The sequence below is a fragment of the Saccharopolyspora rhizosphaerae genome, assembly GCF_003931915.1.
Lineage (GTDB): Bacteria > Actinomycetota > Actinomycetes > Mycobacteriales > Pseudonocardiaceae > Saccharopolyspora > Saccharopolyspora rhizosphaerae.
The window spans coordinates 1-461,373 of the sequence record NZ_RSAA01000007.1 but is presented as its reverse complement, the minus strand read 5'-3'; the positions used below and the strand labels follow the sequence as shown (position 1 = coordinate 461,373).

Below are 461,373 nucleotides of genomic sequence, written 5' to 3'. Positions count from 1 at the left end.
GCGGAGAGCTCCGGGGACCGTCGCAGGTGACCGAGCAGCGGCGATCGGGCACCCAGTCGGTCGACCGGGCGATGGCGGTCCTGCGTTGCTTCGAGAAGGCGGAGCAGCTGACGCCGACCGCGGTGGCCACCCAGCTCGGTCTCACCGTCAGCACCGCGCACCGCATCATGCGGGCGCTGCACGCCGCGGACATGCTCGCCCAGGACCCGGCGACCGAGCGCTACTTCCTGGGCGCGACGGCGGCGATCCTGGGCAGGCTAGCGCTGGAGCGGATGGGCACGACCGTCATGCACCCGGTGCTGACCGCGCTGCGGGACCGCACCGGCGAGGCCGTCAGCCTCGGCACCCGCGTCGGCGACGAGGTGGCGGTGCTGGTGCAACTCCCCTCACCGCACCCGCTGCGCTACGACCAGGAACCCGGGGCGCGCAACCCGATCCACGTGTGCGCGATGGGCAAGGCGCTGCTGGCCTTCGGCACCGAACCGGTGACGATGCCCGAGCCGTTCGAGCGGCACACCCCGAAGACCCTCACCACCCACGCCGAGCTCGCGGACGAACTCGCGCGCATCCGTTCGCGGGGTTGCGCGTTGAACGACGAGGAGCGCCTCGTCGGCGTGCGGGCCGTGGCTGCCCCGGTGCACGACCAGACCGGTCACGTCATCGCCGCCGTGGCCGTGCAAGGGCCGACGGTGCGCTTCGGCGACGACCGGGTGGACGAGCTCGCCGCGGCGGTGACCGGCACTGCGCGAGAGCTGTCGTCCCTCTACCGCACGGGTGGGGGTTAGCCCTACCCCGGATCGCGGGGCAGCCTCCCTCGAAAGTGCGGGACAGCACCGGGGAACGGAGGGATGGACCCGACGACTCCTGGTGCGGAACGCGGAACCATTCCTCTTGGTCACGGCCGGGCAGGGCTTCCCGGATCACCCGTCGAGAGAGGAGTGGCGAGATGGACACCACGAGCACCACGCGGCCCGCAGCTACCGGTATCGACGGTCTCATCCGCGAGCACGGCGCCGCGCTGTTGTCCTACGCCACCCGGCTGACCGGGGACCGGTACCTCGCCGAGGACATCGTGCAGGAGACGTGGCTGCGGGCCTGGAGGCACCGCGACCGGCTCGCCAACGGCAACGGCTCGGTGCGCGGGTGGCTGCTGCGCGTGACCCACAACGTGGCCGTCGACCAGCACCGCAGCCGCAAGGCTCGGCCGACCGAGGTCGCCTTCGAGAGCGAGGAGCTGGCGAACAGGGCCGTGCAGTGCGCGCCCAGCGACGAGGTGGAGAGCCGGATGGTGGTTGACGAACTCCTCGGCCACCTCTCCCCGGCACACCGCAGCGCGGTGGTCGAGGTCTACGTCACCGACCGCACCACGGCCTCGGCGGCCACGGCCCTGGGTGTCCCGATCGGCACCGTGAAGAGCCGGCTGCACCACGCGATCCGCTCCTTGCGAGGCCGCTTCCGGCCGATGCTGGAAGCCGCCTGATCAGCTCAGCGCGTTGCAGGGCGTCGCTCCGGGGACCTCGGCTTCGACGCGGACGTTGGCGAACGTGATGTCCATCCGGCTCTGCGACCACACCAGGAAGGGCGTGTTGACGCGCCGGATGTCGAGCCCGCTGCCGACGAAGCAGGACAACGGGATCTTCACGGTGGCGGGCTGCTCGACAGGCATCGCGGCGAACAGGTGGCTGGCGGGAACCTCGGAACGGCAGGGGTATTCGCAGTGCATGCCGACCTTGGTGGTGCCGCCGTGCGGCGGGGTGTGCACGACCGCGTCGAAGACCAGCGCGCCGCGGTTCTCGGAGTAGGCGGTGAGGTCGAGCGTGCCGCGGGGGTTGCTGGTCTGCAGGTAGACCTGGGCCGGCTTGTCCTGCAACCAGGACACCCGGAGTCCCTGGTGGGCCGGGTCGCTGACGGCCTTGATGGTCGTGCCCTGCTCGGTGCCCTCCTCGGGGATGGCCGAGCCGCCCCAGTTGGCGTCCGAGCCGAGGTAGCCGGCGAACGGTGGGAGGGGCTTGCCGTCGTAGACCGGCAGCGGACCGTCCGGCGGCGCGGGCTTCTCGGCGACCGCGCCCTGCGGTGAGGTGGGAGTGCTGCCGGTGGTGGCGAAGACGGTCACGCCCACGCCGATCGCCAGCGCCGCGGCGGCCGCGACGACGGGAACCAGCCAGTCCGTGCGCTGCGGAACCGGTGCGACCGCGGATTTCCCGTGCGTGGCGGTGTCCGAAGTGGACTCATGTGCCGGGGTCGGGCGCGGTTGCGTCGCGGTGCGCGCGGCACCCAGCGCGACGGTGTGCTTCGGGTGCAGGGTGACGCGGACCGGCTTGCCGAACTCCTCCGAGATCATCTGCGCCACCAGCGGGACCCGGGAGGAGCCGCCCGCGAGCAGCACCGCCGAGAGGTCCTCCACGCGCAGCCCGGCCGACGCCGTGGTGCGGTGCAGCGCCTCGGTGGTCAGCTGCACCGAGGGCCGGATCATCTCGTTGAACTCCGCCCGCGTGACGGTCACGTCGCGCGGGCCGGAGGGCAGCGGGACCGCCAGGTCCACGTCCGGTTCGGTGGAGAGCTCCTCCTTGGCGCGCACGCACATCGACTGGATGGTCGCCAGCGCGGAGGCCGCGCCCGGGTCGCTCGGGTCGAGCCGGCTGATCGCCCCGTCGAGCCGCTCGTCGACGTGGGCCAGCAGCGCCTCGTCGAAGTCGATGCCCCCGAGGTGTTCGATGCCTTCGGGTGTTCCCAGGATTTCCATCTGCCCCGCGCGCATCCGCAGGATCGTGGTGTCGAAGGTGCCGCCGCCGAGGTCGTAGACGGCCACGACCTCGCCGTCCTCGAGCTTGCGCGCGGTGGAGTAGTGGGTGGCGGCCGCTTCCGGCTCGGTGATGAGGCGGAAGTCGTCCACGCCCGCGAGCCGGGGGACCTCCGTGAAGTGCTCCTGCCGGTACGGGCCCCAGATGGCCGGGTAGGTCAGCGCGACGGACTCCGGCGGGCCGTCCATCTCGGCGGTCACCGCGTCGAGCACGTCTCGCAACTGCGCGGCCATCAGCGCGGCCGGGGAGTAGGCCGACCCGCCGAGCACGAGCGGCGTCGGATCGCCGAGCCTGCGCTTGAAGTTCCGCGCCACCCGGGACGGATCGGACACCGAGTCCAAAGCGGACTTCCCGGTCAGCAGCGCCCCGTCGGGTGCCGGGTGCGCCACGGACGGGACGACGACCTCGGGCGACAACGACACCACGCGGGTCCCGCCCGGTCCGCTGACCGCGGCGGACGTGAACGAAGTCCCGAGGTCGATGCCAACGCCGTAACGCACCTTGTGTGCTCCCTTCGCGTCAGCAAAAGATAACCACAACTGGAATGACGTCAACCCCGTACGAGTCCTGGAAGAGGGGGGATAGCCCTACCACCGCAACGGGATTGCACCCTTTTGCCGGGCAGCGGCGGCGGTGAGGCTGGGAGGATGGTCGGGAGTGTGGGCAGGTGCAGCGTGCGCGGCGGCAGGTGGCTGCCGGGGTGGTTGCGCGTGCCCGACCGAGGCGCGGCGGAGTACCGCTTCGAGCTCGAACGCGCCATCAACGACGGTCCGGCCGCAGGCCTGTCGGCGCTGGCGGTCGAGCTGGACCTGTTCTCGGCCGTGGTGGGGGACCTGCGGCTCGCTTCCCGGGTCGAGGTGCTGCGGGAGACGGTGTGCGTGCTCATCGAGAACCTGCGCCAGCTGGGCGGGATGATCCACCCGCCGGTGCTCGCCGAAGGGCTGGGGCCGACCTGCGTGTCCGTCGCCGAGCGCTACGACCTGCGGGTGGCGCTGGACCTCCCGGAGCACGACCTCGGCCCGCAGGCGCGGGTGCGAACCGGTCTCCTGGTCGCCGACCACCTGCGTACGCTGGAGCCCGGTACGACCGTGCGGGTGCGAGTGCGAGGCAGGAGGGTCGTGCGCGTGCGCATCACCGAACGAAGGCCGGGGTCGTCGGTGCGGCGGAACCTGCGGGCGGTGCTGCTGTGCGGGTAGCCATCGCCGAGGACGGGGCGCTGTTCCGGGAAGGGCTGGTCCTGCTGCTGCAGGCGGCCGGTCACGAGGTCGTCGGCTGCGTTGGCGACGGGAACGCGTTGCTGGGGGTCGTGGCCACCGAGCCGGTGGACGTCGCGGTGCTGGACATCCGGATGCCACCGGAACCCGACGGCGGCCTGACCACCGCCGAGGAGGTCCGCGCGCGCAGCCCCGAGACCGGACTGCTGCTGCTGTCGCACTACGCCGAGACGCACTACCTGATGCGCGTGCTCGAGATCGGCGCCGAGCGGATCGGTTATCGGCTCAAGGAGCGCGTGGCGGGCGTGCAGGTGCTGGCCGACACCTTGGACCGGATCGCCGCCGGTGAGATCGTCATCGAGCCCACCTTGGCGAAGCGGCTGGTCGAGGCCCCCTCCAAGCGGTCGGACAGCCCCCTCTCGACGCTGACCGAGCGGGAGCTCGACGTGCTGCGGCTGATGGCCGAGGGGCACGCCAACAACTCCATCGCCCAGGAGCTGTTCGTCTCGCCCAAGGTCGTGGAGAAGCACACCGCGTCGATCTTCACCAAGCTCGGCCTGCCGCGCGACCAGGCGATGCACCACCGGCGCGTCCTCGCCGTGCTCGCCTACCTGAGGTCGAGCCGGATCGAGAGCTGAGGGGTGGGGGTGCCCGTGCGGGCCATGCGGAAGTCCCGGCGTCCGCACGAGGTCGTCGCCTCCGCGCCGCCGGACCGGTTGGTCGGCGCGCTGGTGGACCAGCTGGCGGCCACCGTCGGCGGCCACGCGGCCTACTGCCTCCCCGCCGCCGACCGGCCGGACGACGTCGAGGTCGTCGCCTCCTCCGCGAATTGCATCCACAGTGGACTCGAGCGGAGCTCGACGCGAGAACCGGTGCGCGGCGGGAGAGTCCTGCTCGTCTGGGGTGCGCGTCGGTGGGGTGAGGAGGAGCGGACGGCGCTGCGGGAGACCGCGGGGTGGCTGGCCGTCACCGGCGACGTCGACCGGATGCGCTCGGAGCGGGACCGGGCCGAGGAGCGGTTCCGCTCGTTGCGCGCTGACGTGACCGCTGCGCGCGAAAGGCTCGCGCACGTGCGCGATCTGGAACGGCGGCGGCTGGTCCGCGCGATCACGACCTCGACGTTGCGCGATCTCGACGAGCTGCGCCGCCGGTTGCGCGGTGTCGGCGAGCGCCTCGCCGAAGACGGGGAGCAGGAGCGGATCGCGGCGCTGGGCGCGGTCGTCGACGACATGCTCGAGACCTTCCGCGCCGTCGTGCGCGGCGTGTACCCGGCGATGCTGCCGGACAAGGGCCCCCGGTTCGCGCTGGAGGAGCTGGCGGCGACCCTGCCGCACCCGGTGCGGTTCTCCGGCGATCTGGGCCGGCGGGTCGGGTGGCAGGTCGAGTCCGGCTTCTACCACGCGGTCGCGGCGGTGCTGAACCTGCTGGCGGGCGAGGGGATCCACCGCGACGACGACCCCGCGGTGGAGGTCGAGTTCGCGCGCGACGAGGTGCTCCGCGCGCGGGTGCGGAGCACCGTCGGCGATCTCTCGGCGGGCGATCTGCGGGCCGCGCTGCACCAGGACGCCGAGCGGATCGCGGTGCTGGGCGGGGCGGTGGAGTGCACCGTCGTGGACGGGACGGCCGTGGTGTCGGTGCGGCTCGCCGACCGCACCACCAGCGTCACCACCTCCCACGGCGAGAGCAGTGCGCTGTTCCAGCGCGTCAGCGACCTGGTCAAGCAGGGGCAGCACGCCGCGGAGGCGGGGCCGGCCCGCGCGCGGTGGGACGCCATCGCGGCACGGCTGGTGACACCGCCGCGGCTGGCCGTGGTCGCCGACGCCGACGGGCCGGGCCCCGCCGAGGTCGACAGCGCCTCCCTGCTCGGGGTGACGGTGGTGTTCGCCGGAGGTCCGGCCGACCTCGCGGTGGCCGAGGAGCTGCTGGCCGACGACGGTCCGCGCGGCTCGGTCGACGCGGTGCTGTGCCGGGTGGCGCCCACCCCGGAGTTCCGGGCGGCGCTGCGCCGGTCACCCCAGCGCGTCGAGCTCTCCGAGACGACCTGCCTGGACCGCTTGGCGCGTCGGCTGGTGACCTGGGCGCCGGTGATCGCCGCGCGGCGAGCTCTCGTCTCCGCACGCGCGCTGCTGCCGGGGCTTCCCGTCGACCACCCGCTGCGCTGGGCGGTGGACCGCATCGCCGCCGAAGCCCACGAGATCACCGAGCTCGACCTGCTCGACGAGTTGCTGAGCGGGGAGACGCGCGTGCTGCGCGGGGTCGCCGAGGACGCCGCGCGGTTGCTCGGCGCGGAGGGGGCCGACCCGCGCTCGCGCCTCGGCCTGGAACCCGAGGTGAACGACGAGCAGGTGCGCGTCGCAGCGCAGCGTGCTGCGTGCAGGTGGCGGGCCCACGCGGTCCGGCCGACGACCAGCGGCCGCGACGCCTCGGTGTGCGAGGTGCTCGTGCGCACCGCAGAAGGGCTGCTCAGCGAGGGACGGAACCCGTGATCCTCGTGCCGTGACCGGGTTGCGAGCGGACGTCGATGGTGCCCCCGACCGCGGCCATCCGGGCTGAGAGGTGTGGCAGGCCGGAACCGCGGGCCGTGAGGTCGAACCCGGGGCCGTCGTCGGAGACGACGAACTCCAGCCCGTGCTCGGTGTCCCGGACGTCGACGGTGATGGAGGCTCCGGACGCGTGCTTGTGGGCGTTGTTCACCGCTTCCAGGCACGCGAAGTACGCGGTGGACTCGACCAGCGGCGGATAGCGGCGGTGGAGGTCCGTGGTGTCGAGGGCGACGTCGGAGTGCGCGGCCAGTTCGGTCTCCAGCGCGCCCGCGAGCCCGCCGGTGGACAGCGGGATCGGCAAGATCCCGGCCGCGGTGTCGGTCAGCGCCTTCTCCGCTGCGTCCAACTTGGACTCAAGGTCGGCGAGCCGTTCCTCGGAAGCGCCGGTGTGCTCGACGAGCGCCATCGCCATCTTCAGCGAGACCAGGTGGTGCTGCGCGCCGTCGTGCAGGTCCCGTTCCAGCGCCCGCCGTTCCTGCTCCATCTCGACGGTGGTGCGCCAGCGGTCGTCGACGAGCTCGCGGGCGGCGGCCTCCCCGTCGCGGCGCAGCCGGTCGGCCTCGGCGGCCAGCCGCAACGCCGCCATCGGGGGGCCGAGCACGGTCGCCAAGGCGTCGACCGGGCCTGCGGAGTGCGGAGCGACCGCGAGCAGCGCCTGCACCTCGCCGTCGTGCTCGATGGGCTGGGTGAGCCACCGCTCGGCGCCGTGGCCCCACTGGTAGCGCTCGCCCGCGACGGTGAAGGCGCAGCCGGTCGCGCCGAGCGCGGTGCCGATGACCTGCGCCAGCGAGTGCGCGTCGGGTGGGCGCTCGAGTTCGGCGAGGTGGTCGGTGACGGCCTCGGCGGCTCGCTTCTCCTGCGCACGCATCACCGGAACAGTAACCGCCCGGACCGCCACCTCGTGCCGCACGTGCTCCGTAGTGGTGCGCAAAGAAGTGACGAATTTTGTCGAAAGGATTGTGAACAATCCTGGCGTGTTCTAGGTTGCTCGACGAGCTGAACGGAGGAGTGCCATGCTCGTCGATCCCGCGCGCCGGCGCGGATCCCAGACCGCGGTGCCGTGCCTGCTCATGCGCGGAGGGACCTCGCGAGGACCGTTCTTCGACGAGCGCGTGCTTCCCGAGGACGTCGCCGCCCGCGACGCCGTGCTGCTGGCCGCCCTCGGCTCACCCGACGAGCGCCAGATCGACGGGATCGGTGGTGCGCACCCGCTGACCAGCAAGGTCGGTGTCGTCGCGCCCGGGACGCGGTCCGATGTGGACGTCGAGTGGACCTTCGGGCAGGTGCAGCCCGCCAGCGACGTCGTCGACGTCACCGCCAACTGCGGGAACATGCTCGCCGCGGTGCTGCCCTTCGCCGTCGAGACCGGCATGGTCGAGCCCGCCGGCGATCGCACCACCGCCCGCGTGCTCACCCGCAACACCGGCATGATCGCCGAGATCACCGTGCTCACCCCCGAAGGCCCCGACGGGCGGCGGCACGTCCAGTACCCGGGCGGGGCGCACATCGACGGCGTTCCCGGGGGAGCCGCGCCGATCGAGATCGGCTTCCTCGACACCGCGGGCTCGGTGGCCGGCTCGCTGCTGCCCACCGGCAACGTCCGCGACACCGTCGAGGTCCCCGAGGTCGGACCGGTCGAGGTGACGCTGATCGACAACGGTCAGCCGCTGGTCGTGGTCGAGGCGGCCCGCCTCGGCGCCACCGGCTACGAGACGCCCGCCGAGATCGACGCCGACGACGAGCTCAAGGCCCGGGTCGAAGCGCTACGGCTGGTGTGCGGCCACGCCATGGGCCTCGGCGACGTCACCGCCAAGAACTACCCGAAGATGACGCTCGTGGCGCCGCCGCAGCACGGCGGCAGCGTGTCCACCCGCAGCCTGATCCCGCGCGTCGCGCACCAGTCCATCGGCGTCCTCGCCGCCGTCACCGCCGCGACGGCCTGCGTGCTGGAGGGCAGCGTCGCCCACGACGTCGCCGACGACATCACCGGCACCGGACCCACCGTGTCCGTGGAACACCCCTCCGGCGAGTTCAGCGTGACCCTCGGCCTCGACCCCGCCGACCCGCAGCGCGTCGTGCGCGCCGCGCTGCTGCGGACCGCGCGGCTGCTCATGTCCGGAGACGTGCTCGTCCCGTCGTCCGCGTTCACCCCCGTCGCGAAGGAGCGCTCCGCTTGATCATCGACGTCCACGGCCACTACACCACCGCTCCGGCCCCGCTCGGGCGCTGGCGCGACGCCCAGATCGCCGGGCTCACCGACCCGGCGCAGCGCCCGGACCCGGCGGGACCGGTCATCAGCGACGACGAGATCCGCGCGTCGCTGGAGTCCCAGCAGCTCGAGCAGATGGACGAGCGCGGCATCGACGTCACCGTGTTCTCGCCGCGCGCGTCGTTCATGGCGCACCACATCGGCGACTTCGAGACCTCCTCGGCGTGGGCGCGGATCTGCAACGACTTGTGCCACCGGGTGGCCGAGCTCTACCCCCGCCGCTTCGCCTTCGGTGCCATGCTCCCGCAGTCGCCCGGCGTCGACCCCGCGACCGTGATCCCCGAGCTGGAGCGCGTCGTCGAGCTGGGCGCGGTCGCCGTCAACATCAACCCGGATCCCTCGGGCGGGCACTGGACCGCGCCGCCGCTGACCGACCGCCACTGGTACCCGGTGTGGGAGAAGCTCGTCGAGCTCGACGTGCCCGCCATGGTGCACGTCTCGACCAGCTGCAACCCGGCGTTCCACACGACCGGCGCGCACTACCTCAACGCCGACACCACCGCGTTCGTGCAGCTGCTGCAAGGCGACCTGTTCACCGACTTCCCCGGGCTGCGGCTGGTGATCCCGCACGGTGGTGGCGCGGTTCCCTACCACTGGGGACGGTTCCGCGGACTCGCCCAGGCGATGGGCAGGCCCGAACCCGAAGAAGCGTTGCTGGGCAACGTCTTCTTCGACACCTGCGTCTACCACCAGCCCGGCATCGACCTGCTGCTCGACGTCGTCCCGCACTCGTCGGTGCTGTTCGCCTCGGAGATGATCGGCGCCGTGCGCGGCGTCGACCCGCGCACCGGCCACCACTTCGACGACACCCGCCGCTACGTCGAGAAGGCCGGCCTCCCCGCCGAATCCCTCGCCGCGATCGAAGAGGGCAACGCCCGTCGCGCGTACCCGCGACTGGACGCCCGCCTGTCCGCCCAGGGCCGCTGACGCCGTCACCACGAAGGAGCCGCACCGTGCACGAACTCGGAGTCGTCCACCGCACCGTCGAGCGCGCCGATCGCGACGCCGTCGAAGCCCTGTCGCGGTTCGGGGTGGCCACGGTGCACGAGGCCCTGGGCCGGGTCGGCCTGATGCGCCCCTACGTCCGGCCCGTCTACCCGGGCGCGAAGGTCTGCGGCACGGCCGTGACCGCTCTGCTGCAGCCGGGGGACAACTGGATGCTGCACGTCGCCGCCGAGCAGGTGCAGGACGGTGACGTCGTCGTCGCCGGCTGCACCACCGAGTCCGAGGACGGCTTCTTCGGCGAACTGCTCGCCACCTCGTTGCGCTCCCGCGGAGCTCGGGGCCTGATCATCGACGGTGGCTGCCGGGACGTGGACGAGCTGCGGGAGATGGACTTCCCGGTGTTCTCCCGCGCGATCAACGCCAAGGGCACCGTCAAGGCCACCCTCGGTTCGGTCAACGTGCCCGTCGTGGTGGCGAACGCGCTGGTCAACCCCGGCGACGTGATCGTCGCCGACTCCGACGGGGTGGTCGTGGTGCCCGCGGGGAAGGCCGCTGTGGTCGCGGAGGCGGCGGGCCGGCGCGAGGCCAACGAGGCGGGCAAGCGCGCGAAGTTCCAGAACGGCGAGCTCGGCCTCGACCTCTACGGCATGCGCCCCCAGCTCGCCGACCTGGGACTGACCTATGTCGACTGACGTGACCCCCGGCTGGCTGCGGTGGCACCCCGAGCCGAGCACACCGACCTTCACCGCCCCCGCCGGGGCGGTCGACGCGCACTGCCACGTCTTCGGCCCGGCCGCGCGGTTCCCGTTCGCCCCCGAGCGCAAGTACACGCCGGTGGACGCCGGCGAGGAGCAGCTGTTCGCGCTGCGCGACCACCTGGGCCTCTCCCGCAACGTCATCGTCCAGGCCACCTGCCACGGCAGTGACAACAGCGCGCTCGTCGACGCCCTGCTCGCCTCGGACGGACGCGCCCGCGGAGTGGCTGCAGTGGACCCCGACGTCACCCCGGAGGAGCTGGAACGCCTGCACGAGGCGGGTGTTCGCGGGGTGCGCTTCAACTTCGTCAAGCGGCTCGTCGACGCTGCGCCCACCGCGGCGCTGGAGGAAACCGCCACCAAGATCGCCCCGCTGGGCTGGCACGTCGTCCTCTACTTCGAGGCCCCGGACCTGCCCCACCTCGAGGAGTTCTTCCTGTCGTTGCCGGTCCCGCTCGTCATCGACCACATGGGACGGCCCGACGTGAGCGCGGACCCCGAGGGCCCGGAGTTCGCCCGCTTCCTCGACTTCGCCGACCGCAGCGGCGCGTGGGTCAAGGTGTCCTGCCCCGAGCGGCTGAGCAAGATCGGACCGCCCGCGCTGCACGGCGAACAGCACGCCTACACCGACGTCGTCCCGTTCGCCCGCCGGGTCGTCGAGACCTTCCCCGACCGCGTCCTGTGGGGCACGGACTGGCCGCACCCCAACCTCACCGACCACATGCCCGACGACGGCCTCCTGCTCGACCACGTGCGGCACCTCGCCGTCACCGCCGAACAGCAGCAGGCGCTGCTCGTCGACAACCCGATGCGCCTGTACTGGCCCGACGAGCAGTCCTGAGCGACGAACGGGCGACGACGCCCTCACCCCGTAGGAGACCGCAGTGCCGCACTCCGCCACCAACTCGGCCAACCGGGTCGACCGGTTGCCGATCTCGAGGTTCCACAAGACCACGATCGTCGCTCTGGCGTTCGCGTACTTCTTCGAGTTCGCCGACATCAACACCTTCGCCATCACCGCGCCGAAGGTGCGCGTGCAGTGGGGCTCCGACGTCAGCCACATCGCCTACGTGACCTCGCTGTCCTTCGTGGGGATGTTCCTCGGATCGGTCGTGGCGGGAGGTCTGGCGGACCGGCTGGGCCGCAAGCGGACCTTGACGCTGACCACGCTGTGGTTCTCGACCTGGTCGCTGGCCACCGCGTTCGCCCAGGACATGCTGTCGATGGGCGTGTTCCGCGTCCTGACCAGCGCGGGCCTGTCGGCGATGACGGTGGTCGCGGTGGTCTACCTCAACGAGGTCTTCCCGCGCGCACAGCGCGGCAAGTTCCAGGCCTACGTCATCATGATCGGCATCTGCGGCACGCCCGCCACCAACCTCATCGCCTCGTTCCTGGTGCCGCTCGGCGAGCAGACCTGGCGCCTGGTCTACCTGTGGGGCGCCCTGGGCGTGCTGTTCCTGCTCTTCCTGCGCAGGCTCGTCGAATCGCCGCAGTGGTTGGAGTCCCGCGGGCGCAGCGACGAGGCCGAAGCCGTCCTGCGACGTCTGGAGGGCGAGGCCGCCGCGGAGCACGGTGAGCTTCCCGCCGCCGCTCCACCGGTCGAGGCCGAACCCACCACGGGGCCCGGCTGGGCCTTGCTCAAGCAGAAGAAGTTCCTGTTCCCGACGATCCTGCTGTCGGTCCTGTGGATCAGCCAGACCATCGGCTTCTTCGGCTTCTCCTCGTGGGCGCCCACCCTGCTGGCCGCCGAAGGCGTCAGCGTCGAGGACTCCCTCTTCTTCGTCGCCCTGACCACCGTCGGTGCACCGCTCGGGTCCTTCCTGGCCGCGCAGGTCACCGACCGGTTCGAGCGCAAGTGGTGCCTGGTGGTGTTCGGCCTGGTCATCGCCGGGTCCGGCCTGCTGTACGGGTTGACCTTCATCCCCGTGCTGGTCGTCGTCTTCGGGTTCATGGTCAACCTCTTCGAGCGCGGCTACACGGCCCTGGCCTACGCCTACTCGCCGGAGCTCTACGACACCCACGGCCGCTCGCTGGGCACCTCGATCTCCTACGGCGTCGGCCGGTTGTCCAACGCGGTCGGGCCGCTGATCATCGCCGCCCTCTACAGCGGCTACGGCTACATGACCGTCTTCTACTTCATCGCGGGAACCTGGGCCGTCGGTGCGCTGGCCCTGGCGCTGTTCGGGCCCGCCACCCGCAAGATCCGGCTCGAAGCGCAGGCCGCCGAGACCGTCTGAGGCCCGTCAGCCGCTGAGGACGCTGGTGAGCCAGGCCTGGAACCGGTGGGTGAGCACGACGGGGTCCACCAGCAGCTTCGGGATGTCCGCGGCGTTGCCCGGTTCGATGCGCACGTGCAGGAACACCGGTCCTGGCGTGCCGAGCAGCCGGGTGAACTCCTCGCGCAGCGCCTCGGGGTCCTCGGCGCGGCCGGTGGTCCACCCCGCGGCTTCGGCCACCGCGCCGAGGTCGACGCGGTCGGTGTAGGTGGGCAGTCCGGCGGTGGAGCCGTAGGCGCGGTTGTCCAGCAGGGCCAGGAACAGGGCGCGCGGGCGCGTGTAGCCGCCGGTGGGCAGCACGTTCGGGTTCATCAGCAGCGATCCGTCGCCCTCGATGCCGATGACCTTCTCGACCGGCGAGTCCGCCACGGCCATCGCCAGTCCGGTGGTCACCGAACCGGCCAGGCCCATCGAGTCGAGCAGGTAGAGGTGGTTGTCCCGGTCGGCGATCGAGGCGAGCTCGCGGCTGGTCGCCGCGCAGGTCACCACCACCGGGCGGCCCTCGGTCAGGTCGGCGAGGTGCTGCAGGGCTTCGAGGCGGCGCATCAGGCGACCTTCCCATCGGTGTTCCAGAAGGAGGCGAGGACGACGACCGGCCGGTAGGTCATCCGCGCGTGCACTCCGGCCTCGGTGGTGGCGTCGCGCCAGTCCTGCGGTGAGGAACGGCGGTCGAGTTCGAAGACCGGAAGCCCGGCGGTGCGCAGCAGCGCGGGGGCGTGCTGGCTGATCGAGTGGATCATGGAGTTGTACTCGCCGAGCCCGCCACGCGTGTTGGCGAAGACGAGCAGTGGCAGGTGGTAGGACAGCGAGAACGTGGTCAGCGCCGTCAGCGCGTTGCCGAAACCGTTGTCCTGCATGACGACCGCGCCGAACCCGCCCGCCAGCGGCAGGGCGCCGATCAGCCCGATCGCTTCCTCCTCCCGCGACAGCGGCGTCACGTGCGGCGAAGTCCCGTCCGCGCCACCGTCGGCCTCCACCAGCGCCGAGATGACCGGCGCGACCGTCACCGACGGGATGTAACCGACCCGCTCGGCGCCGGCGTCCCAGATCCCGGCCGCAGCGGCCTCGGCATAGCTCACTGAGGTCACACGCCCACCCTTCGTCGAGGAACCGGATGTCACGCTGCCACTCCGAACCGCGCAGCAGAACCCGTCCTCCGCGCGGACTGCCGCGGTTCGAAGCGAGGGGCCCGGCGGGGCCCGCTCCGGGGTCGGCTGGTACACGTGGTCGGGGACCCCGCTTCGCCCTGCGCACCCGTGCGAGCACGCGGTATCGGACGGCGCCTCTCCACTTCTCGCCGAGAATTATTGCGGGATCGTACGAAGCGGACGGCTGCGTGTCGAAGTGCGCCTCCTGCAACGATTTTCGTGAGAACCCTTCTGGACAGCCGTCGTTGCGCGTGTCACAGTCCTCGTCATGCTCGTACCGACCGGACGGTCTGCCGTGGTGGGTTGACGCAGCACGTCGTCGTGGTCGGCGAGGTTCGGATCAAACGGAGGGGTTTTCCGATGCGAAGAAGGACCACGGCGATCCTGCTGGCCTGCGCGTTAGCGGGTGCGACCGGGCTGACCGCCCAGGCCGCACCCGCACCTGCACCTGAAGGCGACTACATCGTGGTGTTCAAGGCAGGCACCAACGCGAAGTTCAAGGCGGACGAGCACTCACGGAGCAACGGGGCCCGGGTCGGGCACCTCTACCAGTCGGCGTTGAAGGGCTACTCCGCTCGCCTGAGCGAGCAGGCCCGCGACCGCATCGCGGCGGATCCCACCGTGGCCTGGGTGGAACCGGTCCGCCAGGTGCGCAGCACCGCGCAATCGCTGCCCACCGGCGTCGACCGCGCCAATGCCGACGCGAGCCCCACCGCCGCGATCGACGGCACCGACCAGCGCACCGACGTCGACGTCGCGGTCATCGACACCGGCGTGGACAGCGACCACCCGGACCTCAACGTCGTGGGCGGCAAGAACTGCACGCTGCCGGTCCTCCCGCCGGAGGACGGGCACGGCCACGGCACCCACGTCGCGGGCACCATCGGGGCGCTCGACAACGGTGACGGGGTCGTGGGCGTCGCACCGGGCGCGCGGATCTGGGCCGTCAAGGTGCTCAACGACGCGGGCATGGGCACCACGGCCGACGTCGTCTGCGGCATCGACTACGTCGCGGCCAATGCCGGGCAGATCGACGTGGCCAACATGAGCCTCGGCGGCAGCGGAGCCGACGACGGGCAGTGCGGCCGCAGCAGCGGCGATTCCGAGCACGACGCCATCTGCCGCGCGGTCTCGGCCGGCGTCACCTTCGCCGTCGCGGCGGGCAACGACGCCGCCGACGCCAAGGACAGCGTCCCCGCGGCGTACGACGAGGTCATCACGGTCAGCGCGTTGGCCGACTTCAACGGGCAACCCGGCGGCGGCGCTCCGGCGACCTGCCGGGAGGACGAGGACGACACCTTCGCCGACTTCTCCAACTTCGGCTCCGACGTCGACCTCATCGCGCCGGGCGTCTGCATCGAGTCCACCTGGCCGGGCGGCTCCACCAACACGATCTCGGGCACCTCGATGGCCAGCCCGCACGTGGCGGGCGGCGCCGCGCTCTACAAGGCGACCCACCCGACGGCCACCCCGGAGCAGGTGAAGAACGCCCTCCGGAGCGCCGGTTCGAAGGACTGGACCTGGCCGTCCCAGGACCCCGACGGCACGCACGAACCCCTCCTCGACGTCACCGGGTTCTGAGGTTTCGTTGAGCGCTCTTTCCGCCGGCCGGTGCGGGTGGCAGGACCTGAGCGGCTCCGTGCGCCGCTCCGGGAGCACTTCGGGTACGCGGTCGCGGCGTACTCGCCACGAAGCCGCTCAGAACCTGCGGCGGTGCCGGTTGAGTCCCTCACCTGACGAAGCGGCTGCCGCCGCGGGCCGCCTGGATGCCGCGGCGGTGCGGGGTGAGTTCCGCACTTGAAGACGCGGCTACCGCTGCGAGCTGCCTTGAACCTGAGGCGGTGCTGGGTGAGTTCCGCACCTGGAGCAGCGGCTGCCGCCCGGAAGCAGAGCGCCGAGCACCTCGACGGGGTGCTCGGCGCTCCTACGTGCGGATGCGCGTTACCGCTGGGGGAACGGGCCTGCCTTCCCGAGCAGCGCGGGGGCTTCCTCACCGAGCTGTTCGCCGATCCAGGTGCCGGTGCGGGACAGGGCTTCCAGGTCGAGGCCGGTGCGCACGCCCATGCCGGACAGCAGGTGTTCGAGGTCCTCGGTGGCGATGTTGCCCGTGGCGTTGGGCGCGAACGGGCACCCGCCGATCCCCCCGATGCTGGCGTCCAAGGTGGACACACCAGTGGTCGCGGCCGCGAAGGCGTTGGCGTAGCCGGTGTTCCGGGTGTTGTGGAAGTGGCAGCGCATCCGGGCGCCGGTCTCCTCGCGGATCCGGCTGACCAGCTCGCCGACCTGGGTCGGCACACCCGCGCCGATGGTGTCGGCCAGCGCGAGCTCGTACGGGCCCGCGTCGGCGACGCGGCGCGCCAGCTCGACCACGTGATCACTGCTGACCGGGCCCTCGAACGGGCAGCCGAACGCCACCGCGATCGTGGCCACCGGACGGATCCCCGCGGCGTGGGCGCGCGCGGCGATGTCCTCCCAGGCGCGCAGCCCCTCCTCGGTGGTCACGCCCTGGTTGCGCTTGCTGAACTCGTCGGTGGCCACGACCACCACGTTGATCTCGGACAACCCGGTCGCCTGCGCGCGGTCGAAGCCCCGCCGGTTGAGCACCAGTCCCGAGTAGGAGACGTCGTCGCGCTGCGGCACGGCGGCCATCACGTCCTCGGCGTCGGCCATCTGCGGGACGAGCCGGGGGTGCACGAAGGAGACGGCCTCGATCCGGCGCGCGCCCGCCGCGATCGCCCGCTCGATGAACTCCACCTTCGTCGCCGTGGGCAGCAGGGTGCTCTCGTTCTGCAGGCCGTCACGGGGCCCGACCTCCACGACATCGATGCCGGACGGCAGGGGAGCGGTCATGATCGCCTCCTTTTGTGCACAATCATGGTGCGGTCGCCATCCTCTGCCCTTGACCAACCTGGCGCAAGGTCTGTTCAGAACAGATCCGGCTTGCTAGGTTGTGCACAATCTTGAAGGGAAGTGGGACGTGTCACAAGCTGCCGCGCGTGCTTACGGGGCGCTTCGCGAGGACATCCTCACCGGGGTGCGCCCGGCGGGCTCCCGGTTGCGCGAGGAGCAGCTCGCCGAGGACTACGGCCTCAGCCGCACCCCGGTGCGCGAGGCCCTCCGGCGGTTGCAGGCCGACGGCCTGGTGCAGGTGGTCCCCAACCGCGGCGCGGAGGTCGTCTCGCTCAGCGCGGAGGACTTCGAGGAGATCTTCGGGCTGCGCAGCGTGCTGGAGAGCTACGCCGCCCGCAACGCGGCCTTGCGCGGCGACGTCGACGTGGCACGGCTGCGCGAGCTCTGCGACGCCATGGAGCGGCAGCTGGAGCGCCTCGACCAGGACGGGGCGCACGAGGAGATCACCCGGCTGAACATGGAGTTCCACCAGGCGATCCACCAGGCGGGCGGCCGGCGGCTGCTGCCGGACCTGCTCTCGCGGGTGATCGAGGTGCCGCTGGTGCGCCGCACGTTCCACCGGTACACGACCGCCGAGCTCCACCGCAGCTTCACCCAGCACCGCGAGTTGACCGAGGCCATCGCGGCAGGCGACGGCGACTGGGCGCACGCCGTCATGCAGTCGCACGTGCTGGCCGCCCGGGCGACGCTGTTGCGCCCGGACCAGGAAGAGGAGGAAACCCAGTGACGGCAACGACGAGCGGTCCGCTGTCGGACGTCCGCGTCATCGAGGCGGGGACGCTCATCGCCGGCCCGTTCTGCGGCCAGCTGCTGGCCGACTTCGGCGCCGAGGTCATCAAGGTCGAGGACCCGGGCACGGGCGATCCGATGCGGCAGTGGGGCCAGGTCAAGCACGAGGGCAAGTCCCTCGCCTGGCCGGTGATCGCTCGCGGCAAGAAGTCGGTGACCGCCAACCTGCGCACCACCGAAGGGCAGCGGATCCTGCGCGAGCTCGTGGCCAACGCGGACGTCCTCGTGGAGAACTTCCGGCCGGGCACGCTGGAGCGCTGGGGCCTGAGCTACGAGGAGCTGCAGGAGATCAACCCGCGGCTGGTGCTGGTCCGCGTCACCGGCTACGGCCAGGACGGTCCGTACGCCTCGCGCGCCGGTTTCGGCGCCATCGGTGAGGCGATGGGCGGCATGCGGCACGTGACCGGTGAGCCGGACCGCGCGCCGAGCCGCGTGGGCGTGAGCATCGGGGACTCGCTCGCGGCGACGTTCTCGGCCTTGGGTGCGGTGATGGCGCTGCACGCGCGCCACCGCACCGGGCGCGGTCAGGTCGTCGACACCGCCATCTACGAGGCGGTCCTGGCGATGATGGAGTCGCTGCTGCCGGAGTGGGAGATCGCCGGCTACCAGCGGCAGCGCACCGGATCGGTGCTGCCGCGCATCGCCCCCAGCAACGCCTACCCGACCGCGGACGGCGCCGAGATCATCATCGGCGCCAACCGGGACACCGTGTTCACGCGGCTGTGCGAGGCGATGGGCCGGCCGGAACTGGCCACCGGCGAGCGCTACGGCACCCACGACGCCCGGGGTGAGCACCAGGAGGAGCTCGACGAGCTCATCGGTGCCTGGACCCGCGAGTTCAAGGCCGACGACGTGCTCGACACGCTGCACGAGGCGGGGGTTCCGGCCGGTCGGGTCTACACCGCGGCGGACATGGTCGCCGACCCGCACTTCGCGGCGCGCCAGGCCATCGTCCGGCTGATGCACCCGGAGCTGGGTGAGATCCCGATGCAGAACGTCGTGCCGCGCCTGTCCGAGACCCCGGGCGAGGTCCGCTCGCTCGGGCCGGATCTCGGCGAGCACAACGCCGAGATCTACGGCCAGGTCCTCGGCGCCGACGAGGAGCAGTTGCGCCGCTGGCGCGACGACGACGTCATCTGACAGGGCGGTCCCGTGCGACCTGGCCGCGCCTGCGAGCGCGGCCGGGCGGGACCGCCTGCGCGAAGAATCGAACAGGACAACCGATTCGGAGTCCACGATGGATCAACGAAGATCTCAGGACCGGCCCAGGTACGAGCCGATCCGCATCCGGTCGCTGTGGTGGGCCATGGCGTTCGTCGTGCTGGCCGGGGTGCCGTTCTACCTGCCGCCCGGTTCCACGCACCCGCTGGTGTTCGGGATCCCCTACTGGGTGGTGATCTCGCTGCTGTTCACGTTCCTGTTCGCCGCGCTGACCAGCTGGGCTTGCCTGCGGCGCTGGAACATCGACGAGCCCGAAGAAGAAGCCGGAGGTGGCGCGTGAACGGTCTGAGCTTCGCCGGTCTCAGCGGAATCCTGGTGCTGGCGGCCTACGCGGTCATCATGCTCGTCATCGGCTACTTCGCCGGGCGCGGACAGCCCGAGGGGGAGCAGAAGACCTCCCGCGGTTACTACCTCGGCGGCTCCGGGCTCGGTTTCGTCGCGCTGTTCTTCACCCTCTACGCCTCGCAGTACAGCGGGAACTCGATCGTCGGTTACGCGCCAGAGGCCTACCGCTCCGGCTTCACCTGGTGGCAGTCGGTCCCGTTCATGATCGCGGTGATCGCCGGGTACTTGCTGTTCGCGCCCCGCCTCTACGCCATCGCCAAGCGCGAGCAGTTCGTGACGCCCACCGACTGGGTGCGCCACCGCTTCCGCTCCACGCCGGTGTCGCTGCTGGTCACGGTGCTCATGCTGTGGGGCCTGGCGAACTACCTGCTGGAGCAGCTGGTGGCCATGGGTCACGGCATCTCCGGGCTCACCGGCAACACCGTGCCGTACCAGGTCGGCGTGATCGCCTTCGTGGTCGTCATGCTCGTCTACTCGTGGTCCGGCGGCATGCGCGCGGTCGCGTTCACCGACGTCATGCAGGGCATCGCGCTGCTGGTGGGGGTGGCGGTGCTGCTGGCCGGGGCGCTCTACCTGGTCGGTGGCGACCTGGGCGCGGTGACGCAGCACCTGGCCGACAACGAGCCCGCGAAGCTCGGCGTGCCCAGCGGCGAGGACTCGGTCAACTGGCTGTCGATGATCATCATGATCGGCTTGGGCGCTGCGGTCTACCCGCACGCCATCCAGCGCATCTACGCGGCCCGCAGCGAGCGCACCCTCAAGCGCTCGCTGGCGATCATGGCGCGGATGCCGTTGGTCACCACCGGTGTCGTGTTCGCGGTCGGCATCGTCGGCATCAAGCTGTTCCCGGGGCTCTCGGAGGACGATTCCGAGCAGCTGGTCGGGATGATCGCCAACGAGGTGGCGGGCATCAACCTGTTCTTCTACGCGTTGATGATCCTGCTCTTCGGCGGTGTGGTGGCCGCGATCGTGTCCACTGCGGACTCGGCGCTGCTGAGCTTCTCGTCGGTGATCTCGCAGGACCTCTACGGCCGCTACCTCGCGCCGAACGCCTCCGAGCGCAAGCAGGTCCTGGTCGGCAAGGTCGCGGGTGTGGTCGCGATCGGCCTGCTGCTGGTGCTGGCCTGGAACCCGCCGAGCACGCTGTACAACATCTTCGTGCTCAAGTTCGAGCTCATCGTCCAGATCGCGCCGGCGTTCATCCTGGGCCTGTACTGGCGCAGGCTGTCCGCGGGACCGCTGTTCTGGGGCATGCTCGCCGGTGCGCTGCTGTCCGGAGCCTGGACGATCTTCGACATCGACAAGCTCTACGGCATCCCGGCAGGCCTGCTCGGCCTGGCGCTCAACCTCGCCATCTGCGTCCTGGGCTCGTTGCTGGTCCCCCACCGCGACACTCCGGACACGGACCCCCTACCGGTCAAGACCGCGCCCAGCGCTGCGGTCTAGGCGGCCGGCGCCGCGTCCCTCCTGCCCCAGGGACGCGGCGCCGGTCCTGGGGCAGGAGGGACGCCGTGGTGGCCGCTGTCTTCTAGGTGCGGGACTCAGCTCACACCGCCGCAGGTCCTGAGCGGTCGTGGCGAGTACGCCGGGGCGCCGCTGTGCTCTCCCCTTCCGGGGGTTGCTGCTACCGGCACCGCCCAGCGAAGCAGTTCCCCAGGGTAGAGCCATGGCTCGCTTGATCTTGTTGAACGGCCCGCCGGGGATCGGCAAGTCGACGCTGGCGCGGCGGTACGTGGACGAGCACCCTGGTGTGCTCGACCTCGACGTCGACCTGCTGCGCGGGCTGATCGGCGGGTGGCAGGAGCGGTTCGCCGAGACCGGCGAGATCGTGCGGCCGTTGGCGTTGGGGATGGCGGGGGAGCACCTGCGGGGCGGGCGTGACGTCGTGATGCCGCAGTTCCTGGCCAACCCCGCCGAGGTCGAGCGGTTCGCAGGGGCGGCGACGGAGAACGGCGCCGAGTTCCGCGAGATCGTGCTGCTGGACAGCCGGCGGCGCTCGGTGGAGCGCTTCACCCGCCGCGGAGTTGACGACGACCAGGACTGGCACCGCCAGGTCAAGGCGATCGTCGAGAGTGAAGGCGGCGAGGAGTTCCTCGCCCGGCAGTACGACAAGCTCGTCGCCTCGGTGCGGCAACGGCCCTCGGCGGCTGTGCTGACCAGCGAAGAAGGTGCCGTCGAGGGAACCTACGCCGCGTTGCTCGACGCTCTGGACGAGTGAGCCCGCTGCGGCGCCGGGTGGCGCCGCAGCGGGTGCGGGTCAGTACGGGCAGGTGGACCGGTGCTCGGCGATCTCCGGGTCGTCCTGCGGTGGTGGGCACAGGAACTGGTCGTAGCGGGTGTCGTCGTCGAGGAAGCGCTTGAGCCAGGCGAGGCTGTACTTCGCGATCGTCGTGTCAGGCGTGTTGGGGGCGAGGTGGCCCGCACCCGCCAGTTCCAGGTAGGCCTTGCCGGGATCGTCAGGCAGGCTCTCGTAGAACGGTTCGGCGTGCTGGGACACCGGTGCGACGGTGTCGTTCTGCGCACCGATGATGAGCGTCGGCGTGCGGACACCGGAGAAGTCCTTGGTGGTGTGCCACGGGGTCAGCGGGATCGCCGCTTGGAGCGCAGGGTTGTCCAGCGCGGCCTTCAAGGACCCGCCGCCACCCATCGAGTGGCCCATCACGCCGAGCCGTGCCGGGTCGACGCGGTCCCGCACGCTGCTGTCGTCGACGAGGTGGTCCAGCGAGGCCTGCAGCTGCCGTGCTCGCGAATCGGGCTGGTCGGTGGTGGTGATCGTGTCGATGGTGAACACCACGAAACCGTGCGAGGCGAGCCTCGGCCCGTACCACGCCATGCTCTCCTGCGTGCCGGTGTAGCCGGGGGAGATGGACACCGCCGAGAACAGGCCGTCGGTCGTGTCGGTGGGGTAGTAGATCGTGCCGCCGCCGAAACCCTCGACTTCGAACCGGGAAACGGACTCCTGCTCGACGTCGAAGGGGCCGCGCGGGGCGGTGATGGTCTCTTCGGTGGGGTCTGGGCCGTGCACGTCGGTGGCCTCGACCGCCTGGGCCAGGGTCACGTTGCCCGCGAGCAGGCCAAAGACGGCTGCGCAGACGATGAACAATCGGGAAAGGGGACTGGTGGAACGCGAGAACCCCATGCTTCGCCCTTTCGAGAAGCGCCCGGTGTTCGGGCGCACCGGAACATGTCGTCGTTGAGCAAGATTTCCGGAACGCGAACGACCTTAAAGTGGCTCCACCACGCCGTCAACGAACCCGACACCAGCGACGACCAGCAACGGAAGTGGAAGGTGCTCACCGCGGTTCTGAAACCGCTTGGCGTGCGCGCACGAGGGCGCATGCTCAGCTGGAACTCCCCTGCCTGCGGGGGGATGAGCCGTTCGGTCGCGCGCGGTGGTCCCTTCGGTCGATTCTTCGGCTTCGTGCGGACGCGTAGAAAGCAGTGCATGGGTCAACCTCGTGGTGCTGGTCACAGCCGTCGCGCCTTCCTGTCCGCCTCCGCCGGGATCACCGGTGCCGTCGTCCTCTCCGGCACGGCCGGGGCCGCTGACCTGCGGCCGGCTCCCGGAGGAGCGCTCCCGCCCGGTGAGCCGATCCCGCCGCAGCAGCCCGATGCGCGGCTGCGCGCCCTGCTCGCGCAGGTCGACGAGCAGCGGGTCGAGGAGGTGGTCCGCACACTGGTCAGCTTCGGGACCCGGCACACGTTGTCGAGCCAGGACGACCCGCAGCGCGGCATCGGCGCGGCGCGCGACTGGCTGTTCGCCGAGATGCAGTCCTACGCGGCCCGGTCCGACGGCCGCATGACCGTTAGTTTGCAGGGCTACGACCAGGAACCGGCCAACCGCATCCCGGTGACCACCCGCATCACCAACGTCGTCGCCACCATCCGCGGGACAACGAACCCTGAGCGGGTGCACGTGGTCACCGGCCACTACGACTCGCGCGCCACCGACGTGATGGACGGCGTCAGCGACGCGCCCGGAGCCGACGACGACGCTTCCGGTGTCGCGGTGGTGCTCGAACTCGCCCGGTTGCTCGCGGAAGAGCCGCTCGAGTCCACTGTGGTCCTCGCCGCCGTGGCGGCCGAGGAGCAGGGTCTCTACGGGTCCGGCCACATGGCCGAGCTCTTCGCCGCCGAGGGTGCCGACGTGCGCGCGATGTTCACCGACGACATCGTCGGTTCCAGCCGCGCCGACGACGGCACCAGCGATCCGCGCACAGTCCGGTTGTTCGCCGAAGGGGTGCCGACCTCGGAAACCCCCGAGGAAGCCGAGATCCGGCGTTCGGTGGGTGGGGAGAACGACTCGCCCTCGCGCCAGCTCGCCCGCTTCGTCACCGACGTCGCGGCGAACCAGGCCACCGGGATGGACGTGCGGGTCATCTACCGGCGCGACCGGTTCCTGCGCGGTGGTGACCACATCCCCTTCCTCGAGAAGGGTTACCCGGCGGCGCGTTTCACCGAGCCGCACGAGGACTTCCGGCACCAGCACCAGGACGTGCGCGAGGAGGGCGGCGTCCGCTACGGCGACCTGCCCGAGCACTGCGACTTCGGTTACACCGCCCGCGTCGCCAAGGTCAACTTCGCCACGATCTGGTCGCTGGCCCAGGGGCCTGGCGCGCCCACGGGCGTGGCCGTGCGCACCGCCGAGCTGACCAACGACACCGAGCTGGTCTGGGAACGTGGGCCGGAACCCGACCTCGCCGGGTACGAGGTCGTCTGGCGCGAGACCACCGACGCCGACTGGACCCACCGCATCGAGGTCGGGGACACCACGACGGCTGTCGTCGACCTGTCCAAGGACAACGTCTTCTTCGGGGTGCGCGCCCTCGACGCCGACGGCCACCGCAGCCCGGTGACGTTCCCGCTGCCGCAGCGCGACTGAGCGCTCGACGAGGCCCTGGCGCCGGCGGTGCCCGGCGTCAGGGCTTGCGCGCGACCGCGCCGAAGATGAGGTTGGTGATCTCGGACTTCGCGGTGAGCGACGGGCCTTCGGGCCACCAGTCGACCGTGCGGACCAGACCCGGCGGGAGGACCTCCGTGCCGTCGAGGAAGGACAGCACCTCCTCGTTGCTGCGCCACCAGCACGATCCCAGCATCTTGTTCAGCGTGCCCTGGATCTCACGAGCCATCTCGCGGTACTCCTCGGAGTCCGGCGGCCAGCTGAAGTGCGACATCGCCACGTACGAACCCGGGGCGAGCGTCTGCAGGTAGCGCTGCACGACCTCGCGCGGGCGGTGCTCGTCGTCGACGTGGTGCATGGTGCCCGAGTGGATCAGCGCGATCGGCCGGTCGAAGTCCAGGTTCCTCGTGACCACCGGGTCGTGGAGGATGTCCTCCGGGTGGCGCAGGTCGTTGATGGAGAAGTGGGTGTTCTCGTTCTCCGCCAGCATCGCGCGTCCGTAGGCGGCGACCGTCGGGTCGTTGTCGACGTAGACCACGACGGCGTCCGGGTTGTTGGCCTGGGCGACCTGGTGGACGTTCTGCATCGTCGGCAGCCCGCACCCCAGGTCCAGGTACTGGTCGAGGCCCGCGTGCAGTGGGGAGCTCAGGAACCGCACGGCCCTGATCAGCCAGTTCCGGTTCTCCTGCGCGAGCGGCCTGGCCTCCGGAGCGATCTCCTCGACGGCCTCGAGGACGGTTCTGTCGACCTCGAAGTTGTCCTTGCCGCCCAACCAGTGGTCGTAACCGCGCGCGACGCTGGGCGAGGAGGTGTCGATGCCGGGGCCGGGGCGCTCGTCGTGCATGAGGTCATGTTCGCGCGTCGCCGGTGCGATGTCGATGTTGGGGAGATCTCGACTGTCGAACGTTCTCAGTGACTCCCGGACAGCTCTCCGCTGAGCCGGTCGTGCATGTCGGCGCTGCGGCGGTTGAGCCCGACGATCTCGACACGCTTCCCGCGGGCCTCGTACTTGGCGGTGACGGCGTCGAGGGCCGCGACGGTGGAGGCGTCCCAGATGTGGGCGTCGGTGAGGTCGATGACGACGTCGTCGGGGTCGCCGGCGTAGTCGAACCGGTGGGCGAGGTCGTTGCTCGAGGCGAAGAACAGCTCGCCGGTGACGTGGTAGACGACCTGGCCGCCGTCGGGGTCGGTGACCGAGGTGACCTCGACGAGGTGGGCGACGCGCCGCGCGAAGATGACCATCGCGGTGATCGAGCCGACGACCACGCCGATCGCGAGGTTGTCGGTGTCCACCACCACGACCACCGTCGCGACCATCACGATGATCTCGCCCGCGGGCATCCGCTTGAGGGTCGCGGGCGCGATGCTGTGCCAGTCGAAGGTGCCGACGGAGACCAGCACCATCACCGCGACCAGCGCCGCCATGGGCATCTGCGAGACCAGCGGACCGAAGGCGATGCACAGCACCATCAGGAACGCGCCGGCCAGGAACGTCGACAGCCGGGTCCGGGAACCCGCCGTCCGGACGTTGATCATCGTCTGGCCGATCATCGCGCAGCCGCCCATGCCGCCGAAGACGCCGGTGACGATGTTGGCGATCCCCTGGCCGATGGACTCGCGGGTCTTGTTCGAGCGCGTGTCGGTGATGTCGTCGACCAGCTTCGCGGTCATCAGCGACTCCATCAGCCCGACGAGCGCGAACGCCAGCGCGTAGGGGGCGATGAGCTGCAGCGTCTCCAGCGTCAGCGGTACGTCCGGGATGCCGGGGCCCGGCAGCGAGGACGGCAGCGCGCCCTTGTCGCCGACGGTGGGCACGGCGATGCCGGCGGCGACGGTCACGGCGGTCAGCGCCACGATCGACACCAGCGGCGCGGGAACGACCTTGGTGAGCTTGGGGAACAGCACCATGATCACCAAACCCGCGGCGAACAGTGGGTAGACCGCCCACGGCACGCCGATGAGCTCCGGCACCTGCGCCATGAAGATCATGATCGCCAGCGAGTTGACGAAGCCGACCATGACGCTGCGCGGCACGAACCGCATCAGCTTCGCCACGCCCAGCGCGCCCAGCGCGATCTGGAACACCCCGCCGAGGATGACGGTGGCGACCAGCACACCCATCCCGTGCTCGCGCGCCAGCGGCGCCACGACCAGCGCGATCGCACCCGTGGCGGCCGAGATCATCGCGGGCCTGCCACCGACGATCGAGATCACCACCGCCATCGTGAAGGAAGCGAACAGCCCCACGCTCGGGTCGACGCCGGCGATGATCGAGAACGAGATCGCCTCCGGGATCAACGCCAGCGCGACGACCAGACCACCGAGGACCTCGGTGCGGGCCACCCGCGGGGACAACCAGGCGGGACGGGTCAGGGTGAACTTCGGCACGCGACAACCAGACATGCTCGGGCGCCGCAGCACGGCGCGTCGCCACCACGCGCGGCGGAACGGAACGGAGGAGGGCGGGGGCGACGCTGCCCGGCTCTCACGGTAGTCGAACCCTGAGCCGCTTCCGGAAGGTGGGAGTCCCGGCCACAGCTGTGCGCTGCGCCGTCAGCCGAGGGCCCACCTTTCGCGCCAACCCGCCGCGGTCGGTGTCAGCCGCTGAGCCGGGAGCGGACCCACTCGTGGAACTCGGCGATGTGGTGCTCGCTCGGCACGAGGACGCCGCCCGAGGCGTAGGAGCGGGAGTCCATGGACAGCTGGCAGCGCTCGCAGGCCTCGAAGTCCTGCTGGTTGACGCGGTGGAACAGCTCCACCGAGCGTGACAGGTCCTGGCCGGAGGCGACGACCTCCGGCAGGTACAGCCAGTCGCAGTCGACGAGCGTGCGCTCGGCGGTCAGCGGGAACATCCGGTGGACGACCACGTGGTCGGGCACCAGGTTGAGGAACACCTGGGGGCGCACGGTGATCGCGTAGTACCGCCGGTCCTGGTGCTCACCCACGCCTGGGAGCCGCTGCGCTCCTTCGCTGCCGTCGACGGTGAAACCCCGCACGTCCTCACCGAACTCCGCTCCGTGACCGACGTAGTACTGGGCGGCGAACCCGTCGGCGAACTCCGGCAGCACCTCGGTGAGCTCCGGGTGGATCGTCGCGCAGTGGTAGCACTCCATGAAGTTCTCGATGACCTGCTTCCAGTTCGCCTTCACGTCGTAGCGGATGCGGTGGCCGAGCTCGAGCGCGGCGATGTCGTAGGCGTCGAGCTCACCGGCGTCGCCGAGGCGCTGCTCGACGTCGGAGATCACGGTGCCCTCGAAGGAAGGCGGGTCGTCGGCCAGGCACACCCACGCGTAACCGAGCCACTCCCGCAGCTGGACCCGGTGGAGCCCGAGCTCGCGGCGATCGACGTCGGGCATCGCGGCGAAGTTGGGCGCGGCGATGAGCTGGCCGTCGAGCCCGTAGGTCCAGGCGTGGTACGGGCATTGCAGCGACCGCCGGACGGCGCCGGACTCCTCGGTGCACAACCGGGCGCCCCGGTGCCGGCACACGTTGAGGAACGCGTTGAGCCCGCCCTGGCGGTCGCGCGCGACGAGCACGCTCTCCCGTCCCACCTGGACGGTCTGGAAGTCCCCGGGCTTGTCCAGGTCGGCACTGCGCACCGCGCAGAACCACCCGGCCTCGAAGATCCGTTCCTGCTCGAGTGCGAAGTTCGACGGGTCGGTGTAGTGGTGGCCGGGGAGAGTGGCCTGCAGGCTTCGCGGCAACTCCGCAGCGGTCATCTCGGGGGGCCTTCCGGCTCGTTCCACCAGGGGTCCAGTTGTTGCGTCATGAGAACCGTGTTGCTCGATCGACAACACGATGCGGGCGCGCTCGCGCACTGTCAAGGGCCCCTGCCGAGTTACCAGGAGGTAGTCGGCAGGCGGTCCGGAGGAAGGGTTTTCCCGTGCCTCACGAGGGATTCGTCGCTGGCGACGTCGTGACGCAGCCCGCCGACCCGGCCCACCTGCGGAGTCCAGGTGCGCGGTGGCCTCGTCGAGCACCACGATCGGCGGTGCCGTGAGCAGCAGCCACGCGACCGCCAGCCGGCCACCCGGGCATGTCGCCCGCCGAAGTCGCCGCCGCAGCAGCGCCCCTTCTCGCGCACCAAGACCGACCTGTGGCGCGGCCTGGGGCTCGGCGTGGGTGCTCACGGTCGACCAGGATGCTGGCCCCTGCTGAGGTGCTCACCGAGAACCTGCGCCCAGGTGCGCTCGAAGTGAAGAACTCGCACCCTGCGCGGGCCGGTTGAACGTCGCGTGCAGCACCGGGCCCTCAGTTCCTCGCCGACGTGCCGATCGCCGTCCTCAACGCCGCCGGCGTCTTCTACGCGGTGCACCCATCGAGACGCGTCGTTGTCGGACGGCTTCTTCGCAGGGAGCTTCGCGTCCGCCGCCCGCGGCGTTCTTCGACCTGCGTGACGTGCGGCCGACGTGCCCGCCCTCCGAGCGGGCACTGCGCCCCACCGGGTGCTCGCCGAAGGCGGGACCGTCCACGTCCAGCTCACCCCGCGCGAGGCGGAGCTGTCGTGGGAAGCCGAAGGCGCGGCTTGACCGGGTTGGTCACCCGGCGCGGCGGCGTTCCAGCAGGACGGTGTCGCGCCACACCCCGTGGTGCCGCGCGATGCGTTCCCGGGTTCCGACCACGCGGAACCCGGCGTTGCGGTGCAGGGCGGTGCTGGCCTCGTCCTCCGGGAAGATCGAGGTCTGCAGCGTCCACAGGCCACCGTCGTCGGCAGCGCTGATCTGCCGGTGCAGCAAGGCCTTCCCGATCCCGAGGCCGCGGAACCGGGACCCGATGTAGACGGAGGTCTCCGCAACACCGGCGTAGCACTCGCGGGTCGAAACCGGTGACGTCGCAGCCCACCCGGCGACTTCGTCGTCGACCTCGGCGACCCACCGGTGCCCGCGAAGCCACTTGGCGTCAAGGGATTCCCGCGACGGGACCTCGGTTTCGAACGTCGCGTTCCCCGTCGCGATGCCCTCGCCGTAGATCCGGCGGACCGCGTCGTGATCGCCGTCCCGGAGTTCCCGGACCACCCGTTGTCGTCACCTCACCAGACTGGGCCGTCGAGTGGAGGCGGGCAAGTTCACCCGGGGGTGACGGTGCCCGCAGCCGCGTCCACCGTGATGACCTGACCGGTGGTGATCTCCGAGGTCGCGCCGCGGACGCAGATCACCGCCGGGATCCCGTACTCGCGAGCGACCGTAGGGCCGTGCGCCATCGGTGAACCGGTCTCGGTGACCAAGCCGGCCGCGGTCATGAACAGCGGGGTCCAGCCGGGGTCGGTGGTGGTGGCCACCAGGACCTCGCCCGGTTCGATCCGCGCGTCGGCCGGGTCGTGCACCACCCGCGCAGGCCCGGTGACCGTCCCCGGCGACGCACCGAGCCCGATCATCGCTCCGTCGGCGGCGGCCTCGGGCGGCGTCGTGGCCTCCAGGTCGGTGCCGTCGGAGAGCAGCGCGATCGGAACCGTCCGGCGGCGGACTTCGCGTTCGTGGACGGCCCTGCGCTGCTGGCCCAGCTCGCGCTGGGCGGTGCCGCCGACGGCGGCGCGGATCTCACCGAGCTCCAAGAACATCACGTCGCCGGGCTGCTCGAGCAGGCCCCGGTGGGCGAGGTCATCGCCGATGCGCAAGAGCTGCTCGCGCACCGACTGCAGCGAGTACAACCACGCGAACTTGCCCAACTCGCGCAGACCGGTGAGCTTGCGGGCCCGTCGCATGCAGAAGCGGGCGAGGCGCGCCCGGACCGGGTGCGTGCGCCGGGCGCGTTCGAAGAGCTCGTCGATCGTCCTCTCCGCCCGAGCCGCGGCGTCCTCGAAACGGCGATCCGGGTTGTGCGCCGGGTCGGAGATGCGCAGGTACCCGGCGATCGTCGCGAAGATCTGCGTCGGGTCCTCCGACCAGCGCGGCACACCGACGTCGACCTCCGCCGGAGCGCGGTGCCCGTAGCGCGCGAGGAAGTCCTCCATGCCGATGTCGGGCAGCTCGCCCGCCTGGTAGCGGGCGGCGAGCTCGGTCGGTGGCGTGGTGCTCAGCATCTCGCGCTCGTGCTCGTCGAGCCGGGTCGTCAACCGCCACAGAGCGAGGTCCATCTCGGTGGTGACGTTGTGCGGCAAGCCGCCCAGCACCGCGTCCAGCTCGGCGTCGGTGGCGATGCCCTTGAGCAGCGATTTCGGCAACTGTCCGACGAGGATGCCGATGAACAGCGGCCAGATCACCTCGGAGGCGGTCATGAAGTCGCGCTGCACCTCTTCGGCGAACCGCAACCGCTGCGCCGAGTTGGCGAACGCCGGAGCCTTCGCCATGTGCTTGAGCCGCTCGGTGGCGCGGAAGGCCCGTTCGCGGGCGGTGTCGGGGAAGACCAGTGTGCGGACGAGTTCGAACGTCGCCTTCGGGATGACGACGAGGCTCTTCTCCAGCAGCGGGACGAGTGGGAACGGCAGCCCACCCGTCGTCGGCGCGAACCGCGGATCGGTGAGCAACGTCTGCACGATCCTGACGTTGCGCGGACCGTAGACCTCCATCATCTGCGGCAACCGCGAACGGATCCGCTTGCTGCGCACCAGGTCTGAGAAGTCCATGTACAGCCGGCCGCCGATCGGCACGATGCCCATCGCGTCGCCCAAGGCGCCTCCCGCCAAGCCGGCGGATCCCATCCACAACGTCGCGCCGTGCGTCATCGCCGACATGCCGGCCGGGGTGAAGGGACGCGTCATCCCCTGCATGTGCCCCATCTCGAAGTACACCCGCAGGTCATGGCTCTGCGGTGGGAGCGGGAAGAGCGTGGTGACGGCACGCGACTGCAGCAGCCACAGCCGGCCGTCACGGTCGATGGCCCACTCGACGTCCTGGGGCGCTCCGAACCTCTCCTGCACGCGCACCCCGGTCTTGCGCAGCGCCTCGAGCTGGTCGCGGTCCAAGCACCCGTCGCTGCGTGGCGGGGTGCCGTCGAGCACGTAGTGGTCGGCGGTGACCGATCCGTCGACGACCGCGTCACCGAGCCCGGGCGCGGCGTCGACGACCACCTCCGACCGCCTCCCCGTGAGGGGGTTGGCGGTGAACAGCACGCCGGCGACCTGCGCGTCGACCATTCGCTGCACGACCACCGCCATGTGGAGGTCCCCCGCGAACCCGGTGGCCTCCCGGTAGGCGACGGCCCGCTCGGAGTGCAACGAGTCCCAGCAACGGTGGACTGCCGACAGCAACTCCTGCTCGCCGCTGACGTCGAGGAAGGTGTCCTGCTGACCGGCGAAGCTGGCGTCCGGCCGGTCCTCAGCGGTCGCGCTGGACCGCACCGCCACCGGGCCACCACCGAGCCGTGCGTGAGCTTCGAGCACCTCGCGCTCGGGGACCTCCCCGGCCGCGTGCGCCCGGGTCGTCAGGCAGAAACCGTCGGGCACCCGGAACCCGGCCTTGAGCAGTTCACCGAGCCCAGCGGCCTTGCCGCCCACCAGCTCGAGCGCGTTCGCGTCCACCTGCGCGAGTTCGACCACCAGTGCGTCGTTGCCGGTCACCATCACCATCTCCAGTCCGAACGGCGAACACCACCGCCGACCAGACTTCCCGGCACACCACGACCTCCAGGCCGATGCACCGATCGTAGACCCGCGCGCAACACCCGGCCTCAAGCGTGTGACGCGGGTTTCCGCGCCATCCCGCCGTTCGCGTCGCGGGGTTGCGGCGTTCAAGCGCTCTGCGAAACCCCGGCAGGGCACGGCGCCTCAGAGGTCCCAGGACAGGGTGTGCCCGTCCCACTTCGCGCGCACTTCGAGTCCGAACGTCAGCCTTGAAGTTCGCGCGAAGTTCGACGGAGGCGGTACGCGCCCCGCGGGCCTTCGTCGATCCCGTGGAACGGGGGGAGCGTGCCGACGTTCCGACGGGGCGTTCGAACGGGTTCCGAAGCGTGGGCCGCAGCGCGCCCTCGCGTCGATCCGACCGATCTGCTGCCGTGGTACTCGGCCGTCGCGGACACCGCGACGGCTCCGTCGTGGCTCACGGGCTGTCGCGGCTCAGGCCTTGTGCTGGGCGATCTGGACGAGGTTGCCGCAGGTGTCGTCGAGGACTGCTGTGGTGACCGGGCCCATGTCGGTGGGTGGCTGGGTGAAGTGGACGCCCTGGGCGGTGAGGCGGTCGAACTCGGCTTGGACGTCGTCGACCGCGAACGAGGTGTAGGGGATGCCGTCGGCGACCAGGGCCTGCTTGAAGGGTGTGGCCGCGGGGTGCTGGTCGGGTTCGAGGACCAGCTCGGGACCGTCGCGGTCCTCGGGCGAGACGAGCGTGATCCAGCGGAACTCGCCCATCGGGATGTCGTGCTTCACCTCGAATCCGAGCACCTCGGTGTAGAAGCGCAGCGCCTTGTCCTGGTCATCGACCATCATGCTGTGCAGGTTGATCTTCATGGTCCCGGCCTTTCCCTGAGCCAGCGCTCGACGATCGGTTCGAGCGGTGCGGTGTCGATGTGGTGGTGCTTGAACCGGCCTTCCCGGCTGGTGCGGATCAGGCCTGCGGTTTCCAGCGCGTCGAGGTGCTGCGAGATCGCTTGCCGCGACGAAGCGAGTCCGTGCTTGGTCGCCAGCCGCGCGCAGATCTCGAACAACGTCTGCCCGTCGTGCTCGGTCAGCTCGTCGAGGATCGTGCGCCGCGTGCGATCGGCCAGAGCCTTGAACACGGCGTCATCCACACCGGCCACGATAGGCAAGCAGCGACTTGCATGTCAACGGCACCGGTGCCCACGGCCAGGTCGACCTGGCAGGTCGAGGGTGCGCCACCGCGGCCCCGCGGCCGCTCATGAGCTGGACCGGTCGGGCTCTGAGCGCGTACCCGCCGGGAAACGCCCCCAGGCCGTGGAGGTTCCGGCCGAAGGCCTCGTCAAGACGACTCCCTCCCAGGGCAACCCGACAGCGCTACCTACTCGGGAGTAGGTAGCGCTGTACGCTGGTGGCGGCGGTGTGGTCGGGTGGTGAGGGGGTTCTTCTCGATGATCGACGAGTCGCGGCCTGCCGGGCTCTGGGGACGTGCCGGAGCTCGCGTCCGGCAGGTCAACCAGAGCCGGCGCGTGGTGGGTGCCTTGCGGGGAGCTCGGAGGATGCTGCCCGGGTCGGGCGAGGTCGCCTTCGCCGGCTCCGGCAAGCCTGCGGACCGGGTGGCCCGGCTGGTGCTGCAGGCTGCCGGGGACCGGCCGAGCGCCGTGCGGGAGCTGGGCTTGGCGACCGTGCAGGCGTGGCGGGCGTTGACGAGCAAGGGGGCCGTGGACGGGGCGGTCACGATCATGTTCACCGATCTCGTGGGCTTCTCCAGCTGGGCCCTGCGGGTCGGGGACGACCAGGTCCTGCGGTTGCTGCGCCAGTTCTTCGAGGTCACCGACGACGTCGTCGGCGGGTTCGGCGGCGTGGTCGTCAAGTCGCTCGGCGATGGCGCGATGGTGGCCTTCTCCGACGTCGACAAGGCGGTCGAAGCCGCCGCCGCGCTGGGCTCGGCGGTCAACGCGCTCCACCACGACGGCTACCGTCCGTCGCTGCGGGTCGGGCTGCACCGCGGTCGGCCGCGCAAGGTGGGTCGGGACTACGTCGGTGTGGACGTCAACATCGCCGCGCGCGTCGCCGACGCCGCCGGCGGCGGGGAAGTGCTGGTCACCGGGCAGGTGCTGGACGCCGCGGAACGGGACCGCTACGTGGTGCGCAGCCGCCGGTTCCGGGCGAAGGGCGTGCCGAAGGGCACGGCCGTGTTCGCCGTGGTTCCGCACCACGGCCGGTGACCGGCCGGGTGTACCGTCGCAACCGGACAGCGCGCTGTCCAGTTCTGCGAAACCGGCCGAATGGGATCGACTTGCGCATCGTCCTGACCGCCATGCCCGTCTACTCGCACCTCGTCCCGCTGCTGCTGCCGGTCGGCCGCCAGCTCCGCGAGGCCGGGCACACCGTCGTCGTCGCCACCAGCGAGTCCATGGCCGGGACGGTCGAAGGCGCCGGGCTCGAACCGCTCGTGCTGCCCGACCTGCTGACCATGCGCGACCTGGCCGCCGACCCCGAGCGCTACGGGGCCACGGGGTTCGACGAGGACCACGCCCGGCGGCGCGGCGTCGAGACCGTCGGCGTCACCTCGGACGTCTTCGGCGGCAACTTCGTCGAGCTGCTCGGGCGCCACTTCGGCGAACGGCTGTGGGAACACGCCGACCGACCCGACCTGGTCGTCCGCGAGGCCACCGAGTTCGGCGGCTACTACGCGGCGGAGAAGTGGGGCGTGCCCAACGCGGTCATCGACATCGGCCCGATGGCGCCGTTCGGCGACGTCCTCGACCACCTCAACGCAGGCCGCGCGCACTTCGGGCTCGACCCGGTCACCGACCCGTGGCAGCCGATGCGCACGTTCCGCGCCGGGGTGGTGCCCGAGGCCTTCTACCCGGACGCGGCCCGGCTCGACTCCGCGCGCCACTACCGGATGCCCGACGGTGATCCGCAGCAGCTCGACCCGGCCGTCGCTGAGCTGCCCGACCGGCCGCTGGTGCTGGCGAGCCTCGGATCGAACGCGCCGATGATGCTCGACGAACGTCCCCAGCTGATCGAGACGATCATCGAGGTGCTGGGCAAGCTGCCGGTCACCGGTGTGGTCGCGCTCGGCGCCCACCGCGAACCGCAGGAGTGGACCGGGGTGCGCGCGGAGAACGTGCACCTGACCTCGTTCGTCCAGCAGCAGACGCTGTTGCCCGCCTGCGACGCGTTCATCACGCACTGCGGCTTCAACAGCACGCGGGAAGCGCTCTACGCGGGTGTGCCGATGGTGGGTGTGCCGATGTTCGCCGAGCAGCCCGCCAACGCCGGGCGCATCGCCGATCTCGGCGCGGGGCTGACGCTCGCCGTCGAGGACGCCTCCGCTCCGGCGTTGCACGAGTCCGTGCTGCGGGTGCTGGAGGAGTCGTCGTTCCGCAGCGCCGCGCGCGGGATGCAGCGCCGGACGAGGGCCCTGCCGCCGCTCTCGCAGATCGTGCCGGACCTCGAGCAGCTGGTCTGAGCGGGGCCGAGCGCGGTCACGCCTGCTGCAGCAGCCGTTCTTCGAGTGCGGCCAGCTCCTCGTCGGTGAGAACGACGTCGAGGTACCGGAGCGCGTCGCCCCGGTCGGCGACGGGTGCGATCTCCTGCGAGCCGTCCGGTCGTTCGACGATGAGGGTGTCGCCGATGAGCTTGCGGCTGATGCCGTGGTCGAGCCGCATCACGACCAGCTTGCCGGTGAACGGCGAGTTCGGGTGCGTGGCCGTGTAGTGGTTGAACACCTCGTAGTCGATGAGGCGCTGCGGCTGGTCGTCGAAGGCGTGCAGCGGCTCCCACCCCTCCGCGGTCTCCTTCTGCAAGGTCCACGCTCGACCGTCCCGGACCAGCCGGTGCTTCCACCCGGCCTGGTCGACCACCGCGCCGTCCTCCAGCGGCATCGGGCGCAGCACGCCCGCGCCGAAGCCGACGTCGGCCAGGTGCTCCACGCCGTCGACGGTGACCACGAGGTTCATGTGCGTGCGCGGTCCACCGCGGTGCGGTTGGACTCGCGCGGCCCGCCGGGAGACCTCGTAGCCGAGGCGCTCCAGCACGGCCGCGAACAGCAGCCCGTGCTCGAAGCAGTAGCCGCCGCGCTGCTTGCGCACCAGCTTGTCCGTGATCGACCCCAGGTCGAGTTGCGGTGTGCGGCCGCTCGCCGGGTCGACGTTCTCGAACGGGATCGTGCGCACGTGCGCCTCGTGCAGCGCGGCCAGAGACGCGGCGGAGGGCGGCGCCGCGGATTGCCCGGTGCGGGCGAGGTACGCGTCGAGGTCGAGCGCTTCGACGTCCTGGGGATCGGTCATGCCTCCAGCCTCACACCTCGAGCGAGGTCCACGTCAACGGCCTTTCGGGCTTCCGCCACCAGGGTGAGCAGGTCGATCTCGGAGACGGCAGGTCCACCAGCAGCTGCTCGTAGCTGGGGAACACCCGCTGGGCGACGGTCGCGCGGTGGCCTTGAGGTGCAGGCGGTCGCACCAGGTCTCGCCGCGTGCGGTACCCGCCCCCAGTCGTTACGCCTGGGGGGAGGGGTCGCCCGATGGTGAGCAGCGACTCCGGAGCACGGGCGCGGCTCGAAGCGCGCCCGACCAACCGAGCCGTCCCTGCCGATCAGCCGACAGCCCTTTGTGGAACCGGGCAGTTCTGCACGCTCGCCGCCAGAGTGCAACAATGCACTCCATGGTTGATGGTGCAACTCCTGCGGCGAAGCGTCGGGTCCACACCGCCCACCGGCTGACCGCGGCGGCACGCCGCCGCACAGCCGAGGACGGGCTGTCGGGCTTCACCGTGGACGAGATCTGCGACGAGGCGGGCATCTCCAGGCGCACCTTCTTCAACTACTTCGCGTCGAAGGAGGACGCGGTGCTGGGGTTCACGACGCTGTGGGACCAGCACGAGATCGAGCAGCGGTTCACCGCCGGAGGCGAACCGGACCGGCCGGGGGTGTCGGCGAACCTGCTCGACGACTACGCCGGGATGCTCGTCGAGCGGTGGACCGAGGTCGGCCTCACGCCCGAGCAGGTCGCCGACCTGGTCGCGGCGATGGATCGCGAACCCCGGCTGCTCTCCCGGCTCTTCGAGAGCATCCGCGCTCGTGAGCGGGCCGACGTCGAGCTGGTGCGCGGGCGGGAGGGCCTGCGGGAGGGCGACCTGCGGGCGCAGGTCGCGGTCCAGCTCGTCGGGGCTCTCGGCGGGGCTTGCATGGGCCGGTTCCTCGAACCCGACAACGCCGACCCGCTGCACACGATCATGCAACGCCGCTTGGCGGCCGCTCGAGAGGTCTTCGCGGCCGCGCTCACCGGAGGGACCCAGTGACCGAGACCGAACCGAAGTTGTTGCTCACGAAACGGCGGATCTGGATCATCTTCAGCGCCCTGATCGCGGGCATGCTGCTGGCCAGCCTCGACCAGACCATCGTGTCCACCGCGATGCCCACCATCGTCGGCGACTTGGGCGGCGTCGAGCACCAGGCGTGGATCACCACCGCCTACCTGCTGGCCACCACCATCGTCATGCCGATCTACGGCAAGTTCGGCGACGTGCTGGGCAGGCGCCGGCTGTTCCTCATCGCCATCGCCCTGTTCACCGCCGCGTCCGTCGGCTGCGCCGTGGCCACCGACTTCTGGACCTTCGTCGTCTTCCGCGCCGCGCAGGGACTCGGCGGCGGTGGCCTGATGATCCTCTCGCAGGCGATCATCGCCGACATCGTGCCCGCCAACGAACGCGGCAAGTACCTCGGTCCGCTCGGCGGCATCTTCGGCCTGGCGGCCGTCGGCGGCCCGCTGCTCGGCGGGTTCTTCGTCGACCACCTGTCCTGGCAGTGGGCCTTCTACATCAACATCCCGATCGGCATCGCCGCCTTCGCCATCACCTACTTCGCGCTGACCCTGCCCAGCAAGAAGGCCACCGAGCCGCTCGACATCCCCGGTGTGGTGCTGCTGGCGCTGGCCACCACGAGCCTGATCTTCTTCACCGACTTCGGCGGTGACACCGCCCACGGTTGGAGCGCACCCGAAACCTGGCTGTGGGCGGCGGGCCTCGTCATCGCGGCGGGGCTGTTCGTGCTGGTCGAGTCGCGGGCCAGCGACCCGATCATCCCGCTGTCGCTGTTCCGCAACCCGATCTTCGTCAACGCCACCAGCATCGGGCTCGTGCTCGGCGTGGGCATGTTCGCCGCGCTGGGCTTCCTGCCGACCTTCCTGCAGATGTCCACCGGGACCTCGGCGGCGGTCTCGGGCATGGCGATGCTGCCGATGATGGCCGGCCTGATGCTGACCTCCATCACCTCCGGTGCGCTGATCACCAAGACCGGCCGGTACAAGGTGTTCCCGATCCTGGGCACCCTGGTCACCGCAGGCGGCATGCTCGCCATGACCACGCTGTCGGCCGACACGCCGGTGTGGCTGCTGTGCGTGTTCCTCTTCGTCTTCGGCGCCGGCCTGGGCCTGATCATGCAGGTCGTCGTGCTGGTGGTGCAGAACTCCGTCGACCCGTCGATGATCGGCACCGCGACCAGCACCAACAACTACTTCCGCGAAGTCGGCGGGGCGCTGGGGACGGCGGTGTTCGGCACGATCTTCTCCACCCGGCTCACCGAGAACCTGACCGAGATCTTCGCGGGAGCCGGGGCGTCCGCGGACCAGGCGCAGCAGTCGGCGGTGTCGCTGTCGCCGACCGCGCTGGAGCAGCTGCCCGAACCGGTGCGCGAAGCGATCGTGTCCGCGTACGCCGACGCCCTGGCACCGGTGTTCTGGTACCTCGTGCCGTTCATGGCGGTGGCGTTCCTGCTGTCGCTGGTGCTCGAGCAGATCCCGCTGTCGGACGTCGCCGGGCTGGTCGCGCGGGGTGAGGCCATCGGCGGCGAGGAGGCAGAAGAGCTCGAAGCGCAGCAGCGCGCGGCCGCCAAGAGCCGCTGACGTCACGCCGTCTCGCCGACCGCAGGTCCGGGGCGCGCCCACGCGGGAGGGTGCGGGCGCGCCCCGAGTCTGGGGTGGGAGTTCCGCTGGAACTCCTCACCGGCCCAGGGCGCTCACCGGCCGCTGGGGGCTTCGTCGGGTGCGTCGGAGGTCTGGTCCGGAGAAGCCCTCCGCCGTGCGGTCGGTGGCGGAGGGCGGTCCGGCGGGGTGCGAGGCGTGGGCTGGGAACGAGGCGCCGCAGGTGGTCGAGGCCGGTGCGGTCGCGGTCGGCAGGTGCGGAGAACCGCGACATCGGCGCCGTGGCATGGCGGTTCGGGTCATGCTTCACTCTCCGAACTGGGAGGGGTGAATCAAGAGCGCCTCGTGTCCAGGCTTTCCCGGGCCGGAGGGGAAGTCAACAGTCCGCTTGTGGGCTGGCCGCTTCTCGCCAGCCCCGATGCGGCGGTTCGTGCGCTTCGTCCGGTCTCCGCTGGTTCGGCTTCCACCGTGCGGAAGTGCTGGGGAGCGGCGGGTTTCGGGCGGGCTCCACGCCGGCGAGCGTCGCGGCTCGCGCTTCGAAGGGCACACCGGGCGAGGCCGTGGTGGCCTCGCCCGGTGTGCTCGGGCGTCCGTCAGGTCACGGGAAGTTCGCCAGGTTCGACGGGGTCGTCTCCGGCGGGGTCACATCGCCCGTGTCGTTGATGATGTGGGTGATCGAGCCCTTCTCGTTGAGCGACACCGTGGCCAGGCTGTGGAACTTCACGCCCGGCACGGCCGGAACCTCGAAGGCGTGGTGGTTCTTCACCTCGGGGTTGGTGTTGAAGAAGCAGTAGCTCCCCACACCCCACGCCTCGTGGTCGGTGACCTGGTCGCCCACCTTGTAGGCGGCCCAGCCCTCCAGGCCGTTGTCGTTCATGTAGGAGGCCTGGTCCGGGACGTCGTAGGGCATCTCGTTCTGGAAGAAGACCGTCTTGCCGTTGTTGCCGTTCCAGACCACCTGGTACTTGTTGTAGTGCTCGACGAACAAGCCGGTGGCCGTCACGTCGTCCCCGTTGACCAGCACGCCGGTCTCGCCCGGGTTGACGTCCCACCCGAACGTCCCCTCGTTGCCGTGGTCGGCGCGCCAAGCCCAGATGTGGTCCATGACGGTGTTCTTGCTGTTGACCACAAGGCTGTTGGTCGCCTTGCCGGCCACCGTGCCGCCCAGCCGGAAGAACACGTCCTGCAGGATCGTCGGGTTCTGCGAGTGGTCCGCAGAAGCGCCCTCCTCGCCCACGGTCAACAGGCTCGGCGAGTTCTGGGTGCCCGCGTCGAAGAGCACTCCCTTGATGCGCACGCCGTCGACGTCGGCGACCTCCACCGCCGTCTTGCCGGTGTCGGGCATCAGGGTCGGGTAGCCCACCCCGAGCACGATCGTGTCCGGGTTGGTGATCCGGATCGTGTCGTCGAGGTGGTACACGCCCGGGGTGAAGAACAGGTGGCAGCCCGACGCCACCGCGGCGTTGATGTCGGCGGCCGTGTCGGTCGGCTTGGCCACGTAGAACTCGCTCATCGGCACCGACGTGCCGGGAGTCTCACCGCCGGCCCAGCTCGGGCCGCTGGCGTTGGTGCGCACGTCCGGGCGGAACACCTGGAACTTGCCGGCCTCGTCGACGTGGAGGTACGGCACGTCGGCCGACACCGGCGTCGACTCCAGCGTGGTGTGCGGCGGCTCCGGGAACGCGGTGGGCGGCGCGCCGGCGACGCCCGAGAACGTCATGTTCCACACCCCGCCGTCCCACGCGCCCAGCTGCGAGTCGCGGGTGTACCACTGCTGCTGGGACGAGGACTCGGTGGTGCCCGACACCTTGGTGTCGGCGAGGTAGCCGCCGCTGGCCCAGCCGTAGCTGGCCGGGTACAGGTCCAGGTCGCCCTGGATGTCCATGCGGCGCATCGGCGCGGCCTGCGACACACCCCAGCGGTTGGCGCCGTTGGGCTTGACGGTCATGTTCTCCGCGGAGCGCCAGAAGTTCTGCGTGGCGTTGCCCTCGTCGGAGTCGTTGAACGCGTCGACGGTGATGTTCCCGTTGATGGTGACATCGCCCGGGTTCTTCCCGAGACCGGCCACCGAGGTGTAGTAGCCGACGTTGTCGTTGACGGCGTACTCACCCGGCTTGAACAGGTGCGCGACCCGGTCCTCGGACATCTGGTCGGTCAGCGTGTCCTTGAGGTTGTTGAAGTCCTCGTCGAGCTGCTGCTGGATGGTTTCCGGCGACATCGAGGGGTCGAAGATCCGCACGTTCGGCCCGAAGTCCGGTGTGTCGGTCCCCGCGCACGCCTGGGGGCCGGGGGCCGGAGCTGCGGGCTTCGCGGGCTGTGCGGGCTGTGCGGGCTGCGCGGGCTGCGCGGGCTGTGCGGGGTTCGCGCCGGGCATCGCCGCTGCGCTCGGCGCGACGGCGGTCACGGCGGCGACAGCGGCCATTCCCGCGAGGAACGGGAAGCGGCGTCGCTCACGCCGTTGTGAGACGGGAGTCATGTTCTCAAGCACCTCCGAAGAAGGAATGCGACGAACGCACCGCGTGCGAGCGCTCTCGGCTCCGGCACCCTAGACCGATCCAGAGCGCCGCCGGAAGTGCGAGCAGCGGTGCTCGTCGTGAAACGGCCAGTGCCGCAACGAGTTCCCGTTTCCCAGCTGAGACGTCTGCGGTGGACAGAGCCCGGCGCTGTGTCCCGTTCCCGGACCGGACATCTTCTTCCCCTTTTCCCGTGCACGTCCGCAGAGCGGGAAGAAGTGGTGAATTCGCGGCCCCGAGCGTTCGCTTCGCTCGGCGGTGGAGGAGGATTGTCGCGGCTCCACGCGCCGCTTCGGAGGGCGTTCCGGCGTGCTCGCCACGACATCGCTCGGCGCCCGCGGTTCCGCCGCAGATCTCCCGCAACCCTCGATCGCGAGGCCACGCGGAGTGGTGGGGACGTGCCCGAGAGGCCGTCCCGGCCCTGCGAGAAGACGGTGCAGCGTGCGAGCTCCGGGGTGTTCAGCCGATCTCGCCGAGCGCGCGGAGCGCGAAGTGCAGGTCGTAGCTCAGCGACGGTGAGTGCAGCAGGGAGCGCTCCAGCAGTTGCTCAACGCGCACCAGCCGCTTGCGGAGCGCGGTGCCGGAGATTCCCAGGGCTTCGGCCGCAGGGTTCGACCGGGTATCGGCGAGCAGCCAGCAACGAACGGTCTCCAGCAGCTGCGGCGAGTCCCGCAGCGGAGCCAAGAGCCGAGCCGCCCAGCGGCGCACCTCCTCGCAGCGCAGCAGTTCCTCGAGCTCCTCCGTGGAGCCCGGCGTCGCGGGCGAGGCGCGCAACCGGAGCGCGAGCTCCAAGCAGGCCTGGTCCTGCAACCGGTGCAGGTCGCGGCCCAGCAGCGAACCGATCTTCTGCAACCGTGCGCTGAGGGTGTTGCGGTGGATCTTCAGGTGGCGGGTGGCCTGGTGGTGGAACGTCAGCCAGGACATCAGGGTGGCCTGCAGGTCGTCGCGGGCCGGGTCCTGCGGGCGTTCCGCCTCGAACTCCTCCAGCCCGGCCAACACCCGTCGCGCCCAGGCATGTCCGCGACCACCGATCTCGGCGGCGAGGTCGTGGCTGCGCCGGAACGTCGCGAACCGCTCGGTGTTGCCCCGCGCGTGCGCCAGTGCGTGGAAGGCCTGCGTGTAGCCGGTGGGGAAGTCCTGCAGCGGCAGGACGGCGCTGATGCCGACGCTGATGCGGCCGGTGGAGACGTTCGCCGTGGCCACCAGCTCCCGCAGGCACGCCAGCTCGTCCTCGTGGTCCGTGGGAGCGACCGCGGGGATGAGGTGTCCGCTGTAGACCGGGCACTTGATCATCCACGCTCGCCCGCCGGTGATGTCGTTCAGCACTTCGGCGACGGCGTCGCGCTCGCCCTGGTCGATGGCGCCGACCTCCACGACCCACACCCGCATCGGGTCCGGCAGCGCGTCGTTGAGCGCGCCGGCCGTGCGGTGCGCGGTGGCGAGACCGCCGTCCATCAGCAGGTGCAACACCGCCTCGCGGACCTGGTCGTCGGCCGCGTCGACCCGCCGCCACCGCTCCTGCGCGAGCTGCGCTCGCCACGTCAGGCTCAGCACGCGCAGTGCGTCGGTGCGGTTCGGCTCGGTGGTGAAGCGGTCGATCGTCGAACCGGAGAGCGCGAGCGTCGGCGCGTCGGGCTCGGAGGAGATCGCGAACGCGGTCAGCTGGTCGTCACCGCAACGCTCCACGGTGGAACGCGCCCCGTCACGCCGGAGGCGGCTCACGATCCCGGCGAGGTCCTCGGGCGGGTGGCCGGGGGTGAGGGGGTTTCCCGCGCGGTCGAACAGCGCGGCGTGGCCGCCGACCTCCCGAGCGATGCGCCCGAGCAGGCGCCGCAGGCCGGCGGGCTCCGCGGCGTCGCGCTGCATCTGGCGAAGCCGCTCCAGGCAGTGCTGCTCTTCGACGGGATGCACCACGAGAAAACCCCCGCTACGTCACACGAACGAGTGAGGATCTTACGTGGCGGGGGTTCTGGTGCAGCAGCCCGCACCCGTGACAGGGCGCTGACTGTGCGAAGCGGAACTGGAACGTCCATGATCGACGGCTCTAGCCTGGTCCCGTCGCTGCGAAAGCGGACGGACGGGTGCGCGTCTCACGCGCACGGGAGTCGCCCGGCGTCCCACCGCACCGCGACGGTTGGCGCCGCGCCACGTCCCTGGGGGTCGGTGTTCGCGAGCAGCAACACCACGCTGAGGCGAGGAGGAGGGGGAAACCTCCTCGCCTCGGCACACACCCCCTCCCGGCATGCCGAGCGAGCGCGCCTCGCGGGCGATGCCCTCCAGCCCGGCGGAGGGCATCGCGCTGCGCGTGGGTCAGAGCGACTCGAGCAGCCGCTGGGCGAGCGGCGCGGAGGAGGCCGGGTTCTGGCCCGTGTGGAGGTTGCGGTCCACGACGACGTTCGGCGCCCACGGCTCGCCTTCCGCGAAGGAGACACCGAGTTCGGTGAGGCGGTCCTGCAGCAACCACGGGGCCTTGTCGGCCAGGCCGGCCTGGCTCTCCTCGGCGTTGGTGAAGGCCGTGACCCGGTAGCCGCGGAACGGGGACTCGCCGCTGCGGCCGGTGGCCAGCATCGCCGCGGGGGCGTGGCAGACGACCGCCAGGGGCTTGTCGGAGTTCAGCGCCCCGGTGAGGACACGTGCCGAGTCGTCGCTGACCGCCAAGTCCTCCATCGGCCCGTGCCCGCCCGGGTAGAACACCGCGTCGTAGTCGTCGGGGTCGACGGTGGCCAGGTCGATCGGCTTCTGCAGCTCGGTGGCCTCCTCCAGCACCGCGGCGATGTGGTCGGCGGCGTCCTGCCCGCCGTTGGCGTCGGCGCTCAGGCTGCCGCGGTCCACGGTGGGCACCACCGCGCCGGGGGAGGCGACGACGATCTCGTGCCCGGCCTTCGTGAACGTCTCGTAGGGCGCGACGAACTCCTCGGCCCAGAACCCGGTGGGGTGCTTGGTGCCGTCGTTGAGCGTCCAGTGGTCCGCGCCGGTGAGCACGAACAGGATCTTCGCCATGGGGGTTCGCTCCCAGACTCGTGTGCGGTTGCGCTTCCGCACCCCAGGTACCCCTCAGCACGCCGTGCCAATCTGTGATCCCGGGCGGCCCGGGCCGTCCGCGCGGGTGGCAGGGTCTGCGGCGGTGCCGGTCGGGAGCGGCAGGACCTACGACTCCGCGATGACCAGGTCCGCCCTGCTCCGGGTGGGGGTGATGCGCGCGGCGTTGCGCATGTCGCTGCGGCGGACCCACTCCTCGGCCTCCGCAGCGGTCTTGCCGTGCTGGACGTGGCGCTCGACCAGCCGGGAGACGAGCTCCTCGTCGGGGTGGTCGAGGAACCAGGTCTCGTCGAGCAGCGGCTGGACCTGCGCCCACGGGCCTTCGTCGAGGAGCAGGTAGTTGCCCTCGGTGATGATCAGCGGGACGTCCGGGTCGACGGGGATCGCGCCCGCGAAGGACTCCTCGACCTCGCGGTGGAACCGCGGCGCGTAGACGGTCTCGCCACCCGCGCGGATGCGGCGCAGCAACACGACGTAGCCGGCCGCGTCGAAGGTGTCCGGGGCGCCCTTGCGGTCCCGCCGGCCGAGGCGGCGCAACTCCTCCTCGGCGAGGTGGAACCCGTCCATCGGCACCACGACGGCCGCCGAACCCAGCTCGCCGAGCAGCTTCTCGGCGAGCGTGCCCTTCCCGGAGCCCGGGCCACCGGCGATGCCGAGGATCCGGCGCTCGCCGGTGGACGCCAGCGCCCGGGCGCGGTCGATGAGGTCGGGCAGCCCGCCGTGGTGCCGGGCGGTCACGCCTGGTTCCCCTTGCGCAGCGAGCGCTCGATGTCCTCCAGCGTGCGGTTCTTGGTCTCCGGCAGGTTCCGCCACAGGTAGACCAGTCCCAGGACGCCGAGCAGGCCGTAGATCCAGAACAGGCCGGTCGGGGTCAGGGCGTTGATGAGCGTCAGCACCGAGATGGAGATGACGAAGTCCAACGCCCAGTGCGTCACCGTGCCGACGCCGGCGGCCTTGCCGCGCACGGCGGTCGGGAACACCTCGCTGTTGATCAGCCAGATCGCCAGGCCCAGGCTGGCTGCGAACGCCGCCTCGTAGAGCATCAGACCGGCGGTCAGCAGCAGGCCCAGCCCCTGCACGCTGGGCAGCAGGTAGAGCGCGCCCAGGCCGAACAGCACGAGGATGACCACGCTGGTGCCGCCGAGCAGCAGCGGGCGGCGACCGACCTTGTCGATGAACAGCAGCGCGATCATCGTGAAGATCATGTTGGCGGCCCCGATGCCGACCGAGGACAGGATCGCCGCGGAATCACCGAGCCCGGCCTGCTTGAGGATCGTGGGCGCGTAGTAGATGACGGCGTTGACGCCGACGAGCTGGTTCGTCGCGGCCACGGCGAAGCCGAGCAGCACCGCGGGGCGCAGCTTGGGGCTGAGCAGGTCGCGGTAGCTGAACTTGTTCTCCTCGCGCATCGCCTCCGACATCTCGGCGAGCGAGGCCTCCGCGTCCTCGGGCGAGTGCGAGCGCAGCAGCGCCTGCCGGGCCTCTTCGGTGCGACCGCGCGCCAGCAGCCAGCGCGGGCTCTCGGACAGCGCGAACAGGCCGACGAGCATGATCACCGACGGCACCACGGCGAGCCCGACCATCCAGCGCCAGCCGCCGCTCTCGGCGAAGGCGTAGCCGACGAGGTAGGAGGCGAAGATGCCGATCGTGATCATCAACTGGTTCATCGACACCAGTCGGCCGCGCAGCGTCGGCGGCGCGATCTCGGCGATGTAGGTCGGCACCACCAGCGAGGAGCCGCCGATGGCCAGGCCGAGCAGGACGCGCGCCACGACCAGGGTCGTGGTGTCCGGCGCCAGCGCGGACAGCAGCGCCCCCGCGGTGAACACGGCGGAGAGCGCGATCAGCGTGACCTTGCGGCCGATGCGGTCGACGACCGGGCCGGCACCGATCGAGCCGGCGATCGCGCCCAGCAGCAGGGACGCGACCACGAACTGCTGCATCCCGTCGGACAGGGCGAACTCCGGCGCGATGTAGAGCAGCGCCGCCGAGATCACGCCCGTGTCGTAGCCGAAGAGCAGGCCGCCGAGCGCGGCGATGGTCGATGCTCCGAGCACGGCACCGCGCCGAGCACGCGGCGGCGCGGGCGCCTTCGGAACTGCATTCGTGGTCATGGCTGTCGTTGCCCTCCCCAGACCCGCTCCGATGCGGGTCGACGTGCGCGCCGCGGCGCGACCTCCTCGTTGAAGTGATCGGAACTGTAGAGCCGAGTTAAGCGCTTGCGCAAGCGTTTGACGGGTATGCTTCGCATCACCGAACGAGCCCGGAGGAGTGCTTGTCGATGGCGACCATGGCCGACGTCGCGCGCGTCGCGGGAGTGTCCACCGCGACGGTGTCGCACGTCATCAACGGCACCCGCACGGTGCGCGAGGAGACCCGGCAGGCCGTCGAGGCCGCCATCGCCGAGACCGGGTACAGCCCGAACACCCTCGCGCGCTCGCTGGCCACCGGCGGCACCCGCTCGATCGCCGTGGTCATGTCGGCGATCTCCAACCCCTACTTCGGCCAGGTGCTGCAGGGCATCGAGTCCGAGGCGGTTCGCCAGGGCTACACGCTGCTGCTGGCCGACCCGCACGACGACCCCGAGCACGAGCTCACCGTGGTGCGCAGCATGCGGGAGCGCCAGGTCGACGGGGTGATCCTCGCGCCGTCAGCGGAACCGGACCGGGCGTTGAAGTACTTGGATTCCCAGCAGGTCCCGGTGGTCCTCGCCGACCGGCTCGGTGACGACCGCTACGACCAGGTCGGACCGGAGAACTCCGAACCCACCGCGCGGTTGGTCGACCACCTCGCCGAGCTGGGCCACGACCGCATCGCGATGGTCTCCGGCCTCGGCGGGCTGACCACCACGGAGGAGCGGCTGCGCGGCTACCAGGACGGCTTGGCGCGCAACGGGCTCGACTTCGACGAGGAGCTGGCGGTCGAGGGTGCCTCGGCCAGCGACCGAGCGGCTCGGGCCACGGCGGGGCTGCTGGCCCGCCGACCGGCGCCGACCGCGGTCATCACCGCCAACAACAGCATGACCATCGGTGCCATGCAAGCGATCAGCGAAGCCGGGTTGCGGGTTCCCGACGACGTGGCGCTGGTCGGTTTCGACGACTTCCCGTGGGCGGACTGGTTCTCGCCGCGGCTGACCGTCATAGCTCAGCCCAGCGCCCAGATCGGCACCACCGCGGCCCGGTTGCTCCTGCGGCGGATCGCCGACCCCGGTTCGCCGCCGCGCACGCACCGGTTGGATTCGACCCTCGTCCACCGGAATTCGTGCGGCTGCCCCTGAGGCGATCAAGGGACCGCGCAACGGTCAAGACAATGAGGTGCTGCCGTGGTCACGCGGACCGGGAGCCGTCCCGCAGGTCGTGCCGGGTCGCCTCGACCGCGATCTCCACCCGGGACCGGGCTCCGAGCTTGGCCAAGATGTGCGAGACGTGGACCTCGACCGTGCGGCGGGAGGAGACCAACGCCTCCGCGATGTCCGGGTTCGCGAGGCCGTCGGCCACCAGCCGGGCGATCTGCCGTTCCGTCGGCGTGAGCGACGTCCAGCCGCTACCGGCCCGGCGTCGCCGGCTGCGGGCCGGCCGTGCGCCTTGCGGGCGCACCCGGGGGTCTGCCCGCCGCAGGTCTCCGGCGGCACCGAGCGACCGGTAGATCGTCGTGGCCTGGGCGTAGGTGTCGCGCGCCTGCGCGCGCTCGCCTCGCTCGGCCAGCACGACCGCCAGGTCCTCCCACGCCCGTGCGCAACGTGGTCCTTGGTCGGTCGTGCGGTAGAAGTCCACCGCTGCCCGCAAGGTCGTGCTCTCTCGCTCCAGCAGCCCTCGGCAGTGCTGCGACGCGGCGACGACGCCGGGGCTCGCCGCCACCGCGGCGTCCTCGGAGCACGCGTCCGCGGCCCGGCCGGCGACCTCGGTCGCACCCGTCGCGACGGCCAGGCGCACCAGGTGCGGAAGCCACAGGTGGCGGGTGCCGATCCGTTCACCCGAGGTCAACGTCTCCGACAGCAGCCGGACCGCGCGCTCGGGTTCCTCGTCGTCCTCGGCGAGCATCGCTTCCGCCACCAGCAGTGTCTCGGCGGAGCGAGCTGTGGGTGCCTCGTCGCAGCCTGCTTCGCGCAGGGTGCGGCACAGCACCGCCCGGTCGCCGCGGTGTCCGGCCAGCACTGCTGAAAGACCGTGCAGCCTGCGCCGCCCTGCCTCGTCGAGCCGGTCGGCGAGCTCGGTGGCCGCCTCCAGCTCCGCGGTCGCGTCGTGCCAGCGGCCGGTCGTGTAGTGGTGGTGGGCCGCCGAAAGGCGCACCGCGGCCAACCGGGGTGGGGTGGTGCAGCGCTCGAGGATCGCCAGCATCTCGTGCAGCACGTCCTCGGCCTCCTCCGGACGGCCCAGTTCGAACAGCAACGCCCTCCGGTCATCGAGCACGGCCAGCCGCAGGTCGGCGTTCTCCGGTGCCTCGCCCAGTGCCGACCCGGCTTGCTCGTGGCAGACCACTGCACCGGCCGGGTCGCACCGACGGGCCAGCGCAGTCCCGCGGACGTGCAAGGCGAGGCCGAGCGCGACACCGTCGTCGGCGCCACGAGCTTCGGCCACCACGCCTTCGACGGCCGCCTCGGCTGCCTCGACGTGACCGTGCGAGAGCAACACCCGGCCGAGCGCGGCACGCGTCCGAGCAGACCACCCGTGGTCGAAGATCCCTGACCGCAGGGACTTCTCGGCCACCTCCGCGGCCAGCTCGTCACGCCCCAGCGAGGCCAGCGACCACGTCAGGTACCAGCTCAGCTCGGCCGCGCAGGAGGGGTTCTGGGTGTCTTCCAGCGCCCGCTCACCCGAAGCTCGAGCCTCGTCGTGCAGTCCGAGTTGGACCAACGCCAGAACCCGTGCGGTGCGCAGGGAATCGCGGCGCGGGTCGTGCGCGGACAGCACCGGGACGGCGCCGAGCAACGCCTCGGCGAGAACCGGGTCGCGGTGGGCCAGTGCCCGGCCGTTCTCCACCAGCCAGTCCACGCCCCACTCATCGATCTCGGCGCCTTCCCCCGGGACCGAAGCGAGCAGCTGTTCGCCGACGCGCTCCACGGGAGCGCCGGACGACGCCAGCGCGCGAGCGGCCTGCTGGTGCAGCGCCAAGCGAAGCGCAGGGGGCGTGGTCACGTGCAGGGCCTGGCGGATCAGCTCGTGCTGGAAGGCCAAGCGCGATCCCGACTCCACGAGCAGACCGGACGCCAAGGCCTCCTCCACGCACCCGACGAGCACCGGCACCGGGCGTTCGGACACGGTCCGCAGATCGGTCACCGAGAACGTCGCACCGAACAGGGAAGCCGTCCGCAGCAAGCCGAGGGTGTCGCTGCCGACGAAGTCCAGCCGGGAGGTGAGGGCCTCGGCCACCGGGCGCGGCAGCGTCCCACAGGTCAGGTCCGAGCCAGCGAGCTCGGCTCGGGCGGCAGCGCCCTCGAGGTGGTGCTCACGGCTCAGCGCCAGCACCACCTCCCGCACGTAGCGCGGGTTGCCGGCGGCACGGGTGAGCACCGCCAGCAGCGAAGGGCCGATCTCGGCTGTGCCGATGAGGTGTGCGGCCAGGTCGGCGGTCGCGGACTCGTCCAGCGGGGGCACCACGATCCGCACCTTGCGGTCTTCATCGTGCACCACACCCAGCTCGGTGCGGCCGTCCGACGGGCCCGCCGCCACCAGCAGCAGCGGTAACCGCTCGGTCATGCGGCTCAACCGGTTCCACACCAGCAGGCTGGTCTCGTCGGCCCACTGCACGTCGTCCACGGTCAGCACGACAGGACGTGTGGCGCAGAGGTCCTCGATGAGCGCGAGGAGCTGCTCGGCTGCGGCGGGCACCTGGTCGTCGTCCCGGGCAGCGCGCACCCGCTCGTGGACCCCCGCACCGCCCGGGGCCGGGTGGACCGCGATGCAGTCCAGCAGCACGCGGAGGGGGACTTGCTGCGAGAGCGGGTCGGCCGTGGCGTGGTGCACCGCGCAGCCGAGCCGGTCCGCTTCGGTGAGCAGAGCGCACACCAGCGTGGTCTTGCCGATGCCGGGCTCTCCTTCGATCCGGAGCACCGTGCCGCGACCGCCTGCGACCCTGCCGACCAGACCGAGCAGCTGCGCCAGCTCCGCATCCCGCCCGACGAGTTCCGAGCCCCTCAACGCGTTCCCGCCCGATTCCCCGGACAACTGCCCCTCGCCGCCGACCACAGGCCTGTCCGGGCGGCCTGCCACGACGACGCCGCAGCGCGTTGATCCACCGAGACCCGGTGCGCCTGGTCGTGCGCTGAGCAGCGCGAGCGGTCGCGGTGTGCGCGCTCGCCGGTGGTGCGGGCCGTCTGAGCCGAACTCGTGGTGAGCGCGGGGAGGGCGTGCAGCGCGATCAACCCGATGCCACGAACGCCGCCCGAACCACCCCGTTCCGAGGACGCGGGCGTGAGGGCGACGGGTTCGGGTGTCCTCGGCGGGTGCACGACCGAGCTGCCCACACTGCCGTTGACCAGCTCGATCACGACGAACGCTCCCGATGGGGACGAGCTCCAGCCAGGTGTCGTGACGGACTCCCCTCTCACCGGTGTCCGGAACGGCGTCATGCGCAACGCGATCACATCCTTCCCCAGCTCTCCCTCTTCCCTACACGGATGTCGATCACCGAACGGCTCACCGAAGTGGCGAGGGCCTCCGACAACGGGTCGGCCGCCTTGGCTTCGGAACGGGATTCCGGCAACGAGCAGCCTGACCGAGAGGAGCGGCAACCCGTTCCGGTTCTGGCCACCTCGACGTCGAGTTCGAGGCGTTCGGCTCAGCGGTGATGAGCTGCTCACCACCGCGCTCCCGGTGTGCTGCCGGGGGCGGACGCGAGAGCGGGGAGCTACGGGGTGCGGGCACTGCGGGCGCCTCGGTGGATCACCGAACCGAGCGGCTGATCGGCACGGAAACTGCTGGACACGTCGGCTAGCGTCGGGACGTGCTGGTCACGCTCGCGCGCCGCCACGGTCTCCGGGTCCGCCTGCTGGAGCTCGATGAGAGCGGCTGGGACTTCCTCGTCGGTCACGCCGTGGACGAGGACGGGACGCACTGGGTGCTGCGGGTGCCACGGCGTCGTGCGGTCAGCGAGCTGATCGAGGGCGAGCGCCGGCTGCTGGCGCACCTGCGGCCACGGCTGCCCGTGGCCCTGCCCGACTGGGAGATCTGCACCCCGGAGCTCATCGCCTACCGCAGGCTCGAAGGACGGCCCCTGGGGCCGGAACACCCGACGACGCTGGAGCACCAGTGGTGGCGGGAGCCGACCGAGGGGTTCTTCACCGAGCTGGGCGCGGTGGTCGCCGCACGGCACCGCACCCAGCTCAGCGAGGTCGAACGCCTGGGCATCCCCGTCTCAGGTCATCGGGACCTCCGGGAGGAGGTCGACGACCACCTGAGGCTGGCACGCGGCATGTTCGTCGTGCCCGCGGAGAAGGTGGCCCGCTGGCGATCGTGGATCGACGACGACCACTCGTGGTCAGGGCCCGCGGATCTGCGCCTGGTCCACGCGGACCTGCACCCCGGGCACACGCTGGTGGACGAATCCGGCCAGCTCACGGGGATCCTGGACTGGACGGATGCGGCGGTCGACGACCCGGCGCTGGACTTCGTGGCCGTGCACAACGCGTTCGGCGAGGGCGGCCTGACGCGGCTGCTGGCGGGGTACGCGCAGGCCGGTGGAGGTGTGCGAGCTGGTTTCGAATCGCATGTTCGGCTCCTCTCGGAGTTCCGGTTCTCGGTGTCCCTGGGCATGTACGCGGTCGAGTCGGGACGAGGTGAGTTCTGGGAGGTCGCGCAGCGGCGCCTCCTCGCGTGAACGCCTGAGCTTGTCACTGTGCAGTTGTCGAACAGCAAGTCGCCGAACGCCTTCCGCTCGTCGAACTGGTGTTCCCAGTGTGCACGGAGCAGTTCGACAGTGCTAGCGGATGGCCGTCGCTGGATGAGGTGGTGCAATCACTACCCAGCGAGAAGGATTCGCAGATCGGGTCTTTCGTCACTCCACCGTGGTGTGGAAAGCGCCTGCGCCGCGCGAGTCGGGCGCGCTCGCCCGGTCTCCGGGAGCACGCACGACGGTGGGAGCAGGTCGAGAGCGCCGATGCCGAGGCGGCACGGCGCCTCATGCGAGGTGACGCAGCTGCGGAAAAGGTCCTGAGCGCAGGGGAGTTCGAGGCTGTCAGGGGTCCGGTCCACCGTGGAGTCGCCCGGGCCCCTCCTCCTCCGCGCCGGAGCAGGGCTGACGCGGAGGCTCGGCGCAGGGGCGGGAGGACGCGATGGGTCGAGACGACGAGGTTGCCTGCCCAGGCCGTGACCGCCCAGTGGAGGGATGCCGTATCCGGCGCTGCGCCCGTCATGGGCATGGCCGTCGCCGAGCGCGCCGACCTCGCCGAGCACCTCGCCACGCTCACCCCCGAGCAGTGGGGGGCGCCGAGCCTGTGCGCGGGTTCGCGGGTCCGCGACGTGGTCGCGCACATGACCAGCTACGACGGCATGACGTGGGCCGGCGTGCTCAAGCGCGGTGCGAGCGGGGTTCAGGCCGGGAGCCATCAACGCCCTCGGCGTGGGGGAGGCGCGTGACCGCAGCACCGCGGAGCTGCTCGACCGGCTGCGCAGCCACCTCGAGCCCAGCGGTCCGATCACGATCTTCGGCGGGGTGATCCCGCTGGTCGACGCGCTGATCCACCACCAGGACATCCGCCGACCGCTCGGTCATCCGCGCGAGGTCCCACCGGAGCGTCTCCGCGTGGTCCTCGACCTGGCGCTGAAAGCTCCGCCGGTCGGGGCGGGGAAGCGCGCGGCCGGACTCCGGGTGGAGGCCAGCGACCTGGACTGGAGCCACGGCGAGGGCCCTCGGTGCGAGGCCCCGCCGAAGCGCTCCTGATGGCCCTCGCAGGCCGCTCCGACGCCGTCGCCGAACCGATCGGCGACGGCGTGCCGGCACTCGCTGCCAGGGGCCGGCTGAGGAACTGCTCCGCCTGTGCACGGAGCAGTCCTCAGGCTCGGAACAGCTAGCCCCGCAGCGGTGGGATCGCGGGAACCTCGGAGGCGTTGGCGATGGCCTCCGGCGTCAGGCGGAACTGCTCGGGGTAGTGCTCCCGGGTGGTGCGCCGGGCCGGCTCGGTGGTGCGCCACATGTACAGGCAGCGCGGGCACTGCAGCACCTCCCAGGCGTCGGGCACCGGCGAGGTGGTCACGCTGCGGATGTCCTGTTCGTCGCAGCGGGGGCAGCTCGTCTGCATCGGGTTTCCTCTCCGGGTCGGGGGTGTCAGCGCTGGGCGAGCGTGGAGCGCAGGCGGTCGGCCCACTCCGCGGCTTCGGGCAGGTCCTTGGTCGGAGTGCCGAAGTTGCCGCGCACGTCGGGCTTCACCGGGGTGGTCGCGTCGATGATCATCTTGCTGGTGACGCCCGCCGGTTGGGAGGCAGGAGCCAGCTCGACCACCGACAGGTTCGGGATGACCACCACGTCGTCGGCCGGGTTGACCTTCGCCGACTGCGCCCACATGACCTGCGGCAGGTCGAACGGGTCGACGTCCTCGTCGACCAGGACCACCTGGCTGACGTAGCCCAGCCCGTGCGGCGTGGTCATCGCGCGCATGCCCACCGCCTTGGCGAACCCGCCGTAGCGCTTGGCAGTCGAGATGATCACCAGCAGGCCGTGCGTGTACATCGCGTTGACGGCCTTGACCTCGGGGAACTCCGCGCGCAGCTGCTTGAGCAGCGGCACGCAGGTGTTCGGTCCGACGAGGTAGTCGCACTCCGTCCAGGGCATGCCCAGGTACAGCGACTCGAAGACCGGGTTCGTGCGGTAGGAGATCCGGTCGATGCGCACGACCGGCATCCGCCTGCCGCCCGAGTAGTGCCCGGTGAACTCGCCGAACGGGCCCTCGATCTGCCGCACCCGCGACTCGATGTGGCCCTCGATGATGACCTCCGAGCCCCACGGCACGTCGAAGCCGGTCAGCGGAGCGGTCGCGATCGGCATCGGTTCGCCCCGCAGTGCGCCGGCCATCTCGTACTCGGACTGGTCGTAGGCCATCGGCATGCCCGCCACGATCGGCACCACCGGGTCGTTGCCCAGGGTGATCGCCACCGGCAGGTCTTCGTCGAGCTCCTCGGCCTTGCGCAGGTGCTGGGCGATGTCGTGCATCGGGACCGGTTGCAGCGCGAGGCGGTCCGTGCCGATGACCTCGATGCGGTAGATGCCCAGGTTCTGCTTGTCGAAGTCCTCCGGCGCGTCCGGATCACGCGACACCACGGCGGCTTTGTCCAGGTAGAAGCCACCGTCACCCTCGTTCAGCCGGAACAGCGGGAGCACGTCGAACAGGTCGACGTCTTCGCCGGAGACGCTGTTCTCCCGCCACGGCGCGTCCTCCCGGCGGACCGGGGTGACCGGGAAGTCGTCCCACCTGCGGGCGAACTCCTCGACCTGCTCGCGGGTGGAGGTCTCCTTCGGAAGACCCAGGGCCATCGCGTGGTTGCGCCAGGAACCGTGCACGTTCATCGCGATCCGGGCGTCGGTGAACCCGGTGACGTTGTCGAACCACAACGCCGGGGCGCCTTCTCCGATGCGACCGGCCGCGTTGGCCGCCGCCGCCAGGTCCGGTTCAGGCGCGACCTGATCGCTGATCCGCAGCAGCTGTCCCTCGTCCTCCAGGGCGTTCAGGAACGACCGCAGGTCGTCGTAGGCCATGGTGTTCTCTCCTCTCCGGGGGTGTCCGTGGTCGTGCCACCCCGCGGCTCCCGCCTGCGGGCGGCTCACGACCGCGCTCAGCGAGGTCCGAACTTGGCCGCGCGCAGCCCTTCCCAGCGCTGCGCCGCCGGTGCGGGCAGGTCGAGCTGGTCCAGAACGCGGGCGGTGATGTGGTCGACGAAGTCGTCGATCGAGGTCGGGTTGTTGTAGAAGGCGGGCATCGGCGGCACGATCCGCGCACCCATCCGCGAGAGCGCGAGCATGTTCTCCAGGTGGATCTCGCTCAGCGGCGTCTCGCGCGGCACGAGCACGAGCGGACGGCGTTCCTTGAGCGTCACGTCGGCGGCGCGTGCCACCAGACCGTCGGCGTACCCGGCGCGAATGCCCGCGAGCGTCTTCATCGAGCAGGGCACGATCACCATGCCGTCGGTGCGGTAGGAACCCGACGAGATGTTCGCTCCCTGGTCATCGGGGTTGTGGACGACCTCGGCGAGCTTGCCGATCTCCTTGACGCTCATCCCGGTCTCCAGCTCCGCGGTGGCCCGCGCCCAGCGGCTCAGCACCAGGTGGGTCTCCACCTCGGGCAGCTCCAGCAGCTGCTCCAGCAGTCGCACGCCGAGCGGCGCCCCGGTCGCTCCGGTCATCCCCACGACGAGTCGCACGCTCCTCCTTTTTCGGTCATGTTGTGCTGATGGCTCCACGCTAAGCGCAGATCTCGCAGGTGAGCGGGTACGCTGGCGACAGACCACGGGCAGGATCGGACAGCACCGCCATGACGGAGATCACCGACGTCGCTTACCGGCCGGGCCTGAACGCGCCGATCGGCATGGACGTCATCGACTTCGCCGAGCTGCGCGCACGCGCACAGCGCCGAGGCATCGACCTGGCCGGGCCGCAGCGCCCGGACTTCCACCACCTGATCCACGTCCACGCCGACGCCGAGGCGTTGTCCCACGTCGTCGACTTCACCGAGCACGTCGTCCCGTCCGGCGGGTGGCTGTGGGTGCGGCCCGGTCAGGTGCACCAGTACGGCGAGCTGACCCGCTCGCGCGGCACGATCGTCATCTGGCGTCCCGGGTTCGTCACCGTCGACCCGGCGCCGCCCGACACGCCGGTGCTGCCCGGGGCCGCTGCGCGCGAGGCGGTCGACCTGGCGCTGCGGCACCTCCTGTCCGACTACGCCGACCTGGGGTCGATGACCTTGGAGGCGCACAACAGGGCGCTGCGCAGGCTGTTGGACGTGCTGCTGCTGCGCCTGGCCCACGCCGGGGAGGTACCGCCGGTGCGCAACCCGGCGGACGGCCCGTTCGAGCGGTTCCGCGCCGCCGTGGAACGCGACTTCACCCGCACCCGCCGCGTCGCCGACTACGCCGCGGAACTCGGCTACAGCACCCGGACCTTGACCCGCGCGACCTCGTCGGCCACCGGTCGCTCCGCCAAGTCCTACCTGGACGCGCGGATCGTGCTGGAGGCCAGGCGCCTGCTGGTGCACACCGACCAGCCCTCGGCCGACATCGCCCGGCACCTCGGTTTCACCTCGTCAGGAGACTTCAGCAAGTTCTTCCGCAAGCACGACGGACGGAGCCCGCTCGCCTTCCGCGCACAGGCCCGCGGCACGCGGACACCCGGCCGGTGCGGGTGAGCACCAGGTCGAACGCGGGCGGTGCGCTGCTTCGCTGACGAGGTCGTGCAGGTCGTCGGGGGAGCGCTGCACGACCAACGGCACACCGCGCGGGGTGTTCCGCGGTGCCGACTCGTGCCGACTTCCACCAGGTGAACGCCTGACGGGGTCCACATCGGAACCGGCCCGCGAACCCCACGCTCCTGCGGACTCCCGGCGCTGGTCAGGAGCACGCGGGGACGCGACCGCGGTGTCGTGCGCTGTCGTGACGGTTTCCCGACATCCGCCTGATCCGCCCTGGTCTTGGTGGTGCGGACGGGGGAAGATCACGCTGACGTCCCTCCGGCCGGTCGGGGCAGTGCGCCGGAGGCAAGCAGCGGAAGGGAAACGGTGTGAGCACAGCTCGGTTCGGCCGTCTGACGGCGCTCGGGACCGCCGTGTTGGCCGCGGCCGCGGTAGGGGCGGTTCCGGCCGCGTCCGCCGCCCCGCCGACCACGCAGGTCCGCCTGATCACGTTCAACGACTTGCACGGCAACCTCGAACCGCCGGCGGGCTCGTCCGGTCGCGTCACCCTGCCCGACGGCAGCGCCGTGGACGCGGGTGGCGCGCAGTTCCTGGCGACCCACGTGGCGCGGCTGCGCGGCGAGGTGCCGAACTCGCTGGTGTTCTCGGCCGGCGACAACGTCGGCGCCTCCCCGGTCAACAGCTCTCTGTTCCACGACGAGCCCACCGTCGAATTCCTCAACCAGCTGGGCGTGTCCGCGTCGGTGGTCGGCAACCACGAGTTCGACGAGGGTGTCGAGGAACTGCGGCGGATGTCCGACGGCGGGTGCCACCCGGTCGACGGCTGCCAGTTCCGGGAGTCGTTCCCCGGCGCGGACTTCGAGCAGCTGGGCGCCAACGTCACCCACGAGGACGGACGTCCCGCGCTCAAGCCCTTCGACGTGCAGACCGTCGGCGGCACGCGCATCGGCGTCATCGGAGCGACCCTCGAGGACCTGCCCTCGGTCGTCGCGCCCGGCGCCATCGACGGCCTGGAGTTCGGCGACGAGGTCGAGGCCATCAACCGCAGCTCCCGGGTGCTCGAGGCGATGGGTGTGAAGGCCCAGGTCGTGCTGCTGCACCAGGGTGACGGCACCGAGGGCGGCGGCCCCGACGACTGCCGGCTCACCCCCGGGCCGGGCGCCGAGATCGCCAAGGCCGCGTCGCCTGCCGTCGACCTGGTCTTCAGCGCGCACAGCCACGCGCAGTACAACTGCGCGGTCGAGGACCCGGCGGGCAAGCCGCGCCGGTACCTGCAGGGCGCGTCCTACGGTCGGCTGCTGTCGGTCGCGGACCTGACCGTGGACCGTCGCACCCAGGACGTCGTGCGGGAGCAGACCGCGGCGCGCAACGAGGTCGTCACCCGCGACGTGCCCGCCGACCCGGCGGCCCAGGCGTTGATCGACGAGGCCGCTGCGAAGGCCGCGCCGATCGCCGACCGCCCGGTCGGCAGCATCGCCGCCGACCTGCCGCGCGCCGGCGCGCCGTCCGGGGAGTCGCCGCTGGGCGACGTCATCGCGGACGCGCAGTTCGAGGCCACCGCGGCGAACTCGCCGCAGGTCGCCATCACCAACCCCGGCGGTCTCCGCGCCGACCTGCTCTTCCCCGGCTCGCCCGCTGGTGAGGGAGACGGGATGGTCACCTACGGCGAGGCGTTCGCGGTCCAGCCCTTCGGCAACATCATGCAGACCATGACGCTCACCGGCGGCCAGCTCAAGGCCGTGCTGGAACAGCAGTGGACGCCGGAGGAGACGAACATCCTGCAGGTGTCGGCCGGGCTGCACTACAGCTACTCGGAGAGCGCGCCGATCGGCTCGAAGGTCACCGGGATCAGCATCGACGGCCAGCCGATCGACCTCGACGCGTCCTACCGGGTCTCGGTGAACAACTTCCTCGCCGGTGGCGGCGACGGCTTCACCGAGTTCACCAAGGGAACCGACGTGGTGGGCGGCCCGGTGGACCTCGACGCCTTCCTCGCCTACCTCGACGCCCACCCCGGCATCCTCCCGCCCCCGCCGGACCGGATCACCGCACAACCCTGACGGAGAGGTGTCGTTTCCTCAGGTGTCCGACCGAACGACCGAGCGGTTCTGGACGAAGCAGCCCGGTGATCGGTGACCGATCACCGGGGAGTTCGTTCCCCCTGCGGGTGAGCAGGACCCGCACAACACCTGGCCGACGGCCCTCGGACGGGAGACCCCGCGGAGTTCCTCCGCTGGAGAGGGCTCTTCCGAGCCCTTCGTGGGCCCCGGTTCCGGGCTGAAGAAGTCCTGTCCGGAAGGAGCGGCTGTTCCTCGGGGATCCGGCCGAAGCCGGCCGTGGGGTTCTCCCGGCTTCGTCGTCCGGGACGCCGCGCTGGGAGGCTCCGGAGCTCCCGCGCGGCTTCCCTGCTTCCTGTTCCGGCCTGCTGAGCCCGGGATCCGGGTCAGCCGCGGGTGGCGAGGGAGCGGAGGAAGAACGCGAGGTTGGCGGGACGTTCTGCCAGGCGGCGCATGAAGTAGCCGTACCACTCGTCGCCGTAAGCGGTGTAGACGCGGACCGTGCCGCCTTCGGCGGCGAGACGGCGCTGCTCGTCCGGGCGGATGCCGTAGAGCATCTGGTACTCGAAGTCCTCTGCCGTGCGGCCGTTGCGAGACGCCAGCTCCCCGGCGATGGTGACCATGCGCGGGTCGTGCGTGGCGACCATCGGGTAGCCTGCGCCCGCCATCAGCACCTTCAGACACCGCACGTAGGACCGGTCCACTTCGGACTTCTGCTGGTAGGCCACCGATTCCGGCTCCGCGTAGGCGCCCTTGCACAGCCGGATGCGCGAGCCGGTTGTGGCCAGGTCCCGGCAGTCCTGCTCGGTGCGTCGCAGGTATGCCTGCAGCACCGCGCCCACCCAGGGGAAGTCGACCCGCAGGTCGCGCAGGATGCCCAGGGTCGAGTCGGTGGTGGTGTGGTCCTCCATGTCCAGCGTGACCGTGGTGCCCGCCGCGCTCGCGGCCTCGCAGATCAGCCGGGCGTTGTCCAGCGCGACCTTCTCGCCGTCGTCGGGCAGGAACTGCCCCACCGCGGAGAGCTTCACCGACACCTCGGCCCGCTCGGCCAGGCCCTGGTCGGCCAGCACGCCGAGCACCCGCCGGTAGTCCCGCACGGTGGTGTCGGCCTGGCTCAGGTCGAGGGTGTCCTCACCGAGCCGGTCGAGCGTCACGTGCAGGCCGTGCTCGCTCAGCTCCCGGGTCGCGCGCACGGCGTCCTCGGCTGTCGTGCCCGGCACGAAGCGTCGCACCACGGGCTTGGTCAACGGGTTGGCCTCCACGAGCCGCCGCACCGACGGCGAGCGGCCAGCGGTCAGCAATGCACTCCGCAACACCGGAATCTCCCCACGCTCAGAATGATCCACCGAAGTCGGGGCGCCCGGTCCTCCCGGGCGCCCCTGGTCACGCTCAACCCATGTGGGGGTAGGTGTGGTCGGTCGGTGCGTTCCAGGTCTCCTTGATGGCCCGAGGGCTGGTCCACCGCTGGATGTTGAACAGCGAACCGGCCTTGTCGTTGGTGCCCGAGCCGCGGCTGCCGCCGAAGGGCTGGCGGGAGACGATGGATCCGGTCGGCTTGTCGTTGACGTAGAAGTTGCCGGCCGCGCCGCGCAGCTTGCGGTGGGCCTCGTCGATCGCGGAGCGGTCGGTGGCGAACACCGCGCCGGTCAGCGCGTACGGGCTGGAGGAGTCCACGACGTCGAGCATCGAGGAGTACTGCGCGTCCTCGTAGACGTGGACGGCGATGATCGGCCCGAAGTACTCGGTGGTGAACACCTCGTCGGACGGGTCGGTGCCGACCAGCACGGTCGGTTCGACGAAGTAACCCACCGAGTCGTCGTAGCCGCCGCCGGCCAGGACCTCGATCGAGTCGGTGGCCTCGGCGCGGTCGAGCGCGGCCTTGTGCTTGGCGAACGCCCGGGCGTCGATGACCGCGCCCCCGAAGTGCGAGAAGTCGGTGACGTCGCCGAAGCGGATGGTGCGGGCCAGGTCGGCGAGCTCGTCGCGGAGACCGCCTTCCCAGAGGGAGCGCGGCACGTAGGCGCGGGACGCCGCCGAGCACTTCTGGCCCTGGTACTCGAAGGCGCCGCGAGCGAAGGCGGTGGCCAGCGGGGCGGGGTCGGCCGAGGGGTGCACGACGATGAAGTCCTTGCCGCCGGTCTCACCCACGATGCGCGGGTAGCTGCGGTAGGAGTCGAGGTTGTCGGCGATCGTGCGCCACAGCTTCTTGAACGTGGCCGTGGACCCGGTGAAGTGCAGGCCGGCGAAGCCCGGGTCGGTCAGCGCGGCCTCGCTGACGGCCTGGCCGTCGCCGGTGACCAGGTTGATCACGCCCGGGGGCAGCCCGGCGGCTTCGAGCAGCCGCATCGTGAAGTGCGCGGCGAACTGCTGCGACGGGGTCGGCTTCCACACGACGGTGTTGCCCATCAGCGCGGGCGCGGTGGGCAGGTTGCCGGCGATGGCGGTGAAGTTGAACGGGGTGATCGCGGTGACGAACCCGTCCAGCGGCCGGTAGTCCATCCGGTTCCACTCGCCGGGGACCGAGCGGGGCTGCTCGGCCATGATGTGCCGCGCGAAGTGCACGTTGAACCGAAGGAAGTCGATGAACTCGCAGGCAGCGTCGATCTCGGACTGCTGCACCGACTTGGACTGGCCGAGGATGGTGGCGGCGTTGATGGTGTCCCGCCACGGCCCGGCCAGCAGGTCGGCTGCGCGGAGGATGACCGCGGCCCGCTCGTCGAACGAGGTCGCGGCCCAGTCGGCGGCGGCGCCCTTGGCGGCGGACACCGCGTCGGCGACGTCGGCGTGGGTGGCCTGCGCTGCGGTGCCGAGCACGTGCTGGTGGTCGTGCGGCTGCACCACGTCGAAGCGGTCGCCGCCGGCCATGCGCTGCGTCCCGCCGATGGTCTGGGTGAGCTCCACGCGGTCGGACTCCAGCTCGGCAACGCGCTTCTGCAGCGACTCACGTTCCGGCGATCCGGGCGCGTAGCCCTTGACCGGTTCGTTGTAGGGCACCGGTACCGAGGTGATCGCGTCCATGCCTGTTCGCCTCCTTGAGACGCCGAAGAGTGTGTTGATGGGGAGATTAAGGTGTGGCTCCTGCCTGGAGCTTGTGCAGTTGGCTATCGTTGGAGGTCTCGGTTTGTTGGGTCGGACATATGGCGCGTGATGTCGAGTCGGTCGGCGTGACCGGTGTGGGGGTGCCGCTGCGGCAGCTGCTGACCGCGGTCGGCGATCCCCTGGTGGACGTGCTCGCCGCGCCGCGAGGCCTGGACGTCGACGTGCGCGACGTGGTCATTGTCGACCCGGAGGAGGAGTCCGGCAGCGGTCGCGACGGCGACTTCGTGCTGGTCATCGGCGCACGGGGCCGAGCAGCGGCGCCGCTGGTGCGCGCCGCGGCGCGCGACGGCGCACCCGCGGTGGCGGTCAAGGTCGGCTCCGAGGTGGAAGCGCGGGCGTTGCGCGAGACCGCGATGGCGGGCGGCATCGCGCTGCTGGGCGTGCGTCCGGAGGTCCGCTGGGAACGGCTGGAGGCCTACGCGCACAACGCGATCGACAACGCCCGGCTGACCAGCGACGCCGATGCCGGCGAGGCGCTGGGCGACCTGTTCTCGCTGGCCCAGACGGTCGCGGCGATGACCGACGGCATCGTCAGCGTCGAGGACACGGCGAGCCGCGTGCTGGCCTACTCGCGCTCCGACGACGAGGTCGACGAGCTCCGGCGACTGTCCATCCTGGGGCGCCAAGGCCCCGAGCAGTACCTGGCGATGCTGCGGGAGTGGGGGGTCTACCAGCGGCTCCGCGCCGGTGAGGACGTGGTGCGCATCGACGAGCGGCCGGAGCTGGGCATCCGGCGGCGGATGGCGGTGGGCATCCACGCAGGTAGTCAACCGCTGGGGTCGATCTGGGTGCAGGAGGGGCGCAGGCCGCTGTCGGAGCGCTCCGAGCGCGCCCTGCTGGGTGCCGCCCGGCTGGCCGCGCTGCAGCTGATCCGCCAGCGCTCGGAGGCCACCGCTGGGCCGCGATTGCGGGAGAACCTGCTCTCCGGGCTGCTGGAGGGCCGCGTCGACGCGCGGTCGGTGGCCGACAACATCGGAGCGGACGCGGACCGGCCTGCCGTGGTCGCGGTGTTCTCGCTGCGGCCGGCGGGCAGCGTGGACCGCTCGGAGCTGGAGCTGCAGCGCGCAGAGATGACCGGGCTGATCTCGGTGCACGCCTCCGCCTACCGGCGCAGCGCGCTGGTCACCACCCTCGCGTCCCGGGTGTACGTGCTGCTGCCGGAGCTGCCGGAACGCTCCGCCGCCCAGGCGGCGCTGTCGCTGACGCGCGAGATCGTCGCCGCCGCCAAGCAGCACCTGACCTCGCGCGTCCAGGCAGGCGTGGGCTCGGCCGTGCCGACCCTCGACGAGGTGGCCGAATCCCGGGCGGAGGCCGACCGGGTGCTGGACGCGCTGGGGCACGACATCGACGCCGAGGTCGCGACGATCTCCGACGTCCGGGCCCAGGTGGTGATCAGCGAGATCCTCACCTTGCTGCAGGACAACGAGCGCTACCGCGACGCGCGCCTGACCGCGCTGCACGACCACGACGTCGAGCACTCGGCGGACCTGGCGCGGAGCCTGCTGGCCTACCTGGACCACTTCGGCGACGTGAAGACCGCCAGCTCAGCGCTGCACGTGCACCCCAACACGCTGCGCTACCGGGTTCGCCGTGCCACCGACCTCACCGGCATCGACCTCGGCGACCCGACCGAACGCCTCAACACCCACCTGCAGCTGCTGCTCACCAGGAGGGCCCGGCACCGCTGAACCCTCAGAGCTTGCGGAGGCGGACCCGGTTGATGGAGTGGTCGATGTCCTTGCGCAGCACCAGGGTCGCGCGGGGCCGCGTGGGCAGGATGTTGTCGACGAGGTTGGGCTCGTTGATGGTGTGCCAGAGGTGGTCGGCCTCGGCACGCGCCTCCGCGTCGGAGAGCTCGGCGAAGTGGTGGAAGTGCGATTCCGGGTCGGCGAAGGCCGTGCTGCGCAGCGCCAGGAACCGGTCGGTGTACCAGCGGGCGATGTGCTCGGTGCGGGCGTCGACGTAGACGGAGAAGTCGAACAGGTCCGAGACCGTGAGGCTCGGACCGGGCTGCAGCACGTTGAGGCCCTCGACGATGAGGATGTCGGGCTGGCGCACCACGTGCCGCTCACCCGGCACGATGTCGTAGGCGACGTGCGAGTACACCGGCGCCGAGACCTCGGGAGCGCCGGACTTGACCTCGGTGACGAAGCGCAGCAGCGCGCGCCGGTCGTAGCTCTCCGGGAAGCCTTTGCGGTGCATCAGGCCGCGCCGCACCAGCTCCGCCTTCGGGTGGAGGAACCCGTCGGTGGTCACCAGGTCCACGCGCGGGTGGTTGGGCCAGCGGGCCAGCAGGGTGCGCAGGATGCGCGCGGTGGTGGACTTGCCGACCGCGACGCTGCCGGCGAGCCCGATGACGAAGGGAACCTTGGTCCCGTGGGTGTTCTCCCCGAGGAACGTGGTGGTGCTCTCGTGCAGCTGCTGCCTGGCCGCGACCTGCAGGCTGATCAGCCGCGACAGCGGCAGGTAGACGTCGGCGACCTCGTCGAGGTCGACCGGCTCACCGAGCCCGCGCAGTGCGACCAGCTCGTCTTCGGTCAGCGGGAGGGGGAGCGAATCGCGCAGTTCGCGCCATTGCGCGCGGTTCAACTCCACGTACGGGCTCAGTTCGCGAACGCGCGTCACAAGCACCCCTCAGCTTCGAGGCCCGGTCGTACTCCGGCGGCACCGGAAAGGCCCGGTGACGCCGGGGAGAACAGTAAGCGTCCGACACGGCTCGACGCTGTGATCCAGTCCACGCTATGACGCAGGAGACACGACTCAACCGATCAACACCGGACCGGCGCAACGCGCGCCGGTCCGGTGCAGGCGGTCAGTTGTTCAACTTCGACTTGCGGTAGCCGTAGGCGAGGTAGAACGCCAGGCCGACGACGAACCACACCGCGAACCGCATCCAGGTCAACGGCTCGAGGAAGGTCACCAGCCAGAGCGAGAAACCGATCCCGATCAGCGGCACCACCGGCATGCCCGGCGTCTTGAACTCGCGAGGCAGGTCGGGCCGCTTGTAGCGGAGCACGATCACCGCGGCGCACACGACGACGAAGGCCAGCAAGATGCCGATGTTGGTCAGCTCGGCGGCCTCGCCGATCGGGAACAGACCGGCGATGAGGGCCGAGGCGATGCCGATCAGCCAGGTGAAGCGGGTCGGCACCTTGCGCACCGGGTGGGTCTTGCCGAACCACGCGGGCAGCAGCCCGTCGCGGCTCATCGAGAAGCCGACGCGTGTCACGCCGAGCATGAAGGTGAACATCACCGTGAGGACGCCCAGGATCGCGCCGACCGAGATGATCGCGCCCAGCATCGGCAGCCCGACATCGGCGAAGGCCGAGGCGAACGCGCTCTCGGACTTGATCTGGTCGAACGGGATCATGCCGGTCAGCACCAGGCAGGCCAGCACGTACAGCACCATGGCGATCGCCAGGGAGTACAGGATGGCCTTGGGCATGTGCTTCTGCGCTTCCTTGGACTCCTCGGCGGCGGTGCTCATCGCGTCGTAGCCGAACACGGCGAAGAACACCGTCGCGGCGCCGGTGATCGCGCCGCTCGCGCCGAAGGGGAAGAAGGGCGAGTAGTTGCCGGTGTTGACGTAGAACGCGCCGACGCCGATGACCAGCAGCACCACGGCGACCTTGAGGTAGACCAGGAAGGTCTCGAACCGCGCGGCGCTCTTCATGCCCAGGTTGAGCATGAACGCGATGAACAGGCACAGCGCCATGGCGAACAGGTTGACCTTGTAGCTGCCTGGCGGGAGGCCCGCGTCCTCGGTGCCCGGGGCCCCGAGCATCCACAACGGCAGGTCGATGCCGGCGTAGCTGAGGAGCTCGTTGAAGTAGCCCGAGATGCTGATCGCGACCACCGCCACGATCGCGGTGTACTCCAGCAGCAGGTCCCAGCCGATCAGCCAGCCGACGACCTCGCCGAGCACGGCGTAGCCGTAGGTGTAGGCCGAACCCGCCTTGGGGATCATCCCGGCGAACTCGGCGTAGGAGAAGGCGGCGGCCGCGCTGGCGATGCCGGCGATGAGGAACGAGAGCAGCACGGCGGGCCCGGCTTTCTCGTTGGCGACCGCGCCGGCGAGCGAGAAGATCCCCGCGCCGATGATGCCGCCGACGCCGATGGCGGTGAGCTGCCACAGGCCCAGCGATCTGCTCAGGCCGGTCTCTTCGCAGTCCGCGCTGATGGTCTCGATGGGCTTGCGGCGAAAGATTCCCCGCCCGGGTTTCAGGCCAGGTGATGACACGTCGACTCCATTGTTCGAATCACAGGTTGCGGCGAAACGTACGCCGACTGGTCGAGTGTCGCGCTGTGCTCCTCGACGACAGTTGCGGTCTTGTCTTGTGCGACAGCACAAACAGGGAGGCTCTTGTTCTGGTGGTGCGGCCCCCGAGCGGGTGCGCGGACTCACCACCGGAAGTCGCTCCCATCCTCGTGGAGGAGCGACTGGGAAGCCCGATCGGGAGGCGGCGCACGATCGACTTCGCTGCGCTCCGCCGGGTGGTTGACCCGGGGCTGCACCCCATCGAGTTCCTGAGCTGGCTCGCGGGGATCGCCTCCTTCCTCGTGCTCGTTCTGGCTCGAAGCACGAACCGTCGTGGGCGCGTCGGAGAGCTGCAGCAAGATCGGGAGCCGAGCAGGAGGAGTGCGCTCCTGCGCGAGGCCAGGTGGGGGAGTCCGCGACGTGCTTCGCGGGTTTCCCGGTCCCGGCCGCGGCGTTGCTCGGGCGCGCCGTGAGCGCAGGGTGCGCGTGGTCGGCTGGGTCGTGCTGCACGTTGCTTCCTGCGCTCGCCTCCAGCTTCCTCCCAGGTCCGCTGGACCAGCCCTCCACGCTCTCCGCGGCGGGCGCGCGACGCGCCGTCGCCATCCCGTCGCGTCGGACGCTGCTCGGTCGCTGTGCTCCCCGGTGACTGAGGGTCCTGTTCCTGGTTCGTCCGACGCAGGAGCGGGAACGCTCTCGCCGGTGGGCGCTGCGCACGGGTGGGGCCCTCCGGTCGATCACCGCTGATCGCGATCTCGGTGCCGGTGCGGGCCGTGACTGGGAGGGCGTCCGATCGTTAGTGTTCTCACCCGGAGCGTCGAAGTGTCGGTCCCAGAGGAAAGTGGGAGAGCGATGTCCAGTTATCGCACCGTCGTCGTGGGTACGGACGGCTCCGCGCCTTCGCTGCGCGCGGTCGGCCGGGCCGCCGAGGTCGCCAGCGCCTCGTCGGCACGGCTGGTGATCGTCTGCGCCTACTTCCCGACCGACCCGAAGGAGCTGGAGCGCGCGGCCGACGAGCTCGGCGACGAGGCCTTCCAGGTCATGGGGTCGGCTCCGGCCAACGACACGGTGCAGACCGCCTCGGACACCGCTCGCCAGGCCGGTGCTGCGGAGGTCGAGACCGCCGTCTCGGTGGGTGAGCCGATCTCGGTGCTGCTGGAAGCGGCCGAGAAGCACAGCGCCGACCTGCTGGTGGTCGGCAGCCGCGGGCTCAACACCCTCAAGGGGCGCATCCTCGGCTCGGTGCCCTCCGAAGTGTCCCGCCGAGCTGATTGCGACGTGCTCGTTGTCCGAACATCGCGATGAACGGATCCGGCGGATCGAGGAGATCCTCCTCGGTTCGCCGCCCCACTACACCAAGGACGAGGTAGCCGACGCCGCCGGTGTGCCGTTGGAGCGGGCCGAGCAGCTGTGGCAGGCGATGGGCTTCGCCCACGTCGAGTCCGACGAGGTGCTCTTCACCGACGCCGACGTCGCGGCCCTGCGCGCCCTGGTGTCGTTGGTGTCGGCCGACGTCATCCCCGATGAGCTGGAGTCGGCGGTGGCCCGGTCGCTGGCCCAGACGATGTCGCGGCTCGCCGAGTGGCAGACCGGCCTGTTCAAGTCGTTGCTGGGGGAGAAGTTCGCCGACGACGTCGACACCACCTCGGAGGTGGCGGCGGCGATCGTGCCGGTCATGGAGAAGATGCAGGACTACGTGTGGCGCCGGCACCTGGCCGCCACCGTCTCCCGCGAGCTCGACGAGCGCGATCCCGGCATCGACGAGCGGGTGCAGGTCGTGGGCTTCGCCGACCTGGTCGGTTACACGCGGCTGATCCGCGACTTCACCGAGCTGGAGCTGACCCGGCTGATCGACGGCTTCGAGTCGCTGGCCGGTGGTGTGGTGGCGCAGAACCGCGGCCGAGTCATCAAGACCGTGGGCGACGAGGTGCTGTTCGTGGCGGACAGCCCTGAGGAGGGCGCGGAGATCGCGCTGACCCTCAACGAGGAGATCGCCAAGAACGACCTGCTGCCACCGCTGCGGATCGGGCTGGCGCGGGGACCGGTGCTGGCGCGCTTCGGTGACGTCTACGGCTCCACGGTGAACATCGCCAGCCGCCTGACCTCGGTGGCCCGGCCGGCCTCGGTGCTCATCGACCGCGACCTGGCGGGAGCGCTGCGCGGGCACGAGGACTACAAGCTCATCTCGGTGGGGCCGACGAAGGTGCAGAGCTTCCGCGGCTTGCGGGCGTGGGCGTTGAAGCGGCGCTGACCACCGCGGTGATCCGCCCGACGTGAAGCGCGTTCGGGTTCCGGGACTACTCCGTTCACGTCAAATGTGATCGACGTATCGCTGAACTTGCATGCGTCATGCAAGTTCAGGCGAACGCACGACTCCAGTGGCTTCCACCTGCGGTTTTGTGATCACTGAAGATCATCGGACCTGCTCTTCCCGCTGGCTTTTGGGCTGTTCGTCGGCTTGCGGGCCCCGTCCCGGCTCTGGGTGAAGGGGGTGCTTGGTCCCGGTTCCGGGATTACGGTCGAGGTATGGCGGATCGGGTAACGCCGATGTTCGGCGAGCATTCCGACGACGTGGCCGAACTGGTCGCGCAGTACGCACAACTGCCGGCCGGAGCACCTGTCCGGCTCGCCAAACCCACCTCGAACCTGTTCCGGTTCCGCGAGCCGTCCGAATCGCCCGGACTGGACGTCGGGCGGTTCACCAAGGTCTTCGACATCGACGCCGACGCCGGGACCGCGCAGGTCCAAGGCATGGCAACCTACGAGCAGATCGTGGACGCGCTGCTGCCCACCGGGCACGTCCCGAAGGTGGTGCCGCAGCTGAAGACCATCACGCTCGGCGGTGCGGTGGCCGGGTTGGGCATCGAGTCGACGTCCTACCGCAACGGGTTGCCGCACGAGTCGGTGCGCGAGATGGAGGTCCTCACCGGAGACGGCTCGGTGGTGGTGGCCCGGCCCGACAACGAGCACGCCGAGCTGTACCGGGGCTTCCCGAACTCCTACGGCACGCTGGGGTACGCGCTGCGCTTGGAGATCGAGCTGGAGCGGGTCACGCCCTTCGTGAAGCTCCGCCACGTCCTGTTCGCCACCGCTGAAGAGTGCGCCGACGCCATCACCCGGATCTGCGCGGACGGTGAGTTCGAAGGCCAGCGGGTCGATTTCATCGACGGCACGGTGTTCAGCCCGACCGAGCACCACCTCACCCTCGGGTCCTACGTGGACACCGCGCCGTTCACGAGCGACTACACCGGCCGGCAGGTCTACTACCGCTCGCTGCAGCGGCGCCGCGTCGATTACCTGACCACCCGGGACTACCTGTGGCGCTGGGACACCGACTGGTTCTGGTGCTCGCGCGCCATCGGCGTGCAGCACCCGCTGGTCCGCCGGTTCTGGCCCGCGCGCCACAAGCGCTCCGACGTCTACCGTCGGATCGTGGCCTGGGACCGGCGGCACTCGGTGACCGACCGGCTTTCGGTGCTGCGGGGCAAGGGCCTCAACGAACCGGTGATCCAGGACGTGGAGATCCCGGTCGACCGGTTGCCGGAGTTCCTGGAGTTCTTCCACCGCGAGATCGGCATTACGCCGATCTGGCTCTGCCCGGTCCGGTTGCGCGACGAGACGGGCTGGTCGCTGTACCCGATGGACCCGAAGACGCTCTACGTCAACGTCGGTTTCTGGGCGACCGTGCCGTTGCACCCGGGCGAGGCGCCGGGCAGGCACAACCGCGCGATCGAGCGCGTGGTCACCGAACTCGACGGGCACAAGTCGCTGTACTCCGACTCCTACTTCGAGGAGGACGAGTTCTGGCGGTTGTACAACCGACCCGCCTACCAGCGGCTGAAGGACAGCTACGACCCGAAGGGCCGGTTGCCGGGGCTGTACGAGAAGTGCGTGCGCGAGCGCTGACTCGCGGGGGAACGACACACCAACTGGAGAGGAGACCCTCTGATGGGATGGGCAGGGGTGTTCGAGCGGATTCTCGGCGGCGATCTGTCGGTGGAGATCCGCGCTTTCGACGGCAGCCGGGCCGGCGCCGCCGGAGCCGACGTGTGCGTGGAAGTCCGCTCGCCGCTGGCGTTGTCGCACCTGGCCACCGCGCCCGGTGAGCTGGGGCTCGCCCGCGCCTACGTCAGCGGAGCGCTGGAGGTGCACGGTGACATGTACACCGCGCTCGCGGCGTTCCCGGCCGTGGCGCTCAACGACATCCCACCGGAACTGCGCCGCGAACTGGCCTTCAAGCTCGCCGGCTACCGCTTCTGGTGGCCGGTGCGGGTGCCGGAGGTCGAACACCGCTCGCGCGGCTGGCGGCACTCCAAGCGCCGCGACAGCCAGTCGATCTCCTACCACTACGACGTCTCGAACCGCTTCTACGAGCACGTCCTCGGCCCGTCGATGACCTACACCTGCGCGGTCTACCCCGACCAGGACGCCACCCTGGAGCAGGCGCAGTTCACCAAGCACGACCTGGTCGCCCGCAAGCTCGGCCTGGAGGAGGGCCAGCGGCTGCTCGACGTCGGGTGCGGCTGGGGCGGCATGGTCATGCACGCCGCCGAGCACTACGGCGTGCGCGCCCTGGGCGTGACGCTGTCGCGACAGCAGGCGCAGTGGGCGCAGAAGGCCATCGCCGAGCGCGGCCTGGCCGACCTCGCCGAGGTCCGCCACGTGGACTACCGCGACGTGCGCGAGACCGGGTTCGACGCGGTGAGCTCCATCGGGCTCACCGAGCACATCGGGATCAACAACCTGCCGCGCTACTTCTCGTTCCTTCAGGACAAGCTGGTTCCCGGCGGTCGACTGCTCAACCACTGCATCACCCGCCCGCACGGTCACCAGAAGGTGCGCCCGGGCAAGTTCATCGGCCGCTACGTCTTCCCCGACGGCGAGCTCGAACCGGTCGGCACCTTGGTGTCGGCGATGAACGACAACGGTTTCGAGGTGCGCCACGAGGAGAACCTGCGCGAGCACTACGCGATGACGCTCGCCCACTGGTGCGAGAACCTCGACCGCGACTGGTCGAAGGCGGTCGCCGAGGCCGGCCTGGAGCGGGCCCGCGTGTGGCGGCTCTACATGGCGGCCTGCCGGCTGGGCTTCGAGCGCAACACCGTGCAGCTGCACCAGGTGCTGGGCGTCAAGCTCGACGGCACCGACGCCCGGATGCCGCTGCGCCCGGCGTTCTGACCGATGAGTTCCGCCGCCTGAGCTGGTCTACCCCTCCGACCCGGTCGTCCGGACGGAGGGAGTGGACCCGTGTACGAGTTCAGCCAGAAGATCACCCCGAACCTGTGGTTCGACAACCAGGCCGAGGAAGCCGCGAAGTACTACTGCTCGATCTTCCCGGATTCCCGCATCGTGCACGTCCATCACCACGGCGAGGCCGGCCCGGGCGAGCCCGGCACGGTGCTCGTGGTCCAGTTCGAGCTGTGCGGGCAGCAGTTCGTCGGCCTCAACGGAGGACCGCAGTTCACCTTCACCGAGGCGGTGTCGCTCGAGATCACCTGCGAGTCGCAGGAGGAGGTCGACCGGCTCTGGGCGCAGCTCGGCGAGGGCGGCGAGCACGGCCCGTGCGGGTGGCTCAAGGACCGCTACGGCCTGTCCTGGCAGGTGACCCCGCGCCGGCTGCTGGAGCTGCTCACCGAGTCCGAACCCGCGGCGTCCGACCGCGTCATGAAGGCGATGATGGGCATGGGCAAGCTCGACATCGCCGAGCTCGAAGCCGCCGCGCGGGGGTGAGGACGCCTCCGCGCGGTCCGCGCCTGGGGCCTCACCCACGCCCCGCCAGGTCGTCGAGCGTCAGCGGCGGGACGAGGTCCGAGGCCCAGGACCGGACCCAGTAGTTCCCGGTCTCGCGGAGTTCGCGGCGGGTCGTGAAGCGGTAGCGGTAGAGGTCGGCCTTGACCAGCTTCGGCGGTGCGTCGGGGAAGGGGTTGTGCCGCAGCAGCGCCAGCACCTGAGGCTCGTTGCGGAGCAGGGCGCGCAGGAACCTCGGCAGCCAAGTGCTGCCGTAGGAGGGGTTGATGGCGACGAACCACATCAGCCAGTCCAGCCGCAGGTGGTACGGCGCGACCTGGGGCGGGCGGCGCGCGGGATCGCCGGGCTTGACCTTGAACTCGTACTCCCGCCACGGTCCGTCCGGGTCGTTCGCGCCCTGCACCACGACCTCGTAGCGGACGCGCGTGATGCTGCCGAACGCGCCGTAGGTGTTGCCCAGGTGCAGCCGGTTGAAGCTGCGGTTCATCACCTGGCTCTTGCCCAGCATGTTGCGCACCGGCCAGTAGGCCAGCACCACGAAGAGCGCCGTCACCGCCAGCACCAGCACCGCGAACCAGCCCGGCGGGTCGGGCAGCGTCACCGGCGAGGTGCTGATCGCGGCGAACGCCAAGGTGGTGGTCAGCAGGTTCAGCCACGCGAAGTTGCCGCTGAGCATCAGCCACAGCTGGGTGGCGATGATGATCAACGCGGCGACCGTCGCCACCGGCTGCGGGAAGAACAGCAGGAACGGCACGACGAGCTGGGTGCCGTGGTTGGCCACCACCTCCACCTTGTGCAGCGGACGCGGCAGCCAGTGGAAGAAGCGGCTCAGCGGTCCGGGCACCGGCTGGGTCTCGTGGTGGTAGTGCAGCGCGGTGAGGTCCCGCCAGCAGCTGTCACCGCGCAGCTTGATCAGACCCGCGCCGAACTCCACCCGGAACAACAGCCAGCACAGCAGCCACACGACCACTACGGGCGGGGCGACGTGCGCCGGGCCCAGGAAGATCACCAGGAAACCCGTCTCGAGCAGCAACGATTCCCAGCCGAACCCGTACCAGACCTGGCCGACGTTGACGATCGACGAGTACAGCACCCACAACAGCGCCCACAGCAGCAGCCACGCCCACACCGGCGCCAGGTCGGCGACCTGAGCCAGCAGGCTCACCACGACGCCGGCCCAGCCCACACCCGCCAGCCAGCGGTCCGAGCTGCGGAAGTGGAACAGGCTCGGTGCGCGCCGGAACGGCACCCGCTCGACGAAGCGGGCGACCGGGGTCAAGCCGTCCGAGCCGAGCAGACCGGGGAACTGGCGCAGGAAGCTCACGAAGCCGATCAGGTAGACGAGGGCGACCAGGTGGGTGACCGCGAAGCGCGCCCCCTGGTACTCAGGTGCGCTCAGCCAGTGCCACATCGCCGGACCTCCTTCCGCGCCGCTTCCCCGAGCCTGCCGCCGACGGGAACGAGGGCTGGTCAGGGCGTTGAGGGTGCTCCTGCCCCCGTGCGGGTCCGGGGGACGAGCGCGGTGCCGCGCGCACCCCATTGTGGCGAAGCAGGCCGGAACGTCCGCCGGTAGGCGGTGGGGGTGAGGCCTGTCAGCGCGGCGAGGTGGTTGCGCAGGTTGGTGGCCGTCCCGAGCCCGCTCCGGTGCGCGACCTGCTCGACGGTGAGGTTGGTCCGCTCGAGGAGCCGGCGAGCGTGCTCGACGCGCACGGTCGTCAACCACTGGAGGGGTGTGCAGCCCAGCTCGCTGCGGAAGCGCCGGTGCAGGGTCGCCGTCCCCATCGCCGCCCGGGAGGCGATGTCCGAGACCGAGATCGGTTCGGTCGCGTGCTCTTCGGCCCACACGAGCGCCTCGGCGAGCGAACTCCCCGCTTCCCCGGGGAGGGGGCGTTCGATGAACTGCTGCTGGCCACCGGGGCGGTGCCCGGGGAACACAAGACGACGTGCGACGGCCGCACCGATCTCGGCGCCGTGGTCGCGGCGCACGACGTGCAGCGCGAGGTCGAGGGCGGCCGCGCTGCCGGCCGACGTGAGGATGTCGCCGTCGTCGACGAAGAGGACGGCGTCGTCGACGCGCACGCGCGGGTACCGGGCGCGGAACTCGTCAGCCCACTGCCAGTGCACCGTGACGCGACGCCCGTCCAGCACGCCTGCTTCGGCGAGGGTGAACGCTCCGCTGCACGTGCCGATCAGGCGCGCGCCGCGGTCGTGGGCCCGTGCGATCGCGTCGAGCACCTCGGGGTGGTGGGGTGCGGCCGTGTCGGGCCGGTTGGGAACGATCACCGTGCCGGCGTGCTCCAGAGCGGACAGGGGCGCGATGCCGGTCATGCTGAAGAAGCCCTGCCGCATCGGAACCCTCGACCGCTGCGCGCACACCTGGAAGTCGTAGAGGAGCCCACCCACCTCAGGGCGGTCGATGGCGAGCACCTCGGTCAGGCACGCCAGTTCGAACGGGTTGGAGCCCTCGTCGACCAGGGCCCGGACGACGTGCCACTGCGAGGATCCTTTCGACATGCCTCATTCCTCGCACTGTCGGACGGCAGGATCAAGGCGTTGGATCGGGTCATGACGAAGCCGAGCGCGAACATCGACACCGTCCTGGGTTCCTTCCAGGAGCGTTGGAGCCCGCGGATCCTCACCCAGGTCAACGACTGGGACGTCCGCCTGGCCAAGCTGGAGGGCACGTTCGTGTGGCACTCCCACCCCGACACCGACGAGTTGTTCATCGTGCTCGACGGCACCCTCGACATCCACCTGCGCGAGTCCGGGACCGAGACCGCGGTGCACCTCCGGCGCCACGACGTCTTCGTCGTCCCCCGCGGGACCGAGCACTGCCCGGAGTCACCGCAGGGCGCCACGGTGATGCTGTTCGAACCCACCGGCACGCTCAGCACGGGTGACCACGAGGGCGAGATCCCGGACCACATCACCTCGACCACCGGGCTCCCCGCCTGAAGCCCTTCGGGATGAGCGGTGCGGGCGGCACGCCCTGAGCAGGGTTCCAGGTGTGGTCGGCGGCGCTCCCACCTCGGACAACTAGAATCCACCTGCTGCGATCGTGTGGGAGGCGGGGCTGTGCTGGACGAGGTGGTGGAGCTGCTGGCCTGCCCGCACTGCGGTGGTGAGCTGGGGCGCAGCGGGAACTCGCTGCGCTGCTCGGCGAACCACGTGTTCGACTTCGCGCGACAGGGGTACGTCAGCCTGCTACCCGGGCGCAGCAAGGCCCTCGGGGACACCGCGGAGATGGTCGCCGCCCGCGCGGCGTTCTTGGAGGCAGGGCACTACGACCCGATCGCCGAGGCCGTCGCCGCAGCCGTGACCACCGACGGACCGGTGGTCGACATCGGTGCTGGGACCGGCTACTACCTCACCCGGGCTCTGGGCGACCGGATCGGCGTGGCCCTGGACGTCTCCAAGTACGCCTGCCGCCGTGCGGCCAAGGCCCACCCGCGGGTGGGGGCCGCCGTGGCCGACGCGTGGCAGGCGTTGCCGATCCGCACCGGCGCGGCGGCCTCGGTCCTCAACGTCTTCGCGCCCCGCAACGCTCCGGAGATGCGCAGGGTCCTGAGTCCCGGAGGGGAACTCGTCGTGGTGATCCCCAACGCCGACCACCTGGCCGGCCTGGTCGACCACCTCGGGCTGCTCCACGTCGACGACTCCAAACCGGAACGCCTCGCCGAGCAGCTCGCGGACCACTTCACCGAGGAGACCCGGCGAGCGGTCGAGTTCCCCCTCACGCTCACGCCTGCGGAGGCCGAGGCGGCGGTGGCGATGGGGCCCAGCGCCTGGCACACCAGCCCGGAAGCCCTCTCGGCCAAGGTCCGCGCACTCCCGGCCCCCGTCGAGGCTCGGGCTTCGACCACCCTGCTGCGCTACCGCCCCCGCTGAACGCCACCGCGTCGAGCGGCGTGGGCGGACGTCCCGCGCGAGGTGCCGGTCCTCGCGCGGGAGCGTCACCGGGTGCTCAGTTCGGGGTGTGGGTCTTCTGCGGGATGTTCCAGGGGTTCTCGTCCCGGAGGGCCGGCGGCAGCAGGGCGGCCGGGACGTTCTGGTAGGTCACCGGGCGGAGGAAGCGGTCGAGGGCCGCCGTGCCCACCGAGGTGAAGCGGGCGTCCGTGGTGGCCGGGTACGGCCCGCCGTGCTGCATGGCGGGGGAGACGGCGACGCCGGTGGGCCAGCCGTTGAACAGCACACGACCGGCGCGTTCCCGCAGGCGGGGCAGCAGGGTGGCGACGAAGTCGGTGTCGGAGTCCTCGGAGTGGACGGTCGCGGTGAGGTTGCCCTCGAACGCCTCCGCGGCGCGGCGGGCCTCGTCCTCCGAGGAGTAGGTGACCACGATGGACAGCGGGCCGAAGACCTCCTCCAGCAGCGAGTCCTGGTGCGCGAGAAGCGTGTCCACGTCGGTGGTCAGCAGCGTGGGCGTCGCGCCGTCGGTGCTGGCGGAGTCGTCGGCCGCACCGTCGGCGAGCACCCGCACGCCCGGCACCTCGGTGACCGCCGCGCGACGGCCGCAGTAGCCCTGGTGCAGCCGGTCGTTGAGCAGCTGGTGCGCCGACACCGCCGCCGACTCCTCGGCCAGCGTCTGCTCGAGTCCGTGGTCGGCGGGCAGGAACAGCAGCCCCGGCTTGGTGCACAGCTGACCGGCGTTGCCCGAGTAGGAGGTCACGTAGCCCTGGGCGATGTCGGCACCGCGCGCGGCGACCGCGCCGGGCGTGACGAACACGGGGTTGAGGCTGCCCAGCTCGCCGAAGAACGGGATCGGCTTCGGCCGCGAGTTGGCGATGTCGAACAGCGCCCGCCCGGCCGGGACCGATCCGGTGAACGCGGCGGCCTTGATCCGCTCGTCGCGCAGCGCCTCGGTGCCGATCTCGAAGCCGAGCACGACCTCGAAGGTCCCCTCCGGAGCGCCCGCCGAGCGCAGCGCCTCGGCGACGACCTCACCGGTGCGGACCGACAGCTCGGGGTGGCCGGGGTGGCCCTTGAGCACCACCGGGCATCCGGCGGCCAGCGCGGCGGCCGTGTCACCGCCGGCGACGGAGAAGGCGAAGGGGAAGTTGCTGGCGGCGAACACCAGCACCGGGCCGACCGGCAGCAGCATCCGCCGCAGGTCCGGCTTCGGGCCCAGCGCGAAGTCCGGGTCCGCCTGGTCGAAGGTGACGTGCAGGTGCTCGCCGGACTCGATGGTGTCGGCGAACAGGCGCAGCTGGAAGGTGGTCCGCTTGAGCTCGCCGGTCAGGCGGCCCTCGGAGAGGTGCGATTCGCTGATCGCCAGCGGGATCAGGTCACCGGCAGCCGCGTCCAGCGCGTCGGCGACCGCCCGCAGCTGGCGGGCGCGCTCGGCCGGGGCCTGCTCGCCGAAGGGTTCGGCGGCCTCGGCGGCCCGCTGCAGCGCGGCGTCGAGTTCTGCTCGGGTGGTGTCCGGGATCTGCGTCGCGGTCAACGTCCCATCCTTTGCGCGGTCGAAAGAAGTCCGGGACCACCGTAGTACGTCGAACGGTCGACGCGCCGCACCGTGTTCGACATGACGCATGTGGTTCGAGATCACGGACCGGTGCGGTCGCACGCCCGGGCCACGGCGAACAGCGCCGCCTGCTCGGGTCTGGTGAGGTCGCAGCCGGTGAGCTCGGCGATCCGGCGCAGCCGGTTGAGCACGGTGTTGCGGTGGCAGTACAGCTCACCCGCCACCGCGCCGGCCGAGCCGGTGCGCAGGTAGGCCCTCGCCGTCTCCAGCAACCGCGCGCGCTCGCCCGCGCCGATGCCGCGCATCGCGCCGAACACCTCCGCGGCCAGCGCGCCGCCCGGCTCGCCCAGCCGCCCCGCCACCACCGAGGACCAGGCGTCGGTCAACCCCCGCGGACCGTACTCGGCCACCCCGGTCGCGGCGAGCTCGGCAGCGATCCGCACCGCCCGCGGTACGCCCCCGAGGGTGCGCGCGACCGGCGCGAGCCCGCACGGCACGTGCTGCAGCCAGCGCGCGGGCACGGCGGTGACGCCGGTGGGCAGCTGCGCGATGAGCACCGGACGCCGGTCGACGTCCTGCAGGTGCACCGCGATGCCCCGGGCGGAGAGCTCGTCGACGGCGTCGCGCAGCGGCCGGGTCGCCGACAGCGGCGCGGCGGCCACCGCGAAGTCGGCCTCGGCGGAGACGTCGAGCGCGGTGGCGACCTGGGCGACCACCTGCGGGTCGCGCGCGTCGGTGGCCAGCAACCGCGCCACCAGCTGGGCCCGCTCGTGCTCCTGCTCGCGGGCCACCACCGCCGCTTCGGCCAGGTAGGCCAGGTGGATGCGGGTGGTGTGGTGGTCGACCGCGGCCCACACCCTCGAGGCGCTGCGCACCAGCGACGCCATCTCCTCCTCGGACACCCGGCGGGTGAAGGCGTCCCAGAGCACCCGGAAGTCGAAGCGCACCGCGTGCAGCAGCACCTCCAGCGGCACGCCGGCCTGCGCCCGGCTGCGCCCGATCCGCTCGCACAGGTCGGCCAGCCGGTCGGGCACCGTCAGGCCGCCGACCAACCGCAGCAGCAGCTCCATGCTGCCTTCGGCGTGGTCGCGCAGCTCTGGCCACGGCACCGCGTCGCTGGCGTAGGGCTCCATCGAGCGCAGCTCCGCGAGGAACACCGCGACCAGCTCGTCGAGGTCGTCCAGGCAGGAGCGCACCAGCCTGCGCAACGGGCCGTCGGCTGTGACCGGCGTGTGAAGCGAAGTGTGCATCTGCCCAATCTAGGACGATCAGATGGCGTGGATCCATCATTGTGCTGGGCCGGTGACCAGAGGACCGTGCTCTCATGCACTTGACGCCTCGTGAGCAGGAGCGGCTGACCCTGTTCAGCGCCGCGGAGCTGGCCCGTCGCCGGCTCGCGCGCGGCGCGCTGCTGGGCGTGCCCGACGCGGTGGCCTACGTGTGCGACGAGATCTGCGAGCTGGCGTGGGACGGCGTCGACATCGACGAGGTCGTGCGCCGCGCGGGCGAGCTGCTGCGCCCCGACCAGGTGCAGCCGGGGGTGCCCGACGCGGTCCCCGCCATCCAGGTCGAAGCCCTGTTCCCGCACGGCAGTTCGCTGGTCCACGTGTCGCACCCGTTCGGCCCGCCCGGGCCGGACGCGCCCGGGGCGGTGCGCGCCGCCGACGGCGAGGTCGAGCTGGCCGTCGGCCGCGAGCACCGGACCGCTCAGCTGGAGAACACCGGCGCGCGTCCGGTGTGGATCTCCTCGCACTTCCCGCTGGACCAGCTCAACCCCGCGGTGCGCAGCGACGTCGAGCTCACCGGGTTCCGGCTGGCGATCCCCGCGGGCATGGCGGTGCGCTTGGAAGCCGGGGAGTGCCGGGAAGTCGAGGTCGTGGCGATGGGAGGCAGCCGATGACCAGCTTGTCGCGCGAGCGCTACGCGGCGCTGTACGGACCGACCACGGGCGACCTGGTGCGGCTGGCCGACACCGACCTGTGGGTGCGCGTCGAGGACGACGACTCCGAGCCGGGCGAGGAACTGCTCGGCGGGTGCGCCAAGACCACCCGCGACGGGTTGCTGGTCGCGCCGAAGGCGGGTCGGGACAGCGCGCTGGACATGGTGATCCTCGGTGTCCTGCTGCTGGACCCGGTGCTGGGCGTGCGCAAGACCAACATCGGGATCAAGGACGGTCGCATCGCCGGGGTCGGGCGCGCGGGCAACCCGCAGGCCATGGACGACGTGGAGCTCGTCGTCGACTCGCACACGGCGATGATCACCGGGGAGGGTCTCATCGCCACGCCCGGCGTGGTCGACTCGCACGTGCACCTGTCCAGCCCCGAGGTCGTGCCCGCAGCTCTCGCGGCCGGGGTGACCTCGCTGGTCGGCATGGGCATGGGCGGGGTGTGGGACGTCGGTGCGAACCCGGCCTACAACCTGCACTCGATGATCGCGGCCTGGCGGGACGTGCCGATCAACGTCGCCTTCCTGGCGCGCGGGTCGTCCTCGTCGAACGACCTGCTCGAGCGCGCGGTGCTCTCCGGCGCGGGCGGCTTCAAGATCCACGAGGACTGGGGCGCGACCCCGCACATCGTGGACACCTGCCTGGGCGTGGCGGACCAGGCCGACCTGCCGGTCGCCCTGCACACCGACACGCTCAACGAATCCGGTTTCCTCGCCGACACGGTGGACGCCACCCGGGGCCGCACGGTGCACGCCTACCACGTCGAAGGCGGCGGCGGGCATCCCGACCTGCTCGAGGTCGTGGGCCACCCGCACGTGCTGACCTCCTCGACGACCCCGACGCTGCCGCTGACGCCGGCCACGGTGCCGGAGCTGTTCCCGATGACCATGACCGTCCACAGAGGACATTCCATGGTGGACAGCGACCGCGGCATCGCGGGCAGCCGGGTGCGGGAACACGGCATCGCCGCGGAGAACGCGCTGCACGACTCCGGTGCGATCAGCATCGTCAACTCCGACTCGATGGGCATGGGCCGCATCGCCGAAACCGCCCGCCGCACCTGGCAGCTCGCGCACGTCCAGGCCGCGCTCGCCGGGCAGACCGGTCCGGAGCACGCCGACAACGAGCGGGTGCTGCGCTACCTCGCCAAGATCACCCTCAACCCCGCGATCGCGCACGGCATGGCCCACGAGGTCGGTTCGCTGCTGCCGGGCCGGCTCGCCGACATCGCGCTGTGGCAACCCGCTTGGTTCGGCGCCCAGCCCGACCTCGTGATCAAGTCCGGGTTCGTCGCCTGGGGCGCCAGCGGGTCCGGGTCCGGCTCCACCCGGCTCACCCAACCGAGGGTCATGCGTCCTTTCTTCGGCGGACTCGGGGCCGCTCCCCGCAGGCTGTCCACTGTGTTCGTCGCCGATGCCGCCGACCGAGCGCGCCTGCCCAGCGGCCCGCACTACGCCTCCGTCCGCGAAAGCAGGCGTCTGACCAGGGCCGACATGGTCCGCAACACCGCGACCCCGCGCGTGGAGGTGCCGCGCGAACCGGGGCCGGTGTCGGTCGACGGGGTGGAGGTCGACGTGCACCGAGCTGCCACGCTGCCGCTCACCCGGATGCACCACCTGGCCTGAGGAAGGGAACGAAGTGCTGGACCTGCTGCTGCGCGACGTCCGCGCGCTGACCATGAACCCCGACCACCCCACCGCGCACGCGATCGGCGTGCTCGGCGGCTGCGTCGTCGGGGTGGACGAGGAGATCGCCGACCTGCCCGCGCGCCGGGTGGTCGACGGTGGCGGCGCGGTCGTGACGCCCGGTTTCGCCGACTCCCACAACCACATGGTCTGGTACGGGCTGTCGCTGGCCGAGCTCGACCTGTCCCGCTGCCAGAGCTCCCAGGAGCTCTACGACCTGGTCGCGGCAGAAGCGGCGAAACTGCCCTCGGACGGCTGGGTGATCGGCTCCGGTTACGACGACTTCGTCATCGGCGGCCACCCGGAACTCGCGGAGCTCGAGCGGGCGGGCGGAGGCAGGCCGGTGTGGCTCAAGCACCGCTCGGCGCACATGTGCGTGGCCAGCAGCGCGATCCTCGACAAGGCAGGCGTTCTCGACGGGTCCGCCCGCGTCCCCGAAGGCGGCGTCGTCGAGCGAGACGACGCCGGTGCCCCGACCGGTCTGCTCGCCGAGCAGGCGCAGCAGCTGGTCGACGCGCTGGTCAAGCCCTACCCCGTGGAGGAGTTGGCCGCCGCCATCTCCCGCGCGGCGAAGCGCTACGCGGCCGAAGGCCTCACGCACGTCACCGAAGCGGGCGTCGGCGGGGGCTGGATCGGGCACAGCCCGGCCGAGGTCGCCGCCTACCAGCTCGCCCGGCAGCGCGGCGACCTGCCGCTGCGCGTCGAGCTGATGCCCGCCACCGAGGTGCTGCACCAGGTCGGGCCGGACTCCTTCGGCCTCGACCTGGGACTGCGCAGCGGTTTCGGGGACGAGTTCCTGCGCATCGGGCCGATGAAGATCTTCACCGACGGCGCGCTGTCCAGCCGCACCGCCGCGGTCACTGAGCCCTTCCACGGCCACGGCGGGCGCGGCGTGCTCGGCGACGACCCCGACGTGCTGCGCGAGCGGATCCTCACCGCGCACCGCGGTGGGTGGCGGATCGCCGCGCACGCCATCGGCGACCGCGCCATCGACCTGACGCTGGAGGCCTTCGAGGCCGCGCAGCGGGAGCTGCCACGACCGCACGCGCGCCACCGCATCGAGCACTCGGCCATGGTGCGGCCCGACCAGCTCGACAGGATGGCCGCGTTGGGCGTCATCCCGGTGCCGCAGTCGCGGTTCCTGCACGAGATCGGCGACACCATGATCGAGGCGGTCGGCGAGGAACGGGAACCCTGGCTGTACCGGCACAAGTCGTTCCTCGACGCCGGACTGGTGGTGCCCGGCAGTTCCGACCGGCCGTGCGTGTCCAACGGCGCGCCGCTGCTGGGGATGCGCGCGATGGTGGACCGCACCACCAAGGCCGGTCGGGTGCTCAGCCCCGACGAGCGGGTCGACGCCACCGAAGCCTTGCGCGCCTACACCACCCACGCGGCGTGGGCAGCGGGCCAGGAGGACCACCGCGGCCGCATCGCCGCAGGCATGGTCGCCGACCTCGTGCTGCTCGACGCCGACCCGACCACCGTCCCCACCTCGGCGATCGGTGACATCGACGTGCGCGCCACGTTCGTCGCCGGCCGCGCCGTGCACGGCGCGGAGGAGTTCGCCGGGGTTCCCACCTGATCCGGCACACCAGGGAGGCTCCGTGACCGAGACAGCGAGCACCGCTCGCATCGAACCCGCAGAGGCGCGCAAGGTCGCGTTCGCCGCGTTCGTCGGTACCGCGCTGGAGTGGTACGACTACTTCCTCTACGGCACCGCCGCGTCGATCGTGTTCGACCGGCTGTACTTCGCGACCGAGGACCCGGCGGTGGCCACGCTGGCCGCTTTCGCCTCGTTCGCGGTCGGTTTCGTGGCCAGGCCGCTCGGCGGGGTGGTCTTCGGCCACCTCGGCGACCGCATCGGGCGCAGGCGCTGCCTGCTCATCACGGTCACCCTGATCAGCGTCGTCACGGGCGTCATCGGTCTGCTGCCGGACTTCGTGACGATCGGCCTGGCCGCACCGCTGCTGCTGACCGCGCTGCGCGTGCTGCAGGGCGTCGCGGTCGGCGGTGAGTGGGGCGGGGCGGTCACCCTCGCCGTGGAGCACGCGCCTCCGGAGCAACGCGGGCGTTTCGCGGCGCTGCCGCAGATCGGTTCCCCGGTCGGCACCCTGCTGTCGTCAGGCGGGTTCTACCTGGTGGCGATGCTGCCCGACGAGTCGTTCGACTCGTGGGGCTGGCGGCTGCCGTTCCTGGCGGCGTTCCCGCTGCTGGGCGTGGCGCTGTGGCTGCGGCGCAGGGTCGGTGAGTCCCCGGTGTTCGAGCAGGTGCTGGCCGAGCACGACCGCGCTTCGGTCCCCGCGGTGGAGCTGTTCCGCACCGCGTGGCGGCAGGTGCTGATCGGCGTCGCGGCGTCGCTGATCGGCATCGGCGGGTTCTACCTGCTGACCACCTTCGTGATCAGCTACGGCTCCGGGCAGCTGGGTCTGCCGAAGTCGTTGATGCTGGCCGCGACACTGGTCGCGGCGGCGGTCGAAGTGCTCACGTTGATCTTCGGCGGCCGGCTCGCCGACCGGTTCAGCCCCGGCAAGGTCTGCCTGTGGGGTGGTGTCCTCTCGGCGGCGATGGCGTTCCCGGTGTTCTGGATGATCGACACGCGCAACCCGGTGCTGGTGATCATCGCGGTGACCCTCGGCATCAACTGCCTGTCGATCCCGTACGCGGTCTCGGGTTCCCTGCTGGCGAGCCTGTTCCCGGTGCACCTGCGCTACAGCGGCGTGGCCATCTCGTCCAACCTCAGCGGCATGATCAGCGGTTTCGTCCCGCTGATCGCCAGCGCGCTGCTCATCGCCAGCGGCCAGGAGTCCTGGTCGACGGCGGCCCTGCTGCTCGTCCTCGCGCTCATCACCGCGGCAGGCGGCCTCTTCGGCCACCGAGCCGCCCGAACCCCCACCGCGGAGGTGCTGACCTGACCGACCCGGCCACCGGTCACCGCCTGTTGCTACCCCCTCGACGGCGGTGATCGGGTCCCGGCCCGGCGCGAGGCTCCCCGAGCACCCTCTCGAGGACGCCCGCCGGGCCGGGAGGGACGGGGTGCCCCGGTGGTCGGCTGTCGACCACCGGGGCACCCCGCGCGGGAGCGGGAGCTCAGAGCGAGCCGAACAACACGCCCCGCCAGGTCCAACCGAGCCCGGTGACCACGTCCTGCAGCGGCCCTTTCAGCTCCGCCGAGGAGAACGTCCGCTCCTCCTGCTTGACCAGCTTGCCGTTCTCGTCCCGGGAGAACGTCGCGCTGGAGGACTTCTTGTTGATCTGCCCGCGCCCGTAGCGCTTCCCCAGAGCTGGTCGAGAGGTGCGACCGCTGCGCACGACCTGGAACTCCTCGTCGAGGGCGCGCACCTGGTTCGCGGCCGCGTCGAGGCGCATCAGCGTCCGGTTCGTCCGCGTGGTCGTGCCGAAGTACCCGGACCAGTGCGCGTCGGCGATCTTCCACTCGGCGACGAGGTCGACGCCCTCGGCGTGACCGTCCCGGACCACGAAGGGCCGATCCGGGCTGTTCGTGCTGAGCAGCGCGGCGCGAACGGCTTCGGCGGGGTGCGGCGCGACACCGTCCGCGGGCCGCTTCGTGCCGGTGAAGAAGTCGAACAGGCCCATCACGTCACCTCGGGTGTTGCGGGTCGGAGGGGCCGCGGGTCGCCCGGTGGGGACCGCCGACGAGAACGCCCCTGCGCTGTGGTGGGCGCAGGGGCGTTCGTCGTTCATCGCGATGTCGTGGTCACTCCGCGCGGGAGATCTTGACCATCTCCTCGCGGGGGACGACCTTGACGCGCTCCCGGCCGTGGGCCTCGCCGAGGGACTTCTCGTGCTGGTCCAGGCGGGCCCAGCCTTCCCAGGTCGTGTACTCGATGCCGCGCTCCTCGAGCACCTCGATGATGCTGTCGGAACCAGGCTCCTCGGCCTGGGGCAACGTGTCCAGGTCCTCGAGGAGGTTGTTGATGGTCTCCAAGGCGTCACCCTTGGTGTGGCCGATCAGGCCGACGGGCCCGCGCTTGATCCAGCCGGTCGTGTACACGCCGGGGATCGGGTTGCCGTCGAGGTCCAGGACACGGCCGCCGTCGTGGGGAACGGTGCCCTTCTTGGTGTCGAAGGGCAGGTCGGCGACCGGCGAGCTGAGGTAGCCGACCGCCCGGTAGACCTGCTGGACCGGGTAGGTCTCGTACTCGCCGGTGCCGCGGACGTTGCCGTCACCGGTGAGCTCCATGACCTCGACCTTGAAGCCCTCCACGCGGTCGGTGCCGATGACCTCGGCGGGTCCGCGCAGGAAGTGCAGGTGCAGCCGGCGCTTGGTGTTGTGCTTCGGGTCGCGCAGCGCCCAGTCCTGCAAGGTCTTGACGACGGTCTTGACCTGGTTGTTGGTGGTGGCTTCCTGCTCGCTGGCCTCGTCCATCTCGAAGCCCTCCGGGTGCACGATGATCTCGACCTCGTCCTGGTGATCGAGCTCGCGCAGCTCCAGCGGCGTGAACTTGGCCTGCGCCGGACCACGACGCGCGAACAGGTGCACGTCGGTGACCTCGGAGTCCTTCAGACCCCGGTGGACGTTGTCCGGGATCTCGGTGCTGAGCAGGTCGTCGGCCTGCTTGGCCAGCACGCGCGCCACGTCCAGCGCGACGTTGCCCGCGCCGATGACGGCGACCTGCTCACCGTCCAGCGTCCAGTCGCGCGGCGCGTCGGGGTAGCCGTCGTACCAGTAGACGAACTCGGCCGCGCCGTAGCTGTGCGGCAGGTCGATGCCCGGGATGTCCAGCGGGCGGTCCTGGTCGGCGCCCGTCGAGAAGATCACGGCGTCGTAGTAGCGCTGCAGGTCTTCGAGCTTGACGTCCACGCCGTACTCGACGTGGCCGAGGAAGCGGATCTCGGGCTTCTCCATCACGCGCTGCAGCGCGTTGATGATGCCCTTGATGCGCGGGTGGTCGGGCGCCACGCCGTAGCGGATCAGCCCGTAGGGTGCCGGCATCCGGTCCAGCAGGTCGATCTCGACCGGGGTCTCGGACTTGGTCAGGATGTCGGCGGCGTAAACGCCGGCCGGGCCGGCCCCGACGATCGCGACTCGCAACGGGCGGGTCATGCACTCTCCTCCTGGGTGCGCCGGGCTCGGCGCGCTCGACTGCGAAGCCGCGCGGCAGCGGGCCCGGTGTGGACCGGGCCTGGACCGTGCGCGGAATCCCCACCAGCTTAGGGAGGCCTTACCCGCGATCCCGCGATGCGGGCTGGTGACAATGCTCATAACTGATCTCCGCCACCACCTCGGAGAACCCGGTTGATCAAGATCATCTTCACGTCCTGATCGGCCGGCGAGGACGATCGTGGTCGATTTCTTCAGCGCTGAGTGCGTGACCGAACGCGGTGCGTGACAGTAGGATCAGGCATTGATCAACCGCGCCGGTACTCCCCGTGCAACACCGGTCACGCGCGGTGTCGAAGTTGTCGAAGACAGGGTGGGCGAGTGCGTCGAACGCCACACCGGAGCGCCGACGGAGCCGAACCGTGATCACCACGACAGGTCGCCACGAGTTCATCCAGCGGTGGAAGCGCGAGATCGCGCCCGGCAGCGCCACACCGCTGCGACCGGGCGACGTCGAAGACCTGCTCAACGGCTGCCTGGAGCACGTGCTCGGCGAACTCGCCTGCCCCGACCGGGCGGGCGAGGCCAAGAACGCGGGCGTCGACCTGCTGCGGCTGCACCGCGAGAACCCCGGCGTGCTGGCCGGAACGCTGAAGCTGCTGGCCGCCGAGCTGCCGGAGTTGCTGCCGGAGGTCCCTCCGGACCGGATCGTGACCGCCCTCGGCCACCTCGCCGCGGGCTTCGCCGACGAGCTGCACCGCGGCGCCCTCGAGCGGTCCTCCCGCGTTCAGCGAGCCCGGTCGGAAGCACTGTTCCACGCGCCGACCCTGGGCATCGCCGTGGTCGGCACCACCGGCGTGGTCGAGGAGGGCAACCCCGCGCTGCACCGGATGTTCCGCCTCTCCGAGGGCGCCCTCGTCGGGTCCTCGGTGCTGGAGCTGGCCGACGACCGGTGGCGCCCGGAGCTCGCCGGCGCCCTCGCCGGTCTCGCCGAGGGCGACGACGAGGGGCTCAGCCTCGACTCCCGCTGCACCGCCGCCGACGGCACCCAGGTGTGGACCCGGCTGACGGGCTCGCTGGTCCGCGACGACCTGGGGCGCCCCGACCACCTGCTGCTGTTCTACGAGGACATCACCGACCGGCACATGCTCCAGGAGCAGTTCCGCCGGCAATCCGTGCAGGACCCGCTGACCGGGCTGGCCAACCGAGCGCAGCTGGAGTCCTGCCTCGACGCCGCCCTCACCTCCGTCTACCCCGGGCGCAGGGTGGGGCTGTGCCTGTTCGACCTGGACGGGTTCAAAGCCGTCAACGACAGCCTCGGGCACGGCATCGGCGACCGGATGCTGCGCGAGGTCGCCCGGCGGATGCAGGCGCTGGCCGCGGCCGAGAGCGCCGTGGTGGCGCGCACCGGCGGTGACGAGTTCGCCGTGGTCATCCCCGACTCCTACGACGCGGCGCACGTGATCGACCTGGTCGAGCAGATGCTGCGCGAGCTGACGAAACCGATGTGGATCGGCCCGCACGAGCTGACCGCTTCGGCCAGCGTCGGCATCGTCGAGCGCGAAGTGGTCGGCACCGACACCGGTTCGCTGCTGCGCGACGCCGACATCACGCTGTTCCGCGCCAAGCGCGACGGCCGTGCGCTGTGGGTGCTCTTCGACGCCGAGCGCAACGCGGTGGCGCACGAGAACTTCCGGCTCTCGGCCGCGCTTCCCGCCGCGCTGGAGAAGCACGAGCTGTTCGTCGAGTACGAGCCGGTCGCCGACGTGGAGACCGGCGAGGTCATCGCGGTGATGGCTGACGTGCGCTGGGACCACGACGAGTTCGGCGAGCTCGGCGCGAACCGCTTCCTCGGGCTCGCCGAGGAGACCGGGCTGATCACCCGGGTCGGCGGCTGGACGCTGGAGCAGGCCGGCCACCACGCCGCGCGCTGGGTGCGCGACCTCGCCGAGCACGCGCCGCTGCTGGCGGTGTCGCTCTCCGCCCGCCACTGCCGCGATCCCGAGCTCGTCCGCGGCGTGCGCACCGCGCTGGAGAAGACCGGTTTGCCCGCCGAATCACTGGTGCTGTGCCTGCCCGAGCCCGCGCTGTTCGACCACCAGGGTGATCCGGTGGACACCGTTGAGATCTTCGCCGAGATGGGGATCCGGTTGTTCGTGCGCGAGTTCGGCTCCGACCACACGCGCGTCGACCGGCTCCAGGAGATGCCGCTGGCGGGCGTGCTCATCGACGGGCCGCACATCGACGGCCTGGCCGACCCCGACGGGCCGGAACCGCTCAGCGAGTACCTGGTGCGCAGCGCCGTCGGTGCCGCGCGGCTGATGGACCTGCCGGTGCTGGCCACCGGTGTGACGACCGCCGAGCAGGCCGACCGGTTGGGGGAGATCGGTGTGCGCCTGGTTCAGGGACCGCACGTGGGCGAACGGGTCTCGGCGATGGAGGTCGCGGAGCTCGTCGGCGGTCGTCGCTAGGAGCCGAAGTGGTTCGAAAAAACCGACCACAGCGGCGAAAAACCTGGAGAACGGGCAGGTGGGAGGTCGCCACGTACCTCCACGCAGGGTGCATGACCGGACGCGGGCCGTAACAGTACGATGACCCAGTTGATCACCGCTTCGGGTGTCACGACGACGTGCAGGAGGCTGAATTCATGGAGCAGCGACCCGATTGGCTGGCGGAGGGCGTCGACCTGGACAAGCCCAGCGCCGCGCGTTGCTACGACTTCTACTTAGGCGGCGCGCACAACTTCGCGGCGGACCGCGAACTCGGCAAGAAGGTCCTCGAAGTGGTGCCCAACGTCAAGGAGGTCGCGCTCAACAACCGCGCGTTCCTGCGGCGCGCGGTGCGCTACTGCCTGGACCAGGGCGTGCGGCAGTTCCTCGACATCGGTTCGGGGATCCCGACCGCGGGCAACGTGCACGAGATCGCGCACGCCGTCGACCCGGACGCCCGCGTGGTCTACGTCGACAACGAGCCGGTCGCCGTCGCGCACAGCCGCTCGATCCTGGAGGGCGTCGAGAACGCCACGATCGTGCAAGCCGACCTGCTCGACGTCCCCGACGTGCTGGAGGCGCCGGAAACCCAGCGCATGCTGGACTTCTCGCAGCCGGTCGCGGTGATGATGGTGGCGCTGGTGCACTTCGTGCCGGACAGCGCGCAGCCGAGCGAGGTTGTCCGCCAGTACTACGACAAGCTCGCCCCGGGCAGCTACCTGGGCTTCTCGCACGTCACCGGTGAGGACTTCCCGGAAGGCGTGGAGGGACTGGTCAAGCTCTACGAGAACAGCACCAACCCGGTCACCTTGCGCACCCGCGCCCAGGTCGCCGAACTCGTCTCCGACTTCGAGCTCGTCGAGCCCGGCGTGGTCTACGTCCCCGAGTGGCACCCCGATTCGCCCGAGGACGTCGGCGAGCGCCCCGAGGAGTCCATCGTCTACGGGTGCGTCGGACGCAAGGTCTGAGGACCCTCACCGTGCGAGGTGGTGGCGAGATCGCCACACTGATCACCGACCTCACCCCGGCCCCGGAGCCCACGGCGACCGCCGTGGTCAACGACCCGGGCGGTCGCCGCGAGCCTCGCCCCGGCGCAGCGGGTGTACTTCAGGACCGGCGACGCCGGGCAGAAGGTGTGAGCGATGCGTGAGACCGAGGGGAACCCCGACGTGGTGACGCCCGATCGCAGCCACGTGGTCGCGCAGTGGACGCGCGAGATCATCCACACGAGCTACGTGGCGATGGGCCGGCCCGAGATCGAGTCGTTCCTGGCGAAGTGCTTCGACGACGTGCTCGCCGCCTGCGACGGGCCGCTGGAATCCGCGCGCCTGGTCGGCGAGCGCCTCGTCGACGTGCACTTCACCGAACCCACCGTCGTGCACAGGACGCTCAACCACCTCGCCGCGGTGCTGCCCCACCACCGCGACGTCGACCAGACCGCGCTGGTCGACGTGCTCGGCGCGGTCGGGTCCGGCTTCGCCGGGGCGCTGCGCGAGCAGACCCTCGCCGAGCAGGAGATCATCAAGCAGTCCGTGCTCGACGCCCGCGACGCGGCCGAGGAGGCCCACCGGGCTTCGGAAGCGCGGTCGTCGGCGGTGTTCACCTCCTCGGCGCTGGGCATCGCGATCGTGACGCTCGACGGCGTCATCGAGGAGATCAACTCCTCGATGACCAGGATCTTCCGCGCCGGCCGGAACGTCTTGACCGGTCGCACGATCTTCGACCTGGCGGATGCGACCTGGGTCGGCGAGCTCGCGTCGGCGAACGCGGACCTGGTGCGCGGTGAGGTCGACCGCTACCAGCTGGAGATCCGCTTCACCGAGCAGCACGGCTCGCACGTCTGGACCCAGCTCTCGGCTTCGCTGGTGCGCGACGCCGACGGCGCCCCGGACTACCTGGTGATGCTCTACGAGGACATCACCGACCGGCACATGCTCCAGGAGCAGTTCCGGCGCCAGGCCGTGCACGACCCGCTGACCGGCCTGCCTAACCGCACCCAGCTGCAGACCAGCATGGAGCGGGCGCTGGAACCGACCCACCCGGGCCGCCGGATCGGCCTGTGCTTCTTCGACCTCGACGGGTTCAAGGCCGTCAACGACAGCCTCGGCCACCCCGTCGGCGACCAGCTGCTGCGCGCGGTCGCCCAGCGGTTGCAGGCCCTGACCGCCGAGTTCGGCGCGCTGGCCGCGCGGATGGGCGGCGACGAGTTCGTGGTCCTGGTGCCCGACACCGACGGCGCCGCGGGCCTGGTGGCGAAGGTGGAGAAGATGCTGGCCGAGGTCACCCGCCCGGCCCGCATCGGCGCGCACGAGCTGTCGGCCTCGGCCAGCGTGGGCGTCGTCGAACGTCCGGTGGCCGGAGCCGACGCCGAAGCCCTGCTGCGCGACGCCGACATCACGCTCTACCGCGCCAAGCAGGACGGCCGCGCCCAGTGGGTGCTGTTCGACACCGCCCTCAACGCCGAGGCCCGCGACCGCTTCAAGCTCTCCGCTGCCCTGCCCGCAGCCCTGGACCACGGCGAGCTCTTCGTCGAGTACGAGCCGGTGCGGTTGCTCGAGGACGGGTCGCTGTTCGCGGCCTCCGCGGGCGTTCGCTGGGACCACCCCGAGTTCGGCGAGCTGGGGGAGGAGTCGTTCCTGGGCCTCGCCGAGGAGACCGGCCTGATCACCCGGCTCGGCAGCTGGGCGCTGGGAGAGGTGTGCCGGCACGCCGCGCACTGGACCGAGCGATTCGGTGAGCGCGGGCCGCTCGCGGTGGTGAACCTCTCGCACCGGCACTGCCGCGACCCCGAGCTGGTCAACGACCTGCAGCGGGTCCTGCGGGACACCGGTCTGCCGCCGGAGGCGCTGGCGCTGGGCATGCCCGAGCCGGCGCTGTTCGACCACCAGGGTGATCCGGTGGACACCGTGGAGATCTTCGCCGAGATGGGCGTCAAGCTGCTCGTCCGCCAGTTCGGTGACGACTGCACCCGGGTCGCGCGGCTGCGGGGGCTCCCGCTGTTCGGGGTCCGCGTCGACGGGCCGCACCTGGCGGGCTTCGCCGACCCGGACGGCCCAGACCCGCTCGACGAGCACCTGCTGGGGTCCGCGGTCGGCGCGGCCGCCCTGATGCGCCTGCCGGTGCTGGCGGGCGGTGTCGACGACGCGCTGCAGGCCGAGCGGCTGCGCGCGCTTGGCGTGCGCTCCGCGATCGGCGCGTTCGCAGGTGAGCGGGTGTCCGCCTTGGAGCTCGAGCAGCTCCTCGCCGACGCGGGGTGACCGGTCACGATGCGTCGGCGTGCGGCTCGGCCTGGGCGTTAACCGGTTGGTGCGCCCCGATAGCATCGGGTTGCGAAGCGTGTCCGCGCCGGTGCGCCGGCCCAGTCGAGGAGTGATCGTGTCCGTACAGCCTTCCCACGCCCAGCAAGCACCCCGGGTGAAGGTTCCGGCGGGCACTACCGCGGGTGCGGCCGTCGCCGAGGCGGGGCTGCCGTCGAAGGGGCCGGAGGCCGTCGTGGTGGTCCGCGACGCCGAGGGAACCCTGCGCGACCTGGACTGGGCGCCCGAAGCTGACGTCGAGGTCGAGGCGGTCGCCGCGGAGACCGAGGACGGCCGCAGCGTCATCCGCCACTCCGCCGCGCACGTGCTCGCACAGGCGGTGCAGAACCTGTTCCCGGACGCCAAGCTGGGCATCGGCCCGCCGGTCAAGGACGGCTTCTACTACGACTTCGACGTCGACAAGCCGTTCACCCCGGAGGACGTGCAGGCGCTGGAGAAGCGCATGAAGCAGATCCTCAAGTCCGGCCAGAAGTTCTCCCGCCGCCGCCTGGACTCGGTGGAGGCCGCCAAGGAGGAGCTGGCGAGCGAGCCGTACAAGCTCGAACTGGTCGACCTCAAGTCCGGTGACGACGAGGTGGACACCTCCGAGGTCATGGAGGTCGGCGGTGGTGAGCTGACCGTCTACGACAACATCGACCGGCACGGCGAGCGGGTCTGGGGCGACCTGTGCCGCGGACCGCACGTGCCGCACACCCGGTTCATCCCGGCCGTCAAGCTGATGCGGGTGGCCGCGGCCTACTGGCGCGGCGACCAGAACAACCAGCAGCTGCAGCGCGTCTACGGCACGGCCTGGGAGTCGAAGGACAAGCTCGAGGAGCACCTCGAGTGGCTCGCCGAGGCCGAGCGGCGCGACCACCGCCGCCTCGGTGCCGAGCTGGACCTGTTCTCCTTCCCGGACGAGATCGGCTCGGGCCTCCCGGTGTTCCACCCCAAGGGCGGCATCATCCGCCGCGAGCTGGAGGACTACTCCCGCAAGCGGCACGAGGAGGCGGACTACGAGTTCGTCAACACCCCGCACATCACCAAGGAGACGCTGTTCCAGACCTCCGGTCACCTCGACTGGTACAAGGACGGCATGTTCCCGGCGATGCACCTCGACGAGGAGCGCGACGCGAACGGTGAGCTGCGCAAGCCCGGGGTGGACTACTACCTCAAGCCGATGAACTGCCCGTTCCACAACCTGATCTTCCGCTCGCGCGGGCGCTCCTACCGCGAGCTGCCGCTGCGGCTGTTCGAGTTCGGGTCGGTCTACCGCTACGAGAAGTCGGGCGTGGTGCACGGCCTGACCCGGGTGCGCGGCATGACCCAGGACGACGCGCACATCTACTGCACGCCGGACCAGCTGCAGGACGAGCTCAAGTCGCTGCTCGGGTTCGTGCTGGACCTGCTGCGCGACTACGGCCTCGACGACTTCTACCTCGAGCTGTCCACCCGCAACGAGGAGAAGTACGTCGGCAGCGACGAGAGCTGGGAGGTCGCCACCGACGCGCTGCGCGAGGCGGCCGAGTCCTCCGGGCTGGAGCTCGTCCCCGACCCGGGCGGCGCGGCCTTCTACGGCCCGAAGATCTCCGTGCAGGCCAAGGACGCGCTGGGCCGCAGCTGGCAGATGTCGACCATCCAGGTCGACTACCACCTGCCCGAGCTGTTCAACCTCGAGTACACCGGTTCGGACGGCAGCAAGCAGCGGCCGATCAAGATCCACCGCGCGCTGTTCGGCTCGATCGAGCGCTTCTTCGGCGTGCTCACCGAGCACTACGCGGGCGCGTTCCCGGCGTGGCTGTCGCCGGTGCAGGCGGTGGGCATCCCGATCGCCGACGAGCACGTCGAGCACCTGCAGGGGGTGCGCAAGGCGTTGCGCGAGAAGGGGATCCGGGTCGACATCGACACCAGCGACGACCGGATGCAGAAGAAGATCCGCAACCACACCACGCAGAAGGTGCCGTTCCTGCTGCTGGCCGGCGGCAAGGACGTCGAGGCCGGCGCGGTGTCGTTCCGGTTCCGCGACGGTTCGCAGATCAACGGCGTCCCGGTCGACGACGCGGTGAACGCGCTGGTCGACTGGGTGCAGCGGCGTGAGAACGCCTCGCCGATCGCGGAGAACTTCCAGGCGGGCCCGGCGTGAGCGGTCCCGAGGACGTCGAGCTGACGCAGCAGGACGGCGTCGGGGTCGAGGACGCCCTGCAGCGGCTGTGGACCCCGCACCGGATGGCCTACATCCAGGGCGAGAACAAGCCGGTCAGCGACGACAGCGACGGCTGCCCGTTCTGCCTGTTGCTGGAGTCCGGTCAACCCGACTCGGACTCGCTGATCGTGGCCCGCGACGAGCTGGTGTTCGCGATCCTCAACCTCTACCCGTACAACCCGGGGCACCTGATGGTGCTGCCGTACCGGCACGTCGCGGACTACACCGAGCTCACCCTCGAGGAGACGGTCGCGGTCGCCCAGTACACCCAGCGCGCGATGCGGGTGATCCGCGCGATCTCCGCGCCGCACGGCTTCAACATCGGCCTGAACCAGGGTCCGGTGGCCGGTGCCGGCATCGCCGCGCACCTGCACCAGCACGTGGTGCCGCGCTGGGGCGGGGATTCGAACTTCATGCCGGTCATCGGCCACACCAAGGTGCTCCCGCAGCTGCTCGGCGACACCTGGAAGCTGCTGGCCGACGCCTGGCGCGACGTGGACTGAGACGAGAAGGGCGGGACCGGCACCGGCCGGTCCCGCCCTTCTGGTCGGGGGAGTGCTCAGCTGCGGAGCTGGGCCTCGATGTCGAGGGTCAGCGTGACCTTCTCGCCGATGACGGCGCCGCCGGCCTGGCCGATGCCGAAGTCGGTGCGGTTGACGGTCGTGCTGGCCGAGACGCCCAGCAGGTTGTCCGAGAAGCCGCCGAGCTCGGCGGTGAGGGTGACCGGCTTGGTGACGCCCTTGAGGGTCAGCTCGCCGTCGATCAGGTAGTCCTCGCCGTCCTGGCGGATGCCGGTGGAGCGGAAGGTCCCGGTCGGGAACTGCTCGGCGTCGAAGAAGTCGGCGCTGCGGACGTGCGCGTCCCGGTCGGCGTTGCCGGTGTCGATCGAGGTGACGTCGATGGTCGCGTTGACCGACGACTGCAGCAGGTCCTCGCCCGTCACGACCTCGGCGGAGAAGGAGGCGAAGCGCCCCCGGGACTTGCCGACGCCCATGTGGCGCACGGAGAACGTGATGTCCGAGTGCACCGGGTCGACGTCCCAGGTGCCGACGGTGTAGCCGGGGATCTGCGCGGTGGCCGTCATTGTCGAGTGCCTCCAAGAGTCGTAGGGGTCTCGTGCCTCTCACTGTGGCTCAACTCGATTGAAGCTTCAACCATTCCCGGATGTGCGCTGGATCACCGGACGGGCGGGTGATCGTCCCACCAGCGGGGCGTGGACGATCTCGGCCCGGATACTCTGCACGAACGCGTCGCGTGCGCGTCCACCCTGCTCACCCACGGCTGACCAGAAGGCACATGCTCAACATCTTCGCGCGGGCGTCCCTGTCCCGGTTGACCCATCCGCTCGGCCTCGGTCTGGTCCGCATCGGACTGACGCCGAACGCGGTGACGGTCGTCGGCACCGCCGCCTCCGCCGCGTCGGCGCTGTGGTTCTTCCCGCGCGGTCAGCTCTTCGTCGGCACCGTGGTGACCGCGGTGTTCTTGCTCTTCGACGTCCTCGACGGCGCCATGGCCCGCGTCGGCGGCCGCGTCACCCGCTTCGGCGCGGTGCTCGACGCCACCTGCGACCGGATGGTCGACGGCGTGCTGTTCGGCTCGCTGGTGTGGTGGGCGCTCGTCGTCGACGGCGACCGGGACCGCGGGCTGGGCCTGCTGATCTGCCTGGTGGGCGCGCAGGTCATCTCTTACGTCAAGGCCCGCGCCGAGGCCAACGGCCTGCGGGCCGAGGGAGGCCTGGCCGAGCGCGCCGAACGCTTCCTGGTCGTCCTCACCGGCGTGGGCCTGCACGGGCTCGGCGTCCCCCTGGTCCTCGACGTCGCCATCTGGCTGCTGGTGGCGCTGGTGGCCGTCACCATCGTCCAACGCCTCCGCGCGGTCCACGCCTCGGCCCAGGGGTGACCAGGTCCGCCCTCACTTGGGCACGAGGTTGTCCGGCATCGGCTCGTAGCCCTCGAAGTGCCGGGTGAAGGTGGCGCTGCCCGAGGTCAGCGACCGGACGTTGACCGTGTAGCGGATCAGCTCGCTGGCCGGGACGTGCGCGCGCACGACCGTCCACCCGCCGTCTTCGGGTTCGGTGCCGACGACCTTGCCCCGGCGGCTGGACAGGTCGCCCAGGATCGCGCCGAGGTGCTCGTCGGGGATGTGCACGGCGACCTCGTCGACGGGTTCCAGCGTGGTCAGCCCCGCCTGCTCGGCGGCGGCCTTCACCCCCAGCGCCCCCGCGGCCTGGAACGCCGCGTCGGACGAGTCGACGCTGTGCGCCTTGCCGTCCACCAGCGTCACCCGGACGTCCACCACCGGGCAGCCCTCGGTGATGCCCTTCTCCAGCTGCGCGCGCACCCCCTTCTCGACGCTGGGGATGAACTGGCGGGGCACGGCACCGCCCACGACCCGCTCCGCGAACTCCACACCCGAACCCGGTGGCAGCGGCTCGACCTCGAGGTCGACGACGGCGTACTGGCCGTGCCCACCGGACTGCTTGACGTGACGCCCGTGCCCCTTGGCGGGTTTGGCGAAGGTCTGCCGCAGCGGAACCCGGACCGGGACCGTGTCCACCTCGGCACCGCCCTCGCGCAGCCGCTGCAGCACGACGTCGGCGTGCGCCTCGCCCATGCACCACAGGACCAGCTGGTGGGTCTCGCTGTCGCGTTCCAGGCGCAGGCTCGGGTCGGCGGCGATGAGCCGGTTGAGGTTGCGGGCCAGTGCGTCCTCATCGCTGCGGTTGTGCGCGGTGACGGCCATCGGCAGCTGCGGCTCGGGCATCGGCCACGGGGTGAGCAGCAGCGGGTCGGACGGGTCGGACAGCGTGTCGCCGGTCTCCGCCGAGCCGATCTTGGTCAGCGCGCACAGGTCGCCGGCCACGCAGCGCGGCACCTCGCGCAGGGTGGCCCCCAGCGGGGAGTACAGGTGCGCGACGCGTTCGTCCTCGTCGTGGTCGGGGTGCCCGCGTTCGGCCATGCCGTGCCCGGAGACGTGCACCGGCCGCTCCGGCCGCAACGTGCCGGAGAAGACCCTGGCCAGTGACACCCGCCCGACGTAGGAGTCCACCGAGGTGTGCACGACCTCGGCGGCCAGCGGGCCGTCCGGGTCGGGCGTGAGCAGGCGCGGGTTGCCGCCCTGCGGGTCGGTGAACTCGGGCAGCGCGTGCTCCAGCGGGGACGGGAAACCGCGCCGGATCCCGTCGAGCACTTCCGGGATGCCGAGGCCGGTCAGCGCCGACACCGGCAGGACCGGGTGCAGGCCGCCGCGCGCGACCGCCGTCTCCAGGTCGCCGATGAGGGTGTCCTCGTCGATCTGCTCGCCGGCGAGGTAGCGGTCCATCAGCGTCTCGTCCTCGCTCTCGGCGATGATCGCCTCGATGAGCTCGCCGCGCTGCTGCTCGATCTCGGTGCGCAGCGCCTCGTCGGCGGGCTGCACCTGCCCCTCGCGGTAGAGGCTCTCGGTGACCAGTCCGAGCAACCCGGTCGGCTCGCCGCCCTCGTAGTGCGGCACGTACAGCGGAAGGACGCCTTCACCGAAGGCGTCCTGGCAGGTCAGCAGCGCTGTGTCGAAGTCGGCCCGCGGCTGGTCCAGCCGCGAGATCACCACCGCCCGCGGCATCCCGACGGTCGCGCACTCGTGCCAGATCGCCCGGGTGGCCGCGTCGACCCCTTCGGTGGCGGCGACCACGAACAGCGCCGCGTCGGCCGCGCGCAGGCCTGCCCGCAGCTCACCGATAAAGTCGGCGTAGCCGGGGGTGTCGATGAGGTTGATCTTGATGTCGCCGTGCTGGACCGGGGCGATGGACAGGGCGATGGAGCGCTGCTGCTCGATCGCGGCCGGTTCGTGGTCGCACACCGTGGTGCCTTCGGTGACCGAGCCGCGGCGCGGGATGACCGAGGTGGCCTCCAGCAGCGCCTCGACGAGCGTGGTCTTGCCGGCCGCGGAGGGGCCGACCAGGACGACGTTGCGGATCTGAGCGGGATCTGTCGGGGCCGGGACGCCCGGCCCGGCTGCTGTGCCGGCTTGTTTGCTTCCCATGGCCTGCTCCCTGCACTACGGGCGACGCGGGGTGTGCCTCCGATCACACACCCGGAGTTTTGCTCGTGCAAGGCCGCGCCTGGGGGACCGGATCGCGAAGTGGACTACTGAAATCGAGGTGTAGTGGACCGTGTCGGTGGTCCAGTTCGTGGCTAGCTTGGTGGCGGGAACTGCACCGGAACGTGAAGGAAGATCGAAGTTGACTACCGCAGCGGACAACGCTCCCACCGGCACCGACGGCGTGAAGCGGGGCATGGCCGAGATGCTCAAGGGCGGCGTGATCATGGACGTGGTCACCCCCGAGCAGGCCAAGATCGCGGAGCAGGCGGGAGCGGTCGCGGTCATGGCGCTCGAGCGCGTGCCCGCCGACATCCGCGCGCAGGGCGGCGTGGCCCGGATGTCGGACCCGGACATGATCGAAGGCATCGTCAACTCGGTGTCCATCCCCGTGATGGCCAAGGCCCGCATCGGGCACTTCGTCGAAGCCCAGGTCCTGCAGTCGCTCGGCGTGGACTACGTCGACGAGTCCGAGGTCCTCACGCCTGCCGACGAGGCCAACCACATCGACAAGTGGGCCTTCACCGTGCCGTTCGTCTGCGGCGCGACCAACCTCGGCGAGGCGCTGCGCCGGATCTCCGAGGGCGCGTCGATGATCCGCTCCAAGGGCGAGGCCGGCACCGGCAACGTCGTCGAAGCGACCCGGCACATGCGCCAGGTCCGCTCCGACATGCGCCGCCTGGCCACGCTGGAGTCCGACGAGCTCCACGTCGCGGCCAAGGAGCTGCGCGCCCCGGTCGAGCTGGTCCGCGAGGTCGCGCGCACCGGGCGGCTGCCCGTCGTGCTGTTCACCGCCGGTGGCATCGCCACCCCGGCCGACGCGGCGATGATGCGCCAGCTCGGCGCCGAAGGCGTCTTCGTCGGCTCCGGCATCTTCAAGTCCGGTGACCCGGCCAAGCGCGCCGAGGCGATCGTCAAGGCCACCACCTTCTACGACGACCCGGACGTGGTCACCAAGGTCTCCCGCGGCCTCGGCGAAGCCATGGTCGGCATCAACCTCGACGACCTGCCCGAGCAGGAGCGCCTGGCCGGTCGCGGCTGGTGAGCCGAGCCGCCGTCCGGACGCCGGTGCGCACCCCGCACCGGCGTCCCGGTGTGCGCGCAAGACGTCCCGACCGGCTCCGGCACGAGCCGCACCACCCGAGGAGGAGCAACGATGGGTGAACCCGTCATCGGCGTGCTGGCGCTGCAGGGCGGAGTGGCCGAGCACCTGGCCGCGCTGGAGCGCTGCGGAGCGCGCGCGGTGCCCGTGCGCAGGGTCGAGGAGCTGGACGCGGTCGACGGCATCGTGCTGCCCGGCGGCGAGTCGACCACCATGACCCGGCTGCTGGACACCGTCGAGCTCTACGAACCGCTCCGCGCCCGGCTGGCCGAGGGCCTGCCCGCCTACGGCTCCTGCGCAGGAATGATCATGCTGGCCTCGAGCGTTGAGGATGCCGGGACCGCGGGGGTCCGCCCCCTGGGGGCGCTGGACGTGGTCGTGCGCCGCAACGCCTTCGGGCGGCAGGTCGACTCCTTCGAGACCGAGCTGGACTTCCAGGGGATCGACGGCCCGGTCCGGGCCGTGTTCATCCGCGCCCCCTGGGTGGACAAGATCGGGGAGGACGTGTCGGTCCTGGCCACCGTGCCCGGGGGCCTCGACGCCGCGACCACCCCCGACGCCACCGAGCACGATGGCCTCGCCGGTAGGATCGTCGCGGTTCAGCAGGGAGCGGTGCTCGCCACGGCCTTCCACCCGGAACTGGTCGAGGGGGACGAGCGGGTGCACCGCTGTTTCGTACGGATCGTTCGCGGCCGGTGACACCCCGCCGCGGGCGTGGAAAGACGGAGGAGAGATGAGCGGCCACTCCAAGTGGGCCACCACCAAGCACAAGAAGGCCGCCGTCGATGCCAAGCGCGGCAAGCTCTTCGCGAAGCTGATCAAGAACATCGAGGTCGCCGCCCGCACCGGCGGTGGTGACCCGGAGGGCAACCCGACCCTCTACGACGCGATCCAGAAGGCCAAGAAGAACTCGGTCCCGATGGACAACGTCGAGCGCGCGCGCAAGCGCGGAGCTGGCGAAGAAGCGGGCGGCGCTGAGTGGCAGACGATCATGTACGAGGGCTACGGCCCCAACGGGGTCGCCGTGCTGGTGGAGTGCCTGACCGACAACCGCAACCGCGCGGCGGGCGAGGTCCGCACGGCCATGACCCGCAACGGTGGCTCGATGGCCGACGCCGGTTCGGTCGCCTACCTGTTCACCCGCCGCGGTGTGGTGCTGCTGCCCAAGAACGGCCTCAGCGAGGACGACGTGCTCGCGGCCGTCCTGGAGGCGGGTGCCGAGGAGATCAACGACCTCGGCGAGAGCTACGAGGTCCTGAGCGAGCCCTCGGACCTGGTCGACGTCCGCAAGGCGCTGCAGGCCGAGGGCATCGAGTACGACTCGGCGGAGGTCAACTGGCTGGCCTCGACCAACGTCGAGCTGGACGCCGAGGGCGCCCGCAAGATCTTCAAGCTGATCGACGCCCTGGAGGACTGCGACGACGTCCAGAACGTGTACGCGGCCTTCGACGTCAGCGACTCCGTCATGGCGGAGGTCAACGCCTGAGCTCGACGGCACGCCGGTCGGTGTGAGCGCAGCCCGCACGCGGCTGCTGCGGGCACCCGGCCCACCACGGTGCGCGAACCGCTCCCACGGTGCTTCCCGCGCGGAGGCGTCGGTGGGAGCGGTTCTTGCGGTGACGTGCAGAATGGCGCCGTGGTCGACACCGATGAATCACTGCGCAAGTGGATGGTCAACACCGCGGAGCAGCACGGCGCTGCGGTCATGCACGTGGCCGGCGACGACAACGGCCCGGCCTACGCCTTCTCGGTGGGCGCGTGGCGGCGCTTCGGCAAGCCTGAAGTGGTCGTGATCGGGCTGCCGCAGGACGTCGCGCACTCGGTGGTCAACACCTACGTGCAGCGCTCCGGTCAGGGGGAGCGCTTCCAGCCCGGCACCCTCTACGGAGGGTTCCTGCAGGGCTGTCCGGTGACCTTCGAGAAGGTCGCGCTGCAGCACTACCCGGAGTACCTGGGCTCGGCGTTCCTGGTCTACAACGGGCCCGACTTCCCGGCGGTGCAGCTGATCGCCTCCAGCCCCGACGAGGCGAAGTTCCCCTGGGATCCCGACGCCCCAGGCGGTTTCCGCGAGTACCAGCCGGTGTTGACCGACTCCGGCACGCCGGAGTCCTGGACCCCCGGTGTCGACGGACCCTGACCTCTCCCGGTGACCTGCCCTCTCCACCCGGCCGGGTGAGGGCGAAGGCGTGTCGGATGTGGTCGGTGGGACGCAGTTCGTTAGGGTTCGAACGAGTGTTCTTGGCGGCTTCGGCTTGGTGGGTGGCGTCGTGCGCGTGTTGGGAGTCGACCCGGGGCTGACCCGTTGCGGGCTCGGCGTGGTCGACGGCGGCAAGGGGCGCAGCGTTTCCTGCGTGGCCGTCGGGGTGGCGCGCAGTCCGCAGGAGGACGAGCTCGCCTCGCGCCTGATGGCGGTCTCCACCGAGGTCGAGCGCTGGCTCGACGTGCACCAGCCGCAGGTCGTGGCCATCGAGCGGGTGTTCAGCCAGCACAACGTGCGCACGGTGATGGGCACCGCGCAGGTGTCCGGCGTGGTCGCGCTCGCGGCCGCCCGCCGCGGCCTGCCGGTCGCCTTCCACACGCCGAGCGAGGTCAAGGCCGCCATCAGCGGTTCCGGCCGAGCCGACAAGAAGCAGGTCACCACGATGATCACCAAGATCCTCGGGCTGGCCGAAGCACCGAAACCGGCGGACGCGGCCGACGCGCTGGCCCTGGCCGTCTGCCACTTGTGGCGGGCACCGATGATGGACCGGCTGGCGCAGGCAGAGGCGCGGGCCGCCGAACTGGCGCGCAACCACCGCGCCAAGCTCAAAGCCGCCCGGGAGAGGTCGGCCCAGCAGAAGTCGGCAGGCCCGAAGGCGGCCCCGGAAACAGGAGGCAAGACCCGATGATCTCCACCGTGCGCGGACCGGTGCTGTCGATCGGTCTCGACCACGCCGTGGTCGAGGTCGGTGGCGTCGGCATGGCGGTGCACGCCACCCCGGGCACCCTCGCCGGGCTGCGCCGCGGCGAGGAGGCACGGCTGTGGACCTCGCTGGTGGTGCGCGAGGACTCGTTGACCCTCTACGGTTTCGCCGACGCCGAAGCCCGCGACCTGTTCGGCCTGCTGCAGACCGCCTCCGGCGTCGGCCCCCGGCTGGCCCTGGCCACGCTCGCGGTGCTCACGCCGGACCAGCTGTGCACGGCGCTGGCCGACGGCAACCTCACGGTGCTCACCCAGGTCCCGGGCATCGGCAAGAAGAGCGCCGAGCGGCTGATCCTCGAGCTGCGCGACAAGGTCACCGCTGTCGCCGGGACCACCGTCGAGCCGACGGCCACCGTCGACCGCGGCCGGGTCCGCAGCGAGGTCTCCGAAGCGCTGGTCGGCCTGGGCTTCTCGGCCAAGCAGGCCGACCAGAGCGTGGAGGCGGTGCTGGCCGACGGCGGCGGTGACCTGGACACCTCGGCCGTGCTGCGCAAGGCGCTGGCCACCCTCGGGCCCAAGTGAGGTAGCCGATGTACGAGGAAGAGGACTGGGCGTCGGTTCCGGCGGACTCCGTCTCGCTGGGTCCGCACGAGGACCCCGGCGACCGCGACGTCGAGACGACGCTGCGCCCGCGCAAGCTCAGCGAGTTCGTCGGCCAGGCGCGCGTGCGCGAACAGCTCGAGCTGGTGCTGCACGGTGCCCTGCGGCGCGGTGACCAGCCCGACCACGTCCTGTTCTCCGGTCCCCCCGGGCTGGGCAAGACGAGCCTGTCGATGATCATCGCCCAGGAGCTGGGGTCGGCCATCCGCGTCACTTCCGGGCCGGCGCTGGAGAAGCCCGGTGACCTGGCGGCGATGCTGTCCAACCTCACCGAGGGCGACGTCCTCTTCATCGACGAGATCCACCGGATCGCGCGACCGGCGGAGGAGATGCTGTACCTGGCGATGGAGGACTTCCGCGTCGACATCGTCGTGGGCAAGGGCCCCGGTGCCACCAGCATCCCGCTCGAGCTCGCGCCGTTCACGCTGGTCGGGGCCACGACCAGGTCCGGTGCGCTGACCGGGCCGCTGCGCGACCGGTTCGGCTTCACCGCGCACATGGAGTTCTACACGCCCGACGAACTCGACCAGGTGGTCCGCCGCTCGGCCGGGATCCTGGGCGTGGACCTGCGCGACGACGGCGCCGCCGAGATCGCGGCCCGCTCGCGCGGCACGCCGCGGATCGCCAACCGGCTGCTGCGCCGGGTCCGCGACTACGCGGAGGTCCGCGCCGAGGGCGCGGTGACCCGCGAGGTCGCCCGGGCCGCGCTGCAGGTCTACGACGTGGACGAGATGGGCTTGGACCGGCTGGACCGGGCGGTGCTGCGCGCGCTGATCAAGTCCTTCCACGGCGGCCCGGTGGGCATCTCCACGCTGGCCGTCGCCGTGGGTGAGGAACCCAGTACCGTGGAGGAGGTGTGCGAGCCGTACCTGGTCAGAGCCGGGTTCCTGGCCCGCACGCCCCGGGGTCGGGTAGCCACCGCGGCCGCCTGGTACCACCTGGGAATGACGCCTCCGGCCAACACACCGGGCGACGGTCCGCCAACGCTGTTCGAGCAGTGACCGAATGGTGACAATCCGCCGTTACGGTGGCGGCGGACCAGCCGAATGCCACGTGTCGACCTGGTACTCCCGCCGACCTGGCAGACTGGGGCTAGAACATCCGAACAAACCGGGCGCGGACTGCGTGGTTGGTCCTGTCGTGCGCCCGCTGAACGGAGCATGATGCAACTCCAATCCCTGATCCTGCCGCTGCTGATCGTCCTCCTGGCGGTGCCGCTGTTCCTGCAGGCCCGCAAGCAGAAGCGTGCGATGGCCGAGCAGCAGAAGCTGCAGAACTCGATCACCGCCGGCGACCGGGTGATGACGACCTCGGGTGTCTTCGGCACGGTCGTGTCCACCAGCGACGACACGATCGACATCGAAATCGCCCCGGGCATGACCACCACCTGGGTGCGCCAGGCGGTCCGCGAGAAGGTCGACACCGAGGCCGCCGAGGCCCCGGCCGCGGAGGCCTCCGCTGACGCGGCCGAGGGGACCGAGGTCGAGGGCACGACCGAGACCGAGGCCACCGACTCGGCCGAGAAGCAGAAGACCAGCTGACGCACCTGGTCGACCCGACGACGGGCTGCGCAGGAGCGGCCCGCCGGGGGATCGCACGTCGTCAGCGCGACGCGGGCACCGGGCCGAACGGCTCCGGTCCCGCGTCGCTGCGTTTCGGCCACCCCACGTAGTCGAGGCCCGGTTCCGGCCTGCGAGACTGGAGTGTCGAACGCGGTACGCGGTGGCGTGGCGAAGATCGCCACGAGATCGCATCGATGGGCGGAACGCGGTAGGAACCGGCGGTACGTTGTCGAGGCGGCACCGCTCGCCGCTCGCGCTCCCGGCCCCGGCCGGGTCGCGCGTCCGAACAGACCCTGAACAGGAGACCGACGCACCGTGGCACCTCCGGCCGGGCAGATGCGCCCAGGGCGTTATCTCGCGATCTTCGCGCTGATCGTGGTGGCGCTGTACTCACTGGTGTTCCTCACCGGCGATGGCAAGCCCAACCCGAAACTGGGCATCGATCTGCAGGGCGGGACGCGGGTCACGCTGACCGCGCGCACCCCGGACGGGCAGCCCCCCAGCAAGGAATCGCTGGACCAGGCGCGGCAGATCATCGAGACCCGCGTCAACGGCATGGGCATCGGTGGCTCCGAGGTCGCCCTCGACGGGTCGAACCTGGTCATCACGGTGCCCGGTGAGGGCGGCGAGCAGGCCAAGCAGCTCGGGCAGACGGCGGAGCTGAACTTCCGCAAGGTCGCCCAGCAGCTCCCGGCCACGCCGCCACCGGCTCCGACGCCTCCGCCGCCGGGCGATGCGCAGCAGGCGATCGCACAGGCGAAGTCGACCCGCCAGAGCACCGACCCGAACGTGCAGGTGCAGGCCGCCCAGTCGCTGGACTGCGCCGCCGAGGACCCGCTGCGCGGCAACGAGGACCCGACGCTGCCGCTCGTCACCTGCGACCGGGAGGGCACCGCCAAGTACGTCCTCGAGCCGGTGTTCCTGGAGGGCAAGGAGATCGCCGACGCGTCGGCCCAGCCGCCGAACCCGCAGGGCGGGCAGCCGGGCTGGACGGTCAGCCTGAACTTCAAGTCGGCCGGCGCCAAGACCTGGGCGGACTTCACCTCCGCCAACGTCGGCCAGCAGGCCGCCTTCGTGCTCGACAGCGAGGTGGTCTCGGCGCCCTCGATCAACGAGCCGCTGCTGGGCGGCAACGCCAGCATCAGCGGCCAGTTCAACCAGCAGTCGGCCACCGACCTGGCCAACATCCTCAAGTACGGCTCGCTGCCACTGGCCTTCGACCAGTCCGAGGCCGAAACGGTCTCCGCGACGCTCGGCGTCGCCTCGCTGGAGGCGGGATTGATCGCGGGCGGCATCGGTCTGCTGCTGGTGGCGGTCTACTGCCTGGCCTACTACCGGCTTCTGGGCGTGCTGACCGTGCTGTCGCTCGTGCTGTCCGCCGGCATCGTCTACGGCGTGCTGGTGCTGCTCGGGCGGTGGATCGGCTTCACCCTCGACCTCGCCGGTGTCGCCGGGTTCATCGTCGCCATCGGCATCACCGCCGACTCGTTCATCGTGTTCTTCGAGAGGCTCAAGGACGAGATCCGCGAGGGTCGCACCTTCCGCTCGTCGGTGCCCCGGGCGTGGGTCCGGGCGCGGCGCACGATCCTCTCCGCCGACGCGGTCAGCTTCCTGGCCGCCGCGGTGCTCTACGTGCTGGCCGTCGGCCAGGTGAAGGGCTTCGCGTTCACCCTCGGCATGTCCACCGTGCTCGACCTCGTGGTGGTCTTCCTGGTCACCCACCCGCTGGTTGCGCTGGCCTCGAGGAACAAGTTCTTGTCCAAGCCGTCGGTCTCCGGGCTGGGCGCCGTGCAGCGCCTCGGCGACCGGAACCGCGCCGCGCGCAAGGCCGCCGCGACCACCTCCAAGGAGGCGTGAAGGTGACGACTCCTAGCACTGAAGGGGCCCAGGAGCGCGAGAGCGTCTTCCACCGGCTCTACACCGGAACCGGTGCCTTCGACATCGTCGGCAAGCGTTCCCGCTGGTACATCGCGCTCGGACTGCTGGTGCTGGTGTGCCTCGGCGCGATCGGGTTCAAGGGGTTCAACCTCGGCATCGACTTCGAGGGCGGCACCAAGATCGCCATGCCGGCGGTCGGCGCCCAGGGGCCGATCGAGACCGACGAGGTGCAGTCCGCCTTCAGCGAGGCGGTCGGGCACCCGGCCGAGACCGTCCAGGTCGTGGGCGCCGGGGCGAACCAGAGCATCCAGATCCGCTCCTCGTCGCTGAACGTCGAGCAGGTCCTCGCGGTCAAGCAGTCGATCTTCGACCAGGTCCAGCCGTTGGACGCGGCGGGCAAGCCCAGCCAGCAGGTGATCAGCGACAGCGCGGTCTCCGGGACCTGGGGTGAGGAGATCACCACCCAGGCGCTGCTCGCCCTGGGCGTGTTCCTGGTGCTCGTGACGATCTTCCTGGCGTTCTACTTCGAGAAGTGGATGGCGGTGGCAGCGCTGATCGCGCTGCTGCACGACGTCGTGGTCACCGCGGGCATCTACTCGCTGCTGGGCTTCGAGGTCACGCCCAGCACCGTGATCGGTCTGCTGACGATCCTCGGCTTCTCGCTCTACGACACCGTGGTGGTCTTCGACAAGGTCAAGGAGAACACCCGGGGCCTGCTGAGCATGACCCGTCGCACCTACCCGGAGGCGGCGAACCTGGCGGTCAACCAGACGCTGATGCGCTCGATCAACACGTCGATCATCGCGCTGCTGCCGGTGCTCGGCCTGCTCGTGGTCGGTGCGGGTCTGCTCGGCGTGGGCGTGCTGCGCGACCTGGCGCTGGTGCAGATGGTCGGCATGATCGCCGGTGTCATCTCCTCGATCTACCTGGCGACGCCGCTGCTCGTGGACTTCAAGATGCGCGAGTCGAAGTACCGCTCGCACGCCAAGAAGGTCGAGCAGCGCCGGGCCAAGGCCGCCGCCCGCGAGGCCGGCGACGAGGTCCCGGAGGAAGAGTCCAAGCGCCCGGTCTCGGCCGGCGCGACGCGGCAGCAGTCCGCGGCGCGCCCGGCGGGCAAAGCCGCGCGCCCGAGCGGGAAGCGACGTCGTTGATGCCCGAGCACACCGCCGTCGAGGTCGTCGACGGTGACGACGTCGACCTGAAGAACTCGATCCGGTTGATCCGGGAGGTCCCCGACTTCCCGGAACCGGGCGTGCTGTTCCGCGACATCAGCCCGATGCTGGCCGACCCGGCCGCGCTGCGGGCGATCACCGACGCGCTGGGCCGGGGCCTGGAGTTCGACGTCGTCGCCGGTGTGGAGGCCCGCGGCTTCCTGCTCGGTGCCGCCGTCGCCCAGGCCCACGGCACCGGCGTGATCGGGCTGCGCAAGCCCGGCAAGCTCCCCGAGGTCGCCGACCGGATCTCCTACGAGCTGGAGTACGGCCACGCGACCTTGGAGCTGCCCGCCGACACGCTGCGCGCGGGTCAGCGCGTCCTCGTCGTGGACGACGTGCTGGCGACCGGCGGCACGCTCGGCGCGGCCTGCCGACTGGTCCGCCAGGCCGGTTCCGAGGTCACCGCGGCCACCGTGGTGATGGAGCTGGCGGCCCTCGGAGGTCGCGCGAAGGTCGACGGCGAGCACGTCCGAGCTCTGCTGCGCTCCTGAGGTCTCCGCAGTCCCACCGGAACCGCCCGGGGTGGTTCCGGTGGGAACTCTCACCGGAACGGTGTGGTCACACCTCCCCGCTCCCGCGCGTGGAGGTTCCCGGTGCGGACGTCACTCTCGGTGAGGTCCGCTCGGAATCGTCGAGCACCGCGCTGACCAGGAGCGACGGTCAACGGGTCCGAGGTGGGGCCGCCCCACGCGGCACTCCCACCACGCGTTCCGATCACCCCCGATGATCGGCGGGGCCGAACTCCTGAGGTCGTTTCGGCTGCAAGAGGTGACCGTTGGGCGTACGAACCACCACACCAGGGAAGGGCCGTTGACCCATCGGCGTTATTCTCAGTGTCCGGGTCCCCCGGACCTGGGATTGAGCAACGCCTGAGCCCGGGAGCGTGCGGTGAGCCACCACGTTGATTCTCCTTCGGCGACCGATCCGGTCGCCGAGCCGCGTGCGACCTCGGCCACGCGCCGAGTGCGCGCCAGACTGGCCAGGAGGATCACCGCCCAGCGCGCCGCCCAGGTCAAGCAGGTCCTGGAGCCGCTGGCCGCGGTCCACCGCGAGCTGCACCCGCAGGCCGACCTGACGCTGCTGCAGCGCGCCTACGACGTCGCGGAGGAGAAGCACCGCAGCCAGAAGCGGAAGTCCGGCGACCCCTACATCACGCACCCGCTGGCGGTGGCCACGATCCTGGCCGAGCTGGGCATGGACACCACCACGCTGGTCGCCGGCCTGCTGCACGACACCGTCGAGGACACCGAGTACTCGCTGGAGCGGCTGGGCAACGACTTCGGTGACGAGGTCGCCCACCTGGTGGACGGCGTCACCAAGCTGGACAAGGTCAAGCTGGGGGCGGCGGCCGAAGCCGAGACCATCCGCAAGATGATCATCGCGATGGCCCGCGACCCGCGGGTGCTGGTGATCAAGCTGTCGGACCGGCTGCACAACATGCGCACCATGCGCTTCCTGCCTCCGGAGAAGCAGGCCCGCAAGGCCCGCGAAACCCTGGAGGTGCTCGCGCCGCTGGCCCACCGCCTGGGGATGGCCACCATCAAGTGGGAGCTGGAGGACCTGGCCTTCGCCATCCTGCAGCCCAAGAAGTACGACGAGATCGTGCGCCTGGTGGCCAACCGAGCGCCGTCCCGCGACACCTACCTGCGCACGGTGATCGACGAGCTGTCCCAGCAGCTCGACACCGCGCGCCTGGGCGCGAAGGTCGAGGGCAGGCCGAAGCACTACTACTCGATCCACCAGAAGATGATCGTCCGGGGTCGCGACTTCGACGACATCCACGACCTGGTGGGCGTGCGGATCCTGGTCGACGAGATCCGCGACTGCTACGCGGCCATGGGTGTGGTGCACGCGCGGTGGCAGCCGATGCCCGGCCGCTTCAAGGACTACATCGCGCAGCCGCGCTTCGGCGTCTACCAGTCGCTGCACACCACGGTCATCGGCCCGGAGGGCAAGCCCCTCGAGGTGCAGATCCGCACCCACGAGATGCACCGCACCGCCGAGTACGGCATCGCCGCGCACTGGCGGTACAAGGAGACCAAGGGCCGCAACAGCGGTGGCGGCGTCGAGGTCGACGAGATGGCCTGGATGCGCCAGCTGCTGGACTGGCAGCGGGAGGCGGCCGACCCGGGCGAGTTCCTGGAGTCGCTGCGCTACGACCTGGCCACCCGTGAGATCTTCGTGTTCACGCCCAAGGGCGACGTGATCACGCTGCCGTCCGGCTCGACGCCGGTGGACTTCGCCTACGCCGTGCACACCGAGGTCGGGCACCGCTGCATCGGCGCGCGGGTCAACGGCCGGCTGGTGGCACTGGAGCGCAAGCTGGAGAACGGTGAGGTCGTCGAGATCTTCACCTCGAAGGCGGAGGGCTCCGGACCGAGCCGCGACTGGCTGTCCTTCGTCGCCTCGCCGCGCGCCAAGGCCAAGATCAAGCAGTGGTTCGCCAAGGAGCGCCGCGAAGAGGCCATCGAGAACGGCAAGGAGCTCATCACCAAGGAGATCCGCCGGCTCGGCCTGCCGGTGCAGCGCCTGGTCTCGGCCGAGGCGCTCGGCGCGGTGGCCCGCGAGCTGCACTACGTCGACGTCACCGCCCTGTACGCGGCGGTGGGGGAGAAGCAGCTCTCGGCGCAGCACCTGGTGAACCAGCTGGTGGCGCACATCGGCGGACCGGAGCAGGCCGCCGACCAGATCGCCGAGCGCTCCACGCCGTCCACGCTGGAAGGCGGCGGGCGGCGGCGCAGCAGCGGCGACTCCGGCGTGGTCGTCAAGGACGCCGGGGACGTGTGGGCGAAGCTCGCCCGCTGCTGCACGCCGGTTCCCGGCGACGAGATCCTCGGCTTCGTCACCCGCGGCGGGTGGGTCAGCGTGCACCGCACCGACTGCACCAACGCCGACGACCTGCGCAAGACCCCGGAGCGCCTGGTCGAGGTGCACTGGGCCCCGTCGTCGTCCTCGGTGTTCCTGGTGGCCATCCAGGTCGAGGCCCTGGACCGGCACCGCCTGCTGTCCGACGTGACGAAGGTGCTGGCCGACGAGCGGGTCAACATCCTCTCGGCATCGGTGACCACCTCGAAGGACCGGGTCGCGGTCAGCCGCTTCTCCTTCGAGATGGGCGACCCCAAGCACCTCGGCCACGTCCTCAAGGCCGTCCGCAACATCGAAGGCGTCTACGACGTCTACCGGGTCACCTCGGCCACCTGACCCGCCACCCCGAGCTGACCCGCCACCCCGAGCCGAAGCTCCTCCGGGTGGCCCTCCGGCCGAGGTCTCTCCGGGCCGGGTGCTGGTGTTGTCGGGCGGGCTTGAGAGGGCCGGCCCGCCACGTCAGCGGTCGTGGCCGGAGCACTCCGGTGATCGGGGACCGGACCACCGCGGTTCCCAGCGGCCTGGGTGCCGGGGTGTCCGGCTGAACGACCGGTCGAAGGCCGTCGACGCTGGTGTCGGGAGTCGGCCGATGGACATCACTTGGCCGGGCGGCTCACGTGGCGCAGCAGTGAGCGCCACGTGGCCGGTTTCTCCGGTGATGGGGGACCGGATGTCCGCGTCCTGATCACCGGAACGATCCGGGCGCACGACGACCAAGACAGGCGAAGAGGGGCACCGGTTCCGGTGGAACGGTGCCCCTCTTCGTGGTGGTTCGGACTCGGGCCGTCACGGCCGAGCCGGGTCAGGCTTGGACGGTGACCTTCGTGAAGGTGACCTTCTTGTTCGGGTGGCCGCCTCCTGCGGAGGCGAAGGCGTTGTCGTGGCCTGCGCGGGCGACGTCGTCGACGACCTTCAGGCCCTCCGGCGCGATCGTGCCGAAGACCGTGTAGTTCGGCGGCAGCGGCGCGTCGCCGAAGACCATGAAGAACTGGCTGCCGTTGGTGTTCGGGCCCGAGTTCGCCATCGCGAGGTAGCCGCGGCCGTACTGCAGCTCCGGGAAGGTCTCGTCGTCGAAGGCGTAGCCGGGGCCGCCGGTGCCCTGGCCGGTCGGGTCACCGCACTGCAGCATCTGCAGGCCCTCGGTGCTGATCCGGTGGCAGTCGGTGCCGTCGTAGAAGGACTGCTGGGCCAGGTGCACGAAACTGTTGACCGTGCAGGGCGCCAGCGAGCGGTCCAAGGTCAGCGGGATGGCGCCCTCGTTGGTCTCGATGGTGGCCTGCACGGTGCCCTTCGACGACACCTCGCCGCCGGCCGGGGGCTGCACCGGCTTGCTCGGCTGGCCGTCAGGGCGGTAGGTGCACGAGACCGGGTCGGCCAGCGGGGCCGGGCGCGCGGGCGGCGGCGCCAGTTCGGTCGGGATGGTGACCTCCGGCTGCGGCGGCTGCTGGGCAGCGGGCTGGCTCTCGCCGTCGCTGCGGCTGAAGTAGAAGACACCAACCACGATCGCGATGACCACGACGATCGTCGCTCCGATGGTGATCACCCGGCGTCGCTTGGCCTGTTCCGCACGGCGCTGCATCTGGCGTTCGAGCTTCCGCTTGGCTGCCTGACGACGCTGCTCGTTGCTGGGCACTTGCTCCCCTCCCCGCACTTCATGATCTGATGTTGTGCGGCGAGTTTATGAGGTGCCCCACGACCGCTTCCTGAGAGCCCGCACCGGTGTGCGCAGGCCGATCGGCGGCGGACGATAACCTGGGGTCGCCAATCCTCGACGAAAGGCCCTTCTGACGTGCTTGTCCTCGGGTTCCCGGTAGGACCGCTGCAGGCGAACTGCTACGTGCTCGCGCGTGCCGAAGGCGGACCCTGCGTGGTCGTCGACCCGGGGCAGGACGCCGTCGAACCGCTGGCCGAGCAGCTGGTCAAGCACCGGCTCACGCCCGCCGCCGTGCTGCTCACGCACGGGCACTTCGACCACGTGCTCTCGGCCGCGTCGATCTGCGCCGAGCACGACGCGCCCGTGCACGTCCACCCCACCGACCGGTTCATGCTCTCCGACCCGGGTGCCGCGCTGGGGCCCGCGGGCCGCCAGCTGTTCGGCGACGGGATCACCGCCGAGGAGCCGGCCGAGGTCCGCGAGATCGCCGGCGGCGACGTGCTGGAACTGGCGGGGCTGAGCTTCGACGTCACGCACAGCCCGGGCCACACCGGCGGATCGGTGCTGTTCGGCGTCGGCACCGAGGAGGGCGGGCGGCTGCTGCTGTCCGGCGACACCCTCTTCGCCGGCGCCATCGGGCGCACCGATCTGCCCGGCGGCGACCACGGTCAGATGCTGCACTCGCTGAGCACGAAGGTGCTGCCGCTGGACGACGAGACCGTCGTGCTGCCGGGCCACGGACCCACCACCACCATCGGGCGCGAGCGCGCGGGCAACCCGTTCCTGCAGGAACTGCCCGCTTCCGACGCCCACTGACGAGGACGAATCACACCCTGATGAGCACGTTCAACGCCCCCAAGGGCATCCCGGAGTACTTCCCGCCGGACTCGGCGGGCTTCCTCGCCGTGCGCGACACCCTGTCCGAGGCCGCGCGCCGCGCGGGCTACGGCTACATCGAGCTGCCGCTGTTCGAGGACACCTCGCTGTTCGCGCGTGGTGTCGGTGAGTCGACCGACGTGGTCAGCAAGGAGATGTACACCTTCGCCGACCGGGGCGGGCGTTCGGTGACGCTGCGCCCGGAGGGCACGGCCGGCGTGATGCGCTCCGTCATCGAGAACGGCCTCGACCGCGGCCAGCTGCCGGTCAAGCTGTACTACAGCGGCGCGTTCTTCCGCTACGAGCGCCCGCAGGCCGGCCGCTACCGGCAGCTGCAGCAGGTCGGCGTGGAGGCCATCGGCGTGGACGACCCGGCGCTGGACGCCGAGGTCATCGCCATCGCCGACGAGGGCTACCGGCGGCTGGGCCTCACCGGGCACCGGATCGAGCTGACCTCGCTGGGCGACAGCACCTGCCGGCCCGCCTACCGCGCGAAGCTGCAGGAGTTCCTCCGCGGGCTGCCGCTGGACGAGGACACCCAGCAGCGCGCCGAGCTCAACCCGCTGCGGGTGCTCGACGACAAGCGGCCCGAGGTCCGCGAGGTGGTCGCGGACGCGCCGCTGATGGTCGACCACCTCTCGGCCGACGCCAAGGAGCACTACGAGGCCGTCAAGGCGCACCTGGTGGACCTCGGTGTGGAGTTCGTGGAGAACCCGCGGCTGGTGCGCGGTCTGGACTACTACACGAAGACGACCTTCGAGTTCGTGCACGACGGGCTCGGCGCGCAGTCCGGCATCGGCGGCGGTGGCCGCTACGACGGGCTGATGGCGGAGCTCGGCGGCCAGGAGCTGTCGGGCATCGGTTTCGGCCTCGGTGTGGACCGCACGCTGCTGGCCTGCCAGGCCGAGGGGCTCTCGGTCGGCGACCTGGCCCGCTGCGACGTCTACTGCGTGCCGATGGGCGAGACCGCCAAGCGCAAGCTGGTCGCCGCGGCAGGCGGCTTGCGGGCGCACGGCATCCGGGTCGACCTGTCCTACGGCGGCAAGGGCCTCAAGGGCGCGATGAAGGCCGCCGACCGCTCCGGCGCCCGGTTCGCGCTGGTCCTGGGCGAGCGCGACCTGGAGACGGGCACCGCGCAGCTCAAGGAGCTGGCGACCGGTGAGCAGCGCGAGGTGCCGCTGGAGTCGCTGGTCGACGACGTGCGCGCGGCGGTCGCGGAGCGCCGATGAGCGACGGCGAGTCGGTGTCGCTGGACCTGCTGGACCGGCGCACCGTGCGGGTCCGGGCGCGCAACGTGGCGATCGCGGCGGTCATCGTGGCCGCCGCGCTCGGCGGCGTCGTCAGCCTCTTCGCGGGGCCGGTCGGGTTCCTGACGACCCTGGTGATCGTCGCGCTGCCGCTGCTCCTGCTGGCCTGGACCGAGTCGCGCAAGACGATCACGCTGCGCGGCCACGAGGTCGTGGCCCGCGCGCTGGGCAACCGGGTGGTCGACGTGCACCGCGCGACCCGGCTGGAGCTGTTCGTCACCGACATGCGCGGTGCCCGCACCATCAACGTGCTCATCGGTGGTGCGCCCAAGGGCAAGGCGATCAGCGTGTCGCTGGCGATGTACGCCGGCACGGGTGGTCGAGAGCTCGACATCATCGCGCTGCGCCGACTCGCCGACGCGCTGGCGGGCAACGAGGACACCCGCGGCCTGGTGCTCTCGCAGCTCACCGTGGCCCAGCTCCGCGCGGAAGCCCGCGGGGAGCCGCGACCGAACCGCCCGCTCTACCAGCTCGCGTCCCTGGCACCGCAAGGGCGCATGGCCCAGCGCCTCCAACCCGACGCGGTCGCCAAGTTCGTCGCCGCCCTCTGACGCCACCCGCCCGAGCGGGTCGGCGCAGGTCCTCCGCCGATCCGCCACCAGGCGAACGCCCTTCCCGCGCGGGACTCACGGGACTGGCGGAATCTCGCGACTTCGGGCGCCCGCGACCCCACACACGCGAACACCTCGTGGTCCCCGGGGCGTTCGTCGAGTTCAGGGCGCTGCTGGTCGAACTTCGCGCGAGGTTCCTGCCCGTGGTGGGGGGCTCGAACCCCGCGGGAAGTTCGGGTGGCCTCCGTGCCCCGACGTGCGCGGGCGCTTCGTGCACCCCGGCGTGTCCGTCGAGTTCAGGGCGCTGCTGGTCAAACTTCGGGCGAGGTTCCGGCGCATGGTGGGGGCTCGAACCTCGCGCGAGGTTCGGGCCCGTGGTGGGGGGTTCGAACCCCGCGGGAAGTTCGGGTGGCCTCCGTGCCCCGACGTGCGCGGGCGCTTCGTGGTTCCGGCGTGTCTGTCGAGGGCAGAGCGGTGGCGGTCGAAGTTCGCGCGAAGTTCGAAGGGGGTCGGGCGAAGTTCCCGCGCGACGTTGTGGTCCTGGGCTTTCGCGCTGGCCTGAGAGGCTGGCGGACTCGTGAGGGCTCGTCGTTGCGCTTGGCCGCCGGTGTGGGGGTCAGGGGCGGTCCAGGGCGGTGAGGAGGAGTCTGGCCGTGTGGTCGAGCTGGGACGTGGTCCCGGCGAGGCGCTCGACGTCGGGTTCCAGGACTCGCAGGTCGCAGGCGAGGTGGACGACTTGCTCGTGCAGGGCGCGCAGCTGGTCGTTCACCGGTCCCAGGTCATTCCTGCGGTCGGCCAGCTCGCGCAACGCGTCCCGGGTCTCGGCGAGGGTGTCCGCGAGCGGACCGAGCTGCTCCAGCGCGACGACCAGGCGGGGCAGGGAGTGGATCGCGGCGAGCACGGCCGTCGTCTCACGGAGCACCGCTCCGCCGAGGGACGTCATGCCGCCGAGCACACGTCCGGGGACGCTCAGGACGTTGCCGAACGCGGGTAACGGCGTGGACATGCCCGCCAGTCTGCTGCAGGTCGGGCCGGCCGCGCAGCCCTACCTGGCTCCAGGTGCACCCGATCGCCGCTGGTCTTCCGCTCGTTCGGGAACCGCTCCAGGGGAGGCGGGTTCGCGGATCGCCACCAGAGCCGCGATGGCCGTCGTGATGGGCACGGCCGCGACGAGGCCGATGCTGCCGACGAGGGTCCGCACGACCTCCTGCGCCACGGCCTGGGAGCTCACGATCTGCCCGAAGGTCCGGCCGGACAGCGTGTAGGCCAGCAGCATCGGCAGCGCCGCACCGGCGTAGGCGAGCACGAGGGTGTTGACGGCCGAGGACACGTGGTCGCGGCCGATGCGCAGGCCGGCGCCGTAGAGCTGGCGCCAGGTCAGCGTCGGGTTCGCCGCCCGCAGCTCCCACACCGCGCTGGTCTGGGTGACCGTGACGTCGTCGAGGACGCCGAGCGCGCCGATGACGATCCCGGCCAGCAGCAGCCCGCGCGCGTCGATGGGCGCGCCCAGCGCTCCCATCAGGCTGGAGGTGTGCTCGTCGAGCCCGGTCAGGCTGGTGGCTGCGGTGAACGCGCTGCTCAGCAGGCCGATCAGGGACAAGCTCAGCAGCGTGCCCAGCACGGCCGTGGAGGTCCGAGCGGAGAACCCGTGCGTGAGGTACAGGACGATGAACATGGTCAGCCCGGCACCGACCACCGCGACCAGCAGCGGGTCCTGCCCGGCGAGGATCGCGGGCAGCACGAAACCGACCAGCGTCACCAGGCTCAGCCCCAACCCGACCAGCGCGGCCAAGCCCTGCCAGCGTCCGAGCACGAGCACAGCTCCGGCGAAGACCAGCGCCAGCACCATCAGCGGTGTCCCGCGCTGGAAGTCCACGACCTCGAACGACGTGGGTTCGTCGGGGTACTCCCCGGCGTAGGAGAGCACGACCTGGTCGCCGACGGCGAAGCGCGGTGTGCCCGGGTCGGTGGGCATGACCTGCTCGATGGTCTGGCCGGGCCGGGGGCCGTCCTGCATCTTCACCGCCAGCTTCACGCAGCCCTGTCCGGACTCGCTCTCACTGCACGAGGCGGCTCCGGCGGAGACGACTTCGCCGTTGACCGGGTACTGCCCGAAACCGAGGTCGGCGCCGGTCTTCTGCACGTGACCCCACGGGTAGAGCACGACGATGCCGACGACCGTGGCGAGCGCGAACGGGATCAGCAGCGCCGCCAGCAACCGCTTGACCTGGTCCGACGCCGGGGCGGCCGAACCGTGACCGTGACCGTGACCGTGACCGCGCCGCGGTTCGGCGGGTTCGTCCCAGCGCCGATGCGAGCGCGGTTCCTCCTGCGGTTCCTCCGGCGGGGCCGGCGGAGGGGCAACGGCGGGGCGCGGCGGCCTGGTGCGCTGCGCCTCCGGTCGCCGCGGCGGGTTCTGCCGGGTGGGCGGTGCGTCCCGGGGCGGCTGGGGTGGCCGGCGGCCGGGCTGCTGCTGCGGTGGCGGCTGCTGCCGCGCGCCCTGTCCCGGCTGTCGATGGCGCGGCCGACGTCCGGGAATCTCGGGTGGCTCGGTCACCCGATGATTATGGAGGTCGCCGCTGCGGTTCCCGGGACCCCGTCGATCACGCGCGCGGGACGTACCCACCCGGGTGGCCACGCCCGCGAGCGTGCAGCAAGCCCGACCGGAGGTGGAGGTGGGTCAGCCCTCGGCGGCCGGGGCGCCCAACCGTTGCTCCGCACGGGAGTTGTGGCGCGAAACCCGAACCTTCTCGGTCGCCTCGGCCAGTCCGAACGCGGGCATGTTGACGTAGACCGCCTCCGCGTTTCCCGGTCTCACCACGTAGGTCTCGTGCCAGATGCCGACCGCGCTGGATCTGGCCACGCGCTGGTAGAACCTCCGCCACGCGGGCCGGTGCGGCGCGTCCTCGTCGGCGGCGAAGCGCAGGAGGTCGTCGGTGCTGCGCCAGTAGGCGACCTGCATGGTGGTGCGGCCGAACCAGTTCCGCGCCTTGATCATGCCGCTCTCCGGGTGCTTGGCCAGGTAGGCGAGCATGCCGCCCATCGCGGCGGCCACGAACACCCACTGGTCGATGCGCCACGGCTTGTTGATCCGCATGCCGATCAGGAACAGCACCACGCCGTCGTGGTCGTCCAGGTTCGCCGTCCATCGTCCTCGATCGATCGGTGTCATCGTGCGCGTCCTCTCCAGAGGGTTTGCGAACACTGTTATAAAACACCGTTACGGTACGGTGGGCAAGTGCCCAGACCGAGGATCCACGACGAGAAGCTGCGCAACCGGCTGCTGGACGAAGCGGGGCGGCTGCTTGCCGCCGAAGGGCCGGCCTCCCTCTCGCTGCGTCGAGTGGCCGCCGACGCCGGCACCTCCACCTCGGCCGTCTACACCCTGTTCGGGGGGAAGTCGGAGCTGATCCGCGCGGTCTTCCTCGAGGCGGCCCTGCGGTTCGGCGAGGTGCTGGCGACCGTGGAGCGCAGCGACGACCCGGTCGAGGACCTGCTGAGGCTGGGGGTGGCCTACCGCGAGTTCGCCGTGGCCCATCCGAACTTGTACGCGGTGCTGTTCTCGCGGCCCTTGCCGGAGTTCGAGCCCGACGAGGAGGCCAAGCGCGAGTCGCTGGGCAACTTCACGCCGTTGGCCGAGATGGTGCGCGCCGCGATCGACGCGGGTCGGATCGACGGCGAACCGGAGGCCGTCGCGATGGGCCTGTGGGCGATCGTGCACGGCCTGGTGACCCTCGAGCTGCACAGGAACCTGCCCGAGGGGCTCGACCCCGCGTCCCAGTACGAGGAAGTGCTCCGGCGCACCTTGCGCGGCTGGTTGGCGTGAGGGTTCGAAGCTGGTGATCACAGCCGTTGATCATCACTCATCCGCGCTTCGAGCGCATGGCCGTGACGTGGCTGAGGGTCGGGTCGTCGGCGAACTTCCGGTACTCGGGTGATCCGGCTGGGACGAGGGCGACCCGGCCTTCGGCGTCGCAGTGCACTCCCCAGCCGTAGCGCTTGGCCAGCGGCGAGGCGCGCAGGCACGGCTGGCCCTTGGCGAAGAACTCCTCGCGGCTCAGGCCCCGCCGCCGACCGTTCGACTCGTAGACCACGTCGTCGGAGGTGTGCTGGTACGGCGCCGCGATGAGCATGTCGTACTGGATGCGGGCCACCGACGGCGGTTCGCGCAGCGGCGGCTCTGCGCCCTGCGCCACCGGACAGTCGTCGGCCACCGCGATGAACGTCGCGGTGTAGTTCGTCGTGTGCGTCCCCATGACGGGAATGTACGACCGGGCACCGACGAAGTCCCGCTGTCAGCGCTTGCGGGCCCACCGCCGTGCGGCGTCCTGGTGCGCTCGCCGGAGGAGGTCGATCGCCAGGTCGTGCGTGCGGGGGCCCGGATTGGTGATCGACACCCAGCCGAGAGCCCGGTAGACGGGGTGGCCGAAGACGACGTCGGTCGCGGTGAGGTCTCGCTCCTGCGGTTCCTCCCTCGGGTCCTCGCCGGTCAGCTCGGTGTGCTTGCCGACGTGGACGTTCAACCGTTGGCGTCCGGGTCGTCGAGGTCGCAGCGGTCGTCACCGAGGTAGTTCTTCGTGATGACCGTGGCGTAGGGCTGTGGGCGCTGGGGCACCTGGCCGTCCGGCGCGTAGTAGAAGAAGGTCACCCCAGGCGATCTCCGGGTCCGCGTCGCCCTCGGCCGGGGCGAGTTCGAGCACGCCGACGAAAGACCGGACGACGTCGAGGATCTGCTCCGTGCTCATGGTTCAAGCATGAGGTTGAAGCGCTGGTGGAGGGTTCGTTGGGCGCGTCGATGAGCACCGCTGCGGTCGCGGAGGCCTCCGGGTACTCGGTCCAGCAAGTCCGCAACCTCGAGCACCAGGGCGTCCTCCCTCCCGCCACTCGGGCCCGAAACGGGTACCGGACGTTCTCCGAGGAGCACCTGCGCGCGCTTCGCGCCTACCGCGGTCTCGCGGTCGCGGTGGGGCCCGTGGAGGCGCGGCGGGCTATGCGCGACCTCCGGCGAACACCGTCGGTGGAGGGCGCGGCGCTGATCAGCTCCTTCCACGAGCGGCTCCACCGCGACCGCGAACAGGCCCTGACCACACGTCGAGGGCTGGAGGTCATCCAGTCGGAGGCCGACACCGATGCCGAGCCCGTCGACTCGGACGCGATGACGATCGAGCTCGCACAAGCGCTGGGAGTCAGGTCCTCGGCCCCTGCGGTTCTGGGAGAGCGAAGGCCTGGTCGCCCCGGGCAGGAGCACCACCCCGGCCGGCACGGCCCGGCGCTAAGACCTCACCGCGATCCGGGAAGCGCATCACCGCCGTGCTGCGAGCCGGGGGCTACCGCATCCCCGACGTGCGCGCCGCGATCACCGCGCTCCGCGAGCTCGGCGATGTGAGCCGGTCCCTGGCCGCGCTCGACGCCCGGTTGGACGCCATCGCACAACGCACGCTCGCGCTCCTGCGGGTGGGAGAACTGCTCGCGGAGATCATCGAGTCCTCGTGAGGTCACTCGACCAGGTCCGCCGAGCGCCGATCCCGCTGTGAGCGCGCGGGCTGCGCCCGGCCCTCGACGTCACTGAACCGCACTGCGTGAGCGCGGTGGTCACCGACCGCGGCCAGGCCGGCCGGAGTGCCGCGGCAGCCGGGTCCGCGTCCCGAGAGCGCCTGGAGGACGCGGCGCAGCGGCTGCTCACGGGAGGATCCAGCTTGCGCCGCCGCTGAGAAGTCGTGACCGAGAAGGCTCAGGCAGTCGCGTAGCGCTCGTAGACCACTCGCTCACCGAAGGTCCGGCTCTCGAGCAGCTCCAGCTGGACGTCCTCGGTCACCGGAGGTAGGTAGCGGGTGCCCCCGCCGACGACGATCGGGTACCGGAACAGCCGCAGCTCACCGACCAGTCCGAGCTCGACCGCCTGCGCGGCCAGGGCGGGGCCGCCGATCCCGATGTCGCGGCTGGTCGCACCGTCGAGCGCCGCCAGCTCCTCGGACAGCGGTCCGGTGGCCAGGCGCGCGTTGCCCTCGACCTCGGTGAGTGTCCGGCTGAAGACGACTTTCGGGAGGGCCGACCAGGTGTCGGCGAAGGCGGCACCGGGTTCGTCGGCGCGCATCGACGGGTCGGTCTCCCACACCAGCATCGTCTCGTAGAGCTTGCGTCCGCACAGGAAACCGCCGAGCTCGCGGGTCCGTTCGAGGTGGAAGGCGAACAGCTCCTCGAGCGGAGCCGACCAGGCGAACTCGCCTCGCCGGTCGGCGGTGAAACCGTCGACCGACACGCTCATCGAGTAGATCAGCACACGTCGAGCGTAGTGCGGACCGCTCAGGTCGGCGGGTCGAGCATGGGCAGCAGGAACTTCCGGGCTGTCCGGCGCACCTGCTGCTCGTCGTCGAGGTCGACCAGCCGGCTCGGGGTGAGCAGGAACGACGTGGAGACGCGGACCATCATCTCGGCGACCAGGTCCACGTCGACGTGCTCGGGGACGTACCCCTTGGCCTGCTCGATGCGCAGGCGTTCGCGCTGGTGCGCCGGGTTTCGGCCGAAGGCCGTGAGATCACCGACGCCGACCTCGACACGCTGCGCAACATCTGCCGCTGCGGCACCTACCCGCGCATCCGGGAGGCCATCCGGTCCGCGGCGTTGTAGCGCACCACCTCACCACGACGATCTGCCCGAGGCAGGGATCAACACCCGCCCTGAACAGGGCCGATCGTTTCCGAGGTGAGGGAAGTGCTGACGTTGCAAGGATTAGGAGCGGTGACCGGGTACGGCTGGGGAGTCGAGCCGTTCTGGAACGGCATGCTCGGCGGCGAGCACGCGGCCTCGCTGGTCGACGGCTACGGGGAGAGCCACGACCGGGCCGCGTGGGTCGCTGTCGTGCCGCCCGGTGGGGACGAGGCCGACGGGCCGAGCAGGTTCGGCCGCGCGATGCGCAGCGCAGCGCGCGAAGCGGTGGCCGACGCGCGCGCACGCGGGTGGAGCGCCGGCCGGCGGGTCGGACTGCTGCACGCGGTCGTGCTCGGCGAAGTGGACCTGTGGCGCGACTTCTACCTGCACCGCGGTGGTGACGTGCCCTCGCGCGACTACCTGGGGCTGATGCCCTCGACGCCGATGTCGTTGCTGATGAAGGAGTTCGGGTTCCACGGCCCGGCGATGAACGTCTCGGCGATGTGCTCGTCCGGCAACGCGGGGCTGCTCACCGCGAAGGCGTGGCTGGACTCGGGCATCGTCGACGACGTCGTCTTCGTGGCCACCGACATCTCCGCGACGCCGGAGAACGTGCTGCACTTCGAACGCCTCGGGGTCACGTTCACGGACGCCGAGCCGCTCGAGGTGTGCAAGCCCTTCCAGCAGGGCAGCCGGGGGTTCCCGATGGGCGAGGCGTCGGTGGCCATGGTCCTGTCGCGGGTGAGCGGCGGGACCCCGTACCTGACCGTGCTGGGCGGGGCGATGTCGCACGACGCGCACCACGTCACCTCGATCGACCCCGGCCTGGCCGAGGTCACCCGCTGCTTCGAGGAAGCCTTCGCCGACGCCGGGGTCGAGCCGTCGAACGTGCGCTACCTCCACGCGCACGGCCCCGGAACGGCCCAGTGCGATCGCGCGGAGGCGGAGATCTTCGACGCGCTGTTCCCGCCCGACGCCGCGCTGTACTCGGTCAAACCGCTCGTCGGCCACTGCCAGGGCGCGGCCTCGGCGGTGGAGATCGCTGCCACCGCACTCGCCTTCGACCGCGGCACCATCCCCGCCCCGCCGAGGAAGGCGCCGGGCCACCCGCGCCTGCTGGACGGCCCCACCTCGGTCCGCGACGGCGTCACGGTCAAGTCCTCCATCGGCATGGGAGGCCACAACTCCGTCGTCCTGCTCGCGCCCTGAGGAGCCGCGGGTCGCTCGACCCTGCACGGGTCCGGCGCTCGACCAGGCCCTGACCAGCCGATACGCTCGTTCGAGTGAGGTGCGGGGGAGCGCCTCGACAGCACGTCGAATCTGTGTTCGAATGAAGCCATGCGGTGGGAACAGCAGCGGGTCGACACCGGTCGGTCGGAGGAGTTGCCGCTCGGGCTGCCCGATCCCGTGGTGCGCGGGACCGGTCGGGCCGGGCTGAAGCTGCCCGACCCGGTGCCGATCGAGGCCGGGACCGAGGACGCCTTCGCGATCGAGATCCAGGCCAAGTCGATCATCAACAGGGTGCCGGGGGAGTCCCAGGTGCCGTTCAGGTGGACGGTGAACCCCTACCGCGGGTGCACGCACGCCTGCGTCTACTGCTTCGCCCGTCGGACCCACACCTACCTCGACTTGGACGCGGGGCACGACTTCGACAGCAAGGTCGTGGTGAAGGTCAACGCGCCGTCGTTGCTGCGCAAGGAGCTGGCGCGCCCACGCTGGGAGGGCGAGCCGATCGCGATGGGCACCAACACCGACCCCTACCAGCGCGCGGAGGGGCGCTACCGGCTCATGCCGGAGATCATCGCCGCGCTGCGCGACCGGGCGAACCCGTTCTCGATCCTGACCAAGGGCACCTTGATCCTCCGCGACCTGGACCCCATCGCCCAAGCCGCGCAGCGCGCCCGGGTGTCGATCGCGACCTCGATCGGGTCGGTCGACGAGGCGCTGTGGCGGGAGGTGGAACCCGGGACGCCCTCGCCGCTGCGCCGGCTCGACGTGGTGCGCCGGTTCGCCGACGCGGGCATCGGGTGCTCGGTGCTGATGGCGCCGATCCTGCCCGGGCTCAGCGACTCGCCGGAGCAGATCGACGCCACGGTGGCCGCGATCGCCGACGCGGGCGCGGTGAGCCTGACGCCGCTCGTGCTGCACCTGCGCTCGGGCGCGCGTGAGTGGTTCCACGAGTGGCTCAGCGCGCGGCGACCGGACCTGCTTCCGCTGTACGAACGCCTCTACCGCAACGGTGCCTACGCGCCGAAGTCCTACCAGCGGCACGTCCTGCAGCTGGTTGACGACGCCAAGCGCCGCCACGGTCTGACGCCACCACAGCCACCCGCCGACTTCGGCCCGCAGCAGGAGGAGCAGCCACCGCAGGACGACGCCGATCGGGACCGGGAACGCCAACTCGCACTGCTGTGAGGGTCGGGCGGCGGTTCAGTGGAGAGCTCCGCTGACGTGATGGCGGGCGGTCGGGCCGGTTCTGGGAGAGATCTCCGGGGAGGGAGTGTCGTTCGCGAGCGCCGGTCTGATGCGTGTTCGGTCCTTCCGGGGACCCGCTGAGGCCCCAGGAGCAGGGCTGCAAACCGGGCGGTGCTGATGGCCCCTCCTGCCCGAGCGAATGCCGTCGAGGGGGAGGTCCTCACGGCTGGCCGACGTTCGGTGCGGGGGCTTCCGAGCGCGCTGGAATCAACTGAACGTTCGGTTGGTCGGGGAAGCGCGAGGCCGAGCCCACGTGCGCGGCTCGGCCTCTCGGTGTTTTTCGGAATCTGTTCCGGAAGCAGTTGAAATCCGGAGTTCCTATTCTGCCCAGAACGCTCCTCGACGCTGTGCTCTCCATTGCCGGGATGCGCTGCTCTGGGCTTTCAGCACTTTCTTGAATTGTTCACGTCTTCGTTACACCGCGTGCAGGAGGGTGGGTGACCTGCGGTCGCTGGACCGGGTTACTCGCTCTCCGAGCTCGGTGCCTCCTGCGGCTCTTCGGGCTGCCAGCGAACACCGAAGACACCCATGCCGAAGTCCAGCGCGACGGCGTGCGCCCGGCCGAACCGATCCACCTGGAGGGGCTTCGGCGATTCGTTCTCCTGCATCGCCGAGTCGCCGACGTAGCTCTCGCAGCCGGTGGGCGGGTGCGCCGGGTCGAACTGCAGCTCCACCACGTACTGGCGCACGGGCAGCCGGAACAGCCGGCAGAAGCTGTGCTCGGCCTCGTTCGGCCCGGTCGGCGGATCGATGATCTCGTACTCCAGCAGCAGCGTTTCGCCGCGCGCCAAGGCGTGGTCGAACAGCAGCTCGGCGACCACCAGGTCGCGGGCGTGGTCGGTGAGCACCTGGCCCAGCCGGCAGGACCGGATCGGCCGGATGATCGGCGGCGTGGCCACCGAGGACGCGCCGTCGAACATGATCACCCAGCGGTCCGCGTTGTTGGTCTCGGCGCGGACGAGCTTGCGCGTGCGGATCTTGCGCAGGTCACCGTGCTGGTCGACGTGGACCACGTCGTGGTGTGACAGCCGCGTGAGCTTGCTGTCGTGGTTGGTGTCGATCTTGGTGAGCAGCTCCGCGGCCGACTCGTGCTCCGACCACAGCGCGCTCAGCGGCGGTGCTTCGGTGGAGGCCTGCCGGGTGCGGCCGCGCGGGCGCGGCGGACCGAGCAGCGCGGACAGGGAGCCTTCCGGCACGCCCAGGACCTGTTCCAGCTGGGCCAGCGCCAGCAGAGAATCGGGGCGCTCGGGGCGACGCCGACCGGACTGCCAGTAGCTGAGCGCGGTGATGCTGACCGGCGTGCCCCTGGCGCGCAGGCGGTGCTGGATGCGCTCCAGGCTCAGGCGGCTGGACCGGATCGCGGTGCGCAGGGCGGCTTCGAACGGACCCGTTCGGAGCAGCTCCGCCAGCTCGGCCGAGATGGCGCCGGCCTGCTGCGTCGGTTGCGGCTTCGTGGCCTGTGCAGGTGCCTGCTGGGTCGGGTGGGCCTGCGGTGCGCCCGGCGGCATGCCGCGAACGGCGGAGCGGGCGGTCGGGCGGGCCTCGGTTTTCGGGCCGGTCATCGTTACTCCTCGTGTCCGGCGAATTCCGAACTTACGCTAATCAGTGGGTCACTTGTTGCGCAACGACCGAGTTCCGGTAGCCGTCTCCATCGAAAGGAGTAGCCCCTCGGTCGATGCCTGTGCTTTCTGGTTCTTCCTCTCACACGGATCCAGCGACCCACATTGTTCACTCGATCGGCAACCGGTTTGGCGAAAACGAGAATTCGCGACCGCCATAGACCAGAATGGTGTGAACCAGAGTCGCACGATCGGCACGGCCCGGTCGAGGCTCCGCGCGGAACGGCTCACATCGCGGGAGCCGCCGCCGACCTGCTCGCGATCGCCGAGCGCAGGTTGGCTAGCCTGGAACCTTGCGTCCCGCCTGCTCATGCCCGCGGGAAGTCATCAACGCAGTCGAACGCTGGTACAGCGGAAGAAGGAGCTCAGCACCCGTGATGCGCACGCACGAGGCCGGATCGCTCCGCGCCGGTCATGCCGGGCAGACCGTCACCCTCGCCGGGTGGGTGGCGCGCCGTCGCGATCACGGCGGAGTCATCTTCATCGATCTGCGCGACGCGTCCGGCGTCTCCCAGGTCGTCTTCCGCGAGGGCGAGATGGCGGAGCGCGCCCACCGGCTGCGCGCCGAGTTCTGCATCAAGGTCACCGGTGAGGTCGTCGTCCGCCCGGAGGGCAACGAGAACCCGGAGATCCCCACCGGCTCCATCGAGGTGACCGTCACCGACCTGGAGGTCCTCAGCGAGGCGGCCCCGCTCCCGTTCCCGCTCGACGAGCACCTCGAGGTCGGCGAGGAGATCCGCCTCAAGCACCGCTACCTGGACCTGCGCCGCACCGAGCCCGCGCGCATCATGCGGCTGCGCAGCGACGTCAACCGCGTCGCGCGCGAGACGCTGCACTCCCGCGACTTCGTCGAGGTCGAGACGCCCACCATGACGCGCTCGACCCCCGAGGGCGCTCGTGACTTCCTCATCCCGGCCCGTCTGCAGCCCGGTTCCTGGTACGCGCTGCCGCAGTCGCCGCAGCTGTTCAAGCAGCTGCTGATGGTCGGCGGCATGGAGCGCTACTTCCAGATCGCCCGCTGCTACCGCGACGAGGACTTCCGCGCCGACCGGCAGCCGGAGTTCACCCAGCTCGACATCGAGATGAGCTTCGTCGAGCAGAACGACGTCATCGAGCTCGCCGAGGAGGTCCTGGCCGGTCTGTGGAAGCTGATCGGGCACGAGATCCCGCGCCCGATCCAGCGGATGAGCTACGCCGAGGCGATGGCCCGCTACGGCACCGACAAGCCCGACCTGCGCTTCGGCCTCGAGCTCACCGAGATGACCGAGTACTTCAAGAACACCCCCTTCCGGGTGTTCCAGGCGCCCTACGTCGGTGCCGTGGTCATGCCCGGTGGTGCCGACCAGCCGCGCCGCCAGCTCGACGCCTGGCAGGAGTGGGCCAAGCAGCGTGGCGCCAAGGGCCTGGCCTACGTGCTCGTCGGCGAGGACGGTGAGCTCTCCGGCCCGGTCGCCAAGAACTTGTCCGAGTCCGAGCGCGAGGGCCTGGCCAAAGCCGTCGGCGCCAACCCCGGCGACTGCGTGTTCTTCGGCGCGGGCTCGAAGTCCTCGGCCCGCGCGCTGCTGGGCGCTGCCCGCCTGGAGATCGCCGAGCGCTGCGGCCTCATCGACCACGACGCCTGGTCGTTCGTCTGGATCGTCGACGCGCCGATGTTCGAGCCCGTCGAGGACATGGAGGCCGGCGACGTCGCGGTCGGCAGCGGGAAGTGGACCGCGGTGCACCACCCGTTCACCTCGCCGAACGCCGAGTGGATCGACAACTTCGACAAGGACCCGGAGCACGCGCTGGCCTGGGCCTACGACATCGTCTGCAACGGCAACGAGATCGGCGGCGGATCCATCCGCATCCACCGGCCGGACCTGCAGGAGCGGGTGTTCGCACTGCTGGGCATCACCGAGGAGGAGGCCCAGGAGAAGTTCGGCTTCCTGCTCGAGGCGTTCAAGTACGGCGCCCCGCCGCACGGTGGCATCGCCTTCGGCTGGGACCGGATCTGCATGCTGCTGGCCGGTGCGGAGTCGCTGCGCGACGTCATCGCCTTCCCGAAGAGCGGTGGCGGCTTCGACCCGCTGACCGCCGCGCCGGCGCCGATCACCGAGGCGCAGCGCAAGGAAGCCGGCATCGACGCGAAGCCCAAGCAGCAGAAGGACGCCGAGAAGGGCGAGTCGCAGGGCTGACAGTGCTCCCGCTGAGTGGCCCGGCCCGAGCGCGAACCCGCGCTCGGCCGGGCTCACTCATGTGCGGGAGGTCGAAGTGCACCGGAGTTCCCGCCCGGTGCAACGTTGACGGAGGCCGCGTCCGTCAACGCCCAGGGAGTCGTGTGCGTCGCCAGTTCAGGGGTGAACACGCAGCGCACATGGCGCATGCCCGGTTAGGCGTCACTTAACCGGTCATGGCGGTTCATGTTCAGGTTGTGGGGGTAGTGTCTGGAGACGATGAGCGTGGAGATCACCACCGGCCCCCCGGAGGTCCGGGTCCCGGCCAGCACCGAGGCGACTGACACCGTCGCCACGGCAGAAGCGGTGCTGAGCAAGAGGACTGGAGCTCCGGTGCGGCTTGCCGACGCGGAGGACTTGGGCGGTAGTGACCGCTCGGTCGTGCTGCGGGTGCGGATCGCCGAGTCGCCGTTCGAACTGCCGCGCACCGTGGTCGTCAAGCACTACGGGGAGTGCCCGCCGGAAGCGCGTTCCGACCCGTTCGCGCACGAGGCGGCCAGCTGCCAGCTGACCACGGCGCTGCCTCCGGAGGCGCGCGTCAGCCCCGAGCTGATCGCCCACGACGTCAACGAGCGGCTGCTCGTGCTGGAAGACCTCGGCCGTGGTTCCACGCTCGCCGACGTGCTCTTCGGCGAGGACCCGCGCGCCGCCGAGCGCGCCCTGCTCGCGTGGGCGCGGGCGCTCGGGCGCCTGCACAGCAGCACCGCCGGCTGCGCCGCGGACTTCGACGCCCTGCTGCGCCGGCTCGGTGCCAAGTCCTGGACCGACCCGGTCGCCGACGACATCGCCTCCTCGGTGGAGGAACTGCCCGAACTGCTCAGCCAGATCCTCGGCGTGAGCACACCGCCGGAGCTCGTCGAGCGGCTCACCACGGCCTCCGAACAGCTGGGCTCCAGCCGCTACCAGTCGTTCAGCCCGTCGGACATCTGCCCGGAGAACAGCCTCGTCACCGGATCCAGCGGAGTGCGCTTCCTGGACTTCGAGTGGGGCTGCGTGCGCGACGTCGCGATGGACGCGGCCTACCTGCAGTACCCGTTCCCGTCCTCGTGGTGCTCCTACGCGTTACCGGACAACCTCGCGCAGAGCATGCTCGCGACCTGGCGTTCCGAGATCGTCGAGGTGTGGCCCGAGCTGGACTCCGACGAGGTGCTGCTGCCCCGGTTGTTCAACGCCCAGCTGCTGTGGGTGTGGGTCTCGACCTGGTGGTTCTTGCCGCGCACGGGTGAGACCGATCGGCCCATCGACCTGCACCAGCCGTCTCCGCGCCGCAGCACGGCGCTGGTGGACCGCTGGAGGCACCTGCGCTCCGACGCCCAGGACGCGCAGCTGACCGACGTCGCCGAGTTCGCCGACACCGTGATCGACGCGCTGGTGGAGCGCTTCGGAGCGGGAGCGCTGCACCTGCAGCCCTACCCGGCTTTCCGCACCGAGTGAGCGCCTGCGAGACCTCTGAGCTCGAGCGCGCGGCGGTGGCGACCTGGCCCGCCACGACCGTGGTGCGCCAGGACGGCTGGTTGCTGCGGCACTGCGACCGGCTGCGCCGCCGCCGTTCGAACTCAGCCCTCCCGCTCGGTTCGTCCGCCGATCCGGACGCCGCGATCGAGGTGGTGGAGCGCTTCTACGCGGAGCGTTCCAGCCCGCCGGCGGTGCAGGTCAGCCCGTGGGAGGAGCACTCCGAGCTGGACTCGCTGCTGGCCGAGCGGGGCTACCGGGCCGATGCACCGACGGTGATCATGCGGACGGACCGAGAGGCGCTGCTGCACTCGTGCCCGCCGCAGGACTTCGAGGTGTTGCTGGACCCCTCCCCCGGCTCGAGGTGGCTGGACGCGGTCGCGGCGGTCGGTGGCCGTCCGGAGCCGGGCTTGGACCGCGCTCCCGCGCCCGTCGCCTTCGCGACCGCCGTGCACGCTGAGAATCCGGTGGGAGTGGGCATGTTCGCCGTTTCCGACGACTGGTGCGGCCTCTACGGGATGCACACCGCCCCGGAGTGGCGGCGACGCGGGGTGGCGGCTTCGCTCATCCGCGCGGGCGTGGGCTGGGCGTCGGCCGAGCGTGTGTTCCTGCAAGTCGAAACCGCCAACGCGGTCGCGCGGAGTCGTTACGAATCCTTGGGATTCACACGTGCGCACACGTACCACTACCGGATCCAGTAGAACGACATTTCCCGGAGGAATCGTCGTGAACGGTGGATGACATCTGGGTTTCGCTCGATGTGGTCATGCAGATCACATTCTCGCTGCGGACGGTGACGTCCGGGATCGCAGAACGCGACGAACTCTCACGCGCACACCGGCAACCGGGTGAAATGTTGCGGTCGTGCCGCCGGACCACGGAATTTTCACCTGTTTCCCAGTCGTTCCGCCGATCCGTGACGTGTGCGAGGACGAGGGTCTTCGGATAATGTTGGCGACTGAGCGCTTTCGCTCTTCCATCCCGGAACCGTCGGTGTCGCCGGAAGGGGATCCGCAGCTCGTTCTGTTCGGGAGGCATTCGGTGTGCGGCAGGGCATGGCAGGTCACGAGAGCGGTGCTGTTCCTGCTCTTCGCGGTCGTGCTCGCCGCGCTCGGCCCCACCGACGCCGCGCTGGCCGGACCCGCCTGCTGCGCTGCGAGCAGCGAGCACAAGCCTGACACCACAGAGCAGCGCGACAACGAGAAGCTCCGCGAGCGCCTGCAGGGGCTGACCACGCACCGACGCGCCCACACGCGGCACGAGCACGACCGGCACCCGCTCCGCGGAGTGCAGGGTGGGACCGCGGCCGAGCTCGACCTCGTCCACCCTGCCCGGCTCCCGGCTGCGGAGTCCGATGCGCACCACGCGTGCAGCAGACTCAGACATTCTCCTGCGACGCTGCAGGTCATGCGGCACTAGTTCGGCTCGAACCCCACCCCTTTTCCGAGCCGTTCCGACCCGGAGATGCACACATGAGCTTCGAGAACTTCGTGCGTCACGCACGTCGTCACCCCGAGCTGCTTTCCGCGGACCAGCGTCGCCAGCTGGCCGCCGGGCAGGAACCTTCCGCGCTGTTCATCGGATGTTCAGATTCCCGTGTGATTCCGTCCTACATCACCGGGGCAGAACCAGGTTCGTTGTTCGAACTGCGAACTGCCGGGAACGTGGTCCCGGAATACGCGCCCGACTCCGGTTCCAGCGAAATGGCAACCATCGAATACGCGGTGTTGCAACTGGGGGTTCCCGACATCATCGTGTGCGGCCACTCGCACTGCGGTGCCGTCACCGCGCTGGCGCTCGCCGGTCGCGGGCTCGACGAGCTTCCCGCCCTGTGCACCTGGCTGGGCACCGACGGCTCTGGTGGTTCCGAACCCGAGGACGCCGCCGTCCGCGTCGAGAGCAAGCGCCACCTGCGCGCGCAGCTCGAAACCGTGCGCGAGTACCCGTTCATCCGGGATCGCATCGAGTCCGGCCTGCTGCGGCTGCACGGCTGGTTCTACGAGATCGACTCCGGTCTCGTCTTCGTCGCGCCGCAGTCCTCCGAGGACGAGGACTTCCTCCCCCTCTGAGAGAGCCCCGCACTCGCGGAGATCGACGCCGGGCACCCGCCGCGCGGGTGCCCGGCGCGGTCCCCGCTACCCGACATCGCCCTGGAGGGCATCGTGATCCCGCAACTCGACGCCTCGTCGCACCCGCACGACGGGCGAAGGCCCGCCGCCCCGAAGACCCTCGGCGCCGACATCGCAGCCTCGCTCGTGGTGTTCCTGGTCGCCCTGCCGCTGTGCGTCGGCGTCGCCGCCGCCTCCGGCGTGCCGGTCGAACTGGGCATCCTCACCGGCATCGTCGGCGGCCTGGTGGTCGGCGTGCTGCCCGGCAGCAGCCTCCAGGTGTCCGGTCCCGCCGCCGGACTCACCGTGCTGGTGGCCTCGGCCGTCAGCGAGCACGGGCTCGGGATGCTCGGCGTCATCGTGCTCGGCGCCGGCGTCGTGCAGATCCTGCTCGGCGCGACCCGGTTGGGCACCTGGTTCCGCGCCATCTCGCCGTCGGTCGTGCAGGGGATGCTCGCCGGCATCGGCCTGGTGCTCATCCTCGGCCAGGTCTACCCGGTCGGCGGGCTCGAACAGCCCGATTCCACCGCGGAGAAGTTCGGCCGCCTCGGTGAGCTGGCCACCGCGATGGTGACCACGCCGCAAGGCGTCGCCGGTGTCGGCCTGGCGGTGGCGGCGCTGCTGGTCATGACCGCGTGGAAGAAGTTCGTGCCCGCACCGCTGAACCTGGTGCCCGGTGCTCTCATCGCCGTGGTCCTCACCAGCGCGGCCGCCGCGCTGCTGGCGTTGCCGGTGGAGGAGGTCGAGGTCGGTTCGCTGCTGGCGTCGCTGAACCCGCCCACGACGACCGACTTCGGCGCGGTCGACCTCGCCGTGCTGGGCTCGATCCTCACCTTCGCGCTGATCGCTTCGGCGGAGAGCCTGTTCAGCGCCGCCGCCGTGGACCGCATGCACGACGGTCCGAAGACCCACTACAACAAGGAGCTCGTCGCGCAGGGCGCCGGCAACGCGGTCTGCGGTGTCTTCGGCGCGCTGCCGATGACCGCGGTGATCGTCCGCAGCTCCACCAACGTGCAGGCCGGTGGGAAGACGAAGCTCTCGCGCGTGCTGCACGGCTTCTGGCTGCTGCTGTTCGTGGTCCTGCTGCCGGGTCTGCTGGCGTTCATCCCCACCGCCGTGCTGGCCGCGCTGCTGATCCAAGCGGGGTGGAAGCTGCTGGAGCTCAAGGCCGTCGCCGCGCTGGTGCGCGAGCACCGCTCGGAGGCCTTCGTGCTGGTGCTGACCGCGGTGACGATCGTGGCGACGGACCTGCTCATCGGCACCCTCACCGGCCTGGCGGCGGCCGTGGTCAAGACCGCGGTCGAGGTCTCGCGACTGTCGGTCGAAGCCGAGCACGCCGACGACCACGTCCGCGTGCAGCTCGGCGGCAACGCCACGTTCCTGCGCTTGCCTCGGCTCCTCGACCACCTCGAGCGGCTGCCGGAGGACAAGCACGTCCACCTCGACCTGAGCACGGTTCGCCACCTCGACCGCGCCTGCCACCAGGCGGTGGAGAACTGGGTCGTCGAGCACCGCCGCAACAACGGCAGCGTCGAGGTCGCCATGCCCGCTGGGACCGGCTGACGTCAACCGGTCGGTGGAACGGATCACCCCGGGGTTTGAGGACCCGATCAGCGCGGTACCCGGGGTTCGATCACGGCGGTTGATCCGTCCTCGTTGGGAGCCGAGGAGGTGGCGGGGAGCCGGGCCCGCGCGGGCCTCGGGGGTGCGCCACCACTCGGATCGCCGCCGTGATCGGTGACCCGGTCGCGGCGGTGAACCGTCCTCCCGGTCGCGGTGGCGTCCGCGACCGGCTTGCGGCGGAGCCGGGTGGCGGTGAGGAGCCGCTGCTCGCGGTGCACCTCGGGGGGCGTGCTGCCACCCGGACCACCGCCGCGACCAGGCTCGCGCGATGGTCCGTGGGCCTGACCTCCGCGGCGTTCGCGCCGCCCCGCGGTGAGCCGGGGGAGGTGGCCGGGTGACGGGCCGTGCCGGGCCTCGGGAGTGCGCCACCACCCGGACCACCGCGGCGATGCGGCGGCCCTGGAGCGGAAGTGTGGAACCCCCTTCAGGCGGGAGTCTGATCACCGGGATCTCTGGCTACCCGCTCAGGAGTCGGCTGTCCGCAGCCGCGAGCGGGCGCCGAGAGAGCCGGGCGAGTCCTGCAGCGCCCGGGCCGCGACGACGGCCGGTGACCGTTGAGGCGACCTTCCTGCTGCGCGTTCGTCCCGCCCGCGTGGAGTCGCGGCCGTAGCCGGGGTGCAGCGATCCGAGTTCCGATCAGCGGGGGTCCCCGCGAAGTCTGATTCCTCCGCGGCTGCGGTGTGGGCGCCGTGGGGCCGCGTCGGGTGCTTCCCGGGGTGGACGCGGTGGGTGGGGGAGTCGGGGTCGGCGGGTAGCGTTCCTGGTGTGAGTGAGGGGTTGTTCGACGAGGGGCTTTTCGGGGCTGAGACCGAGGAGAAGGCCGACGAGAAGCTGGCCGAGAACGCGCCGCTGGCCGTGCGGATGCGGCCCCGGTCCCTCGACGAGGTCGTCGGGCAGGCGCACCTCCTGGGAGCCGGGGCACCGCTGCGGCGGCTCGTGGAGGGTGCCGCTCCCGCGTCCGTGCTGCTCTACGGGCCACCAGGAACGGGCAAGACGACCCTCGCGAACCTCGTGTCGAAGGCGACCGGACGCCGGTTCGCGGCGCTGTCGGCTCTGTCGTCGGGCGTGAAGGAGGTCCGGGCCGTCATCGAGGAGGCCCGGCGTCGCCTCGGCCGCTCCGGTGAAGCGACCGTGCTGTTCATCGACGAGGTGCACCGCTTCTCCAAGACCCAGCAGGACGCGCTGCTCGGGGCGGTCGAGGACCGGACCGTGCTGCTGGTGGCCGCGACCACCGAGAACCCGTACTTCTCCGTCGTGGCGCCGTTGCTGTCGCGGTCGCTGGTGCTGCAGCTGCGCAGCCTGGACGACGAGGACATCCGAGAACTGCTGCACCGGGCGGTCACCGAGGAACGCGGTCTGGGCGGCGCGATCGGGATCGCCGCCGACGCAGAGGACCACTTGGTGGCGCTGGCCGAGGGCGACGCCCGGCGTGCGCTGACCGCGCTCGAGGCCGCCGCCGAGTCGGCGGCGTCCACCGGCGCCGAGGTGATCGACCTGGCCACGGTCGAATCCACGGTGGACCGCGCGGCGGTGCTCTACGACCGGGGCGGTGACCAGCACTACGACGTCACCAGCGCGTTCATCAAGTCCATCCGGGGCTCCGACGTCGACGCCGCGCTGCACTACCTGGCGCGCATGGTCGAGGCCGGCGAGGACCCGCGGTTCATCGCGCGCCGGCTGGTCGTGCACGCCAGCGAGGACGTCGGCATGGCCGACCCGACCGCGTTGCAGACCGCTGTCGCCGCCGCGCAGGCGGTGCAGTTCATCGGCATGCCCGAGGGGCGCCTCGCGCTGGCCCAGGCCACCATCCACCTGGCGACCGCTCCGAAGTCCAACGCGGTGATCACCGCGATCGACGAGGCGATGGGCGATGTGCGCGCGGGCAAGGGCGGCCCCGTCCCGCCGCACCTGCGCGACGGCCACTACGCGGGAGCTCAGAAGCTCGGCAACGCCAAGGGCTACCGCTACCCGCACGACAAGCCCGAGGGGGTGCTGGCCCAGCAGTACCCGCCGGAGTCGCTCATGGGCCGTGACTACTACAACCCCACCCCCCGAGGTGCGGAACGAGCTCTCCACGACCGGGTCCCCAAGCTCCGGAGCATCATCAGGGACGAGGACTGAGGGCCACCGCTCGCCCGCGAACGGCGCACTCCCGGGACCGCAGCCACGCGTCCCGTCCGAACCGATAGGTTCCGTCCCGAGGACAACCCCGGAGGTCGATGTGAGCAGGGTCGTGGTCACCAGGGCGGTGCCGGAGTCGGCGGTGGAGCTGCTGCGCGAGGTGGCCGAGGTCGAGGTCTGCGACCAGGACCGGCCGCTGGCGCCCGAGGAGCTGCGCGAGGCCGTGAACGGCGCCGACGGTGTGGTCGCGATGCTGCACGACCGCATCGACGCCGAGCTGGTCGAGGCCGCGGGGGAGCAGCTGCGGGTCGTGGCGAACGTCGCCGTGGGCTACGACAACATCGACGTCCCGGCGGTGAGCGAACGCGGTGTGACCGTCACCAACACGCCCGGGGTGCTCACCGACGCGACGGCGGACCTCGCCTTCGGCCTGCTGCTGTCGGTGACCCGCCGCCTCGGCGAGGGGGAGCGGCTGCTGCGCTCACGCACGCCCTGGACCTTCCGACTCGACTTCATGCTCGGCACCGGCCTGCAGGGCAAGACGCTGGGCGTGGTCGGGCTCGGCGGCATCGGGCAGGCCGTCGCGCGACGCGCCCGGGCGTTCGGGATGCACATCGCCTACACCGGCCGCCGCCGCGCCGCCCAGGAGGTCGAGGCCGAGCTCGACGCCCGCTACCTCCCGATGGAGGAGCTGCTGCGCACCGCCGACGTGATCAGCCTGCACTGCCCGCTGACCGAGCAGACCCACCACCTCGTCGACGACGGCGCGCTGGCGGCGATGAAGCCGACCGCGATCGTGGTCAACACCAGCCGCGGCCCGGTCGTGGACGAGAAGGCCCTGGCCAGAGCGCTGCGCGAGGGCAGGATCGGTGGTGCCGCGCTGGACGTCTTCGAGAACGAGCCCGAGGTGGACCCGGGACTGCTGGAGCTCGACAACGTCGCCATGGCCCCGCACCTGGGCTCGGCGACCACCGAGACCCGCACCGCGATGGCGGAGCTCGCGGCCCGCAACGTCGCCGCCGTGCTGACGGGCGAGCCGCCGCTGACCCCCGTCACCGCGTGATCAACCGGTCACCGCATCGATACTTCCGGGCGCACCCCGCTCCACCAGCGGTCGAACCGCCTGCACCTGCGGTTCGACCCGGCGGCCCGGGTGCTTGTGGTCGGCCGGTGCACCGGTAACCTGGCGCACGATCAACGAACACGGGCGCGCGTTCCCGGTTCGACCAGGACATGACGTGGACATACGGGAGGGCACGTGACGCCCACGCAGATCGCCGCGCTGATCGTCGCCGGAGCGTTCGTGCTGCTGGTTCTGCTGCTGGCGGTGCCGCTGATCAAGCTCGGCAAGACCTTGGACGAGGCGAGCACCGCGATCAAGAAGGCGCAGGAGAACAGCGACCCCATCTTCACGGGCGCGAACACCACGATCTCGCACGTGAACACGCAGCTGGAGCGCGTTGACGGCATCACCTCCAACGCCAAGACCATCAGCGGCAACGTGTCGGCGTTGTCGTCGCTGTTCACGGCTACACTGGGTGGTCCGTTGGTGAAGACGGCGGCGTTCTCCTACGGCGTCAGCAAGGCGCTGAAGGCCCGTCGGAAGCGCAAGCAAGAACCGGCCGGGCGGCACTTCCGCCGGAAGAACAAAGGGGTGCGCACGTGAGGCGCCTTTTCTGGTTCAGCGCGGGCATCGCAGCCGGAGTCGCGCTGACCCGCAAGGTCAACGAGACTGCTCGGAAGGCGACCCCCACGGGGATGGCCGAGCAGGTCGGCGGCGCCATGCGCGAGCTGGCCGGGGCCGTCGGGTCGTTCGGCGCCGACGTGCGCGCCGGGATGCAGGAGCGGGAAGACGAGCTGCAGGACGTGGTCGCCGAGTCCGACCAGGTCCGCCGGAGAGCGGCCGACCACGACGCCGAGCGGCGAGCTCGCCGGGCGGGCCGCTGACGTCGGCGCTCCTGCGCGCCGCCAGCCGCTCGCCGACGCCGACAGCCGTGTCCGTGACCTGACCACTTCCCGAGGACTCCCAGTGCAGACCCACGAGATCAACCACCGGTTCACCGAGCACTTCAAGAACCGCGGCCACACCGTCGTCCCCAGCGCGTCGCTGATCCTGGACGACCCGACGCTGCTGTTCGTCAACGCCGGCATGGTCCAGTTCAAGCCCTACTTCCTGGGCGAGGCGCCGGCCCCGTACCCGCGGGCGACGAGCATCCAGAAGTGCGTGCGCACCGGTGACATCGATGAGGTCGGCAAGACCACCCGGCACAACACGTTCTTCCAGATGGCCGGCAACTTCTCCTTCGGCGACTACTTCAAAGAAGGCGCCATGGAGCACGCCTGGGACCTGCTCACCAAGTCGGTGGCCGACGGCGGCTACGGCATCGACCCGGCTCGCCTGTGGGTGACGGTCTTCGAGAAGGACGACGAGGCCGCGGCGCTGTGGCAGAAGGTCTGCGGGATTCCCGCCGAGCGCATCCAGCGGCGTGACGCCAAGGACAACTACTGGGACATGGGCGTGCCCGGTCCCGGCGGTCCCTGCTCGGAGATCTACTACGACCGCGGCCCCGCCTACGGCAAGGAGGGCGGTCCGGTCGTCGACGAGGACCGCTACATCGAGATCTGGAACCTGGTGTTCATGCAGGACATCAGGGGTGAGCTGCCGCCCAAGGAGGGCCACCCGCCGATCGGCGAGCTGCCCACCAAGAACATCGACACCGGCATGGGCGTCGAGCGCGTGGCCTGCCTGCTGCAGGGCGTGGAGAACGTCTACGAGACGGACCTGGTCCGCCCGGTGATCGCCAAGGCGGAGGAGCTCTCGGGCCGCCGCTACGGCGCCCACCACGAGGACGACGTGCGGTTCCGCGTCATCGCCGACCACGCCCGCTCCGGCGTGATGCTCGTCGGCGACGGCGTCACCCCCGGCAACGAGGCCCGCGGCTACGTGCTGCGCCGGTTGCTGCGCCGCATCGTGCGCTCCACCCGCCTGCTGGGCGTGCAGGAGCCGGTGCTGGGCGAGTTCAGCAAGGTCGTGCGCGACGCGATGGCGCCGAGCTACCCCGAACTCGTCACCCAGTTCGACCGGATCGACTCGGTGATGCGCAACGAGGAAGAGGCCTTCCTGTCTACGCTGACCGCCGGGTCGAAGATCTTCGACACGGCCGTCAAGGACCTGAAGAAGTCCGGCGGCAAGACCCTCGCGGGCGACAAGGCCTTCCAGCTGCACGACACCTACGGCTTCCCGATCGACCTGACCTTGGAGATGGCCTCCGAGCAGGGGCTGTCGGTGGACGAGCAGGGCTTCCGGGACCTGATGGCCGAGCAGCGCCGCCGTGCGAAGGAGGACGCGAAGTCCCGCAAGACCGGTCACGGCGACCTGTCGACCTACCGCTCGCTGCTCGACCAGCACGGCACCACCGAGTTCATCGGCTACACCGACCTGCAGTCGCACAGCCGAGTGCTGGGCCTGCTCGTCGACGGCCAGCCGGCTTCCCGCGCCTCAGCCGGGACCGAGGTCGAGCTGGTGCTGGACCGCACGCCGTTCTACGCCGAGGGCGGTGGCCAGATCGCCGACACCGGCAAGCTGGTCGGCCCGGGCGTGGCCGTCGAGGTCCTCGACGTGCAGCGCAGCGTGCCCGGCCTGTTCGTGCACCGCGCGAAGGTGCTGGAGGGCGAGCTCGGCGTGGACACCACACTGGAGGCCGCGGTCGACGCGAACCGCCGCCACGCCATCGAGCGCTCGCACTCCGCGACGCACCTCGTGCACGCGGCCGTCCGCAGCGCCTACGGCAAGCGCGCCGCGCAGGCCGGTTCGCTGAACTCGCCGGGCCGGATGCGCTTCGACTTCACCGTCCCGTCGTCGGTGTCGCCCGACGTGCTGGCGGGTGTCGAGGAGGAGGTCAACGACTACCTCCAGACCGACGTCGAGGTCTCCAGCTACGTCACCAGCATGGACCGGGCCATGGAGCTCGGTGCGATGGCGCTGTTCGGCGAGAAGTACGGCGACCAGGTGCGCGTGGTCGACATGGGCGACTACTCCCGCGAGCTGTGCGGTGGCACCCACGTGCCGCGGATCGGCCGGCTGGGCGTGGTCAAGCTGGTGTCGGACGCCTCGGTCGGCTCCGGCGTGCACCGCGTCGAAGCGCTGGTCGGCATGGACGCCATGCGCCACATCAGCAAGGAGCACCTGCTGGTCAACCAGCTCGCCGAGCAGTTGAAGGTGCCCGCCGAGGAGCTGCCGGACCGCATCCAGGGCGTGGTGTCGCGGCTGCGCAACGCCGAGAAGGAGCTCGCGCAGCTGCGCATCAACCAGGTGCTCAACTCCGCCGGCGAGCTCGCCGACAAGGGCACCGACGTGCACGGCGTGACCGTGGTGGCCGAGCAGGTCCCGGACGGTGTGGACGGCAACGCCCTGCGCGCGCTGGCCGGTGAGGTCCGCGGCCGCCTGGGCGCCTCCCGCCCGTCGGTGGTGGCGCTGTTCTCCGCCGACGAGGGCAAGGTCAGCTTCGTGGTCGGCGTCAACGACGCCGCCCAGGAGAAGGGCCTCGCGGCGGGCAAGCTGGTTCCCACCTTCGCCGCCGAGGTCGGCGGTCGCGGTGGCGGCAAGCCGGACATGGCGCAGGGCGGCGGGTCCAACCCCGCCGGCATCACCGCGGCCATCGGCGCGCTTCGCCACGGTGTCGACCAGGTGGTGGCTGGAGGGTGAACGAGCACCAGCAGGCGGATCCCGGACCGGGACGTCGGCTCGGTGTCGATGTCGGGGCGGTCCGGGTCGGAGTCGCCCTGAGCGATCCCGCTCCGATGCTGGCCACTCCGCTGGAGACGGTGCGACGGGACGAGGAAGGCGGCAGCGATCTCGCCAAGATCGCCGACCTCGTCGCCGAGCACGAGGTGGTGGAGGTCGTGGTCGGCCTGCCCAAGACGTTGGCAGGCAGGCACGGCACCGCTGCGGAGATCGCGCAGGCCTACGGGGCGGCGCTCGTCGAGAGGGTCGCACCGGTGCCGGTGCGGTTCCACGACGAGCGGTTGACCACCGTGACGGCCAGCCAGAAGCTGTCGGGACGCGGCGTGCGGGGGAAGAAGCAGCGCGCCGTCGTCGACCAGGCGGCGGCGGTGGAGATCTTGCAGGCATATCTGGACGGCCGGGGGACCAAGACACGAGAGGAACTCCCGTGACCGACGATCTCGGACTGTTCGCGGACGAGCCCGGGGAACACCGGCGGCGACGACACGACCCCGACCGCTTCCGCCGCCGCAAGCGGCGACGGTGGGTGACCGCGCTGGCGGGACTGTTCGTCCTGCTGCTGGTCGGCGGAGGTGTCGGCTACGGAGCCATGCAGATCATGCGGATCGGCTCCTACGACGACTACGACGGCGAGGGCACCGGCAGCGTCGTCGTCGAGGTCGCCTCCGGTGACACCGTCGGCGACATCGGCAAGACCCTGTCGGAGAAGGACGTGGTGGCCAGCACCAAGGCGTTCACCGCCGCGGCCGCCGAGAACAAGCGGATCAACTCGATCCAGCCCGGCTACTACCTCATGCGCAGCAAGATGTCCGGCAAGGCGGCGGTCAGCCACATCCTGTCCGAGGACGCCAAGGTCGGCCGGGTCGACATCCGCGGTGGTCAGCGGCTGGAGGACCAGGCGTCGCCCAACGGCGGCACCACGCCGGGCATCCTCACCAAGCTCGCGCAGGCGACCTGCACGAAGAAGAACGAGAAGTGCACGACCTCCGAGGAGATGCACCAGGTGGCCGCGACCGCGGACCTGGCGTCCCTGGGCGTGCCGAAGTGGGCTGTCGCCGAGGCGTCGAAGGCCGAGCCGCGGCGCCGGCTCGAAGGTCTGATCATGCCGGGCATCTACGACGTCAAGCCCGGCGAGTCGGCCGAGAACGTGCTGCGCGACGTGGTCACCAAGTCGGCGGCGCAGCTGGAGGTCGCCGGTCTGCCGAAGCTGGCCGAGGGCACCGAGCACTCGCCGTACGAAGTGATGATCATCGCGTCGCTGACGCAGAGCGAGGGCCTGGCCAAGGACTTCCCGCGGATCGCCCGGGTCATCGAGAACCGGCTCGGCCAGCCCGCGATGCGGCTGGGGCTGGACTCGACGATCAACTACCCGCTGGACAAGCCGACGCTGCTGACCAACAGCTCCGACCGGCAGCGCCCCGGCCCGTACAACACCTACCTGAACTACGGGCTGCCGCCGACGCCGATCTCGGCGTTCAGCAAGGAGGCGTTGCAGGCGGCCGAGCGGCCGGCCCCGGGCGAGTGGCGCTACTTCGTGAAGTGCTACCCGGACGGCACGTCCTGCTTCGCGGAGAACCAGCAGCAGCACGACGCCTACATCAAGGAAGCGCAGGCACGTGGCGCGTTCTGACGACCAGGCCCGGAAGAGGGCGGCGGTGCTCGGCAAGCCGGTCGAGCACTCGCTGTCCCCGGTCCTGCACGGCTCCGCCTACGAGGCGCTGGGCCTGCCCTGGACCTACGAGCGGGTCGAGGCGGACGCCGAGCAGCTCGTGGAGTTCGTGGGCGGTCTCGGCCCGGAGTGGGCGGGCCTGTCGGTGACGATGCCCGGCAAGCGCGCGGCGCTGCGGGTGGCCGACGAGGTCGCCGACCGGGCCGAAGCGGTGGGCGCGGCGAACACGCTGGTCCGCCGCGAGGACGGCAGCTGGTTCGCCGACTGCACGGACGTGGACGGGGTCGTCGGCGCGTTGCGCGCCGCAGGCGGGTTCACCTCCGGTCGCGCGGGTCTGGTCCTCGGCGCGGGCGGCACGGCGGTGGCAACGCTGGCGGCGTTCGCCGAGCTGGGGGTCCGCGAGGTGACGCTGGCCGTGCGCGAGCCCGCGCGGGCTGCGGAAGCGGTGGAGACCGCCGAGCGCACCGGTGTGCGCGTGCGGGTCGAACGGCTGGGCTCGATCACCCTCGCCGACGCCGCGACCAGCCACGACGTGGTGGTCTCGACGCTCCCGGCGGGAGCGGTGGACCCGCACGCGGCGGACCTCGCGAAGGCCGCGTGCGTGCTCGACGTCGTCTACCACCCGTGGCCGACGCCGTTGGCCGAGGCGGTCCGAGCCTCCGGCGGTCGTCTGGCGACCGGGCTGGACATGCTGCTGCACCAGGCCTTCGGCCAGGTCGAGCACTTCACCGGCCGGCCGGCCCCGCGCACCGCGATGCGCGACGCCCTGGCTGCGGCCACCGGCCACGCCCTTCCGCTGTAACCGGACCCGCACGCAGAACGGCGGCGTCTCCCTGAACGGGAAACGCCGCCGTTCTCGCGGGTCGGCTTCACTCCATGTCGGTGGCCACGAGCTTGGCGACCTCGTCGAGAGCCTCTTCGGCGCCTTCGCCTTCCGCGGCGAGGATGACCTCGTCGCCGTGGGAGGCACCGAGGGTCATCAGGCCGAGGATGCTGCCCGCTTCGACGGGCTCGTTGCCCTCCTTGCGGATGGTGATCACCACCGGCTGCGCGGCGGCGGTCTTGGCCAGCAGAGCAGCTGGTCGGGCGTGGATGCCGACCTTGCTCGCTACGGTGACCCGTCGTTCAGACATCTCTCTCCTTCGTCGGGGGCGGGCGCCGACCCGCGCCGTCTCACTTCTTGTCGGGGGCCGGCGCGTCCCCACCGGCATTATCCGCATCGTCCGCGGCGCTGTCGTCCTCCTCGCGCCCCGGCGTGCGCAGGTTCCACTTGCTGATCACGAAGCGGAACACCACGTAGTAGATGACCGCGTAGCCCAGGCCGATCGGGATCAACCAGAGCGAGCCCTGGGAGATGCCGAAGTTGAGCACGTAGTCGATGGCACCGGCGGAGAACCCGAAGCCGGAGTGGATGTCCAGCGCGTTGACCAGCGCCAACGAGGTGCCGGTCAGCACCGCGTGGATCAGCAGCAGAGGCCACGCGACGAAGATGAACGAGAACTCCAGCGGCTCGGTGACACCGGTCAGGAACGAGGTCAGCGCGACCGAGATCATCACACCGCCGACGACCTTGCGCTGCTCCGGCTTCGCCGACTGCCAGATCGCCAGGGCGGCGGCGGGCAGGGCGAACATGAAGATCGGGAAGAAGCCGGTCATGAACGTGCCCGCGGTCGGGTCACCCGCGAAGAAGCGCGCGATGTCGCCCTTCTCGCCGTTGTAGTCGCCGAAGAGGAACCACACGACGTTGTTCGGGATGTGGTGCAGGCCGAACGGCAGCAGCAACCGGTTGATCAGGCCGTAGAGCCCGCCACCGATGACCGCTTGCTGGGTGACGGCGTCGGAGAAGGCGGTCAGCGCGGCGTCGAAGAGCGGGAACAGCACGCCCATGATCACGCCGACGACCAGCATCGCCACCGCGGTCACGATCGGCACGAACCGCCTGCCGCCGAAGAAGCCCAGGTAGGCGGGCAGTTTGATGCGGTGGTAGCGCTGCCACAACCAGGCCGCCACGAGCCCGGCGACGATGCCGCCGAGCACGCCGTAGGGGCTCTTGTTGAGCGACGTGCCCTCCTCGGTGCCGGCGATGGTGGTCAGCACGCCGTGCAGCACCAGGTAGCCGACCGCGCCCGCCAGCGCGGTGGAGCCGTCGGCCTTCTTCGCGAAGCCGATCGCCACACCGATGGCGAAGAGGATCGGCAGGTTGTCGAAGAGCGCCCCACCAGCCGCGCCGATCACGCCGGCGACCGTCTGCATCCAGGGCAGGGCGGCACCGAGACCGTCCACGCCGAGGAGGTCGTCCTGGCCGAGCCGCTGCAGCAGCGCGGCGGCCGGCAGCACCGCGATCGGCAGCATCAGGCTGCGGCCGATCCGCTGGAGTTGCGCGAGCCCTCTGTTGCTCCCCTTCGCCTTGGCGGCGGTGGAACTCATCGGATACCTCCTGCTCAGTTCACCCGTCGGCAGATCATTGCAAACGTTCTCGGTGGTGCGCTGCCCGTTCGTCCGGTTCCCGCCTCACCGGTCCGGCTCGCGGTCGAGCTGCATCGTCACCTGGTACCGGTCACCGCGGTACCAGGAGGTCATGTCCTCCACCGGCCGCCCCTGCGCGGTGGAGACCCGCCGGAACACCAGCAGCGAGCAGCCGGGGCGGACGCCCAGCAACCGCGCGGTCTCGGTGTCGGCGTCGTCGGCCAGCACGGTCTGCGTGCCGGACTCCAGCTGCAGGCCGTACCGCTGGGACAGCAGCGTGTACAGCGACGCGGTGAGGTCGTGGTGGAGCAGGCCGGGCAGGACGCCCGGGTGGTACCAGCCCCGCTCGACCGCCATCGGCATCCCGTCGGCCTTGCGCAGCCGGAACAGCCAGTACGCCGGTTCCTCCGGCGCCAGCTGCAGCGCCCGCGCGGTGGCCGGTGGGGGCACGGCCTCGACGGCGTCGAGCAGCACGGTCTCCGGGTGCATCCCCCGGCGGCGCATGTCCTCGGTGAAGGAGGCCAGGTGCACCTGCCAGTCGATGCGCGGACGCGTGGTGAAGGTGCCCTTGCCGCGCACGCGCACCAGCAGACCTTCGGTGACCAGCTGGCCGATCGCTTCCCGCACCGTCAGCCGGGACACCCCGTAGCGCAGCGCGAGGTCGCGCTCCGAGGGCACGGCGGCGCCGGGCGGGAGCTCATCGCTGGCGAGTCCGCGCAGGATCTCCCGCAGCTGGACGTGCTTGGGCAGCGGCCCGTCGGGCAGGCCGGGGGCGTGCTGGTGAGCAGACCCGGGTCCTCCCATCACACCCTCCTGCCGTGTCACCCTGACGTGAAGTCGCCGCCGGTTCGGATGAGAACCGTGACTCCTCGTTGGTACTGTCCGGTCTGGACCAGTTGGTTGCGAAGAATGCGCCTCACGCGATCAGGTGTCAACAAGGCTCGGTTTTCGTTGCCGCATCGACATCACGTGGCGCAAGATCGTCGCGTCGCGGTGGTCGAGCCGCGGCGAGAGCACGAAGGGAGCACGTGGTGGCTCAGGACAAGGCCGAGGCGATCCTCTCCGCGCTGGGCGGCGGGGACAACATCGTCGAGATCGAGCCGTGCATCACGCGGCTGCGCTGCGAGGTCGAGGACGGCGAGAAGGTCGACGAGGCCGGCCTCAAGGCGGCGGGCGCGCACGGCGTGATGGTGCAGGGGACGGTCGTGCAGGTCGTGGTGGGACCGGAGGCGGACACGCTGGCCGGCGACATCGAGGACTTGATGTGAGCACCGAGGTGGGCAGCCCGGTGGCGGGCCTGACCACGCCGCTCAGCGACGTGCCGGACCCGGTGTTCTCGCAGGCCATGGTGGGACCGGGCCTCGCGGTCAAGCCCACCGGCGGCGAGAGCGACGTGGTGGCTCCGGCGGCGGGTCAGGTCGTGACGCTGCACCCGCACGCGTTCGTCATCGCCGCCTCCACCGGCGGCGCGGTGCTGGTGCACCTGGGCATCGACACGGTCAAGCTCAAGGGCGAGGGCTTCACGCTGCACGTCGCGAAGGGCGACGCGGTCGAGGCCGGGCAGAAGATGATCACCTGGAACCCGACGGAGGTCGAGTCCCAGGGCTACTCCTCGACGTGCCCCGTCATCGCGCTGGAGGCGGCGCCGGAATCCCTCACGGACCTGCGCGAGGACGCCCAGGTCCTCGCGGGCGACCCGCTGTTCGTCCTCGACGCCTGAGAACCCTCCCGGGGAGGGCTCCCGACACGCGCCCCGTCGCGCGGCGGATCCCGAGCGCGGCGCCCGGTTCGCGGCACCGTTGCCGGGATGAGCGCGGTGGTCATGGCAGTGGTGGGAGCTCTCGCCGGGTGGGGCGGACGTCGCTGGCTCGGCCGGCTCCCGCGCGGCACGGCAGTGCCCGGAGGCTGGTGCGAGGTCGGTGTCGGCCTCGCGTGGGCCGTCGTCGGCCTGCGCGAGGTTCCCTGGTGGTGGGCGCCGGTCCCGATGCTCGTCGCCTGGGGCGGTGTCCTGCTCGGGGCTTGCGACCTGCGCGTCCACCGGCTGCCCGACGCGCTGACGGTGCCGGGCCACCTCGTCCTCGCCGTGCTCCTGGGATTCGCCGCGCTGCACCGGCCCGGGGTCGTGCTCGGTGCCGTGGCCGGCTTCGTCCTGTTCTGCGGGACGTACTTGGTGGTGCGGCTCATAGCTCCCGCCGCGATGGGCGCCGGGGACGTCAAGCTCGCCGGAGGCCTGGGCATGGCGGTGGGTGCCGTGTCGGTCCCGGCCGTCGTCCTGGTGATGGTCTCGGCGGCGCTGTTCACCCTGGTCGGGGCCCTGTCGCAGCGGACCCGGGCGGTGGCGCACGGTCCTGCGGTGCTCGCCCCCGCCTGGCTGGTGACCCTGAGCTGGCCGTGACCGACCCGGCCGGGTTCCCCCAGGGCAGAGGTGGCAGGATTCGTGGTGTGTTGCGCTGGATGACCGCTGGAGAATCGCACGGCCCCGCCCTCGTCGCGGTGCTGGAAGGCATGGTGGCCGAGGTCGAGGTGACCTCGACCGAGATCGCGACCCAGCTGGAGCGCCGCAAGCTCGGCTTCGGGCGCAGCCCGCGGATGAACTTCGAGTCCGACGAGCTGGAGATCATCGGCGGTGTCCGGCACGGCCGGACCCAGGGCGGCCCGATCGCGGTGCGCATCGGCAACACCGAGTGGCCCAAGTGGGAGCAGGTCATGGCCGCCGACCCGGTCGACGAGGACGTGCTCGCCGGGCTGGCCCGCAACGAGCCGCTGACCCGTCCGCGCCCCGGCCACGCCGACCTCGCCGGCATGCAGAAGTACGGCTTCGACGAGGCCCGCCCGGTCCTGGAGCGCGCGAGCGCCCGCGAGACCGCCGCTCGCGTGGCCGTCGGCACCGTCGCCCGGCAGTTCCTGCGGCAGCTGTTCGGCGTGGAGATCGTCAGCCACGTCGTCAGCCTGGGCGAGGTGGACGCCACCGGTGACGTGCTGCCCGGCCCGGACGACCTCGCCGCGATCGACGAGAACCCGGTGCGCGCCTTCGGCGACACCGCCACCGAGCGGATGATGGCCGAGGTCGACGAAGCCAAGAAGGACGGCGACACCCTCGGCGGCGTCGTCGAGGTCATCGCTTACAACCTGCCGCCCGGCATCGGCTCGCACGTGCACTGGGACCGCAAGCTCGACGCCCGCCTGGCCGGTGCGCTGATGAGCATCCAGGCGATCAAGGGCGTGGAGATCGGCGAGGGCTTCGCCAACGCCCACCGCCGCGGCAGCGCGGCGCACGACGAGATCTACCCCGACCAGGGCGTCAACTGGGTCCGCCGGGACAGCAACCGCGCAGGTGGCCTCGAAGGCGGCATCACCAACGGCGAGCCGCTGATCGTGCGCGCCGCCAAGAAGCCCATCTCGAGCCTGCCGCGCGCGCTGGCCACCGTGGACGTGGTGACCGGCGAGCCCGCGCAGGCGATGCACCAGCGCTCCGACATCACCGCCGTGCCGCGCGCGGCCGTCGTCGCCGAGACGATGGTGGCGCTGGTGCTGGCCGAAGCCGCGCTGGAGAAGTTCGGCGGCGACTCGCTGCCGGAGACCCGCCGCAACGTCGAGGGCTACCTCGCCTCGCTGCGCGAGCGCGCGGAGAAGCGGCAGGTGCGGTGATGTCGCCGCGCGCGATCGTGATCGGCCCGCCCGGCGCGGGCAAGAGCACCATCGGCCGCCTCCTCGCCGACCGCCTCGGGGTGACGTTCCGCGACACCGACGCCGACGTCGTCGAGGCCACCGGCCGCGAGATCTCCGACATCTTCGCCAACGACGGTGAGCCGGCCTTCCGCGAGCTGGAGGAACGGGCCGTCGACACCGCGCTGCACGAGCACGACGGCGTGCTGTCCCTCGGCGGGGGCGCGGTGCTCTCCGAGCTGACCCGCAAGCGGCTGCACGGGCACCCGGTGGTGTTCCTGTCGGTGGGGTTGGCCGAAGGCGCCCGCCGCGTCGGGCTCTCCACCGCGCGTCCGCTGCTGGCCGGGGTCAACCCGCGCGCCACGTTCAAGGCGCTGCTCGACGAGCGCTTGCCGGTCTACCGCTCGGTGGCCGCCGTGGAGGTCGCCACCGACGAGCTCGGACCCGGGCAGGTCGTCGACCGCATCGTCGCCGACCTCGCCGCTCTCTCCGGATAGGGGTGTTCGACGTGGCGGAGCCGTTCTCCCCGCCGGGCGCGGGTGACCAGCTCGCAGGCATGAGCACGTCGCGACACCGCCCGGAGTCCTCCCAGCTCGCACCGCCACGGGGAACGTCCTCGATACTCTCCTGAGAACACCGATCACCGAAGGGACGACGATGACCGAGCCGGTTCGGATCAGCGTGAACGGCCAGCAGCCCTACGACGTGGTCGTCGGCCGGGGCCTGCTCGGTGAGCTGGTGGACTTCCTCAACGGGGCGTCGACCGTCGCGCTGGTGCACCAGCCGACGATCACCGCCACCATCGAGGCGGTCCGCGAGGAACTGACCGAGGCGGGCATCGACGCGCACCGCGTGGAGATCCCTGACGCCGAGGACGGCAAGAGCCTCCAGGTCGCCGGGTTCTGCTGGGAGGTGCTCGGCAAGATCGGCATGGACCGCGACGGTGTCGTGGTCTCCTTCGGCGGAGGCGCGGTCACCGACCTCGGCGGGTTCGTCGCCGGCACCTGGATGCGCGGTGTGAAGGCCGTGCACGTGCCCACGACGCTGCTGGGCATGGTCGACGCCGCGGTGGGCGGCAAGGCCGGCATCAACACCGACGCGGGCAAGAACCTGGTCGGCCTGTTCCACGAGCCGAGCCTGGTGCTGTGCGACCTGGCGACGCTGGAAGGACTGCCGCGCAACGAGCTCCTGGCCGGCATGGCCGAGGTCGTCAAGGCCGGTTTCATCGCCGACCCCGAGATCCTGCGGCTCATCGAGGAGGACCCGGACGCGGCCACCGACCCGTCCGGGGACGTGCTGGCCGAGCTGGTGCGCCGGTCGATCCAGGTCAAGGCCGACGTGGTCGCCTCGGACCTGAAGGAGTCGCACCTGCGCGAGGTGCTCAACTACGGGCACACCCTCGCCCACGCCATCGAGCGCCGTGAGCGCTACCGCTGGCGCCACGGCGCCGCGGTCAGCGTCGGCCTGGTCTTCGCCGCCGAGCTCGCGCGGCTCGCGGGACGGCTCGACGACGAGACCGCCGACCGCCACAAGCGCATCCTCGACCTGCTCGGCCTGCCCACGACCTACGACGCCGACGCGCTCGGCTCGCTCATGGAGGGCATGAAGGCCGACAAGAAGAACCGGTCCGGCGTGCTGCGGTTCGTGGTGCTCGACGGCCTGGCCAACCCGGAGCGCCTGGAAGGCCCGGACCCGTCGCTGATCGCCGCCGCCTACTCGGCGCTCACCGGTGGCGAGGCCAAGTCGGGCACGGAGGTGCTGCTGTGAAGGTCCTGGTCCTCAACGGGCCGAACCTGGGGCGACTGGGCACGCGCGAGCCCTCGGTCTACGGCAGCACGACCTACGCCGACCTGGTCGCGATGTGCGAGCGGGCCGGTGGGGAGCTCGGTGTCGAGGTCGAGGTGCGGCAGACCGACCACGAGGGCGAGATGGTCGGGTGGCTGCACGAGGCCGCCGACGCCTCCTGGCCGGTGGTGCTCAACGCGGGAGCGTGGACGCACTACTCGGTGGCGGTGCGCGACGCCGCCTCGCAGCTCAAGGCCGACCTGATCGAGCTGCACATCTCGAACGTGCACAAGCGGGAACCGTTCCGGCACACCAGCTACCTCTCCGACATCGCGACCGCCGTGGTGGCGGGCCTGGGTGTCGCGGGCTACCCGCTGGCGATCCGCTGGTTGGCCGAGAACGCGGGGGAGTAGTGCGCGGCCTGCCGTGGTGGCTGGTCGCCGTGACGCTGCTGGCGGGGTGCACGCAGGTCGACGGCAGCCCGGTGGTGACCGTCGCCGACCAGCGCGGGCGCGTACCGGTTCCGACGCCGGTGGAGTTGCGCACCACCGGTGAGCGCGCGAGTCCGGGCGTGGTCGCGGCCGGTGGGTCCGCCGCGCCGTACAACTACGGGCCGTCCGTGCTCGCCGAGGACGGCCGCTACCGGGCCTGGTGGTGCAGCCAGTTGCCGGGCGTGGGGCCCGCGGGCGACGACGTGCTGCACGCCTCGGCGGACTCGCCGGACGGCCCCTTCGCCGAGGGCGCGGCGCCCGCTGTCCCGGTGTTCTCCGGTGAGCAGGGGCGTTTCGACGGGAAGCACACCTGCGACCCGTCCGTGCTGCACGTGGGCGACCGCTACTACCTCTACTACACGGGTGCGGCCGGGGACCACGCGCACGGCAACAGCGTCGGTGTGGCCACCAGCACCGACGGCATGACCTGGACGCGCGGTACCGCACCGATCGTGACCGCAGCGGGGGAAGTGCCGCGCGGCAACGTCTACGGCGCCGGTCAACCCTCGGCGGTGCACCTCGACGGCTGGTTCTACCTGCTGTTCACCGACACCACCGCCCGCGGTGCGGGGTGGAACGGCGCCGGGCAGTTCGTGCTGCGTTCGCGAGACCCGTTGTTCGCCAAGGACGTCCAGGCGTTGACCGAGCGCGGTTTCCAGCCCGCCGGTGCCGGGCGGACCCGTTCGGTCGCCGACGCGTTCAGCGCGGACTGGGCCCACTCGTCCACGTTGGACGCCTTCGCGATCGCGCACCAGACCGACGCGGGAACGCAGATCACGTTCTGGGACGAGGACTTCACCCGGCACCCCTACCAGCCGGTCACGATCCCCGGTCCGTGGCAGGAAGGTCCGGGATGGGTCCGCGACGGCGAGGGACACCTCCCCGCGTCCACATCGGACCCGTGCGAGCAGGTGCCGCTCGACGTGCTGCGCGCCACCGCGCTCGCCCCGGCGCCCACCGACATCCGCCACTTCGGTCTCGACGTCACCGGCGCCGGTGCCTGCGGCACCCCGGACCGAGCGGCCTCGGCGCTCGACGGCTTCGCCGTCCCGTCCCCGGTCCGCACGATCGACCTCGTCCACGACGGCGCCCGCATCCGCTTCGAACGGCGCTCGGCGGCCGAAACTCTCGCGGCCGCGGTCCTCGACGAACGCCCCCGCGTCCTCGACACGCTGCCGGTCGCGGCCGAGATCCCCTCCGGCGCACCCGCTCTGCGCTCACCGCAGGGCGAGGTCGCCCTCCTCGACACCCGGGGCCGCGCCTGGAAGGTCACGGAGAGCACGGCACGGGCCAACGGCTCCCCGATCACCGAGGCCGCCGCCGCCGAGTGGCACTCCCACGTCTTCGCAGGCGACCTCCGCGGCTGAAAAGCCCTGCCGCCTGGACGGGGGTTGCAGTGAAAGTCTTTGGTCGATGTCGGGTGCGGGACCCAGCGTCCACCGCAGCGAAGGGGAGAGCACCCCGTTGGCCTCCGTACGCCGATCAAGGTGCACGCTGGCGTCCTGGCGTCCTGGCGTCCTGGCGTCCTGGCGTCCTGGCGTCCTGGCGTCCTGGCGTCCTGGCGTCCTGGCGTCCTGGCGTCCTGGCGTGGCCGCTGAATCCTGCTGCGGGTCCCGACCCGGGGACCTGATTCGAGTTCCGCGCGGAGTTCGAGGCGGAACTTCGGGCGTCGAACATCGTGAGAACTTCGAACGCCCCTGCTTGGCCCGCAGGGCCCGGTCAGCGGCTCCGAGCGCTCTGGAACTGGTCGAACCCCGGTCGGACTCACCCCGGCCAGAGGTCGAGTGGTCGAACCCCGGTCTGGGGGCTGACTCATGGCCAGGAGGCCGAGTCCCGGTCAGGGGACAGGACTCCGGCCTAGGGCCGAGTCCCGGCCTGCGGCTCCGCAGCACCGAACGCCGGTCGGGGAGCCAAACCTCGTGCAGGGGGCCGAACCCCGGTCGGTCCGAACCCCGTGCAGGAGGGCGACGGCCCGGTCAGGACGGGGAGCCTTCTTGGATGGTCTTGACCGTGAGCTGTTCGCCTGGGAGGTCGGGGTTGGCGCAGGCCGTTTCCGCGTGGGGGACGAACAAGGAGTCGTACTCCTGGGGCGGGTAGACGCGCAGGCCGCGGGCTTCTTCCGGCCGGCAGGTGGCGGGGTCGTAGTTCTCCGCGCGCGGCGAGGCCAGCGGCGCCCAGGCCTGACCGCCAGGGGCGAGCGTGATCGCCGGGCCCTTGCCGCCGACCCGGCCTGCGGGACGGCCGATCTGGTGGCCGTCGTCGCCGCCGACGAACGACACGCCCGGGAAGCCCTGGATCTCGCAGGTGCGGTCGCCGGAGTTCGTGAAACGCAGCGCCAGGTGCGCGGTTCCGGCGGCCGAGTCGACGTACTCCACCGCCGGTGTCAGGTCCCCGGTGTCGCACAGCGGGGTGGACGGTGGTTCTGGCTGCTCGGGGCTGGTGGTCCGGTGCTCCGAGGTGGCGGCTTCGCTCGGCGGTGCCACGGCGGTCTCCGCCGGCGGCGCCTCGACCGGCGGGTGCACCGACGTCGTCGGTTGGTCGGCGACCACCGTGCTCGCGGCGTTTGTGCCTTCTTGCTCGCAAGCGCTGAGTCCCGCGGTCAGCAGCGCGGCGGTGGCCGCCAGGATGATCTTCGTCCGAGTCATGGTCACGTCCTCCTCCACATCGATCGCTTCAGATCGATCGCTCACCGGGAAGACGCGCGACCACGACCCAGGTTGCACCGGGAAGCCGATCGTGCACCGAGCGGAGCAACACCTCCGCCCGCGCAACGGTGCGAGTGGTAGACCTGAGCCGGTGCCCGCTGAGTCGCACCGGGAACAGCGCTCTGCCTAACGCCCGCGGAAGGCTCGCCGGTAGGCGGCCGGGCCGGTGCCCAGGCGGGCTCGCAGGTGCTTGCGCAGCGAGGTCGCCGTGCTGAGCCCGGCCTGGACCGCGACCTCGTCGACGGGCAGGTCGGTGAACTCCAGCAGGTGCCGCGCGTGCTCGATGCGCTGGCCCAGCAGCCAGTCCAGCGGTGAGGTCCCGGTCTCCTCCCGGAACCGCCGGGTGAAGGTCCGCACGCTCATGCCGGCGTGGTGGGCGATCTCCTCGAGCGTCAGCGGTTCGGCGAGCCGGTGCAGCAACCACTCGCGGGTCGGGGCGGTGCCGGTGATGCCGGGGTCGGGCACGGGTCGCTCGATGAACTGGGACTGCCCGCCGTCGCGCCACGGGGGAACGACGTTGCGCCGCGCGGCCTGGTTGGCGACCTCGCTGCCGTGGTCGGTGCGGAGGACGTGCAGGCACAGGTCGATCCCTGCGGCCACGCCGGCCGACGAGAGCACGTCCCCGTCGTCGACGAACAGCACGTCGGGCTGCAGGCGCACCTCGGGGAACATCGCGCGGAACTGGTCGGCGTGCGCCCAGTGTGTGGTCGCCGGGCGTCCGTCGAGCAGTCCGGCGGCGGCGAGCACGAACGCCCCGGTGCAGATCGACATGATCCGCGTGCCCGCGGGCAGCCCCCGCAGGTAGGCGGAGACCTCGGGGTTCCCGGCGAAGGTGTCGGCGTCGACGCCGGGCACGATCACCGTGTCGGGCGCACCGGCCGCCTCCACCCCGCCCTCGGGCAGCACGGAGAATCCTCGGGTCGTGGCCAGTGGGCCACCGTCGATGCTGCACACCTGAACCTCGTAGAGCGGGCCGTCGGGCCCGGTGGCCCCGGCGAAGATCTGCGGTGGGATCGCCAGGTCGAACCCGACGACGGTCCCCACGCCCAGCACGACGATTCGGTGCGGTCTCATGGCCGGATCCTCCCACATGTTGTCCCTCCGGCCACTGGTTCGACCTCCGGCGGCCGATCATGCTGGTCGGCATGAGTCGAGTGGTGTCGTTCCGCGTCCACCCCGCTTGGTGGATCGCCGGTGTCGCGTTCGTGGCGTTGGTGGGTGCTGCCGCGTTCCGGTCGGCTCCCGGCGTGCTGATCGATCCGCTGCACCGGGAGTTCGGCTGGCCGCACGGGCTGATCTCAGCGGCGGTGTCGGTGAACCTGCTGCTGTTCGGCCTGACCGCGCCGTTCGCGGCGGCGTTGATGGAGCGCTTCGGGGTCCGGCGGGTGACCACTTCGGCACTGCTGCTGGTGGGCGTCGGCAGTGGGCTCACGGTGTTCATGACCGCGCCGTGGCAGCTGGTGCTGTGCTGGGGAGTGCTGATCGGGCTCGGGACCGGTTCGATGGCGCTGGCGTTCGTGTCCACAGTGGTCGACCGCTGGTTCGTGGCCCGGCGGGGTCTGGTCAGCGGGGTGCTGACGGCCGGTAGCGCCACCGGGCAGCTGACCTTCCTGCCGCTGGAGGCGGTGCTGGCCGAGCGCTGGGGCTGGCGCACGGCCTCGCTGTCGATCACCGCCGGCGCGCTGCTGGTCGCGGTCCTGGTGTGGCTGGTGATGCGCGAACGCCCGCGCGACCTCGGCCTCGCGGCCTACGGTGCCACCGGTGACGAACCGCCACCCGTGCGCGAGTCGGGCAACCCGGCGCGGAACGCGGTCGGCGCGCTCGTCGAAGCCGCGCGCACGCGCGCCTTCTGGTTGCTGGCCGGTGGTTTCGCGATCTGCGGGGCCAGCACGAACGGACTGGTCAACACCCACTTCGTGCCGGCCGCGCACGACCACGGCATGCCCGGAACGACGGCCGCCGGGCTGCTCGCGCTCATCGGGGTCTTCGACGTGGCGGGCACGATCGCCTCGGGCTACCTCACCGACAAGGTCAACCCGCGGGTGCTGCTCGCCGCGTACTACACGCTGCGCGGAGCCTCGTTGTTCGTGCTCCCGCACCTGTTCGCGCCCCAGCCCGGGGTGGAGATGGTGCTGTTCGTGGTGTTCTACGGCCTGGACTGGGTCGCGACGGTCCCGCCGACGATGGCGCTGTGCCGGGAGCACTTCGGTGCCAAGGCCTCAGTCGTGTTCGGGTGGGTGTTCGCCTCGCACCAGGTGGGGGCGGCCTTCATCGCCGGTGGCGCGGGGTTGGTCCGGGACCACTTCGGCGACTACGCGCTCGCCTGGTACGGCTCGGGACTGCTGTGCCTGCTGGCGACGGCGTTCTCCGTCTCGATCCGGAGGGTGGCCCCGCGCAGGCCCGCCGCCGAGCAGGACGCGGACTCCGCCTGCCCCGACCAGGCTCGGACGTGACCAGCGCGCACCACTGGGGTCGACCGGTGGGAGAGTCCCGGTAACCTCGGGAGGCATGGCAGAGGTTCTCGCCCGAGCGGTCGGGGAGCGCGGTGAGCTCGCGCTGGTGCGCCGTGACGACGCGCTGGAACTGCGGGTCAACGGCGTGTTCGTGATGGACACCGCGCACACCGAGACCGAACGGCTGCTGGCCGGCGCCACCCTCGCGCACCTCGACCGCACCGACGGGCTCCGGGTGCTCATCGGTGGGCTCGGCCTCGGCTTCACCCTTCGCGAGGTGCTGGCCGACGAGCGCGTGACCGAAGCGCACGTGGTGGAGATCGAACCCGAGCTGGTTGGCTGGCACCGCGCCGGCCTGGTCCCGGACACCGCCGCCGCGCTGATCGACGAGCGGGTGCGCCTCAGCGTGGGCGACATCGCCGACGTCCTGCTCGCCGAGTCCGACGGGAGCTGCGACGTGCTGCTGCTCGACGTCGACAACGGCCCGGACTTCCTGGTCTACGAGGAGAACTCGGCGCTCTACGAGCCGCAGTTCCTCACGACGTGCAGGGACAAGCTCGCACCGGGCGGCACGGTGGCGGTGTGGTCGGCCGACACCTCACCGGGCCTGCTGCGCGCGATGCGCGACGTCTTCGGCGACTGCACCGAACTGGCGATCCCGGTGATCCTCGGCCAGCGCGAGACGACCTACCACCTGTTCCTCTCACACCAGGTCCAACTCCAGCAGGCTGGGCTCCAGAACTCCCTCTAGCACCAGCAGCCGCCGCTTGGCCTCCAGACCGGGGCCGAACCCGCCGAGCCCCCCGCCGGAGGCCAGCACCCGGTGGCACGGCACGAGCAGCGGCACGGGGTTGGAGCCCATGATCGTGCCCACCGCGCGGGACGCCTCGGGGCGGCCGGACAGCTCCGCGAGCCGCTTGTAGCTGACGGTCTCGCCGAAGGGCACGAGGTCCTGCAGCGTGCGCAGCACGTGCGCGCGCAGCCCGTCCAGCCCGGTCCAGTCGATCGGGAGCTGGAACTCCCTGCGCCGCCCGGAGAAGTACTCACCGAGCTGGCGGGTCGCCTCCCCCGCGAGGCCGCCGGGCTGGGCGTCCGGGTGCTCGGCCGGCGCGACGGCGGTGCCGGCGAAGGCGACCTGCCGCACCCCGATCCCGGAGGCCACCACGGTGATCTCCCCGACCGGTCCGCGCACTGTGCTCCACGTCTCCACACGCCCAGCCTAGCGACTGCCACCGACAGACCCGCCGAGTCGGCGTTGATCGGCTCACCTGCGGTTTTCCGCGCGTCGAGTTGCACGCGAAGGGGCCTGGGAGCAAGGTTCTGGCGGCTTTCCGCAAACGGCCTTCGCAGGCAGGTTGATCCGCTGTCCTGGCAGTTAGGCTCCGAAACATGTCCGAAACGCACGCCCACCGACGAGACGCGCTCCGCAGCCGGCTGCGGGAGCGGGACCTGGACGCCCTCCTGGTGACCGACCTGCTCAACATCCGCTACCTGACCGGCTTCACGGGCTCCAACGCCGCGCTCGTGGTGCACGCCGCCGACGGTCCCGGTGGCGAGGACCGCACCGTGTTCTGCACCGACGGCCGCTACCTGACGCAAGCCGAGGAGCAGGTCCCCGACCTCGAACGCGTCATCGACCGGGCGAGCGACCTGACCGTCGCGCAGCGGTTCGGCGAGGAGGCCAACGTCTACCGGCGGGTCGGGTTCGAGTCCCACCACGTCACCGTCGACAACCGCGACGCGCTCGACGACGCCGCGGGCAAGGCCGAGCTGGTCCGGGCCCCGGGACTGGTCGAGGACCTGCGGCTGATCAAGGACTCGACCGAGGTGGAGGCGCTGCGGATGGCCTGCGCCGCCGCCGACCGCGCGCTGACCGACCTCATCGAGCACGGCGGGCTGTGCCCCGGGCGCACCGAGCTGGAGGTCGCCCGCGAGCTGGAGGCCCGGATGCTCGACAACGGTGCGGCCGGCCCCTCCTTCGAGACCATCGTCGCCGCCGGCCCCAACTCCGCGGTCCCGCACCACCGGCCCACCGGCGCCGTGCTGGCCCACGGCGACTTCGTGAAGATGGACTTCGGCGCGCTGGTCGACGGCTACCACTCGGACATGACCCGCACGGTCGTGCTGGGCAAGGCCGCCGACTGGCAGCGCGAGATCTACGAGCTCGTGCGCGCCGCGCAGGCCGCCGGGCGCGCTGCGGTCAAGGTCGACACCGAGGTCCGCGACGTGGACGGCGCCGCCCGCCAGGTGATCGCCGACGCCGGGTACGGCGAGCACTTCCTGCACGGCTTGGGGCACGGCGTGGGGCTGGAGATCCACGAGGCACCCACGTTGTCGCAGCGCGGGGACGGTAGGATTGCCGAAAGGATGGCGGTCACCGTCGAGCCTGGCGTCTACCTGGCCGGGCGGGGCGGGGTCCGCATCGAGGACACGCTGGTCGTGCGTCCCGGCACGCCGGAGCTCCTCACCCTGACGACCAAAGAGCTCGTCGAAGTCTGATCGCACCGCGCGTGCGTGGAACCCCGCCGGAGCCCCGCTGCGGCCCGACGCAACACCAAGCCATCACCACAGGAGAACCCCCACGTGGCCACCACGAACGACCTGAAGAACGGACTGGTGCTCAACCTCGACGGCCAGCTGTGGTCCGTCGTCAACTTCCAGCACGTCAAGCCCGGCAAGGGCGGCGCCTTCGTCCGCACCACCCTGAAGAACGTGCTGTCCGGCAAGGTGGTGGACAAGACCTTCAACGCCGGCGTGAAGGTGGACACCGCGAACGTCGACCGCCGCGAGATGACCTACCTCTACTACGACGGCAACGACTACGTCTTCATGGAGCCGGACACCTTCGACCAGGTCAGCGTCTCGCCCGACATCGTCGGTGACGCCGCGAACTTCATGCTGGAGAACAGCCAGGTCGTCGTCGCCCGGCACGAGGGCGCGCCGCTGTACGTCGAGCTGCCCGCCTCGGTCGAGCTCGTCGTCGAGCACACCGACCCGGGCGTCCAGGGCGACCGCTCGACCGGTGGCACCAAGCCGGCCAAGCTGGAGACCGGCGCCGAGGTCCAGGTCCCGCTGTTCCTCAACACCGGCGACAAGGTCAAGGTCGACCCGCGCGACGGCCGGTACCTCAGCCGCGTCAGCTCGAAATGAGCGGCTCGCGCAGCAAGGCTCGCAAGCGTGCGGTCGATTTCCTCTACGAGGCCGACCTGCGCGAGACCGATGCCGTCACGCTCATGTCCGACCGGATCGGTGCGCCCGAGACGGCACCCGTCCCCGACTACACGATCACCCTGGTCGAGGGCGTGAACGAGAACCGGGAGCGGATCGACGAGCTGCTCACCCAGCACATCGAGGGCTGGACGCTCTCGCGGATGCCGGTCGTGGACCGGGCCGTGCTGCGGCTGGGCCTCTACGAGCTCCTGTGGTGCCCGAAGGGCGACGTGCCCCCGGTCGTGGCCGTCGACGAGGCGGTGGAGCTGGCCAGGGCGCTGTCCACCGACGACTCGCCGCGCTTCGTCAACGGCGTCCTCGGGCGCCTGGCGGGCATCAGGGACCGGCTTCGCAAGACCCTCCCCAAGGAAGAACCGGTCGACTGATCGTCGGGGTTCGCCGTGGTTGCTGTGCTGGCCGGTGCTGGTAGCGGAACCTCAGCGGCCCTCTGGAACCGGGCGCCACTCCTGATGTGTGCCGATGCACGGCGTCGCGGTGCCCGGCCCAGGAGAACCGCTGAGAACCCGCGGCGGTGCCGGTCGAGTCCCGCACTGGGAACGGCGGCTTCGCCGCTTCTCGACCACGGCCCTACGGGGCCGCGGTCGTTGTCGGGGGGAGTGGCGGCCTCCCAGAGGACCGCTGAGAACCCGCGGCGGTGCCGGTCGAGTCCCGCGCTGCGGCTTGCCGCATCGTGACTTGCGGCCCAGGGGTCGTGTGGCGGTGGCGGTTGAGTCCGCACTCGGTGGGGCTCGATCCGGGCTCTCGTTCGGTGAGCCGAAGAGCTGATGTCGGTGGTTGTGAAGAAGGGCACCTGCTGGTGGGCAGGTGCCCTTCTTCACGTGTGGGGGCGCTCACCCGAACGGCGGCCGGTCATGTCGCCCTGCGCTAGCGCAGGACGGCCCTCCGGCGGCCGAACGGGTGAGGACCGCCCAAAGCCCAGGGGCACCCGTCGCGGCGTCGCCGCGGGGTGCCCCGGTCCGCTTCTCGTGTTGTTGTGTCACTCCTCGCGGGCAGGGCGCGCCTCCGGGGGAAGCACACCCCAGTCGATGAGCTGCTCGGTGAGCTCCCCAGGCGTCATGTCGTAGATGATCGCCAGGGACCGCAGGTCTTCGGTGCGGATGGACAGCACCTTGCCGTTGTAGTCACCGCGCTGGCTCTGGATCGTGGCCGCGTAGCGGGCCAGCGGACCCACTTTCTCGGCGGGCAGTTGTTGCAGGCGCTCGAGGTTGATCACAACCTTGGTGGCAGGCTCAGCGCCGGAAGGCACGCGGCCCTCGGGCAGCAGCTCCGCGACCGGCACGCCGTAGAAATCGGCGAGCTCGGCCAGCTTCTGCACGGTCACCGCGCGGTCGCCTCGCTCGTAGGACCCGACGACCACGGCCTTCCACCGTCCGCCAGACTTCTGCTCGACGCCGTGCAGCGACAAACCCTGCTGCTGGCGGATAGCGCGGAGTTTGCTGCCCAGCGCCTTGGCGTAGTCGCCCATGTGGCGTTTCTCCGTTCGTTCGCCCCGTCAGCCGATAACGGCGACCGGGGAGCAAAGCTCAGATCGATACGGAGAGTAATGTTCGCTCGCGAGCGTCACCAGGTCAAGTTGGTCTTCGGTGCCGATGTGGCGAGCCCCAACACACCACCCGGTCGATTGACCCGTTGTCGCTGATAGCGTACGGGGGAGCCCGGCGGTCCGCAGGTCCACGACGAAGCCGGATTGCGGGGCAGCTCACACGCCATCCTTTAAGGACCCGTCCAGTGAGGCGGAGAAGGAGGTCGCACCGTGGCGTCTCGCCACCAGGCGGGCGCGGCGGAACCGGCGGAGCAGCGCGAGCTGCTCAGCGCCGGTGACGTAGCGCGCACGATAGCCCGCATCGCGCACCAGATCATCGAGAAGACGGCGCTGGACACCGGCGACGGTTCCGTGGTGCTGCTGGGCGTCCCCACCAGGGGAACTCCCCTGGCCAGGAGGCTCGCCGACAAGATCAGCGAGTTCAGCGGGGTGACGGTTCCGGTCGGCACCCTCGACATCACGCTCTTCCGCGACGACCTGCGCAAACAGCCCAACCGGCCGCTGGAACCCACCAACCTGCCACCCGGGGGCGTCGACGACCGGCTGGTCGTGCTCGTCGACGACGTGCTCTTCTCCGGCCGCACCGTGCGCGCGGCCCTCGACGCCCTGCGCGACCAGGGCCGCCCCAGCTCGGTCCAGCTGGCCGTGCTGGTCGACCGGGGCCACCGCGAGCTGCCGATCCGGGCCGACTACGTCGGCAAGAACATCCCGACCTCCCGCAGCGAGGACGTGGCCGTCCAGCTGTGCGAGACCGACGGCGAGGACCGCGTGGTGATCCACAAGGGGCAGAACCAGGAGGACGTGTGATGCGCCACCTGCTGTCCACCGAGGGCCTCGCGGCCCCCGACGCCACCGCCGTGCTCGACACCGCCGACACGCTCAAGCAGACGTTGCTGGGGCGCGAGGTGAAGAAGCTGCCGACGTTGCGCGGGCGGACCGTGGTGACGTTGTTCTACGAGAACTCCACCCGGACCAGGGTTTCCTTCGAGGTCGCCGGGAAGTGGATGAGCGCCGACGTGATCAACGTCTCGGCGAGCAGCTCCTCGGTCGGCAAGGGCGAGTCCCTCCGGGACACCGCGCTCACGCTGTCCGCCGCGGGAGCCGACTGCGTGATCATCCGGCACCCCGCTTCCGGAGCCGCTCACCGGCTGGCCGAGTGGCTGGAGGAGGACGGCACCCAGGTCGTCAACGCGGGCGATGGGACGCACGAACACCCCACCCAGGCCCTGTTGGACGCGGCGACCCTCCGGGAGCGCCTGGGGGACGTCTCAGGGCGCCGCATCGGCATCGTGGGCGACCTGCTCCACAGTCGCGTCGCCCGGTCCAACGTGCACCTGCTGCGGACGCTGGGCGCCGAGGTGACGCTCATCGCACCGCCCACGCTGGTGCCCACCGGCATCGAGCACTGGGGCGCCGAGGTGCGCCACGAGCTCGACCCGGAACTGCCCAAGCTGGACGCGGTCATGCTGCTGCGGGTGCAGGCCGAGCGGATGCACGGCGGGTTCTTCCCGTCGGCCCGCGAGTACTCGATCGCCTACGGCCTCAACGAGAAGCGGCTCGCGAAGCTGCCCGAGCACGCGGTGGTGCTGCACCCCGGCCCGATGCTGCGCGGCATGGAGATCGCGCCGTCGGTGGCCGATTCACCGCGCGCGGCCATCACCCAGCAGGTCGGCAACGGCGTGCACGTGCGCATGGCGGTGCTCTACCACCTGCTGGCGGGAGAGGAGCTGACCGCATGAGCGGCCCGACCTCCACCCCCGTCGCGCTCGAGCGCACCGTGCGCGCGGCCGAGCTGATCGCAACCACCACTGTGCATCGCGGAGAGGCGGAACTGTGCGAGTGCTGCTGAAGGACGTCCGCCCCTACGGCGAGGGCGAGCCGGTCGACGTGCTCGTCGAGGGCACCACGATCGCCGAGATCGGCCCCGAGCTGAACGCCGATGCCGACGAGATCGTGCAGGGTGGTGGCGCGGTCCTGCTGCCGGGCTTCGTGGACCTGCACACCCACCTGCGCGAACCGGGCCGGGAGGACGCCGAGACGATCGAGACCGGCTCCTCGGCCGCTGCGCTGGGCGGCTACACCGCCGTGTTCGCGATGGCCAACACCGACCCGGTCGCGGACAACGCGGTGATCGTCGAGCACGTGTGGCGCCGGGGCCGCGAGGTGGGCCTGGTCGACGTGCACCCGGTCGGTGCGGTCACCGTCGGGCTGGCGGGCGAGAAGCTCGCCGAGCTCGGCACCATGCGGCACTCCGCCGCCGAGGTGCGGGTCTTCTCCGACGACGGCAAGTGCGTGCACGACCCGCTGCTCATGCGCCGCGCGCTGGAGTACACCCGCTCCTTCGGCGGGCTGGTCGCCCAGCACGCCGAGGAGCCGCGGCTGACCGTCGGGGCGCAGGCCCACGAGGGCCCGAACGCGGCCCGGCTGGGCCTGGCGGGCTGGCCCGCTCCGGCCGAGGAGTCCATCGTGGCGCGCGACTGCCTGCTGGCCGCGCACACCGGCGGCTCCCTGCACGTGTGCCACGTCTCCACGGCGGGCACCGCGGAGCTGCTGCGCTTCTTCAAGGACCGCGAGGCCGGTGGCGCCGTCTCGGCCGAGGTGACGCCGCACCACCTGCTGCTCACCGACGAGCGGCTGACGACCTACGACCCGGTCAACAAGGTCAACCCGCCGCTGCGCACCGACGCCGACGCCCTGGCCCTGCGCCAGGCGCTGGCCGACGGGACCGTGGACTGCGTGGCCACCGACCACGCCCCGCACGCCGACCAGGACAAGGACTGCGAGTGGTCCGCGGCCAAGCCGGGCATGCTGGGGTTGCAGACCGCGCTGGGCATCGTGGCGCAGACGATGGTGCGCTCCGGGCTGCTCGACTGGCGCGGCGTCGCGCGGGTGCTCTCCGAGCGTCCCGCCGAGATCGCCGGCCTGTCCGACCAGGGACGACCGGTCGCCGTCGGCGAGCCCGCCAACCTCGCGCTGGTGGACCCGGACGCCGAGTGGACGGTGCGCGCCGCCGAGCTGGCCAGCCTGGGGCAGAACTCGCCCTTCGAGGGCATGCGGCTGCCCGGACGGGTCGTCGCCACGCTGCTGCGCGGCACGGTGACCGCGCACGAAGGCAAGGTGAGGCGCTGATGGAACGCGCGTTGTGGGTGCTCGCGCTCGCCGCCCTGGCGGGCCTGGTGTTCTTCGGGATGCGACGCGGCTGGTTGGCCCGAGCCCGACGACAGGCGGCCGAGCTGCTCCCCTTCCCGGAGCCGCCGGTCGCCCCAGGCGCCGAGGTCCTCACCCCCGCCACCGGCATGTACGTCGGCACCACCAAGGCGGACGACTGGCAGGACCGCATCGCCGTCGGTGACATCGGCCACCGCGCCAACGGGACCGCGCACCTGCACGACCGCGGACTGCTGGTCGAACGCGACGGCGCGTCGCCGGTGTGGATCCCGGCCGAGTCCGTGGTGGACGCCCGGCTGGACCACAAGCTGGCCAACAAGGTCGTGCCCGGCGCCGGACTGGTCGTGGTGACCTGGCGGCTCGGCGACCAGCTGCTGGACACCGGGTTCCGCGGCGACGACAAGCAAGCGCAGACCGAGTGGGTCGAGGCGATCCGATCGCTGCCCGCTCGCACGACTTCGAACACATCGGAGGACGGATGAACGGGAGCGCACCCGTTCATCCGGCCGACCGGGGCGTGGGACGCACCCACGCCGGCACAGGAGGACAGATGACCGCGCACACCCCGGCCGCGTTGGTGCTCGAGGACGGCCGGATCTTCCGCGGGGAGGCCTACGGCAAGGTGGGCCGCACCCTCGGGGAGGTCGTGTTCACCACCGGCATGACCGGTTACCAGGAGACGCTGACCGACCCCTCGTACCACCGCCAGATCGTGGTGCAGACCGCGCCGCAGATCGGCAACACCGGCTGGAACGACGAGGACGACGAGTCGGAGAAGATCTGGGTCGCCGGCTACGCCGTGCGCGACCCCGCCCGCCGGCCCTCGAACTGGCGCTCCACGCGCAGCCTGGACGACGAGCTCGCCGAGCAGGGCGTCGTGGGCATCTCCGGGATCGACACCCGCACCCTGACCCGCCACGTGCGGGAGCTGGGCGCCATGCGCGGCGGCATCTTCTCCGGGCCCGAGCTGGTCTCGGACGAGCAAATGGTCGCCGCGGTCAAGGACTCCTCGGGCATGGTCGGCGCCTCCCTGGCGGGCGACGTCACCACCGGCGAGACCTACGTGATCCCCGCCCTGGGCGAGAAGCGCTTCAGGGTGGCCGCGCTGGACATGGGGATCAAGGCGAACACGCCGCGGATGATGGCCGAGCGGGGCATCGAGATCCACGTGATGCCGCTGGCGTCCACGATGGACGAGGTCCTGGAGATCGCGCCGGACGGGCTGTTCCTGTCCAACGGTCCCGGTGACCCGGCGACCACCGACGCGCAGGTCGAGCTGACCCGCCAAGCCCTGGACCGCAAGCTGCCGCTGTTCGGCATCTGCTTCGGCAACCAGGTGCTCGGTCGCGCCCTCGGGCGCGGCACCTACAAGCTGCAGTACGGCCACCGGGGCATCAACATCCCGGTCATCGACCAGGAGACCGGCAAGGTCGCGATCACCGCGCAGAACCACGGCTTCGCCGTGGAAGGCGAGCCGGGCGAGGAGTTCGACACCGACTTCGGCCGCGCGGTCGTGTCCCACCACTGCGCCAACGACGGTGCCGTCGAAGGCCTGCGGCTGCTGGGCGGCCCGGCGTTCTCCGTGCAGTACCACCCCGAGGCGGCGGCAGGACCCCACGACGCCGCCCCGCTCTTCGACCGTTTCGTGGACCTCATGTCGGAATCGAGCAAGTCATGAACAGCGTTGTGCCCAGCCGCGCCGTGCGCGGCATCCCGGGGGAACGTGACGCCCAGCCAGCAGCGCGGATCTCGGGACGAGAGATGCCGCCCCACGTCACCACCACTGCGAACTGCGGAGAGGCGGTACAGCGCTGATGCCCAAGAGGACTGATATCAACCACGTTCTGGTCATCGGTTCTGGGCCGATCGTGATCGGCCAGGCCTGCGAGTTCGACTACTCGGGCACCCAGGCGTGCCGGGTGCTGCGGGAGGAGGGCATCCGCGTCTCGCTGGTGAACTCCAACCCGGCGACGATCATGACCGACCCGGAGTTCGCCGACGCCACCTACATCGAGCCGATCACCCCCGAGTTCGTCGAGAAGGTGCTCGCCAACGAGCAGGAAGCCGGCCGGCCGGTCGACAGCATCCTCGCGACGCTGGGCGGGCAGACGGCGCTGAACACCGCGATCGCGCTGCACGAGCGCGGCGTGCTGGAGAAGTACGGCGTGGAGCTCATCGGCGCCGACGTCGACGCCATCCAGCGCGGCGAGGACCGGCAGATGTTCAAGGACATCGTGCGCTCGGTCGGCGGCGAGGTGCCCTCCTCGAAGGTCTGCAAGTCGATGGACGACGTGCGCTCGTTCGTCGAAGGGGCGGGCCTGCCGGTGGTCATCCGGCCCAGCTACACCATGGGTGGCCTGGGCTCGGGCATGGCGCACACCGAGGACGAGCTCGAGCGGATGGCCTCCTTCGGCCTGGCCGAGTCCCCGGTGCACGAGGTGCTCATCGAGGAGAGCGTGCTCGGTTGGAAGGAGTACGAGCTGGAGCTGATGCGCGACCACGCCGACAACGTGGTGGTCATCTGCTCCATCGAGAACGTCGACCCGATGGGCGTGCACACCGGTGACTCGGTGACCGTGGCGCCGTCGATGACGCTGACCGACCGCGAGTACCAGCACATGCGCAACGTGGGCATCTCGGTGCTGCGCGAGGTCGGGGTCGACACCGGTGGCTGCAACATCCAGTTCGCCATCAACCCGACGACCGGCCGCATGGTCGTCATCGAGATGAACCCGCGCGTGTCGCGGTCCTCCGCGCTGGCGTCGAAGGCCACCGGCTTCCCGATCGCCAAGATCGCCGCGAAGCTGGCCGTCGGCTACACCCTCGACGAGATCCAGAACGACATCACCGGGGAGACCCCGGCGTCGTTCGAGCCCACGCTGGACTACGTGGTCGTGAAGGTGCCGCGGTTCGCCTTCGAGAAGTTCCCGGGCGCGGACCAGGAGCTCACCACGACCATGAAGAGCGTCGGCGAGGCGATGGCCGTGGGCCGCAGCTTCTCCGAGGCGATGGGCAAGGCGCTGCGGTCGATGGAGACCAAGTCCGTCGGCTTCTGGACCCGGCCCGACCCCGACGACGCCACGCTGCAGTCCACGTTGGACGACTTGCGCACCGCGCACGACGGGCGCATCTACACCGTCGAGCGCGCGCTGCGCTTCGGCGCCACCGTCGAGCAGGTGCACGACGCCTCGGGCATCGACCCGTGGTTCGTCGACCAAGTCGCCGCGTGGGTGGAGCTGCGCCGCGAGCTCGTCGACGCCCCGGTGCTGGACGCCTCGCTGCTGCGGGTGGCCAAGCGCGCGGGCCTGTCGGACCGCCAGATCGCCGCGCTGCGCCCGGAACTGGCCGGGGAGGACGGCGTGCGCGCGCTGCGCCACCGGCTGGGCGTGCGGCCCGTCTACAAGACCGTCGACACCTGCGCCGCCGAGTTCGCCGCGAAGACGCCGTACCACTACTCGGCCTACGAGTCCGACCCCGCCGCGGAGTCGGAGGTCGCCGAGCAGCGCGAGAAGCCCAAGGTGATCATCCTCGGCTCCGGCCCGAACCGGATCGGGCAGGGCATCGAGTTCGACTACTCGTGCGTGCACGCGGCCATGGCGCTGCGCGACGCCGGGTACGAGACGGTGATGGTCAACTGCAACCCGGAGACGGTCTCCACCGACTACGACACCTCGGACCGGCTGTACTTCGAGCCGCTGACCTTCGAGGACGTGCTGGAGGTCGTGCACTCCGAGCAGGAGTCGGGCACGGTCGCCGGCGTGATCGTGCAGCTGGGCGGCCAGACCCCGCTGGGGCTGTCGCAGCGCCTGGCCGACGCGGGCGTGCCGGTCGTGGGCACCCCGCCGGAAGCCATCCACCTCGCCGAGGAGCGCGGTGCCTTCGGAGACGTGCTGGTCGCGGCCGGTCTGCCGGCCCCGCAGTACGGCACGGCGACCTCGTTCGAGGGCGCCAAGCGGATCGCCGACGACATCGGCTACCCGGTGCTGGTGCGCCCGTCCTACGTGCTCGGCGGCCGGGGCATGGAGATCGTCTACGACGAGGCGTCCCTCGAGGACTACATCGCCCGCGCCACCGAGGTCACCCCGGAGCACCCGGTGCTGGTGGACAAGTTCCTCGACGACGCGATCGAGATCGACGTCGACGCGCTGTGCGACGGCACCGAGATCTACCTCGGCGGCGTGATGGAGCACATCGAGGAGGCCGGCATCCACTCCGGCGACTCGGCGTGCGCCCTCCCGCCGATCACCCTGGGGCGCCAGGACATCGAGATGGTCCGCCGCTCCACCGAGGCGATCGCTCGCGGTGTGGGCGTGCACGGCCTGCTCAACGTGCAGTACGCGCTCAAGGACGACGTGCTGTACGTGCTCGAGGCCAACCCGCGCGCCTCCCGCACGGTGCCGTTCGTCTCCAAGGCCGCTGCCGCTCCGCTGGCCAAGGCCGCGGCGCGGATCATGCTGGGCGCCAAGATCTCCGAGCTGCGCACCGAGGGTGTGCTGCCCGCCGAGGGCGACGGCGCGGACCTGCCGGTCGACGCGCCGGTGGCGGTCAAGGAAGCGGTCCTGCCGTTCCACCGCTTCCGCACCCGCGAGGGCGTCGGCGTGGACTCGCTGCTCGGGCCGGAGATGAAGTCCACCGGTGAGGTCATGGGCATCGACACCTCCTTCGGCCAGGCCTTCGCCAAGTCGCAGGCCGGTGCTTACGGGTCCCTGCCGACCTCCGGCAAGGTGTTCGTCTCGGTGGCCAACCGGGACAAGCGCTCGCTGGTGTTCCCGGTCAAGCGGCTCGCCGACCTCGGGTTCGAGATCTTGGCGACCGAGGGGACCGCGGAGGTGCTGCGGCGCAACGGCATCACCTCCACCGTGGTCGCCAAGCACACCGAGTCCGTCGAGGGGGAGCGCGACGTCGTCGACCTGATCAAGGCCGGCGAGGTCGACATGATCATCAACACCCCGTACGGCAACCCGGGCCCGCGGGTCGACGGCTACGAGATCCGCACCGCGGCGGTCTCCCGCGACGTCCCGTGCATCACCACGGTGCAGGGCGCGGCTGCGGCGGTGCAGGGCATCGAGGCCGGGATCCAGGGCAACATCGGTGTCCGGCCGCTGCAGGCCTTGCAGGCCGCGCTGCGGCAGGGCGGTGAGTGACGGTGGCTGACTCGCCACTGCGGGCCGGCTTCGGCGCCCGCCTCGCCGAGGCGGTGCGCCGGCGCGGGCCGCTGTGCGTGGGCATCGACCCGCACCCGTCGCTGCTGCACGCCTGGGAGCTCGGGGAGAGTCCCCAGGCGCTGGAGCGGTTCGCGATGACGGTGGTGGAGGCGCTGGCCGGCCGGGTGGCGCTGCTCAAACCGCAATCGGCGTTCTTCGAGGCCTACGGGTCGGCCGGGATCGCGGTGCTGGAGAAGGTGATCACCGAGTCGCGGCAGGCCGGTGCGCTGGTGCTGCTGGACGTCAAGCGCGGTGACATCGGCTCGACGATGGCGGCGTACGCCATGGCCTACCTCGACGAGCACGCGCCGCTGGCCGCCGACGCGATCACGGTCTCGCCGTACCTCGGTTACGGCTCGCTGGCCCCGGCCATCGGCCTGGCCGAGCAGAACGGCAGGGGTGTGTTCGTGCTGGCCCGCACCTCCAACCCGGAGGGCGTGGGCCTGCAGCAGTCGGTGCACGGCAGCGGTGACGCGGTCGGTCAGCACATCGTGGACTGCGCGGCGGAGTCCAACCTGGACAAGGAACCGATGGGTCACGTCGGGGTGGTGGCCGGAGCCACGATCCCGGCGGGCGAGCTGGACTTCTCCGCCCTCAACGGGCCGATCCTCGCCCCGGGCCTCGGCGCCCAGGGCGCGACGGTCCGGGACCTCAAGGCCCTGTTCGGCAGGGCTCTGCCGAACGTCCTGCCGACCACGTCGCGGGACGTCCTGCGCCAAGGCCCCGCGGTGCAGTCCCTCCAGGACGCCCACGCCCGCATCGCGGAAGACATCAACCGCCAACTCGGCATCTGACGACCCACCCGAAGAGGGCCTGTGCGCACGGCGCACAGGCCCTCTTTCCCCACCGTTTCTCGTGCCTTCTGCGCTCCGGCCCCCCGCCCTCCGGTGCGCCTGCTTCTCGGGGGCTCGCCCCGGGCGCAGCTCCCGGACCCACGACACCGGACCTCCCGTCCCCAACGCCCGCGTCGCCCTCGTTCACCTACCCGCGCGCTTCCGCCGCGCACCCGGTCAGGTGACGCGACGGCTTGGGTATCGGGTTCGTCGAGGCGGATGTCTGGCTGGGCGCGGCGGCGAGTTGTGCCAGGTCGCTCCGGTGGGGCTCCGGTGGTGGAAGGCGGTCGGCGCGTTCCTTGATCGCGGAGGGCCATCACCGTTTCGAGGTGGTCGCCGGGGTGGTGTGCGGTCTCGCGAACGACCGGGGCGAGCTGGACTCGCCGGGGTTCGGGTGGTCGGTACTGGCGTGGAACAGTGGAGGGTCACCCGCCGGTAAAGATCTGGTAGCGCACCATGATTGCTGCTCACTCCAGTCGTTGGGCCCCGTGCTGCCACCCGATAGGGTCAGTGGGTGAGGAGTTCGGAGGGTGCATGACCGACGATGCTCCGCTGCTGGGTGGGCGCTACCGGTTGGGTGCCCGCCTGGGCGGCGGTGGGATGGCCGACGTGCACCGGGCCATGGACACCCGACTGCAGCGGCTCGTGGCCGCCAAGGTGTTCCGCTCGGCGACCGATGAGCTGGGGCGCAAGCGCTTCGCCGAGGAGGCCCGGATCCTGGCGGGCTTGAGCCACCCGGGCCTGGTGACGGTGCACGACTTCAGCGCCGACGAGGACGAGCTGTTCCTGATCATGGAGCTGGTCGAGGGCGGCACGCTGGCCGACGTCGCCGAGACCGGCCCGATGCAGCCCGAGGACGTCGCCGACATCGGCGGGAAGCTCGCCGACGTCCTGGCGTACGTGCACGGCAACGACGTCGTGCACCGCGACGTCAAGCCCACCAACGTCCTCCTCAGCAACGACGGCCGCGCGTTCCTCGCCGACTTCGGGGTGTCGCGGTTGGCGGACGCCGCGGGGCGGCTGACCGACTCGGGCATGGTCGTGGGCACCACCACCTACATGGCTCCGGAGCAGGTTTCCGGTGGTGCCGTGGGTTTTCCGGCCGATGTCTACGCGCTGGGCCTGGTGCTGCTGGAGTGCGTGACCGGCCGGGTGGAGTACCCGGGCGGTCCGGACGCGGCGGTGGCTCGACTGGTGCGCTCGCCCCAAGTCCCTCACGGCATCCCGGCGCGCCTGCGCCGCGGCCTGCTGGCGATGCTCATCTCGGACCCGACCCGCCGGATCACCGCTGAGCAGGCCGGTGACTTGCTGAGCGGTCGCACCACCGAGGTGATCACCCCGATCCCGGCGCCGGTGGTGGCACCGCCTCCGCGAGTTCCACAGCAGCGCGTGCAGCGCCCTCCGACGCAGTCGATGCCGACCCAGCAGCCCTCCCAGCAACGCCCCGTGGCGTCGATCGCCGCAGGCGTGGTGGTGATCGCGGTCGTGACGGTGCTCGCGGTGGTCCTCTGGCCCGACTCGAGCGGAACACCTGAACTGCCAGCGGTTTCCGGTCCGCCCGGTCCGGAACGCCTGCCCGCCGACCTGGAGGATCTGGAAAGGCTGGTGCGCGGATGATCCGGCTGGTGCCCGCCCTTCTCCTGGTCGGGCTCGCGCTGGCCGGCTGCGGCGAGGACCCGCAGGTGCGCGCGCAGCTGAGCGCCCGCGTCGCCGAGGTCAAGGCCGCGGCGCTGGCGCAGAACCGCCTCGACGCGGAGACCGCTCTCGTCGCCCTGCACCGCGACATCGCCCAGGCCGTCGCGGACGGCACGCTCGCCCCCGACGACGCCGGTTCCATCATGGCCGCCGCCGAACGGGTCGCCGAAGACGTCCGCGCGGTCCCGGCGGCCACCGGGAACACCCCGGTCACGGTGACGGTCGAGCCCGCACCCCGGGCCGAGGACAAGAAGACCCGGGGCAGCGACGACTGAGCCCCAGCTCCTGACGCCTCACGCTCCGAACCTTCCACACCTGCGTCCACCACGGTCACCCGCCCGGGACGATTCGAAGTTCTCGCGAGGTTCGACCCGTGCCCTGTGCTTTCGCTCGTGCTCGAGGTGGCACTGATCAGTCAGCCGCGCGTGGCCGCGCTAGGGCCGCGTCCCGCGCCTCAGTGCCACGGCGACCTCGCGGTGACGCTCACTCCGGGAACCTGCCGCGCAGCACGTGATCTCGCCCCTCCACATTGGACCAGTGGGGGATCGGCGTCCGCACGCGCTCACGGGGCGTGTGGTTGTGGGCCTCGGCGAGTGGACCACCGTGCGAGGCAGAACAGGCGTCATCGGCGGGAAGGAGAGGACGGAGTTCGGAAAGCAGGATGCGAAGAACTCGCCGGGAAGGGCGATCCCCGCCTCGTCCCGCTCTCATCTTACCCGGGGGTGGGGGACTTGCGGCAAGGCCGGGGTCGTGCCGCACAATGCTTCGCCTGGGCTGCGACCAGCGAAAACGCCGCGCCCGGATGGGGGAGTCGATCACATGCGAGGGGCATTGTCCGTGCGGGAAGAAGAACTGCGGTCCGAACGCGCCTACGTCGTCGAGCTCTACGAGAAGCTCGACGCCGAACGCGCTCGCGTCGAGGACCGCTACCAGGAGGCGCTGCGGGGCACGGGGACGTCGCTGGTGGAACGCGACGTGGCGGTGCGGGCGCAGGCCCGGGAGCTCAAGCGGCTGGGCGTGGCCGACCACGGCCTGTGCTTCGGTCGCCTGGACGCGGTCGACGGCGAGCGCCGCTACATCGGTCGCATCGGTCTGTTCGACGAGGCCGACGACTACCGGCCGCTGCTGGTGGACTGGCGTGCCCCCGTGGCGCGACCCTTCTACACCGCGACCGGGGCCAGCCCGGAAGGCATGCGCCGGCGGCGGCAACTCCACTCCCGGGGCCGTGAGATCACCGGCTACACGGAGGAGGTGCTGGGCCGCCCGGACGGGGAGGCGGCGGGTGATGCGGCGTTGCTCGCGGCGGTCAACGCGCCGCGAGGGGAAGGGATGCGCGACATCGTCGCGACCATCCAGGCCGAGCAGGACCGGATCATCCGCCTGGACCACCCGGGCGTGCTGGTCATCGAGGGTGGGCCGGGGACCGGCAAGACCGTGGTGGCGCTGCACCGCGTCGCCTACCTGCTCTACACGCATCGCGAGCGGATCGAGCGCAGCGGCGTGCTGGTCGTCGGCCCGAACCCGGCGTTCCTGAACCACATCGGGCGCGTGTTGCCGTCTCTGGGCGAGTCCGACGTCGTGTTCGCGACCACCGGGGACCTGGTGCCCGGCTTGCACGTCACCGCAGAAGATCGTCCGGAAGCGGCCGAGGTCAAGGGCTCGTTGCAGGTTCTCGACGTGCTGCGGGCGGCCATCGCCGACCGGCAGCGGTTGCCGGAGGAGCCTCGCCACATCGAGCTGGAGGACGTGGTGGTGCGCCTGGACGCCCCCACCGCCGAGTGGGCGCGGCAGGAGGCCCGCGACAGCGGACTCCCGCACAACGAGGCCCGCGCGGTGTTCCTCGAGATCGTCACCTACGTGCTCACCGAACGCGCCATCGGCCGCATCGGGAAGGGCTGGTTGACCAGGGAGGACACGGAGGCGTGGGAGAACGTGCGCGCCGACTTGCTGGCCGAGCTCGCCGAGCACCCGGACTTCGCGGCGGCCGTGGAGGAGCTGTGGCCGGTGCTCACACCGCAACAGCTGCTCGCCGACCTCTACTCCTCGCCGGACCGGCTGCTCGCGGTGGGTGCGGAGGCGTTGTACCGCAGCGACGGCCACGCCTGGACGGTGTCCGACGTGCCGCTGCTCGACGAGCTCGTCGACCTGCTGGGTGAGGTGAAGAAGCCCAGGTCGAACGCGGAGGAGGCAGCCGAGACCGAGTACGCCGCCGGGGTCTTGGAGATCCTGCAGACCGAACGCCACGACCTGATGGACGACGAGGACCACCTGCTGGCCCAGGACCTGCTGCACGCCGCGGACCTGGCCGAACGCTTCGTCGAGCACGACACCCGCGATGTGGCGGAACGAGCCGCCGCCGATCGTGACTGGACCTACCGGCACGTCGTCGTCGACGAAGCGCAAGAGCTGTCCGAGATGGACTGGCGGGTGCTGATGCGCCGCTGTCCCAGCCGGTCGTTCACGGTCGTCGGGGATCTCGCGCAACGCCGCTCACCGGCGGGTGCGGCCACGTGGGGCGCGGTGCTCGACCGCTACGTGCCCGGGCGCTGGGCCGACCGCGAACTCACTGTCAACTACCGCACCCCGTCCGAGATCATGGAGCTCGCGGCCGCTGTGCTCGCCGGTTTCGCGCCGGACGTCACGCCCCCGGAATCGGTCCGCTCGTGCGGAGTCCGCCCCTGGCGCCGCCAGGTGAGCAGGGCCGAATTCGCCCGCTGCATCAGCGAGTTCACCGAGTCCGAGTCGCAGCGGGAGGGGACCAGCATCGTCATCGGCCCGCCGGACGTGCCGGGCGCGGTGGTCCCGTCGGACACCAAGGGCCTCGAGTTCGACGCGGTGCTGCTGGTCGAACCCGCCCGCGTCCTCACCGGCAACGCCCAGGGCGCAGCCGACCTCTACGTGGCGCTCACCCGAGCCACCCAACGCCTCGGGATCCTCCACGAAGAGCCCCTTCCAGACCTCCTCGCCGGATCAGAGGTGACGATCGAGACCGCTGTCGTGCGGCAGTGATCACCGACCACATCGGACTGGCGCTGGGTGTGGAGCGCGTCAGGGACTCAGGCCGTGATGCGGGAGCTGAGGACGTCGACGCCTGGTCCTTCGAGGTCGGCGAGAGCGACCGGGCGTCCGGTGATCGCCAGGGCCAGCGCCTCGGACGGTCCGCACACCTCGGTGCCCTCACCCCCAGCCCAGTCCTGGTCGGTGGCGGTGAGGCGGAGGCCGGTGAGACGAGCGGCCGGGAAGAAGGCACGAGCGCCGGTCTTCGAGACGAGGAAGTCCAACGCTGCTCGCCACGACCTGGGCGGCGGGTTGACGTCGAGGCCGAGCGGCCGGGCGGCGTCGCGCAAGTGGATGCAGGTGTCGGTCATCGGACCGTAGGGACCGACGAACGGCACGTCCATCTGGGTTCCGGCCCCACGGCGCAGGCCGGCCACGAGCTCGTCGGTGGGCCGACGAGCCCACTCGCGGGTCTGCTCGTCGACGTAGCGGTCGAGGTCACCGCGGTAGCGCAGGACGCTGAGCAGCACCCGAGGCCAGGTGAGGCGGGACTCGAGCGGGGCGAGCAGGTGCGCGGCCACCTCCCGCACCGTCCACCCACCGCACAGGCTCGGTGTCCGCCACTGCTCCGGCGTCAACGACGCGAACATGTCCGCGGCCAGCAGGCGGTTCTCCTCCGAGATGCGGAAGATCTCCCCGACGTCGCCGTTCTTGCGTTCCCCTGGCACTTCCGGCCTCCCGTCCTCAGTGGTGCTGCTCGCACGAGGAACACCGACGGTACTCCCGCGGCCGTCACCCGCTGGCCGGGCAGTCGGGTTTCACCTCGGGAGGGCTGAACTTGCCTTCTGCTGTGACCAGGCAGGGTTGGCCGCTCGTCGCGCGCAGGAGCAGGATCGCCTTCTCCACGGGGATCTGCGGGTTGTCGGGGTCCGAGTAGTCCAGGTCGCCGCTGACGCCGGTGACCTCGCCCCTACCGCTGATCTCGTGCATCCCGGCCGCGATCCCCTGCTTGTCCAGCACCGCCGCATCGCGCGCGAGGACGTTCGTCGCCGCCTGGCGAACGACGGTCAGAGCGTCGTAGGTCAGCAGTGCGCGCCCGTCGCGGTTCTCGTCGCAGGCCCGGCCGAAGAGCTCCTCGTAGGACTTGTAGAAGTTGCTCTGCGCGCGGGTCCGCTCGCAGTTCACGCCCCACATGGCGCTGCTGGCCAGCATGATGTACTCGAGCTTGAGCTCCGGGTAGTTCTGGCTCCTGCCGGTGAGCACGAAGCGGGACACGTCGTCGGCGGCCAGGATCTGCGGGTACTGGTTCTGGCAGCGCGACCGCATCCCGACCAGGAAGTCCTCGAACTCCTCCGCGCGCCCGGTGTAGACGACGATCTCCCCGTCGACCTGCGTCGCCTGGCACGCGTTCCGCCCGAGCTGGTGGACCCGTTCACCCGGCCCGTCAGCGGTGACCCGATAACCCTCCTTCTCCACGACGTGCACCTGCGCGTTCGTGAGCTCCTGCTCCATCGCCTGTGCGAGCTCGGCGCTGTAGATGTCCTTCGGGTCGGCGGAGTGGTAGATGCGTGCCCGTCGGGCGTGCAGCTGGTCCTTGGCGTGCCGCGCGGCGAACTGCGCTTGGCGGTTGTTGTCCGGGCTGACCTGGTAGTAGAACTGCGAGGCCTGCGCGAGGCCTTCGGCGGTGGTCGCCGATCCCACCGACGCGATCCCTTCCCGGCCGAGGATGCGGACCGCCTCGATGGTCGTGTGCGTGCTGAGCCCGAGCCCGACGACCGCGGCGATGCGCTCGCCCCGGTGCTTCGCGTCGACGATCTCCTCGGCGGCCACGTCGGCGAACTGCATCCTCGCGCCGGCGTTGGCCAGCAGGAGCCGCACGGGCACGTCGAGGCCGAGCGTCTCCCGCTGCGCGATCGCGATGCCGCGCAGCTCCTCTCGCGTGGCGCGCACTCCCTGGTCGGTGCCCGGGGAGAACATGGTCAGGTGCACCACGGTGAGGTGGTCGGGATCCGACTCGGCCTTCGCGTTGTACTTGGCGATCTCGTCGAGGGGCTGGTCCAGCTCCCGTGACACGAGCGGTGGTATGCCGTCTGCCAACCCGACGCACTGGTCGTCACCGTGAGGCAGCTGCTCCCGCCTCAGGTCGTCGCGGATGCCGGGCGGCCACAGCGCCACCGACGGGGACCACAGAGGGCGGCAGAACTCGTAGCTGGTGACGGGAACCGCGATGAGGCCTGCGACGAGCGCGGCGATGGCGGCGAAGGAGGTCCAGGGGATGCGCAGCGGTGGCCGGGTGCGTCGCACGCGGTCGTGGATCGTGGGGGCGGGGGAGGCTTCGGGAAGCTCGAAGGGGAGCAGCCACACGCGCTCGCGCTTCGCGTACCTCTCCTCCAAGTTCCTGCGCCAGTCCTCGTAGGCGGTCTCCGGGCTCCCGGCCTGCGCGACGTCGGGAACGCGCGGGTCGATGTCGGTGGCCGACTGCGGTCCCGCGGCGACCACCAGCAGCGGATCGCGCTTGAACGGACCTCGCCGGGGACGAGCGTTGCGCACCTCGGCGATGGTCTTGAGCAGGGTGACCGCTGCTTCGCCGCCTTCGCACTCCAACAGCAGGACGGGGTGGGTCGGCCCGCGCCTGAGCCGGCCGAACAACACCTTCTTGCCGTGCGCGCGTCGCAGGTCTTCCAGCAGGGCGTCGGTCAGCAGGGAACGGATCTGCGACTCGCTCGGCGCCTCGCCCTCCAAGCCGGCGAACCGGCGGGCCAGGTCGAGCAGGCTGCCGGTGAGCAGCTCCGCATCGCGCTGCTGGCGTCGTCCGCCGCGGTGCTCGAACCACTTGTGCGGCCCGAAGAGGATCGCCGCGATGCTCGACGCCAGCGGCACGAGGAACGCCGGCAGCTTGATCCACCAGGGCAGGTCGCTGATGGCGGCGAGGGGCACACTGCTGCGGTGCGTGCGTCCGCCCTCGTCGTGGACGATCTCGTACCCGGCGAAGTGCGCTCGGAGCTGCCTGCTCACCTCCTTCTCCGACAGGCTCGGGCTGTCGGCGTCGGAGGTGCGATCGGTCGCTTCGCGGCGCAGCGAGACCAGCCACGAGGCCAGCGCGAAGTGCCGCGCTCCCGGTCCCAGCCGCCGTCCTCGCCGCCGCTGGAAGAAGTGCACCGCCGCTGAGGCCAGCAACCGCTCTTCGTCGCTGCGCCCGTCCGCGTCGCTCTCGGCCGTCCGCGTCGCCGGGACCAGCGCGATCCGGCGCGCTCCGCGCAACCGGTGCTTGGTCCAGTGCTGGTGCAGCGCCGACAGGAACGCGTAGGCCGAGCCTTCAGCCGTGCGGACGTGGACGAGGGGGAGTGGTTCCTCCGCGCGGAACGGCCGTGGGCGCCGGGCGAGCGAGAAGAGCCACGTCAGGAACTCAGGTGCTCCGTCGAATCCCAGGGCGTCTCGATCACTGCGCATCGCACTCCTATCCGCCGGAGGAAACGCGTAGTCTAGGAACATTACCCGGGAAAACCGCGGTGTTGTACGGCTTTTGGCCCGATCGGCCCATCCGGCGGACGACCGGATCGATCACGCGAGCTCGAGCAGCAGCCGTGCAAGCTGGTCAGACGTGGTGATCCGGTGCACGATGGCCGCCGTCCTGCTCGCCGGAGATCTTCGCCGGCCTGCGGTTGTGCCGCACCCGGAGGGACCGACGAGGCACGCGAGCTCGCGGGTGCGGACTCGCAGGTGAGGTCCGCGATGGCCTGGCGCCATCGAGCAGTCGTTGGCCGGTGGCCAGTTCAACGGAGGACTGCGAGGGAGCCCTTGGGCTGGACGCCGGACCTGGGTGGGCGGGGAGCTCGCGGGGGCGGGGTTGCCGAGGCGACGGGTTCCCGGAGCGTGCCGACGGACTGGTCGGAGAGCGTTCGGCCCGTCGAGCACACCGCAACGTCGGGGCGGGGCAGATGCGGCGCACCCCGGGGCCGGCGAGGCTGAGGCCCCACCTCTCGACGGAGCGGGGTCGTCGGTGGCCGGACGACCGACCCCGAACGGGGAACACGGTCACCGCGGCCACCCGCAGGTCGGCCTTGGCCCTCCACCGCGAACGTCCTGGTGTCGAAGGCAGCTCAGGTCAGGCGTTCGAGATCATGCGACAGCGCCGAGGAGCTGACCTTGCTCGCCGCGCTCACCAGTCGAAGTGGTCGGGGCGCTTCTGAGCGTGCTTCCTGAGCTTGTCGAGCTGCGAGGCGAAGAACTTCGCGTTGCCGCAGCCCAGGCACACCACGGCGCTCAACCCCGACATCGGCAGCCACTGCGTCTTCCGGCGCGGGTGCACCCCGACTTCGTGGTGGCTCGTCAACGCGAGCCCTCCGACGAAGGTGCCCCCGCACAGCTCGCACTGCGGGAAGCTCGACGGTGGCGACATGGCGCTGCGCTACTTGCGCACGATCTTGATGATGATCTGGCCGACGATGAACCAGATCAGAGCGGCGAGCGCGTAGTTCAGCACCACACCGAGCAGCGCGTCGTCCGGGGTGAAGACGTCCCCGAGGCCCAGCACGAAGGTCTGCGCCAAGGTGTAGATGAAGGAGACGAACTCGTTGCTCTGGTTCGCGTCGAGCACCACGAACAGCACGTGCAACGCGAACACCAGCACCACGATCGACACGACGATCCGCACGATCCGCGCGATGGTCTCCCCGACCTGCCCGGGACGACGAGGCGGCCGCCGGTCCCCGTAGTCGTCCCCGTACGGATACCGCCCGGGGTCGTTCCGGTCGTAGGGGTCGCGCGGGTCGTAACTCATGCTGCGGATTGTGTCAGGCTCCTGCCCCAGAACAAGTCGACCGGCAAGGCGTGTTCCGGACGAGACGGCTCCGTTACCGGCCGTCTACCGGCGGAAAAGGCGCGTGGGCAATTCTCGGGACCGACAGCTCGGCGACCTGCGGACACCGGGCAAGCACTCGGGGCTGCACTCGCGCGGGACGACGATGTGGACGAGGCCGGTGCGGGTGCCGCTGTCACGATGCGGCCAGCACTCGGTAACGCAGGTGTGTGACGCCGGGGGCCTCGAGCGCGCGCGTCAGCTCGAACTCGACGTGGTCAGGCCCGAACAAGCGGCGCCCGCCGCCGAGGACGACCGGGACCAGGTGGATCTCCAGCTCGTCGAGCAGGCCCTCGCGCAGCAGCGACTGGGCGAGGTGGGCGCCGTGCACCATCACGTCCTCGTCACCGGCGGCCGCCTTCGCCTCGCGCATCGCGGTCGCGGCGTCCGGCACGTAGTGAACCCAGCTGCTCTGCGGCTCTGGTGGTGTGCCGCGCGTGGGCACGAAGATCGGCACACCGTGGTGGTCGCCGCCCCAGTGACCGGCGTAGTCGAACGTCTTCCGGCCAACGACGACCGCGCCCGTAGCCATGACCTCAGCGAACACCTGCCCGCTCACCCCCGGCGGGTCGAAGTGCGGGTGCTCGGAACCCACCTCGCCGAGCCACTCGTGCAACCGATGACCACCGTCGCCAAGCCCGTTTCCCGGGCCGTCTTCCGGACCGGCGATGAAGCCGTCGAGCGACATCGACATGTACAGGACGGATTTCGCCATGCCATCCCCTCCTCCGCGTGCACCACCCCTGGGTAGACCAGCGCAGCGGGAGGAACTCATCGGTCCCGAGCCGAGGACAGTGTCGTGGATTCAAGGGCACGATGTCACGAACCGGATGACGCGGACTGAATTCCGACGCGTTGCCATCAATGGACAAGCCTGCACGTTGCACCTCTGTAGTGGCATCGACAGCGTCTCGGAGGGCCGGTGAAACCGGTAGTCGAACTGGGGAGACTTCATACGAACAAGGTGCTGCAATCGTCAGCCTGTGTCGCCGCGTGCCTTGCGATGACGGCTATCACCTACGGTCCTGCCTAGGCAGTTACCGCTGCTCAGTCGGGTGCTGAGGTCGTCAAAACCCTCGAGTGGGGAGACGTCAAGAATCGGCGCTGGTGAGCCCTTCTATGAGCCGACGGTGACCCGGTTCGAATCACCGACCGCTAGGCGGACGACCGTGGAGTCGTGGTCTCCATCGCCGGCAAGCACCTCTACCGGCACGACGGGTCTTCCAAGAACTCAACCTGGATCTCCTGAAGGGCAGAGCGTCGACTCCCACTTCTGCCTCGTCAACGGCGATGACGAAGAAGACGGCACGTGCAACTACGCGAAGGTCAGGACCTGATCCCGCAGCCTGAAGCGCGAGTCCGCTGACGAGCCGGGTACAGGGATCTGGTTCGTCATTCCCAACGCCGAGATGCGGTCCCTGGCGGCCTGGGAGGTGGCGGCCGCTCAAACCCCTGAGAACGGTGTTGTTGAGATGCCGAGCTCACCGAGGCCGCGCGTCGTAGGCGCGGTGGTGGTCTGCCTCGTGCTGCTGTGGAGTCCGTTCGCGCTGTCCCTGATCGACATGTTCATCGGGCGGAGCATGCTCAACCCGCAACCTCGCTGATGTTCGCCTGAGTCGATCAGACCGTTGCGCTGAGCACATCTCACTGGATCGTCCTCTATCGGTGGCTGTGCACGATACGGTGTGTCCCGTTTGCTGGCGGAAACCTGTCTGTGGGGGACACCGAGTGTCGGACTTTTCGGTCGATATCGGCGGCCTTGACGCCTTGGGCAAGAACCTTGATCGGACTATCGAGAACATCGAAGGTGCGACGAAGAGGATGAAGGGCGGCTTGCCGGGAAGCCTGGGGCCGGCCGAGCTCGACGAGGCGTGTTCTGACTTCCGCTTGGACTGGGAAGAAGGCCTGGACAAGCTCCGCGAGGCGGTCGACAAGATCAAGGGCGCTCTCGACGCCTCCAAGCATGCCTACGCTGAGCTGGACAACTCCATCGCCACGAGCCTTCAGAAGATGTCCGGAGACGTCGCGGCGGAGACCGCGGGCAATGGTCATCCTGGGGGTGCCCGATGAGCGGTAAGTACCCATCGCTGGGATTCGACCCGGCGCGCGGCGACGTCGCCGCAGTGCGTTCGGTCGCCAAGCAGCTCGACGACACTGCGACCTATTCGCGCGAAGCTCACGAAGTCCTGGTGTCGGTGAAGAACCAGGAGGACGTGTGGAAAGGCGAAGCAGCCAAGGCATTCGTCGGCAGCCTCGGAGAGCTTCCCCAGTACCTCGCCGATGCGCAGGAGTCCCTCAACAAAGCGAGCAAAGCGCTCGCGACTTGGGGCGACCGGCTTCAGGAGCACCAGACCGAGGCTTCACGGCTGGAGGAGCGGGCACGCCTTGCGCTGCAGAACTACGAGGCGAAGACGAAGGCGGCCGAGAACGCTCGCAACGCGGCACAGCACAACGCCGACGACCCGGCTCTGCGTGACGCCGCCGTGCAGAAGATCAACGCTGCGAACGACGCCTGGGACGAGGTCGAGGACATCCGCCGCAAGGCGGGTGACTTGCAGGACACGTGGCAAGATGACGCCCGAACCTGCGCGGACAAGCTCAACGACGCTGCGCAGAAGGCCCCGAACAAGCCGTTTTTCGACTCTTTGTCGGATATGTGGGACGACGCCGGCAAGTGGTTCAAAGACCATCTCGGCGATATCGGTGACATAGCCGGGATCGTGTCGGCAGTTGCCGGGGCACTAGCGTTCATTCCCGTGTGCGCTCCCATCGCTGGACCGGTCGCGCTGATCGCCGGGGGCGTGGCACTCGCCGCACACGGTGCGGACATGGTCGTGAACGAGAAGTACGACGACATGAATGGTTGGATCTCGCTCGGTGGTGACGTCGCGGGACTAATCCCCGGCGTAGGGGCGATATCGAAGGGGTTCAACGCAGCAGGGGATGTTGTCGCAGGTGCGGATCGATTGGTAGACGTCAGCCGCGCAACCGGTGCGTCCGGGATGCTCGACACAGCTGGCGAAGCCGTTTACAAGGGCGGCCGCGCGTTCGCGCAAGAAGCCGGTGAAGCAGCGCAAGAGCCTGCGAAGGCTTTCGACGTCCTCGCTGACAAGGTTGTCACGGCGCATGCGCCGGTCGAGCTTCAGCACAACGTCGCCAAGGCCTTCCAAGGAGGGACCAGCGTTGCGCTGCAGGTTCCTGCGGCTGCCGGCTTGATTTCCAATGATCAGGCTACTACGGACGCCAAGAATGTCAGTGGAGCTGTGGCAGGAGTGCTCAGCGGTCTGTCCATCAAGGGGGCTTCGTAATCGTGCTGGCTGCGGAGGCAGGTTCTGACCTGGGTGCGCCGCTGTGGTTCAAAGTGCCTGATCAATTCCACGAGCTGGACCTGGACGAAGCCCCGGCCGAGCGTTTCCGACGTGCCGTCGACAATGCCACCGCGGTCATGTCTGATAATTCGGGGACTGAACCGCTCCGTGTGGCGTATGTGCAGGAAGCGATGTTGTCCCAGCTCCGCAGGCAAGCCGCTGTGTACGTCGCGCATTGTGTAGCCCGCTCGGAAGCTGATCCTTCGAAGCTAGCGGTTGCGCAGTTCAGCATCCTCGTCCAGGAAGCTGCGTTGTCAGGGACTCAGCCTCTTCCGGTTCTCGTGAACGCGCTCAAGCAGCCGGGAACGACACGCGAGGTCGGCTTAGCCGACTACCCGGCCGGTGAGGCGGCCGTCGTCGGGGAGGAGGTCAAGGTCGTCCTGCCAGTGACCTTGAGCGCCCGAGCAGAGGAGGAAGAGCGCCGGGTTCGGCAGGCGCAGGTGCTCTTTCCTGTCCCCGGCGGGCAACACCTGGTAGTTGTCGGGGTCACGAGCGAGTCGCTCGACGACTGGTCTCACTACATTGCGATGTTGGACGGGATCGCTCGTAGCATCTCGTTCACCGATCCGTCCCGAACCACGATCGCGGACCGGCTTGCAGGCCTGTAACCGTTCGGATGTGCAGAGGAGTTGACAGGTGTGGGCACGCTCATCGGGGGCTTGCTTTTCGCCGCAGTGATGCTGTGGGTGGCGCTTGAACGCGTAGTCGCGCGTTTCCAGAACACGGAGCGCGGTGTCGCCTCGGTGAGGCGGGACTTGGCGGACCGTCGTCGAGCGGGTGATGGGCAAGTAGAGGTCACGGTCTGGCGTGCGCACCCTCTGTCCGACCACATGATCAAGGAACTGGCCAAGCGCGAGGGTTTCCGATTCACCGGTGAGGTCAGTCGGTACGGGAGTTTGATGCTGCGCTTTGTCCGTACCGCGAAGAAGGCAGGGTGACGTGTCGAAGGATCTCGCCAACGACATCGCGTTGTGGATCTTCGTCCCTTCGTTGGTCTTCTTCGCTGTGGTCACTGTTGCGACCGCATTGGGTACTCCTCGCGGTGTTCGCGCTAGCAGGAGAGCACGCCAGCTGGCCCAGCTGGAGCAGGTAGCGGAGGAGCAGAGAACGCGCCAGCAGGCAGTCGAGATCGACTGGCTGGAGTACCGGGAGCTTCCGATGCCCGAAATCATCGAGCTGCTCCGCAAGTACGGCTGGGCATATCGGGACGACGAGCTCGGGAAGAAGGCCTGGCTGCTGCGCTTCGACCTGATCTCAGCAGGAAAGCAGGCCAATGCTGGACAAGGGTGATTCCCTGAGCCGGCTCAACGCGGAGCTGAGGGATGCTGAGACGGACGAGAAAGGGTGCTACCACCTGGACACCACTCAGTACACGGTTCTGTCGCTGACGGATATCGGGATGGCTGTGAACTCCGCCGGCTTGACCGTCGTCCGTGTGATCTCGAGTTCCGCGGGCCGCATCCTGGTTCTCGCGCATCCGCAGACGACGGCGTTGTCGCCCAGCGACGGCCCGTTCGTGCCGAAAGCCGGCTTGTCGCCTCGAGAGCTCAACTGGGCACGCGAGCGCCACAGGATGTGGGCCAAGAAGTTCAACAGGCAATTCGGTCTGGCGTTCCTCCACGGTGTCGTCGGCGTGATCACCTTGGTCGGAGCTCTGAGCTCCTCCGAACCCGCTGGTGGGACGCGCTACTACGTCACGCTGAGCATCGCGGTGCTCGTGCTCGTGCTCTTCGGCATCGCAGTCCTGAAGGCCACCGACGCGCGCAGGAAACGCTGGGAAGAGATCAGCCACCTGCTGGAGTGGTGAGCCCCCTCTTCGTGATCGCCCCCAGCGGAGGCGTGCCCGGGACGCAGCTGCTGGTTCTTTCTGCGCAGCTGGGGCGCGCTCGGCAGGCGCCTCGCTCTCGCAGTGGGGAGGCAGTGCGCGTGACATGCAGGTCTGGGGGAGGCGGAGATCGGACCTGCCGTCGATCTGCTCTCTCCGGAGATCTGCGTGGACCGTCGTCGTGTCGTAGGGGCAGTCGGTAGGGGCTGAAGCACAGGCCTTCAAGGCGGGGAAGGCCCTGTGGATGATCTGAGACCCATTTCACTCGTTTGCCGGTTCCTGTTTTGACCAACATCGCTACGCGCGCGTGGATCTGTGCGCTAACGTTTGCCACGCTGGCAAGTGGATGTCCGTCGCCCTCATCGCGGCGGCACGTGGACAAGGGGAGTTCAGCGTGAGCAGCGAGGGAGGCGCGAGCTGATGTTTCCGAACGTGTGGGGTCAGATCGCAGAGACGGTCGATCGCATGGCGGACAAGGCTGCTCTTGCTCAAGCGCAGTCCGCGGGCGGTGCGATGCGGATCGACCCCGACAAGGTCGACGAGGTAGCAAGCTTCTTTGAGCACGAGGCTCAAGAGATGGAAGACCGTCAGCAGGAGGTCAACTACCTGGCGCGGGTCAAGGCGCCTGGCAAGGACCCTGTGAGCATCCAAGCTGCGAACAAGTACGGACAGGTTGGCGCGGGTAACGACATGGCATACGCCGACAACTATCTGAAGCTGGCGAAAGTCTTCCGCGACACCGCCGCGAACCTGCGGGCAAGCGCGCAGCAGACTCGTACGGACGACCAGAACTCGGCTGACAGCCTCAGGTCCTGAGACCAACTCACAAGGAGGACAAAGTTGCGTAAGGGACTCGCAGCGGGAGCACTGTTTGCCAGCTTTGTGCTGGCCGGCTGTTCCAGCAGCGGTGGCGCTACTGACCCTGGAACTACTGCTCCAGCGGAGCCCCCTGCGCCTGAGTCGACGTCGGCTCGTACGGCCCCGGCGAAGTCTCTTGACGTGCCGGATGCGTGCTCCGTCGTGACCGCTGAACAGGCAAACGCCCTTGGTGCCGATCAAGCGCCACGCCCGAATGACCTGCACGGGACGGCTGGTTGCAACTATCAGGCGGGTGAGGCAGGCACGAACGGTGGCTGGTCTGCCTTCGTGGCTGCCGACAAGAGCCAGACGTTGCAGGACTTCTCCGCGGGCATGACTGACGTTCAGAACGTCGAGGTCGCCGGTTACCCAGCTGGGCAGATCGGCACGAACCCGACGAACTGCATTCTCGTGCTTGATGTCTCCGACGAGGGCTCACTGTTGATCGAGACTTTGTCGAGGACCGGCACTCCTAATCCGTGTGACATTTCCAAGCAGGTGGCTGAGGCAGCCGTTCAGAATCTTCCCAGTGCTTGAGGGGGCAGGGAATGACCGATCAGAGGCATCTGGAGCCCGCGAGCTTTGAAGGCGCTCAGCTTTCGCAGATGCGCAAGTGGGTGGAGAGCGGCGCTGGGGCGGAGGCCGCGTACGACGCATCTCGTGCATGGAACAGCGAAGACCAGTATCTCCGCGACCTGAAGGTCCGGGTCGAGGAGAAGCTGAAGCAAGTCGGCGCGGTCATGCAATCCGAGTCTGGTGAAGCGATGCAGAACCAGGCTATGCCAGTCGTGTTGTGGACTGAGGTGACTGCCGACAGCGCCAAGCTGCAGTCTGAGCAGATGACCTCGCAGGGCGAAGCATTCGCCAAGGTCCAATCCTCGATTCCGGGCAAGAGTGAAGAGCAGGACGTTCCGGACGACTCCTGGATCGAGGAGGGCTGGGACAGCTTCTGGACTGGTTCCACCGACGCTGAGGACGCGAAGGCGCACAACGAGAAGCTCCGGCAGGAAGCCGTGCAGGCCTTCAGCACCTACCAGGAGAGCAGCCAGAACAACGTCTCCGGCAGTGCCGTGTTCACGCCGCCGCCCGACGGCGGGATGAAGACCACTGTGACGGGCACCCCCGGTCCCGGCGTCGGTGGCGTTGGCTCGTCGTCTCCTGCGTCGACCTCCAGTGCTTGGGCTGGTGGTTCTGGCGGCGGTGGCGGTTCTCTTGCCGGCTCCGGTGCTGGGGCTGGTGGCGCTTCCGGTGGTGGGTCCGCTGGGACGGGTGCTGCTTGGGCGAACCTGCCGGGTGGCGGGGGCCCGGGGTCGGGCCAGAACCCCGGTGGCACTGGTCGTGTGCCGGGTGGTCCGGGCACGCCTGGGTATCCCGGTGGCCCGGGTCTGGGCCGTACCGGTGCGCCGGGTGCGGGTGGCATGCGGCCTGGTGCGGGTAGTGCCGGTGGCCGTGGTGGTGCCTGTGCGGGTCGTGGCCTGGGGGCCGGCTCGGGTACTGGTGCCGGCGGACGTGCCGGTGCCGGTATGGGTGCTGGTGGTCGTGCGGGCATGGGTGGCCTCGGTGGGGCCTCCGGTGCCGGTGTGGGCGGAGCCGGTGGTGCCGGTGGCCGCGGTGGTGCCGGTGCCGGTGCCGCGGGTGCGCGCGGCCAGGGCCAGAACGGCGAGGACGACCTCGAGCACGAGACCCCCGACTACCTCGTCGGCGACCAGGGCGTCTTCGACGAGGACCTGCCGAGGGTCGCGCCGCCGGTCTTCGGTGACTGGGACAACCAGCGCTGAAGCTCGAAATAGCAGATCAGGCAGTGGGCGGTGCCGTTCCGGCGCCGCCCACTGGCTCTTGCACCACCACGGACGCTCAGTGCTCAGGCCATGGGGGACGGCCGTGCTCCGAAGGCTTCCGAACGGCTGAAGACTGGACGGATCAGTGAACGACTCAGATCAAATCGTGGACGCTCTCGGGGCTGTGCCGTCCACCCTTTCTGGCTGGGGAGAACCGGTGAAGATCGAGCTGTCGAAGCAGGGCTTCCACGAGGCGTGGAAGTACTTCAACCTCGGCACCAAGCCTCTCGTGCTCAACGTCCTGCCCGACGGCATCCTCGAAACCGAGCGGCGCCAGGTCGAGGCCCGCGCGCGCGGGGAGTTGCAGCAACTGGGTTTCGGCAACGAGATGCGCGAGGAGGACATCCAGGGCGCCCTGCTGCCGCTCACCCGCTACGAGCGTGCCTTCGACATCAACTTCCGGCAGCGCACGGCTGACGGCGGCCAGCGCATCGTCGCGGGCATGGTGGCCTGCACCCGCGGCCACGCCACCCTGGCCGTGCTCACCGAGGACGCCGTGACCGTGCAGACGCTGCCGGCGGACTCGATGGTGCGGGCGATCCTCAGCGTGCTGCCCGACGACGTCAAGGCCGGCCCGGGCCGCGGGGTATCGCTCCGCAGCTCGGCGATGGAAGCCGCCGCCAAGTCGGCCGGAAACGACCGCGAGATGGCCGAAGGGCTCGCGCGGCAAGGGGTTCGACGGGACGAGGCCAAGGTGCTCGTGGAGATGGCGGGTGGTGCGCGCAACGCCTACGCGCAGGTCGGCTACGCCGTCATGGACGGGCAGGGCAAGCGGCACCGCGCCCCGATGGTCACCAACTTCTTCGCCAACGCCAAGGGCTGGTACATGATCGAGAACAGCCACCGCAGCGACGAGGCGTGGACGACCATCGCGCCGATCGACCGGCAGCGCATGGCCGGCCGCGTCAACGACCTCGCCAAGACGTTCTGACGGAGTGGTCCAGCAGGAGCCCCGGGTGCCCGGTACCCGGGGCTCCGTCGCGACCGGGTAACCGCCGGTCAGGTGGCCGCGCGGGTGAGGTGAAGGCTGTCTAGCGCTCGCAACCGCCTGCTAGGTTCTGGCCGGTTGATCGAACGACGGTGGAAGGCATGGGCTCGTGGCACAGGACGAGGAAACGCCCAGGGAAGCACGGCCGGGGTACCGGGACTGGCGGAAAGCCCCCATCTCCATCGTGGTCGTGGTGGTCCTCGGAGTTGTCTTCGTCCGCGAGCCGGACCACGCGCCCTACGCCGCGATCGCCGTAGGGGTGGCCTTCCTCGCCTGGAGGTTGGCGACCGCGCGGCGTGACGGCTGAGCGCGGAAGTGCCAGTGGGGTCGCCGGCAGGAGATCTGCGGGGTGGTGGGTGAGCTGTGAGAACGGGGCTGCGGTGGAGAAGTGGTCGACCACCGGTAAGGGATGGCGTCTCGCCTACGTCGCGTGGCAGGTGGTCGTCCGGCTGGTCGCCCTGCTCGCGTGCTACACCGCCTTCGTCGCCTCAGGAGCTTTGGCCTCGGACGGAGCCATCACCCAGCGAGGAAGCGCACTAGCCCAGCACTGCGAGCGAACCGGTCCGGTGGGGTCTTCCGGGTTCGGTTGGTACTGGCGGTGTGACGCCGTGATCACCTGGGACGACGGCAGCCAGGAGAGGGCCTCCTTCAAGCACTCGGAGATGACTCCCCGCAACCGCAGCGAGGCCGCGCCCGTCGCGTGGCGCGAGGTCGACAACCGCGGGCACATGATCACCGTCGAAACGCCGAAGCCGTTCGCGGGCCTCGGCTGGGCCTTGCTGATCCCGTTCCTGGGTCTCGCCTTCATGGGCGTGGAGGTGCGGTGGCTGCCTTCGCCCTTCGCTGACCAGTGGACCGGGCGGCGACGTGCGCGGCGGCTGCAGGTGTGGCAACCGCTGGTGTTCCCGGTCGGCTGGGCCTTGGTGCTTGCCGGCGGTGTGGCGACGGCCGCACCCCCGGTGCTTCCAGGATGTGCGGTCATCACGATCCTGCTCGGGTACTTCTGCCTCGCAGTCGGTGCCGGGGTGGCTGGGAGCCGCCGGCGCCACGGCCACGAGACGCCTCCCGAGCTCGGGCCGACCGGGCAGGAGCGGTGCAGGCGGTGGGGAAACGTCTTGCGCGTGGTCGGCCTGGTCGCGACCGTGCTCGTCCTCGTGGTGGGGTCGCCCAACTGGCCTGGGGTGCTGGGGGCGGCAGCGATCCCACTCGCGGTGAGCGCCCTCGGCCAGAGGCTCCTGGTGGTCACGGGCAGGTCTCGAAACCGATCAGGCGGAACCGTCGAGGGCGCGGCCACGTCGTAGTGCCTACTGGGGAAGGAGCAGGAGCGGTGGAGCAGTCACCAGAGCAGTGGCTCGCGTCGATGCAGCAACGCGCAGATGACATGGTGCGGCAGTCGCAGGAGGTTCAGCAGACCCTGCAGGAGATGAGCGAGACGGCCGCCGAGCCGGACGGGGCGGTCGCCGTGACCGTGAGCGCCAACGGCGCCCTCGAAGACCTGCACCTCGACAAGACGGCGTTGAGCCGGGGTCCCGAACGACTGCAGGAAACGATCCTCCAGCTGGCAGGCGAGGCGCAAGCGAAGATCGCGGGCCGAGTGGTGGAAGCAGTCGAACCGGTGGCGGGGAAGAGCGGGCTCGACTTCCTGCGTTCGCAGCTGCCGGCCGACCCCGACGCCGCTGCGGCCGAGAGCCGCAGGCCCGCCGACGACTCCGACGATGAACCACCACAGTCGTTCCTGCGCTGACGAGGAGAACCCGGTATGAGTCATTTCGCGGTCAAGCCCGAAGCCTTGAACGCCCACGGCAACTACCTGGCAGAGCTCGCAGGCAAGATCTCCGATGCCGCCGACAAGGGGAACGCGGTGAGCTTCGGCGTGGAGTCCTTCGGTCTGGTCGGGCAAGCGTTCTCCCTCCAGGCGCGTACCACATCGGAACGAGCCGTCGAGCAGCTCAGGACCTTCTCCGAACGCACTGAGAAGCTCGGTGAGGCCGTGGGCGCCTGCGCCAACGCCTACACCGCTGAAGACAGCGCCCAGGCCTCGTGCCTGGCGGAGATCGAGTGGTGATCTGGATGTCCTCGATGTTCGTCGACACCGGAACGCCGTCCTTGGACTCCAGCTCCTGGAGCGCGGGCGCGGGTCCGGTTGACTCCGCACGGGCCACGGCCAACGCGATCAACCAGGGTGACTGGGGCGACTTCGCGGCCAGCGCAGGCGTTCTCGCTCTCGACGGTCTTGTGACGGTGATCGATCCGGTCGGCACCGCGCTGGCAGCGGGTGTCGGGTGGTTGATGGAGCACTTGGCGCCGCTGCGTGAACTGCTCGACTTCCTCGCCGGCGATCCGAACGTGATCAAGGAAGGCGCGGACACCTGGCTGGCGATCAAGGCGGACTTGCAGGGGCTCGCCGGCGATTTTCCGAGCCGGGCCGAGCAACAGACCAGCGGTTGGTCGGGACCGGCCAAGGACGCCTATGCCAAGCAGGTGAAGGCCTACACCGAGGGGCTGCAGGCCATGGCGATGAGCGCGGGGAGCGCCTCGGCGACGATCGCCACCGCGGGCACGATGGTCGCGACCTGTCGGGCGATCGTCCGGGACATCATCGCTGCGATCGTCGCTGAACTGGTCAAGGGAGCCCTCGCGGCTCTCGCGGGTTCGGTGGTCAGCTTCGGTGCGACGGTGGCGGGTTACCTCGCCTACGCCGCCGGTCGGGTGGGCGCGACGATCGCGAAGATCACCGCGAAGATCAGCCAGCTGCTCGCCAAGCTCGGCAAGGCGGGCACGATGCTGGCTCGCGTTCTCGACGACATGGCCGAGGTCGGTGCGAAGATCGGTGCGGACTTGACCGCCGCTGGTACGAAGGCCGCCTCGACCGCTCCAGCCTCTGCGGGCAGCATGCTCTCGGCGGGGAGCAAGGTCTCGGCGGGCTCCGATGCGCTGAGCGCTGCTGCCGGTGGCACGGCGCGGGCCTCGGACGGCCTGGCAGCGGCCGCTGGTCGCACGTCCGAGGCAGCGGCCGGTCTGAGCAGGGGCGCGGACAACCTCGCGGGGACCGGGCTCCGCTGGGCGCACGGTGCCGACGATGCAGGTCGGGCAGTGACGAACGGGGTCGGGAAGCGCGGTCAGGACTGGGCTCAGAACGCCGGCTACAGCGGACGCCACGCCGACGACATGGACCGTGCCGCGAACGTGCTCAACGCCGAAAGCCAGGTCATCCGTGGTGGTCTGGGGTATGTGCAGTACGACCAGCAGACCTACGACTCGGACTCCGGCTCGTACTACGACGGGTACGACCGCAGCGGCGCGCCCGCGGGCCAGGGCGGTACGAAGGGCTGGTCGGGCGACCTGTCCGACACCGGCGGTAGCTGACCGCGCACGCGGGGCGCTGACCTGCGGGGCCGAGGGGTCCGGGTCAGCGCCCGCCTGGCCAGTGCCGAAGCCTGCTCGCTGCGGATCCACTTGCGGGGATGCGTCTGGCGGCGTGGGCCTGGTGAGTGCTCGAGTGCCGCATGACGCGTCCGCCCCTTCCGCCGTGTGGAAGCTTCAAGATCAACTTCTATCATAGAACACGCGCTCGAACGGGGTCCGGTTGGGGACCGTTTTGCGCCGTTGTGACCTGCGGAGATGCCCCTCACGTGGCTCAACTGTGCGGAAATCGGACACATTCCGACAAGTTTGGCCGAGATTAGTGCACTTCAGCGGCTTTGTTGATAGGACTTGCAGCGGCCCCGTGCTCGTGCACGCCTTGTACGGGTAGAACCACAAGGGCCAGGGCGGTGGGGCGGACTGACCCGTTCCACAAAACCGGGACCCCCGTGGGCAGCCGCTTTTCGGGACTCGGTACCGTCGCCCGCACCGATCAAGAGAAACCCCACATCACGGAGGACATGGTGGCCCTTCCCCAGCTGACTGAGGAGCAGCGGGCAGCAGCTCTGGAAAAGGCGGCTGCCGCCCGTCGCGCCCGAGCTGAGCTCAAGGAGCGCCTCAAGCGAGGCGGAACCACGCTGGCGGAGGTCCTGGAGACCGCCGACAACGACGAGGTCTTGGGCAAGATGAAGGTCTCCGCCCTGCTCGAGGCCCTTCCCGGCGTTGGCAAGGTCCGTGCGCAGCAGATCATGGAGCGGCTGGAGATCGCCAACAGCCGTCGGCTGCGCGGGCTGGGCGAGCGGCAGCGCAAGGCGCTGCTCACCGAGTTCAGCGGCGAGTGATCGACGCACAAGCCGGCGCTGAGCCGAGGACCGTCCGCCAGGGCGAGCCTCGGCTCACCGTCGTTTCCGGGCCTTCTGGGGTCGGCAAGTCCAGCGTGCTCAACGAGGTGCGCCGGCAGGTCCCGGAGGTGCACTTCAGCGTGTCCGCGACCACGAGGCCGCCGCGCCCGGGTGAGGTCGACGGAGTGCACTACCACTTCGTCTCCACCGAGGAGTTCGAGCGGATGATCGCCGACGGCGAGATGCTCGAGCACGCCCGCTACGCGGGCAACCTCTACGGGACGCCGCGCAAGCCCGTCGAGGACGCGATCGCCTCGGGCACACCGGCAGTGCTGGAGATCGAACTGCAAGGCGCGCGCCAGGTCCGCCAGGCGTGGCCGGACGCGCAGCTGGTGATGCTGCTGCCGCCGTCCTGGGAGGAGCTGGTCGACCGGCTCACCGGCCGCGGCACCGAACCGGCTGACCTCGTCGAGAAGCGACTCGCCGCCGCGCGGGAGGAGCTGGCCGCCGAGCCGGAGTTCGACGAGACGGTCGTCAACGCCGACCTGCAGTCCGCGACCAGCGAATTGGTACGATTGATTCTCGGCCAGGAGAAGTGACCGCCCGCATCGGCGCTGGTCCGGCCCGGGCCGCCTGTCCCTTCCCGTCCGCCCGAGCGACCTACTAAGAGCAGGAGCCACACCTGTGAGCACCCCTAGCGCGCTGGCTGCGCTCAACAGCAGCCCGTCGACCAACACCGTTGAGGGCATCACCTACCCGCCGATCGACGACCTGCTGGAGCAGGTCAGCTCGAAGTACGCGCTGGTCATCTACTCGGCCAAGCGCGCGCGGCAGATCAACGACTACTACGCGCAGCTGGGTGAGGGCCTGCTGGAGTACGTCGGCCCGCTGGTCGAGCCCGGCCCGCGTGAGAAGCCGCTGTCGATCGCGCTGCGCGAGATCCACGCCGGCGTGCTCGAGCACACCGAAGGCGAGTGACGGCTGGACCGACCGAGGGCCGCCCGCGGGTGGTCCTCGGCGTCAGCGGTGGCATCGCCGCCTACAAGGCGTGCGAGGTGCTGCGCCGGCTCACCGAGACCGGCCACAGCGTCCGCGTCGTGCCGACCGAGGCGGCGCTGAACTTCGTCGGCAAGGCGACCTTCGAGGCGCTGTCGGGCCAGCCGGTGGAAACCGGCGTGTTCTCCGACGTGCACGAGGTGCCCCACGTGCGCCTCGGGCAGGAAGCCGACCTCGTGGTCGTCGTCCCCGCCACCGCTGACCTGCTGGCCCGCACGGCCACCGGGCAGGCGCCCGACCTGCTCACCAACACGCTGCTGACCGCGCGCTGTCCGGTGCTGATGGTCCCGGCGATGCACACCGAGATGTGGGAGCACCCGGCGACCCAGCACAACGTGGCCACGCTGCGCGACCGCGGCGTCGTCGTCGCCGAACCCGACGTCGGGCGGCTGACCGGCAAGGACACCGGCAAGGGGAGGCTGCCCGACCCGGCCGAGATCGTCGACCTGGCCCGGCTGCTGCTGACCTCCTCGACCGCGCTGCCGTGGGACCTCGAAGGTCGGCGCGTGGTCATCTCCGCAGGTGGGACGCGGGAATCGCTCGACCCCGTCCGCTACCTGGGCAACCGCTCGTCCGGCCGCCAGGGCTACGCGCTTGCGCGCATCGCCACCCACCGCGGCGCTGACGTGACGCTCGTGGCCGCCCACACCGCCGACCTGATCACGCCGGCCGGGGTGCGGCTGATCAGGGTCGGGACCGCCGAGGAGATGCGGTCGGTGATGCTCGCCGAGTCCGATGGGGCGGACGCCGTCGTGATGGCGGCGGCCGTGGCCGACTTCAAGCCGGTGAACCAGGCCGAGCACAAGATCAAGAAGACCGAACGGGACCCGGATCCCGTCGTGCTGGCCCGGAACCCGGACATCCTCGCGGAGATCGTCGAAGCCCGTGCGGCGGACAAGATCTCGGCGTCGTTGATCGTCGGGTTCGCCGCCGAGACCGGTGACGCCACCTCCTCCGTGCTCGACCACGGGCGGGCCAAGCTGGCGCGCAAGGGCTGCGACATGCTCGTGGTGAACGCCGTCGGCGAGGGCATGGCCTTCGAGGTCGAGGACAACTCCGGCTGGTTGCTCGGCGGCGACGGGACCGAGGAGCGCATCGCCTTCGGCGCCAAGTCCCTGCTGGCGTCCACATTGTGGGACGCGGTCAGTCGGCGGCTCTCCGACCAGTAGTGTTTGACGGCGTCACGCCGTCACACTTGAGGAGAGTCGTGAGCCAGCAGCGGTTGTTCACCAGCGAGTCGGTGACCGAAGGGCACCCCGACAAGATCTGCGACGCGATCAGCGACTCGGTCCTGGACGCGCTGCTCGCGCAGGACCCGCGCTCGCGCGTCGCGGTCGAGACCCTGGTGACCACCGGGCAGGTGCACGTGGCCGGTGAGGTCACCACCGGCGCCTACGCCGACATCCCCTCCATCGTGCGGGACAAGATCCTCGAGATCGGCTACGACTCCTCCGCCAAGGGCTTCGACGGCAACTCCTGCGGCGTCAACATCGCCATCGGCTCGCAGTCGCCCGACATCGCCCAGGGCGTTGACACCGCCCACGAGACCCGTGTCGAGGGTGTCATCGACGAGATCGCCCAGCAGGGCGCCGGCGACCAGGGCCTGATGTTCGGCTACGCCTGCGACGACACGCCCGAGCTCATGCCGCTGCCCATCGCGCTGGCCCACCGCCTGTCGCGCCGGCTCACCCGCGTCCGCAAGGACGGCGTGCTGCCCTACCTGCGGCCTGACGGCAAGACCCAGGTCACCATCGAGTACGACGGCGAGAAGGCCGTGCGGCTGGACACCGTCGTGCTGTCCACGCAGCACGCCGAGGAGGTCGACCTCGACGGGCAGCTCGTCGGGGACATCAAGGAGCAGGTCGTCGAGCCGGAGATCTCGACGTTGCAGCTGAGCACCTCCGACACGCGGCTGCTGGTCAACCCGACCGGGCGGTTCGTCGTCGGTGGGCCGATGGGGGACGCCGGGCTGACCGGCCGGAAGATCATCGTCGACACCTACGGCGGCATGGCCCGCCACGGCGGCGGCGCGTTCTCCGGCAAGGACCCGTCGAAGGTCGACCGCTCCGCCGCGTACGCGACCCGCTGGGTCGCCAAGAACGTCGTCGCGGCCGGACTCGCCAAGCGCATCGAGGTCCAGGTGGCCTACGCGATCGGCAAGGCCGCGCCGGTGGGCCTGTTCATCGAGACCTTCGGCACCGAAACCGTCGACCCGGACCGGATCCAGAAGGCCGTCAACGAGGTCTTCGACCTCCGCCCGGCCGCCATCATCCGCGACCTCGACCTGCTGCGGCCCATGTACTCGGCCACCGCCGCCTACGGCCACTTCGGCCGCACGGACGTCGACCTCCCCTGGGAGTCCACCGCCCGAGCCGAAGACCTCAAGACCGCCGCAGGCCTCTGACCCCACACCCCAGAAGGCGCCCCGGAACCTCCTCCGGGGCGCCTTTCGCATCGCCGACTCTTGTGAGCAGAGCAGTGCGGACGTACCGGTGGCCACGGGGCGCCCGCGTGTGTCGGGTCTGGGTGGGTCGGTGGTTGCTCTGGGCGGGACCGCTGCGTGTGGCCGTGTCGAATGTCGCGCGAAGTTCGAACGGGACTCTGAGAGCAGTGCGAACGTGCCGGTGCTGATGGGGTGCCTGCGCGTGTCGGGTCTGGGTGGGTCGGTGGTTGCTCTGGGCGGGACCGCTGCGTGTGGCCGTGTCGAATGTCGCGCGAAGTTCGAACGGGACTCTGAGAGCAGTGCAGACGTGCCGGTGGTCACGGGGTGGTCGCCTGTGTCGGGTCTGGGAGGGACCGCGATCTGCTCTGAGCGGGACCGCTGCGTGTGGCCGTGTCGAATGTCGCGCGAACTTCGAAGCGGGACGCCTCGCCGTGTCGGGACGTGATGCCTGGGTGTGTGCACGTCTGGTGCAGGTGTGTCGGATTTGAGGCGTGGGTGAGGTTGAGGAACGTGTCGTGTGCTGAAGCAGTGGCGGGCCTCTGATCCCACCTGTCGTGGCCCGGCGTCGCGGAGTCTGCTGGGCGGTCGCCCGCCGGTGCTCGCCCTGGCTGGATTGACGTGGTCCCTCGGTGGGGTGAGGCTGGGTGTGTGGGGCCGGGTGTCGATCGGTTCGAGCCGTACGGCCTGTCGCACTGGGTGCTGATCGCGCTCATCGTGGCCGGGTCGGTGACCCTGGTCGTGCTCGGGCGGGAGTTGCGCGGGCCCCAGGTCGACCGGTGGTGCCGGGCGTTCTCCGTCGGGGTGCTGGCCTTCAACGTTCCGCTCCTGGCCTACCGCCTGATGCCGGGGCAGTGGGACATCGCCGAGTCGCTGCCGCTGCACCTGTGCGACCTCGCGTGGGTGGTGGCGGCCTGGGCGTTGTGGACGCGGCAGCCGGGGCCGCACGCCGTGCTCTACTTCTGGGGCCTGACCCTCACCCCGCAGGCGATCATCACGCCCGCGCTCGACGCGCCCGACTTCCCGCACGTCAACTTCGTCGAGTTCTGGGGCCAGCACCTGCTCGTGATCTGGGCCGCGGCCTTCCTGACCTGGGGGATCGGCCACCGGCCAACCTGGCGCGGCTACTGGACCGCGGTGGTCACCACCGTCGTGTGGGGCCTGGCGATGCTGGCGTTCAACGACGCCGCGGGCACCAACTACGGGTTCGTCACCAGCAAACCTGAGAACCCGTCGCTGCTGGACCTGATGGGCGGTTGGCCCACCTACCTCGCCGTGGAGCTCGTCATCGGCATGGCTGCCTGGGCGCTGCTCACCTGGCCCTGGACGCGGCACCGCGAGCGCGTCACGGCGTCCTGAAGCCCTGCTGCCGCCACGCCTCGTACACGGCGACGGCCGCCGAGTTGGCGAGGTTCATCGACCGGATCCCGGGCAGCATCGGGATCCGCACCTGCAGCGTCGCCGCGTCGATCAGCTCCTCCGGCAACCCGGTCGACTCCGGCCCGAACAGCAGCACGTCACCCGGCCGGTAGTCGACGTCGGCGTAGGAGGTCTCGGTGCGGGTGGTGAAGGCGATGATCCGGTCCGGGCGCAGCGCGTCCCAGCACGCTCGCAGGCTGGCGTGGACGTGCAGCGCCGCGCGGTCGTGGTAGTCCAGCCCGGCCCTGCGCAGCTTCGCGTCTTCCACCGAGAACCCCAGGGGCTCGACCAGGTGCAGCGCGGCACCGGAACCGGCCGCCATCCGGATCGCGTTCCCGGCGTTGCCCGGGATCTCGGGGTGGTAGAAGACGACGTGGAACACTCGAAAATGCTTTCACACGGCCTTCACCACCGCCCAGCACGGGTCAGACGAGACCGCCCGTCACGCGCAGGTTCTGACCCGTCACCCACCGGGCCTCCTCGCTGACGAGGAAGGCGACGACGTCGGCGACGTCCTCGGGCGCGCCGAGCCGGCCGAGCGGGGTCATGCCCGCGGTGGCCTGCAGGGCCGACTCCGGCACCGCGCTGCGGAGGAAGTCGGTGTCGGTCGGCCCCGGCGAGACGGCGTTGACGGTGATGCCCCGCTCGCCGAGTTCCTTCGCCGCCACGACCGTCAGCTGCTCGAGGGCGGCTTTGCTGGCCGCGTAAGCGGATTCGCCGGGCGAGGCCCACACCGTGGTCATGCTCGAGACGTTCACGACGCGCCCGCCCGTGGACATCCGGCGGACCGCGTGCTGCATGGCGTGCAGCGGGCCCGTGGTGTTGACCGCGAACACGCGGTCGAGCTCCTGCTCGGTCAGGTCCACCATCGGCGTCGTGGAGGCGATGCCCGCGTTGTTGACCAGGATGTCGAGGTCGTCGACGTGGGAGAACAACCGGTCCAGGTCGGCTCGAACCCCGACGTCGGCTTGCACGGCTCGCGCGCCCGTCCGCGCCGCGAGGTCGGCGGCCTCCTCCTCGTGCTCGAGGTAGCTGAACACCACCTCCGCCCCGTTCGCCGCGAGTCTGCGCACGAGGGCGCGGCCGATGCCGCGCGAACCTCCGGTCACCACTGCTGTCGTCATGGCCCCACCATCACGGGCATCGCGGAACGGGTGCTTCCGCGATGTCCGAGAATGGAGCGGTGGACACCGCTGCACGACTGCTGCGCCTGCTGGCGCTGCTGCAGAGCCGCCGCCAGTGGGCGGGGCACGACCTCGCCGAGCGCGTGGAGGTCAGCGCCCGCACGGTGCGGGCCGACGTGCAGCGGCTCCGGGACCTGGGCTACCCCGTCCACGCCACCTCCGGTGTCGGCGGCGGTTACCGGCTCGGTGCGGGTGCGCAGCTGCCGCCGCTGCTGCTCGACGACGAGGAGGCCGTCGCCGTGGCTCTCGCGCTGCGTTCGGCGGGGTCGGACGCGGCGATCAGCGCCCTGACCAAGCTCCACCAGGTCCTCCCGTCGAGGTTGGGTCGGCGGGTGCGGGCGTTGCAGGCCGTGAGCGCGGCGGTTCCCGGTCCTGGCGTCGACCCCGAGGTCGTCAGCGAGATCGCGCGTGCCTGCCGCGACCACGAGCGGCTGCGCTTCGACCACCGCGGTCGCGACGAGGCTGTGACGAGCCGGGAGGTGGAGCCGCACCGGTTGGTCAGCGCCGGCCGCCGCTGGTACCTCGTCGGGTGGGACCTCGCGCGGGAGGACTGGCGCACCTTCCGGGTGGACCGGATGAGCCTGCGCACCCCGGGCGGGCCTCGCTTCGAGCCGAGACCACCTCCGGAGGGAGGGTTCACCGGCCACGTCACCCGCGGCATCGCGGAGGTGCTGTGGAACTACCGGGCCGTGGTCGAAGTCCACGACTCGGCGGAGGAGATCGCCCGGCTCGTCCCGGTCGCCTGGCCCGTCACCGCGTCGGGACCGCGCAGCTGCCTGGTGGAAGCCGGGGCTGACACCCCGCACGACCTGGCCACCTACCTCGCCGCGCTCGACCGCGACTTCACAGTGGTCGACGCGCCCGAGTTGGCCGCATCGGTGGAGCGCCTGGCGCAGCGCCTCGCCGGTGCCGCCGCGCGAACCCCCGCTCGCCGGGAGCCTCCGGAGCCCGGGCACGTGGGGTGAGCATGGTAGAGAAGAGGCATGGCAGGTGGGCAGCCCCGGAAGCGGAAGGGGGAGGAGACCGAGCGCACGGCGGCGGCGAGCAAGCCGATCGCGCGCGTGCTGGTCGACGTTCCGCTGCCGGTGCACCTGGACCGCCCGTTCGACTACCGCGTTCCCGAGCGGCTCGACGCCGACGCCCGGGCCGGCTGCCGGGTGCGGGTGCGCTTCCGGGGCAAGCTCGTCGACGGTTACCTGCTGGAGCGGACCGAAACCTCCGACTTCAAGGGCAACCTCGCCTGGCTGGAGCGGGTGTCCTCGCCGGAGCCGGTGCTGACGCCGGAGATGCTCGCCCAAGTCCGGGCAGTAGCCCACCGCTACGGCGGGATGCTCGTGGACGTGCTGCGGTTGGCGATCCCACCGCGCAGCGCCGCCGCCGAGAAGTCCGCGCGCCGGGAGCCGCTGCCCGTCCCGCCACGCCCGGAAGCGCCCGCGTGGCAGCGGTATCAGCACGGTCAGTCCTTCTTGGACGCGCTGCACGCCGGTCGCCCGGCTCGCGCGGTGTGGCAGGCGCTGCCGGGTGAGGACTGGCCCGCCCGGCTCGCCGAGGCCGCCGCGACCGCGGCCGCCGGCGGCCGCGGAGCGCTGATCGTCGTCCCCGACCACCGCGACCTCGCCCGGTTGCACACCGCGTGCGCGGCGCTGCTCGGCGAGGACGTGGTCACGCTGACCGCCGAGAGCGGCCCGGCCGAGCGCTACGAGCACTGGCTGGCCGCGTTGCGCGGTGCCGCTCGGGTGGTCATCGGCACGCGCGCGGCGATGTTCGCGCCGGTCCGCGACCTGGGGCTGGCCGTGGTGTGGGACGACGGCGACGACCTGCACAGCTACCCGCAGGTGCCCTACCCGCACACCCGCGACGTGCTCACCCAGCGCGCCCACACCGCCGGCGCCGCGCTGATCGTCGGCGGGTTCGCGCGCACCGCGGAGGCGGCGCTGCTGGCCGAGTCCGGCTGGGCGCGCGAACTCGTCGCGCACCGCACCGAAGTCCGCAGCGCAGCACCGCGCGTCACCTCCATCGGCGAGGACGACACCCAGCTGGCGCGCGACCCCGCCGCCCGCGCCGCCCGGCTGCCCTCGGTCGGCTTCGAGGCAGCCCGCGCTGCGCTCAAGATCGGTGCCCCGGTGCTGGTCCAGGTGCCCCGCCGCGGCTACGTCCCCGCGCTGGCCTGCGGGGACTGCCGCGAGCGCGCCCGCTGCCGGCGGTGTTCGGGGCCGCTGGCGCTGCCCGGCGGGACCGAGGAGGGCATGCCGAAACCGGCCGCGTGCCGGTGGTGCGGCGCCGCAGAGGCCGGGTTCAAGTGTCCCCAGTGCGGATCGCGCCGGTTGCGCGCGATCGCCGTCGGCGCCGGCCGCACCGCAGAGGAGCTGGGCCGGGCGTTCCCCGGGTTCCCGGTGCGCACCTCCGGCGCGGGCGACGTCCTCGCCGAGGTGCCGGCGAAGCCCGCGCTGATCGTGTGCACGCCCGGCGCCGAACCGGTCGCCGAAGGCGGCTACGGCGCGGCGCTGCTGCTCGACGGTCGCACCATGCTCGGACGACCGGAACTGCGCGCCGCCGAGACCGCGCTGCGCAAGTGGTTCGCCGCGGCCGCGCTCGTGCGGCCCGCCTCCGAAGGCGGGCGCGTGGTGGTGATGGCCGAGTCCTCGCTGCAGCCGGTGCAGGCCCTCGTCCGCTGGGACCCCGCCTGGTACGCCGCGCAGGAACTCGCCGAACGCGCAGAACTCGGCTTCCCACCGGCCCGCCGGGTCGCCGCGGTCGACGGCACTCCCGACGCGATCGAAGCACTCTTGGACTCGGCGGAGCTGCCCGCCAGCGCCGAAGTCCTCGGTCCGGTGCCGTTGGGCGAGGTCGACGAGGACGGCAGTTCCGAGCGGGAACGCCTCATCGTCCGCGTCGACCGCTCCGAAGGCCGCGCCCTCGCCGACTCCCTGCACGCGGCCCAAGCCGTCCGCGCCGCACGCAAGGCCACGGAACTGCAGGTGCGGCTCGACCCGTTGGAGATGCTGTAGTGAGCAGGGTCTTGATGGAGACCGAACGGATGGTGCTGCGGGAGATCACCGAGGCCGACGCCGGTGAGATCTTCCGCCTGAACAACGATCCCGAGGTCATGCGCTTCATCAACGGCGGTCGGCCCACGACCTTCGACGAGGTCTGGACGCGGACCCTGCCGATGTACCTGGGCCGCTACGCCTGCTTCGGCGGCCACGGCAACTGGGCCGCCGTCGACAGCCGAAGCGGTGAGTTCCTGGGCATGTTCAAGTTCCACCCAGACACCCCGGACGAGCCCGACGTCTTCGAGCTCGGTTACCGGCTGCACCGCCGTGTGTGGGGGCGGGGCCTGGCCACTGAGGGAGCGGCGGCCCTCGTCCGCAAGGGCTTCACCGACCTCGGCCTGCGCCGCGTCTGGGCCCAGACCATGACGGTCAACACCGGGTCCCGCCGGGTCATGGAGAAGGCAGGACTCCGCTACGTCCGCACGTTCTTCACCACCTGGCCCGAAGGCCCTGTCGAAGGCTCCAAGCACGGCGACGTCGAGTACGCCCTCACCCAGCAGCAGTGGCGGGACGAGGACGTCACCACCGGGCCAGGCGCATGACCTCGGTGGTGGTGAACAACCCCGGCTCGCGCCCGCCCGCCGGTTCGACCTGGATGTGGGTGGCGAGGGTGTCCTCCAGCCACGAGTCGTAGCGGTGGCCGGTGAACCGGACGCGGTACGTCTGGAACTCCTCCGGGAGTACGAGGACGTTGCCCGTGCCGTGCGCGTCCACGAGGTCCGTGAACTGATCGGCCGGCTCGACGTCGGGCATGTCGACGGTCGAGGCGGCCACCACCACGCTGCCGCCGCGGGGCTTGTGGAGGTCGTCCAGGAAGCGGTGCAGCGTGCGGCGGGGGTGTGAAGCGAAGAACCGCTTCACGGTGCCGTACGCCGTGGCACCGCAGGCTCCGACCTGTCTGCGTTCCTCCACCTCGACCCGGTAGCCGCGGGCCTTCCAGCGCGCGACGGCCCGCACCTCCACCTCGATCGGGCTCTTCGCGTTCTTCGGCTCGTGCGTGGTTTCGGCTGGAGCAGCGAGCCTGCCTCGAAGGCCGCAGTACCGCCGCCGGTGAGCGCGATCGATCCGCCGAGGGCGACCGCGACCACTGCGCTGGTCCTCCGTCGCGGCCCACGACGTGTGTGGGGCCTGACCTCGGTCCCGTCACGGCGGAAGTACTCGCGGACGTGGGTCCTCGGGCAACCCGTCTCCTAGTGGTGGTGGGGTACCGGTCGAAGATCAGTGAAGCCGAGGTGCGGCCTGCCGCGGCGGTTCGCGTCTCGACCAGTCGATCAGAGCAGCCACCTGTGCAGGCAGTTCACGGGGCTGGAGTCGCTCGATCGGGGGTGGGGTGGACACGTCGCGCGACGTGTCCACCCCACCCCCGATCGAGCGAACCGACGCTTCGGTCAGACGCTCGGTGCAGGGGTCGGTGCCCTGTGGTGGGCGATGGCGCGGTCGAGGACGGCGACCAGGACTTCCTTGGTGGCCGGCTTGCTCCGGGCGTCGAAGTGCAGGACCGGGACGTCCCGGTCGAGGTCCAGGGCTGCGGCGATCTGGTCCGGGTGGTGGCGCGGTGCGCCGTCGACTCGTTGACGGCGACCACGAACGGGATGCCGCGGTCCTCGAAGAAGTCGAGGACCGCGAAGCTCTGACCTAGCCGCTGCGGATCGACGATGACGATCGCGCCGAGCGCGCCCAGGGCGATGCTGTCCCACATCGGCCAGAAGCGGTCCTGGCCGGGGGTTCCGAACAGGTAGAGCTTCGGCCCGCTGGGCAGGTCCAGGCGCCCGAAGTCCAGCGCCACGGTCGTGGTCGCCTTGTGCTCCACGCCCGACAGGTCGTCGACGTTCGCGCCCGCTTCGGTGAGCACCTCCTCGGTGCGCACCGGCTCCCGGTCGGTGAGCTGGGTGATCATCGTGGTCTTGCCGACTCCGAAGGTCCCGGCGATCACGACCTTCGCCGAGGTCGTCGGCCGGTCACAGGTTGCGGACATCGTTGCGCAGCCTCTCCATGAACGAAACGTCAGGCCGGTCGGTGCGCGGCGCGGCCAACCGCAGCATCCCCTGGTCGACGAGTTCGCCGACCAGGACGCGCGTCACCGAGATCGGGCACTCCAGCGCCGCGGCGATCTCCGCCAGCGACACCGGCTCCACGCACAGCTCCCGCACCGCCGCCGCGCTGAGCGACAGCCCGTGCCCATCGGTGCCGGGAATCGCGCTCAGCAGCGCCGAGACGTCCAGCTCCTCGCCGGTGCAGTCGGTGCGGCCCCCGGTGTGCACGTAGGGCCGCACCAGAGGCCCGGGTTCCTCGGCGCTCCACTCGACCATCCCGCGTCACCGCCGAACCGGGGTCGCCAGGTGCGCGCCCACGCGCGCGAGCAGCTGCTCCACCGCCGACGCGGTCAGCTCGAGGTCCGCGGTCACGGTCACGACCACCAGCAGCCCCGTGCGCTCGGCGGCCTGGTGGAGCAGCAGGTACGCCTCGTCGCTCTCGATCAGCGCGTGTCGCACCGCACCCGAGCCGGTGGCCGTGCTCGCCCCGGTCGCCGCGCTGCTGATCGAGGCGCCCAACGCGGCCAGCGCGTCGGCCTCCTCCTCGGCCATGCCCGAGAACGCGGTGGGCAGGCCGTCGGCGGAGAACAAGGTGATCCCTCGCGCGTCGGCGACCTGGCGTCTGAAGTCGTCGAGCAACCAGGTCAGGTCATCGCTGCTCACGAACGTCCCTCCTGCTGAGAACGAGCGCGCTGGATGTGGTTGAGGAACGCCACCGAACCCGACGGGCGCGCGTCGACGTCCGGACGCTGCCCCTCGTCGCGCGGGTAAGCGCTCGGCCGGTTCGTGAGCTGCGCGAGCGTCGTGCCGCGCGTGCGCTGCGGGAGATCACCGGAGTCCGCGGGCTCGGAGGCGCTGCGGGGTTCGCGCTTCATCCGGAGGGTGGCCTCACCGCTGCGCTCGGGCTGGGCGGGCACCTGCTCCTCCAGGAGGTCGGCGGGCAGCACCACCGACGCGCGCGTGCCGGTGCCCTCTCCGGGGTGCAGGCTGACCTCGATGCCGCGCCGCTGCGCCAGCCTGCTGACCACGACCACGCCCAGCCGGACGTCGTCCTGCACCGAGGTGGCGGTGAAATCCGGTGGTGCTGAGAGCATCTCGTTGATCCGCCGGCGGTCGGCGTCCTTCATGCCCAAGCCGCGGTCCTCGATCTCCACCAGCACCCGGTCGCCGGTGGTGCGCTCCACCCGGACCAGCACCGAGGAGTTCGGCGGCGAGAAGCGGGTGGCGTTGTCCATCAGCTCGGCGAGCACCCGCACCGCATCGGTCACCGCCGGCCCCTTGACCGCCACCGGCGGCACCGCGCGGACGTTGATCCTCGTGTAGTGCTCGGTCTCGCCGATCGCCGACTGCACGAGCTTGCTCAGCGGCACCGGGTCGCGCCAGCGACGTCCCGGCTTGTCCCCGGCCAGCACCCGCAGGTTCTCGATCTTGCGGCGCAACCGCGTGACCGTGCTGTCGACCTGCAGCAACCGCCGCAGCCGTTCCGGGTCCTGCTCGTCGTGCTCGGCGGCGTCGACGAGCACGATGGCCTGCTGGATGAGCGTCTGCTGCCCGCTGGCGATCGCGGCGATGGCGTTGCGGAACGCCGCGTGCGTGGACGCTTCGCCGATCGTCGCGTCGATGGTGGCGCGCTGGGAGGTCTCCATCGCCTGGGCGACTTGGCCGATCTCGTCGCGCCCGAAGTCCAGCTCGCCCAGCTCCGCGTCGACGTCGACGCGTTTGCCCTTGCGGGCGCGTTGCAGGATCGGCGGCAACAGCTCGTGGGTGCGGCGCAGCACCGCGTCCCGCAAGCCGGCCAGTCGCTGCAGGACCTGCTCGGCCAACCCGATGTTGCGGCGCGAGTACCACCAGCACAGGCCGACCGCGGCAACCGCGACCAGCACGACGGTGATCGTCCAGACGAACTTCGCGAAGCTCTGCGTCATGCCGAGCGTGACGGCGTGGTCGGACTGCGCCGTCGCCAGCGCGTTGAGCTCGCGGCCCACGGTGGCCACGTCCTCGTGCCAGGCCCGCCGCTGCTCCGGCGACATCGTGTGCACGCCGTCCGCACCGGCCGCGACCAGCTGGTCTTCGACCGCGGTCAGCCGCCGCCACGCGGGCGAGTTCGTCAGCTCGCGGTAGCGCTCGCGCACCTGCGGGGCGGCGTGGGCGCTCTCGGCGCGCAGCCGGCTGCGGTAGGTGAAGACCCGCTCAGTGAAGGCGTGGTGCGCACCGGTTCCGAAGCGCCCCGAGTCCACGGCCGAGCTGCCGATCATCGCCGCGCGCTGCATCAGGTCGGAGGCGCGCAGCAGGTTCGTGGCGGTGATGCCGTCCTGGGTGACCTGGATGTCGTGGGCCAACCGGGACTGGGTGTCGAACAGGTCGATGCCGGCGTCGATGGCGGAGTTGAAGTAGTCGACGGTCGCGCGGCGGGTGAGCTCACCGCTCTGCGCGAGCAGGCGGCGTTGCGGCAGTTCCCCCAGCCGCTGCTGCAACTGCGCGGTCTTCTCCGCGATCGGCGCGGGCGCGTAGCCGGTCAGCGACTCCAGCGTGCGGGTGAGCTCGGCGACGTTGCGGTCGGTCTCGGCGCGCGCGGCCGCCAGCCGCGCGGGCGGGATCCCCTCCCGCACCGACAGGTCCCGTTCGTGCTGCAGCGCCGCGAACCCGCGCATCGCCGGTGTGGCCGCCTCGTCGGCCGCGACCCCGATCCGCCAGACCACGAAGGATTCGACCCCCTGCGGCACCGTCGAGGACAGCAGCACGACCGACAGCAGCGCGATCGGCAGCGTCAGCGCGCGCGACAGCCGCTTCTTGATGGTCCGGTGATGAGTCTCGGCGTCCTGTGACGTCACCAGCGGAAACCCCCCTCCGGTTTCTGCGGTGTGGTGATGTCGGGACGCTAGCAGCTGATCAACGCTGCGTGTCGCGCTTTTCGCAGCGGTGTGAACGCAGGGGGCCCGTTCACACCAACCCGGCTCACGCGCCGGTCACGATCGGCATGCGGAACGGTGACGGTTCCTGGTGAGGGGCAACCGATCACGCGCCGACGCCCCGCCCGCAGACCTGCGTTCCGCGGGCGGGACCTCGGTGGTTCAGTAGCGCTGCACGTTCGGTGCGGTCGGGGCCGGGTCCTCGGTCGCGCCGTGCGGTGCCGACGTCGTGGCCGGGTCACCGTCCGAGGTGTAGCGGGAGGCGGGGTCGGCCGCGAGCTTGTCCAGCCAGGCCGTGGAACCGTAGTTCGCGTCCTCGCCGTCCGGGCCCTGCGAGCGGATGCGCGGGATGTTCGCCGGGTCGAAATCGCTGGTGAGCGGTGACGGAGCGGGATTGGAGCCCACCAGCATCACGCTGGTGTGGTGGTAGGTGACGCCGTCGGCCGAGCCGTCGGTGGCCAGCTGCTCGTCGTCGGGGTGCATGCCCAGCGGCAACGCGATCGAGTCGACCTGCAGGCCAGGCACCGCGTCGGTGATGACGCGCTGCATCCCGGCGATCTCCCGCTGCGCTTCCTCCGAGGAGACCTTGCCGAGGTTCGGGTGGTTGAGCGTGTGGTTGCCGATCTCGAAGCCGTTGTGGTGCAACCAGGTGAGGCTGCGCCGTCCGGTGGGTTCCTCGAACGGCGGGTTGAACACGTACATCGTCGCGACGGGCCGGAACCCGGGGTTCGCCTCGGCGACCGAGAGCAGGATGCCGATCGCCGACTCCGGTGGCGGGTTGCCCGCTCCGTCCACAGTGAACTGCGAGGCCGACCCGTCGTCGAAGGTCAGCACCACGGGGTGCTTGCCGGCCGGGATGTCGATCTTCCCGGCGGCGTACTCGGTGGCCGTCACGGGCACGTAGTCCTCCCGGGCCAGGCGCTCGAGCTCGGCCCGGAAATCCACCGGTGTCCGGTCGTACACGCTGGTCGGAGTGGGTGTGATCCGGTGGTACATCAGCACCGGCACGTCCCCGAGCTCGTTGGCCCCGACCGACGCCGGGTCCGGCGGTGGTGGGGGAGCGGGTGGTGCAGCGGGAGGGGCGGGAGGCGGTGGCGGAGCGGGCGCGGGGGCTGCGCTGCACGCGGTCGTCGCGAGCAACATCGCGAGAGCCGCCGCGCGAACCGGAGTCGTGGAAGGTGACATCGGAACCAACGGTATAGATCAACTTCCTCCGGAGGGATACTCCAAGTGGCCAATTGATCTAGCCCGATCCGACTGCGACAGTGGATGTCCGGCCGCGCTTCGGCGTCCGGAACTCAATTGCCAAGCAACGAAATTCGTGCACCGCGCGAGTTCGCCTAAGTCGGGGAGGCGAAACCGATGTCGGATGCTGCTTCAGCGCGCTCCCGCATCAAGGCCATCAGTACCGGTAGGAAGAAGTTCGTCGCGATCGGAGCCGGTGCCGCGCTGGTGCTGCTCTTCGGCCTCCTCCTGCTGCGAACGTTGTCCACAGAGGACGTACGAGTCACCGGTTTGGCTCAGCCGGTGAACCCGGGTGCCGAGGTGGGCATCCAGGGGGTGGACAACGCCAAGCTCACGATCGACGGCCGGGAGGTCCCTGCGCGCCAGGTCCCAGGCGGTTTGACCATGGCCACCTCCGGCCTGCCGGACGGTCGGCACGAGTTGGTCGTCGACACACCGCGGAGCATCTCCTGGCTCGGTTCAGACACCACGAGTCACCAGTTCACTGTGGACAGCACGCCGCCGGACCTCCAGGTCGACGACTCGCTGCGTCCCGAAGCCCCCAACCGCCCGGTCACCGTGACCGGCAAGGCGCACGGTGCCGACCGCGTGGAGGTCGCCGGCAAGCGGGTCTCGACCGACCCGCAAGGCGCTTTCCGCGTCGTGGTCGACAAACCGGACCGCGACGTCAAGGTCGTCGCCACCGACCTCGCGGGCAACAGGACCGAGCGCACCATGACCGTCCACGTCAAGCACCCGGGGATGCGGGCGGTGCACGTCACCGGCATGGCCTGGACCAGTTCGTCGCTGCGCGAGCCCATCCTGGAGATGGCTCGCCAGGGCAAGATCGACACCGTCGAGATCGACCTCAAGGACGAGAGCGGCGAAGTCGTCTACGACTCCGCGGTCCCGATGGCGCACCAGATCGGCGCGGTCAAGGGCTACTACAACGCCCGCGAGGTCCTCGACCAGCTGCACGGCATGGGCGTGCGCGTGGTCGGCCGGCTCGTGGCGTTCAAGGACCCGGTGCTCGGTGCCGCGTCCTGGAACGGCGGCCACCCCGAACGCGTCGTGCAGACCGCGGGTGGTTCGCCCTGGTCCAGCGGCTACGGCCAGTTCGCCTTCACCAACTTCGCCGACCCGGTGGTGCGCCAGTACAACGTCGACATCGCCGCCGAAGCCGCCCAGCTCGGCTTCGACGACGTGCTCTACGACTACGTGCGCCGCCCGGACGGCCACATCGAGCAGATGCGGATCCCGAACCTGGTCGGCACCCCGGAGGCGGCCATCGCCGACTTCCTGCGCCAAACCCAGACGGAGGTGCGCTCGCGCGGCGCGCTGCTGGGCGCTTCCGTGTTCGGCATCGCGGTCGACCGGCCGACCGAGATCGCCCAGGACATCCGGCAGATGTCCCAGTACGTCGACTACATCGCACCCATGGTCTACCCCTCGCACTGGGCGGAGGGCGAGTTCGGGGTCGCCAACCCCAACACCCAGCCCTACGACATCGTGCAGCGCTCGCTGGCGGAGTTCGCGAAGGCCGTCGAGGGCACGGACGTGCAGATCATCCCCTGGCTGCAGGACTTCAGCCTCGGAGCCTCCTACGGTCCCGGCGAAGTCGCCGCGCAGATCGACGCCGCCGGCAGCAACGGCATGAACTCCTTCCTGCTGTGGGCGCCGAACTGCCGCTACCACGAGGCGGCGCTCAAGCCGACGGGTTAGGTTGCTGAGGTCAACTTCGCAGCGGAAGCCGGCACGTCTCCTGGAACGCGTGCGCCGCCGCTCCTGGTGGGAGTGGCGCACCCGGGAGGCGTGCCGGCGCACGCGGCTCACGGCCGCGCCGCTCGCTGAACAGGGAGCGCACCAGGAGGTCCGGGACAGATGCGGTCGAGCATCCGGGTGGGGTTGAGCGCGCTCGGCGTGTGCGCGCTGGTGGTGCCGGCGGCGCAGGCGGCGTCCCCGCAGCAGGCCGAGCAGGAACCGCCCAAACGCGCTGAAGCCGTCGGGTACTGCGGCGCTGTCTCCAGCGTCGACCCCTACGCCACGCAGGTCGGGCTCGACGTGCTGCGCCGCGGCGGCACGGCTGCCGACGCGGCCGTGGCCACCGCCGCCGCGCTCGGCGTCACCGAGCCCTACTCGTCGGGCATCGGCGGTGGCGGCTACTTCGTGCACTACGACGCCTCGACCGGCGAGGTCGAGACCATCGACGGACGCGAGACCGCGCCCGCCTCCGCGCGCGAGGACATGTTCCTGGAGAACGGGCAGCCGATCCCGTTCGAGGAGGCCGTCACCAGCGGACTCGGCGTCGGCGTCCCCGGCACCCCGCAGACCTGGCAGCGCGCGCTGGAGCGCTGGGGCAGCAAGGACCTCGGCGAGGTCCTGCGCCCGGCCGAGCAGCTGGCGCGCGAGGGCTTCGTCGTCGACGAGACCTTCCGCTCGCAGACCGCCGCCAACCAGGAGCGCTTCAGCGCCTTCCCGGCCACCCGCGAGCTGTTCCTGCCCGGTGGGCAGCCGCCCGCCGTCGGCAGCGTGCACCGCAACCCCGACCTCGCCGACACCTACCGGCAGCTCGGGACCGAAGGCGTGCAGGCGCTGCACTCCGGCGACATCGGGGACGACGTCGTCAAGACCGTCACCGAGCCGCCGGTCGACCCGGCCGCCGGCAGGAACGTCCGGCCAGGCGGGATGACCGGCGCCGACCTGCGCGACTACCGGGTCCTCGACCAGGCGCCCACGCACTCCGACTACCGAGGCCTCGACGTCTACGGCATGGCGCCCTCCGGATCCGGTGGCACGACCGTCGGCGAGGCGCTCAACATCCTCGAACGCGGCGAGCTGAGGCCCGCGGACAAGACCGGCTACCTGCACCGCTACCTCGAAGCGAGCAAGCTCGGCTTCGCCGACCGCAACCGGTGGGTCGGCGACCCCGCCTACTCCGACGTGCCCACCGAACAGCTGCTCAGCGACGAGTTCGCGGCCTCCCGCGAGTGCCTGATCAGCGACGACGCGGTGATCCCCGCGCCCGCCGCGCCCGGTGACCCCGGGTCGCCGCAAGGCTGCGAGGGCGGTCGCGGCGGCGGCGAGCCCTACGAGGGCCCCCACACCACGCACCTCACGGTGGCCGACGCGCGTGGCGACATCGTGGCCTACACGCTGACGATCGAGCAGACCGGCGGCAGCGGCATCGTCGTCCCCGGCCGCGGCTTCCTGCTCAACAACGAGCTCACGGACTTCAACTTCAGGCCCGTCTCGCCCGGTGTGCCGGACCCCAACCTGCCGGAGCCGGGCAAGCGGCCGCGCAGCTCGATGAGCCCGACGATCGTGCTGCGCGACGGCGAGCCTGTGCTGGCGCTGGGCAGCCCGGGCGGCGCGACGATCATCACCACCGTGCTGCAGACGCTCACCGGCCGGGTCGACCGGGGCCAGTCGCTGGCCGAGGCGATCGCCGAACCGCGCGCCTCGCAGCGCAACAGCGCCACCACCGACGCCGAGCCCGGCTTCCTCGCGCAGCCCGAAGCGGCCAAGCTCGAAGCGCTGGGCCACCGGTTCGAATCGACCGACGAGATCGGCGCCGCCACCGGCGTCGAGCGCCTGCCCGACGGGCGCTGGATCGCGGCGGCAGAACCGCAGCGCCGAGGCGGCGGAGCCGCCGCCGTCCTCATCCCCACCCCCTGACCGAGCGACGCCCCGGTCGCGCGGGATGTCGTTCACCCGCGAACGACATCCCGCGCGTCGCCACCACTCCCGCCCCGACACGAGACGTCGAGGTGGACGGCCGGGTGTGTTGGTGCTGGTCAGGGCGTTTGCTGTTCGAACTTCGGCGCGACATTAGGAGGCGATCTTCGGGCCCGAGGTTGCGCGCGAAGTAGCGCCGTCGTGCCTCCACCGAACGGGATGGGAGGTGTCGTGACTTGGGGTGCTCGGCCGCAACGTGTCCCCGGATCCGGGTGCTGTCGCGTGAGGTGTCGTCACCCCGCGACCGATGTTTCACGCGCTGAGCACGGCTCTCCTGCCCCGACATGAGACGTCGAGGTGGACGGCCGGGTGTGTTGGTGCTGGACAGCGCTGTTTCGACTTCGCGTGACATTGCGAGGCGATCTTCGGGCCCGAGGTTGCGCGCGAAGTAACGCCGTCCTGCCTCCACCGAACCGAAGGAGCCGGGGGATGCCGTGACTTGGGGTGCTCGGCCGCAAGACGTCCCCGGACCTGGTGGTGTCGCGCGAGGTACCGGTCCCGGTGGTGTCGCCCGAGGGTGTCGCGTGAGGTGACTTCGACTCCGTGAACGGCATGTGCGCGTGGCCCGGCTCGCTCCCCTGTCCCGACGCGAGGCGTCCAGGTGGACGGCCGGGTGTGTTGGTGCTGGACAGCGCTGTTTCGACTTCGCGTGACAGTGCGAGGCGATCTTCGGGCCCGAGATCGCGCGCGAAAGTCCCGCCGTCAACGAGCCGGGGGTGCCTTGACTTGGGGTGCTTGGCCGCAAACGCGTCCTCGGGCCTTGGTGGTGTCGTGCGAGTGTCGGTCCTGGGTGGTGTCGTGCGAGGTGTCGGTCCCCGGTGTCGCGCGGCATGGCGTGGGGTCCGCGCACGGCCTTGTGCGCGTGGGGCCCGGCTCTCCTGTTCCGACACGCGGGGTCCAGGGGGATGGCCGGGTGTGTTGGTGCTGGTCGGGTGTTGCTGTGCGAAGTTCTCGCGAAGTTGTGTCGGCTCGACAGGTCGCGCGGGGTTCTGTTCGCGGGGGTGGGCCCCGCGGGGCGTGGGGTGGGGTGGTTGGTGATCGAGGGGTGGGGTGCGGCGGTGAGTGGGGGTGTGCTGGTCGGCGACTAGACTCGTCGGGTCGTAGTCGACGTTTCAGGGAGACCAGGTGACCGTCCAGCCGATCAGACTCTTCGGCGACCCCGTCCTGCGCACGAAGGCCGACGAGGTGGTCGACTTCGACAAGGAGCTGCGCACCCTCGTCAAGGACCTCTGGGACACCATGGAGGACCAGGGCGGCGCCGGCCTGGCCGCACCGCAGCTGGGCGTGAGCCTGCGCGTGTTCACCTACCACTGCGACGGCTTCGCCGGGCACCTCATCAACCCCACCTGGACCGCGGTCGGCGACACCGACCAGCTCGGACCCGAGGGCTGCCTGTCCATCCCCGGGATGTCCTGGGACTGCCTGCGCTCCCAGCACGTCGTCGCGCGCGGCTGGAACGCGCACGGTGAACCCGTCGAGGTCGAGGGCACCGACCTGCTGGCGCGCTGCATCCAGCACGAGACCGACCACCTGGACGGCGTGCTGTTCCTGGACCGCCTCGACGAGGAGACCCGCAAGGCCGCCATGCGCGAGATCCGGCAGGCCCCCTGGTTCGACGGCACCGTCCCCGTCATGAAGCAGAACCCGCACCCGCTGTTCGGAGGCCGCTGACCATGCGCGTGGTCTTCGCCGGAACACCCGCGGCCGCCGTGCCCGCGCTGCGAGCGCTGGTCGACTCCGACCGGCACGAGGTCGCCGCCGTCGTCACCCGCCCCGACGCGCCCGCCGGGCGCGGCCGCAAGCTCGTGCGCTCGCCGGTCGGCGCGCTCGCCGACGAGCACGGCATCGAAGTCCTCACGCCCGCCAAGGCCTCCGACCCGGAGTTCCTGGCGCGGTTGCGCGAGATCGGGCCCGACTGCTGCCCGGTCGTCGCCTACGGCGCGCTGTTGCGGGAGGAAGCGCTGTCGATCCCGCAGCACGGGTGGATCAACCTGCACTTCTCGCTGCTGCCCGCCTGGCGCGGGGCCGCGCCTGTGCAGGCCGCGATCCGCCACGGCGACGAGATCACCGGTGCGAGCACCTTCCGCATCGTCCGCGAGCTCGACGCCGGTCCGGTCTTCGGCGTGGTCACCGAGGAGATCCTCCCCACCGACACGGCCGGTGACCTGCTCGAACGCCTCTCGGTCTCGGGTGCCGGTCTGATGACCGCCACGCTCGACGGCGTCGAGGACGGCACGGTGCGCGCCGAGGAGCAGCCCACCGACGGGGTCAGCTACGCGCCGAAGGTCACCGTGGAGGACGCCAAGGTCGACTTCACCGAGCCGGCCCCAGCCGTCGACCGCCTCATCCGCGCCGTCACCCCGGACCCCGGGGCGTGGGCGTGGCTGGGGGAGGAGCGTTTCAAGCTCGGTCCCGTCACCGTCACCGAGGAGAAGCTGCGGCCCGGCGAGATCGAGGTCCAGAAGCGCCGCGTCCTCGTCGGCACCGGCACCACCGCCGTCGCGCTCGGCGAGGTGCAGGCCGCGGGCAAGAAGCGCATGGCCGCCACCGACTGGGCGCGCGGAACACGCCTCGAGCAAGGAGAAGAGCTCCAGTGAACGAACGCCGCCGACGGCCCAACCGCCCGTCGAAGGCACGCCCGCCGCAGCGCAAGGGCACCCCGCGACCGGTGGACGTCGACCCGGTGCGGCTGGTGGCGGTGGAGACGTTGCGCGCCGTCCGCGAGCGCGACGCCTACGCGAACCTCGCGCTGCCGCCGCTGCTCAAGCAGCGCCGCCTCTCCGGTCGCGACGCGGCGCTGGCCACCGAGCTCACCTACGGCGCCTGCCGGGCGCAGGGGCTGCTGGATGCGGTGATCGGCGAGTGCAGCACGCGCCCGCTGTCCGAGGTGGACCCGAAGGTGCTCGACGCGCTGCGCGTCGGGGTGTACCAGGTCCTGCGCACCCGGATCCCCGCGCACGCCGCCGTCGCCTCCACTGTGGACATCGTGCGGTTCGAGAACGGTTCGAAGCTCTCCGGTTTCGCCAACGCCGTGCTTCGGCGGGCGGCCGAGAAGGACGAGCAGGAGTGGGTCGACCAGCTCGCTCCGGACCGCACGGCCGACCCCGTCGGCTACCTGGCGATGAAGCACGCGCACCCGAAGTGGATCGCGCAGGCCTTCGCCGACGCCCTCGGCCTCGACGAGCTCGAAGCGGCGCTGGCCGCCGACGACGCGCGCCCGGCGGTGCACCTGACCGCGCGGCCGGGCGAGATCAGCGCCGACGAGCTCGCCGCCATCACCGGTGGCGACCCGGCGCCCTACTCGCCCTACGGCGTGCGGCTGGAAGCCGGCGCCGGTGACCCCGGCGAGCTGGAACCGGTGCACGAGGGATTCGCCTCCGTGCAGGACGAGGGCAGCCAGCTGGTCACCCTCGCCCTCACCCAACCCGAGGTCGAGGGCTCCGACCTGCGCTGGCTCGACCTGTGCGCCGGTCCCGGCGGCAAGGCCGGACTGCTGGGCGCGCTGATCACCCTCGACGGCGGCACGCTCGACGCCGTCGAGCAGGCACCGCACCGCGCGGACCTCGTTCGCTCGGCCACCGAGGGCTTGTCGGTCACCGTGCACACCGTCGACGGGCGGGAAACCGGCCTGAAGCCCGGCTACGACCGCGTCCTGGTGGACGCGCCGTGCACCGGCCTCGGCGCCTTGCGCCGGCGTCCCGAAGCCCGCTGGCGGCGCCAGCCCGGCGACGTCGGCGAACTGGCCAAGCTGCAGCGCGAACTGCTCACCTCCGCGATCGAGCTGACCCGCCGAGGCGGTGTCGTCGGGTACGTCGTGTGCTCGCCGCACCTGCCCGAGACCGAAGGCGTGGTGGCCGACGTCGTGCGCCGCACCGGCGTCACCCAGCTCGACGCGCGCGAGCACTTCCCGGACGTGCCGGACCTCGGGGACGGGCCCGGGGTGCAGCTGTGGCCGCACAAGCACGGCACGGACGCCATGTTCTGCGCCCTGTTCCGGGTCTGATCGAGGGAGGCCACGTGAACTACCGGGAGTGGTTGGCGGTCGCCGTCGAGGAGGCCGAAGCGGGCCTCAACTCGGGCGGCATCCCCATCGGCGCCGCGCTCATCGGCCCGGACGGTGGAGTGCTCGGGCGCGGGCACAACCGGCGGGTGCAGGACGACGACCCGTCGGTGCACGGTGAGACCGCGGCCTTCCGCAACGCTGGGCGGCAGCGCTCCTACACCGGCACGACCATGGTCACCACGCTGTCACCGTGCTGGTACTGCAGCGGCCTGATCAGGCAGTTCGGCATCGGCCGGGTCGTCATCGGGGAAGCGCGCAACTTCCACGGCGGTCACGACTGGCTCGCCGAGCACGGCGTCGACGTGGTCGTCCTCGACGACCCCGGCTGCGTGCGGATGATGGCCGACTTCATCACCGCGCACCCCCGCCTGTGGTACGAGGACATCGGCGAGGACGGCTGAGCGGTCCGGCGGGAACAACCGGCCCGCGGTGGCGGTTTGCCCGAACAGGCGACGAATTCGAAGGTGGTCCCATGTCCTCCACTCCGGTCGAAGTGACCCGCACCGGCGAGCACACGTTCACCGCGACCAACGCCCGCGGCGCCGAGGTCGCCGTGGGCCGGGACGGAGCCCCCGGCGCGTTCACCCCCGGTGAGCTGCTGCTGGCGGCTGTGGCCGCGTGCTCGGCGATCACCAGCGAGAACCTCTTCGTCCGGCGCATCGGCGAGGACGCCAGGCTCGTCGCCCACGCCGACCGCACGAAGGACACCGAGGACGAGCACAAGTTCGCCGAGATCCAGGTGTCCCTGGAAGCGGAGCTGGACGGCGTGCAGGACCGCGACAAGCTCCTCGACGCCGTCCAGCGGGCCGTCGAGAAGTACTGCACCGTCAGCCGCTCCGTCGAGGAGTCCACCCCCATCATCCTCACCCTCCCGCGCTGACCGGCCCGCCAGGGGTTCGGACGCGCAGGCGAATTTCGGCAGCTGCGGGTCACCGGCGGCGCCGCGCGTCGTAAGGTGCTCGGACGTCCGAACAGGTCGGCGACGAGCAGGAGGCAGTCAGGTGGTTGAGGACACCGCAGCGGCCCAGAGGTCCGGGTTGCGCCGGGCGCTCTCGGGACGCCAGGTCGGCATGATCGCCATCGGCGGTGCGATCGGGACGGGGCTGTTCCTCGGCTCCGGTCTGGCGATCTCGACCGCCGGCCCCGCGGTGATCATCGCCTACGCCGTGGCCGCCTTCGCCGCGCTGGCGCTGGCCTACGCGCTGGCCGAGATGATCGTCGTGCACCCGGAGGCCGGCGGCTTCGGCGCGGTCATCCGCGAGTACCTCGGCGGTCTGCCGGGCTTCGTCTCCCGCTGGATGTACTGGGCGGCGCAGGTGGTCAACATCGGCAGCGAGGTCATCGCCGCCGGGCTCTACCTGCAGTTCTGGTACCCGCAGATGCCGCTGTGGGTACCGGTGGTCGGCTTCTCGGTGGTCATGCTGGCGGTCAACCTCGCCGCGGTGCGCTTCTTCGGCGAGTTCGAGTACTGGTTCGCCATGGTCAAGGTCGTCACCATCGTGGTGTTCGTGGTCCTCGGCGTCGTCTACATCGTCTTCGGGCTGCCCGGTCACGAACCCGCCGGCGTGGGCGCGCTGACCGAGCACGGCGGCTTCCTGCCCAACGGCCTCGGAGCGGTGTGGCTGGCGCTGACCGTGGTCACCTTCTCCTACCTGGGCACCGAGGCGGTCTCGATGACCGCCGCCGAGTCCCGCGACCCGGGCCGCGACGTTCCGCGCGCCGCGCGCAGCACCGTGCTGCGGCTCGCGCTGTTCTACGTGATGGGCATGCTCGTGGTCGTCTCGATCCTGCCGTGGAACGAGGTCTCCGGCTCCGACGACATCACGCAGAGCCCGTTCGTGCGCCTGTTCAGCATGGTCGGCATCCCCGCAGCGGCCGGGGTCATGAACTTCGTGGTGCTCACCGCGGCGCTCTCGGCGATGAACACGAACCTCTACCTGTCCGCGCGCATGACGCACTCGCTCGCGCTCGACGGCTACGCCCCGCGGTGGTTCGCCAAGGTCAGCAGCAACGGCGTGCCGCGCCGGGCGCTCGTGCTGTCGGCGGCGGGCCTGGCGCTGGCCGCCGCGCTCGCGGTGTTCACCGAGGAGAGCGCGTTCCCGATGCTCGTCGGCCTGGCGCTGTTCGCGGCGCTGCTGGTGTGGGTGCTGATCTTCGCCGCGCACCTGGCGTTCCGCCGTCGCCGCGCCGCGCAGGGCCTCGAACCCTCCGCGGTGCAGCTGCCCGGCGCGCCGGTGACCACGGTGCTGGCGATGCTGTTCGTCGCGGCGGTGCTGCTGACGACCCCGTTCACCGAGCAGTTCACCACCGCGTGGAAGGCCGGCGTGCCCTTCCTCGTGCTGCTGTCGATCGCCTACTACGTGATCAACCGCAGGCAGCGGGCTTGACCGAGAAAGGTGTGCCCCCGGAGCGCAGCCGCCCCGGGGGCGCGCTGCTCGGAGGAGGGCGTGGCGTCGGCGTGGCCGGGAGGGATTTAAACTCGCGCATGTGTCGAACCAGCCGATGATCGCGCCTTCCATCCTCTCCGCAGATTTCGCCCGGCTCGCCGATGAGATCTCCGCCGTCGGCGGGGAGCCCGGCAAGGGGGCCGACTGGCTCCACGTCGACGTGATGGACGCGCACTTCGTGCCGAACCTCACGCTGGGTCTGCCGGTCGTGGAGTCGATCCTCAAGACCACCGACATCCCGATCGACTGCCACCTCATGATCGACGACCCGGACCGTTGGGCCCCGGGTTACGCGGAGGCGGGCGCCCACAACGTCACCGTGCACGTCGAGGCCGCGCACAACCCGGTCAACCTCGCCAAGGACCTGCGCGCGGCGGGTGCCAAGGCGGGTCTGGCGATCAAGCCGGGCACGAACTTCGACGACTACGTCGAGGTCCTCAAGCACTACGACACGCTGCTGGTGATGTCGGTCGAGCCGGGCTTCGGCGGCCAGAAGTTCATGGCCGAGGTCCTGGACAAGGCCCGCAAGGCCCGGGACCTCGTCGACACCGGGCACCTGAAGCTGCTCGTCGAGATCGACGGCGGCATCAACGCCGAGACCATCGAGCAGGCCGCCGAGGCCGGCGTCGACTGCTTCGTGGCGGGCTCGGCCGTCTACAACGCCGACGACCCGGCGCAGGCCGTCGAGGCCCTGCGCGCCAAGGCCGCACCAGGCTTCGAGCGCGCCCGGGCCTGATCACCACCGCAGCGCATCGGCCGAGGAGCACGACATGACCCCTGAGGTCGAAGAGCGGGCGATGCGCGCCGCGATCTCGGCCAGCGAGCGGGTTCGCGGCACCACCAGCCCGAACCCGCCGGTCGGCTGCGTGCTCCTCGACCCCCTCGGGCAGGTCGTCGGGAGGGGTGCCACCAGCCCGCCGGGTGGCGGGCACGCCGAGGTCAACGCCCTGCGGGAGGCCGGGGAGCGCGCAGCCGGAGGCACGGCCGTGGTCACCCTGGAGCCCTGCGCGCACACCGGGCGCACCCCGCCGTGCGCCGTCGCGCTGCGAGACGCCGGGGTGAGCCGGGTCGTGCACGCCGTCTCCGACCCGAACCCGTCGGCCTCCGGTGGAGCCGACCTGCTGCGGGCTGCCGGAGTGGACGTCCACAGTGGTCTTCTCGCCGACGAGGTCGCGAAAGGCCCGCTGCGGGCGTGGTTGCACTTCGTCCACACCGGACGTCCCCACGTGACCTGGAAGTACGCGGCCACACTGGACGGACGTTCGGCGGCTGCGGACGGCACCAGCAAGTGGATCAGCTCCGCCGAGTCCCGCGCCGAGGTGCACCAGGTGCGCGCCGCGGTGGACGCGATCATCGCGGGCACCGGCACGATCCTCAGCGACGACGCGCAGCTGACCGCCCGCGACCCGGGCGGGAACCTGGTGGACCGGCAACCGCTGCGGGTGGTCATCGGCGACCGCGAGCTGCCACCGCAGGCACGGGTGCTCGACGACACCGCCGAGACCCTCCGGCTGCCGGGCGGTGATCCCGCGGCGGCCCTGGCCGAGCTCGCCCGGCGCGGCGTGGTCGACGTGCTGCTGGAAGGCGGGCCCACCCTGGCCGGGGCCTTCTGGCGGGCACGCCTGGTCGACCGGGTGCTGGCCTACATCGCCCCGGCACTGCTGGGATCGGGGCCGGCGGCGCTGGGAGATGCGGGCGTGGGAAGCATCTCGCAGGCATGGCGGTTGCGGATCGAAGAGACGACGATGAGTGGCCCGGACGTCCGCATCAGCGCGGTCCCGCAGGACTGAGGTCCGGGGCGGCGAGCGGTGCTCGCAGGGCAGGCAGGAGGCAGCAGTGTTCACCGGGATCGTCGAGGAACTCGGCACCATCGAGTCCGTGGAACCGATCGAGGACGGCTCGCGGTTGACCATCCACGGTCCGGTGGTCACCCAGGACGCCAAGCACGGCGACTCGATCGCGGTCAACGGCGTGTGCCTGACGGTGGTCACCACCGAGGACGGCCGGTTCACCGTCGACGTGGTCTCCGAGACGCTGCGCCGCTCCTCCCTGAAGCACGTCGCCACGGGTGAGCGCGTCAACCTGGAGCGGGCCATGGCGCTGGGCGAGCGCTTGGGCGGCCACATCGTGCAGGGGCACGTGGACGGCACCGCGGTGCTGCGCGGCACCGACGAGGCCGCCGGCCTGACTTCGTTCGAGCTGCCCGGCCGGCTCGCGCGCTACCTGGTGGAGAAGGGGTCGATCACGGTCGACGGGGTCTCCCTGACCGTCACCGGCGTCGTCGACGGCGAGCCCGCGCGGTTCTCCGTCGCGTTGATCCCGACCACGCTGGAGCTGACCACCCTCGGCCGACGCGCCGCAGGTGACGAAGTGAACATCGAAGTGGATGTGCTGGCCAAGCACCTGGAGCGGCTCTCCGCGGCTCAGCTGGCCGCGCAGGACGCTGGTGCACCCGCGGTGACGGGGGACAATGGCGGCAGCAGGGAGGCGCGATGAACCCCGAGGACGAGGTTTCGGAAACGGTGAGCACGACGAAGTTCGACACCATCGAGCGGGCGCTGGCCGACATCGCGGCCGGCAAGCCGGTGGTCGTCGTGGACGACGAGGACCGCGAGAACGAAGGCGACCTGATCTTCGCCGCGGAGAAGGCCACCCCGGAGATGGTGGCCTTCATGGTCCGCTACACCTCGGGTTACATCTGCGTGGGCCTCCCCGCCGAGGACTGCGACCGCCTCGACCTGCCGCCGATGTACCACTCCAACCAGGACCGCAAGGGCACCGCCTACACGGTCACGGTGGACGCCGCGGAAGGGGTGACCACCGGCATCTCGGCCGCCGACCGCGCGAAGACGCTGCAGGTGCTCGCCGACGCCCACACCACCCCGAAGGACCTCACCCGCCCCGGTCACGTGGTGCCGCTGCGTGCCCGCGAGGGCGGAGTGCTGCGTCGGCCCGGGCACACCGAGGCCTCGGTGGACCTGGCGCGGATGGCGGGGCTGCGGCCGGCCGGGGCGCTGTGCGAGATCGTCAGCCAGAAGTCCGAGGGCGACATGGCCCGCCGCGACGAGCTGGTGGTCTTCGCCGACGAGCACGACTTGGCGCTGATCACCATCGCCGACCTGATCACCTACCGCCGCCGCTTCGAGAAGCAGGTGGTGCGCGTCGCCGAGGCCCGCATCCCGACCGTGCACGGCACCTTCCGGACCGTCGGCTACGACAGCACGCTCGACGGCATCGAGCACCTGGCGATGGTCTACGGCGAGATCGGCGACGGCGAGGACATCCTGGTCCGGGTGCACTCCGAGTGCCTGACCGGGGACGTCATCGGCTCGCTGCGCTGCGACTGCGGACCGCAGCTGGACGCGGCCATGGCCAAGGTCGCCGAGGCCGGCCGGGGCGTGGTGCTCTACATGCGCGGCCACGAGGGCCGCGGCATCGGGCTGATCCACAAGCTGCAGGCCTACCAGCTGCAGGACGACGGCGCCGACACCGTCGACGCCAACGTCGCCCTGGACCTGCCGGTCGACAGCCGCGACTACGGGCAGGGCGCGCAGATCCTGTGCGACCTGGGCGTCAAGTCGATGCGGCTGCTCACCAACAACCCGGCGAAGCGAATCGGGCTGGAGGGCTACGGCTTGCGGATCGTCGACCGCGTGCCGCTGCCGATCCGCCCCAACCCGGAGAACATCCGCTACCTGCGGACCAAGCGCGACCGCATGGGCCACGTCCTGGACAATCTGGATGACGGCGAGGACTCGTCCGTCAGCGGTGACGCAGGTGTGACGGCCTGAGGCGCCGAAGCAGCGTAGAGCCCTCGACAACCGCGTCCCAGGGGACCGTGACGCGACTCGGCCACGGCAGACCTCCGATCACGAGGCCGGCCGAGGACGCCACCACTGGAGGCGCGGAGAGGCGGAACAGGGAGAGGCGGAAGGGCCATGAGTGGGGAAGGGCGGCCGCGGGTCAGCGTGCCGCAGGCCGGTGAGCTGAAGCTGGGGATCGCGGCGATCCGCTGGCACGAGGGGCTGGTGGACCAGATGCTCGACCGCGCGGTCGAGGCGGCCAAGGAGGCGGGCATCGCCGAGCCGACCGTGGTCCGGGTGCCGGGCTCGGTCGAGCTGCCGGTGGTGTGCCAGCAGCTGGCGCACTCGCACGACGCGGTGGTGGCACTGGGCGTGGTCATCCGCGGCGGCACCCCGCACTTCGAGTACGTGTGCGACTCGGTGACCCAGGGCCTGACCCGGGTGTCGCTGGACGAGTCCACGGCCGTCGGCAACGGCGTCCTGACCTGCGACACGCTGGAGCAGGCCGAGGCGCGCGCCGGGTTCGTCGACTCGGTCGAGGACAAGGGCTTCGAGGCCACCGCCGCGGCGCTGGAGACCGCGCTGGTGCTGCAGGACCTGCGCGGCGGCGGGGACGGCGAGAGGGGGTTCCGGTGAGCGCCGAGGTCGTCCAGGTGCGCCCGCGCAAGGTGCGGCGGGTCGCGTTCCCGATCGCCGGCGTGCTGGTCGTGGTGTTCGCAGTGGTCGGAACGCTGCTGCGGGACACCCCGACGGGAGCGGTGTTCAGCGTGTCCGACCAGGTCGCGATGGGCCTGCTGGGCGTGCTGCTGGCCGCCGGCGTGCTGCTGCTGACCAGGCCGCGGCTGCGCGCGGACGCGAACGGGCTGGACGTCCGCAACATCATCGGTTCTCAGCACGTCGAGTGGGAGCTGGTGCAGGGCATCACGTTCCCCGACGGCGCGCCGTGGGCGCGCGTGGAGCTGCCGGAGGACGAGTACATCCCGATCATGGCGATCCAGGCCACCGACGGCGAGCACGCCGTCGCCGCCATGCGAGCGCTGCGCGAACTCCGCCGCACGATCGACGCCTGACCACCCCCGGACGACGACGAACCCCGGTGACCGCGCTCGCGGCCACCGGGGTTCGTCACCTCGGCCCCGGCCCGATCACCGCTTCCCCCGGACCCGGCTACGGCGGTCCTGTGCCGGAGCCTGAACCTCGCGAGTGCTCGGGGCGACCCGGGTCGTGGGGCCTCAGCCTGGGGAGACGAAATCGCGTGGCGCCGACTCCGCGTGTCCCAGGCCGTGGAACGACGAAGAACCCCGGTGCCCGCGTGGGACACCGGGGTTCTCGCACCGAGGACCGGTCCCGTGACCCAGCCGCTCGTGGAGGACCCGATCACCGCTGTGACCGGGCGCTGAGTCGCCCCGGTGATCGGGCACCCGGCGAACGCGGTGACCAGGACACGGGAACCCCGGTGATCGGGCACCCGATCACCGGGGTTCCCGTGTCGTTGGTCTCAGCCTGCGGAGACGAGGTCGCAGACGAAGACCAGGGTCTCGTTGGGGGCGATGACGCCGGGGACACCGCGGGGGCCGTAGCCCATGTGCGGCGGGATGGACAGGCGACGGCGGCCGCCGACCTTCATGCCCTGGAGGCCCCGGTCCCAGCCCTCGATGACCATGCCGGCCCCGAGCTGGAGCTGCAGCGGCTGGCCGCGGTTCCAGCTGGAGTCGAACTCCTCGCCGGTGCTGTGCGACACGCCCACGTAGTGCGCGGCCACGTTGTCGCCGGCCTTGGCCTCTGCGCCGTCGCCGACGATGAGGTCCTCGATCACCAGGTCCGCCGGCGGCTCACCGGTGGGGGCCTCGACGACGGGCTTCTCGTTGCTCACGGAAGTGCTCCTAGAAGTTCGGGAACGTGCGCCGACCATTGTGGTCGCACCACCGCTCCCCGGGCACGACGACCCCGGCCTGGGCTCACCCGGCAGGCCGGGGTCGGACGACCGGTGCCGCTGCGGCCACCACCAGGGCCAGCGCCGCCGGGACCAGGAGGGCGGCGGTGAGGCTCGTCCACTGCGTGATGAGGCCGATGACCACCGGGCCGGCGAGGAGGCCGCCGTAGCCGAGCGTGCTGACCTGGGCCAGGTCGCGGCCCGCTCGGGCCGGATCGCGGGTGCCGGCCGCGCTGAAGACCTGCGGGATGATGCAGGACAAACCGATGCCGAACAGGGCGAAGCCGATGATCGCCGCGACCGGGTGGTGGACGAGCAGGCCCGCGCCCATGCCGGTGCCCGCGATCAGACCGCAGGAGCGGACCAGGGACACCGGCCCGAAGCGGGCGACCAGGTGGTCCCCGAGGAAGCGGCAGACGGCCATCATCGTCGAGAACACCGCGTAGCCGATCGCCGCGATCGCCGGGCTGGTCCGCAGCTCGTCGTGCAGGTACAGCGGGGACCAGTCGGCCATCGACCCCTCACCCAACGAGCAGCTGAACGCCAGCACGCCGAGCAGCAGGATCGCAGGCGACATCCCGCGCGCCCGGCTGCGCTCGGGCACGACCCGCGGCTCGGCGGGCAGCAGCCGCCTGCGGGAGACCTCCACGAGCAGCGCGAGGCTGCCGGCCGCCAACGCGAAGTGCAGCGACACCGGCGCCCCGAGCTGCGCGGCGACCGCGCCGACGCCCGAGCCGATCAGGCCGCCCACGCTGAACAGGGCGTGGAAGGTGATCACGATCGGCCGCGAGTAGTGGCGCTGCACCTGCATCGAGTGCGCGTTCATCGCCACGTCGACCACGCCGTGCCCGGCGCCGAACAGCACGAGTCCCGCCAGCAGCACCGGCAGCGACCCCCCGAAGCCCGGGACCAGCAGGCTCGCGGCCATCGCCAGCCCGGTGGGACCGAGCACCCGGGCGCTGCCGAAGCGGTCGATCACGTGCCCGACGCCCTGCATCGCCAGCACCGACCCCACGGCGATCGCGAACAGCGCCAGCGTCATCTGGCCGTCGTCGAGCCCCAGGTCCTGCTTGACCGCCGGGATCCGGGCGGTCCAGGTCCCCAGGGCTGCACCCGTTGCGACGAAGTAGCCGATCACGCCCCACCGGGCGCGGCGAGCGGAATCCGGAGGAGCGCAGAGGGTGTCAGACAAGGCGGACCTCCACTCCCTCCGCCTTCAGCTCGGCGAGCATCTCGGCGGGGGCGCTGCGGTCGGTGACGACCACGTCCAGGTCGGTGGCCGGGCACACGAAACCCAGCCCGGTGCGGGCGAACTTGGCGCCGTGGCAGACCGCGATGACGCGCTGCGCAGCCTGGGTGGCGGCGTTCTTGATCGGGACCTCCTCCAGGTCGTGGGCGGTCAACCCGCGCTCGGCCGACAGGCCGCACACCCCGAGCACGGTGGTGTCGACGCGCAGCGCGCGCAGCGAGTTCTCGGTCAGGTGGCCGATGAACGACAGCTCGCCCGGTTTCGCGCGGCCGCCCGGCAGCAGCAGGTCGACCTCGGGCGCGTTGCTCAGCGCGTTCGCCGAGTGCATGTCCAGCGGGATCGCGGTCACCCGGCGAGCGGCCAGCAGGCGTGCCACCTCCAAAGTGGTGGAACCGCTGTCGAGGATGACCGACTCACCGTCGGTGATCAGGGTCTCCACCTCGGCGGCCAACCGGCGCTTGACGTCCGCCGCGTCGCGCTCGCGCAGCGGGAAGGGCGCCGAGTGCCCGCGCAGGAAGCTCACCGCGCCACCGCGCACCCGCCGCAGCACGCCCTCCTCGGCGAGTTGGTCGAGGTCGCGGCGGATGGTCATCTCCGAGCAGCCGGTCGACGCCGCCAGTTCGGCGACGGTCACGCGTTCGACCCGGCGGAGCCGCTCGATGATGGTTTGGCGCCGTTCTGAACTCTCCACGTGTGCTATCGAACAGGAATCATGTGCGGAACGCAATCCTCCCGGGGGAGGTGTGTGCGAACCCGCATGGGGGGATCGCACGCCGTGGGGGACAATGGCGGTGGTCGTCGGTAGGAGGAGAACGTGAGCGTGGCCCAGGAGCGCAACCTTCATCTGGTGCGGGACGAGAGCGCCGAACGCGGTGTGCGGCTCGGTGATGTCCGGCTCCGCAACCGCCTGGTCACCTCCTCGAGCCTGCTCGGCTACGGCGTCTCCAACGCCAAGGTCATGGCCTACGGCATGAGCCCGATCTCGAACTTCGTGCCGCTGGAGCGCTTCGGCGCCATCACCACCCGCACGGTCACCGTCGAGCCGCGCGAAGGGCACTTCACCACCAAGGACGACTGGCAGCTGCGCGAGCTGCCCGGGCTGCTCAAGCGCTACGGGCAGGCGCTCCGGCAGGTCGACGGCGGATGGCTCAACGCCTTCGGCTGGTGCAACGTCGGCATCGACGCCTACCTGCGCGACTACTACCCGCGCACCCGCGAGCAGAACACGATCATGTCCATCGGCGGCTTCTCCGCCGAGGAGTTCGTGACGCTGGTCGACAAGGTCAACGCCGCGGTGCCGGCGGGCGAGATCGCCGCGCTGGAGTTCAACGTCTCCTGCCACAACGTCAACTTCGACTTCAACCAGATCATCGAGGGCGTGCTGGCCGAGGCCGTGCCGCGCAGCAACCACCCGGTGATCCTCAAGCTCTCGCCCGACTACGACTACGTCGCGCACGCCCGGCTCGCCGCCAAGCACGGGGTGTCCGCGCTGACCGCGATCAACACCGTCAAGGGCCTGCGGCTCGACCCGGAGACCGGCACCCCGCTGCTGAAGAACGGCTTCGGCGGTCTTTCCGGCCGCGCGATCAAGCCGATCGGGCTGCGCGTGGTCAAGGAGCTGCGCGACGCCGACGTGACGCTGCCGATCATCGCCACCGGCGGCATCCGCACCTTCGACGACTGCCGCGAGTACTACTGGGCCGGAGCCGACGCGGTGAGCCTCGGCAGCGCCAGCTGGTTCGCCAGCTACCCCGGCTACGCCCTCTCGCCGCTGCACGGCGTGCGGATCCGGAACCTGTTGCGCCGCATCGAGAACTACGAGCCCCCAGCGCGCTGAAACGGCCCCTGCTCGGCCGCCCGGGATGGTAGACAGTGATCAAGGACACTGACGTCTGCCGACTGGGGAGGCAGTTTTGGCCGGATATGGCGATTTCGGGAGCAGTCTGAGAGATCTGCCGCGGCTGCGTGCGACGCGTCGCGGCCGCGTGTCCAGCTGGGACACCTCCGGCGGCAACCAGGACAACGTGCGCGTCATGCCCGGTGAGACCCGGCTGCTCGCCGACATCACCGGCCCGGGCGTGATCACCCACATCTGGTGCACCGTCGCGCTCGACCACGTCGGTGAGCCCGTGGAGGTCGAAGCCGACTACCTGCGCCGGCTGGTCCTGCGCATCACCTGGGACGACCAGCCGCACCCGGCGGTGCTGGTCCCGCTCGGCGACTTCTTCGGCGTCGGGCACGCCCACAGCGTCAACTTCAGCTCCGCGCCGCTGCAGATGAGCCCGCAGGACGGCAAGGGCTTCAACTGCTGGTTCGCGATGCCCTTCGCCGGTCGCGCCCGCATCGAGCTGATCAGCGAGATGAGCGTCAAGCCGGTGACGTTCTACTTCTACGTCGACTACGAGAACTACGGCGAACCCGACCCGGAACTGGCGTACTTCCACGCGCAGTGGCGGCGGCAGAACCCCACCGACGGTGTCCCGCAGGGCGACCAGACCAACGAGGAGTTCCTCTTCGGCGGCCAGAACACCGACGGCGCGGGCAACTTCGTGATGCTGGAGGCCGAGGGGCGCGGTCACTACGTCGGCACCGTCCTCAACGTGCACAACCTGCGCGAGACCAGCGAGTGGAACTGGTACGGCGAGGGCGACGACATGTTCTTCATCGACGGGGAGCCGTGGCCGCCCCGGTTGCACGGCACCGGCACCGAGGACTACTTCAACACCGCCTGGTGCCCGACCCAGGAGTTCCACGGGCCCTACCACGGCATCACCATGCCCGGCGGGGAGAACTGGAGCGGGCAGGTTTCCTACTACCGGTTCCACGTCGAGGACCCGATCGTCTTCGAGCGCTCCCTCAAGGCCACCATCGAGCACGGCCATGCCAACAAGCGCTCCGACGACGTCTCCTCGACTGCCTACTGGTACCAGACCCTCCCGGCGCTGCCGGTCACCTTGGCGCCGGTCGACGAGCGCCTCCCGCGCCCCTTGTGACCCGACGCGCGGGACGGCGGCAGCCGTGGCGAGACGCCGTCCCGCGCTGCACGCGCCTGACCTCGCACTGCACACCCACGCGCACTCCCGGGGAGAGCCCCGCCCTTCGACGTTCGCGCGAAGTTCGAGGGGCGACCCTGGCCCTCGAACTTCGCGCGAAGTTCGAGGGGAGCCCCGCCCGTCGAAGTTCTCGCGAGGTTCGACGGGGTAGGGGTCAGACGTGGGTGGGAAGGGGGCCGCCGTGGTAGGTCTGGGCGTCGGTGAAGGCGGCGGTGAGGTCGAGGTCGCGGTCGTCGGCCTCGGCGTAGGCCCGGTGGAGGTTGAGGACGAGGCGCTCGGCGTCCGGCCAGTTCGCGAACTCGCCGAGGTCGCAGCGCTGCGCGGCCTCCAGCGGGCTGAGCCCGTCGGCGCGGCCCTTGCGGGCGGTGTCCAGCACGAAGCGGTAGTAGCGGGCGTGGTCCTCCAGCACCCGGGGGAGCGCGGAACCGGGCAGCGTCGGCCCGTGGCCCGGAACCACCGCGGTCGGGCGGAAACCGGCCAGCCACTCCAGCGACTTCAGCGCGCCCTCGACCGATCCCATGAACACCAGCGGCGTCACCCCGTGGAACAGCAGGTCACCGCTGAAGAGCACCGCCGCGTCCGGCACCCACGCGACCACGTCGCCCGGGGTGTGCGCGGCGAACCCGGGGTGGTGCAGCTCGATCGCGCGCCCGCCCAGGTGCAGCTCCAGCGAGTCGCGCAGCACCACTGACGGGGCGCGGTTCTCGGTGATTTCCCACCGGGGCGCGGGTTCCCAGATCGGCGGGGTCTCGCGCAGCCACGTGTCGGCGAGGATGCCGTCGCGCGTGGCCGGGTGTCCGATGAGGACGGTGGAGTCGGGCAGCAGCGCGTTGCCGTGGGTGTGGTCGCCGTGCACGTGGGTGTTGACCGCGAAGCGGATCGACTTGGCCGGGTCCAGCGCGCGGACCGCGTCCAGGAACCGGTGGGTGCGTTCGGCCGTCGCGCAGGTGTCGACCAGAACGGTGCCCTCGTCGGTGAGCACCGCGCCCGCGTTGTTGATCCACCACGTCCCGTCCGGCTGCACCCACGCGTGCACGCCGGGTCCGACCTCGGCGAGCGTCGCGCGCTCAGGAGCGGAACGGTCGGGGTTGGCCCGGTCGGGACTCGTGTTGCTGTAGCTCACTGCTGAACCTCCCGGCGACGCGTGCGGAGATCGTGGCGCACCCAGTGTGCACCGATCGGCACCCGCTGTGGTGACAGGCCGCCGGCGGGCCGCGTCGGGCCTCGCACGTAGGCTGGTGGCGTGGCCGATCCGTCCACCTACCGACCAGCACCAGGCACGATCCCGGACGCCCCGGGCGTGTACCGCTTCCACGACGCCAACGGGCGCGTGATCTACGTCGGCAAGGCGAAGAGCCTGCGCAGCAGGCTTTCTTCGTACTTCGCCGACCTCGCCGGATTGCACCCGCGCACCCGGCAGATGGTCACCACGGCGACCGGCGTGCAGTGGACCGTGGTCGGCACCGAGGTCGAGGCGCTGCAGCTGGAGTACTCCTGGATCAAGGAGTACGACCCGAAGTTCAACGTCCGCTACCGCGACGACAAGTCCTACCCGGTGCTCGCGGTGACGCTGCACGAGGAGTACCCGCGGCTGCACGTCTACCGGGGCCCCCGCAAGCGCGGCGTCCGCTACTTCGGTCCGTACGCCCACGCGTGGGCGATCCGCGAGACGCTGGACCTGCTGCTGCGGGTGTTCCCCGCGCGCACCTGCTCGGCCGGGGTGTTCAAGCGGCACTCCCAGATCGGCCGCCCCTGCCTGCTCGGCTACATCGGCAAGTGCTCGGCGCCGTGCGTGGGCCGGGTCAACGCCGACGAGCACCGGCAGATCGTCGAGGACTTCTGCGACTTCCTGGCCGGTCAGACCGACCAGCTGATGCGCAAGCTGGACAAGCAGATGCAGGAGGCCTCGGCGGAGCTGGAGTTCGAACGCGCCGCCCGGCTGCGCGACGACCTCGAGGCGCTGCGCCGCGCCATGGAGAAGCAGGCGGTGGTGCTCGGCGACGGCACCGACGCCGACGTGGTCGCCTTCGCCGAGGACGAGCTGGCCGCGGCGGTGCAGGTCTTCCACATCCGCGGCGGCCGCGTGCGCGGTCAGCGCGGCTGGGTGATCGACAAGGTCGAGGAGACCGACACCGCCGCGCTGACCTCCCAGTTCCTCACGCAGTTCTACGGCGAGCAGGCCGCCCTGGCCGACCAGGCCGACGCCGGCGGCAGCCCGGTGCCGCGCGAGGTGCTGGTCCCCGAGATGCCCGAGGACTCCGAGACCATCGCGGGGTGGCTCGGCGAGCTCCGCGGCAGCCGCGTCAACCTGCGCGTTCCGCAGCGCGGTGATAAGCGTGCGCTGATGGAGACCGTGGAGCGCAACGCCAAGGAGGCGTTCCAGCAGTACAAGCTGCGCCGGGCCGGTGACCTCACCGCGCGCTCGGCGGCGCTGCAGGAGCTGCAGGACGCGCTGGCGCTGGACACCGCGCCGCTGCGCATCGAGTGCATCGACGTCAGCCACGTGCAGGGCAGCGACGTTGTGGCCTCGCTGGTGGTCTTCGAGGACGGTGTGCCGCGCAAGTCCGAGTACCGCCGCTTCGAGGTCCGCGAAGGCGCTGAGGGCGGTGACGTCGGCTCGATCGACGAGGTCGTCCGCCGCCGCTTCGCCCGCTACCTCAGCGAGACCGCCAAGGACACCGCGCCCGGGATGCCCGAGAGCGCCGCGCCCGAGAGCGAGGTCGCCTCCGCGGTCGACCCCGAGACCGGGCGGCCCAAGAAGTTCGCCTACCCGCCGAACCTGCTGGTCATCGACGGCGGCGGGCCGCAGGCCAACGCCGCGGCCGACGCGCTGACCGAGATGGGCATCACCGACGTCGCCGTGATCGGCCTGGCCAAGCGCCTCGAAGAGGTGTGGTTGCCCGCCGACCCCGAACCGGTGATCCTGCCGCGCACCAGCGAGGCCCTGTACCTGCTGCAGCGCGTGCGCGACGAGGCGCACCGCTTCGCCATCAACTACCACCGGACCAAGCGCGGCAAGCGGATGAAGAGCTCCGCGTTGGACTCCGTCCCGGGCCTCGGCGAGACACGCCGCGCGGCGCTGCTCAAGCACTTCGGCTCGGTGAAGAAGCTCCGCCAGGCCTCGGTCGAGGACATCGAGGCGGTACCCGGGATCGGCCGCAGCACCGCGGAGGCCGTGCACGCGGCGCTGGCCGGAGGGACAGCTGGACAACGAGGGGAACACAGTGAGTGACGAGCATTCGGGCATCGAGGTCGCGGTCGTCAGCGGCCTGTCCGGGGCGGGCCGCAGCACCGCGGCCAAGTGCCTGGAGGACCTCGGCTGGTTCGTGGTGGACAACCTGCCGCCGGAACTGATCGCCACCATGGTCGAGCTGGGGGCCCGCTCCAGCGGTCAGATCACCCGCGTCGCCGTGGTGATGGACGTGCGCAGCCGCGCCTTCACGGAGGACCTCGGTTCGGTGATCAAGGACCTCGACGCCCGCGGCTACAAGCCGAAGGTGCTGTTCCTCGAGGCCACCGACGAGGTGCTGATCCGCCGCTTCGAGCAGGTCCGCCGTGGCCACCCGCTGCAGGGGGAGGGCAGGCTCGCCGACGGCATCGCCGCCGAGCGGTCGCTGCTGTCGCGGCTGCGTTCGGAGGCCGACCTGGTGCTGGACACCACCGGCCTGTCGGTGCACCAGCTGCGGTCGAAGATCGAGGACGCCTTCGGGAACGAGGCCAGCACCCGCACCCGGGTGACCGTGCTGTCCTTCGGCTACAAGTACGGCCTGCCGATGGACGCCGACCTGGTGATGGACTGCCGCTTCCTGCCCAACCCCTTCTGGATCCCCGAGCTGCGCGAGTTCAACGGACTCGACGACGAGGTCCGCAACTACGTGCTGGGCCAGGAGGGCGCCGAGGAGTTCCTGGAGAGCTACCAGCAGCTGCTGCGGCTGGTCGGCGCCGGGTACCACCGGGAGGGCAAGCGCTACCTGACGCTGGCGCTGGGCTGCACCGGCGGCAAGCACCGCAGCGTCGCGCTGGTCGAAGAGCTGGCGCGCAGACTCGCCGAGGACGACGGGATGATGGTCAAGACGGTCCACCGGGACCTGGGGCGCGAGTGACGGGGGAGCGCGAAGAACGGCCGCTGCGCGCGGTCGCGCTCGGCGGTGGCCACGGGCTGCAGGCGTCGCTGGCCGCGCTGCGGCGGATCACGCCCGAGGTGACGGCCGTGGTGACGGTCGCCGACGACGGGGGCTCCTCGGGTCGGCTGCGCCGCGAGCTCGGCATGCTCCCGCCCGGCGACCTGCGCAAGGCGCTCGCAGCGCTGTCCGACGACGGCGACGACGGGAAGCTGTGGTCGCAGGTCTTCCAGCACCGCTTCGGCGGATCGGGTGCCCTGGCCGGGCACGCCGTGGGCAACCTGGTGCTGGCCGGTCTGCTGGAGGTGCTGCACGACCCGGTCGAGGTGCTCGACCACGCGTGCAAGCTGCTGGGCGTGCGCGGACGGGTGCTGCCGATGTCGACGCGGCCGCTGGACATGGTCGGCGACGTGGTCGGTCTCGACTCCGATCCGACCGCCGTGCGCACCATCCGCGGCCAGGTCGCCCTCGCGAGTACGCCCGGTCGGGTGAAACAAGTGCGATTGCACGCGAACGGCGACGATCAACCGATCGCGTGCCCACAGGCCGTGGAGGCCGTCCTCAACGCCGATCTGGTGTTGCTCGGACCCGGCTCCTGGTTCACCAGTGTGCTGCCACATCTGCTGGTCCCGGAGCTGCACGAGGCTCTGGTGAGCACCTCCGCGCGTCGGTTCGTGGTCCTCAACCTGATCCCTCAGCCGGGTGAGACGGCGGGCTTCTCACCCGAAAAACACCTCGACGTACTCTCGCAGCACGCGCCCCGGCTGAAGGTCGACGCCGTGCTGGCCGATGTGGACTCGGTGCCCACTCCGGACCGGCTGCGTTCGGCGGCCGCGGACCTGGGCGCCTGGACCTTGCTGGACACGATCGCCGCCCCCGCCGTGCCGGGACGGCACGATCCGCAGGCGCTCGCGGCGAGCCTGCGGGCCGCACTGGAGAGGAGGACGGACCAGTGGCGATGACCGCGGCGGTCAAGGACGAACTGAGTCGGTTGTCGGTGAGCAAGACGTGCTGCCGACGGGCGGAGGTCTCGTCGTTGCTGCGCTTCGCCGGCGGGTTGCACATCGTCGCCGGCCGCGTGGTGGTGGAGGCGGAGCTGGACAGCGGGTCGACCGCGCGCCGGCTCCGCAAGGAGATCCACGAGCTGTTCGGCCACCACTCCGACGTGCACGTGATCACCTCCGGTGGACTGCGCAAGGGCACCCGCTACGTGGTGCGCGTGGTCAAGGACGGTGAGGGTCTGGCCCGTCAGACCGGGCTGCTCGACCCGCGCGGCCGGCCGGTGCGCGGCCTGCCCGCGCACGTGGTCTCCGGCGGGGCCTGCGACTCGGAAGCCGCGTGGCGCGGTGCTTTCCTGGCGCACGGCTCGTTGACCGAGCCCGGCCGCTCCTCCTCCCTGGAGGTCACCTGCCCCGGTCCGGAAGCGGCGCTGGCGCTGGTGGGTTCCGCGCGGCGGATCGGTGTCTCGGCCAAGTCGCGCGAGGTGCGCGGCGCGGACCGGGTCGTGGTGCGCGACGGCGACGCCATCGGCGCGCTGCTGACCAGGCTGGGCGCGCACTCCAGCGTGCTGTCCTGGGAGGAGCGCCGGATGCGGCGCGAGGTGCGGGCCACCGCCAACCGGCTGGCCAACTTCGACGACGCCAACCTGCGCCGCTCGGCCCGCGCGGCGGTCGCCTCGGCGGCGCGCGTGGAGCGAGCTCTGGAGCTGCTCGGGCCGAACGCCCCGGAGCACCTGATGGTCGCGGGCCGGTTGCGCCTGGCGCACCGGCAGGCCTCGCTGGAGGAGCTCGGCCAGCTCGCCGACCCGCCGATGACCAAGGACGCGGTCGCCGGTCGTATCAGGCGTCTGCTGGCGATGGCCGACAAGCGCGCCCGCGAACTCGGCGTGGCCGACACCGAATCGGCCGTGACGGCCGAGATGCTCGAAGCCGAAGCCTGATCCTCGCGAACGGCTCTCCGGACCGAGGCGCGGCCTCGCCGGAGAGCCGCTCGGCTGCGCTGCTCGGCCGAACCGTTGCAGAGACACCGATCACCGGGGGCGGGTTCCGGTCAGCGTCCGGGATGACCTTCTGAACTGCGAAGACGCCGCCCTTCCGGGCTTCGGCGAGTATCCTCGACAACGCTCACCCGGTCGGGCCGTGACAGCCCGCGACCGCCCACGTGCGGGGTCTGCCGAGGCAGATAGGGTGAACCCGAGACCATCAACTCACCCGCCGAAGTCATCGGCCGGGTCAGTCACGAGGAGAGATCGGCGTGACCGTTCGCGTAGGTATCAACGGCTTCGGTCGGATCGGGCGGAACTTCTGGCGTGCCGCTGCCGCCAGTGATCACGACATCGAGATCGTGGCCGCCAACGACCTGGGCGACGTCGCGACCATGGCGCACCTGCTCAAGTACGACAGCGTCCTCGGGCGTCTCGAGCAGGAGGTGAAGGTCACCGGTGAGGGCATCGAGGTGGGCGGCAAGCTCATCAAGATCCTCGCCGAGCGTGACCCGGGCAAGCTGCCGTGGGGCGACCTGGGTGTGGACGTCGTCGTCGAGTCCACCGGCTTCTTCACCAACGCCGCGGACGCCCGCAAGCACGTCGACGAGGGCGGCGCGAAGAAGGTCATCATCTCGGCTCCGGCCAAGGGCGAGGACCTGACCGTGGTGCTGGGTGCCAACGACGAGAAGTACGACGGCACGCAGACCATCATCTCCAACGCCTCCTGCACCACCAACTGCCTGGCCCCGATGGTGAAGGTCCTCAACGACGCCTTCGGCATCGAACAGGGCCTGATGACCACGGTGCACGCCTACACCGCGGACCAGAACCTGCAGGACGGCCCGCACAAGGACCTGCGCCGGGCCCGTGCCGCCGCGGTCAACGTGGTCCCCACCAGCACCGGTGCCGCCAAGGCCATCGGCCTGGTCATCCCGGAGCTCAACGGCAAGCTCGACGGCTACGCGATGCGCGTCCCGGTGCCGACCGGTTCGGTCACCGACCTGACCGCCACCGTGCGGGACGACGCCACCGCCGAGTCGGTCAACGAGGCCTTCAAGGCCGCCGCGGCCGAGGGCCGGTTCAAGGGCATCCTCAAGTACAGCGATGACCCGATCGTCTCCGCCGACATCGTCACCGACCCGCACTCGACGATCTTCGACGCGCCGCTGACCAAGGTCATCGGCAACCAGGTCAAGATCGTCGGTTGGTACGACAACGAGTGGGGGTACTCGAACCGGCTGGCAGACCTCGTCAACCTCGTCGGCTCGAAGCTGGCCTGATCTCGGGAAGCTGCATTCCACCACTCGGCTCGCGCAGCGGTGCGGGTAGCGGAACGAACCTCAGACGCCGTCTGGCTCTGGGATCCGAGACGTGAGCATCGACGGATGCGCGGCGCTACGGCTGTCCTCCCCGGACGACGTCTGAGAAACCCGCGGCGGTGCGAGTTGCGAGGGTGGCGAAAAAGAGCGATGGAACCCGCACGAGCCGTTCGTTGGAGCGGGCTCGTGCGGGTTTTCCCGTCTTCTGTAGGAGTGAGAGCGTGAAGAACCTCGACGATCTGCTGTCCGAGGGTGTGCGCGGTCGTCGCGTCCTGGTGCGCGCCGACCTCAACGTGCCGCTGGACGGCGAAGAGATCACCGACGACGGCCGGGTGCGCGCCTCCCTGCCGACCCTGTCCAAGCTCAGCGCGGCCGGCGCGCAGGTCGTGGTGACGGCGCACCTCGGCCGCCCGAAGGGCGAGCCGGACCCGCAGTACTCCCTGGCCCCGGTGGCCCGCCGCCTCGGCGAGCTGCTGCACGCCGACGTCTCGCTGGCCGGGGACGTGGTCGGCGAGTCCGCGAAGTCCACCGTCGCCGGGCTGTCCGACGGCGACGTGGCGCTGCTGGAGAACGTGCGCTTCGACGCGCGCGAGACCAGCAAGGACGACGCCGAGCGCGAGTCGCTGGCCGCCGACCTCACCGCGCTGGTCGGCGAAGGCGCCGCCTTCGTCTCCGACGGCTTCGGCGTCGTGCACCGCAAGCAGGCCTCGGTCTACGACGTCGCCAAGAAGCTGCCCGCCTACGCGGGTGGCCTGGTGCTCGCCGAGGTCGAGGTGCTGCGCACCCTGACCGGTGACGCCAAGCGCCCCTACGCGGTCGTGCTCGGCGGCTCCAAGGTCTCCGACAAGCTGGGCGTGATCAAGGCGCTGCTGCCCAAGGTCGACAAGCTGCTCATCGGCGGCGGCATGGCCTACACGTTCCTGGCCGCCCAGGGCTACGGCGTGGGCTCCTCGCTGCTGCAGGAAGACCAGATCGAGAACACCAAGGCGCTGCTGGCCGACAACGGCGACAAGATCGTGCTGCCGGTCGACGTCGTCGCCGGCGACCGCTTCGCGGCCGACGCCGAGAGCCGAACCGTCGACGCCGACGCCATCCCGGACGGCTGGATGGGCCTGGACATCGGCCCCCGCAGCGTGGAGCAGTTCGCCCAGGTGCTGCGCGGTGCGGGCACCGTGTTCTGGAACGGCCCGGCCGGCGTCTTCGAGTTCCCGGCCTTCGCCGAGGGCACCCGCGGCATCGCGCAGGCCATCGTCGACTCGGACGCCTTCAGCGTCGTCGGCGGCGGTGACTCGGCCGCGGCCGTGCGCACCCTCGGCCTGCCGGAGGACGGCTTCTCGCACATCTCCACCGGCGGTGGTGCGTCGCTGGAGTACCTGGAGGGCAAGGAGCTCCCGGGTGTTCAGGTCTTGGAAGGTGACGCCTGATGGCTCGTCAGCCCCTCATCGCCGGCAACTGGAAGATGAACCTCAACCACCTCGAGGCCATCGCCCTGGTGCAGAAGCTGGCTTTCGCGTTGCCGGAGAAGTACTTCTCCAAGGTCGAGGTGGCGGTCATCCCGCCGTTCACCGACATCCGCAGCGTGCAGACCCTCATCGACGGCGACAAGCTGCTGGTCAAGCACGGCGCGCAGGACGTCTCCGAGCACGACTCCGGTGCCTACACCGGTGATGTCGCGGCGTCGATGTTGGCCAAGCTCGGCTGCAGCTACGTCGTGGTCGGCCACTCCGAGCGCCGCGAGTACCACGGTGAGACCGACGAGCTGGTCAACAAGAAGGTCCGCCAGGTCCTCAAGAACGAGATGACGCCGATCCTGTGCGTCGGCGAGGCCCTCGACGTCCGCGAGGCCGGCGGGCACGTCGAGCACTGCACCACGCAGCTGATCGACGGCCTCAAGGGCCTCAAGGCCGAGCAGGTCCGCGGCACGGTCATCGCCTACGAGCCGGTGTGGGCCATCGGCACCGGCAAGGTGGCCACCGCTGCCGACGCCCAGGAGGTGTGCGGCGCGCTGCGGCAGGCGCTCAGCGACAAGTACGGCAAGGAGGTCGCCGACGAGGTCCGCGTCCTCTACGGCGGCTCGGTGAAGTCCAGCAACATCGGCGAGCTGATCGGTCAGACCGACGTCGACGGTGCGCTGGTCGGCGGCGCGAGCCTGAACGCCGACGAGTTCGCCAAGCTCTCCGCCATGGCCGCGGGCGGCCCGCTGCCGTGACAGCGCGAGGGGACGCCTCCGGCCGGGACCGGAGGCGTCCCCTCGTCGTTTCGGGTGAATTCCACTTCGAGGATCCCGATGTCGTGATCTCGCCCGCCGAAGAACCCGAGGTCGTCGTGTGGGACCCTCGGTGCGTAAGTGGGGTGGACTGGTCAACTGGGGGTTGGCGAGCCGGTACTCTAGGTTGCGAACCGCTGTGCGAACGAGGACGATATGACTCTTTTCCTGCAGATCATGTTGATCGTGACGAGTGTCCTGCTGGTGCTGCTCATCCTGCTGCACCGGGCCAAGGGGGGCGGACTCTCCTCGCTGTTCGGCGGCGGTGTGCAGTCCAACCTGGCCGGCTCCAGCGTGGCGGAGAAGAACCTCGACCGCATGACGCTGTTCGTCATGGCGCTGTGGGTCATCTCCATCGTCGGCGTCGGCCTGTTGATCAAGATCGGTTGATCGACCGCCGCACGGACGGTCGACGACCCCGGGCCGCTTGGTGGGTGAGGACGGATGACTGGCGGTAATGCGATTCGCGGCACTCGTGTGGGCTCGGGCCCCGCGGTAGGTGAGTCTGAGCGGGGGGAAGCCGCTCCGCGGAAGCGGATCGACTACTGGTGCGCCAACGGGCACCACAGCAAGCCGTCGTTCGCGCTCGACGCCGAGGTGCCGGAGGAGTGGGACTGCCCGCGCTGCGGACTCCCCGCAGGTCGGGACCAGGACAACCCTCCGGCTGCCAGGCGCAACGAGCCGTACAAGAGCCATCTCGCGTACGTCAAGGAGCGGCGGAGCGACGAGGACGGGATGCGAATCCTCGACGAAGCGCTCGCGAAGCTCCGGGAACGCAAGGGGCGCTGACGTTCGACCGGACCGGGTCCGGGAGCACTTCCTGGGCCCGGTCTTCGTGCGTTGGCCGTCCACTGCTCTGTGGCCCGGCCGTTCAGCGGTGCCGCCAGCGGGCTCTGACGCGCCTCCTGGCGCGACGCGAGCGGCGTCGAGCGCACGGCCGTCCTCCTGACGAGGTGTCCGAACCCGCGGCAGTGCGAGCTGCGACGAGGTGCGGTGTGACCCCGGCGGCGTGGTCTGGCCCGTCTTGTTACCGACGGGTAGGGTCTCGGTCGTCTTGAGCGTTCCTTGGGAGGCATTCACATGGGTTTGGCGACGGCTGATCTGGCGGACCGCGAAGGGCCGGAGGTGCGCAGCTGCGACGTTCAGTTCCGCAACTACGGCGGTGTGGTGGCCTTCGAGGGGCGCATCCGGACCGTCACCTGCTTCCAGGACAACGCGCTGCTGAAGAAGACGCTCTCCGAGCCCGGTGACGGTGCGGTGCTGGTCATCGACGGGTCCGGCTCGCTGCACACCGCCCTGGTCGGCGACGTCATCGCCGAGCTGGGCCGGTCCCACGGCTGGAGCGGGATCATCGTCAACGGCGCGATCCGCGACTCCGCGGTCATCGGCGGCATGGAGTTCGGCGTGAAGGCGCTGGGCACCAACCCCCGCAAGTCCACCAAGGCCGGCGAGGGCGTCCTCGACGAGGTCGTCGAGTTCGGCGGCGTGAAGTTCGTGCCGGGCGAGTACGTCTACGCCGACAGCGACGGGGTCGTCGTGGTCAGCGAGCCCTGATCACCCCTTGCTCCTCAGCCGCCGTTGTCCGGCGGCCACCGGTGCCGATCGCGCGGGGCTCCGGCCCTCGTCGCGGTCGGCACCGGTTCGTCCGGGACCCGGACCGCATGAGCGGAGGCTTCGCAGGCGGTCCTCCGAGCTGTATTCTCTTGCATACAGTCGTGTGCAGGAGGGTGTGCGGTGGTGGACGTCGAGGTCGTGGTGGTGGGCGGCGGCAACGCCGGGTTCTCGGCGGCGCACTCCGCCGCCGAGCGTGGAGCCCGGGTGTTGCTGCTGGAGAAGGCCCCGGAGGACGCCGCAGGCGGGAACTCGTACTACACGGCCGGTGCGTTCCGGTTCGCCTTCGACGACCTCGACGAGATCGCAGACCTGCTCGAACCCGACGAGCGGCACCCCGACACCGTGGTGCCCGCCTACCCGGCCGGCGCCTTCCACGCCGACATGGACCGGGTCACCGGCGGCCGCTGCGACCCGGTGCTCACCGACGTGCTGATCTCCCGCTCCACCGACACCGTCCGCTGGCTGGCGAGCAAAGGCCTGACCTGGCGGTTGATGTACGAGCGGCAGGCCTACCTCTCCGGGGGCAAGTGGGTCTTCTCCGGCGGGCTCCACGTCGGCACCGTCGGCGGCGGCAAGGGGCTCATCGCCGGCCACACCGCCGCCGCGCGGGAGGAGGGCGTCGAAGTCCGCTACGGCGCCGAGGTGACCGCGCTGCACCTCGACGACCGCGGTGTCACCTACCGCTGCGACGGCGTCGAGCACCGGGTCTCGGCCGGGGCGGTCGTGCTGGCGGCGGGCGGTTTCGAGGCCTCGGCGCAGCGCCGGGCGCGTCACCTCGGCCCCGAGTGGGCCCGCGCCCACGTGCGCGGCACGCCGACCAACACCGGCGACGTCCTCGACCTCGCGCTGGCGGCCGGCGCCGCCCCGCACGGCGACTGGACCACCTGCCACAGCACCGCGTGGGACGCCGACGCCGATCCCGACGGCGGGAACCGCGAGCTGACCAACCAGCTGACCCGCCAGAGCTATCCGCTCGGCATCGTGGTCAACAAGGCGGGGGAGCGGTTCGTCGACGAGGGCGCCGACTTCCGCAACTACACCTACGCCAAGTACGGCCGGGAGGTCCTGCGCCAGCCGGATGGCCGGGCGTTCCAGCTCTTCGACGCGCAGACCCGCCCGCTGCTGCGCGCGGAGGAGTACGACTCGCACCCGGTCGCCGCCGCCCAGGCCGACACGCTGCAGGAGCTCGCCGCCGCGCTGGGAATCGACGCCGATCGGCTCGAGAGGACGGTTCGCTCGTTCAACGAGTCCATCGTGGACGCCGAGTTCGACCCCGCGGTCAAGGACGGGCGGGCGGCCCGCGTCGACCCGCCCAAGTCCCACTGGGCCCTCGCGCTGGACACCCCGCCGTACTACGGGTTCGCCGTCGGCTGCGGCATCACCTTCACCTTCGGCGGCCTGCACGTCGACGCCGGGGCACGCGTGCTGGACACCTCCGGCGCGCCGATCCCGGGCCTGTTCGCCTGCGGTGAGGTGGTCGGTGGGCTGTTCTCCGGCAACTACCCGGGCGGCACCGGGCTCACCTCCGGCGCGGTGTTCGGCAGGCTCGCCGGGGCGGGGGCGGCGGAGGCCTGAGTATCCTGGCGTTCTGCCAGGTCGGTCGAGTGAAGGAGTGGGCGGCCCTGTCCGAGGTGTACGAGCGGCTGCGCGGGGAGATCGTCGACGGCACCTTCGACGCCGGCGCCAACCTCGTGGAGCTCGCGCTCGCCGAACGCTACGGCACCAGCCGCACGCCCATCCGCGAAGCCCTGCGCAGGTTGGAGCAGGACGGCCTGGTCGAGCGCGGTGAGCGCGGCATGCGGGTCCGCACCCGCAGTCCCGAGGAGATCCTGGAGATCTACGAGGTCCGCGTCGCCCTCGAGGCCACCGCGGCCTCGGCGGCCGCGACCCGGCACGGCGAGTTCGACCTGATCCGCATCCACAAGGCCCAGTCCGCCATGGACGCCGTCTCCACGGGAGACCCGGCGGCCATGGCGGCGGCCAACCGCGCCGTGCACGAGGCGATCTGGACCGCGAGCCACAACTGCACGGTCGTGGACCTGCTGACCAGGCTCAACAACCACCTCACCCGCTACCCGGCCACCACCCTGGAGGTCCCCGGCCGGTGGGCCGAAGCCCTCGCCGAGCACCACGAGCTCATCGCCGCCGTCGAAGCCCGCGACGCGGACCGCGCCGGCGACCTCGCCAAGTCCCACATGACCAAGGCCCGGGACCTCCGCCTCCAGCTCTACCGCGAAGCCTGACCCCACGGCGGCCACAGCACCCCACTCGGCTCCGGCAGGGCGGGTCCCCCGATCACCGGGATGTTCCGCGCTCTGACCCGGGTCCGTGCAGTGATCACCAGGAGTTCCCGGGTCCCGTGGGTGGGTCAGGGGGTGTAGTGGTCGTGGACGACTCTGGTCATGGCGTTGCGGGCGACCGTGGTGAGGGACGTGGCGCTGAAGTAGACATCGCCCTCGACGCGGGGCTGGCCCGCGTTGAACCCCAGGTGGCGGGTGAGCTCCGCGGGGTCCTCCCACTTCGGTTGGCCCACCTTGTAGGCGGCCTGTCCGATGTAGAGCTTCACGTCGGTGCCCTCGACGGTGCGCGACCACCACGGCACCACCTTGGCGTAGTCGGCCGACGGGTGCCCGAACTGCCAGTACACCTGGGGCGCGATGTAGTCCACCCAGCCTTCCCGGACCCAGCGGCGGGTGTCGGCGAAGATCGCCGAGAAGGATTCCGCGCCCTTCGTGTCGGATCCCGCCGGGTCGCTGGAGGCGTTGCGCCAGATCCCGAACGGGCTGACGCCGAACTCGGCGTCCGGCCGGGCCGCGCGCACCTTCTCGTGCAACCCGGCGACGAGCTGGTTGACGTTGTCCCGGCGCCAGTCGTCGATGTTGTGGAAACCCCTGTTGTGCGAGGCGAAAGTGCGCTCGTCCGGGAGCTGTGCTCCCTCGACGGGGTAGGGGTAGAAGTAGTCGTCGAGGTGCACGCCGTCGACGTCGTAGCGCGACACCGCGTCCATGATCGCGGTGGTGACGAACTCGCGGGCCTGCGGCACACCCGGGTCGTAGTAGAGCTTCCCGCCGTAGGAGAACGTCCACTCAGGATGGAGACGGGCGGGGTGCGCGGGGACCAGCGAGTTCGGGTCGTCGCTCATGCTCACCCGGTACGGGTTGAACCACGCGTGGAACTCCAGGCCCCGCTGGTGCGCCTCGTCGACCAGGAACCGCAACGGGTCGTAGCCCGGGTCCCGGCCCTGCTGCCCGGTCAACCAGTGCGACCACGGCTCCCACGGCGACGGCCAGAACGCGTCAGCGGTGGGCCTGACCTGGACGAACACCGCGTTGAGGTGGTTCGCCACGGCCTGGTCCAGCACCGCCCGGTACTCGGCCCGCTGCTGCTCGGGGGAGAGGCCGGGCCGGCTCGGCCAGTCGGTGTTGGCGACGCTGGCGATCCACACGCCGCGCATCGCGGTGCTCGACGGCGAGGCGACCCCCGCCGTGCCCAGCAGTCCTACCAGGACAGCCGCCAGACCGATTGCCGTGCCGAGCACACCGAACCTGCGCACCGGGTCCCCTCCGCCGTGATCACCGATCCCGCCACAGCGTATTGCCGGACCCGTCCCGCTGCACAGAGCACCACCGATCACGGCGAACGCGAACGCGCCCCCTCCCGGCAGGAGGGGGCGCGTCAGGTGGTGGCTCAGCGCAGCGCGGAGGCCGCGGCGGTGTCGAGGAGCCAGAGGGTGCGGTCGCGGCCGACGGCTCCCGCAGCGGGGATGTCGACCGGCTTCGCGCCGTTCAGGGCGGCCGCCACCGGTTCGGCCTTGGCCTCGCCTGTGGTCATCAGCCAGACCTCGGAGGCCGCGCCGATCGCGGGCAGCGTCAGCGAGATCCGGGTCGGCGGCGGCTTCGGGCAGTCGTGCACGCCCACCACGGTCCGGGACTCCTCTCGCACGTACGGGGTTCCCGGGAACAGCGAGGCGGTGTGGCCCTCCTCGCCGACGCCCAGCATCAGCACGTCGAACGACGGCACCGACGCTCCCGCCGGAGCCAGCCCGGCGAGCAGCTCGGCGTAGTGCGCCGCCGCGGCGTCCGCGTCGGAGCCGAACTCGCCGTCGGACGGTGCCATCGGGTGCACCCGGGACGGGTCGACGCCGACGTGGTCCAGCAACGCCTGCCGGGCCTGCACCTCGTTGCGCTCCCCGTCGTCGGCCGGCAGGAACCGCTCGTCGCCCCAGAACACGTCCACAGCGGACCACTCCACCGCGCTCAGCGCGGGGGACTGCCGGACCTGCTCGAGCACGCCGATGCCCGTGCGGCCACCCGTGAGCACCACCGACGCCGAACCGCGGACGGTCTGCGCATCGGCGATCGCGGTGATCAGCCGGGCGGCCACCGCGGCGGCGAGCACGTCACCGCCGGGGTGGACCAGCGTCTCGGGCCGGCTCACCGCTCCGCCTCCTCGTCGGAGCTCTGCTCCTCGGCGGTGTCCTCGTCGCGCACGATGCCCTTGAGGCCGCCCAGCGTGATCTCGTAGATCTCGTCCGGGTCGAGGCGCCGCAGCTCCTCGCTCAAGCAGTCAGCGACCTCGCGGCGGTGCAGCGAGATCCGCCGGTCCGGCTGACCCGGCTGGGTCAGCGTGCCGACCTTGCCGTCAGGCCGGACGATCTCGATGTTGCCCGAGGGGCGCTCCAGCACCGCCGAGTAGATGCCCGAACCGGCCCGCGAGCTCTCCAGGCGGCGCACCGGGATGTCCAGGTAGGCCGACAACCAGGCCGCCAGCAGGTCCGTCGAGGGCGAGTCGGCGGCACCGGTGACGGTGGCGGCGGTGACTCGCTCGTGCGGCGGCAGGTCCATCGCGGCGGACAGCATCGCCCGCCAGGACGTCAGGCGCGTCCAGGCCAGGTCGGTGTCACCCTCCACGTAGGACTTGACCCGCTTCTGCAGGGACTCGATCGGGTTCGCCTCGGCGGCCGCGTCGGTGATGCGGCGGTGCGACAGCGCGCCCAGCGGGTCCTTCGCCGGGGCCTCCGGCGCGTCGGTCGGCCACCAGGTCACCACCGGGGCGTCCGGCAGCAGCAGCGGCACGACCGATCCCGCGCCCTCGTCGGCCAGCGGGCCGTACAGGCGCAGCACGATGACCTCGGAGGCACCGGCGTCGCCGCCCACGCGGATCTGCGCGTCCAGCCGCGGCGCCGCCTGGCGCGCACCGCTGGCCACGACGATCACGCGGCACGGGTGCTCGCGGCTCGCCTCGTTGGCCGCCTGGATCGCCTTCTCCACCTCGGTGCCGTCGCCGGTGGCGATCACCAGCGTCAGCACCCGGCCAAGCGCCACGGCACCACCGGATTCACGCAGCTCCACCAGCTTCTTGTTGACCTGCGAGGTGGTTGTCGACGGCAAGTCGATGATCACGGTCGCCTCCAGACGCGTCCGGTGCGGGCCAGCATCTCGTCCGCCGTGGACGGACCCCACGTCCCGGCCTTGTACGGCTCGGGCTTGCCGCGCGAAGCCCAGTGCTCCAGCACCGGGTCCAGGATGTTCCAGGACAGTTCGACTTCTTCGTTCACCGGGAACAGCGAGGGCTCACCCAGCAGCACGTCCAGGATCAGCCGCTCGTAGGCCTCCGGCGAGGACTCGGTGAAGGCGTGGCCGTAGCCGAAGTCCATCGTGACGTCCCGGACCTCCATCGAGGTGCCCGGAACCTTCGCACCGAAGCGCATCGTCACGCCCTCGTCCGGCTGCACCCGGATGACCAGGGCGTTCTGCCCCAGCTCCTCGGTCATGGTGGCGTCGAACGGCAGGTGCGGAGCGCGCTTGAACACCACGGCGATCTCGGTGACCCGGCGGCCCAGCCGCTTGCCCGAGCGCAGGTAGAACGGCACACCCGCCCAGCGGCGGCTCTCCACCTCGAGGGTGATCGCCGCGAAGGTCTCGGTGATCGAGTCGGACGCGAAACCGCCCTCCTCGTGCAGGCCCGGGACCAGCGAACCGCCCTGCCAGCCGCCGGTGTACTGGCCGCGCGCGGTGGTCTCGTCGAAGGGGCCCACCGGCTTGGTCGCCGAGAGCACCTTGACCTTCTCCGCGCGCAGGTCGTCCGGCGAGAAGGACACCGGCTCCTCCATCGCCGTCAGCGCCATCAGCTGCAGCAGGTGGTTCTGGATGACGTCCCGCGCCGCACCGATGCCGTCGTAGTAGCCCGCGCGACCGCCCAGGCCGATGTCCTCGGCCATGGTGATCTGCACGTGGTCGACGTAGTGCGCGTTCCAGATCGGCTCGAACAGCTGGTTCGCGAAGCGCAGCGCCAGGATGTTCTGCACCGTCTCCTTGCCGAGGTAGTGGTCGATGCGGAACACCGACTCCTCGGGGAAGACGTCGTTGACGATCCGGTTGAGCTCCTTGGCGCTCCCCGCGTCGTGGCCGAACGGCTTCTCGATGACCACGCGCCGCCAGCTCTCGTCGGTCGGGTCGGTCAACCCGGACCGGGACAGCTGCTTGAGCACCGTCGGGAACGCCGACGGCGGCACCGACAGGTAGAACGCGTGGTTGCCGCCGGTGCCCCGGTCGTCGTCGAGCTCCTTGACGGTCTCGGCGAGCCTGTCGAAGGCCGCGTCGTCGTCGAAGGACCCCGACACGAACCGGATGCCCTCCGCCAGCCGGTCCCAGACCGTCTGGTGGAACGGCGTCCGGGCGTTCTCCTTGACCGCCTCGTAGACGACCTGCATGAAGTCCTGGTCGGCCCAGTCGCGGCGGGCGAACCCGGTCAGCGCGAAGCCCGGCGGCAGCAGGCCGCGGTTGGCCAGGTCGTAGATCGCCGGCATCAGCTTCTTGCGCGAGAGGTCACCGGTGACGCCGAAGATCGTCAGACCGCAGGGCCCGGCGATCCGCGGGAGCCTCTTGTCCCGAGGATCCCGCAGCGGGTTGGTCCATTCACTGCTCGTGGTCACGCTGTCCCCCGAGGTTCTGCACGGCCTTGACCAGCTCGACGAGCCCGGCCGCGCGGTCGGTCAGGTGCAGTCGCAGTACCGGCCGACCGTTGTCGGCCAGCACCTGGCCGTCACCCAGAGCCTGGGCGCGTTGCAAACCGGCCAGCGTGTACGGCCGCTCCGGCACCTCCAGGTCGGCTTCGGTGTCGCCGGTGATCTGCAGGAAGATGCCGTTCTGGTGGCCGCCCTTGTGGTACTGCCCGGTGGAGTGCAGGAACCGCGGACCCCAGCCGAAGGTGGTCTGCAGCCCCGTCCGCCGGGCCAGCTCGGTGCGCAGCACCGCGGCGGAGGCGTCGTCCAACCGGTCCAGGTAGGCCTGCACGGACAGGTACCCGCCGGTCGGAGCGGTGGCCAGGAACGCGCGCAGCGCCTCGGTCACGTTGCCGACACCGGCCGAGGACCACTCGCCGGAGGTGTGCACCTCGATGGCGCCGTCCACGGTCGCCGGGGTCACCGCCGGGCCTCCCGCAGGACCGTCCAGCAGCGCGCGAGCGGCCTTCTTCGCGGCCTCCACGTCCGGCTGGTCGAACGGGTTGATGCCCAGCAGCCGACCCGCGATCGCGGTGGCGAACTCCCACAGCAGGAACTGCCCGCCCAGCGAGCCGCGGGTGCTGATCTGCGCGGCGCCGACGGTCGGCCCCACGGCCACGGTCGTGGCGTCCGGACCCGCGTCGGAGAAGCCCGGCGCGTCCGCGTTCTCCACGACGACCGGCAGCACACCGGTGCCGTCCTTGCCGGTGGACTCGGCGATGAGCTGCTCGACCCAGTCGCCGAAGCCGGCGATGCCGGACCCGGTGTCGGCGAAGACGAGCTTCTCGGCGCCCTTGTCGTGGGCAGCGCCCATCGCGGCGGCCAGCTGCAGCGCCGGGTTCTCGGCCGAGTCCTGCTCGAGCGCGGTGAACGCGTCCGCGGCGTCGTCGAGCAAACCGGCGATGTCAGCGCCCGCCAGACCGGCGGGCACCAGGCCGAAGGCGGTCAGCGCCGAGTAGCGGCCGCCCACGTTCGGGTCGGCCGTGAAGACCTTGCGGTAGCCCGCCTCGCGGCCCGCGGTCTCCATCGGGGAACCGGGGTCGGTGACCACGATGATCCGGGTCACAGGATCGATTCCGTTTTGTTCGAAAGCCTTCTCGAAGATGCGGCGGTGGGAGTCCGTCTCGACGGTGGTGCCCGACTTCGAGGAGACGACCAGCACGGTCCGATCGAGGTCACCGGCCAGCGCGTCGGCGACCTGACCGGGGTCGGTCGTGTCGAGCACCGTCAGCGGGACACCGGCGGTGCCGGTGATCACCTCGGGTGCCAGCGAGGAGCCGCCCATGCCGGCCAGCACCACGCGGTCCAGCCCCTCGGCGTGCAGCTCAGCGCGCAGCGCGTCGATCTCGGCCAGCAGCGGCCGGGAGCTCTCGGCCAGCGTCGTCCAGGACAGGCGGATGGACGCCTCGGGCTCGGCGTCGGGGCCCCACAGCGTGGCGTCCTGGGCGGCGAGCTTGCCGGCAACCGCATCGGCGGTCAGCCGCTCGACCAGGGGGCGAGCCTCGGCCGCCAGCGCCGTGTCGGCAATTTCGACAGATACATCGGTTGCCATGAAGATCCTTCAGGGCTCGAAAGAGTTTTCAGTTCGTAGGTGATTCTCGCCGATCCGGGCCGGTGCGACAGGACGCCGCACCGGGCCCGGACCTGCTTCACGCGCGTGGCGTTGCTTACTTCGCCTGCTCCAGCTGAGCGGCGACCGTGTCGAGGAGCTCGGTCCAGGACTTCTCGAACTTCTCGACGCCGTCGACCTCGAGGGCCTTGAACACGTCGTCGAGGTCGATGCCCGCGGCGGCCAGGTCGTCGAAGACCTGCTGGGACTCCGCCGCGGTGCCGGTGACCAGGTCACCGCGCACGTCGGCGTGGTCCGCCACGGCGTCCAGCGTCGACTCCGGCATGGTGTTCACGGTGTTCGGAGCGGCCAGCTCGTCGACGTAGCGGGTGTCGGAGTAGGACTTGTCCTTCACCCCGGTCGACGCCCACAGCGGACGCTGCGCCCGGGCGCCCTCGGCCTGCAGCGCCTTCCACCGCTCGGAGGAGAAGACCTCCTGGTAGGCGGCGTAGGCCAGGCGGGCGTTGGCGATGGCGGCCTTGCCGCGCAGCGGGTGGTTCTCCTGCATGGCGTCGAGCCGCTTGTCGATCTCGGTGTCCACGCGGGAGACGAAGAACGACGCCACCGACTCGATGCTCGCCAGGTCGTGGCCGTTGGCCTTGGCCTGCTCCAGGCCGGCCAGGTAGGCGTCCATGACCTCGCGGTAGCGCTCGACGGAGAAGATCAGCGTGACGTTGACGCTGATGCCCTCGGCGATCACCTTGGTGATCGCCGGCAGGCCGGCCTGGGTGGCCGGGATCTTGACCATCAGGTTCGGCCGGTCGACGGCCTTCCACAGGTCGATGGCCTCGGCGACGGTCTTGTCGCTGTCGTGCGCCAGCCGCGGGTCGACCTCGAGGGAGACCCGGCCGTCCACACCACCGGTGGACTCGTAGACGTTGCGGAACACGTCCGCGGCGTCGCGCACGTCGGCCGTGGTCAGCTCGCGGATGGTGTCGTCCACCCCGGCACCGCGGGCCGCCAGGTCCGTGACCTTGTCGGCGTAGTCGGCGGCGTTCGACAGCGCGTTGGCGAAGATCGTCGGGTTGCTCGTGACCCCGACGACGGCCTTGTCGCTGATCAGCTGGGCGAGGTTGCCCGAGCTGATGCGCTGGCGGGACAGGTCGTCCAGCCAGATCGAAACTCCGGCCTCGGTCAGGGCCTTGAGGTTCGCGTTGGTCGTCACAGGTTTTCCTCCGCTCACGCCTTCTCGGCGTTGCTCAGGCTGCGGCGAGCAGCTGCGACAACGGCTTCGGTGGTGATGCCGAACTGCTCGTAGAGGGTCTTGTAGTCGGCCGAGGCGCCGAAGTGCTCCAGGGACACCGACTCACCGGCGTCCTTGACGAACCGGTACCACGGCATGGCGATGCCGGCCTCGACCGAGACGCGGGCCTTCACCGAGCTCGGCAGCACCGACTCGCGGTAGGCCTCGTCCTGGGCGTCGAACCACTCGACGCACGGGAACGAGACGACGCGGGTCGCCACGCCCTCGGCCTCGAGGGCCTCGCGGGCCTCCACGGCCAGCTGGACCTCGGAACCGGTCGCCATCAGGATCACGTCCGGCTCGCCGTTGCCGGCGTCGGCCAGGACGTAACCGCCCTTGGCCACGCCCTCCTGGGAGGTGCCCTGCAGCGTCGGCACGCCCTGGCGGGTCAGCGCGAGGCCGGCCGGGCCGGTCGGGTTCTCCAGAATCGCCTTCCACGCGGCGGCGGTCTCGTTGGCGTCCGCCGGGCGGACCAGCGAGAAGCCGGGGATCGCGCGCAGCGAGGCGACGTGCTCGATCGGCTGGTGCGTGGGGCCGTCCTCGCCCAGGCCGATGGAGTCGTGGGTCCACACGAAGATCGACGGCGCCTTCATCAGGGCCGCCAGGCGCACCGCCGGGCGCATGTAGTCGCTGAACACCAGGAAGGTGCCGCCGTACGGGCGGGTGCCGCCGTGCAGCGCGATGCCGTTGACGATCGCGCCCATGGCGTGCTCGCGGATGCCGAAGTGCAGCGTCCGGCCGTAGGGGTCGGCCTTCCACGCGTCCGTGGAGATCGACTGCGGGCCGAACGAGGGCTGACCCTTCATCGAGGTGTTGTTGCTCTCGGCGAGGTCCGCCGAACCGCCCCACAGCTCGGGCAGCACGTCGGCCAGCGCGTTGAGGACCTCACCCGAGGCCTTGCGGGTGGCGATGCCCTTGCCGTCGGCCTCCCAGCTCGGCAGCTTCTCGGCCCAGCCGGCCGGCAGCTCGCGGGCGGTCAGCCGGTCCAGCAGCGCCTTGCGCTCCGGGTTGGCGGCGGCCCACTTGTCGAAGGCGGCCTGCCACTCGGCGCGGGTCTTCTTGCCGCGCTCGACGACCTCGCGGGCGTGGTCGAGGACCTCGGCGTCGACCTGGAAGGACTGCTCCGGGTCGAAGCCCAGCGCCTTCTTGACCTCGGCGACCTCGTCGCCGCCCAGCGCGGCGCCGTGCGCCTTGCCGGAGTTCATCTTGTTCGGCGCCGGGTAACCGATGACCGTGCGCAGCACGATCAGGGTCGGGCGGGAGGTCTCGGCCTGGGCGGTCTCGATGGCCTCCAGGAAGCCCTGCACGTCCTCACCGCCGTGGACGGTGAGCACCTGCCAGCCGTAGGCCTCGTAGCGCTTGGCGGTGTCCTCGGACAGCGCGATGCCGGTGTTGTCCTCGATGGAGATCTCGTTCGCGTCGTAGATCACCGTGAGGTTGCCCAGCTGCTGCGTGCCCGCCAGCGACGACGCCTCGGAGGTCACGCCCTCCTCGATGTCGCCGTCGGAGGCGATCACGTAGACGTGGTGGTCGAACGGGCTCTCACCCGCGGCCGTCTCCGGGTCGAACAGACCGCGCTCGCGGCGCGCGGCCATCGCCATGCCGACGGCGGTCGACAGGCCCTGGCCCAGCGGACCGGTCGTGGTCTCCACACCCTTGGTGTGGCCGTACTCGGGGTGGCCCGGCGTCAGCGAGTCCCACTTGCGCAGCTGCTCGAGGTCCTCGACCTCCAGGCCGTAGCCGGAGAGGAACAGCTGCACGTACAGCGTCAGGCTCGAGTGCCCGGCCGAGAGCACGAAGCGGTCGCGGCCGATCCACTCCGGGTCGGTGGGGTCGTGCCGCATGACCCGCTGGAACAGTGCGTAGGCGGCGGGCGCGAGGCTCATCGCCGTGCCCGGGTGGCCGCTGCCGCAGTTCTCCACCGCGTCGGCGGCGAGCACGCGAGCGGTGTCCACGGCGCGCTGATCCAGCTCGGTCCAGTCGTTGGGCAGTCGCTTGGTCGTCAAGCGGGCAAGGTCGTCGGTGACGGACACGGACGCAGCTCCAGTTTTCCTTCGGCGGTATTTCCCTCAACGCGGCGAACGGTCCGCTGGACCGGTTCGAACCGCAGTCATCCCTCGTCCGCTGGGCAGCCTATCTCTCGCGATCGAGTGCCCGGCGGCCCGTTCCACAACGGTTCCGCCCCACTGCTGAACCAGCCTCGACCTGCGAGGATCGTTCCTCAGGCGGTGGGGAGCCGGCGATTCGTCGACCACCGCGCAGCAGGACCGGTCTGCGCGCGGATGGGCTGCCGGAAACGCGGCTGATCGCCGAACGGTGCCAGTCTATCCTCCGCCCCTCGTGAACAGGGGCACTCGCACCCGCGCGAGAGCGCTGCAGTAGCGCGACTACTATTGCTCAGCGGTCCGGTTCCGGCCTCCGGGGACCGGCGGGAGCGTGCCGGCGAGTGCGGGGAGTGTCATGTCTTCGGTGAGCGCAGCATCGTGACCACCGCCGCCCAGCTCCCCGATCAGCCCGTCCGCAACGCCGCTGACCTGCTCAAGGCCTACCTGGGGCTGACCAAGCCGCGGGTCATCGAGCTGCTGCTGGTCACCACCATCCCCGCCATGCTCCTCGCGGTGCGCGGCATCCCCTCGCCCTTCCTCGTGCTCGCGACCCTCGTCGGCGGCACCATGGCGGCGGGTAGTGCCAACGCGCTGAACTGCGTCGTCGACGCCGACATCGACCAGGTGATGAAGCGCACGCGGGCCCGGCCACTGGTGCGGCGCACGGTGTCCAACCGGCACGCGCTGATCTTCGGCACCGCCCTGGGCGCCGGGTCGTTCCTGGTGCTGTGGGCGGCGACGAACCTGCTGGCCGGCGTGCTGGCGGTGGCCACGATCCTGTTCTACGTCTTCGTCTACACGATGGTCCTCAAGCGGCGGACCGCGCAGAACATCGTGTGGGGTGGTGCTGCCGGGTGCATGCCGGTGGTGATCGGCTGGGCCGGGGTGACCGGCCGCGTCGACTGGCCCGCGCTGGTGATGTTCGGCGTGGTGTTCTTCTGGACGCCGCCGCACACCTGGTCGCTGGCGATGAAGTACAAGGCCGACTACGAGCGCGCGGGCGTCCCGATGCTGCCCGTGGTGGCCCGGCCGACGGCCGTGTCCCGGCAGGTCGTGCTGTTCACCTGGCTGATGGTGCTCTGGACGTTGCTGCTGGCCCCGGCCACCGGCTGGCTCTACGTCGCCGTCGCGGCGATCGCCGGTGCCTGGTTCCTGGTGCTCGCCCACCGCCTGCACACCGCGACCAAGCGCGGCGAGCCCACCAAGCCGATGCGGCTGTTCCACCTGTCGAACACGTACCTGATGATCGTCTTCGTGGCGTTGGCGGTCGACTCGGCCCTCAGCCTCCCCGTCCTCGGCTGGCCCTGGTGAACCCTCGGGCGGGCCACCGCCCGGCACAGCAGCCTGATTCGACCTTCGCGCGGAGCTCGACCCCGAAGTCCCCACGTCGAACTTCGCGCGGAACGTGACTGAGGAGTTCTGGGGTCGAACTCCGCGCGGAGCTCGCAAAGTCCTGGTGAGGAGCAGCTTGCCGGGTGCGGCTTCAGCGTCGGCGGTGGACTCGAACCTCAGCCTCCCGGTCCTCGGCTGACCCCTGGTGTGGCCCCGGGTGCCCCCTCCCCATCCCGGCGTCTGCGCCCGCCCCGAGCGGTGGCTTCAGCGCGTCCGGCACGGAGGCCGGGTTCGAAGTTCGCGCGGAGTTCGCCCCCGAAGTTCCCACGCCGAACTTCGCACGAAGTGGGAGGGGTGCTGGTCAGGGTGGGTGACGAGCGTGCCGGTGTGTGACTGCGGCGTGGAGGTCGGACACGCCCTCGCCCCTCAGCGTCGCGGTCTTCGGGTTCGCGGTCGTCGGCTGGTCCTGGTGAGCCAGCCCGGCCGGGCGTCGTGCGCTAGGCACAGGTTGGCTTCTGCGTCCGCACGGCGGTGTGATCCCCACTTCGCGCGATCGCCCCTGGAGTTCGGGGGCCGAACCTCGCGCGAAGTGGGAAGGGTGCTGGTCAGGGGCGGATGAGGAGCTTGCCAGTGGTGCGGCGGCCTTCGAGGTCTTCGTGGGCCTTGCGTGCCTCGTGGAGCGAGTAGGTGCCGCCGACCCGGATGTGGATCGTGCCCGTGGTGATCCAGTTGAAGACGTCGCCGGCGCGCCAGTCCAGCTCCTCGCGGGTGAGGAGGTGGTGGCCCAGCGACGGGCGGGTCAGGAACAGCGACCCGGCCGAGTTCAGCCGCTGGGGGTCGACCGGCGGGACCGGGCCGGAGGACGCCCCGAACAGCGCCAGCGTGCCGCGCGGCCGCAGGCTCGCCAGGCTGGCGTCGAAGGTGGACTTGCCGACGCCGTCGTAGACGACGTCCACCCCGCGCCCGTCGGTGAGGTCGCGGACCTCGGCGGCGACGTCGGCCTCGGTGTAGCGGATGATCTCGTCCGCGCCGGCGTCGCGCGCCAGGCGCTCCTTCTCATCGGTGGACACGGTGCCGATGACGTTGCCGCCCTTGGACTTGATCAGCTGCGTCAGCAGCAGCCCCATGCCGCCGGCCGCCGCGTGCACCAGCGCGGTCTCCCCGGTCGTGATCGGGTGCGTCGACGTGACCAGGTAGTGCGCGGTCATGCCTTGCAACATCGCGGCCGCGGCGGTCTCGCTCTCCACGCCGTCCGGGACCTTCACCGCCATCGACGCCGGGACCAGCGCTTTCTCGGCGTAGCTGCCGGGCGTCATGGCCCAGGCGACCCGCTCGCCGACCGCGAACCCGTCCACCTCCGGACCGACTGCGACGACCTCCCCCGCGCCTTCCGAACCCGGGGTGAAGGGCAGCTGCATCGAGTAGAGCCCGCTGCGCTGGTAGGTGTCGATGAAGTTGACCCCGGCTGCGGCGACGTCGACCAGCAGCTGGCCGGGGCCGGGTTCGGGAACCTCGACCTCGCCCAGTTCGAGCACCTCAGGACCACCACTGGTCGCCACCCGAATCGCGCGCATGTGCTTCTCTCCTTCGCAGGGCTTGCTCCTCGGCCGCCCGGAGCAACGCTGCGGCCGTCGTCGATCATCCCTCCTGAGATCACCGACTCCCACCTCCGGGCCCGCGTGCCGCGCGCCCGAGATCGAGTGTCGTGCGCAACGACCGGTTCTGCCGAGCGGTGAAACCCGTTTAGGATCCCGGCATGGCAGCCGAGAAGCACACCGAGCAGAGCACCGCGCCCACTCCGAAGGCCCTGTCCGCGGCCAAGGCCTTCGTCGCCGACCACGGTGGCTCGGCGCGCGCGGTGGTGGAGAACATCGGCCGGGCGGGCGCCCGCGTGGTGCTCATCGGCGAGGACGGCCGCCTCGGCGACGTCGTGGTCAGCAGCCACGCCGTCGGTGAAGCGCTGGTGGAGGCGGTCGAGGGTCTGAGCCTCTGCGAGTGGGACGCCGACACCACGGCCGCCCTGAAGATCGGCGCAGCGCACCGCCGCGCGATGGCAGGCCCGCGCGCCCGCTGACCAGGCATCGCCGGACACGCCGCCGGAACCTGCTGGTCGAGTCGTTCGCTGTGGTTTATGGTTTCAGCGGATACTGAACTCGATCTGGGAGGCGGCGTGTCCGAGGAGTACCTGCAGCGCACCGACCGGCCCGCGATGTCGGAGTGGATCGAGCAGATGGCCGCCCACTTCGAAGCCACCGAGGGCATGCCGCTCATCGCCGGTCGCATCTTGGCGTTCCTGCTGATCTGCGACCCGCCGGAGCGCACCGCCAACGAGCTCTCGCACGCGCTGGCCGCCAGCACCGGGTCGATCAGCACGAACGTCCGCCTGCTGATGCGCCTCGGCGTGGTCTCGAAGACCACGCGCCAGGGACGCGAGGCGGCGCTCTACCAGGTGGAGGAGGACCGCTGGCCCGCGCTGGTCCGGCAGCGCATGGAGCGCGTCACCGACCTCGAGGAGCTCACCGCCGCGGGCCTGCGCATGTTCAGCGGCCAAGGTGAGCGCGCCCGGCGCCTGCGCACCGTCAACGAGTTCTACCAGTGGCTCTCCGGCGAGATGCCCGAGCTGTGGCGGCGCTGGGAGCGCGAGGGCAAGCCCAAGCTCCGCTTCTGAGGTCGTCAGACCGCGACCGACTCCTGCGGCTCGGCGACCTCGGGATGGGGGAGCGGCCCGCGGTTGCGGGACTCCAGCCACAACGCGGCCGTCGTGATGATCACGCAGGTCGCGGCGGCCACGTGCAGCACCACCAAGACCTCGGGGACGCCGAGGTAGTACTGGACCGAGCCGATCGCGCCCTGCACCAGGACCATCGCGCACGCCGCGGTGTAGGCCTTGATCAGCGCCTTCGTCGGGCGGGCCGAGCGCAGCCAGACGCCGAAGACGGCCAGCATCAGCACGTAGGCCATGACCAGGACGCCGTGCACCTGCACCAGGCCCTCGACCGGCAGGCCCAGGCGCGGGGTGGCCGGGTCGCCGGCGTGCGGGCCGGCGGCGGTCACCAGGGTTCCGACGACGAGCACGGCGGCGGTGACCGCGACCAGCACCGCCAGCAGGCGGCGCATCGGGCGGGTCACGATGCCCAGCGGCGCGCGGTCTCCTTCGGTGGTGGCCTTGACCAGCAGCGCGGCCAGCCAGATCAGGATCGCCGAGGCCATGAAGTGCACCGAGACGCTCCACCAGGCCAGGTCGACCAGCACCGTCATGCCGCCGATGACCGCTTGAGCGATGACGCCGAGCGGCATGATCAGCGCCAGGCCCACCAGGCGTGTGCGGTGCGGGCGGCAGCGCCACGCGGCCAGGAAGCAGGCCAGCGCGATGAAGCCGATGACTCCGGTGAGGAGCCGGTTGCCGAACTCGATCGCCTGGTGCAGGGCGGCGACCTCCGCGTGCGGCATCGGGACCATGCTGCCCGGGAAGCACTGCGGCCAGGTCGGACACCCGAGGCCGGAGCCCGTCACGCGGACGGTCACCCCGGTCACCGAGATCAACGCCTGCGTCACCAGCACGGCGACCGCGAGGATCCGCACGGTGCGCGGCGACGGGCGGGAGATCCAAGTAGGTAGCGCCACGAACCCAGATGGTAAGCGGGTGCCCTCCCGCTTCCCGCGCGAGGGCACCCCCGGTGTGGGGCCGAGTACACCGAGCGCCGAGCGACCACGATCGGGAGACGGGCGTCCCGCGCGGGACGCCCGTCCCCCGGATCGGAGGACGGCCCGGCGCGCGGGGTCAGTTGAAGAGGTTCTTGGGGAGGGCGCCGGCTTCGGCGAGGGCCTTGCTGAGCTTGCCGCCCTTCTCGACGAGGGTCGCGGTCCGCTCCTCGCCGAGGTGCGTCCACGGCGCCATCGCCAGCTGGTCGGTGCGGGTCTCGACGTCCTCGCGGTACTGCTTGCCCTCGTCGGTGATCGTGCCGTCGGCGGTGACCAGACCGCGCTCGCGCAGCTGCTCGATGGCCTCGGCCCACTCCTGCTCGGACCACTCGCGCAGGGTCCGCGCGGCCTCCGGGGTGAACCCGCCGCGCGTGCCGCTGTGCAACACCAGCGACTGGATGCCGGAGAGGTCGGCCTGCTGCAGCGCGGCGATGTGGCCGTCACCGCGGAACTCGCGCAGCAGCGTCACCGCGTGCCACAGCTTCAGGTGCGGGGGTTCCGGCCAGTCCAGATCGGCGTGACCGGCGTAGAGCGGCTTGCCCTCGGGGCTGCAGCCCTCGGAGGCGATCCGGGCGAGCTCGGCGGCCTCGGTCACGTCGTCGGAGGCGAGGACCTCGTCGCCGAGCAACCGGTGCAGGGCCGTGTCGGCGGCGTCCAGTCGCGCGTCGAGCACGTCGGAGGGGGAGGCGATGTCCCACGCGGCGGGGATCGACTTGGCGACCGAGACCGGGTTGAAGTTGTAGAAGGTCGCGGCGACCACGCCCGCGCCCACCGGCCCCATCGCGGCCGACCGGCCCGCGTAGTAGCTCATCCGGCCTGGTTTGAGCCCCAGCTTGGTGAAGCGGTCCTCCGCCTCGGGGGCGAAGTAGATCATGGCGTGGATCAGTTCCAGGGCTGCTTTGGCGTGGCGAGCGATCTTCGTCATGCCGCCACCCTAGGACTTGGGACGCCGCGGGAAGACCGCCCACCGGCGTGCGGAGGGGCCTGTGTCCGACGCTGCCGCTGTCCGAGATCCCGGCGGGGCGGTGTCCAGGCCCCCGCGCAAAGCGAGTGCTCTCGAAGTTGGCGAGAACCTCGACCCGGCTGTTCCAGCGTCGAGCTGCGCGCGACGTTCGAAGGCCAGGGCTCCGCTTCCCACGTCGCGCGACATCTGCTCCCGGGGCTTGGCGCGAGGTCCGACGTGGGACGTAGCCGACATCGCTGCTCGTGCCAGCACCACAGCGACCCGGGCAGACGTCGACACCTCCGCCTGCGGCTTCGTGGGCAGTTCGCCGGGATGCTGTGTGTCCGACGCGCGCGGGTGCGGCCGGAGGGAGTCCGGCCGAGTGGTCGCGGGTCCTGTCATCGCGGCGCGGGCCAGCTCTGCGCGTGCGCAGAGCGCAGGTCTGCCGGCCTGCTGGACCGGCCCGGCGGGGGTCAGGTCAAGCGCGTGGTGCGGATCGCGGCGGCTCCGCAGGCGACGCCCCAGGCGAGCAGCACCAGGACCGGCTGCAGGCCGGGGAGCGTGCTCTCGACGAGGACGGCGTCGAGCGCTTCGGCCAGTGCGCCCGAGGGCAGGAACCCTGCGATGGCGCTGAGCGGCCCGGGCAGGTCCTCGGCGGGCAGCGCCAGGCCTCCCGCCAGCAGCAGGATGAACCAGATGGCGTTGGCCAGGGCGAGCACGATCTCCGGGCGCAGCGCACCACCGACGAGGACTCCGGCCGCGCCGAAGGCGAGCGTGCCCAGCACCAGCAGCCCGACGCCCGGCAGCAGGCCGAGCCGGGCCGGTGACCAGCCCAGCAGCAGCGCCGTCACGCTCAGCACCACCGTCTGCAGCGCGACCACCAGCAGGGTCGCCAGGACGCGGCCGGAGATGAGCGTCCAGCGCGGCAGCGCGGTCGCCGACAGGCGTTTGAGGACGCCGTAGCGGCGGTCGAAGCCCAGGGCGATGGCCTGGCCGGTGAAGGCGGTGGACATCACCGCCAGCGCCAGGATGCGCGGCATCACCGAGTTCACCCGCGGTTCGGGCAGCTCGCCGATGTGGATCGTGCTCATGCCGATGAGCAGAGCGATCGGGATGATCAGGGTCAGCAGGGCCTGCTCGCCGTGGCGGAGGATCAACAGCGCTTCCATCCGGGTCTGCGCGGCGAGCATGCGCAGCGGGCGCCCCCTGCCGGGGGAGGGGGCGAAGGTTCCGGCGGGGAACCGGTCACCGAGCTCGGCGGTCACGATCGAAGCTCCCGTCCGGTCAGGTCCAGGAAGACGTCCTCCAGGCTGCGGCGGGTCACCCGCAGCTCCTGGGCCAGCACGCCGTGCTGGGCGCACCAGGCGGTCACCGTGGAGACCACCTGCGGGTTGATCTCGCCGCGCACCACGTAGTCGCCGGAGCGCAGCTCCTCGGCCTTGTAGCCCTCGGGCAGCGCGGCCAGCAGCAGGTCGAGGTCCAGGCCGGTCTGCGAGGTGAACCGCAGCTCCTGCTTGCCGTCGGCGGGCGCGGTGAGCTCCTCGGCGGTGCCGTCGGCGACCGCGCGGCCGTGGTCGACGATCACGACCCGGTCGGCCAGGGCTTCGGCCTCGTCCATCAGGTGCGTGGTGAGCAGCACGCTCACGCCGTCCCGGCGCAGCGCGGCGACGAGGTCCCACACGAGGCGGCGGGCCTGCGGGTCGAGCCCGGCGGTGGGTTCGTCGAGGAACACCAGCTCGGGGCGGCCGATGAGCGCGCAGGCCAGCGACAGGCGCTGCTGCTGGCCCCCGGAGAGCCGCTTGTAGGAGGTCCGACGCACCGACTCCAGCCCGAGCACCTCCAGCAGCCACGCCGGGTCGAGCGGGTCGGCCGCGCAGGCGGCGACCAGGTGCAGCATCTCCTCGGTGCGCACGCCCGGGTAGGCGCCCCCGCCCTGCGGCATCACGCCGATGCGCGGGCGCAGCTGCTCGCCCTGGGTGTGCGGGTCGAGGCCGAGCACCCGGACCTCGCCGCGGTCCGGGCGCTGGAAGCCTTCGCAGATCTCCACCGTGGTGGTCTTGCCCGCGCCGTTGGGTCCCAGCAGCGCCAGCACCCCTCCCCGGGGCACGGACAGGTCGAGGCCGGCGACCGCAGTGGTCTCCCCGAAGCGCTTCTCCAGCCCGCGCAGCAGGACGGCCGGACTCTCTTCACTCACGAACTCACAGCCTATTGCTTGACCTGCCGCACCCGGTCGAGGGTGGGCCAGAGGACGGGCATCCGGTGCCTCACCAGCACCACGGTGATCGTGAAGGCGATCAGCGCGGCGCTCACGGCGAGCGGGATCTGGTAGGCGCGCAGCACGAAACCGGCCCCGGTGGGCGGGATCAGCAGCGACACGGCGGCGCAGATCGCGGTCGCGGTGATGCGGAAGCGGGAGCTGTTCGTCGACAGCGCCAGCGGCACCACCGACCACAGCAGGTACCAGGGCCACAGCACGGGCACCGCCAGTGCCAGGGTGAGGTACGTGGCGCCCATCGCCACCAGCGGGTGGATCCGGCCGCGGAAGGACAGCCACAGCATCCACAGGCACACCCCGCCCACGATCGCGTAGCCGATCAGCTTGGTGATGACCAGCATCGCGTCGGTCTGGTTGCCCAGGCCGAGCAGCGTGGAGACCCCGCCGCCGGTCATGCCGAACGCGGACAGCGGTGCCATGAAGGTCTTGACCCGGTTGGGCACGTCGAAGGTGTCGATCCAGCCGAGCCCCCAGCCGCTGCCCACGGTGATCACGGTCATGGTGGCGAGGAACACGGCGCCGAGCAGGCCGCCGGTGCGCAGCAGTTCGCGCCACCGGCCGCCCTTGAGCAGCACCAGGTAGATGCCGAAGAAGCCGAGCGCGATCCAGCCGGGCGGTTTGATCGCTCCGGCGATGGTGAGCAGCACGCCGGTCCCGATGGTGCCGGGCACGGTCTGGAAGCGCAGGCCCAGCTCGATGGCGGCCAGCATGATGCCGACCATCAGCGCTTCGTTGTGCATGCCGCTGATGACGTGGAACAGCACGATCGGGTTGGCGACGCTGAGCCACAGCGCGGCGGCCGGGTGGACCCCGCAGCGGCGGGCCAGGCGCGGGATGGCCCAGATGGCCAGCGCGAGCCCGCACAGCATGACCACGCGCCAGATGAGCACGCCGAAGATCACGTTGTCGCCGATGAGCCGGGAGATGAGCTGCCCGAACATCAGGAACAGCGGCCCGTAGGGCGACGGGGTGTCGCGCCAGATGTTGGGCACGTTGGTGGTGAACGGGTGGTCCACGCCGAGGCCGATCGCCGGGCTGACCAGGTACGGGTTGAGCCCGCGCGCGGCCACCTCGCTCTGCGCGAGGTAGCTGTACATGTCGGTGCTGAACAGCGGTGGGCACAGCGCCAGCGGCAGCGCCCACATCGCGGCGGTGCGGGCGAGCTGGCCGACGCCGAGGATGCGTTCCCGGCCGGGCCGGCAGAGCAGGCCCAGCCACAGCCAGGCGGCGACGATCATGAGCATGCCCAGCCAGCAGATCGCCATCGCCACGGTGGGCATGCGGGTCAGCAGGCCGAGCAGGCGAGCGCCGTAGAGCGGGTTGATCACCGGGTTCGCGCCGGCGCCGAACGCACCGGCGGCCAGGATCAGGGATCCGGTGGTGCCGAAGCGGCGGATGTGGTCGAGCTGCCTCCGTTCGGAGTGGTCGAGTGGCGCCGTGCTCGTCCGTTCGGATGCCTCCGACCCGGGGAGCAACGCCGCCTGGTCCGTCGTTTCGCCTGCAGCCACGGTTCCGCAGCGTAATGGGGTGAGTCAGATCACGTGCCCGCCCCGTGGTCTGGTGTCCCGGCTCGAAATAGGTAACATTCCTGTTGTGAAAAAGGTCGGGACGTCGCAGCCGACCGCAGCCTCCGCCGGAACGGGGCCTGCGGGCCAGTCCGGCACGGCTGCGCAAGGCGACGGCAGGACCCGTCACACGGTTGCGCGGTTGCTGCTGGAACGGGGGCCGATCACCGCTGCTGCGGTGGCCGAAGAACTCGGGGTCAGCCCCACCGCGGTGCGCCGGCACTTGGACGTGCTGGTCGCCGAGGGCGAGGCCTACACCCGGGAGTCCTCTCCGCGTGGCCGTCGGGGTCGTGGCCGACCCGCCAAGCTCTACCTGCTCACCGAGTCGGGCAGGGCGAGGTTCGGGCACGCCTACGACGACCTGGCGGTGGCGGCGCTGCGGTTCATCGCCGAACACGAAGGGGAAGAGGCGGTGCGCGAGTTCGCGGAACGGAGGATGGCCGCGCTGGTGGCCAACCACCGGGAGGCGCTCGTGGCCGCTCGGACCCCGGCCGAGCGCGCGGAGGTACTCGCCGACGCGCTCACCCGGGAGGGCTACGCTGCTTCGGCGCGCAGCGTCGGGAGCGGCGAGCAGCTCTGCCAACACCACTGCCCGGTGGCGCACGTCGCTGCGGACTTCCCGCAGCTGTGCGAAGCCGAGACGGCGGCGTTCGCCGAAGTCCTCGGCACCCACGTGCAGCGGCTGGCCACGATCGCGAACGGTGATGCGGCCTGCACCACGCACGTACCAACCGCGCGGTTGACGGAATCGGGCCAGCCCGGCCCGGACGTCGAACAGACCTCTGCCGGTTCGGTCCCGAAGGACCGGCAGAACACCGCCCCGATTCCTGCTGGAGGGGAGTCCGTATGACTGCCGCTGCGGAGCAGCGCAATCCCACCACCGCATCCGATGGTCAGCTCACCCAGGAAGAAACCCTGGCGACGCTGGGCAATTACGAATACGGCTGGGCTGACGAAGACATCGCGGGCGCGACCGCCAGGCGCGGTCTGTCCGAGGACGTCGTGCGCGACATCTCGGACAAGAAGAGCGAACCCGACTGGATGCTCGAATCGCGTCTGAAGGCCCTGAAGCTGTTCGACCGCAAGCCCATGCCGAACTGGGGCGCGGACCTGTCGGGCATCGACTTCGACAACATCAAGTACTTCGTGCGCTCGACCGAGGAGCAGGCCCAGACCTGGGACGACCTGCCCGAGGACATCAAGAACACCTACGACAAGCTGGGCATCCCGGAAGCGGAGAAGCAGCGGCTGGTCGCGGGTGTCGCCGCGCAGTACGAGTCCGAGGTCGTGTACCACCAGATCCGCGAGGACCTGGAGTCGCAGGGCGTTCTGTTCCTGGACACCGACACCGCTCTGCGCGAGCACCCGGAGATCTTCAAGGAGTACTTCGGCTCGGTCATCCCGGCCGGTGACAACAAGTTCTCCGCGCTGAACACGGCCGTGTGGTCGGGAGGCTCCTTCATCTACGTGCCGCCGGGCGTGCACGTCGACATCCCGCTGCAGGCCTACTTCCGGATCAACACCGAGAACATGGGCCAGTTCGAGCGGACGCTGATCATCGTCGACGAGGGCGCCTACGTGCACTACGTCGAGGGCTGCACCGCTCCGATCTACTCCAGCGACTCGCTGCACTCGGCCGTCGTGGAGATCGTCGTCAAGAAGGGCGGCCGTTGCCGCTACACGACGATCCAGAACTGGTCGAACAACGTCTACAACCTGGTGACGAAGCGCGCCAAGGCTGAAGAGGGCGCGACCATGGAGTGGGTCGACGGCAACCTCGGCTCCAAGGTCACCATGAAGTACCCGTCGGTGTTCCTGATGGGCGAGCACGCCAAGGGTGAGGTCCTGTCCGTGGCCTTCGCGGGCGAGGGCCAGCACCAGGACGCCGGCGCGAAGATGGAGCACCTGGCGCCGCACACCTCCTCGACGATCGTTTCCAAGTCGATCGCCCGCGGTGGTGGCCGCACCTCCTACCGAGGTCTGGTCAAGGTCGCCAAGCGCGCCAACCACTCCTCGTCGAACGTCAAGTGCGACGCGCTGCTGGTCGACACGATCAGCCGCTCCGACACGTACCCGTACGTGGACGTGCGCGTCGACGACGTGACCATGGGTCACGAGGCGACGGTGTCCAAGGTCAGCGACGACCAGCTGTTCTACCTGATGCAGCGGGGTCTGACCGAGGACGAGGCGATGGCGATGATCGTCCGCGGCTTCGTCGAGCCCATCGCGCGCGAGCTGCCGATGGAGTACGCGCTGGAACTCAACCGACTGATCGAACTGCAGATGGAAGGGGCCGTCGGCTAAAGATGAGCACCACTGGAACCGACGCCCAGCACGGGTTGACCGAGCACTCCCACGGGGGGCCTGTGATCCCGCAGGCCTCCCGCGGGGAGCGCTTCCGCTCCTACGACGTCGAGGCCTTCGAGGTCCCCGGCGGTCGGGAGGAGGACTGGCGGTTCACCCCGCTGAAGCGGCTCAAGGGCCTGCACGACGGCACCGCGACCGCCACCGGCACCCTCAAGGTCGAGGTCACCGGTGAGGCCACCGTGGAGACCGTGGGACGCGACGACGCGCGCATCGGCCAGGGCGGCGTGCCCGCCGACCGCGTCGCCGCCCAGGCCTGGAGCTCCTTCACCGAGGCCACCGTGGTCACCGTGCCCAAGGAGACCAAGCCCTCCGCGCCGATCACCGTCACGGTCGACGGCCCGGGCCAGGGCGAGGTCACCTACGGCCACCTGCAGATCCACGCCGAGCAGTTCGCCGAGGCCGTCGTCGTCATCGACTACCGCGGCTCCGGCACGATCGGCGACAACGTCGAGTTCGTCGTCGCCGACGGCGCGCAGCTGCGGATCGTGTCCATCCACGACTTCGCCGACGACGCCACGCAGGTCAGCTCCGAGCACGCCACGCTCGGCCGCGACGCGGTGTTCCGGCACTTCGCCGTCACCCTCGGCGGCGACCTCGTGCGCGTGAACACCACCGTCAACTACGCGGACAAGGGTGGCGACGCCGAGCTGCTCGGCCTGTACTTCGCCGACTCCGGCCAGCACCTCGAGCACCGCATGCTGGTCGACCACAGCGTGCCCCACTGCCGCAGCAACGTGCTCTACAAGGGCGCGCTGCAGGGCAACTCGGCGCACTCGGTGTGGATCGGCGACGTGCTGATCCAGGCCGCGGCCGAGGGCACCGACACCTACGAGCTCAACCGCAACCTGGTGCTGACCGAAGGTGCGCGGGCCGACTCGGTCCCGAACCTGGAGATCGAGACCGGCGAGATCGAGGGAGCCGGCCACGCCAGCGCCACCGGCCGGTTCGACGACGAGCAGCTGTTCTACCTGCAGTCCCGGGGCATCCCGCAGGACCAGGCCCGGCGCTTGGTCGTGCGCGGCTTCTTCGGCGAGCTGCTGCAGAAGATCAACGTGCCCGAGGTGCGCGAGCGCCTCGAGGCTGAGATCGAAGAAGAGCTCGCCGTCGTCGGAGCCTGAGCGGCACCGCTCGAACCCAGACCTTCGGTACCACCACACCAGGAGATTCAGAGGAAAATGGCCACCCTGGAGATCAAGGACCTGCACGGTTCGGTCCTCACCGAGGACGGCGCGAAGCCGATCCTCAAGGGCGTCAACCTGACCATCGACTCCGGTCAGATCCACGCCATCATGGGCCCCAACGGCTCTGGCAAGTCGACCCTGGCCTACGCGCTGGCCGGTCACCCCAAGTACCAGATCGACTCGGGCTCGGTGCTGCTCGACGGCGAGGACGTCCTCGAGATGTCGGTCGACGAGCGCGCCCGCGCGGGCCTGTTCCTCGCGATGCAGTACCCGGTCGAGGTGCCGGGCGTGTCGATGTCGAACTTCCTGCGCACTGCCGCCACCGCCGTCCGCGGTGACGCTCCGCAGATCCGGCACTGGGTCAAGGAGGTCAAGCAGTCGATGTCCAACCTCGACATCGACCCGTCCTTCTCCGAGCGCAGCGTCAACGAGGGCTTCTCCGGCGGTGAGAAGAAGCGCCACGAGATCCTGCAGCTGGACCTGCTCAACCCGAAGTTCGCGGTGCTCGACGAGACCGACTCCGGTCTGGACGTCGACGCGCTGCGCGTCGTCTCCGACGGCGTCAACCGCTTCAAGGACAAGGGTGACAAGGGCGTTCTGCTGATCACCCACTACACCCGCATCCTCAAGCACATCACCCCGGACCGCGTGCACGTGTTCTCCGACGGCAAGGTCGTCGAGACCGGCGGCGCCGAGCTCGCCGACGAGCTCGAGGCCAACGGCTACGTGCGCTTCACCAGCAAGAAGGAGGCGGCCGCCCAGTCATGACCCCAGAGCCTCTTCGCACCACTGGTGTGAGCACTGCACCGGACGTGGCTGTGCCCCTGGACGTCCGGGAGATCCGCGCGGACTTCCCGATCCTCGGGCGCACCATCCGCGACGGCAAGCGCATGGTCTACCTCGACTCCGGGGCGACCTCGCAGCGGCCGCGCCAGGTGCTCGACGCGGAGCGCTCCTTCCTGGAGCACTCCAACGCCGCCGTGCACCGCGGGGCGCACCAGCTGGCCGAGGAGGCCACGGACGCCTACGAAGGCGCGCGAGAACGCATCGCCACCTTCGTCGGCGTGGGGGATGACGAGGTGGTGTTCACCAAGAACGCCACCGAGGGCGTGAACCTCGTCGCGTACGCCATGAGCAACGCCGCGACGGCCGGGGCGGAAGCCGAGCGCTTCCGCCTCGGCCCCGGCGACGAGGTCGTGGTGACCGAGATGGAGCACCACGCCAACCTCGTGCCGTGGCAGCAGCTGTGCCAGCGCACGGGTGCCACGCTGCGCTGGTTCGGCGTCACCGACGAGGGCCGGCTCGACACCTCGGACGTCACCTCGGTGATCTCCGAGCGGGCCAAGGTCGTGGCCTTCACCCACCAGTCCAACGTGCTGGGCACCGTCAACACCGGCGAGGAGGTCATCCAGCGCGCCCACGAGGTCGGTGCGCTGGTCGTGGTCGACGCCTGCCAGTCCGTGCCGCACGCGCCGGTCGACTTCAAGGCGATGGGCGTGGACTTCGCGGTGTTCTCCGGGCACAAGATGCTCGGCCCCTCCGGGGTCGGCGTGCTCTACGGCCGCCGCGAACTGCTCGACGCGATGCCGCCGTTCATCAGCGGTGGGTCGATGATCGAGATGGTGCACATGGAACGCTCCACGTTCGCCCCGCCGCCGCAGCGGTTCGAGGCGGGCGTGCCGATGACCTCGCAGGTCGTCGGGCTCGGCGCGGCCGTGGACTACCTCAACGCGGTCGGTGTGGACCGGGTCGCCGCGCACGAGCACGCTCTCACCGAGACCGCGCTGCGCGAGCTCGACGCGATCGAGGGCGTGCGCATCATCGGCCCCACCAGCACCGAACACCGCGGTGGCGCCGTGTCCTTCGTGATCGACGGCGTGCACCCGCACGACGCCGGCCAGGTGCTCGACGACCAGGGCGTGGAGGTCCGGGTGGGCCACCACTGCGCCTGGCCGCTGCACCGGCGGATGGGAATTCCCGCGACCGTTCGCGCGTCGTTCTACCTGTACAACGAACTGGACGAGGTCAAGGCGCTGGTGGACGCGGTGCGCGAGGCGCAGCGCTTCTTCGGCGTCGCCTGAACCGCCGAGGACCCCTTCACATGCAGCTTGAGCAGATGTACCAGGAGATCATCCTGGACCACTACCGCAACCCGCACCGGCACGGGCTGCGGGAGCCCTTCGACGCCGAGTCCTTCCAAGTCAACCCGACCTGCGGGGACGAGGTGACGCTGCGGGTGCGGTTGTCCGGCGACGGTGAGGACACCGTCGTCGAGGACGTCTCCTACGCGGGGCAGGGCTGCTCGATCAGCCAGGCGGCGGTGTCGGTGCTGACCGACCTCGTCGTCGGCAAGCCGCTCAAGCAGGCCCTCGAGACCGAGGCCGCGTTCGGCGAGCTGATGCACGGCCGGGGCAAGGTCGAACCGGACGAGGACGTGCTCGAGGACGCCATCGCCTTCGCCGGTGTGGCCAAGTACCCGATGCGCGTCAAGTGCGCGCTCCTCGGCTGGATGGCCTTCAAGGACGCGGTCGGTCGCGCGTGACACGGCGGGTGCGCGGCCACGTCGCTCAGCGGCGCGGGAAGCAGCACACCGTGCACCGTGCTCAGGCGAGGTGGTGGGGAGCGGCTCCGCCGCTTGCCCGGTGCCGCGGCCCTGAGCCAGAGTTGAACGAAGACTTCCAGGAGGCGAAAGTGAGCGACGAGACCCCGGTGCAGGAAGACGTGGCGCGCACCGCCGAAGCCCTGCCGGACCAGGCCGCCCCGGCGGCCGAGGTCGCCAAGGTCGAGGACGTCGAAGAGGCCATGCGCGACGTGGTCGACCCCGAGCTGGGCATCAACGTCGTCGACCTCGGGCTGGTCTACGACGTGCGCGTCGAGCAGGACAACTCGGCCACCGTCGACATGACGCTGACCTCGGCGGCCTGCCCGCTGACCGACGTCATCGAGGACCAGGCCCGCGCCGCCCTCACCGGCGGCCCCGGCGGTGGCATCGTCTCGGACTTCCGGATCAACTGGGTCTGGATGCCCCCGTGGGGCCCCGAGAAGATCACCGAGGAGGGGCGCGAGCAGCTACGAGCCCTGGGCTTCACGGTCTGATCTTCGGATCGTGGTTGCGCTTCCCGGCGGTGCGGGTGGCGGAACCTCAGCGGCCCTCTGTGCCCGGGCGCCACTCCTGATGTGTGCTGGCACGGCGTCGCGGCGTCCTCCTCAGAGGACCGCTGAGAACCCGCGGCGGTGCCGGTTGCTCTGGTGGTGAACTGAGGACGCACCGTCGGTGCTTGGCTTTGAGGTGCGGTGGTTCCGCGGCCCGTGGGGTCCGGGCGCCGCTCCGGATGGGTGCCGGTGCCAGCGTCGCGGCGTCCTCCCCAAGGACCGCTGCTGAGAACCCGTGGCGGGCGAGTCGCCCGCGTGGTGACGGAGGAAAGCACCTTCGGTGCGCGCCTGACGTTGTAGGCCCCCGGCTTCGTGCCGGGGGCCTTCTTCGTGCTCAGAACCTGTTGTGGTGCATCTGTTCCGGGTCCCGGGTGGGGAAGCCGTGCGGGGGTGGTGGGGGCGGCGCCTGCTGGGGTGGTGCCGGCGGGGGTGGGGTGCTGGTCAGCGGGGGTGCCTGGGGTGGTGGTGCGCCGGTGGCCTGGCCTCGCAGGACCTCGATCCGGTTCGAGCCGGGGCGGACCATCACCCAGCTGCACCCGCGGAGCTCCTTGGCGTAGCCCTTGAGCGGCGCGAGCTTGCTGGAGGCCTGGTCGTAGTCGGCGACCGTCTGCGCGGTGCACACCAGCGTCGCCAGCGAGACGGTGACGTCCACGTCGCCCGCCTTGCGGCTGGGGCCCAGCACCGAGTCGGCCAGCCCCGCCAGGTCGTCGAGGTCGGAGACCAGCAGGAAGTCGTCGCCGCCCACGTGCCCGACCTGCACCGAGGACAGCGCGGCCGCCGCGTCGGTGAGGCTGCGGCCGATCGAGCGGATCAGGTCGTCGCCGGCGGAGAAGCCCGCGGTGTCGTTGACCGACTTGAACTCGTCGATGTCCAGCCAGCTCACCGCGAAGATCTCGCCCGCGGAGATGCGCCGCGCCACGTCCCGCGCGATGGCGTCGCTGCCCGGCAGGCGGGTCAGCGGGTTGAGCGCCGCGGCTTCCTCGACCTTCATCTCCGCCATGCCGCGGATCAGGTCGCCCGCGCGCACCGCGCCCAAGCAGCGGTCCGCCTCGTCGACCACGATCGCGTCGTCGTACATCCGGTACGGGTCGGACCCGGTGATCATGCTCAGCGCTTCTATCGCCGTGGTGCCGGTGTTCACCACGCGTGGCTCGTCGGCCAGCCGCGAGGCCGGGCGCTTGGCGTGCAGCGCGTGCCCGTAGGGCCCGGTGACCGCGAGCAGGAAGCGGTTGCGGTCGATGGTGCACTGCGGCCGGTTGTGCTCGTCGACCAGCACCACCCCGCTGATCTCGGTGTGGTCGGCCAGCACCTCGCGCACCTGGTCCGCGGTGGCGTCCATGGACAGCATCGTCGCCGGGGAGAGGAACTCGGTCACGCGCGGTCCGCTGGCCAAGGTGTTGACCGACGGCCCCTGCGGGTCGCTGACCTCGGCGGCCACGCCCGGCACGGTGCTCCGCGTGGGCGGCCTGCGCCCGGGCGGGGCGAGCAGGTTGCCCTGCACCAGGCGGACGCCGTTGCGGCGCAGCGCGTTGAGCTGGCGATCGCTCTCCACGCCCTCGGCGACCAGCTGGCTCTCGGTCGACTCGCACAGGTGGCGCACCGACTCGACGACGGCGATGCGCGCGGGGTCGTCGGGCAGGCCCTGCACCACGGCCCGGTCGAGCTTGATCGTGGCGGGACCGATGTCACCGACCAGGGTCAGCGGGATGTCGCCCTCACCGACTCCGTCGAGGGCGATCTGGAAGCCTTCGGAGCGCAGCTTGCCGACGCCCTCCAGCAGGCTGTTGGAGTCGATGCGGGCGAACGGGGGACCGATCTCCAGGGTGATCTCCTGCTCGCGCCTGCCCACGTCGTGCAGGGCTTCGCGCAGCAGCTCCAGCCGTTCGCGGTCGTGCACCACGGTGCCGCCGAACAGGTTCAGGTGCAGCGGGAGCAGCGATTCGTGGTCCGCCGCGGCTCGGACCGCCTCGACCGCCAAGCTCACGTCGAGCTCGGTGAGCCTCCGCAGCCGCGCCGCCTCGCGGAACAGGTCCTGGACGTGCGCGCCTGCCGGTCGCGCCAACGCCTCGATCGCGACGATGGCACCGGTCTTGATGTTGATCAACGGCTGGAACGCGAAGCGCACCTCGTCCACCAGCGCGAGCACGGAGTCGACGTCGTACCGACTCATGCTTCTCCATCGATCTTGATCACGATCTGTTCACCGACATCTCAGCTCCTCCTCGTCGGCGGAGCGCCGCCGTTCCGCCGACCAACTTAGCGCGCTTGACCAGCACCTAACATCAGTTGGCCGAAGTGCTTGTGGCACGTGGCACGCCAGTGCGAGGCCACGTGGTCACCCTGGGTGGAGACCAGCCACAGCTCAACGGGTGGAGCCGTGCACGCAGCGTGAACGTTCCGTGAACGGGCGATGCGAAAAACAGTGTGTGATGTGTGCGGCCCGGTGGTTCAGGAGCTGACGGAGGTGGGTAGTCAGGTCAGTCCCCGCCGAGCCCGTGCTGGGCTGAGGGGTGCCCGAAGGACAACCCGCCCAGCACCAGCCTGCGGCGGATGCTCCACGGCAGGTGGCTGAACATCGCCGTCATGGCCCGGGCCGTGCCCGCTGAGGTGCCCTCGCCCGCCAGGAACTCGGTCCGGTGCTGCTCCGACAGCGCGAAGAAGCCCTCGAAGAACTCCGGCACCAGCTCCGGGGGCAAGGACAGCAGAGCCCGCAGTGCCCGCTGCCGCAACAGGTGCGCGGTCACCGCCTCCGGCGGCCACAGCACCTGCCAGCCCGCTCGCGCGGCCGTCGCCGGCCCGGTGGCCAGGCCGCCGCTGATCGCCGCCGCGAGCCACGGCGCCCGGCGCAAGGCCCGCGCGACGCTGAACCCGCTGGCCGGGTGCACGAAGCTCGCGGCAGCGCCGAAGGGCACCACCCGGCCCGGCCGCGGCAGTGGGTCGTCGACCGGGAAGCGCACCCGCTCCTCGCCCAGCCGCGCGTCCGCGTCGATGCCGGCGTCGCTCAGGCGACCGGCGAGCCTGCGGCGCAGCAGCGCCAGCGGCAGCGCGGGACGCCGCGCGAGGGAGGTCTCCTCCAGCAGCACGCGGTCCGGACCGAGGCGCACGGCGTAGAGGAACGTCGGCCAGCCGCCCTTGGTCCGCGGCGCCGAACTCCAGTCCATGAACACGCCCTCGCCCGGACCGCAGAACGGTGCGGCGGTGGCGGAGTCCACGATCCAGCCCACGGCGGTCTGCTGCGCCGCGGTGTGGGAGGGCCTTCCGCCGCTGAGCGCGCGGGAAGGCCCGGTGGCGTCGACGACGACGCCGGCGGCCAGCCGCCTGCCGTCCTTGAGCACCACGGTCGAGCCCGTCGGGCCGTGCTCGGCGGCGACCGCGCGACCGGTGACCTCGGTGACGTCGGCCCGCCACAGGCGCTTCCACAGCTCGGTGTTGTCCAGCACCGCGTAGGGCCGCTCCCACACGTGCTCGCTGGTGCCGCGCAGGAGCATCCGGTCCACCACCGTGGAGAGCTCGGCGACCGCGGGTGGCAGCTCATCGGCCCAGGAACCGAAGGTGCTCGCCCACCCGCTGCGCGGCGCCGGGTCCACCAGCACCACGGTCAGGCCGGCATCACTGCAGGCCGAAGCAGCGGCCCGGCCCGCAGGTCCGCCGCCCACCACCACGACATCCGCCACCCGATCATCACATCACGCCCGCCCGCGACCGCGCGTGTTGACCGGCCGATAACGTGACCGCATGGAGGAAGTGCACCTGCGTGCCGCCCGCCCCAGCGACCGGACCGGGCACACCATGCCCGGCGACCTCGCCGCGAGCCCCTTCCGCGCCGACCGCGACCGGATTTCGGCCTCGGCGTTCTTCGCGCGGCTCGGCGGCGTCACCCAGGTCGTCAGCCCGTCCGGCTCCGGCCTGCTGCTGCACAACCGGCTCACCCACAGCCTCAAGGTCGCCCAGGTCGCCCGCGCCATCGCCGAGCGGCTGCTGGCCGACCCGGTCAGCCGAGCCAAGCTCGACGAGCTGGGCGGCTGCGACCTCGACGTCGTCGAGGCCGCCGGGCTCGGCCACGACCTCGGGCACCCGCCGTTCGGGCACCTCGGCGAGAGCGTGCTGGACCGGCTGGCGCGCGAGCGCTTCGGGCTGCCCGACGGCTTCGAGGGCAACGCCCAGACCTACCGCGTGGTCACCCGCATCGACGTGCGCGGTGTGGAGGGCAACGGCCTGGACCTGACCGCCGCGGTGCGCTCGGCGCTGCTGAAGTACCCCTGGACCCGGCACTCGCCGGTGCCGCACCAGGCGGCCGAGCTGCCGCGCGGCGCGTCCGAGCCGTCCGAGATGCCCGGCAGCGGTGCGACGAAGTTCTCCGCCTACAGCACCGAGCTCGACGACCTGCTCGACGCGCGCGCCCCGTTCGAGAAGGGGCTGCCGGAGTGGCAGCAGACCGTCGAGGCATCGGTCATGGACACCGCCGACGACATCGCCTACGCCATCCACGACCTGGAGGACTTCCACCGCGTCGGCATCCTGCAGTTCACCACCGTGCACCACGAGCTGCAGGAGTGGCTCGGCCACAGCGTGGAGTTCGCCGCCGAGGAGCACGTGGGCGTCGACGACAACCGGCCCGGCGCCTCGCTGGAGCACCTGCGCCGCCGCATCCACGCCAAGGACGCCTGGATCGCCGATGACCAGGCCTTCGCCGACGCGGTGAAGAAGGTCCGCACCGAGCTGGCGATCAACCTGCTGGAGGTGCCCTTCGACCGTTCCCAGCAGGCCGAGCAGGCGGTGGTCCGCTTCTCCGGTGACTGGACCCGCCGGCTGGTCGAGGGGATCGTCGTCGACGAGTCGGTCCAGCCGCGCTCCGGGCACGTGGCGCTGGCCCCCGAGCAGTGGCACGAGGTGCAGGTGCTCAAGTTCGTGCACCGCCACTTCGTGCTGCAGCGCCCGGACCTGGCGCTGCACCAGCGCGGTCAGGACCGGTTGATCAGCAACCTGGTGGAGGCCCTCGACGAGTGGCTGCTCGACAAGGCCGAGGTGGCCCCGCACCGGCTGCGCGACCTGTTCGACCTGGCCCGCCAGGAGTTCGACGAGCTGCCGGCCGAGGTGCTTCCCGCCGGAGCGGACCTGACCACGCTGGCGCGCGGTCGCGCGGTGGTCGACTTCGTCGCCTCGCTCACCGACGACCAGGCCGCCGCGCTGCTGGAAGCCCTCTCCGGGCGCACCACGCAGCTGTGGAACGACACCTTCGTCCTGTAGGGAGCCTGGCCGATGAAGGTCCGCGAACTCGCCGGTGGCGGCCGTGCGGTGGAGGTGGCGCCCGACCGGGTCGCGGGCTGGTTCGAGCGCTTCGCCTCGTCCCACGGCGGCGCGGCGAGCACCCGGCTGCAGCCCCGGGAGGTGCTGGTCACCGCCGAGGACGGCGCCACGGCGAGGGTCGCGGTGCCCTTCGGCGAGATCCCGCCGCCGCACGGCGAGCAGCCCGGCCTGGCCGTCTCCTCCCTGGTCGAGCACGTCACGGCGGCCCGGCGGATCGGGCTGGTGCTGGTGCGCCTCGGCGCCCACAGCGTCGGGGTGGCGGTGGACGGTGTCGTGGAGTCCTCCAGCACCGACCGGCACCTGGTGCACGGGCGCAACAAGGCAGGCGGCTGGTCGCAGCAGCGCTTCGCCCGCCGCCGCGAGGGCCAGTCGGCCCGCTCGCTGGCCGCGGCTGCCGACGCGGTGGCCAGAACGCTGCTGCCGGTGGCCGACGAGCTCGACGGTCTCGTGCTCGGCGGTGACCGCACGGCACTGCGGGCGCTGGCGGAGGACAGCCGGCTGACCAGCCTGTTCGACCGCGCCGAGGAGCGCGTGCTGGACGTCGCCGAACCCCGCCGGGCGGTGCTCGACGAGGCCGCGAAGCGGGCTGTCGCGGTGGAGGTCGAGGTCCGAGACGCGAGTTGAGCGTCACCGGAGCGGAAATTCGCTGGCACCCGCCCGGTACAGTGGGGACGTGGTCAGCAAGCGATTCTCGGTGCGTTCGCGCGCCACTCCGCGCGTCGACTAGCCCGCGCCGCTCGCCCACCCGCTCCTGCCGGTGGGCGCTCTCATGCCACGCAGACCACCTAGTACTCGGAGTTCTCCTTGATCTCAGCCACCGGCCTGGAACTGCGCGCCGGCTCCCGCATCCTGCTCTCCGACGCCACCCTGCGCGTCCAGCCCGGCGACCGGATCGGGCTGGTCGGGCGCAACGGCGCCGGCAAGACCACCACCCTCAAGGTCCTGGCGGGGGAGGGGCAGCCGCACGCCGGTGACATCACGCGCCGCGGCGAGCTCGGCTACCTGCCGCAGGACCCGCGCGAAGGCGACCTGACCGTCAGCGCCAAGGACCGCGTGCTGTCCGCGCGCGGCCTCGACCAGCTGCTGCGCGACATGGAGAAGGCGCAGACGGCGATGGCCGAGCTGGTCGACGAGAAGGAGCGCGACAAGGCCATCAACCGCTACGGCAAGTTGGAGGAGCGCTTCGGCGCGCGCGGCGGCTACGCCGCGGAGAGCGAGGCCGGGCGCATCTGCAGCAACCTGGGCCTGCCGGACCGGGTGCTCAACCAGCCGCTGAGCACGCTCTCCGGTGGTCAGCGCCGCCGTGTCGAGCTGGCCCGCATCCTGTTCGCCGCCTCCGAGGCCGGTCCTGGCGGCCGCTCGGCCACCACGCTGCTGCTCGACGAGCCGACGAACCACCTCGACGCCGACTCGATCAACTGGCTGCGCGACTTCCTGAAGAACCACGACGGTGGTCTGGTGGTCATCAGCCACGACATCGAGCTGCTCTCCGCGGTGGTCAACAAGGTGTGGTTCCTCGACGCCGTCCGCGGTGAGGCCGACGTCTACAACATGGACTGGACCCGCTACCAGGACGCGCGGGCGGCCGACGAGAAGCGCCGCCGCCGCGAGCGCGCCAACGCCGAGAAGAAGGCCTCGGCGCTGATGTCGCAGGCCGACAAGATGCGGGCGAAGGCCACCAAGGCCGTGGCCGCGCAGAACATGGCCAAGCGCGCGGAGAAGCTGCTGGCCTCGGCCGAGACCGAGCAGGCGCAGGAGAAGGTCGCCAAGATCCGCTTCCCGGATCCCGCGCCCTGCGGCAAGACGCCGCTGACCGCCGACGGACTGTCGAAGTCCTACGGGTCGCTGGAGATCTTCAGCGGTGTCGACCTGGCCATCGACCGCGGATCCAAGGTCGTGGTGCTGGGCCTCAACGGTGCCGGCAAGACCACGCTCCTGCGGTTGCTCGGCGGCCAGGAGACGCCCGACTCGGGTGCCGTCATCCCAGGTCACGGCCTGCACATCGGCTACTTCGCGCAGGAGCACGAAACCCTCGACCACGACGCCACCGTGTGGCAGAACATCCGCTCCGCCGCACCTGACACCCCTGAACAGCAGCTGCGCACCCTGCTGGGCACCTTCCTGTTCCAGGGCGAGCAGCTGCAGCAACCGGCGGGCACCCTCTCCGGCGGCGAGAAGACCCGGCTCGCCCTGGCCGGGCTGGTCTCCAGCCAGGCCAACGTGCTGCTGCTGGACGAGCCGACGAACAACCTCGACCCCGCCAGCCGCGAGCAGGTCCTGGACGCGCTGCGCAACTTCACCGGCGCAGTCGTGCTGGTCACGCACGATCCAGGTGCGGTGGAAGCACTCGAGCCCGAACGGGTCATCCTGTTGCCGGACGGCACGGAAGACCACTGGTCGGCCGAATACCTGGAGCTCGTCCAGTTGGCGTAGCGCTCCGTGCACCCCGCCGCCGGGCTACTACGGATGGATTAGTGCATTCCGGTGATCGCCGCGTGCACATCTCGACCGATGGCCGATCTTTTTTCCATGATCGCCTGGCGTTCGTGCCTTTCCTGTTCGATCATTGCGCTGACAGGGGTCGCGAGGCCCGACCTGCTCAGAGGGAAGGCGGGGACACCGTGGCTGAGCTGAAGAAGGGCGCGCGCATTACGGGAAGCGCGCGCGACAAGCTGGCCAGTGATCTGAGGAAGAAGTACGAGAAGGGGGCGAGCATCCGCGCGCTGGCGGAGTCGACCGGTCGGTCCTACGGCTTCGTGCACCGGGTTCTGAGCGAATCAGGCGTGCAGTTGCGCGGCCGCGGGGGCGCGACCCGGTCCAAGAAGAAGTGAACTCGACGGCCGGCCGCCCACGGCCGAGCCGTCGGCAATGGAGGTCCGCTTGGCGGAGTCGGTAGTGGACGCCGGCCTGTTGGATCGTGGCGGTGTGGGGCTCACGATCCACGGGCGGCGTGCCACCATCACGCTGGACCGCCCGGACAAGCTCAACGCGCAAACACCGCACACCTGGCAGGCGTTGCGGGAGGTCGGCCGGTCGCTGGGTGCGGAGGTCCAGGTCGTCGTGCTGCGCGGAGCCGGCCGGGCGTTCTCGGCCGGGCTGGACCGGAGGATGTTCGGCCCCGACGGGGTGGACGGGGCTCCGGGACTGGCGGCGCTGGCCGAGCGCCCCACCGAGCAGTCCGACGCCGAGATCGCCGGCTACCAGCAGGCCTTCAGCTGGTTGCGGGAACCGGACCGCGTCACGATCGCCGCCGTGCAGGGACACGCGATCGGCGCCGGGTTCCAGCTGGCCCTGGCCTGCGACCTCAGAGTGCTGACCACCGACGCGCGGCTGCGGATGGCCGAGACCGGGCTCGGCCTGGTGCCCGACCTCGGCGGCACGCTGCCGCTGGTGCGCGCGGTCGGGTACTCGCGCGCCGTGGAGATCTGCGTGACCGGGCGGGAGGTCACTGCGGACGAGGCGCTGCGCATCGGCCTGGCCAACCATGTCGTCGAACCCGACGAGCTGGCCGACGCGGTGGAAGGCCTCGTCGAGGCGGTGTCCGCGCCACCGGAGGGAGCGGTGCGCGAGACGCTGTCGCTGCTCGCGCTGGCCGACGAGGCCGTCGACCCGGAGCAGCAGCTCGCGGCCGAGCGCGCCGCGCAGCTGCGCCGCATCGCCGAGCTGGCCCAGCAGCTCGGCTCGACGCAGTGATCACCGGCTGACGATCATCGACTGCTAGTACCCGGCGCCTGCGAGCAGTGCGTGCTGCCTGGTCCGCGCGCAGGCCAACGCCTGGGGGGAGCCGGCGGCTCGGCCGTCCGGCGCAGAACGTCGTGCGAAACCCCGCGTGCCCTCGTACCACTGGCGTGGTGGCGAAGATACGATCTTGGTCGAGTCGAGTCGGACCTAGGGGATGCATGACGCAGCGAGGAAACCGTCGGGAACTGCTCGCCGAGGCTGCTGTCGAGGTGCTCGCACGTGACGGCGGCCGTGGGCTGACCCACCGCGCGATCGACCGCGAGGCGCGGGTCCCGGAGGGCACCACCAAGAACTACTACCCGACGCGCAACGCCTTGTTCGAGGCGATCGCGCACCACCTCGCCGAACGCCACGTCGCCGCGCTCGAAGCGCTCTGCGAGAACGTCCCCGACGACATCGGTGCCGAGGACGTCACCGCGCTGTACGCGGCGATGCTGGGCCGGATGTCGGGCAGCGCCCGCTCGCACTTCCTCGCGCTGTTCGAACTCCACCTCGAAGGCGTGCGCAACCCGGAGGTGCGCGCCCTGCTGGGCGAGATCAGCCGGGCCAGCGTCGACACCGCCGTGCAACTGCACGCGGCCGTCGGCCGCCCGATGGGCCGCCGCGGTGCCGGCCTCCTCGACGCCGGGATGCTCGGGGTCGCGCTGTCGGCGCTGAGCCTGCCCGCCGACCTCGTCGACGACCTCGGCCTCGACGACACCAGGGGGCTCACCCGCGCGCTGCTGTCCCTGGGTGCGATCCGGGACGAGCAGGCGCTGGAAGTGCTCAGCGACTGGGCTGGTTGAGCCCGTCGGAGATCAAACCGATGCGCTGCGGGACCGCCACATGACGCGCGGTAGCCTCAGTGGGAACGAGCTGGGGTTGGGGTGCCCGCGCTGGTGCCCGTGATCGAAGTGGATGCAGGGAAGGCATGTCGAATCCAGCACAGGACGAGCCCGACCCGCACGCACCGCTGGAGCCGGCTGCGGTGGTTTTCGCGCGCCTGACCGATGTGCCGGTCGACGCGGTGGACAAGCTGATCGAGGAGACGCGCGCCGTCTACGACGACCTCAACAAGGTCCTCGGCCACCCGTACTGGGGCGACCTGGTGTACCACCAGGGTGCGGCGATGAAGGCGCTCACCGAAGCCCGGACCTGCCTGGAAGGTCTCAAGGCCGAGGCCATCGGTGCCCGCAACACCGAACTCGGCGTCACCGTCACCACCGTGGTCGTCGACGGCGAACGCCACTACGCGCAGAACGAGGACGACAAGGCCGAACTCGTCGACAAGCTGCTGCGTCACCCGAGTCCCGCGGCCGGGCACGTCTACGTCTGGGACCGGCCGCACTCCGATCCCGAGGCGCCCGGCCCGTACGAGCAGGTCCGGGTGGTCACCGACACCGAGGACGAGCTCGGAGTCCTCAACTTCACCGAAGAGGACGACGAGGGCGAGATGACGTCCTGGCACACCTGCAACCCGCGGCCGTCGCCGGACGCACCTGCGCTGCCCTTCGACGCGGGCAGCACGCTGAAGTTCCCGCGCAACGCCGTGCTGTCGTTCCGCGAACTGCGCGCCGCCCTCGACGAGTTCACCCGCACCGGCGCGCGCCCGCAGTGCGTGCAGTGGCAGCCGGCCCGCTGGGGCGACCTGTGAACTGAGCCCCGCGCTCACGCCTTCCGGGTGGCCTCTCTGCCGCCCGACCGCGGCGTTCTCGCCGACCGCGCCCACCTCTCGAACCCGCCGCCGCCCACCGGTCCAGCGACCCCGGTGGGTGGCCGCGGGTCACGGTTTCGTGCCCACCTGCGACTCGAGATCACGACAACCCGTGGTGGAGCATTGACTAACAGCAGCGGGAGGTGGTTCCTTCTTTCCATTCGCGCGAGGACGAAGGGGGCCACACGTGCGTAGACGACTCGTCGCGCTGGGGGCCGCGTTGCTGGTCGGCTTGCTGCTGCCCGCACCGGTGTCGGCACAGGAGGACGGAGAGCGCCCGGAGGGCGCGGCGCTGCGGGTCGGGCTGCAGCAGCAGATCGACTCGCTCAACCCGTTCCTGGGTTACTCGTTGGCCGCCACGGACATCTTCCGGGCGATCTACCCGACGCTGACCACCTACAACGCCAACGACTTCGGGGTGGAACCGGAGCTGGCGGAGTGGTGGGAGTCCACACCGGACAAGCTCACCTGGACCTTCCACATCCGGCCCGGGGTCACCTGGTCCGACGGTCGACCGGTGACCGCGCGCGACGCCGCCTACACCTTCAACCGGATGATGACCGACCCGGCCGCGGCCACCGCGAACGGCAACTTCGTCGAGAACTTCGAGACCGTCACCGCACCGGACGACGCCACGCTGGTCATCCGCACCCGCACGCCGCAGGCCACGATGCTGGCCATCGACGCGCCGATCGTGCCCGAGCACGTGTGGTCCCAGGTCACCGACGTCGCGAACTTCGCCAACGACCAGATGCCGATCGTCGGCAGCGGGCCCTACGTGCTCACCGACCACCGGGCGGAGCAGGACGTCACGCTCACCGCCAACCCGCAGTTCTGGCGGGGCGCGCCGAAGGTCTCCGAGCTGCAGTTCATCCAGTACAAGAACAGCGACGCCGCCGTGCAGGCGCTGCGCAAGGGCGACGTCGACGTGGTGCAGAAGCTCACGCCCGCGCAGTTCGACGCCCTCGCCGACCAACCCGACATCAACCAGGTCAAGGGCCAGGGCCGCCGGTTCTACGAGATGATCCTCAACCCCGGCGCCACCAACAGCGAGAACCAGCCGATCGGCACCGGCCACCCCGCGCTCACCGACGTCCGCGTCCGGCGCGCCATCGAGCACGGCATCGACCGGCAGGTCCTCGTCGACCGCGTTCTCGGCGGCTACGGCCAGGTCGGTGGGGGATACCTGCCGCCGATCTTCGAGGACTACCACTGGACCCCGCCGCAGCCGCGCACCTTCGACCCGGCCACGGCGAACCGGATGCTCGACGAGGCCGGGTACACCCGCGGTCCCGACGGCATCCGCCGCACGCCGCAGGGCGAACCGCTCAACTTCGACTTCGTGCTGCACGGCGACGAGTCGATGGACTCGCAGGTCGGCGAGTTCGTCAAGCGCTGGTTGGCGGACCTGGGCATCACCGTCGAACTGCAGCCGGTGTCGGACAACCAGCTCAACGACCGCACCACCGCCGGTGACTTCGACATGGTCATCAGCGGATGGTCGGCCAACCCCGACCCGGACTACGTGCTGCGGTTGCAGACCTGCGGCGCCCGCCCGACGCCCGACGGCAACGGCACCCCGGACACGCTGCAGTGCGATCCGGTCTACGACGACCTCTACACCAAGCAGCTCGCCGAGTTCGACCCCGCCAAGCGGATCGACCTGGTCAAGCAGCTGCAGGAGCGGTTCCACGACCAGGCCACCGGGCTGGTGCTGTTCTACGCCAACTCGCTGGAGGCCCACCGCGGCGACCGCTACGCCGGCTTCACCCTGCAACCCGCCAGCAACGGCGTGATCACCGGCCAGCAGGGCTACTGGGGCTACTACGGCGCCGAGCCCACCGAGCAGGCGATCAAGGGCACCGGCGGCACGAACTACACCACCGTCGCCTGGGTGCTGGGCGGTGCGGTGGTCCTGGTCGTGCTCGTGGGCCTGGTGGTCGTCGCGCGTCGCCGCGCCACCGCCGACGACCGGGAGTGACCGCGTGTCCGACCTGCTGACCACTGTGGACACCGAGGAACCGGCCGCCGGAGGCGGCGGCCGGTTCCTGCGCTTCGTCGGCGGCAAGATCGGCGGCGGGCTGGTGAGCCTGCTGCTGGTCGCCGTGCTCGGCTTCTTCCTGTTCCGGGTGATGCCCGGCGACCCGGTGCGCACCATGACCCGCGGTGCCCCCATGACCTCGCAGCAGATCGCCGACCTGCGGGAACGGCTCGGCCTCGACCAGCCGCTGTGGAAGCAGTTCCTGGACTTCCTCGGCAACCTGCTGCAGGGCGACCTCGGCACCTCCTACACCTACAGCCGACCGGTCGGCGAACTGATCCTGCAGCGCATCGGCCCGACCCTGCTGCTGGTCGGCACCGCCACCGTGCTGGCCATCGTGCTGGGGCTGTGGATGGGGGCGCGCGCGGCGTGGAAGCACGGCGGCGCGTTCGACAAGACCACCAGCTCGGTGGCGCTCGCGCTGTGGTCGGTGCCGACCTTCTGGCTGGGCCTGATCGTGCTGATGGCCTTCGGCGTCGGCGTGGGCCCGATCCCGGGCTTGTTCCCGGTCGGCGGCATCTCCGACCCGGACACGCCCGCGGGCTTGCTGCCGCAGGTGCTCGACGTGGCCCACCACATGGTGCTGCCGGTGCTGACGATGCTCGCCGTGATCTACGCCGAGTACCTGATGGTGATGCGCTCCTCGCTGCTGGAGGAGATGGGCGAGGAGTACCTGACCACCGCGCGCGCCAAGGGGCTCCGCGAGGACCTGGTGCGCAGCAGGCACGCCGTGCCCAACGCCCTGCTGCCCGCGGTGACGTTGATCTTCCTGCGGCTGGGGCTCGTGGTCGCCGGTGCGATCACCGTGGAGACGGTGTTCTCGTGGCCCGGTCTGGGCCTGCTGACCTTCGAAGCCCTGCGGGTGCCGGACCTGCCGCTGCTGCAGGGCATCTTCATCGTGCTGGCGGGGAGCGTGGTGGTGATGAACGTGCTGGCCGACCTGCTCTACCGGGTCATCGACCCCCGGGTGCGTGAATCATGAGCGCCCCCACCGCGTCCCAGGTCGTGCGCGCGCGGCGCAAGGAGAGCGTCACCGAGGGCTGGCGGGTCTTCCGCGCCGACCGCGCCGGGCTGGCCGGACTGGTGCTGCTGGCCGGCATCGTCCTGCTCGCGCTGCTGGCGCCGCTGCTCACCGACCCGTCCGGGCTGGACGTCACCCGCGCCACCGGCGCGGCGCTGCAGGCGCCCAGCGCCGAGAACCCGCTGGGCACCGACGAATCCGGTCGGTCGGTGCTGCTGCTGAGCTGGTGGGGAGCGCGGGTCTCGCTGGTCGTCGGGCTCTCGGCAGCGGTGCTGTCGGTGCTCATCGGCGCGCTCGTCGGGGTCACGGCAGCGCACTTCGGCGGCTGGACCTCGCGGATCCTGCTGCGGTTCACCGACTTCTTCCTGGTGCTGCCGTCGCTGGTGCTGGCGATCGCGCTGTCCACCGTGCTCGAACGGGGACTGTGGACGATCGTGCTGGCCATCGGCGTGACGTCCTGGCCGCACACCGCGCGGGTGGTGCGCGCGCAGACGCTGACCATCGAGGCGCGGCCCTACATCGACCGCGCCCGAGCGCTCGGGGCCGGGCACGGGCACGTGATCGTCAAGCACGTGCTGCCCGCGGTGCTGCCGCTGGTCTTCGCCAACACCACGTTGTCGGTGGCCAGCTCGATCATCTCCGAGTCCACTCTGTCGTTCCTCGGACTCGGGGACCCGAGCCGGGTTTCCTGGGGGACGATGCTGAAGTCGGCGATGGACACCGGAGCGGTCACCGGTGGCGCCTGGTGGTACCTGCTGCCACCCGGCGTGGGAATCGTGTTGGTGGTGCTCGGTTTCACGCTGTGCGGCCGGGCGCTGGAAGCGGTGTTCAACCCGAGGTTGCGGGGGCAGCGGTGAGTCCGATCCTGCGGTGGCGCGACGTCTCGATCACCTACGGCGGCGCGAGCGAACCCGCGGTGTCCGGTGTGGACCTGAGCGTGGAGCCGGGTGACACCCTCGGCTTGGCGGGCGAGTCCGGCTGCGGCAAGACGAGCCTGGCGATGTCGGTGCTGCGGCTGCTGCCGCGCACCGCACGCGTCGACGGCCAGGTGCTGCTCGACGGCGAGGACGTGCGGGAGATGAGCTTCGGCCGGCTGCGCGCGGTCCGCTGGGCCGGAGCGTCGGTGGTGTTCCAGGGCGCGATGCACGCGCTGAACCCGGTGCGCACCGTCGGCGAGCAGATCGCGGAGCCGATCCGGCTGCACGGCGGCAAGGGGGACCTCAGCGCGCGGGTCGCCGAGCTGCTGACCCAGGTGGAGCTGCCTCTTGACCGCGCCGGTGCCTACCCGCACGAGCTGTCCGGAGGTCAGAAGCAGCGCGTCATGATCGCCATGGCGCTGGCCTGCGAACCGCGCCTGGTCATCGCCGACGAACCCACCACCGCGCTCGACGTCGTGGTCCAGGCGCAGGTCCTGGACCTGCTCAAGCGACTGGTGGCCGAGCGTGGCATCGCGCTGGTGGTGATCAGCCACGACCTGTCGGTGCTGTCGGCGACCTGCTCGCGGCTGGCGGTGATGCACCGCGGCGAACTCGTCGAGCACGGGCCGACCGAGCAGGTCATGAGCCGCCCGCAGCACGAGCACAGCCGGGCGCTGGCCGACGCGTTCCCGACGGTGGGCGAGGCGCGTTTCCGGCTCACCCAGGGCGGTCCCGTGGGTGAGCCGCTGCTGACGGCCGAGGACGTGCAGGTGACCTTCCGCAGCCGCTCCGGCGGGACCGTGCGCGCGGTGCGGGGAGTCGACCTGGAGGTGGGGCGCAACGAGATCGTCGCGCTGGTCGGCCAGTCCGGTTCCGGCAAGACGACGCTCGCGCGCACGCTGCTCGGGCTGCAGCGGCCCACCGGCGGGCAGGTGCGGTTCAGAAGCGCGCCGCTGCCGACCGGCGTCGCGGCGCTGCGGGAGTACCGGCGCAAGGCCCAGCTGGTGCTGCAGGACCCGACTGGTGCGCTCAACCCCAGGCACACCGTTTACGAGGCGGTGGCCGAGGGACTGCGGATCCACGGCATCACCGACGACGAACCGGGCCGGGTGTCCGCAGCCCTCGAAGCCGCGGAGCTGCGCCCGGCCGAGCAGTACTTCGCGCGCTTCCCGCACGAGCTCTCCGGTGGTCAGCGGCAGCGCGTGGTCATCGCGGGAGCGCTGGTGCTGGAGCCGGAGGTGCTCATCGCCGACGAGCCGGTCGCCTCGCTGGACGCCACGGTGCGCGGCGAGATCCTCTCGCTGCTGCTGCGCCTGCGCGTGGACCGGGGACTGTCGACGCTGGTCATCACCCACGACCTCGGCTTGGCGTGGAACATCGCCGACCGCGTGGCCGTGATGTACCAGGGCGAGATCGTCGAGCTGGGCACGGTCGAGCAGGTCCTGCTCGACCCGCAGCACGACTACACCCAGACCCTGCTGGCCGCGGTCCCGAGCACCACGCGCCGCGTGGCGTGATCCCGGGAGCGGCCGCCGAGGATCAGTCCACGCTGTCGATGACCGCGGGGCGGTCCGGGTGGTCGACGCGGACGACGAGGTCGGCCAGCGAGGCGGGGACCACCTCCTCGGCGTAGCGCTCGAAGGCCGGCAGCGTCCACCGCTGGTCCTCGGGCGTGGTGCGGCGCAACGCCGCGTCGGAGAGCCACAGGTGCACGACCAGGTCGAAGTCCAGGCCCACGCCCTGCAGCAGTGGACCGTCCACGACCGCTACGCCTCGCTCGGGCAGGGCGATGCGGTCCAGCCGGGGGGAGCGGTCGGCCTCGGGGTCCCACAGCGCCGGCAGCACCTTCCCGGTGCCGTCCTCGCGCAGCGGTGCGATCACCTCGCGGGCCAGGCCCGTGGTGTCGAACCAGGACAGGTAGTAGGAGTCCGGGTCGCGGTGACCGTGCTCCAACCGGACCGAGGCCGGGCGCAGGTAGTCCGCCGCGCGCACCCGCACGACCTCGCGTCCCCGTTCCCGCAGCGGCGAGACCAGCCGGTCGGCGAGCTCCCCGGTCCTCGCCGCCGGAGCGCCGTCCACGGCCACCCGCAGCCAGCGTCCCGCGAGGGCGTCGATCCGCTCCACCACCTCGGTGACCAGGGCTTCCGGGGTGATCGGCCGAGCACGCACACCCCGAAGCTACCAACTGCGCAGGACTCCGGTTCCCGGCAGCGGCCGCTACCGGAGAGCGGGCTGGAGGATCGAGAGGCGCTGCGCGTCGGCGTCGAGCTCGGCCGCGACGCCGAGCGGGACCGTGCGCTGGGCGTCGCAGTGGCCGAAGCCGAGCTCCCAGAGGACCGGCACCCCGAGGTCGCCGAGCAGGTCCTCCAGCATCGCGCGGACGTCCTCCTCCGGGCCGCAGTCGGTCCACGAACCCAGCGCGATCCCGGTGGCACCGCGGAAGAAGCCCGCGCGGACCAGCTGGATCACGAAGCGGTCGAGCCGGTAGGGCTCCTCGGTGACGTCCTCCAGCAGCGCGATCCCGCGCTCCGGTGGCCGCGCCGCCCGGCCCGCGCCCAGCGACCCCGCCAGCAGGCTCAGGTTGCCGCCGTAGGTGACGCCCAGCGCGCGACCGCGCACCATCGTCTCGGCGTGGCGGCCGGTCAGTATGGTCACGCCCTCCGGCTCGAACAGGGTGCGCCGCAGGTGGTCACGCGCCTTCTCGTCCTGCGTGAAGGCCTGGGTCGCCACCATAGGGCCGAAGATCGTGACGAGGCCCAGCTCGGCCGCGAACACCTCGTGCAGCGCGGTGACGTCGCTGGAACCGACCAGGACCTTCGGTGCCGCCCGGGACAGCTCGGCGACGTCCAGGTGGTCGATCATGCGCAGGGAGCCGTAGCCGCCGCGCGCGCAGAACACCGCCGAGACCTCCGGATCGCACCAGGCCTGCTGCAGGTCGGCGGCCCGGTCGGCGTCGGTGCCCGCGAGGTAGTCCAGGCGGTGGTGCCGGTCCAGGACGTGCTTGCCGACCCGCACCTCCAAGCCCCACTCCCGCAGCTGGGCGAGACCGGTCTCCAGCAGGTCCTCCGGCACGGGCCCGGCGGGAGCGACCAGCGCCACCACGTCACCCCGGCGCAACCTCGGTGGGCGGGTCAGTTCGCGCGTGCTCATCGGTGTGCTCCATCCCGATCAGTTCGAACACCGCTGATCTTGCCGCGAGCGTATCGGCAGTCAGCTCGCCGCGCCGGAGTTCGCCCATGGCGAACACCACGGCGCAGCGCGGAGTACCCGTCGCAGGTCACCGTGTTGCACCGGGAGGTGATGTGCCAAAACGGGGGCCGCCCGCGCACCAGGCGCGCTCGGTGGCCTAATGTCGGAGGGGTCATGGCTCGTGTCATCCACGTCTTCCGCCAACCCGACCGCTTCGTCGCAGGAACGGTCGGGGAACCCGGCGAGCGCACCTTCTACCTGCAGGCGACCGAGGACGTCCGCACGGTGAGCGTGCAATTGGAGAAGCAACAGGTCTCGGTCCTCGCCGAGCGGATCAGCGCGCTCCTGGACGAGGTCCAGCGCCGGTTCGACGCCGAGCTGCCCGGGTCCACGCCCGAGGACCTCGTCGACACCGAACCGCTCGCGGTGCCGGTGGACGAGGAGTTCCGCGTCGGCACGATGGGCCTGGGCTGGGACGCCGAGTCCGAGGCCGTCGTCGTCGAACTGCTCGCGGTCACCGAGGAGGAGATCGACGAGTCGGTCGTCCTCGACGACACCGAGGAAGGTCCGGACGCGCTGCGCGTCTTCCTCAGCCCGGTGCACGCCCGCGCCTTCGCCGAACGCGCCGAGCGGGTGATCAACGCAGGTCGCAAGCCCTGCCCGCTGTGCAACGAACCGCTGGACCCGGCCGGGCACATCTGCCCGCGGCAGAACGGCTACCGCCGCTCGGAAGAGGTCTGAGGACCGTGGCCGTCGAGGAGCCCGCGACCTGCGAGCTGCTGCGGCACGGGCGGCTGGAGATCCAGGGTCGCCTCGTGGAGGCGTCCAACGCCACGCTGTTCTGCTCGGTCGAACTCGACGGCCTCTCCGGTGAGTGCGTCTACAAGCCGGTGCGCGGCGAACGCCCGCTGTGGGACTTCCCGGACGGCACGCTGGCCGGCCGGGAGGTCGCGGCCTACCTGGTCTCCGAGGCCACCGGGTGGGGGCTGGTCCCTCCGACGCTGCTGCGCAGCGGCCCGTTCGGGCCGGGGATGGTGCAGCTGTGGATCGACGAGGACGCGGACGAGGTCGCGCAGCTGGTCGACATCACCCACCCCAGCGAGGTTCGCGACGGGTGGCGGCAGGTGCTGCGCGCGCAGGACCCCGACGGCGACCCGGTGGTGCTGGCGCACGCCGACCACGAGCAGCTGCGCCGGCTCGCGGTGCTCGACATCGTGATCAACAACGCGGACCGCAAGGGCGGGCACATCCTGCGCGACCCGGACGGCCGCGTGCTCGGCGTCGACCACGGCGTCAGCCTCAACACCGACGACAAGCTGCGCACGGTGCTGTGGGGCTGGATCGGCGAACCGGTCGGCGAGGCCGAGCTCGAACGCCTTGGCGAAGTCCGCGCCCGCATGGAAGGCGACCTGGCCGAACGGTTGTCCGAGCACCTCACCGTCAAAGAGGTGCACGCCGTCAGCACCCGCATCGACCGGCTGCTGGACACAGGCGTCTACCCACAACCCTCAGGAGACTGGCCGGCGATCCCCTGGCCTGCGTTCTAGCGTTGTCGGGCTCCACTCGGCTTGCTCAGCGGTGCGGGTAGCGGAACCTCAGACGCCGTCTGGCTCCGGGATCCGAGACGTGAGCATCGACGGATGCGCGGCGGTGCCCGCGGCAAGGGTGGGGACAGTCGTCCCTCCAGCAGTCCGCCCTGGCGTGACCTGCATTCTTCCAGCGGCGAGAGCCGCTGTTCCCGCTCTGGGACTCAACTGGCCCGCCGCACGACCCAGGCGGCGTGCGGCGGCAGCCGCTTCTCCAGGTGTGGGACTCGGTTCGGAACGCCGCGGGTTCTGAGACGTCTCCTGGCGAGTACGCCGCGACGCCGTGTACTGGCGTACATCAGGCGTGGCGCACGGAGTCCAGGAGGCGTGCCAGGTTCCGCTACCGGCACCGCCACGCGGGTGGACCACCCACCATCACACAAGAGCCTGGTAGACGAGTTGGTGTAGGTAGGGCCTGATGGGGTGGGTGCTGGAGGGCATCAGCTGGGTGAGGAAGAGGACCGTGAGGTCTTCGGCCGGGTCGCCCCAGAAGGCCGTGCTGGCCAGGCCGCCCCAGGCGAACTCGCCCGTGGAGCTGAGCACCTTGGCCGCCAGCGGGTCGTCGACCACCGAGAAGCCGAGGCCGAAGCCCTTGCCCGCGTTGGCGACCTCGGAGAAGGCGCCCATCGCCAGGGTCTCCAGGTCGGCGCCGCCGGGCAGGTGGTTGCGGGTCATGAAGTCGACCGTGCGGGCGCCGAGCAGCCGCACGCCGTCCAGCTCTCCCCGCCGCAGCAGCATCTGGGTGAAGCGGTGGTAGTCGCGGGCGGAGGAGAACAGCCCACCGCCGCCGGAGGGCGCCTTCGGCGGCTCGAACGCGGTGGCCCACATCTTCTCGTGCTGCGGGTGCAGGCGGGCCTTGCCCTGGCGGTCCGCCGAGTACAGCGAGGCCAGCCGGTCGGCGTCGGAGGAGGCGACCTGGAAACCGGTGTCGGTCATGTCCAGCGGTTCCAGGACGCGGGTGCGGAAGAACTCGTCGAGGGACTGCCCGGAGGCGACCTCGACGACCCGGCCGAGGACGTCGGTGGCCACCGAGTAGTTCCAGCGCGTGCCCGGGTCGAACAGCAGCGGGATCTCCGCCCAGGCGTCGCAGCAGGCGGCCAGGTCCAGGTCGGACGCCATGCCGAACTCGAAGCCGGCGCGGCGGTGCAGCTCGTCGAGCGGGTGCAGGTGGTTGAAGGCGTAGGTGAGCCCGGCTGTGTGGGTGAGCAGGTGCCAGATCCGCACCGGTTCCACGGCCGGCCGGGTCTGCGGGGCGGTGGCCGGCCCGCCGGTGTAGACGCGCATGTCGGCGAACGACGGGATGAAGTCGCTGACCGGGTCGGTCAGCTCGAAAGCGCCTTCCTCGTAGAGCATCATGGCCGCCACCGAGGTGATCGGCTTGGTCATCGAGTAGATCCGGAACAGCGTGTCCGTCTCGACCGGTGCACCGCTCGCGATGTCGCGGGCGCCGTGCGTGGACAGGTGCGCGATCTTGCCGTGGCGGGCGACGAGCACCAGCCAGCCGGGCAGCTTGCCCGTCGCGACGTAGTTCTCGAAGTGCCGATCGATCCGCTGCAACCGGTCCGCGTCGAAGCCGACCTCGCCGGGATCCACCTCGATCTCCAGTGCCACAGGGCCTCCCACTGCGCTCGGTGAAGACGTCACCTCGAATTTCTACTCCTCCGGCCCGCGATCCGAAATCCTCGTCGCAGTGGCGGCGTTCACCCCGACGCGGGAGTAGCGTCGGTGGGGTGACGATCCCGACTCCACCTCCAGGGCTGCCTCGCACGGCGGGGGAGCTGCGCACCAGCGGACACGAGCCCCGCAGCATCAAGGCCGAGATGCGCGCGAACCTGCTGACCGCGCTGCGCTCCGGGCGGGCGCTGTGGCCCGGCATCGTCGGTTTCGACCGGACCGTGCTGCCCCAGCTGGAACGCGCGCTGATCGCCGGGCACGACGTGGTGCTGCTCGGGGAGCGCGGCCAGGGCAAAACCCGGTTGTTGCGCGCCTTGCACTCGCTGCTCGACGAATGGACCCCGGTCATCGAGGGTTCCGAGCTGGGTGAGCACCCGCTGCAACCGATCACGCCGGTCTCGCGCCGCCGCGCCGCCGAACTCGGGGACGACCTCCCGGTGGCCTGGCGGCACCGCGACGACCGCTACGTCGAGAAGCTGGCCACTCCGGACACCTCGGTCGGTGACCTCGTCGGCGACGTCGACCCGGTCAAGGTCGCCGAGGGCCGTTCGCTGGGTGATCCCGAGACCATCCACTATGGACTCGTGCCGCGCGCGCACCGCGGCATCGTGACCATCAACGAACTGCCGGACCTGGCCGAGCGGATCCAGGTGGCGCTGCTGAACGTGATGGAGGAGCGCGACATCCAGATCCGCGGCTACAGCCTGCGGCTACCGCTGGACGTGCTGCTCGTGGCCACCGCCAACCCGGAGGACTACACCAACCGCGGGCGCATCATCACCCCGCTCAAGGACCGCTTCGGCGCCGAGGTCCGCACCCACTACCCGACGGAGATCGACGACGAGGTGTCGTTGATGCGCCAGGAGGCGGAGCTGCCCGCCGAGGTCGGTGACCACCTGCTGGAGGTGCTGGCGCGCTTCGTGGACCACTTGCGCGAGTCCAGCGCGGTGGACCAGCGGTCGGGCGTGTCCGCGCGGTTCGCCATCGCCGCCGCCGAGACCGTCGCCGCCGCGGCGCTGCACCGCTCGGCGCTGACCGGTGAGGAGCCCGCCGTGGCCCGCCCGGTCGACCTCGGCGCGGTGCCCGCCGTGCTGCGCGGCAAGGTCGAGTTCGAAGCCGGCGAGGAGGGACGCGAGGACGAGCTGCTGGGCTACCTGCTGCGCCGGTCGGTGGCCGACACCGCCCGCGGCATGTTCGCCGGGCTGGACCTGCAGTCGCTGGCCGACGCCGTCGTCGACGGCCACCCGGTGGCCACCGGCGAGCAGATCGCCGGCAAGGACGTCCTGACGGCGCTGCCCGAACTGCCGGTGCTGCACCAGGTCGCCGAACGCGCAGGGGTGCGTCCCGACGACCCGCCGGGCCGCATCGCCAGCGCGGTGGAGCTCGCGCTGGAATCGTTGTACCTGGCCAAGCGGCTGGCCAAGGACTCCGACGACGACCGGTCGGTGTACAGCTGATGAGCTCCCGGTACCGGTACTCGGCGTGGCACGGCGGACCGGACCCGCTGCAGCCGCCGGTCGACCTGCGCGAGGCCCTCGACCAGATCGGCCGGGACGTGATGGAGGGCGCCTCCCCGCGCTCGGCGCTGGAGGAGCTGCTGCGCACCGGCACCCGCGACTCGTCGGGCCTGGACGACCTGACCCGGAGGCTGTGGCAGCGGCGCAGCCAGCTGCAGCGCAGGCACCGGCTCGACGGCACCCTCTCCGAGGTCCGCAGGCTGCTCGATCGCGCCCTGGAGCAGGAGCGACTGGCGCTGTCGGCCGACACCACCGAGGACGCCCGGTTCCGCGAGCTGCAGCTGAGCGCGCTGCCGCCGGACGCGGCGGGGCAGGTCAACGAGCTGGCCGAGTACGACTGGCGCTCCTCCGAGGCGCGGGAGACCTTCGAGGAGATCCGGCAGATGCTGGGCACCGAGGTCCTCGAGCAGCGCTTCCAGGGCATGAAGGAGGCCATGCAGCAGGTCTCGCCCGAGGACGTCGAGCGGGTCCGCGAGATGCTCGACGACCTGTCGGACCTGCTGGCCGCGCACGCCCGCGGCGACGACGTCGAGCAGAAGTTCGACGACTTCATGGCGCGGCACGGCGAGTTCTTCCCGGAGAACCCGCGCGACGTCGACGAGCTCATCGACGCCTTGGCGGCCCGCTCGGCCGCTGCGCAGCGGATGATGAACTCGATGAGCCAACAGCAGCGCGACGAGCTGATGGCGCTGTCCCAGCAGGCGTTCGGCGATCCGCGCATCGCGCAGGCGCTGCAGCAGATCGACCGGCAGCTGCAGGGCCTGCGTCCCGGTGAGGACTGGACCGGGCGGGCCCGCTTCCGGGGTGACCAGCCGATGGGTCTGGCCGAGGCGACCGCGGCGATGGCCGAGCTCGGCGAGATGGACCGGCTGGCCGAGCAGCTGAGCCAGTCCTACCCGGGCGCGAGCCTGGAGGACATCGACCTGGAGGCGTTGGAGCGCCAGCTCGGCCCGCAGGCGGTGGTCGACGCCCAACGGCTGGCCGACGTCGAACGGCAGTTGCGCGACCAGGGGTTGCTGCAGCGCGCCCCGGACGGCAGCCTGCGGTTGAGCCCGCGTGCCCTGCGCCGGCTCGGCGAGACCGCCCTGCAGGCGGTGATCTCGCAGCTCAAGACGCGCCGGGGCGAGCGCGACACCGACCGCGCGGGGGCCGCGGGCGAGCTGACCGGCACGACCCGGCCCTGGACCTACGGCGACAGCGAACCCTGGAACGCCGCCCGCACGGTCCGCAAGGCGGTGCTGCGCCGCGCCGCCGAAGGCCCGGACTCACCGATGCTCGACATCGGCGACCTGGAGGTCTCCGAGACCGAGCAGCGCTCCCGCTCGGCGGTGGTGTTGTGCGTGGACACCTCGTGGTCGATGGTGCAGGACGGGCGGTGGGTACCGATGAAGCGCACCGCGCTGGCGCTGCACCACCTGGTCGCCACGCGGTTCCGCTCGGACGCCCTGCAACTGGTCACCTTCGGGCGCTACGCGTCCACTGTGGACGTCGGTGAGCTGGCCGCGCTCGAGGGCGTGTGGGAGCAGGGCACCAACCTGCACCACGCCCTGCTGCTCGCGGGCCGCCACCTGCGCAGGAACCCCGACGCGCAGCCGGTCGTGCTGGTGATCACCGACGGCGAACCCACGGCGCACCTGGAACCCGACGGAGAGGCGGTCTTCCAGTACCCGCCGACACCGCACACGCTCGGCGTCACGCTGTCCGAAGTGGACGTCTTGCAGCGGCTGGGCACCACGCTCAGCGTCTTCATGCTCGGCGAGGACCCGCGTCTCGAGCGGTTCGTCGAGATCGTCGCCCAGCGCGGGGGAGGCCGCGTCCTGGCTCCGGACGCCGACGGCCTCGGCGCCGCCGTCGTCGGCGACTACCTCCGCACCAAACGCCGCCGCTGACAGAAGGGCCGGAGGCTCCACTGGAGCTGTCCCCCACCCCACGCGGGGGACAGCTCCTGTCCCTCCTCTCAGCCTGCGAAGGAGTTGATGACGTTCGGGTTGGCGTCGGCCCACTTCTTGGCCGCCGCCTGCTCCTGGCCCTTGGGCGCGCTGTTGATCTCGTTCTCCAGGCTCGCCAGCTGCTGGTCGTTGAGCTTGAAGCGCTTGACCATCTCGGTGACCTCGGGGAAGTCCTGGCTGAACCCCTGGCGGCCGACGGCGTGGATCTGCTCCGCGGTCCCCATCGCGCCCATCGGGTCCTGCAGGTCCTTGATCGGGAACCGCGCGTAGGCCCAGTGCGGGTGCCACAGGGTCACCACGATCGGTCGCTGCTCGTCGGTGGCCTTCTGCAGCGCCGCGAGCATCGCGGTCGTCGAGGAGGTCTGCAGCTGGTACTCGTTCTGCAGCCCGTAGGCGGGGATCGCCTTGTCCTTGGTGGTCCGGCTCAGGCCCGCGCCGGGGTCGATGCCGGTGATGACCCCGCCGAACTCGGCCCCGCGCCCCCGCAGGTCGGCGATCGAGTTCACGTCGGTCATGTAGTTGGGCACCGCGATGTTCAGCGTGGCCTGGTCGTACCAGACGCCCAGGTCCTCCAGCTGGGGTCCGTACTGCTTCCAGTAGTCCTCGTGGGTGGCCGGCAGCCAGGCGTCCAGGAACAGGTCCGGGTTGCCCTGGGCGAGACCGGCGTAGATCGGTCCGGCCTCGAGCTCGGTGATGTTGACCTGGTAGCCCCGCCGCTCCAGCAGCTCCTTGTAGAGGTAGGTGACGGCGATGTCCTCGTCCCAGGCGATGTAGCCGATGTTGATCTGCTTGGCTTCCTGGCCGGTCTGCTGCTCCCGGCCGCCGCAACCGGCGGCGACCACGATCAGCGCGGCGAGCACGGCCAGAACAGCCACCAGTCGCCTCGATCTCGTGCGCACCATGACAACCTGCCTTTCCTCGGCGACCGGGTCACCCGGTCTTCGCCGCTCTGCGCTCCGCCCGCGCGACCGGCGAGCGGTCCGACAGCACCGCGGTGATCCGGTCCAGGTAGACCGCGAGGATCACCACCGCCAGCCCGGCTTCGAAGCCCTGGCCGAGCTGGACCCGGGTCACCGCCTCGTAGATGTTGGTTCCGAGCCCCGGTGCGCCGACCATGCCGGCGATGACCACCATCGACAGCGACAGCATGATCACCTGGTTGATGCCGGCCATGATCGACGGCATGGCCAGCGGCAGCTGGATGCCGGTGAGGATCTGGCGGGTCGGAGCGCCGAACGCCTCGCCGGCCTCGACCACCTCGGTGTCGACCTGCCGGATGCCCAGCTCGGTCAGCCGCACCCCGGGCGGCAGCGAGAAGATCACCGTGGCCACCACGCCGGGCACCACGCCGATGTTGAAGAAGACGATGACCGGGACCAGGTAGACGAACGCAGGCAAGGTCTGCATCAGGTCCAGCACCGGCCGCACGACGTTGCTGACGTGCCGGTTGCGGGCGGCCAGCACGCCCAGGGGGATGCCGATGAGCACCGCAAGCACGCTGGAGACCAGCACCAGGCTCAGCGTCTCCATGGCCGGGTCGAACTCGTCGATGCTGACCACCAGGCCGAAGCCGATGAGGCTGAACAGGGCGAACCGCCAGCTGCGCAGCCACAGCGCCAGCGCGGTGAACACCAGCACCATCACCAGGGGCGGCAGCCAGGTCAGCGCGAAGCTCAGCGCCGCCACCGCCGAGGTGACCACCAGGTCGATGAAGTCGAACACCGGTCCGATGTTGTCGTTGAGCCACTCCACCGCGGTGCTGAACCAGTCACCGACCGGCACCCGCGGGAGCTGGAACTGGGTCGCGACCATCTCAGGCCTCCTCGAACTCGGCCTGGTGGCTCAGCGCGGTGAACACCGCCTGCGGCGTCACCACCCCGATCACCTTCCCGTCCTCGCCGACCACGGGCACCGCTCCGCTCCCGCCGATGCGGGCGAAGAGCTCCCGCAGCGGCGTGGTCGCCTCGACCGGTTCGGCGCCGTCCGGGGCCGGGACGCTGGGGTCGGCGATCGCCCCGGCGGTGAGCACCCTGCTGCGATCGACGTCCTGCACGAACCGGGCCACGTAGTCGTCGGCGGGTTCGCGCAGGATCTGCTCGGCATCGCCGATCTGCACGATCCGGCCCGCCCGCATCACCGCGATCCGGTCGCCGAGCCGCATCGCCTCGTTGAGGTCGTGCGTGATGAACACGATCGTCTTGCCGAGCTTCGCGTTGAGCTCCAGCAGCTGGTCCTGCATCTCGCGCTTGATCAGCGGGTCCAGCGCGCTGAAGGCCTCGTCCATCAGCAGCACGTCGGTGTGCGCGGCCAGCGCTCGGGCGAGCCCGACGCGCTGGCGCATGCCGCCCGACAGCTGCGCCGGGTAGCGCTGCTCCCAGCCCTCGAGGCCGACCATGCTCAGTGCCTCGCGGGCCCGCTCGGCGATCTCGTCCTTGCCCATGCCGCGGATCTTGAGCCCGTAGCCCACGTTGTCGAGCACCGTGCGGTGCGGGAACAGCGCGAAGTGCTGGAAGACCATGCTCATCTTCTGCTGGCGCATGGTGCGCAGGTCGCGGGCCGACATCGTGGTGATGTCGGTGCCGTCGACGTGGACGTGCCCGGAGGTGGGCGTGAGCAAGCCGTTGAGCATCCGGATGAGCGTCGACTTGCCCGAACCGGACAGGCCCATCACCACGAAGGTCTCGCCCTCGGCGACCGAGAAGGAGACGTCCACGACCGCAGGGGTCGCGCCTTCGGCCACGAGGTCGGCCGGGTCGGCGCCCTGTTCGAGACGCCGGACCTCCTCGGCCGGTTGCGGCCCGAAAACCTTGTAAAGCCGTTCCACGCGTACCGAAACCACGAACGCCTCCAGCCGGCGCGGCGAGGATCGTCGATCCCGCAGTTGTCGCGGTGTTCCCGCGATGTGCCCTTGTGGCTAGTGCGACCCGTTGACCTGGGATTCAGGGCTCTCCTGAAGGGATAATCCCACTTCTCGACGCGGTGCGGAGTCCGGCGGCGAAAGGAGTTCTAGAACGGGTGCAGTGCGCCTGGCGGGACTGGGGGAGACAAGGGGGAAGAAGGCGTTTCGCATTTCCACGCGCAGTTCTGGACCAGGGCGCTCCCAGCATGTGATACGGACGATGGTCCACACGGCGGCACCGGGTCGACGCGGGAGTTTAAGGTCGGATGCATGCAACCCTGGTCATCGGTCTCCGTCCCCAAGGTGGAAGGCACTCCACGTCCACTCCAGCTGTTCGACACCTCCGCCGGTGAGATCAGGCCCACCGAACCCGGGCCGGAAGCGAAGATGTACGTCTGCGGCATCACCCCGTACGACGCGACCCACCTCGGTCACGCCGCGACCTACCTGGCGTTCGACCTGATCCACCGGGTGTGGCTGGACAACGGTCATCAGGTCCACTACGTGCAGAACGTGACCGACATCGACGACCCGCTGCTGGAGCGGGCGGATCGGGATGGCGAAGACTGGGTCGTCCTCGCGATGCGCGAGACGGCGCTGTTCCGCGAGGACATGGAGGCGCTGCGGGTGCTGCCGCCCGCCGACTTCATCGGCGCCGTGGAGTCCATCCCGGAGATCGTCGAGGCCGTCGGCAAGCTGCTGGCCTCCGGTGCCGCCTACCGGGCCGACGACCCCGAGCACCCCGACATCTACTTCCGGCACCAGGCCACCGGCCGGTTCGGCTCCGAGTCGAACTACGACGAAGCCACCATGAACACCTTCTTCGCCGAGCGCGGCGGAGACCCGGACCGCGCGGGCAAGGAGCACCCGCTGGACGCGCTGCTCTGGCGGATGGCACGGCAGGGCGAACCGTCCTGGGAGTCCGAGCTCGGCGCCGGGCGCCCCGGGTGGCACCTGGAGTGTTCGGTGATCGCGCTCAACCGCCTCGGCCTCGGCTTCGACGTGCAGGGCGGCGGCTCGGACCTGATCTTCCCGCACCACGAGTTCAGCGCCGCGCACGCCGAAGCGCTCTCCGGCGACTTCCCGTTCGCCCAGCACTACGTGCACTCCGGCATGATCGGGCTCGACGGCGAGAAGATGTCGAAGTCGCGCGGGAACCTGGTGTTCGTCTCGCGGCTGCGCGGCGACCGGGTGGACCCGATGGCGATCCGGCTGGCACTGCTCGACGGCCACTACCGGGAGGACCGCTCGTGGACCGCGGACGCGCTGACCGCGGGCACGGCCCGGTTGGCGCGCTGGCGGGAGGCCGTCGCGCTGAACTCCGGCCCGTCGGCCGCGGAGGCGATCGCGGAGTTGCGCGAGGCGCTGTCGAACGACCTGGACACCGCAGGCGCGTTGCGCGCCGTCGACGCGTGGGTGGAGTCGGCGCTGATCTCCGGCGGCGACGACCAGGGCTCGCCCGGGGCGGTCCGCGCGGCGGTCGACGCGCTGCTCGGCGTCGAGCTCTGAGAAGTGCCACCGGGAGGGTGGTCGGGGGCCCGGCCACCCTCCTCCCGCGTGTGGCCCCGTGGAACCGGCTCGGTTCCGCTCCTGGAGCGAGTGGCCGACTTCCGGCGGCGGCTCAGCTCCAGCGGCCCGCGACCGGGGTCGCGGCCACCTCGCGGGTGATCAGCCGGGGCCGGGGCCCAGCGGGCCCTTGCCTCCCGGGCCTCGGCGGCGCAGGTAGCGCTCGAACTCCGCTGCGATGGCGTCGCCGCTGGCCTCGGTCAGCCGGACCTCCGCGTCGCCGCGCTCCTCGAGGGCGCGGACGTAGTTGCGCACGTCCTCGTCCTCCTCGGCCATCTCGCTGACCGTCTCCTCCCACTCCTCGGCCTGGTCCGGCAGGTTGCCCAGCGGGACCTCGACGTCCAAGGCCTCCTCGACGCGGTGCAGCAGCGCCAGCGTCGCCTTCGGCGAGGGCGGCTGCGAGACGTAGTGCGGCACCGCTGCCCAGAAGGAGATCGCGGGGATGCCGGCCTGCACGCAGGCGTCCTGGAAGATCCCCACGATGCCGGTGGGGCCCTCGTAGCGGGTGCGCTCCAGGCCGAAGGTCTCCGCCGAGTCGGAGTCGTAGGCCGTGCCGCTGACCGGGACCGGGCGGGTGTGCGGCGCGTCGGCCAGCAGCGCACCCAGCGTCACCACCGTGCGCGCGCCCAGCTTCTCGATCCAGTCGACCAGCTCGGCCGAGAACGCACGCCACCGCATGTTCGGCTCGATGCCGTGCACCAGGATCACGTCGTGGTCGGCCCCCGGCGGGCGGCACACGGTCAACCGCGTGGTCGGCCAGGTGACCTGGCGGGTGATGCCGTCGACGAGCTTGACCGTCGGACGGGTGACCTGGAAGTCGTAGTACGGGTCCGGGTCGATCTCGCCGAGGGGCTCGGCGTCCCAGATGAGCTGCAGGTGTTCGATCGCGGAGCTCGCTGCGTCCCCTGCGTCGTTCCACCCTTCGAACGCGCAGACCACGATCGGGTCCGTCAACCGCGGCAGGTCGGCGTTCGTTTCAGGCGTCTGTTCGCGATCGGTCACTGCGCAAGCCTATCGCTTGGTGGGGAGCGCGTCGCTCGGCTGACGCCGGGGTCGGTTTGACGGCTCCGCCGGAGCGTCCGAGGCTGGGCTGACCAGTCTGTACGGGGCAGGGGGCCTGTGGAGCAGAGCCGGGCGGAACCGAGCGGAGGAACGGGGATCTCCCCGCGTTCCCGGCTGCGGTTGTCCATCGGTCGGCATCCCGGTGACCTGGGAAAACTGGGTGTGGTCGCCGGGTTGCTGGTGCTGAGCGCCCTGCTGGCGCTGGTCCCGACGAACCCGGTCGAGATCGCTGTTCACCAACAGCTGATCGCGTTCCCGGGTGTCGCCGACCCCTTCTGGGTGGCCCTGACCTGGCTCGGCTCCTGGGCGGGCATCGCCGGCGTGGTCCTGCTGACCCTCTACCTGGGCTGGATCCGCGTCGCGCTGCTCTGCGGCGGTGCGGGGGCGGTGACCTGGTGCGTCGCACTGCTCATGCACCAGTTGCTCGGCAGGCCGGACGGGTACCCGTTCCCGGCCGACGAGGTGGCGCTGGTGGCCGTGCTGGTCGTCGTCGCCGCCCCGTACTTCGGGCGTGTCGCTCGCTACCTGGGCTGGGCCCTGGTGCTGCTGACCGGTGTGGCGGTCGTGCACCTCGACCTGCACCTGCCGCTGGGCGCCGTGGGCGGCGCGCTGCTCGGGTGGGGCGTCGGGCTGCTGACCCACCTGGTGTGGGGTGCCCCGGGCCGGAAGGTCTCGGAGTTGATCATCTTCGACGAGCTGGAGCAGGCCGGGCTCGCGCCGGTGTCGATCACCGCGCTGCGGCACCGGCTGCTGCAGCCGCGCGAGCTGGCCGTGACGACCGCCGACGGATCACCGCTGCGGGTCAAGGTCGTGCGCAGGCTCAGCCGCCGCGCGGGCGGCTGGTACAAGCTCAAGCGCCTGCTGATGATGCTCGACGTGCAGGACGAGCCGAGCTTGTCCACCCCGCACCACGAGGTCGAGCACGAGGCCTACGCCGCCCTGCTCGCCGCCCGCGCGGGTGTGCGCACGCCGGAGGTCGTGCTCGCCTGCGACGTCACCTACGCGCCTGCGGTGCTGGTGGTGCGCGAGGTGCCCGGCAGGCGGCTCACCGAACTGGCCCCGGAGGAGGTCGACGACGCGCTGCTGGCGGGCGTGTGGGAGCAGGTGGCGCTGCTGGCCCAAGCCCGCATCGCCCACCACGACCTGCGCGCGAAGAACATCCTCGTCGACGACCAGGGACGACCGTGGGTGCTGTCGTTCACCTTCAGCCACCCCGGTGCCGACGAGGCCCGCTGCGCCCAGGACCTCGCCGAAGCGCTGGTGTCGATGGCCGCGCTCGTCGGCGTCGAACGGGCCGTGAGCACCGCGATCGCCGCGCTGCCCGTCGACTCGCTGGGGGCCGCGCTGAACAGCCTCGTCCCGCTGTCGCTGCCGCGCCGCATCCGCACGCAGGCCCAGCGGGGCCGGTACTTCCTGGCCGAGCTCCGCGAGACCCTCGCCGACCGGCTGAGCCTGCCGATCCCCGGTTTCCGGTCGCCCGTGCGCCCCACCACGGTGATCGGCCTCGTGCTCATCGGTGCAGCCGTCTACCTGCTGATCCCGGAGCTGGCCAACACGCGCGACGTGATCGGGGCGCTGCGGGGCGCCCACTGGGGCTGGATGTTCCTGGCGGTGGTGACCGGGTTCGCCGGGGTGCTGCTGTCGTCGATCTCGGTGCAGGGCTCCAGCCGGATCCCGCTGCCGTTCTGGCGCACCCTGCAGGTCCAGATCGCCGCCGCCTTCACCGGGCGCACCACGCCCGGCGGCGCCGGGTTCTTCGGCATCAACGTCGTCTTCCTCGAACGGCTCGGGCTGCGGCGGCCGCTGGCGGTCGGGGTGACGCTGCTCAACCAGGCCGGCACCGGGGCGGTGGCGTTCGTGGTGGCCGTCGTCGGCGTGTTCGCGGTCGGGCTGTCGGGCACGTTCAGCAACCTGACGCTGCCCGGGTGGCAGCTCGTCGTCGCCTCGATCGGAGTGGTGCTGGTCGGGGTGCTGGTGCTGTTCTCACCCCCGGGCAGGCGACGGCTGCTGCCCTCGGTGCAGGAGGTCAGCCGGGACATGCTCGACACCCTGCGGCACCCCGTCCGGTCGCTGCAGCTGATCGGTGGTGCGCTGGGCTACCTGGTGGTCTCCGGGATCGGGATGGCCGCGTCGCTGGCCGCGCTGTACCCGCTGGACTTCTCCTGGACCGCGGTGACCATCGTGTTCGTCGTGGGCAACACCCTCGGTCACCTCGTGCCCTCGCCCGGCGGTCTCGGCGCGGTCGAGGCCGTGCTGCTCGCCGGCCTCGGCGCGATGGGCATCCCGCCCACCGAAGCGATCGCCGCCGTGCTGCTCTCGCGCCTGCTCACCTACTGGCTCCCGGTCCTCCCCGGCATCCTCATGTTCCGCTACCTCCAACACCACCAGGTCATCTAGCACGCGTGCGCGGCGAGCGGCGGCAGCCGCGTCTTCAGGTGTGCGGCCCAACTCGCACCGCGCGAGACCCGGGTGGCGAGCGGCAGAGCCGACTCACCTCGCACCGCCGCAGGTTCTGAGCGGCTTCGTGGCGAGTACGCCGCGACGCCGTGCACTGGCTGGCGCACCTCAGGAGTGGCGCACGGAGCCACGGAGCCGTTCAGGTCCTGCCACCCGCACCGCCACGCAAGACACGGGGCTGAACCTGGCTGACGAGGTGTCGCGCACGTTGTGTGGGAATCGATGCAGACGGTGGTGTGTACTGGAGGGCGGTCCTCCCCCTCTCATCGAAACGGAGTGTTCGCGTGGCTCAGCCCGCAGCTGTGCTGTTCGACATGGACGGCACGCTCGTCGATTCCGAGAAGCTCTGGACCATCGCGCTCGACGACTACGCAGCGCACCGCGGCGGCAGCCTCTCGCAGCGGACACGCGAGGACATGGTCGGCTCCAACATGACCCGCAGCATGCGCCTGCTGCTGGTCGACCTCGGCCTGCCCGACGGCAACTCCGAGATCGCCGCGGCCGCGAGCTGGGTCGCGCGCCGGATGACGCAGCTGTTCGCCGAGGGCCTGCCGTGGCGGCCGGGCGCCCAGGAGGCCCTGCGCAGCGCCAACGAGCTGGGGCTGCGCACCGCGCTGGTGACCTCCACGATCCGGCCGTTGACCGACCTGGCGCTGGACACGCTGGGGCACGACTCCTTCGACGTCACGGTGTGCGGCGACGAGGTCGACGGCCGGAACAAGCCCGACCCGGAGCCCTACCTCAAGGCCGCCCGCCTGCTCGAGGTGGACCCGGCCGACTGCGTGGCCATCGAGGACTCGCCCACCGGCGTCGCCTCCGCCGAGGCGGCCGGTTGCGCGGTGCTGGCGGTCCCGTGCGAGGTGCCGCTGGAGCCCGGGCCGCTGCGCACGCTGCGCGACTCGCTGGCCGAAGTCGACTTCGCCGCGCTCGGCGACCTGTTCACCCGCGCGGCGTGACCCCGGTCCCGATCGTCCTGGCCGGCCACGGGCCGGTCGGCCGCGCCTACGCGGAGCTGGTCACCGAGCGCGGTCGCCGGCACGGCGTGGACCTGCGCGTGGTGGCCGTCCGCGGCCGGGACCGGCAGCGCGAGGCGGGGGAGTGGGGACCGCTCACCGACCTGCCCGAGCTGCTCGAGCGCACGGGTGCGCAGGTGTTCGCCCAGGCCGTCCCGTCCGACGGCGACGACCGCGCGGCGCGGGAGGCGCTGCAGGCGCTCGACGCGGGTGCCCACGTGGTCACCGCGACCAAGTCGCACCTGCTCACCCACTGGGACCAGCTGGCGCAGACCGCTGCGGCCGCGGGTCGGTCGGTGCGCCTGTCCGGAGCCACGGGCGCCGCGATGCCCGCCGGCGACCTCGCCCGGTCGGTGCTGCGCGGCTTCGACGTCGCCGAGGTCGTGGGCTGCGTGAACGGCACCGCGACCTTCGTCCTCGACCGCCTCGCCGAGGGCACCGACCTGGACACCGCGGTCGCCGAAGCGCAGCGGGCGGGCATCGCCGAGGCGGACCCGAGCAACGACCTCTCCGGCGCCGACGCGGCGACCAAGTTCCGCCTGCTCAGCGCCCTGCTGTGGGGCTGGGGCCCGGCGCGGACCCGGGTCGAGACCGAGCCCATCAGCCGACTGCCCGACGTTCCCGCAGGTCATCGGCTCCGCCAGGTCGCGCGGGCGGTGCGGGACGAGCCCGGTGTCGTGCAGGTGGCGCTGTCGGCCGAACCGGAGTCCTCGGTGCTGGGCGCGCTGCGCGGGCCGGAGAAGGCGGTCCGCTACGACTGCGGTGAAGCCGGGCAGGTGGCGGTCTCCGGTGGGCGCTCCAGCCCGCACGGCGCCGCGCTGGCGATGGTGAAGGACACGCTCGGCGCGGTCCTGGAAGCCACCACCGGCTTCGGCTGATCGGCCGTGATCCGGCCCGCACACGGACGGGTCCGGTGTGAACCCGTTCAGGACGGATGCAAGGATCGAGAGCTGTGAAGACCTTCGACGAGTTGTTCGCCGAGCTGCAGGAACGTGCCCGGACCCGCCCAGAGGGGTCCTCGACGGTGGCCGCGCTCGACGCCGGTGTGCACGCCCAGGGCAAGAAGGTCCTGGAGGAGGCCGGTGAGGTGTGGCTGGCCGCCGAGCACGAGTCCGACGAGGAACTCGCGGAGGAGATCTCGCAGCTGCTCTACCGGCTGCAGGTCGTCATGCTGGGGCGTGGACTGTCCCCAGAGGACGTCTACCGCTACCTGTAGATCACCACCGAGGACGAGGAGAACAGGTTCCATGCTGCGCGTCGCAGTGCCCAACAAGGGCACGCTTGCCGGTCCCGCTTCTGAGATGCTCGCGGAAGCCGGGTACCGGCAGCGCCATGAGCAGCGGGACCTGACCGTGATCGACAACGCCAACGAGGTGGAGTTCTTCTTCCTCCGACCCAAGGACATCTCGATCTACGTCGGCTCCGGAGAGCTCGACCTCGGCCTGACCGGCCGCGACCTGGCGCTGGACTCCGGTGCCCCGGTCGACGAGCGGCTCGCGCTGGGCTTCGGCGGCTCCACCTTCCGCTACGCCGCTCCCGCCAGCGCCGGCGAGTGGACCGTGGCCGACCTGCAGGGCAAGCGGATCGCCACCTCCTACCCGCGGCTGGTCTCCGACGACCTGGCCCGCTACGGCGTGACCGCCGAGGTCATCCGGCTCGACGGCGCGGTGGAGATCTCCATCCAGCTCGGGGTCGCCGACGCCATCGCCGACGTCGTCGGCTCCGGGCGCACGCTGCGCCAGCACGGCCTGGTGGCCTTCGCCGACCCGATCTGCAAGTCCGAGGCCGTGGTCATCGAGCGTCGCGACTCCGACCACGAGCAGGCCAAGAGCCAGCTGATCGCGCGGCTGCAGGGCGTCGTGTTCGCCCAGCAGTACGTGATGCTGGACTACAACTGCCCCAAGGACCTGCTCGACGACGCCACGAAGATGACCCCGGGCCTGGAGTCGCCGACGATGTCGCCGCTGGCCGACGAGCGCTGGGTCGCGGTGCGCGCCATGGTGTCCCGCAAGGACGCCCCGGCGATCATGGACCGCCTCGCCTCCGTGGGCGCCAAGGCGATCCTGTCCTCGGACATCCGCGCCTGCCGCCTCTGACCGACCGTTCCGCGACGAGCACCGCCCGGGGCACGGGCGGTGCTCGTCGCCTGCTGCGGCAGAAGCCGCTTCGGACTGCTCCATTCGGGCGGAACCGAGGTGCCTTCCGTGTGCGCCCCTCCCGCGCTGGAGGAGGCTGGAACGCGGTGAGCACGAGATCGGCCGGTGCGTCCCCGACTGTCGTACCCGAGGCGTACCTTCGGTGAGACGATCTTGGACGACGCCGATGGGGGTGGCAGCAATGGCAGTTGTGGTCCCGGGGAAAACGCCGCCGCAGTGGCAGCTCTACGCGGGCATGCCCTGTTGGATCGAGCTGATCACCACGAACCTCGACAAGGCCTGCGAGTTCTACGCGAACCTCTTCGACTGGGAGTACGAGCGGCACTCCGACCCGGCTTCCGGGGAGCACGTGATCGCGCTGCGCGAGGGGTTCCCGGTGGCGAGCCTGCGCGCGGCCTCCGGTGACCAGTCCGCGTGGCGCCTCTACCTGGCCGCCGCCGACTGCGCCGAGAAGGTTGCCGAGGCCGAGTCGCACGGCGCGGTGCGGACCGTGCCGATGAACAGCGTCCCGAAGATCGGCCGCAAGGCCGTGCTGGTCGGGCCCTCGGACGCCGAGTTCGGGCTGCTCGAACCGGAGGAGTCCTGGCAGTTCGACGTCGGGCTGCCGGGCACGCTGATGTGGGCCGAGCTGGTCACCATCAAGGCGCAGACCGCCGACAACTTCTTCCAGGAGCTGTTCGGCTACACCGCCGAGCAGTTCGGGACGGAGCACCGGTCCGACTACTCCGTCTGGTACCTCGGCGAGGAGTCGGTGCTGGCGCGGGTCAGCATGCTCCGCGACTTCATCACCGAGTCGACCCACCCGCACTGGCTGCTGTACCTCGGCGTCGACGCCGAGATCGGCACCGACGAGCTCGTGCGCACCGCCATCGCCAACGGCGGGCGGGTGCGGGTCGACCCCTACGACTCCAGCATCGGGCGAATGGCCGTGCTGCGGGACCCGACCGGCGCGCGGTTCGCGGTCATCGACCAGACGCAGGCGGGCGAGTACGGCACGGCCGCCAACTACGACCCGTACGAGGACTGAGCCGGGCCGCGGAGGTCCCGCTCAGGACCCTGAGCGGGACAGGTCCGCCGCCGCGGGTTCCCGGGTTCGAGAACCCGCGGCGACGCCCGGTGTTCAGGTACCGCACCTCGTGCGGCGCTCGGTCCGCCACGCGGGCGGGGACTTTCAGTCCGTGCGGTCCAGCAAGGACTCCTCGCCGGTGGCCAGCGCTTCGGGCCAGCCCGGGTAGGGCGGCGGGGTGCCGCCGAAGGACGGGCAGAGGGCTTTGTGGTCGCAGAAGTCGCAGAGCTTGCTGGGACTGGGCCGGAAGTCCCCGGTCTTGCCCGCGCGCAGGATCGCCTGCCAGATCGCTTCCAAGGTGCGCTCGAAGCGGCGCAGCTCCTCCTCGTCGGGGGAGTAGGCGAGCTTCTGCTTGTTGGCCAAGTACATCAGCAGCAGCTGGCGCGGGATCTCGCCCCGCAAGCGCCACAGCACCAAGGCGTAGAACTTCATCTGGAACATCGCCTTGGCCTCGCCGATCTCGCCGGGAGCCCTGCCGGTCTTGTAGTCCACCAAGCGGACCTCGCCGGTCGGCGCGACGTCGACCCGGTCGATGAACCCGCGCAGCAGCACGCCGGACGGCAGTTCCGTCTCGACCCGCAGCTCGCACGCCTCCGGCTGCAGCCGCTGCGGGTCCTCCATCTCGAAGTAGGCGTCCAGCAAGCTGCTCGCCGAGGACAGCCACTTCTCCAGCTCCGGGTCGCTCGGGCCGTCGAAGAGCTCGCCCAGCTCGGGCTGTTCGGCGAGGATCTCCTCCCACGCCGGGGTCAGCATCTCGCCGGCCGTGGACCGGTCGCGCTGCTCGGTCGGCAGCGCGTAGAGCCGCTCCAGCACCGCGTGCACGACGGTGCCGCGCACCTGCGCCCGCGTGGGCTTCTCCGGGATCCGGTCGATCGCGCGGAAGCGGTACAGCAGCGGGCACTGCTTGAAGTCGCCGGCCCGCGACGGCGAGAGCGCTGGACGCCGACGGGTCGTCTCCTCCGGCTTCACCGGCTCCTGCGCGATCTCGGTCATGGGCACTGACCCTAACGAAGGCCACCGACACCAGATCACCCCACGTCAGGTGGTGAGCGGATCAGTGGAGCGCGGGCGGGCATCACACCCTCCTCACCTGAGGCGGATTACTCTTCGGCCATGCCGCCGACCGCCTCATCGCCGACCCGGCCCAAGCTCGACGACGGCGGGCTCCTGCTGTGCCGCGTGGCCGGGGTACCGGTCCTGCTGTCCACCTCGTGGTGGCTCGGCGCCGCGCTCATCGTGCTGCTCTACACCCCGCTGGTCGGCCGGATCCTGCCCGGAGCCGGGGTCTGGGAGAGCGCGGTGCTGGCCGCGGTGTTCACCGTGCTGCTGGCGATCTCGGTGCTGCTGCACGAACTCGGCCACTGCATCGTGGCGCTGCGGATGGGCCTGCCGGTGCGGCGCGTGCGGCTGTTCCTGCTGGGCGGGCTGTCCGAGATCTCCCGCACACCCCCGAAGCCGGTGCAGGAAGGCCTGATCGCCGCGGCCGGGCCGGCGGTGTCGCTGGTGCTGGCCGGTGCGACCGGGCTCGCCTGGTACGCGATGGCGCCCGGCGGAGCGATCTGGCTGCTGGTCGCCCAAACCTGCGTGGCCAACCTCGCGGTCGGCGTGTTCAACCTGCTCCCGGGCCTGCCGCTGGACGGCGGGCGGATGCTGCGGGCCCTGCTGTGGCGGATCACCGGACGCCGCGTCGCGGGCACCACGGCCGGTGTGGCGGGCGCGGGTGCGGTCGCCTTCGCGCTGCTGGCCTACGCGCTGGCCGGGCTCTACAGCGGAGCCGACGACCAGTGGCTGCGGCTCGGCGTGTGCCTGCTGATGGCCTGGTTCGTCATCGCCGGAGCCCGCGCCGAGCACCGGGCGGAGCAGCGCCGCCGGTGGCCCAGCGGTCTGGACCTCGCCGACTTGGTGCGGCCGGTCCTGCAGCTGCCGGCAGAGAGCCCGGTCGGGGACGCGCTGATGGCCGCCGCCGGGCGCGGCGTGGTGCTGGTGCGCGCCGACGGCATCGCGGTCGGCCTGCTGGACCAGACCGCGGCCGAGCGGCTGGCCACCCACGCGCCGCACGAACCGGCCGAGCGCGCCGCCGAGCCCGTCGACCCGGACACGATCCTGCTGGACAGCGAGTCGCCGGACGCCGTGCTCGAGCGCGTCCAGTCCGTCCTCGCCTGGCAGTTCCTGGTCATCGACGAGGAGGGCAGGCCCAGCGGAGTGCTGCGCCGCGAGGACCTCCGCTCGGCACTGCGCTCCCGCCCGGGGTGAAGGCCCCGCCCTCTGCGACGATGGTTCGCCGTGCATCGAGCACGTCAGGCGAGCGTGGAGAAGGTAGGCAGCAGTTGAGCAGCACCGTCAGCGGTGAGTTCCAACCCGGCGACCGGGTCCAGTTGACCGACCCCAAGGGGCGCAAGTACACGGTCGTGCTGGAGAAGGGAGGGGAGTACCACACCCACCGCGGCGCTCTCGCCCACGACGACCTGATCGGGCAGCCGGAGGGCTCGGTGGTCACCTCCGCGGGCGGCACCTCCTTCCTGGCGCTGCGCCCGCTGCTGGCCGACTACGTGCTGTCGATGCCGCGCGGAGCCCAGGTCATCTACCCCAAGGACGCCGCCCAGATCCTCATGTGGGGCGACATCCGGCCCGGCGCGAAGGTGCTGGAGGCCGGTGCCGGTTCCGGCGCGCTGAGCTGCTCGCTGCTGCGCGCGGTCGGCCCGGAGGGCAGCGTCACCTCCTACGAGGTGCGCGAGGACCACCACCAGCACGCCGAGCGCAACGTGAAGCGCTTCTTCGGCGAGATCCCGGAGAACTGGGACCTGCGGCTCGGCGACCTGCTGGAGTACGACGGCGAGCCCGTCGACCGGATCGTGCTGGACATGCTGGCGCCCTGGGACGTCCTGGACCTGGTCAAGGAGAAGCTCAACCCGGGCGGCGTGCTGATCGTCTACGTGGCCACCACGACCCAGCTGTCGCGGGTCACCGAGGCGGTTCGCGAGCAGCAGAACTGGACCGAGCCGCAGGCGTGGGAGACGCTGCTGCGGCCGTGGCACGTGGTCGGCATGGCCGTGCGCCCGGAGCACCGCATGGTCGCCCACACGGCCTTCCTGCTCACCACCCGCCGCCTCGCCGACGGCGTCACCCCGCCCCGGGTCCAGCGCCGTCCCAGCAAGGGCTGACCACGAGGCGGAACGGGCCCGCACCGGCATCCGGTGCGGGCCCGTTCTCGTTCCGCCGGCCGGAGAGCTGTGCTCACCCTGGCCGCGCGAGCACGCCCCTGCGGCCTGCTCGCCCAGAACACCCTGGTTCAGTGCTCCGACGCGGAGGTCCCCTCTCCACGGGCACATCCGGGAAGTCAGCACTGGCGATCGCAGCGCAGGTGTTGACGACGACGGGCCCGAGGACGTACCCCATGTCGGCCAAGTAGGACTGACGCTCCGCGGCCGTGGCAGCGGCGGGCGCTGCCCTCACCAGCGTCAGCGCTGTGACCGAAGCCGTTGTGCCTGACATGGCCACGAGTCGCTTCGCGATCTTCCGCAGGTCTGTCCTCGTGTCGAACGGACGAACGAGTGAACGCTAGCGGTTCGAAGTCGTGGCCCGTGACCGTGCGAGCAGGTCCGGCGAGATCACGCCAGCTCCACGAACAGCGTCGTGGACACCTCGCACGTGCTCGCCCGGAAGGCCTCAGCCCGGTGCCGTCAGCAGAGCTTCCACTCGCCGTCCTCGACGATCAGGTCGTTGGTCTCGTTGATCGGGACGTCCTGGTCCATGCGCTGGCCCATGACGTCCATGTGGAGCGACATGGTGCCGTTGAAGTGCGCGGTGGCGGTGTTGTCGCCGTTGTCGGTCACCTCGCCGAGGGTGAACTTCACCTCGAGGCTCTCGACCATCTTCTGGATCTCGGCCTTCGGAACGCCCATGCTCTCCAGCTCGTCGAACTGGGAGCCCTTGCCCTCCATCATGTCGACCATGTCCTGGACCTTGGTGCTCGCCCGGTCGCAGGTGATGCTCTGCACGCCGGCGAAGTCCTTGGCGTTCATCATGTCCACTGCCTGCTGCGCCACCGGTCGGGGATCGCCGGGGCCGCCGGTGAAGGCGACGACGAGGGCGATGATCGCGCCGAGGACGACCAGGCCGCCGACTCCCCCGAGGATCCAGGGCAGCGGGGACTTCTTCTTCGGCGGCGGGCCGTACCCGCCGTAGGGGTTCGGGAAGGGCTGCTGCGGGTAGCCCGCCTGCGGCTGCTGCGGGTAGCCGGGCTGCGGGTACTGCTGGCCGCCGGTGGGCGGCTGCGCGCCGCCGGGCTGCGGGTACGGCTGACCGCCGCTCGGCGGGAACGGCCCGCCGGGCTGCTGCGGGTGCTGACCACCGGGCTGCTGCCCCCATCCGCCCTGGCCGGGCGGCTGCTGCGGTGGGTACGTCACTGGATGTCCCCCTGCTTCTCTTCTCTTGTGAACGCGCCCCGGCTACTGCCCGAGGTCGCAGACCTTCCACTCGCCTTTCTCGACGACGAGGCCCATCGTCTGGTCCACCGGCTGTGACGCCCCGCCGGCCTCGTAGGTTCCGCTGAGCTCCGCCGAGGCCTTGTCGCCGGTGCGGGTGACGTCACCGAGATCGACGTCGAACTTCCACTGGCTGAGCTGGGCCATCGCGGCGTCCAGCTGGGTCCTGTTGGCCTCGCAGAACAGTTCCCCGACGGTGCCGAAGTCCCCCGCGTTGACCTTGGCCACGACCTCCTGGGCCACCGGGCGCGGCTCGCCCGGTCCGCTGCCGACCCAGGTGTAGACGCCGACACCGGCGCCGACCAGCACCAGCACGGCCGCGACGACCCCCACGACCAGCGGCAGCTTCGACTTCTGCGGAGCCGGTGGCTCGACGTCGCCGAAGCCCTCGGGCTCCCTCAGCCACGACCCGGGGCCGTGCTCGCTGCCCCACTGCGGCGGCAGCGGCTGACCCGGCTGCGGCTGACCCGGCTGCGGTTGGCCGGGTCGTCCCTGCTCCCGGCCTTGCTGGCCCCACCCGGTGTGCTGGTTGCCGTACCAGTTGGGCTGCTGCTGCTGAGGAGAGGTGTGTCCGTTCCCCGCGGGCTGCTGCCCCCACCCGCCTTGACCAGGCTGCTGCGGCGGATAGGTCATGGACTCCTCCCAGGAGTGTTCACGCGGCGGCGACGCCGGTTTCTGCACTGGCGGCGGTAAGTAGACCAGAGTCTTCAGTCCTGCGTGTGCGGAGTGACCGGATTACGACCTCGGTCGAAAAACCAGGGTGGGGGTCCGGAATGTCCGAGCTCCCCGAGTTGTTCCAAATGATGGGAGAAGTGCCGTCGGAAGACAGGAAAATGCCACCCGGTTGCCGGAGTCGTTAACCCGGTTGATCGCAGACAGCGAGCGAACGCTGTGGCGCAACGGAAAAACCCGTGGTCGCGGGTATTGCGCAGGGGTTCTGGAGAGGCGCGGTGAAGTATCGAACGGCCCATGATCGACAACCCACCGTGTCCGCGTCGACCAGCCACGACGCAACGCACCGGGAACAAACGTCTTTAGACCGTGTGTGTTCGGGGAATTCTGTGGCACGCTGGGCGATCCGGCGGAACCTCACGACGCCGCCGTCGTCGGTGATCGCCGGTACCGTGGTGGTACGAGCACGGGAGGAGGGTGCCGATATGCAGCACGACCGTCCCGGCAGCCGGCCTGAGGAGGGCGACGGCGAGCAGGGTGCGGGCTCCGCGGAGCTCCGCAGTCAGATCCGTCTTCTCGAAGACGAGGTCGCACTGCTTCGCCGCAGGCTCAACGAGTCCCCTCAACAGGTTCGCCTGCTGGAAAAGCGGCTGGCCGAGGCATCCGAGAGAGTGAGCCAGCTCACCGAACGGAACGCCAAACTCACCGAAACCCTGAAGGAAGCGCGGGGCCAGTTGACGGCACTGCGCGAGGAGGTCGACCGACTCGCCCAGCCCCCGAGCGGGTACGGCGTGTTCCTGCAGCGCTACGAGGACGGCACGGTCGACGTGTTCACCTCCGGTCGCAAGATGCGGGTGGCGGTGTCGCCGAACGTCGAGACCGATGACCTGAGACTGGGTCAGTCGGTGCGCCTGAACGAGGCACTGACGGTGGTCGAGGCGGGTGCGTTCGAGCAGACCGGTGAGGTGTGCACCTTCCGGGAGATCCTGTCCTACGCCGAGGGCGAGAGCCCACGTGCCCTGGTCATGGGGCACACCGACGAGGAGCGCGTCGTGTGGCTCACCGAGCCGCTGGCGGACTCCGGGCTGAAGGCCGGTGACTCGCTGCTGGTCGACACCAAGGCCGGGTACGCCTACGACGTGGTTCCCAAGGCCGAGGTCGAGGACCTCACGCTCGAAGAGGTGCCGGACGTCGGCTACCAGGACATCGGTGGCCTCGCCGGGCAGATCGAGCAGATCCGCGATGCTGTGGAGCTCCCGTTCCTGCACTCGGATCTCTACGTGCAGTACCAGCTGCGCCCGCCGAAGGGCGTCCTGCTCTACGGGCCTCCGGGCTGCGGGAAGACGCTCATCGCCAAGGCGGTGGCGAACTCGCTGGCCAAGAAGGTGGCCGCGGCGCGGGGTGACGACGATGGTCAGGCCAAGTCCTACTTCCTGAACATCAAGGGCCCCGAGCTGCTGAACAAGTTCGTCGGTGAGACCGAACGGCACATCCGGATGATCTTCCAGCGCGCTCGGGAGAAGGCCTCCGAGGGCACGCCGGTGATCGTGTTCTTCGACGAGATGGACTCGATCTTCCGGACCCGCGGCAGCGGTGTGTCCTCCGACGTGGAGACCACCATCGTCCCGCAGCTGCTGAGCGAGATCGACGGTGTGGAAGGCCTGGAGAACGTCATCGTCATCGGTGCCTCCAACCGGGAGGACATGATCGACCCGGCGATCCTGCGGCCCGGCCGGCTCGACGTGAAGATCAAGATCGAGCGTCCGGACGCGGAATCGGCGAAGGACATCTTCTCCAAGTACCTCACCAAGGAACTGCCGATCCACGAGGAAGACCTCAAGGAGTTCGGCGGCGACAACGCCGCGTGCCTGGACGCGATGATCCAGGCCACGGTGGAGCGGATGTACGCCGAGACCGACGAGAACCGGTTCTTGGAGGTCACCTACGCCAACGGTGACAAGGAGGTCCTGTACTTCAAGGACTTCAACTCCGGCGCCATGATCCAGAACATCGTGGACCGGGCCAAGAAGGCGGCGATCAAGTCGGTGCTGGAGACCAACCAGCCCGGTCTGCGGGTGCAGCACCTGCAGGACGCGATCATCGACGAGTTCGCCGAGAACGAGGACCTGCCCAACACGACCAACCCGGACGACTGGGCCCGCATCTCCGGCAAGAAGGGCGAGCGGATCGTCTACATCCGCACCCTGGTCAGCGGGAAGAACCAGGAGTCCGGTCGAGCGATCGACACGGCGACCAACACGGGTCAGTACCTGTAAGTCGACCGAACCGGGGCCGTCATCTCCTTCCGGGATGGCGGCCCCGCGCTCGTGCGGGCAGGCCCGCGACGGGATAGTTTCCAGGCATGATCCCCGCTCAGAACCCCGTGCAGCGGCTGGGGCTCGGGCTGGCCGCGCTGGGCAGGCCGGCCTACATCAACGTCGGTCGCGTCGAGGCCCTGCCGCAGCAGCGCACCGCCCAGGCCATGAAGGAGCGCACCCGGGCCGTCCTGGACGCCGCCTACGCCCACGGGATCCGCTGGGTCGACACCGCCCGCTCCTACGGCAGCGCGGAGCAGTTCCTGGCGGACTGGCTGGGGGAGCGGGGCCACGAGGACGTCAGCGTCTCCAGCAAGTGGGGCTACGCCTACGTCGCGCAGTGGCGCATCGAGACCGAGGTGCACGAGGTCAAGGAGCACTCGGTGGAGCGGCTGCGCAGCCAGTGGGCGGAGACCCGCACGCTGCTCGGCGACCGCATCGACCTCTACCAGGTGCACTCGCTGACCAACTCCAGCCCGCTGTTCGACGACCTGGAGCTGCAGCACGAGCTCGCGCGCATCCGCGACGCCGGAGTGCGGCTCGGGTTCTCCACCAGCGGCGCCGGGCAGGCCGAGAGCATCGAGCGGGCCTGGGAACTGGAAATCGGCGGCAGGCAGCTGTTCAGCGCCGTGCAATCCACCTGGAACACCACGGAGCCCTCCGTCGGGCGCGTCCTCAACGAGGTGCACACCGGCGGCTGGCGGGTGCTGCTGAAGGAGACGCTGGCCAACGGCCGACTCGCGCTCGACCCGCCGGAGGAGTTCGCCGCCATCGCCCGGCGGCACGGCGTTGCACCGGACGCCCTCGCCCTCGCCCACGCGCTCGACCAGCCCTGGGCGGACGTGGTGCTGCTGGGCCCGGCCAGCGTCGAGCAGCTGGAGAGCAACCTCGCCGCCCTCCGCGTCGAGCTCACCGACCAGGACCGCGCCACCCTGCAGTCCCTCGCCCGGGACCCGGCGACCTACTGGGGAGAAAGAGCCGAACTTCCCTGGCGGTGATTCGTGGGGTTCGGGGGCGGGGTTGCTGTGCGTGGCGGATGCGGGTGGCAGGACCTGAGCGGCTCCGTGGCTCCGTGCGCCGCTCCTCGACCATGTCTCTGCACGCGGCGTCGCGGCGTGCTCGCCACGAAGCCGCTCAGAACCTGTGCCGGGGTTGGCCGAGGCCCGCACTTGAAGACGGGGCTGCCGCCGCGGGCCGCCTCGAGTCTGTGGCGGTGCCGGGTGGGTCCCGCCGCCGCGGGCGCCTCGAACCTGCGTCGGCGCGGGCTGAGTCCCGAACCTGGCGACGGTGGTTGTCCGCACCGGCTGCGTGCGGGTAAGAGCTGGTGAACAGCCCGGTCTCAGTTCGGGTTGAAGCCGATGCGTTCGGGTACGTCAGTTCCGGTTGAAACGTCTTCGCCTGTGTCGGGAAGTGCGGGTTCGAGCTGAAAGCCCTTGTCCGTGGGGAACGTCCGTTCTAGAGGTCGTTCCTCCTCTGGTGCCCGCTGGGCATCGCCCTCCGCGTCGGGTGTCAGGGTTGGTGGGGGCTGGGGCGTTCCCGGGGCTGAGCGGGGCCGGGGGCGTGGTCCTGCAGCCATCGGCGGGCGAAGGCGCGGCCGTCCGGGACGAAGGGCCAGAGCGGGTCGTCGAGGCGCCGACGCAGCTCGGGAAGGGGCATCCACCAGCCTTCGGCGACCTCCTCGGGCTGGTGCACCACGGGGCCGTCCCAGCGGGCTTGGAAGACGAAACCGTGGTAGCGCACGGTGTCCTCCTCGAACACCTGGCGGAACAGGAACTCCGGTGCGGTGCGCACGCCCAGCTCCTCGGCGAGCTCACGGCGGGCTGCGTCACGCGGGGCCTCACCCGCGGCGACCACCCCGCCCGCGGCGCAGTCGTGCAGACCGGGGTAGACGTCCTTGGTGTCGGTCCGCCGGTGCACGTAGACGCGCTCCCCGTCGCCGGAGAGCAGGAAGACCACCGCGGCGGCGTGCCACAGGCCCCTCTCCCGCATCTCGCGCCTCGTCGCCTCACCCACGGCACACCCGGCCGCGTCGTACAGCGCGACCTGCTCCTCACCCGCGTCCACGCGCTCGATCGTGTCACCCGTGGAAGAGGTGTGCCGAGAGCGGTGTTCGCCTCGCTTTTCTTGAGAAATCGCCCCCACCCCGTACGCTGCGAAGTATGCGGCGGATCATGGGAACCGAGGTGGAGTACGGCATCGTCGTACCGGGCGACTCCAGCGCCAACCCGGTGCTGACCTCCACCCACATCGTGCTGGCGTACGCGGCGGCGGCCGAGATACCACGAGCCAGGCGGGCGCGGTGGGACTACGAGGTCGAGTCGCCGTTGCGCGATGCGCGCGGGTTCGACCTGAGCTCGACGGCTCAGCAGTCCAACGGCTCGGACGGCGACGACCTCGGCGCGGCCAACGTCATCCTCACCAACGGCGCCCGCCTGTACGTCGACCACGCACACCCCGAGTACTCCGCGCCCGAGGTGACCAACCCGCGCGACGCCGTGATCTGGGACAAGGCCGGCGAGCGGGTCATGGAGGAGGCCGCCATGCGCGCGGCCAGCGTGCCCGGCACGGCCGCCATCCAGCTGTACAAGAACAACGTCGACGGCAAGGGCGCCAGCTACGGGACCCACGAGAACTACCTGATGGCCCGCAACACCCCGTTCACCTCGGTGATCGGCGGCCTGACCCCGTTCTTCGCCTCGCGCCAGGTGATGTGCGGATCCGGCCGGGTCGGCCTCGGCCAGGCCGGCGAGAAGGCCGGTTTCCAGCTTTCCCAGCGCGCGGACTACATCGAGGTCGAGGTCGGCCTGGAGACCACGCTCAAGCGCGGCATCATCAACACCCGCGACGAACCGCACGCCGACGCCGACAAGTACCGGCGGCTGCACGTCATCATCGGCGACGCCAACCTCGCTGAAACCGCGACCTACCTCAAGCTGGGCACCACCGCGCTGGTGCTGGACATGATCGAGAACGGGCTGCGCTTCGACGACCTCAAGCTGGCCGACCCGGTGCAGGCGGTGCACCTGATCAGCCACGACCCGTCGCTGAAGCAGTCCGTGGAACTCGCCGACGGCCGCCGGTTCACCGGTCTGGACCTGCAGCGGGCCTACCACGAGCGGGCCGCGGACTTCCTCGACTCGCACGGCGCCGAGCGGGCCTCCCGCGACGTGCTCAACACTTGGGGCGAGGTGCTCGACATGCTCGGCACCGATCCGATGTCCTGCGCGGACCGCCTGGACTGGCCGGCCAAGCTGCGGCTGATGGAGAGCTACCGCAACCGCGACAACCTGGGCTGGGCCTCGCCGCGGCTGCACATGATCGACCTGCAGTACTCCGACGTGCGGTTGGACAAGGGCCTCTACAACCGGCTCGTCACCCGCGGTTCGATGAAGCGCCTGGTCAGCGAGGAGGAGGTCCAGGAGGCCGTCACGGCCCCGCCGGAGGACACCCGCGCCTACTTCCGCGGCCGCTGCCTGGAGCGCTACCCGGCGGAGGTCGCCGCCGCGTCCTGGGACTCGGTCATCTTCGACCTCGGCAGGGAATCCCTGGTGCGCATCCCGACGTTGGAACCGCTGCGCGGCACCAAGGCCCACGTCGGCGCGCTGCTGGAGGCCAGCAGCAGTGCCGAAGAACTGGTCGATTCGCTGACGAAGGGGTGACGCGACGCCTGCCACGAGCTCGTCCCGCGCACGTCAGGTAGCGGAGAAGATCGTCAAAGACGCCCGGCTGGGCGTGGGCGAACGAGTGGTCGGATAGGTAGTGTTCAAGGCAGGACGTCCCCGGTTCCGGGGGTGTTCGGGACTTCAACCACCGGGAGGCGAGATGTCTCAGGAGAAGGCTCAGCGGCAGGGCGGCGGCGACGGCGAGGAAGAGAACGGTCCGGAGGCCGCCGGTCAGGAACGTCGCGAAAAGCTCGGCGAAGATGTCGACGCCATCCTGGACGAGATCGACGACGTCCTGGAGGAGAACGCCGAGGACTTCGTGCGCGCTTACGTGCAGAAGGGCGGCCAGTAGGCCCCCTGCCGCCGGTGCGCCCAGGCGGTGACCCTGCGAGAACCGGTCACCGGGCCGGCGGAAAACACCGGCCCGGTGTCCCTCGCTGCGCACTCGATCATGACTACAGTGCATCCTGTCGCAGGAGTCCTGTGAGAACGGAGACGATGTCGCTGATGGACCAGAGCTCGGCCCAGTTCCCCGGGCAGGCGCTTCCCGCCGCCTACTTGACCCCCGGATCCTCGTCGTTCACCGACTTCCTCCAAGCTGCCGCACCGGAACTGCTGCCGGGCGGCCGCAAAGCGCCCGAGGGCACGGTCGAGGCCCCGCACGGCACCACCATCGTCGCGGTGACCTTCCGCGGCGGCGTGCTGCTGGCCGGTGACCGCCGGGCGACGATGGGCAACCTCATCGCCCAGCGGGACATGGAGAAGCTCTTCGTCACCGACGCCTACTCGGCGGTGGGCATCGCGGGAACGGCCGGGATCGCGCAGGAGCTGGTCAAGCTCTACGCGGTGGAGCTGGAGCACTACGAGAAGCTCGAGGGCATCTCCCTCTCGCTGGACGGCAAGGCCAACAAGCTGGCCACGATGCTGCGCGGCAACCTCTCCGCGGCGATGCAGGGCCTGGCGGTCGTGCCGTTGTTCGCCGGTTACGACACCGACGCCGAGGACCCCGACCGCGCGGGCCGGATCGTCTCCTACGACGTGGTCGGCGGGCGCTACAACGAGGCCGGCGGCTACCACGCGGTCGGTTCGGGTTCCCAGTTCGCCAAGTCCGCGCTGAAGAAGCGCTACGACCCGGACGCCGACCTGGAGACCGCGGCGCGCACGGCGGTGGAAGCGCTCTACGACGCGGCCGACGAGGACAGCGCCACCGGCGGGCCGGACGTGTCCCGGCGGATCTACCCGTCGGTCATCTCCATCACCGCGGAGGAGGGCGCCGTGCGGTTCACCGAGGAGCGCACCGGCGAGATCGCCACCGCTGTGGTGAACGGACGCCTGGAGAACCCGGGCGGCTGATCAGCGCCGTCCCACGACCCCGCCTGCCACAGCGAGCAGATTCAGGAGTGCAGAAGCCGTGACGATGCCGTTCTACACCTCCCCCGAGCAGTTGATGCGGGAGCGTTCCGAGCTCGCCCGCAAGGGCATCGCCCGGGGCCGCAGCGTGGTGGTGCTCAAGTACGCCGGTGGGATCTTGTTCGTCGCCGAGAACCCGTCTCCGACCCTGCACAAGGTCGCCGAGATCTACGACCGCATCGGTTTCGCCGCGGTGGGCCGCTACAGCGAGTTCGAAGCGCTGCGGGTGGCCGGCGTGCGCATCGCCGACGTGCGCGGGTACTCCTACGACCGGCGCGACGTGACCGGGCGGTCGCTGGCCAACACTTACGCCCAGCACCTGGGCGCGATCTTCACCGAGCAGATCAAGCCGTTCGAGGTGGAGATCTGCGTGGCGGAGGTCGGTGCGACCGCCGAGAGCGACCAGCTGTACCGGCTGACCTACGACGGATCCATCGTGGACGAACCCCAGTACGTCGTGATGGGCGGGCAGGCCGACACCATCACCAGCTCGCTCAAGGATTCCTACCAGGACGGGATGGAACTGGGAGACGCCATCCGCGTGGCTGTCAAGGGACTTTCGTCCAGCGGGGACTCCAACCGGGAGCTGGGGACCAAGGCCCTGGAGGTCGCGGTGCTCGACCGCTCCCGTCCGAACCGGACGTTCCGCCGCGTCCGCGGTGCTGCGCTCACGTCCCTGCTGCCGGAGTCGACTGAGGACTCCGGCAAGTCGAAGGGCGACGGGGAGTCCCCGGCCGGCGGATGACCCGGCGTTCCCGCTGATCGCTCCCGCACCCGCTCCGGGTGCGGGAGCGATGTCGTTCTGGGGGGTGGTCCCGGTTCCACATCCCGGGAAGTCGTACGGGTGTACGGCGATTTCCGCTGCTCCGTGCGGGTGCGTGCGCAGATCCAGCCGTGACCGCCTGCTACTGGAAATCTGCGAAGTCGATTCGACAGTTGCCCGAACGGCGGACCGCCGCGAGGGCGGTTTTGCGCCTAGTGTGGAGACATGCAGCGGCGGATCTTCGGCATCGAAACCGAGTTCGGGGTCACCTGCACGTTCCACGGGCAGCGCAGACTGTCCCCGGACGAGGTGGCCAGGTACCTGTTCCGGCGGGTCGTGTCGTGGGGAAGGTCGTCGAACGTCTTCCTGCGCAACGGTGCCCGCCTCTACCTCGACGTGGGCTCCCACCCGGAGTACGCCACGGCCGAGTGCGACGACCTCACGCAGCTGGTCACGCACGACAAGGCCGGCGAGCGGATCCTGGAGGACCTGCTCATCGATGCCGAGCGCCGGCTCGCCGACGAGGGCATCGGTGGCGACATCTTCCTGTTCAAGAACAACACCGACTCCGCGGGCAACTCCTACGGCTGCCACGAGAACTACCTGGTCGGCCGGTCCGGGGAGTTCTCCCGCATCGCCGACGTGCTGCTGCCGTTCCTGGTCACGCGGCAGCTGATCTGCGGGGCGGGCAAGGTCCTGCAGACGCCGCGCGGTGCCGTGTACTGCCTGTCGCAGCGCGCCGAGCACATCTGGGAAGGCGTCTCCAGCGCCACCACCCGCTCGCGGCCGATCATCAACACCCGCGACGAACCGCACGCCGACGCCGAGCGCTACCGGCGGCTGCACGTCATCGTCGGCGATTCCAACATGTCCGAGGTGACCACCCTGCTCAAGGTGGGGACGGCGCACCTGGTGCTGGAGATGGTGGAGCAGGGCGTCCAGTTCCGGGACTTCAGCCTGGACAACCCGATCCGCGCGATCCGCGAGATCAGCCACGACCTCACCGGGCGCCGCACCGTGCGGCTGGCCGGCGGCCGGGAGGCCTCGGCGCTGGACATCCAGCGCGAGTACTACAGCCGGGCCGTCGACCACGTCGCCCGGCGCGGTTCGGACCCGATGTCCGAGCGGATCCTCGACCTGTGGGGCCGTGCGCTCGACGCCGTCGAGACCGAGGACTACTCGCTGATCGACCGGGAGGTCGACTGGGCGATCAAGCTCCGCCTGCTGGAGCGCTACCGCAGCAAGCACGGCCTGGAGCTGTCCAGCCCGCGCATCGCGCAGCTCGACCTCGCTTACCACGACATCCGGCGCGGCCGCGGGCTGTTCGACATGCTCCAACGCAAGGACCTGGTCGACCGGGCCACCGAGGACGGGGAGATCGAGGCCGCCAAGGACACCCCGCCGCAGAGCACTCGGGCGAAGCTGCGCGGTGACTTCATCGCCGCTGCCCAGGCCGCAGGCAGGGACTTCACGGTCGACTGGGTGCACCTCAAGCTCAACGACCAGGCTCAGCGGACGGTCCTGTGCAAGGACCCGTTCCGCGCGGTGGACGAGCGGGTCGAGCGCTTGATCAGCTCGCTGTAGGTGCTGTCCCGCGGTCACGTCGCGCGGCGCACGGGAGCGGCTCCGCGGATCGCTCCTCGGGCACGAGCTTCGACGTAACCCGGTCGAGTGAGGGGAGAACAGTGCGCGCGACATGTCCGCTCCTCCCTCGTTCAGGTGGGGTTCGGCGGTGCGACCGAGCCCCGGAGCTGGAACAGCGGGTCCGCCGCGCCCGGACTGCGTCTCGTTGGGTGGACACGCACGCGGTCAGCTGTGCGGTGCCTGGCCGGTCGGGCGGATGGTGATCTCGTTGACGTCGACCGTGCTCGGCTGGGCGAAGGCGTAGAGGATGCCGCGGGCGATGTCCTCAGCGCGGAGCTTGGGGACGTCGGGGCGGTCGGCGGTCATGTCGGTCTCGACCATGCCGGGCTGCACCAGCGTGACCCGCACCCCGGTGCCCACGCACTCCGCGCGGATGTTCTGCGCCATGCCGGTCACCGCCCACTTGGTGGCCGAGTAGAGGTTGCCGGGGCGGATGCCGCGGCCGGCGTTCGAGCCGGTCATCGCCAGGTGGCCGCGGCTGCGGACCAGGGCGGGCAGGGCGGCACGCGCTGTGATGGCCATGCCGTAGACGTTGGTGAGGACCATGTCCCGCCACTGGTCGGGCTCGGCGCCGTCGGTGCCGAGGAACGAGGTGGGCACGCTCATCCCCGCGTTGGCCAGCACGGCGTCCAGCGAACCGTAGCGCCGCTCGGTGCTGGTCACGGCCTCCGTCAGGCTCGTGTAGTCGGTGATGTCGCAGGGCAGCGCGAGGGCCGTGCCCTCGCCGAGCTCCTCGACCAGACCGGAGAGGGCTTCGGTGTCGCGGGCGACGAGGGCCAGCCGGTAGCCCTCGGCGGCGGCGAGGCGCGCGGTGGCCGCACCGATCCCGCGCGAGGCACCGGTGATCATCAGGACGGACATGACCTCAGCCTAGGGTCCCGGACGCGGCCCGCACGGTCGCGCAGCGCTCAGCTCAGCGGTGCGGGTGAGCGCCTCAGCGGACTCCGCGCCCCGCTGCCGTGGCACGCCGACACGGCGTCCGCATCACCCGGTCGGACGGGGGCGGACATGTCGCGCGACATGTCCGCCCCCACCCGGCCGGGTGGGGGCCGCGGTGCTGGGGCTCCCGACCTGGGACGGTGCTGCGCTGCTCGCCGGGGTGGTCCTTCGAATGGGTGTGCTGGTGGCGACACGCCGGTACCCGAACGCATGATCGAACACGTCGGGGCTAGAGTTTCGGGGTGGCCACTGCGCGTGCTGAACGCTTGGTGAACTTGGTGCTCTGCTTGCTGTCGACCCGGCAGTACCTCACCGCAGAGCGGATCCGGCACATCGTTGCGGGCTACGCCGACGCGCCCTCGGACGAGGCGTTCTTCCGGACCTTCGAACGCGACAAGGCCGAGCTGCGGGACCTGGGGATCCCGCTGGAGACCGGCCGCAACTCGGCCTTCGACAGCGCGGAGGGGTACCGCATCGCCCGCCGCGACTACGAGCTCGGCGACATCGACCTGGAGCCCGACGAAGCCGCCGCCGTCGCGCTCGCCGTGCGGCTGTGGGACTCGCCGGAGTTCACCTCCGCCGCCCGTGGCGCGCTGCTGAAGCTGCGCGCGGCCGGCGTCGACGTGGACGAGCGCGCGTCGGCGGCCGTGGAACCCAAGGTGCGCACCACCGAACCCGCTTTCGGCGTGCTGCACGCCGCCGTGCAGGCCGGGCAGGTCGTGGAGTTCGACTACCGGCGGCCCAGCAGCGCGGAGGTGCGGCACCGCACCGTCGAACCCTGGGGCGTGGTGTCCTGGCGCGGCCGCTGGTACGTCGTCGGCCACGACCGCGACCGGCAGGCGCCGCGATGCTTCCGGCTGTCGCGCATCCAGGGCCAGGTGCACGCGGTCGGTCAGACCGGCGTGGTGCAGCGCCCGCCCGAGGTCGACCTGCTGCAGATGGTCGCGGGTGAGCACCGCGAACCGCCGCCGCCGACCCCGGCCCGGGTGTGGGTCGCCGAGGGGCGCGCGAGCGGGGTGCGGCGCATCGGCACGGTCGTCGAGCGCCGCGAGATCGACGGTGATCCCGGCGAGGTGCTGGAGCTGGACGTGAAGTACCCGGAGTCGGCCGCGAGCTGGCTGGCCGGGTACGGGCCGGACGTCGCCGTGCTGCAGCCCGACACGCTGCGCAAGGCCGTCAACGAGATCCACCTGGACGCCGCGGGGGAGGGGCAGCGATGACCAGCGCGACGCGACGCCTGCCCCGGCTGCTGGCCCTGGTGCCCTACCTCCTCAGCCGCCCCGGCATCCCGATCACCGACGCCGCCGCCGACTTCGGCGTCACCCCGCAGCAGCTGCGCAAGGACCTGGAGCTGCTGTGGATGTGCGGACTGCCCGGCTACGGGCCCGGCGACCTGATCGACCTGTCCTTCGACAGCGACTCGATCACCGTCACCTACGACGCCGGCATGCGCCGCCCGCTGCGGCTCACCGCCTCCGAGGCCACCTCCCTGCTGGTCGCGCTGCGGGCGCTGGCCGAGACCCCGGGCGTGCCGGACTCCGACGCGGTGGAGCGCACGCTGGCCAAGGTGGAGAACGCCGTCGGGCAGGCCCGCCCGTCCGGGGTGGTGATCGGCCTTGGCGCCGAGGATTCGGTGGACCCCGGCGTCCGCCGGACGGTGCAGTCCGCTGCGACTGGCGGCAAAGCGTTGCGGATCCGTTACTACACGGCCTCGCGCGACGAGATCAGCGAGCGGACGGTCGATCCCATGCGGTTGCTGCTGCTCGACGGCCGGAGCTACCTCGAGGCCTGGTGCCGCAGCGCGCACGGCGTGCGGATGTTCCGGCTGGACCGCATCGACGAGGCGCAGCAGCTCGACGAGCCGGCGCAGCCGCCCCCGGAGGCCGAGCCGACGGACGTTTCCGCAGGTCTGTTCCAGCCCGCGCCCGACCAGCAGGTGGCCGAGCTGGAGCTGGAGCCCGACGCGCGCTGGGTCGCCGAGTACTACCAGGTCGACGAGGTCACCGAGCTGCCCGGCGGCCGCGCGCGGGTGCGGATGCGCTACGCCGACCACTCCTGGATGGTGCGGCTGCTGCTCGGCCTCGGCGGCCAGGTGACTGCGCTGAGCCCTCCGGAACTGGGGAATGACGTGCGTCAACGAGCCCAGGCCGCGTTGAGGCGGACCCGTCACCTTCCGTCAACCTGAGCCCGATACGGTGAACGACGTGCCGTTCGTGTGGACTCTCGTGCTGCTGGCCGTAGGCCTCGTCCTGCTGGTGTTCCTGCTGGTCAGGACCGTGTTGGAGGTACGCCGCTTCAAGCGGGCGCAGCGGAGCGCAGCCCACGACCTCGCCGACCGCAGCGGAATGGTCAAGGCGCGGGCCGCCGGCCTCAAGGTGGCGATCTCGCAGCGCCGCCGTGGTTGATCAGAAGGAGAAACGGCTCTACTTGCCGACCCCTGCCCCGCGTACCATGAGCGCCTAGCAGGGACATCACGAAAGGTTGTGTACGGATGGGTTTGCCAGGTGGCTGGGAGCTGGTCCTCATCGTCTTGGTGCTGGTGCTGCTGTTCGGCGCCACCAAGCTCCCGCAGATGGCCCGTTCTCTGGGACAGTCCGCTCGGGTGTTCAAGGCCGAGGCGCGCGGCATGAAGGCCGACGAGGAAGCTGCCAAGAAGGCTCAGTCCGAGAGGGAGCAGAAGCCGGAGCTGTCGGCGGGTGAGCCGAGCACGCCCCCGGCGGCCGCACCGGTCGAGGACAAGCAGCAGAACGAACAGAAGAACTGACACAGGACGGGGCTAACGAAGTGGGTGCCAGTCCACTGCGTCGCCTGAACCCGTTCCGGAGTGATCGCCGTCGGTGGGGACGCAGGCACAACCCCGACGGCACCATGACGATCATCGACCACCTCTTCGAGCTGCGGTACCGGCTCGGGGTGGCCATGACGTTCGTGATCATCGGGGCCGTCCTCGGGTTCATCTGGTTCTCCAGCGCACCGTTCGGGTGGCCGACGCTCTCCGACGTGCTGCTCGGGCCCTACTGCGCGCTGCCGACCGAGCAGCGCCTGAGCCCGAACGGCACGTGCCAACTGCTGCAGACCGAGCCGTTCGAGATCTTCATGCTGCGCATGAAGGTCGGCCTGTCGGTCGGTGCGATCCTGTTCAGCCCGGTGTGGCTGTACCAGCTGTGGGCGTTCATCACGCCCGGCCTCTACGCCCACGAGCGCAAGTACGCCCGCTCCTTCGTGTTCTTCGCGACGATCCTGTTCGTCGCGGGCGCGGTGCTGGCCTACTACGTCGTCCCCGAGGCGCTGAGCTTCATGGCCGGCTTCGGCGGCGAGGCGTTCTTCACGGCGCTCACCGGTGGCAAGTACATCAACTTCATGTTGCTGCTGCTGGTGATCTTCGGGGTGAGCTTCGAGCTGCCGCTGATCCTGGTGATGCTCAACCGCGCGGGCGTCGTCACCTACGAGAAGCTCCGCCGGTGGTGGCGGGGCCTGGTGTTCGCGCTGTTCGTCTTCGCCGCGATCGCCACGCCCGGCCAGGACCCGTTCTCGATGCTGGCGCTGTCGGCGGCGCTGTCGGTGCTGTTCGGGATCGCGGTGCTGATCTGCCGCTCGCACGACCGGCGCAAGGAGAAGAAGCTGGCCGCCCAGGGGTTGAGCGGGGTTGGCCTCGACGAGGCTTCCCAGGTCGACCCGCTCGCATCGGAGCTGGACACGACGCCGTCGGCGCCGCCGAAGCACGACGACGCCACCTGACGGCCGGCTCTGGCCAAGCGGGGCTCGCGTGGGCTTAGATGCGTGCTCATGCGTTGCGTCCTGGTGATCAACCCCGCGGCTGGTGGAGGTCTTCCCGCGAAGGTGGTCGGTGATGTCACCGACCACCTTCGCGCTGTCTGCGAGGTGCGGACGGTGGTCGCCACCGATCCGGCCGGCACCGAGGCGGCGGTGCACCGCGCGGTGGAGGACCGGGCCGACGTGCTGGCGGTGGTCGGCGGCGACGGCATCGCGCACCTGGCCGTGCAGGCCTGCGCCGAGTCCGCCACCGCCTTGGCGATCATCCCCGCGGGTACCGGCAACGACCTGGCCCGGAGCCTGGACATCCCGCGGGAACCGGTCGCCGCGGCACGCGCGGCTGCCCGGGCCATCGCCGCCGGCGCGAGGCGGCACGTCGACCTCGGCAAGATCGCCGGCACTGGCTGGTTCGCGACCGTGCTGTGCGCCGGCTTCGACGCGAAGGTCAACGCCCGCGCCAACCGGATGCGCTGGCCGCGCGGGCAGCGCCGCTACGACATCGCGCTGGTCCGGGAGCTGCTGGGGCTGCGCACCGGGTCGGTCCGGGTGGAGACCGAGCACGGCGTGCTCGACACCGAGGCCACGCTGGTCGCCGTCGCCAACACCTCCTACTACGGCGGCGGCATCCCGATCTGCCCGGACGCGGTGGACGACGACGGCCAGTTCGACGTGACGGTGGTGGGCCGGGTGCCGCGCCGGGAGCTGGTGCGGATCCTGCCCAGCCTGCGCACCGGACGGCACGTGGACCACCCGGCGGTGAGCACGCTCCGCGCCAAGAACGTCCGGCTCGGCGGTGCCCACGGCTGGCTGGCTTACGCCGATGGCGAACCGCAGGCCCGGTTACCGCTCACGATCCGCTGCGCTCCAGGCGCGTTGAGCGTGGTGTGCGCCACTCGGGGAGGCCCGGGCGCCGAAGAGCTGTGAGACATCGGTCGGTGTGGTGTGAAAACCTTGGGGTGTGGCTGCCAGCCGTTCCAACCCGACCCAGCTCCCGCCGGCCGACGCGTACGCGGCGCACACCCGCCGCAGCGCACATCCGAAACTGGCGGACTTCAGCGCGGAGCTCTCCTTCGAACTCGACCCGTTCCAGCGCACCGGGTGCCAGGCCTTGGAAGCCGGTCGAGGCGTGCTGGTGTGCGCGCCGACCGGTGCCGGCAAGACCGTGGTGGGCGAGTTCGCCGTGCACTTGGCGCTGTCGGAGGGCCGCCGGTGCTTCTACACCACGCCGATCAAGGCGCTGTCGAACCAGAAGTTCGCGGACCTGTGCGAGCGCTACGGCAACGACGCGGTCGGCCTGCTGACCGGCGACACCTCGATCAACGGCGACGCCCAGGTGGTCGTGATGACCACCGAGGTGCTGCGCAACATGCTCTACGCCGGTTCGCGCGGGCTCGACCAGCTCGGCTACGTGGTGATGGACGAGGTCCACTACCTGGCCGACCGCTTCCGCGGCGCGGTGTGGGAAGAGGTGATCCTGCACCTGCCGGACTACGTGCAGGTCGCGAGCCTGTCGGCGACGGTCAGCAACGCCGAGGAGTTCGGCGAGTGGCTGCAGGAGGTGCGCGGCGACACCACGGTCGTCGTCGACGAGCACCGGCCCGTGCCGCTGTGGCAGCACATGCAGGTCGGTCCCCGGATGTTCGACCTCTTCGGCGGTGAGACCGACGACCACGAGCTGAAGATGAACCCGAAGCTGCTGCGGCACACCCAGGAGCTCGCCCGCACCCACCTGCCCTACGGAGGGCGGGGCCGCGGCGGACCACCGCAGAAGCGCAAGGGCCCCCGCCCGCCCCGGTTCTCCCCGCCGTCCCGGCTGGAGATGCTCACCAGCCTCGACGCCGCCGGGTTGCTGCCGGCGATCGTGTTCATCTTCAGCCGCAACGGCTGCGACCAGGCGGTGGCGCAGTGCGTGCGGGCCGGGCTCCGGTTGACCTCGGAGTCGGAGGTCGAGGAGATCCGCGAGGTCATCGACGAGCGCACCGCCAACCTGCCCGACTCCGACCTCGGGGTGCTGGGCTTCTGGGAGTGGCGCGAGGCGCTGGAGCGGGGCGTGGCCGCGCACCACGCCGGACTGCTGCCGGCGTTCAAGGAGACCGTCGAGGAGCTGTTCGTGCGCGGCCTGGTCAAGGCCGTGTTCGCCACCGAGACGCTGGCGCTGGGCATCAACATGCCGGCGCGCACGGTCGTGCTGGAACGGCTGGTGAAGTTCAACGGCGAGTCGCACGTCGACCTCAGCCCCGGTGAGTACACGCAGCTCACCGGCCGTGCCGGGCGGCGCGGCATCGACATCGAGGGCCACGCGGTCGTGCTCTGGCAGCCGGGAGTGGACCCCAAGCAGGTCGCCGGTCTGGCCTCCACCCGCACCTACCCGCTGCGCTCCTCGTTCCGGCCGGGCTACAACATGGCCGTCAACCTCGTGCAGCGCGTCGGCAAGGACGCCGCGCGGGACCTGCTGGAGCAGTCCTTCGCGCAGTTCCAGGCCGACCGGTCGGTCGTGGGGCTCTCGCGCCGCGTCGAGCGCAACGCCGAGGCGCTGACGGGCTACACCGAGGCGATGGAGTGCCACCTGGGCGACTTCGCCGAGTACTTCGACCTGCGGCGCCGCATCTCCGAGCGGGAGAAGGCGCTGGCCAGGCAGAACCGCCAGTCGCGCCGCGCGGAGGCGGCCAAGTCGCTGGAGAAGCTGCGCAAAGGCGACGTGATCTCGGTGCCCGCAGGTCGGCGGTCCGGGCTGGCGGTGGTGATCGATCCCGGCCTGGAGCCGATGGGCGAGCCGCGGCCGCTGGTGGTGACCGAGGACCGCTGGTCCGGTCGCCTGTCGGTCGCCGACTTCACCTCGCCGGTGGAGGCGCTCGGCAAGCTCAAGCTGCCCAAGCACGTCGACACCCGGTCCCCGAAGTCGCGCCGGGACCTCGCGTCCTCGCTGCGCAACACGGGCCTGGGCTCGAACGGCGGGCGCGGGCGCAAGCGCTCGGGCGCCGCCGACGACGCCGAGCTGGCGAGCCTGCGGCGGGCGCTCAAGGCCCACCCGTGCCACGGCTGCGACGAGCGCGAAGCGCACGCGCGCTGGGCGGAGCGCTACGAGCGGCTGCGCAGCGAGACCGAGAACCTGCGTCGCAAGGTCAACAGCACCACCCACTCGCTGGCCCGCTCGTTCGACCGGATCGTGGCGCTGCTGACCGAGCGCGACTACCTGCCCGCCCCCGACGGCAAGCCCGGGGACGACGAGCCCGAGACGCAGGCCGGGCAGGTCACGGAGCACGGGCGGCGGCTGTCCCGGCTCTACAGCGAGTCGGACCTGCTGGCCGCGGAGTGCCTGCGGGTCGGCACCTGGAAGGGCCTCGGACCGGCTGAGCTGGCCGCGGTGGTGTCCTCCCTGGTCTTCGAGTCGCGCCGGGAAGGACCTGCGCCGCAGGTCCCGTCCGGGCCGATCACCGACGCGCTGACCTCCACCTGGCAGTTGTGGGCGGAGCTGGAGGACGACGAGCGGCGGCACAAGCTCGACCGCACCCGTGAGCCCGACGCCGGGTTCGCCTGGCCGGTCTACCGGTGGGCGCGCGGCGAGTCGCTGGAGAAGGTCCTCACCACCTCCGAGGCCAGTGGCCACGAGCTCTCGGCCGGGGACTTCGTGCGCTGGTGCCGCCAGGTGATCGACCTGCTCGACCAGGTCCGCGAGGTCATGGGCACCAAGGACCAGGTCGGTTCGGCCGCGGCGAAGGCCGTCACCGCGATCCGCCGTGGTGTGGTGGCCGCCGGTGGGGTGTGACCAGGTTGTGGTTGGATCACTGATCGTCGGCTGCGCCAGCTGAATTCATCCGGAGGTGTAGATGTCGTCGCCCTACGGGCCGCCCGGGGGTCACCCCCAGTGGGGGCAGCAGCCCCAGGGCCCTGGGATGCCGCCGGGGTCTCCGCAGGGTCCGGGCCAGCACCCGGTCGCGGCGCAGCCGGTGCAGCAGCAGCCGATCCAGCAGCCCCAGTACGGCCAGCCCTACGGTCAGCCTCCCTTCGGCCAGCACCCCTACGGCTGGGGGCAGCCCCAGCCGTACTACCCGTCGCCGGGCGGGTTCGCCTTCCCGCCGGTCCCGCATGAGCGCAAGCGCTCGAAGCTGCCGTGGGTGCTCGGCGGTGCGGGAGCGCTGCTGGTGATCGCCGTGGTGCTGGTGCTCGGCTTCGTGGCGCCCGGTTTCTTCACCCGCTCGGTGTTCGACGCTGCCAGCGTGGCGAAGGGCGTCACCCAGACCCTCAAGGGCTCCTACAACATCGCCGGGGTCGGCGCGGTGACCTGCCCGGACGGGCAGCCCGTCGAGGTCCGGCACCGGTTCGACTGCCAGGTGAGCATCAACGGCGCGACGAAGGTCGTCACCGTGACGGTGAAGAACGAGGACGGCGTCTACGAGGTCGGCCACCCGAAGTGACCAGTGGACCGGCGACCCGGTTTCGGTGAGGATCTGCCCGTGGGCGAATCCGACGTGCGCGTGCTGTCCCCGGCGGAGCACCGACAGGCCGACGAGCTGTTCCGGCGGGCGATCTTCCTCCCGCCGGCCGATGAGGACACGTGGGCTGCCACCGCGCAGCGCGTGGAAGCGGGCCGGGTGCTCGGCGCCTTCGTCGACGACGAGGTGGTCGGCACGGCCTTGTCGATGACCAGCGCGCTGACCGTTCCGGGCGGTGCCGAGCTGCCCGCGGCTGCGGTGACGGGCGTTGCGGTGCGGGCGGATTCGACCCGGCGCGGCCTGCTCACCGGGATGATGCGGTACCAGCTCGACGACGCCGCCCGGCGCGGCGAGGCGGTGGCGGTGCTGCACGCCAGCGAGGCCGGGATCTACGAGCGCTTCGGCTACGGGGTGGCCACCAGGACGCGCAGCGTGGAGCTGCAGCGCGCCCACATGCGCAGCTCGGTACCGCGCAGCGGGCGGGTCCGCCTGGTCACCCAGGAGCGGGCTCGCGACCTGCTGCCCGCGATCTACCGGCGGTGCCGGACGGGACGAGCCGGCCGGGTGCATCGCCCCGACGGGTGGTGGCCCGGGCGGGACGTCGCGATGGGTGAGAGCCGCACGATCGCCGTGCACTCCGACGACGAGGGCGCCGACGACGGGTTCGTCGTCTACCAGCCGCGAGGCCACAGCTCCACGGTGGACGTGCGGGACCTGGTGGCCGCCAACGACCTCGCCGCGGGGGAGCTGTGGCGCTTCCTGGTCGACCTCGACCTGATCACGACGCTGGCCGCCTTCGACCGCCCGGTGGACGAGCCGCTGGAGTGGTTGCTGGCCGACCGCCGCACCTGCCGGACCACGAGCGTCGAGGACGACCTGTGGGTCCGCCTCGTCGACGTCCCGGTAGCCCTGCGCGCGCGCACCTACGGCCCCGGCGACCCCGTGGTCGTGGAGGTCGTCGACGACGTCCTCCCGGCCAACTCCGGGCGCTACCGGATCAGCTCAGCCGGGGTCACGACCTGCGACGACAGCGCGCAGCTGACGATGAGCGCCGCCGCCCTCGCGGCGCTCTACCTCGGCGACCAGCCCGCTTCGGCCCTGGCCGCGGCGGGGCTCGTCGAAGCCCACACCGCGAACGCCCTGACCTCGGCGGACCACCTGTTCGCCACCGCCCGCCCACCCTGGTGCGGCACGAACTTCTGACGGTGCCTGTTCCGGGGCGCGCGGGAGGAGCGCAGCCGGTCAGGCCTGAGGGGCGAGGGCGGCGATGAGGCGGTCGATGCTGGCGCCCAGGCCCCAGCGGGACTGGAGGTCGTGCAGCCGGTCCAGGTCGGGTGCCGCCGGCAGGACGTCGGTGTCGCGGTCGGCGACCACCGGGGCGTCGCGGACGACGTTGACGACCGCGGGCGCCGCCGCGAGGTACTCGGCGGACTCGGAGAGCTTGGCGCGGATCCGCGAGGTCAGGCGTGCGTCACCGGAGGCGGCCGCCGCCAGCAGCGCCTCCAGCGAGCCGAACTGGGTGATCAGCTTCGCCGCGGTCTTCTCACCGATGCCGGCCACGCCCGGCAGCCCGTCCGACGGGTCCCCGCGCAGCACGGCCATCTCCGCGTAGTCGGCCCCCGCGCGCTGCGGGCTCAGCGCGTACTTCGCCGCCAGCTCCTCCGGGCCGTAGTCCTGCGCCTTGGCCAGGCCGGCGCCGATGTAGATGACCCGCACCTGCGGTTCGGCGCGCACCAGCTGGAAGAGGTCGCGGTCGCCGGTGACGACCTCCACCGGGTCGGTGCGCTCGCGGTCGGCCAGCGCCCCGATCACGTCGTCGGCTTCGTATCCCTCGGCCTCGGCGGTGGTGATCCCCGCGGCGTCGAGCACCTCCAGGATCACCGGGATCTGCGGGGACAGCGTGTCCGGCACGTCCTCGGCCTCCGGGTCCTCGACGGCCACCCGGTGCGTCTTGTACGACGGCAGCGCGTCCACCCGGAACTGCGGGCGCCAGTCGTTGTCCAAGCACGCCACCAACCGCGACGGCCGACGGTCGGTGATCAGCTTCGCGAGCATGTCGCAGAAGCCGCGCACCGAGTTCACCGGCGTGCCGTCGGGAGCGGTCAGCGAATCGGGCAACGCGTAGAACGAGCGAAACCACAACCCGGCGGAGTCCACGAGCATGAGAGGTCCGGTCACGGATCCAGCTTGTCACGTGGAGCCCGCAGCACGCGCTCGACCTGCCGGGGCCGTCCACGGCCGGACCGCCCGCGATCTCAGTTCCGGGTCCTGGTCCGCAGTGGATGTCCCGAAGGCGGGCGTGCAGCCCGGTTCCCGCCACAGTGGCGACCGACCGAGCGGCCGCTGGGTCGAGGCGGGCAACGACGATCCCGGTCCAGCAGGTCCGAGGATCGCAGCTCGCTGCCACGGTAGGTCCCGAAGACGGGCGTGCACCCGTGTTCCGGGGCGAGGGCGGCGACCGACCTGACCCAGGGGATCGGGTCGGTCGCGCTCGGGCCGCGGCTGCTCGGTCCACGCGGGTCTGCGGCGGTCCGGTCGGTTCAGCGGGTTCCGAGTCCGAGAAGAGCTCCGGGTTCGAGGGCAGTTCGGCGGACTCCCGAAGACGGCGTGCGCTGCGTTCCCTGGCGAGGGTGGTGACCGCACCGTGCCGGTGGATCGGGGTCGTCGAGTGCGGCCCGCCGCGCCCGGACCGCGCGAGCGGCGGAGGAACCCTCCGGGATTAGGCTTGGACCATGGCCACTGTCCCGTTGAAGCAGGACCCCACCGTGCTCGCCGCGCGCCTCACCCGTGCCGCGGAAACCGCTGCCGCGTCCGACCTGGACGCGCTGCTGATCACGCCTGGATCCGACCTCCGCTACCTGCTGGGCGCCGGTGGTGAGTCGCACGAGCGGCTGACCTGCCTGGTGCTGCCGGCCGACGGCACGCCCGCGCTGGTGGTGCCCAAGCTGGAGGCGCCCGGGTACGCCGACGTGCCGCTCGCCGAACTCGGCATCGAGGTCGTGACCTGGGTCGACGGGCAGGACCCGCACGGGGTGGTGGCCGAGCTGCTAGGCGCGCCCTCCCGGGTCGCGCTCGCCGACGCGATGCCCGCGCTGCACACCTTGCCGCTGCGCGGCAAGCTGCCGCGCACCGAGCAGGTGCTGGCTTCGCCGGTGCTGCGCGAGCTGCGGATGCGCAAGGACGCCACCGAGCTGCAGGCGCTGCGCGACGCCGGTGCGGCGATCGACCGCGTGCACGCGCGGATGGCGGAGTTCCTCAAGCCCGGTCGCACCGAAGCCGAGGTGGGTGCCGACATCGAAGCGGCCATCCTCGCCGAGGGCCACACCGAGGCCGCGTTCATCATCGTCGGGTCCGGGCCCCACGGCGCCAGCCCGCACCACTCGCTGTCCGACCGGGTTGTCGAACGCGGTGACGTCGTCGTGATCGACATCGGCGGTCCGATCGCCAGCGGTTACAACTCCGACTGCACCCGCACCTACGCCGTCGGCGAACCCGCCCAGCCGGACGTGCGCGAGACCTACGCCGTGCTGCAGGCCGCGCAGCGCGCCGCGGTCGACGCCGTTCGCCCGGGGGTGACCGCGGAGTCCGTCGACGCCGCCGCCCGCGAGCCCATCGCCGCCGCCGGGTTCGGAGAGAACTTCGTGCACCGCACCGGCCACGGGATCGGTCTCGACGTGCACGAGGAGCCCTACATCGTCGGCGGCAACGAGCTGGTCCTCGAAGCGGGCATGGCCTTCAGCGTCGAGCCCGGCATCTACCAGCAGGGCCACTGGGGGGCTCGCATCGAAGACATCGTGATCGTCACCGAGAGCGGTGTGGAGAGCGTCAACAACCAGCCGCACGAGCTGGTGGTGCTGCCGGCGTGAGCGAACGGGCGACCAGCCCGGGGCCCCTGGAGGCCACCGACCGGGCGATCCTGCGCGAACTCGCGCGCGACGGCAGGTGCAGCTTCACCGAACTCGCCGAGCGCGTCGGGCTCAGCGTGTCCGCCGTGCACCAGCGCGTCCGGCGGCTGGAGCAGCGCGGTGCGCTGCAGGGCTACACGGCCAAAGTGGACGGTGACCAGATCGGCCTTCCGCTGACCGCGTTCATCTCGCTGACGCCGATAGACCCGGCCGCCCCGGACGACTACCCGCAGCGGTTGCAGCACCTCCCCGAGATCGAGTCCTGCTACTCGGTGGCGGGCGACGAGTCCTACATCCTCCAGGTGCGGGTGGCCTCGCCACTGGGCCTGGAGGAGCTGCTCCGGCAGATCCGCGAAGCGGCCAAGGTGTCCACCCGGACGACCGTGGTGCTCTCCACCCCCTTCGAGAACCGCCCTCCCGCGATCTGATCTTCTTGTTCGGGGTTTGCTGTGCATGGCGGTGCGGGTGGCAGAACCTGAGCGGCTTCGTGGTCTCCGTGCGCCGCTCCTTGAGCATGCCGTACGCGGCGTCGCGGCGTACTCGCCACGAAGCCGCTCAGAACCTGCGGCGGTGCCGGTTGATCGCCCCACCTGAAGACGCGGCTGCCGCCGCGGGCGGCCTCGCACCTGCGGCGGTGCGGGCTGAGTCCCTCACCTGGAAGGGCGGCTGCCGCCGCGGGCTGGCTGGATCGTGCGGTGGGGCCGGTTGAGCGCTCGCCTTGGAGGGGCTGCCGTCTTGGGTCGTCGCGACTCTGTGGCGGTGCGGGTGGGGTGCCTCGCCTGGAACGGTGGTTTCGCCGCTTCCTCTAGAGGTCTTCGCGCACTGCCTCGTGGCGCGGGGGCGGCTGGGGGAGTGGTTGTTCAGCGGTGGGCGTCGGCCAGGGGGACGGCGGTGAGGTTGCCCCGGTCGTCCGGCAAGCAGGCGGCGCCGGGTTCCGGGATGTCCAGGAACTCGCCGAGGCAGCGGGCGAACTGGGCGTGGCCGGTGGCGTTGGCGTGGAAGGACTCCTGCATCGCGTGCGGTGCGCGCTTCTCGTCCTTGAGCGCTTCCCAGTCCACGGTGAGCCGCGTGAACCACTCGCCTTCGGCCGTCTTCGGGTCACCCGTGCACGCCTCGTGGCCGGTGCCCGCGCGGGACAGGTCGAGGAACCGCGCGCCCGATTCGCGGGCCACGTCCCGCAGGCCGTCGGAGAGCTGCGGCACCCCGACATCGCGGATCCACCGGAGGTCGCTGGGCAGGAACGGGCAGCCGGACAGGCCCTGCAGCTCCGGGCGCACGTCCGGGCCGACGGGCGAGGCGTAGGACTGCACGATCAGCTGGTAGCTGCCGGGCGTGTACCCGGCGCCGTCCATCGCGGCCTGGATGTCGCGCACCGCGGCCAGCGCCTTGGGCTCCATCTGCTCGACGCGCTGCTGCCACTGGCCCTCCAGCTGCGCCGAGCAGCCGATCGGGGAGCGGCGAGCCCAGGCCTCCACGCACTGGTTGACCACGTCGAGGAAGCCGGGGTCGTCGTTGGCGCCGATCTGCACCACGACGTCGGTGATCCGGTAGCGCTGGGCCAGCTCGGCCAGCTGCGCCGTCTGCGACTTCTCCGCCCCGACCTGCTCCTGGTCGGTGCGCAGCGCCTCGGTGCGGGCACCCGAGCAGGCCAGGTTGACGCGGGTCACGTCAGGCGGCAGCCGCAGCTGGTGCACCGGCGCGGCGGGGGAGCGGTGGCACCAGTTGTCGCCTTCGCCGTTGGTGCCCGCCACGTAGTTGCCGCCGCCCTCGCCGGACAGCGTCGAGTCGCCGACCGTCACCACGGCGGCCGGCAGTTGCTTGGGCTGCATCGGCAGACCCGGCAGGTACTGATCGCTGATCAACACCGCGAGCGCCAGCAGGCTGCCCACGAGCAGGAGGATGAGCGATTTCGACTTGTGCGCCCGCATCATCACGGAGTCTACGAAGTGGTCGGGCCGGGCGGCGTTCCAGGTAGTGGAAGCTCCCCCGCCGTGTCGGCCCGGCGTGCCGCTCCTCGCCGAGGCTGGTGTGAGGTTCCTCGGCAACCGGGTTGTTCGGTTTGGGAGAATTCCGAGCCCCCCGTTCGTTGGAGGGGGTGGAACGTTCCACGACTGGAGGTCCTGGGTGCCGATCCTCGTGCTGCTCCTCATCGCCGGGGTCGCCGAACTCGCCGTGCTGGTCGCGCTGGGTCAGGCGATCGGGCTGCTGCCCACCATCGGCCTGCTCGTGCTGGCCGCTGTCCTGGGCAGTTGGCTGCTGCGCCGAGAAGGGCGCCGCACGCTCGGCGAGTTCCGCGAGGCCGCCCGGTTGCGCAGGCCTCCGGAGCGGGAGATCTCCGACGGCATGCTCATCGCCGCCGGTGGCCTCCTGATCGTGCTGCCCGGGTTCCTCAGCGACGTCGCCGGGCTCCTGCTGCTCCTGCCGCCCACCCGGGCGCTGGTGCGCAAGCGCATGATGCGCGCGGCCGAGGAGCGGGCGAAGAAGGTGCAGGACCAGGTGTGGCTGCACCAGCAGCGGTTCGGGCGCGGAGGCGGCCGCTCGGGTGACTTCATCGACGGTGAGGTGGTCGACGAGACCGACGACCCGCCGTCCGCTAGTTCGACACCGATCATCCTGCCGCCGCAGTCGGCGCGCGCGGAACGCATCGACGAGCCGCCGCAGCGCTGACGAGCACGAACCGCGTCGCGAGCCGCGGCGCGAGGGCACCGGCGTCCGCGATAGGCGCGACAGGTTCAAGGCCGGGCGTTCAGTGCGGGTAAGCTCGCCAGAACGATCGTTGCCGGGGCGGATCGGGGGCTGAGTTCGAGCACGGGACCAGGCGCCTCAAGCCGCCCTGCCGAGAGCGAACTGCGCAGTTGAACCCCGGAACAGCGGAAAGCACGAAGGACATGCCCGAGACCACGTTGTTGCTCGGCGGCCGCATCCACTCGCCCGCCGACGCCGCCGCCACCGCGATGGCCGTCACCGACGGACTCGTCTCGTGGCTCGGCGCCGACGAGGTCGGCCGTGCGCTGCACCCCGATGCCGAGGTCGTCGACCTCGACGGGGCGTTCATCACGCCAGCCTTCGTCGACTCCCACGTGCACGCCACCTCCACCGGACTGCTGCTGCGCGGGCTGGACCTGACCGGGTGCGCTTCGCTCACGGAGTTCCTGCACGCGCTGCGCGACCACGTGGCCGAGTACCCGGGTGCCCTGGTGTGGGGCCACGGCTGGGACGAGACCTGGTGGCCCGAGCGCAGGCCCCCGACGCGCGAGGAGATCGACACCGCCTCCGGCGGCGCTCCGGTGTACCTCTCGCGGATCGACGTGCACTCCGCGCTGGTCTCCACCGCGCTGGTGAACCTGGCCCCGCTGGCGCGCAGCGCCGAGGGCTGGAGCGAGGACGGTCCGCTGACCCGCGTCGCCCACCACCACGTGCGCCGCGCCGCCCGCGACGCCCTGGGGTCGGGGCAGCGCAAGGAAGCGCAGCTGGCGTTCCTGCAGCAGGCCGCCTCCCGCGGCGTGGCCTGCGTCCACGAGTGCGCCGGACCGGACATCTCCGGCGCCGACGACCTGGTCGAGCTGCTGGCGCTGTCCGATCAGGGCGGTGTCCCCGAGGTCGTCGGCTACTGGGGCGAGCTGGGTGCGGTCGACCGCGCCCGGGAGCTCGGAGCCCGGGGCTTGGCCGGTGACCTGTTCGTCGACGGTGCGGTCGGGTCGCGCACCGCCGCGCTGCGCGAGCCCTACACCGACGACCCGGGCACGGCCGGGGTGCTCTACCTCGATGCCGAAGCGGTCGCCGAGCACCTCGTGGCCTGCACCTGCGCCGGCCTGCAGGCCGGCTTCCACGTGATCGGGGACGCCGGGGTCGCCGAGGTGTGCGCGGGGTTCCGCAAAGCGGCCGAGGTCGTGGGCACTCCCGCGCTGGCGAGCGTGCGGCACCGCCTGGAGCACCTGGAGATGATCGACCCGGAGCAGGCCGCCGAGCTCGGGTCCTTCGGCGTGGTCGCCTCCGTGCAGCCCGGTTTCGACGCCTCCTGGGGCGGCACCGAAGACATGTACGCCCGTCGCCTGGGCCTTCCGCGCGGTGCGCGGCTGAACCCGTTCTCCCAGCTCGCCGCGAACGGTGTGCTGCTCGCCCTGGGGTCGGACGCGCCGGTGACCCCGGTCGACCCGTGGCGTTCGGTGCAGGCCGCGGTCAACCACCGCACCGACGGCTTCGGCATCTCGCCGCGCGCTGCTTTCACGGCGCACACCCGCGGTGGGTGGCGGGCCGCCGGTGTCGACGACGGCGTGACCGGCACCCTGGTGCCGGGCGCTCCCGCCACCTACGCCGTGTGGGACGCCGGTGAGCTGGTGGCGGCCGGTTCCGATTCGCGGGTGCAGCGCTGGTCGACCGATCCGCGTTCGGGCGTACCGCCGCTGCCGGACCTCTCGCCGCAGGCGCCGATGCCGCGCTGCCTGCGCACGGTGCTGCGCGGCCGGACGATCTTCAAGCACGACCCCGAAGACGACGAACTCGTCTGACTCCGGTCCCCGCATGGAGTTCCCCGATCTCCCGGTCCGTCCGGTCCTGGGCGAGGTCACCTCGGCGCTGACCGGGCACGGCACCTCCGTGCTCGTCGCCCCGCCCGGCACCGGCAAGACCACGCTGGTGCCGTTGGCGCTGGCCGAGGCCGGGTTGCGGGTCGTGGTCGCCGAACCGCGCAGGCTGGCCACCCGCGCCGCCGCGGCCCGGATGGCCGACCTGCTCGGTGAGCGGGTGGGGCAGCGCGTCGGTTACTCGGTGCGCGGCGAGCGCAAGCGCAACCGGGACACCGTCGTCGAGGTGGTGACCTCGGGTCTGCTGGTGCGCCGGTTGCAGGCCGATCCGGAGCTGGCCGGTGTGGATGTCGTGGTGCTCGACGAGTGCCACGAACGCCACCTCGACGCCGACCTGCTGCTCGCGCTGCTGCTGGACGCGCGCGAAGGACTGCGCCCCGACCTGGGGGTGCTGGCCACCTCGGCGACCGTGGCCGCCGAGCGCGTCGCCGACCTTCTGGGCGAGGCCCCGGTGCTGCACGCGCACGCCCGCACGCACCCGGTCCGGGTCGAGCACGTGGCTCCCCATCGCGGCGAGCGCACCGAACCGGTCGTCTCCCGCGCCATCCGCGCCGCGTTGTCCGAACAGGACGGTGACGTGCTCGTCTTCCTGCCGGGTGCCGGGGAGATCCGGCGCGTCACCGAGCAGCTCGCCGATCTGTCCGAGGTGGACGTGCTGCCGTTGCACGGCAGGCTTCCCCACGCCCAGCAGGACAGCGCGCTGCGCCAGGGTGAGCGGCGACGGGTCGTGCTGGCCACCGCGGTCGCGGAGTCGAGCCTGACCGTGCCCGGCGTGCGGGCCGTGGTCGACTCCGGGCTCGCCCGGGTCTCTCGGGTGGACACCCGGCGCGGCTTGTCCGGGCTGGCCACGGTCCGGGTGTCCGCTGCCGTCGCCGAGCAGCGGGCGGGTCGCGCGGGCAGGCAGGGGCCGGGCGTGGTGTACCGGTGCTGGCCCGAGCACGAGCACTCCACCTTGCCCGCCTACCCCGAGCCCGAGATCCGCGTCGCCGAACTCACCCGGCTGGCCCTGGAACTGGCCTGTTGGGGCACGCCTGACGGCTCGGCGCTGTCGTGGTGGGACCCGCCGCCGAGCGGGGCCCTGGCCGCCGGGCGCGAGGTGCTGCGCGGGCTCGGCGCGCTCGACGACTCCGGTGGTGTCACCGACCGCGGCCGCAGGATGGCCGAGCTCGGCCTGCACCCGCGGCTGGCGCGGGCGCTGCTCGACGGTGCCGACAGCGTCGGCGGGCAGCTCGCCGCCGAGGTGGTCGCTCTGCTCGACGACGACGGCCTCACCGGTGAGACCGACGTGATCAGCGCGCTCTCACGCCTGCGCGGCGGCGGCCCGGGCACCAAGCGCTGGCGCGAGGCGGTGCGCAGGCTCTCCTCGCAGGTGACCGGAACGCCTCGCCAGGACGGTGACGAGTCGCTCGTGGTGGCGCTCGCCCAGCCGGAACGCCTGGCACGGCGGCGCGGTGCCGGCTCGTCCACTTACCTGATGGCCTCCGGCACGGCGGTCGAGCTGCCGGCCGGTTCGGGCCTGCGGGACTCGGAATGGCTGGCCGTGGCCATCGCCGACCGCTCGCCCGGGCGCTCCGCGGGTCTCGTCCGGCTCGCCGCGCCCGCCGACGAGGAACTCGCTCGTCGCGCCGCACCGGCGCTGCTGAGCACCGAGGACGAGATCGCCTGGGTGGACGGGGACGTGCGCGCGGCGCGCGTGGAGCGGCTCGGGGCGATCACGCTGACCACCCGGCCGCTGCAGGACCCGGACCCGGCGCGGGTGCGGGAGGCTCTGCTCGAGGGCTTGCGCGCCGAGTCGCTGGAGCTGCTGCGCTGGGACGACGACTCCCGACGGCTCCGCCAGCGCCTGGCCTTCCTGCACCGAGCCCTGGGCGACCCGTGGCCCGCCGCCGACGACGCATCGCTGCTCGCCGCCGCCGACCAGTGGCTCGAACCGGAGCTCTCCCACGCGCGTCGCCGCGCCGACCTGCGCCTGCCGGCCGGCGAGGCGTTGCGGCGGCTGCTGCCGTGGTCGCAGGCGGGCCGCCTGGACGAGCTGGCGCCCGACCGCATCGAAGTGCCCACCGGGTCGCGCATCCGGGTCGACTACAGCGCCGAACAGCCAGCGCTGCCGGTGAAGCTGCAGGAGGTCTTCGGCTGGCGGACCGCGCCGCGGATCGCCGACGGCGCGGTCCCGGTGGTGCTGCACCTGCTGTCCCCGGCGGGACGCCCCGCCGCCGTCACCGGGGACCTCGCATCCTTCTGGGAGAACGGCTACCCGCAGGTGCGCGCGGAACTCCGCGGCCGCTACCCGAAGCACCCGTGGCCCGAAGACCCGACCGTCGCCGCACCGACGCGCGGGACCAACCGCCGCCGCTGACCCGGCGGGAGGGAGGAGGCCTTGCGTGCGTCGAGTCCTACCGCCCGCACCGCGTGCACCTCGGCTCGACCGCGTGGCCTTCGAAGTGGGCCGCCAGGGACTTCGGTCGCGTACGGCCCTTGGCCGCTGTGACCCGGAACGAGCACCCGGGGACCGGGCACGCCCGCCAGAGATCGTCGTCGAGGAGGACGACGCGCGTCGCTGGCTGAGACAACTGGGACATGTGAGGCATCACAGACCGACTGGGACAGCCGGGAAGCGGAGTCACCCGATCGTCGCCACGATCGACGCGTGCCGCGCACGAAGCTGCTCACGTCCTCCCAGCTCGCCGGCGAGCTCGGCGTCTCCCGGCGCTCGATCGCCCGGTACGTCCAGGCGGGCATCCTCGTGCCGGAGCTCGTGACGCCCGGCGGTCAAGCCCGCCCCGACCTGGACTCGGCCGAGGAAGAGCTTCGTGAGCACGCCCGCCGCCAGCGCGGTTGTGGCCGCCTCCGGGGGCGGCGACCGTTCCCGCCACGAGGCTCGGAACTCGTGTGCTGTGGGAGTCCCGCGCACCACCGAGTGACCACGGTGGAGGGCGCTGCCGGTCGTCCTGCGTCGAGCTCGGGTGGCGGGAGTTCGCCAGTCACCCGGAAGCCCGATCCGGAGGGGCTCGGAGATCGTGAGCATCCGGAGCCTGGCTCGATGATCCGCGCACGCCGTTCCAGCCCGCCGGCACATCGATCATCGAGAGCTCGATGGAAGGCAGCACCGCGACACCGGCACGCCCTTGGCGCACGGCGCTCCTCGCCGGGATGGCCTCGTTCCTCGACTCCAGCGCCCTGGTGGCCGCGGGCATCGTGGTCGGCACCCTCTACGCCGAGGACATGGGCCTGTCGGAAGGCCGGATCGGCCTGGTCCTGGGGCTGCAGACGATGGCGTTCGCGGTCGGCGCGCTGTTCGGCGGCCGGCTCGGCGACCGTTTCGGCCGCCGCCGGGTGTTCACCTGGTCGATGGTGGTCTACGCGCTCGGTGCGGCGCTGTTCGTCGTGGCGGAGGGGCCCGGAGCGCTCGTCGTGGCCGCCGCGGTCATCGGCCTGGCGATCGGCGCGGACCTGCCGGTGTCGCTGGCGATGATCAACGAAGAGGGGCCGGAGGGGCGGAAGGCCTCGCTCGTCGTCTTCTCCTCGGTGCTGTGGAACGTCGGCATCGCGACGACCATGCTGCTCAGCGCTTTCCTCTCCGGTTTCGGCGCGGTAGGTGGGCGGGTGCTGTTCGGCTACCTCGTCGCGATCGCGCTGGTCGTGCTGGGAGCGCGGCTGACGATGCGGGAGTCCGTCGAGTGGCAAGCGGCCCGGCAGGCCGCCGACGTCGGCGGGGCGTGCGCTTCCGGGACCTCGGGCAGCTGCTGCGGCCGCCGCTGCCGATGGGGGCGCTGGTCACCGCGCTGTACTACGCGTGTGGAACGTCGGCGCGAACACGATGGGCCAGTTCGGCTCGTTCCTCCACGTCAACGTCGGCGGCGGTGACGTGGCGACCTACTCGCTGGTGAGCACCATCGGCCTCGGTGTCGGCCTGACCGCCGGGGTGGTGTTCATGCGGTACGTCGACACCCCCGCGCGCCCGCACCTGTTCGCCGTCGGCTCGGTGATCATCGTGCTCGCCTGCACCGTCCCGCTGGTGGTGGGCTTCAACGAGGTGTCGCTGCTGGCCACCCTCCTGCTGTCCGCCCTGGGCAGCTCCTTCGCCGGGGAGACCGTGTACGAGGTGTGGTCGCAGGAGCTGTTCCCGACTCTGCTGCGCGGAACCGCGCAGGGGAGCACCATCGCCTTCGGCCGGATCGTGGCGGCGCTGGTCGGCTTCGCCACTCCGGCGCTCGCCGCGGCCAGCGCCGGGATGACCTTCGCCGGCGTCGCGGCGCTGGCGGTCCTGGCCGGTGCCGTCGGCATGTTCTGGACGCCCCGGCTCCCGGGCGCGCGGCAGCTCACCGCGGCCGACGAGAGCACGACGTGAAGGGATCGCGTGGACCCGCACACCCTCCTTGGAGCGGCCTCCTGGATCGGCCGGTGGACCGACCCGGCCCACCGCGTCGTGCGGTCGATCGACTCCGACGAGATCGCCTGGATCGACCCCGGCGAGTGGCTGGGGCAGACCTTCACCGCACCAGGACCGTTCACCGCGGTGTGCGTGGACCTGGTCCGCGACGGCGAACCGCAGGGCAGGCTGGAGCTGCGCGACGCCACGGGTGCCCTGGCGAGCACCGCGGTGGAGGTCGGCTCGTTCCGGTGGGACCGGTTCGCGCACTACCTCGAACTCGCCGAGCCGGTGGACCCGGGGGACTACCAGGTCAGGTTGACCCTCGACCGGGGGCGCGTGGGGTGGCGCACCCGCACCACCGCGCCGGAACCCGGCGCCGACGACGGTGTTTCGCCGCTCCCGGTGCGGGGAGTGGCGCTGCGCGACGGGGCTGAGGAGCCCGGCACGCGGGCGATCGGTGTGGAGACCGTGCCCGCGCCGAACCCGGTGTTCCGCGCGGAGTTCGACGTCGGCGCGAGCGTGCGCGAAGCGCGGCTGACCGCGGTCGGGCTCGGTGTCGGCGTGTTCCGGATCAACGGCCGCGACGTGACCGAGGACGTGCTCGAACCCGCGCAGACCGCCTACGACCGCACGGTCCTGCACCGCACCTACGACGTCACGGCACTGCTGGAACCCGGTCGCAACACGATCACCGCCGAGCTCGGCCGGGGGTTCTTCGCAGCGCGCGGAGCCAACACCTGGGGCTGGAACCTGGCCCCGTGGCACCGCGAACCGGTGCTGTGCGCGCACCTGGAGCACGTCGACGCCGACGGTGCCCGGCACGTGGTCGTCTCCGGCCCGGGGTGGGAGGCCGCTGCCGGGCCGACCGTCGGAGACGTGCTCTACACCGGCGAGAAAGTCGACGGGAGGGTCGAACCGCGCTGGGAACCGGCGGTCGTCGTCCCGCCGCCGGGCGGTCGGCTGCGGGAGGCGACCGCGCCGCCCGTCCGACGCACCGAGGTGCTGTCCGCGCAGCGGCGGACGACCGTCGGTGACACCACCGTGCACGACTTCGGCACCATCCTCGCCGGCCGGGTGCGCTGCACGGTCAGCGGCGAACCCGGGGCGGAGGTCGTCGTCCGGTACGCCGAGCAGTTCGCCGAGGACGACACCGTGCGCTGCGACAACGTCCTCGCCGCGGGGGAGTCGCAGGTGGACCGGCACGTGCTGGGTGCGGGGCCGGTGACCTGGGAACCGCAGTTCTCCTACAAGGGTTTCCGCTACGTCGGGGTGCAGGTCCGCGGGAGGGCCGAGGTGAGCGAGGTGCGGGCCGTGCGGCTGGCCGCCACCGTCGCCGAGGCCGGGTCGTTCGTCTGCGACGACGAGACGCTGAGCTGGATCGACGCGGCCACCGCGCGCACCTTCCGGAACAACCTGCACGGCGTGCCGACCGACACGCCGGTGTACGAGAAGAACGGGTGGACCGCCGACGCCCACCTGGTTGCCGAAGCCGCGCTGCACCACTACGACCTGCGCGACTCGCTGGTGAAGTGGCTCAACGACCACGTCGACGCGCGCGACGCGACCGGTGTGGTGCCGATGATCGTGCCGACTCCGGGATGGGGGCGCGAAGCCGACCCGGCGTGGAGCGCGTCGATGGTGCTCATCCCGTGGAACCTGTACTGGGAACACGGCGGCCGCGCCCTGCTGGAGCGCTACGCGGACCCGGTCCGCGGCCACACCGACCGGCTCCTGGAGCTCTCCGACGGCGGGCTGTGGCGCGGGGACAGCTGGGGCGACTGGCTCTCGCCCGGGCACTGGCACGCGCCCGAAGGGCCCGAGCCGACCGCGACGATGATGCTCCACCGCGTCACCGCGCGCACCGCGGACATCTGCCAGGCCCTCGGCGTGGAGGGCGAGGCCGAGCGCTACCGCGAGGCTGCCCGCAGGGTTGCCGCGGCCTACCACGCGGCGTACTTCGACGAGCGCACCGGAACCTACCGCTCGCCCGGAGCCGGGTACCGGCAGTCGATGAACGTGATGCCGCTGGCCTTCGGCGCCGTCCCGAGCTCCGCGGTCGCGGAGGTGGGGGCCGGCCTCGTCGACGACGTCGAGCGGCGCACCCGCGGGCACCTCGACTGCGGGGCGGTCGCGGCCAAGCACCTGTTGCCGGCGCTGGACGAGGTGGGGAGCCCGGACCTGGCGGTGACGGTGGCGACCCGGCCCGACCGGCCGGGCTGGGGGATCTGGCGGCGTCTGGGGATGGACACGCTCATGGAGTCCTGGGACGAGAGCGCCCGCTCGCACAACCACTACTTCCTCGGCGCCGCCTCGGCGTGGATCCAGCAACGCGTCGGCGGTCTGCGCTCGACCAGCCCCGGCTGGCGGGCCTTCGACGTCGCGCCCGTGGAGGACGAGCGCGTCACCTGGGCCGACGTCCACCACACCACGCCGGAGGGACCCGCCGGAGTCGCCTGGCGGCGGCACGAGGGGACCTGGGAGCTGGACGTCGAGGTCCCCGAGGGCAGCGTCGCGACGGTGCGACTGCCCGGCCACCAGCCCACCCGGTTGACCGGGGGCCGGCACCGGCTCACCCGCCGGGCCGAGGTGCCCGAGCACGTCTGGTGATCAGCGGCGGCGGACCGCCTCGGCGAGGCCGAGGACGATGCGTTCGAGGATCGGGCGCGGGGTGGCGAAGTTGAGGCGGGCGTGCCCGCGTCCCTCCTCGCCGCAGGCGGGGCCGTCGGTGAGCACGATCCCGGCGTGGTCGCGGAAGAACTCGCCGGGGTGGTCACCGAGGCCGAGCGCGCGGAAGTCCAGCCACGCCAGGTAGGTGCCCTCGGGCTGCCGGTAGCCCACCTCTGGAAGGTGCTCCGCCAGCAACGACGCGACGGCTTGCCGGTTCCCGTCGAGGTAGTCCAGCACCTCCTCCAGCCACGGCTGCCCGGAGGTGTAGGCCGCGGTGTTGGCGACGACGCCGAGGTTGGCCGCGCCATCGGTGATGTGCGGGCCCAACGCGTGCAGGGTGGCGGCGTCGGCGTCGTTGGAGAGGACCAGCTGCGCGCACTTGAGCCCGGGCAGGTTCCAGGCCTTCGACGCCGAGGTCGCGGTGACCGCATGACCGGCGGCGGTGTCCGACAGCGAGGCGTAGGGGACGTGCCGGTGCCCCTGGTAGACCAGGGGCGCGTGGATCTCGTCGGCGAACACCCGGCCTCCGTGGCGGTCGACGACCTCGCAGACCGCCGCCAGCTCGTCGGCCGTGAACACGCGGCCCAGCGGGTTGTGCGGGTTGCACAGCACCAGCAGGTTCCCGCCCGCCTGGAACGCCGCGTCCAGCCCGTCCAGGTCCACCGCGAAGCCGTCGCCGTCGTCGACCGCCGGGACGGTGATGAGCTCCCGACCCATTCCGCCGGGGACCTTCAGGAACGGCATGTAGGCGGGCGTGGGCAGGATGACCGCGCTGCCGGGCTCGCTGAAGTGCTCGATGGTCAGCGTCAGCGCCCGGATGACGTCCGGGATCGGGTGCACCCGCTCCGGCGCGACCTGCCAGCCGTAGCGCTGCGCCTGGTAGTCGGCGCAGGCCTGGGACATCTCGGCCGCCAGAGGTGGCGGCAGGTAGCCGAAGTTGAGCGAGTCGACACCCTCGTGCAGGGCTTCGAGCACGGCCGGTGCGGTGCCGAAGTCCATCTCCGCGACGAAGGCGCCGAGGGCGTCCCCGTGCAGCGTCCACTTGAGACCCCCGCGCGCACGCAGGTCCTCGACGGTCACCGCGTCGAAAGCGTTGCCCACGATCATCCTCTCCACAGGTGCTTCTCGAACCAGTGTGAGGCGTAGCGGGCGTGGTTGTAAGCCGGGATCTCGTGGTAGCCGTGCTGGGCGTAGAGCTTGCGGGCTTCGACCAGGTCGGAGCGGGTGTCGAGGCGGATGGTGCGGTGGCCGAGCGATGTGGCGCGCTCCTCGACCGCGTCGAGGAGCACGCCACCGAGCCCGCGCCGCCGGGCGGCGGGCCGGACGTACATCCGCTTCAGCTCGGCGATCCCCGGGGCCAGTGCGCGCAGGCCCGCGCACCCGACGGCACCCGGTCCGTCGCGAGCGACCAGGAAGACCCCGGCCGGCGGGTGCAACCCGTCGTCGGGGTCCTCGGCCAGGGCCTCGTCCACCTCGGCCCGGGTGACCGGGCGGCCGTGGTACCGGCTCGCCACCTCCTCGGTGTACTCGCGCAGCAGGGAGAGGGCGAGCGGCCCGTCGACCGCCTCGGCGCGGATCTCGAACTCGGTGTGCACACGACGATCTTCTCCGCCGCGTCCACCGGAATTTCCCTACTCGACGTCGAGGCCGAAGACCTTGAGCAGGGTGTAGAGACCGAGCAGCACGATGGCGATGCTGCTGACCAGGAGCACGACGTTGAACCAGCGTCCGCCGCGCAGCTCCGGGTCGACCTGGGTCTTGCACAGGTACCAGGTCGCGAAGACCACCGCGGGCAGGAAGATGCCGGTCGCGATGCCACCGATCTGCACCATCACCACCGGCGAGGAGACCGACAGGTACGTCGCGCCCCACAGGATCGGCAGCACCACGATGCAGCCGCGGATCCACTTCTCCCGGACCGCGGCGTCGTTCCAGTCCAGCACGCCGAGCGTGGCCAGCACGTTGGTGTACATCCGCGACCAGCTCGGGATCGAGGCCCACAGCGTGGACCCGAGCACCGCGATCGCACCGACCAGGAAGCCGACGGCCGCCCACTCACCGATCACGTCGGTGTACATCTGCGAGAGCGTGGTGATCATCTCGTTGCCCTCGAGCACCAGGCCCTGCGGGTGGAGCACCGCCGCGCCCATGATGAAGAACGCCAGCGTGCCGACCGTGTAGATGATCCACGAGACGAAGACGTCCTTGTACATGACGCGGATCCAGCCCTGCGCGCGCGCCTTCCACTCCGGGCTGCCGTCGTTCGGGCCGACCCAACGGGCGTAGCCCTTCTCGACGCACCAGTAGGTGTAGAAGGTGATCTCGTCGGCGCCGACACCGGTGATGCCGAACATCGCCACCGCGGCGCCGATCGCGCCCGCCGGGATGGTGAAGGTCAGGCCGCCGAGCACGTCGTCGGCCCCGTAGCTGAACGGCGTGAACGGCAGCCCCAGCGCGATCACCACGGTGGCGATGGAGAACACCACCACCAGCGCGAACGCGCCGCGCTCGATGAGGCTGTAGCTGTTGGAGTACAGCAGCGCGATGCTGCCGGCGACGACGATGGCCGTCCACACGCCCAGCGAGGTGGCGCTGAGCGGTTCGCCGCCCACCGGGATCAACAAGCTCAGCGCGGAGGCGGTGCCCCCGACGATGCCGCCGATCTGCAAGAACTTCGACAGCGCCATGAGGATCCACAGCACGTTGATCCAGCCGACGCGGCCGACCTTGGGCGGTACCTCGTTGAACCCGGTCAGCGCGGGTTTTCCGGTGAGGATCGTCCACCGGGCGAGTTCGGCCTGCACGGCCACCTTCACGGCGGTGGACAGGATGACCATCCACAGCAGGACGAAACCCACCTTCGCGCCCAGCGCGGTGGTGGCGATGAGCTCGCCGGAGCCGACGATCGAGGCGCTGACGATCAGCCCGGGGCCGAGGTAGCGCAGGCTGCCTGCCCAGCCGGTGGGCGGATCCTTGATGCCGTCGGCCGTGAGGAGGTAGGGATCGCTTTCAGCGATCGCGACCTTGGTTGCCATCGGGGCACTCCCTTGTGCCTAGGAGTTGTGCGGGAGGTCTGTGCAGTTTCACAGTTGTGAAACCTGCTCGAGGTGGTGGAAAGCTACCCACGCGAACAAGGCCGGTCAATCGATTCGGTGAGGCGGGAATGCCAGCGCCTCGGATCGGGTTGATCTCCCTCGGTGAGGCGGTTTCGACCTCTGCCGCCGTCCGTCCGGAGGGATAGGGTTTTCGCATGGTGGGTTCACTTCTGGGGACTGAAGTTCAGCGGGTTGAAGACCCCGACCTGCTCCGCGGTCAGGGCACCTACATCGGCAACCTCGCCGTCGAAGGCATGCTGCACATCGGGTTCGTGCGCTCCCACGTCGCGCACGCCGAGATCGCCGGGATCGACACCTCGGCGGCGGCCGAAGCGCCCGGCATCGTCGGCGCTTTCACGGCCGCCGACCTGGACCTGCCGGTGCCTCCGCCTTTCGTCGAGGTGAACCCGCAGGTCGTCCGCCCGCCGTTGGCCACCGACCGGGTCCGCTTCGTCGGCGAACCCGTCGCGGTGCTCGTCGGTGAGTCCGCCGAGGCCGTGGCCGACGCGGTCGAGCTCGTCGACGTCGACTACCGCGAACTGCCGGTGGTCACCGATCCGGAACGCGCGCTGGACGAGGACGCCGAGCTGCAGTTCCCCGGTCTCGGCAGCAACGTCGCCGCCGGGTTCCGCGACCGCGCAGGCGGTTCCGCGCTAAACGGCGCGGACGTGGTGGTGCGGGCGCGCATCGAGAACCAGCGCGTCGCCGTCGTGCCGCTGGAGGGCAACGCCGTCGCCGTCCAGCCGGGCGGGCCGGACCGGGACCACGACATCACCGTGCACGTGTCGACCCAGATGCCGCACGGCGTGCGCGCCGGGCTGGCCAAGGCCTTCGGGTTCGACAAGGACCGCGTCCGGGTCATCTCGCCGCACGTCGGCGGTGGTTTCGGCGGCAAGGCGGGAGCCATCTCCGAGCACGTGGTGGCCGTCGGTCTCGCGCTGCGGCTGGGCCGGCCGGTGCGCTGGGTCGAAGGCCGCTCGGAGAACATGCAGGGCATGCCGCACGGCCGCGCCCAGGTGCAGTACGCCGAGCTCGGGCTGCGCCGCGACGGGAAGATCGTCGGCATGCGCTGCCGCGTCATCGGAGACTGCGGTGCCTACGCCGGTTTCGGCGGATCGCTCGCGCTCGGCCCGACCCGGACCATGGCGCAGGCCGTCTACGACATCCCGAAGATCAGCTACGACGGCGTCGCCGTGCTGACCAACACCACTCCCGTCGGCGCCTTCCGCGGTGCCGGGCGTCCCGAGGCCGCGGCGATGGTCGAGCGGATGGTGGACCTGGCCGCCGCCGAGCTGGGCGAGGACCCGGCCGCGTTGCGGCGCAGGAACTTCCTGGTCCCGGAGCGCTTCCCGTACCGGACGCTGACCGGTGCCACCTACGACAGCGGCGAGTACGCGGTGCCCTTCGACGAGGCGTTGCGGCTGGCCGGCTACGAGGAGCTGCGCGCGGAGCAGGCCCGCCGCGTCGAAGCCGGCGAGCCCAAGCTGCTGGGCATCGGGCTCTCCGCCTACGTCGAGATCACCGGTGGCGGCTCGGGTGAGTACGCCGAGGTCGAGGTGCACGCCGACGGCGCCCGCATCCGGGTCGGCACCTCCGCGCACGGCCAGGGGCATGCGACGGCGTTCGCGATGATCGTCAACGACACGCTCGGCATCCCGCTGGACAAGATCGAGTTCATCCAGTCCGACACCGCCGAGGTGCCGCGCGGCGGTGGGACCGGCGGCTCCCGCTCGCTGCAGATCGGCGGTAGCGCGGTGCGCGAGGCGGGTACGGAGGTGCTGCAGCGCGCCAAGGAGCTCGCGGCCTCCCGCCTGGAGGCCGACGTCGACGACATCGAGGTCACCGACGGCGGGCTGGGCGTGACCGGCGTGCCGAGCGCGACGGTGGCCTGGGCCGACCTCGTCGAGGTCGCGGAGGGCGAGGGCGAGCGGCTGGCTGCGAACGTCGACTTCGCGCCCGACGGCGCGACCTTCCCGTTCGGCGCGCACGTGTCGGTCGTGGAAGTCGACGTCGAGACCGGGCAGGTCACGCCGCTGCGGCACATCGCGGTCGACGACTGCGGGCGGGTGCTCAACCCGATGCTGGTGCGCGGGCAGCAGCACGGCGGCGCCGCGCAGGGCATCGCCCAGGCGCTGTGGGAGCAGGTCACCTTCGACGCCGAGGGCAACCCGGAGACCGGGACCCTGGCCGACTACACGATCCCCTCCGCGGCGGACCTGCCGTCCTTCGAGGTGACCAACACCGAGACGTTGACACCGCTGAACCCGTTGGGCGCCAAGGGGATCGGCGAATCGGCGACGGTCGGTTCCACCCCGGCGGTGCAGAACGCCGTCGTCGACGCGCTCAAGCACCTGGGCGTGCGGCACATCGACATGCCGACCACGCCGGAACGCGTCTGGAAGGCCGTGCGCGACGGCGCTTCGGCGACCAGCTGGCAGGAGCCGCCGGCCGCCTTCGCGGCCCTCCCGCTCCGGGCCGACGACACGCCCGACGAGGAGGAAGCGGTCGTCTGAGGCGTCACGTCGACCGGGTGATCACGACTGCGGAGGTGGGGATGGGCTGGGAACTGACCGAGGTGTACGACTCGCCGCACGGCGAGGTGCGCTGGGACAGCTTCGGGGAGGGGGAGTCGGTCGTCCTGATGCACGGGACGCCGTTCTCCTCGTTCGTGTGGCGGGACGTGGCGAACGCGCTGAGCGCGCACTACCGCGTCCACCTGTGGGACATGCCCGGGTACGGCACCTCGGAGAAGTTCGAGGGGCAGGACGTGTCGCTGGCGGCGCAGCAGGAGGTCTTCACCGGCCTGCTGCGCCACTGCGGCCTCAACGAACCTTCGGTGGTCGCGCACGACTTCGGCGGGGCCGTGGCGCTGCGCAGCGCGCTGCTGGACGGGGTGAAGTACCGGCGGCTGGCGCTGCTCGACGCGGTCAGCGTCCGGCCGTGGGGCTCGGACTTCTTCCGGCTGGTCAACGCCAACGCCGAGGTGTTCGCCCAGCTGCCACCGCACCTGCACGAGGCGCTGGTGCGCGGTTACGTGAGCACCGCGGCGCACCGGGAGCTGCGGCCGGACGTGCTGGACCGGGTGGTCGCGCCGTGGCTCGGCGAGGTGGGGCAGCCGGCGTTCTACCGGCAGATCGCCCAGGCCGACGAGCGCTACACCCGCGAGGTCGAGGACCGCTACGGCGAACTCGACCACCCGGTGCTCGTCGGGTGGGGCGAGGAGGACACGTGGCTCCCGGTCGACCGAGGCCGTGAGCTGGCGCGGCGCATCCCGCACGCCCGGCTGGAGTGGATCCCGCAGGCCGGCCACCTCGTCCAGGAGGACAACCCGGCTCGGGTCACGGCGCTGATCATGGACTTCTTGGCCTCCTGACCGCCCACGATGCGGGAGCCCCGTCTCGGGACGTGGTCGCCGAGAGTTAAGGTGGGTTCGTCCGTTCGTGTTAATCAGGAGGTTCGGCACATGACTGTCGGCCATGCCTCGTCACCAGAGGTGCGGGGCTCCGGGGAATCGGGGCCGCAGGCTCCACGCAACTCGACCCGACAGGTCGTGCTCGCCAGCCTCGTGGGCACCTCGATCGAGTTCTACGACTTCTACGTCTACGCCACGGCCGCGGTGCTGGTCTTCCCGAGCCTTTTCTTCCCGGCGGGGGACGATGCGGCAGCGACGCTGAACTCGCTGGCGACCTTCGGCATCGCCTTCGTGGCGCGCCCGGTCGGCTCGGCGCTGTTCGGCCACTTCGGCGACCGCATCGGCCGCAAGGCGACGCTGGTGGCCTCGCTGCTGACCATGGGCATTTCGACCGTGGTGATCGGCCTGCTGCCGGGTTACGCGCAGATCGGCATCGTCGCCCCGCTGCTGCTGGCGCTGTGCCGGTTCGGCCAGGGCCTGGGCCTGGGCGGTGAGTGGGGCGGTGCGGCGCTCCTGGCGACGGAGAACGCGCCACCGCGCAAACGCGCGCTGTTCGGCACGTTCCCGCAGCTGGGTGCGCCCATCGGGTTCTTCTTCGCCAACGGCCTGTTCCTGGTCCTCTCCGGCGTCATGTCCGACGCCGCGTTCGCCTCCTGGGGCTGGCGGATCCCGTTCCTGCTCTCGGCGGTGCTGGTGGTCGTCGGCCTGTGGGTGCGGTTGAGCCTGAGCGAAACCCCGGCGTTCGCGAAGGTGCTGGAGAAGAACGAGCGGGCGAAGGTGCCGTTCGTGCAGGTCTTCCGCACCGACTTCAAGGCCTTGGTGCTGGGCACGTTCATCATGCTGGCGACCTACGTGCTGTTCTACCTGATGACGGTGTTCTCGCTGTCCTACGGGACCTCCGAGGGCGGCCTGGGCTACGAGCGCTCCACGTTCCTGGTGATGCTGCTGGTCGGCGTGGTGTTCTTCGGCCTCACGGTGCCGATCGCGGGTCTGCTGGCCGACCGCTACGGCCGTCGTCCCACGCTCGTGGTCACCACCAGCGCGATCATCGTGTTCGGCCTGCTCATGGGCCCGTGGTTCGGTGCCCACTCGACCGTGGCGACCGTGCTGTTCCTGGTGGTCGGGCTCGGCCTGATGGGCATGACCTTCGGCCCGATGGGCGCCCTGCTGCCGGAGCTGTTCCCGACCGCGGTGCGCTACACCGGCGCGTCTGTGTCCTACAACGTGGCCAGCCTGCTGGGCGCCTCGGTCGCGCCCTACATCGCCACCTGGCTGGCCGGTTCCTACGGCCTGGGCTGGGTCGGTGTCTACCTGGCGGTGGCCGGCGCGATCACGCTGTTCGCCCTGATCGCCAGCCGCGAGACCAAGGAGAGCTCCCTGGAGGGCTGAGGATCGGCAGGTCAGGCCCCGCCCGGCGACTCCGGGCGGGGCCTGACTGCGTCATTCGCCGGTGCTGCCGTCGATGGCCTCGCGCAGCAGGTCCGCGTGGCCGTTGTGGCGGGCGTACTCCTCGATCATGTGGACCAGCACGAACCGCAGCGAGAAGTCGTCGTCCCACCCGGGCCGGGAGAACGCCGAGTCGAGCGACTCCACCGCCCGCTCGATCTCGCGGGCCCTCCCGACCTCGGCCTCCCAGGTGCTGAACGCCTCGGCGGAAACCGCCCCGGTGACGTCGAAGGCGTGCTGATGAGCACCCCACACCCGGGGCAGGTCGTGCTCGGCGCCGACGCACCGCCGGAACCAGGCGCGCTCCACGTCGGCCATGTGCCTGACCAGGCCGAGCAGCGTCAGCTCCGACGGTGGTGCGGCCTGCTTCCGCAGCTGGTCCTCGTCGAGCCCCGCGCACTTCCCGGCGAGGGTGGCCCGCTGGTAGTCGAGGAAACCGACGAGTGTGTCACGTTCGCCGCCGGTCAGCGGCGGTTCGATCCGGTCCATCGCGGCAGTATCCCGGCACGGGCACAACGCTTGGTCGAGATCGCGGGAAATCGCCTCGCCGCGTGTCACGCCCGGGCCCTCCAGCTCTTCCAGCAGGCGGTTGACGAAGGTCACCTGCGCGGGGTCGAGCTTCTCGCGTGCGGTGTCGGGGTCGCGCCACAGCAAAGCGACCGCGCGGGGCCGTCGTCGCTTCAGTCCGCGGTCGTGCCGTCGAGCGCTTCGCGCAGCAGGTCGGCGTGGCCGTTGTGCCGGGCGTACTCCTCGATCATGTGCACCAGCACGAACCGCAGCGTCACGCGTTCCTGCCACCTCGGCTGCCACAGCAGCGCGTCCAGCGAGTCGATCGAGCGCTCGACCTCGCGGGCGCGCTCCACCTCGGCGTTCCACTTCGCGAACGCCTCCGCGGGGTCGGCTCCGGTGACGTCGAAGGCGACCTGGAAGTCGTCCCGCGCCCACACCCTGGGCAGGTCGTGCTCGGCGTTGGCGCACAGCCGGAACCAGGCGCGCTCGACCTCGGCCATGTGCCGGACCAGCCCGAGCAGCGTCAGCTGGGACGGCGGTGCTGCGGGCTCGCGGAGCTGCTCGCCGGACAGCCCCGCGCACTTGTGCGTCAGGACGTCGCGGTGGTGGTCGAGGAACCCGCGCAGCGTCTCGCGCTCACCGCCGGTCAACGGCGGTTCGATCTTCTCCATGCGAGCAGTGTTGCCGACCAGGGCAGCCGGTTTCAGCGCTTCAGCTGTTCCAGCAGGCGGTCGACGAAGGCCACCTGCGCGGGGTTGAGCTTCTCGCGGGCGGTGTCGGGATCGCACCACAGGGCTCGGTCGACCTCGGGGAACGAGGTCCGGCGGCCGGAGCGGGGCGGCCACTCGATCTCGAAGGTGTTGCTGTGCAACGAGTCCACGTCGAAGTCGCCCTCGACGGCCCAGGCGGTGACGACCTTGCCGTTGCGCTGGCGCACCTCGCCGAGCGGCAGCAGGTCGCGGCCGTCGAGGGACGTGCCGGTCTCCTCGGCGAACTCGCGCAGCGCCGCGGCGCGCGGGTCCTCGTCGGGGTCGTGCTCGCCCTTCGGCAGGCTCCACGCCCCGGCGTCCTTGTTCGTGAAGAACGGCCCGCCGGGGTGGACGATCAGCACGCGCGGCCCCTCGGCTCGGTACAGCAGGATCCCGGCGCTCCGCTTGCTCATCGGACCAGTGTCGCGCACCGGCGCGGGACCTGGCGGAAGCGGGCGTTCCCGACGATGCTGACCACGTGGAACGGGTGGTGCTGCACATCGACCTCGACCAGTTCATCGTCGCCGTGGAACTGCTGCGGCACCCCGAGCTGGTCGGCAAGCCGGTGCTGGTCGGCGGCTCGGGCGACCCGACCCAGCGCGGTGTGGTCGCCGGCGCCTCCTACGAAGCGCGCGCCCACGGCGTGAAGTCGGGGACGCCGCTGCGCACCGCGGCGGCGCGTTGCCCGGAGGCGGTCTTCCTGCCCGCCGACCGCGAGACCTACCTCGCGGCCTCGGCCGACGTGATGGGCGCGTTGGGCGAACTGGGCGGGATCTTGGAGGTCGTCGGCTGGGACGAGGCGTTCATGCTGGTCGACACGGAGGACGCCGTGGAGACCGCCCGCCTGGTCCAGCGCCACGTGCGCGAACGCACCGGGCTGAACTGCTCGGTCGGCATCGGGGACAACAAGCTGCGCGCGAAGCTGGCCTCCGCCAGGGGCAAGCCCGCCGGGGTGTTCCGGCTGGACGTCACCAACTGGGTCGAGGTGATGGCCGACCAGCCCACCGACGCGCTGCAGGGCGTGGGGACCAAGACGGCCAAGAAGCTCGCCGCCCGGGGCATCGCCACGGTCGCCGACCTGGCCCGGACCCCGATGGCGGACCTGGCGGGGGAGTTCGGGCCCAACATCGGCCCGTGGCTGGTGGCGCTCGCCCACGGCTACGACTCCAGCCCGGTCAGCGACGAGCCCTTCCGCGCCCGCTCGCACGGCCGCGAGGTCACCTTCCAGCGCGACCTGCGCGAGGTCGAGCCGATGCGCGCCGAGATCACCCGCCTGGCCCGCCAGGTGTGCGCGGACCTCGCCGCCGACGACACGCTGGCCCGCCGGGTGGTGGTCAAGGTCCGCGACTCCCGCTTTGCCACCCACACCCACGGGGTCACACTCGCCGCACCCACCCGGGACGTCGAACCGGTCGAAGCCGCAGCGCAGCAGGCCCTGGACAAGTTCCCGCTGGACCGCCCGGTGCGCCTACTCGGCGTCCGGGCGGAGCTTGTCCGCGAGTAGCGGGGTGAGGCGGTACTCGACGAGGGTGCGCATCGCGAGGGAGAAGTGGGTGCGCTCGACGCCCGGGGTGTCGAGGACGCGTCCCGCGATCCGGTAGAGCTGGTCGGCGTCGGTGGCGACCACCCGCACGAGCAGGTCGGACTCGCCGGTGAGCCCGAAGACCTCGACCACCTCGGGGATCTCAGCCAGCGCATCGGCGAGCCGGTCGAGGTGCTGCTGGGTGACCTGCACGGTGATGAACGCCGTCAGCGGGTAGCCCAGGGTCGAGGGATCGATGCGGCGCTCGAAGGAACCGAGCCTCGGCTCCAGCTTGGCCAACCTGGCCTGGACCGTGTTGCGGGACAACCCGACCCGTTCGGCCAGCGCGACCACGGTCGCCCGCGGTTCCTCGCGCAGGGCCAGCAGCAGTCGGACGTCGACGTCGTCGAGCGGCTCGGCGGTGGGCAATCTGTTCACCTCGGCGGTCGTTCCGGCCCGGCGCGCTGAGCAGATTGCTCGTTCGTGAAGCCGGGTCTTGTGCAGTGATTGTCGTGTTGGTGTGCTGCTGAGCGCAATGTGGCAACCCGGAGGAGGCGCGATGACGAGCGTGGAACGGGCGCGCACGGAGACGGCGGACCTGCGCGAGGTCGAGCAGCGGGTGCTGTGGCTGGCGACCGCGATGATCGACCACGCCAACCGGGTGCGGCCGAACGGATCGGGGCTCAAGGTCGGCGGGCACCAGGCGTCCTGCGCCTCGATGGTGTCGATCATGACCGCGCTGTACTTCGAGCACCTCACCGCGGCCGACCGCGTGTCGGTGAAGCCGCACGCCTCGCCGGTGCTGCACGCGATCAACTACCTGCTGGGCGCGCTCGACGAGGAGCACCTGACCACGCTGCGCGAGTTCGGCGGGATCCAGAGCTACCCGAGCCGCACCAAGGACCCGGACCCGGCCGACTACTCGACCGGATCGGTCGGCATCGGTGCCACCGCGCCGATCTGGGGCGCCGTGGCCCGCCGCTACGTCGACACCCACGGCGGGGGCGTGGGCACCGGACGGCAGTACTCGCTGCTCGGGGACGCCGAGCTCGACGAGGGCGCCTGCTGGGAGGCGATCCTGGACCCGACCGTCGCCGACCTCGGCGAGGTGGTGTGGATCGTCGACCTCAACCGTCAGTCGCTGGACCGCGTGGTGCCCAACATCGCGGCCAACCGGCTCGCGGGCATGTTCACCGCCGCCGGCTGGCAGGTGATCACCCTCAAGTACGGGCAGGTGCTGGAGGAGCTGTTCGCTCGGCCCGGCGGCGCGGCGCTGCGCGAGCGCGTCGACGGCATGAGCAACCCCGAGTACCAGCGCCTGCTGCGCTGCACGCCGCAGCAGCTGCGCGAGCGGATCCCGGCCGGTGACACCGCGATCGAGCGTCTGCTGTCCGAAGTGGACGACGACACGCTGGCGGCGGCCATCCGCAACCTGGGCGGGCACGACCTGGACGCGCTGCACTCGGCGTTCGAGGCGATCGACGACACCCGGCCGAGCGTCATCTTCGCCTACACCATCAAGGGCTACGGCCTGGCCACCGAAGGCCACCCGCAGAACCACGGTTCGCTGCTCACCGAGGAGCAGATGCGGCAGTTGGCCGACCAGGTCGGCGCCGACCTCGACGACCCGTGGCACCGCTTCCCGGCGAGCAGTCCGGCTGGGGAGCGCTGTGCGGACGCGGCGTCCCGGCTGCGCCGTCGCGAACGCGCCCGCGTGAAGCCGCCCCGGCTGCCCGACGACATCGGCCGCACGCCGAGCGGCACCACCACGACCCAGGCCGCGCTGGGGCGCACCCTGCTCGACCTCACCCGCGAGTGCCCGCAGGCGGCCGAGCGGATCGTGACGCTGGCGCCCGACGTCAGCTCCACCACCAACCTCGGTGGCTGGCTGAACAAGGTCGGCGTGTGGTCGCCGTCCGAGCGGGTGGACTGGTTCGCCGACGACGCCGAGACGATCCTGCACTGGCGGGAACGCCCCGCCGGGCAGCACATCGAGCTGGGCATCGCCGAGACGAACCTGGTCAGCCTGCTGGGCGAGCTCGGGTCGACCTGGAGCCGCTGGGGGCAGCCGCTGCTGCCGATCGGCGTGGTCTACGACTGCTTCCTGGGGCGGGCGCTGGAACCGTGGTCGTTCGGCGTCTACGCGGGCGGCCAGTCGATCCTGGTCGGTACGCCCTCCGGGGTGAGCCTGGCGCCCGAGGGCGGCGCGCACCAGTCGGTCGGCACGCCCTCGATCGGCCTCGAGCAGCCGGGCGTGACCAGCTACGAACCCGCGTTCGCCCTCGACACCGAATGGTGCCTGCTCGCCGCGATGTCCCAGCTCGGCAGGCCGGGTGGTTCCTCGTCCTACCTGCGGCTGTCGACCCGTCCGGTGGACCAGTCGCTGGCCTCGGTGCCCACCGACCTGGCAGCCCGCGAGCGACGTCGCCACCAGGTCGTCGGCGGGGCGTACGCGCTTCGGCGCGACCCCGACCCGCAGGTGACGCTGGTCGGGACAGGCGCGCTGATGACCGAGGTGCTGGCCGCGGCCGATCGGCTGGCCGCCCAGGGCATCGGCGCCGACGTCGTGTGCGTGACCAGCGCGGACCTGCTGTTCCGCGCGCACCGGGGCGACGCGGACCGGGGCGTGCTGGACCAGGTGTTCCCGGCGGAGCGGGCGCGTCCGCTGGTGACCGTCCTGGATGGACACCCGCACGCGCTGGCGTTCCTCGCCGGCGTCAACCGGACCCCGGCCGTCCACCTGGGCGTCACGGGCTTCGGGCAGTCCGGTTCACTCGACGACGTCTACCGCCACCACGGCTTGGACACCGGCAGCATCGTGCGCGCCGCGCTCGACGCCACCCACCGCTGAGGGGGCCGCTCGCTTGGCCACGGGCGTCCGCCCTGGTTGGGTGGTGCCCGTGGCAGGAGTGGAGGGTTCGTCGAAGGTCAGGGCGGAAGCGGGCACCGTGGTCGACGTGTTCGACCGGGACGTCGCGCCGGTGCTCACGGTGGACGCCGGTGCTGTGGTGTCGGTGCAGTCGCTCGACTGCCGCGGACACCTGCAGCGGCAGCGGGTTCCCGGCGAGTCCCGCCCGATGCTGTTCGCCGAGCCACGAGGGCATTGCCTGACCGGGCCGATCGCGGTGCGCGGCGCCAAGCCCGGGATGGTGCTGGCGGTGCACTTCGAGGAGCTCGTCCCCGCGGAGTGGGGCTGGACGGCGACCGCGGGCAAGGACAACTGGCTGATGCGCCGGTTGCGGGTGGCCGGGGCCGAGCGGACCTGGTTGCTGTGGGAGCTCGACGGCGAGACCGGTACCGACCAGCACGGGCACACCGTGCGGCTGCAGCCGTTCCTCGGCGTGGTCGGCATGCCGCCGGACGCGCCCGGCGAGCACTCCACGATCCCGCCGCGCGCCGAGGGCGGCGGGAACATCGACTGCCGCGAGCTCGTCGCGGGCTCGACGCTGTACCTGCCGGTCACCGTCCCGGGCGCGATGCTGCTGCTCGGCGACGGGCACGCCAGGCAGGGCGACGGCGAGGTCGGGGGCACCGCGATCGAGTGCGGCATGACCACCCGCGTGCGGCTGGACCTCGTGGTGGACCGCCCGGTTCCCGGCGTGCACGCCGAGACACCCGCGGGCCTGGTCACCTTCGGGTTCGACGCCGACCTCAACGAGGCCACCGCGACGGCGCTGAGCGCGGTGGTGGACTGGTTGCAGATCGAGCAAGCCCTGGACCGGCCCTCCGCGCTCGCCCTGGCCAGCGCGACCGTGGACATGCGCATCACCCAGATCGCCAACGAGACCTGGGGTGTGCACGCGCTGCTGCCGACGGACGCGATCAGCTGAGCGTTCCACCGCCGTTCGCCCGCTTTTCACCTGAACCGAGGTGTTCCGCACCCGCAGAACGTGAAAGGTTTTCTGATCAGCTGCGAGTTGATCAGAGGACGGGACATGGCGGATGTGAGCAGGCGCGGGTTCATGCTGGCCGCGGGGATGACGGGCATGGCACTGGGTGGGGCGGGCACCGCCCCGGCCACGTCCAGGTTGGCGGGCTCCCGGACGGTGCCCACGACCCTCGACGTGGCGGCTCGGCCGGCCACCGGGGAGGGCTACCGGCGGTTGGTCGCCGGACCCGGCTGGCCGCGAGTGGTCCGCAACGACCTCGCCGTCGCCGATCCCGGCCGGATCGACCGGCGCGTGCCGGTCACCGCGTTCACGCAGTTCACCGACCTGCACATCGCCGACGCGCAGAGCCCGGCGCGCTTCGAGTACCTGCACCCGCTGGCCGGAGGCGCCTTCCGGCCGCAGGAGACGATGGGCGCACTGGCCGCAGCGCACCTGGTGCAGCGGGTCAACGCGCTGCGCACCGGCCCGGCCACCGGGACGCCGGTCGACTTCGTGATCACCACCGGCGACAGCACCGACAACCACGAGTTCGCCGAGCTCGACTGGTACTTCGCCGTCCTCAACGGAGGGCCGCTCGCGCAGAACACCGGTGCCGCCCACTACGAAGGCGTCCAGGACTCGGGCGACCCGCTGTACTGGCATCCCGAAGGGGGCCTGCGGGACTGCTTCCGCGAGCGGGGCTTCCCGGCGCTGCCAGGCCTGCTCACCGACGCCCTGCGGCCCTTCAGCAGCCCGGGGCTGGACATCCCGTGGTACGCGGTGTTCGGCAACCACGACAACAGCGTCATGGGCACCCTCGCGGACCAGGTCATCCCGCGGGTGGAGGACTGGTACACCGGTGATCGCAAGATCATCGGACGGGACGAGCGGGAAGCCGCCGCCATCGCCGAGATGCTGCACGGCGAGCGCGAGGTCTCCGGGCAGGCGGTCCTGGGCGGCAACGCCGTCGTGCGCACCGTGACCCCGGACGAGCGGCGGCACCCCTTCACCACGGAGCAGTTCATCGCCGCCCACCTCGACGAGGCCAACACCGGACCGGGACCGGTCGGGCACGGTTTCGACGCCGACGACCCCCGGCCGCACTACACGTTCCGGATCGCGCCGGGCGTCACCGGGATCGCGCTGGACAGCACCAACACCGCCGGTCTCGCCGAGGGTTCGCTCGGGCTCAGCCAGCACCGGTGGCTGGAGGAGGTGCTCACCAGCGGGAGCTCGACCTACTACGACGCGCTCGGGCGCGAGCAGTCCCAGCTCGTCACCGACGAGCTGTTCGTGGTGTTCAGCCACCACACCTCGGACACCATGACGGCGCTGTGGCCGGACTTCCGCTCGCCCGGTGAGCCCCGGGTGGGCGGGGACGGCGTGGTCCGGCTGCTCCAGCGCTTCCCCAACGTGCTGGCCTGGGTCAACGGCCACACCCACCGCAACACCATCACCGCGCACCCGGCCGACGAGCCCGAACGCGGCTTCTGGGAGATCAGCACCGCCTCGCACGTCGACTTCCCGCAACTGGCGCGGGTCGTCGAGATCGCCGACAACCGCGACGGCACGCTGTCGCTGTTCACAACCCTGGTCGAGGCCGACAGCCCCTACCAGGCCGACTACGACGACCGCTCGCCCGCGGCGCTCGCCTCGCTGTACCGGGAGCTGTCCTTCAACGACCCGCACACCGACCTGGAGAAGCTCGGCAGCTCCACCGACCGCAACACCGAGCTGCTCGTGCCGGGCCGCCTGCCGCACTGATCCGGAAGGCGAGTCCTGCTCCGTTCGAGCACCCTGGAAGGGATCGACGGGGGAGGCCGTGATGAACGTCGTGGTGGGAGTCGACGGCTCGGCGGTCGCGCGCAACGCGGCGGCCTGGGCGGCGCGCGAAGCGGTGCGGCGGGGGAGCGGGCTGCGGATCGTCTACGCGGACCCGACGGAGCACCCGGGCAAGGAGCACCTGCGGCCCAACGTCGCGCGCTGGCTCGACGACGCGGTGCAGCACGTCCAGGCTCAGCAGCCCGACGTCAAGGTGACCTCCGCGGCCATCGCCGGTTCACCCGAGCGGGTGCTCGTGGCGGAGTCGGCCGACGCCGAGCTCCTCGTCGTCGGCGACCGCGGCTTCGGCGGGTTCACCGGCCTGCTGGCCGGCGCGGTGGCGGTCAAGGTCGCCTCGCACGCGCACGGCTCGGTCGTCGTGGTCCCGGACGTGGGCGACCCGCCGACCTTCCCCACCGCCGGACCGGTCGTCGCCGGTGTCGACGACGCCGAATCGGCCGAACCGGTGCTCGCCGAGGCCTTCCGGAGGGCCGACGACCTCGGCGAACAGCTGCACGTCGTGCACACCTGGGAGGTCGTCGGCCTCGACCTGAGGTGGCTGCGAACCCGGTTGCCCGCCGAGGAGGTCGCCGAGCAGGAGCAGCTGTTCCTCGCCGAGGCGCTGGCCGGGTGGCGGGAGCGCTACCCCAACGTCGACGTGCAGCGGATCGTGAACCGGGGCTCTCCGGTGAACGCGTTGATCAACCACTCGACCGAGGCACAACTGGTGATCGTCGGCGCGCACGGACGAGGCGGTGTCGCGGGCGCTCACCTGGGATCGACCAGCCACAAGCTCATCCACCACTCCCCGGCGCCGCTGCTGATCGTCCGATCTCGGCCTTGACTTCAGCGTGACCGGGTTCTCATTCTCGGACGCGCATGTTCTTCCGCACTCGACGAGGAGTGGTTATGAAGACGAAGGCCGCGATTCTGCACGAGCCGGGCAGGGACTGGGAAATCGAAGAGATCGAACTGGGCGATCCGATCGAAGGCGAAGTGCAGGTGAGGCTCGCGGCCTCGGGCCTGTGCCACTCCGACGAGCACTTGCGGACCGGCGCCACCCCGGTGGCCATCTACCCCGCCGTGGGCGGGCACGAGGGCGCCGGTGTGGTCACGAAGGTGGGACCCGGCGTCACCGGGATCAACGAGGGCGACCACGTGGTGCTCACCTTCATCCCCGGCTGCGGCCGCTGCCGGGCCTGCGCCAAGGGCATGCAGAACCTCTGCGACGCCGGCGCGAACCTGCTGACGGGCGAGGCGATCTCCGGCGGTCACCGCATCACCTACCAGGGCAAGCCGGCCGCGCCGATGTGCCTGCTGGGCACCTTCGCGCCGTACGTGACGGTCAACCAGGCGTCGGTGCAGACCATCGAGAACGACATCCCGCTCGAGAAGGCCGCGCTGCTGGGCTGCGGTGTCTCGACCGGGTGGGGCACCGCCACCGAGATCGGCGAGACCCGCACCGGTGACACCACCGTGGTCGTGGGCTGCGGCGGTGTCGGCATCAACGCCGTGCAGGGCGCGGCCGCGGCGGGCGCACGCTACGTCGTGGCCGTCGACCCGGTGGACTTCAAGCGGTCCAAGGCCGAAGAGCTCGGCGCCACGCACTCCTTCGCCTCGATGGAGGAGGCGCACGAGGCGGTGAACGAGCTGACCTGGGGTCAGCTGGCCGACCAAGTGCTGATCTGCATCGGCGAGACCACCGGCGAGCACCTGCAGCCGGCGCTGTCGATGACCAAGAAGGGCGGGCAGGTCGTGGTCACCGGCATGGGCCGCGCCGACCAGATCGACGCCCAGCTCAGCCTGTTCGAGCTCACGTTGCTGCAGAAGCGGGTCCAGGGCGCGATCTTCGGCGGTGTCAGCCCGCGCACCCAGATCCCGCGACTGCTCGAGCACTACCGCAACGGCACGCTCAAGCTCGACGAGCTGGTCACCACCGAGTACAAGCTGGAGGACATCAACAACGGCTACGCGGACATGCGGGCCGGCAAGAACCTGCGCGGCATCATCCGCTACACCGACGCCGACTACTGATCGAGCACGTCGCTCGGCGGTCCGGCTGACCGGACCTGAGCAGCTCCGCGGACTCCGCGCACCGCTCCTGGTGCGCGGAGCCCGCTGCGTCTCGTCATCCGGTGTGCGCGAGTGCGAGCTCGCGCATCGCCGTGTCCAACAGGTCCGAGAGCTCCAGCTCCGGGTGGTCCAGCCAGTGCTGGTACGCCGACAGAGCCACGCCGAGCGTGGCGTGCGCGACCGTCTGCGGGGTCAGCGCGGTGGAGGGCTGGGCGATGCGGCGACCGACGAACTCGGCCACCACCTCGCGCCAGGACTCGAAGCGCAACGTCGAATGCGCTTGCAGCGCGGGCACTCCCAGGATCAGCCGCATCCTCCTGCGGTGGTCGGGGACCTGCTCGCCGGGCACCCGGTTGAACTCGACCAGGCAGTGCCGCACCGCGTCCATCAGCGGTAGTTCCTCCGGCAGCGCGCGGAACTCGGCGCGCATCCGCTCCAGGCCGGAGTCGAAGTCCCCCCACGGGATGTCGTTCTTCGACGGGAAGTAGTGGAAGAACGTGCGACGCGCGATGCCCGCCGCGGCCGCGATGTCGGTGACCGTGGTGCGGTCGAACCCCTGCTCGTCGAACAGGTCGAAGGCGACCTTCTCCAATTCCGCCGCACTGGTCACCTTTCGGCGTCCACCAGGTCGCTGTGCTGCTCCAGAAGTGTCAGACCGCAACGGATCCCGCTCCACGTCTTGTGAAAGTGCACTCGGTGCAAATACCGTGTCGATGGTAGCTCGAGACTGTGAGGAGCATCGCATGGCCGACCAGCAGACCGACATGAGCACCGCCACCGAACCCGTTGTCGAAGAGGAGCTCCTCGTCGAGGAGGTCTCCATCGACGGCATGTGCGGGGTCTACTGACCGTGTCCGCCGCGGAGTTCGACGTCGGCCGCGGCTACCGGTTGAACCCCCAGGTCGCGTTGCGCCCCGAGCCCTTCGGGGCGCTCGCGTACCACTTCGGCAACCGGAAGCTGTCGTTCCTGAAAGTGCCCGAACTGGTGGAACTCGTGCGTGAGCTCGGCGAGCACGCCAGCGTGGAGGACGCGCTGGCGACCGTTCCCGAGCAACGGCGCTCGCAGTTCCGCAACGCCCTGGCCTCCCTGGCCAACTCAGACATGATCCGCCCCCAAGACTGACCACCACTTCGCGCGGTGACGGCGGCAAACCCAGAAGAAGTCTCCCTTCCACCATGTTTCGCGCACGGCTGACCCGCATGAAGATGCGGCGGCAGCCGCTCTTCCGAGAGGGGACTCACCGTGCACCGCCGCAGGTTCTGGCCGGCTTCGTGGCGAGTACGCCGCGACGCCGCGTCGTGACCTGCTCAAGGAGCGGCGCACGGAGCCGCAGAGCCGCTCAGGTTCTGCTACCCGCACCGCTGAGCAAACACGCCCACTCGACCGAAGTGAGCCGAGATGACTTCTACTGCTGCTGTTCCGGCACTGGTCGAGCAGTTCAAGGGCGGGCTGGACGCCCCGATCTGCTTGACCTGGGAGTGGACCTACGCCTGCAACCTCGCCTGCGAGCACTGCCTGTCCTCCTCGGGCAGGCGTGATCCCGACGAGCTGTCGACCGCCGAGATGAAGGCGGTCATCGACGAACTGCAGCGGATGCAGGTCTTCTACGTCAACGTCGGCGGTGGTGAACCCACCGTGCGGCCCGACTTCTGGGAACTCCTCGACTACGCCATCGACCACCAGGTCGGGGTCAAGTTCTCCACGAACGGGTTGCGCATCGACGCCGAACGCGCGCGCAGGCTGGCCGCCACCGACTACGTCGACGTGCAGATCTCCCTCGACGGCGCCACCCGTGAGGTCAACGACGCCGTGCGCGGGCCCGGGTCGTTCGACATGGCGATGCGCGCGCTGGAGAACCTCTCCGCGGCGGGCATGCGCGACTTCAAGATCTCAGTGGTGATGACCAGCCAGAACGTCGACCAGCTCGACGACTTCAAGTCCATCGCCGACGGGTTCGGCGCGCAGCTGCGCATCACCCGGCTGCGGCCCTCCGGCCGCGGCGCCGACGTGTGGGACGAGCTGCACCCGTCCGACGCGCAGCAGCGGCAGATCTACGACTGGCTGGTCACCCACGGCGACCAGGTGCTGACCGGGGATTCCTTCTTCCACCTCAACGCGCTGGGTTCCACGCCGTTGCCGGGGTTGAACCTGTGCGGCGCGGGCCGGGTCGTGTGCCTGATCGACCCGGTCGGAGACGTCTACGCGTGCCCCTTCGCGATCCACGACGTGTTCAAGGGCGGGAACGTCCGCGAGGAGGGCGGTTTCGCCCGCGTGTGGCGGGAATCGGAGCTGTTCAACGACCTGCGGCAGCCGCAGTCCGCGGGTGCGTGCGCCTCCTGCTCGCAGTTCGACGCCTGCCAGGGCGGCTGCATGGCGGCGAAGTTCTTCACCGGTCTGCCGCTGGACGGACCGGATCCGGAGTGCGTGCAGGGGCACGGACGAACCGCGCTGTCCATCGTGGACAAGGGTGCGCTGCCGAAGGCGACCCAGGACCACTCCCGGTCGTCCCAGCGCAAGGTCGGGCTGGGCATGCCCGCCGTGCCCGCCAAGCCGTGCGACTCGTCGCCGCTGGTGGGCGAGCCGTGAAGCTCACCGAACCGGTCGTGATCGGCCGGACCTCGGCCCCGTCGCGGGTGCTGTTCGGCCCGCACGAGACGAACCTCGGTCGGGGCCGGGACATCTCGGACCGGCACGTCGCCTACTACGCCGCACGCGCCGCGGGTGGTGCCGGCGTGCTGGTGACCGAGATCGCGAGCGTGCACGACTCCGACTGGCCCTACGAGCGCGCGCCGCTGGCGTCGCGCTGCGGTCCCGGGTGGACCGAGGTCGCCGAAGCGTGCCGCCCACACGGGACGGTCGTGCTCGCCGGACTGGGACACGCGGGGTCGCAGGGTTCTTCGGCGTTCTCGCAGCGCGTGCTGTGGGCGCCTTCGCGGGTGGCCGACGTGGCCAGCCGCGAGATGCCCGCAGAGCTCGAGCAGGCCGAGATCGCCGAGCTGGTGGCCGGTTTCGCCTCGGCCGCGGGTGAGGCGGTGCGCAGCGGGCTGCACGGGGTCGAGGTCAACGCCGGCCAGCACTCGCTGCTGCGGCAGTTCCTGTCCGGGTTGACCAACCACCGCGGCGACGACCACGGCACCGACCGCACCCGGCTGGTGCGCGAGGTCCTCGCCGCGGTGCGCGAGTCGATCGGGGACGGCGTCCTCTCACTGCGGCTGTCCTGCGACGAGCTCGCCCCGTGGGCCGGCATCACGCCCGACGCCGCTGCGGGGATCGTCGAGGCGGTCCGTGACGAGGTCGACCTGCTCGTGGTCGTCCGGGGATCGGCGATGGGCACCTCGGCCACCCGGCCGGACCTGCACACCGAACCCGGCTTCAACGTCGAGCTGTGCCGCGCGATCCGCGAGGTCGCCGGGAGCACTCCGGTGGTCCTGCAGGGCAGCGTCGTCGACCCCGGCCAGGCGCAGTGGGCGCTCGACGACGGCGTCGCGGACCTCGTCGAGATGACCCGCGCCCAGATCGCCGACCCGGACCTGGTCACCAAGACCCGCAGCGGGACCCCGGTGCGCCCGTGCGTGCTGTGCAACCAGAAGTGCGCCGTCCGCGACAACCGCAACCCCCTGGTCAGCTGCGTCGTCAACCCCTCGGCCGGTCATGAGACCGAGGAGGACCCGGCACCGGCCCGCAGCGCGCGGGAGCCGGTGCTGGTGGTGGGCGCCGGCCCCGCCGGGCTGGAAGCCGCTCGGGTGCTGGCCTCGCGCGGGCGTGCTGTCGAGGTCGTCGAGCGGTGCGAGCAGGTCGGCGGCGCGGTGCGGCACGCCGCCGCACTGGCCGGCCGAGGCCGGTTGTGGAACTTCGTCGAGTGGCTGGAGCAGGAGGTCCGGCGGCTCGGCGTCGACGTGCGCCTCGGCACCGAAGCCGGCCCGGAGGATCTGGCCGGACACGAGGTCGTGGTGGCCACCGGGTCGGTGCCCGGGCCCTGGGGGTTCAAGGTCGAGGGAGGCGTGGTGCTCGACGTCGTCGAGGCGGTGAGCCGAGAGGTTCCCGGCGGCCCGGTCGTCGTGCACGACCCCGTGGGCGACCACGTCGGAGTCGGCGTGGCCGAGTTGCTGGCGAGCCGGGGTGTGGAGACGGCAATCGTGACGCAGGATCAGGTGGTGGGCACGCAACTCGCGCTGACCGGCGACCTCGCTGACGCCAACGCCCGGCTGCAACGGGCCGGGGTGGCGCTCGAGAAGCGCTCCCTGCTGCGCGAAGTGCACGCCGACCACGTCGTGCTGGAGGACGTCCACACCGCCGAGACCCGGCACCGCCCGGGGGCCGCGGTGGTCCACTGCGGACACCGGCTGCCGGACCAGAGCCTGGAGGGCACGCCCATCGGCGACTGCGTGGCACCGCGCACGATCCACGAGGCGGTCCTGGAAGGCCGCCGGGTGGCGGGAGGTCTGCGATGAGCCGCTACCTGTTCTCCCCGCTGCGGCTGGGTCCGGTGACGGTGTCGAACCGCATCGTGTTCTCCGCGCACCTCACCAACTACGCGGAGGACGGCCACCCCAGCGAGCAGCACGCCGCTTATTACGCGGCGCGCGCCGCGGGGGGCGCCGGGCTGGTGATCACCGAAGAGCACTCGACCCACCCGACCGACTGGCCCTACGAGAAGCTCATCCACGGCTTCCACCCCTCGGTCATCCCGGGGTACCGGCGCATCACCGAGGCCGTGCACGCTCACGGGACGCCGATCTTCGCGCAGCTCAACCACAACGGCGGGCAGGCGTCCTCGATGTACTCGCGGCTGCCGGTGTGGGCGCCCTCGGCGGTGCCGGACCCGATGTTCCGCGAAGTGCCCAAGGCCATCGACCCCCGCGAGATCGCGGAGGTCGTCGCCGGGTACGGCACCGTGGCGGCGCACTGCGCGGAAGGCGGTTTCGACGGCGTGGAGCTGCAGTGCTCGCACTCCTCGATCGTCCGCGGGTTCCTGTCCCCGGCCACCAACAAGCGCACCGACGAGTACGGGGGTTCGCTGGCCGGGCGGGCCCGCATCCTGCTGGAGATCATCGCTGCGGTCCGCGAGGCCCTCGGCCCGGACCGGGCGCTCGGCGTGCGGATCTGCGGTGACGAGCTCATCGAAGGCGGCACCACCATCGACGAGGCGGTCGAGGTCGCCCGGATGGTGGAGGCGACCGGCCAGGTCGACTACATCAACACCTCGATCGGCGTGGCCACCTCGACGCTGTACATGATCGAGGCCTCGATGGCCATCCCGCCGGGGTACGCGTTGTTCATCTCCAACGCCATCCGGCAGGCGGTGGACCTGCCGGTCGTCGGCGTCGGACGCATCAAGGACCCGCTGCAGGCCGAGCGAGCCCTGGAGGAGGGGCACTGCGACCTGGTCGGCGTGGTGCGCGGGCAGATCGCCGACGCGGACTTCGCCGCCAAGGCGCGTTCCGGGCACGCCACCGACATCCGCACGTGCCTGTCCTGCAACCAGGAGTGCGTCGGGCGGATGGGCCTCAACCGCTGGCTCGGCTGCATCGAGAACCCGCGCACGGGACGGGAGTCCACCGTGCTGCCGATGCCGCGCAGGCGGCACCGGGTGCTGGTGGCCGGCGGCGGACCGGCCGGGCTGCAGGCCGCGGCCACCGCCGCCGAACGCGGCCACCACGTCACGCTCTTCGAACGGGCCGCCGAGACCGGCGGGCAGGTCGCACAAGCCGCGAGCGTGCCGGGACGCGCCGAATTCCTCGACATCGTGCGGAACTTGCGCGCCGAGTGCGAGCGCCACGGGGTCGACGTCAAGACCGGCGTCGAGGCCACCGCGCAGCTGCTGCGCGAGGAGCACCCCGACGCCGTCGTGCTGGCCACCGGAGCGCGCCCGCAACCACCGCACTGGGCCGGTGACCTCGAGCGCGTCGTCGACGTCCGGGACGTGCTCGCCGGAGGCGCGTCCCCGGAAGGCGACGTGCTCGTCGTCGACGAGCTCGGCTTCCACCAGGCCTCGTCGGTCGCCGAGCTGCTGGCCGACCGGGGCTGCCGGGTGCAGATCAGCACCCCGGGCATGGTCGTCTGCCAGGACCTGGGCGTCACGCTGGACATGGAGACCTTCCAGATCCGCGCGCACGCCAAGGGGATCGGGCAGCGCACCGACGAGGTCGTGATGGCCGCCTCCGCCGAGGGCGAGCGGGTGTCGCTGCAGATCCTCAAGCACACCACCGGCGAGACCGGTGAGTTCACCTTCGACTGGGTGGTGTGCGCGGTGCACCAGAGCCCGGTCGAGGAGCTGTGGCACGAGCTGCGCGACGCGCCGTTCCCGGTGCACCGCGTCGGGGACTGCCTCGCACCGCGCCGCGCCCACGCGGCCGTGGTCGAAGGGCACCGAGTGGCGGTGGGACTGTGAACGCGCTGCCCGAGGTGCTGGCGGTCGTCGTCGTCCGCGACGGCGCACTGCCCTCAGGCGCCGACGAGACCGTCGCCGAAGCCGGCGGCGCGGTGCTGCTCACCGGCACGGGCACGGTCCGCGCCGCGAAGGAGCTCACGGCCGCTCGCGCCACCTGGACCGTCGAATCCTCGCACGTCGTGCCCGGTTCGCTTGCCGCGACGCTGGCACCGCTGCTCGACGAGGTGCGGGTGGTGCTGCTGCCCGCCTCGCCCGACGGACGCGACCTCGCACCCCGCCTGGCCTTCACGACCGGCAGACCGCTGCACGCCGGTGCGGTGCGCTGCGGGACGAGCACCGCGGACCTGTCCAGGGTGGACGACGCGGTGGAGCTGCGGGTCCGCTTCGACGGGCCGGTGGTCGTCACCCTCGCACCGGGTGTGCGCGGCGTCGGCCGACCCCTCGCACCACCAGAACCCGTCGAGATCACCGCGGCACCGGCCGAGGTGCTCGACGTCGAGCTGGTCGAGGTCCGCGACCCCGAACCGGAGACCGTGGAGCTCACCGAAGCCGGTCGCATCCTCGGCGGCGGAGCCGGGCTGGTGCGGCGCGGTGAGGACGGAGCCGCCGTGATGCGCACGCTCACCGCGGTCGCCGCCTGGCTCGGCGCCTCCGCCGGAGCAACCCGGGTGGTCACCGACGCCGGGTGGGCCGGGCACGACCGGCAGATCGGCACCACCGGTGTCGTCGTCGACCCCGAGCTCTACGTCGCCTTCGGCATCTCCGGCGCCACCCAGCACACCGGAGGCCTGGGCCGGCCCGAGCACGTCGTCAGCATCAACACCGACCCGTCCTGCCCGATGACGGCGATGGCCGACCTCGGCATCATCGCCGACGCCCCCGAAGTCCTGCGCGAACTCGACCGCCGGAGACGAGATGCCTGAAGTGGACGCCGTGGTGGTCGGCGCCGGTCCCGCCGGATCGGCCGCCGCGCTCGAACTCGCCCGCGCCGGGCGCAGCGTCATCCTGCTCGAACGCGGGCCGTTCCCCGGCTCCAAGAACGTCTACGGCGGTGTCGTCTACGGCCGGGTCCTCGACGAGGTGCTGCCCGAGTGGTGGCGCGAGGTGCCGGTGCAGCGCTGGGTGACCCGCCGCAGCACGATGGTGCTCACCGACCACCAAGCCCTCACCGTCGACTTCCGCACCGAGGACTGGGGCAGCGCGCCCTACAACGGCATGACCACCTACCGCGCGGACTTCGACTCGTGGCTGGCGGGCAAGGCCGTCGAGGCGGGTGCGCGGCTGGTGACCTCCACGGTGGCCACCGACGTGCTGCGGGAGGACGGCCGCGTCGTCGGCGTGCGCACCGACCGGCCCGACGGCGACATCCGCGCGCGCGTGGTCATCGCCGCCGACGGCGTCAACTCCTTCCTCGCCAAGCAGGCCGGGCTGCTGCCCGGGACCGACCCCGAGCACCAGACGCTCGGCGTCAAGGAGACCCTGTCGTTGCCGCGCGGAACCATCGACGAGCGCTTCCAGCTCAGCGGGGACCAGGGCGCGGACTTCGAGGTCCTCGGCGGCACGGGCGAGATCGCCGGCGGCGGGTTCCTCTACACCAACCGCGACACGGTCAGCGTCGGCGTCGTCCTCTCGCTGACCGGCCTCGCCGAATCCGGCCGGCGCCCCGAGGACGTGCTCGCCGACCTCAAGGCCCACCCCGCCATCGCGCCCTACCTGCGCGGCGCTGAGCTCAAGGAGTACTCCGCGCACCTCATCCCCGAGGGCGGGTACCGCAGCATGCCACCGCTGTCCACCCCGGGGATGCTCGTCACCGGTGACGCGGCGGCGATGTGCCTGGCGGCCGGGATCTGGCTCGAGGGCGTCAACTTCGCCCTCGGGTCCGGTCTCGCAGCGGGCCGCACCGCGGCCGAAGCCGTCGAGAACGGCGGTGGGCTCGAGGGCTACCGGCAGCGGCTCGAGGGGAACTTCGTGCTCGCCGACCACAAGCGGCTGCAACGCGCGCCCGGCCTGGTCCTCTCCGACCGGGTGCAGCAGCAGTACCCGAAGGTGCTCTGCGACTTCGCCCAGGGCGTGTTCACCGTCGGCAACCCGGCGCCGAAACCCGGTCTGGGCAAGCTCTTCCGGGACACCGCCGCCCGGCACGGCGTCCGCCTGCGGCAACTGGCCGCTGACGCCTGGACCGGTCTGCGGACCTTCGGCTGAGGAGGCGATCATGTACCGGGGCATCTCGTTCGAGGACCGCATGGGCACCGTCGACTTCGACGTCGGCGAGCGCGCGCACATCACCGTCGACACCGAGGTCTGCCGCTCCTGCACCACCCAGGCCTGCGTGTCGGCCTGCCCCGCGAAGCTGTTCGTGCCCACCGGCGACGGCGGCATCCTGTTCAACTACGAGCAGTGCTTCGAGTGCGGCACCTGCTACCAGATCTGCAACAACGTGGGCGCCATCAGCTGGACCTACCCCGACGGCGGTCACGGCGTCGTGTTCCGGAAGGGGTGAGGACGTGCGCGTCGCAGTGGCTGTGAGCCGGTCCTGGCAGCGGGTCGAGGTGGACCCGCTCACCGGCGCGCTGGGAAGCGGGCACCGGGGCGAGACCCCCGCCGAGCACGCGGCGTTGGAGCACGCGCTCCGGCTGGCCGAGCGCACCGGCGGTCAGGTGCACGCCATCACCGCAGGCCCGGCCGACGCGGAGGGGGGAGTGCGGGACGCGCTCGCAGCCGGAGCCCACCGGGCGACCCGCATCGACCTCGACACGCCGTGCGAACCCCACGCGGTGGCGCACGGCGGATCCGCCGCCGACGCCCTGGCCGCCGCTGCCGCCGACGCGGACCTGGTGCTGTGCGGCGACCGGTCCGCCGACGGCGGGACGGGAGCCACCCCCGCGTTCCTCGCCGCCCACCTCGGTGCCGCCCAAGCGCTCGGCGTGCTCCACCTCGAACTCGACGGCGATCGGCTGCTGGCCCACCGCCGCCTCGACCGGGGCGCCCGCGAGGTCCTGCGGCTGCCCAGCCCCGCCGTGGTCTCCGTGGAAGGCGGCCTGCGGTTGCGCCGCGCCTCGCTCCCGGCGGTGCTCGCCGCGCAGGACGCCGAGATCGACGTGGTGCCGTGGACGCCCGCGCCTCCCCGGGGCGACGTCGTCAGCACCCGCGCCCGGCGTCCGCGACCGCGCGCATGCCCGCCCCCCAGCGGGCACAGCGCGCACCAGCGGGTGCTGGAGCTGACCGGAGCGCTGGTCGACCGCACCCCGCCGACCGTCGTCGGTCCGCTCGACGCCGCCGAAGCGGCCGACGAGCTGCTGTCCTACCTGGAACGGCACGGGTACCGCCCATGAGCCGCGTCGCGATCGTCACCGGAGCCGCCCGCGGCGTGGGCGCCGCCGTGGTGCGGCGGCTCGCGAGCGAAGGCTGGAACGTCGTCGCCCTCGACGTCTGCGCCGACCTGCCCGGCGTGCCGTACCCGCTCGGCACCCGCGAGCAGCTGCGGGAGCTCGCCGAACAGCACCCCGGCGCGGTGCGCGAGGTCGTCGCCGACGTCCGCGACGCGGCCGCGCTCGCCGAGGCTGTCCGGGTCGCCGAGGACGAGTTCGGCGGGCTCGACGCCGCGGTCGGCGCGGCCGCGGTCATGGCCGGGGGAACGCCGCTGTGGGAGACCCCGGAGGCCGAGCTCGACCTGCTCCTCGACATCGACGTCCGCGGCGTGGCCCACCTGGCCCGCGCCGCCGTTCCGGCGATGCTGCGCCGCCCGGAACCACGCTCGGGCCGCTTCGTCGCGCTGGCCTCAGCCGCCGCGCACCGGGGGCTCTACCACCTCGCCGGCTACAACGCGGCCAAGCACGCGGTCGTCGGGCTGGTCCGGGGACTGGCCACCGACCTGCGCGGGACCGGGATCAACGCCACCGCCGTGTCGCCGGGCTCGACCCGCACCGACATGCTCACCGCCACCGCCGGCTACTACGACCTCGACGACGTCGAGGAGTTCGCGACCCACCAGGTCGTCGAACGCCTGCTGGAGCCGGAGGAGGTCGCCGCCGCCGTGTGCTGGCTGTGCGACGAGCGCGCCTCCGCCATCACCGGCACCGTCGTGCACGCGGACGGAGGCTTCACGGCATGAAGCTGGTGGCCGACCCGAGCCTGCAGCGCTGGGACGAGGGGCGGACCGTCGCGGGCGGCTCGCCGTACCGGATCATGCGGCTCACGCCGCGCGGAGCCGAACTCCTCGACGGCTGGCTCGCGGGTGAGCCGGTGACCACCGGGAGTTCGCTGGCGCACCGGCTGGTGCGGGTCGGGATGGTGCACCCGGAGCACGAGTCGGCGAGCCTGCGCCCCGGGGACGTCACCGTCGTCATCCCCGTGCACGGCGCACTGCCCGACGAGCTGCTCGCCGCGGTCGAGGGGCTGGCGGTGGTCGTGGTCGACGACGGCTCGCCGACACCGGTGCCCGGCGCCGCCGTCCGGCACGACACCCCGCGCGGCCCGGCGGCGGCCCGCAACGCCGGCTGGCGGCTCGCCGACACCTCGGTGGTGGCCTTCCTCGACGCCGACACCGTCCCCGCGCCCGGCTGGCTGGACACCCTCCTGCGGCACTTCACCACTCCCGAGGTCGCCGCCGTCGCGCCGAGAGTCCGCAGCAGGCAGGGGGTTTCGGCGCTGGAGCGCTTCGAGCGCACCTGCTCCCCGCTGGACCTGGGCTCCCAGGCGGGTCCGGTGGTGCCGGGCAGCCGCATCAGCTACGTGCCCACCGCCGCGCTGCTCATCCGCACCACCGTCCTCGCCGAACTCGGCGGGTTCGACGAGGACATGCGCTTCGGCGAGGACGTCGACCTCGTCTGGCGGCTCACCGCCCGCCACCAGGCCCGCTACGAACCCGCCGCGATCGTCGAACACGCCCCGCGCCCCAGCTGGCCGGCCCTGCTGCGGCAGCGCTACGGCTACGGCTGCTCGGCCGGACCGCTGGGCAGCCGCCACGGCGAGCACGTCGCCCCCGCGCGGATCTCGTCGTGGAGCGCGCTCACCTGGCTGCTCATCGCCCTCGGCCGACCCCGGCTCGCGCTGGCCGTCACCGGTGCCGCGGCGGTGCTGCTCACCCGCAAGCTCGGTGCGCTCGGCATCCCCGCCCGCGAGTCGATCACCCTCGCCGTTCGCGGGAACCTCGGCGCCGCACGGCTCCTCGCCGACTGCGCCGGACGCGCCTGGGCCCCGCTGGCGATCCCACCGCTGCTGCTGAGCAAGCGCGGTCGCGTCGTGCTCGCGCTCGTCGCCGCCCGGCACCTCACCGAACCCCGCGAGCTCGACCCGCTCCGGCACACCCTCGCCCGCGTCGCCGAGGACGCCGCCTACGGGTGCGGCGTGTTGCGCGGGGTGCTGCGCGAACGCAGCACCACCGCGCTGCGGCCGGTGCTCACCGACCGGGGAGGGCGCAGCAGCGTCCCGGTCACCGGAGGACCGGCGTGAACCTCGGCGAGACGAGCTGGCCAGAACTCGGCGAACCCCGGCTGCTCGCGGTCCCGGTGGGCGCCACCGAGCAGCACGGCCCGCACCTGCCGTGCACTGTGGACACCGACATCGCCGTCGCCCTGTGCGACCGCCTCGCCGAGCAGCGGACCCTGGTGGTCGCACCCGCCGTCGCCTACGGCTCCAGCGGCGAGCACGCCGCGTTCCCGGGCACCGTCTCCATCGGGCAGGCGGCGACCGAACTGCTGCTCACCGAACTCGGCCGCTCCGCCGACGCCTTCGCCGGGGTCGTGCTCGTCTCCTGCCACGGGGGCAACGCGGTGCCCGTGCGCAACGCCGTCCGCACACTGCGGTCCGAAGGGCGCCGGGTGTTGGCGTGGTCTCCCACGGGCCCTCCCGACGACAGCCACGCCGGGCGCACCGAGACCTCGGTGATGCTGGCCCTGCGCCCGCACACCGTCCACCTCGAGCGGGCCGAGGCCGGCACCACAGACCCGCTGCCGCAGCTCATCGGCCGCCTGCACGCCGGAGGAACGGCCGCCGTCGCGGCCAACGGCGTGCTCGGCGACCCCCGGGGAGCCACCGGAGCCGAGGGCCGCCGCATCCTCGACGCCTGGACCCGCAGCCTCGTCGACGCTGTCGACGCCTGGGCGTGACCCCCGGCCGGCCTGCGCCGTGACCTGGGTGAGCGCGGTTGACACGCCGTGCCCGGGCTCTGTGTACTCGTGCCGATGGACGAGCGGATGGCGGTGGGGGCGCGGACCAGCCTGCCCGAGTGGCCGGAGTCCGTGGTCGTGGACCCCTGCGGCACGCGGTTCGCGATCATCGGGATCGGCGAGGCCGCCGCGGTGATCACCCGAGGCTGGGCGGAGGCGCTCGAACGGCCTGCGCGGCTCGTCCACGCCGCTCGGGCCGAGGAGGCCTTCGACGCGCTGGACGCGGAGTTGCGGGACGCCCGGGTCGGGTGGCGGTTGATGCTGGCCGGCCCGGAGGCCGACGTGCTCGCGCTGCGCGCGCGGGCGATCTCCGCCGGGGCCGTGGACGAGGAGGTCCGCTGCCAGGTCACCTCGCGGGACCGGCTGGTCGTGCACTGCGCGCACTGCGCCGCCCACACCGCAGCGGCGGTGTCACCGGGCGAGCGCACGACCTGCTCGGGGTGCGGCCAGACGCTGCACGTCTGCTCGCACGTGTCCCGGCACCGCGGGGCCTACTTGGGGTTCCGAGCCGACGCGGAGGCCGTGCGGTGACCCTGCCCGAGCGGGTCCAGCGGTTCCCCTGGCCGCTGGAAGGCGACCGCTACCGCTACAGCGTCAACGTCGAACCGGCGCCGCGCGCGCACCGGACAGCTGCCGGCGAGTGGGGCGGCACCGTCCTGGACTTCCCCTCCTCCTACGAGGACGAGATCGCCGAGCGTGCGGCGATCCTCACCCGCGACCCCGGCAGGCACGTCGAGCTCGAGCACATGCGGACAGCGGCCTGGGACGCGCTGCTGCACCTGCTCACCGAGGCCTCCGACACCGACCCGGCGATGACGCTGAGCCGCTGCGGCGATCGCGGATTCCACTGGCACAACGCCAGGCTCGGCGTCTCCCGCCGGTTCCGGTTCGGCGACGAGGACTCGCTGGGCGAGCCGCCGCTGCGGTTCGCCGCCTCGCAGGTGCAGGACGACGTCGTGCTGCTCGACGAGCGCGACGGCCGCCTGTTCGCCGACGCCGGGGTGGTCACCTTCGCCTCGAACTGGTCGATCCGGTTCGTGCTGGGGATGTCGTTCGCTGAGCTGCACGGCCCGGTCCCGCGCGACTTCGCCGACGGCGCCATCCCCCGGGCCGAGGAGTTCCTGCTGGGCCTGCAACCCGGGGACTGCTACCGGCGGCTGAACTGGAGCTCCACCGCCGGTCACCGGCTGGACGCCTCGCTGGAGTCCTACGACGAGTGGGGAGTCGAGCGCGCCCGGCTCGACGACCTCGGCGACCTGCACCTGCGGGTCGAGGTGCAGCACTTGGTCCGGCTTCCGCTGTCGGGATCGATCATGTTCCTCATCCGCACCTACCTGCTGCCGATGCGGGAGGTGGCGCTGGTCCCGGCGTGGCGGGAGCAGTTCGCCACCGTGCTGGCCGAACTGCCCGACGAGATGGCGGACTACAAGGGGTACGGCGAGGTCAGGCCCGCCCTGCTCGGGTGGCTGCGGCGATGACCCGGCTCACCGTCGCCGCCACGCGCCTCATCGCCGCCGACGTCCGGCAGCTCCGGCTGGTCGGCGAGCTGCGCTCGTACACGCCCGGCAGCCACCTCGACGTGCGCTGCGGCACCGACGAACGAGGTCGGCCACGGTGGAACTCCTACTCGCTGACCGGCGACGGGTTCCAACCGGAGCACTACGAGATCTCGGTGCGCCTCGGCTTCGGCGGTTCCCGCTGGGTGCACGAGCTGCGGCCCGGTGATGTCGTCGACACCGCGGGCCCGAGAAGTGGTTTCGCGCCCGTGCACACGGCGCGGCACCACCTGCTCGTCGCCGCCGGCATCGGCATCACCCCGATCCTCTCGCACGTCCGAGCAGCCGCGGCGTGGCAGCGCTCGGCCGAGGTGCACCACGTCTCCCGCAACGGCGCCCACGCCGAAGACCTCCCCGGCGCGCGCATCACCGGCTCGCGCGCGGAGTTCTGGCGCGGGCTCGACCTGACCGACCAACCGCTGGGAACCCACCTCTACGTGTGCGGACCGAAGCCGTTCATGGAGGAGGTCACCGCCCGGGCCCGCGAGGTGGGGTGGCCGCGGGCCCGCGTCCACACCGAGCACTTCGGAACCGCACCCACCAGCGGCGAGCCCTTCACCGCGCGCCTGCTCCGCACGGGCAGGACCGTCGAGGTCGCGAGCGGTGAAACCCTCCTGGACGCCTTGGAAACCGCCGGTGCCGAGGTGCCGAGCCGGTGCCGCAAGGGCGTCTGCGGCGAGTGCGTCACCCCCGTCCTCGCCGGTGAGCCCCAGCACCACGACCTCTACCTCCCCGACGACCAGCGCCCCACCCGCATCACCCCGTGCGTCTCTCGAGCCCGTGGCGTCGTGGAACTCGACCTCTGACCCCGATCCGGTGTTGCCGCGTCTCGCGGTGCAGGTGGCAGAACCCCCGCGGAAGGGGAGCACAGCCGCTCCGCGCACTCCGCGCGTCCCTCCCGATCAACACCGGTACGCGGCCTCACGGCCTACTCGCCCCGAAGCCGCTGAAGACCTGCGGCGGTCTCCGAGGTGGCTCCTCCCTTCGAGGTTCGCGCGAGGTTCGAACGGAAACGGTCCAGCAGCAGCACGCCGCGAGAAGGGCGCGGCGTTCTCACCCCGACACGCCAGGGCGCTCCTTGATCTCAGGCGTGTCCGGGCTGCGCAGCGCGCACGTGCACGGGCTCGGCGAAAACCGCAGGTGCACGGGAGGTGCACGGTTGTCGAAACGCGCAGGCACAGCTTGTCGGAACTCGCGTGTGCACGGCTTGTCCGAACTCGCGCGGAACGTGACGGATCCTCGAACCGGTCGGTGATGTAGCGCTGGGAGAGCCCGGCGGCGGCCCGCCCGTCCCTGACGCGTGACGGGCTTCGCCGCCCGCTGGCGGAACGTGACGGTGCTTCGCCGCGACGCGACGAGGGAGGCCTCGCCCGACGCGCGGGCGTGTCGTGAGCTCCCGCGTGTTCGGCCTGGTCACAGGGTTTGCTGTTCGAACTTCTCGCGAAGTTCGACGGCGGAAGTTCCACGTCGCACCTCGCGCGAAGTTCGAACGGCGCTGCGCGGTCAGGGGGAGCTGCGCGGTCAGGGGTGGTGGGGGGGTGGGGAAGGCCCTCCGGCGGAGGAGGCGCAGGCCGTTGAGGGCGACGAGCACCGTGGAGCCTTCGTGGCCGGCGACGCCCAGCGGGAGCGGGAGGTGGCCGACGAGGTCCCAGGTGACCAGGACCGCGATGAACGCGCCCGCGATGACGAGGTTGGCGGTGACGACGCGGCGAGCCCGGCGGGAGAACTCGATGACGGCCGGGATGGTGTTGAGGTCCTCGCGGACGATCACCGCGTCCGCGGTCTGCAAGGTGAGGTCGGAGGCCGCCCCGCCCACGGCGATCCCGGCGTGCGACCCGGCCATGGCCGGCGCGTCGTTGATGCCGTCCCCGACGAACGCGACCCGGTGGCCCGCCGACCCCATCCGCTGGATCTCGTCGAGCTTGTCGTCCGGCAACAACCCGGCCCGGACGTCGGTGATGCCGACGCGCTCGGCGATCTCGCCGGCACCGGCAGCGGTGTCACCGGTGAGCAGGACGGGCTCGGTGGTCAGCGCCCGGGTCGCGGCCACGGCGTCGGCCGCTTCGGGGCGCGGCTGGTCGGCGATCGCCAGCAGCCCGACCGGGTCGCCGTCGCGGCGGACCAGCACCGGCGTGCGACCCGGCTGGACCTCGACATCGGCGGGGGCGGCACCGATCTCGACGCGGTGACCGGCCACCCGGGCCGTGACGCCGCGCCCCGGCAGGGCGGCGAAGTCGTCCGCGGGCGGCAGCCTCAGCTGCTCGCGCTGGGCCGCGCGAACCACGGCGGCCGCCAACGGGTGCTCGCTGGGGCGTTCTGCCGCGGCGGCCAGCCGCAGCAGCTCCTCGCGCGTCAGCTCGGCGTCGAGCACCCGGACCTCGGTGACCTCGGGCGTTCCGCGGGTCAGCGTGCCGGTCTTGTCGAAGGCCACCTTCGTGGTCGTGCCCAGGCGTTCCATCACCACGGCGGACTTGACCAGCACACCCTGCCGGCCCGCGTTGGCGATGGCGGCCAGCAGCGGCGGCATCGTCGCCAGCACCACCGCGCACGGCGAGGCCACGATCATGAAGGTCATCGCCCGCAGCAGCGATTCCCGCAGGTCCGAGCCGAACAGCAGCGGGACCGCGAACAGCGCCACGGTCGCGGCGACCATGCCCACCGAGTACCGCTGCTCCACCCGCTCGATGAACAGCTGGGTGCGCGCCTTGGTCCGCCCGGCCTGCTCGACCAGCGCGGCGATGCGCGCGACCACCGAGTCCTCGGCGCGTCGCCCGACCCGCACGCGCAGCGACCCGGTGCCGTTGAGGGTGCCCGCGAACACCTCGGAGCCCGCCGCGACGTCGACGGGCAGCGGTTCGCCGGTGATGGTCGCTTGGTCGACGTCGCTGCTGCCGGCCAGCACCGTCCCGTCGGCCGGGATGCGCTCACCGGGACGGATGAGCACCTCGTCGGCGATCTCCAGCTCGGTGGCGGGGCGCACCTGCTCGACGCCGCTCGCGGTGACGAGCGTGGCGGTGTCGGGGGCGAGGTCCAGCAGACCGCGCACCGACTCCTCGGTGCGCGCGGTGGCCAGCGCCTCCAGCGCGCCCGAGGTCGCGAAGATCACGATGAGAAGCGCGCCGTCGGTGATCTCGCCGAGGGAGGCCGCGCCGAGGGCTGCCAGCACCATCAGCAGGTCCACGTCGAGCGTCTTCTCGCGCAGCGCCTGCACACCGGCGACCGCCGGTTCCCAGCCGCCGGTGGCGTAGCAGGCGAGGTACAGCCCCCACCAGGACCACTCCGGGGCGCCGGCGAGCTGCAGGGCGAGTCCTGCCACGAACAGGCCGAGCGCCGCGGCGGCCCACCGCACCTCCGGCAACCCGAACAGCCGCGTCCGAGCGGGCGGTGCGGTGCGTGGGGGAGTGGTGGTGGACGTGACCACGGGTGGAACCTCCGCAGGGCTGAACGGGACCTGCACAGCAGAACAGATGAACACCTTTTCATGCAAATGCGGGTCTAGACTGCTGCGCATGGGACATGGAGCGGACCGGGAGGCGGCCCAGCTCGACGCGGAGTCGGCTGCGCACGTGGCGAACACGCTGCAGGCGCTGGCCACCCCGAGCCGGTTGCTCATCCTCACCGAGCTGCGGCGAGGTCCGCGCCCGGTCACCGAGCTCGCCGAGGCCGTCGGCATGGAGCAGTCCGCGGTGTCCCACCAGCTCCGGCTGCTGCGCCACCTCGGCCTCGTCGTCGGCGCTCGCTCGGGACGCAGCATCGTCTACAGCCTCTACGACAACCACGTCGCGCAACTGCTGGACGAGGCCGTCTACCACAGCGAGCACTTGCGGCTCGGCCTCGTCGACCGGTCCGGCACCGTCAGCTGACGCGCAGCCCCAGCGAGGCCAGTCGCAGCTCTGCCAGCTGCGCGATGACCTCCGCATCGCCGGCGCGCCAGGCGGCGGCCGGTTCGGTGCCGATCCGCGCGAGCCGCCGCGGCGGGAGTTCGGCGAGCGCGCGCAGCGCGAGCAGGTCCGGCCCCTGGGCGCGCATCGCCACGGCTTGCCCGGCCGCGCGTGCGTAGCGGATCCGCCGCGGTAACCACACCGCGAGCACCGGGACCAGCGCGAGCGCGACGATGACGACCGCGGCGCTCGTGGCCGCGAGGTCCACCGCTTCGAGCACCCGCGCACCCGCGTCGACCAGCACGTCCCCGGACGAGCCGCCGCGCTGCAGCGCACCGGCCAGGTCGTCACCGACGAACGGGACACCGGAGGCGGTGCTCGCGGCGTCGGCGAAGGTGCTCCGGAGCCCGCCACCCGCTTCGACCATCCGGTGCCCGGGAGCTCCCAGCTCCAGCACCGCGGACCGGGCCTGACCGGCGAGCCAGGCGAACGCGGCCAGCCACGTGATCGCGGCGAGGTCGGACAACAGCTGCACCGCCATGCGGCCAGGTCGTTCGGCGTAGAAGCGCATGCGCGCTTCCTACCAGAGCCGCACCGGACCGTCGATCGTCCGATGTGGACTGATCAGCGTCCGGTGCAGCAGCGGGTTTCAGGTGACCGGCTTGCGCCAGACGGAGACGTGCCGGGTGCTGGTCGCGGTGAAGGGGCTGCGGTCCCAGTCCGCCCAGCGCTCCACCCGCAGCATCCCGGCCAGCCGGGCCATCAGGTCCAGCTCGGCGGGCCAGGCGTAGCGGAACGGGACCGCGTTGCGGTGCCACCGCCCGTCGCGAACCCAGAAGTGGTGCGAGACCAAGCCCTGGTCCACCAGCTCGTACTCGTCGATCCCGATGTGGTCCTCCTGCACGTCGAACAGCACGTGGGCCTCCCCGATCGGGAGCTTCTGCAGGGCCGGCACCCCGACCTCGATCACGAAGTGGCCACCGGGAGCGAGGTGGCGTGCGGCGTTGCGGAAGCACTCCACCTGCTCGTCCTGCGTGGTGAGGTTGTTGATGGTGTTGAACACCAGGTACACCAGCGAGAACTCCCCGGGGACCCGCGTGGTGGCGAAATCCCCCGTGGTGACGCCGATCCGCTCGCTGCCCGGCTTGGCGCGCAGTCGCGCCAGCATCGCCTCCGACAGGTCGATGCCGTGCACCGGCACGCCGCGTTCGCTCAGCGGCAGGGCCACCCGTCCGGTGCCGATGCCGAGCTCCAACGCGGCACCGGCACCGGCGAGCTCGGCGAGGAACTCCACCGCGGGCCCGAGAACCGCGGGGGAGAACATGTCGGTCGAGTCGGAGTCGTACTCCGCGGCGACGCTCTCGCCGAAGTGGTCCACAACCACGTGCAAGACCATGGCACCGGACCACGCGAGTGCGCCACTGAATTTCCGGACGAGAGCACCCGATCGGCAGCGTTGACATCGTTGCGACGAGCGCGAAACATCCTGTTCGTTCTTGTGGGCATCGGTGTGGGATTGGCCTGGGAGGGTGTTCGATGTCGTTCAGTTTCCCGCTCACCCGACGACACGCGATCGCGCTGGCGGGGTTGTTGGCCGGTGCACCCCTGGTGCTCGCGCGTGGCCCCCGCGCGCACGCCGCACCCGGTGCGCAGCGCAGCGTCGACTTCGGCGGTGGTTGGTCGTTCTCGCTGGTCAACACCACCGGTGAGGACGCTCCGGCGCCCGCTCCGGACGACCCGTCCTGGCGTCCCGTGGAGCTGCCGCACGACTGGAGCATCGGCCTCGACCCGGTCGACGACGACTCCACCACCGCGGGAACCGGCTTCCTGCCCGGCGGGCTCGGCTGGTACCGCAAGACCTTCGCACTGCCCCCGGAGACCGCGGGCAAGACGATCTCGCTCGAGTTCGACGGCGTCTACATGGACTCCGAGGTCGTGTTCAACGGCACCCGGGTAGCTGCGCACCCGTACGGCTACACAGGTTTCGCGGTCGACCTCACCCCGCTGGCACGCACCGACGGCTCCGAGAACGAGCTCCTGGTCAAGGCGCGCAACCAGATCCCCAGCAGCCGCTGGTACTCCGGCAGCGGGATCTACCGCGACGTGCACCTGGTCGTCACCGACCCGGTGCACGTGGTGCGGCACGGCATCACCGTCACCACACCGGGTCTCGCCGAATCGCTGCCCGGCAGCGCAGCGGTGCACGTCGACGTCACGGCGGTCGCGGGATCCGGTGCGAGACGGGCGGAGTTGACCGTCGTGCTGCGCGACCCCGACGGGATCGAGGTCGCTCGAGCCGCCGCACCAGCGGAGCTCGCACCCGAACCGCGCACCGTCGGCTTCGACCTGCGGGTCGACGAACCGCGGTTGTGGTCGGTGGACTCACCGGAGCTGCACACCGCTGAGGTGTCGCTGTCGGTGGGCGGTGAGGTCCTGGACCGCGTCGGAACCCCGTTCGGCGTGCGGTGGTTCGCGTTCGACCCCGCGCGTGGCTTCTCGCTCAACGGTGAGCCGATGAAGCTCCGCGGCGTCAACCTGCACCACGACCTCGGCGCGCTCGGCGCCGCCACCCACCACGACGCGGTCGTCCGGCAGCTGCGCATCATGCGCAGCATGGGCGTCAACGCGGTGCGGACCTCGCACAACCCGCCGTCCCCGCAACTGCTGCGCGCGGCCGAGCGGGAGGGCGTGCTGCTCCAGGTCGAGGCGTTCGACTGCTGGCGCACCGGCAAGACGGACCAGGACTACCACCGGTTCTTCGACGAGCACAGCGACGCCGACCTGACCGAGATGGTCGAGGCGGCGAAGAACTGCCCGAGCGTGGTGATGTGGTCGATCGGCAACGAGATCCCCGACTCCACCACGCCGGTCGGTGTGCCGATCGCACGGCGGTTGGTGGACCGGGTCCGAGCGCTGGACCCGACGCGGCCGGTGGTCATCGGTTCCGACAAGCACCGCACGGTTCCGGAGGACGGCTCGCCGCAGGACCAGGTCCTGCGGATGCTGGACGGGGTCGGTCTCAACTACAACAACGCGTCCTCGGTCGACGAGCTGCACGCGAAGTACCCGCACGTGTTCTTCTTCGAGTCCGAGTCCTCGTCGGAGACCTCGACCCGCGGCGTCTACGACAGCCCGCACCAGCTCAACACCGGTGAGAACCACACCCCGGGCAAGCACCGGACCTCGTCCTACGACAACAACCTCTCGTCGTGGACCTACAGCGGTGAGTACGGGCTGAAGAAGGACCGGGACCGGGCGTTCTTCGCCGGCCAGTTCCTGTGGTCGGGCATCGACTACATCGGCGAGCCCACGCCCTACTCCGACGTCTTCCCGGTGAGGACCTCGTTCTTCGGCGCCGTCGACACCGCGGGGTTCGCCAAGGACCAGTACCACCTGTTCCGCAGCCAGTGGACCCGCGAGCCGATGGTCCACCTGGTCCCGATGAACTGGACCGACCACCGGCCGGGTGAGCCGGTGGTGGTGTGGACCTACTCCAACGTCGAGACCGTGGAGCTGCTGCTCAACGGACGGTCGTGGGGGAGAGGAGCTTCGACCGCAAGACCACCGCCGACGGCCGGGCGTACCTGGAGACGACCGAACCGACCGGTGACGACAAGACCGTCACCGACGGTCCCTTCCCCGGCAGCTACACCAGTCCCCACGGCAGCGCGGGTAAGCTGCACCTGACCTGGGAGGTGCCGTTCGAGCCGGGCGAGCTGGTGGCGGTGGCCAAGCGGGACGGCGTGGAGGTCGCCCGGGACGTGCTGCGCACGGCCGGGCAGGCCGCCGAGGTGCGGTTGAGCCGCGAGGAGATCGGAGCGCTGGCGTTCGTCACCGCCGAGGTCGTCGACTCGGCGGGCGTTCTGGTGCCGTCGGCCGAGCAGGAGCTGACCTTCACCGTCACCGGAGGGACGCTGCTCGGCACCGACAACGGCAAGCAGGACAGCGCCGAGAACTACCAGTCCGCGACGCGGAAAGCCTTCGCCGGCAAGGCCTTGGCGATCGTGCCCCGCGGAGCGGACGTGCAGGTCGCGATGGCGGCCCCGAAGCGTCCGAGCGCGACCACCGCGGACGCGAGCTACTCCGGTTCGGCGGAGACGCAGCCGGCCAACATGATCGACGGCGACCCCACGACGGCTTGGTCGAACCACTACGTCAAGGAGGCCACCGGCCTGCTGCCCGCCATCAGCGTCGCGCACGCCCGCGACTGGGTGTCGGTCAGCTGGCCGGAACCCCGCGCCGTCGAGGCGGTCGAGCTGACCTTCGTGGTCGACACCGCGCACGCGGTGCCCGCCTCGATCGAGGTGAGCACCTCGGACGGCACCCGCTACGCACCCGTCCGCAGCCAGCAAGGCGACCCGGCCCCCACCACCCGCATCACCTTCGACACCGTCACCACCAACAGCCTCCGCGTAGACCTGCGCAGCCTGGCCCCCGGCGAAACCAACGGCTTCCTGGGCGTCCACACCCTGAAAGCCGGCTGAAGGCGAGCCTTCCCACGGCGAAGCCCCCCATGCTCCAAGCGTGAGACTCAGCTCCGCCGCCGCGGGGTGGAGGCGGCTCGCGACGGCAACCACTGTTCCAGCTCTGGGAATCAACTGGCACCGCCGCAGAATCCAGGCGGCGAGCGGCCGCAGCCGCCTCTGCAGGTGTGGGACTCAACCGGCACCGCCGCAGGTTCTGAGCAGGGTCGTGGCGAGCACGTCGCACCGTCACCACCAACAGCCTCCGCGTTGACCTGCGCAGCCTGGCCTCCGGCGAAACCAACGGCTTCCTGGGCGTCCACACCCTGAAAGTCGGCTGAAGGCGAGCCTTCCCACGGCCGAAGCCCCCCATGCTCCAAGCGTGAGACTCACCTCCGCCGCCGCGGGGTGGAGGCGGCTTGCGACGGCAACCACTGTTCCAGCTCTGCGAATCAACTGGCACCGCCGCAGAATCCAGGCGGCGAGCGGCCGCAGCCGCCTCTGCAGGTGTGGGACTCAACCGGCACCGCCGCAGGTTCTGAGCAGGGTCGTGGCGAGCACGCCGCGGCGCCGCGGGTTCGAATGCTCAAGGAGTGGCGCACGGAGTCCCCGGAGCCGCTCAGGTCCTGCCACCCGCACCGCCACGGCGACCACCGAACACCTACGGTTCTGTGTGGCGGAGGGAGAGTCCGGTTCCCCAGCAATTGGGGCACAACCGCTGTGCGGTGGTGAACTCGGGCGGGGAGCTCTCCGACTCGCGCCGCACGTGCACGGCGGAGACATCGCCCTGGCCGCCGCAGTTGCCGCACTGCTCGCGCGGCAGCCGCTCGACCGGAGCGGCTCGCACGTGCTCGACGACCTCCTGTCGCAGTTCGCGCAGGCGCTCGGGCTCTTCCTCGGGGTCGATGTGCCTGCCGAGCAGGTCGGTCTCGGCCAGCGCGCCTTCGAAGGCCTGCAGCAGCTGCTCCACTTCGCCGCCGTGGTCGTCCTGCCCGGTCATCGCGGGCTCCGCCGGCGCGTCGCGTCGGTGCGTCGTTGCGGTGTGGGTGTCATGGGGCCATCCGAATTCTTCTGCGGTGTCGCGGATTCGCGGTAGTCCGGGACGGCGGGTCAGCATCGCAGGGCGCATCCATCAGAAGTAGGAGCGAATTCACACAGCGCGCCACGATTCGGGTGCGCACCCATCACGGCGCGATAACGCCGCGGTGGAGAAAGGTCGCGATCGTGCTTGTCGTTCCACCGTTCAGCCTGGTCGGAGCCTCGATTGGTCGGCGCGGCGATTTCCGCCGCGGCCACGTCCGCGCCGGGAACTGGAATACGCCGGCAGTGGGATCCGGTCGCTCTCGGATGAACTCCGAGCAGCGCTGAACGGATGGTTGAATTCCGGAAGGGGGGATGCTGGGCGGGACCCCTTGGGGGGAATGGGGGCCCGCCCAGCGTTCAGCGAGCACCGACGAGGGGGATGTCGGTTGCTCCGCGAAGTAGCGACATCGGGGGTGGGGGGCGCTGTCGCTACTAAGCGGCATAGTAGGTGCGGACCGCTCCGCCGGTCAACGGCGGTTGCGGGCGGTACCAGTCCTGTGTGGACTCCGCGCGCGACACGGATGTGAGCTGCATTCACAGAGGACGCGCGACGTGCGCATCCGGACGTACCATGTGGCCCGGGGAGGAGAGGTCATGCGTTGTCTGGGTGAGCTCGAGACCGCGGTGATGGAAGTCCTGTGGGCGGTGGGGGAGTCGGCGAAGGTCCGCGAGGTGCTGGACCGGCTCGACACCGGCCGGTCCCTCGCTTACACGACGGTGCTCACGGTGCTCGACAACCTGCACCGGAAGGGCTGGGTGCAGCGGGAGAGGGAGGGCCGGGCCTACCGGTACCGGCCGGTGCTGACCCGGGAGGAGGCCGCTGCCCAGATGTTGCACCACGTGCTCGACGTCTCGGGCACGCCGGAGGTGGTCCTGACGCACTTCGTCGGCACGGTCAGCGACGAGCACGCGGAGGTGCTGCGCATCGCGCTGCGCGAACGCGACGGATGATCGGGACCGCGACCCCGCGCAGTCCTGAGGAGGACTGCGCAGGAGCCGGTTTCCGCACTGCCCGTGGCCGGCGACCGGTCACCTCAAGCGGCGGAGCGCGTCTCGCGTGAGGTCGGAGAGGGTCGGGTAGCCGTCGACGGCCATGATCAGGTCGGCTTCGGCCAGGAGGCTGCGCACGACGTGGACCACACCGGCCGTTCCGCCCAGCGCGAGCCCGTAGGCGTACGGGCGGCCGATGCCGACCGCGGTGGCGCCGAGCGCGAGCGCCTTGATGACGTCGGCGCCGCTGCGCACACCCGAGTCGAACAGCACCGGCATGCCGTCGGCCGCCTCGACCACCTCCGGCAGCACCTCCAGCGCCGGGAGACCGCCGTCGGCCTGCCGGCCGCCGTGGGTCGAGCAGTAGATGCCGTCCACGCCGCCGTCCTTGGCCCGGCGGACGTCGTCGGGGTGGCACAGCCCCTTCACGATGAGCGGCAGATCGGTCAGCGACCGCAACCACGGCAAGTCGTTCCAGGTCAACGGGTTGCCGAAGGTGGAGACCCAGCGCAGCACCGCGGCCTGCGGGTCTTCCTCCGGGCTCGTGTCCAGGCCCGCGCGGAACACCGGGTCGGTGAAGTAGTTGCTCAGGCAGTGCCCCCGCAGCTGCGGGAAGTTCGAGGTGGCCAGGTCGCGCGGCCGCCAGCCGGGGATCCAGGTGTCGAGCGTGACGACGATGCCCTTGTAGCCGGCCTTCTCGGCCCGCCGCACCAGGCTCTCCGCCAGGTCCCGGTCCTTCGGCGTGTAGAGCTGGAAGAACCCCGGCGTGTCACCGAACTCGGCCGCCACGTCCTCCAACGGGTCCGACGACAGCGTCGAGGCCACCATCGGGACCCCGCTCTGCGCGGCGGCGCGCGCGGTGGCCAGGTCGCCGTGCCCGTCCTGCCCGCAGATGCCGAGCACCCCGATCGGTGCCATGAACACCGGTGACGGCAACGTCAGGCCGAACAGGTCCACCTCGAGATCGCGTTCGGTGGCGCCGACGAACATGCGCGGGACCACGCCCCAGCGGTCGAACGCGGTGACGTTCGCGCGCTGCGTGCGCTCCGACCCCGCACCGCCGTGCACGTAGGACCAGACCGACGGCGACATCGCCGCTTCCGCGCGTTCCTCCAGCTCCTCGAACTCCATCGGCAGGTCGGGGAGCACCCCGCTCAGCCCGTTGAGGTAGATCTCCAGCTGGTAGTCGCCGTACGCCATGCCTGCCCTCCGTGGGTCGAACCGGCCCGGAATCTAACCGACCGGAGCCCATCCGGAGAAGCGTTCGTCGACCTCTTCCGGCCGCAGCCCGAAGTCCGCGAGCGAGTACCGGTGCGCGGGCTTGGCGTGACCAGTCGTGCTCTCGGCGTGCAGGTCCCGCATCGACGCCGCCGCCTCGTCGCTCAGCGGCAGGGTGAAGTGCTGGTAGATCCGCTCCACCACGCCGATCGGGTCGGCGACGAAGTCCTCGTAGCGCACGTCGAAGAACCGGTCCGGGTCGTGCCGGGCGCGCGCGGCGGTGAACTCCTCCAGACCCCGCGACCACAGGTCCAGCTGGTCGCGGCCGATGACCTCGCCCTGGAAGGTCTCCGACCACCCCCGCGTGGCGTGCGCGGCCAGGCTGCACACCGAGGCGATCGCCGTGCGCGGATCCCGGTGCGTCTGGATCACCAGCGCGTCCGGGTAGGTCTCGAGCAGCGCGTCCAGCGCGAACAGGTGGCTCGGGTTCTTCAGCACCCAGCGCCGGTGGCGGTCGGGCAGGCCGATCAGCTGCAGGTTGCGCTTGTGCCGCGCGTAGGCCGAGGTCCAGTCCTGGCCGGCCAGCCAGCGCGAGTACGTCGGCAGGTGCGCGAGGCACTCGTAGGAGACCGAGCGCATGGACTGCCGCAGCAGCTGCCAGCACTCCTCCACCTGCTCAGCCGACATGTAGTGCACGCCCATGAACTCCGGGTGCTCCACGTGGTGCTGGGTGTAGCCCGCCTGGATGCCCTGGAAGACCGGGTCGTCCTCCCACGTCGCCCGTGGCGGCCGCGGCTGCGGGACCTCGGTCAGCCACAGCTCGAGCCCCTGGTGGCCGGGGTCGGCGGTGAGCAGCCGGTGCAGCGCCGTGGTGCCGGTGCGCGGCAGCCCGGTGACGAAGATCGGCCGCTCCACCGCCACCTCGGCGTGCTGCGGGTGCGCCTCCCAGGCGGCCTCGCTGAACAGGCGCGCGGTGAGCGCGCCGCGCAGGAACGCGCGCGTGACCTTGTTGCCCAGCGGTGTCAGGCCGGCGTCGCGCTCGTAGGACTCCAGCAGCACGCCGAGCCCTTCGACGTGGTCGTCGTCGCCGAAGTCGTCCAGGCCGACGAGACGGCTAGCCGAGGCGTGCAGGTCGTCGACGGTGCCGACGTCATCGCGCCCGGTGCTCATGAACCTCTCCTCAGTGGTGGAACTCGCCTGCGTTGACGTCGAGGCACTGCCCGGTGACGATCCGCGCGAGGTCGGAGATCAGGAACAGTGCGGCATCGGCGATCTCGTCCGGTTCGGGCAGTTTCCGCAGGTCCGTGCTGGCGGCGGTCTCCTCGTAGACCACGTCGCGGCTCACGCCGCGCTGCTCGGCGAGGTGGCCCAGGTACCACTTCAGCGAGTCGGCCCAGATGTAGCCCGGGGCGATGGAGTTCACCCGGACCCCCTGCGGCCCGAGTTCGCTCGCCAGGCTCTGCGCCAGCGACAGCAAGCTCGACTTGGCCATCTTGTAGGCGCCGTAGTTGCGGCGGGAGTGGCGCAGCACGGCGGAGTTCACCATGAGCACCGAGCCGCGGCTCTCGGCCAGGGCGGGCGCGAACAGCGTGGTCAGCCGCAGCGCGGCGATCGAGGTCGTCTCGAAACCCGCGCGGATCGCGTCCAGCTCGGTGTCGGCGAGGTCGGCCAGCGGCGGGATCGCGAACGCGTTGTTGATCAGGACGTCCACCCGGCCGAAGTGCTCCACCGACCGGTTCGCGAGCGCGGCGGCGTCGTCGGCGTCGGTGATGTCGGTGGGCACCACCAGGGCGCGGCGGCCCAGCGCGGTGACCTCCTCGGCGACCTGGTCGAGCCGCTTCCGGGTGCGCGAGGCCAGCACGACGTCGGCTCCGGCTTGCGCGCTGCGCACGGCCAGCGACCGGCCCAGACCGGGGCCGATCCCGGAGATGACGACGACCTTGTCGCGCAGCAGTCCGTCCAGCACCGGCCTCACCCCAGCATCCTGCCGTGCACGGCGGCCTGCCGTGCGGCGATCCGTGCCCGCCACTGCTGCTCGGTGGTGCGGGCGTGTTCGTGGTGCGGCAACCGCCGCGGCAGCTCGTCGAAGGGCACGACCTCGACCCGCGGGCCGTCCTCGGGACCGAGGTCGCGGGAGAGGCGTTGCCAGCGGATCTGCACGTAGCCGCGCTCGTGCCCGGTCAGCTCGATCCAGTTGGCCAGGCCCGGGTTCCGCTCGGCGAGCACGAGGCGGATCATCCCGTCCGGGTCGGTGCGCGCCTGCTCGGCGGTGAGGCTGGTCTGGTGGTTGATGTAGTCGGTGGAGATGTACCAGGGACTGCCGAGCTGGAAACCCTGGTACGGCGCTTCGGACTTGGGCACGGTGATGATCATCGCTTGGTCCTCGGCGAGCTCGAAGTGCCCGGCCGAGGAGAACTGCGTGGCCAGCCCGCCCGGGGTCGAACGCGGCTCGTTCATCGTGTTCACCGGCTGGTTGAGGTAGAACCACTCCGGGAACGCCAGGAACGTCCGCAGCCGGCTCAGCAGGATCTTGCCCGCCACCCCGTAGCGCTTGCTGAGCGCATCCCTGGTCCGCGGCGGGGGAGCGGTGCCGGTCGTGTCCGCGCGGCGGATCCGGATCGTGCCACGCTGTTCGGTGTCCCAGTCGCTGTAGACCTCGCGGACCACCAGCATCGCCGAACCCGGCGCCAGGGTGAAGTAGTTCGGACCGGCCTGTCCCGGGCCGAAGCGCACCTCGAAGTGGCCGTCGGCGTCGATGTCGATCCGCCGGTCGTCGAACGCGGCCAGGCTGTCCGGGACGTCCACCGGTGAATAATCACCGTTGAGCACCTGGAAGCTGAGGTCGGTCGTGGTCCCGCGCTTCCCGGTCACCACGTACTCCGCGTCGTCGCGGATGTAGGAGTGGAAGTACAGCGCGTCCGGGTTGTCCAGGCCCATCTTGGTGTGCGGACCCGTCGACTGGACGAAGTACGGGAAGTCGCGCTCGTAGGCCCAGGCGAGCATCAAGGAGGCCTGGATGCTGCCCGCCAAGTAGTCGTAACCCTCGACCAGGTCCTGCTCGCTCCGGACGTGCCCGGCCTCCCGGATCACCTTCTCCGCCTCCACGACGGCATCGGCGAACGGCTGCGTGAGCAAAACTCCTCCTTCGTGGAACGCGTTCTAAGACACGCGGCGGCAGCCGCTGTGCCCGGTGTGGGACCCCACCAGCACCGCCGCAAGATCCAGCCCGCGGCGGCAGCCGCGTCTTCGGGTGTGGGACCCAGCTGGCACCGCCGCAGGTTCTGAGCGGCTTCGTGGCGAGTGCGCCGCGACGCCGCGTGTTCGCGTGCTGCAGGAGCGGCGCGCGGAGTCCGCACCGCCGCTCAGGTCCTGCCACCCGCACCGCCACGCAGAGCACCTCCTCGAACGAGCATCAAGCCCACCGGTTGGCGGTGAGGTTGAAGTGGGGTAGGTCGTCGAACGTGTGCATGAACTCGTACGTGCGGGTGTAGCCGGTCTGGCTGATGCGCCACTGCCCGTCGGACCCGCGGCGGTAGGTGTCCTCGTAGAAGGCGGCGCCCCGGATGATGGTCTTGAACTCGGTGGCGATGACGGTGTCCTCGAAAACCCAAGTCCCGGTGGCGGTGTCGCCGTCGACGTCGATCTCCGGCTGACCGGCGAAGTGCGTGGTGATGATGCCCGGACCGAGGTTGTCCCGCATGAACGTCAGGATCTCCTCGCGCCCGACGAGGTGGAGCTGGGAGCCCGCGGCCTCGGTCCCGTAATCGCCGACGGCGTCCTCGGTGAGGGTGTCGGCCAGCTCGTGCCACAGCTTGAGGTCGACCGCTCGCAAGTAGCGGTGCTTCACACGCTTGATCTCCTCCAGCGCGACCAGGTCCACGACGCCTCCTCGCTCGGTCCTGCAGGGTGGGGCAGTGCTCTTCGTCCAGTGCTGGTGACCGGTGTCGAGCCGGAGCGCGGCCTGGGTCCACCCCTCGACTTGGGGGTGGGCCCTGTCCCCGGGCTTCCACCACGGCCACTCCTGAGCGCTGGCCTCCACGGCTTGCCCCAGCTTTCCGCGCAGCTTGACCGAGCGCAAGAACTTGTTCTACTTTTCTGTGGAACTTGTTCTAGTTCGCCGCTGATCGGAAGGGCGGGGCGAGGTGGCCACGAGGCGGGCGCCGCAGACCGCGAGCACGAACATCACCTGGGTGTCCACCGCGGTCCGCCGGGAGCAGCGGCACACCCGAGGCGCGACGGTGTGGCTGACCGGGCTGTCGGCGTCCGGGAAGTCCAGCGTGGCCGTGGAGCTGGAGCGCGAGCTGGTCGTGTCGGGCCGTCCCGCGTACCTGCTCGACGGCGACAACCTGCGGCACGGCCTCAACGCCGACCTCGGCTTCTGCGCCGCGGACCGGGCCGAGAACGTGCGCAGGGTGGGCGAGGTGGCGCGGTTGTTCGCCGACGCCGGTGTCGTCTCCATCGTGTCGCTGATCAGCCCCTACCGCTCCGACCGCCAGCGGGCGAGGCAGGCGCACGGCGACGCGGGCCTGACCTTCGTCGAGGTCTTCGTCGACACCCCCATCGAGACCTGCGAAGCCCGCGACCCGAAGGGCCTCTACGTCCGAGCGCGCGCCGGCGAGATCACCGGGTTCACCGGTGTCGATGACGCCTACGAGGCCCCGGAGTCCCCAGACCTGGTGCTGCGGCCGGAGATGGGCGATCCGCGCGAGATGGCCGCGTTGGTCGCGAACCTGCTCGACTGACGGGGAACCCCGTCGCGGCGGCAGTCAGAAGTCGATCTGGTCGCGGTACTTCTTCGCCAGTTCCTGCAGGAAGGCCACCGTGTCGTGGCGTTCCAGAGCGGCGCCGCGAAGCCGGTCCCAGGCGTCGTTGAACAGGTTGAAGTCGTCCTCGTCGTCCAGGTACAGCCCGCCCGCGACGTGCTCGACGAACACGAAGTCCTTGGTGCCGTCGGAGAACCGCATGATGGTGAAGTCGTTGGGCACGTACGGAAGCCGCACGTCGAACGGCAGGATGTGCACGTACGCCTTGGGGTACCGCGCTTGCAGGTCCAACAGGTGCTCGACCTGGTCCAGCGCCACCGAGGGGTTCGGGCCGCCCGGCATGCGGTGGAACGCGGCCTCGCTGATCACGAAGCGGTAGTAGGGCGGGCGCGCGAGGTCGAAGACCTGCTTGCGGTCCAAGCGGTTGCGCACCAGCGCGGTCACGTCGGTGGCGCGGTCTTCGGAGAACTGGGTGAGCATGAAGTGCTCGGACTGCAGCGGGCCCGGGATGCGTTCGCCGTGCCAGCTGAGGATCTCGCTCGCAGCCGGTTCGAGGTCGGTGAAGGTGCGGAACCACTGCGGCACCGCAGACCGGTAGCCGGCCCACTGGCCGCGCTGCCCGGAGCTGGACCGCGCCAGCTCCACCATCAGCTCGGACTCGGCCTTGCCGGTCTTGAAGGCCTGCAGCATCTTCTGCAGCTCGGCGTTCTTGACCGCAACCGTGCCCGACTCGATCTTGTTGATCTTGCCCTGGCTGCACCCCAGCAGCTCAGCGACTTCCTGCTGGGTCATGCCTGCGGTCTGCCGCGCGCGGCGGATCTCGTTCCCGAGCTGCCTGCGTCGCGAAGTTACCGTGCTCGGCACCAGATCTCCGCTCGTGTGCTTTGCCGTCCCCACGTCTGACGAGCGCAAACGCGCCTGTCAAGAACAACATCGTAATGCACCCGGACGGTGTTAGGTGCGGAACTGCTCACGATCGGAGTTGCGCCCAGCGGAGACTCATCCCCAGCACCCTTGACCTGCGATGACCGCCCGCGGGCGCTGTGCTTCTCTCGCAGTGGAGCTGCTGTGCCCGATGCGAGTTCACCCGACACCACCCCAAGCCGGGCGACCTGCTGCGGCAGCCGCGTCTTCAGGTGTGGGACTCACCTGTCTCCGCTGCGAAGACCCAGGCGGCGAGCGGCGGCAGCCGCTTCTCCAGGTGAGAGACCAACCGGCACCGCCGCAAGATCCAGCCCGCGGCGGCAGCCGCGTCTTCAGGTGTGGGACTCAGCTGGCACCGCCGCAGGTTCTGAGCGGCTTCGTGGCGAGTGCGCCGCGACGCCGCGTGTTCGCGTGCTGCAGGAGCGGCGCGCGGAGTCCGCACCGCCGCTCAGGTCCTGCCACCCGCATCGCCGCGCAAGCCGGCCCTGGAGCAGGAGGTCAACCCAGGTCGAAGGTGCCGGCTCGTGCTTGCTTCAGGAACCTCCCCCAGCTCGACCTGTCGAAGTTCAGCAGGACATCACCCGTCATGCGCTTGCTGTCGCGCACTCCCACACGCCCGGGCACGGCCAGGTTCACCTCGACGCAGTTCCCCCCGTTCGGCCCGCAGGCGGACGCGGTCCTCCAGCCCGTGCGGCCGAAGACCGTGCTTTCCGTCGGTTCCGAGTGAGGCATCGTGGGTGCATCCCTTCCGGATCTCTCGACTCCGTCGCTCGAGTGTGCTTACGATTAATCGTAGACGATTCCGCGGAGGGATCATGACAGTCAAGACGTTCGGGGGAACCCTGGGGGCGGGTGTGGGGCAGTCCGAGGTGGACCTCCCCACACCCGGACATACCGCCGAACGGGTGGCATCGCGGCGTACGTGCGCGGTGTCGCGAGTGAGGAGGAAGGCGACGCCGAGCGTGTGGCGTGCGTCTTCCCCTGGGAACGTGAGAGGATTAAGAATAATCCTCAGATGGGGCCGCGCTGAGCGGGTGGCGGCCGGACGATGACCGGCCAGGGCCGCAGGGCTTGATTCCATCTGAGCGGGTGATTACCCGGATTGGGTTCAATCCGGCGAAGCGCCCGGCGATCCGGCCCGGATCGGGCAGGACGCGGCATACGGTACGGCGTCGGTACACGGCAGCGAAGGAGAGAGCGGATGCATCCGTTCCATTGGGTTCCGGCCCTAGGGGAGCGTCACGCGAGCACCGATCCCCGGCCTGCTGGGGGATATCCGGCCGGCACCACCGTCACCACGCTCTGCGACCGCGAGATGCGAGCGGAAGTGGGAGAGGTGGCCTGGCTCTGGAGCACGTGCCCGGCTTGCAACGCGGAAGCGCACCGCATGGTCGGCGGCGCCAGGCAGCCCGCGTCTGTCTAGCCTGTCGAAGTTCGTGCTCCGCGGGCCGGTGCGGGTGACCGGAACGCCTGGACAGGGAGGGCGCAGCGACTCCGCGGTCTCCGTGCGCCGCTCCTCGAGCACCCGAAACGGGCGTTCCGGCGTGCTCGCCACGAAACCGCTCCGAACCTGCGGCGGGGCGAGCTGAGTCCCACCTGGGGCAGCGGTTGCCGCCGCGATCAGGCTTGGGCTTCTTGGGAAGCTCCGCCTTCCAGGGCGACCAGCGCCGTCCGGTGCCGCGGGATCCGGTCGGAGACATCGGCGAGGGGCTGGTAGCGCTGGGTTCCCGCTCTCGCCGACTTGACGCGGTACATGGCCTTGTCGGCGGCGGTGACCAGCTGGTGCATCCGGTGCACGGGCAACACCGCGACACCTGCGCTGGCCGTGCACTTGATGGGCATCTCCGCCGTGACCTCGGTGGAGGAGATCCCCGCGCACAGCTCGTCGGCCAACGCCTCGGCGTCGCGCGTGGCTTCGCCGCTGCAGAAGTCGGCGCCCAGCAGGACCACGAACTCGTCCCCACCGAGCCGGGCCGCGCACGCCGCGTGCCCGGCCTTCTCGTGTATCCGCCGCGCCACCGCGACCAGGACGCTGTCGCCGAACTCGTGGCCGTACACATCGTTGGTCTGCTTCAACCCGTCCAGGTCCAGCAGGATCATCGCGACGTGATCGCCGGGCCGGGCGGACGCGCGCTGCTGGTCGAGAGAGCGCTGCAACCCCGCGCGGTTGGCCAATCCCGTCAACGGATCCGTGTGCGCGGCCCTCTCGGCCGCCGCAAGACGTCGTTCCAGGTCGCGCCGCTCGCGGTGGGCGACGACCAGCTGCACCGCCAGCACCGCGCAGAGGGCTAACGCTCCCACCGCCACCAGCCCGCTCATCGCACCACCCGTTTTCGGTGGGGAGCCGGGCGAATCGGACGTTCGCGACGGACCGGTGTGCGCCGCGATGAGCGGATCATGCCCTCTTCCCCCTCCCACGCGCCCGGGTCCGTTTGCCGGACACCGCGTTCCCGCTGATGGATCAAGATCGGCACTCGACCTGCTGCTGCTACTGTCCCGGACGGGCCTTGCAGATGCAAGAACGTTTGCAAGAACACTTGCAAGCACGGAGGCGATTTCGCCCGAATGTTGGAGGCACCCATGCCGGAGATCGGGGCGCCCGAGGCTCCGCGCCAGGCAGACCTGCGCTGGCGGTCTGAGCTGCGTTGGCGCAAGAGCGCGCACAGCAATCCGAGCGGCAACTGCGTCGAGGTCGCCGAGCTGGAGCCCGGGCGCATCGCGGTGCGCAACTCCCGCTTCGCCGACGGGCCGGTGCTGGTGTACACGCGCGAAGAAATCGCGGCTTTTCTCGAAGGGGTTAAAGAAGGGGACTTCGATGATCTAATCTGCTGACTGGTTGTGGCGGCGATCGGACGCCGCATTGCTCCCGATGGGGGTATCGACATGATGAGCATCGAGCCGGAAAGACCGAGCAGACCCGGCGCCACGCGCGGTGGGCAGCAGAGCAGCCCTGCCGCGGGGCCGACCGTGCTGCGCATCGCGCTGGGCGGACAGCTGCGTCGGCTGCGCGAGGAGCGCGGGATCAGCCGTGAAGCAGCCGGCGATGCCATCCGCGGTTCGCACGCCAAGATCAGCAGGTTAGAACTGGGGCGGGTCAGCTTCCGCGAGCGCGACCTCAACGACCTGCTGACCCTCTACGGCGTCCAGGACCCGGACGAGCGCGGAGCGTTCCTGTCCCTGGCGCGGCAAGCCAACGAACCGGGCTGGTGGCACCAGTACGGCGACCTGCTGCCGTCGTGGTTCGAGACCTACCTCGGCCTGGAGCAGGCCGCGCAGATCATCCGCACCTACGAGGCGCAGTTCGTCCCCGGACTGCTGCAGACACCCGATTACGCGCGCGCGGTCATCCTGCTCGGTCACGCGCAGGAACCGGCCGGTGAGGTCGACCGACGGGTCGCGCTCCGCATGCGTCGCCAGGACATCCTCACCCGCGCGGAGCCACCCACGTTGTGGGCGGTCATCGACGAGGCCGCGTTGCGGCGGCCGATCGGCGGACCGCGGATCATGCGTGGGCAGATCGAGCACCTGATCCGCATCTCCGAACTGCCCAACGTGACGGTGCAAGTGCTGCCGTACAGCGTCGGCGGGCACGCCGCGGCGGGTGGGCCGTTCACCATCGTGCGCTTCCCCGAGTCCGACCTGCCCGACGTCGTCTACCTGGAACAGCTCACCAGTGCGCTGTACCTGGACAAGCGCAACGACCTGGACCAGTACCAGGCCGTGATGAACATGCTCAGCGTGCAGGCGGCGACTCCGGAGGAGACCCCGCAGCTGCTGCGCGCGTTGAAGGACGAGCACTGAGCCGAAGGACAGGGCATGAACCAGCACGGTGGCCGGCTCCCGGCCGAGATCGACACCAGCGTGGCGCACGAGGCCCGGGTCTACGACTACTGGCTGGGCGGCAAGGACAACTTCGCCGCTGACCGCGCGCTGGGTGACGCGATCGCCGAGCACGTCCCGACCATCAAGACCATGGCGCGGGCCAACCGCGCGTTCGTCGGCCGCGTCGTGCGGTTCCTCGTGCAGGAGTGCGGGATCCGCCAGTTCCTCGACGTCGGCACCGGGATCCCGACCAGCGGCAACGTCCACGAGGTCGCGCAGCGCGCCGAACCGAGCTGCCGCGTGGTCTACGTCGACAACGACCCCATCGTGCTCGCCCACGCCCGCGCGCTGATGACCAGCACCGACGAGGGCGAGACGAAGTTCATCTACGCCGACCTGCACGACCCGGACTCGATCCTGTCCGACCCCTCGCTGGCCGGAACCCTCGACCTGACCCAGCCGACCGCGGTGATGCTGGTCGCGGTGTTGATGTACTTCCGGGAGAACGCCGAGGTGGAGCAGGTGCTCGGCAAGCTTCTCGACGCGGTCCCGTCCGGCAGCTACCTGGCGATCACCCACCCCACCGCCGACTTCGACCCCGAGGCGATGGCCGGTGTGGTGGCCTCCGCGGAGCGGTCCGGGATCCCGTTCCAGCCGCGCAGCCAGGACGAGGTCGCCTCGTTCTTCCAGGGAATGGACCTGGTCGAGCCCGGTGTCGCGCCGGTGCTGGCGTGGCGACCGGACGACGAACCCGGCGGGGTCACCAAGCTGCACCCGGAGCACCAGGTCGACCCGCACAGCGCCTACTACTGGGCCGCAGTAGGCCGCAAACGCTGAGCCTCTGATCGGTCGCGGCCGCTCAGCTGAGCCGGTGGAGAGCCCGAGCGGCCGTGGACTCCACGCGCCACCCTTCGAGCAGGCTGGTGCGAGGTCGCTGCGTGCCTCGCCTCTTACCTCGGAAGCTGCGGCGCCGAGGGCGGAGCCCCTCTCGAACTTCGCGCGAACGTCGAGGGGATCCCGAGCCTCGGATCGAGCAGGTGGGCGGCGCCGCGCGTGCTCGCCCCTAGCTCGGAAGCTGCGGCGCTGAGGGCGGATTCCCGTCCAACTTCGCGCGAACTTCGAGGGGACTTCGGGCGTCGGGTCGAGCGGGGGGCGACGTCGCCACGTGCTGGCCCCCTCGCTCGGAAGCTGCGCGGTGCGGAGGGCGGAGCTGCCTTCGAACTTCTCGCGAATGACGAGGGGGACTTCGGGCGTCGAAGTTCGCGCGAAGTTCCGGGAGCGCCTGGCGGCGCAGGGCCGGGAACGGCGGCTCCGCCGCAGCGCTGAGCAGGCTCAACCCGCTTCGCGGTAGGCGGTGGGGCCGAGTTCGCGGGGTGGCTGCGGGTCGTCCGGCACGTCGGTGATGGCGGTGTTCTCGTCGTGGCGGAGGCCCTGTCGTGGGCCGGGCTCGCGGTCGCGGTGGTCGTGGCGGATCACCAGCAACAGCACCAGCGCCGCCACCAGCGGCAGGTGCGAGACGAGGCGACCGGCCGAGACCCCGCCGGTGAGGACGTCCTGGACGCTGACGACGGTGAGCACGGCCAGGAACGCGCTCAGCACCGGCAGCACGCCGGCACTCGCGCGAGCCCGCCAGGCCGCCCCACCGAAACCGGCGCCCAGGGCGAGGTTCCAGGCGCTGCTCTCGTGGAACAGGTGCCCGGCCATGGCCTCGTGCCCTCCGGCGCCGAGCAGCTGCAGCGCGCCCAGCGCGACCTGCACCGCGGCGACCGCACCCAGCAGCACCCGGGGCCACCGCCGAGCGGTGGGCGCGGGCAGCGCCCGCAGCACCGAGTCGGTCAGGTCCGGCGTGCTCGGCACCGCGCGAACCCGCAACTCCCTGCTCAACGCGACGGCGCGAGCTTGCCAGGCCCGGCACTCGTCGCACGCGGCCAGGTGCCGCTCCACTCCAGCCGCGGCCACCGGCGGGTCCTCGCCGTCGAGCCGGGCCGACAGCGCCTCCCGGCAAACAGAACACTCCACGCCCTTACTGTCGCTCCCCGCCGCGCAGGAGTTCCCGGCGGGTCCGAAGTCGCGCTGTCCCGGCCGCGGCGAGGTCAGCCGGTTTCTTCGTCGGAGCGGGGCTGGGTGGTGAGCAGCTGCTCCCGGGCACGGGCGACTCGCGAGCGGATGGTCCCCACCGGGCAGCCGGCGATGTGCGCGGCGTCGGCGTAGGGGAGTCCGAGGACCTGGGTGAGGACGAGGGCTTCGCGGCGCTCCGGGTCCAGGTCGCGCAGCAGCAGGTTGAGCGCGACGACGTCCTCGAAACCGGTGTCCGAGGAGGTGGTGTCGAGGTCGGCGCTGACGTAGGTGGTGCGCGGGCGCGAACGCTCGTAGCGGATCTGGTCGACGACCACGCGACGGGCGATGCTCAGCAGCCACGTCCGGGCCGAGGAACGGGCGGTGAAGCGGCGGACGCTGCGGAAGGCGCGCAGGAACGTCTCCTGCGCGAGGTCGTCGGCGAGGTGCGGTCCGGCGAGGTGCGCGACGAAGCGCCAGACGTCGTGCTGGCTCTCCCGGATGAAGGTCTCCATCGCGTGCGGGTCACCGCGACGCGCGTGCAGCGCCAGGTCGGTCAGCCGCGCGTGGGCGTCCTCGGAACGACTCATGATCGGCCACGTTAGTCGGCCGGGAACGGACTGCGATCAGCTGATCGACTTGGCGTGACCGCACGCACCACTCCAGTGCTGGACCTTCCCGGGGTACGGGAGGTTTTCGCACGGTCCGCTCGTGTGGTCGAAGGCGCCTCATTGCCCTGCCCGAGAACCGCGCTGCGTGCGAGTTCGGGCTGGCACGGCGAAAGGCTCGTTGCCCAGCTGTGTCAGTGGTGGGAACCGGCGCCATGGGCGAACCCGGCGGACTCGCGACCCCGTGCGGGCGCGGTCTGGGCCTCGAGCCGGGGCAACGCTCGACGCAGGTCGTCCAGCAGCAGGTCGGCGAGGTCGTGGCTGAAACCGTTGCGCACCACGATCCGCAGCACCGACAGGTCCGTGCGGTTCGCCGGGAACGAGTAGGCCGGGACCAACCAGCCGCTGGCTCGCAGAGCGGCGGAGACGTCGAAGACGGAGTAGCTGCCCGCGTCCTCGCGCAAGGTGAACGCGAAGGCCGGGATGTGGCTGCCGTCGGTGAGCAGCTCGAACGGGCCGAGCTCGGCGATCTCGGTCGCCAGCCGAGTCGCCACGTCGCGGCACTCCTGCTGCACCCTGCGGTACCCGTCGAACCCCAGCCGCAGGAAGGTGAAGTACTGGGCGGCCACCTGCGCTCCCGGCCGGGAGAAGTTCAGCGCGAAGGTCGGCATCTCGCCGCCGAGGTAGTTCACCCGGAACACCAGCTCGTCCGGCAGCGCGTCGGGCGAGCGCCACACGACCCAGCCGATGCCGGGGTAGACCAGCCCGTACTTGTGCCCGGAGGTGTTGATCGAGGCCACCCGCGGCAGCCGGAAGTCCCACGCCAGCTCCGGGTCCAGGAACGGCGCGATCAGCGCTCCGGACGCCCCGTCGACGTGGACCGGGATGTCGGGGCCACCGCGCGCGGCCAGCTCGTCGAGCGCGTGGCAGACCTCGGCGACCGGTTCGTAGGAGCCGTCGAAGGTCGAGCCCATGATGGTCACGACGCCGATGGTGTTCTCGTCGACACGACGCAGCGCTTCCTCGGCGGAGAGCGTGAACCGGTCGCCCTCCATCGGCACGTAGCGCGGTTCGACCTCGAAGAAGTTCGCGAACTTCTCCCAGCAGATCTGCACGTCGGCACCGAGCACGATGTTCGGGGTGCCGGTGCCCCGCCAGCGCCGCTTGAGCGCGAGGCCGGCGAGCATGCACGCCTCCGAGGACCCGGTCGTGGAGCAGCCGACCACGTGGTGCGGGTCGGGCGCGTGCCACAGCCCGGCGAGCATCCGCACGCACCGGTCCTCCAAGGCGGCGGTGCGCGGGTACTCGTCCTTGTCGATGACGTTCTTGTCGAAGCACTCGGCCATCAACCGGTTGGCGTGCGGCTCCATCCAGGTGGACACGAAGGTCGCCAGGTTCAGCCGCGCGTTGCCGTCGAGCATCAGTTCGTCGTGCACGACCTGGTAGGCGACCTCGGGATCAGTGCCCTGGGCCGGGAAGTCGTAGGTCGGCACGTGCAGCGGTTCGCGCGCGAAGATCGGGTTCACCGCGACCTCGCTGCGGTGCGGGGGCGGCGTGTTGTCCGGATGCGTCAGCGGCACCAGCCCAGGTTGCCCGCAGCGGGACGCCGCAGCAGCGTCGGGCGTAACCCGTTCAGGTGGCTGCGTGCGTGCGGCGCGGGTGCAGCCGGATCGTCGTGGTGCGGCGCAGTCCGGCGGGAACACCGCAGTCCGGCGGTGGTGTCAGCACCGCCATCGGTGAGCCGGGCGTACCGGGCTCCGCCAGGTCCAGGACCGCGCGGACCGTCCACTCCGCCGTCGCGTGGTAGTGCCACGACACGGTGGTCGGCGCGAACAGGTCGGCGTCCGGCCGCAACGGCGTCCGGTAGGCGGTCGCGTCGTCCTCCGCGCGCAGCACGAGGACGTCCGCGCAGGTCGTCCACCGGTGGACCACGCTGACGGCGTGCGGCGCGTCGCGCGGGCCGAAGACGTAGGACTCCCAGCCGTCGCGCCGCATCTGCTGGAGCAGGGCGTCGAGCCCAGGAACGCTCACGTGCACCGCCCCCTCGCGGCCGTGTGTGCAACGACGGCTGTGCCATTACCCGTTGGTAATGCCTACCACGCCCAGTCTCCCACGCACCCCGACCGACGACTTCTCGCCCCAGCCGCCCGCGTCCCGCCCCTCTCAAGCTCAGCCACCCCGGTCCCGGCTCGACGACACACCCAGCTCGTTCAAGGTCACGGCTGGGGGAGGCAGCTGGAGCGGACTCCGCGATGCCGCGCGAGGCCCACCCCACAACCACCCGTCGAACTTCGCGCGAAGTTCGAGACCGGCAGCCAGCCATCAAACTTCGCGCGAAGTTCGACAAGGTCACCCGAACGGTCATCGTGCCTGTCCGCAGGGCGCTGAGGTGTCCACAGACGCCGCTCCGCAAGCCGTCGTCGCTCCGCAGGGCGTGTTCGGGCGAGTCTGCGGGCGGGAGAACCTTCGCGGGGGTAAGGACATTGCGCGCGAAATGTCCGTTCCTCGGTGGGGGAACCGGTTGTGGCGATCGGGGGTTGGTCCGGTGGGGTGGTGTTGGGGTCGAAAGGGCGGAAACCGCTCGATCGAGTGAGCGATCATCGGGCTCCGAACGCGAGCGCGGTGAGGAGTTCGATGGTCTTCGGGATCGTCCACCTGGTCGGTGCGGTGGCGACGGTGGTCATGAGCGTGCTGCTGTGGCGGCAACGAGCGAGGCGGGGACGCGCGTGGCCCTGGGCCATGGCCGGGCTGGTCGCGGCGTTGGTCTGGCCGTTGACGCTCTGGCTCGCCGTCGGCGCCTACTGGTCCCGGCAGGACGCGTCGAAACGGGCTCCGCTGATCGCGGGAGCGTGCGCGCTCTGCGCCGTCGTCGGACTGCTGGTGGTCGGCTCGCTCGGGGGCGGGCCCGCGCAGCGGGCGCAACCAGCCGGGCCGCAGGTGCTGCGGGAGCCGAACTCCCCGCCGCCCTCGATGCCCGCGCCGAAACCGCTGATCGCCCCACCTCCACCGCAGGAGCGAGCGGTGGTGCAGCAGGTCCTCGACGACGACCGGGTGCTGATCGCGGTGCCGGGCGGGGCACCGCGGGTCGTCCGCGTCGCGGGCGTGCGGGCCCCGGCGGCGGGGGAGTGCTGGGTCGGGGAGGCCCGGGCGTTCGCCGAACGCACGCTGCGCGGTGCGGCGGTGACGGTCACCTCCGGCGTCGGTTGGAGCAGCGGCCGCAGCGCGGAACCCGAGGTCTCGCTCCGCTTGCCCGACGGCGTCGAGTACTCGTCGCTGGCGCTGCAGCGGGGTGTCGCCCGGCTCTACCCGCACGCGTTCCTGGCCGAGGGGCTGACCGCCGAACTCACCCAGGCCGAAGCCACCGCGAAGTCCGCCGGCACCGGGATGTGGGGCGAGCGCTGCCGTCCCGCCGCCCAGGCCGCGTCGCCGACCGCGGCCGGGGTCGTGCTGCCCGCCCACTACGCCACGTGCGCGGACGCCCGGGCCGCGGGAGTCGCACCGCTGCGCCGCGGCGACACCGGGTATTCGTCCGAGATGGACAGTGACGGAGACGGTGTGGCCTGCGAGTGACTCCGGCCGAACCGGAGGTGGCGCTCGTTGATCTTCACGCAGCGCCAGGATGTCGTGGCAGTGGTCCCTCTTCACCCGCCACGGCCTCGTCACGTCCGAGCGTGGGAAGGCGTCGATGGCGCGCTGGCCGTACCCGGCGGTGCAGTTCTCGATCACCGGCCGCTGACCGGGGCTCTGCTTGGCCGTGACGCAGTGGCCGTGAACCGCCGCGCCGCACCTGGCGCAGCAGGCGGACGAGGAACGCGCCCACCAGGACGGCCTTGAGCGTCCAGCTGTGGTGGGTGCAACCGAAGGTGAAGGTCAGGTGCGGGACACCGGAGCGCACTTCTCGTTCGCAGACGGTCGTCTCGGTCGCGGCGACCTCGCGGCCCTCCACGCTGGAGGTGATGCCGCTGGGAGCCTGTCAGTGCTGGGGAGGGCTGCTCCCGGGCACGACGTCGGGGATCGGCAACGGCATGTTCGGCGTGACGAGGCCGCCGTCGACCGCCAGCACCTGGCCGGTGACGTAGGAGGAGGCGGGGGAGGCCAGGTAGAGGATCGCCGCGGCGATGTCCTCGGGGACGCCGAGGCGGCGCAGCGGCGTGTGGTCCTCCAAGGTCGCCTTCATCGTCGGGTCCGCGGCGACGACCTCCAAGGCTTCGGTGAGGATCGCGCCCGGCGCCACCGCGTTGACCCGGATCCGCGGGTTGAGGTCGGCTGCCATCATCCGGACCGCGTGGTCCAGCGACGCCTTGGCGGCGCCGTAGGCGAGGTACCCGCGCCCGGCCAGGTGCCCGGTGCTGCTGGAGACCATCACGACGCTCGCCGCGTCGGACTCGACCAGGTGCGGTACGGCCTCGCGCACCAACCGCACGCCGTGCACGACGTTGTTCTCGAAGGACTTCCGCAAGGCCTCGTCGTGGGTGTCGGCGAACGGCCGGGGCCTCGACCCACCGGTCACGCTCACCACGACGTCGATGCGCCCCAGCTCCTCGGCCACGCGGGACACCGCCCGCGCGACGGCGTCGGCGTTCCCGGCGTCGGTCGGGACCGCCACGGCCCGACGCCCCATCCCGCGGGCCTGCTCGGCCACGGATTCGACCTGCTCGGGCGTCCGCGACAGCACCGCCACGTCCGCCCCGGCCTCCGCCAGCGCCAACGCCGTGGCGGCACCGATCCCGCGGCCCGCTCCGGACACCAACGCCACCCGGCCGTCCAACCGGAACATCGGCAACGTCGCCACGCCCGCCTCCTCACCCCACGGCTTCATCAAGCAAGTGCTTGGTAGGCTATCGGGTCGTCCAGCGCGTGGCCAGGCCCGAGCGCCTGCGCTCGTCGAGAACCGACGCGGCTGAACGGCCTCGGGGACGGTCCTCCGCGTGGACACTTCGCTACGTCGGAGTTCCCCCACACCGGTGCGGTGCGCACCCGCGCCCTCCGAACTTCCCCGAGGAGGGCGTCAGGGACGCTGAGCCGTTCCCCGTGCGGATGACGGTGCGCGTCTACGAGCTCGACCCGCAACGCCACGTGAACGGTGCGGTCTACGTCCAGTGCTCCGACCACGCGCGGTTCGAGTGCCTGCAGGCGGCCGGTGTCGACGTCGACGATATGTTGGCCGACGGCATCGGCCCGGTGAACCTGGAGACCAACCTGCGCTACCACGACGAGTTGCGTGGCGGCGACGACGTCGACGTGACCTGCGCGTTCCGGTGGGGTGCGGTGCGGGCAAGACCTACCGCGTCGAGCAGCTCCTGCGGCGAGCCGACGGTGAGATCGCCGCCGAGGTGACCCACCCCAGCGGCCTCCTCGACCTCGCCACCCGGCGCCTCGTGCACGATCCCGCCGAGCAGTGGCGGAAGCGCGCCCAGGAGCCCGGGCTCCTCGGGCTCGGGTAGCCCTGCTCGCCTCACCCGGTGAGGTGGGGGAGGACCAGGTCCCGGTAGCGGGAGATCATCGTGGCGATGACCTGGTCGCCGGGGGTGTTCCAGATGTCGGCGCTGAAGATCTCCACCTCGACGTCCCCGGTGTAGCCCGCGGCGGCGATCATGCGGGTGGTGGCGGCGAAGTCGATGACGCCGTCGCCCATCATCCCCCGTGACAGCAGGGCGTCCTGCGCGATCGGCAGGGCGAAGTCGCACACCTGGTAGGAGGCGATGCGGTCCTCCCGGCCTGCGCGGGCGATGTTCTCCGCCAAGGCCGGGTCCCAGAACACGTGGAAGGTGTCGACCACCACCGCCACCTCTGCCGGCGGGTGCGGGGCCGCCAGGTCCAGGGCCTGTCCCAGGGTCGAGATGACGGCGCGATCGGCGCAGTACATCGGGTGCAGCGGCTCCAGCGCGAGCCGGACACCGTGCTCGCGGGCGAACGGTGCCAGGTCCGCGATCCGCTCGGCGACGCGTTCGCGGGCACCCGCCAGGTCCCGATCACCTTCCGGCAGGCCGCCCACCACCAGGACCACCGCGTCCGTGCCGAGCGTCGACGCCTCCACGATGGCCGCGCAGTTGTCCTCCAGGGCTGTGCGCACACCGGCCTCACCGGCTGCGGTGAGGAAGCCGCCCCGGCACAGGCTCGACACCCGCAGGCCCGCCTCGCGGAGGAGCGCGGCCGACTCGGCCAGCCCCTCCTCGGCGACGCGGTCGCGCCACAACCCGACCGCGGGCAACCCGGCGCGGACGGCGCCGTCGACGGCCTCGCGCAAGGTCCACCTCTTCGTCGTCGCGATGTTCAGCGACAGCCGCCCCAGGTCGTTCACCGCTGCACTCCGTTCACCGCGAGGAAAGCGCGCATCCGCTCCTCGGCCGCGTCCGGGTCGACCAGCAGTCCCGCCCGGTCGGCCAGCCGGAACACCTCAGCCAGGTGCGGCACGGAGCGGCCCGCGTGCAGGCCGCCCACCATCGAGAAGCCCGGCTGGTGCCCGTTGAGCCACGACAGGAACGCGATGCCGGTCTTGTAGTGGAAGGTCGGCTGCTCGAAGAGGTGTCGACCCAACGGCTCCGTGCTGTCCAAGATGGACTTGGCGGTGAGCGGGTCGTCCCGGTCCAGTGCCTGGACCGCTGCCGATGCCGCCGGGTGGACGGCGGCGAAGATCCCCAGCAGCGCGTCCGAGAAGTCCCCTCCCGAACCGACGATGAGCTCCGGGTAGTGGAAGTCGTCGCCGGTGTAGAGGCGAACGCCTGTGGGGAGTACCCGCCGCAGCGCGACTTCGCGCTCGGCGTCGAGCAGCGAGACCTTCACCCCGTCGACCTTCTCCGGCCGGGAGCGGATGACCTCCAGGAACGTCTCCGTCGCCGTGGAGACGTCCTCGCTGCCCCAGTAGCCGCGCAGCGCCGGGTCGAACATCGGGCCGAGCCAGTGCAGGACGACCGGCTCGTCGGCCTCCTCCAGCAGCGTCCCGTACACCGAGGCGTAGTCCTCGGCGGAGCGGGCCACCGCTGCCAACGCCCGCGAGGCCATCAGGATCACGCGCGCTCCGGCACCGGCCACGACCTCCACCTGCTCGCGGTAGGCGTCGAGCACCCGCGGCAACGTCGGTGTCCCGGTGAGGTGGTCCGTTCCCGCGCCCGCCGCGATCGCACCACACACCGAGCGGGCCTCGGCCGACGAGCGCCGCACCAGTTCGGCGGCCTCGGGCCAGCCGAGGCCCATCCCGCGCTGCGCGGTGTCGACCGCCTCCGCGACGCCGAGCCCGGAGGACCAGATCCGGTGCCGGACGGCCAGCGTGGTGTCCCAGTCGAGGTCCGCTGGCGCGCCCGGCACGTTCTCGCCGAGCACGCGCGGCACCACGTGCGCCGCGGCGAACACCGCACGGGACCGCAACGGCCGCACGGGTTCCGGCCACTCGCGCGGTGGACCCGTGCTGTGCTCGACCACGCGCCCGTCGGCCTGGGGGAGGAGGATCACGGCCTCACCTCGCTGATCTCGACGCGCCGGCCCTCGCGCGAGGATTCCAGGCCCGCTTCGGCCAGCCGCACGCCCCGCGCGCCGGCGAGGAAGTCGTAGGGGTGGTCGCCGTCGTCGCACAGGTGGCGCAGGAACTGTTCCCACTGCGCCTTGAAACCGTTCTCGAACTCCCGGTTGTCGGGCACCGGTGACCACTGGTCGCGGAACGGCGTGGCGTCCACCAGGTCCGGGTTCCACACCGGCTTGGGGGTGTGCACCCGGTGCTGCGCGACGCAGCGGTGCAGTCCGGCCACTGCGCTGCCGTGGGTGCCGTCGACGTGGAACTCGACGAGCTCGTCGCGGTGCACCCGTGTGGTCCAGGACGAGTTGATCTGCGCCACGATCCCACCGGACAGCTCGAAGATGCCGTAGGCGGCGTCGTCGGCCGTCGCCGCGTAGGGCTCGCCGCGCTCGTCCCGACGCTCGGGAACGTGCGTGATGGCCTTGGTCGTGACGGCCTCGACCCGGCCGAAGAGGTTCTCCAGCACGTAGTTCCAGTGCGGGAACATGTCCCTGACGATGCCGCCGCCGTCCTCGGTGCGGTAGTTCCAGCTCGGTCGCTGTCCGGGTTGGAGGTCGCCCTCGAACACCCAGTAGCCGAACTCCCCGCGCACCGACAGGACGCGCCCGAAGAAACCCGACTCCACCAGCCGGCGCAATTTCAGCAAGCCCGGCAGGTACAGCTTGTCGTGCACCACACCGGTCCTCACGCCGGCCTCGTGAGCGAGCCGGACCAGCCGCAGCGCGCCCTCGAGGTCGTGGGCGAGCGGTTTTTCGGTGTAGACGTGCTTGCCGGCGGCCAGCGCGCGGGTGATGGCGGACTCGCGCACCGACGTCAGCTGCGCGTCGAAGTACAACTCGTCCGGGCCGGCCAGCGCGGCGTCGAGGTCGGTGCTCCAGCGGTCGAGGTCGTGGGCCGCGGCGATCGCGCGGAGCTTGTGCTCGTCGCGGCCCACCAGGACCGGGTCGGGCACCACCCGGATGCCGTCGGAGAGCGCCACCCCGCCCTGCTCCCGGATGGCGAGCACCGAGCGGACCAGGTGCTGCCGGAAGCCCATCCGCCCGGTGACGCCGTTCATGACGACACCCAGCCGCCGTTCGGCCATGCCGAACCTCCTCCGGAAGAAGGAAAGCGCTTACCGCGACGGTAGGCCGGATCGGGTGCCTGGTGCAAGGGGACCTCAGCGGGGCGGAGTGCTCTCGCGGACGATGACCTCGCCGCGGACCTTGCGGCGGCGCGGTCGCGCCGTGCGCTCGCCGAGCACCAGGTCGAGCGCCACGTGCCCCATCTCGGTCAGCGGCAACCGGACCGTGGTCAGCGCGGGGGTGACGTCACGCAGCGTCGAGATGTCGTCGAAGCCGGCCACGGCCAGGTCGCGCGGCACGTCGACCCCGCGCTCGCGGCACGCGGCCATCGCGCCCATCGCCATCAGGTCGTTGATCGCGAACACGCAGTCCACGTCGGCGCCGCAGTCCAGCAGCCGGTGCATCGCGCGGAAACCGCCGTCACGGCTGAACTCGTCGGCCACCACGACCGGCTCGTCCTCGGGCCACCCGGCGGTGAAGCCCTCGTGGCGGTCGCGCGAGACCAGCAAGTTCTCCGGCCCTGCCAGAACCGCCGGCTTGCGGTAGCCGAGTGCCGCGATCTCGGCGGCGAGGTCCTGCGCGCCCGTGCGGTTCTCCACCACAACGGTGTCGACCTGCAGCTTCGGTTCGCTGATCGCCACCACGCGTCCGCCGGAGGAGACGAACGGATCGATCTGGGCGTTCAGCTCGCGCAGGTGGGCGCGGTCGCTGGTACGGCTCCCGGCCAGCACGATCGCGCGCCCGCGCTGCCGCCGCAGAGCACCCAGCAGCTCCAGCTCGCGCTCCGGACGACCCGCGGTGCTGCACAGCATGACCAGCAGCCCCTGCTCCTCGGCGGCGTTGGCCAGGCCCGCCGCGATGGTCGAGAAGTACGGGTCGGAGATGTCGTTGACCATCAGACCGACCAGGTCGGTGGAACCGCGGGCCATCGACTGGGCCTGCGCGTTCGGGGAATAGCCGAGCCGGGTGGCCGCCGCCAGGACGCGTTCGTGCAGCTCGGCGCGCACCACGCGGTCACTGCCGTTGAGCGCTCGCGAGGCGGTCGCGAGCGAGACGCCCGCCTCCTTGGCGACGTCGGTCAGAGTCGCTGCTCGTGCCGCCACGACGCTCCTCGTGCTCGGGGGGATGCGTGTTCCCCCAGGATAGCGCCGGCGATCAGCTCCTCCGGAACGCGATTCCTCGCGGCACGCCGGTGGCCGCGCGGTCAGCCTCCGAGGTGGGACGTCGCGTACTCGGCCTGCTCGGGGGTGAAGCGGTCGACGGTGATCAGCCGGTCGCGGACCTCCGCACCCGAGGCGTGGGAGATGCCCCGGTACTCCTCGGCGCTCTCCAGCGCCTCGGCGTTCCAGTCGGCCCCCGAGTGGGCGGCGGCCCAGGACGCGACGTCGGGCGGGAACTGGTCGACCGTGGCCAGCTGCTCGGTCAGCCCGGACTCGGAGAAGTGGGCGGAGTCGACGTAGGCCCGCGCGGCTCCCAGCGCCTGTTCGTGCAGGGGTGACGGGGACGGGGGCTCCTCCTCGTCAGCGACGTGCGGAGCGGTGCCGGTGAAGCCCTCGGCGCCCAGGTAGCTGGGTTGCGCTGCGTCGTCTTCGGCGGTGCAGCCGGCCGCAGCACCGATGATCAGCCCTCCCGCGGCAACGGCGGCGGCGATGCGGGCGCGCGTGTTCATCGTTCCTCCCCCCGTCGTGCAATCGCATCGTGGCGCGACAGGTCGGCGGAGGGCAGTGCCGAAAGTCCCGACGATCTTTCCGAAGCCGTTCTCTCCCGCGGGAATTCCCCACGCAGCCCTGTCAGGAGAGGGGGAGGGGTCACACCGGTCGTCGTCGAAAACACGTCGGCAGAACGGTTTTGGTCATCACCGGCGCCGGGAGCGCTCTCCGCGGTTCAGGCTCGCCGGTGCGCTGCTGGCCCTCCCGCGGGCTGCCTGACTTCCACGGGAGGAACCGTGGATCACGTTTTCCGCTCGGTCGCGATCTTCGGCGGCAGGGGACTTGCGAGGGCCGATGAGTGCTCCGACCACCGCCGTGCTGGAAGGCGCGCACGGGCACGGCCGCTCACGCTCGCGCGGCGGGAGCGAGTGCGGGGGGCCGAGCGATCACTGCCAGACGGTGGTGGTCTTCCGGACCGGGGTGGCGTCGGAGTCGGTGGCGAAGAGCTCGGGTTTGCGGTTGCGGAGGTCTTCGATGTCGGTGAAGACCGCGCGGAGGTGGGTGCGCATCGTGCTGCGGGCGCGGTCGAGGTCGTGCGCGCGGAGGGCGTCGAGGATGTCGACGTGCTGCCGCGCGTAGACCTGCGGCGGGCTCGACTCCAGGCCCAGTCGGCGGGCGCGGTCGAGGTGGCCCTTGGCGGAAACCACCGTGGGCCAGGCTCGTTCGTGGCCGGACAGGCGAAGCAGCCCGCGGTGGAACTCCTCGTCGAGGGCGAAGAAGTCCTCGACGTCGATCTCGGGTGAGCGCTGGCGGGCCAGGTTGTCCTCGAGCACGGCCAGCACGTCCGGGTGGGGTTCGGCCGGCACGTCTTCCAAGGCTCTCAGCTCGACCGCCTCGCGCAGGAACTGGGCGTCCGCGACCCGCTGCGGGTCCACGCGGGAGACGAAGGAGCCGATCTGCGGGAACACCTGCACCAAGCCTTCCTCGGCGAGCAGGATCAGCCCCTCGCGGACCGGGGTGCGGCTCACGCCCAGGGCGGCGGCCAACTCCTTCTCCGACAGCGCTTCCCCGGGTTGGAGTTCCAGGGTGAGCACCTTGCGCCGCAACGTCTCGTAGATGGCACGGCGATGGGGGCGCTTCGCGGGCTCGGGCACGAGGCCAGGTTAGCCGAGGGTTGACCTCGCTGATCGGTCAGTGCTTGTATACCAGCACTGCCACATCAGTTGGGCCGGCGTGGAGCGAAGGAGCGCACGATGACGGAGAGCCCGCGCACGGCGAGGGTCGCGAGACGCTCGACCCGCGAGCTGAGCAAAGCCGCCGTGTCGGGCTGGCTGGGCACTGCCATGGAGTTCATGGACTTCCAGCTGTACTCGCTGGCTGCCGCGATCGTCTTCAACAAGATCTTCTTCCCCGACGTCAGCCCCGCGATAGGGCTGATCGCGGCGATGGCCACCTACGGGGTCGGCTACGTCGCGCGGCTGGTCGGTGCCTTCTACTTCGGGCGGATGGGCGACCGGATCGGCCGCAAGAAGGTCCTCTTCCTCACCATCACGATCATGGGCGCGTCGACGACGCTCATCGGTGCCCTGCCGCCGTACGAGACGATCGGCATCGCCGCGCCGATCCTGCTGGTGGCGCTGCGGCTGGTCCAGGGCTTCGGCGCCGGAGCCGAGATCGCCGGGGCGACGGTGATGCTCGTGGAGCACGCGCCGGTCGAGCGGCGCGGGCTGGTCTCCTCCTTGGTGTCGCTGGGCACCAACTCCGGAACTCTCGCCGCGTCCGGTCTCTGGGCGTTCCTGCTGCTGGTGTTGTCCGAGGAGCAGGTCATCGCCTGGGGCTGGCGGCTGCCGTTCCTGCTGAGCTTCGTGCTCCTGCTGTTCGGCGTGTGGATGCGCTCGAACCTGCAGGAGAGCCCCGTCTTCGAGGAGAGCAAGGACGTCGCCCGCACCGAGAAGAGCGCCCTCGAGGCGGGTCTTGAGCAGCGCAAGGGGCGGGCCTTCCTGCTCGCGCTCGGGCTCCGCTTCGGTCAGGCCGGCAACTCCGGACTCGTGCAGACCTTCCTCGTCGGCTACATCGCTTCCTCGCTGGCGATCAACCGGTCGGTGCCCACCAACGCCATCGTCTACGGCTCGCTGCTCGGCTTCGCCACGATCCCGCTGGTGGGGGTGCTCGGTGACCGCTTCGGGCGGCGGCCGGTCTACCTCGGGTTGAGCCTGCTGACCGCGATCATCGCGGTGCCGATGATGGCCACCATCGCCACCGGGAACACGGTGGTCCTGACGATCGCGGTGGTCGTGAGCCTCAACATCGGCGTGCTGAGCCTGTTCGCGGTCGAGAGCGTCACGATGGCCGAGCTGTTCGGCTCGCGAACCCGCTTCACGCAGCTCGCGGTCGCCAAGGAGATCGGGGGCACGTTGGCCACCGCGATCGGGCCGGTCGTGGCCGCGAGCGTGACCGCCTGGACCCAGCACTGGTGGCCGATCGCCGCCATGCTCATCGCCTACTCGCTGATCACGCTCGTCTCCGCCTGGTTCGCGCCCGAAACGCGTGGCCGGAACCTCGTGCGACCGGAGGACGCCCTGTGAAAGCCGTTGTCGTGCACGGCCCCCGCGATGTCCGCGTCGACGAGGTCCCGGACCCGGAACCCGGTGACGGGGAGGTCCTGCTGGCGCTGGAGTGGGGCGGGATCTGCGGGTCCGACATCTCCTACTGGCGCCACGGCGGTACCGGGACGGCCGTGCTGCGCCACCCCGTGGTCCTCGGTCACGAGGTCGCCGGACGCGTCGCCCGGCTCGGGCCTGGCGTGTCCGGCGTGGAGGTCGGGCAGCCGGTGACCGTGCACCCGGCCGAGCTGGTGGGCGAGCCCGCGCACCCGGAAGGGCGCAGCAACCTGCACCCCCACGTCCGCTACTTCGGCTCGGCCGCATTCGACCCGCACACCGACGGCGGGTTCAGCCAGTACCGCGCGGTCCGGGTCGACCAACTGCGGGCGCTGCCGGACGGGGTGTCCACGCGCCAGGGGGCGTTGGCCGAACCGCTCGGTGTCGCGCTGCACGCGGTCAACCGCGCCGGATCCCTGCGCGGCAGAACGGTTCTGGTCAACGGCGCCGGACCGATCGGGGCCCTGGTGGTCGCCGCTGCGAAGCACCGGGGAGCCTCGGCCGTGGTCGCCGCAGACCTCGCGCCCGCCTCGCTGCGCATCGCCAAACGCATGGGTGCTGACGAGGTGCGTGCTCTGTCGGCACAGCCGTTGCCGGGGGAGGTCGACGTCTCCTTCGAGGCCTCCGGCTCGCCGGCCGCGATCGGCCCGGTCCTGCGCGCCACCGCGCGTGGCGGCACGGTCGTCCAGGTGGGCAACCTCCCCGGTGAGGCCGTCTCGGCGGCGCTCGGCGACCTGGTGACGCGCGAGATCACCTGGTGCGGTTCCTACCGCTTCGTCGACGAGATCACCGACGCCCTCGACGTCCTCCGGGGCGGGCTCGACGTGAGCCCGCTGATCACCCACACCTACCCCCTGGCCCAGGCGGACCGAGCTCTCGAGACGGCAGCAGACCGGTCCACGGGCAGCAGCAAGGTCCTCCTCCGCCTGGACGACTGACCGCGCGCACCGGTCGGCCTGGATCACCGCGGTGCCCGGCGTCGGGGCGCCGCCGGAGGTCGTGGGTGGGGTCAGGCGAGCGTGGTGGCGGCGAGGAGTTCTTCGAGGTCGACCCGGCGGGCCGTGTCGACGAAGGCCTTGGCGAGGATGGGTTCCGGGTCCCGGTCGTGCAGGACCAGGCCGATGGTCTTGCTGATGGTGGGTTCTTCCAGGGGCACGGCGCGCATGCCTTCGGGAACCCCGAAGCGCATCAGCCACGAGTGGGGGAGGACGGTGGCCCACGGCCCTTCGCGGACGTGCGCGTAGAGGGCGCTGATGGAGTTGGTCTCCACCGCGGGCTGGGGCCTGGCCTGGGCCTCGTCGAACACCGAGTTGAGGATGCGACGGTTCTGCATGTCCTCGGAGAGCAGGCACAGCGGCAGATCGGCGGCCTCCGCCCAGGTCGCCGTGTCCTGGTCGGCGAGCTCCTCCTCGGCGGCCAGCAGCAGGTAGCGCTCGTGGTAGAGCGGCACGGTGCGGACCCCGGTCAGGGGTTCGTTGTCGATGTAGGTGACCCCGACGTCGAGCCCGTACTGCGACAGCCCTCGCTGGATCTCGATCGAGGTCATCGAGCTCACCTGCACCCGCACCCGCGGCTGGTCCTGGCACAGCACGGAGGTCAGGACCGGCACCACGCACAGCGCGGTCGGGATGCAGCCGATGCGCAACCGGCCGCTGAGCCCCTCCCGCATCGCGCCGACGTCCTCGATCAGCGCGTCCCGCTCGGCGAGGATGCGGTAGGCCCACTTCAAGATCCGCTCGCCCTCGGGGGTGAAACCGATGAAGCGGTTCCCCCGCTGGATGATCTGGACGTGCAGCTCCGCCTCGAGCTTGCGGATCGCAGCCGACATCGCCGGCTGGGAGATGTAGCAGGCCTCGGCGGCGCGAGCGAAGTGCTTCTCGCGCGCGAGGGTGGTCAGGTACTCCAGTTGCCGAAGCAGCATGCCGGGCATGCTAGACCCGCGTTCACCAGCGCGGGGCGGCGTTGCCGCGTGGCGGACGAGCGATGGGACCAGCCGCTCCGGCGGGACCGTGGAAGTCGCTGCGGGAGGGCCGGATCCGGGTCGCGCAACTGCCCGGGAGGACGGTCCTCGCACCGCCGGGCACGAAGATCAGCGCCTGCGTGTGCGGCTGCTGCAACCGGATGGATGTCCTTGATTCGGGTGGTGGGCCGCCTTAACGTGACGGAGGTCACCGTCCTGGTGGGGCGATGGCGCATGTCCGTGCTACGACGAGGAGGTCGTGATGGCCGGCTTGCTCCCGCCGTTGGAGATCACGTCGGGCACTCCTGGCGGAGAATCGCTGACCACCGCGACGTCGTCCGTCGCCCAGGCGTGGGAGACCTTCGCGACCGGTGGCGACGTCACCTCCGACGTGCGCCCCGACATCCTCGCGTCCTGGTACCGCTGTCGCGACCAGTACGAAGTGGACCCGGCGCTCGACGTCGCGCCGCCCGCGCCCGGCCACCACGACGACCAAGGACCTGACAGCGACGTGCTCTTCACCCAGCTCGGCGGGCTCGGTGCGCTGGCGGGCCGCGACGTCGAACTCGACGGCGGCGTCGTCGCGGTGACCGACGGCACCGGCCGCATCCTCGGCACCTGGGGCGACCCCTCGGCCCGCCGCCGCGCCGAGATGTCGAACATGGCCCCCTGGTCCTCGTGGTCCGAGCAGTGCACCGGCACCAACGGCATGGGCACCTCCTTCGAGGTCTCCGGCCCGGTCACCGTCACCGGGGCCGAGCACTGGTGCGAGGGGTTCCACCAGTGGGCCTGCGCCGGCATCGCCATCCGCGACGTGGTCACCGGGTCGGCCATCGCCTCGATCAACATCTCCCGTTGGGGCGCAACGCTTTCCGGTCACGTGCCGGTGTGGTTGCAGAAGGCCGCCACCAGCGTCGAGCAGGAGATCCACCGCAGGGCCCTCGGCGAGGCCACGCAAGTGGTCAACGCCTTCACGCAGGAGCGCACCGACAGCAGCGGCCCGCTGGTCGCGCTCGACCGCGGCGGCCAGGTCGTGGCCGCCAACGACGCGGCGATGTCGCTGCTGCGGTTGCCGGCCGACGCTCCGGCCTCGCGCGGGGCGGTCGACCCCGCCGAGCGGTACCGGCCGGACATCCCCGAGCTCGCCGAGGTGGTCCGCTGGGCGGCCACCCGCGCTGCGCAGGATCCACAGTGGAGCGGTTACGCCCAGCTCGGGGTGAGCGCCGAAGGCGCGATGCCCGCGACGCTGCGGCCGATCGTCGACGCCAACCGGGTGGTCGGCCTGCTCTGCGCCTTCGGGCTGCAGGAGGGCGAACCGCACGGCCGGGCGGGCGAGGGCTCGGCGGTGCCGATGCCGCCGCGGGTCATCGGCATCCGCAACGACCGCCTCGTGCTGCTGGCCCCGTCGGAGATCCGCTACGCCGAAGCCGACCGCAACACCGTGTGGCTCAGCACCGACCGCGGCCGGATCCTGGCCGCGACCAGGGGTCTGGACCACGTCGACCGGTCGTTGACCCGCCACGGCTTCCGCCGCGTGCACCGCCGGTTCCTGGTCAACCTCCGCCGGGTCGCCGAGGTGGAGCGCGGGACCAAGGGCGAGCTCTTCCTGATCACCGACCCCCGGGTGCCCGAGCTGGTCCCCGTCTCGCGACGCCACGCGCCCGAGGTGCGTCGCCTCCTGGGTGTTTGACGGCCGCCAGCGCTGCCGGAGCGCCGCTGCGGGCGCAAGCTCGTGGTGCACCGCTCGTAGTTCACCCCGTGCCGTTCGTCAGGAGTTCCGCTCCGCCGGTCGGCGATCGGTTGTCATCGTCGCGGCAGATCGCTGAGGCTGTGAACTGCTAGAACACCGAATCGAGGAGGATTCATGACCTGGGAGAAGCCCGAGTACATGGTGATCGACGTCTGCGCTGAAGTCACCGGCTACCACCACCAGGGCTGACGGGCGCCGTGCTGATCCACTGCCTGGGAGTCGCAGCTGGTGGCGGGTACCCGCAGTGGAACTGCGCCTGCGACGGGTGCCGCAAGGCCCGCACCGCGCCGGAGAACGCCTCGGCGCACGCGGGTCTCGCGGTGTCCGGAACGGGTGATCGCTGGTTCCTGCTCAACGCCACCCCCGACGTGCACCACCAGATCGCCGCCGACCCGTCCCTGCACCCCGGGCCCGGGGTCCGGGACACGCCGGTGGCCGGCGTGCTGCTGACCGACGCCGAGTTCGACCACACCATCGGGCTGCTGGTGCTGCGCGAGGGGTCGTCGTTGGACGTCTACGGCACCGCACCCGTGCTGGCCGCGCTCACCGACCACTTCCCGGTGCGCGACCTCGTCGCCGACTACGCCGACTTCCGGTGGCGGGCGGTGCACGTGGGCAAGCCCGTCGACCTCGACGAACGGCTCCAGGTGACGGCCTTCGCCACCGGGAGCAAACCGCCCCGCTACGTCGGGCACCACGCCGGGCCCGGCGAGTGGGAGACCGGCTACGTGCTGCACGACCCCGTCAGCGGTGGCACCGCCGTCTACGCCCCGACCGTGCCGTGCTGGGACGAGCACGTCGCCGAGCAGGTCGCCGACGCCGACTGCGTCTTCGTCGACGGCACGTTCTGGACCGACGACGAGATGGCCCGGCAGGGCACCGGGGACCGGCCCGGCAGGTCCATGGGGCACATGCCGGTGAGCGGCCCGGACGGGTCGGCGCGCCGACTTGCGGCTCTGCCCGCCCGCCGCAAGATCTACGTCCACGTCAACAACACCAATCCCGTCCTCGACGAGGGCTCCGCTGAGCGGGGTGAGCTCGCGAAGCTCGGCATCGAGGTGGGTCGTGCGGGTATGGAGGTCGAACTATGAGGCCGTGGTCGTCGGAGGAGTTCGAAGCGGAACTGCGGGCGGTCGGCGAAGCGCGCTACCACCACCTGCACCCGTTCAACCAGCGGATGCACGCCGGAGACCTCACCGAGGACGAGTTCCGCGGCTGGGTGCGCAACCGCTTCTACTACCAGATCAACCTGCCGATCAAGGACGCCTACGTCCTCGCCAAGCTCCCCAGCGGGGCCGAGCGCCGGAAGTGGATCAAGCGCATCACCGATCACGACGGCACCGCCGACACCGAGGGCGGCATCGAGCGCTGGGTGCGGTTGGGCGAAGCCGTCGGCCTGACCCGCGAGGAGCTCTACGACACCCGGACCGTCCTGCCCGGGGTGCGCTTCGCCGTCGACGCCTACGTCGACTTCTGCCGGCACAAGCCGTGGTTGGAGGCGGTCGCCTCGGCGATGACCGAGCTGTTCGCACCCGGTCTGCTCAGTCGCCGGATCGTCGACGTCCAGGAGCACTACCCGTGGCTGGACTCCCGCGGTCTGGAGTACTTCCGGACCCGGCTGACCCAGCAGCCCGCCGACATCGAGCACCTGCTGGGCCTGGTGCTCACGCACGCGCGGACGCGCGAGCAGCAGGAGGCCTGCTTGCGCGCGCTGGAGTTCAAGTGCGACGTGCTGTGGGCGCTGCTGGACGCGGTCCAGCAGGCCTACGGCAAGGCCGAGTGATGGACGCCGACAGCAAGCCCCGCCTGGTGCCGAAGGCGATGCTCAAGCACGACAAGGTCCGCGACGCCGACCTGCTGCTGCTGCCCGAGCGCGTCGTCCAGCTCAACGTCTCCGGTGCGGCCATCCTGAGGTTGTGCGACGGGACCCGCACCGTGGGCGAGCTCGTCGAGCGGCTGGAGGAGCAGTTCGACACCAGCGGGCTCAACGACGACGTGGTGGCGTTCCTGCGGGACGCACGTGACCAGGGATGGGTGGTGACCTGATGCTCCCCGCGCCGTACGGGCTGCTGGCCGAGGTGACCCACCAGTGCCCGCTGCACTGCCTGTACTGCTCCAACCCGCTGGAACTGCGGGCGCGGGAGCAGGAGATCGGCACGGCGGACTGGACGCGGGTCATCCGCGAGGCCGCCGACCTCGGGGTGGTGCAGGTGCACTTCTCCGGCGGCGAGCCGCTGCTGCGCGGCGACCTCGCCGAGCTCATCGCCCAAGCCCGGGCCTGCGAGCTCTACACCAACCTGATCACCAGCGGGCTCGGGCTCACCGAGGAGCGGGCGAAGTCCCTGGTGGCCGCCGGGCTCAACAGCGCGCAGCTGAGCATCCAGGGCGACACCGCCGAGGCGAGCGAGCGGGTGGCGGCCACCAAGCGGTTCGACAAGAAGCGCGAGGCGGCGCGCACCATCACCGACGTCGGGCTGCCGCTGAGCATGAACGTGGTGCTGCACCGGCTCAACCTCGACCGGCTCGACGCCATCATCGACGTCTGCGAGTCGTGGGGCGCGGAACGCCTGGAACTGGCCAACACCCAGTACTACGGGTGGGCGCTGCGCAACCGGGAACTGCTGCTGCCCAGCCGGGAGCAGCTGGCCGCCGCGGAGGAGGTCTACCACCGCCGCAAGGCGGAGCTGGCGGGCCGGGTGGAGCTGCTGTGGATCCTGCCGGACTACTACGAGCGCTTCCCGAAGCCGTGCATGGGCGGCTGGGCGCGCACCGCGCTGACCGTGGCGCCCGACGGGGTGGCCTACCCGTGCCCGGTCGCCGCCGACATCGACACGGTGGACTTCCCGTCGGTCACCGAGCACCCGTTGGAGTGGATCTGGGCGAAGTCGCCCGGGTTCGAGGCGTTCCGGGGCACGGACTGGATGCCGGAGCCGTGCCGATCCTGCTCGCGCAAGGAGATCGACTTCGGCGGTTGCCGCTGCCAGGCGTTCGCGCTGACCGGTGATGCCGCGCGCACCGACCCGGTGTGCGTGTACTCGCCCGACCACCACCTGGTGGAGGAGGCGGTCGAGGGCGCCAACGAGGGCGCGGACCGCGCGCCGGAACCGGTCTACCGCCGTCCCGGCGCGGCCGTGAGGTGAGCGGGATCAGGCGCTGCGGCCGATGTCGATGTGCACGACGATCTCGTTGCCGCTGACTTCGACGCGGTGGGTGCGCACGGGCTCGGTCGCCGGTGGGCACAGCGGTTCGCCGTTGCGGACGTCGAAGCGGGACAGGTGCACCGGGCACTCCAGCGAGGTGCCGTCGAAGTGCCCTTCGCTGAGGATGCCGCAGGCGTGCGTGCACACGTCGTCGATCGCGTAGAGCCAGCCGCCGACGTTGAACACGACGACCGGGGGCGAGGTGTCGAGGCGCCGGAGGGCGCCGGGCGGGAATTCGTGCAGCCTGCACACCCTGACTCGATGTGTGGCCGGGGGCATCGATGCCACTCCCTTTCGCCAGGAGCTCCGTGGCGCCGGCGTCGCACCGGCCCCGAGGACAACGGTGCCGCAAGCCCCAGCCGATCCTGCGGGCGGAACCGCGGTTCGCGCGCCTGGGATCGTGCGGGGACTTGCGGCACTCGGTGCTGTTCGAGCCACGTGGTGGGAGCGGCCGGTCAGTCCTCGGAGCGGTGCAGGTAGCCGGTGACTTCCGCGCAGACGTCGATCACGGTGTATTCAGGGGTTTCCCAGGTCATCGCGTTCTCCTCAGGTCGTCTCCGCCGGGAGTGCTTCCCGGCGGCGGGGAATCGGGCTGACGAGAATTCCCGAGTTCGCCGCTGGAACCGAAGTTAGGCGCCTCCGGAATCGACCTGCAAGCCGACGGGGACGAGTGCGCGCCAAGCCCGCACGAGCGGCACGCGCTGGACAACCAGCGGCGCGGCGGTGACACGATCACGCGTCGACGCGGATGGGTGAAATTGCTGGTCGGGACTGGTTCCGCTGCGTGTGCGAGACGCCGAACATGACGGGGAATTCGGTTCCAAGAAGCCCCTGTCCAGCGAAGATGAGCCGAATCCGGTGACGCGGTGTGCGCAACGATATTCGGTGCTTATCGCTGCATAAACAGGCGTGCGTTGAACTCAGCGCGACGCAGCGCGACGGTAGACCCAATCTACAACGGAGTGGAGACGCAGATGACGATAGCGGATCGGGTGCGCGGTGTTGTCGAAGCGCACCGGGGCGAGCGCGGTGCCCTGCTGCCCATCCTGCACCACGTCCAAGAGGAGTTCGGCTGGATCGACCCCCAGGTCGTACCGGTCCTGGCCGAGGAGCTCAACCTGTCCCGGGCCGATGTCCACGGGGTCATCTCCTTCTACACCGACTTCCGCTCCGAACCCGCGGGCACCACCACGGTCAAGATCTGCCGCGCGGAGGCCTGCCGGTCGGTGGGCGCCGAGCAGCTGGTGGCCGACGCCGAGCAGGTCTTCGGGGTCAAGGTCGGGCAGACCACGCCCGACCGCTCGGTCACGCTCGACCAGGTGTTCTGCCTGGGCAACTGCGCGCTCGGTCCGTCCGCGCAGGTGAACGGAACCGTGCACGGCCGCGTCGACCGCAGCCGGCTGGTCGAGATCCTCGCGGAGGGCAACGCATGATCACGGTCTACGTCCCCACAGACTCCGCGGCGGTCTCGGTCGGCGCGAACGAGGTCGCGGCAGCGCTGCACCGCGAAGCCGACGAGCCGATCCGGCTGGTGCGCAACGGATCTCGCGGCATGCTCTGGCTCGAACCCCTGGTCGAGGTGGAAACCGAGCGCGGTCGCATCGGCTACGGCCCGGTCACCCCCGGGCGCGTGCCGGAGCTGGTGCGCGCCGGGATGCTGCGCGGCGCCGACCACGAGCTCTGCCTCGGCGTGGTCGAGGAGCTGCCGTGGATGCGCGACCAGCAGCGGTTGTGCTTCGCCCGCGTCGGCATCACCGACCCGGTGTCCACATCGGACTACGAGGCGCACGGCGGCCTGCGCGGGCTGCGCGCGGCGCTGGCGAAGGAACCCGCCGAGGTCGTCGAGGAGGTCACCACCTCGGGCCTGCGCGGCCGCGGCGGCGCCGGGTTCCCGGCCGGGATCAAGTGGAACACCGTCCTCAAGGCCGAGGGATCCGTCAAGTTCGTCTGCTGCAACGCCGACGAGGGCGACTCCGGCACCTTCGCCGACCGGATGCTCATGGAAGGCGACCCGTTCTGCCTCATCGAGGGCATGGCCGTCGCCGCGCACGCCGTCGGGGCCACCGAGGGCTACCTCTACGTGCGCTCCGAGTACCCCGACGCCGTGCGCACGCTGCGCCGCGCGATCGACGCCGCCTACTCGGCAGGCTGGCTCGGACCGGGAGTGCTCGGCTCGGAGCTGCAGTTCGACCTGTTCGTGCGGGTCGGGGCTGGCGCCTACATCTGCGGCGAGGAGACCTCCATGCTGGAGAGCCTGGAGGGCAGGCGGGGGGTGGTGCGCTCCAAACCGCCGATCCCGGCGATCACCGGGCTGTTCGGCAAGCCCACGGTGGTCAACAACGTGCTCACGCTGGCCAGCGTCCCGGCGATCCTCGCCGACGGCGGCCAGGCCTACGCCGACCTGGGAGTCGAGCGCTCGCGCGGCACCCAGGTCTTCCAGCTGGCCGGCAACGTCGCGCGCGGCGGTGTCTTCGAGACCGCCTTCGGCATCACGATCGACGAGCTGGTCAACGGCTACGGCGGCGGCACCCGGTCGGGGCGTCCGGTGCGCGCGGTGCAGATCGGCGGACCGCTGGGCTCCTACGTGCCGCCCGAGCAGTTCGACCTGCCGATGGACTACGAGGCGCTGGCCGAGGCGCAGGCGATGCTCGGCCACGGCGGCATCACCGTCTTCGACGACAGCGTCGACATGGCGTCGATGGCGCGCTTCGCGTTCGAGTTCTGCGCCGAGGAGTCCTGCGGCAAGTGCACGCCGTGCCGGATCGGCGCGGTCCGCGGTGTCGAGGTCGTCGACCGGATCGTGGGAGGCCAGGACCGCGACGGCAACCTCGCGCTGCTCAACGACCTGTGCGAGCTGATGACCGACGGCTCGTTGTGCGCGATGGGTGGTCTCACCCCGAACCCGGTGCGCAGCGCACTGGCGCACTTCCCCGAGGACTTCCAGAAGGAGGCGCAGTAGGCGATGGGTCTGTTGAAGGAACCCGACTTCGGCACCCCTGCCCGAGCGGGGGAGGCCACCGTCACGGTCGAGATCGACGGCGTCCCGATCACCGTGCCCGAGGGCACCTCGGTGATGCGCGCCGCCGCCGAGTCCGGCACCGACATCCCGAAGCTGTGCGCGACCGACAGCCTGGAGGCGTTCGGCTCGTGCCGGCTGTGCCTGGTGGAGGTCGACGGGCGCAAGGGCACCCCGGCCTCGTGCACCACGCCGGTGGCCGAGGGCATGAAGGTCCGCACCCAGACCCCGCGGCTGGAGAAGTTGCGCCAGGGGATCATGGAGCTCTACATCTCCGACCACCCGCTGGACTGCCTGACCTGCTCGGCGAACGGTGACTGCGAGCTGCAGGACATGTCCGGTGTCGTCGGGCTGCGCCAGGTGCGCTACGGCTACGAGGGCGCCAACCACCTCGACGCGCCCACGGACACCAGCAACCCCTACTTCGACTTCGACGCCTCCAAGTGCATCGTGTGCTCGCGCTGCGTGCGGGCCTGCGACGAGGTGCAGGGCACCTTCGCGCTGACCATCGAGGGGCGCGGCTTCGACTCCAAGGTCGTGGCGGGCGCCGGGGACCCGTTCTTGGAGTCCGACTGCGTGTCCTGCGGCGCGTGCGTGCAGGCCTGCCCCACGGCCACGCTGCAGGAGAAGTCCGTGGTCGACCTCGGCATGCCGACCCGCTCGGTGCTGACCACCTGCGCCTACTGCGGTGTGGGCTGCTCGTTCAAGGCCGAGCTGCGCGGTGACGAGCTGGTGCGGATGGTGCCCTACAAGGACGGCGGTGCCAACGAGGGCCACTCCTGCGTCAAGGGCCGCTTCGCCTTCGGCTACGCCACCCACCCGGACCGCAAGCTCAAGCCGATGATCCGGGAGCGCATCACCGACGAGTGGCGCGAGACCGACTGGGACACCGCGATCTCCTACGTCGCCGAGAAGTTCCGCGACATCCAGGCCCGGCACGGGACCAACTCCATCGGCGGCATCACCTCCTCGCGCTGCACCAACGAGGAGGTCTACGCGGTGCAGAAGATGGTGCGCGCGGCCTTCGGCAACAACAACGTCGACACCTGCGCGCGCGTCTGCCACTCGCCGACCGGGTACGGCCTCAAGCAGACCTTCGGCACCTCGGCGGGCACCCAGGACTTCCGGTCCGTGGCCTCCTCGGACGTCATGGTGGTGATCGGTGCGAACCCGACCGACGGGCATCCGGTCTTCGCCTCGCGGATGAAGCGCAGGTTGCGGGAGGGCGCCAAGCTGATCGTCATCGACCCGCGGCGGATCGACCTGGTGCGCACCCCGCACATCGAGGCCGAGCACCACTTGCAGCTCGCTCCGGGCACCAACGTCGCGATGGTCAACGCGCTCGCGCACGTGGTGGTCACCGAGGGGCTGGTCGACGAGTCGTTCGTGGGCTCGCGGTGCGAGGGCTTCGAGGACTGGGCGGAGTTCATCGCGCGACCGGAGAACAGCCCGGAGGCCGTCGAGTCGATCACCGGCGTGCCTGCCGAGCAGGTCCGCGACGCCGCGCGGCTCTACGCCACCGGCGGCAACAGCGCGATCTACTACGGGCTGGGCGTCACCGAGCACAGCCAGGGCTCCACGATGGTGATGGGCATGGCGAACCTCGCCATGGTCACCGGCAACATCGGCCGCGACGGCGTGGGCGTGAACCCGCTGCGCGGGCAGAACAACGTGCAGGGCTCCTGCGACATGGGGTCGTTCCCGCACGAGCTGTCCGGCTACCGGCACGTCTCCGACGACGCCGTGCGCGAGGTGTTCGAGCGGCTCTGGGAGCGGCCGATCCTGCCCGATCCGGGCCTGCGGATCCCGAACATGTTCGATTCCGCCGTGGACGGCACCTTCCACGGCCTGTTCGTCCAGGGCGAGGACATCGCGCAGTCCGACCCCAACACCCAGCACGTGCAGGCCGCGCTGTCGGCGATGGAACTCGTGGTCGTCCAAGACCTGTTCCTCAACGAGACCAGCAAGTTCGCGCACGTGTTCCTGCCGGGCACCTCGTTCCTGGAGAAGGACGGCACGTTCACCAACGCCGAGCGGCGGATCAACCGGGTCCGCCCGGTGATGGTGCCCAAGCCCGGCAAGGACGAGTGGCAGGTCGCCTGCGAGATCGCCCAGGCCATGGGCTACGACATGCACTACGACCACCCGCGCGAGATCATGGACGAGATCGCCGCGGTGACCCCGACCTTCGCCGGGGTGTCGTTCGGCAAGCTCGACGAGCTGGGCAGCGTCCAGTGGCCGTGCAACGACACGGCACCCGAGGGCACGCCGGTCATGCACACCGAGCAGTTCGTGCGCGGCAAGGGGAAGTTCGTGCTCACGCCGTTCGTGGCCACCCGCGAGCGCAGCACCCGCCGGTTCCCGCTGGTGCTGACCACGGGCCGGATCCTGTCGCAGTACAACGTCGGCGCGCAGACCCGGCGCACCGCCAACGTCGCCTGGCACCCGGAGGACGTGCTGGAGATCCACCCGCACGACGCCGAGGACCGCGGCATCTCCTCCGGTGACGTGGTGAACCTCTCCAGCCGGGTGGGCACCACGTCCTTGCGGGCGAAGATCTCCGACCGGATGCCGGTGGGCGTGGTGTACACGACCTTCCACCACCCGGTGACCGGGGCGAACGTGGTGACCACCGAGAACTCCGACTGGGCCACCAACTGCCCGGAGTACAAGGTCACCGCGGTCCAGGTCGCGCGGGAGACGCGCGGCGAGCAGGCCGACGTGGAGCAGCGGGAGGCGGTGTTGAGCGAGTCATGAGCACCGAGGTCTCACCGCAGGTGCGGATGGCCAACGACATCGCCATCCAGTTCGCCCACCTGCCGCAGCGCCAAGCGGCGCGGGAGGTGGCGAACCACATCAAGATGTTCTGGGACCCGAGGATGCGGGCCGAGCTTGACCGCATCGCCGACTCGCCGCCCCCGGACCTGGACCCGCTGGCGCTGGCAGCCGCCCGGCTCTTGCGCAACGCCGACGCGACCACCTCCTGACCCGAGCAGAGGCGCCCGCCACGCCGCCTCGCGTGGCGGGCGCGTCATGCCGGGCGCAGGCCCCTGGGCGAGCGCTGCTGGTGGGAGTGGTGGTGCGTGGCGGGGTGAGTTTGCCGGTTGGGGTGCGTGGGTAGGTCGTTCTTGGTCACACGAGACGCTGAGAACGGAGGGAACGCTATGCCCCAGCGCGCATGGTCCAACAAGGAAGAGCGGCAGTACGAGCACATCAAGCAGGGCACCAAGGAGCACGGTTCCAGCGAGGGGCGCGCTGAGGAGATCGCCGCCCGCACGGTGAACAAGAACCGCGCGCAGAAGGGCACCGCCAAGCAGCGCAGCAAGGTTTCCACCGAGGACATCCCGCCGCAGCGCCGAGGCGGCAAGCGCTCCGGCAAGCGCGAAGGACCGGGTGGACGCACCAAGCAACAGCTCTACGAGGACGCCAAGCGGCAGGGCATCGAAGGTCGTTCCAAGATGACCAAGGAAGAGCTGCAGCGGGCACTCGCCCGGAAGTGAGCCTTGCCGTTCGGGAAGAGGAGCGGAATCTCCGCGTCCGCCGCGGAACCACACCGGAACCGGCGACGTCCGACCGGTGTGCACGCGGCGACGACCCAGCCCCACGGCACCGGTCGCTGACCGAAGGCCGTCGGGCGGTCGGGGATGTGGGGTTCACCAATGCTGACCGAACGGACCGGCGAGCTGGCCCGGCTGTCCGAGGCCCTGGCCGACTGCGAGCGGGGGACAGGCCGGGTCGTGCTCATCGGAGGCGGCCCCGCCACGGGCAAGACCGCTCTGCTGGACGAGCTGCCCGGCCTCGTCGGTGATCGTGCGAGGCTGCTGCGCGCCGTCGGCTCGCGCGCTGAACGGAACCTCGGCCTCGGCGTCGTGACCCAGCTGCTGGACGCCGAACCGTGCGTGCGCGACCGGCTCGCGCCGCTGGACTCCCGCACGTGGGAGGAGGTCGGCGAGCAGCTGCTGGCGAGCGGACCTCCGCTGGTGCTGGCCGTCGACGACGTGCACTTCGCCGACTCCGCTTCGCAACGGGTTCTGCTCTACCTGCGCCGGAGGCTCGCCTCGGCGCGGCTGCTCCTGGTCCTCACCGAGTGGGACCGGCCCCACCTGGCGCGCGAGCCGCTGCACGCGGAGCTGGTCCGCCAACCGGACCACCGCATCGATCTCAGGCCGCTGTCGGAGGCCGGCGCGGCGCAGCTGATCCAGGACCGAGGTGACCGCGCCGCAACGGCTTTCGCGCTCACCGGCGGGAACCCCGCGCTGCTCACCGCGCTCGCCGAGGACGGGCTCGGCGTCGGCCCTCGGTTCCGGCGCGCGGTGCTCGACTGCCTGACCCGCTGGGGCCCGGACTTCCTCGCCGTGGCCGAAGCACTGGCCGTCCTCGGTGACGCGGCCACCCCGCCGCTGGTCGCCGAGCTGCGGTCCACGTCGGCCCCCGTGGTCGGCCCGGTGCTCGAGGCGCTCGAGGCCGCCGGGCTGCTGCGCGACCAGCGCCTGCGCCACCCCGACGTCGTGCTGGAAAGCCTCGACTCCGAGGACGCCGCGTGCTTGCACACGCGTGCCGCGGAACTGCTCCACCGGCGCGGAGCACCCGCGGTCGAGGTCGCCCGCCACCTCGCGGCAGCGGGTGCGGTCCCCGGGCGGTGGGCGCTGCGACCGCTGCGCCACGCGGCCGAGCAGTCCGTTGTGGACGATGCCGAACTCGCCGTCCGCTGCCTGGAACTGGCCCTGAAGGCGTGCGAGGACGAGCGCGAGCGGGTCGAGCTGTCGGCCGCGCTGGTCCGCGCGGCCTGGCGGATCAACCCAGCCCTCGCCGACCGTCACCTCGGCCCGCTGGCCGGCCGGAGCGACCTGGGCTGGCGCGAGGCGGTGCCGGTGGTCCGGTTGCGGTTCTGGCAAGGCGATCCGGCCGGGGAGCTGCTGCGCGCCACCCGTGCCCGCGCGGGCGCGCCGCACCCTCGTGCCGCCGCTGAGCTGCGCATCGCGACCGAGTGGATCCACGGCGGCTTGGCCGACCACGTGCCGCTGGCCGCCGACGGGACGTCCTGGCAGCGCACCGCGCACCTGCTGGAGACCTGGGCGTCCGGCGCTCCCTCCGACGCGCTGCGCGCGGCCGAGCACGTCCTGCAGAGCTGCGCGCACGACGTGCTGCCTGAAGCCGCGTCGGCCGCCGTCCTCGCCCTCGACCACACCGGCCACGCCGACCGCGCCCGGCACTGGTGCGACGTCCTCACCGACCAAGCCCGCAGGCAGGGCGCCACGACCGCACGTGCGCTGATCACCGCCGTCCGCGCCGACATGTCCTGGCGCAGGGGAGACCTCATCGCGGCGGAGACCCAGGCCCAGGAGGCGATGCGGCTGCTGCACCCGCAGAGCTGGGGCGTGCTGGTCGGGCTCCCGCTGTCGACCGCGATCCTGGCCAACTCGGCGCTGGGCCGGCACGACGTGGCCGCCGACCTGCTGACCCGCCCGGTGCCGGAGCAGATGGCCGCCACCACCTTCGGCCTGCACCACCTGCACGCCCTCGGCAGGCACGCGCTGGCCACCGGGCGCACGCTCGCCGCCTTGGACGCCGTCGAGCGGGTGGCCACCCGCATGCGCGGCGCGAACGCGGCGATGCCCACCACCCTCCCGTGGCGCAGCGACCTCGCCCAGGCGTACCTGCTGCTGGGCAGACGCGACGAAGCGCGGCAGCTGGTCACCGAGCAGCTGGCGAGCGCCTCCGGCGGCGTGCGCGTCCGGGCGATCGCACTGCGGGTGCTGGCGGCCTGCAGCGGAGGCCACCAGCGGGTGTCCCTCCTGGGCGAAGCCCTCCCGCTGCTGGAACGCTGCGGCGACCGGCTCGAACTGGCCCGCGCCCTGGCAGACCTCAGCCAGGCCCACAGCGAGCTCGGCCAGCTCAGCAACGCCCGCCTGGTGCTGCGCAAGGCCGACCAGGTGGCCAAGGCGTGCCAGGCCGAAGTGCTGCCCCACCGGGTGCGCGACGACCTCGGCACCCGTCCGCCGCGCGAGGTCGCTTCGACGACCACCCCGCTGCTCAGCGAAGCCGAGCGCAAGGTCGCCGAGCTCGCCGCCCGAGGCGAGACCAACCGGGAGATCGGCCGCCGCCTCCACATCACGGTCAGCACCGTCGAACAGCACCTCACCCGCGTCTACCGCAAGCTCGACGTCCGCAACCGCACCGAACTCCCCGCAGAACTGTCCCACCTCGACGACGACTCCGGCGACCTCCTGCAACCGCTCTGACCGTCACCTCGATGGAGCAGCCGGGGGCGGTGCGATTCCCGTTCGGGCGGGCGCGGTTTCGGCTCCGGGATGTTGACGAACAGGTTGCGCGGTGCGACTATCGTCGGCACTGCAGAGCCCAGCCGTCGCCGAATCTCCACGCGTGACCGTGCCGTTGTCGGGTTTCGTTCTCTCACTTCTCGTGCGCGAGGTCCATCCCTCGCCGCAGTAGATGCTGCCTGCCCGGGGGAGGTCAATCGATGGCGGATTCCGGAACGGCGAAGATCAGCGCGCCTGTCGGCTCCTTCTACCGGCTGACCGCCGAGGTCTTCCGGCAGGGAGTCCGGAGGCCGTTCCAGCTCCGCGAACTCCTCCAGCAGTCCTGGATGGTCGTGAGCGTGTCGGTCGTCCCGACGCTGCTGGTCGCGGTCCCGTTCTGCGTCATCGTCGTCTTCCAGCTCAACCAGCTGCTCACCGAGCTGGGCGCCACCGACCTCGCCGGTGCCGGAGCGGGGCTGGCGGTGGTGCGCGAGATCGGGCCGATGGTCAGCGTCCTGGTCGTGGCCGGGGCCGGGGCGACCGCGATCTGCGCCGACCTGGGGGCGCGGAAGATCCGCGACGAGATCGAGGCGCTGAGCGTGATGGGGCTCAACCCCGTGCAGCGCCTGGTGGTTCCCCGGGTGCTGGCCTCCACGATCGTCGCCCTCGCGCTCAACGGGCTGGTCACCTTCGTCGGCTTGGCCGGCAGCTTCCTGTTCTCGGTGCTCGTGCAGAAGGCCAGCGCGGGCCTGTTCCTGTCGAACCTGACCCTGCTCACCGGTGTCGACGACCTCCTCGTCAGCGAGGTGAAGGCCGCCGTGTTCGGCCTGCTGTCCGGATTGGTCGCCTGCCACCTCGGGCTCAACGCCAAGGGCGGGCCGAAAGGTGTTGGCGATGCGGTGAACCAGACCGTGGTGTTCAGCTTCATCCTGCTGTTCGCCGCGAACTCGCTGATCACGGCCGTGTTCCTGCAGACGAGGGGGTAGCGGTGGCGATCGGCGAGTCCAAGCGGGAGCGCGCGATCCGCGTGCCGCTGCGCAAGCTCGAGGAGACCGGCCGCCAGGTCGTCTTCCACGGCCGGGTCTACGCCTCGGTGCCGACCGCGCTCGCCCGCTACAAGCGCGAGGTGCTGCGGCTGATCGCCGAGGTCAGCCTCGGCACCGGTGGCCTGGCCGTGATCGGCGGCACGGTGGTGATCGTGGTGTTCATGACCGCGGCCATCGGCGTCGAAGTCGGGCTGCAGGGCTACTCCTCGCTGGCCAACATCGGTGTCGAGGCGCTGGCCGGGTTCGTCTCCTCCTACGCCAACACCCGCGAGGCCGCCCCGGTCATCGCCGGGGTCGCGCTGACCGCCACGGTCGGAGCCGGGTTCACCGCGCAGCTCGGTGCCATGCGCATCAGCGAGGAGATCGACGCGCTGGAGGTGATGGCGATCCGCTCGGTGCCGTACCTGGTGACCACGCGCATCATCGCCGGGTTCGTGGCGATCATCCCGCTGTACTCGCTGGCGGTGCTCGGCTCGTTCGCCGCGACGCGGTTGGTGGTGACCGTCGCCTATGGACAGTCGGGCGGGACCTACGACCACTACTTCAGCGCGTTCCTGGTTCCTTCGGACCTGCTGTGGTCGTTCGTCAAGGCGCTGGCCATGTCCGTGGTGGTGATGTCGGTGCACTGCTACCACGGCTTCGCCGCCGCCGGAGGCCCGGCGGGCGTGGGCCGCGCGGTGGGCAAGGCGGTGCGCGGCTCGCTGATCGGCGTGATGCTGGTCGACCTGCTGCTAGACCTGGCGATCTACGGTTCCGCGTCGTCGGTGCACATCTCGGGGTGATGCCGGTGAACGGGAGACACGTGCTGGCCGGGGCCGGGTTCCTCGCGTTCCTGGGGCTGCTGGCGGTGCTGGCGGTCGCGCAGTACCACCGGGCGTTCGACCGGGTCGTGCCGATCACCGTCCTCGCCGACCGGTCCGGGCTGCTCATGGAGCCGGGGTCGCCGGTGAAGCTGCGCGGCGTCGAGGTGGGTTCGGTCAGCGAGGTCACCACCGACGGCAGCGGTGCCCGGGTGACCGTCGAGCTCGACCCCGAGCAGGCCGAGCGGATCCCCGCCGAGGTCTCGGCGAACCTCGTGCCCTCGACGGTGTTCGGCGCCAAGCACGTCGAGCTGCGCGCCGGACGGGACACCGGCGAACACATCACCGCCGGTGCGGTCGTCGACCGGACGCGGGTCAACGTCGAGCTGGACCACACCTTCGACAACGTCATGCGCACCCTGAGCGGCGTGCCGCCGAGCAAGCTCAACGCGGCCCTGACCTCGGTGTCCGGCGCGCTGCAGGGCAACGGTGAGCGCATCGGTGCGCTGATCGCCGACACCGACGCCTACCTGCGCGCGTTCAACCCGCACCTGCCCGAGCTCGAAGCGAGGCTGCCCGAGATCGCCGCCACCGCTGAGGACTACCGCGACGTCGTCGACGACCTCAGCACCACCGCGGCCAACCTCGGCGGCACCAGCACCACGCTGGCCGAGCAGGACCGGGCGTTCGCGGGATTCCTGCTGTCGCTGACCGGACTCGGCAACAGCACCGCGGGGACCCTGGAACGCCACGGCGACCAGCTGGTGCGCACCGTCGACGCGCTCGAACCCACCACCGGGCTGCTGAGCCGCTACTCGCCGGTGGTGCCGTGCTTCTTCCAGGGCGTGGAACGCAACGGTGAGATCATCCGCCAGGTCACCGGCGGTCCCGAGTTCGGTGGCACGCACCCGAACACCCACGTCACCGTGAGCCTGCTGCCCGGCATGCCCGCCTACGAACACCCGCAGGACCTGCCCAAGACCGGTGTGGACACCGGCCCGCAGTGCCACGGGCTCCCGCACGTGCAGGGCATCCCGCCCTACGTCAACTACGACACGGGCGCCAACCCCTACCGCGGCACCGACGAGACCGTCACGCTCAATCCCGACATGCTGGCGATCTACCTGTTCGGCCCGCTCTCCCCGTTCGGAGGTGGCCGGTGAGGAGCGAGGTCGTCAAACTGGCGGTGTTCTTCGCGATCGCCGTCGCAGCCGCCGGCTACATCGGGGTCCTGCTGGCCGAAACCCGCAGCGCCGGGCCGGAAACCCGGGTGCGAGCGGTGTTCTCCGACGTGTCCTACCTGGAGCCCGGCGACCCCGTGCGGGTGGCCGGGGTGCGGGTCGGCCGGGTCGAGGAGCTGCGGATGCGTCCGGACGCGACGGTGCTGGTCACCGCGTCGGTCTCCGGCGCTCCGCCGCTGACCCGCGGCACGCGCGTCGCGGTGAAGTACCGGGACCTCGTCGGCAACCGCTACCTCGAACTCGCCGAAGGCGAGGGCGGCGCACCGCTGGACGACGAGGCCATCCCGGTGCACCGCACCCGGCCCGCGCTGGACCTCGACGTGCTCGTCGGCGGGTTCCAGCCGCTGTTCCAAGCCATGTCGCCGGAACAGGTCAACCAGCTGTCCGGTTCGCTGGTCCAGGTCCTGCAGGGCGAAGCCGGGGCGCTCAACTCGTTCCTGACCTCGCTGGCGTCGGTCACCAACACCCTCGCCGACCGCGACCGGCTGATCGGCGACGTGATCGGCAACCTCAACGCCGCGCTGGCCACCTTCGACCAGCACGACCAGCAGCTCTCCGAGGTCATCGCGCAGACCCGGCAGCTGGTCGACGGCCTGGCCGCCGACCGGCAGTCGGTCACCGGCGCCGTCGACCACCTGCACGGCCTGACCGCCGCCACCGCCGACCTGCTGCCCCGGCTGCGGCCCGACCTCCGCGCCGAGATCGGTGACCTGCAGGCGCTGTCCGGCACCCTCAACGCCAACGACGAACACCTGCGCACCGCCCTCGCCGAACTGCCCGAGGCCTACCGCCGCATCAGCCGGATCGGCGTGCACGGCAACTTCTTCAACGCCTACCTGTGCAGCGTGCGCATCCGCACCAGCGCTCCGACCGGTGGCTACCTGCACACCCCGTGGATCGACAGCGACGTGCGGCGGTGCGCCGAGGAAGCGGGAGGCTGAGATGACCGACTCCCGGCTCGGCGTGGTCGGCTCGGTGCTGCTGACGCTCGCCGTGCTGCTCTCGCTCAGCGGCGACGCCCTCTCGCCGCTGCTGGCCGGACGCGGCCTCCACGCGGTGTTCGCCGAAGCCGGCGGGCTGACCGAGGGCGACCCCGTGGTGGTGTCCGGGATGACCGTCGGCCGCGTCGAGCAGGTCGAGCTGCGCGATACCGACGTGCTCATCTCCTTCAGCGTCGACGAACCGGACCTGCTGGTGGGGGAGGCGAGCACCGCGGCCATCAAGGCCCAGAGCGCGCTCGGCGAGAAGGCGCTGAGCCTCGCCCCCGCCGGGCCCGGCGACCTGCCCGACGACGCGCAGATCCCGCTGTCGCGCACCATCGCGCCCTACGACGTCACCCAAGCCCTGCAGAGCCTCACCGACCAGACCTCCCGGCTGGACACCGAACGGCTGGCGGGCGCCTTCCACGCGGTCGCCGACACCCTCGGGGGGACCGCGCAGAGCGTGCCCGCGGCGCTGACCGGCTTGCGGCGGCTGGCCGAGAGCGTCAACGCCCGCGACGCCGAACTGCGCTCCCTGCTGGAACGCACCCGGACCACGACGCAGTTGCTGGCCCAGCACGACGCGGACCTGCGGGAGATCTTCGACCGCGGGGCGGTGCTGCTCGCCTCGCTCAACCAGCGCCAGGCCGCCGTCGAACGGTTGCTCGCCGACCTCACCACGACCGCGGACCAGCTCGACGCGCTCGCGCGCGAGAACGACGCGCAGCTGCAGCCCGCGCTCACCGAACTCCGCTCGGTGCTGGCGATCCTGCGCGAGAACCGGGACAACATCGCCTCCGCGGTGCACGAGGCGGTGCCGATGCTGCGCACCCTCGGGGAGGTGCTGTCCACGATGCCCGCGCTGGACGCCTACTTCGCCAACATCCCGCCCACCAACGCCGTTCCCGGTCTGCAAGACCTGCTCGGGAGGGGGACCCGATGACCCGGCGAGTGCTGGCCGTCCTGCTCGGCGTGCTGCTCCTGTCCGCCGCGGTGCTCCTGCTGACCACCGAGCGGACCAAGCACGCCACCGCGCACTTCCCGAGCGCGAGCGGCATCCACGTCGACGACGAGGTGCGGGTGCTGGGCGTGCGGGTCGGCGAGGTCGACGAGATCGTCCCCGAGGGCAGCGGCGTGCGGATCCGCTTCAGCTACGACGCCGACCGCAAGGTCCCGGCCGACACCTCCGTCGCGCTCGTGGCGCCCAGCCTGGTCAGCGGCCGGTACCTGCAACTCGCCCCGGTCTACCGGGGCGGACCGGTGCTGCCCGACGACGCCGAGATCCCGCAGTCGCGCACGGTGGTGCCCGCCGAGTGGGACCAGACCAACGCCGAGCTCACCGAGCTCGCCCAGGCGCTCGGCCCGGGCGGTGCCAACCGCTCCGGCGCCGTGTCCCGGGCGATCGAAGCGGGCGCGGCCAACCTCGGCGGCAACGGAGCCGAGTTCCGCCGCACCCTCGACCAGCTCGCGGGCACCTCCACCACGGTCGCGGCGGGCAGCGAGGACCTGTTCACCAGCCTGCGGAACCTCGAGGAGTTCACCACGAGCCTCAACGCGAGCCAGGACCGGCTGCGGGCCTTCTCCACCCAGCTCGCGTCGATCAGCGCGCTCGCCGAGGACAACCGGGCCGCCCTCGGGCAGGCGCTGGCCGCCTCCGACCGGGCACTGGTCACCCTCACCGACTTCACCCGCACCCACGGCCGGCAGCTCGGCGACACCGTCGGCGAGCTGCGCGACGTCGGCGCCACGCTGGCCGCCAGCCGCGCCGACCTCGCCGAGGTGCTGCACATCGCGCCGCACGCGCTGGCCAACCTCTACAACGTCTACGAACCGGCCACCGGCTCCGCCAGCACACGCGTCCAGATGCCTTACACCGCGAGCGTTTCCAGCCTCACCTGCCAGATGGTCTTCTCCGCGGGCGGCACCATCGACGACTGCCGGGCCGCTCTGGACCCGCTGCTCAAGCCCCTCGACACGCCGCACCCGCCGATCGGCCTCGACCCGCTGCATCGCACCGGCAACCCGCACCAGCAGCCACCGCCGGGAGGGCCGTGATGCGCGCACTCGCACTCCTGCTCGTCAGCTGCCTGCTGGCCGGGTGCTCGGTGGACAGCGCCCAGGTCGTGCCGCTGCCGGGCGGTCCAGGCAGCGGGTCCGACGCGCGCCGCGTCGTGGTGCGCTTCGCCGACGTCGCCAACCTGGTGCCGCGCTCGGAGGTCAAGGTCGACGACGTCACCGTGGGCACCGTCCGCAGCATCGGGCTGCACGGCTGGCAGGCGCAGGTGGAGATCGGGCTCGACCCCGGGGTCGTGCTGCCCGCCAACACCGTGGCCAACATCGGGCAGAAGAGCCTGCTGGGCGCCCAGTACGTCGAGCTCGCGGCCCCGCCCGACGCGGTCGGACTGTTGCGCGACGGAGACGTCGTCCCGGTCGAACGCACCAACCGCTACCCGGGCACCGAGGAACTGCTGGCCGCGCTGTCGCTGTGGCTCAACGGCGGGGGACTGCGCCAGGTCCGGGTCATCACCGACGAGCTCGACCGGGCCCTGGGCGGCCACGAGCAGCAAGCCCGGGACCTCGTCCACCAGCTCGACGCCCTCGCCCGCTCCGCTGACGAGCAGAAGGGGCAGATCCTGCGGTCCCTCGAAGCGGTCGACGGCCTCGCCGCTCGGCTGCGCTCCCGCTCCCAGCGGCTCGGCCAGGCCTTCGACGAGCTGGGGCCGGGCATCCAGGTGCTCAACGAGCAGCGCGACGCGCTGCGCTCGGCGCTGGACGCGTCCAGCCGGCTCGGCGCGGTGGGGACCGACGTGCTCAACCGGTCCCGCGACGACCTGCTGGCCACCGTGCAGGACCTCCGCCCGAGCCTGCACCAGCTCGTCGCCGCCGGCGACAGCGTGCCGAAGTCGCTCGACACGCTGGGAACCCTGCTGTTCCCGCTGAGCACCTACAAGAAGATCATCCGCGGCGACTACCTGAACCTAGCCGTGACACTGGACCTCTCGGTGCCCAGCCTCGAATCCGGGCTGCTGGCAGGAACTCCCGTCGAAACCGTCTTCGACGCCGCCCGCACGGCCCTGCAGGCCACCGACCCGATCCGCGGACCGCTGGGCATCGGTTCGCCGATCGAGGAACCGCCGTCCTCGCCACCACCGGCGAACCCGCCACCGGACCCGGTGCTGCCGCTGCCCGACGACCTGCTGCCCGGCGTCTTCCCGGGAGGCCGCTGATGCTGACGAGACGGATCCGGCTGCAGCTCGCGGTGTTCGCCGTGCTCACCGTGTTCGGCGTCGGCACGGTGCTGGTGAACTACCTCGACCTGCGCCAGCTGCTCGGCTTCGGGCAGTACGAGGTCACCGCCGTGTTCCCCGACGCCACCGGGTTGCACCCGGGCGCGATGGTCGGCTACCGGGACGTGGAGATCGGCAAGGTGCGGTCGGTCGACCTCGGCGACGGCACCGCGGTCGCCACGCTCGGCATCGACGACGACGTGCGCGTCCCGGCCCGGCTGCACGCCGCGATCCGCAGCAAGTCCGCGATCGGCGAGCAGTCGGTCAACCTCACGCCCACCGCGAACGGGCCACCGTGGTTGCAACCGGGCGACCAGATCACCGCCACGACAACGCTGCCGCGCACCGACGTGCTCATCACCAGCCTCAACGACCTCGCCGCCTCGGTACCGCAGGACGAGCTCACCGTCGTCCTCGACGAGCTCACCACCGGGCTGGGCGGGAAGGAGCCGCAGGTCACGGCCCTGCTGGAGAACACCAGGACCGTGCTGCACCAGGCCGGGCTCAACCTCGAACCCACCGTCGACCTCATCCGCGAACTCGGCCCGTTCCTGCGCACCCAGCAGCAGGTCGCGCCCGAAACCCGTTCCAGCCTGCGGGATCTCGCCGTGTTCACCGAGCAGTTGCGCCGCAGCGACGCCGACCTGCGCGGCGTGTTCGCCCACACCCCGCCTGCCGCTGACGAGCTGATCGGCCTGCAGGACCGGTTGACCCCCGCGCTCCCGCAGCTGCTGGCCGACCTGGAGGCCACGGGCCAGGTGGTACGCACCCAACTGCCGGGCGTGTCGCAAACCCTGGTGCTCTACCCCGCGGTCACCGCGGCGCTGCAACGCGTCGTCCAGCAGCCGGGAGCCGCACCGGCCAGCGCCCACCTGGGCATCCGCGTCTCGGTCAACAGCACACCGCCCTGCTACACCGGGTACACGCCGATGTCGCAGCAGCGCTCCTTCGACGACGGAACGCCCGCGGAGACGCCCCGGGACCAGTACTGCAAGGTCGCCCCGGACGACCCGCGCTCGGTGCGGGGAGCGCGGAACTACCCGTGCGCCAACGACCCGACCCGGCGCGGCCCGACCGCGGCCTCCTGCGGAGCGCGCCCGGAGGAAGTCGTGGCGCCCTACGACCCGAGCACCGGGGGCGCCCTGCTGCCCGACGGACACCTGGTCCTGCTGGGCGACGTGCGGCAACAACCGAGAGGGGAGGAGCGGACGTGGCGCGATCTGCTGCTGAAGTGAGGCGCACCACCGGACTCGTGGTGGCGGTGCTGCTGCTGGTAGTGCTCGTCGTGGCGGGCACCCACTTCCACAACGCGGCCGCCGCGGCGGCGGCGAAGGACGAGTCCGACCGGCGCGCGGTCGCCGTGGCCCGGCAGGCGGCGCTCGGGCTCACCAACATCAGCGCTCAGACCGTCGAGCAGGACACCCAGCGGCTGGCCGCGCTGGCGACCGGTGCCTTCGCGGACCAGTTCGCCCAGCAGACCACCGCTTTCCGCGACATCGTCACCGGCTCGCAGGTCACCTCGCGGGGCGAGGTCGTGGAGGCGGCCCTGTCGCACTCCGACGGCCGCACCGCGGTCGCGCTGGCCGCCGTGCGGGCCACCGTCGGCAACGCGGCCGCGCCGGAAGGCCAGCAGCGCCAGTACCGGCTGCGCATCACCCTCGAGAAGACGGCCGAGACCTGGCTCGTCGCCAACCTGGAGTTCGTGCCATGACCACGACCGACACCGTCGAGACGACCGAGCCGACCCCGGAACCGAAGCGCCGCAGGACTCTTCCGGTACTGGCCGTGCTGGTGCTGCTGGCGGTCACCGCGGCCGTCGCGGTGCTGCACGCGCGGCAGGACTCGGCCGCGCGGGTCGAGGCGGCCCGCGCGGAAGCCACCCGGGCGGCCGGCGAGCGGATCTCCGCCATCCTCAGCTACGCCCACGACACCCTCGACCGCGACCTCGCCGCCGCGGAACGCTCGGTGACCGGCGGGTTCGCCCGCGATTACCTCGAACTGCAGCGGACCATGATCCGTCCCGCCGCCGTCCGCGACCGGATCAGCACCCGCACCACGCTGTCCGCGCTCGGCGTCGTCCGCGGCGACGACCAGCAGGTGGTGGTGCTGGCGTTCATCAACCAGCTCACCACCAGCAGCCGCCAGACCACCCCGCTCATCGAGGGCGCCAGGGTGCGGGTGACCTTGGAGCAGGTGGGCGAGGAGTGGCGCGTGTCCAAGATGGACACCGTCTGAGCCGTGCGGCCAACCGGGTGACCAGGGATTCCGTGGTCACCGACCGTGACAAGGTCCGTGTGACCCCGGTTGTGTGTCAGTTCTGGTGTGACATTGACCGCAGGGTGTCGTGGTGCGAGTATCGGTGCCACGACGTTGCCCACGACGAGCCGTGTCCTAGCCCGTTCCGCTGAGTTCTCCAGCTGGTCCTCCTCTTCGCGTGCTGAGCCTCCTTCCTGATCAGACCGCCCTCGGGAGAGTGGTTCGACGGCTGGCGCTCGGCAGGAACCCAGCCGTTCTTCCGAAGGGGGAGGAGCAGCAGTGGTCTTCCAGCTGGAGAAGGTCAACGAAGCGATCAGACGGAGAGTCCCGCCGATCACGTCGCTGCCGCTACCGCGTGCCGTGGACCAGCGGATCCTCGAAAAGCGCTGGCCGGTCACCGAACTCGCGCCCCCACCGCCCGGAAGCGGGCTCAAGCCCATCCTCGGCGACGCCGGCCCGCCGGTCATCGGCCACTCGCTGGACTTCATGCGCTACGGCCCCTCCTTCGCGCTGCGTCGCTACCAGCTCTACGGACCGATCTCCTGGGCCTACTCCCTCGGCCAGCGCATGGTCACCCTCGGCGGGCCCGAAGCGACCTCCATCGCCCTGGTCAACAAGGACAAGGCCTTCTCGCAAGGCGGTTGGCGGGCGCTCATCGACACGTTCTTCCACCGCGGCTTGATGCTGCTGGACTTCGACGAGCACATGTCGCACCGGCGCATCATGCAGCAGGCCTTCACCCGGAAACGCCTCACCGGCTACGTCGAGCAGATGGGTCCCACCCTGCGCGAAGGCGTCGGCTCCTGGGGCGGGCAGCACCGGCCGCGGCTGTACTGGCTGCTCAAGCAGCTCACGCTCGACGTGGCCACCCGCGTGTTCATGGACCAGCGCAGCGGTGAGGACGCCGACCGCATCAACCGCGCCTTCGTCGACTCGGTGCGCGCGGCGACCGCCATCGTGCGCTACCCCGTTCCCGGCGGCCGCTGGGCGGCGGGGGTGAACGGGCGCAAGCTGCTGGAGCGCTACTTCGCCGACAACATCGGCCGCGCGCGCCGGTCCGACGGCGACGACCTGTTCTCGGCGCTGTGCCACGCGCGCAGCGACGACGGCGAGCAGTTCAGCGATGACGACGTCATCAACCACATGATCTTCCTGATGATGGCCGCCCACGACACGTCCACCATCACCAGCACGGCGGTGGCCTACTTCCTGGCCAAGCACCCCGAGTGGCAGGAGCGGGCCCGGGCGGAATCCCTCGCGCTGGGCGACGACATCCCCGACATCGAGGCGCTGGAACGGCTGGAGACGCTGGACCTGGTGATCAAGGAGTCGTTGCGGCTGGTCGCGCCGGTGCCGTCGATGGTGCGCACGACCGTCCGCGACACCGACGTCCTCGGCCACCACCTGCCCGCCGGGACGATGGTCGGCGTGTCGCCGGTCCTCAACCACTACTCCGCCGACCACTGGACGAACCCGTTCGACTTCGACCCCGAGCGCTTCTCCGAATCGCGCCGGGAGGACAAGTCCCACCGGTTCGCGTGGGTGCCGTTCGGTGGCGGCGCGCACAAGTGCATCGGCCTGCACTTCGGGACGCTCGAGGTGAAGCTCCTGCTGCACGAGATGCTCCGGGGCTACACCTGGACGGTCCCGCAGGACTACGAGGTCAAGTGGGACTACGTCTCCCTCCCGGTCCCGGTCGACGGCCTCCCCGTGGAACTGCGCCGGAGGTGATGTGAGCTGCGGCGCCCCCGGATCTCGACCACCCCGTCCGAGACTCGGGGGCGCTGCTCCTCCGGCTGAGCGATCAGGCCCGCTCGTGCCACTGCGACCCGGGAGGCCCCGCCTCGAACTTCACACTTCGCGCGAAGTTCGAGGACCAGCTTCCGGTGTCGAACTTCGGAGAACTTCGAGGCCCAGCCGTCGGTGTCGAACTTCGCGAGAAATTCGAGGGCGGAACTTCCGGGTCGACCCGCGAAGTTCGAAGGGGCGCGCTGCTCCCGCACGTCACGCCAGGCCGCCAGGGTGGTGGTCAAGCGCGTAGCCCGGGCAACCTCGCCAAGCCGGGAGCTTCACGTGAAAGCCGAGGAGGTTTCGGCGCGAAGTGGGGAGCCTCGTGTGAAGGCCGGGAGAGCCGCGTGAGGAATCTGGGGCCTCGTCCCAAGCCGAGGGAGTTTCGTCGTGAAGGCGGGAAGTCTCGTGTGAAGGCCGCAAGACTTCGAACCGCGACAGGAAACCGGAGCTGTCGTGGGAGGGGTCCGGGAGCCGCGCGGGAGGGCCTCAGGGGGGGCTCGTGTGATGCCCGGTGGTGTCGAGGGGCGGTTCGGGCTCCGGGCCGATGTCGCGCGAAGTTCGAACTCGATCGCTCTGAGCGAACGGGGCCTCCCGTGGTGTCGTGCTTCGCGGGTGCGGCAAGGTCGGGATCGCTCGACGTGCTGTGGGGGCTCGGCACGGGTTCGTGCGGGGCCGTCACGTGGCGTGGTCGGCCGCACGCTCGCGGCGCGCCTGCAGTGGTGAGTCCGGCCATGTCCTCCTCTCGAAGATCGTCTTCGTGATCCGCGAGACGTCCCGGGACTCGCGGTCTTGATCGAGAGGCACGGCCCCGTGGCCAGCGGGTTCGGGTGCTGAACCCGGCGCTCGCCCATGCCTGCACCCGTCACAGGAGCCACCTGCGGCTCACCCGTGGAGGTGACTCGCGGCCGCGTTGACTTGATTAGTTCAAGAAAATGCGGCAGGCTGCGGGGCGTGAAGACCACTGCGGACTACGAGCGCATGTTGCGCGAGGCTGCGCTGCGCGTGACGCGACCTCGTGTGGCGGTGCTGTCCGCAGTGCACGAGAACGCGCACGCCGACACCGATTCGATCATCGGTCTGGTTCGCCAGGACCTGCCCAAGGTGTCCCACCAAGCCGTCTACGACGTCTTGCGCGCGCTCACCGTCGCTGGACTGGTCCGCCGCATCCAGCCGATGGGCTCCGTGGCCCGCTACGAGGCGCGGGTCGGGGACAACCACCACCACGTCGTGTGCCGCTCGTGCGGCGAGATCCACGACGTCGACTGCTCAGTGGGTGCCGCGCCGTGCCTGACGGCGTCCGACACCCACGGTTTCGTGATAGACGAAGCCGAGGTCATCTACTGGGGGCTCTGCGCGTCCTGCGCCCCCGAACGCTGAAGAACCGCACTGCACTGAATCGGAAGGATTCCCGTGTCTGACAGCCCTGACACCCGAGAGACGAACGAAACCGGTGGTTGCCCGGTTGCACACGGCCTCACCCACCCCACTCGCGGTGACGCCAACCGCGACTGGTGGCCGAACCGGCTGAACCTGAAGATCCTGGCCAAGCAGCACCCGAACAAGAACCCGTACGGCGACGACTTCGACTACGCCGCCGAGTTCCAGACGCTGGACCTGGCCGAGATCAAGAAGGACATCCAGGAAGTCCTGACCACCTCGCAGGACTGGTGGCCGGCGGACTTCGGGCACTACGGGCCGCTGATGATCCGCATGGCCTGGCACTCGGCCGGCACCTACCGCATCAGCGACGGCCGCGGCGGCGCCGGCGGCGGTCAGCAGCGGTTTGCCCCGCTGAACTCCTGGCCGGACAACGTCAGCCTGGACAAGGCCCGCCGTCTGCTGTGGCCGGTCAAGCAGAAGTACGGCCGCAAGATCTCCTGGGCCGACCTGATGATCCTCACCGGCAACGTCGCGCTGGAGTCCATGGGCTTCAAGACCTTCGGCTTCGCCGGCGGCCGCGTCGACGACTGGGAGCCGGAGGACGACGTCTACTGGGGCGCCGAGACGACCTGGCTGGGCAGCGACAAGCGCATCTCCGAGGAAACCGGTGAGCGCCAGCTGGAGCCCACGCTGGGTGCGACCCACATGGGTCTGATCTACGTCAACCCGGAGGGCCCGGAGGGCCAGCCGGACCCGGCCGCCGCCGCGCGCGACATCCGCGAGACCTTCGGCCGGATGGCGATGAACGACGAGGAGACCGTCGCCCTCATCGCCGGTGGTCACACCTTCGGCAAGACCCACGGTGCGGCTCCCGACTCCCACCTGGAGGCCGAGCCGGAGGGCGCCGACCTGGAGCTGATGGGCCTGGGCTGGAAGAACAGCTACGGCACCGGCAAGGGTGGCGACACGATCACCAGTGGTCTGGAGGTCACCTGGACCTCCACGCCCACCAAGTGGACCACCAACTTCCTGTGGAACCTCTTCAGCTTCGAGTGGGAGGTCTTCAAGGGCCCGGGCGGCGGCTGGCAGTGGCGCCCGAAGGGCGGCGCGGGTGAGGGCACGGTGCCCGACGCCCACGACCCGTCCAAGCGGATCGCGCCGAACATGCTGACCACCGACGTGGCGCTCAAGGTCGACCCGATCTACGGGCCGATCGCGCGCCGCTTCATGGAGAACCCGGACGAGTTCGCGGACGCCTTCGCCCGCGCCTGGTTCAAGCTGACCCACCGCGACATGGGTCCGAAGGAGCTCTACCTCGGCCCCGAGGTGCCCCAGGAAGACCTGATCTGGCAGGACCCGCTGCCGGCCAACGACAACGACGAGCTGTCCGTTGAGGACGTCAAGGCCCTCAAGGCCAAGATCCTCGAGACCGGCTTGACCGTGTCGCAGCTGGTGTCGACCGCGTGGGCCTCGGCTTCCACCTTCCGCGGCAGCGACAAGCGGGGCGGCGCCAACGGTGCCCGCATCCGCCTGGAGCCGCAGCGCAACTGGGAGGTCAACAACCCCGACCAGTTGGCGACCGTGCTCTCGGCGCTGGAAGGCGTGCAGCAGTCCTTCGGCAAGAAGGTCTCGCTGGCCGACCTCATCGTGCTCGGCGGTTCCGCCGCCATCGAGAAGGCCGCCGCCGACGCCGGTTCCAGCATCGAGGTGCCCTTCGCGCAGGGCCGTGTCGACGCCAGTGCGGAGCAGACCGACGCCGACTCCTTCGACGCGCTGGAGCCCATCGCCGACGGTTTCCGCAACTACACGAGCAAGTCCGCGGAGCTGCCGGCCGAGTACCACCTCATCGACCGGGCCAACCTGCTCACGCTGAGCGCTCCGGAGATGACGGTGCTCATCGGTGGTCTGCGCGTCCTGGGTGCGAACTGGGACGGGTCGCAGCACGGTGTCCTCACGGACAAGCCGGGCGTGCTCACGAACGACTTCTTCGTGAACCTGATGGACATGGCCTACACCTGGCGGTCCACTTCGGAGGACAAGTCCACCTTCGAGGCGACCAACGCCAACGGTGAGGTCGTCTGGACCGGCACTCGTGCCGACCTGGTCTTCGGGTCGAACTCCGAGCTGCGCGTCCTCGCCGAGGTCTACGCCTCGGCCGACGGCAAGGAGAAGTTCATCGAGGACTTCGTCCAGGCCTGGGTCAAGGTCATGAACCTGGACCGCTTCGACCTGGCCTGAGGTCGCGCCGCTCAGCGGCGTGCACAGCTGAACGAGACCCCGCCCGTCACGGGCGGGGTCTCGTCGTGTCTGGAAGCCCCGGCAGGGCAGCGATCGTCGCGCGCAGCTCGACGGCTTCCGGTGCGCGGCCGTGCTGTTCGAGGCGGTCGGCGACGGTTCTCCCGGCTTCTCGGAACATGCCTTGGACGATCACCGGCACTTCCCCCGGCCTGCGCCTGGAGAGCGCGAGCGCCTCCTCGAGGACCTCCAGCGCCCGGTCGATCTCGCCGGGGAGGTCGGCGTTCTGGCTCGCGAGGCTCAGCAGCAGCACCATGAACGTGTGCTCGTGGACGTCGGGAGCGGCCTGCACGAGCTTCCGGTAGGCCGCCAGCTGTTCCCGTTGGATCGCCCTGGCGCGCTCGAGCTGCCCGCCGAAAGCCAGGAAGGCGGCCAGCACGAGCGAGGCCTCGATCCGCTTCGGCTCGTAGGCGGCGGGCGCGGTGCGGGTGACCCGGGTCAGCACCGCGACCGCCTCCTCCAGCGCGGCGAGCGCTTCGGGAACGCGGCCGGTCCCGGCCAGGCACGGAGCCTGCGATTGCAGCGCCCTGGCCAGCAGCGGTTCGAACGCCGCGGGATTGCGCCGCGCCAACCTGCGGTAGGCCTCCACCGCTTCGCCGGCGATCTCGACCGCCTCACCGCCCCGGCCCGCTTGGCTCAGCCGGTTCCCGCAGTGCAGGAGCAGCTCCGCGAAGTCGATCTCGTTCTCGGCGGGGTTCTCGGCGACCAGCCGCCGCATGGTGCTGACCGCCTGCAGGCTGACCTCGACGGCTTCCGGCAGCCTCGCGGCGTCGGTGAGGCTGGCGCCGAGCGCGGTCAGGCGCACCGCGAAGTCCCGCTCGTAGCGCCGGTCCCGCTGCGCCAACCTGCGGAAGAGCTCCACCGACTCCTGCAGCGTCTCCAGCGCTTCCCGGCGCCGTCCCAGGTGTGACAACGTCTTGGCGTGGACGTAGACGGTGTGCGCGAGCTCGGCGTCGAAGCGGCCAGGTGCCGCACCGGCCAGGCGGCGGGCAGCCGCGACCGCCTCCACGGCGGCGTCGAGGGCGTCACCCTCCCGCTGCAGTTCGTGCAGGCTGCGGGACAACTCGCGCAGCGCTTTGGCCAGCACGAGATCGGCCACGATCCGCTGTCGCCCGGTGGCCGCGGCGTCCACGCGTCGCGCGGCCGCCACCGCCTGTTCGCGAGCCCCGAGTTCCTGCTGGTGCCGACCGGCGTGGGACAGCCGCCTGCCGACCTCGGTGTGCACCTCGAACTCCTCAACCGGCCCGGTGGCGCGTCGCAGCCGGTGCGGAGCGAGTCGCACGGTGATCGCCGCCGTGCCCACGTCGAGATCCGCCCGCCTGCTCTCGGGGATGTGCGCGGCGACCGCTTCGAGCAGGTCCGGTTCGACGTCGTCGAGGTCGGCCAACGCGCTCAGCACGGCGCCTCCGGCGTCCACCGCGGTGCGGGGCGAGGCCCGCAGCAGCGGGTACAGGTGGTCCGGCCCGACGTGCGGCCAGCGCTGCGCGGCGGCGGCCAGGAACGTCATGCCGCGCGCGAGCCGTTCGGTCCCGGCGTCGGTGAGCAGGGTGGCGGTGGTGGGAGCGGCCCAGCTCTGCGCGGGGTAGTCGGCGGTGTGCCCGGGCAACGTCAGGGCCAGGAAGTCTTCGGCGAGCCGGTCCGGGTAGAGCGGCTCCATCGCCGAATCCGCAGGTGCGGCAGGGGGATAGCACAACGCGTGGTCGTCGAGGACCTGCTCGGCGGGCGCCTCCAGGCCGAGCGATCGCAGCACCACCTTCGCCGGGGCGCGCGGTCCGGGCCCGGTCAGCGAGGCGGTGAACACGGTCCGGTTCATCACGGCCGGGGGAGTGCGCACACCGCGGTTCTCGAAGAGGTTCGTCCAGTGCAGGTGTTCGCGGTCCAGCAGGTAGGTGGTCAGGTTCGCCATGTCGGCGGGCGGCCTGCGGCCCGCGACGTGCGCGTCGACCGCGACGAGCGCCGCGACGTGCACGGCCAGGGTCAACCCGAAGTCGGGGTCCTCCAGCGGTCCTGGGGGCTCGATGCGCGCGGCGCCCTCGACGCCGTAGCGCCGGGCGAAACCGTCGCGCGCGGCGTGGAACATCTCGGCCCGCTGGCCGGTGTCGTCGGGCAGGTCGGGCAGGCGTTGCGTGGAGGTCCCGGCCTGGTGGTTGGCCAGCGCGGCGCGCACCGCGGGCCAGGCGTCGGCGCTGCGGGCCAGCAGCAGCACCCGGGCGGGCACGGCGCTCTGGTGCAGGACGGCGTTGCTGAGCAGCCAGGTCAGGTGCGTCAACGGCCAGCGGTCGGCGTAGTCGACGAGCAGCAGCAGCCCGGTCCGCCCGGTGGTGCGCAGGTCCTGGCTCCCGGGCGGCGGCAGCACGGTCCCCGGTCCGTGCGTGGCGGTGACGACCTTCCAACCCTCGGCGAGCGAGTCGGCCGCGAACCGGGAAGCCAGCCGCGTCTTGCCCTGTCCGCCAGGTGCGTGCAGCCAGCGCGCGGCCATCCTGGGGCCCGCGTCGCGCCACTCCCGCAGCCGGTCCAGCTCGTCCGCGCGACCGGTGAACTCGACGACCTTGTGCCGCGCGTTGAGCATCCGGCTGGGCATCTCCACCAGCCACTCGGGATCGGGCTCGGCAGGGGGCCGGAACTCCTCGAGCACGTACACCGGCCCGCGGTCGGCGAAGACGTGCAGGTCCGCTCCGACCACCCCGTAGCCGAACCCGCTCTCGACGCGGACTTCCTGGTGCACCGGGGATCCTCCGCCGGTCACGACGGGTCCTCCCGGTGCTCGTCGGGGCCGTGGAGGTGCACGTCGCCGTCGGCGACCATGAACAGCCGTCCGCCGTCCTGCGCGGTCCCGACCTGCACCGACCCGCCGGAGCCCGCCGAAGTCCGCTCCCGCCGCAGCTGCAGCACGGCCACGACCAGCGAGGCCATGGCCACCAGCAGCGCGGCCGCGCCGATGACCATGCTGGTCACGCTCGCGATGCTGTCCTGATCGGACAGAGGTCGCCGGCCGAAGGCGCTGACCTGGTCGACCAGCCACCACCCGCCGACGACGAGGACCACCACCGACACCGCGGCGGCGGCCACCCACGGCCACCGCCTGCCACCGCGATCCGCCACGTCCGCCTCCCCGCTGAAGGATCAGGGAGAACAGTACTCCGGAAGACGCGACTCCTGAGTCGGAAGCGGGAGGTCCGCTGCGGAAACCCCGCCTCCGGCCAGCTCTCACTTCCTGCGGGTGACCCAGGTGGTGATGGTGGCGCGGACGACGACCTGGCCGTGCTTGTCGAGGACGTCCACCGGGACATCGATCTCCTGCCCCTCGTCGCCGAACTCGGGAACCGGGTCGAGCTCGGCGACCGCCCGCAGGCTCGTCTCGGCCTTGGCGAGGTACTCGACCTGCATCCGCTTCGGCAGCCAGCGGTGCGAGGGGGGCACGGTGGCCTCGGCGACCATGCCCATCGCGACCTCGGCGAGGTTGCACGCGGCGATCGCGTGGTAGGTGCCGATGTGGTTGCGCACGCCCCACCACTTCGGCGAGGTGACCACGCAGCGTCCGGGCGCCATCTCACGGACCGAGGGCAGCACCGTCCGGAAGTAGGGCGCCTTGAGGCTCACGCCCAGCGAGAACAGCGCACGCCCGGCGGAAGTGCCGGAGAGCTTGTTCCAGAGCGCGAAGGTCGGAGTCTGAGAGCTCATGGGCCGACAGGTTATATTACCCGTGAGTAACTTGTCGGGGGCCGTGCTCGACATCACTCAGGACAGGAAGCGGCGGGCGAGCTTGACCGCTTCTCCGACCAGGCCGCCGCTGCTGCCAGGGGCCGCGGGAAGCGGGAGCGGCTGGTCGCCGGGGCGCGGTGCCGTCCCGGCGAACTGCATGGCCCGGTACGGCCAGTTCCGCTCGGTGTTCCACTGGCTCACGACCAGGTGCAGGTCGTCGAGGGTCGAGCCGGGGACGATGTAGCCGCCGTAGAGCTGCGCGACGTGGCCCGCCCCGTGGTCCTCGCAGCCCCACGCGCAGCCGTGCAGCACGGTGCCCCGGACCGCCTCGTAGAGGTTCGCGGTCGGCCCGTCGAGGTTGAGCACGTCCATCCGGTAGTCGCCGGCGTTGAACAGCGCCAGCAGCCAGCGGTCCTCGACCCGGCGCAGGCACAGCTCGCCGTAGGCGCCGGTGAGCGCGACCGTCGGCGGGTTGCCCCACGCCCACTGCCCGTCGCGGAAACCCCAGCCCTGCCACGCGCGGGGGTCGGTGAGCCGGTCGGCGGGCACGCGCTGCAGGATCAGCCCCTTGTCGCGCTGAAAACCGGTCGAGAAGGCGTAGACGTAACCGTCCTCGCCGAGCTCCCAGGTCAGCATCTGGAACAGCCCGCCGTGCGCGTCACCGGGCCAGGTGGCGCCGGTGTGCTGCCAGGTCTCGCCGTTGTCGGTGGAGCGGTGGATCTCCGTCCAGTGCACGTTGCCGAGGCCCTGGCAAACCATGACGTGCAGGAACATCGCGTTGCCGACGGTGATCAGGTCCGTCGGCAGCACGGTGCTGACCGGGTGCCCGTGGATGATCGACTCGTGCTCGTAGGACAGGGCTTGCTCGGCGTAGGCGCTGCGCGCTCCGAGCGAACCGGTCCACCGGATGCCGTTGCGCGCGCTGCCCGCGTCGCCGAAGACCACGACCGGCGAGCGCCAGCCCGGCCCGCCGACCCCGGCGCGGTCGAAGGTGTCGCCGAACACCGCCACCAGCCTGCCGTCCGGGGCGATCGCCGTGACCCCCAGGTCGGTGCCGCCGATGCCCAGGTGGTCGGTGATCCCCGGTCCTGTCAGGTCCTTGACCTTGCGCAACACGCTGCCCTTCTCGTCGGGTTCGTCCTCAACCCGACGGTACGTGCTGCAACTCGGTCGCGGCGTGGTGGCGCAGCTCGTTGATCACGTGGTGCACGAGCGCCGGGGCGTTGTCCCGGTGCAAGCAGGTGAGCACCCGCGAACCCGGGTCCGCGATGGCGTTGCTCAGGCGCACGTTCGGCGACGGGTTCTGCCGCAGCGTCAGCGCCGGGATGATCGTCGCGCCGAGCCCGTGGGCGACCAGGCCCAGCAGCGTCGGGGCGGTGCCGGTGCCGATGTCGTAGGCGTCGAGCTCGAGCCCGTGCTCGCGGCACATCCTCTCCAGGTGGCGACGGGTCGCAGGACCGAACGACGTGGTGATCCACCGCCGGGCGAGCAGGGTTTCCGGTTCCGAGTCCGACGGCCACGTGGCCGGGACGACCACCCGGAACGGGTCGCGCATCAGGTCCACCTCGACGACCCCCGGAGGGCGTTCCGGGCCGTCGTCGCCGGGTCGTTCGCTGAGGATCAGGTCGAGGTCCCCGGCGAGGAGCGCGTGCATGCGCTCGGACTCGGAGATCTCGGAGAGCTGCGGGTCCAGCGCGGGGTTCGCCGCGGCCATGCGCATGGCCACGGGCGCCGCCAGCTCGCTGAGCGCCACCGAGAAACCCCCGATCCGCAACGGACCGGCAGGCCCTTCGCGGAACTGCTCGACGTCGCGCTCGGCCTCCGCGAGTGCCTCGGCGACCCGGTCGGCCCGATCGGCCAGCGCGTTGCCCGCCGGGGTGAACCGGATCGTCCGCCCACCACCGCGCTGCTCCCGGTCGACCAGGTCGATGCCCAGCTCGTTCTCCAACTTCGACAGGTGCTGCGACACCCCGGAGGGGGTGAGGTGGAGCAGCCGCGCGGCGGCGAGCACGCTGCCGGTCCGCCGGACGGTGCGCAGGAGCAGCAGGCGACGCGGGTCGAGTGGCATTCAGCCACGCTAACGCAGTGCTGGAGAACAAGTAACTTCCGCTGATGTCGAGTCCGGTGAACACTGGTCGCCGTGAAGTCGCCACAGACCGACCAGGCTTACCGCGCAGCGCGGGACACGGTGACCCTGGCCGCACGCCAGACCGGCGCGGACGCGCTGGGGCAGGACGCCTACTGGACCCTCGGATCGCTGCGCCAACTGCTGACCTCCCTCGACGTCGCGCTGGGCAGCTTCGGCGAGGGCCTCGTCGACGGAGCCTGCGCGGGCGAGCTCACCAACGTCGAAGGTCCCTTCGCGGGCGACCCCGTCGAGTCGGCGCTGACCGCCCACCACTGGCTGGACCAGGCCCGGACCAGCCTCGCCGAAGCCCGTCGCGCCACCGACAACGCGCACATCGCCATCGCAGGCATCGCGCGGCCGTGAGAGGCAGGTGGGGGCGCCGCTGGTGTGGAGGACCTGCGCGCCGGTTCCGCCGCTGAGTCGTGGGTGGTGGTCGCTGCGTGGAGCCCCGCCTCCGGCTGACTCGGCTGGGCGGGGGAGTGGGATCCTCCACTGTGGAGGGGTTGCCCGTGGTCCTGCCGGACCGCGCTGAGTGCGGCAGGTCAGCTCTGTCCGCGTGAGCGGTGAGGCCGTGGTCGAGCGCAGTAGCTGGTCAGGCCTTCGATCCTCGAGCCGGGCGGGGAGAGCACCGGTCGTCGGCGGCGAGTAGGGTCGGGGTTTTCCGGAGAGGTGGCGCTGTGGGGTTGCGGTTCGAGGAGCTCGATTGGCGGGAGACGCCCATCGGAGAGATCAGCCTGCGGCGCCGCCGGGATCCCGTGTTGGACGTGGACGTCTTCGAGGTCAAGCTCGGCGACGAGTACCTGATGTCGAGCCTGTTCACCGTCGCCGAGGTGGAACTCGCCCGGCTCGGCTTGGGCGTGGTCTCCGGCTCCGAGCTCGACGTCGTGGTCGGCGGTCTCGGACTGGGCTACACCGCGCGGGCCGCGCTGGAGGACCAGCGGGTCCGGTCGTTGCTGGTGGTGGAAGGGCTGGGCGAGGTCATCGACTGGCACGAGCGCGGCCTGCTCCCGCTGGCCGCCGAGCTGACCGGTGACGCGCGGAACCGGTTCCTGCACGGTGACTTCTTCGCACTGGCGGAATCGGAACCGGGCTTCGACCGGGGACGCACGTTCCACGCGATCCTGCTCGACATCGACCACTCACCGCAGAACGTCCTCGACAGCGGGCACACCGGCTTCTACACGCCCGACGGTCTGCGGCGGATGGCCGCGCACCTGCACCCCGGCGGGGTCTTCGCGCTGTGGTCCGACGACCCGCCAGAGGAAACCTTCACCCGCACCCTCGCTGAGGTCTTCGACGACGTCGCCGCCCACGTGGTGAGCTTCGACAACCACTACACAGGAGGGAAATCCGCCAACACCGTTTACGTAGGTGTTGCTCGGTGAGCTTCGCGTGGCGGTGCGGGTGGCAGGTTCTGAGCGGCTCCGTGGACTCCGTGCGCCGCTCCTGGTGCACGCCGGTACACGGCGTCGCGGTGCACTCGCCACGAAGCCGCTCAGAACCTGCGGCGCTGCCGGTTGAGCCCCACACCTGGGGAGCGGCTGCCGCCGCGGGCCGCCGGGATCCTGCTGCGACGTGCACTTCGTCGTGCGAACGACATTTCGCGCGAAATGTCGTTCGCACCGCGAAGAACGGGTGATGAGCCGGGTTCAGAGGTCGTCGGCCCAGCGGTGGGAGTTGACTCCCTCACCTGGCACGGCTGCTGCCGCCGCTATGCGAACCCGCCTGGCGGTCAGGTGTTTTCGGCGATGTGCTTGAGGCGGTGGAGCGTTGCTGCCATGCCTTCTTCGAGCTCGTCGGCGTGGCCGCTGACGCCGCCGAGCAGCGCGGTGGCGAAGACCGTGCTGAGCTTCGTCAGCTGCTTCGTGAGGACCCGGTGCTGGACCAGCCGGGTGCCGGAGGCGGCCGGCTCCAGCTCGAAGAGCCAGCGGGCACCACTGGTGGTGGTGTCCCACGCCAGCCGCCGGTGCGGCACGACGGCGGTCACGACGTTGCGGGTCGGCCACACCACGGCCTTGCGCCGGTTCAGCCCCAGGAACCACTGCCCCTCGCGGAAACCACCGGGCTTGAGCGGGAGCATCGCCACCAGCTCCGGACTGGCGTCCACGTGGGTGCGGGTCCGCGTCAGCAGCTCCCACACCCGCTCCGGCGGTGCGGCGATGGAGACCTCCGCGCGCATGTCCCGATCGGCGTCAGCCACAGTCGTGCCCACCCTCGTTCCGGTTCACAGGTCACCGGAACGCTAGGCGATCACGGTGGCCCGGGACAAGGTCACCCGGCGCCGCTCAACGTCGCGTAGGCGATGACGTTGTCGCGGTAACTGCCGCGCTCCCGGTCGAAGGAACCGCCGCACGTGATCAGCCGCAGCTCGACGGCACCCGTGTCGCCGTAGACCTCCTCGCTGGGGAAACGGGCCTTCGGCACCTGCACGACCCGCGTGACGGTGAAGGTCGCCGTCCCGCCATCTTCACGCGTCACGAACACCTGGTCACCGACGGCGATCTCCCGCAACCGCGCGAAGATCCCGTCGCGGCCACCACCGTCGACGTGACCGAGCACCACCGCTGGACCCAGCTCCCCGGGCGTGGGCCCGTACCGGTACCAGCCGGCCTGCATCGGCGCCTCCACGGGCGGCACCTCCACCGTGTCGTCGGGGTTGAGGCCGAGCGGCACGAGCGTGGAAGCGGCACCGATGGACGGGATGCGCAGGTGCACCGGGTTCGACGGCGGCAGTGCGGTGGTCGAGGACGGGAGCGCGGTGCCCGCGTCGGCGGGTGGTGCGGTGGGGCCGGGAGTGGGCCCACCGCACCCGGCGAGCAGGATCAGTGCCGCGAACAGCACCGCGCGGATCCGGCTCACCGGTTTCCCGCGTGGCCGAGAACGCTCAGCTCACCAGGGCCGCCGCCGGTCTCGGGCGCCCCATTCGGAACCCGGCTGACCTGCGAGGCCGAGGAACCGGCCGGCTTCGAGGGCTTCTCGACCGCGGGCGGCGCGGCTTCACCGTCGTCACCGGCGGAGTCCGCGGGGAACACCCTGAAGGTCCACTTGAGGTGCTCGCGCTCGCACCACGCCCTGACCGGGTAGTCGCCCGGCACGGTGTGCAGGTCGATGGTCGCCGGCGCGACCCAGACGTCCATGCCGGACGGGTGGTCCCTCCGCTCGTACTCGCCGATGGTCAGCACCGGGGACGTGGCCTTGCGCGGTTCGACCGGGCAGTGCACCGCGACACCGATCTCGTCCCCGGGCTGCGGCCGTCCGTCGCCCATGATGTGCATCGACGGCGAAGGCGGCGGGTATGGGGAGGTCGGTTCGGTGGTGGGCTCCTCCGACGTGGGTTCCGGCGGAGCGGGTTCCGTGGTCGCGGCCAGCGCCACCGGTGCCGTGGCCAACGTGGCCACCAGTCCCAGCAGCACCAGGGTGCCGGTCGTGGGTGTGCGCATGTCGTTCCTCCCTCATCAGGTCCCGATCGGCGGTCGCCGCGGGGTGATGCTGTTGAAACGCCCTGGGGCGCAGGAGGTTCGCTGCGTTACGCAACTGAGACAATTCGGACTCACCGCATGTGCAACCCGCCGTTGACGTCCCAGCACGCGCCGGTGACCGAGTGGGCGCCCGGGGAGGCGAGCAGGGAGACCACGTCCGCGATGAACGCCGGATCGCCGAGGCGTCCGACGGGGATGGCGCGCTGGAAGGACTCGAGGTTCTCCTCGCCGACGATGTCGCGGACCACCGGCGAGTCCTGCGGGCCGGGAGAGACGGCGTTCACCGTGACGCCCCGCGGTGCCAGCTCCCGGGCGAAGACCTTGGTGGCCGACATGACCGCGCCCTTGGACGAGGCGTAGTGCCCGCCCGTGGCCGTCCCGCCGTTCTGCCCGGCCAGCGAGGCCACGTTCACGATCCGGCCGTAGCTCCGCTCGGCCATGTGCGCGCCGAAGACCTGGCAGGCCTGGAAGGTGCCGGTGAAGTTCACCGACATGACCTCGTCGAGTTCCTCCGGGGTGATCTCGAACAGCGGCGTGGCCCGCGTCCTGGCCGCGTTGTTCACCAGCACCTCCACCGGGCCGAGGTCGGCAAGCACCGCGTCCAGCAGCTCGGTGAGGGCGCTGCGGTCGGCGACGTCGGTGGCGTAGCCCCGTGCGGTCCGGCCGGTGGCGTCCAGCGCGGTGGCCAGCTCGCGAGCACCGTTCCCGTCGACGTCGGCGAGCGCCACGGCGTGCCCGTCGGCGTGCAGCCGCCGGGTGATGGCCGCGCCCAGCCCGCCCGCCGCTCCGGTGACGACGGCGCTCACAGCAGGAATCCCGCTGCCGGCACGGCGTCCTCGCTGTTGACGAGGCGAACCACTTTGCGCGCGATGGTGTCCGGAGTTCCCAGCCGGATCGTGTAGTCGACGTCGGCGGCCCACAGGTCGTGGGTGCCGCGCTTGTAGGCGACCAGCACCTGCGCGGCGCGCAACGACACCTCGGTGTCGCTCACCGCGGTGGGCACGAAGCGGGAGACGGTGCGGACGGTGGTCGCCGCGTCCACGGCGGCGATCGCGTAGCCCTCGGTCATCCGGTTCACCCGCAACCGCCGCATCCGCTTGTCGTCGTAGACCATGTTGAGGACGTCGTCGAACTCCTCGGCGTCGCGGTCGATCGGGATGACGTAGATGCCGTGGTCGGCGTAGAGCTCCTGCCAGGTGGCGTAGTCCTTGCGGTCGAGCAGGTCGGCTTCGCGCCACACCAGTTCGACCGCGCGGGTCACGCGCACGTCGCCGAGCGTCGTCGGGGCCTGCAGGTCAGTCATCGTGCATCATCCGCTTCCACTGCTCGTAGGCGGCGCGCATGCCGGTCTCGTCGGTGACGTGGGAAGTCGGCCAGCCTTCGGGGGACGGCTTCTCGCGTCCCAGGCCGCGGTTGACCATGATCGGCATCTCCGGGGCCGCGGCGGTGCCGCGCTGCACGCGGTCCCACCCCTCGGCGTCATCGGGCGTGCCGAAGCCGAACGGCCCTTGGAAGTGCTCGTGCGCGCGCAACCGCTCGCGGTTGACCGGTCCGGTGATCTCCGGCGGCCCGTCCGGGCCGATCGCGATGTGCTCGATCTCGGTCTCGCCCACGCTGATCGGGCGCAGCACCCGGAAGAACGAGATCGACATCGACACGTTCGGGAACAGGTTGAGGTTGAAACCGGTCCCGTGCATCGCGCGCACCAACCGGCGGATCTCGGCCGGCTCGACGCCGACCGATTCCAGCTGGGAGATCAGGGGTGAGAAGCGGTCCTGCAGCTTCTCCGTGCCGTCGTCCGCGTCGAGGTCGGAGTGCTCGGGAACCATCTGCATGACCGAGTGCCCGCCGCCGAGGTCGTGGGTGATGGCCTCGGGGTCGGTCATGAAGCTCATCATGTTCGCCGTTTCGGCGTCCACCGACGCCATCCAGGACCGGTGCACGATCGGGAAGTGGTAGCCGTCGGTGGTGTTCTCCAGCTGGATCTTCCAGTTACCGCGGTACCGGAACCGGTGCGTCCCCAGCACTTTCACCGGATACCCACCGCCCTGCTTCAGGAACCGGTCGATCCACGTCCGCGCGTCGCCGAGGAACTCGCTCAGCGGCTCGGGGGCCTCGGCGAAGGTCGCGAAGATCATCCCGCCGTAGGACTCGGTGCGCAGCCGCTGGAGCCCCATCCCGCTGCGGTCCATCACCCCGGCGTAGCCGTCGGGGTAGGGCACGCCGCGCAGCGAACCGTCCAGGCCGTAGGACCAGGCGTGGTAGGGACAGGTGAAACCGCTGGCGCGCCCCGTCTTCCGCTCGCACACGCTTGCACCGCGGTGGCGGCAGCGGTTGAGCACCGTGCGGACCTCGCCCTGCCGGTCCCGGGTGACGATGACCGGCTGCCTGCCGACGTGGGTCGACTTGAACGTGCCCGGACGGGGCAGCTCGCTGTCGTGCGCGACCCACACCCAGGTCCGCTCGAAGATCCGGGTCATCTCCAGCTCGAAGATGTCCGGGTCGGTGTAGACCCGCCCGGCCACCTGGTCGGGAGCGACGAGGTCGGCGGGCGCGAGGTCGTGCACGTTGCTCGCGGTGATCTCGGTCGTCATCGGGGCACCTCAGTACTCGCGCGGCGTGAGCGCCCGGCCGATCCGGGCCTCGATCTTGGCGTACTTCCACAGCTTCCACTCGGACTGTCCGACCTGGACGGTCCGGAAGAGGTTGCAGGCGGCCTTGACGGTCTCCTGGGTGTCGACGTCGGCCAGCAGGTAGCAGGTCCACGGCCACGAGTCGGAGGGCCCGACCACGTGGCTGTCGTCGTCGATGTCGCCGATGAAGTCCACTCCGGGCAGCGCTTTGACGCCGTCCACCATCTCGACGAAGGCGGTCCACACGTCACCGGCGGTGACGCCGTCCTGGGGCAGGTCGAAGAAGTTCTGGTTGATGCCGATGCAGAACAGCACGCGCAGCGGGGCGGTGGTCATGGCAGCTCCTGTGTCGAGATCAGCGGAAACCCGGGACCGTCGGCGGCTGTCCCAGCAGCACGGCTCCGGCGGCGTCGTACATCGAGGGCATCAGGAACGCGTGCAGCGCGGGCACCTGCGAGTCCTGTCGCATCCGCTGCAGCGGGTGGCCGTTGTCGATGGTCGCGGTCCCGGAGATCCCGCACACCTCGTGCACCACCTGAGCGGCGGTGGCGGCCAGGTGGCTGGCGGAGAGCCTGACCAGCGCGTTCTGCTCGTCGGTGACCTCGCGGCCGGCGGCCACCGCGGCCCAGACCTCCTCGGCGAGCTCGTAGTAGAACGCCCGCGCCGACCGCATCGAGGCCACGGCCTGCGCGTAACCGGTGCGGTAGTAGGCCCGGTCGGCCAGCGGAGGTGCGCCGGTGACCCCGGTGCGGGACCCGGCCTGGGCGGCGAAGTCCAGGGCCGCCTGCGCCACGCCCAGGCCCACGGCGGCGTGCACTTGCGCCTGGTAGCCGATGGTCGGGTAGTGGTAGAGCGGTTCGTCCACGCTCGCCCCGCCACCGCGGATGAACGTCCACTCGCGCGGCACCTCCACCCCGTCGACCACCACGTCGAACGATCCCGAGGCCCGCATGCCGGTGACGTCCCAGTTCTGCACGATCTCGACCTGCTCGGGCCGCAGCATCGCCGCGCGCGGCCGGTTGTCGCCGTCGGCGTCGCCGGGGATGCCGACGCTGAGGACGTCCGCGGCCATGCATCCGCTGGCGAACCGCCACCGGCCCTTGACCAGGTAGCCGCGCTCGGTCGGGGTGACCGGGTTGACCGGGAACATCGCGCCGCCGTAGACCAGGTCCGGCCCGTCGGCGTAGAGCTCGGCCTGGGTGTCGACGGGCAGGCACGCCAAGTAGGTCCCGGCGGAGCCGAAACCGGCCACCCAGCCGGTCGAGCCGTCCACGGCCGAGATCCGCTCGACCCGGCGCAGGAACTCCGGCGGTGGCATGGGCTCACCGCCGAACCTCGCCGGGGTGGAAGCACGGAACAGGCCGAGCTCCTTGAGCCTGCCGACGAAGTCGGGCGGTACGTAGGACTGCGCGTGGAACTCCTCCCGGCGCTCGGCGAGCTCGGCCAGGACGACCTCCCACGCCGCGTCGCCACCGAATTCCTGGGGCATGGCACGCTCCTCGTGTCCGGTTGCTGTTCGACGCTAAGCAGCGGCAACGCGGCGCGACATCGGGATTGCCCAGGTGCCCGGTAGGGGAATCCTTCAGCCGCGGTGGCGGAACGACCACTCCGCTCCCCGGGCCGCCGGGATCTAGCCTGGCCCAATGGTGGTCGACCCGCAGGCGCCCGAACTGGTGGATTCCGACTTCGTCGCGATGATGCACGCCTCTCACCTGTGCGTGCTGATCCACGACGCGGCGACCAAGGACATCCTCTGGGCCAACCCGGCCGCGTGCTCCCTGCTGGAGTGGAGCGTCACCGAGCTGCGGCCGCTCAAGGCCAACCACATGAGCAGCTCCGCGCAGCAGTACGACCGGGTGATCGGCCGCGCGTGGCTGCAGGAGGCGGTCGAGAAGGGCATGAGCCGCATCGAGTGGCACTACCGGTCCAGGTCGGGTCGGGTCATCCCCACCGACGCGATCGCCGTCCGCGTCGAACTGGCCCAGGGTCCTGCGGTGATGGTGCAGTTCCGGGACGTCGAGCGGGAGCAGCGGGTGGAGCACGAACTGCGCCAGACCACCTCCTACGTCGACGCGCTGGCGCGCCACACCTCCACGGTCGCGTTCATGCTCGACTCGGCGGGCGCGATCCGGTTCGCCACCGACACCGCCCTGGCGCACCTCGGTCTGTCGGGTGACACGGAACCCCCGGTCGGGCGACTCCTGGAGTCCTACGCACGGTTGCGCCGCGACGGCACCCCGATCACCTGGGCCGAAGCGGCCGAGGCCGCCGACCCGGTGGCGCCGGTGCGCCTCGAGGTCCCCGGCACGGAGCCGGTGACGCTGGAAGGCGGGCTGGAACGTCTGCGGGACGTCGACGCGTTCCTGATGATCCTGCACGACGTCTCCACCCGCGTCCGCGGCGAGGAACGGCGGGAGCTGGAGCTGCGCCACGAGAACTACCTCGCCCGCTACACCGCGATGGGTGACATGGCGATGGCCATCGCCCACGAACTGGGACAACCGCTGGCCGCCGCCGCGAACTTCCTCGCCGGAGTCCGCGCTCACGCGCAGGCGCTGGAGTCGTCCGGGCGGGTTCCCGCTGGCACCACCGGACACCTCGAGTACGGCCTCGACAGCGCCCACCGCCAGATCGACCGGGTGTCGGCGATCGTCGGCGCGCTGCGGTCCTTCGTGGGCCACCTCGAGCACGTCGAGCAGGTGGTCGACCTCAACGCGGTCATCGACGAGTGCCTCTACTTCGTCCGGTTGCGCGCCGAGGCGGCCGGCGTGGAGGTCGACGTGTGGCTGAGCGAGGAACCGGTGCCGGTGCGCTGCGAACGGGTGCTCACCGGCCAGGTCGTGCTCAACCTGTGCTTCAACGCCATCGACGAGATGGCCGAAGCCGGCTCCGCGGACCCGCGGATCGAACTGGTCACCGAGGTCCGGCCCGAGGGCGGCACCGTCACCGTCGCCGACCGGGGCAGGGGAGTGCGGAAGGACCTCTTCGCCGAGTCCTTCACCAGCAAGGAGCACGGCAGCGGCATCGGGCTGGCTCTGAGCTACCGCATCATCAACCGCCAGCACGGCTCCACCTGGTGCGAGCCCCGGGAGGCCGGCGGCTCGATCTTCGGCTTCTCCCTCCCCCTGGCGTAGAACCCCCCCGCACACCGCAGCGACTCCCGCGAGGAGACGGGGAGCCCCCTGGAACCGACCAACTCCGGGGAGGGACTTCCTCCCTGGTCACGACACCGGAACTTCCGACGCCCGGCGGCGTCGTGTTCCGTTCGGGTGTTCGGTGGCCGCGGGGTGCTTGGGCGGGGAGGTCTAGGGGAAAACTTCAGGGTGTGGCGGGGAAGTCTCGATATCAGCGGCGGACCGGACGACCGTAGGTTCGTGGTGAGTCGGCCGGGAGGAGGGACCGTGGCAGACCTGACGCCCGCTCAGCGGGAGTTCCGCGCGGCGATGGCGAACCTCTCGGCCGGGGTCAACATCGTCACCACGGACGGGCCGCGAGGCCGGGCCGGCATCACGGTCAGCGCCGCGTGCTCGGTGACCGACGAGCCGCCGACGATGCTGGTGTGCGTGCACCGCTCCAGCAGCGCCCACGACGTGCTGCTCGCCAACGAGCGGATCTGCGTCAACGTCCTCGGCTTCGGCCAGCAGGAGCTGGCGCTGCGGTTCGCGGGCGCGACCGGGCTGCCGATGCACGAGCGGTTCGCCGGTGTGGTCTGCGACTTCTCGGAGGTGCCGGTGCTGCGCGAGGCGGCCGCGTCGATCCTCGGCCGGCTCGGCCAGGTGCGCAGGCAGGGCTCGCACTCGGTGATGTTCGTCGACGTCGAGCGGGTGATCACTCGATCGGGCAGCGGCGCTCTGGTGTACTTCCAGCGGGAGTTCCACAGCCTTGCGGGAGCACATCGTGGATGACCGGAACATGACGCTGACTTGCTACAACGACACCCACGGCTACGGCTGGCGGCACGTGGACCTGTTCGTGCACGACGCGGCGGGCCGCGAGGTCGAGTGGGTGCACTGGCTCGTCGACGAGGACGGTCCGGAGGCGGCCGACGCGGCGACCGCCCGGGTGGAGCCGCTGCTGCGCCGCACGTCCGCGTGGCGGCACGGCGTCAGCGCCTCCGGCATGGACTACTGGGTCGCCAACGCCGAGTGGGAGCAGCCGTGAACCTGCGTGAACCCTGGTCGCTGCGCGAGCTGGTCGCCGACCTGACCGCCGGACGCACCACCCCGGCGGAGGCGCTGGAGCGCAGTCGCGCCAAGGTCGCCGACACCGATCCGGCCCTGCGCGCGTGGGTCGAACCCCTCGATGAAACCGCGCCTGCCGCAGGGCCTTTGGGTGGTGTCCCACTCGGGGTCAAGGACATCGTCGACGTGGCAGGCGTTCCCACTCGCTGCGGCACGGAACTCCGCGCCGACGCCCCACCCGCGCCCTCGGACGCCGCGATCGTCCGGGCCTGGCGCACGGCCGGGGCCTTCCCGGTCGGCAAGACCGTGACGACCGAGTTCGCGTACTTCTCACCCGGTCCCACCCGCAACCCGGCCGATCCCGAGCGCACACCGGGAGGGTCGTCGAGCGGCTCCGCGGCCGCGGTGGCCGCCGGGCACGTACCGCTGGCGATCGGCTCGCAGACCGCGGGTTCGGTCACCCGGCCCGCGGCCTTCTGCGGCGTCGCCTCCCTGGTGCTCAGCCACGGCAGGATCCCCACCGACGGCGTCGTGGGACTGGCCCCGAGCCTGGACTCGCACGGGTTCTTCACCGCCACCACCGCAGACCTCGCCCTGGCCTGGTCGGCGCTCACCGGAACCCCGGAAGCAGCCCCGAAACCGGCACCCCGACTGCTGCGCTGGACCGGAGCCGCCCTGGGTGCGGGGGATGCCGTGAGCGCAGCGGTGGACGACGCCTGCGCGCGCCTCAGCGACCGTGGCGCGGTCGTCACCGCGTTCCCGCACGAGGTGCTCGTCGCCGAACTCGCCGAGGCCCACCCGGTGGTCATGGCCTACGAAGCGGCGCGGGAACGCGCTGACGAACTCGCCGTCGCCGACCGGATCAGCGAGCACCTCGCCACGCTGCTGCGCACCGGCGCGGCCACCAGCGACGACGACTACGCCGCGGCCCGGAAGGTCGTCACCGAGGCGAACCGGCGGCTCGACCGGCTCGAGTGCGACGCCATCGTCGGACCCGCAGCTCCGGGACCGGCACCACGAGGACTCGCCGCGACCGGAGACCCGGTCATGAGCCGTCCGTGGCAGGCGCTCGGCCTGCCCGCCGCCACCGTGCCCGGCCAGTTCGACGAGGCCGGAGCGCCCTTGGGCGTGCAGCTCATCGGGCACCGCCACGGCGAGAGGGCCCTGCTCGCCACGGCTCGACGGGCCGAACGGGAGGACTCGACTACTGCTCTGGACCGAGCCCGCGCCGCCGGGACCTAGGAGCGCGCCGCTCAGCGACACCGCACCGCACCGGGCCCAGGAGCTGGTGAAGAACCGCTCCGCTGGGCCGTGCGGGTGGCGGGAAACCCCCGAACAGGAGAGCGCAGCGCCTCCGCGGACTCCGTGCGCCGCTCCTGATGTATGTCGGGTGCACGGCGTCCCGGCGTACTCGCCACGAAAGCGCTCCTCACCCGCGGCGGGAAAAGCGCCTCAGGTGGTGGAAGGGAGGATGCGGCCCGGCCGCATGTTCACACAGGTCCTAGTAGTGCTTTGTTAGGTGTGGATCTTGGTGTGGGATGATCTTGTTCTGTGAAGCAGGGTGATCTCGCTCGGGTGCGTGGCCGGTTGGAGA

420 protein-coding genes and 5 pseudogenes (1 of these 425 only partly in view) are annotated in these 461,373 nt (G+C 71.1%); 282 read left to right on the top strand and 143 right to left on the bottom strand.

What is annotated here, in order from left to right:
- From EIL87_RS08750 to EIL87_RS08740, 3 genes are all read left to right on the top strand, one after another.
- Window positions 1–30: the 3' portion of a cupin domain-containing protein gene (locus EIL87_RS08750; RefSeq protein WP_125089660.1), read on the top strand. It extends 450 nt beyond the left edge of the window; the window shows 30 of its 480 coding nt (coding positions 451–480); the start codon falls outside the window, past its left edge; it ends in the stop codon at window positions 28–30.
- On the top strand, window positions 27–785 hold the full coding sequence (locus EIL87_RS08745) for an IclR family transcriptional regulator (RefSeq protein ID WP_125089659.1): 759 nt from the start codon (window positions 27–29) through the stop codon (window positions 783–785). Before EIL87_RS08750 ends, EIL87_RS08745 begins: the two co-directional genes overlap by 4 nt.
- Window positions 786–946: 161 nt before the next feature.
- The gene (locus tag EIL87_RS08740) at window positions 947–1,480 is read left to right on the top strand and encodes a sigma-70 family RNA polymerase sigma factor (RefSeq protein WP_125089658.1); all 534 of its coding nucleotides are present in this window, start codon (window positions 947–949) and stop codon (window positions 1,478–1,480) included.
- Here EIL87_RS08740 and EIL87_RS08735 read toward each other — a convergent pair whose 3' ends face one another.
- Window positions 1,481–3,301, bottom strand: a complete 1,821-nt coding sequence (locus EIL87_RS08735) for an Hsp70 family protein (protein ID WP_125089657.1) — start codon at window positions 3,299–3,301, stop codon at window positions 1,481–1,483.
- Between the two features lie 174 nt (window positions 3,302–3,475).
- Between EIL87_RS08735 and EIL87_RS08730 the strand changes: the two genes are divergently transcribed.
- Genes EIL87_RS08730 through EIL87_RS08720 form a run of 3 tightly spaced genes read left to right on the top strand, consistent with a single transcriptional unit; the run spans window position 3,476 to window position 6,501 of the window.
- Complete coding sequence (locus EIL87_RS08730) at window positions 3,476–3,997, top strand: hypothetical protein (protein ID WP_233576108.1); 522 nt, start codon at window positions 3,476–3,478, stop codon at window positions 3,995–3,997.
- Window positions 3,988–4,653 (top strand): LuxR C-terminal-related transcriptional regulator, encoded by a 666-nt coding sequence (locus EIL87_RS08725; RefSeq protein ID WP_125089655.1) that lies wholly within the window; start codon window positions 3,988–3,990, stop codon window positions 4,651–4,653. Before EIL87_RS08730 ends, EIL87_RS08725 begins: the two co-directional genes overlap by 10 nt.
- Window positions 4,654–4,668: 15 nt before the next feature.
- Window positions 4,669–6,501 (top strand): hypothetical protein, encoded by a 1,833-nt coding sequence (locus tag EIL87_RS08720; protein ID WP_125089654.1) that lies wholly within the window; start codon window positions 4,669–4,671, stop codon window positions 6,499–6,501.
- Here EIL87_RS08720 and EIL87_RS08715 read toward each other — a convergent pair.
- Window positions 6,479–7,426: a sensor histidine kinase gene (locus EIL87_RS08715; protein ID WP_125089653.1), complete on the bottom strand. Its 948-nt coding sequence runs from the start codon at window positions 7,424–7,426 to the stop codon at window positions 6,479–6,481. The genes EIL87_RS08720 and EIL87_RS08715 overlap by 23 nt on opposite strands.
- A gap of 145 nt (window positions 7,427–7,571) precedes the next feature.
- Here EIL87_RS08715 and EIL87_RS08710 point away from each other — a divergent pair, with 145 nt between their 5' ends.
- From EIL87_RS08710 to EIL87_RS08690, 5 genes are read left to right on the top strand one after another with little or no spacing between them, the layout of a single operon-like run.
- Entirely contained in the window at window positions 7,572–8,735 is a 1,164-nt protein-coding gene (locus tag EIL87_RS08710; protein WP_125089652.1) for a 4-oxalomesaconate tautomerase, read from the top strand.
- A complete protein-coding gene (locus tag EIL87_RS08705) occupies window positions 8,732–9,754 on the top strand; it encodes an amidohydrolase family protein (RefSeq protein ID WP_125089651.1) in 1,023 nt (340 codons plus the stop codon). The genes EIL87_RS08710 and EIL87_RS08705 overlap by 4 nt, the downstream gene beginning before the upstream one ends.
- 26 nt (window positions 9,755–9,780) lie before the next feature.
- A complete protein-coding gene (gene ligK / locus EIL87_RS08700; RefSeq protein WP_125089650.1) occupies window positions 9,781–10,464 on the top strand; it encodes a 4-carboxy-4-hydroxy-2-oxoadipate aldolase/oxaloacetate decarboxylase in 684 nt (227 codons plus the stop codon).
- Complete coding sequence (locus EIL87_RS08695) at window positions 10,454–11,368, top strand: amidohydrolase family protein (RefSeq protein WP_125089649.1); 915 nt, start codon at window positions 10,454–10,456, stop codon at window positions 11,366–11,368. The genes ligK and EIL87_RS08695 overlap by 11 nt, the downstream gene beginning before the upstream one ends.
- Before the next feature lie 43 nt (window positions 11,369–11,411).
- Entirely contained in the window at window positions 11,412–12,764 is a 1,353-nt protein-coding gene (locus EIL87_RS08690; protein ID WP_125089648.1) for an MFS transporter, read from the top strand.
- A 6-nt stretch (window positions 12,765–12,770) separates the two neighbouring features.
- Here EIL87_RS08690 and EIL87_RS08685 read toward each other — a convergent pair whose 3' ends face one another.
- Both EIL87_RS08685 and EIL87_RS08680 read right to left on the bottom strand, forming a co-directional pair.
- Window positions 12,771–13,349, bottom strand: a complete 579-nt coding sequence (locus EIL87_RS08685; RefSeq protein ID WP_125089647.1) for a thiamine pyrophosphate-dependent enzyme — start codon at window positions 13,347–13,349, stop codon at window positions 12,771–12,773.
- A complete protein-coding gene (locus tag EIL87_RS08680) occupies window positions 13,349–13,891 on the bottom strand; it encodes a thiamine pyrophosphate-binding protein (protein WP_125089646.1) in 543 nt (180 codons plus the stop codon). Before EIL87_RS08680 ends, EIL87_RS08685 begins: the two co-directional genes overlap by 1 nt.
- Before the next feature lie 420 nt (window positions 13,892–14,311).
- Here EIL87_RS08680 and EIL87_RS08675 point away from each other — a divergent pair, with 420 nt between their 5' ends.
- Entirely contained in the window at window positions 14,312–15,532 is a 1,221-nt protein-coding gene (locus EIL87_RS08675; protein WP_125089645.1) for a S8 family peptidase, read from the top strand.
- Between the two features lie 360 nt (window positions 15,533–15,892).
- Here EIL87_RS08675 and EIL87_RS08670 read toward each other — a convergent pair whose 3' ends face one another.
- Window positions 15,893–16,801, bottom strand: a complete 909-nt coding sequence (locus EIL87_RS08670; protein WP_125089644.1) for a hydroxymethylglutaryl-CoA lyase — start codon at window positions 16,799–16,801, stop codon at window positions 15,893–15,895.
- Between the two features lie 127 nt (window positions 16,802–16,928).
- On the opposite strand from EIL87_RS08670, the gene EIL87_RS08665 reads away from it, so the two are divergent.
- From EIL87_RS08665 to EIL87_RS08645, 5 genes are all read left to right on the top strand, one after another.
- On the top strand, window positions 16,929–17,588 hold the full coding sequence (locus EIL87_RS08665) for a GntR family transcriptional regulator (RefSeq protein ID WP_199740313.1): 660 nt from the start codon (window positions 16,929–16,931) through the stop codon (window positions 17,586–17,588).
- A complete protein-coding gene (locus EIL87_RS08660) occupies window positions 17,585–18,790 on the top strand; it encodes a CaiB/BaiF CoA transferase family protein (RefSeq protein WP_125089642.1) in 1,206 nt (401 codons plus the stop codon). The genes EIL87_RS08665 and EIL87_RS08660 overlap by 4 nt, the downstream gene beginning before the upstream one ends.
- A gap of 97 nt (window positions 18,791–18,887) precedes the next feature.
- Entirely contained in the window at window positions 18,888–19,151 is a 264-nt protein-coding gene (locus EIL87_RS08655) for a hypothetical protein (protein WP_125089641.1), read from the top strand.
- A complete protein-coding gene (locus EIL87_RS08650; protein WP_125089640.1) occupies window positions 19,148–20,662 on the top strand; it encodes a sodium:solute symporter family protein in 1,515 nt (504 codons plus the stop codon). The genes EIL87_RS08655 and EIL87_RS08650 overlap by 4 nt, the downstream gene beginning before the upstream one ends.
- Before the next feature lie 220 nt (window positions 20,663–20,882).
- Window positions 20,883–21,434, top strand: a complete 552-nt coding sequence (locus tag EIL87_RS08645; protein ID WP_125089639.1) for an AAA family ATPase — start codon at window positions 20,883–20,885, stop codon at window positions 21,432–21,434.
- 39 nt (window positions 21,435–21,473) lie between these two features.
- Here EIL87_RS08645 and EIL87_RS08640 read toward each other — a convergent pair whose 3' ends face one another.
- Window positions 21,474–22,355 (bottom strand): poly(ethylene terephthalate) hydrolase family protein, encoded by an 882-nt coding sequence (locus tag EIL87_RS08640; protein WP_125089638.1) that lies wholly within the window; start codon window positions 22,353–22,355, stop codon window positions 21,474–21,476.
- A gap of 306 nt (window positions 22,356–22,661) precedes the next feature.
- On the opposite strand from EIL87_RS08640, the gene EIL87_RS08635 reads away from it, so the two are divergent.
- Window positions 22,662–24,098, top strand: a complete 1,437-nt coding sequence (locus tag EIL87_RS08635) for a M20/M25/M40 family metallo-hydrolase (protein ID WP_125089637.1) — start codon at window positions 22,662–22,664, stop codon at window positions 24,096–24,098.
- Window positions 24,099–24,135: 37 nt separating this feature from the next.
- Here the strand turns inward: EIL87_RS08635 and EIL87_RS08630 are convergent, their stop codons facing one another.
- The 7 genes and pseudogenes from EIL87_RS08630 to EIL87_RS08600 all read right to left on the bottom strand — a co-directional run bounded on the left by EIL87_RS08630 (window position 24,136) and on the right by EIL87_RS08600 (window position 32,777).
- A complete protein-coding gene (locus EIL87_RS08630; RefSeq protein ID WP_125089636.1) occupies window positions 24,136–24,960 on the bottom strand; it encodes an SAM-dependent methyltransferase in 825 nt (274 codons plus the stop codon).
- A gap of 65 nt (window positions 24,961–25,025) precedes the next feature.
- Window positions 25,026–26,504: a SulP family inorganic anion transporter gene (locus EIL87_RS08625; protein ID WP_233576106.1), complete on the bottom strand. Its 1,479-nt coding sequence runs from the start codon at window positions 26,502–26,504 to the stop codon at window positions 25,026–25,028.
- Between the two features lie 209 nt (window positions 26,505–26,713).
- Window positions 26,714–27,835, bottom strand: a complete 1,122-nt coding sequence (locus EIL87_RS08620; protein ID WP_125089634.1) for an aromatic ring-hydroxylating oxygenase subunit alpha — start codon at window positions 27,833–27,835, stop codon at window positions 26,714–26,716.
- An 819-nt stretch (window positions 27,836–28,654) separates the two neighbouring features.
- A pseudogene (locus EIL87_RS08615) lies at window positions 28,655–29,128 on the bottom strand (N-acetyltransferase family protein); the annotation flags it as partial.
- 53 nt (window positions 29,129–29,181) lie between these two features.
- Window positions 29,182–31,614 (bottom strand): PEP/pyruvate-binding domain-containing protein, encoded by a 2,433-nt coding sequence (locus EIL87_RS08610; protein WP_125089632.1) that lies wholly within the window; start codon window positions 31,612–31,614, stop codon window positions 29,182–29,184.
- A 492-nt stretch (window positions 31,615–32,106) separates the two neighbouring features.
- Entirely contained in the window at window positions 32,107–32,496 is a 390-nt protein-coding gene (locus EIL87_RS08605) for a VOC family protein (RefSeq protein WP_125089631.1), read from the bottom strand.
- Window positions 32,493–32,777, bottom strand: coding sequence for an ArsR/SmtB family transcription factor (locus EIL87_RS08600; RefSeq protein ID WP_125089630.1), 285 nt, complete (start codon window positions 32,775–32,777; stop codon window positions 32,493–32,495). The genes EIL87_RS08605 and EIL87_RS08600 overlap by 4 nt, the downstream gene beginning before the upstream one ends.
- Window positions 32,778–33,074: 297 nt before the next feature.
- Here EIL87_RS08600 and EIL87_RS08595 point away from each other — a divergent pair, with 297 nt between their 5' ends.
- Both EIL87_RS08595 and EIL87_RS08590 read left to right on the top strand, forming a co-directional pair.
- On the top strand, window positions 33,075–33,851 hold the full coding sequence (locus tag EIL87_RS08595) for an adenylate/guanylate cyclase domain-containing protein (RefSeq protein WP_125089629.1): 777 nt from the start codon (window positions 33,075–33,077) through the stop codon (window positions 33,849–33,851).
- A gap of 71 nt (window positions 33,852–33,922) precedes the next feature.
- Window positions 33,923–35,104, top strand: a complete 1,182-nt coding sequence (locus tag EIL87_RS08590; protein ID WP_125089628.1) for a glycosyltransferase — start codon at window positions 33,923–33,925, stop codon at window positions 35,102–35,104.
- A gap of 16 nt (window positions 35,105–35,120) precedes the next feature.
- Here EIL87_RS08590 and EIL87_RS08585 read toward each other — a convergent pair whose 3' ends face one another.
- Window positions 35,121–35,924, bottom strand: a complete 804-nt coding sequence (locus tag EIL87_RS08585) for an arylamine N-acetyltransferase family protein (RefSeq protein WP_125089627.1) — start codon at window positions 35,922–35,924, stop codon at window positions 35,121–35,123.
- Between the two features lie 373 nt (window positions 35,925–36,297).
- Here EIL87_RS08585 and EIL87_RS08580 point away from each other — a divergent pair, with 373 nt between their 5' ends.
- Window positions 36,298–36,933, top strand: coding sequence for a TetR/AcrR family transcriptional regulator (locus EIL87_RS08580; protein ID WP_199740312.1), 636 nt, complete (start codon window positions 36,298–36,300; stop codon window positions 36,931–36,933).
- Window positions 36,930–38,534, top strand: a complete 1,605-nt coding sequence (locus tag EIL87_RS08575) for an MDR family MFS transporter (protein ID WP_125089625.1) — start codon at window positions 36,930–36,932, stop codon at window positions 38,532–38,534. Before EIL87_RS08580 ends, EIL87_RS08575 begins: the two co-directional genes overlap by 4 nt.
- A 616-nt stretch (window positions 38,535–39,150) precedes the next feature.
- On the opposite strand, the gene EIL87_RS08570 is transcribed toward EIL87_RS08575, so the two are convergent.
- The 5 genes from EIL87_RS08570 to EIL87_RS08550 all read right to left on the bottom strand — a co-directional run bounded on the left by EIL87_RS08570 (window position 39,151) and on the right by EIL87_RS08550 (window position 46,218).
- Window positions 39,151–41,028 carry a hypothetical protein gene (locus tag EIL87_RS08570; protein ID WP_233576105.1) on the bottom strand — a complete coding sequence of 626 codons (1,878 nt, stop codon included), beginning with the start codon at window positions 41,026–41,028 and terminating at the stop codon, window positions 39,151–39,153.
- A 496-nt stretch (window positions 41,029–41,524) separates the two neighbouring features.
- The gene (locus EIL87_RS08565) at window positions 41,525–42,979 is read right to left on the bottom strand and encodes a helix-turn-helix domain-containing protein (RefSeq protein WP_125089624.1); all 1,455 of its coding nucleotides are present in this window, start codon (window positions 42,977–42,979) and stop codon (window positions 41,525–41,527) included.
- 396 nt (window positions 42,980–43,375) lie between these two features.
- On the bottom strand, window positions 43,376–44,065 hold the full coding sequence (locus EIL87_RS08560) for a type 1 glutamine amidotransferase domain-containing protein (protein ID WP_125089623.1): 690 nt from the start codon (window positions 44,063–44,065) through the stop codon (window positions 43,376–43,378).
- Window positions 44,066–44,212: 147 nt separating this feature from the next.
- Window positions 44,213–44,842, bottom strand: coding sequence for a nucleoside/nucleotide kinase family protein (locus EIL87_RS08555; RefSeq protein ID WP_125089622.1), 630 nt, complete (start codon window positions 44,840–44,842; stop codon window positions 44,213–44,215).
- Window positions 44,839–46,218, bottom strand: a complete 1,380-nt coding sequence (locus EIL87_RS08550; RefSeq protein ID WP_125089621.1) for a sugar porter family MFS transporter — start codon at window positions 46,216–46,218, stop codon at window positions 44,839–44,841. Before EIL87_RS08550 ends, EIL87_RS08555 begins: the two co-directional genes overlap by 4 nt.
- A gap of 167 nt (window positions 46,219–46,385) precedes the next feature.
- Here EIL87_RS08550 and EIL87_RS08545 point away from each other — a divergent pair, with 167 nt between their 5' ends.
- Complete coding sequence (locus EIL87_RS08545; protein ID WP_125089620.1) at window positions 46,386–47,381, top strand: LacI family DNA-binding transcriptional regulator; 996 nt, start codon at window positions 46,386–46,388, stop codon at window positions 47,379–47,381.
- 49 nt (window positions 47,382–47,430) lie between these two features.
- On the opposite strand, the gene EIL87_RS08540 is transcribed toward EIL87_RS08545, so the two are convergent.
- On the bottom strand, window positions 47,431–50,268 hold the full coding sequence (locus tag EIL87_RS08540; RefSeq protein ID WP_125089619.1) for a helix-turn-helix transcriptional regulator: 2,838 nt from the start codon (window positions 50,266–50,268) through the stop codon (window positions 47,431–47,433).
- 778 nt (window positions 50,269–51,046) lie between these two features.
- Between EIL87_RS08540 and EIL87_RS08535 the strand changes: the two genes are divergently transcribed.
- From EIL87_RS08535 to EIL87_RS27395, 3 genes are all read left to right on the top strand, one after another.
- The gene (locus EIL87_RS08535) at window positions 51,047–51,919 is read left to right on the top strand and encodes a macrolide 2'-phosphotransferase (protein WP_125089618.1); all 873 of its coding nucleotides are present in this window, start codon (window positions 51,047–51,049) and stop codon (window positions 51,917–51,919) included.
- Between the two features lie 488 nt (window positions 51,920–52,407).
- A complete protein-coding gene (locus EIL87_RS27400) occupies window positions 52,408–52,677 on the top strand; it encodes a maleylpyruvate isomerase N-terminal domain-containing protein (RefSeq protein WP_233576104.1) in 270 nt (89 codons plus the stop codon).
- Window positions 52,661–52,981, top strand: a complete 321-nt coding sequence (locus EIL87_RS27395) for a maleylpyruvate isomerase family mycothiol-dependent enzyme (RefSeq protein WP_233576103.1) — start codon at window positions 52,661–52,663, stop codon at window positions 52,979–52,981. The genes EIL87_RS27400 and EIL87_RS27395 overlap by 17 nt, the downstream gene beginning before the upstream one ends.
- 127 nt (window positions 52,982–53,108) lie before the next feature.
- Here EIL87_RS27395 and EIL87_RS08525 read toward each other — a convergent pair whose 3' ends face one another.
- The 3 genes from EIL87_RS08525 to EIL87_RS08515 form a co-directional block, all read right to left on the bottom strand.
- On the bottom strand, window positions 53,109–53,339 hold the full coding sequence (locus tag EIL87_RS08525) for a non-oxidative hydroxyarylic acid decarboxylases subunit D (protein ID WP_125089617.1): 231 nt from the start codon (window positions 53,337–53,339) through the stop codon (window positions 53,109–53,111).
- Between the two features lie 26 nt (window positions 53,340–53,365).
- Window positions 53,366–54,790: a non-oxidative hydroxyarylic acid decarboxylases subunit C gene (locus EIL87_RS08520; protein WP_125089616.1), complete on the bottom strand. Its 1,425-nt coding sequence runs from the start codon at window positions 54,788–54,790 to the stop codon at window positions 53,366–53,368.
- A gap of 77 nt (window positions 54,791–54,867) precedes the next feature.
- The gene (locus EIL87_RS08515; RefSeq protein ID WP_125089615.1) at window positions 54,868–55,452 is read right to left on the bottom strand and encodes a non-oxidative hydroxyarylic acid decarboxylases subunit B; all 585 of its coding nucleotides are present in this window, start codon (window positions 55,450–55,452) and stop codon (window positions 54,868–54,870) included.
- A 110-nt stretch (window positions 55,453–55,562) separates the two neighbouring features.
- Here EIL87_RS08515 and EIL87_RS08510 point away from each other — a divergent pair, with 110 nt between their 5' ends.
- Together EIL87_RS08510 and EIL87_RS08505 are read left to right on the top strand one after the other, a co-directional pair.
- Window positions 55,563–56,432: a helix-turn-helix domain-containing protein gene (locus EIL87_RS08510; RefSeq protein ID WP_199740311.1), complete on the top strand. Its 870-nt coding sequence runs from the start codon at window positions 55,563–55,565 to the stop codon at window positions 56,430–56,432.
- A 371-nt stretch (window positions 56,433–56,803) separates the two neighbouring features.
- Entirely contained in the window at window positions 56,804–58,495 is a 1,692-nt protein-coding gene (locus tag EIL87_RS08505) for a bifunctional metallophosphatase/5'-nucleotidase (RefSeq protein WP_407690522.1), read from the top strand.
- Between the two features lie 383 nt (window positions 58,496–58,878).
- Here the strand turns inward: EIL87_RS08505 and EIL87_RS08500 are convergent, their stop codons facing one another.
- Together EIL87_RS08500 and pruA are read right to left on the bottom strand one after the other, a co-directional pair.
- A complete protein-coding gene (locus tag EIL87_RS08500) occupies window positions 58,879–59,808 on the bottom strand; it encodes a proline dehydrogenase family protein (protein ID WP_125089614.1) in 930 nt (309 codons plus the stop codon).
- Between the two features lie 73 nt (window positions 59,809–59,881).
- Window positions 59,882–61,510 carry an L-glutamate gamma-semialdehyde dehydrogenase gene (pruA, locus tag EIL87_RS08495; protein ID WP_125089613.1) on the bottom strand — a complete coding sequence of 543 codons (1,629 nt, stop codon included), beginning with the start codon at window positions 61,508–61,510 and terminating at the stop codon, window positions 59,882–59,884.
- Window positions 61,511–61,629: 119 nt separating this feature from the next.
- Here pruA and EIL87_RS08490 point away from each other — a divergent pair, with 119 nt between their 5' ends.
- The gene (locus EIL87_RS08490; RefSeq protein WP_125089612.1) at window positions 61,630–63,279 is read left to right on the top strand and encodes a PucR family transcriptional regulator; all 1,650 of its coding nucleotides are present in this window, start codon (window positions 61,630–61,632) and stop codon (window positions 63,277–63,279) included.
- 4 nt (window positions 63,280–63,283) lie between these two features.
- On the opposite strand, the gene coaA is transcribed toward EIL87_RS08490, so the two are convergent.
- Together coaA and EIL87_RS08480 are read right to left on the bottom strand one after the other, a co-directional pair.
- The gene (gene coaA, locus EIL87_RS08485; RefSeq protein WP_125089611.1) at window positions 63,284–64,216 is read right to left on the bottom strand and encodes a type I pantothenate kinase; all 933 of its coding nucleotides are present in this window, start codon (window positions 64,214–64,216) and stop codon (window positions 63,284–63,286) included.
- Window positions 64,217–64,403: 187 nt separating this feature from the next.
- Window positions 64,404–65,831 (bottom strand): amino acid permease, encoded by a 1,428-nt coding sequence (locus EIL87_RS08480; RefSeq protein ID WP_125089610.1) that lies wholly within the window; start codon window positions 65,829–65,831, stop codon window positions 64,404–64,406.
- Between the two features lie 867 nt (window positions 65,832–66,698).
- Between EIL87_RS08480 and EIL87_RS08475 the strand changes: the two genes are divergently transcribed.
- From EIL87_RS08475 to EIL87_RS08455, 5 genes are all read left to right on the top strand, one after another.
- Entirely contained in the window at window positions 66,699–67,151 is a 453-nt protein-coding gene (locus EIL87_RS08475; protein ID WP_125089609.1) for a universal stress protein, read from the top strand.
- Window positions 67,132–68,097 (top strand): adenylate/guanylate cyclase domain-containing protein, encoded by a 966-nt coding sequence (locus EIL87_RS08470; protein WP_233576102.1) that lies wholly within the window; start codon window positions 67,132–67,134, stop codon window positions 68,095–68,097. Before EIL87_RS08475 ends, EIL87_RS08470 begins: the two co-directional genes overlap by 20 nt.
- 275 nt (window positions 68,098–68,372) lie before the next feature.
- Window positions 68,373–69,752, top strand: coding sequence for an FAD-binding oxidoreductase (locus tag EIL87_RS08465; RefSeq protein ID WP_125089608.1), 1,380 nt, complete (start codon window positions 68,373–68,375; stop codon window positions 69,750–69,752).
- 42 nt (window positions 69,753–69,794) lie between these two features.
- Complete coding sequence (locus EIL87_RS08460) at window positions 69,795–71,024, top strand: SAM-dependent methyltransferase (RefSeq protein ID WP_125089607.1); 1,230 nt, start codon at window positions 69,795–69,797, stop codon at window positions 71,022–71,024.
- 69 nt (window positions 71,025–71,093) lie between these two features.
- Window positions 71,094–71,576, top strand: coding sequence for a VOC family protein (locus EIL87_RS08455; protein ID WP_125089606.1), 483 nt, complete (start codon window positions 71,094–71,096; stop codon window positions 71,574–71,576).
- 31 nt (window positions 71,577–71,607) lie between these two features.
- Here the strand turns inward: EIL87_RS08455 and EIL87_RS08450 are convergent, their stop codons facing one another.
- The gene (locus tag EIL87_RS08450; protein WP_125089605.1) at window positions 71,608–73,005 is read right to left on the bottom strand and encodes a lipase maturation factor family protein; all 1,398 of its coding nucleotides are present in this window, start codon (window positions 73,003–73,005) and stop codon (window positions 71,608–71,610) included.
- Between the two features lie 59 nt (window positions 73,006–73,064).
- Complete coding sequence (locus tag EIL87_RS08445; RefSeq protein ID WP_125089604.1) at window positions 73,065–74,108, bottom strand: GlxA family transcriptional regulator; 1,044 nt, start codon at window positions 74,106–74,108, stop codon at window positions 73,065–73,067.
- 51 nt (window positions 74,109–74,159) lie between these two features.
- On the opposite strand from EIL87_RS08445, the gene EIL87_RS08440 reads away from it, so the two are divergent.
- Together EIL87_RS08440 and EIL87_RS08435 are read left to right on the top strand one after the other, a co-directional pair.
- Window positions 74,160–74,549, top strand: a complete 390-nt coding sequence (locus EIL87_RS08440) for a cupin domain-containing protein (RefSeq protein WP_125089603.1) — start codon at window positions 74,160–74,162, stop codon at window positions 74,547–74,549.
- A 120-nt stretch (window positions 74,550–74,669) separates the two neighbouring features.
- On the top strand, window positions 74,670–75,482 hold the full coding sequence (locus EIL87_RS08435) for a putative RNA methyltransferase (protein ID WP_125089602.1): 813 nt from the start codon (window positions 74,670–74,672) through the stop codon (window positions 75,480–75,482).
- Window positions 75,483–75,558: 76 nt separating this feature from the next.
- Here the strand turns inward: EIL87_RS08435 and EIL87_RS08430 are convergent, their stop codons facing one another.
- Together EIL87_RS08430 and EIL87_RS08425 are read right to left on the bottom strand one after the other, a co-directional pair.
- Window positions 75,559–77,034, bottom strand: a complete 1,476-nt coding sequence (locus EIL87_RS08430; RefSeq protein ID WP_125089601.1) for an aldehyde dehydrogenase (NADP(+)) — start codon at window positions 77,032–77,034, stop codon at window positions 75,559–75,561.
- A 101-nt stretch (window positions 77,035–77,135) separates the two neighbouring features.
- Window positions 77,136–78,305, bottom strand: a complete 1,170-nt coding sequence (locus EIL87_RS08425; protein ID WP_125089600.1) for a PucR family transcriptional regulator — start codon at window positions 78,303–78,305, stop codon at window positions 77,136–77,138.
- Window positions 78,306–78,379: 74 nt separating this feature from the next.
- On the opposite strand from EIL87_RS08425, the gene ureA reads away from it, so the two are divergent.
- From ureA to EIL87_RS08405, 4 genes are read left to right on the top strand one after another with little or no spacing between them, the layout of a single operon-like run.
- The gene (gene ureA, locus EIL87_RS08420; RefSeq protein WP_125089599.1) at window positions 78,380–78,955 is read left to right on the top strand and encodes an urease subunit gamma; all 576 of its coding nucleotides are present in this window, start codon (window positions 78,380–78,382) and stop codon (window positions 78,953–78,955) included.
- Window positions 78,952–80,625 (top strand): urease subunit alpha, encoded by a 1,674-nt coding sequence (locus EIL87_RS08415; protein WP_125089598.1) that lies wholly within the window; start codon window positions 78,952–78,954, stop codon window positions 80,623–80,625. The genes ureA and EIL87_RS08415 overlap by 4 nt, the downstream gene beginning before the upstream one ends.
- Before the next feature lie 13 nt (window positions 80,626–80,638).
- The gene (locus tag EIL87_RS08410) at window positions 80,639–82,267 is read left to right on the top strand and encodes an amidohydrolase (protein ID WP_125089597.1); all 1,629 of its coding nucleotides are present in this window, start codon (window positions 80,639–80,641) and stop codon (window positions 82,265–82,267) included.
- Between the two features lie 22 nt (window positions 82,268–82,289).
- A complete protein-coding gene (locus tag EIL87_RS08405; protein ID WP_125089596.1) occupies window positions 82,290–83,597 on the top strand; it encodes an MFS transporter in 1,308 nt (435 codons plus the stop codon).
- A 175-nt stretch (window positions 83,598–83,772) separates the two neighbouring features.
- Here the strand turns inward: EIL87_RS08405 and EIL87_RS08400 are convergent, their stop codons facing one another.
- Together EIL87_RS08400 and EIL87_RS08395 are read right to left on the bottom strand one after the other, a co-directional pair.
- A complete protein-coding gene (locus EIL87_RS08400; RefSeq protein WP_125089595.1) occupies window positions 83,773–84,387 on the bottom strand; it encodes a hypothetical protein in 615 nt (204 codons plus the stop codon).
- A 13-nt stretch (window positions 84,388–84,400) separates the two neighbouring features.
- Complete coding sequence (locus EIL87_RS08395; protein WP_125089594.1) at window positions 84,401–85,750, bottom strand: FAD-dependent oxidoreductase; 1,350 nt, start codon at window positions 85,748–85,750, stop codon at window positions 84,401–84,403.
- Window positions 85,751–86,169: 419 nt separating this feature from the next.
- On the opposite strand from EIL87_RS08395, the gene EIL87_RS08390 reads away from it, so the two are divergent.
- The 5 genes from EIL87_RS08390 to EIL87_RS08370 all read left to right on the top strand — a co-directional run bounded on the left by EIL87_RS08390 (window position 86,170) and on the right by EIL87_RS08370 (window position 94,238).
- Window positions 86,170–88,218 (top strand): putative bifunctional diguanylate cyclase/phosphodiesterase, encoded by a 2,049-nt coding sequence (locus EIL87_RS08390; protein WP_125089593.1) that lies wholly within the window; start codon window positions 86,170–86,172, stop codon window positions 88,216–88,218.
- A gap of 176 nt (window positions 88,219–88,394) precedes the next feature.
- Window positions 88,395–89,204, top strand: coding sequence for an SAM-dependent methyltransferase (locus EIL87_RS08385; RefSeq protein ID WP_125089592.1), 810 nt, complete (start codon window positions 88,395–88,397; stop codon window positions 89,202–89,204).
- 174 nt (window positions 89,205–89,378) lie between these two features.
- Window positions 89,379–91,493, top strand: coding sequence for a putative bifunctional diguanylate cyclase/phosphodiesterase (locus EIL87_RS08380; RefSeq protein ID WP_125089591.1), 2,115 nt, complete (start codon window positions 89,379–89,381; stop codon window positions 91,491–91,493).
- A 157-nt stretch (window positions 91,494–91,650) separates the two neighbouring features.
- Window positions 91,651–93,675, top strand: a complete 2,025-nt coding sequence (gene thrS, locus EIL87_RS08375; RefSeq protein ID WP_125089782.1) for a threonine--tRNA ligase — start codon at window positions 91,651–91,653, stop codon at window positions 93,673–93,675.
- A gap of 83 nt (window positions 93,676–93,758) precedes the next feature.
- Window positions 93,759–94,238: an HIT family protein gene (locus EIL87_RS08370; protein WP_125089783.1), complete on the top strand. Its 480-nt coding sequence runs from the start codon at window positions 93,759–93,761 to the stop codon at window positions 94,236–94,238.
- Between the two features lie 56 nt (window positions 94,239–94,294).
- Here EIL87_RS08370 and EIL87_RS08365 read toward each other — a convergent pair whose 3' ends face one another.
- Complete coding sequence (locus EIL87_RS08365) at window positions 94,295–94,819, bottom strand: YceI family protein (protein WP_125089590.1); 525 nt, start codon at window positions 94,817–94,819, stop codon at window positions 94,295–94,297.
- Window positions 94,820–95,031: 212 nt separating this feature from the next.
- Between EIL87_RS08365 and pgsA the strand changes: the two genes are divergently transcribed.
- Window positions 95,032–95,634, top strand: a complete 603-nt coding sequence (gene pgsA / locus EIL87_RS08360) for a phosphatidylinositol phosphate synthase (RefSeq protein WP_125089589.1) — start codon at window positions 95,032–95,034, stop codon at window positions 95,632–95,634.
- Window positions 95,635–95,646: 12 nt separating this feature from the next.
- On the opposite strand, the gene EIL87_RS08355 is transcribed toward pgsA, so the two are convergent.
- Window positions 95,647–97,755 (bottom strand): elongation factor G-like protein EF-G2, encoded by a 2,109-nt coding sequence (locus EIL87_RS08355; protein WP_125089588.1) that lies wholly within the window; start codon window positions 97,753–97,755, stop codon window positions 95,647–95,649.
- Window positions 97,756–97,954: 199 nt separating this feature from the next.
- On the opposite strand from EIL87_RS08355, the gene pdxS reads away from it, so the two are divergent.
- From pdxS to EIL87_RS08295, 12 genes are all read left to right on the top strand, one after another.
- On the top strand, window positions 97,955–98,857 hold the full coding sequence (pdxS, locus tag EIL87_RS08350; protein ID WP_125089587.1) for a pyridoxal 5'-phosphate synthase lyase subunit PdxS: 903 nt from the start codon (window positions 97,955–97,957) through the stop codon (window positions 98,855–98,857).
- A gap of 111 nt (window positions 98,858–98,968) precedes the next feature.
- Window positions 98,969–99,613: a pyridoxal 5'-phosphate synthase glutaminase subunit PdxT gene (pdxT, locus tag EIL87_RS08345; protein WP_125089586.1), complete on the top strand. Its 645-nt coding sequence runs from the start codon at window positions 98,969–98,971 to the stop codon at window positions 99,611–99,613.
- Window positions 99,614–99,647: 34 nt separating this feature from the next.
- Entirely contained in the window at window positions 99,648–100,400 is a 753-nt protein-coding gene (locus EIL87_RS08340; RefSeq protein WP_125089585.1) for a YebC/PmpR family DNA-binding transcriptional regulator, read from the top strand.
- A gap of 183 nt (window positions 100,401–100,583) precedes the next feature.
- Window positions 100,584–101,051: a DUF4262 domain-containing protein gene (locus tag EIL87_RS08335; protein WP_125089781.1), complete on the top strand. Its 468-nt coding sequence runs from the start codon at window positions 100,584–100,586 to the stop codon at window positions 101,049–101,051.
- Between the two features lie 130 nt (window positions 101,052–101,181).
- Window positions 101,182–101,802 carry a crossover junction endodeoxyribonuclease RuvC gene (gene ruvC, locus EIL87_RS08330; RefSeq protein ID WP_125089584.1) on the top strand — a complete coding sequence of 207 codons (621 nt, stop codon included), beginning with the start codon at window positions 101,182–101,184 and terminating at the stop codon, window positions 101,800–101,802.
- Entirely contained in the window at window positions 101,799–102,398 is a 600-nt protein-coding gene (gene ruvA, locus EIL87_RS08325; protein WP_125089583.1) for a Holliday junction branch migration protein RuvA, read from the top strand. Before ruvC ends, ruvA begins: the two co-directional genes overlap by 4 nt.
- 8 nt (window positions 102,399–102,406) lie before the next feature.
- Window positions 102,407–103,477 (top strand): Holliday junction branch migration DNA helicase RuvB, encoded by a 1,071-nt coding sequence (ruvB, locus tag EIL87_RS08320; RefSeq protein WP_125089582.1) that lies wholly within the window; start codon window positions 102,407–102,409, stop codon window positions 103,475–103,477.
- A gap of 162 nt (window positions 103,478–103,639) precedes the next feature.
- Window positions 103,640–104,017, top strand: coding sequence for a preprotein translocase subunit YajC (yajC, locus tag EIL87_RS08315; RefSeq protein WP_125089780.1), 378 nt, complete (start codon window positions 103,640–103,642; stop codon window positions 104,015–104,017).
- A 336-nt stretch (window positions 104,018–104,353) separates the two neighbouring features.
- Complete coding sequence (secD, locus tag EIL87_RS08310; RefSeq protein ID WP_125089581.1) at window positions 104,354–105,895, top strand: protein translocase subunit SecD; 1,542 nt, start codon at window positions 104,354–104,356, stop codon at window positions 105,893–105,895.
- On the top strand, window positions 105,892–107,067 hold the full coding sequence (secF, locus tag EIL87_RS08305) for a protein translocase subunit SecF (RefSeq protein WP_125089580.1): 1,176 nt from the start codon (window positions 105,892–105,894) through the stop codon (window positions 107,065–107,067). Before secD ends, secF begins: the two co-directional genes overlap by 4 nt.
- Window positions 107,067–107,621, top strand: a complete 555-nt coding sequence (locus tag EIL87_RS08300; protein WP_125089579.1) for an adenine phosphoribosyltransferase — start codon at window positions 107,067–107,069, stop codon at window positions 107,619–107,621. Before secF ends, EIL87_RS08300 begins: the two co-directional genes overlap by 1 nt.
- Before the next feature lie 397 nt (window positions 107,622–108,018).
- Window positions 108,019–110,331, top strand: coding sequence for a RelA/SpoT family protein (locus tag EIL87_RS08295; RefSeq protein ID WP_125089578.1), 2,313 nt, complete (start codon window positions 108,019–108,021; stop codon window positions 110,329–110,331).
- Window positions 110,332–110,797: 466 nt separating this feature from the next.
- Here the strand turns inward: EIL87_RS08295 and EIL87_RS08290 are convergent, their stop codons facing one another.
- On the bottom strand, window positions 110,798–111,628 hold the full coding sequence (locus EIL87_RS08290) for a peptidylprolyl isomerase (protein WP_125089577.1): 831 nt from the start codon (window positions 111,626–111,628) through the stop codon (window positions 110,798–110,800).
- Between the two features lie 156 nt (window positions 111,629–111,784).
- Here EIL87_RS08290 and EIL87_RS08285 point away from each other — a divergent pair, with 156 nt between their 5' ends.
- From EIL87_RS08285 to EIL87_RS08275, 3 genes are read left to right on the top strand one after another with little or no spacing between them, the layout of a single operon-like run.
- A complete protein-coding gene (locus EIL87_RS08285; RefSeq protein WP_125089576.1) occupies window positions 111,785–112,465 on the top strand; it encodes an MBL fold metallo-hydrolase in 681 nt (226 codons plus the stop codon).
- A 20-nt stretch (window positions 112,466–112,485) separates the two neighbouring features.
- The gene (hisS, locus tag EIL87_RS08280) at window positions 112,486–113,754 is read left to right on the top strand and encodes a histidine--tRNA ligase (RefSeq protein ID WP_125089575.1); all 1,269 of its coding nucleotides are present in this window, start codon (window positions 112,486–112,488) and stop codon (window positions 113,752–113,754) included.
- Window positions 113,751–114,383, top strand: coding sequence for a hypothetical protein (locus tag EIL87_RS08275; RefSeq protein WP_125089574.1), 633 nt, complete (start codon window positions 113,751–113,753; stop codon window positions 114,381–114,383). The genes hisS and EIL87_RS08275 overlap by 4 nt, the downstream gene beginning before the upstream one ends.
- A gap of 616 nt (window positions 114,384–114,999) precedes the next feature.
- On the opposite strand, the gene EIL87_RS08270 is transcribed toward EIL87_RS08275, so the two are convergent.
- From EIL87_RS08270 to EIL87_RS08260, 3 genes are all read right to left on the bottom strand, one after another.
- Window positions 115,000–115,389: a hypothetical protein gene (locus tag EIL87_RS08270; RefSeq protein ID WP_125089573.1), complete on the bottom strand. Its 390-nt coding sequence runs from the start codon at window positions 115,387–115,389 to the stop codon at window positions 115,000–115,002.
- Window positions 115,390–115,428: 39 nt separating this feature from the next.
- A complete protein-coding gene (locus EIL87_RS08265) occupies window positions 115,429–116,940 on the bottom strand; it encodes a YibE/F family protein (RefSeq protein WP_233576101.1) in 1,512 nt (503 codons plus the stop codon).
- Window positions 116,941–117,063: 123 nt separating this feature from the next.
- The gene (locus tag EIL87_RS08260) at window positions 117,064–117,555 is read right to left on the bottom strand and encodes a DUF4188 domain-containing protein (protein ID WP_125089572.1); all 492 of its coding nucleotides are present in this window, start codon (window positions 117,553–117,555) and stop codon (window positions 117,064–117,066) included.
- Window positions 117,556–117,621: 66 nt separating this feature from the next.
- On the opposite strand from EIL87_RS08260, the gene EIL87_RS08255 reads away from it, so the two are divergent.
- Window positions 117,622–118,209, top strand: a complete 588-nt coding sequence (locus EIL87_RS08255; protein WP_125089571.1) for a TetR/AcrR family transcriptional regulator — start codon at window positions 117,622–117,624, stop codon at window positions 118,207–118,209.
- Between the two features lie 37 nt (window positions 118,210–118,246).
- On the opposite strand, the gene EIL87_RS08250 is transcribed toward EIL87_RS08255, so the two are convergent.
- Together EIL87_RS08250 and EIL87_RS27390 are read right to left on the bottom strand one after the other, a co-directional pair.
- The gene (locus EIL87_RS08250) at window positions 118,247–118,639 is read right to left on the bottom strand and encodes a DUF6157 family protein (protein WP_125089570.1); all 393 of its coding nucleotides are present in this window, start codon (window positions 118,637–118,639) and stop codon (window positions 118,247–118,249) included.
- A 39-nt stretch (window positions 118,640–118,678) separates the two neighbouring features.
- Window positions 118,679–118,998: pseudogene (locus tag EIL87_RS27390) on the bottom strand (DUF6194 family protein).
- 180 nt (window positions 118,999–119,178) lie between these two features.
- Between EIL87_RS27390 and EIL87_RS27930 the strand changes: the two are divergent.
- Both EIL87_RS27930 and EIL87_RS27025 read left to right on the top strand, forming a co-directional pair.
- Entirely contained in the window at window positions 119,179–119,769 is a 591-nt protein-coding gene (locus tag EIL87_RS27930) for a MerR family transcriptional regulator (protein WP_407690525.1), read from the top strand.
- Window positions 119,694–119,876 (top strand): MerR family transcriptional regulator, encoded by a 183-nt coding sequence (locus EIL87_RS27025; RefSeq protein ID WP_199740332.1) that lies wholly within the window; start codon window positions 119,694–119,696, stop codon window positions 119,874–119,876. The genes EIL87_RS27930 and EIL87_RS27025 overlap by 76 nt, the downstream gene beginning before the upstream one ends.
- 238 nt (window positions 119,877–120,114) lie before the next feature.
- Here the strand turns inward: EIL87_RS27025 and EIL87_RS08235 are convergent, their stop codons facing one another.
- Window positions 120,115–120,663 carry a dihydrofolate reductase family protein gene (locus EIL87_RS08235; RefSeq protein WP_125089569.1) on the bottom strand — a complete coding sequence of 183 codons (549 nt, stop codon included), beginning with the start codon at window positions 120,661–120,663 and terminating at the stop codon, window positions 120,115–120,117.
- 23 nt (window positions 120,664–120,686) lie between these two features.
- A complete protein-coding gene (locus EIL87_RS08230) occupies window positions 120,687–120,830 on the bottom strand; it encodes a hypothetical protein (protein WP_199740307.1) in 144 nt (47 codons plus the stop codon).
- 45 nt (window positions 120,831–120,875) lie between these two features.
- Here EIL87_RS08230 and EIL87_RS26785 point away from each other — a divergent pair.
- The 3 genes and pseudogenes from EIL87_RS26785 to EIL87_RS08220 form a co-directional block, all read left to right on the top strand.
- Window positions 120,876–121,010 (top strand): annotated as a pseudogene (locus EIL87_RS26785) ((2Fe-2S)-binding protein); the annotation flags it as partial.
- 153 nt (window positions 121,011–121,163) lie between these two features.
- Window positions 121,164–122,240, top strand: a complete 1,077-nt coding sequence (locus tag EIL87_RS08225) for a beta-ketoacyl synthase N-terminal-like domain-containing protein (RefSeq protein WP_125089778.1) — start codon at window positions 121,164–121,166, stop codon at window positions 122,238–122,240.
- Between the two features lie 129 nt (window positions 122,241–122,369).
- Window positions 122,370–123,446, top strand: coding sequence for an Rv2578c family radical SAM protein (locus EIL87_RS08220; protein ID WP_125089568.1), 1,077 nt, complete (start codon window positions 122,370–122,372; stop codon window positions 123,444–123,446).
- Between the two features lie 521 nt (window positions 123,447–123,967).
- On the opposite strand, the gene EIL87_RS08215 is transcribed toward EIL87_RS08220, so the two are convergent.
- The gene (locus EIL87_RS08215; RefSeq protein WP_125089567.1) at window positions 123,968–125,068 is read right to left on the bottom strand and encodes a hypothetical protein; all 1,101 of its coding nucleotides are present in this window, start codon (window positions 125,066–125,068) and stop codon (window positions 123,968–123,970) included.
- 431 nt (window positions 125,069–125,499) lie between these two features.
- On the opposite strand from EIL87_RS08215, the gene aspS reads away from it, so the two are divergent.
- The 14 genes from aspS (at window position 125,500) to EIL87_RS08145 (ending at window position 141,857) form a co-directional block, all read left to right on the top strand.
- Window positions 125,500–127,299: an aspartate--tRNA ligase gene (gene aspS, locus EIL87_RS08210; RefSeq protein WP_125089566.1), complete on the top strand. Its 1,800-nt coding sequence runs from the start codon at window positions 125,500–125,502 to the stop codon at window positions 127,297–127,299.
- A gap of 258 nt (window positions 127,300–127,557) precedes the next feature.
- Window positions 127,558–128,772: a phosphotransferase gene (locus EIL87_RS08205; RefSeq protein WP_125089565.1), complete on the top strand. Its 1,215-nt coding sequence runs from the start codon at window positions 127,558–127,560 to the stop codon at window positions 128,770–128,772.
- Window positions 128,769–129,491: a GNAT family N-acetyltransferase gene (locus EIL87_RS08200; RefSeq protein ID WP_125089564.1), complete on the top strand. Its 723-nt coding sequence runs from the start codon at window positions 128,769–128,771 to the stop codon at window positions 129,489–129,491. Before EIL87_RS08205 ends, EIL87_RS08200 begins: the two co-directional genes overlap by 4 nt.
- Before the next feature lie 340 nt (window positions 129,492–129,831).
- Window positions 129,832–130,209 (top strand): hypothetical protein, encoded by a 378-nt coding sequence (locus tag EIL87_RS08195; protein WP_125089563.1) that lies wholly within the window; start codon window positions 129,832–129,834, stop codon window positions 130,207–130,209.
- A gap of 53 nt (window positions 130,210–130,262) precedes the next feature.
- Window positions 130,263–130,859 (top strand): carbonic anhydrase, encoded by a 597-nt coding sequence (locus tag EIL87_RS08190; RefSeq protein WP_125089777.1) that lies wholly within the window; start codon window positions 130,263–130,265, stop codon window positions 130,857–130,859.
- Between the two features lie 93 nt (window positions 130,860–130,952).
- Window positions 130,953–132,461 (top strand): SulP family inorganic anion transporter, encoded by a 1,509-nt coding sequence (locus EIL87_RS08185; protein WP_125089562.1) that lies wholly within the window; start codon window positions 130,953–130,955, stop codon window positions 132,459–132,461.
- Between the two features lie 825 nt (window positions 132,462–133,286).
- Window positions 133,287–134,642, top strand: coding sequence for a replication-associated recombination protein A (locus EIL87_RS08180; protein WP_125089561.1), 1,356 nt, complete (start codon window positions 133,287–133,289; stop codon window positions 134,640–134,642).
- A 100-nt stretch (window positions 134,643–134,742) separates the two neighbouring features.
- Window positions 134,743–135,705: a 2-hydroxyacid dehydrogenase gene (locus tag EIL87_RS08175; RefSeq protein ID WP_125089560.1), complete on the top strand. Its 963-nt coding sequence runs from the start codon at window positions 134,743–134,745 to the stop codon at window positions 135,703–135,705.
- Window positions 135,706–135,900: 195 nt separating this feature from the next.
- Complete coding sequence (locus EIL87_RS08170) at window positions 135,901–136,308, top strand: DUF948 domain-containing protein (protein ID WP_125089559.1); 408 nt, start codon at window positions 135,901–135,903, stop codon at window positions 136,306–136,308.
- Window positions 136,305–136,589, top strand: coding sequence for a hypothetical protein (locus EIL87_RS08165; protein ID WP_125089558.1), 285 nt, complete (start codon window positions 136,305–136,307; stop codon window positions 136,587–136,589). Before EIL87_RS08170 ends, EIL87_RS08165 begins: the two co-directional genes overlap by 4 nt.
- Window positions 136,590–136,671: 82 nt before the next feature.
- Window positions 136,672–139,347, top strand: coding sequence for an alanine--tRNA ligase (gene alaS / locus EIL87_RS08160; protein ID WP_125089557.1), 2,676 nt, complete (start codon window positions 136,672–136,674; stop codon window positions 139,345–139,347).
- A complete protein-coding gene (ruvX, locus tag EIL87_RS08155) occupies window positions 139,344–139,817 on the top strand; it encodes a Holliday junction resolvase RuvX (protein WP_125089556.1) in 474 nt (157 codons plus the stop codon). The genes alaS and ruvX overlap by 4 nt, the downstream gene beginning before the upstream one ends.
- Window positions 139,814–141,016 (top strand): endolytic transglycosylase MltG, encoded by a 1,203-nt coding sequence (locus EIL87_RS08150; protein WP_233576100.1) that lies wholly within the window; start codon window positions 139,814–139,816, stop codon window positions 141,014–141,016. Before ruvX ends, EIL87_RS08150 begins: the two co-directional genes overlap by 4 nt.
- On the top strand, window positions 141,003–141,857 hold the full coding sequence (locus tag EIL87_RS08145; RefSeq protein WP_125089555.1) for a shikimate dehydrogenase: 855 nt from the start codon (window positions 141,003–141,005) through the stop codon (window positions 141,855–141,857). Before EIL87_RS08150 ends, EIL87_RS08145 begins: the two co-directional genes overlap by 14 nt.
- Window positions 141,858–141,924: 67 nt before the next feature.
- Here EIL87_RS08145 and EIL87_RS08140 read toward each other — a convergent pair whose 3' ends face one another.
- From EIL87_RS08140 to EIL87_RS08130, 3 genes are all read right to left on the bottom strand, one after another.
- Window positions 141,925–142,188: an HPr family phosphocarrier protein gene (locus EIL87_RS08140; protein ID WP_125089554.1), complete on the bottom strand. Its 264-nt coding sequence runs from the start codon at window positions 142,186–142,188 to the stop codon at window positions 141,925–141,927.
- Window positions 142,189–142,228: 40 nt separating this feature from the next.
- Window positions 142,229–143,482, bottom strand: coding sequence for a PTS transporter subunit EIIC (locus EIL87_RS08135; protein WP_125089553.1), 1,254 nt, complete (start codon window positions 143,480–143,482; stop codon window positions 142,229–142,231).
- Between the two features lie 84 nt (window positions 143,483–143,566).
- Window positions 143,567–144,325, bottom strand: coding sequence for a GntR family transcriptional regulator (locus EIL87_RS08130; RefSeq protein WP_125089552.1), 759 nt, complete (start codon window positions 144,323–144,325; stop codon window positions 143,567–143,569).
- A 68-nt stretch (window positions 144,326–144,393) separates the two neighbouring features.
- Between EIL87_RS08130 and EIL87_RS27695 the strand changes: the two genes are divergently transcribed.
- From EIL87_RS27695 to EIL87_RS08090, 8 genes are all read left to right on the top strand, one after another.
- Window positions 144,394–144,789, top strand: coding sequence for a glucose PTS transporter subunit EIIB (locus tag EIL87_RS27695; RefSeq protein WP_325049423.1), 396 nt, complete (start codon window positions 144,394–144,396; stop codon window positions 144,787–144,789).
- The gene (locus tag EIL87_RS08120; protein WP_125089550.1) at window positions 144,786–145,241 is read left to right on the top strand and encodes a PTS sugar transporter subunit IIA; all 456 of its coding nucleotides are present in this window, start codon (window positions 144,786–144,788) and stop codon (window positions 145,239–145,241) included. Before EIL87_RS27695 ends, EIL87_RS08120 begins: the two co-directional genes overlap by 4 nt.
- A gap of 87 nt (window positions 145,242–145,328) precedes the next feature.
- Window positions 145,329–145,916, top strand: coding sequence for a prepilin peptidase (locus EIL87_RS08115; protein WP_125089549.1), 588 nt, complete (start codon window positions 145,329–145,331; stop codon window positions 145,914–145,916).
- A gap of 47 nt (window positions 145,917–145,963) precedes the next feature.
- Window positions 145,964–147,169, top strand: a complete 1,206-nt coding sequence (gene aroC / locus EIL87_RS08110; protein WP_125089548.1) for a chorismate synthase — start codon at window positions 145,964–145,966, stop codon at window positions 147,167–147,169.
- The gene (locus tag EIL87_RS08105) at window positions 147,169–147,684 is read left to right on the top strand and encodes a shikimate kinase (RefSeq protein ID WP_158628609.1); all 516 of its coding nucleotides are present in this window, start codon (window positions 147,169–147,171) and stop codon (window positions 147,682–147,684) included. The genes aroC and EIL87_RS08105 overlap by 1 nt, the downstream gene beginning before the upstream one ends.
- A gap of 160 nt (window positions 147,685–147,844) precedes the next feature.
- Window positions 147,845–148,954 carry a 3-dehydroquinate synthase gene (aroB, locus tag EIL87_RS08100; RefSeq protein ID WP_125089546.1) on the top strand — a complete coding sequence of 370 codons (1,110 nt, stop codon included), beginning with the start codon at window positions 147,845–147,847 and terminating at the stop codon, window positions 148,952–148,954.
- Window positions 148,951–149,385, top strand: coding sequence for a type II 3-dehydroquinate dehydratase (gene aroQ / locus EIL87_RS08095; RefSeq protein ID WP_125089545.1), 435 nt, complete (start codon window positions 148,951–148,953; stop codon window positions 149,383–149,385). Before aroB ends, aroQ begins: the two co-directional genes overlap by 4 nt.
- Window positions 149,385–150,830: a glycoside hydrolase family protein gene (locus EIL87_RS08090; protein WP_233576098.1), complete on the top strand. Its 1,446-nt coding sequence runs from the start codon at window positions 149,385–149,387 to the stop codon at window positions 150,828–150,830. The genes aroQ and EIL87_RS08090 overlap by 1 nt, the downstream gene beginning before the upstream one ends.
- Before the next feature lie 609 nt (window positions 150,831–151,439).
- Here EIL87_RS08090 and EIL87_RS08085 read toward each other — a convergent pair.
- Together EIL87_RS08085 and EIL87_RS08080 are read right to left on the bottom strand one after the other, a co-directional pair.
- Window positions 151,440–152,108, bottom strand: coding sequence for a DUF4232 domain-containing protein (locus EIL87_RS08085; RefSeq protein ID WP_125089544.1), 669 nt, complete (start codon window positions 152,106–152,108; stop codon window positions 151,440–151,442).
- Between the two features lie 186 nt (window positions 152,109–152,294).
- Entirely contained in the window at window positions 152,295–153,242 is a 948-nt protein-coding gene (locus EIL87_RS08080; RefSeq protein ID WP_199740306.1) for a GlxA family transcriptional regulator, read from the bottom strand.
- 71 nt (window positions 153,243–153,313) lie between these two features.
- Between EIL87_RS08080 and EIL87_RS08075 the strand changes: the two genes are divergently transcribed.
- Together EIL87_RS08075 and EIL87_RS08070 are read left to right on the top strand one after the other, a co-directional pair.
- Window positions 153,314–154,621, top strand: coding sequence for an MFS transporter (locus EIL87_RS08075; RefSeq protein ID WP_125089542.1), 1,308 nt, complete (start codon window positions 153,314–153,316; stop codon window positions 154,619–154,621).
- Between the two features lie 55 nt (window positions 154,622–154,676).
- On the top strand, window positions 154,677–155,372 hold the full coding sequence (locus EIL87_RS08070) for a spermidine synthase (RefSeq protein WP_125089541.1): 696 nt from the start codon (window positions 154,677–154,679) through the stop codon (window positions 155,370–155,372).
- Here EIL87_RS08070 and EIL87_RS08065 read toward each other — a convergent pair.
- Complete coding sequence (locus EIL87_RS08065; RefSeq protein WP_125089540.1) at window positions 155,325–155,831, bottom strand: methylated-DNA--[protein]-cysteine S-methyltransferase; 507 nt, start codon at window positions 155,829–155,831, stop codon at window positions 155,325–155,327. The two genes, EIL87_RS08070 and EIL87_RS08065, sit on opposite strands and share 48 nt — an antisense overlap.
- 179 nt (window positions 155,832–156,010) lie before the next feature.
- Between EIL87_RS08065 and EIL87_RS08060 the strand changes: the two genes are divergently transcribed.
- The 3 genes from EIL87_RS08060 to nusB all read left to right on the top strand — a co-directional run bounded on the left by EIL87_RS08060 (window position 156,011) and on the right by nusB (window position 158,217).
- Window positions 156,011–157,120 (top strand): M24 family metallopeptidase, encoded by a 1,110-nt coding sequence (locus tag EIL87_RS08060; RefSeq protein ID WP_125089539.1) that lies wholly within the window; start codon window positions 156,011–156,013, stop codon window positions 157,118–157,120.
- A gap of 84 nt (window positions 157,121–157,204) precedes the next feature.
- On the top strand, window positions 157,205–157,771 hold the full coding sequence (efp, locus tag EIL87_RS08055) for an elongation factor P (protein ID WP_125089538.1): 567 nt from the start codon (window positions 157,205–157,207) through the stop codon (window positions 157,769–157,771).
- On the top strand, window positions 157,768–158,217 hold the full coding sequence (gene nusB, locus EIL87_RS08050; RefSeq protein ID WP_125089537.1) for a transcription antitermination factor NusB: 450 nt from the start codon (window positions 157,768–157,770) through the stop codon (window positions 158,215–158,217). The genes efp and nusB overlap by 4 nt, the downstream gene beginning before the upstream one ends.
- 611 nt (window positions 158,218–158,828) lie before the next feature.
- Here the strand turns inward: nusB and bldD are convergent.
- Window positions 158,829–159,317: a transcriptional regulator BldD gene (gene bldD / locus EIL87_RS08045; RefSeq protein WP_010311046.1), complete on the bottom strand. Its 489-nt coding sequence runs from the start codon at window positions 159,315–159,317 to the stop codon at window positions 158,829–158,831.
- 288 nt (window positions 159,318–159,605) lie between these two features.
- On the opposite strand from bldD, the gene pyrR reads away from it, so the two are divergent.
- The 10 genes from pyrR (at window position 159,606) to helR (ending at window position 173,304) form a co-directional block, all read left to right on the top strand.
- Window positions 159,606–160,202 carry a bifunctional pyr operon transcriptional regulator/uracil phosphoribosyltransferase PyrR gene (gene pyrR / locus EIL87_RS08040; protein ID WP_125089536.1) on the top strand — a complete coding sequence of 199 codons (597 nt, stop codon included), beginning with the start codon at window positions 159,606–159,608 and terminating at the stop codon, window positions 160,200–160,202.
- The gene (locus tag EIL87_RS08035; RefSeq protein ID WP_125089535.1) at window positions 160,202–161,134 is read left to right on the top strand and encodes an aspartate carbamoyltransferase catalytic subunit; all 933 of its coding nucleotides are present in this window, start codon (window positions 160,202–160,204) and stop codon (window positions 161,132–161,134) included. Before pyrR ends, EIL87_RS08035 begins: the two co-directional genes overlap by 1 nt.
- A 94-nt stretch (window positions 161,135–161,228) precedes the next feature.
- Window positions 161,229–162,524: a dihydroorotase gene (locus EIL87_RS08030; RefSeq protein WP_125089534.1), complete on the top strand. Its 1,296-nt coding sequence runs from the start codon at window positions 161,229–161,231 to the stop codon at window positions 162,522–162,524.
- A complete protein-coding gene (locus EIL87_RS08025; protein WP_125089533.1) occupies window positions 162,524–163,045 on the top strand; it encodes a PH-like domain-containing protein in 522 nt (173 codons plus the stop codon). Before EIL87_RS08030 ends, EIL87_RS08025 begins: the two co-directional genes overlap by 1 nt.
- A gap of 68 nt (window positions 163,046–163,113) precedes the next feature.
- Window positions 163,114–164,241: a glutamine-hydrolyzing carbamoyl-phosphate synthase small subunit gene (gene carA, locus EIL87_RS08020; protein ID WP_125089532.1), complete on the top strand. Its 1,128-nt coding sequence runs from the start codon at window positions 163,114–163,116 to the stop codon at window positions 164,239–164,241.
- Window positions 164,242–164,377: 136 nt separating this feature from the next.
- Complete coding sequence (gene carB, locus EIL87_RS08015; protein ID WP_125089531.1) at window positions 164,378–167,707, top strand: carbamoyl-phosphate synthase large subunit; 3,330 nt, start codon at window positions 164,378–164,380, stop codon at window positions 167,705–167,707.
- 2 nt (window positions 167,708–167,709) lie between these two features.
- Window positions 167,710–168,561, top strand: coding sequence for an orotidine-5'-phosphate decarboxylase (gene pyrF / locus EIL87_RS08010; protein WP_233576097.1), 852 nt, complete (start codon window positions 167,710–167,712; stop codon window positions 168,559–168,561).
- Window positions 168,562–169,134: 573 nt separating this feature from the next.
- The gene (locus EIL87_RS08005; protein WP_125089530.1) at window positions 169,135–170,217 is read left to right on the top strand and encodes a serine/threonine-protein kinase; all 1,083 of its coding nucleotides are present in this window, start codon (window positions 169,135–169,137) and stop codon (window positions 170,215–170,217) included.
- An 8-nt stretch (window positions 170,218–170,225) separates the two neighbouring features.
- Entirely contained in the window at window positions 170,226–170,570 is a 345-nt protein-coding gene (locus tag EIL87_RS08000) for a hypothetical protein (RefSeq protein ID WP_125089529.1), read from the top strand.
- A 544-nt stretch (window positions 170,571–171,114) separates the two neighbouring features.
- Entirely contained in the window at window positions 171,115–173,304 is a 2,190-nt protein-coding gene (gene helR, locus EIL87_RS07995; protein WP_233576096.1) for an RNA polymerase recycling motor ATPase HelR, read from the top strand.
- A gap of 47 nt (window positions 173,305–173,351) precedes the next feature.
- Here the strand turns inward: helR and EIL87_RS07990 are convergent, their stop codons facing one another.
- From EIL87_RS07990 to EIL87_RS07970, 5 genes are all read right to left on the bottom strand, one after another.
- Entirely contained in the window at window positions 173,352–174,020 is a 669-nt protein-coding gene (locus tag EIL87_RS07990) for a maleylpyruvate isomerase family mycothiol-dependent enzyme (protein WP_199740305.1), read from the bottom strand.
- Between the two features lie 64 nt (window positions 174,021–174,084).
- Window positions 174,085–176,742 carry a type 1 periplasmic-binding domain-containing protein gene (locus tag EIL87_RS07985; RefSeq protein ID WP_125089528.1) on the bottom strand — a complete coding sequence of 886 codons (2,658 nt, stop codon included), beginning with the start codon at window positions 176,740–176,742 and terminating at the stop codon, window positions 174,085–174,087.
- 709 nt (window positions 176,743–177,451) lie between these two features.
- Complete coding sequence (locus tag EIL87_RS07980; RefSeq protein WP_125089527.1) at window positions 177,452–177,691, bottom strand: hypothetical protein; 240 nt, start codon at window positions 177,689–177,691, stop codon at window positions 177,452–177,454.
- 9 nt (window positions 177,692–177,700) lie between these two features.
- The gene (locus EIL87_RS27385) at window positions 177,701–178,072 is read right to left on the bottom strand and encodes a hypothetical protein (RefSeq protein ID WP_233576095.1); all 372 of its coding nucleotides are present in this window, start codon (window positions 178,070–178,072) and stop codon (window positions 177,701–177,703) included.
- Between the two features lie 214 nt (window positions 178,073–178,286).
- The gene (locus EIL87_RS07970; protein WP_125089526.1) at window positions 178,287–178,865 is read right to left on the bottom strand and encodes a dihydrofolate reductase family protein; all 579 of its coding nucleotides are present in this window, start codon (window positions 178,863–178,865) and stop codon (window positions 178,287–178,289) included.
- A 757-nt stretch (window positions 178,866–179,622) separates the two neighbouring features.
- On the opposite strand from EIL87_RS07970, the gene EIL87_RS27690 reads away from it, so the two are divergent.
- The 22 genes from EIL87_RS27690 (at window position 179,623) to EIL87_RS07870 (ending at window position 196,087) form a co-directional block, all read left to right on the top strand.
- On the top strand, window positions 179,623–179,754 hold the full coding sequence (locus tag EIL87_RS27690; RefSeq protein ID WP_267898833.1) for a hypothetical protein: 132 nt from the start codon (window positions 179,623–179,625) through the stop codon (window positions 179,752–179,754).
- Between the two features lie 124 nt (window positions 179,755–179,878).
- Window positions 179,879–180,220, top strand: coding sequence for a WXG100 family type VII secretion target (locus tag EIL87_RS07965; protein WP_125089525.1), 342 nt, complete (start codon window positions 179,879–179,881; stop codon window positions 180,218–180,220).
- Entirely contained in the window at window positions 180,217–181,458 is a 1,242-nt protein-coding gene (locus tag EIL87_RS07960) for a putative T7SS-secreted protein (RefSeq protein ID WP_125089524.1), read from the top strand. Before EIL87_RS07965 ends, EIL87_RS07960 begins: the two co-directional genes overlap by 4 nt.
- Window positions 181,459–181,460: 2 nt before the next feature.
- Window positions 181,461–182,126: a hypothetical protein gene (locus EIL87_RS07955; protein ID WP_125089523.1), complete on the top strand. Its 666-nt coding sequence runs from the start codon at window positions 181,461–181,463 to the stop codon at window positions 182,124–182,126.
- Window positions 182,127–182,156: 30 nt separating this feature from the next.
- On the top strand, window positions 182,157–182,456 hold the full coding sequence (locus EIL87_RS07950) for a hypothetical protein (protein WP_125089522.1): 300 nt from the start codon (window positions 182,157–182,159) through the stop codon (window positions 182,454–182,456).
- A 1-nt stretch (window position 182,457) separates the two neighbouring features.
- Window positions 182,458–182,808: a hypothetical protein gene (locus tag EIL87_RS07945; protein ID WP_125089521.1), complete on the top strand. Its 351-nt coding sequence runs from the start codon at window positions 182,458–182,460 to the stop codon at window positions 182,806–182,808.
- Window positions 182,792–183,325 carry a hypothetical protein gene (locus tag EIL87_RS07940; RefSeq protein WP_125089520.1) on the top strand — a complete coding sequence of 178 codons (534 nt, stop codon included), beginning with the start codon at window positions 182,792–182,794 and terminating at the stop codon, window positions 183,323–183,325. Before EIL87_RS07945 ends, EIL87_RS07940 begins: the two co-directional genes overlap by 17 nt.
- 438 nt (window positions 183,326–183,763) lie before the next feature.
- Window positions 183,764–184,159 (top strand): hypothetical protein, encoded by a 396-nt coding sequence (locus tag EIL87_RS07935; RefSeq protein WP_125089519.1) that lies wholly within the window; start codon window positions 183,764–183,766, stop codon window positions 184,157–184,159.
- A gap of 66 nt (window positions 184,160–184,225) precedes the next feature.
- Window positions 184,226–184,738, top strand: a complete 513-nt coding sequence (locus tag EIL87_RS07930) for a DUF3558 domain-containing protein (protein WP_233576123.1) — start codon at window positions 184,226–184,228, stop codon at window positions 184,736–184,738.
- A 266-nt stretch (window positions 184,739–185,004) separates the two neighbouring features.
- Window positions 185,005–185,979, top strand: a complete 975-nt coding sequence (locus EIL87_RS07925; RefSeq protein WP_233576094.1) for a hypothetical protein — start codon at window positions 185,005–185,007, stop codon at window positions 185,977–185,979.
- Between the two features lie 217 nt (window positions 185,980–186,196).
- Window positions 186,197–186,970, top strand: coding sequence for an ESX secretion-associated protein EspG (locus EIL87_RS07920; RefSeq protein WP_125089516.1), 774 nt, complete (start codon window positions 186,197–186,199; stop codon window positions 186,968–186,970).
- A 166-nt stretch (window positions 186,971–187,136) separates the two neighbouring features.
- Window positions 187,137–187,334 (top strand): hypothetical protein, encoded by a 198-nt coding sequence (locus tag EIL87_RS07915; RefSeq protein ID WP_125089515.1) that lies wholly within the window; start codon window positions 187,137–187,139, stop codon window positions 187,332–187,334.
- Window positions 187,335–187,383: 49 nt separating this feature from the next.
- Entirely contained in the window at window positions 187,384–188,328 is a 945-nt protein-coding gene (locus tag EIL87_RS26780) for a DUF6346 domain-containing protein (protein ID WP_158628608.1), read from the top strand.
- Window positions 188,329–188,354: 26 nt separating this feature from the next.
- Window positions 188,355–188,771 (top strand): YbaB/EbfC family nucleoid-associated protein, encoded by a 417-nt coding sequence (locus EIL87_RS26775; protein ID WP_158628607.1) that lies wholly within the window; start codon window positions 188,355–188,357, stop codon window positions 188,769–188,771.
- 15 nt (window positions 188,772–188,786) lie between these two features.
- A complete protein-coding gene (locus EIL87_RS07905; protein ID WP_125089513.1) occupies window positions 188,787–189,092 on the top strand; it encodes a type VII secretion target in 306 nt (101 codons plus the stop codon).
- 5 nt (window positions 189,093–189,097) lie between these two features.
- Window positions 189,098–190,393 (top strand): hypothetical protein, encoded by a 1,296-nt coding sequence (locus tag EIL87_RS07900; protein WP_125089512.1) that lies wholly within the window; start codon window positions 189,098–189,100, stop codon window positions 190,391–190,393.
- A gap of 521 nt (window positions 190,394–190,914) precedes the next feature.
- Complete coding sequence (gene mihF / locus EIL87_RS07895) at window positions 190,915–191,232, top strand: integration host factor, actinobacterial type (RefSeq protein ID WP_093154362.1); 318 nt, start codon at window positions 190,915–190,917, stop codon at window positions 191,230–191,232.
- Entirely contained in the window at window positions 191,229–191,831 is a 603-nt protein-coding gene (gene gmk, locus EIL87_RS07890) for a guanylate kinase (protein WP_125089511.1), read from the top strand. The genes mihF and gmk overlap by 4 nt, the downstream gene beginning before the upstream one ends.
- Window positions 191,832–191,916: 85 nt before the next feature.
- A complete protein-coding gene (rpoZ, locus tag EIL87_RS07885; RefSeq protein ID WP_010310991.1) occupies window positions 191,917–192,210 on the top strand; it encodes a DNA-directed RNA polymerase subunit omega in 294 nt (97 codons plus the stop codon).
- A complete protein-coding gene (coaBC, locus tag EIL87_RS07880) occupies window positions 192,207–193,457 on the top strand; it encodes a bifunctional phosphopantothenoylcysteine decarboxylase/phosphopantothenate--cysteine ligase CoaBC (RefSeq protein ID WP_233576093.1) in 1,251 nt (416 codons plus the stop codon). The genes rpoZ and coaBC overlap by 4 nt, the downstream gene beginning before the upstream one ends.
- A gap of 53 nt (window positions 193,458–193,510) precedes the next feature.
- Window positions 193,511–194,692, top strand: a complete 1,182-nt coding sequence (gene metK, locus EIL87_RS07875) for a methionine adenosyltransferase (protein WP_125089769.1) — start codon at window positions 193,511–193,513, stop codon at window positions 194,690–194,692.
- A gap of 687 nt (window positions 194,693–195,379) precedes the next feature.
- The gene (locus EIL87_RS07870; protein ID WP_125089510.1) at window positions 195,380–196,087 is read left to right on the top strand and encodes a YwaF family protein; all 708 of its coding nucleotides are present in this window, start codon (window positions 195,380–195,382) and stop codon (window positions 196,085–196,087) included.
- On the opposite strand, the gene EIL87_RS07865 is transcribed toward EIL87_RS07870, so the two are convergent.
- Together EIL87_RS07865 and EIL87_RS07860 are read right to left on the bottom strand one after the other, a co-directional pair.
- A complete protein-coding gene (locus EIL87_RS07865; protein ID WP_125089509.1) occupies window positions 196,074–196,529 on the bottom strand; it encodes a tRNA (cytidine(34)-2'-O)-methyltransferase in 456 nt (151 codons plus the stop codon). The genes EIL87_RS07870 and EIL87_RS07865 overlap by 14 nt on opposite strands.
- A gap of 43 nt (window positions 196,530–196,572) precedes the next feature.
- A complete protein-coding gene (locus EIL87_RS07860) occupies window positions 196,573–197,271 on the bottom strand; it encodes an SDR family NAD(P)-dependent oxidoreductase (protein ID WP_125089508.1) in 699 nt (232 codons plus the stop codon).
- Window positions 197,272–197,312: 41 nt separating this feature from the next.
- Here EIL87_RS07860 and EIL87_RS07855 point away from each other — a divergent pair, with 41 nt between their 5' ends.
- From EIL87_RS07855 to EIL87_RS07845, 3 genes are read left to right on the top strand one after another with little or no spacing between them, the layout of a single operon-like run.
- Window positions 197,313–198,296, top strand: a complete 984-nt coding sequence (locus EIL87_RS07855) for a helix-turn-helix transcriptional regulator (RefSeq protein WP_125089507.1) — start codon at window positions 197,313–197,315, stop codon at window positions 198,294–198,296.
- An 18-nt stretch (window positions 198,297–198,314) separates the two neighbouring features.
- Window positions 198,315–200,339 (top strand): primosomal protein N', encoded by a 2,025-nt coding sequence (locus tag EIL87_RS07850; protein WP_158628606.1) that lies wholly within the window; start codon window positions 198,315–198,317, stop codon window positions 200,337–200,339.
- A gap of 14 nt (window positions 200,340–200,353) precedes the next feature.
- The gene (locus tag EIL87_RS07845; protein WP_125089506.1) at window positions 200,354–200,926 is read left to right on the top strand and encodes a GNAT family N-acetyltransferase; all 573 of its coding nucleotides are present in this window, start codon (window positions 200,354–200,356) and stop codon (window positions 200,924–200,926) included.
- Here the strand turns inward: EIL87_RS07845 and EIL87_RS07840 are convergent.
- The 6 genes and pseudogenes from EIL87_RS07840 to EIL87_RS07815 form a co-directional block, all read right to left on the bottom strand.
- Window positions 200,904–201,341 (bottom strand): hypothetical protein, encoded by a 438-nt coding sequence (locus tag EIL87_RS07840; RefSeq protein ID WP_125089505.1) that lies wholly within the window; start codon window positions 201,339–201,341, stop codon window positions 200,904–200,906. The genes EIL87_RS07845 and EIL87_RS07840 overlap by 23 nt on opposite strands.
- A gap of 431 nt (window positions 201,342–201,772) precedes the next feature.
- Window positions 201,773–202,359: pseudogene (locus EIL87_RS07835) on the bottom strand (GTP-binding protein).
- The gene (locus tag EIL87_RS07830) at window positions 202,343–202,693 is read right to left on the bottom strand and encodes a DUF742 domain-containing protein (RefSeq protein ID WP_125089504.1); all 351 of its coding nucleotides are present in this window, start codon (window positions 202,691–202,693) and stop codon (window positions 202,343–202,345) included. The pseudogene EIL87_RS07835 and the gene EIL87_RS07830 overlap by 17 nt, the downstream one beginning before the upstream one ends.
- A gap of 6 nt (window positions 202,694–202,699) precedes the next feature.
- On the bottom strand, window positions 202,700–203,080 hold the full coding sequence (locus tag EIL87_RS07825) for a roadblock/LC7 domain-containing protein (protein WP_125089503.1): 381 nt from the start codon (window positions 203,078–203,080) through the stop codon (window positions 202,700–202,702).
- On the bottom strand, window positions 203,077–205,248 hold the full coding sequence (locus EIL87_RS07820; protein WP_125089502.1) for a sensor histidine kinase: 2,172 nt from the start codon (window positions 205,246–205,248) through the stop codon (window positions 203,077–203,079). The genes EIL87_RS07825 and EIL87_RS07820 overlap by 4 nt, the downstream gene beginning before the upstream one ends.
- Before the next feature lie 240 nt (window positions 205,249–205,488).
- Entirely contained in the window at window positions 205,489–206,469 is a 981-nt protein-coding gene (locus EIL87_RS07815) for a polysaccharide deacetylase family protein (RefSeq protein ID WP_199740304.1), read from the bottom strand.
- Between the two features lie 219 nt (window positions 206,470–206,688).
- On the opposite strand from EIL87_RS07815, the gene EIL87_RS07810 reads away from it, so the two are divergent.
- The 14 genes from EIL87_RS07810 to EIL87_RS07745 all read left to right on the top strand — a co-directional run bounded on the left by EIL87_RS07810 (window position 206,689) and on the right by EIL87_RS07745 (window position 221,668).
- A complete protein-coding gene (locus EIL87_RS07810) occupies window positions 206,689–208,272 on the top strand; it encodes a putative glycoside hydrolase (RefSeq protein ID WP_125089500.1) in 1,584 nt (527 codons plus the stop codon).
- A 159-nt stretch (window positions 208,273–208,431) separates the two neighbouring features.
- The gene (gene ggt, locus EIL87_RS07805; protein WP_125089499.1) at window positions 208,432–210,225 is read left to right on the top strand and encodes a gamma-glutamyltransferase; all 1,794 of its coding nucleotides are present in this window, start codon (window positions 208,432–208,434) and stop codon (window positions 210,223–210,225) included.
- 1,185 nt (window positions 210,226–211,410) lie between these two features.
- Window positions 211,411–211,956 carry a peptide deformylase gene (def, locus tag EIL87_RS07800; RefSeq protein ID WP_125089498.1) on the top strand — a complete coding sequence of 182 codons (546 nt, stop codon included), beginning with the start codon at window positions 211,411–211,413 and terminating at the stop codon, window positions 211,954–211,956.
- A 2-nt stretch (window positions 211,957–211,958) separates the two neighbouring features.
- The gene (gene fmt / locus EIL87_RS07795) at window positions 211,959–212,882 is read left to right on the top strand and encodes a methionyl-tRNA formyltransferase (protein WP_125089497.1); all 924 of its coding nucleotides are present in this window, start codon (window positions 211,959–211,961) and stop codon (window positions 212,880–212,882) included.
- The gene (locus EIL87_RS07790; protein ID WP_125089496.1) at window positions 212,879–214,288 is read left to right on the top strand and encodes an RsmB/NOP family class I SAM-dependent RNA methyltransferase; all 1,410 of its coding nucleotides are present in this window, start codon (window positions 212,879–212,881) and stop codon (window positions 214,286–214,288) included. Before fmt ends, EIL87_RS07790 begins: the two co-directional genes overlap by 4 nt.
- A gap of 14 nt (window positions 214,289–214,302) precedes the next feature.
- The gene (locus EIL87_RS07785; RefSeq protein ID WP_199740303.1) at window positions 214,303–214,749 is read left to right on the top strand and encodes a nucleoside deaminase; all 447 of its coding nucleotides are present in this window, start codon (window positions 214,303–214,305) and stop codon (window positions 214,747–214,749) included.
- A 71-nt stretch (window positions 214,750–214,820) separates the two neighbouring features.
- A complete protein-coding gene (locus EIL87_RS07780) occupies window positions 214,821–215,228 on the top strand; it encodes an OsmC family protein (protein ID WP_125089495.1) in 408 nt (135 codons plus the stop codon).
- A gap of 121 nt (window positions 215,229–215,349) precedes the next feature.
- Entirely contained in the window at window positions 215,350–216,735 is a 1,386-nt protein-coding gene (locus EIL87_RS07775) for an amino acid permease (protein WP_125089494.1), read from the top strand.
- A 115-nt stretch (window positions 216,736–216,850) separates the two neighbouring features.
- Window positions 216,851–217,531, top strand: coding sequence for a ribulose-phosphate 3-epimerase (gene rpe / locus EIL87_RS07770; RefSeq protein WP_125089766.1), 681 nt, complete (start codon window positions 216,851–216,853; stop codon window positions 217,529–217,531).
- A gap of 34 nt (window positions 217,532–217,565) precedes the next feature.
- The gene (gene ribD / locus EIL87_RS07765; RefSeq protein ID WP_125089493.1) at window positions 217,566–218,585 is read left to right on the top strand and encodes a bifunctional diaminohydroxyphosphoribosylaminopyrimidine deaminase/5-amino-6-(5-phosphoribosylamino)uracil reductase RibD; all 1,020 of its coding nucleotides are present in this window, start codon (window positions 217,566–217,568) and stop codon (window positions 218,583–218,585) included.
- A gap of 46 nt (window positions 218,586–218,631) precedes the next feature.
- Window positions 218,632–219,291: a riboflavin synthase gene (locus EIL87_RS07760; protein ID WP_125089492.1), complete on the top strand. Its 660-nt coding sequence runs from the start codon at window positions 218,632–218,634 to the stop codon at window positions 219,289–219,291.
- Window positions 219,288–220,586, top strand: coding sequence for a bifunctional 3,4-dihydroxy-2-butanone-4-phosphate synthase/GTP cyclohydrolase II (locus EIL87_RS07755; RefSeq protein ID WP_125089491.1), 1,299 nt, complete (start codon window positions 219,288–219,290; stop codon window positions 220,584–220,586). The genes EIL87_RS07760 and EIL87_RS07755 overlap by 4 nt, the downstream gene beginning before the upstream one ends.
- A 147-nt stretch (window positions 220,587–220,733) precedes the next feature.
- On the top strand, window positions 220,734–221,234 hold the full coding sequence (gene ribH / locus EIL87_RS07750) for a 6,7-dimethyl-8-ribityllumazine synthase (protein ID WP_125089490.1): 501 nt from the start codon (window positions 220,734–220,736) through the stop codon (window positions 221,232–221,234).
- A complete protein-coding gene (locus EIL87_RS07745; RefSeq protein ID WP_125089489.1) occupies window positions 221,231–221,668 on the top strand; it encodes a PH domain-containing protein in 438 nt (145 codons plus the stop codon). The genes ribH and EIL87_RS07745 overlap by 4 nt, the downstream gene beginning before the upstream one ends.
- 428 nt (window positions 221,669–222,096) lie before the next feature.
- Here the strand turns inward: EIL87_RS07745 and EIL87_RS07740 are convergent, their stop codons facing one another.
- The 3 genes from EIL87_RS07740 to EIL87_RS07730 form a co-directional block, all read right to left on the bottom strand.
- Complete coding sequence (locus tag EIL87_RS07740) at window positions 222,097–222,471, bottom strand: FKBP-type peptidyl-prolyl cis-trans isomerase (RefSeq protein ID WP_125089488.1); 375 nt, start codon at window positions 222,469–222,471, stop codon at window positions 222,097–222,099.
- A gap of 85 nt (window positions 222,472–222,556) precedes the next feature.
- The gene (locus EIL87_RS07735; protein WP_125089487.1) at window positions 222,557–223,723 is read right to left on the bottom strand and encodes an MFS transporter; all 1,167 of its coding nucleotides are present in this window, start codon (window positions 223,721–223,723) and stop codon (window positions 222,557–222,559) included.
- The gene (locus EIL87_RS07730) at window positions 223,716–224,471 is read right to left on the bottom strand and encodes a DeoR/GlpR family DNA-binding transcription regulator (protein WP_125089486.1); all 756 of its coding nucleotides are present in this window, start codon (window positions 224,469–224,471) and stop codon (window positions 223,716–223,718) included. Before EIL87_RS07730 ends, EIL87_RS07735 begins: the two co-directional genes overlap by 8 nt.
- 123 nt (window positions 224,472–224,594) lie before the next feature.
- Here EIL87_RS07730 and EIL87_RS07725 point away from each other — a divergent pair, with 123 nt between their 5' ends.
- Window positions 224,595–225,617 (top strand): beta/alpha barrel domain-containing protein, encoded by a 1,023-nt coding sequence (locus EIL87_RS07725; RefSeq protein ID WP_233576091.1) that lies wholly within the window; start codon window positions 224,595–224,597, stop codon window positions 225,615–225,617.
- Window positions 225,618–225,765: 148 nt separating this feature from the next.
- A complete protein-coding gene (locus EIL87_RS07720; protein ID WP_407690521.1) occupies window positions 225,766–226,773 on the top strand; it encodes a glycoside hydrolase family 172 protein in 1,008 nt (335 codons plus the stop codon).
- 214 nt (window positions 226,774–226,987) lie between these two features.
- Here EIL87_RS07720 and EIL87_RS07715 read toward each other — a convergent pair whose 3' ends face one another.
- Complete coding sequence (locus tag EIL87_RS07715) at window positions 226,988–227,956, bottom strand: MBL fold metallo-hydrolase (RefSeq protein ID WP_125089484.1); 969 nt, start codon at window positions 227,954–227,956, stop codon at window positions 226,988–226,990.
- Between the two features lie 120 nt (window positions 227,957–228,076).
- Here EIL87_RS07715 and uvrC point away from each other — a divergent pair, with 120 nt between their 5' ends.
- The 12 genes from uvrC to EIL87_RS07655 all read left to right on the top strand — a co-directional run bounded on the left by uvrC (window position 228,077) and on the right by EIL87_RS07655 (window position 240,380).
- Window positions 228,077–230,065: an excinuclease ABC subunit UvrC gene (uvrC, locus tag EIL87_RS07710; protein ID WP_125089483.1), complete on the top strand. Its 1,989-nt coding sequence runs from the start codon at window positions 228,077–228,079 to the stop codon at window positions 230,063–230,065.
- Window positions 230,058–230,936 (top strand): RNase adapter RapZ, encoded by an 879-nt coding sequence (rapZ, locus tag EIL87_RS07705; protein WP_125089482.1) that lies wholly within the window; start codon window positions 230,058–230,060, stop codon window positions 230,934–230,936. Before uvrC ends, rapZ begins: the two co-directional genes overlap by 8 nt.
- 23 nt (window positions 230,937–230,959) lie before the next feature.
- The gene (locus EIL87_RS07700) at window positions 230,960–231,916 is read left to right on the top strand and encodes a gluconeogenesis factor YvcK family protein (protein ID WP_125089764.1); all 957 of its coding nucleotides are present in this window, start codon (window positions 230,960–230,962) and stop codon (window positions 231,914–231,916) included.
- Entirely contained in the window at window positions 231,907–232,893 is a 987-nt protein-coding gene (gene whiA / locus EIL87_RS07695; protein ID WP_125089481.1) for a DNA-binding protein WhiA, read from the top strand. Before EIL87_RS07700 ends, whiA begins: the two co-directional genes overlap by 10 nt.
- A 314-nt stretch (window positions 232,894–233,207) precedes the next feature.
- Complete coding sequence (gene gap / locus EIL87_RS07690) at window positions 233,208–234,218, top strand: type I glyceraldehyde-3-phosphate dehydrogenase (protein ID WP_125089480.1); 1,011 nt, start codon at window positions 233,208–233,210, stop codon at window positions 234,216–234,218.
- A 260-nt stretch (window positions 234,219–234,478) separates the two neighbouring features.
- Window positions 234,479–235,681, top strand: a complete 1,203-nt coding sequence (locus EIL87_RS07685) for a phosphoglycerate kinase (protein WP_125089479.1) — start codon at window positions 234,479–234,481, stop codon at window positions 235,679–235,681.
- The gene (tpiA, locus tag EIL87_RS07680) at window positions 235,681–236,466 is read left to right on the top strand and encodes a triose-phosphate isomerase (protein WP_125089478.1); all 786 of its coding nucleotides are present in this window, start codon (window positions 235,681–235,683) and stop codon (window positions 236,464–236,466) included. The genes EIL87_RS07685 and tpiA overlap by 1 nt, the downstream gene beginning before the upstream one ends.
- Window positions 236,467–236,679: 213 nt before the next feature.
- Complete coding sequence (gene secG, locus EIL87_RS07675) at window positions 236,680–236,913, top strand: preprotein translocase subunit SecG (RefSeq protein ID WP_125089477.1); 234 nt, start codon at window positions 236,680–236,682, stop codon at window positions 236,911–236,913.
- Window positions 236,914–236,967: 54 nt separating this feature from the next.
- The gene (locus EIL87_RS07670) at window positions 236,968–237,312 is read left to right on the top strand and encodes an RNA polymerase-binding protein RbpA (protein ID WP_125089476.1); all 345 of its coding nucleotides are present in this window, start codon (window positions 236,968–236,970) and stop codon (window positions 237,310–237,312) included.
- A 291-nt stretch (window positions 237,313–237,603) separates the two neighbouring features.
- Window positions 237,604–238,077 (top strand): ribonuclease E activity regulator RraA, encoded by a 474-nt coding sequence (gene rraA, locus EIL87_RS07665; RefSeq protein WP_125089475.1) that lies wholly within the window; start codon window positions 237,604–237,606, stop codon window positions 238,075–238,077.
- A gap of 153 nt (window positions 238,078–238,230) precedes the next feature.
- Entirely contained in the window at window positions 238,231–239,712 is a 1,482-nt protein-coding gene (tcuA, locus tag EIL87_RS07660) for an FAD-dependent tricarballylate dehydrogenase TcuA (RefSeq protein ID WP_325049429.1), read from the top strand.
- A 29-nt stretch (window positions 239,713–239,741) separates the two neighbouring features.
- The gene (locus tag EIL87_RS07655; protein ID WP_199740302.1) at window positions 239,742–240,380 is read left to right on the top strand and encodes a GntR family transcriptional regulator; all 639 of its coding nucleotides are present in this window, start codon (window positions 239,742–239,744) and stop codon (window positions 240,378–240,380) included.
- Between the two features lie 125 nt (window positions 240,381–240,505).
- On the opposite strand, the gene EIL87_RS07650 is transcribed toward EIL87_RS07655, so the two are convergent.
- From EIL87_RS07650 to tkt, 7 genes are all read right to left on the bottom strand, one after another.
- Window positions 240,506–241,690 carry a glycoside hydrolase family 10 protein gene (locus tag EIL87_RS07650; RefSeq protein ID WP_233576090.1) on the bottom strand — a complete coding sequence of 395 codons (1,185 nt, stop codon included), beginning with the start codon at window positions 241,688–241,690 and terminating at the stop codon, window positions 240,506–240,508.
- Between the two features lie 134 nt (window positions 241,691–241,824).
- Window positions 241,825–242,574, bottom strand: coding sequence for a 6-phosphogluconolactonase (gene pgl, locus EIL87_RS07645; protein ID WP_125089473.1), 750 nt, complete (start codon window positions 242,572–242,574; stop codon window positions 241,825–241,827).
- Window positions 242,571–243,539 carry a glucose-6-phosphate dehydrogenase assembly protein OpcA gene (opcA, locus tag EIL87_RS07640; RefSeq protein WP_125089472.1) on the bottom strand — a complete coding sequence of 323 codons (969 nt, stop codon included), beginning with the start codon at window positions 243,537–243,539 and terminating at the stop codon, window positions 242,571–242,573. Before opcA ends, pgl begins: the two co-directional genes overlap by 4 nt.
- Window positions 243,536–245,071: a glucose-6-phosphate dehydrogenase gene (zwf, locus tag EIL87_RS07635; RefSeq protein ID WP_125089471.1), complete on the bottom strand. Its 1,536-nt coding sequence runs from the start codon at window positions 245,069–245,071 to the stop codon at window positions 243,536–243,538. Before zwf ends, opcA begins: the two co-directional genes overlap by 4 nt.
- A complete protein-coding gene (locus tag EIL87_RS07630) occupies window positions 245,055–246,692 on the bottom strand; it encodes a glucose-6-phosphate isomerase (RefSeq protein ID WP_125089470.1) in 1,638 nt (545 codons plus the stop codon). Before EIL87_RS07630 ends, zwf begins: the two co-directional genes overlap by 17 nt.
- 115 nt (window positions 246,693–246,807) lie before the next feature.
- Entirely contained in the window at window positions 246,808–247,914 is a 1,107-nt protein-coding gene (gene tal / locus EIL87_RS07625) for a transaldolase (protein WP_125089469.1), read from the bottom strand.
- Between the two features lie 14 nt (window positions 247,915–247,928).
- Entirely contained in the window at window positions 247,929–250,025 is a 2,097-nt protein-coding gene (tkt, locus tag EIL87_RS07620; protein ID WP_199740301.1) for a transketolase, read from the bottom strand.
- 450 nt (window positions 250,026–250,475) lie between these two features.
- Here tkt and EIL87_RS07615 point away from each other — a divergent pair, with 450 nt between their 5' ends.
- Window positions 250,476–251,408 (top strand): heme o synthase, encoded by a 933-nt coding sequence (locus EIL87_RS07615; RefSeq protein ID WP_125089467.1) that lies wholly within the window; start codon window positions 250,476–250,478, stop codon window positions 251,406–251,408.
- Between the two features lie 626 nt (window positions 251,409–252,034).
- Here the strand turns inward: EIL87_RS07615 and EIL87_RS07610 are convergent.
- On the bottom strand, window positions 252,035–253,003 hold the full coding sequence (locus tag EIL87_RS07610) for a quinone oxidoreductase family protein (protein ID WP_125089466.1): 969 nt from the start codon (window positions 253,001–253,003) through the stop codon (window positions 252,035–252,037).
- A gap of 182 nt (window positions 253,004–253,185) precedes the next feature.
- Here EIL87_RS07610 and EIL87_RS07605 point away from each other — a divergent pair, with 182 nt between their 5' ends.
- Window positions 253,186–253,503 carry a hypothetical protein gene (locus EIL87_RS07605; RefSeq protein WP_125089465.1) on the top strand — a complete coding sequence of 106 codons (318 nt, stop codon included), beginning with the start codon at window positions 253,186–253,188 and terminating at the stop codon, window positions 253,501–253,503.
- A 96-nt stretch (window positions 253,504–253,599) separates the two neighbouring features.
- Window positions 253,600–254,097: a GbsR/MarR family transcriptional regulator gene (locus tag EIL87_RS07600; protein ID WP_233576089.1), complete on the top strand. Its 498-nt coding sequence runs from the start codon at window positions 253,600–253,602 to the stop codon at window positions 254,095–254,097.
- Between the two features lie 5 nt (window positions 254,098–254,102).
- Here the strand turns inward: EIL87_RS07600 and EIL87_RS07595 are convergent, their stop codons facing one another.
- From EIL87_RS07595 to mptB, 5 genes are all read right to left on the bottom strand, one after another.
- Window positions 254,103–255,053: a COX15/CtaA family protein gene (locus EIL87_RS07595; protein WP_199740300.1), complete on the bottom strand. Its 951-nt coding sequence runs from the start codon at window positions 255,051–255,053 to the stop codon at window positions 254,103–254,105.
- A 157-nt stretch (window positions 255,054–255,210) separates the two neighbouring features.
- Window positions 255,211–256,056: an SCO6745 family protein gene (locus tag EIL87_RS07590; protein WP_125089463.1), complete on the bottom strand. Its 846-nt coding sequence runs from the start codon at window positions 256,054–256,056 to the stop codon at window positions 255,211–255,213.
- Between the two features lie 491 nt (window positions 256,057–256,547).
- Window positions 256,548–257,339 carry an ABC transporter permease gene (locus tag EIL87_RS07585; RefSeq protein ID WP_407690520.1) on the bottom strand — a complete coding sequence of 264 codons (792 nt, stop codon included), beginning with the start codon at window positions 257,337–257,339 and terminating at the stop codon, window positions 256,548–256,550.
- Window positions 257,336–258,268 carry an ABC transporter ATP-binding protein gene (locus tag EIL87_RS07580; RefSeq protein WP_125089462.1) on the bottom strand — a complete coding sequence of 311 codons (933 nt, stop codon included), beginning with the start codon at window positions 258,266–258,268 and terminating at the stop codon, window positions 257,336–257,338. The genes EIL87_RS07585 and EIL87_RS07580 overlap by 4 nt, the downstream gene beginning before the upstream one ends.
- A gap of 11 nt (window positions 258,269–258,279) precedes the next feature.
- Window positions 258,280–259,857, bottom strand: a complete 1,578-nt coding sequence (gene mptB, locus EIL87_RS07575; RefSeq protein ID WP_125089461.1) for a polyprenol phosphomannose-dependent alpha 1,6 mannosyltransferase MptB — start codon at window positions 259,855–259,857, stop codon at window positions 258,280–258,282.
- Window positions 259,858–259,942: 85 nt separating this feature from the next.
- Here mptB and EIL87_RS07570 point away from each other — a divergent pair, with 85 nt between their 5' ends.
- The 7 genes from EIL87_RS07570 to EIL87_RS07540 all read left to right on the top strand — a co-directional run bounded on the left by EIL87_RS07570 (window position 259,943) and on the right by EIL87_RS07540 (window position 266,558).
- Window positions 259,943–260,764 carry a helix-turn-helix transcriptional regulator gene (locus EIL87_RS07570; protein WP_125089460.1) on the top strand — a complete coding sequence of 274 codons (822 nt, stop codon included), beginning with the start codon at window positions 259,943–259,945 and terminating at the stop codon, window positions 260,762–260,764.
- A complete protein-coding gene (gene sufB, locus EIL87_RS07565) occupies window positions 260,761–262,218 on the top strand; it encodes a Fe-S cluster assembly protein SufB (RefSeq protein WP_125089459.1) in 1,458 nt (485 codons plus the stop codon). The genes EIL87_RS07570 and sufB overlap by 4 nt, the downstream gene beginning before the upstream one ends.
- Before the next feature lie 2 nt (window positions 262,219–262,220).
- Window positions 262,221–263,399, top strand: a complete 1,179-nt coding sequence (gene sufD, locus EIL87_RS07560; RefSeq protein WP_125089458.1) for a Fe-S cluster assembly protein SufD — start codon at window positions 262,221–262,223, stop codon at window positions 263,397–263,399.
- A 57-nt stretch (window positions 263,400–263,456) separates the two neighbouring features.
- Complete coding sequence (sufC, locus tag EIL87_RS07555; protein WP_125089457.1) at window positions 263,457–264,230, top strand: Fe-S cluster assembly ATPase SufC; 774 nt, start codon at window positions 263,457–263,459, stop codon at window positions 264,228–264,230.
- A complete protein-coding gene (locus EIL87_RS07550; RefSeq protein ID WP_125089456.1) occupies window positions 264,227–265,543 on the top strand; it encodes a cysteine desulfurase in 1,317 nt (438 codons plus the stop codon). The genes sufC and EIL87_RS07550 overlap by 4 nt, the downstream gene beginning before the upstream one ends.
- A 20-nt stretch (window positions 265,544–265,563) precedes the next feature.
- The gene (gene sufU, locus EIL87_RS07545; RefSeq protein ID WP_125089455.1) at window positions 265,564–266,004 is read left to right on the top strand and encodes a Fe-S cluster assembly sulfur transfer protein SufU; all 441 of its coding nucleotides are present in this window, start codon (window positions 265,564–265,566) and stop codon (window positions 266,002–266,004) included.
- A gap of 149 nt (window positions 266,005–266,153) precedes the next feature.
- Complete coding sequence (locus EIL87_RS07540; RefSeq protein ID WP_125089454.1) at window positions 266,154–266,558, top strand: metal-sulfur cluster assembly factor; 405 nt, start codon at window positions 266,154–266,156, stop codon at window positions 266,556–266,558.
- A 391-nt stretch (window positions 266,559–266,949) separates the two neighbouring features.
- Here EIL87_RS07540 and EIL87_RS07535 read toward each other — a convergent pair whose 3' ends face one another.
- Window positions 266,950–268,785: a GGDEF domain-containing protein gene (locus EIL87_RS07535; RefSeq protein ID WP_199740299.1), complete on the bottom strand. Its 1,836-nt coding sequence runs from the start codon at window positions 268,783–268,785 to the stop codon at window positions 266,950–266,952.
- 307 nt (window positions 268,786–269,092) lie between these two features.
- The gene (locus tag EIL87_RS07530; RefSeq protein WP_233576087.1) at window positions 269,093–270,289 is read right to left on the bottom strand and encodes a lycopene cyclase family protein; all 1,197 of its coding nucleotides are present in this window, start codon (window positions 270,287–270,289) and stop codon (window positions 269,093–269,095) included.
- Window positions 270,290–270,350: 61 nt separating this feature from the next.
- Here EIL87_RS07530 and EIL87_RS07525 point away from each other — a divergent pair, with 61 nt between their 5' ends.
- The 11 genes from EIL87_RS07525 to nikE all read left to right on the top strand — a co-directional run bounded on the left by EIL87_RS07525 (window position 270,351) and on the right by nikE (window position 282,852).
- Entirely contained in the window at window positions 270,351–271,862 is a 1,512-nt protein-coding gene (locus tag EIL87_RS07525) for a deoxyguanosinetriphosphate triphosphohydrolase family protein (protein ID WP_125089453.1), read from the top strand.
- Between the two features lie 12 nt (window positions 271,863–271,874).
- Complete coding sequence (locus tag EIL87_RS07520; protein ID WP_125089452.1) at window positions 271,875–272,546, top strand: acVLRF1 family peptidyl-tRNA hydrolase; 672 nt, start codon at window positions 271,875–271,877, stop codon at window positions 272,544–272,546.
- Window positions 272,547–272,726: 180 nt separating this feature from the next.
- Window positions 272,727–274,355 (top strand): ABC-F family ATP-binding cassette domain-containing protein, encoded by a 1,629-nt coding sequence (locus EIL87_RS07515; RefSeq protein WP_125089451.1) that lies wholly within the window; start codon window positions 272,727–272,729, stop codon window positions 274,353–274,355.
- Between the two features lie 188 nt (window positions 274,356–274,543).
- Window positions 274,544–274,753 (top strand): helix-turn-helix domain-containing protein, encoded by a 210-nt coding sequence (locus EIL87_RS07510; RefSeq protein WP_093260265.1) that lies wholly within the window; start codon window positions 274,544–274,546, stop codon window positions 274,751–274,753.
- Between the two features lie 49 nt (window positions 274,754–274,802).
- Window positions 274,803–275,615 carry an enoyl-CoA hydratase/isomerase family protein gene (locus tag EIL87_RS07505; RefSeq protein WP_325049419.1) on the top strand — a complete coding sequence of 271 codons (813 nt, stop codon included), beginning with the start codon at window positions 274,803–274,805 and terminating at the stop codon, window positions 275,613–275,615.
- 206 nt (window positions 275,616–275,821) lie between these two features.
- Window positions 275,822–276,448 carry a TetR/AcrR family transcriptional regulator gene (locus EIL87_RS07500; protein WP_125089449.1) on the top strand — a complete coding sequence of 209 codons (627 nt, stop codon included), beginning with the start codon at window positions 275,822–275,824 and terminating at the stop codon, window positions 276,446–276,448.
- 125 nt (window positions 276,449–276,573) lie between these two features.
- Entirely contained in the window at window positions 276,574–277,296 is a 723-nt protein-coding gene (locus EIL87_RS07495; protein WP_125089448.1) for an Imm1 family immunity protein, read from the top strand.
- Between the two features lie 247 nt (window positions 277,297–277,543).
- Window positions 277,544–279,337 (top strand): ABC transporter substrate-binding protein, encoded by a 1,794-nt coding sequence (locus EIL87_RS07490; protein ID WP_125089447.1) that lies wholly within the window; start codon window positions 277,544–277,546, stop codon window positions 279,335–279,337.
- A gap of 4 nt (window positions 279,338–279,341) precedes the next feature.
- Entirely contained in the window at window positions 279,342–280,379 is a 1,038-nt protein-coding gene (locus EIL87_RS07485; RefSeq protein ID WP_125089446.1) for an ABC transporter permease, read from the top strand.
- Window positions 280,376–281,275 (top strand): ABC transporter permease, encoded by a 900-nt coding sequence (locus tag EIL87_RS07480; RefSeq protein ID WP_125089445.1) that lies wholly within the window; start codon window positions 280,376–280,378, stop codon window positions 281,273–281,275. Before EIL87_RS07485 ends, EIL87_RS07480 begins: the two co-directional genes overlap by 4 nt.
- On the top strand, window positions 281,272–282,852 hold the full coding sequence (nikE, locus tag EIL87_RS07475; RefSeq protein WP_125089444.1) for a nickel ABC transporter ATP-binding protein NikE: 1,581 nt from the start codon (window positions 281,272–281,274) through the stop codon (window positions 282,850–282,852). Before EIL87_RS07480 ends, nikE begins: the two co-directional genes overlap by 4 nt.
- A 22-nt stretch (window positions 282,853–282,874) precedes the next feature.
- Here the strand turns inward: nikE and EIL87_RS07470 are convergent, their stop codons facing one another.
- Both EIL87_RS07470 and EIL87_RS07465 read right to left on the bottom strand, forming a co-directional pair.
- Window positions 282,875–283,504, bottom strand: a complete 630-nt coding sequence (locus tag EIL87_RS07470; RefSeq protein ID WP_125089443.1) for a nucleoside/nucleotide kinase family protein — start codon at window positions 283,502–283,504, stop codon at window positions 282,875–282,877.
- 48 nt (window positions 283,505–283,552) lie between these two features.
- Window positions 283,553–284,485 (bottom strand): S66 peptidase family protein, encoded by a 933-nt coding sequence (locus tag EIL87_RS07465; protein WP_125089442.1) that lies wholly within the window; start codon window positions 284,483–284,485, stop codon window positions 283,553–283,555.
- A gap of 213 nt (window positions 284,486–284,698) precedes the next feature.
- Here EIL87_RS07465 and EIL87_RS07460 point away from each other — a divergent pair, with 213 nt between their 5' ends.
- Complete coding sequence (locus tag EIL87_RS07460; RefSeq protein WP_125089441.1) at window positions 284,699–285,265, top strand: DUF3090 domain-containing protein; 567 nt, start codon at window positions 284,699–284,701, stop codon at window positions 285,263–285,265.
- Window positions 285,266–285,270: 5 nt separating this feature from the next.
- Window positions 285,271–286,071: an SCO1664 family protein gene (locus tag EIL87_RS07455; RefSeq protein WP_125089440.1), complete on the top strand. Its 801-nt coding sequence runs from the start codon at window positions 285,271–285,273 to the stop codon at window positions 286,069–286,071.
- Between the two features lie 414 nt (window positions 286,072–286,485).
- Here the strand turns inward: EIL87_RS07455 and EIL87_RS07450 are convergent, their stop codons facing one another.
- Window positions 286,486–287,721, bottom strand: a complete 1,236-nt coding sequence (locus EIL87_RS07450; protein WP_125089439.1) for a serine hydrolase domain-containing protein — start codon at window positions 287,719–287,721, stop codon at window positions 286,486–286,488.
- A 119-nt stretch (window positions 287,722–287,840) separates the two neighbouring features.
- Between EIL87_RS07450 and EIL87_RS07445 the strand changes: the two genes are divergently transcribed.
- Complete coding sequence (locus EIL87_RS07445) at window positions 287,841–289,241, top strand: ATP-binding protein (RefSeq protein WP_199740298.1); 1,401 nt, start codon at window positions 287,841–287,843, stop codon at window positions 289,239–289,241.
- The gene (locus EIL87_RS07440) at window positions 289,241–291,190 is read left to right on the top strand and encodes a vWA domain-containing protein (protein ID WP_125089438.1); all 1,950 of its coding nucleotides are present in this window, start codon (window positions 289,241–289,243) and stop codon (window positions 291,188–291,190) included. Before EIL87_RS07445 ends, EIL87_RS07440 begins: the two co-directional genes overlap by 1 nt.
- 68 nt (window positions 291,191–291,258) lie before the next feature.
- On the opposite strand, the gene EIL87_RS07435 is transcribed toward EIL87_RS07440, so the two are convergent.
- From EIL87_RS07435 to EIL87_RS07425, 3 genes are read right to left on the bottom strand one after another with little or no spacing between them, the layout of a single operon-like run.
- Entirely contained in the window at window positions 291,259–292,125 is an 867-nt protein-coding gene (locus EIL87_RS07435; RefSeq protein ID WP_325049418.1) for a glycine betaine ABC transporter substrate-binding protein, read from the bottom strand.
- A gap of 55 nt (window positions 292,126–292,180) precedes the next feature.
- A complete protein-coding gene (locus EIL87_RS07430) occupies window positions 292,181–293,062 on the bottom strand; it encodes an ABC transporter permease (RefSeq protein WP_125089436.1) in 882 nt (293 codons plus the stop codon).
- Window position 293,063: 1 nt separating this feature from the next.
- Entirely contained in the window at window positions 293,064–294,074 is a 1,011-nt protein-coding gene (locus tag EIL87_RS07425; RefSeq protein ID WP_125089757.1) for a quaternary amine ABC transporter ATP-binding protein, read from the bottom strand.
- 345 nt (window positions 294,075–294,419) lie between these two features.
- On the opposite strand from EIL87_RS07425, the gene mshC reads away from it, so the two are divergent.
- The gene (gene mshC / locus EIL87_RS07420) at window positions 294,420–295,658 is read left to right on the top strand and encodes a cysteine--1-D-myo-inosityl 2-amino-2-deoxy-alpha-D-glucopyranoside ligase (RefSeq protein WP_125089435.1); all 1,239 of its coding nucleotides are present in this window, start codon (window positions 294,420–294,422) and stop codon (window positions 295,656–295,658) included.
- 159 nt (window positions 295,659–295,817) lie between these two features.
- Here the strand turns inward: mshC and EIL87_RS07415 are convergent, their stop codons facing one another.
- Complete coding sequence (locus EIL87_RS07415) at window positions 295,818–296,717, bottom strand: PAC2 family protein (protein WP_125089434.1); 900 nt, start codon at window positions 296,715–296,717, stop codon at window positions 295,818–295,820.
- Window positions 296,718–296,834: 117 nt separating this feature from the next.
- Here EIL87_RS07415 and EIL87_RS07410 point away from each other — a divergent pair, with 117 nt between their 5' ends.
- The 6 genes from EIL87_RS07410 (at window position 296,835) to EIL87_RS07385 (ending at window position 303,430) form a co-directional block, all read left to right on the top strand.
- Window positions 296,835–299,174 carry a lysylphosphatidylglycerol synthase transmembrane domain-containing protein gene (locus EIL87_RS07410; protein ID WP_125089433.1) on the top strand — a complete coding sequence of 780 codons (2,340 nt, stop codon included), beginning with the start codon at window positions 296,835–296,837 and terminating at the stop codon, window positions 299,172–299,174.
- A gap of 344 nt (window positions 299,175–299,518) precedes the next feature.
- On the top strand, window positions 299,519–300,190 hold the full coding sequence (locus tag EIL87_RS07405) for an HAD family hydrolase (RefSeq protein WP_267898832.1): 672 nt from the start codon (window positions 299,519–299,521) through the stop codon (window positions 300,188–300,190).
- Complete coding sequence (locus EIL87_RS07400) at window positions 300,187–301,125, top strand: homoserine dehydrogenase (RefSeq protein ID WP_125089432.1); 939 nt, start codon at window positions 300,187–300,189, stop codon at window positions 301,123–301,125. The genes EIL87_RS07405 and EIL87_RS07400 overlap by 4 nt, the downstream gene beginning before the upstream one ends.
- Before the next feature lie 74 nt (window positions 301,126–301,199).
- Entirely contained in the window at window positions 301,200–301,463 is a 264-nt protein-coding gene (locus EIL87_RS07395) for a phosphoribosyl-ATP diphosphatase (protein ID WP_125089431.1), read from the top strand.
- A gap of 31 nt (window positions 301,464–301,494) precedes the next feature.
- Window positions 301,495–302,343, top strand: coding sequence for an ATP phosphoribosyltransferase (hisG, locus tag EIL87_RS07390; RefSeq protein ID WP_125089430.1), 849 nt, complete (start codon window positions 301,495–301,497; stop codon window positions 302,341–302,343).
- Window positions 302,344–302,584: 241 nt separating this feature from the next.
- On the top strand, window positions 302,585–303,430 hold the full coding sequence (locus tag EIL87_RS07385; RefSeq protein WP_125089429.1) for a VOC family protein: 846 nt from the start codon (window positions 302,585–302,587) through the stop codon (window positions 303,428–303,430).
- A 144-nt stretch (window positions 303,431–303,574) separates the two neighbouring features.
- On the opposite strand, the gene EIL87_RS07380 is transcribed toward EIL87_RS07385, so the two are convergent.
- The gene (locus tag EIL87_RS07380; RefSeq protein WP_125089428.1) at window positions 303,575–304,462 is read right to left on the bottom strand and encodes a RecB family exonuclease; all 888 of its coding nucleotides are present in this window, start codon (window positions 304,460–304,462) and stop codon (window positions 303,575–303,577) included.
- A 120-nt stretch (window positions 304,463–304,582) separates the two neighbouring features.
- Here EIL87_RS07380 and EIL87_RS07375 point away from each other — a divergent pair, with 120 nt between their 5' ends.
- A complete protein-coding gene (locus EIL87_RS07375) occupies window positions 304,583–305,722 on the top strand; it encodes a site-2 protease family protein (RefSeq protein WP_125089427.1) in 1,140 nt (379 codons plus the stop codon).
- Between the two features lie 20 nt (window positions 305,723–305,742).
- A complete protein-coding gene (locus EIL87_RS07370; protein ID WP_125089426.1) occupies window positions 305,743–306,630 on the top strand; it encodes a tRNA (adenine-N1)-methyltransferase in 888 nt (295 codons plus the stop codon).
- Between the two features lie 519 nt (window positions 306,631–307,149).
- On the opposite strand, the gene EIL87_RS07365 is transcribed toward EIL87_RS07370, so the two are convergent.
- Both EIL87_RS07365 and EIL87_RS07360 read right to left on the bottom strand, forming a co-directional pair.
- On the bottom strand, window positions 307,150–307,875 hold the full coding sequence (locus tag EIL87_RS07365; RefSeq protein WP_125089425.1) for a hypothetical protein: 726 nt from the start codon (window positions 307,873–307,875) through the stop codon (window positions 307,150–307,152).
- A gap of 42 nt (window positions 307,876–307,917) precedes the next feature.
- Window positions 307,918–308,586 carry an Rv0361 family membrane protein gene (locus tag EIL87_RS07360; protein ID WP_125089424.1) on the bottom strand — a complete coding sequence of 223 codons (669 nt, stop codon included), beginning with the start codon at window positions 308,584–308,586 and terminating at the stop codon, window positions 307,918–307,920.
- A gap of 524 nt (window positions 308,587–309,110) precedes the next feature.
- On the opposite strand from EIL87_RS07360, the gene arc reads away from it, so the two are divergent.
- Window positions 309,111–310,901, top strand: a complete 1,791-nt coding sequence (gene arc, locus EIL87_RS07355) for a proteasome ATPase (protein ID WP_125089423.1) — start codon at window positions 309,111–309,113, stop codon at window positions 310,899–310,901.
- Between the two features lie 86 nt (window positions 310,902–310,987).
- A complete protein-coding gene (locus EIL87_RS07350) occupies window positions 310,988–311,938 on the top strand; it encodes an aldo/keto reductase (protein WP_125089422.1) in 951 nt (316 codons plus the stop codon).
- A gap of 511 nt (window positions 311,939–312,449) precedes the next feature.
- Here the strand turns inward: EIL87_RS07350 and EIL87_RS07345 are convergent.
- Complete coding sequence (locus EIL87_RS07345; protein ID WP_233576085.1) at window positions 312,450–313,004, bottom strand: NUDIX hydrolase; 555 nt, start codon at window positions 313,002–313,004, stop codon at window positions 312,450–312,452.
- 95 nt (window positions 313,005–313,099) lie between these two features.
- Here EIL87_RS07345 and dop point away from each other — a divergent pair, with 95 nt between their 5' ends.
- The 5 genes from dop to pafA all read left to right on the top strand — a co-directional run bounded on the left by dop (window position 313,100) and on the right by pafA (window position 318,359).
- Entirely contained in the window at window positions 313,100–314,599 is a 1,500-nt protein-coding gene (gene dop / locus EIL87_RS07340; RefSeq protein ID WP_125089421.1) for a depupylase/deamidase Dop, read from the top strand.
- A 163-nt stretch (window positions 314,600–314,762) separates the two neighbouring features.
- A complete protein-coding gene (locus EIL87_RS07335; RefSeq protein WP_125089420.1) occupies window positions 314,763–314,954 on the top strand; it encodes a ubiquitin-like protein Pup in 192 nt (63 codons plus the stop codon).
- A 155-nt stretch (window positions 314,955–315,109) separates the two neighbouring features.
- Window positions 315,110–315,955, top strand: coding sequence for a proteasome subunit beta (gene prcB, locus EIL87_RS07330; protein ID WP_125089754.1), 846 nt, complete (start codon window positions 315,110–315,112; stop codon window positions 315,953–315,955).
- Window positions 315,956–316,013: 58 nt separating this feature from the next.
- A complete protein-coding gene (prcA, locus tag EIL87_RS07325) occupies window positions 316,014–316,757 on the top strand; it encodes a proteasome subunit alpha (protein WP_125089419.1) in 744 nt (247 codons plus the stop codon).
- Between the two features lie 243 nt (window positions 316,758–317,000).
- Window positions 317,001–318,359, top strand: a complete 1,359-nt coding sequence (pafA, locus tag EIL87_RS07320) for a Pup--protein ligase (protein WP_125089418.1) — start codon at window positions 317,001–317,003, stop codon at window positions 318,357–318,359.
- A gap of 225 nt (window positions 318,360–318,584) precedes the next feature.
- Here pafA and EIL87_RS07315 read toward each other — a convergent pair whose 3' ends face one another.
- Window positions 318,585–319,280, bottom strand: coding sequence for an SDR family oxidoreductase (locus tag EIL87_RS07315; RefSeq protein WP_125089417.1), 696 nt, complete (start codon window positions 319,278–319,280; stop codon window positions 318,585–318,587).
- 320 nt (window positions 319,281–319,600) lie between these two features.
- On the opposite strand from EIL87_RS07315, the gene EIL87_RS07310 reads away from it, so the two are divergent.
- The 9 genes from EIL87_RS07310 to EIL87_RS07270 all read left to right on the top strand — a co-directional run bounded on the left by EIL87_RS07310 (window position 319,601) and on the right by EIL87_RS07270 (window position 328,768).
- On the top strand, window positions 319,601–320,578 hold the full coding sequence (locus EIL87_RS07310) for a helix-turn-helix transcriptional regulator (RefSeq protein ID WP_125089416.1): 978 nt from the start codon (window positions 319,601–319,603) through the stop codon (window positions 320,576–320,578).
- The gene (locus EIL87_RS07305) at window positions 320,575–321,543 is read left to right on the top strand and encodes a helix-turn-helix transcriptional regulator (protein WP_125089415.1); all 969 of its coding nucleotides are present in this window, start codon (window positions 320,575–320,577) and stop codon (window positions 321,541–321,543) included. Before EIL87_RS07310 ends, EIL87_RS07305 begins: the two co-directional genes overlap by 4 nt.
- A gap of 19 nt (window positions 321,544–321,562) precedes the next feature.
- Window positions 321,563–321,763: a bacteriophage holin gene (locus EIL87_RS07300; RefSeq protein ID WP_125089414.1), complete on the top strand. Its 201-nt coding sequence runs from the start codon at window positions 321,563–321,565 to the stop codon at window positions 321,761–321,763.
- Between the two features lie 86 nt (window positions 321,764–321,849).
- Window positions 321,850–322,122 carry a Sec-independent protein translocase subunit TatA gene (tatA, locus tag EIL87_RS07295; RefSeq protein WP_125089413.1) on the top strand — a complete coding sequence of 91 codons (273 nt, stop codon included), beginning with the start codon at window positions 321,850–321,852 and terminating at the stop codon, window positions 322,120–322,122.
- A gap of 104 nt (window positions 322,123–322,226) precedes the next feature.
- Window positions 322,227–323,096: a twin-arginine translocase subunit TatC gene (tatC, locus tag EIL87_RS07290; protein WP_125089412.1), complete on the top strand. Its 870-nt coding sequence runs from the start codon at window positions 322,227–322,229 to the stop codon at window positions 323,094–323,096.
- A gap of 48 nt (window positions 323,097–323,144) precedes the next feature.
- Window positions 323,145–324,056 (top strand): diacylglycerol/lipid kinase family protein, encoded by a 912-nt coding sequence (locus EIL87_RS07285; RefSeq protein WP_125089411.1) that lies wholly within the window; start codon window positions 323,145–323,147, stop codon window positions 324,054–324,056.
- A 34-nt stretch (window positions 324,057–324,090) separates the two neighbouring features.
- Entirely contained in the window at window positions 324,091–326,898 is a 2,808-nt protein-coding gene (locus EIL87_RS07280; protein WP_125089410.1) for a DEAD/DEAH box helicase, read from the top strand.
- 61 nt (window positions 326,899–326,959) lie between these two features.
- On the top strand, window positions 326,960–327,547 hold the full coding sequence (locus EIL87_RS27685) for a DUF4333 domain-containing protein (protein WP_125089409.1): 588 nt from the start codon (window positions 326,960–326,962) through the stop codon (window positions 327,545–327,547).
- Between the two features lie 39 nt (window positions 327,548–327,586).
- Window positions 327,587–328,768, top strand: a complete 1,182-nt coding sequence (locus EIL87_RS07270; RefSeq protein WP_125089408.1) for a GNAT family N-acetyltransferase — start codon at window positions 327,587–327,589, stop codon at window positions 328,766–328,768.
- Window positions 328,769–328,807: 39 nt separating this feature from the next.
- On the opposite strand, the gene EIL87_RS07265 is transcribed toward EIL87_RS07270, so the two are convergent.
- Entirely contained in the window at window positions 328,808–329,728 is a 921-nt protein-coding gene (locus tag EIL87_RS07265; protein WP_125089753.1) for a 5'-3' exonuclease, read from the bottom strand.
- Window positions 329,729–330,297: 569 nt separating this feature from the next.
- Here EIL87_RS07265 and EIL87_RS07260 point away from each other — a divergent pair.
- Together EIL87_RS07260 and EIL87_RS07255 are read left to right on the top strand one after the other, a co-directional pair.
- On the top strand, window positions 330,298–331,431 hold the full coding sequence (locus EIL87_RS07260; protein ID WP_125089407.1) for a M24 family metallopeptidase: 1,134 nt from the start codon (window positions 330,298–330,300) through the stop codon (window positions 331,429–331,431).
- On the top strand, window positions 331,428–331,898 hold the full coding sequence (locus EIL87_RS07255) for an Lrp/AsnC family transcriptional regulator (protein WP_407690519.1): 471 nt from the start codon (window positions 331,428–331,430) through the stop codon (window positions 331,896–331,898). Before EIL87_RS07260 ends, EIL87_RS07255 begins: the two co-directional genes overlap by 4 nt.
- Before the next feature lie 432 nt (window positions 331,899–332,330).
- On the opposite strand, the gene EIL87_RS07250 is transcribed toward EIL87_RS07255, so the two are convergent.
- On the bottom strand, window positions 332,331–333,398 hold the full coding sequence (locus EIL87_RS07250; RefSeq protein WP_125089406.1) for a GDSL-type esterase/lipase family protein: 1,068 nt from the start codon (window positions 333,396–333,398) through the stop codon (window positions 332,331–332,333).
- A gap of 196 nt (window positions 333,399–333,594) precedes the next feature.
- Between EIL87_RS07250 and EIL87_RS07245 the strand changes: the two genes are divergently transcribed.
- From EIL87_RS07245 to EIL87_RS07215, 6 genes are all read left to right on the top strand, one after another.
- Window positions 333,595–334,137, top strand: a complete 543-nt coding sequence (locus EIL87_RS07245; RefSeq protein ID WP_125089405.1) for an FxsA family protein — start codon at window positions 333,595–333,597, stop codon at window positions 334,135–334,137.
- A gap of 221 nt (window positions 334,138–334,358) precedes the next feature.
- Window positions 334,359–335,978, top strand: coding sequence for an amidohydrolase (locus EIL87_RS07240; protein ID WP_125089404.1), 1,620 nt, complete (start codon window positions 334,359–334,361; stop codon window positions 335,976–335,978).
- Window positions 335,979–335,991: 13 nt separating this feature from the next.
- Window positions 335,992–338,409, top strand: a complete 2,418-nt coding sequence (gene hrpB, locus EIL87_RS07235; RefSeq protein ID WP_125089403.1) for an ATP-dependent helicase HrpB — start codon at window positions 335,992–335,994, stop codon at window positions 338,407–338,409.
- Window positions 338,410–339,146: 737 nt separating this feature from the next.
- On the top strand, window positions 339,147–339,917 hold the full coding sequence (locus EIL87_RS07225) for an MFS transporter (protein WP_125089402.1): 771 nt from the start codon (window positions 339,147–339,149) through the stop codon (window positions 339,915–339,917).
- A complete protein-coding gene (locus EIL87_RS07220; RefSeq protein ID WP_125089401.1) occupies window positions 339,871–340,401 on the top strand; it encodes an MFS transporter in 531 nt (176 codons plus the stop codon). The genes EIL87_RS07225 and EIL87_RS07220 overlap by 47 nt, the downstream gene beginning before the upstream one ends.
- Window positions 340,402–340,410: 9 nt before the next feature.
- Window positions 340,411–343,032, top strand: a complete 2,622-nt coding sequence (locus EIL87_RS07215) for a family 78 glycoside hydrolase catalytic domain (protein ID WP_125089400.1) — start codon at window positions 340,411–340,413, stop codon at window positions 343,030–343,032.
- On the opposite strand, the gene EIL87_RS07210 is transcribed toward EIL87_RS07215, so the two are convergent.
- The 3 genes from EIL87_RS07210 to EIL87_RS07200 are packed head-to-tail and all read right to left on the bottom strand — an operon-like array spanning window position 343,033 to window position 346,127.
- Entirely contained in the window at window positions 343,033–344,199 is a 1,167-nt protein-coding gene (locus EIL87_RS07210; RefSeq protein ID WP_125089399.1) for a MalY/PatB family protein, read from the bottom strand.
- On the bottom strand, window positions 344,196–344,687 hold the full coding sequence (locus EIL87_RS07205; RefSeq protein WP_125089398.1) for a GNAT family N-acetyltransferase: 492 nt from the start codon (window positions 344,685–344,687) through the stop codon (window positions 344,196–344,198). The genes EIL87_RS07210 and EIL87_RS07205 overlap by 4 nt, the downstream gene beginning before the upstream one ends.
- A gap of 36 nt (window positions 344,688–344,723) precedes the next feature.
- Window positions 344,724–346,127 carry an Nramp family divalent metal transporter gene (locus tag EIL87_RS07200; RefSeq protein ID WP_125089397.1) on the bottom strand — a complete coding sequence of 468 codons (1,404 nt, stop codon included), beginning with the start codon at window positions 346,125–346,127 and terminating at the stop codon, window positions 344,724–344,726.
- A gap of 215 nt (window positions 346,128–346,342) precedes the next feature.
- On the opposite strand from EIL87_RS07200, the gene EIL87_RS07195 reads away from it, so the two are divergent.
- From EIL87_RS07195 to EIL87_RS07185, 3 genes are all read left to right on the top strand, one after another.
- Complete coding sequence (locus EIL87_RS07195) at window positions 346,343–348,700, top strand: xanthine dehydrogenase family protein molybdopterin-binding subunit (protein WP_125089396.1); 2,358 nt, start codon at window positions 346,343–346,345, stop codon at window positions 348,698–348,700.
- A gap of 41 nt (window positions 348,701–348,741) precedes the next feature.
- Window positions 348,742–349,560, top strand: a complete 819-nt coding sequence (locus tag EIL87_RS07190; protein WP_125089751.1) for an alpha/beta fold hydrolase — start codon at window positions 348,742–348,744, stop codon at window positions 349,558–349,560.
- A 177-nt stretch (window positions 349,561–349,737) separates the two neighbouring features.
- Window positions 349,738–350,988, top strand: a complete 1,251-nt coding sequence (locus tag EIL87_RS07185; protein ID WP_233576084.1) for an MFS transporter — start codon at window positions 349,738–349,740, stop codon at window positions 350,986–350,988.
- A gap of 51 nt (window positions 350,989–351,039) precedes the next feature.
- Here the strand turns inward: EIL87_RS07185 and EIL87_RS07180 are convergent, their stop codons facing one another.
- From EIL87_RS07180 to EIL87_RS07170, 3 genes are all read right to left on the bottom strand, one after another.
- Complete coding sequence (locus tag EIL87_RS07180) at window positions 351,040–351,534, bottom strand: DinB family protein (protein WP_125089750.1); 495 nt, start codon at window positions 351,532–351,534, stop codon at window positions 351,040–351,042.
- 191 nt (window positions 351,535–351,725) lie between these two features.
- Entirely contained in the window at window positions 351,726–352,226 is a 501-nt protein-coding gene (locus EIL87_RS07175; RefSeq protein ID WP_125089394.1) for a DinB family protein, read from the bottom strand.
- Window positions 352,227–352,258: 32 nt separating this feature from the next.
- Window positions 352,259–352,717: an NUDIX domain-containing protein gene (locus EIL87_RS07170; RefSeq protein ID WP_125089393.1), complete on the bottom strand. Its 459-nt coding sequence runs from the start codon at window positions 352,715–352,717 to the stop codon at window positions 352,259–352,261.
- Between the two features lie 65 nt (window positions 352,718–352,782).
- On the opposite strand from EIL87_RS07170, the gene EIL87_RS07165 reads away from it, so the two are divergent.
- Window positions 352,783–353,808 carry a DNA polymerase IV gene (locus EIL87_RS07165; RefSeq protein ID WP_125089392.1) on the top strand — a complete coding sequence of 342 codons (1,026 nt, stop codon included), beginning with the start codon at window positions 352,783–352,785 and terminating at the stop codon, window positions 353,806–353,808.
- Here EIL87_RS07165 and EIL87_RS07160 read toward each other — a convergent pair.
- Window positions 353,773–354,255, bottom strand: coding sequence for an Lrp/AsnC family transcriptional regulator (locus tag EIL87_RS07160; RefSeq protein WP_125089391.1), 483 nt, complete (start codon window positions 354,253–354,255; stop codon window positions 353,773–353,775). The genes EIL87_RS07165 and EIL87_RS07160 overlap by 36 nt on opposite strands.
- 130 nt (window positions 354,256–354,385) lie before the next feature.
- On the opposite strand from EIL87_RS07160, the gene EIL87_RS07155 reads away from it, so the two are divergent.
- The 5 genes from EIL87_RS07155 to EIL87_RS07135 all read left to right on the top strand — a co-directional run bounded on the left by EIL87_RS07155 (window position 354,386) and on the right by EIL87_RS07135 (window position 361,550).
- The gene (locus EIL87_RS07155) at window positions 354,386–356,677 is read left to right on the top strand and encodes a transketolase-like TK C-terminal-containing protein (RefSeq protein WP_125089390.1); all 2,292 of its coding nucleotides are present in this window, start codon (window positions 354,386–354,388) and stop codon (window positions 356,675–356,677) included.
- 49 nt (window positions 356,678–356,726) lie between these two features.
- The gene (locus EIL87_RS07150; RefSeq protein WP_233576083.1) at window positions 356,727–357,656 is read left to right on the top strand and encodes an acetamidase/formamidase family protein; all 930 of its coding nucleotides are present in this window, start codon (window positions 356,727–356,729) and stop codon (window positions 357,654–357,656) included.
- A 105-nt stretch (window positions 357,657–357,761) separates the two neighbouring features.
- Window positions 357,762–359,459, top strand: coding sequence for a TIGR03767 family metallophosphoesterase (locus tag EIL87_RS07145; protein ID WP_199740296.1), 1,698 nt, complete (start codon window positions 357,762–357,764; stop codon window positions 359,457–359,459).
- A gap of 61 nt (window positions 359,460–359,520) precedes the next feature.
- Window positions 359,521–360,360: a universal stress protein gene (locus tag EIL87_RS07140; protein WP_125089389.1), complete on the top strand. Its 840-nt coding sequence runs from the start codon at window positions 359,521–359,523 to the stop codon at window positions 360,358–360,360.
- A 65-nt stretch (window positions 360,361–360,425) separates the two neighbouring features.
- On the top strand, window positions 360,426–361,550 hold the full coding sequence (locus EIL87_RS07135; RefSeq protein WP_125089388.1) for an NDMA-dependent alcohol dehydrogenase: 1,125 nt from the start codon (window positions 360,426–360,428) through the stop codon (window positions 361,548–361,550).
- Between the two features lie 94 nt (window positions 361,551–361,644).
- Here EIL87_RS07135 and mftR read toward each other — a convergent pair whose 3' ends face one another.
- Complete coding sequence (gene mftR / locus EIL87_RS07130) at window positions 361,645–362,199, bottom strand: mycofactocin system transcriptional regulator (RefSeq protein WP_233576082.1); 555 nt, start codon at window positions 362,197–362,199, stop codon at window positions 361,645–361,647.
- A 154-nt stretch (window positions 362,200–362,353) separates the two neighbouring features.
- Between mftR and mftA the strand changes: the two genes are divergently transcribed.
- The 15 genes from mftA (at window position 362,354) to EIL87_RS07055 (ending at window position 376,510) form a co-directional block, all read left to right on the top strand.
- Entirely contained in the window at window positions 362,354–362,437 is an 84-nt protein-coding gene (gene mftA / locus EIL87_RS07125; RefSeq protein WP_407690524.1) for a mycofactocin precursor MftA, read from the top strand.
- Window positions 362,438–362,439: 2 nt separating this feature from the next.
- Window positions 362,440–362,712, top strand: coding sequence for a mycofactocin biosynthesis chaperone MftB (mftB, locus tag EIL87_RS07120; RefSeq protein ID WP_125089385.1), 273 nt, complete (start codon window positions 362,440–362,442; stop codon window positions 362,710–362,712).
- 276 nt (window positions 362,713–362,988) lie between these two features.
- Window positions 362,989–364,176, top strand: a complete 1,188-nt coding sequence (gene mftC, locus EIL87_RS07115) for a mycofactocin radical SAM maturase (RefSeq protein ID WP_125089384.1) — start codon at window positions 362,989–362,991, stop codon at window positions 364,174–364,176.
- A complete protein-coding gene (locus EIL87_RS07110; RefSeq protein ID WP_125089383.1) occupies window positions 364,173–366,041 on the top strand; it encodes a mycofactocin system FadH/OYE family oxidoreductase 1 in 1,869 nt (622 codons plus the stop codon). The genes mftC and EIL87_RS07110 overlap by 4 nt, the downstream gene beginning before the upstream one ends.
- Complete coding sequence (locus EIL87_RS07105) at window positions 366,038–367,981, top strand: mycofactocin system FadH/OYE family oxidoreductase 2 (RefSeq protein WP_125089382.1); 1,944 nt, start codon at window positions 366,038–366,040, stop codon at window positions 367,979–367,981. The genes EIL87_RS07110 and EIL87_RS07105 overlap by 4 nt, the downstream gene beginning before the upstream one ends.
- Window positions 367,978–368,904 (top strand): mycofactocin-associated electron transfer flavoprotein alpha subunit, encoded by a 927-nt coding sequence (locus tag EIL87_RS07100; protein ID WP_125089381.1) that lies wholly within the window; start codon window positions 367,978–367,980, stop codon window positions 368,902–368,904. Before EIL87_RS07105 ends, EIL87_RS07100 begins: the two co-directional genes overlap by 4 nt.
- Window positions 368,897–370,183 carry an FAD-dependent oxidoreductase gene (locus EIL87_RS07095; RefSeq protein WP_125089380.1) on the top strand — a complete coding sequence of 429 codons (1,287 nt, stop codon included), beginning with the start codon at window positions 368,897–368,899 and terminating at the stop codon, window positions 370,181–370,183. The genes EIL87_RS07100 and EIL87_RS07095 overlap by 8 nt, the downstream gene beginning before the upstream one ends.
- A gap of 10 nt (window positions 370,184–370,193) precedes the next feature.
- A complete protein-coding gene (locus EIL87_RS07090; RefSeq protein WP_125089379.1) occupies window positions 370,194–370,481 on the top strand; it encodes a ferredoxin family protein in 288 nt (95 codons plus the stop codon).
- 4 nt (window positions 370,482–370,485) lie between these two features.
- On the top strand, window positions 370,486–371,313 hold the full coding sequence (locus EIL87_RS07085) for a mycofactocin-associated electron transfer flavoprotein beta subunit (RefSeq protein ID WP_125089378.1): 828 nt from the start codon (window positions 370,486–370,488) through the stop codon (window positions 371,311–371,313).
- Window positions 371,310–372,092 carry a mycofactocin-coupled SDR family oxidoreductase gene (locus tag EIL87_RS07080; protein ID WP_125089377.1) on the top strand — a complete coding sequence of 261 codons (783 nt, stop codon included), beginning with the start codon at window positions 371,310–371,312 and terminating at the stop codon, window positions 372,090–372,092. The genes EIL87_RS07085 and EIL87_RS07080 overlap by 4 nt, the downstream gene beginning before the upstream one ends.
- Window positions 372,089–373,432 carry a mycofactocin biosynthesis glycosyltransferase MftF gene (gene mftF, locus EIL87_RS07075; RefSeq protein WP_125089376.1) on the top strand — a complete coding sequence of 448 codons (1,344 nt, stop codon included), beginning with the start codon at window positions 372,089–372,091 and terminating at the stop codon, window positions 373,430–373,432. The genes EIL87_RS07080 and mftF overlap by 4 nt, the downstream gene beginning before the upstream one ends.
- Window positions 373,429–374,088: a mycofactocin biosynthesis peptidyl-dipeptidase MftE gene (gene mftE, locus EIL87_RS07070; protein ID WP_125089375.1), complete on the top strand. Its 660-nt coding sequence runs from the start codon at window positions 373,429–373,431 to the stop codon at window positions 374,086–374,088. The genes mftF and mftE overlap by 4 nt, the downstream gene beginning before the upstream one ends.
- 75 nt (window positions 374,089–374,163) lie before the next feature.
- Window positions 374,164–374,679 (top strand): dimethylamine monooxygenase subunit DmmA family protein, encoded by a 516-nt coding sequence (locus tag EIL87_RS07065; protein ID WP_125089374.1) that lies wholly within the window; start codon window positions 374,164–374,166, stop codon window positions 374,677–374,679.
- Window positions 374,676–375,626 carry a heme-dependent oxidative N-demethylase family protein gene (locus EIL87_RS07060; RefSeq protein ID WP_125089373.1) on the top strand — a complete coding sequence of 317 codons (951 nt, stop codon included), beginning with the start codon at window positions 374,676–374,678 and terminating at the stop codon, window positions 375,624–375,626. The genes EIL87_RS07065 and EIL87_RS07060 overlap by 4 nt, the downstream gene beginning before the upstream one ends.
- A complete protein-coding gene (locus EIL87_RS07055; protein WP_125089372.1) occupies window positions 375,623–376,510 on the top strand; it encodes a PDR/VanB family oxidoreductase in 888 nt (295 codons plus the stop codon). Before EIL87_RS07060 ends, EIL87_RS07055 begins: the two co-directional genes overlap by 4 nt.
- A gap of 278 nt (window positions 376,511–376,788) precedes the next feature.
- Here the strand turns inward: EIL87_RS07055 and EIL87_RS07050 are convergent, their stop codons facing one another.
- A complete protein-coding gene (locus EIL87_RS07050; RefSeq protein WP_325049416.1) occupies window positions 376,789–379,125 on the bottom strand; it encodes a heavy metal translocating P-type ATPase in 2,337 nt (778 codons plus the stop codon).
- A gap of 88 nt (window positions 379,126–379,213) precedes the next feature.
- Between EIL87_RS07050 and EIL87_RS07045 the strand changes: the two genes are divergently transcribed.
- Complete coding sequence (locus tag EIL87_RS07045; protein WP_125089370.1) at window positions 379,214–379,567, top strand: ArsR/SmtB family transcription factor; 354 nt, start codon at window positions 379,214–379,216, stop codon at window positions 379,565–379,567.
- On the opposite strand, the gene EIL87_RS07040 is transcribed toward EIL87_RS07045, so the two are convergent.
- Both EIL87_RS07040 and EIL87_RS07035 read right to left on the bottom strand, forming a co-directional pair.
- Entirely contained in the window at window positions 379,560–380,156 is a 597-nt protein-coding gene (locus tag EIL87_RS07040; RefSeq protein WP_125089369.1) for a hypothetical protein, read from the bottom strand. The genes EIL87_RS07045 and EIL87_RS07040 overlap by 8 nt on opposite strands.
- 78 nt (window positions 380,157–380,234) lie before the next feature.
- A complete protein-coding gene (locus tag EIL87_RS07035) occupies window positions 380,235–380,981 on the bottom strand; it encodes a class I SAM-dependent DNA methyltransferase (RefSeq protein WP_125089368.1) in 747 nt (248 codons plus the stop codon).
- Window positions 380,982–381,121: 140 nt separating this feature from the next.
- On the opposite strand from EIL87_RS07035, the gene EIL87_RS07030 reads away from it, so the two are divergent.
- Window positions 381,122–383,272, top strand: coding sequence for a glycoside hydrolase family 2 TIM barrel-domain containing protein (locus EIL87_RS07030; RefSeq protein WP_199740294.1), 2,151 nt, complete (start codon window positions 381,122–381,124; stop codon window positions 383,270–383,272).
- 8 nt (window positions 383,273–383,280) lie between these two features.
- Window positions 383,281–384,069, top strand: a complete 789-nt coding sequence (locus EIL87_RS27370; RefSeq protein WP_233576119.1) for a discoidin domain-containing protein — start codon at window positions 383,281–383,283, stop codon at window positions 384,067–384,069.
- A gap of 640 nt (window positions 384,070–384,709) precedes the next feature.
- Here EIL87_RS27370 and EIL87_RS07025 read toward each other — a convergent pair.
- Window positions 384,710–385,048 (bottom strand): hypothetical protein, encoded by a 339-nt coding sequence (locus tag EIL87_RS07025; protein WP_125089367.1) that lies wholly within the window; start codon window positions 385,046–385,048, stop codon window positions 384,710–384,712.
- Between the two features lie 677 nt (window positions 385,049–385,725).
- Here EIL87_RS07025 and EIL87_RS07020 point away from each other — a divergent pair.
- Complete coding sequence (locus tag EIL87_RS07020; protein WP_125089366.1) at window positions 385,726–386,082, top strand: BlaI/MecI/CopY family transcriptional regulator; 357 nt, start codon at window positions 385,726–385,728, stop codon at window positions 386,080–386,082.
- A gap of 78 nt (window positions 386,083–386,160) precedes the next feature.
- On the opposite strand, the gene EIL87_RS07015 is transcribed toward EIL87_RS07020, so the two are convergent.
- The 5 genes from EIL87_RS07015 to EIL87_RS06995 form a co-directional block, all read right to left on the bottom strand.
- The gene (locus EIL87_RS07015) at window positions 386,161–387,321 is read right to left on the bottom strand and encodes a lactate 2-monooxygenase (protein WP_125089365.1); all 1,161 of its coding nucleotides are present in this window, start codon (window positions 387,319–387,321) and stop codon (window positions 386,161–386,163) included.
- A gap of 33 nt (window positions 387,322–387,354) precedes the next feature.
- On the bottom strand, window positions 387,355–388,509 hold the full coding sequence (locus EIL87_RS07010) for a sulfotransferase family protein (protein ID WP_125089364.1): 1,155 nt from the start codon (window positions 388,507–388,509) through the stop codon (window positions 387,355–387,357).
- 10 nt (window positions 388,510–388,519) lie between these two features.
- Window positions 388,520–389,302: an SDR family oxidoreductase gene (locus EIL87_RS07005; RefSeq protein ID WP_125089747.1), complete on the bottom strand. Its 783-nt coding sequence runs from the start codon at window positions 389,300–389,302 to the stop codon at window positions 388,520–388,522.
- Window positions 389,303–389,310: 8 nt separating this feature from the next.
- Window positions 389,311–390,474, bottom strand: coding sequence for a hypothetical protein (locus tag EIL87_RS07000; protein WP_125089363.1), 1,164 nt, complete (start codon window positions 390,472–390,474; stop codon window positions 389,311–389,313).
- A gap of 277 nt (window positions 390,475–390,751) precedes the next feature.
- On the bottom strand, window positions 390,752–391,219 hold the full coding sequence (locus EIL87_RS06995; RefSeq protein ID WP_125089362.1) for a nuclear transport factor 2 family protein: 468 nt from the start codon (window positions 391,217–391,219) through the stop codon (window positions 390,752–390,754).
- A gap of 301 nt (window positions 391,220–391,520) precedes the next feature.
- Here EIL87_RS06995 and cysC point away from each other — a divergent pair.
- A pseudogene (gene cysC / locus EIL87_RS06990) lies at window positions 391,521–392,081 on the top strand (adenylyl-sulfate kinase); the annotation flags it as partial.
- A 24-nt stretch (window positions 392,082–392,105) separates the two neighbouring features.
- Here the strand turns inward: cysC and EIL87_RS06985 are convergent.
- Window positions 392,106–392,966: a helix-turn-helix domain-containing protein gene (locus EIL87_RS06985; RefSeq protein WP_125089360.1), complete on the bottom strand. Its 861-nt coding sequence runs from the start codon at window positions 392,964–392,966 to the stop codon at window positions 392,106–392,108.
- A 558-nt stretch (window positions 392,967–393,524) separates the two neighbouring features.
- Complete coding sequence (locus tag EIL87_RS06980; protein WP_125089359.1) at window positions 393,525–393,758, bottom strand: DUF397 domain-containing protein; 234 nt, start codon at window positions 393,756–393,758, stop codon at window positions 393,525–393,527.
- 469 nt (window positions 393,759–394,227) lie between these two features.
- Here EIL87_RS06980 and EIL87_RS06975 point away from each other — a divergent pair, with 469 nt between their 5' ends.
- A complete protein-coding gene (locus EIL87_RS06975; protein ID WP_125089358.1) occupies window positions 394,228–394,449 on the top strand; it encodes a zinc finger protein in 222 nt (73 codons plus the stop codon).
- Window positions 394,450–394,646: 197 nt separating this feature from the next.
- Here the strand turns inward: EIL87_RS06975 and EIL87_RS06970 are convergent, their stop codons facing one another.
- A complete protein-coding gene (locus EIL87_RS06970) occupies window positions 394,647–395,345 on the bottom strand; it encodes a GGDEF domain-containing protein (protein WP_125089357.1) in 699 nt (232 codons plus the stop codon).
- A 261-nt stretch (window positions 395,346–395,606) separates the two neighbouring features.
- Here EIL87_RS06970 and EIL87_RS06965 point away from each other — a divergent pair, with 261 nt between their 5' ends.
- The 3 genes from EIL87_RS06965 to EIL87_RS06955 are packed head-to-tail and all read left to right on the top strand — an operon-like array spanning window position 395,607 to window position 397,685.
- Window positions 395,607–395,858, top strand: a complete 252-nt coding sequence (locus EIL87_RS06965; protein WP_125089356.1) for a DUF397 domain-containing protein — start codon at window positions 395,607–395,609, stop codon at window positions 395,856–395,858.
- 51 nt (window positions 395,859–395,909) lie between these two features.
- Window positions 395,910–396,827, top strand: coding sequence for a helix-turn-helix domain-containing protein (locus EIL87_RS06960; RefSeq protein WP_233576081.1), 918 nt, complete (start codon window positions 395,910–395,912; stop codon window positions 396,825–396,827).
- 15 nt (window positions 396,828–396,842) lie between these two features.
- Entirely contained in the window at window positions 396,843–397,685 is an 843-nt protein-coding gene (locus tag EIL87_RS06955) for an SAM-dependent methyltransferase (protein ID WP_125089355.1), read from the top strand.
- A gap of 495 nt (window positions 397,686–398,180) precedes the next feature.
- Here the strand turns inward: EIL87_RS06955 and EIL87_RS26770 are convergent, their stop codons facing one another.
- The 4 genes from EIL87_RS26770 to EIL87_RS06935 all read right to left on the bottom strand — a co-directional run bounded on the left by EIL87_RS26770 (window position 398,181) and on the right by EIL87_RS06935 (window position 401,542).
- Entirely contained in the window at window positions 398,181–398,867 is a 687-nt protein-coding gene (locus EIL87_RS26770; protein WP_158628605.1) for a zf-HC2 domain-containing protein, read from the bottom strand.
- 74 nt (window positions 398,868–398,941) lie between these two features.
- On the bottom strand, window positions 398,942–399,493 hold the full coding sequence (locus tag EIL87_RS06945; protein ID WP_125089353.1) for a sigma-70 family RNA polymerase sigma factor: 552 nt from the start codon (window positions 399,491–399,493) through the stop codon (window positions 398,942–398,944).
- 212 nt (window positions 399,494–399,705) lie between these two features.
- Window positions 399,706–401,091, bottom strand: coding sequence for a glutamate decarboxylase (locus tag EIL87_RS06940; RefSeq protein WP_125089352.1), 1,386 nt, complete (start codon window positions 401,089–401,091; stop codon window positions 399,706–399,708).
- A 52-nt stretch (window positions 401,092–401,143) separates the two neighbouring features.
- Window positions 401,144–401,542, bottom strand: coding sequence for a hypothetical protein (locus EIL87_RS06935; RefSeq protein ID WP_233576080.1), 399 nt, complete (start codon window positions 401,540–401,542; stop codon window positions 401,144–401,146).
- Between the two features lie 603 nt (window positions 401,543–402,145).
- Between EIL87_RS06935 and EIL87_RS06930 the strand changes: the two genes are divergently transcribed.
- A complete protein-coding gene (locus EIL87_RS06930; RefSeq protein WP_125089350.1) occupies window positions 402,146–403,081 on the top strand; it encodes an excalibur calcium-binding domain-containing protein in 936 nt (311 codons plus the stop codon).
- A 403-nt stretch (window positions 403,082–403,484) separates the two neighbouring features.
- Here the strand turns inward: EIL87_RS06930 and EIL87_RS06925 are convergent, their stop codons facing one another.
- Window positions 403,485–404,303 (bottom strand): SDR family oxidoreductase, encoded by an 819-nt coding sequence (locus EIL87_RS06925; protein WP_233576079.1) that lies wholly within the window; start codon window positions 404,301–404,303, stop codon window positions 403,485–403,487.
- Between the two features lie 245 nt (window positions 404,304–404,548).
- On the opposite strand from EIL87_RS06925, the gene EIL87_RS06920 reads away from it, so the two are divergent.
- A complete protein-coding gene (locus EIL87_RS06920; protein WP_233576078.1) occupies window positions 404,549–404,848 on the top strand; it encodes an acyl-CoA thioesterase in 300 nt (99 codons plus the stop codon).
- A 118-nt stretch (window positions 404,849–404,966) separates the two neighbouring features.
- Here the strand turns inward: EIL87_RS06920 and EIL87_RS06915 are convergent, their stop codons facing one another.
- The 6 genes from EIL87_RS06915 to EIL87_RS06890 all read right to left on the bottom strand — a co-directional run bounded on the left by EIL87_RS06915 (window position 404,967) and on the right by EIL87_RS06890 (window position 410,888).
- Window positions 404,967–405,803 carry a sugar phosphate isomerase/epimerase family protein gene (locus EIL87_RS06915; protein WP_199740317.1) on the bottom strand — a complete coding sequence of 279 codons (837 nt, stop codon included), beginning with the start codon at window positions 405,801–405,803 and terminating at the stop codon, window positions 404,967–404,969.
- A 5-nt stretch (window positions 405,804–405,808) separates the two neighbouring features.
- Window positions 405,809–406,960 (bottom strand): dihydrodipicolinate synthase family protein, encoded by a 1,152-nt coding sequence (locus EIL87_RS06910; protein WP_125089348.1) that lies wholly within the window; start codon window positions 406,958–406,960, stop codon window positions 405,809–405,811.
- Window positions 406,957–408,105, bottom strand: a complete 1,149-nt coding sequence (locus tag EIL87_RS06905) for a Gfo/Idh/MocA family protein (RefSeq protein ID WP_125089347.1) — start codon at window positions 408,103–408,105, stop codon at window positions 406,957–406,959. The genes EIL87_RS06910 and EIL87_RS06905 overlap by 4 nt, the downstream gene beginning before the upstream one ends.
- Before the next feature lie 75 nt (window positions 408,106–408,180).
- Window positions 408,181–409,188 carry a LacI family DNA-binding transcriptional regulator gene (locus tag EIL87_RS06900; protein ID WP_125089346.1) on the bottom strand — a complete coding sequence of 336 codons (1,008 nt, stop codon included), beginning with the start codon at window positions 409,186–409,188 and terminating at the stop codon, window positions 408,181–408,183.
- Between the two features lie 101 nt (window positions 409,189–409,289).
- The gene (locus EIL87_RS06895) at window positions 409,290–409,754 is read right to left on the bottom strand and encodes an Ltp family lipoprotein (RefSeq protein WP_125089345.1); all 465 of its coding nucleotides are present in this window, start codon (window positions 409,752–409,754) and stop codon (window positions 409,290–409,292) included.
- A gap of 426 nt (window positions 409,755–410,180) precedes the next feature.
- Window positions 410,181–410,888, bottom strand: coding sequence for a GntR family transcriptional regulator (locus EIL87_RS06890; protein ID WP_125089344.1), 708 nt, complete (start codon window positions 410,886–410,888; stop codon window positions 410,181–410,183).
- A gap of 99 nt (window positions 410,889–410,987) precedes the next feature.
- On the opposite strand from EIL87_RS06890, the gene EIL87_RS06885 reads away from it, so the two are divergent.
- Both EIL87_RS06885 and EIL87_RS06880 read left to right on the top strand, forming a co-directional pair.
- The gene (locus EIL87_RS06885) at window positions 410,988–412,319 is read left to right on the top strand and encodes an MFS transporter (RefSeq protein WP_125089343.1); all 1,332 of its coding nucleotides are present in this window, start codon (window positions 410,988–410,990) and stop codon (window positions 412,317–412,319) included.
- Window positions 412,316–413,332 carry an L-idonate 5-dehydrogenase gene (locus tag EIL87_RS06880; RefSeq protein ID WP_125089342.1) on the top strand — a complete coding sequence of 339 codons (1,017 nt, stop codon included), beginning with the start codon at window positions 412,316–412,318 and terminating at the stop codon, window positions 413,330–413,332. The genes EIL87_RS06885 and EIL87_RS06880 overlap by 4 nt, the downstream gene beginning before the upstream one ends.
- 71 nt (window positions 413,333–413,403) lie before the next feature.
- Here EIL87_RS06880 and EIL87_RS06875 read toward each other — a convergent pair whose 3' ends face one another.
- Window positions 413,404–414,315 carry a LysR family transcriptional regulator gene (locus EIL87_RS06875; RefSeq protein WP_125089341.1) on the bottom strand — a complete coding sequence of 304 codons (912 nt, stop codon included), beginning with the start codon at window positions 414,313–414,315 and terminating at the stop codon, window positions 413,404–413,406.
- A gap of 301 nt (window positions 414,316–414,616) precedes the next feature.
- On the opposite strand from EIL87_RS06875, the gene EIL87_RS06870 reads away from it, so the two are divergent.
- From EIL87_RS06870 to pqqE, 5 genes are all read left to right on the top strand, one after another.
- Window positions 414,617–416,044: a DNA-binding protein gene (locus tag EIL87_RS06870; RefSeq protein WP_125089340.1), complete on the top strand. Its 1,428-nt coding sequence runs from the start codon at window positions 414,617–414,619 to the stop codon at window positions 416,042–416,044.
- A gap of 257 nt (window positions 416,045–416,301) precedes the next feature.
- On the top strand, window positions 416,302–417,195 hold the full coding sequence (gene pqqB / locus EIL87_RS06865; RefSeq protein ID WP_125089339.1) for a pyrroloquinoline quinone biosynthesis protein PqqB: 894 nt from the start codon (window positions 416,302–416,304) through the stop codon (window positions 417,193–417,195).
- Window positions 417,192–417,887 carry a pyrroloquinoline-quinone synthase PqqC gene (gene pqqC, locus EIL87_RS06860; RefSeq protein ID WP_125089338.1) on the top strand — a complete coding sequence of 232 codons (696 nt, stop codon included), beginning with the start codon at window positions 417,192–417,194 and terminating at the stop codon, window positions 417,885–417,887. The genes pqqB and pqqC overlap by 4 nt, the downstream gene beginning before the upstream one ends.
- Complete coding sequence (gene pqqD, locus EIL87_RS06855; RefSeq protein WP_125089337.1) at window positions 417,887–418,150, top strand: pyrroloquinoline quinone biosynthesis peptide chaperone PqqD; 264 nt, start codon at window positions 417,887–417,889, stop codon at window positions 418,148–418,150. Before pqqC ends, pqqD begins: the two co-directional genes overlap by 1 nt.
- On the top strand, window positions 418,150–419,244 hold the full coding sequence (gene pqqE / locus EIL87_RS06850; RefSeq protein ID WP_125089336.1) for a pyrroloquinoline quinone biosynthesis protein PqqE: 1,095 nt from the start codon (window positions 418,150–418,152) through the stop codon (window positions 419,242–419,244). Before pqqD ends, pqqE begins: the two co-directional genes overlap by 1 nt.
- Window positions 419,245–419,250: 6 nt before the next feature.
- On the opposite strand, the gene EIL87_RS06845 is transcribed toward pqqE, so the two are convergent.
- The gene (locus tag EIL87_RS06845; RefSeq protein ID WP_199740293.1) at window positions 419,251–419,556 is read right to left on the bottom strand and encodes a bifunctional 3-phenylpropionate/cinnamic acid dioxygenase ferredoxin subunit; all 306 of its coding nucleotides are present in this window, start codon (window positions 419,554–419,556) and stop codon (window positions 419,251–419,253) included.
- 722 nt (window positions 419,557–420,278) lie between these two features.
- Here EIL87_RS06845 and EIL87_RS06835 point away from each other — a divergent pair.
- The 19 genes from EIL87_RS06835 (at window position 420,279) to katG (ending at window position 443,599) form a co-directional block, all read left to right on the top strand.
- Complete coding sequence (locus EIL87_RS06835; RefSeq protein ID WP_125089334.1) at window positions 420,279–420,737, top strand: NADH-quinone oxidoreductase subunit NuoE family protein; 459 nt, start codon at window positions 420,279–420,281, stop codon at window positions 420,735–420,737.
- Window positions 420,734–422,263, top strand: coding sequence for a formate dehydrogenase beta subunit (locus EIL87_RS06830; protein WP_125089333.1), 1,530 nt, complete (start codon window positions 420,734–420,736; stop codon window positions 422,261–422,263). Before EIL87_RS06835 ends, EIL87_RS06830 begins: the two co-directional genes overlap by 4 nt.
- A 3-nt stretch (window positions 422,264–422,266) precedes the next feature.
- On the top strand, window positions 422,267–425,077 hold the full coding sequence (fdhF, locus tag EIL87_RS06825) for a formate dehydrogenase subunit alpha (protein ID WP_125089332.1): 2,811 nt from the start codon (window positions 422,267–422,269) through the stop codon (window positions 425,075–425,077).
- Window positions 425,074–425,307 carry a formate dehydrogenase subunit delta gene (locus EIL87_RS06820; RefSeq protein ID WP_125089331.1) on the top strand — a complete coding sequence of 78 codons (234 nt, stop codon included), beginning with the start codon at window positions 425,074–425,076 and terminating at the stop codon, window positions 425,305–425,307. The genes fdhF and EIL87_RS06820 overlap by 4 nt, the downstream gene beginning before the upstream one ends.
- A 177-nt stretch (window positions 425,308–425,484) precedes the next feature.
- Window positions 425,485–425,820 carry a plasmid stabilization protein gene (locus tag EIL87_RS06815; RefSeq protein WP_125089330.1) on the top strand — a complete coding sequence of 112 codons (336 nt, stop codon included), beginning with the start codon at window positions 425,485–425,487 and terminating at the stop codon, window positions 425,818–425,820.
- 159 nt (window positions 425,821–425,979) lie between these two features.
- A complete protein-coding gene (locus EIL87_RS06810; RefSeq protein WP_158628604.1) occupies window positions 425,980–428,562 on the top strand; it encodes a LuxR C-terminal-related transcriptional regulator in 2,583 nt (860 codons plus the stop codon).
- A gap of 239 nt (window positions 428,563–428,801) precedes the next feature.
- Entirely contained in the window at window positions 428,802–429,566 is a 765-nt protein-coding gene (locus EIL87_RS06805) for an MlaE family ABC transporter permease (RefSeq protein ID WP_125089328.1), read from the top strand.
- Window positions 429,567–429,568: 2 nt separating this feature from the next.
- On the top strand, window positions 429,569–430,408 hold the full coding sequence (locus EIL87_RS06800) for an MlaE family ABC transporter permease (protein WP_125089327.1): 840 nt from the start codon (window positions 429,569–429,571) through the stop codon (window positions 430,406–430,408).
- 5 nt (window positions 430,409–430,413) lie between these two features.
- Window positions 430,414–431,589 (top strand): MCE family protein, encoded by a 1,176-nt coding sequence (locus EIL87_RS06795; protein WP_158628603.1) that lies wholly within the window; start codon window positions 430,414–430,416, stop codon window positions 431,587–431,589.
- Window positions 431,586–432,608: an MCE family protein gene (locus EIL87_RS06790; protein ID WP_158628602.1), complete on the top strand. Its 1,023-nt coding sequence runs from the start codon at window positions 431,586–431,588 to the stop codon at window positions 432,606–432,608. Before EIL87_RS06795 ends, EIL87_RS06790 begins: the two co-directional genes overlap by 4 nt.
- 1 nt (window position 432,609) lies before the next feature.
- A complete protein-coding gene (locus EIL87_RS06785) occupies window positions 432,610–433,590 on the top strand; it encodes an MCE family protein (protein WP_125089324.1) in 981 nt (326 codons plus the stop codon).
- Window positions 433,587–434,702 (top strand): MCE family protein, encoded by a 1,116-nt coding sequence (locus tag EIL87_RS06780; protein ID WP_125089323.1) that lies wholly within the window; start codon window positions 433,587–433,589, stop codon window positions 434,700–434,702. The genes EIL87_RS06785 and EIL87_RS06780 overlap by 4 nt, the downstream gene beginning before the upstream one ends.
- Window positions 434,702–435,874 (top strand): MCE family protein, encoded by a 1,173-nt coding sequence (locus tag EIL87_RS06775; RefSeq protein ID WP_125089322.1) that lies wholly within the window; start codon window positions 434,702–434,704, stop codon window positions 435,872–435,874. The genes EIL87_RS06780 and EIL87_RS06775 overlap by 1 nt, the downstream gene beginning before the upstream one ends.
- Entirely contained in the window at window positions 435,874–437,169 is a 1,296-nt protein-coding gene (locus EIL87_RS06770; protein ID WP_125089321.1) for an MCE family protein, read from the top strand. Before EIL87_RS06775 ends, EIL87_RS06770 begins: the two co-directional genes overlap by 1 nt.
- A complete protein-coding gene (locus EIL87_RS06765) occupies window positions 437,166–437,645 on the top strand; it encodes a hypothetical protein (protein WP_125089320.1) in 480 nt (159 codons plus the stop codon). Before EIL87_RS06770 ends, EIL87_RS06765 begins: the two co-directional genes overlap by 4 nt.
- A complete protein-coding gene (locus tag EIL87_RS06760; RefSeq protein WP_125089319.1) occupies window positions 437,642–438,169 on the top strand; it encodes a hypothetical protein in 528 nt (175 codons plus the stop codon). Before EIL87_RS06765 ends, EIL87_RS06760 begins: the two co-directional genes overlap by 4 nt.
- 300 nt (window positions 438,170–438,469) lie before the next feature.
- On the top strand, window positions 438,470–439,921 hold the full coding sequence (locus EIL87_RS06755) for a cytochrome P450 (RefSeq protein WP_125089318.1): 1,452 nt from the start codon (window positions 438,470–438,472) through the stop codon (window positions 439,919–439,921).
- A gap of 1,038 nt (window positions 439,922–440,959) precedes the next feature.
- On the top strand, window positions 440,960–441,358 hold the full coding sequence (locus EIL87_RS06750) for a Fur family transcriptional regulator (RefSeq protein ID WP_325049428.1): 399 nt from the start codon (window positions 440,960–440,962) through the stop codon (window positions 441,356–441,358).
- A 33-nt stretch (window positions 441,359–441,391) separates the two neighbouring features.
- Entirely contained in the window at window positions 441,392–443,599 is a 2,208-nt protein-coding gene (katG, locus tag EIL87_RS06745) for a catalase/peroxidase HPI (RefSeq protein ID WP_125089316.1), read from the top strand.
- 46 nt (window positions 443,600–443,645) lie between these two features.
- Here the strand turns inward: katG and EIL87_RS06740 are convergent, their stop codons facing one another.
- From EIL87_RS06740 to EIL87_RS06720, 5 genes are all read right to left on the bottom strand, one after another.
- Window positions 443,646–446,402, bottom strand: a complete 2,757-nt coding sequence (locus tag EIL87_RS06740; RefSeq protein WP_125089315.1) for a tetratricopeptide repeat protein — start codon at window positions 446,400–446,402, stop codon at window positions 443,646–443,648.
- Entirely contained in the window at window positions 446,399–446,758 is a 360-nt protein-coding gene (locus tag EIL87_RS06735) for a hypothetical protein (RefSeq protein WP_125089314.1), read from the bottom strand. Before EIL87_RS06735 ends, EIL87_RS06740 begins: the two co-directional genes overlap by 4 nt.
- A gap of 105 nt (window positions 446,759–446,863) precedes the next feature.
- Window positions 446,864–447,337 (bottom strand): hotdog fold domain-containing protein, encoded by a 474-nt coding sequence (locus EIL87_RS06730; RefSeq protein ID WP_125089313.1) that lies wholly within the window; start codon window positions 447,335–447,337, stop codon window positions 446,864–446,866.
- Window positions 447,338–447,394: 57 nt separating this feature from the next.
- Window positions 447,395–448,474, bottom strand: a complete 1,080-nt coding sequence (locus EIL87_RS06725; RefSeq protein WP_233576077.1) for a DUF4185 domain-containing protein — start codon at window positions 448,472–448,474, stop codon at window positions 447,395–447,397.
- Between the two features lie 25 nt (window positions 448,475–448,499).
- Entirely contained in the window at window positions 448,500–449,426 is a 927-nt protein-coding gene (locus tag EIL87_RS06720) for a LysR family transcriptional regulator (RefSeq protein ID WP_125089312.1), read from the bottom strand.
- Window positions 449,427–449,498: 72 nt separating this feature from the next.
- On the opposite strand from EIL87_RS06720, the gene EIL87_RS06715 reads away from it, so the two are divergent.
- Both EIL87_RS06715 and EIL87_RS06710 read left to right on the top strand, forming a co-directional pair.
- Window positions 449,499–449,849, top strand: coding sequence for a hypothetical protein (locus EIL87_RS06715; protein WP_125089311.1), 351 nt, complete (start codon window positions 449,499–449,501; stop codon window positions 449,847–449,849).
- Between the two features lie 314 nt (window positions 449,850–450,163).
- Complete coding sequence (locus EIL87_RS06710; RefSeq protein WP_125089310.1) at window positions 450,164–450,871, top strand: polyamine aminopropyltransferase; 708 nt, start codon at window positions 450,164–450,166, stop codon at window positions 450,869–450,871.
- 347 nt (window positions 450,872–451,218) lie between these two features.
- Here the strand turns inward: EIL87_RS06710 and EIL87_RS06705 are convergent, their stop codons facing one another.
- The 8 genes from EIL87_RS06705 to EIL87_RS06670 all read right to left on the bottom strand — a co-directional run bounded on the left by EIL87_RS06705 (window position 451,219) and on the right by EIL87_RS06670 (window position 457,087).
- The gene (locus EIL87_RS06705; protein ID WP_125089309.1) at window positions 451,219–451,686 is read right to left on the bottom strand and encodes an SRPBCC family protein; all 468 of its coding nucleotides are present in this window, start codon (window positions 451,684–451,686) and stop codon (window positions 451,219–451,221) included.
- 71 nt (window positions 451,687–451,757) lie between these two features.
- Window positions 451,758–452,345 carry a class F sortase gene (locus EIL87_RS06700; protein ID WP_125089308.1) on the bottom strand — a complete coding sequence of 196 codons (588 nt, stop codon included), beginning with the start codon at window positions 452,343–452,345 and terminating at the stop codon, window positions 451,758–451,760.
- A complete protein-coding gene (locus tag EIL87_RS06695; protein WP_125089307.1) occupies window positions 452,342–452,926 on the bottom strand; it encodes a hypothetical protein in 585 nt (194 codons plus the stop codon). Before EIL87_RS06695 ends, EIL87_RS06700 begins: the two co-directional genes overlap by 4 nt.
- Before the next feature lie 110 nt (window positions 452,927–453,036).
- Window positions 453,037–453,771, bottom strand: a complete 735-nt coding sequence (locus EIL87_RS06690; protein ID WP_325049411.1) for an SDR family NAD(P)-dependent oxidoreductase — start codon at window positions 453,769–453,771, stop codon at window positions 453,037–453,039.
- The gene (locus EIL87_RS06685) at window positions 453,768–454,268 is read right to left on the bottom strand and encodes an aromatic-ring-hydroxylating dioxygenase subunit beta (RefSeq protein WP_125089306.1); all 501 of its coding nucleotides are present in this window, start codon (window positions 454,266–454,268) and stop codon (window positions 453,768–453,770) included. Before EIL87_RS06685 ends, EIL87_RS06690 begins: the two co-directional genes overlap by 4 nt.
- Entirely contained in the window at window positions 454,261–455,559 is a 1,299-nt protein-coding gene (locus EIL87_RS06680) for an aromatic ring-hydroxylating oxygenase subunit alpha (RefSeq protein ID WP_125089305.1), read from the bottom strand. Before EIL87_RS06680 ends, EIL87_RS06685 begins: the two co-directional genes overlap by 8 nt.
- A gap of 9 nt (window positions 455,560–455,568) precedes the next feature.
- Window positions 455,569–455,934, bottom strand: coding sequence for a hypothetical protein (locus EIL87_RS06675; RefSeq protein ID WP_125089304.1), 366 nt, complete (start codon window positions 455,932–455,934; stop codon window positions 455,569–455,571).
- Between the two features lie 19 nt (window positions 455,935–455,953).
- The gene (locus tag EIL87_RS06670; RefSeq protein ID WP_125089303.1) at window positions 455,954–457,087 is read right to left on the bottom strand and encodes an acyl-CoA dehydrogenase family protein; all 1,134 of its coding nucleotides are present in this window, start codon (window positions 457,085–457,087) and stop codon (window positions 455,954–455,956) included.
- Between the two features lie 154 nt (window positions 457,088–457,241).
- On the opposite strand from EIL87_RS06670, the gene EIL87_RS06665 reads away from it, so the two are divergent.
- The 4 genes from EIL87_RS06665 to EIL87_RS06650 all read left to right on the top strand — a co-directional run bounded on the left by EIL87_RS06665 (window position 457,242) and on the right by EIL87_RS06650 (window position 461,021).
- A complete protein-coding gene (locus EIL87_RS06665; RefSeq protein WP_125089302.1) occupies window positions 457,242–458,732 on the top strand; it encodes a PAS domain-containing sensor histidine kinase in 1,491 nt (496 codons plus the stop codon).
- Between the two features lie 267 nt (window positions 458,733–458,999).
- Window positions 459,000–459,503: a flavin reductase gene (locus EIL87_RS06660; RefSeq protein WP_125089301.1), complete on the top strand. Its 504-nt coding sequence runs from the start codon at window positions 459,000–459,002 to the stop codon at window positions 459,501–459,503.
- The gene (locus EIL87_RS06655; protein WP_233576076.1) at window positions 459,496–459,759 is read left to right on the top strand and encodes a hypothetical protein; all 264 of its coding nucleotides are present in this window, start codon (window positions 459,496–459,498) and stop codon (window positions 459,757–459,759) included. Before EIL87_RS06660 ends, EIL87_RS06655 begins: the two co-directional genes overlap by 8 nt.
- Window positions 459,756–461,021 (top strand): amidase, encoded by a 1,266-nt coding sequence (locus EIL87_RS06650; RefSeq protein ID WP_125089300.1) that lies wholly within the window; start codon window positions 459,756–459,758, stop codon window positions 461,019–461,021. Before EIL87_RS06655 ends, EIL87_RS06650 begins: the two co-directional genes overlap by 4 nt.
- Window positions 461,022–461,373 lie beyond the last annotated feature (352 nt).

Coding starts and splice junctions, on each gene's coding strand:
- EIL87_RS08740 (WP_125089658.1), top strand. CDS start 947: ATGGACACCACGAGCACCACGCGGCCCGCAGCTACCGGTATCGACGGT.
- EIL87_RS08715 (WP_125089653.1), bottom strand. CDS start 7,426: ATGCGTGCGCAGGAGAAGCGAGCCGCCGAGGCCGTCACCGACCACCTC.
- EIL87_RS08710 (WP_125089652.1), top strand. CDS start 7,572: ATGCTCGTCGATCCCGCGCGCCGGCGCGGATCCCAGACCGCGGTGCCG.
- EIL87_RS08695 (WP_125089649.1), top strand. CDS start 10,454: ATGTCGACTGACGTGACCCCCGGCTGGCTGCGGTGGCACCCCGAGCCG.
- EIL87_RS08685 (WP_125089647.1), bottom strand. CDS start 13,349: ATGCGCCGCCTCGAAGCCCTGCAGCACCTCGCCGACCTGACCGAGGGC.
- EIL87_RS08675 (WP_125089645.1), top strand. CDS start 14,312: ATGCGAAGAAGGACCACGGCGATCCTGCTGGCCTGCGCGTTAGCGGGT.
- EIL87_RS08670 (WP_125089644.1), bottom strand. CDS start 16,801: ATGACCGCTCCCCTGCCGTCCGGCATCGATGTCGTGGAGGTCGGGCCC.
- EIL87_RS08655 (WP_125089641.1), top strand. CDS start 18,888: ATGGATCAACGAAGATCTCAGGACCGGCCCAGGTACGAGCCGATCCGC.
- EIL87_RS08645 (WP_125089639.1), top strand. CDS start 20,883: ATGGCTCGCTTGATCTTGTTGAACGGCCCGCCGGGGATCGGCAAGTCG.
- EIL87_RS08640 (WP_125089638.1), bottom strand. CDS start 22,355: ATGGGGTTCTCGCGTTCCACCAGTCCCCTTTCCCGATTGTTCATCGTC.
- EIL87_RS08635 (WP_125089637.1), top strand. CDS start 22,662: ATGGGTCAACCTCGTGGTGCTGGTCACAGCCGTCGCGCCTTCCTGTCC.
- EIL87_RS08630 (WP_125089636.1), bottom strand. CDS start 24,960: ATGCACGACGAGCGCCCCGGCCCCGGCATCGACACCTCCTCGCCCAGC.
- EIL87_RS08620 (WP_125089634.1), bottom strand. CDS start 27,835: ATGACCGCTGCGGAGTTGCCGCGAAGCCTGCAGGCCACTCTCCCCGGC.
- EIL87_RS08610 (WP_125089632.1), bottom strand. CDS start 31,614: ATGGTGACCGGCAACGACGCACTGGTGGTCGAACTCGCGCAGGTGGAC.
- EIL87_RS08605 (WP_125089631.1), bottom strand. CDS start 32,496: ATGAAGATCAACCTGCACAGCATGATGGTCGATGACCAGGACAAGGCG.
- EIL87_RS08595 (WP_125089629.1), top strand. CDS start 33,075: ATGATCGACGAGTCGCGGCCTGCCGGGCTCTGGGGACGTGCCGGAGCT.
- EIL87_RS08585 (WP_125089627.1), bottom strand. CDS start 35,924: ATGACCGATCCCCAGGACGTCGAAGCGCTCGACCTCGACGCGTACCTC.
- EIL87_RS08580 (WP_199740312.1), top strand. CDS start 36,298: ATGGTTGATGGTGCAACTCCTGCGGCGAAGCGTCGGGTCCACACCGCC.
- EIL87_RS08570 (WP_233576105.1), bottom strand. CDS start 41,028: ATGACTCCCGTCTCACAACGGCGTGAGCGACGCCGCTTCCCGTTCCTC.
- EIL87_RS08560 (WP_125089623.1), bottom strand. CDS start 44,065: ATGGCGAAGATCCTGTTCGTGCTCACCGGCGCGGACCACTGGACGCTC.
- EIL87_RS08550 (WP_125089621.1), bottom strand. CDS start 46,218: ATGACCACGAATGCAGTTCCGAAGGCGCCCGCGCCGCCGCGTGCTCGG.
- EIL87_RS08545 (WP_125089620.1), top strand. CDS start 46,386: ATGGCGACCATGGCCGACGTCGCGCGCGTCGCGGGAGTGTCCACCGCG.
- EIL87_RS08525 (WP_125089617.1), bottom strand. CDS start 53,339: ATGCAGACGAGCTGCCCCCGCTGCGACGAACAGGACATCCGCAGCGTG.
- EIL87_RS08520 (WP_125089616.1), bottom strand. CDS start 54,790: ATGGCCTACGACGACCTGCGGTCGTTCCTGAACGCCCTGGAGGACGAG.
- EIL87_RS08510 (WP_199740311.1), top strand. CDS start 55,563: ATGACGGAGATCACCGACGTCGCTTACCGGCCGGGCCTGAACGCGCCG.
- pruA (WP_125089613.1), bottom strand. CDS start 61,510: ATGGACGCGATCACCTCGGTACCGGTGCCCTACAACGAACCGGTCAAG.
- EIL87_RS08490 (WP_125089612.1), top strand. CDS start 61,630: ATGGCGCGTGATGTCGAGTCGGTCGGCGTGACCGGTGTGGGGGTGCCG.
- EIL87_RS08475 (WP_125089609.1), top strand. CDS start 66,699: ATGTCCAGTTATCGCACCGTCGTCGTGGGTACGGACGGCTCCGCGCCT.
- EIL87_RS08465 (WP_125089608.1), top strand. CDS start 68,373: ATGGCGGATCGGGTAACGCCGATGTTCGGCGAGCATTCCGACGACGTG.
- EIL87_RS08460 (WP_125089607.1), top strand. CDS start 69,795: ATGGGATGGGCAGGGGTGTTCGAGCGGATTCTCGGCGGCGATCTGTCG.
- EIL87_RS08450 (WP_125089605.1), bottom strand. CDS start 73,005: ATGTGGCACTGGCTGAGCGCACCTGAGTACCAGGGGGCGCGCTTCGCG.
- EIL87_RS08445 (WP_125089604.1), bottom strand. CDS start 74,108: ATGTCGAAAGGATCCTCGCAGTGGCACGTCGTCCGGGCCCTGGTCGAC.
- EIL87_RS08440 (WP_125089603.1), top strand. CDS start 74,160: ATGACGAAGCCGAGCGCGAACATCGACACCGTCCTGGGTTCCTTCCAG.
- EIL87_RS08425 (WP_125089600.1), bottom strand. CDS start 78,305: ATGCACACTTCGCTTCACACGCCGGTCACAGCCGACGGCCCGTTGCGC.
- ureA (WP_125089599.1), top strand. CDS start 78,380: ATGCACTTGACGCCTCGTGAGCAGGAGCGGCTGACCCTGTTCAGCGCC.
- EIL87_RS08415 (WP_125089598.1), top strand. CDS start 78,952: ATGACCAGCTTGTCGCGCGAGCGCTACGCGGCGCTGTACGGACCGACC.
- EIL87_RS08400 (WP_125089595.1), bottom strand. CDS start 84,387: ATGAACGACGAACGCCCCTGCGCCCACCACAGCGCAGGGGCGTTCTCG.
- EIL87_RS08395 (WP_125089594.1), bottom strand. CDS start 85,750: ATGACCCGCCCGTTGCGAGTCGCGATCGTCGGGGCCGGCCCGGCCGGC.
- EIL87_RS08385 (WP_125089592.1), top strand. CDS start 88,395: ATGGAGCAGCGACCCGATTGGCTGGCGGAGGGCGTCGACCTGGACAAG.
- EIL87_RS08380 (WP_125089591.1), top strand. CDS start 89,379: ATGCGTGAGACCGAGGGGAACCCCGACGTGGTGACGCCCGATCGCAGC.
- EIL87_RS08370 (WP_125089783.1), top strand. CDS start 93,759: ATGGCCTACATCCAGGGCGAGAACAAGCCGGTCAGCGACGACAGCGAC.
- EIL87_RS08365 (WP_125089590.1), bottom strand. CDS start 94,819: ATGACGGCCACCGCGCAGATCCCCGGCTACACCGTCGGCACCTGGGAC.
- pgsA (WP_125089589.1), top strand. CDS start 95,032: ATGCTCAACATCTTCGCGCGGGCGTCCCTGTCCCGGTTGACCCATCCG.
- EIL87_RS08355 (WP_125089588.1), bottom strand. CDS start 97,755: ATGGGAAGCAAACAAGCCGGCACAGCAGCCGGGCCGGGCGTCCCGGCC.
- pdxT (WP_125089586.1), top strand. CDS start 98,969: ATGGGTGAACCCGTCATCGGCGTGCTGGCGCTGCAGGGCGGAGTGGCC.
- EIL87_RS08340 (WP_125089585.1), top strand. CDS start 99,648: ATGAGCGGCCACTCCAAGTGGGCCACCACCAAGCACAAGAAGGCCGCC.
- EIL87_RS08335 (WP_125089781.1), top strand. CDS start 100,584: ATGGTCAACACCGCGGAGCAGCACGGCGCTGCGGTCATGCACGTGGCC.
- ruvA (WP_125089583.1), top strand. CDS start 101,799: ATGATCTCCACCGTGCGCGGACCGGTGCTGTCGATCGGTCTCGACCAC.
- ruvB (WP_125089582.1), top strand. CDS start 102,407: ATGTACGAGGAAGAGGACTGGGCGTCGGTTCCGGCGGACTCCGTCTCG.
- yajC (WP_125089780.1), top strand. CDS start 103,640: ATGCAACTCCAATCCCTGATCCTGCCGCTGCTGATCGTCCTCCTGGCG.
- EIL87_RS08300 (WP_125089579.1), top strand. CDS start 107,067: ATGCCCGAGCACACCGCCGTCGAGGTCGTCGACGGTGACGACGTCGAC.
- hisS (WP_125089575.1), top strand. CDS start 112,486: ATGAGCACGTTCAACGCCCCCAAGGGCATCCCGGAGTACTTCCCGCCG.
- EIL87_RS08275 (WP_125089574.1), top strand. CDS start 113,751: ATGAGCGACGGCGAGTCGGTGTCGCTGGACCTGCTGGACCGGCGCACC.
- EIL87_RS08270 (WP_125089573.1), bottom strand. CDS start 115,389: ATGTCCACGCCGTTACCCGCGTTCGGCAACGTCCTGAGCGTCCCCGGA.
- EIL87_RS08260 (WP_125089572.1), bottom strand. CDS start 117,555: ATGACACCGATCGATCGAGGACGATGGACGGCGAACCTGGACGACCAC.
- EIL87_RS08250 (WP_125089570.1), bottom strand. CDS start 118,639: ATGGGGACGCACACGACGAACTACACCGCGACGTTCATCGCGGTGGCC.
- EIL87_RS27930 (WP_407690525.1), top strand. CDS start 119,179: ATGAGCACCGCTGCGGTCGCGGAGGCCTCCGGGTACTCGGTCCAGCAA.
- EIL87_RS08225 (WP_125089778.1), top strand. CDS start 121,164: ATGCTCGGCGGCGAGCACGCGGCCTCGCTGGTCGACGGCTACGGGGAG.
- EIL87_RS08220 (WP_125089568.1), top strand. CDS start 122,370: ATGCGGTGGGAACAGCAGCGGGTCGACACCGGTCGGTCGGAGGAGTTG.
- EIL87_RS08215 (WP_125089567.1), bottom strand. CDS start 125,068: ATGACCGGCCCGAAAACCGAGGCCCGCCCGACCGCCCGCTCCGCCGTT.
- EIL87_RS08205 (WP_125089565.1), top strand. CDS start 127,558: ATGAGCGTGGAGATCACCACCGGCCCCCCGGAGGTCCGGGTCCCGGCC.
- EIL87_RS08190 (WP_125089777.1), top strand. CDS start 130,263: ATGAGCTTCGAGAACTTCGTGCGTCACGCACGTCGTCACCCCGAGCTG.
- EIL87_RS08140 (WP_125089554.1), bottom strand. CDS start 142,188: ATGTCTGAACGACGGGTCACCGTAGCGAGCAAGGTCGGCATCCACGCC.
- EIL87_RS08135 (WP_125089553.1), bottom strand. CDS start 143,482: ATGAGTTCCACCGCCGCCAAGGCGAAGGGGAGCAACAGAGGGCTCGCG.
- EIL87_RS08130 (WP_125089552.1), bottom strand. CDS start 144,325: ATGGGAGGACCCGGGTCTGCTCACCAGCACGCCCCCGGCCTGCCCGAC.
- EIL87_RS08115 (WP_125089549.1), top strand. CDS start 145,329: ATGAGCGCGGTGGTCATGGCAGTGGTGGGAGCTCTCGCCGGGTGGGGC.
- EIL87_RS08105 (WP_158628609.1), top strand. CDS start 147,169: ATGTCGCCGCGCGCGATCGTGATCGGCCCGCCCGGCGCGGGCAAGAGC.
- aroB (WP_125089546.1), top strand. CDS start 147,845: ATGACCGAGCCGGTTCGGATCAGCGTGAACGGCCAGCAGCCCTACGAC.
- EIL87_RS08085 (WP_125089544.1), bottom strand. CDS start 152,108: ATGACTCGGACGAAGATCATCCTGGCGGCCACCGCCGCGCTGCTGACC.
- EIL87_RS08080 (WP_199740306.1), bottom strand. CDS start 153,242: ATGAGACCGCACCGAATCGTCGTGCTGGGCGTGGGGACCGTCGTCGGG.
- EIL87_RS08075 (WP_125089542.1), top strand. CDS start 153,314: ATGAGTCGAGTGGTGTCGTTCCGCGTCCACCCCGCTTGGTGGATCGCC.
- EIL87_RS08070 (WP_125089541.1), top strand. CDS start 154,677: ATGGCAGAGGTTCTCGCCCGAGCGGTCGGGGAGCGCGGTGAGCTCGCG.
- EIL87_RS08060 (WP_125089539.1), top strand. CDS start 156,011: ATGTCCGAAACGCACGCCCACCGACGAGACGCGCTCCGCAGCCGGCTG.
- nusB (WP_125089537.1), top strand. CDS start 157,768: ATGAGCGGCTCGCGCAGCAAGGCTCGCAAGCGTGCGGTCGATTTCCTC.
- bldD (WP_010311046.1), bottom strand. CDS start 159,317: ATGGGCGACTACGCCAAGGCGCTGGGCAGCAAACTCCGCGCTATCCGC.
- EIL87_RS08035 (WP_125089535.1), top strand. CDS start 160,202: ATGCGCCACCTGCTGTCCACCGAGGGCCTCGCGGCCCCCGACGCCACC.
- EIL87_RS08025 (WP_125089533.1), top strand. CDS start 162,524: ATGGAACGCGCGTTGTGGGTGCTCGCGCTCGCCGCCCTGGCGGGCCTG.
- carA (WP_125089532.1), top strand. CDS start 163,114: ATGACCGCGCACACCCCGGCCGCGTTGGTGCTCGAGGACGGCCGGATC.
- carB (WP_125089531.1), top strand. CDS start 164,378: ATGCCCAAGAGGACTGATATCAACCACGTTCTGGTCATCGGTTCTGGG.
- EIL87_RS08005 (WP_125089530.1), top strand. CDS start 169,135: ATGACCGACGATGCTCCGCTGCTGGGTGGGCGCTACCGGTTGGGTGCC.
- helR (WP_233576096.1), top strand. CDS start 171,115: ATGCGAGGGGCATTGTCCGTGCGGGAAGAAGAACTGCGGTCCGAACGC.
- EIL87_RS07985 (WP_125089528.1), bottom strand. CDS start 176,742: ATGCGCAGTGATCGAGACGCCCTGGGATTCGACGGAGCACCTGAGTTC.
- EIL87_RS07980 (WP_125089527.1), bottom strand. CDS start 177,691: ATGTCGCCACCGTCGAGCTTCCCGCAGTGCGAGCTGTGCGGGGGCACC.
- EIL87_RS27385 (WP_233576095.1), bottom strand. CDS start 178,072: ATGAGTTACGACCCGCGCGACCCCTACGACCGGAACGACCCCGGGCGG.
- EIL87_RS07970 (WP_125089526.1), bottom strand. CDS start 178,865: ATGGCGAAATCCGTCCTGTACATGTCGATGTCGCTCGACGGCTTCATC.
- EIL87_RS27690 (WP_267898833.1), top strand. CDS start 179,623: ATGCCGAGCTCACCGAGGCCGCGCGTCGTAGGCGCGGTGGTGGTCTGC.
- EIL87_RS07960 (WP_125089524.1), top strand. CDS start 180,217: ATGAGCGGTAAGTACCCATCGCTGGGATTCGACCCGGCGCGCGGCGAC.
- EIL87_RS07940 (WP_125089520.1), top strand. CDS start 182,792: ATGCTGGACAAGGGTGATTCCCTGAGCCGGCTCAACGCGGAGCTGAGG.
- EIL87_RS07935 (WP_125089519.1), top strand. CDS start 183,764: ATGTTTCCGAACGTGTGGGGTCAGATCGCAGAGACGGTCGATCGCATG.
- EIL87_RS07905 (WP_125089513.1), top strand. CDS start 188,787: ATGAGTCATTTCGCGGTCAAGCCCGAAGCCTTGAACGCCCACGGCAAC.
- EIL87_RS07900 (WP_125089512.1), top strand. CDS start 189,098: ATGTCCTCGATGTTCGTCGACACCGGAACGCCGTCCTTGGACTCCAGC.
- EIL87_RS07860 (WP_125089508.1), bottom strand. CDS start 197,271: ATGACGACAGCAGTGGTGACCGGAGGTTCGCGCGGCATCGGCCGCGCC.
- EIL87_RS07855 (WP_125089507.1), top strand. CDS start 197,313: ATGTCCGAGAATGGAGCGGTGGACACCGCTGCACGACTGCTGCGCCTG.
- EIL87_RS07850 (WP_158628606.1), top strand. CDS start 198,315: ATGGCAGGTGGGCAGCCCCGGAAGCGGAAGGGGGAGGAGACCGAGCGC.
- EIL87_RS07845 (WP_125089506.1), top strand. CDS start 200,354: ATGGAGACCGAACGGATGGTGCTGCGGGAGATCACCGAGGCCGACGCC.
- EIL87_RS07830 (WP_125089504.1), bottom strand. CDS start 202,693: ATGGTCGAGTGGAGCGCCGAGGAACCCGGGCCTCTGGTGCGGCCCTAC.
- EIL87_RS07815 (WP_199740304.1), bottom strand. CDS start 206,469: ATGTTGCTCGCGACGACCGCGTGCAGCGCAGCCCCCGCGCCCGCTCCG.
- EIL87_RS07810 (WP_125089500.1), top strand. CDS start 206,689: ATGTCGGATGCTGCTTCAGCGCGCTCCCGCATCAAGGCCATCAGTACC.
- ggt (WP_125089499.1), top strand. CDS start 208,432: ATGCGGTCGAGCATCCGGGTGGGGTTGAGCGCGCTCGGCGTGTGCGCG.
- fmt (WP_125089497.1), top strand. CDS start 211,959: ATGCGCGTGGTCTTCGCCGGAACACCCGCGGCCGCCGTGCCCGCGCTG.
- EIL87_RS07780 (WP_125089495.1), top strand. CDS start 214,821: ATGTCCTCCACTCCGGTCGAAGTGACCCGCACCGGCGAGCACACGTTC.
- rpe (WP_125089766.1), top strand. CDS start 216,851: ATGATCGCGCCTTCCATCCTCTCCGCAGATTTCGCCCGGCTCGCCGAT.
- ribD (WP_125089493.1), top strand. CDS start 217,566: ATGACCCCTGAGGTCGAAGAGCGGGCGATGCGCGCCGCGATCTCGGCC.
- EIL87_RS07755 (WP_125089491.1), top strand. CDS start 219,288: ATGAACCCCGAGGACGAGGTTTCGGAAACGGTGAGCACGACGAAGTTC.
- ribH (WP_125089490.1), top strand. CDS start 220,734: ATGAGTGGGGAAGGGCGGCCGCGGGTCAGCGTGCCGCAGGCCGGTGAG.
- tpiA (WP_125089478.1), top strand. CDS start 235,681: ATGGCTCGTCAGCCCCTCATCGCCGGCAACTGGAAGATGAACCTCAAC.
- secG (WP_125089477.1), top strand. CDS start 236,680: ATGACTCTTTTCCTGCAGATCATGTTGATCGTGACGAGTGTCCTGCTG.
- EIL87_RS07670 (WP_125089476.1), top strand. CDS start 236,968: ATGACTGGCGGTAATGCGATTCGCGGCACTCGTGTGGGCTCGGGCCCC.
- rraA (WP_125089475.1), top strand. CDS start 237,604: ATGGGTTTGGCGACGGCTGATCTGGCGGACCGCGAAGGGCCGGAGGTG.
- EIL87_RS07630 (WP_125089470.1), bottom strand. CDS start 246,692: ATGGCAACCGATGTATCTGTCGAAATTGCCGACACGGCGCTGGCGGCC.
- EIL87_RS07610 (WP_125089466.1), bottom strand. CDS start 253,003: ATGCGCGCGATTCGGGTGGCGACCAGTGGTGGTCCTGAGGTGCTCGAA.
- EIL87_RS07605 (WP_125089465.1), top strand. CDS start 253,186: ATGGCAGCCGAGAAGCACACCGAGCAGAGCACCGCGCCCACTCCGAAG.
- EIL87_RS07590 (WP_125089463.1), bottom strand. CDS start 256,056: ATGACGAAGATCGCTCGCCACGCCAAAGCAGCCCTGGAACTGATCCAC.
- sufB (WP_125089459.1), top strand. CDS start 260,761: ATGACTGCCGCTGCGGAGCAGCGCAATCCCACCACCGCATCCGATGGT.
- sufD (WP_125089458.1), top strand. CDS start 262,221: ATGAGCACCACTGGAACCGACGCCCAGCACGGGTTGACCGAGCACTCC.
- sufC (WP_125089457.1), top strand. CDS start 263,457: ATGGCCACCCTGGAGATCAAGGACCTGCACGGTTCGGTCCTCACCGAG.
- EIL87_RS07550 (WP_125089456.1), top strand. CDS start 264,227: ATGACCCCAGAGCCTCTTCGCACCACTGGTGTGAGCACTGCACCGGAC.
- sufU (WP_125089455.1), top strand. CDS start 265,564: ATGCAGCTTGAGCAGATGTACCAGGAGATCATCCTGGACCACTACCGC.
- EIL87_RS07535 (WP_199740299.1), bottom strand. CDS start 268,785: ATGAGTCGGTACGACGTCGACTCCGTGCTCGCGCTGGTGGACGAGGTG.
- EIL87_RS07525 (WP_125089453.1), top strand. CDS start 270,351: ATGGAGGAAGTGCACCTGCGTGCCGCCCGCCCCAGCGACCGGACCGGG.
- EIL87_RS07520 (WP_125089452.1), top strand. CDS start 271,875: ATGAAGGTCCGCGAACTCGCCGGTGGCGGCCGTGCGGTGGAGGTGGCG.
- EIL87_RS07500 (WP_125089449.1), top strand. CDS start 275,822: ATGACGCAGCGAGGAAACCGTCGGGAACTGCTCGCCGAGGCTGCTGTC.
- EIL87_RS07495 (WP_125089448.1), top strand. CDS start 276,574: ATGTCGAATCCAGCACAGGACGAGCCCGACCCGCACGCACCGCTGGAG.
- EIL87_RS07480 (WP_125089445.1), top strand. CDS start 280,376: ATGAGCGCCCCCACCGCGTCCCAGGTCGTGCGCGCGCGGCGCAAGGAG.
- EIL87_RS07465 (WP_125089442.1), bottom strand. CDS start 284,485: ATGAGCACGCGCGAACTGACCCGCCCACCGAGGTTGCGCCGGGGTGAC.
- EIL87_RS07460 (WP_125089441.1), top strand. CDS start 284,699: ATGGCTCGTGTCATCCACGTCTTCCGCCAACCCGACCGCTTCGTCGCA.
- EIL87_RS07440 (WP_125089438.1), top strand. CDS start 289,241: ATGAGCTCCCGGTACCGGTACTCGGCGTGGCACGGCGGACCGGACCCG.
- EIL87_RS07430 (WP_125089436.1), bottom strand. CDS start 293,062: ATGGTCGCGACCCAGTTCCAGCTCCCGCGGGTGCCGGTCGGTGACTGG.
- mshC (WP_125089435.1), top strand. CDS start 294,420: ATGCAACCCTGGTCATCGGTCTCCGTCCCCAAGGTGGAAGGCACTCCA.
- hisG (WP_125089430.1), top strand. CDS start 301,495: ATGCTGCGCGTCGCAGTGCCCAACAAGGGCACGCTTGCCGGTCCCGCT.
- EIL87_RS07385 (WP_125089429.1), top strand. CDS start 302,585: ATGGCAGTTGTGGTCCCGGGGAAAACGCCGCCGCAGTGGCAGCTCTAC.
- EIL87_RS07380 (WP_125089428.1), bottom strand. CDS start 304,462: ATGACCGAGATCGCGCAGGAGCCGGTGAAGCCGGAGGAGACGACCCGT.
- EIL87_RS07375 (WP_125089427.1), top strand. CDS start 304,583: ATGCCGCCGACCGCCTCATCGCCGACCCGGCCCAAGCTCGACGACGGC.
- EIL87_RS07370 (WP_125089426.1), top strand. CDS start 305,743: ATGGTTCGCCGTGCATCGAGCACGTCAGGCGAGCGTGGAGAAGGTAGG.
- EIL87_RS07360 (WP_125089424.1), bottom strand. CDS start 308,586: ATGACCTATCCGCCGCAGCAGCCTGGTCAAGGCGGGTGGGGGCAGCAG.
- arc (WP_125089423.1), top strand. CDS start 309,111: ATGCAGCACGACCGTCCCGGCAGCCGGCCTGAGGAGGGCGACGGCGAG.
- EIL87_RS07350 (WP_125089422.1), top strand. CDS start 310,988: ATGATCCCCGCTCAGAACCCCGTGCAGCGGCTGGGGCTCGGGCTGGCC.
- dop (WP_125089421.1), top strand. CDS start 313,100: ATGCGGCGGATCATGGGAACCGAGGTGGAGTACGGCATCGTCGTACCG.
- EIL87_RS07335 (WP_125089420.1), top strand. CDS start 314,763: ATGTCTCAGGAGAAGGCTCAGCGGCAGGGCGGCGGCGACGGCGAGGAA.
- prcB (WP_125089754.1), top strand. CDS start 315,110: ATGGACCAGAGCTCGGCCCAGTTCCCCGGGCAGGCGCTTCCCGCCGCC.
- pafA (WP_125089418.1), top strand. CDS start 317,001: ATGCAGCGGCGGATCTTCGGCATCGAAACCGAGTTCGGGGTCACCTGC.
- EIL87_RS07315 (WP_125089417.1), bottom strand. CDS start 319,280: ATGTCCGTCCTGATGATCACCGGTGCCTCGCGCGGGATCGGTGCGGCC.
- EIL87_RS07305 (WP_125089415.1), top strand. CDS start 320,575: ATGACCAGCGCGACGCGACGCCTGCCCCGGCTGCTGGCCCTGGTGCCC.
- tatA (WP_125089413.1), top strand. CDS start 321,850: ATGGGTTTGCCAGGTGGCTGGGAGCTGGTCCTCATCGTCTTGGTGCTG.
- tatC (WP_125089412.1), top strand. CDS start 322,227: ATGACGATCATCGACCACCTCTTCGAGCTGCGGTACCGGCTCGGGGTG.
- EIL87_RS07285 (WP_125089411.1), top strand. CDS start 323,145: ATGCGTTGCGTCCTGGTGATCAACCCCGCGGCTGGTGGAGGTCTTCCC.
- EIL87_RS27685 (WP_125089409.1), top strand. CDS start 326,960: ATGTCGTCGCCCTACGGGCCGCCCGGGGGTCACCCCCAGTGGGGGCAG.
- EIL87_RS07265 (WP_125089753.1), bottom strand. CDS start 329,728: ATGCTCGTGGACTCCGCCGGGTTGTGGTTTCGCTCGTTCTACGCGTTG.
- EIL87_RS07260 (WP_125089407.1), top strand. CDS start 330,298: ATGGCCACTGTCCCGTTGAAGCAGGACCCCACCGTGCTCGCCGCGCGC.
- EIL87_RS07250 (WP_125089406.1), bottom strand. CDS start 333,398: ATGCGGGCGCACAAGTCGAAATCGCTCATCCTCCTGCTCGTGGGCAGC.
- EIL87_RS07240 (WP_125089404.1), top strand. CDS start 334,359: ATGCCCGAGACCACGTTGTTGCTCGGCGGCCGCATCCACTCGCCCGCC.
- hrpB (WP_125089403.1), top strand. CDS start 335,992: ATGGAGTTCCCCGATCTCCCGGTCCGTCCGGTCCTGGGCGAGGTCACC.
- EIL87_RS07225 (WP_125089402.1), top strand. CDS start 339,147: ATGGAAGGCAGCACCGCGACACCGGCACGCCCTTGGCGCACGGCGCTC.
- EIL87_RS07220 (WP_125089401.1), top strand. CDS start 339,871: ATGGGCCAGTTCGGCTCGTTCCTCCACGTCAACGTCGGCGGCGGTGAC.
- EIL87_RS07210 (WP_125089399.1), bottom strand. CDS start 344,199: ATGATCGTGGGCAACGCTTTCGACGCGGTGACCGTCGAGGACCTGCGT.
- EIL87_RS07200 (WP_125089397.1), bottom strand. CDS start 346,127: ATGGCAACCAAGGTCGCGATCGCTGAAAGCGATCCCTACCTCCTCACG.
- EIL87_RS07195 (WP_125089396.1), top strand. CDS start 346,343: ATGGTGGGTTCACTTCTGGGGACTGAAGTTCAGCGGGTTGAAGACCCC.
- EIL87_RS07190 (WP_125089751.1), top strand. CDS start 348,742: ATGGGCTGGGAACTGACCGAGGTGTACGACTCGCCGCACGGCGAGGTG.
- EIL87_RS07180 (WP_125089750.1), bottom strand. CDS start 351,534: ATGGACCGGATCGAACCGCCGCTGACCGGCGGCGAACGTGACACACTC.
- EIL87_RS07175 (WP_125089394.1), bottom strand. CDS start 352,226: ATGGAGAAGATCGAACCGCCGTTGACCGGCGGTGAGCGCGAGACGCTG.
- EIL87_RS07170 (WP_125089393.1), bottom strand. CDS start 352,717: ATGAGCAAGCGGAGCGCCGGGATCCTGCTGTACCGAGCCGAGGGGCCG.
- EIL87_RS07155 (WP_125089390.1), top strand. CDS start 354,386: ATGACGAGCGTGGAACGGGCGCGCACGGAGACGGCGGACCTGCGCGAG.
- EIL87_RS07145 (WP_199740296.1), top strand. CDS start 357,762: ATGGCGGATGTGAGCAGGCGCGGGTTCATGCTGGCCGCGGGGATGACG.
- EIL87_RS07140 (WP_125089389.1), top strand. CDS start 359,521: ATGAACGTCGTGGTGGGAGTCGACGGCTCGGCGGTCGCGCGCAACGCG.
- EIL87_RS07135 (WP_125089388.1), top strand. CDS start 360,426: ATGAAGACGAAGGCCGCGATTCTGCACGAGCCGGGCAGGGACTGGGAA.
- mftA (WP_407690524.1), top strand. CDS start 362,354: ATGAGCACCGCCACCGAACCCGTTGTCGAAGAGGAGCTCCTCGTCGAG.
- mftC (WP_125089384.1), top strand. CDS start 362,989: ATGACTTCTACTGCTGCTGTTCCGGCACTGGTCGAGCAGTTCAAGGGC.
- EIL87_RS07105 (WP_125089382.1), top strand. CDS start 366,038: ATGAGCCGCTACCTGTTCTCCCCGCTGCGGCTGGGTCCGGTGACGGTG.
- EIL87_RS07095 (WP_125089380.1), top strand. CDS start 368,897: ATGCCTGAAGTGGACGCCGTGGTGGTCGGCGCCGGTCCCGCCGGATCG.
- EIL87_RS07090 (WP_125089379.1), top strand. CDS start 370,194: ATGTACCGGGGCATCTCGTTCGAGGACCGCATGGGCACCGTCGACTTC.
- EIL87_RS07080 (WP_125089377.1), top strand. CDS start 371,310: ATGAGCCGCGTCGCGATCGTCACCGGAGCCGCCCGCGGCGTGGGCGCC.
- mftF (WP_125089376.1), top strand. CDS start 372,089: ATGAAGCTGGTGGCCGACCCGAGCCTGCAGCGCTGGGACGAGGGGCGG.
- EIL87_RS07065 (WP_125089374.1), top strand. CDS start 374,164: ATGGACGAGCGGATGGCGGTGGGGGCGCGGACCAGCCTGCCCGAGTGG.
- EIL87_RS07055 (WP_125089372.1), top strand. CDS start 375,623: ATGACCCGGCTCACCGTCGCCGCCACGCGCCTCATCGCCGCCGACGTC.
- EIL87_RS07045 (WP_125089370.1), top strand. CDS start 379,214: ATGGGACATGGAGCGGACCGGGAGGCGGCCCAGCTCGACGCGGAGTCG.
- EIL87_RS07040 (WP_125089369.1), bottom strand. CDS start 380,156: ATGCGCTTCTACGCCGAACGACCTGGCCGCATGGCGGTGCAGCTGTTG.
- EIL87_RS07035 (WP_125089368.1), bottom strand. CDS start 380,981: ATGGTCTTGCACGTGGTTGTGGACCACTTCGGCGAGAGCGTCGCCGCG.
- EIL87_RS07030 (WP_199740294.1), top strand. CDS start 381,122: ATGTCGTTCAGTTTCCCGCTCACCCGACGACACGCGATCGCGCTGGCG.
- EIL87_RS07025 (WP_125089367.1), bottom strand. CDS start 385,048: ATGACCGGGCAGGACGACCACGGCGGCGAAGTGGAGCAGCTGCTGCAG.
- EIL87_RS07020 (WP_125089366.1), top strand. CDS start 385,726: ATGCGTTGTCTGGGTGAGCTCGAGACCGCGGTGATGGAAGTCCTGTGG.
- EIL87_RS07015 (WP_125089365.1), bottom strand. CDS start 387,321: ATGGCGTACGGCGACTACCAGCTGGAGATCTACCTCAACGGGCTGAGC.
- EIL87_RS07010 (WP_125089364.1), bottom strand. CDS start 388,509: ATGAGCACCGGGCGCGATGACGTCGGCACCGTCGACGACCTGCACGCC.
- EIL87_RS06980 (WP_125089359.1), bottom strand. CDS start 393,758: ATGCCTCACTCGGAACCGACGGAAAGCACGGTCTTCGGCCGCACGGGC.
- EIL87_RS06975 (WP_125089358.1), top strand. CDS start 394,228: ATGCATCCGTTCCATTGGGTTCCGGCCCTAGGGGAGCGTCACGCGAGC.
- EIL87_RS06970 (WP_125089357.1), bottom strand. CDS start 395,345: ATGAGCGGGCTGGTGGCGGTGGGAGCGTTAGCCCTCTGCGCGGTGCTG.
- EIL87_RS06965 (WP_125089356.1), top strand. CDS start 395,607: ATGCCGGAGATCGGGGCGCCCGAGGCTCCGCGCCAGGCAGACCTGCGC.
- EIL87_RS06960 (WP_233576081.1), top strand. CDS start 395,910: ATGATGAGCATCGAGCCGGAAAGACCGAGCAGACCCGGCGCCACGCGC.
- EIL87_RS06955 (WP_125089355.1), top strand. CDS start 396,843: ATGAACCAGCACGGTGGCCGGCTCCCGGCCGAGATCGACACCAGCGTG.
- EIL87_RS06945 (WP_125089353.1), bottom strand. CDS start 399,493: ATGAGTCGTTCCGAGGACGCCCACGCGCGGCTGACCGACCTGGCGCTG.
- EIL87_RS06930 (WP_125089350.1), top strand. CDS start 402,146: ATGGTCTTCGGGATCGTCCACCTGGTCGGTGCGGTGGCGACGGTGGTC.
- EIL87_RS06920 (WP_233576078.1), top strand. CDS start 404,549: ATGACGGTGCGCGTCTACGAGCTCGACCCGCAACGCCACGTGAACGGT.
- EIL87_RS06905 (WP_125089347.1), bottom strand. CDS start 408,105: ATGGCCGAACGGCGGCTGGGTGTCGTCATGAACGGCGTCACCGGGCGG.
- EIL87_RS06895 (WP_125089345.1), bottom strand. CDS start 409,754: ATGAACACGCGCGCCCGCATCGCCGCCGCCGTTGCCGCGGGAGGGCTG.
- EIL87_RS06885 (WP_125089343.1), top strand. CDS start 410,988: ATGACGGAGAGCCCGCGCACGGCGAGGGTCGCGAGACGCTCGACCCGC.
- EIL87_RS06875 (WP_125089341.1), bottom strand. CDS start 414,315: ATGCTGCTTCGGCAACTGGAGTACCTGACCACCCTCGCGCGCGAGAAG.
- EIL87_RS06870 (WP_125089340.1), top strand. CDS start 414,617: ATGGCCGGCTTGCTCCCGCCGTTGGAGATCACGTCGGGCACTCCTGGC.
- pqqC (WP_125089338.1), top strand. CDS start 417,192: ATGAGGCCGTGGTCGTCGGAGGAGTTCGAAGCGGAACTGCGGGCGGTC.
- pqqD (WP_125089337.1), top strand. CDS start 417,887: ATGGACGCCGACAGCAAGCCCCGCCTGGTGCCGAAGGCGATGCTCAAG.
- pqqE (WP_125089336.1), top strand. CDS start 418,150: ATGCTCCCCGCGCCGTACGGGCTGCTGGCCGAGGTGACCCACCAGTGC.
- EIL87_RS06835 (WP_125089334.1), top strand. CDS start 420,279: ATGACGATAGCGGATCGGGTGCGCGGTGTTGTCGAAGCGCACCGGGGC.
- EIL87_RS06830 (WP_125089333.1), top strand. CDS start 420,734: ATGATCACGGTCTACGTCCCCACAGACTCCGCGGCGGTCTCGGTCGGC.
- fdhF (WP_125089332.1), top strand. CDS start 422,267: ATGGGTCTGTTGAAGGAACCCGACTTCGGCACCCCTGCCCGAGCGGGG.
- EIL87_RS06820 (WP_125089331.1), top strand. CDS start 425,074: ATGAGCACCGAGGTCTCACCGCAGGTGCGGATGGCCAACGACATCGCC.
- EIL87_RS06815 (WP_125089330.1), top strand. CDS start 425,485: ATGCCCCAGCGCGCATGGTCCAACAAGGAAGAGCGGCAGTACGAGCAC.
- EIL87_RS06810 (WP_158628604.1), top strand. CDS start 425,980: ATGCTGACCGAACGGACCGGCGAGCTGGCCCGGCTGTCCGAGGCCCTG.
- EIL87_RS06805 (WP_125089328.1), top strand. CDS start 428,802: ATGGCGGATTCCGGAACGGCGAAGATCAGCGCGCCTGTCGGCTCCTTC.
- EIL87_RS06785 (WP_125089324.1), top strand. CDS start 432,610: ATGACCGACTCCCGGCTCGGCGTGGTCGGCTCGGTGCTGCTGACGCTC.
- EIL87_RS06780 (WP_125089323.1), top strand. CDS start 433,587: ATGACCCGGCGAGTGCTGGCCGTCCTGCTCGGCGTGCTGCTCCTGTCC.
- EIL87_RS06775 (WP_125089322.1), top strand. CDS start 434,702: ATGCGCGCACTCGCACTCCTGCTCGTCAGCTGCCTGCTGGCCGGGTGC.
- EIL87_RS06770 (WP_125089321.1), top strand. CDS start 435,874: ATGCTGACGAGACGGATCCGGCTGCAGCTCGCGGTGTTCGCCGTGCTC.
- EIL87_RS06760 (WP_125089319.1), top strand. CDS start 437,642: ATGACCACGACCGACACCGTCGAGACGACCGAGCCGACCCCGGAACCG.
- EIL87_RS06750 (WP_325049428.1), top strand. CDS start 440,960: ATGTTGCGCGAGGCTGCGCTGCGCGTGACGCGACCTCGTGTGGCGGTG.
- EIL87_RS06730 (WP_125089313.1), bottom strand. CDS start 447,337: ATGAGCTCTCAGACTCCGACCTTCGCGCTCTGGAACAAGCTCTCCGGC.
- EIL87_RS06720 (WP_125089312.1), bottom strand. CDS start 449,426: ATGCCACTCGACCCGCGTCGCCTGCTGCTCCTGCGCACCGTCCGGCGG.
- EIL87_RS06695 (WP_125089307.1), bottom strand. CDS start 452,926: ATGCGCACACCCACGACCGGCACCCTGGTGCTGCTGGGACTGGTGGCC.
- EIL87_RS06685 (WP_125089306.1), bottom strand. CDS start 454,268: ATGACTGACCTGCAGGCCCCGACGACGCTCGGCGACGTGCGCGTGACC.
- EIL87_RS06680 (WP_125089305.1), bottom strand. CDS start 455,559: ATGACGACCGAGATCACCGCGAGCAACGTGCACGACCTCGCGCCCGCC.
- EIL87_RS06675 (WP_125089304.1), bottom strand. CDS start 455,934: ATGACCACCGCCCCGCTGCGCGTGCTGTTCTGCATCGGCATCAACCAG.
- EIL87_RS06670 (WP_125089303.1), bottom strand. CDS start 457,087: ATGCCCCAGGAATTCGGTGGCGACGCGGCGTGGGAGGTCGTCCTGGCC.
- EIL87_RS06665 (WP_125089302.1), top strand. CDS start 457,242: ATGGTGGTCGACCCGCAGGCGCCCGAACTGGTGGATTCCGACTTCGTC.